The organism is Clostridium estertheticum subsp. estertheticum, assembly GCF_001877035.1.
Lineage (GTDB): Bacteria > Bacillota > Clostridia > Clostridiales > Clostridiaceae > Clostridium_AD > Clostridium_AD estertheticum.
The window spans coordinates 2,537,201-2,998,573 of the sequence record NZ_CP015756.1; the positions used below are offsets into that span (position 1 = coordinate 2,537,201).

The following is a 461,373-nucleotide window of genomic DNA, read 5'->3' on the forward strand; positions in this document are numbered from 1 at the left end:
AACATATTGCTAGGAAGCATTAAATATTCACCTAGTTTTTCACCTGTCAGTTGCTTTATTATGTCATTTCCTGTTAAAAGACCTGCTACTGTAATAGTTTCGCCAAAAAAAACATTTGCTATCTCTTTTACATCAATATTTATTTTGTTATTACATGCAGTTATTTTCTCAGCTACCTTTAATATTTCTGCATAAGCTGAATGACCTGTTATAAATGTAAAACTTCCTTCATTATTAAGCTTTAGTTTTACTATATCTTCGTCAGTAACGCTTCTAAGTAGTCTTATCATACCAATGCCATCTTCGAGTTGAGAATAACCGTCGTAGAACTTCTCGCAAGGAACATCAATATTTGCTACAACATAGAATTCATCAGACAATCTTATAAAAGGTGAATCTATTTCTCTAATGTATTTTTCTTGTAATTCTTTAACACTCTCTATTTCCTCTGCTGCAGTCTTTTTATCATACAATGTCAAATTAAACAGGCCTTCTCTAAACTTTGTTACTCCAACCGGTACAACAGCTAGATTTTCAATGCTCGGATAAAGCTTATACAAATCTTCAATAGTTTTTATAAGTTCTACTCCATTATTGATGCCAGGGCATGCTACCACTTGACAATTAATTTTAATACCAGCTTTTGCCAGTCTTTTCAACCTATCATAAACATTTCCAGCAAATTTATTGTTTAGCATTATCTTTCTAAGCTCAACATCCGTAGTATGAACTGACACATTAATAGGGCTTATCTTATATCTAATAATCCTATCAATGTCCTCTTCTTTCATATTAGTTAATGTTACAAAATTACCTTGAAAAAACGATAATCTTGAATCATCATCTTTGAAATATAAAGTATCTCTCATTCCATCAGGTAATTGATCAATAAAACAGAATATACATTTATTATGACAGCTCTTTGGCCTATCCAAAATGGCATCAACGAATTGGATTCCCAAATCTTCATCATAGTCTTTTTCAAATTCTATTTCAATAATCTCACCATCTATCTTTTCAATTTCAATGATAAGAAGTTCATCTGTAATTAAAAATTTGTAATCTATAATATCTATTACTTTATTGCCATTTATACTAATTAATCTATCTCCTACTTCAAGCTCAATTTCTTCTGCAATACTCCCTGGAAGTATCTTCGCTATTTGGTTTTTCATTTTAACCTCCTGTTTTACAATAACCTCTTAAATAAAAGGTTTTATGAGGAATTAGAATTAATATATTAGTTATACAATAAATTATAGCATTCCATTAAGTTATATTACATGAATTACATCCCTAAGTCAACGGCATTTGTCTTTAAATGAAGATAAATAGCATATTTCGCTTATTTACAGATATTTTCGACACTTCAAAGTAAATAATTCAAATTATAATATAATTTAATACAGAATAAAAATACCTCCTAAGAAGGAGGTATTAAAATGCTTCTATGCAATATTTTCTTATGATTTTCTTGCCGTCTTCACTTTTAAAATACTGAAAAAGATCCTTTAAACTCTCTTCTTTTTTATCCGAATAATACATTTTTATTGGAAATCTTAAAAAATAAAGATTATTTTTCAAATTTGATATAGTAATTTCAACACCACTTAATTTTAAAAACTTACTTTCTTTATTATACCATTGTCCAGGTAGAAAACCTATAGAATTTTTGTTTTGAGCAATAAAAGTTTTCATTTCTTCCATACTTGATACGTACTGAGTACTTTTGCCCATTTCTTCTTTTATAGGAGTGTCTTTTATTTTCAAATTAAATTCTTGCTGCATTGAATTGAATTTATCTTTAAATGCTACTGGTATTATTGGATTTGATTGACCATTTAGTCCTACCCAATTTGCTATTTTACCAATATATATTTTTTTTAATTCCTGAATTGAAATACCATTTACATTATTACTAGGATTAACAATAATTCCTATACCATCATACGCTAACATTTCAGCCTTGATTTTATCACTAATGGGCTGAATATATCCTATTAATACATCAGCCTCAGAATTATATAACTTATTAAAAGCACTTTCCCTATCCTCAGATTTCACAGTTATTGTAGTCTCATTATTTGAATTATAATCATGTACTAAGTCACTTACCATTGGGAAAACTGTATCTTCACAAATTATATTAATATTTTTTGATCCATTTGTTTTGTTTCCAACATCTTTTTTACATCCTATACTTACCATTATCAAACTAATACAACAAAACATAAAAAAAAATTTGAATTTTTTGTTCTTCATAATCACTACTCCACTATAATATTTTAAATATAAGTCTATTCATTTATATTATAGTTTTTGTGATTTCTCTAAAATTTATTCATTTAAATTAACTTTTTCACCTGTAACTAAATAAATTGTCCATTCACATATGTTTGTTGTATGATCAGCAATTCTTTCTAGCCATTTACAAATAAACAAAAATTGAGTAGCTTGATTTACAGTCTTTTGATTTTCAAACATTATTCTTAGAAGTTCGCCAAACACTTCTTTATATATATCATCTACTTCATCATCTCGTTTGCATACAGCATAGGCTTTTTCAATGTCACCTGATACATACGCATCCAAAGAATCTCTTATCATAAGAACTACAATTTCTGCCATTCTAGGTATATCCACAAGTTGTTTTATATACTTTTCATCTTTCAATCTTACTGTAATTTTAGCAACATCAACAGCATAATCAGCCATTCTTTCAAGATCCGTCACTATTTTTGTTGTAGTGAAAATATTTCTTAAATCTATTGCCAAAGGTTGTTGCATAGCAATTAACCTTATTGCTTTATCTTCTATTTCTCTCTCCATAACATCAACGATATCATCATCTTCCATTATTTTTTGAGCTTTCTCAATGTTATGGGTAACTAATGCATCAATACAGTCATAAATTTGTTTTTCTACAATGCTTCCCATTCTAATTAAATCATTATGGAGCTCTTGAAGATTTGCTTCGAATACTTTTCTTGCCATATTATCACCTTCCTCGCTTTATTTTAGCCGAATCTTCCTGTAATATAATCCTCTGTTCTTTTATCTTTAGGTTTATAAAATATTTCTTCCGTTTTTCCACTTTCAACAATTTCTCCATTCAAGAAAAATGCTGTAAAGTCAGAAATTCTACCAGCTTGTTGCATATTATGTGTAACAATGATAACTGTATACTTTTTCTTAAGAACATCCATTAGCTCTTCAATTTTTAAAGTTGAAATAGGATCTAATGCAGAAGTTGGCTCATCCATAAGAAGGACCTCTGGTTCTACAGCCAAAGTTCTTGCAATGCATAGCCGCTGCTGTTGTCCACCGGATAATCCAAGTGCACTCTTTTTGAGTCTATCTTTTACTTCATCCCAAAGTACAGCCCCCTTAAGACTTTTCTCTACAATTTCATCAAGCAATTTCTTATTCTTTATCCCATGAATTCTAGGACCATAAGCAATGTTTTCATATATTGACATAGGAAATGGGTTAGCCTTTTGAAATACCATTCCAACTTTTTTCCTTAAATCTATAACATCATAGTCTTGACCGTATACATTTTCATTTTCATATAATATTTCTCCATCTATTTTAACAGAATCTATTAAATCATTCATTCTATTAATAGTACGTAAAAATGTTGATTTACCACACCCTGATGGTCCTATAAGTGCAGTAACCGAATTTTTCTCTATATCGATATTTACATTCTTTAACGCTTGTGTATTTCCATAATATAGATTTAAATTCTTTGCTGTAATTATCCCCATATTGTTACCTCCTTATTTACTACCTGCATGAGACTCATATAATTTTTTCCCGATTATTCTTGCAGATACATTGAATATTAGCACTGCTATTATTAAAACGGCAGAGGCTCCATTAGCTATCTTAGTAGCATCAGGTACCATTCCTTCAGAATTAAGTTTCCATATATAAACAGCTAAAGTTTCAGCAGGCCTAAATAAACTATAAGCTGAATCCTTATTGTTCACTGCAAAATTAGTAAAATCCACAGCTGGTGCACTCATACCTGCAGTATATAGTAAAGCTGCTGCTTCTCCAAAAATTCTACCGGCTGCTAGTATAACACCAGTTAAAATTTGAGGCATTGCAGATGGCAATACGACATTTTTAATAGTTTGCCACCTAGTAGCGCCTAATCCTAAACTAGCTTCTTTAACGCCTTCTGACGCGGTTTTAACAGCATTTTCACAAACTCTAGTAAGTCCGGGTAAATTTATTATAGTTATAGCTAAAGCTCCAGCAAAAAGAGAATATCCCCATCCCGTCATTGTAACAAAAACTAAAAGTCCAAATAAACCAACGACAATAGATGGTAATGATGCCATAGTTTCAATACACAATCTAATAACATTTAGTATTTTTCCTTTTTTTGCGTATTCAGCTAAATATATTCCAGCTCCTACTCCGAGTGGCACTGTAATTATAAGTGTTACTACAAGTAAACTTAATGAATTATACAATTGAGGCCCAATTCCTCCACCGGCTTCACCAATTTTTGGTTCACCAAATAAAAACTTTAAATTTAATGACGCCCTTCCATTATATACTATATATCCAATGAGACTTACAAGCAAAAGAATTACTAAAGCAGAAACTATATACAAAACTATTGTTGCAATTTTATCCTTAACTTTAGCACTCATTACTGCTCACCTCTTTTCCCTATTTTTCTAATAATAATTATAAATATAAATGATATTATTAGCAATAGCAATGCTATTGACCATAATGCATCATTCCAAGCTGTACCATTCATTGTATTTGCCGTATCCATAGTAAGTATACTTGTTAATGTAGTTGTTGTTCCAAGTAACCCCTTAGGGAAAGTAACTGAGTTTCCTATAACCATTTGCACCGCAAGTGCCTCCCCAAATGCTCTTGAGACTCCAAGTACAATACTTGTAAGTATTCCACTTTTAGCTGCAGGTATAATCACTTTAATTATAGTTTGCCACCTTGTTGCACCAAGCCCATAAGATGCTTCTATATAATCTTTTGGTATGGTTCTTATAGCATCAGATGAAATACTTGTTATTGTTGGTAAAATCATTACACTTATAACTAGTACTCCTGCAAGTAAACTAAATCCTATTCCTCCAAAGAAAATTTTAATAAAAGGAACCAATACACTTACACCTATCCAACCATAAACAACAGATGGAATTCCAACAAATAATTCTATGGCAGGTTGGAGAACTTTTTTTCCGAGTTTTGGTGAAATCAAATTCATAAATACAGCGAGAGCTACTCCTATTGGTGCACTTACTAGTACCGCAAGAAAAGATACCATTGTAGAACCAAAGATAAATATTAAAGTTCCAAATTGAGGAATCGAGGATTCTCCGCTACCCTCAGGGTCCCAATTTCCAGAAAATATAAAATGAAATATTGAGTATCCATGTTTAATGAATGTATTTAAGCCTTTACTAGTTAGAAATATTATTATTGAAAAAGTAAGAATTACTATAACTGCGCCGCAAAACGTTGCAAACCCACGTCCCAAATATTCATTCTTAAATTTTAGAAACATTGATTTTTTATCATTTTTTTTCATAATGTTTTACCTCAAAAATTATTTTAATGAAAATAAAGGTTGGTTTTATCCAACCCTAATCAGCATTAATCTCTTTTAGCTTTCATATCTGCCATTGGAATGTATCCTAATTTTGTTATTGATGCATGCATTTCAGAACTTGTCATATAATCTAAATATGCTTTTGTTATTCCAGTAGGTACACCTTTGGTATACATATGTTCGTATGACCAAATTTTATATTTATCTGTGCTTATATTTGCTGCAGTTGCTTCAACACCATCAATTTTTAATATGTTTAAGCCTTCTTTGTTTGTTGCATCAGCAAAAGCTGATAACGCTAAGTAACTTATTGCTCCGTCAGTTTGTTTAACTGTTTTTAGAACAGCTCCACTTGAATCTGAAGTTAAGCCAGTTGCTTCTTCTTTTTTATCTAATCCAAATTCTTTAAATGTTGCTCTAGTACCTGAAGATTTTGGTCTATTTATAATAGTAACTTTGATGTCAGCTCCGCCAACTTCTTTCCAGTTTTTTATCTTTCCTGTAAATATATCTATTAATTGTTTTTTTGTTAATGATTCAACCTTAACTTTTGGATTTGTTACTGCAGCAAATCCTATAACACATACCTTAGTGTCTGTTAATGCAGCTGCATCAATTCCTGCTTTGTCTTTTGCATATATATCTGAATTTCCTATTTCTACACTACCTTCTCCTACTTGCTTAAGTCCAGTACCACTTCCGCCACCTTGTACATTTACTGTTGCACCTGTATTTTTAAGTTTGAAATTTTTAGCACCAAGTTCTGCCAAAGGCTGAAGAGCAGTTGATCCTGCTGCAGTTATTGAACCGGATGTTGCAGTCGCCGCTTTAGTTGTAGTTTTAGGTGTTGTTTCAGCTTTACTTCCACATCCAGTTAAAAAACCTGCTGTCATTGCAACTGTTAGTGTAGCAACCATCAATTTCAAATATTTTTTTTTCATTAATATTTCCCCCATTCATTTATACTCATATTTAGCTACTTATTACTCTTATAATAATATACCCATAAAGTTAACTTTATATTATGTTAAAGTTAACTTTAGTTTAGCTAATGTTAATTAAACTTTACATTCAATAAAAATAAAGCTACCGCAATAATGTGGTAGCTTTATTTTTAATCTTGATATGGAATTTCTATTATAAATTTACTTCCAACTTCTAATTGACTCTCCACATATATTTTTCCGTTAAATTCTAGCACTATATGCTTAACGATGGCAAGGCCTAGACCTGTTCCACCTTTTGATCTAGAACGAGCCTTATCTACTCTGTAGAACCTCTCAAAAAGGCGTGGAATTTGATCTTTAGCTATTCCAACCCCTGTGTCTTGTACCCATAAGATAAATCCATCAGTTTTACCCTCAGTTCCTATACAAACACTATTACCTGATTCAGAATAGTTTATACCATTATCGACTAAATTAATTAACATTTGTTTAAATCTATCGGTATTACCTATTAATATTTTAACATTCTGTTGCTTCACTGATAACTGAATTCCTTTTAAATCTGCTGTGTTTTTCATTAAATTGTACACATCTTTTATAATTTTATTAACATTAATTTTTTCTGTTTTTACTTCCTCTTGTTGCTCTATATGTGAAAGTGTTAGAATATCTGTAATTAATCTAGTTAATCTATCGGCTTCCTCGTTGATTATATTTAAAAACTTTTCTTTTGTTTCTACATCATCAACGTATTTTAAGGTTTCAGCAAATCCTTTAATAGATGTTAATGGTGTTTTAAGCTCATGAGAAACATTAGCAACAAATTGTGTTCTCATATTTTCTAGTTTTTTTACTTCAGTAATATCTTGAACAACAGCAACAGTACCAATATGATCATTTGCATTAATAATATCTGCAGTCTTTATTCTAAGTTCTCTTTCTTTTGGCCAAGCTATTCTTATTTCTTTGTAATTATCATCACTTTGATGTAATATATTTTCTAATTCAAAATTCCTTATATTGTCTAAAAGATTTTGCCCTATAATATCTTTTGTTATACCAAATATTTTTTTAGCATATGGATTAATTATTATAACTCTATTTTTCCTATCAACTGCAATGACTCCACTATCCATACTTTGAAGAATTGCTTCTAGCCTGTTTTGCTTATCAGTAACTTCATTTAATGTAGACTCTAGTTTATCTGCCATCTCATTAAAATTTTTAGCTAATTGTCCTATTTCACCATTTGATAATATACTAACTCTCCTATGAAATTCACCTTTACTAATTCTTGAAGTAATGAAAATTAAATCTGTAATAGGCCTTACTATAATATATGATAGTTTTAAAGAAAACCAAATTGACATTATAGCAGAAAAAATTATAGCTAAAATATAAAGCTTAAAGTATTTACTTCCTAATCCACTTACAATTTTAAGTGGATTAGAACTTCTAATAATAAAACCATCACCAAATTCAGTTGCAAAATACATCATATGTTTCTTAGTCGAAGCACTATATCTAACTGAGTATCCAGTTCCATTCCTTCTTGCTTTTACTATTTCTTGTCTAACATTGTGATTATCCATAGTGCTCGCATCTACAGTTGAATCATAAAGAACCTTCCCCATTTTATCAATGTATGTAACTCTCAGCTCAGAACTCTTTAAGTTCTGCGTAAAAAACTTTTGATGATCTTTTAAATTATTGCTTTGTAATAAACTAATTATCATATTATTATTTACTTGAAGTTTATCTTTTAAATTTTCTTCATATTCATAATTAAAGATAGATACAATTAATAATGTTACTACTACAAATATAAAAATTACAGTACTTAATAAATATATTAATAATTTCTTTTTCATTCTTATTCTCCAAAATTGAATCTATATCCTATACCGCGAATAGTCTGGATATATACTGGATTTTTATCATCTTCTTCAATCTTTTGCCTTAAGTGCCTTATGTGGACGTCTACAGTTCTTGTTTCTCCTACATATTCATAACCCCATATTTTGTCGAGTAAAAAATCTCTGGTCATAACCCTACCTTTATTCTTTATTAAAATTTGTAATAATTCAAACTCCTTTAAAGTCAAATCAATTCTTATTTCACTTTTTAGAACCTCATGTTTACCAAAGTCAATGGCCAGATTACCAATTTTAAAAGTTTTTTCAACTATCTTCATAGTAGTCCTTCTAAGAATGGCTTTAACCCTCGCTACAAGTTCCCTTACTGAAAATGGTTTTGTAATATAATCATCTGCACCGAGCTCAAGTCCTATTATCTTATCTATTTCTTCCCCTTTTGCTGTTATCATAATTATCGGCATGCCAGACATATTTGAATCTTTTCTGATTTCTTTACATACATCTAATCCGTCCATTCCAGGCAACATCAAATCTAATAACATCAATTGTGGTGCTTGTTCTTTAGCAAGCTTTACAGCGTCTATTCCATTGTCAGCACATATAACTTTATATCCATTTTTCTCTAAATTAAATTTAATTAATTCCCTTATATGCTCTTCATCATCCACCACTAATACTTTTTCTTCAGCCATGTTAATCCCTCCATATTTTTATGCGTTTTTCACTTAATTTACTACATATTGTTCTTAAATGTCTTTTAAATAAACAAATGAAAACATTCTTCCTTGCTTATTTTCGCTATTTCTATACGAATATAATTCATACTTCTTACTACAAGAAGTACATATATTAGTAATTTTAATATTATCTTTTTTTATACCCTTTGCATTAAGTTGAGTTATAATGCACTTTTCTAAATCTAATTTATTATTAATGCTTATTTTAATATTACTATAAATATCTTTACTAGTAAACTCCTCTATTAGTTCCTTGCTAACCTCATAACAACACCCTCCAATATGAGGGCCAATATATGCGCTAATATTTTTAGTTAATGAACCATAAGTTTCTTGCATTCTTTCAATAGTTTTGCTTACTATCAAATCATTTGTACCTTTCCATCCACTATGTATTGCAGCTATAACCTTTCTACTACTATCTACCAAAATTACAGGAACACAATCTGCTGTAAAAACACCTATAGCTCTATTTTTTTTATTTGTTATTAAAGCATCTCCATCTTTTATATTACCGTCAAAATCAAAAACTAAGTCACTATGGATTTGATTTAAATATCCAATAGATTCTAGGTTATAAGCTGTTTTTATTTTTTCTAAATTTACCAATCCTTCATCAGTATGGCAGTTAAAGTTAAGTCCACCACTCGCTGTTGAAAACAAAATAACGACATTATCAATTTTAAATTTTATAAATTTATAGTTATTAAGAGTTTCTATTTCCATTAGTTCACCCCCTATAGTTGCATAATTTTTAGAAACGAAAAAAAATGCCTATGGGCATTTTTTCTCATTAGACATCAATTTTCTTATCTCTTCCATAAATGTATTAATATCCTTAAATTGTCTGTAAACTGAAGCAAATCTCACATAAGAAACCTCATCTACATTTTTTAATATGCTCATGATAAGTTCTCCTATATAATCAGATTTTACTTCTGTAAGCATTTCATTATTTAACTGTTTTTCTACTTCATCACAAATGGCTTCAATTTGTTTTCTTGAAACTGGTCTTTTTTGACATGCCTTCATAAGTCCATTTAATATCTTTGTTCTATCAAAATATTCTCTATTAGAATCTTTCTTTATTACTAAAATAGGCACATCTTCCACTTTTTCATAAGTAGTATATCGTTTAAAGCACCGTAGGCACTCACGTCGACGTCTAGTTGCAATATTGTCATCTGTTGATCTAGAGTCTACCACTTTACTTTCTTCACAGCTGCAATATGGACACTTCAATGGTCTTCACGCCCTTTTACTAGTATAGTTAACAAATATACTAACATTATACACTTATCTTATAAATTAAAATAGTCTATTATTCGTTTTCCATAATTAGATCACTACCATCTACAAGAATTACATCAACGCCAACTTTCTTAACTTTTTCCCATGGTATCTCAATACTATCGTTTTTATTAAACCAAGATGACTTCTGAGTTGGCATTAAGATTGAAATAATTTTATAGTCATCACAATCCACTTTTAAGTCTTTAATATATCCCATTTTCGACCCTGAATTTATATCTATAATTTCCATCTGTCTTAAATTGTTAATCGCAAACATTAAGCTTTCCATTTTATTCCTCCCCTAGAGTATTTTAAAACTTCTTATTCAAGTAGCTAATATATTCTTAACCTATGTCTTTTAGATCCTACTACTTTATATTATAAATATATTCATTAGACACTAAGAATATATTTATAATTAGAATTTTATTTGATCCTTTTAAATAAGGCACATAAAAATAAATAATAAGTCAAAAATAATACTGACTTGTTATTTATTTTCATATGCCTTATAGCAATCTAGAATTACCCTACACCATTTTATTAATTTCCTTTTGCAATCTTTTTATTATTCTTTTTTCAAGCCTTGATATATAAGATTGTGATATTCCAAGTATATCAGCAACTTCTTTTTGTGTCTTTTCTGTTGTTCCATTTAATCCAAATCTTAGTTGTACAATTTCTTTTTCTCGTGAATTTAACCGTTGCATAGCAAGCAAAAGTAGTTGCTTATCTACATCTTCTTCAATAATATTATAAACCACATCATTGTCAGTTCCAATTATATCAGAAAGCAATAATTCATTACCATCCCAATCAACATTTAGCGGTTCATAAAGAGAAATTTCAGTTTTTATTTTACTATTTCTCCTAAGATACATTAGAATTTCATTTTCAATACATCGTGACCCATATGTAGCAAGCTTAATTTTTTTTTCAGGATCAAAGGTATTAACCGCTTTAATGAGTCCTATAGTTCCTACTGAAATCAAATCTTCAATATTCACTCCTGTATTTTCAAACTTCCTTGCTATATAAACTACGAGCCTTAAATTTCTCTCAATCAAGGTGGCTCTCACGCTTTTATCTCCTTCATCAAGCCTAACTACCAATTCATCCTCTTCATCCTTAGTCAAAGGAGGTGGTAATGCATCATTGCCTCCTATATAAAACAAATTGTTTGAAAACATTTTAAATTTAGCAAATAAGTTGTTTAACATTACTTTAAAATTAAACATAATTTCCTCCTTATCCATATTATTATACAAAACGATTACTAATTTTAACTTCATTAACTGAGTATTCCTCTAGACATAAGCCCATTGTAATCATTATCTTTGCTTAATTTATACTCGCAAAATGCTACAATTACATCTTTTCTTTCCATATTTTTCTTATTAATATGAATATTAATATACTCTGGTTTAAATCCAATAAATCTACCACTAGTTCCATTTACTACAGTATAGGGAATGAAGTATGTATTGTTTTTTTCTAAGGAAATTTCACTTAAAATATTCCGTTCAACAATCAATACCGGCAGATTAGAAGCAGTCTCGCGAAGCTCATTTCCAGTATCTAAAAATGCTTTAATAGTTTTTATATAATTCTTATTTACTATATCTACTGTATATATAAGTGTAGATATTTTTCTCCTATCCTCTACAAAAATTACGACCCTATATATCACCATATAAATGATCATTACTGAAAGTAGCAACTTCTCATAAGGAAAATTTATTATAATTACATCAAATGACATATCCTTTTTACTATTCATTTGAATAAAAAAACACATCCCAGCTAAAAGAATTGAGTATAACAAAAAGATTAATGAAGCTTTAATATTAAATAAAAGCCTTTTTTCATGAAATACAATAACTATCATAATAATTACTATTAATATCTTAAAAGGTAAAAATGTAAGCCATTTAAGACTAGGGTACAATACCGTTATAACATATAAGCTGCCTACTAGACTTGAAATGAGTAGCCACTTAAGCTTTACTCTCTTTCTTAACGTTTGAACAGTAATGTGTAATATGAATAGATTAACTATAAAATTTACTAATATAAGAACATCTACATATACTACCATCCTCTCTTCCTCCTTTAAGATTATTATATAACTATTATCATCAGAATTTTGTCATTTTTTACCACATATAATTATTTTTATTCTTTCATAAAACGTCACTTATTTCCATATTATTGTAAATCCATTTATAAATGCCCTAAACGCAAATAAAGTGCCCAAAGGGCACTTTATGATTTAATTTATACTATTATTTTGTATTATTATTTGTTTTGTCTTCTTAAAAAAGCTGGAATTTCTAAATCAGAATCTTCATAATCTTTAGTATACGCAACTTCTTCGTTAGGAACAACCGTCTCTTTCACTTTAGGTTTTTGTACAGTTTTATTATGTTTTACAACATTATCACTTTCAAAACCAGTTGCAATAACAGTTATTCTTATTTCATCTTTTAGCTCTTCATCTATAACTGCTCCAAAAATAATATTAGCATCTGGGTCAGCAGCCCCTTGTACAATCTCTGCAGCTTCATTAATTTCAAGTAATCCAAGATCCATTCCGCCAGTAATATTTAAAAGCACACCTGTAGCACCAACTATAGATGTTTCAAGTAATGGGCTTGAGATAGCTTGTTTTGCTGCCTCTTGGGCTCTATTATCGCCAGAAGCTCTACCAACGCCCATATGTGCAAGACCTTTTGCAAGCATAATTGTCCTTACATCTGCAAAATCCAGATTTACAAGGCCTGGTATTGTAATCAAATCGGATATACCTTGTATACCTTGTCTTAAAACATCATCTGCCATTTTGAAAGAATCCATTAATGTAGTTTTCTTATCAACCATAGTTAATAATCTTTCATTTGGTATTGTTACTAATGTATCCACTGTTTCTTTAAGAGTTTTTATTCCTACTTCAGCATTAATCATTCTTTTTCTGCCTTCAAATGGAAATGGTTTTGTAACAACTCCTACAGTAAGTATTCCCATAGATTTAGCAATTTCTGCCACCACAGGTGCAGCCCCAGTACCAGTACCACCACCCATACCTGCAGTAATAAACACCATATCTGCACCCTTTATTGCTTGGGATATTTCTTCTTTACTTTCTTCTGCTGCTTTCATACCAATTTCTGGATTAGCACCTGCTCCAAGTCCCTTAGTAAGTTTATCACCAATCTGAATTTTTTGAACAGCATGAGAAAGAATTAAAGCTTGCTTATCTGTGTTAATAGCTATGAACTCTACATTTTTAAGACCTTCCATAATCATCCTGTTTATAGCATTGTTTCCTCCGCCTCCACACCCAATTACTTTAATTTGAGCAAACTCTTGAACATCAACATCAAAATCTAACACAACAATACCTCCTTTTTAGAAAAAATCCGCAAAAAAGCCTTTAACTTTTTCCGCTAATTTATTCTTCCCTTTTGTATTTTGTTTTTTTGACCATTTATTATCGTGTGATTGTTCATCTGACTCTTCAAATGAACTAGTATTAGTTTTAAGATTATTAACAGCCTGAAGCACTATTCCTACTGATGTAACATATATTGGGCTAGCTGCGCCTACATATTCAGGAGATCCTACTCTCACTGATTTTTCAAGTATATCTTTACTTAAATCATTCATACCTCTAAACAAAGATATACCTCCACCAACTATTACTACGCCTGAAACTTCCTTATAAAACCCACTGTTTAATAAATTTCTTTTAATTAAATGTAATAATTCTTCTACCCTAGCACAAATTATATCAATTAACAAATTGTTATCAATCTCCATTAAATTGTTATAAGAATCTTTAACTCTTATCTTCTCATCATCAATTTCTGCACCTTTGATAAGGCTTCCATATTTAAGTTTTAATCTCTCACCTTCGCTAAAAGGAACTTTAAGACAAACTGATATATCATTAGTTATGTTATCTCCACCCAATTGAACAATAGATGTATATTTTAATTTTCCACTCTTATAAATTGATATATCAATAGTCTGAGCTCCAACATCAACAAGTGCTATTCCCATATCTTTCTCTTCTTTTCGAAGTACAGCCTCAGATATTGCTGATGGTTGAAGCACTATACCATTTACTTTAATTCCAGCTCTTTTAACACTTTTCAATAAATTACTAACTGCTGTAGATTGTGCCATGACAACTTGTCCCTCAACTTCGAGCCTTATTCCACTCATCCCTCGAGGATCTTTAATATTGTCATATCCATCAACAATATATTGTTCAGGCTCAACACCCACTATTTCTTTATCGGCTGGAACTGAAATAAGTTTAGCTGCTTCAATTACTCTATCTACATCACTTTGTTTAATTTCCCTGTCTTCAGAAGATATTGCAATCATTCCAGTATTCCTCACTAATTCGCAAATCCCTCCAGGTAGTGATATATATCCTTCACTAATTTGCGTATCTGTCATACGTTCTAATTGAGTAACACATTGCTTAATAGCTTCAGCTGTACTATCTATATCTATTACAACTGATTTATTTAAACCACTACATACAACTGATGTAATGCCTATAATCTGAAGTTTTCCATTACTGTTAATTCTACCAACTGCTCCACATATTTTTGATGACCCTAAATCAATTCCTACAATCTGTTCATTCATTAAGTTTATCCCCCCTTATAAGAGAAACCTCAAGTGTATATATTCAACAAGAAAATAAAATTTCCTTTTATTTTTATTTTTTTTAATAAAAATTTATTTTAAATTTAAATACAGTTAAAATTTTTTACATTTTATTGTATAACTGAATATTTATAACTTTAATTTCAATTTAGTAACCTATTTTAAACTAATAATGACTAATAGATAATTTATTTTCATATACTAAGTATAATATCAATATATAGAAAATGCAATGTTATATTATATGGCAATATTCCCAAGTTAATATTTTCTTATAATTTTATAATTTTAAATTGAAATAGAATAAGCTAAAAGCCATAATTTATCTTTGCTTTTAGCTTATTTAAAATTATTAAAGTGCTAACATTCTTACCATCATTTCATTGTCAACAGAGTAAGTTATTGCATCATCTTTAGATATAACCGATCTTTTATATAAATCTGAAATTGACATATCCATAGTTTTCATACCATATTTCCCGCCAGTTTGAACACAAGACTGTAATTGATGTGTTTTACCCTCACGAATAAGATTTTGAATTGCTGGTGTTGATATCATTACCTCAAGAGCAGCGACCCTTCCTTTTTCAGTTATCTTAGGTATTAATTGCTGTGAAATTATTCCCTGCATCACTGCAGCCAATTGGACCTTAATTTGTTGTTGTTGATACGGAGGAAATACATCCACTATTCTATCTACTGTTTTTGCTGCGCCAATAGTGTGCAGTGTAGAAAAAACCAGATGTCCAGTTTCAGCTGCAGTAATAGCTATAGAAATTGTTTCAAGATCTCTCATTTCACCTACTAATATAACATCAGGATCTTCTCTAAGGATTGCTCTTAATGCATTTTGATAATTTTTACTGTCTTTTCCAATTTCTCTTTGATTGATAATTGATTTATTGTGTTTGTGCAGATACTCAATAGGATCCTCAAGTGTAATAATATTACATGCTCTAGTTGAATTAATTTCGTTAACCATAGCCGCGAGCGTTGTACTCTTACCACTTCCTGTAGGTCCAGTTACTAAGACTAAGCCCCTTTGTTTTGTGGTAAGTGCACGAACAACCTCTGGAAGTTCAAGTTGTTTAAGTGTAGGTATCTTTAATGCAACTACTCTAACAGCAATGGCATCGCTTCCTCTTTGCTTATAAACATTAACTCTAAATCTTCCAAGTCCTCCAATAGAGTAAGAAGTATCAATCTCACCATTATTATAATATTCTTCATATGAATCATCTAATATTTCTCTTGAGTATTTTTCAGTATCTGCTGGAGTTAATTTATCTTCACCAACTTGTATTAGATGTCCATTAACTCTAATAACTGGTACTGAGCCAACTGTTAGATGTAAATCTGATGCATTTTGTTCTATTGTCCATTTTAATAACTCGCTAAGAGATTTCATCTTTTGTCCTCCTGTTTTTTCGTGAAGTTCATAATATTAATCTTGCATAGTTAATTTTCAGCTTAGATTATTCAAGATTTTTGTTTTACTTACAATTGTACATTCTATAATTATACCATAGTTGTTCTAGTTCTCTAGAACTATTTACCAATTTTCTTTGTACTATTTAATTCTTTATTAAGTTTCTTCAATGCTCTTTTCTCAATTCTTGATACATATGATCTGGAAATTCCGAGTATCAATGCAATTTCTCTCTGAGTTCTAGGGTTACCATCAAGTAATCCATAACGCATTTGAATTATTGTCTTCTCTCTATCCATTAAAGCTACGTTTATCTTATTATACAATTTTTTAATTTGTATCTTACTTTCTACTATATCAACTATAGAATCTTCATCACTACTAAGTACATCCATAAGGGATATCTCATTTCCCTCTTTATCTGTGCCAATAGGGTCTTGCAGATACACTTCACCCTTTGTTTTCTTATTATTTCGAATAAGCATAAGTATTTCGTTTTCTATGCACCTTGCAGCATAGGTAGCAAGCCTTGTTCCCTTATTTATATCAAAAGAATCAATGGCTTTAATAAGTCCTACAGTTCCAATAGATATGAGGTCATCTACATCTTTTCCAGGATATGAATATTTTTTTACTATGTGTGCAACTAGTCTTAAATTTCGTTCAACAAGTATTCCTTTAGCTAGTAAATCGCCTTCCCCAAGCTTTATTAAATAAAATTTCTCTTCTTCTTCACTTAATGGTTGAGGGAATGAACTACTACCAGTTATATAAGCTGTCAAAAATGTAACATTTCCAATCATATCTAATAAACAATTCATGAAAAACACAGCTGTTCCTCCTAATAGAGCTTATTAATATAATATGAATTGTTTTATTAAAAGTGCCTGTACTTAGAAATTTATTTAAGTTTTATATAAATTTATTACTGCATATTTTTAAGCGCATAAATTACTTTTTTAAATATTGGAGCAGCTGTACCTCCACCTTCTTCATCTGCAATACCTAATCTATTCATCTTAATATCATTCACATATACAACCATAGAATAATTTTTTTCGTTTAAAGTGAAAAAGCCTACAAACCAGCCATCAGATTTATTTCCTTTCTCATATGTAGTAGTACCTGTTTTCCCACCTATATCCATACCTTTAATGTAAGCCGCATCACCAGTTCCCCTATTCACAACATCAATCATATGAAATTTAACCGTTTCTGCCGTTTCTTTTTTTAATACAGTAGTTGTTTTAGGTTTAATTTTCTCTAAAACCTCTTTCTTGTCATTTACATATGCATCTATTATACTTGGCTTAACATATACTCCATTATTTATAATAGTATTGGGAATGCTAAGTGCTTCTAATGGGGTTATTGTAACATTTTGACCAATGGCTGTTTGGCTGGTTTGGGCATATGTAGGATTTAATATATCCTCCTGAAAGTTACCAATATCCTCTTGCTGAAAATTTAATACTTTACTTAACATGCCTTGTTTTCGGGCATAATTATATATATTTTGAACGCCAACCTTCCAACCTATCTGAGCGAATATGTTATTTGAAGATTTGACTAAAGCCTCTGCTACAGTAAATGTATTTCCTTTAAAGTTCTCTTGGGTGAATAATTTAGGATTTATTGCAAACTGCTCGCTGTTATCTATTTTATTCATATCGATACCAGCTTCATCAACAATAACCTTAAAAATTGATCCTGGCAAAGCACCATTAGTACTCGGATATCCTAGATTTACATTATAGGCATTATCATCTTTTTGTGCCATAGCCCTTATCTTTCCACTATTACTCTCCATTAGTACAACACCAATTTTATTATATTTTTCATTGTGAAGAATATCCTCAACTTTATCTTGAATTTGTTTATCTATTGTAAGTCTTACATTTATGTTGTTTTTAGGCTTAATGGTTGTAGCTGCTCCCATTTCACCATTAATTCCCTTAGCAAATCTAGTTTTTGTGTATTCATTATTCTTAGTTTTATTACATATTTGCATTTCCAAAGAATCAGCGCTCTTAGATACAGTATTACTAACTTCTTTTTTAGATACCGGGTTAACACTTACTTTATTGTAAGTTGTACTTGTCAATATATTTTCTGTTTTCCAATACCCATCCTTTACAACATCAGTAGAACAATAAGTATAAAACCCTTTTACCTTTTTAATATCTTTGAGCTTTTCATATGTAACTTTATCAATCTCATATCTTAACTTTTCTCCATTACCGGTTCCTTTAATTTTTTCTAAATCATATGTTTTATTGTAATTTCTAAGTGTAATTGTTAATGTTTCTAAGTCATATTTACTGGTGTATTCATTAAATCTAGTATAATCCACTGGATCTATAATCGCATAATACTTTTCTTTATAAGTTAAAAGGTCCTCTCCATTACAATCAAATACCTTATATAGAGCACCGTATTTTTCATCAATAGTATACTGAGCATCAGCCATTGTTTTTAATGGCTTTGAGTTAAAATACATGTAACTTGAAACTCGATAAATTAATAAACAAAATAATAGCATAAATAAAACCATCACTAACCAAGTTCTTTTTCTAATTTCATTATTTTGATTCGAGTAACCAAAAATGTTGTTTCTACTAGACATAAAAACACCTCCCCTAGACTAATTCTAGCCTAGAATGAGATGTTTTATACTGCTCATGCATTATTTTTATCGACTTTGTAGTATCTGGCTTATATTTGCAGTAATTATATCAATAGCTACCTTGTTATGTCCACCTTCTGGTATTATAATATCTGCATATCTTTTAGTAGGTTCTATAAATTGCTCATGCATCGGTTTAACTACATTTAGATATTGCTTTATAACAGACTCCATCGTTCTTCCTCTTTCTTTAATATCCCTTGTAAGTCTTCTTATAAACCTTACATCTGCATCAGTATCAACATATATTTTAATATCTAACATATCACGAAGAATTTTATTATCCAATATAAGTATTCCTTCAAATATAATTATATCCTTAGGTTTTACACAAATTGTTTCTTTTGTTCTGTTAAATATTTTAAAATCATATATAGGTTTTTGAATAGCTTTACCTTTTAAAAGAAGATTAAAATGTTCCACTAAAAGCTCTGCATCAAATGCATCAGGATGATCATAGTTTGTTTTAATTCTATCTTCAAGAGAGAGTTTACTTTGATCTTTATAATAAGAATCTTGCTCAATCATAGCAATACATGACTCATCAAAATGTTTATATATTTCTCTAGCAATAGTGCTCTTTCCAGAACCTGTCCCACCAGTTATTCCGATTAATATAGGATGATTCATCACTTTTTTTCCTTAGCCTTAATAAGAATATCATTTTCGCAAAGTTTTTCTTTAACATTTACAGTAAATATCATTTGAGCACTTGGGGCAGATGGTATACTTTCTCCCTTAGAATTTTTCATATCATCTAACGTAATTAAAATGTTGTCGCCTACAGGCCTTAATACTTCAACAGTATCGCAAAGATATGTTTTATTTTTTTGCTCAATTGTTGCAATATTGCTTTTTTCATCATATTTTCTTACTACTCCAACTATATCATAATCTCTAATATATGACGAAGATTCATATATTTGGTTGCTCGGATCCCCAAAATAAAATCCAGTATAGAATTGTCTGTGACTAGGTTTTAATAGATTATCCAACCATTTTTGCTGAAATTTATAATTTGCTCCATCTGCTACATACGCATCCAAAGCTTCCCTATAGGACTTACAAACAGAAGCGACGTAATATGAACTTTTCATTCTTCCTTCTATTTTAAAGGACATTACACCTGATTCCATAAGTTCTGGTATGTGTTCTATCATACATAAGTCCTTTGAATTCATTATATAAGAACCTTTATCATCTTCAATTACAGGAAAATATTCTCCATCTCTTTTTTCTTCCATTAAAAAATATTTATATCTGCATGGCTGAGCACATTGTCCACGATTTGCATCGCGACCAGTCATGTAATTTGACATAAGACATCTTCCTGAATAGGACATACACATAGAGCCATGAACAAATGCTTCAAGTTCACAAGTATCAGGTAATTTTGATCTAATTTCTTTAATTTCTTTTAACGACAATTCTCTTGCAAGAACAATTCTTTTAACTCCTTGTTTATGCCAAAAAATAGCAGACTTATAATTTACATTATTAGCTTGAGTGCTTAAATGTATTTCTAAATTTGGTACTACTTCCCTCGCTGTCATAATAATCCCTGGGTCAGATACAATGATAGCATCCGCACCTATCTCATATACTTCCTTTAAATAATCTTCTAGGCCATCTAAATCATCATTATGAGGAAACACATTCAAAGTAACATAGACCTTTTTACCCCTTAAGTGTGCAAATTCTATTCCTTCTTTTAAATCTTCATTACTAAAATTATCTGCAAAAGCCCTTAAATTTAATTTACTTCCGCCTAAATAAACCGCGTCTGCGCCAAAATTTATAGCTGCTTTCAATTTTTCTAAATTACCTGCTGGTGCAAGTATTTCTGGTTTCATAAGTTTTATTCCCCCCTATATGCTGCCTATATTCTTTCTTACAGTAACTGATATTCCATCTCCCATTGGTATTACAGAAGTTATAAGGTCATCATTACTAGATACTAGTTCTAAGTAGCTTTTCATACGTTTTATTATAGTGATTTTTCTATGTGTTGCAAGTTCCTTTGATGCAACCATTCCTCTAAATAGTACATTATCTGCAATAAGAACTCCATCTTTTTTTAAAAGCCTTAAGCAATTAGGAAGAAAATGATTATAGTGTCCTTTACCTGCATCCATAAAAATCATATCATATTCATCCTGGAGACTTTCTAAAAGCTCTAAACAATCTCCCTTTATAATAGTAATTTTATTTTGCAGTCCACATTTAGCTATATTAGCAGTTGCAATTTCTATCATTCTTTGATCTCTTTCAATAGTTGTAATTTCACTTAAACCTGATGATGCGATATTCATTAAAATAGCAGAATATCCTATAGCAGTTCCAAGTTCTAATATTTTTTTAGGTTTATTCATTTTTACCATTAACTCTAAAAATTTTGCAGTTTCCTTTTGAACTATAGGAACTCTGTTTTTAATAGAAAACTTTTCTAGATCATCTAAAATACCACTATTACTTGGTATAAGTTCTCTTAAATATTGCTCCATATAATCATATGCTACCCCACTCATTTACTTTCCTCCAAAATTAATAACACAAGTTATCTAAATTCCTTGTGCTTCATCTTTATATTAATATTAATATGTATATAAAAAACTTTTATATTAAAAAAGAAAACCATATAAATTAATTATGCGGTTTTCTTTTTTATTAATAAAATTATTTACTTTTTGTTTTATTTATTTCTTTTTGCCACCGGCTCTTTTTCTTTCACCTGAGTCTAATATTCTTTTTCTCATCCTAATATTTAGAGGAGTAATTTCAACTAGCTCATCTATTGCTATAAATTCTAAGCACTGCTCTAGTGACATAGGTTTTACTGGAACAAGTTTTGGTGATTCATCTGCTCCTGAAGATCTAGTGTTTGTTAATTGTTTCTTTCTACAAACATTTATTTCCATGTCTCCACTTCTTGCACATTCTCCAGCAATCATTCCAGCATATACAGGTACTCCTGGTTCTAAGAAAAGAGTACCACGATCCTGAGCATTAAATAATCCGTAAGTTATAGTTTCTCCACCTTCAAATACAATTAGTGAACCTCTACTTCTATCTGGAATCTCGCCCTTAAATCTATCATAACCATCTAGAACGTGATTCATTATACCATTACCCTTAGTATCAGTCATAAGTTCACTTCTAAATCCAATCAGTCCTCTTGATGGTACTTTAAATTCCAATCTAGTGTATCCATTTATAGCAGAAGTCATATTAACCATCTCTGCTTTTCTAGGTCCCATTTTCTCCATAACAACGCCCATAAATTCTTCTGGAACGTCAATTGTAAGGAATTCGATTGGCTCTGTTTTATGCCCATCTTCCTCTTTATATATAACATTAGCTTTTGACACTTGGAATTCATATCCTTCACGTCTCATAGTTTCAATTAGAACTGAAAGATGAAGTTCTCCTCTTCCGCTTACTTCAAAACCATCTGCTTCTTCAGCTTCTACTACTCTTAAACTAACATTTGTTTCAAGTTCTTTCATAAGTCTATCTCTTATGTGTCTTGATGTTACAAAAGTCCCTTCTTGACCTGCAAAAGGAGAATTATTAACCATGAAATTCATAGTTAGTGTAGGCTCATCAATTTCAACAAATGGAAGCGCTTCTGGCTCAAGCACATTAGCTATTGTTTCACCAATGTTAATGTTTGGAATACCAGAAACTGCTACGATATCACCAAGAATTGCCTCTTCAGTTTCTACTCTCTTAAGTCCATCATAAACGAAAAGAGCTGAAACTTTAACGTTGCTTATTGATCCATCTTTAGCTATAAGTGCAACTTGTTCATTTCTTTTAATTGATCCTCTTTGGACTTTTCCTATTCCAATTTTTCCAACATACTCATTATAATCAATAGTAGAAATAAGCATTTGAAGTGGCATATCTAAATATCCTTCTGGTGCCTTTACATTCTTTACTATAGAATCAAATAATGGTTCCATGTTATCACTTACATCATCAACTTCAAGTTTTGCAAATCCTTCTCTAGCAGAAGCATATACAACTGCAAAATCTAATTGTTCATCATCTGCTCCAAGTTCAACAAATAGGTCAAAGACTTCATCAAGAACTTCAGTTGGACGAGCATCTTTTCTATCAATTTTATTTATAACAACAATAGGTCTAAGGTCTAATTCTAATGCTTTCTTTAAAACAAATTTAGTTTGTGGCATTGGACCTTCATATGCATCAACTACAAGAAGTACACTATCAACCATCTTAAGCACACGTTCAACTTCTCCACCAAAATCAGCATGTCCTGGAGTATCAACTATATTTATTTTAATTCCATTATGCATTACTGCAGTATTTTTAGAAAGAATTGTTATTCCTCTTTCTTTTTCTAAGTCATTTGAATCCATTACTCTCTCTTGTACTTTTTCATTCGCTCTAAAAACATTGCTTTGTTTAAGTAAACAATCCACTAATGTTGTCTTGCCGTGATCTACGTGGGCAATAATTGCTATATTTCTAACGTCATTTCTTGTAAATAAATTCATATTAATCCTCCAATTTTTTTCATGTGTTTACACATTTTACACAAACGAAAATTGGATACGCCTTGAAGTATCCAATTTTCGCATTTACTATACTTATTCTAATATTATCTTGCAAAAAAGTCAACTATGTCTGTTACTCAATATTAAAAAATGATAAATTCACTTAAATTATATCATATAATTAGTTTTTTTATTATATAATCCTACATAAATCCAAACATTTACTTTATAATCTATCAATTCAAAAATTATTTGCCTGCACATTTTTCACAAACACCATAAAATTTCAAACTATGGTCTTCAATCTTGAAATTATATTCTTTTTCAACAATTGATTCTAATTCTTCAAGTAAATCCCCTTGTACTTCTAACACTTTACCACACCGATTACATATAAGGTGATGATGCTGATGGCGTTCATCTTGATGATTAAGCTCATATCTACTACATCCATCATCTAAATCAAATTTTCTAATTACGCCCATATCTTCTAAAAGTTGAACGGTTCTATAAATTGTAGCAAGACCTATTTCCGGGCAGTCAATTTTAACCAAGTCATACAGTTCTTCCGCAGTAAGATGGCTACCTTCACTTTTAATTATTCCATTTAAAATAGCTCTTCTCTGTGGAGTTAGTTTATATCCCTCTTGTTTTAAGGTTTCTTTTAAACTCTCAACGCTCTCTGGAGATACCTTTGACATATATATACCCCTTTTCTTATAACCATCATTTGACCTATAAGTATAAATTTCTTTACTATAGGTTCATTTTAATACTTTTTTTAAATAATGTCAATTGATAATCATTTAGTATTAAGAAAACAGGATAATTTGTTTAAAATTTTTCAATTTAATTGAGGTTTTCTTCTATAATAGGATTAAATCTCATCAGAAGAAATCGCATCATACGCTTCTGAAATCATTTCAAACTCTTCATCGTCTTCTATTGTAACTAAAATATCATTGCCATCTTCATCCTTTTCAATTCTTAGTGCAATTGCATCAATGTCTTCCTCTCCAGTTGGTGCAACTATAACATATTCCTTATCTTTAATGTCCAGTTTTGTCAGCACATCAAATTCTATTTCCTTACCTTCTTCATCATATAATAGTACAGTTTCTACATTGTTATCCATTTTTTTATCTCCTTTTACATTATGTAATAAATAATATTGCAGCTCCGCAGGATATGATTTAATCTCCTGTTTTGTTATAGTTCATTTTATAAACGTGTACCTAAACTGTCTAAGTATCCTTGCAAAATGAATGTAGCTGCAATTTTATCAACAATTTTTTTTCTTTTCGACCTTGATAAATCACCTTCAAGCATTACTCTATTAGCAGCGACTGTAGTTAATCTTTCATCCCACATTTTCACTTCTAAGTTCAATGTCTCTCGGAGCTTTTCACAGAACCGTTGAACCTTTTCTCCTTGAGGTCCAATAGTACCATTCATATTTTTAGGAAGTCCTGATACAAAACTTTCTACATTATATTTTTTACATATCTTGTCAATTTCTTCTATGTCTAATACTATGCTTTTTCTTTTAATTGTTGTAATTCCTTGTGCAGTTAACCCAAGTGGATCGCACACAGCTATCCCTATTGTTCTATCTCCAATATCTAATCCTAGTATTCTCATGTAAACCTCCTTTACCGTTAGCCTTATTATATTACAGTATTATTTTAAAAAATAAAATGCCCATATGGGCATTTTATTTTTTTATGTCTAGATAAGATTTTAAAACTTCTTCTAATATTTCATCTCTTTCTAGCTTTCTTACTAACGCCCTTGCTCCATTATAGTTCGTTATATATGTAGGATCACCAGAAATTAAATATCCTACCATTTGATTTACTGGGTTATATCCCTTTTTTATAAGCGAATTATATACGTCAGTTAGAATAGTTTTTGTTAAATCCTTTTTATCTTTTACAAAATCAAATTGGACTGTATTTTGATTACTATCCATTCTATACACCCCTTCCTTATAATACACTAAATACTGCAATTCACCATATTTTAGTACACTTGGAAATCACTTCGTAATATTTTATAATTTTTTTATAAAAAGTTGTACAATTATATACTAACATTAATTAAATTATTTCTAACTAATTATATTATAAAACAACTATTACAAAAAGTATACTATTTTACTAATCTTTCAATAATAGAGCATACATTCTCTATTGCTTCATCTAATTTATCTGGAAGTTTTCCGCCAGCCTCTGCCATATTCGGTCTACCGCCGCCGCCGCCGCCAGCAATCATAGCTACTTCTTTAATTATTTTCCCACAATGAATTCCTTTATCTATCGCGGACTTAGATGCCATTGCAATAAACTGTACTTTGTCACCTACACTACTTCCAAGTACTACTAAACCGTCACCTAGTTTATCGCGGAGTTTGTCAGCTAAATCCCTTAATGCATCTGAATCCATATTACGTACAGTACCACAGATTACCTTAACACCTTTAACTTCTTTAACATTGTTTAACATTTCATCAACTGAAGAACTAGCTAGTTTTCCTTTTAATAATATTATTTCCTTTTCTTTATCTTTTAATTCAACTAATTGAATTTGTAATTTATTAATTATGTCCTTTTCGGAGCATTTTAATGTACTCGCAATATCTTTTAATTGATTATTTTTATCCTCTAAAAATTCAATAGAATTAATACCTGTTATAGCTTCAATTCTTCTAACTCCAGCAGCTACCCCTGATTCAGATAAAATTTTAAAAAGACCTATTTCTCCTGTGTTTTTAACATGAGTACCTCCACATAATTCCTTACTGAATTCGCCTATAGAAACAACTCTAACATCATTTTTGTACTTTTCATCAAACAAAGCTATGGCTCCACTTTCTTTAGCCTTTTCTATAGTCATGACACTCGTATTAACTGTATATGCCTTTAAAATATTGTCATTTACTATCTTTTGGACTTTAATAACTTCCATTTCCGTTAATGCTGAAAAATGGGTGAAATCAAACCTTAATCTATCTTCATTTACATATGATCCTGATTGATGGACATGATCGCCTAGTACCTTTTTCAAAGCCTCTTGAAGCAAATGTGTTGCTGAGTGATTTCTACAAATTTCATTTCTTCTATCCTCGTTAACCTTAAGAGTTACTAATTCACCTGCTAGCAATTTTCCATCAATCATTTTGACAAGATGTACAATTTTTCCAGAAATATTCTTTTTACAATCATAAACCTCTGCCTTAAAATTATCATTAAAGATTATTCCCTTGTCTCCGATCTGACCTCCCATTTCAGCATAAAAAGGTGTAACTTCTGTTACAATTATTCCCTTTGAACCTTTTGAAAGTTCTGTAACAATCTCGCCTTCACTAATTAAAACTTTAACTTTAGAAAACAATTCAGTTTTATCATACCCTTCAAATTTTATTTCTATATCTTTAGGAATTAAATTCAAAACATTGTCTGCGTTACCCATGTAATCTGAATGTCCCCTGGCATCTCTTGCCATCTGCCTCTGATTTTGCATTTCAGTATTAAATTCTTTCAAATCAATCTTTATGCCTACATCTTCGAGTATTTCTTCTGTAAGTTCATATGGAAATCCATAAGTATCATATAATTTAAAAGCCTTATCTCCACCTAATATTTTATCATTATTAACTCCAAGTTCCTCTATATATCCTTTTAATATATCCATGCCTGAATCTATAGTTTCAAGAAATCTTTCCTCTTCAATTTTTACAACTTTCTTAATATAAGAGGATTTCTCGCTAAGTTCGGGATATGCTACGCAGGAATTTTTTATAACCATATCACAGAGTTCATATAAAAAAGTATTTTTAATTCCAAGTAGTCTACCATGCCTTGCTGCACGTCTTATTAGACGTCTTAAAACATAACCTCTTCCCTCATTAGACGGAAGTATTCCATCACTTATCATGAAAGTTGTACTCCTAACATGGTCAGTTATAATTTTTAATGATACGTCGCTTGCAGGGCTTTCTCCGCATTTAGCACCTGTAACCCTCGATACTTCATTTAAAATGTTTTTTATAGTATCCACTTCAAATATACTATCAGTGCCTTGCATTATAGCAGATATTCTCTCAAGTCCCATACCTGTATCTATATTAGGATTCTTTAATTTATTATAATTACCTTTTTCATCCTTATCAAATTGAGTAAATACTAAATTCCAAAATTCTATTATTCTATCTTCATTTCCTGCTTCTATAAACTCTTCACTAGTCTTTATTCTACCTAATTTTACATTTCTATCAAAATGTATTTCTGAACTTGGACCACAAGGTCCCTGACCTATCTCCCAGAAGTTCTCTTCTTTTCCTAATTTAAAAATATGTAATGGATCAATATTTGTATTTTTATTCCATACATTAAAAGCCTCATCATCCTCTAAATATACAGTAACATATAACATTTCTTTTGGTATATTTAAAACCTCAGTCACATATTCCCAAGCCCATGGAATAATCTCCTGCTTAAAATAATCACCAAAAGAAAAATTCCCTAGCATTTCAAAGAAAGTACCATGCCTTGATGTCTTACCCACATTCTCGATATCTCCCGTTCTAATACACTTTTGACAGTCAGTTATTCTAACACTAGGTGGCGTTTGAATTCCTGTGAAATATGATTTAAGTGGTTGCATACCTGCATTTACAAGTAATAAACTATTATCATTCTTAGGTACTAGAGGGAAACTCTCCAGTCTAAGATGTTCTTTACCTTCAAAAAATGTTAGAAAGGATTCCCTAATTTCATTCAAGCCTAAATTCTCCATATTATCTCCTCCGTTTATTTAAAATTCATAAATTTTTATAATACAAAAAAACCTTCACTTCCCTAAAACAAGGGACGAAAGTTTTCCGCGTTACCACCCTAATTATATCGCTGTATAATTAATAAAATTAACTATATAGCGATATCTCTCAATAAAAACAGGTTCAAAGATAGCTTCAATATACCTGTCAAGAAGTTTTCACCACCCACTTCCTCTCTAAATGACTCCATATATTTACTAACTCTCATCATTACCTAATATTAACTTTACTTATTCATTAAAACGTATTTTAACTAAATGTCTTATTATATATAAATTATAAGTAATAATCTATTTCTTGTCAATATTTAAGAATTAATTTCAAGATCTAAAATAAATAATAATTTAAGTCCTCATATATAACTTTAATTACTACTCCTAGTGGTACTGCAAGTATCATACCTAATATTCCTCCAACTGCTCCACCTATCATTAATAATAATATTACCGTTAATGGATGCATACTTATGCTTTCTCCAATTATTTTTGGTGATAATAAACTTCCTTCAATTTGTTGAAGCGCAAATATCCATATAGTTGTGTATAATGCTATTTTGGGAGATTCCAGTAGTGCAATCAAAATTATAGGGATTAGTCCAAATATAGGACCAAAATAAGGAATTATATTAAAAATACCATTTATTAAAGCTAATATTAATGGAAAATCGACTTTCATAAACATTAAGATTAAAAAGGTAGCAACAGTTATAATTCCACATAAAATAAGCTGACTCATTATATATCTACCTAGAACCTTATCAATATCATCTATAATTTTTTTTATTACATTTCTGCTCTCTGGTGGGAAAATTATAAGTGTCTTGTTTATCATGTTTTCACTATCACATAAAAAGTAATATATTATTAAAGGCGAAACCATATAAGTTAATATATTCTCCCCCAGTCCCATGATAAAATCAAGTAACTTATTGAGTATTAAAAGAATTTGTGCATTAGATTTATAATATATAGTGTTTATAATACTATCCATAATTTTATTTGTACTTAATACCTTTATTTTCGTTTTCGCATTAATTAAATAATTCCCCAAATCGTTTATTACTCTTTTTATAGATAAACTCTCTCTAAATATTGATGGTATCACCACTATAAATACTAGTAATATTAAAACTAATAGCCCAACTACTATTAAAGCAGATGCTGCCTTTTTGTTTGCCCCTCTTCTAATCAGAAGCGTATATAATGGTTTTAGACCATACGCTATAATAAACGATATAAATATTAAATTTAATAATTGTTTAATAATTGGTATTCTAATAGCTATAGCGATTATAGCAATTAATATAACAATGCTTAAAACGCAAATAACTAACCTCTTTTTATTAATTTTTTTCATTTGATTTCCCCTGTACAAAAAAATTATGAGGCATACTTTTAAAACAATATTGATCGTGATTTGGAATATAAAGAATATTTTCTTCACCAAGTATTAATTCATTTATTAATATTATTCTTTTCCCACGAAGCAAATTCGTAATAAATCCTGAAGATACTATAACCCCTTTTATTATAAAATCGTTGCCTGTAAAGGTAATATCCTCCACCATGCCCAATACATTTTTGCATATATCTATTACATCCATACTAATAAAACTATGTAAGCATAAATGCGTACTTTTTTCTACTTTTTTAACTACCATATCTTTGTTAAAGTATATTATATCTTCTTTTAATACACTCAAATTTTTTTGAAAAAAGTTGTATGGAGATATTAGAAATCCAATTACTTTACCTTTATTAAAATCTATTAATAAGTCCTTAATAAATCCAATTTTTTTACCATCTACACTCACAACATTCATAAATATAAAATCTTTACTTTTAAACATATTATCTCCTATATTAAAAAAATTTAATTGTTTTTGGTAAACTTATCTTTTCCAATTAGTATAAAAAATATTACATAAAATAAAGATAAATGATTAAAGTGATATTTGGACTTATAAAATTAAAATTCACATTTAATTTTTCCTATAAATTGCAATTATTATTGTTGCTTATATATCTTTTAAATAGTATAGTTACTTAGTAATTTTAAATATTTTGTTTATTTTTAGAAAAGAGGTTTAATTTAATAATGAAAAAATCAATTATAAGAATCTTATTAATTAGTAGTTTATTATTATCAGGTTGTAATAATTCTGATCATAGCTCTTTATCTAATGTTAAAACTAAGGATGAAGTCACTATTATGAAGACAAAGCCTATTGACTTAGTCCAAAAAAAAGTTGATTCTATGAATTTAGATGAAAAAATCGGTCAGTTGGTAATCGTTGGACTGGATGGTTATTCAATAAACAATAATATAACTAATTTAATTAAACAACATAAAGTTTCTGGAGTTATTTTATTTAGTAAAAATGTAGAGAATTCTAATCAACTAGTTAGCTTAATTAATTCAATTAAAACCAATAATTCTTTAAATAAAGCACCTCTATTTGTCTCTGTTGATGAGGAAGGTGGAAGGGTATCAAGGATGCCATATGAACTAAAAAAGCTTCCATCAAACCAAATAATAGGTAATTTGAATGATTCTGACTTAAGCTACAACATTGGAAAAATAATTGGAGATGAACTTAAAATTTATGGATTTAATATGGATTTTGCTCCCGTACTAGATATAAATAGTAACCCAAATAATCCTATAATAGGAGATAGATCATTTGGTAATAATTCAAATATTGTGAGCAAACTAGGAATCAAAACCATGAAAGGCATGAGTGATAACAATGTAATTCCGGTTGTAAAACACTTTCCTGGACATGGTGACACATCAGTTGATTCCCATGTAGGTCTTCCATTAGTAAATAAAGATATAAATGAACTTAATAATTTTGAACTATTACCTTTTAAAAACGCTATAAAAAATAATGCTGATGCTATTATGGTGGCTCATATTTTGCTAAGTAAAATAGACAATGTAAATCCTGCTAGCATGTCAAAAGTTGTTATAACGGATATACTAAGAAAAAAGCTTAAATTTAACGGAGTGGTTATTACTGATGATATGACCATGGCGGCCATAATAAAATATAACGACATTGGTGATGCTGCAATTAAGTCTTTTAATTCTGGTAGTGATATTATTTTAGTATGCCATGAATATGCTAATGAGCTAAAAGTAATTAATTCACTAAAAACTGCAGTCCAGAACAAAACAATATCAGAAAAAAGACTTAATGAGAGTGTGTACCGTATACTAAAACTCAAAGAAAAGTATAAAATCAATAATGATACGTTAAATACCATAAATACCAATAAAATCAATGAAATTAATGATAAAATAAAATCCTTCTCAAATAATTAAATAAAAGTGGAACTACATTGATTAGTCCTCAATGAAGTTCCACTTTTATTTAGAATTATACTACCAAAGCTTCAGATTTTGTGACTCTCTGTAATTATTTATCGCATTATGTATAGTTTGCTCTGCGAGTACAGAGCAATGCTCTTTCACAACTGGCAAACCCTCTAAAGCCTCAATAACTGACTTATTGGTTAATTTCCAAGCCTCTTCTAAACTTTTGCCTTTTATAAGTTCTGTCGCAATACTGGATGATGCTATAGCTGAACCACAGCCAAACGCCTTGAATTTAACGTTATTTATTATATTATCCTTTACCTCAATATAGATTTTCATTATGTCTCCACAATTAGGATCTCCTGCTTCTCCAATACCATTAGCATCACCTAATACACCCATATTTCTTGGACTATAAAAATGCTCCATAACCTTATCACTATATTCCATAGTATTACTCCTTTCCTCTCAATAAATTGTTGATAATATCCTAACCGCTACTTTATAATATTAACTATTATTTCTTATAAATGCAGAGGGATATCTAGTTTTTAACTAGATATCCCTCCGCTATAATCATCCACTAAAGTAGCAATATTTATATTGAATTTATAAAATTTTCTCTATTATCCCTCCACCAACTACTAAGTTTTCTAAATAGAAGACTACCGATTGACCTTTGGTTATAGCTCTTTGTTTCTCATCAAAAACAACCTTTACTCTATTATTTTCCATAGGAATTAAAGTAGCCGATTGTGGAATTGCCGAGTATCTAATTTTAGCTGTAACTTTCAAATTTGAGGTTAATTTGTCGAAAAGAATAAAATTCAAATCTTTAGCTATGAGACCAGTTTTAAAGATATCTTCTTCATCACCTACTATTACTTGATTAGTAATAGGATTAATATCATTAACAAATACAGGTTTTCCTAGAGCAATGCCCAATCCTTTTCTTTGTCCTATAGTATAATACACTATTCCCTTGTGTTTTCCTATAACTACTCCTTGCTTATCAACAAAGTCTCCTGGTTTTATAACTCTACCACTATATTTTTTAATATAATTTCCATGGTCATTATCAGGTATAAAACAGATTTCTTGGCTATCCCTTTTTTTAAAAACTTCAAGACCAATTTTCTCCGCAATCTTTCGTATTTCTGGTTTAGTATATTCTCCACAAGGCATTAGAGTACGACTTAGTTGATCTTGCGTTAAACCATATAAAGCATATGTCTGATCTTTCTTATTATCTTCTGCATTCTTAAGCACGTATCTATCGTCTTGTTTTTCAACTTTAGCATAATGTCCTGTAGCTATATAATCAGCACCAAGTGCTCTCGCTTTTCTTAAAAATTCATCAAATTTAATAGTCCTATTACATACAATACAAGGGTTGGGAGTTCTACCTTCCATATATTCATCAATAAAATTATCAATAACATTTTTTTTAAAAACATCTTTAAAATTCATAACATAAAATGGTATATCTAACACATCAGCAACACGCCTTGCATCATTTGCAGCTGATATAGAACAACATCCACCTTCATTTTCCTCATAATCCGGATTATCTGGTGAGAGCTTCATCATAATTCCTATAACCTCATAGCCTTGCTCTTGCAAAAGATACGCCGCTACAGAGCTATCTACTCCACCACTCATTCCAATAACTACTTTTTTCTTCATTTAAAATCACCTATTCTTCTGGTATTTCACCATGTATGTCATCGTGTTCTTCATAATCAAATTCCTCTAGACCAGCTTTTTTTCTATAATCATTTATTGCCATATGAATTGCTTCTTCAGCTAGTACCGAGCAATGCATTTTTATTGCTGGAAGTCCATCTAGAGCTTCAGCTACAGCTTTATTTGTTAATGTCCATGCATCATCTATAGATTTACCTTTAATAAGTTCTGTTGCCATACTTGAAGAAGCTATAGCTGATCCACAACCAAAGGTTTTAAATTTTGCATCTACTACTATATTATCTTCAACTTTTAAATAAACTTTCATAATATCTCCACATTTAGCGTTACCAACTTCACCTATACCACTAGCATTTTCAATTTCTCCTACATTTCTTGGATTAGTAAAATGGTCCATAACTTTTGCACTGTAATCCATATTATTTTTCCCCCTTCTTTAAGTAGTCATCATATAATGGTGACATATCTCTTAATCTTTGTATAACTTTTGGAACCGTTTCTAATACATAATCTACTTCTTCCTCAGTGGTAGCATCACCTATTGTTAATCTAAGTGATCCATGAGCTATCTCATGAATAAGGCCAATTGCAAGGAGCACATGAGATGGATCTAATGACCCAGATGTACATGCACTTCCACTTGATGCTGCGATACCCTTTGCATCGAGCATTAACAATATGGATTCACCTTCAACAAATCTAAAACTAATATTAGAGTTTCCTGGAAGTCTTTTTTCTCCTATTGGTCCATTAAGCCTTGTGAACGGTACTTTTAATAATCCATTCATAAGTTTATCTCTTAAAATAACTAATTTTTTATTATTCTCTTCCATGTTCTCAACTGCTAGTTCTAGAGCTTTACCAATTCCAACTACGCTAGCTACATTTTCAGTACCAGCTCTTTTATTTCTTTCTTGTCCACCACCATGTATTAAATTTTCTATTTTAATACCTTTTCGTATATATAAAGCTCCTATGCCTTTTGGTCCGTAAAATTTATGACCAGCAAGTGATAATAAATCTATATTCATCTCTTTTACATCAACTGGTATATGCCCTACAGCTTGAACTGCATCTGTATGGAAGAGTATTTTTTTACTTCTACATAATGCTCCTATTTCTTTTATTGGTTCTATTGTGCCAATCTCATTATTAGCAAACATTACTGATACCAAAATTGTTTTGTCAGTAATTGCATTTTCTAGATCTTTAATATTAATAAATCCATATTCATCTACCGGTAAATACGTAATATCAAATCCATTCTTAGCCAAATATTCACAGGTATGAAGTACTGCATGATGTTCAATTACTGTAGTAATTATATGATTTCCTTTTTTCTTGTAAGCAGAAGCAATACCCTTTATAGCCCAATTATCTGCTTCTGAACCACCACTTGTAAAAAATATTTCGCTTGAATCAGCATTTATCGCTTTAGCTACCTTGTCACGACCAATATCAATTGCCTTTTTAGTTTCCCTTGCTAAAGTGTAAATCGAAGATGGATTTCCAAAATATGTTGTAAAATACGGAAGCATTTCTTCCACAACTTCTGGTTTAACATATGTTGTTGCAGCATGATCCATGTAAATTGATTTATTCATTATCCTTCACTCCTTTAATTAATGTCATTTCATTATAATCAGATACAATATCTTTTAAATTTATAGAAGTAGTTACACTATCTATACTATTTTTAATTTTTTTCCATAATGGCCGAGTAGCACAGCAATCAATATTAGTACATTCTTCATCATGAAGACAAGTTGAAATTTCTATTGGTCCCTCAAGTATATTAATAATATCATAAACAGTGATTTCCGCAGGAGCTCTATTGAGTAAATATCCCCCCTGAGATCCTCTTACACTTTTAATAAGTTTGGCTTTTCGAAGTGATGAAAATAATTGTTCTAAATAATATTCAGATATACCTTGTCTTTCAGATATACTCTTTATAGATACAGGTTGTTCTCCATAGTTTATCGCTAAATCTACCATGGCTTTAACTCCATATCTTCCCTTTGTAGATAATTTCATTTAATCACTCCTTTTTATCATAACCTGCACAGCTATTTATTAACACCTTAGGTGTCATTCATCATCACCTAAGGTGTTATTTATCGTCGCAGGTGATGAAGCATTAACAAATCCATAAGGAAACTTACGTTCTTAAAGTTTTCAATCCATTTTAGTATGTAATAATTGCTTACAATAGCGAATCTTTCCTTATGAGTTATTATTAAAGTAGAGTGTTTTACTACACTTTCTAAATTCATAATATCAAACCCTAGTATTCTTGTCAACTATAAATTTTAAAATTTTCTTTTATAATATCTATCCACAACCCATATTATATAATTATCCATTAATAATCATATAATATTTCCATAATACTCGATATTACATAATTATTAAAGTTTAAAATAACACAAAAACTAAATTTATATTCATCCTTGAAGTATTCAATTATATATAGTATAATTTAGCAAGCACTTTAGCGGATGATCACCCATGTAAGTACAACACTTATGTCGGGTTTTTTATATTTTTATAGGAGGTACTAATAATGAAAAATGAAATTGTAAAACCATCAATTTTACCTGGATTTATGGAGTTATTACCAGCAGATCAAATTGAGTTCAACAAATTAGCAGATACAATAAGGAAAACTTATGAAAGTTTTGGATTTATGCCAATAGATACTCCAGTAATCGAAAAATCAGAGATTTTACTCGCAAAAGGTGGTGGAGAAACTGAAAAACAAATCTATAGATTCTCAAAGGGTAGTAATGACCTATCTCTTAGATTTGATTTAACCGTTCCCCTCGCAAGATACGTGGCTCAAAATTCTAATTCCTTAACTTTTCCTTTTAGAAGATATCAAATTGGAAAGGTATATAGAGGAGAGAGAAATCAAAAGGGGCGCTTTCGAGAATTTTATCAATGCGATATTGATATTGTTGGAAGCAACAATCTAAGCATTTTAAATGATGCTGAAATCCCTAGTATCATTTACTCAATATTTAACAATCTCGGTTTCGAGGATTTTACCATAAAAATAAATAACAGAAAAATCCTAAATGGTTTTTTTGAATCTTTAGGTATTGAAGATAAATCTGACGTCTTAAGGATTATTGATAAAATAGATAAAATCGGAGTAGTAATAGCTACTCAGGAATTACTAACTAGTGGCTTAAGTAAGGGAGTTATAGATAATATTCTTGAGTTTATTAATGCTCGTGGTAGCAACGAAGATATCTTACTATTTTTAAAGAATTTAGATATTTCTAATTCAACCTTTAAAGATGGTCTATGTGAACTTTCAACCGTTTCAAAATACGTGAAATTGTTTGGAGTTCCAGATAAGAATTTTAAAATTGATTTAAAAATATCAAGAGGTCTTGATTATTACACAGGCACAGTTTATGAAACATTTTTAAATGAATACCCATCTATTGGTTCTGTATGTTCCGGTGGGCGTTATGATAATTTAGCAGAGTATTATACAAAACAAAAATTACCAGGAGTCGGAATTTCAATCGGCTTAACTCGCTTATTTTATCAATTAAATGAAGTTGGATTCTTTAAAAACGATACAAACAGTTGTATAACAAAAGTACTCGTCATCCCATTTGATAATAATGTTATTGATTATGCAATTTCTTTTGCAAAATCCTTAAGAGACAAGGGGATCGTTACAGAAATTTACCTTGAGGACACCAAAATAGTAAAGAAACTTGGTTATGCAAATAAATTAGGAATACCATATACAATTTTAATAGGCGATGAAGAAATACAAAATAAAACTGTTAAAGTAAAAAATATGGTCACTGGCAATCAAGAAACTGCTAATTTAGACGAAGCTTATAAAATGGTTAATATTTAAATCGCAATTTTGTATCACCTTTTCCTCGTAAGCCTAATATTATATACTGTAAATAAGTATACGGGGAGGAGTATCATGTCATTTAAAGATAATAGTCCAAGCTACAGAGATTTGATACTTGGCATAAATAAAAAGGTCCCTCTTATATCCGGGAAAATGGTTACTGCAATTAATTTTGATAATGCAGCAACTACACCACCATTTAAATCTGTTATGGAAGATATTATTGATTTTGCACCATGGTATTCCTCTATTCATCGTGGTGAAGGATATAAGTCCCAATTAACTACCAAAGTATATGACGATTCTAGAAATATTGTAAGTAACTTTGTTAATTCCGATTCTAGAAATACGGTTATATATGTTAAAAACTGCACAGAAGCCCTTAATAAATTATCCAATTTATTGTACGATCCTTATAAAAAAAATGTTATATTAACTACAGATATGGAACATCACTCAAATGACCTACCCTTTAGAGATAAGTTTATTGTAGAATATATATCTGTAGATAAAGATGGGAAGTTGTCCTTAGATGATTTAGAGTCTAAATTGAATAGGTACAATAATTATGTAATATTAGTCGCAATTACAGGGGCTTCAAATGTAACTGGCTATAAAAACCCTATATATGATATAGCTAAACTAGTTCATAAATTTAATTCTAAATTATTAATTGATGGAGCACAACTAGTTCCTCATGCTCCTTTTATAATGAATAGTAAAAATTCAGAATATAATATAGATTTTCTGGTTTTCTCTGCTCATAAAATGTATGCACCATTTGGGACTGGAGTATTAATAGGCCCTAAAAATATTTTAGATAATTGTGAACCTGATTTAGTAGGAGGCGGAACAGTCGATATTGTCACTCATAATTTTATAAAATGGAATGACTCTCCACAGAGACATGAAGCTGGCTCACCAAATGTTATAGGATCTATAGCTTTGGCCTCGGCTATTAGGACATTAAGTAAAATTGGTATGGATAACGTGGAGCGTGTTGAAAAGAAATTAACTACCTATGCCATCAATAAAATAAAAGATATACCAAATGTTAAAATATATTGCGACACTTCTAGATGTGTTGACAGAGTTAGCATAATCCCATTTAATATATGTGGAATGCATCACGCACTTGTTGCAAAAATTCTCTCCTATGAATGCGGCATTTCGGTAAGAAGTGGATGTTTTTGTGCTCAACCATACCTAGTTAAACTACTAGGTATTTCTAATGATTTTCTAATTAAACGCATAAAAAATCCTGATTTGTATCACCCAGGAATGGTTAGAATTAGTTTTGGACTTTACAACACATACGCGGAAATCGATATATTAGCTTATGCTCTAGAACAAATTTCTTTAAGGAGAGATTATTATATTATTAAATATGAAAATATGAAAAAGACACTTTTTGATTTTTAATATGTATTTTTATAAAAAATAAAATAGTACACTATATTTGTGTACTATTTTTATAATATACGGCTTCTCTATTTTATATAATCATATACTCCATTTTTCTTTCCTTAAAATAAACAGGTTTCAAGTTGCATATTTCGCAGAGCCTAATAGCTTGAGTAAAATAAGCACCAATATCTTCTGCATTATGAGCATCTGATCCTATGGTTACATATTTTCCACCTACTTGCCTATATGTTTTATAAATATTAATTAAATTGGTATATGCTTCCTTATTTCCAAGACGCCTAGTATTAATTTCAATAACTTTTTCATTTTTTACTATTGTTTTAAAAATCTCATTTATGTATTCATCAAACTCATTATAATATATTTCTTTATCATCATAAGTTGCATATCTTGATATATAATCAATATGACCTAAGCTATCAATGAAGTCATACTGATCCACATTCGCAATCATACTTAAAAAATATTTGTCAAAGGCTTCTTTCTTAGTCTTATCTTCATAATATTTTGGGTAGTAAATATCTTCCCCACCTGCCGCATGTATAGACCCAATTATATAGTCAAAAGGATATTTACTTGCAACTTCTCTATTTTCCTCTAAACAAACTTCTTGCATTCCAATTTCAATTCCAAGCATAAGCTTTTCACTCCTATATTTCTCATAGTCATTAAAATACTTATCTATATCAAAAGCCATATCTGCACCTTTTGGAAATTTTAAATCTAGATGCTCTGTAAAAGTCATACCTATACCACTTTTTCTTGATTGTTCCAAAGCATTCTTAACTTTCATTTCAGAGTCATCAGAAAACTCTGTATGTATATGTGAGTCAATCATAATTCATCTCCCCTGTATTTTTTTAGAATATTTAATAACCTCTAATTATATTAATACCTTTAATTACAACAAAAATCAATACAAAAATATATAACAGCAACCTATTTAAATTAGGTTACTGCTATTTTTATACTTTCTATTTATATAATGGGAATCTGTTACATAATTCTTTTACTTTCTCTCTAATTGGCACTAAATCTCCTTCTCTATTTTCTATAGTTTCATTTATGAGTTCAGCTATTATTTTCATTTCCTCTTCTTTAAATCCTCTTGTAGTTACAGCTGGTGTACCAATTCTTATACCACTTGTAACAAATGGACTTAAAGTTTCATTTGGTACAGTATTTTTATTTACTGTAATCCCAACAATATCTAATAACTTTTCAGCTTCCTTACCCGTAATGTTTTTATTTGTTAATTCTATTAATAAAAGATGATTATCTGTACCACCTGATACTAATTTAAATCCATATTTTTGGAGTTCTTTTCCGAGTAATTTCGCATTTTTAACAACTTGTTCAATGTAAACTTTAAATTCTGGCTTAAGAGCTTCACCGAAACAAACAGCTTTGGCTGCTATAGTATGCATTAAAGGCCCACCTTGCATACCTGGGAAAATAGCTTTATCTATTTGTTTTGCATATTTTTCTTTGCATAAAATTACTCCACCTCTAGGACCTCTCAAAGTTTTATGAGTTGTTGTAGTCACAAAATCAGCATATGGAACTGGAGACTCATGTGCGCCTGTTGCAACAAGCCCTGCTATATGTGCCATATCTACAAACATATACGCATTAACCTCATCACATATTTCTCTAAATAATTTAAAGTTTATAGTTCTTGGGTAAGCGCTAGCTCCAACAACTATCATTTTAGGATTATGTTCTTTAGCCAAAGCTCTAACTTTTTCATAATCTATTGTTTCTGTCTCTAAATCAACACCATAAGGAACAAAATTATATAATATTCCAGAAAAATTTACTGGACTTCCATGAGTTAAATGTCCACCATGGCTTAAATTCATACCTAGTACTGTATCTCCTGGTTTAAGCACAGAGAAATATACAGCCATATTAGCTTGAGATCCTGAATGAGGTTGTACATTGGCATGTTCTGCACCGAAAAGTTCTTTAATTCGTGTGCGAGCTAAATCTTCTACTTTATCAACTACTTCACAACCGCCATAATATCTTTTACCAGGATATCCTTCTGCATATTTATTAGTTAATATAGATCCATTTGCTTCAAGTACAGCTCTACTAACAAAATTTTCTGAAGCAATTAGTTCGATATGATCCTCCTGCCTTGTATCCTCTTCTTCAATTATTTCGTAAATTGCTAAATCACTGCTTTTTAAATATTCTTCCATGTTCATACCCATCCTCTCGTCTTTTAAATTAAACAATCTGATAAAATGATTCCATTAATAATTATAAAAATCAATAAAAATAATACTCTGAAATTTCAGAAATAAATAGTATAAGTATATTATAAAATTTTATACGATAATTATCAACTAAAAGATACTAATTTCATGAAATTTTATGGTTTTTATTATAAAATATTATTAATATAAGAAATTAATGCTACCTAAATCACATATTTTAATCATAAGTGACATATTAAAGTTTACGAAAATAATAAATAAGATAACTTAATTTTCTAACTAATAAGAATTTATTAGCTTTATGGTATATACTAATAGAGCAATTTTATTATTATATACTATATAATATCTAAAGTTAAATTTATTCAGAAAGGAGATTATATGTATACTGACGATATTATTCAAATCGCTGCTGAAGCCGGTAAAATCATTTTAGAAAATGGTGGGGAAACTTATAGGGTAGAGCAAACAATAACTATGATATGTAAGTCTTACGGCGTATCACGAACCGAGAGTTTTGTTACTCCTACAGGCATTATGATTTCTATAACTAATAGTAAAAATCAGACCATTTCATTAATTAGAAGAATTCACATTAGGACAGTTAATCTTCGCAAGGTTTCCATGATTAATAATCTATCAAGACAAGTTGTATCAGCTCCTTTATCCATAGTGGATATAAAAAAAGAAATTGAATATATTAATAATTTACAACCTTATTCTGAAAAGACTACTACTTTTTTTTCAGCTTTCTGCGCAGGATTTTTTACGTTACTTTTTGGTGGAAATTATAAAGATTTCTTTGTAGCCTTTATAATCGGAGCCATTATTAATTATTTAAGTTTATTTTTAGATAAATTTGAAATAAATAGTTTTTTAAAAAATACGCTTAGCGGTTCTGTAGCTGCACTCATAGCGCTAATAGCTAATTCACTTCATTTAGTAGGTAATATGGATACTATAATAATAGGATCAATAATGTTATTAGTACCTGGCATAGCCATTACAAATGCAATAAGGGATACTATTGCTGGAGATTTAGTTTCTGGTATATCTAGATCAATAGAGGCTTTATTTATAGCTGTTGCCATATCTTCTGGCACGAGTATAATTTTCAAAATTTGGTTCTTATTGTTTGGAGGTACTCTTGTATGATTCTTAATTCTTTTTACGCATTTCTAAGTTCTCTATGTTTTGGAGTACTATTTAACATCCGTGGTAAAAACCTAATAATTGCATCACTTGGAGGTGGACTTGCTTGGCTTACTTATCTTATTTCTGGAAGACTTCAACCATCCCTAGTTTTTTCATTGTTTCTTGCATCAATGGTTGGTAGCATATATTCAGAAATAATGGCAAGATTATATAAAAATCCTGTGACTATGTTTGTAATCTGTGCAATTATACCCCTTGTGCCCGGTGGTGGAATGTATTATGCCACCCTTGAAGCTGTAAAAGGTAACTTTACTGTCGCTCTAACCAAAGGCGCTGAGACACTATTTAGTGCAGGTGCAATTGCAGTTGGAATAGTACTAGTAGCTTCAATAAGTACTGTTTTCAAAAAAATAAAGAAGTAAAATTTGATATCAAATTTTACTTCTTTATTTTTACTTTAAAAACATAAGAAAAGTTGAGACTAGCTCTTCAATTTTAGCTTTTTCTTCATTTTTTTCTTCATAACTACCATTATCCTCATGTAAAAGACAGTTTTTTGTATATCTTTCTAAAACAAGTCCACCAACTTTATTCATAGCGGCTCTTGCTGCGGCAACTTGAACCAATACGTCTTTGCAACAAGCTTCACATGTTATCATCTTTTCTATACCTTTAACTTGTCCCTCGATCTTCCTCAATCTAACTTGAATATTTTTGACTAATTCGTCATTTATTGATTTATCATCATTTATCATTTTACCTCAGCTTTTGTAATACCAAGTTCTTTAAGCTGTTTGTCATCAACCATATTTGGTGCTTCACTCATTGGACAGTAAGCATTTTGATTTTTCGGGAAAGCAATAACATCCTTAATGTTATCTGTTCCTGCTAAAAACATTATCATTCTATCAAGTCCAAAAGCAAGTCCGCCATGAGGTGGTGGTCCAAATTTAAATGCTTCTAGTAAGAAACCAAATCTTTCCCATGCCTTTTCCTGTGTAAATCCCAAAACCTTAAGCATAGTTTCTTGAAGCTCTGAACTATGTATTCTTATACTTCCTCCACCTAATTCTTCTCCATTTAAGACTATATCATATGCTTTAGCACGAACTCTACCTGGATCTGATTCAAGATATTGTAGATCCTCATCCATTGGCATTGTGAAAGGATGATGTGCTGCTATATATCTATTTTCTTCTTCGCTATAATCAAATAAAGGAAATTCTGTAATCCATACAAAATTAAATTCCTTATTATCTTTTAAAATTTCTAGTTCTTTAGCTACATGTAATCTTAAGGCTCCTAAACTTTGTAGTGTTATACTATCCTTATCTGCAACAATAAGCACTAAATCTCCAGTTTTTGCCTCAACCTTATCGAGTATTTCTTGCATTTGCTGTTCATTAAAGAACTTAGCCATAGGTGATTTTATCCCATCTTCTTTACATGCAATCCAGGCAAGCCCTTTTGCTCTATAAGTCTTAACAAACTCACCAAATTTGTCTAATTTTTTTCTTCCCATATCTGCAGCATTCTCAACTTTTATAGCTCTTACTGAGCCACCATTTTCTATAGCGCTTTTAAACACTACAAATTCAGAATCTTTTACAACGCTTGTAATGTCATTAATTTCCATTCCAAATCTTATATCTGGCTTATCTGAACCATATTTACTCATAGCTTCTTTATACTTCATTCGCCTTATAGGAAGTTTAACATCTTCATTCACAACTTCCTTAAATACTTTTTTAATTAGTGCTTCGTTAATAGCCATAACATCATCTTCTTCAACAAACGACATTTCTATGTCAATTTGTGTAAACTCTGGTTGTCTATTAGCTCTCAAATCTTCATCTCTAAAACATCTTGCAAGTTGAAAGTATTTATCATATCCAGAAACCATTAGTAATTGTTTAAATAGCTGTGGTGATTGTGGAAGTGCATAAAACATACCTGGGTAATTTCTACTTGGGACTAGATAGTCCCTTGCACCCTCAGGAGTACTTTTTGTAAGCATAGGTGTTTCTATTTCTAAGAATCCATTTTCATCTAAAAAGTCACGAACAACCTTAGTTGTTTTAGATCGTATCATAAATATTTTTTGCATATCTGGTCGTCTTAAATCTAGGTATCTGTATTTTAGACGTATATTTTCTGCTGCATCTAGACCTTCTTTTATATATATAGGTGGTGTTTCTGATTCAGATAATATTTTTATGTTCTCGCCTTTAACCTCTACAAGCCCTGTTGGGAGATTTTCATTTGGAGATTGTCTTTTAACAAGTTCACCAGTTACAGCAAGGCAGTACTCTGGTTTTACTTTATCTGCTTTTTCAAAAGCTTCTTTATTTATTTCTTCTCCAAATACTAATTGAAGTATTCCTGTTCTATCTCTTAAATCTATAAAAACAAGTCCCCCTAGATTTCTTTTTCTTTGAACCCAACCCATTACTGTTATTGTATTTGATATGTGTGATTCTCTAAGATCTCCACACATATTGGTTCTCTTTAAACCATTTAATGCTTCTGCCATTTTATTTTTCTCCTTCCTTATTATAAATTATATTAACACTAAAACCAGTACCCTTAGGCGCTTTAATATACATTATATTTTAAGCATATAATGTATTTAGTAATACAATTTTCTTATCAATCATTTCATCTACTCTTTTTATGTATTCACGAACATCCTTTACGTTTGCGAACCTTTCATGTCTATTTTCATCTAAAAACACGACTTTAGAAACTGCATCTGCACCTAGTGCAATGACTGTTTGTTTTTCTTCAATCATTTGAATATTATAGATGCCTTCTTTAGAAATCGCTGTATATCCTATATTCTCCATATTACCTATCATATTTTTCTGCTTATACATATAATATGGTTTCATATCAAGTTTTTTTGTTAATTCTACAGTAAGCCCATACATTTTATTTAATTCTTCTTGCCCTGGAACTTCAAATCTATAATTGTTAAGCATATTTTCATGAAGCCTTGAAGCTCTTTTTATAGACATACCATGAATTGTAATACTATCAGGTTTAATCTTATAAATTTCATTACAAGTTTTAATCATATGTGAAATTTTTTCTCCAGGTAGACCTACTATCAAATCCATATTTATATTATTAAACCCTAGTTCCCTTGCCATTTCAAACTTTTCAAAAACATCTTCTACGCAGTGATTTCTTCCAATTAATTTCAATGTATCATCATTCATTGTTTGAGGGTTAATACTTATTCGATGTACTCCATATTTTTTCATAGTAATTAATTTTTCACGTGTTATGCTATCCGGTCTTCCACATTCCACTGTAAATTCTCGCACATTGTTTCGCAAAATAAATGCATCATATATATAATTCATTATATATTCAAATTGTTCATTGTTTATTGCTGTAGGTGTACCACCGCCAAAATATACACATTCTATATTTAGCTTCTTTTCAAGTATATACTCACCTATACTCTTAATCTCATGGGCTAAAGCCTCAAGATAAGGCATAACAATATTTTTGCATTTGCCTATAGGATTAGAAGTAAAAGAACAATATATACATCTAGTAGGACAAAACGGCATATCAATATAAATACTTACATTATTTTTTTCTTTATTAACAATATTTCGCTCAAACTTTGCGACATCAATACAAAGTTGTGCTTTATCTTCTCTTGTAACATGTTTTTCTTTAAACTCTGCGATTATTTTATCGTCTGATACTCCCCTTTCGAGCAAATCAAGAGCTTTTTTAGAAGGTCTAATCCCTATTATTGTACCCCATGGAAGTTCCTGAGTTGTGTTTTTTGAAAAATATATAAAAACAGCCTTTTTAACTTCATCCTTAAGTTTATATACATTGTTAACAAAATACTTAAAACTTTCAGGCTGGCCTTGTATATCTATTACAGTTTCTCCTACATTAATATTAAAATCATAATCTTCTTCTACGAACTTAATATCTGGGAAAAAATAAAATAAATTTATGATTTGAAATACATCATAATTAAATTGTTCATTACTTAATTTTACTTTTATCATCTTAACTCCTTAATAAACATAGTGTATAATATCATAATATATTATACACCATATTAATCCTGTAAAAATGGATTGTTTAATTTTTCTTTATTTATTGTACTGCTAGGTCCGTGACCAGGATAGACCAAGGTGTCACCTGAAAGGCACAAAAGCTTTGATTTAATACTATTAATTATAGCATTAAAGTCTCCTCCTACGAAATCTGTTCTCCCTATAGAACCTGCAAAAAGTGTATCCCCAGTAAACGAACATTTGCCTGTTAAAAAACTCATGCCACCCGGTGTATGCCCTGGAGTATCTACACAAGTAATTTGAATGTTTTCAATTTTTATTATATCACCATCACTTAATAATTTATCTGCACCACCTTTAATAAGAGGTCCAAATAAATACTCACCTTTAGTTATTAAATCATCATCTTTTTTGTTTATACAAACTATTGCATTTGTTATTGCTTTAAGTTCACAAACTCCCGATGTATGATCTACATGACCATGTGTTAAAAGTATATACTTAACTTTCGCACCCATATTGTTTATTACTTTAACAATATCATCAACATCTCCACCTGGATCAATCACTACCGCTTCACCTGTGTTTTTATCCATTACAATATAACAATTTGCTCCATATATTCCTGCTATAACTTTTTTAATTTCCATTCTAATCCTCCTAGAAATCTTTCTTACTCTCTAAAAGCAGAGTTACTGGGCCATCATTTTGGATATAAACCTGCATATCCGCCCCAAATTCTCCAGTTTTAACTTCGCCTATTACCTCTGCACACTGTTTTACAAACTCTAAATACAATTTTTCGGATTGCTCGCCACCAAGGGCTCTCATAAAACTTGGTCTTCTGCCTTTCCTACAATCTCCATATAATGTGAATTGTGACACTATAAGAAGTTCTCCTCCAACATCTATTAAAGATTTGTTCATTTTATCATCTTCATCAAAAATTCTAAGATTTAAAATTTTATCCTTTAAGTACTTTATATCATCTATTGTATCTCCATCGCATATTCCAACTAAAACATTTAAACCAAACCCTATTTCACTAACTACTTTGCCACTCACTTCAACCCTTGATGATTTAACTCTTTGAACTACTGCTCTCATAACTACATCTCCTAAATAAAATAAAACAATTCTTAATTTTTAATCCTATAAACTTCTAATACACCAGATAATTTAGCTATTTTCTTTTGTAATTCTTTCAAATTATCTATTCCTGCAACTTTTAACTTTATATTTATTAAGGCAACATTATTTTTTAAAGTTTTTGCATTTATTGAATAAAGCTGGGTTTTAGTTAACGTTATTATCTCCATTATACTAGATAATAGACCATATTTGTCATCTGCTTTAATTTGAATTTCGGTAATATAGCCTTTCCCCTCTGAAACTCCCCAGCTTACTTCAACCACCTTATTTGCATCATTATTCATTAGGGATTTAGCGTTTTTACAATCACGTCTATGAACAGAAACTCCACGACCCATTGTTATATAACCTATTATTTCGTCTCCTGGAACTGGGTTACAGCATTTAGCGAAACGTACAAGTAGATTTCCTTCACCTTTAACTATTAACCCTGAATAATCCAATTTCTTTTTATCATCTTTGCCTATAGTCTTAGTTATCTTTTCCTCAATATCCTCAACCGTCATGTTTTCTTGTTTATTTTTATTCTCATAAACTTCTTTCAATCTATTAACTACAGTTGAAGGCATAATATCTCCCACTCCAACATATGCAAATAAATCATCTAAACTTCTAAAGTTATATTTTTTATATATTTTTTCTATTGCTTCACCCTTAGCAATCACTCCAAAATTATATTCTTGTCTTTTGGATTCACGTTCTAATAATTCTTTACCTTTTTCAATGCTTTCTTCTCTTTTGGACTTTTTAAACCAGGCCTTGATTTTACTCTTAGCTTGATTACTTTTTGTAATATTTAGCCAATCAATGTTAGGCCCCTTAGCCGTAGGTGAAGTTATAACTTCAACTATTTCTCCAGTTTTTAAGTGATATTCAAGTGGCACCATTCTTCCATTTACTTTTGCACCCATACATTTATTTCCAATATCTGTATGTATTCTATATGCAAAATCAATTGGAGTTGCATCTAAAGGTAAGTTAATAACCTCACCTTTAGGCGTAAATACGAAAACTTCATCTGAGAATAAATCAATTTTAAAACCTTCCATAAATTCTTCTGCATCAAAAGTTTCTCCTTGCCATTCAAGAATATCCTTTAGCCATGAAAGTTTAGAATCAAGATTTTTATCATCACTTTGATCTGTACCCTCTTTATATTTCCAATGAGCTGCAATACCATACTCTGCAGTTTTGTGCATCTCATAGGTTCTAATCTGTATTTCAAAAGGTTTCCCATGTGGTCCTATTACTGTTGAATGAAGTGACTGATACATATTAGGTTTTGGCATAGCAATATAATCTTTAAATCTTCCTGGAATTGGTTTATAAACTGTATGTACTATCCCTAAAGCAGCATAGCAATTACCAATATCATTAACTAAAATTCTAACGGCAGTCAAATCAAAAACTTGATCTATAGTTTTATTTTGGGTAACCATCTTTCTGTATATACTGTAAAAATGCTTTGGTCTACCATCAAGTTCAGCTTCTATTCCAACAATATTTAAGTTATATTTTAATTCCTCCATTATATTGTTAATGTTATCTTCACGCTCAACTCGTTTTTCAGCAATTTTTCTTACTAGATTATAATATTCATTTGGGTTTAAATACCTAAGTGATAAATCCTCAAGTTCCCATTTTATTTTAGACATTCCAAGCCTATGTGCCAGCGGAGCATAGATATCCAAAGTTTCTTTTGCCTTTTGTTTTTGTTTTGCAATCGGCATATATTTAAGCGTTCGCATATTATGAAGTCTATCTGCAAGCTTAATAAGAATAACTCTAATATCTTTTGCCATAGCAAGTAACATTTTACGAACATTATCAGCTTGTTCCTCTTCCTTAGTCTTATATTTTATGAGACCAAGCTTAGTAACGCCTTCCACTAAATTTGCTACTTCTATATTAAATTCTCTGCTTACATCTTCAAAAGTATATACTGTATCCTCAATTACATCATGAAGTAAGCCAGCAACAATTGTACTAGCATCAAGTCCCATTTCTGCTAAAATACATGCTACTTCTACTGGATGAACTATATATGGTTCACCAGATTCTCTCTTTTGCTCTTTATGTGCAGCATAAGAAAAATTAAATGCTTTAATAATAAGGTCTTTGTCTACATTATTACAATTATTTTCAATCTTAGATAATAATTTTTCTAACATGCTTATACACTCCTAAAATCAAAGGCTGGTTAAATAACCAGCCAATACTTTTTACTAACATTATATAGTAATTTGTAGAATTATGCAATTTTAATTTATTCACTAAATAACCTAGACTAACTATTATATTTTACAAGAGACATTATATCATAATCCTTAAGTTTCTCTTTCCCATGAAGATCTGTAAGTTCTATTACAAAGTTTAAAGAAATAACATCTCCACCCATTTGTTCTATAAGTTTTGTTACCGCTGCAACTGTTCCACCAGTAGCAAGTAAATCGTCTACAATAACTACTCTTTGTCCAGGCTTTATTGCATCCTTATGTATTTCAAGTTTATCAGTTCCATATTCAAGTTCGTACTCAATTTGCAGCGTTTCATAAGGTAACTTACCAGGTTTTCTAACTGGTACAAATCCTGCTCCAAGAGCATAGGCTACAGGTACCCCAAATAAAAAGCCTCTTGCCTCTGGTCCCACTATAACATCTATTTGCTTATCTCTTAAATATTCAACGATATCATCTATTGTCTGCTTAAGAACCTTTCCATCTTGTAATATGGTAGTTATATCTTTAAAACTAATACCTTCCTTGGGAAAGTTTTCTATTACTCTAATGCTATTTTTAAGTTCCATTGTTATCCCCCTAAATTAAATAATACATTATCTTCACTCTTGCCATATACTAAACATTATATACTATTTTCAAGTTCCTTATCTAAATATTTTGATATTTGTAGTGCCCTATTTTTCTCTGTTGTTATAAATAACTCGACAACAATTTTAGCATTATCCATTTTTCCAACAGGATTAATTGTTGGTTTTACCGTGGATGCTAATTTTAGAACTGTTGACTCATTAATAATATTAATATTATGTATTTTTATCAACGCACAAATCCCATAATTAGTTGTACAATTTAATTGCTTAATACCTTCTTCGACTATTATTTTATTTTCACTTTCAATCTTTTTCTTGCTATATATAGTACCTATCATTACCAAATCCATATATTTGTTTACAGATTTCATCTTGTAGTAAGTTGAAATCGCTTGAGCCAGTTTAAACGTCATCCCACAGGTGCATAATTCCTTAAATGGGTAATTGCATCCCTTTTGCTTTGGATTGACAACTATAGTGTGTGGGACGTGTTTAATCGGTTTGTGAAAATCAGTAATTATAACATCTATCCCAATACTTTTACATAGTTCTACTTCACTAAAAGAATTAGTACCACAACCTAACGTTATTATAAGTCCAGGCCCTAAATATTTTATATGACCAGTAATATCTTTTTCAACTAAATCGCGATTTTCACTAAGTTCACCAGGTATAAAATACTCAACATCAGCATTTACAAACTTTAAAACTAACATCAACAAAGATATTGCAGTAATACTATCCACATCGTAAAATCCATATAAGACAATTTTTTCTCTATAATTTATCGCTTTTATAATCCTTTTTAATGCATCCTCCATTCCCTTTAATAAAAATGGATTATACATGTTATATTCTATAAAATCATTATTATTCTTTTGTATGTCTTTAAAAAAATCCACCATAAAAACTCCTCGATATTAATAGAAAATATATAGTTATAGTTTTCTATTATGTAAAATAAAAAAAACAAAGAAGTAATTAATACATCATACTTCTCTGTCCTTTGTTTTTAATTGTTTGAATCGAACTATTAATTGCGATTATGCAGTTACTTTCTTAGTTCTTTTCTTAAGAAATGCCCACATAGGACTTGCTATAAAGATTGAAGAATAACATCCAACTCCTATACCAATTAACAGTGGACCACTAAGATCTCTTAACGCTGGTACGAATATCCATACCGAAAATATACAAATTAAAACTGTAAGAACTGTATTTATTGATCTAGCCATTGTTTGTGTAACACTGGTATTAGTAATTTCTACTATAGTTGCTTTTCTCATAATTCTCTGATTTTCTCTTATTCTATCAAATATAACAATAGTATCATTAATAGAATAACCAACTACAGTAAGAATAGCCGCTATAAATGTTGCATTTACCGCTATTTGAAATACTGCATATACTGTAATAGTAATTAATATATCATGTAGCAATGCAAGTATTGCAGAAGCTGCAAATTTAAATTCAAATCTAAAACCAACATAAACTAACATGAAAAGCATAGCAACAATTAAAGCACCCACTGCTTTTGTCTTTAATTCAGAACCAATAGATGCACCAATTGTATCTTCTGAAACTAAAGTACTAGATTTAAATTGTGTCTTAATTTCTTTTAACATGGTTGCTGTTTCATCAGCTGAAAGAGCATCGCTTTTTACAGTTATTTCGATCTCTTTAGCATCATTTATCGTTTTGGATAAATATTCACCCTTTGCATGTTTATCAATTATTTTATCTACATCTGACTTATCAAATTTTTGATTCATATTTACAGTAATTGCTGTACCACCTTTAAAATCTATACCTAAGTTTAGACCTTTAGTTGCTATGACCCCCATTCCTATTACAATTATAATTAGAGATATAGAAAACCATAATTTAGTCTTTTCAACTATCTTTAGCATATGTTTACCCCCTCTTTACGCCAAAATGAGATGTTTTACTTATTAGTCCCATTTCAACTGCTAATTTCAATAAAAATTTAGTACATGTAAGTGCTGTAAATATACTTATAATTGTACCAACTACTAGTGTTAGTGCAAAACCTTTAACCGAACCCGTTCCCATCATATAAAGAACTAAACCCGCAACTATAGTTGTTATATTTGAATCTAATATTGATGGAAGTGCTCTATGGAAACCAGCATGTACTGAAGATTTTATTGATTTTCCAGTTTTAAGTTCTTCTCTCATTCTCTCGAATATTAACACATTAGCATCTACTGCCATACCAATCGTAAGTAGGAATCCAGCAATACCTGAAAGTGTTAAAGTAGCATTCATAGCTGAGAATGCTCCGAGAACCAAAACAACATATAACAATAAAGATATATCTGCAATAACCCCTGGTGCCCTATAATATAAAAGCATAAATAGGAATACAAGTAATATTGCTACGACTCCCGCCTTCATACTTTGTGCCATTGCTGCTTCTCCTAAAGTAGCTCCAACTGTTTTAACTGAAACAGCTTTTAAAGATACAGGCAATGCTCCTGATTTAATAATTTGTGATTTTGTTGTAGCTTCTGCTAATGTTGCAAACCCACTAATTTCGGCCCTACCATCGGTAATAGCTACTTTTACATTAGGAGCAGTTAATACATCTGCATCCATGTAAACAGTAATTACTTGTCCTATAAATTTCTGAGTTGCTACTGCAAACTTTGTCCTTCCTGAGTCATGAAGTACAAGATTTATAACAGGTTTATTATCTTGACCGTATGCTGCAGTGGCATCTTTTACATCTTTACCAGTAAGAATTGTTGCTTTATCAGGACCAACAAATTTAAGTTCTCCTGATTTAGCAACCGTATCAAGAATTTCCTTAGAATCAAATTTACCTGGTATTTCGATTCTAATTCTATTAAGACCTTCTTTGGCAACTAATGTTTCACTTATTCCCATTTTGTTAACTCTCATAGAAATAAGTTCAATAGCCCTGTCTAAAGTTTTTGCATCAACTGCTCCACCTTTAACTTCTTCTAATACTGAAATTCCACCTTGTATGTCTAACCCTTTGTTTATTGTTTGAGTAAATGGTTTAACCCTATAGTCTCCTATTGTAAATCCGTGAAATCCTGTAAATGCTAATAATCCAACAACACAAACACTGATTAGAAACAGTATCGTACTTTTCTTCTTTTTCATGTTTATCCCCCTCACTGTTTACTCATAACTGCAATTATATTATGATTAACAAATTTAGTCAATCTTACCTAAATATAATTTACTTATTCATAGTTTGTGCTTTTAAAGCTATAGCACATTCTATCCTCTTTTTTTGCATCTTGCATCCAATTTCATATGGTATATGCATATCTCCATTGAAATTAAAGTTATTTGCCTGACATCCACCACTACAATAAAATTTAGCCCAGCACTCAGTGCAGGCAGGTTTATTATAAATATGAGCTTCTTTAAATTCTTTAACCATCTTTTTATTAGTAATCCCAGTATATATATCTCCTATTAGGAAATCTTTATTACCAACAAATTGATGACAAGGGTATATATCACCGTCTGGTGTAATCGCTACATATTCATGTCCAGCTCCACATCCTGCTATTCTCTTATATACACAAGGTCCACCCTTCAAATCAATATTAAAGTGATAAAATTTAAAGCTTGTCCCATCCTTATATCTCTTGAGCATATCTGTATATAATTTATCATATTGCTCAAATATTACTGGTAAATCTTCCTCTCTAAGTGAAAGTTTATGCTCAGGTGGAAGTACTACTGGCTCTATAGATATCTCTTCAAATCCTAAATCAGCCATATGCTTTATATCTTCAAAAAAGTCAGTATTATCTCTAGTGAATGTTCCCCTAACATAATACTGTTTTGATTTATCTCTCATATCAACCATTTTTTTAATTTTAGGAAGAATATTATCATACGAACCACTTCCATCTACCTTTACTCTAACCTTATCATTAACAGTTTTTCTGCCATCTATGCTAAGTACTATATTACCCATGTTTTCATCCATATATTTCATGATCTCATCATTAAACAATGTGGCATTAGTAGTCATAGTAAATCTTATGGATTTTTTATAAATTTTCTCCTGAACCCTAGCATATTCAACTATTTCTTTTATCATTTCAAAAGCCATAAGTGGTTCTCCACCAAATAAATCTATCTCAATATTTTTTCTAGGTCCAGATTTCTCTAAAACAAAATCTATAGATTTCTTTCCAACTTCTACTGACATTGCTTTTCTAGCGCCATGGTACTCACCCTCGTCAGCAAAACAGTACTTACATCTTAAGTTACAATCATGAATTATATTTAGACACAGTGCCTTTATATATGGCTCCTCTTTTGCACCACTTAATGCAATTGATTTGTATAAATCTCCTGTGTACAAAGTTTCTTCTTGAATTAAGCTTTGAATTTCGTCATATACTTCGCTAATATCTTCTATTGAATATTTATTCTTAAAATCTTCTATTAAATCTTCTTTTTTTCTAAGTTCATTTTCATCTAAAAGATCATAAACTATTTCATCTACCATATGTAGTGCTCCAGAATTTACATCAATTACATAGTGTTCATTATCTTGGATAAATTTATGAATAAGTGACAATTTTCTTCCTCCTAACTAAATTTAAAGCAGTAACCCTAAGTTACTGCCCCCGTTAACATTATTAGTTTTCACAAGCTAAGTTAGCTACTGTACAAGAAGTTTTACATGCTGACTGACATGAATTAGCACATTCCTTGCATCCTGGTTTTTTTAAACTTTCTTTGATTGTTGCTGCATTTATAGTTTTTATATGTTTCATTTTTTTATTCCTCCATATCATAAAGTTGACCTGTACATCATATCATAATATTCTAGCTAAATAAAGTAATTTTATAAATTTATTCCAAGCATTCCTGATAAGGTACCTATACCTAAAGCGAGTGACGTTCTTACTATTTCGCGCATCCCAATAGCAGCACTTCCACCACCAAATACTTTAACTAAGTACAAAATTAACATGTAAGTCGCAGCAACCATAATACCCATTAGCCAACCTTTTTCCCCTGCTTTTTTCGCAGCGAATATAGATCCATAAAGTACACTCACGAGTGTTATTACAATATAAAAAACGGATGTAACCTTCATGCTAGCTGGCAAAACAGTTGTTACTATAGAATAAATAACTAATATAATTAGGGTTAAAATTGAAGCCCTAAAAACTCCTTCTCCAGCGTAAGAATACTTTTTTTTATTTTCCATGTAAATCCCCCCTTTTCTATAAATTCCAATAAATAAACATTCTTTTTATTAAAGTCTATAATATTAATTATGATTTGAAAAGGGGTTTTATTACATAATTCACTATTTTTTCTCTACTGCTTCATTAGTATTTAAGTTTATAACAGTTCCAATTCCACTTTTTGCTAATTTAATTCTAGTTCTGTCTGGACCACTTTCAAGTATAATATACTCATCTTGGATGTTGATGATTTTCCCCATCACACCACCTTTAGTAAGTACTTCATCATTTACTTTTAAGTTGTTTAAAAGTGCAGCATATTTTTTCTTTCTTTTGTTTTCTGGTATAAATATTACTAGATAAAATACTGCTAGCATTAATACCATTGTAAACACACTTCCTAATTGTCCCATCTATTTTCTCCTCCTTTCAATAATTTTTTCTCTAACTTATAATAAAATAATTTTCCTATAAAGATATATCTTATAGGCTAATCATATTATAGCAAATAATTATTTTCCTTCATTCCATTGAGCAAGTTTTTCAGCCTTAAATTCTTCAAAGCAATCATTATCAATAGCATCTCTAATATCTTCCATAAGTTTATTATAAAAATATAAATTATGAAGTACACAAAGTCTCATTGCGAGCATTTCCTTTGCTTTAAATAAATGCCTTATATAAGCTCTAGTATAATGTTTGCATGTTGGACAATTACATCCCTCATCAATTGGACCAGCATCTAGCTCAAATTTAGCATTAAACATATTTATTCTACCATCTTTCGTAAAAACATTCCCATGTCTTCCGTTTCTTGCTGGCAATACGCAATCAAAGAAGTCCACTCCCCTTGATACAGCCTCTAATATATTACTTGGATAACCAACCCCCATAAGATATATCGGCTTATCCTGTGGCAAATGCGGAACAACTGCATCAATAATTCTATACATTTCTTCGTGGGATTCTCCAACCGCAAGGCCACCAATAGCATAGCCATCAAGGTCCATTTTACTAATTGTTTTAGCATGCTCTATTCTAATATCCTCATATGTTCCACCTTGATTTATACCAAATAGCATTTGTTTGTTATTTATAGTGTCACTTAAAGAATTTAATCTATCCATTTCAATCTTACACCGCTCGAGCCACCTTGTAGTTCTTGCTACTGAATCTACAACATATTCTTTGGTAGAAGGATTGGGTATACATTCATCAAATGCCATAGCAATAGTAGATGCTAAATTGCTTTGTATTTGCATGCTCTCTTCTGGACCCATGAATATTTTTTTTCCATCAATATGAGAATTAAAGTAAACGCCTTCTTCTTTAATCTTTCTCATTTTTGATAAAGAAAACACTTGGAAACCACCTGAATCTGTAAGTATAGGCCTATCCCAATTCATAAATTTATGAAGTCCTCCCATTTTACGCACAACCGTATCTGTTGGTCTTAAGTGTAAATGATAAGTGTTAGACAATTCTACTTGGCAGTTAATTTCTTTTAAATCCATAGTGGATACGGCACCTTTAATTACGGCTAGTGTACCTACATTCATAAATACAGGTGTTTGAATAGTGCCATGAGGTGTTGTAAATTCACCACGTCTTACTTTACCACTTTTTTTAAGTAATTTATACATAATCAACCTACTTTCTATACAATAATTACGAGTTAGCTCTTTCTTTACTAATACTTTTTAATATAAAAACATTGCATCTCCAAAACTGAAGAATCTATATTTTTCTTTAACCGCTACTTCATATGCTCCCATAATTAAATCTTTATCTGCAAAAGCGCTAACCAACATTATTAGTGTAGATTCTGGCAAATGAAAATTAGTTATTAATGCATCAACAATTTTAAACTTGTATCCTGGATATATAAAAATGTCTGTCCATCCAGATTTCGCACATACTCTTCCATTATCATCTGCTATACTTTCAAGTGTTCTGTTAGAAGTTGTACCTACCGCAATTACTCTTCCGCCATTTTCCTTTGTTTCATTTATTAACTGTGCTGTTTCACTATTTAACATATAATGTTCTGAATGCATTTCATGTTCTTCGACTTCTTCTGCTTTTACAGGTCTAAAAGTACCTAGACCTACATGTAATGTTACAAAAGCGATTTCAACACCTTTAGCCTTGATTTGAGCAAGTAGCTGCTTTGTAAAATGAAGTCCAGCAGTTGGTGCTGCAGCTGACCCTTCCTCTCTCGAGTATACAGTCTGATATCTTTCTTTATCTTCTAATTTTTCAGTAATATAAGGAGGAAGTGGCATCTCTCCAAGTTTATCTAAAATTTCTTCAAAGATTCCATCATATTCAAATTCAACGATTCTGCTTCCACCCTCCGAATCACTAATAACAGTTGCTTTAAGCTCACCATTACCAAAAATAAAGGTTGCTCCTATCTTTGCTTTTTTGCCAGGCTTAACTAAAGTTTCCCACTTGTTAATATCTATTCTTTTAAGAAGCAAGAATTCCATCTTACCACCGGTTCCCTCTTTAAAACCAAGCAGCCTTGCTGGCAATACTCTAGTATCATTCAATACTAAACAATCACCTGGATTCAAATAATCTATTATGTTTTTAAAATGTTTATGTTCTATTTCCTTTTTAGTTTTATTGATTACCATAAGCCTTGACTCATCCCTTTTTTCAAGTGGATGTTGCGCTATAAGTTCCTTTGGTAAATCAAAATAAAAATCCTTTACTTTCAAAATATTACACCCTTTCTTTATGGAAAAATTATTTAAATTTATGTCTATCATAATTATATTATGAATTATTTAAGTTTCTTTGCTTTCTATGCCCTTTGTGGTCTATTTAAATGTTGATACGCTTTTTTAGAAGCTACTCGTCCCCTTGGTGTTCTTATTATAAATCCCTTTTGAATTAAATATGGTTCATAAACATCTTCAAGTGTACCTATCTCTTCTCCTACAAAATATGATAATGTTTCAATACCAACTGGTCCACCATTAAAATTATCTATAATAGCTTCAAGCATTTTGTTATCTATCCTATCAAAACCTTCGTCGTCTATTTCAAGTAGCTCTGATGCAGATTTTGCTATATTCAAATCTATAATTCCATTTCCCTTAACATCACAATAATCCCTTACCCTTTTAAGCAAACGATTTGCAATTCTTGGAGTCCCCCTTGAACGTCTTGCAATTTCCACCGCAGCATCACTCGTAATATCCACTTTCAAAATAGCTGCTGAACGTATTACTATTTCTTTTAATTCGCCTTCGGAATAATATTCCATAGCACTTAGCACTCCAAATCTATCACGAAGCGGGGCAGTTAATAACCCAATCCTAGTTGTTGCACCAATAAGTGTGAATCTTGGAAGATCTAGTCTTATGGATTTTGCAGATGCTCCTTTTCCTATAACAATATCAAGTGCATAATCTTCCATAGCAGGATATAAAATTTCTTCTACAGATCTGTTAAGTCTATGTATTTCATCAATAAAAAGCACATCATAGTCACTAAGGCTAGTTAAAATAGCTGCTAAATCCCCAGCTCTTTCTATTGCTGGTCCAGAAGTTACTTTTAAATTGCCTTTCATTTCCTTCGCAATAATATTCGCAAGAGTTGTCTTACCAAGGCCTGGCGGTCCATATAAAAGCACGTGATCAAGAGCTTCATCTCTATTTTGAGCCGCTTTAATAAATATACTTAATTTTTCTTTTATTTTGGATTGACCAATATATTCTCCAAGCTTTTGGGGTCTTAGAGAATACTCAGCATCCACATCTTCCTTCGTGATAGACGAAGTAATAATTCTTTCCTCAGTATCATCCATAGTATATTCCCACCTTAGTTCATTAAATATTTCAAACAATCTTTAATTATATTTTCAAGTGATTGTTCATGACTTACAGCACTCATTGCCTTTTCCGATTCTTTTTCAGAATATCCTAGTGAAATAAGAGCACCCAAAACCTCCATAAGTTTTCTATCCTCTATTAAATTCATTCCTGAATTTCGAGATAGGTCTTGAGTGGTAGACTGCTCAAGATGTATCTTTTCTCTAAGTTCCAAAATTATCCTTTGAGCAATTTTTTTGCCTATACCTGGTGCCCGGATTAGAGTTTTTTCATCACCTGATACAATAGCATATTTTAAATTCGTTACACTGCAAATAGAAAGTAATGATAAACCAGCTTTTGACCCAACTCCGTTTATACTAATTACAAGGCTAAACATCTCTATCTCATCTTTTGTTAGAAACCCATACAAACCAATAAAATCTTCTCTAACAATTTGTTTTATATATAATAATACCGTTTCATTTGTTTTAGGCATCTTAGCCATAGTACTTCCAGAAGTATATATTCTATAACCCATACCGTTATTGTCCAGTATAATATAGTCTTTATTAAAACCTACAAAAATGCCTTTTATATATTCGAACATAATACTTCCTCCTTGCTGTTTCCTTTAGGATACTAATTATTAATTGTTATCCTTCTATTTTTATAGCAACATATATTACTTTACCACCTAAACGTTATTAATTCAATAAATAAGATACATGAAAATAAAAAAATATGGTAAAAAGCCTTAAGAATTATAATTCTTAAGGCTTTTTTATTAGAAAAATACATTTCTTAAAGTTTTATCCTTTTAGAAAATATGTTCCTAATGACATAGTACATATTTTATTATCTTAATTAATTCATCATGACTTTAAAAGACCCATAGCATAATCAAAAGCCTTTGCTGGAGATTTGAATTCTCCTTTTTCGCATTCTTCGCTATCTTCCATATCTTTTTTAGTATCATCATCTTTGCTATATTTTCTGCCATGAATAAGGTCTTCCACTAATCCATCTTTTTCTTTCAGGTCGATAATTTTAATATGTTGTAATTCACCTTTGTCTATAGCTTCAAAATCATATTTTTGCTGTTTACCATCTGCTGAATAAACGTTAGCATTAAATAGTTTACTTGCTGCTATGTTTCCATTTTCATCTGTTTTATATATTGTTACCATGTCGCTATACACACCTAAAAAATATCTATTAGCTTTATAACTATACCTGTTGCTATTATTAACAAAAACAACTTCATCAGTACTCATATTAAAAACTGTGTAACCTTGATTTTTAAAATATTCATTAAGTTCTTCTTTATTTTTTCTAATTAATACTTTCGAACTATTAAAATACTTTTCAAGCACCATATTTCTCACTACATTATCTTTATATTTAATCTTGAAAATGAATTTTGTGTCTGTTGATACTCTAGCCAAATTAGTGGTTACAGATGTTTGTAATGAATTACCGTTTTCAATGGCTTTTGATGTAAATCTTAAATATGGTAAATTGCCACAAGCTTCAAGTTTTAAATCATTTTTATTCATATAATGTATTAGAGAATAATTGGCACAAACAAAAGCTATTAAGATTATTGTTAAAAGTGAATATAAAATTTTTTTATTTTTCATAATTCCCCTCCTTATTTGGAATTATGTCCAAACAAAGGATTATTCATTCAATAAATTAAAAATATATCACATTTATACATAAAATTATATTTGTCTTATTATTTATCTAGACCTTTTCCAGAATCAGTAACATTATCTAATTGAAGCGGATAAGGTTCAAAGAAAGTTTGATTAATAAGATTTTTCTCTTCAAAACGTATAGCATTTGATTTTATAACATAAAGTGGAACACTAAAGGGTACCTTACTTTCTCTGTATTGTTCTATTGTATTTAAAATAAATTCTTTTTCTCTATGCGTTAACTTATCTGAGAAATAGCCCATAGATTTTATAAGCACATTTATATTAGATGTATATCTTGGTAACTTATTAAGGGCAAGATTAAGGTTTATTGCATATTCTTCATAAACTTGCTTTGCGCTTAATTCCCCATGGCTACCTATAATTCTCCCGAGTATTTTCAGTTGCTTTTGGTTGTACGACATAAGTAGAAGCTTATTTGTACTATGAAACTCAACTAGATCTTCTATAAGCATACTTTCTTCTATAACTCTAAAATTCTTCATAATATATAATTTTGTTAAAAAATGCTGCCTTATATTATAGTTTTTAACCCTTCCATCATCCTCGATGGCTGCACTAGGGAATTTATTTATTACAAGTTCACCAAATAATCCTTTTCCTTTAACCGATGATGAACCCTTTTGTGCACTTTTATAAATTTTAACCTCCTTTATGCCGCAAGATGGGGATTTACTTTTCAGTAAAAAGCCATCGACTTTGGGAAGACCTTTTAGAAATTCCTCTCCAAATTCAAACATCTCCGTGCTTAATTCCCTCTCAGTAACATGTTGCACTAATTTAGCAGGTGATAGTTCATCTTCTTTAACAATCCTTATAGCCTCCCTAGGTGTATCTAGTCCTATTTGGACCTCAGGGCAAACTGTTATAAACTCAACATAATCATTTAATTTATCTACTAAATTGCAACCGTCCATCTGACCATTATATCTGCATGCTTCAAAACCTAAACATCTACTCACAACAACTACTGGTTTCACATTATTTATTCTTTCCTTATAAGACAACTTCATATAAAAACATCCTCTCAATAATTTACTATACTTTTTCATTTGATTATATATTTATGTTACCTCAATCACTATACTACTTCAATATTTATTTTAGTTTTCCTCTATTTTATGATGCTCCATAACTTTCTTTTTAATCAAATGTTTGTGTCTATTAATGTAAAAGCATGTAAGATTGATTTAGGTAGTATATAATAATGTTTATAAGTTATATACTGAAAGGAGTTATTATGACAGTTTATAGATTATCAAATGAATTAATATTCCCTCACCCATCTCTTTCAGATGATGATGGGTTACTCGCCATTGATGGAGATTTATCGCAAGAGAGATTATTACTTGCATATTCTAATGGAATATTCCCCTGGTACTCGGATGATGAACCAATACTTTGGTGGTCACCGGATCCAAGATTTATTGTTTACCCAAAAGATATAAGAATCTCTCACTCTATGAAAAAAATACTTAAAAAGAATATATATAAAGTTACCTTTGATACTCACTTTAGAGATGTTATATCTAATTGTTCAAATCTCAGGCGTGAGGCTGGCACATGGATTACAAATGAAATGATTGAAGCTTACTGCAAACTCCACGCACTTGGCTATGCCCACAGCGTAGAAACTTGGTTCAATGATGAATTAGTTGGTGGACTATATGGCATAAGCATAGGAAAATGTTTTTTTGGTGAATCAATGTTTTCTACTATGGATAATGCATCTAAAGTTGCCTTTATTACATTTGGGAGAGTATTAGAAAACAAGGGATTTTCTTTAATTGATTGTCAGGTTCATACAAATCATCTCGAAAGTTTAGGCGCCGTTTATATGCCTAGAGAAAAGTTTTTAGAACTTGTGAAAGATGGAATATCAAAATTGCCTTTAAAATTATCATTATAAGCTACATGAATATTAAAAAATAAATCATCATGAAGACCTAAACCTTCATGATGATTATTTAATTCACTAAAATATTTTAATTATTAAGTGAAATATTCAATTATTGCCAAATCAAAATTAATGTTTATCTGTTCTGAGATATAATTCTTTATATCCTCACTATCTGGTTTCTTATATACATACTTGAATTTTCCATATGGTCCCCATTTTAATAACCTTTTTTCTTCATCCAGATCAAGCTTAGTATTTTTAAATCTCTGCACTATAAGTTCCTTTGCAGCCTTTGTAAATCTATGTTGAATAAGTTCAAAACTTACTTCCTCTTTGTAATCCGCAAGAGCTATTTTTAACGTTTTAAATAGTTCCTTATACTCTGACCTCCAATTATCATATATCATAATAGGTGCAATTATAAATCCTATTGGGTACCCAGCGGAAGCTATTTTTTTAACTGCTCCTATTCGCTCTTTAAATGTCGAAGTATTATGTTCGAAATTATCTATTACATAAGGCGTGTTTAAAGTAAATCTAAATTTTGTGTGTTTATTGTGTTTCAGTTTTAAAAATGGATCAACATCATCAAACTTTGTTACAAGTCTAAGCCTTCCCTTCTCACTCCTCCCAAAAAACTCTATGCATTTTTTTAAGTTTCCACTTAGATGCTCAAGTGCAATTGGATCAGTTATACTTGCACATTCAAAAGAAGTAATACTTGGCAAGTTAGCATCTATATACGTTTGTATATTTTCTAAAATTTCTTCAATATTTAAGAATATTTTCATGAAAGGCTTCTCACCTTGAGTAGTTTGCAGATAACAATATTCACAATTTGCAGGGCATGAACTCGAAAGTGAAAATTGGTAATCTGCGGAGGGTTTACAACTCATTAATTTTTTTTGACCATTTGTTGTAAAAAGAACAGTCTTTTTAGCAGCTGCATAGTTTCTCTCGGGAGACCCAGAGTCTATTACAACTTTTTTTGAATTAACTATAGGTACCTTTAATTCTTCTAGATATTTTATTGTTCCTTTTGATTCCTCATATTTTAACAATTTGGGGTCCATATAGGCAATATCTGGTATAAATAACTTCATTAACTTCACCTCATAGGTATTGTTTTATTAAATAAAGTTATTTATACACTTATCCTATTCATTAATTACATATTTGAAAAACTTATCTAATATTGTACTTGTTAATCACCTTATTTTTTAGTTTTTTACCCAATGTCTCACCTAAAAATCTATCGATCATATCATCCTTAGTAGCTTTCCCGTCTATAAATATATTGAATTTTTTACAAAGCTTGCTTAAATCGCTTTTACTTATATCATAAGTTTTAATAAAACTTTTTGCAGTTTTAATACTAGTCATAGCAATTATTCGTTTATACATTTCATCATTAGTCATGATAACACCTCTAATCTTTTATTTATCAAATACATTAACATTATATCATCTTAATCCTCATCAATACATCAATTATAATAAAATCTATTACTTAATTATATTTTAAAACAAAATAACTGATTGTAGAATAGTCCTACATCCAGTTATTAATTTTATTTCTCATAATATAGCTTAATGACATTTCTCATATACACTTATATTAAAATGGAGTGCAGTTGAAAGTTTAGAAGTCTCAATCGCTTTTTCTCTCATAGCATTGTCAAAAGTCCAATAGTAGGGTGTCATTCTTATAAGATTTTTTACACTTTCCCTATCTTCTAAATGAATATTATACTTAACTTCTGATCTATTTATTAATTTAAAACCCTCAAAAGTAGTTTCTTTTTCCGCGTGTTTTCTAGCATTTACATATAATATCTCTTTTAAACCATATAAATGCTCAATCCCAGGTGTTACAACTATCAGTTTCCCATTATCTTTTAGAACCCTTTTAAGTTCTAGATCATCAGAAGGTGCAAAATTTCTAATAATAACATCTATGGTATTTGGCATTATGGGTAAATTAAAATTACTGCTTACTATAAAATTTATTTCTTTATCCCTCTTAACTGCATAAGTAACTGCGGATTTCGATATATCTACGCCAAAAAAATTAAATTGTTTGCTTAAAAGACATTTAGATTCATTTGCATATATAGCTTCCTTAAGTCTTGCTAAAAAATATCCTTCTCCACACCCAGCATCAAGTATGTTTATATTTTTTTCACTTATATTCGATATTATTATCTCATTAAGTCTATCTGAAAAAGTGTGATAATAACCTCTATTTAAGAAATCTTTACGACCTTCCATCATTTCCTTACTGTCTCCAGGATCTTTGGTTTTCTTTTGATTAGCTAATAAAAGATTAATGTATCCTTTGCTAGATATATCATAACTATGATTATTTAAACATACGCATTGTTTTTCATTTTTTTCAAGACTTAAATTGCAAACAGGACATTTTAATATAGACTTCATATTTTCTATTGACACAAAATCACTACCTTCATAATTAATCATCTGTAAATTTAGGACTACTTTTTTCGCTAAGATTCACTCCTATTAAATCTAATAAGAATATAACTATTGGTATACCTAGTAGAAGACCCCATGTTCCCATAAAATGTTCTGATATTATTAATGTTGCAAAAGTAAAAAATATTGGAAGATGTGTAGTATCAGACATAAACTTTGGATTTAAAATATAACTTTCAATCGCATGAATTATAAAAATCATAATAAGCACAAAAAATACTTTAACTACCCCACCTATTTTCAAAGCAATTAAACATAATGGTATTAAAGAAATAAATACTCCAGCCACTGGTACAAGACTTAAAATAAATATCATGAATGCAAGAGCAAATAATTGTGGAAAACCCATTATAGTAAGTCCTATAATTGATAATACTGTATTTGTAATTGCTATCATTATTTGAGCCTGGATTACTTTACCAAAAGAATTTAAGAAGTTATTTCCAAAATAACTAAAGTAATTATATGCACCCGATACTCTACTATGTCTAAACTTGTGGACAAAGTTTAAAATACTCTTCTTTTCTAATATAAATACTAGACTTAATAGGAGTGCCATAAAAAAATTAATACTCCATTTACCTAAATTTGTTACTAAAAGCATAATACTTTGAATGCCAGATTTAGCATAACTTGCTATGTCAATCTGATTAACTATTGGTGATAGATAAGGCATAACACCTTTTGTGTTTTTCGCAAAATTAATATACTCCATCTTGTCTAAAATAAGTAAACTTTCAGATATTGCTAATGGTATATATTTTACTGCTAAGAGCGCTATAGTTGCTGTAATAAACACATATATAATTATCGTAATAATGGTTGGACTTACCTTTATAATTTTGTTGATTTGGCAAACTAATAAACTTTGCATACTGTTCACTAAATAAGTAATCATAAAAGTTAATAAAATTAAATCAAAAATGGATCTTATTAAATACGCGAATAATACTAATACTAAAAATAACATTATTTTCATAAGTGACTCTTTCTTACATATCTGCTTTATCGATTGCATTTAAAATACTCCTTCATTTTCTTATATTATTTGCTTTTAATATGTACTACATTTTCTCCAATTTATATCAAAATAACAAATTATTTTTGGACTAGTTCATTATAGCAAATTTTTTAACTTAATTCTATTAATTACTCCTAATAACCTTAATCATTATATTTATGAAATATGTTTTTGTTTATAACAATCTATTTTAATTACGAATAAATATAATAATTTAAAGTTTAGTCCTTATAATTTACTATAATGCCCTAAGTATAAGAAAAATGGTGTATACTATTAATGCGTCTAATAATATTAGGTCCTAAATAGAAAGTTTGGTGGTGTAGTAAATGAAACCAGTAATTATGTTTGTAACTGAATGGTGTCCATACTGTAAAAAAGCACTTGGTTGGATGGAAAATATAAAAAAACAAAATCCAGAATATGCTGATATTGAAATTAAAATAATCGATGAAGAACTAGAGCCCGATATAGCAAAACAATATACATACTATTATGTACCTACTTATTATGTTGATGGCATAAAGGTTCATGAGGGAGTTACCTCTAAAAATATTGTTAATAATATATTTGAAAAAGCTTTTAAATAAAATGGTTTTTTAATTAAAATCAATAAAAACATTATGAAGATGGTCTTAAATTATCCTCTTGATGTTTTTACATTTTATAATTATAAACCTCTATTCTAAAATTATTTTCTAATTTTATGTAATTTATCACTTTTTCAATCTTTATAATAGATAAATCATTATTTTTTGACATACTCAAAGTGCTTTTTCTTATTTCTGATAATGCTGTTTTATAAATGTTTATTTTTTTATTATATCTATCTATCCTATTATTAAAATCACGTTTCTCTTTTCTTATTTTATTTTTTCTATCATCACATTGTTTTATTTTTGTTTTTATACTTAACTCATTAGAATAATTAGAATAAGCTTTTTTATATTCCCTAATAAATATTTTTTTGATGATTTTAAATTTTTCTCTACTCATAAAAATATTAAGTGCTCCATATAGTATTCTACTTTGTTGCTTTTCTTCATTGAGATTATTCTCTAATTCCTTTATATAAAGTTTTAATTCTTCAATATTTCCCCTATTAACTTTTATCATATCTCCTAGTTCTATTTTATACTTTTTATTATCCGCAATTCTAGATTTATTTAAATTTACACTTTCAATAAGTTTTTTTTTATTCACCTCTAAAGATTCACTCTTAAACTTTTGCATCTTAAATAGTTTGAATATGTCCATTCTATAATTAGTTAAGTTTTCAACTAACTTTTTTAATTCTTCTGATTTTTCTACAATAGAATCGCTCAAATCAAATTCCTTTACAATAGAACTAAATATAACATTATATTCTGATGTGAAAATCATAATTTAAAACCCCCTTATTAATAATATTAATTCTTGATTTTTTATTGATGTATACTTTTTTAACTATGGGATATACTATTATTGTAGTCGACAAACAAACATTAAACTTATAGTAGGGAGATGTTAGTTATGTTAAATAATAAATTATTTATAATTTTAGGCGCAGGCAGTATTGCTAGGGCTAAAAATGGGGACTACTAATTAATTCTGTATGAAACTTAAAATACAGAGTAGTAAAGCCAATGATTATTTTAAAATAATCATTGGCTTTATGCTTTTTATTCTATTTATCTTGTTGCTCCCGTGTTTTTAGATTGTGACCGTCCTTGCTGATTTCTTCCGTTTCGTCTGGCATAACCATTAGAACGTGATTTCCCAGTAGACACTTTCTTTGTATCATCCTTACTTGCTATTACTACTATATTACTAGCAGGATAAGGATGATCCTCTATTACTGGTATTGATTTTTTTATAACCTTCTCAATATCCTTAAGAAATGGTTTTTCTTCTATATCACAAAACGATAATGCAATTCCACCTAGTCCTGCTCTGCCAGTTCTTCCTATCCTATGAACGTAGGTCTCTGGAATATTGGGTAAATCAAAATTAATTACATGAGATAGTTCATCAACGTCTATCCCTCTTGCTGCAATATCTGTAGCGACGAGTACTCTTGTTATTCCCTGCTTGAAATTATTTAAAGCAAGCTGCCTCGCACTCTGTGATTTATTGCCATGTATAGCTTGAGCCTCTATACCTTCATTGTTCAAATCCTTAGTGATTTTATTTGCTCCATGTTTTGTTCTTGAAAAGACTAAAGCAGAAACTATAGATTTATCTTTTAAGAGATGAATAAGCAATGATTTTTTATCTTTTTTATCTACAAAATATACTGCTTGTTCAATAAGTTCTATAGTTGATGAAACAGGTGTTACTGCTACTTTAACTGGATTAACAAGAATATTATCCACAAGCTTTGAGATTTCACCAGGCATAGTTGCTGAGAATAACATAGTCTGTCTAATCTTAGGCAATTGAGCTATTATTTTTTTTACATCACGTAAAAATCCCATATCAAGCATACGGTCTGCCTCATCAAGTACAAACATCTCAACATGATGTATGTTTATAAATTTCTGCTGCATAAGATCAAGTAATCTACCAGTGGTTGCAATTAAAATATCTACTCCATCTTTTAACGCATCAGTTTGTTTTTTTTGTGATACTCCTCCAAAAATTACAGTACTAGTAAGATTCATGTACTTACCATACGAATCGAAACTTTCTCCAATTTGAATTGCAAGTTCTCTTGTAGGTGCGAGTATTAAAGCTTTAATATTTTTGGGTCCTTTTATAACCTTTTGTTTTCCACAAAGAATTTGTAGTATAGGAATAGCAAACGCTGCAGTTTTTCCAGTACCTGTTTGAGCACAACCTAGAAAATCTTTACCTTCTAATATGCTAGGAATTGATGCCTCTTGGATAGGTGTAGGTTCCACATATCCCTCATCATTTAATGCTTTTTTTATTGGTGTAATGAGATTTAAATCTTCGAATAACATTTTTTCTCCTTTGGAAGTGGCTGTCTTGAACTTTAAATGTCACAAATCACTAATATCCTGTTATGAATCTTCTTGAAAATTGGAAACAACAACTTTCTTCCATGATTATATTGCATCTAAGAAACCACCCTTTATTAGCGATATGAGCATATTTAGGCTGATTAATCTTCATTTAGCTCTGACTTTATAGGTCTTTGATATATAAATAAATATGTTTCATTTTTATCAACTTCAATTTTTAATTTTATAATTTAAATATTCGTAACACTCATATTTTTTAATTATAACATATTTCTACTCTTCTAGCTATTATTCTGATTTTTATAACCCATAATAGACAATAATAAGTTTTTTTAATTTTTTTCATATACTAATTTAAAATGAATATAAATGACGAATTATCATAAACTACACTTATAAAATTTTATTTACAAAAGGAGACATTTTTATGAATGAAAGCTTTAATTTCCCCATGAGTATACCTAAGCAACACCAAGGTAAGCAACCAGGTTTTGAAACATTAATGAACCCAAGACCTATTTTTGAGGATCCAAATTGCATTGCTTCTGGAAAGTTAATGAATAAAGTTGCCCTAATCACAGGTGGTGATAGTGGAATTGGTAGAGCAGTTGCTCTTGCATATGCAAGAGAGGGTGCTGATATAGTCATAGTATATCTTAATGAACATGAAGATGCGGCAGAGACTAAAAAGCTTGTTGAATCAAAAGGTAGAAAGTGTATCTTGATTCCGGGAGATATTGGCGACGACACTTTCTGTGTAAATGCTGTCAGTCAAGCAATAAAAGAATTAAATAAAATAGACATTCTTATAAATAACGCCGGAGAACAACATCCTCAAAACAGTATTGAAGATATTACAAAAGAGCAACTAGAGAGAACTTTTAAAACTAATATTTTTGGAATGTTTTATATGGTTAAAGCAACATTACCATATTTAAAAGAGGGAGCTACAATTATAAATACCTCATCAGTCACTGCCTACAAGGGTCATAAATCATTAATTGATTACTCATCAACTAAAGGCGCGATAGCTACATTTACTCGTTCGCTCGCTCTTTCCCTTGCAAGTAGAAAGATACGGGTAAATGCAGTTGCTCCAGGCCCTATATGGACGCCACTTATCCCCTCATCTTTCAGTGATAGTGATGTTGGTGAATTTGGAAGTAATACACCTATGGGAAGACCTGGCCAGCCCGTTGAGCTTGCTGAAACATATTTGTTTTTAGCATCAAATGGTGCATCCTATATAAGTGGTGAAACTATTCACGTTAATGGTTGTACTATTATAAATGGATAATACATCCCACTAATCAATTAGCATAGTTTATATTATTTTCGTACTCAAAAATAAAAAACGAGAAAATAGACAGCAATTCTTTGCTGCCTATTTTCTATTAAATCATCTCTTTTAAATTTTCATTGCTTAATCATGTATTAATACATATAGACATATTTTTTTATATTTTGGAAAAATTCATGTATTTTCTGTTAATATATCCACACATATAATAATAGCTCATTGGCAATTATATATAGCAAAAGTATTATTAAAAGTGATTTGACTTTTATAAATTTGTACTATTAAATTATTTTTATAAAGGGGGAATTTCATCTTGAAAAAAACGCTTATTGTTACACTTATTGTAATCTTGCTTTTCAATATAGGAAATATATCAATAACAGCTGCTGCAAATGATACAAACAAAAAAGAAAATAGCAATATATACGATGTAACAATGAAACAAGATATTTTATGCTTAATGATTGCTTATCCTGAATACATTAAAAATATAGAGAAAAATAATGGTTATGTATATCTAAACATGAAATCAGGTAGAAAAATATGCTACGATGATAAAAAAGTAAAGAGCGTTCAAGAAAAACTTGTAAACCCAGACCTTCAAGACACTTTAGCTCAAATTTATCCTTTATCTCCTATTAGATGTGTTATGAGAGCAGATTTTGATCCAGGCCGTTATAGATCTTACGGGTTATTATCTGAAGTTTATGGTACATCAAAACAAGTCATAGAAAATAACCTTACAAAAGTTAATATTATTTACAATAATTATCAATTTAACAAGTGCAATAACGCATCTAATTCATTAAAATCAGTTATGGAAGAATTAAAGCCTTTATTAAAAATGGACCAAAATTTGCGAAACTGTCTTTTACCTTGCAGCGGAACCTTTAATTATCGAGTAATTTCAGGTACTAATAGATTAAGTCCACATTCTTTTGGAATTGCTATTGATCTTGCCAGTGACAAAAGGGACTACTGGAAATGGTCTACCAAGGCTGCAGGGGAAAAAAGACTATCATCATATTCAACTGAACTTGTAAAAATCTTTGAAAAAAACAACTTTGTTTGGGGTGGTAAATGGTCCCACTTTGATATTTTACATTTTGAGTATAGACCTGAAATAATTTTAAAAGCACGCTATTTTCCAAGTAGCAACGTTCTAAAAAAAACATGGTATGAAGGCGCTCCAATACAAGAGGTTTCTATAAAAAATGCGATATATAAAATTGATTCATTAATAAAATAATAGGAGTATAATATTATGAATTTACGTAAAATTCAAAAATCACAATCATTCAAACTTAAATTACTTATATTTGTCATACTTCTTTTGTCAATGCAAGTATATATTAGTTATGCAAATGTTATTACTGATGAATCAAAAAAAGAAGTAACTAATTATATAAACCAAATTTTTAAAAACAGAAATAAAGCTATATTAAATGGTGATTTAGAATTAATACAATCATTTTATAATATGGACACAAAATATGGCACCTGGGCATATGAGTATGAAAAGAAAAAAATGGATTACATTAACAATTGGGCTGAAAAACAAGGAATTAAATTTACGGATATTGTTCCAACTTTAATTATAAAAAGAATTAAAGAAAACAATGGTAATTTTTCTATATATTTATTATGTTCAACTGAATACAAATATATATATATAGATGAACCAAAGCTTGAAAACACATCAAGGATTGGAACATACCACAACTTGCAACTTATGAGTAAAGATGGTTCTTGGGTTATCTCTAAAGAATGGTACAAAGACCCTTTCGCAAATTCTTTAGACCTAAGTAATATAAAAGCAGATTCAATAAAAGAATATATATTATTTCAAAAACGGAGAGATTTTAAAAACATAGGTCAAAGACGAATGGATACAGTAAAATATGCTGATAAATATTGTGGCGCTGCAAGCGATAGTGAGTATAAATATAACATGATTTATCGTGACTATAATCCTCAAGGTGGAGATTGTGCAAACTTTGCATCCCAAATTCTTTTTGAAGGAGGAAAATTTAGAAAAAATTCCACATGGAGTTCAGATAAAAACGGAGCAACAAAAGCTTGGCTTAATGCAGATAGCTTTAAAAGATATATTATATATAGCGGTAGAGGATCCGTAATTGCCTATGGAAGTTATGACAAAGTATATAAAGCTAGTTATAAATTACTGCCAGGTGATATTGTTGCTTATGAAAACAAAAATGATATTACTCACATTTCTGTTGTTACAGGGGCTGATTCAAGAGGATACTCTTTGGTTAGTTGCCATAATTCTGATAGAAGTAAAGTGCCTTGGGACCTTGGATGGAGTGATAAAAATATTAAATTTTGGTTGATTAAAGTTCACTTTTAATAAATTATAAGGAGATGAAATTATATGAAAACAGAAGAACAAATCAAATCAGAAGTAACAAGGCAAGTTATCGATAATATGAAAACCTCTTTAAATGATGAATTAACTGAAGTTGAAAAGGAATTTGAAGAAACTTATAAAAGTAAACTTGAACAGGAAATACAATACACTTTAGAACTCTCAGAGACTGGTCTTGCACATAATTCAAGTAAAACAATAAAAGTAGAAAACAAAAAGTTACTACAACAATTAGATAATATAAGAAGCGACAAAATTAAAGTTGAGAATAAAATAAAAACTTTAAATGAGTTTGAGAATATATAAACCTAATAATCTTTTAGATCAGATTTAACATAAGCCTATAAGTTTTATAGGCTTATGTATTTTTTTATTCTCTATATACAAAAAGTAACTCAGCTACCTATAATATATTTTTTCACTAAATTGAAATATATAAATTATCTTAAATACCCAATTGACCAATTTAAGTCAAAAATGCTATTATGAACTAAGTAATTGAAATATAAAAAATATTTGGTAGGTGATTAATCTATGAGTCAGTGTAACTGTACTAGTTGTAATAACACTCTATGTGCGAAAAAAGTTCCCATATTTTCTTCGCTCTCAGATGAGCAGATAAAAAAGATTGTAGATATGACGGGACATAATTCTTATGAAAAAGGAGACATCCTATGTCGAGAGGGAACGAAATCTGATACTTTATTTATAATTAATGAAGGTGGAGTAAAGATTTCAAAATTCACTAAAGATGGTAAGGAACAAATTGTTCACATTCTAACTAGTGGTGACTTCTTTGGTGAACTAAGTCTTTTTAATGATAACGAGACTTATAATTTTAACGTTTACGCTATATCCGCACTAAAAATATGTACACTTACTAAGCAAAACATGGATGGAATTCTTATAAATAATCCTGAAATTTCTTTGAAATTACTTCAAGTAATTACAAAACGTTTAAATCAGACTGAAAATCTTGCTCAGAATCTTGCTACAAATGATGCTGAAATTAGAATTGCTTATATGATATTAGTATTTGCTGAAAAATATGGTGTTTCTACTGCTCATGGTCTTCAGGTTGAGTTACCTATTAATCGAGAGGAGATGGCAAGTTATGTTGGGGTAACAAGAGAAACAATAAGCAGAAAGCTTAGTAAATTTGAAGATTTAGGGATTTTAGTTCATAAAGGTAATAAGCTATTAGTTATAAAGCAATTAGATATGTTAAAATCTTATGTGGAATAAATAATAACATTCCTTTACTACTCTAGTTGACTTATACTTTTTATTATAGTATTATTTATTTTAGTAAATATATTATATTATGATATATTTATATTTTGTAATTGATAAGGAGAATTAACTTACCATGAATATTTCTACTAAAGGAAGATACGGTTTAAGAGCAATGGTAGATATAGCTGTGCATTCATTTGGTGACTATATACCATTAAAAATTATTGCTGAAAGACAAGCAATTTCTGAAAATTATTTGGAACAAGTTTTTTCAATACTTAGAAAAGCTAAACTAGTGAAAAGTGCGAGAGGATCACAAGGTGGTTATACCCTTTCAACTGAAGCATCAAAAATCACAGTAGGCGAGGTTTTAAGAATACTTGAAGGTGACTTAAATATCGCAGGTGATGTTGATGGAGCCTCTGGTCTTGATAATAATATAAAGGTTTGTATAGACACTATCGTATGGCAAGAAGTTAATAAACAAATTAATAAAGTTATGGATTCTGTAACTCTACAGGACCTAGTAGAAAAATATAAAAGTCTAAACTCAGAGTATACCCTAGACTTTATAATATAAATAAAGAATAATGGCACCTGTATTATACAAGTGTTGTTATTCTTTATTTATATTTATGACCATTTTATTATTTAAATGCATATATTAATTCTTAAATATAATCATAATTTAAATGTTTAATCACCTTATAAGTTTACATTTCATATATTGAAATGCAAATGATAAAAAGGGAGAACATATATGGAATTAATTTTATCTGCATTATCATTTAGTTTATCCTCTAACCTAGATAACGTAGTTATAGGAATTGCTTACGGAATAAAGAAAGTAAAAATAGGGATAATTGCAAATCTTATAATAGCAATTGTAACATCTACAGCAACATTTTTATCTATGCTAATTGGGGTTTATATATCAGAATTTTTGCCTCGCACTGCAGCCAATGGAATAGGTGCTATTATTATTATTATTTTGGGATTATATTTTGTATCCCAAAGCATAATAAAGCTTGTTAATAATACGAAGTCAAAGGAACTTGCCTTAAAAGATATCACTGATATGATAGAGTATGCTGAAAAATCAGACTTAGATAATTCTGGTGATATAAGCAATAAAGAAGCACTAATTATAGCATCTGGATTAACCTTTAATAATTTAGGAACAGGGATTGCCGCAAGTATAACAGGAGTTAGTATACAGTTTACAGTCATATCAACATTTATATTAAGTTTTCTTGCAATCAAATTTGGAGAAACCGCAGGTAATCATGTTTTGGGTAAAATTTTAGGTAAATTTGCCCCATTATTTTCAGGTATATTGCTAATATTACTTGGTATTATTGAATTTATAAATTAACATTTTTAAATTTATATAATATAGATTATTAGTAAATACTATTTGAAATATCCAAAACCATAAACAGACCTAATACACTATAAGATATTTATATTGTATTAGGTAAAATGAGATTATAAAATTTATTAGATAATCTTTCTCTCTTGGATTTATTTCAAGTAAATTATAATAAACATAGATAATTATTGTTATTAAGAGTAAACTTAGGAATATAAACATTTATTGTTAAACAAAGGAGGAATAATTTTGGATGTAAATCAAATATCACAATTATCACAGCTTATGGGTATTGGAGGCACACAATCAGTTACAGGTGTTTCAGGAAGTGATGCTAGTACCGGTTTTGAAGCTTTGCTTAAGCAACTAGTGGATAGTTCACAAAAACAGACTTCAAATAGTGTTGGGGCAAGTACTCCTATCATAAACAATAAAACTAGTGGAGTCGAAAGTATATCATTACAATCCCAAAAGGCTCAACAACTTCAACAGATGGTCATGCAACAAATGATGCAGATTATGACAACTCAAAATGCAGACAGTAGTTCAAGTACTGGTACAGATGGAAGTAACAGTAGTTCAGAAAGTCTCTTTCCAAGTACAAACAACAATAAAGACTTATCTCAATTAATACAAACTATAACTCAACAACAAAATAGTACCGGTAATAGCACTAATATTAATAATTCAAATTTAATAAGCACTGTTCTAAGCAATAGTACTTTATAAATTTAAAATTATGTGTGTATTATTGACAAATTAAAAGCACCCATACTTTGGGTGCTTTTAATTAATTGTTTTTACTTTATGCTTATTACTTCTTCATTTAATTCAAATAAGTCCTGCAAAATCCCATCAATAATATTTTCATCAATAAATGCTTTCAATTTTGGATTACGTTCTTCAGTATTAATATACTGAAGAAAATACCCACCCACTTTTTTTGCAATACTTAATTTAATAGATATATTTTGCTCTATTCCATCCTTATTAAATAAAATAAAAGTAACGTTATCATCGGTATATTTTATACATACTTTTTTATAAAACTTAATATCTATATATTCATTTAAATCTGTTATTGCTCGAATATTTTTTATATTGTATTTATCCAAATTCCCATTAAAAACATCCACAAAATTTTGCATTGCTTTGCTAATTATAGTTCTATCAATAGTCATATTTCTAAATTGCAAAACTAATTCTTCCTTCCAATTCATCTTATTCACTCCCCCTATAACATATCCTCCTATTAAGCTATTCATAAAAAATAAAAAAGATACTGTGTTTATTTGAATTTAACTATATTTTACATAAATAATATACCCTATAGGATAGACCTTTCATTGTCTACTCCATAGGGTATATTTTAATCTTGATTAATTCTTAACTACCTAACTCCTTCACTCACAAGGATATATATAATTAGCTGCAGTACGTACTTCTATTTCACTTGGGTCACTTATATCATCGTCTGGAAGTACAAATACTAGTTTCTTCTCAATTGTACCACATTCATTGCTACTACATTCATTTCTACATACTATTGTAATAAATCCTCTAAATGCAAGTATTCTATGGAACTTATCATATATAATACATGCAACAGCAACTTTTTTATCAAAGCATACATTATTTACTTGTATTCTTACAGTTAATAGTCTAGCACCATGTTTTTCCATGTCTACTGGATCTGCATTAATAACACTACATAAATCACATGAACATTTATCGCATTTATCATTTTTACCCATTTAATAAAACTCCTTTTCATATAAAATTTTACATATATCTATTCAATATATTTTCAACTTTTACATTGATATATGTTCTCCTAAATAAGATTAGTATCTTAATTCAGATCTAAAAAGTTAAATTAATGGGTTTATATATAATTTTGATAATGTATACTCTACACTATAATATATTCAGTTATAAATATTTTTGTGAATAAAATTAAAGATAAAGAGCCCTAGGAATTACTCAGCGCTCTTTAACTATTTTTAAAATTAATAATTACTACTTCACTACATCTTTTACATACTAATACAGCAGATCCATCATTACAGTTCTTAAATTCAAATTCTGTAATAGGTTTATCTGTTTTCAAGTCTTCAATATTTCCACACTTGCACAGTAACTTCATTCTAAATCCCCCATTCACTCAAACATCCTTAAATTATTGTACATCAAATCTTAAAAAATATCCACTACCCAATAGTTAATACATTCCTACCTTTTGATTTTAAGTGTCAATTTTAGTTAAAGAGCATATTATATAATGACTAAAGTCAAGGAGTGATATTATGTCGACGTATGAAAATAGACAACCTTATACTGATTGTTGTGACGATTATTATGATAAGTGTGATTGTTGTGATCCATGGTTTGAACCATGGTGTGATCCTTGGAGTGATCCTTGGAGTGACGATAATTGTTGTAGAAAAGAACATTCCAATAACCATTGCTATAAAGAAAACTAATATAAAAGCGGAGTTGATATTTAAGCGCAACTCTGCTATTTTAAAAAGTCGATAATTATTTGTATTGCCTAAATAAAAAAATTTCAGCCTAAGGTAAACCAAATTCTATATCAATTATTCTTTATATTTTTCAATATACTCCAAAAGTGCCATACTAACTAAATCCATGCTTTTACAATCTTCATGTTTTTCTGTAAAATCCTTAAATTTATCCCACACATATGAATATACTCTAATTGTATTTGTCGTCTTGAATTCTTCATCAAGCATTTCTTCATCAATCTTTAATTCTTGTGACTTCGATGTATCAATTATAATTTTGTAATCAGTTTTTTGCTTTTCTATTTCAGTCTTACCTGCTACTTTTTTCTGTTCTTTTACAAAATCATAAGCTGAATCAATAGCTTCATCTATGCTATCAGAATTAAAGCTCACACAAGGAATTGTATCATCTAATGTTAAACAAAACTTAGAACTTGATTGGATTTTCACCTTAAATCCTGCATCAATTAATTTCTCTAATTTATTCATTGTTGCACACCCTTTACTTTTATATTTATTATATTTACTTCCTTTTCAAATATAATACATTTTTTAAATCAATTTCAGTTATTTATAAATTTAGTATGCCATGCATTAAAGTATATTATTCCATAACAAAAAATCTTACAACTTCTTAAATACTTAAATATATTGTAAAGTATTAATATATCGTCTAATTTAATCAAAAAAACACCCCCAGATATATATAGTTTCATATATACATCTAAAAGTGTTTTTTATCATCAACTCATCAAAACTCAGATGTCTCTGCAATCGCTTACTTTAAGCAATAGCATTAACCCTCAAATTCCTCTGGATACTCCGCATTGTAATAGACATCCTGAACATCTTCATTATCCTCAAGTGTATCTATTAAATCCTGAACCTTAGCTGCACCTTCCATGCTAACAGGAACCATATTATCTGGAATCATTGTAACCTCAGCTGATGCAAACTCAAAACCTGCTTTCTCGAGCACTTCTCTTACCTGTCCAAAGGTTTCTACAGTAGTAATAATTTCAAACATTTCTTTATCTGCATTAAAATCTTCGGCCCCAGCTTCAAGAGCTATCATCATGATTTCATCCTCGTCCATACCTTCAGTTCTCTCTATTATAATTTGCCCTTTTTTTGCAAACATCCAGCTCACGCATCCAGCTGCTCCCATATTTCCATGATGTCTATCAAAAGCATGCCTTACTGTCGCAACGCTTCTATTTTTTTTGTCCGTTAACGTTACTACTACTACAGCAACACCTTCTGCTCCATATCCTTCATAAACTATTTCTTCGTAGTTTACGCCTTCGAGCTCCCCAGCGCCTTTTTTAATTGCTCTATTTATTGTGTCCAGTGGCATATTATTAGATTTAGCCTTTGCAACTACGTCTCTAAGATGAGCGTTGTTCTCTAACTTAGATCCACCATTTTTAGCTGCCATTATTATTTCTTTACCTAATTTCGTAAAAACTTTACCTCTTATAACATCAATTTTACCTTTTTTTTGTTGAATATTATGCCATTTTGAATGTCCTGACATTTGAAATCCCCCCCAACTATTTTAATGTGGAATATTCCTAACCGAGTTAATAAATATCGATATTTCTATGAATTAACTACAAGTACATTACCTTCATATTATATCATAGAAATAAAGCACTTTTCAAATAAATAAGTAATGTATATTTTACTTCTCTTTCTCATTTAAAAGTGTTGAATTTATAACTTCATTATCATAAAGTCTATGTTCTAGCTTAAAGTACATTTTCTCCTTCTCTTCTTCAAACAAAGCCTTTCCTGAGGTAACCTCAGTTATTTGTGACTTTAGGTTTTCCAAATTGCTATACTGACAGAGTATTTTAATTTTTACAATGTCTGTATACTCTACATTTTCTATATAAAAGTTATCTTTAGCACAGACATGTTGCACTTTTCCTAGTAAATCATATTCAATTATTATTTCGAGTGAAACACCTTTAACTTTTTCAACTACCCCACCCTCTTTAATAGCTAGGGATGCACCTTTTGAATACGCTCTTGCAAGCCCTCCAGTTCCTAGAAGAATTCCTCCAAAATATCTAGTTACTACCACTACTACATCAGTTATATCACTTTTTTTCAACACTTCGAGCATTGGAATTCCACCAGTACCTTGAGGTTCTCCATCATCACTATACCTTTGTATTTCTCTTCTTTCACCAATTATATATGCATAAACATTGTGCCTTGCTTGTTTGTGCTTATTTTTAATTGTTTGAATAAATCCCTTAGCTTCCTCTTCATTTTCAACTCTTTTTCCATGACCAATAAATATTGATTTTTTTTCTTTAAATTCAGCAATTGATTCATCTTTTATAGTAAAATAGCTCATTTTAATTATCCCACCTATGATTAAATGTTCTAAGTCAGATTTAATTTTGCCCTAACTTTATATCTCTATTTGCCCCATCAGCAATAAAAAACCCTGCGCAGCATTAATTATGTATTGTTTATCTGTGTTTTCATATATATACTTTATTTTTACAATAGCTTTTTCACTCTTTATTTTACCCAGGGACTTTATTGCATAACTTATAACTTGTGGATTTTCATCCTCAAGTGCTCTAAGTAATGCTCCTTCAGCTCTTAAGTCACCTAATTTCCCCATAGCTGAGACTGCCATTCGTCGCACATTTATAAATTTATGCACGGATGCCTTAATTAATATATTCAAAGAAGATTTTTCATTTAATTCCCCTAAAATCCAAATTGCAACCTCTTTGTCCTTCGGATGCATCTCCACATAATTGTTCCTTATTAACTCAATTAATTGGTTTTTATTATCCTCACTTATAGAATTTAAAAAATAGATTTTATCTTCTTTCCCTGCTTTAGCAATGCTCTTAAAAAGTTCATCAGTATCATTGCTATGCACTAAAAATCTATATTTAATTTTACCATCTATAATATGTTTTTGTACAATGGCATTATCCAAATTTCTAATTTTACATATGGCCTCCATGGTTTTTCCTTCCAAAAACAAGAAATAGGATATTTCCTCATTAGAATATTTACTAATAGATAACCAGTCAATTTCAACTAATCCTTTTTTCAAAAACGTCGCTCCTTACCTTATAGTTATTTTTCTTTTAGTATCTCTGAGATAATCTTAATTCCCTCTTCTATTTCAGGCTTTTTTATTTCCGAAAAACTCAACCTAAAATAATTGTTGCCTTCTTTTGCATTTTTATAAAATAGTACTCCTGGTGTAATTAAAACCTTCTTATTCATACATCTATAAAACAATTCCATTGAATTAATCTTTAGATCAGTAGCTATTTTAAAATAAAAATGAATTCCTCCTCCAGGCGTATAATAACTAGCCTTGTCACCTAAATATTTTTCTATACAATCTAACATAAAATTATATTTATCTTTATATGCCGTATTTAGGCGACTTATGTGCTCTTTCCAAAGATCCTTATTTATATATAAATCTAAAGCACGTTGCATGAGGCTAGATGTTGATATGTCTGTATTGATTTTAGAATTTTGAATATACTCCTTACATTTTTGTGGTGATATCATATATCCTAGCCTTATCCCAGGTAAAAATATCTTTGAAAAACTCTTTATATAAATAACTTTATCATTTATGTCTAAGCTCTTAAAACTTTTATATTCCTTATTATCATATATAAGTTCAGATAAATAATCATCTTCCACTATATAAAAGTCATATATTTCTGCTAGTTCTAATATTCTTACCTTTTTCTCAAAACTATAAGTGGCACCTGTTGGGTTCTGGAAATAACTCATTGCATAAAAGCATTTAATTCTATTCTTTTTTAATATTGCTTCAAATTGGATTAAATCCACACCATCCTCTAATATGTCAACTTCAAATATATTAGCTCTTCTCCATTTAAAAACTGTCAGTGCACCACCATATGTTGGCTTTTCTACAATTACATTGTCATGAACGTTAATTATAGATTTTGAAACTATATCAATTCCCTGTTGTGCACCTGAGAGTATCAATATATCTTCACTACTTACCTTATTATCCCAAAAGAAAGCACTTATGCTATTTCTAAGTCCCTCATACCCAAGTGATTCCTTATATGCAAAAGCCTCCGTACCATCTCTATCTAATACCTCATTCAACACATCTTTAAACACTGTCACCGGAAAAAATTCACTACTTGTGATTTCTCCTGTAAAATCCACATAACTTTTTAGATTTTGACTAGATATTTTTTTAAGTGTATTAGAATATTCCTTTTTAAACTTAATGTTTGTGTCTCTTCTTTTAGCATAAGTACCACTTCCCATCTTTTGATATGCATACCCCTCAGCTTCAAGTTTTTTATAAGCGCTTACTATGGTAACCTCATTAACTTTCAATATTTTGGCTAGTTTCCTTATTGAGAGTAATTTTTCACCATCATCAATATTATTTTCATCAATTAATTTCTTTATATGCTTTGATATTTCTAGGTATTTAGGAATGTCGTTACTAAATTTTATTTCATATCTATACATATTTTCACCTGCTTATTTCAAAAGTATTAAACGAAATACACATTTTGCTTAATCAATATATTGTCCTTATCTATCTTAAAATCTCTACTTTCTTTTTTAATAATATCTCTTTTCCATAGTTTATTAAGAACTTCTTCCATATCTATATCAAATTCCTTAAACAAATCATCCGACATAATTTCTTCGGCACTTACAAACTTATCTTGTTCCCGCATATAGTTCAAAAGCAAATTACAATTATCCTTAATACTTAAGTCTACACTCTGTTCTAAAAACGTCATTGTTTCTTGGATTACCTCTTTTATATTTGATTTTTCAAAAAACAATTTATCAACGCAAAGTTTAAAGTCTTCATCTAAATTAAGTGCCATAGTCATAACATCCTTGCTAATCATATACCCAGATGAATTAACAAACAGCTTTGAGTACTTTTCTATACACCTTGTTGCAGAACTGTATGAAGTATATATAGCATCACTCCATAAATATTTTTTACAAACTCCCATTTCTTTTAATAATTTACCTAAAAAACTAATACCCCACCGTTCTCTATCAACATCAGGAAAAAGTCTGCCACCGTCATACCTTACTGTTATATCCATATCTTTTGAAAATATTAACTTTGATGACGAGAAAATCCTATGCAAATATCCACCTTTTAAATTATTAGAATAAACTTGAATAAATTTTTCCTTACTCATAAGTTTAACATGAACTGAAATGCCTTCTTCCTGCGAATATAAGTTCCTAATTTCATCATAATTTTTATCAACAATTACGATAAAATCAATATCTGATTCTTCCCATAAATCACCTGTTACCATACTTCCAAAAACCATTACTGATAAAACAGATTTATCAATTTTCATCCTGTCAACCACACTATTAAAAGCCTTCTGATATTGTAAAATAGTTTTTATCATTCTCTTCCCCCACTAATTTTTAATATAATTTATTATTATTCCTCTATCCTTCATTATAGCACTACATTTTTAACAATTACAAATAAACATATCATTAAAAAATAAAGAGAAACAAGTTTAATTTTTATTAAACCAATTCTCTCCATTCCCATAAACAATTATTTTCAATCACATTTTGATAATTTCAGCATATTATCAACTTTACACCTTAATACTTTAATTACATCTGATGATATTTCATCAACGCTGTCTGTTAATTCTAGAGCGTTCTTAATTTTTGAACTACGGCCGAAACTTGTATTCGTCAAGCTAACTGCAGTAGCTGAAAAATCAAGGGATGCAAGTGATAAAGTATATAGAGTATCTAACAATGGTTTTACATCATTTTCAAAATAAGCTCTTGCCTTAAAATCCAACGGTAATTTATCTAATTCAAATTTTAAGATATTTATGTCTACAACCTTATCTGCCAATAATTTAATGCAAGAACTATTAGATGTATCCGCCGAAGAAGCTAATGACTGATCAGTAGAATTCCCACTAATTATGCTCCCAATCCGTTTGTTCATATCATGTATTATTTGTTGTTGTATTTGTTGATAATTTATACGATCTTGAATTGATCTTTTATCTTGATCTTCTTCATTATCTGAATTCGACTTTTTTTCTCCCATAACTACTCCTACATTCTTTAATAACTGTTATAGACTAATATTAAATTATATAAGATAGATTTAAATTTTATTACACTTATAAAAAATTTCCATTAAGAAACACAACTAATTTAAAATGTATTTCTTGCATTTATTGTAAACTTCATCATCTCCTCGTACTGACATAAGTGTTCCTTCCTCATTGTACTCTTCTGAATCAACCATTGAACCCCTATGTAAATATGCAACCATAGACTGATCAGTGTATGGAATAAGCACATCAATTTTTTTAAGAGTGTATGGAAGATCTGTGCAAACATGTTTTAATAGTCCATCCAAATTCGTACCATTTTTAGCCGATATCTCTATACATTTTAATTCCTTATATTTTTCTTTGATTTTCAAAATATTTTCTGGCGATGCTTTATCAATTTTATTTAACACCAATATCACTGGTTTATCAATTACGTTTAATTCTGTCAATACACCATCTACAGCCTCTATTTGTAGCTCTGCAGTTTCAGATGATACATCTACAACATGTAACAACAAATCAGAGTATACCACTTCTTCAAGCGTTGATTTAAAAGCTTCAACTAAGTCATGAGGGAGTTTCCTTATAAAACCTACTGTATCCGTTACTGCTGCCACTCTATTATCAGGTAATACTAGTGCTCTTGTTGTTACGTCTAGTGTTGCAAAGAGCATATCTGCTTCAAACACTTTGTCCTTTTGAGCAACACTTTTTAATGCTGCTACATCACACAATGCATTTCTAAGCGTTGATTTACCAGAATTAGTGTATCCTACTAAAGATACTTTTGAGATGCTTTCTCGACTTCTCTTCTCCCTTTGTACACTTCTCGTTGTTCTTATTTTTGCTAATTCTTTGTTTAAATCAAAAATACCTTCTCTTATTCGCCTTTTATCAATTTCTAACTTTTTCTCTCCTGGTCCTCTTGTTCCAATTCCAGCACCTGTCCTTGAAAGCATTGTTCCAAGTCCAGTTAATCTTGGTAATCTATATTTTAATTGTGCAAGCTCAACTTGTATTTTGGCTTCCCTGGTTCTTGCTCTTCGTGCAAAAATCTCTAAAATTAGCGTAGTTCTGTCTATTACCTTACACCCAAGAACTTCTTCCAAGTTTCTTACTTGAGAACCTGATAATTCATCATCAAATATAACTAGATTTGCTCTTAATGCTTGCCTTAGACCTGCTATTTCTTCAGCTTTTCCTCTTCCTATATATAAAGCTGCATCTATTTTATGTCTATTTTGAAGTATGGCGTCTACAGTCTCTACATTACATGCTCTTGCAAGTTCCGTGAGTTCAACTAAATCCTCTTCACTACCTATCCCTACTAAAATAGCTCGTTCTGTATCATCTTCAATAACGTCACACGTTTTCATTAATTTTTCAATGTATTTAATTTTGTCTAAAATATCATATTCAATTACTTCATTTAAACTTATTGGACCCACTTCTTCTTCTACTAAAATACCCTTATCTATTCCACAAAAACCTATGTTGTATTTTAAATTTTCCTTTTCCGGACTTACTCCAATAGCCACTATACAATCTAATTTTAGTTTTACAAGTGCTGACATATCAAGCGCTGACAGTCTAGAATTGCCATTTGGATGGGTGTGTATTATTTTAACCCCTGATAAACGTCCTTCTCTAATATCAATTATAGGCAGTTCAACAGTACTACTATCGCCAATACCCATACTTATAATCTGGCCCTTTCTATCTATAGCTGCACTAACTTCTCTATCTAGATTTTGTGTTACCTCAACTAATATATCTACCAATTCAACAGATAAAATAGAATCTTTAGAAACGCTTAATTCACAAGCCTTTTCTAATTTATTTAAAATTGAATTTTTAACTCCATCTATATTTCCATATATCATAGTACATCACTCCATTCTACTAATATTTTATCTAATTTTCTTATTCTTATACTTGACAAGTTTCTTATAATTTTATACTATTGAGAGCATATTGTAAATATGTAAAGAGGGCGGGATTAACATTGAATGATAAAAAAATAAATATTCTTATATCAAAAGATCAAATTAATGAACGAATTGAACAACTTGGTACTGAAATTTCCAAAGATTATTTCGGGAAAAAATTATATGTCCTATCATTGCTCAGAGGTAGCTTTATATATACTGCAGACCTTGTACGTCAAATCACTGTACCTACAAAAATAGGCTTTATGACAACTTCAAGTTATGGAGATGACGAAGAATCAAAAGGACTCGTTAATATTGTAAATGACATACCTGACAATATTTCTGGGTTTGATGTATTAATAGTTGATGATATTGTTGATACTGGTTTAACTATGGATTTCGTTGTGAATCACGTTAGATCTTTAGGCGCTGCTAGTGTTAAAACTTGTGTTCTTTTAAATAAGATAGAAAGAAGAAAGGTTGAAATAACCCCTGATTACTATTGCTTTGAGATTCCAGATCTTTTTGTAGTTGGTTATGGATTAAATTATGGAGACTATTATAGAAATATACCATACATATTTAATTGGGAAGATTAATTTAAATTCCCTATAAATACATAAAAGTATAAAAAATAAAGTGCGCACCGCGCGCTTTATTTTTTGTATTTTTATTAATTGCTATTTCCTAGTTTAAATCCAGTTCCATTTAAATCTAATTGAACTGAAGTATTAGGTGTTTTACCAACTATAATAGTTTCAGCAATTGGCACCTCATTTGTTACCTCAATATCATTACTTTTCAAAGGTATAATTACTCTAACTGTAGTTTTTACCTTAACATAAATCTTATGTCTTGTTTGATTTATACCCGCACTTTCAAACTCCGATGAATATTTAGTTTCTACATGTCCTATAGGCTGCATTTTGATATTAACACTAGGTCCATAATAAGATAGAATATTATTTCTTGTTATGTATCCTATTGGAACCTTGATTCCTACATCGCCCAATTTCATTAATTCCTTTTGTGACTTTAGTGCAACATCGCAAGCTATTTTATTCATTTTCAAAGTATCCGCTTTCAGCATTACGATATTTCCAACAGAATCTTTATCCACCTTTATTATCTCATCATAGTTAAATTGATTTGAATATTCATCTATAATTGCTTTATTTACAATCTCAGTTGCTTTTGCTCTCATTTCTGAATCTGCCACTGCCATTACAGTTGGCATTGTAGTTCTATCAAAAATATATATGAATATTGTAAAATTAATCATAACTATGGCTATAATTATTAATATTCTACCTTTAATTTTATTATTAATATTCATTACCCCCATTTAAGGTTATACATTATTATATGTAACTTATTTAAGGTAAAGAATTCAAATAGTATTTCAAAACACAATATTTTATATTAAGTTTTATTTAAATAAATAATATAATTATATGGTATAATATTAAAAGCTAATTATAGCTAAACAACGTGAATTTTTAGAGGTCATGGTAAAAATCGTCAGTTTTTATCTGCTTCATAAAAATACAAGGAGGATGCTCAATGGATAAAAAAGGAACTTCTCAGAAAAAGAAAAAAAAAGCTGAGAAGCATGTTTTTAAAAAACTTATTTTTACCATTCTAATTATAGCCTTAACAATAAGTGTAGCCATCGGTGGAGTAGTATTAGCTATGATTAAGACGGCTCCTAGTTTAAATATTAATGAATTTTTAAAATTAGATGAAATTACTGTATTATTAGATGATTCCGGAAAACTTATGGATGAATATGTTATTTCACAAAGAAGAATTAATGTACCTATTAGTGATGTTCCAGTTAATCTTCAGGAAGCATTTATAAGTATTGAAGATTTCAGATTTGCAACGCATCCAGGTATTGATATAAAAAGGTTAGCTGGTTCTATATTTAATGATATAAAAATAAAAATAACTGGAAGTGGTCAAAGTCTTCAAGGAGCTTCAACAATAACTCAACAGTTGGTCAAATACAGAATATTTTTAGAAGATTCTATTGAAAACAGGACTTCTATAAAAAGAAAAGTTCAAGAAATCTATTTATCACTACAAATAGAAAAAGTATTAACCAAGTCCCAAATTTTAGAGACATATATGAATACTATTTTTCTAGGAGGAAATGCTCATGGTATAGAAGCGGCGTCACAACAATATTTTAATAAACCTGTTAAGACCTTAACCTTAAAACAGTCTGCTTTTATAGCTAGTGCTGCACAAAACCCTAGTGTTTCATATTCTATGGCAACTAAATCATTTGAAACTAAAACAGCTTTTGATTCAACTAGAACCAAAGCAGTCTTAACTAATATGTATAAATATAATAAAATTAGTAAAGTACAATTTGACTCAGCCATGGCTGAGAAATTAACTTTTAGTTTTTCAAAAAAAAATGCAAACAAGATGAACTATGAGTTCTTTTCAAGACCTGCACTCCTTCAAGTTACTAATGATCTAATGAAAAAATATAAGATTAGCCAAAAGGAAGCATCTTCAATGCTTATGTATGATGGTGTAAACATTTATACAACCATGAATAGGAATATGCAAAACACATCACAAAGTTTAATTGATGCTCCTATGAACTCTCCACAAGCAAACATACAAGCCTCATGTGTTATCATGGATTACCATACAGGTGAAGTTAAAACTATTATAGGTGGACGAAATGTTACAGTTCCTGGCTCTTATAACAGAGCCGCCTATGATGATAAATTTTTAAGGGCTCCTGGATCAAGTATTAAGCCCTTAACCGTATATAGTCCAGCTATTGATACAAAAATAGCTACAGCTTCTACCGTTATTGAAGATTCCCCTATACCTTCCCCTGGATACAATCCAAATAACGATGATTATAAATATAAGGGATATTTAACTCTGCGCGATTCCTTAATGTATTCTGATAACGTTGCTGCTGTGAAATTCGAAAATATGATTGGTATCAAAACTGGCGTTTCATACGGCGAAAAATTTGGATTGAATCTTGATAGTGTGGATGCCAATAGTCCAGCTGCTATGGCCCTTGGTCAATTAAATAGTGGAACTAATCCTCTTACTATGGCAGATGCGTACGGTGTTTTTGGTAATAGTGGAAATCGAACTACTCCAAGATTATATACTAAAGTGGTCGATAGAACTGGTAAAGTACTGCTTGATACAAAACCTGTAGCGACACATGTTTTGTCACCTCAAAGTGCTTATATAATGTATGATTTATTAAAAGGACCTGTAAGCAGCCCACATGGTACTGGTTCGAATGCCATCTTTAGTAACATGCCTGTTCGAGGTAAAACTGGTACTTCTTCTAATTCAAAAGATTTATGGTTTGTTGGTTTAACTCCATATTACTCTGCTGCGGTTTGGATTGGAACTGATAAAGCAGATGAAATTGTAGGACTTAATAGTAATGATACTGCGCAATTATGGGGGAAACTCATGAAAGAGGCTCATACTTCTCTTCCAGTAAAGGACGTTGATATGCCTTCTGGCATCTCCTCCTTATCCGTATCAAAGGATTCAGGTAATATACCAACAGATTTAACTATTGCAGATCCTAGGGGCGATAGAGTTTACTCTGAGCTATTTATTGATGGAACTCAGCCTACAACTCTTGACAGCATACATGTTGCCGCTAAAGTCACAAGGGATTCAAGTGGTAACTATGTTCTAGCATCAGAATATACACCAATTTGGAAAATTGAAACAAAGGTTTTTATAAAGAGGGATCATGTTCCTAATGCACATTTAGACGACTCTGCTTTCGTATTACCAACAGCAGTTGATAACTCTTCGGGTTCTTTTTCTGCTCCTTCAGTTGTCACTCCAAATATTCCATCAACTACCCCTGAAATAACACCCCCTGTTACTACTCCTAAAACTAATGGACAAAATAACACTACAACTGGCGGTGGTAATTTGAACCAAAATACACCTATTGATAATACTTATCCTAATCAAAATAATGACACTACTACACATAAAACAAGATAAAAAAAAACAACTATTAAAATATTATGTATTTTAATAGTTGTTTTTTATTTAGTTTTAGGATTAAAAATCAATGCCATTATATATCCAAAGAAAATTGCAGCAGTAATACCGCCTGCAGTACCCTTTATACCTCCTGTAAAAGCACCTATGAGACCAAACTCATCTACTTCTTTCATTACACTCTTAGCCAAACTATATCCAAACCCAGGCAGAGGTATACTCCCACCCGCTTTCCCATATTTGATTACTACATCATATATATTTAATGCTCCTAGTATTACACCACCCGTTACAAATACAACCAATATCCTAGCAGGAGTAAGTTTAGTTGTATCCATAAGTATTTGACCTATTACACATATAAGTCCTCCAACTATAAAAACCATAATGTAATTATTCATTTATTCACCCCCAAACTCTATTGAAACAGCATGAGCAATTCCTGGTATTGTTTCACCCTGCAAAGTTGAAGTAGAACTTAAAAGAGCCCCCGTTGAAACTAACAGAATCCTTTTAAATTTTCCTTTCAGCATATTTTTAAGTAGATACCCTGTTGCAACCACCGCAGAACAACCACAACCACTGCCACCAGCATTAGTTCCTTGCCTTGAAGCATCAAAGATTATCTCACCACAATCAATATAATGACCTCTCATATCATATTTGTATTCAAGTAATAATTTTTCTGTAAACTCCTTTCCTATAATCCCTAAATCTCCAGTAGCAATAAGATCATAATCAGAAGGCTTTCTATTAGTATCCATAAAATGTTGTTTAATAGTGTCCACTGCTGCTGGTGCCATTGCAACTCCCATATTATTCACATCAATTATTCCATAGTCTTTAACTTTTCCAGTTGTAATATGAGTAACATAAGGGAATTTACCTTTTTTACCTAAAACCATTGAACCTGCGCCTGTCACAGTCCATTGTGATGTTGGTGGTCTCTGACTTCCCATTTCAAGTGGTAATCTAAATTGCCTTTCCGCTGAAGAAAAATGTGAGGAGGTAGCTGCTACAACATAATTAGCTAGGCCACCTTCCATTATCATTGAACCAATGCTTAAAGACTCTGCCATAGTTGAACAAGCTCCATATAGACCTATAAACGGTATGTCTAAATCTCTAGCAGCAAAACATGAAGATGATAACTGATTTAATAAATCACCCGCTAATAAATAATTGATATCAACTTCTTTCAACTTTGCTTTTTTTATACTCTCTGATATAGCAGTATATAAAAGACTTGTTTCAGCTTTTTCAAAGCTTTCAGTTCCATTAAGATCATCTTTTATAATTTCATCGAAATATTCTTTTAATGGTCCCTGTCCCTCTTTAGGACCAACTATATTATAGGTACCAATAATTCTAGGTTTGCTTTCAATTTCTACTGTTTGAAGACCAATTCTTCTACCCATTTTGCATCACCACCTTAAAAAATAATATAAAATTCCTACAATTACAGATGAACCAATTCCATAAACTAGAACAGGTCCTGCAATAGTAAACATTTTAGCTGCAACGCCAAAAACAAAACCTTCTTTTTTAAACTCCATTGCAGGTGAGACAATTGAATTTGCAAACCCAGTAATTGGTACAACAGAACCTGCACCTGCAAAGTCACCCAACTTATCATATACACCAATACCCGTAAGTGCTGCACCTAAAAACACCATAACTATAGAGACATACGTCCCTAGCTCATCCTTTGGAACACCAAATTTCGAAAAAATATCACTTATAAATTGTCCAATTACACATATTAATCCTCCAATCCAAAAGGCATTAAAACAGTGCTTTAGTAAATTGGGCTTTGGAATGTTATTTGAATTAAGCTTATCGAATTTTTTTCTTATGGCTTTTTCTTTTACCTTCATAGAATCCTCCTTGTCACTTTAGAAAGTTATTATTAATTTGCTTTTTTATAAAAATATAATACTCTGATTCTTAATTTTAGTATTTGCATTAATATAGTTTTTAGTCAAAAAAATAAGATGTAATTAAAGATAAACGGCTTCAAATCAAAATTGAAGTTATTTGTCCATAATACATCTCATTATCTTTCTAAATTAATTTTTCTCTCATTATTTTCAAAACTTTCTTTTCTATTCTTGATACCTGCACTTGGCTAATTCCCATCTTTTTCGCTACCTGAATTTGTGTATTATCTTTAAAGTATCTGAGCATAATTATTTGCCTTGATTTTGCATCAAGTTTTCTAAGTGCTTCTTTGAGAGATATTTTATCTAAAACTTGGTTATCTTCTTCATATTTTTCACTTAACTTATCAATTAACAATACTGGTGCACCATCGTCTTGATGTATCGTATCAAATAAATACAACATATTGCTAGCAGACTCTAATGCGTATACTATATCCTCCTTTTCTATATTGCAAAAAACCGACAATTCGTCAATTGTAGGATCTCTACCCAATTTTTTGGTTAGAGTATCTTTATCATAATGCAATTGCCGTGCAGTATTTTTAACGCTTCGGCTTACTTTTATAATTCCATCATCTCTAAGAAATCTTTTAATCTCTCCCATTATCATAGGCACCGCATACGTGGAAAATTTCACATTATACTTAGTATCAAAATTATTAATTGCTTTTACGAGTCCAATACAACCTATCTGGAAGATATCATCATACTCATATCCCCTATTTAAAAATTTTTTACTTATAGATGAAACTAATGGCAAATTCATTTCTACTAAAGTGTCCAGTGCACCAGGTTCTCCATTTCTAGCCATTTGAATAAGTTGCATATTATCTTCATAATTATAGTTACTTTTTTTTACTATTTCTTGATCCATAATATTCCACCTAACTTAAAGGATTAAATATTTTTTTCATTATTATACTTGTTCCCCTACCTTTGTCAGACTTTACTTCCAGACTGTCCATAAAAGTCTCCATTACAGTAAAACCCATTCCAGACCTCTCCAGGTCTGGACGAGAAGTGTATAGTGGCTCCATAGCTAGCTCTAAATTATCAATTCCTTTCCCTGTATCATTAACTATTACTGTCAATTCCGTGCCATTAATAATGGCTTCAATAGTTATCATTTCCTCTTCACTTTCATATCCATGAATAATTGCATTAGTAACTGCTTCTGATACCGCTGTTTTAACATCGGTGATTTCGTCAATTGTAGGATCTAATTGTGAAGCAAATGCTGCTATTGATACTCTTGCGAAACTTTCATTCTGTGATTTACTTAAAAATTCTATCTTAATTTTATTGTAACACATACTAATCCCCCCACTAAATGTTGTTTACAGCTTGCTTTACGTCATCATATAACATGATAATCTTAAACATTCCTGACAGTTCAAATACCCTTTTAACTGAAGATTTAATATTAGTTACACATACTTTTCCATTTCTCGTATGTAACTTTTTGTATCTTCCAATAACTACACCAATACCAGAGCTATCCATAAATGTCACTTCTCCAAAATCCATAATTAATTTGTTATAACTATCTCGTTCTAACCTATCATCTATAATATTCCTAACTTCCTCAGCACTATGGTGGTCTAATTCTCCAGACATGTAAACTATCAACTTATCTTCACTATTTTCAAAATTTAAATGCATATTCTTCCCCCCGAATCATTTGGAATTTAAATATTATTTTGATATCGTCTAAATAATGTATCCATATCCTATATTCGCTAACTTATAAGAAAATCCTTCTTTTTTTATGTAATATTTTTTCATTTCTTTATATTATACCCAATTTTGTACTTTTTAACATAATGTATGTTAAATAATTTTAGTATTCTAAATGTAATGTAATAAAATAAATAGTAGCCAGATAATTAGGTACTTAATTATCTGGCTACTATTATTAATCATACTTAATTATTTTGATGTGAATTTACACTTAAACCTTTTTTCGAATTCCTGTATTAACTCATTCCTAAAATCTGGGTGAGCAATATTTATTAGCGCTTTTGCTCTATTTTTTAAAGTTTTACCTTTTAATTCTGCAATACCATATTCAGTAACTATATATTGCACATCATTTCTAAGTGTTGTAACGGCTGCTCCTTCATCAAGATGTGGTTTAATTCTCGAAACTTTTCCTTTGCATGCAGTCGATGGCATTGCGATTATGGATTTACCGTTTTTTGCCATAGATGCACCGCGGACAAAATCAACTTGACCACCAGTTCCACTAAACTGAGTTTCTCCTATCATTTCTGCATTAACTTGACCCATAAGATCTACTTGAATAGCAGAATTTACACACACCATTTTACTATTTTTAGCAATAATACAGGGATCATTTACATAATCTACAGAATACATTTCAACCATAGGGTTATTATCTACAAAATCATATAGTCTTTTGCTTCCCATCAAAAATGTCACAACAATCTTTCCCTCATGAAGGGATTTAGCCTTACCCGTAATTACACCTGCTTCAACTAGTTCCACAACTCCATCTGAAATCATCTCAGAATGAATTCCTAAATCCTTCTTTCCTTTTAAAAATAATAAAACTGCATCTGGAATAGCACCTATTCCAAGTTGTAGTGTAGAACCATCTTCAACTAAAGAAGCACAATTTTCTCCAATAGCTCTTTCAACATCCCCGATTTTAGGAGAAGTAAGTTCTATTAGTGGATGATTTGATTCTACTATATAATCAATGTCGGAAACATTTATAAAAGAGTCACCCATAGTTCTTGGCATTTCTTTGTTTACTTCTGCAATTACCATTTTTGCACATTCTGCTGCTGTCTTTGTGTAATCAACAGATAAACCAAAACTACAACAACCATGCTCATCTGGTGATGAAACTTGAATAAGTGCCACATCTACTGGTAGATAATTATTTTTAAATAGCTCAGGTATCTTAGAAAAAAAACAGGGCGTAAAATCTGCTCTTCCAGAAGCGATAGCTTCTCTTGTACTAGCACCTGCAAATAGTGCATTGTGTTTAAAATGACTTTCCATTCCTGGCTTAGTATATTCATCTTTTCCCATAGGAACCATATGCACAATTTCAACATCTTTATAGGAATCCTTATTCTTTAACATTGCCTCTATAAGCGTAACAGGTTCAGCACAAGCATGCCCTGTTGCTACCCTATTTCCAGACACTATCTTCCTAGCAGCTTGCTCTGCCGTAATAACCTTTGATTTGTAGATTTCTTGTAAATTCATAACTACACTCTCCCTAATAATCAAATTTTTTTCCTTAATTTTAATTGATTTACTATTGTTATATATGTATTAATATATATTTCATAGTTTTAGAGTATATTCTTGTGATTATTTTCACAATCTTTTTTTAAAAAAAACACATAAATATATATTATACTTTTGTGATATTTCTTGTCTTTAATTTTAATTAAGTTTGTTTACTTCTTTATTGCTCCATTATACACCAACTTTTTTAACTTGTACATGTAAAAAAAATTATTATCAAAACAAAAATTAAGTTTTCAGCTTTAATAAGCCACTCTTACCATTCGCTAGTACTCACCACAATATTAAAAACTTTTGAATAAAATGAAATAGTTTACAAAACATCTTGATAAAATCATAAAAGAATAGTAGAATAGACTTATTAAAGGGAACTTAAAAAGTTATTTACTATAATAACAAAAATTTAATAGAAGGGAAGATGACTATGATTATTAAAAAAATTACAGATAGTGAGTTTAAGAAATATGGACGTATTTTAGAAAATTATAATTGTTCTAAATTAATTGAAAAAATGAAAACGACACCATTGCCAAATGATGTCGTCTATGAGCCATCAATTAAAGAATTAGAAGATTTAGGAATAGCGCAAGACTTAAAAATAAGAGAATTTGGAGAATTACCAATTCAAGTAGGATATTGTAATGGTAATAATTATTTACTAAACGCTGTGGAATATCATCGTTCATCTGAAATAAATGTTGCAGTTACTGATTTTATTTTACTTTTAGGTTGTATTCAAGATGTTGAAAAAGATTATTCATATGATACTTCAAATATAGAAGCCTTTTTAGTTCCGGCTGGTACAATCATTGAGGTTTATGCAACTACACTTCATTATGCACCTTGTAATGCAAATGAAAATGGTTTTAAATGTGTAGTTGTATTACCTAGGGATACTAATTTGCCACTCGAAAATAAAATTAATAAATCTGGTGAAGATGCTTTACTCTTTGCTAGAAACAAATGGTTAATTGGTCACAAAGATACTGATTTAGGACCACAAGGAGCATTTATAGGCTTAAAAGGTAAAAATATTTCAATAAAATAAGTATAAAAATAACTATTCATAATAAAATAATCGGAGGAATGAAAAATGAAAAATTTACCACAATTAAAATTAGGAATTGTTGCAGTAAGCAGAGATTGCTTCCCAATGGAGTTATCTGAGAGCCGTAGAAAAGCAGTAGTAGAAAATTTCAAAAAATCTAACGTTGATATATTTGAATGTTTAACTACTGTAGAAAACGAAACTCATATGTTAAAAGCATTAAAAGAAGTTAAAGAAGCTGGAGTAAATGCATTAGTAGTATACCTTGGAAATTTCGGTCCTGAAACTTCAGAAACCTTACTTGCAAAACACTTCGGTGGACCAGTAATGTTTGTAGCTGCTTCAGAGGAAAGCGGTGATAATTTAATGAATGGCCGTGGGGATGCTTATTGTGGAATGTTAAATGCTAGTTACAATTTAGCACTACGTAATATAAAGGCATTTATCCCTGAATATCCTGTTGGAACGGCTAGTGAAGTTGCAGATATGATTTCAGAATTTGTACCAGTTGCTACTACATTACTAGGCCTCGACAATTTGAAAATAATCTCTTTCGGACCTCGTCCACAAGATTTCTTAGCATGTAATGCACCAATTAAGCAATTATATAATCTAGGAGTTGAAATAGAAGAAAATTCAGAACTTGATTTATACGCAGCCTTCAACGCTCATGCGAGTGATTCAAGAATTCCAGAGGTAATAGCTAGTATGGAAAAAGAATTAGGTAAAGGTAATAAAATGCCTGGTATTTTGCCAAAGCTTGCTCAATATGAAATAACATTACTTGATTGGATGGAAGAGCATAAAGGTTCAAGAAAATTTGTTGTTTTTGCAAATAAATGCTGGCCATCATTCCAAACACAATTTGGATTTGTACCTTGTTATGTAAATAGTAGACTAACTGCAATGGGAATTCCTGTGTCATGTGAAGTTGATATTTATGGTGCATTAAGTGAATATATAGGAACTTGCATAAGCCAAGATGTTGTAACATTACTTGATATTAATAATACAGTACCAAATGATATGTATCAATCAGAAATTAAAGATAAATTTGATTATACATTAAAGGACACATTTATGGGATTCCATTGTGGTAACACAGCTGCCTGTAAATTAACAAGTGGTACTATGAAATTCCAAAAAATTATGGCAAGATCCCTTGAACCTAATGTAGAACCAAACATAACTCGTGGAACACTTGAAGGAGATATTATTCCAGGTGAAATAACATTCTTCCGTTTACAAAGCAATGCAGAATCAGAATTAACAGCATATGTAGCAGAGGGTGAAGTATTACCAGTTTCAACTCGATCATTTGGGTCTATTGGTGTTTTTGCAATTCCTGAGATGGCAAGATTCTATCGTAATGTGTTAATTGAAAAGAGATATCCACATCATGGCGCAGTTGCATTTGGCCATTATGGAAAAGCAATGTACAATTTATTTAGATATTTAGGTGTAAAAGAATTATCATTTAATCAACCAAAAGGAATGCTTTACAAATCAGAAAATCCATTTAAATAAAAAAGCTTGAACATTATAACCTATTAAGAATACAAATGGCTGTAGATAAATTTATCTACAGCCATTTTAAAAGCTAAATCATAATTATTAATTTTTATGCTTTAGTGCTTACCTTTGAAATTGCATTTTCAAGTATATCGAGTCCTGTATTTAATTGTTCATCTGTAATACATAAAGGCATTAAGCAACGAAGGGTGTTTCCTCTAACGCCACAATTTAATATGACTAAGCCATTATCGTTGCAATCTTTAATTATTGCTTTTACTTCTTTTGAAGCTGGTTCTTTTGTTACTCTATCAGTAACAAACTCAACACCCATCATTGCCCCAAGGCCTCGAACATCTCCAATAATCTTATATTTTCCCTTCATTATATTAAATCTATCTATAGCTATTTCTGCAATATGATTTGATTTAGCAGCATAATTATCTCTTTCCATAATTTCAATAACTTTTAAAGCTGAAACACATGCTATTGGGTTTCCAGCATAAGTCCCACCAATTCCACCAGCTTGGGAAGCATCCATAATTTCAGCTCTACCTGTTACTGCACTAATTGGCATTCCAGCTCCAAGTGATTTTGCAGAAGTTATTATGTCAGCATATAATCCATTGTCTGCCCAGTACTCACTAGCAAACATTCTACCAGTTCTGCAGTATCCTGATTGTACCTCGTCACATACTAATAATATACCATTCTCATCACATATACGTCTTAGCTCTCTTACATATTCAATAGGTGTTGGAAGGAATCCACCTTCACCTTGAAGAGGCTCAATAACAACCGCTGCAACGTCTTCTACATTTATTTTTTCTAAGAAGAAATTCTTTAATTTTTCAATATAGTACTTCATTGCATCTTCCTTAGGTATTCCAGCTGGACGACGATAAATATAAGGAAATTCTGCTTGATGAACTCCCGGAGCGAAAGGTCCAAAGCCAAGTTTATATGGTTTTATTGTACTTGTCATTGCCATAGTTAAACTTGTTCTTCCATGAAATCCACCTGTAAATGTAACTATCTCTGTTCTTTTTGTATATTTACGGGCAATTTTCACAGCATTTTCAAGAGCTTCAGATCCACTATTTACAAACATTGTTTTTTTCTTAAAATTCCCTGGAATAATACTATTTAACTTTTCAGCTAAACGTACATAAGATTCATATTGAACTACATTTATACTTGAGTGAAAAAATTTTGAAACTTGTTCTTTTACAACTTCAATAACTTCTGGATTAGAATATCCTATATTTAAAACTCCAATTCCACCAACAAAATCCAACATGATGTTTCCATCTACATCTTCAAACATTGCACCTTCTCCTCTTTCAATAAAAGTAGGTACTCCCGATGATACTCCAACTGGAACATTTTCTTGTCTAAGTTTTATTAATCCCTTTGCTTTTGGTCCCGGTATTGTTGTAGTTATTTTAGGTAAACTAGTTCTTAATGCTGTCATAATAAATTCCTCCTCAATTATATTAATGATCCAATATTTGTATTTATAACCTTATATATAGTTTTTTATTAATAACTTCATTGTGCAAACATTTTATTTTCAAGATTTTGAGTTCTATTATTTAAATAACTATTGCTCTATTTTTATTTTACTTTCTACGTCAGTCGTTATTATATTGTTGCTGCCAGCTGCCATTTCTGGTGGGCTTACTTTAAACCCTTTTGTAAGAAATATTAAATAGATCAAACCGAATGTGGCCCAGATACATCCTAATGTCAAAGCAGCTTTGTCTAAGTTCGTAAGAAGCAAGAAACAAAAGCTTGCACCAATCATTGGAAAAATTAAAAATAGAATAGTATCTTTAAATGACCGTCTCTTTCCCTTGATGAAATAATGGACAATCACCGAAATATTAACAAATGCGAAGGCCGTGAAAGCTCCAAAGTTAATAAAGGATGTTGATGTGGCTACAGTAAGTTTAAGAGCAAGCAAGGCAATCACTCCTGTGATGATAATGTTATTAATTGGAGTATTAAATTTGTTGCTCAGTACTCCAAATATTTTTTTAGGTAGTACGTTATCCCTCCCCATTGCATACATAAGTCGTGCACCACTTGCTTGGGCTGAAATACCAGAGGCAAACTGCGCGATAATCATGCCGATTAAAAAAATGGTACCGAATATAGGTGGTGCAACTTGTTTTGCTATCTCAAATGCAGCATTACCTGCATCTTTATAAACATAACCTGGGTGAGCCATATGGGTTGTATATGTTGCCACTATGAAAATCAACCCACCAATCACCGTTGTAAGTAAGATAGCACGCGGAATATTCTTTAATGGATCCACTGCTTCTTCAACAAAAGTAGAAACGGCGTCAAATCCAAGGAATGAATAACAAGCAATAGACGCACCGGCCATCACAAATCCAAACGGAACATGCTTGTTGTAAAAAGGACTTATCGATAACATAGTTCCTGTACCGATACCATGCATAACAGCTTTAACGCTAAAAGCAATAAAAGCGCCAATTACTAGAAGTTGCAGTAATACCATGACAACATTGACTTGTGCGCCAATCTTGATCCCGATGATATTGATTGAGGTAGTGACGAAAATAAATCCTAAAACAAACGCCCATGATGGAATACTTGGGAATGCAGCGTTAAAATAAGAAGCACCAATTAGCCAGATTGCCATTGGGATGAAGACATAATCAAGCATAACTGCCCACCCTACCATGAATCCCAGGTGCGGACTGATTGATTTTCCAGTATATGTATAAGCTGATCCTGCTACAGGAAAGGCCTTTACCATATGGCAATAACTCAGAGCGGTAAAAAACATAGCCACTAAGGATGCAAGATAAGCTCCTGATTCGACGCCATGAGTTGTTTCAGAAATAACACCATATATTCCATATACAATCATTGGCGCCAAATATGCCAGCCCAAATAAAGTTAAGTGATGTAATTTTAAAGTACGTTTAAATACCTGCTGGTCACCTTGATTTTCCATTGAAATCTACCTCCTAAAATATGTTCACTAATATAAATTTGTATATATCTCAATCATTTCTTCATAACATACCACCTTTCTTTTATTCATACTTATTTTCCTTAAAATTCTTTTCATTTCTGCAAGTGGTAACTGTTAAACCTTCTTCTAATAAAGTTACAGCTTTAGAAATATACTTATACTTCTAGCAATACTTATGCCAAAGTTACAATAAAATTGTGACTTTAAAGACTATTGATATATAATCGCTCTTCATATATCTTTTAATTAAATATTCTGATTATTGTTTACAATGTAAATTGTACAATAAAATAAGATATGTATCATAAAAAAAACAAATCTTAACAATTTAAATTAGCGAATCACTTAAACCCTTGCAGGATATAAGTGTTACACCCTATTTTATTTTTGTTACATATTTGAAACATGTTTCATTTCTGAAACATGTTTTTTAAATATACTTTTATTGCGATATATATTTTTTATAAATAAAATCCAAATTTAATATATTACAGCCATTTAATTGTTGTTTAAAATAGTAAAATATAAGAAGAGAAGTTTAATCTTCTCTTCTTATATTTTAATACAAAGTTTTATAAATATCTCTAATTTCATTCCTACTTAGAGGTACATAATTATTAGCTAGAAGTCTTTGTTGTCCTACAATAACACTATCTGAAAAACTTTCAATTTCCTCTACCTTCATGCCATAATCTCTTAAAGGTTTTTTAACTAATAACTTATTAAGTACTTCGGCAAGAACTGTAAATACATCACTTTCTGCACCTACCTTTAAAATATCTGCAAGTATTTTATTAACATCTTTAATTTTACCATTTGGGTTCTTTCTATTGTATGTTCTAAATACTTCCACAAACATCTGGTAGTTTGCTTCTCCATGAGGGACATGATATGTTCCTCCAAGTGGATATGAAAGTGCATGAACTGCCCCAACTCCTGCATTAGCAAAAGCAATACCCGCATAGTTACTTCCTATAACAAAATCTTCAATTATTGTTTTTCTATACTCTTCACCTTTTTCAATTATTTTAACATATCCGTTTAAAATGAGTTCCATAGCTTTTACACTAAACAATTCTGTATATGAATCAGCCTTTGGAGATACATAAGATTCAATCGCATGAATTAAAGCATCAATTGAACTAGCAACAAAGAATCTGTACGGAAGCCCTTTAACTAGTTCCGGAATAAGTACTGCATGGTCGGCATATAATTCATCTGCAGCAAGGCCCATTTTTGTATGTTTAGCTTTGATTTCAGCTATAGATATATTTGTAACTTCTGATCCTGTTCCTGCAGTTGTAGGCACTAGTATAAGTTCCTTATCTTTTATAATTGGAACTTTTCTCTCAAATAAATCCAAAGCTGTATTATTACCTTTTATTACAAGAAGTTTTGCTATATCAATAACACTACCGCCACCTACAGCAAAAATTCTTTTGAAAGTTTTACCCTTAATCATCGCAAGCACTAAATCAATTATTTGATCTGTTGGTTCGCCAACACCATACTTTTCAAGATAAACTACTTCAGACTTAAGGTTTAGGTTTCCGAAAAACGGCTTATATATATATTCATTTGATAAGATGAAATCACCTTCACCTATATTAAAAGTTTCTGCAAATTCTTTTGCTGTATTAAATTTATGAATTTGTGATTTAATCGAAAACAATTTCATTTTTCTACCTCCAAATTTAATAATTATTTTATGTTATTTTGACCAAATTTCTTCTGTAGTTGGAATTTTAGCATCCTTATTAAAATATCCTATTCTAGATATATTTATTAAATGAGTATACGTAAAGTTTTCTGATATTGAATTATTTCCCCAAGATCCACAACCAAGAGTTGTAGATGGATTAAACCCATTATTAAAACTTCCTCCTGTTCCTGTTGAGGATACTTGATTAACAATTAATCTACTTATTGGTAATTCTATTCCTGCTAGTTCAATATGAGCTTTATTATTTGAATGAATAGCTGCCGTGTGGCCTGCTCCTTCAAATAAAAGATTAGCTTTAGCTAATTCTACTCCTTCTTCAAAAGTATTGTAAGTCATTGTAATCATAATAGGGAACATTTTTTCTTTGTTAAGTACATCTAATGATCCTATTCCTTTAGTTTTTAGTATAATTACTTTAGTTGCTGCCGGAACTGTAACTCCTGCAACATTAGCTATAAACTGAACTGATTGACCTACAAGTTTCCCATTTATTTTACCATTTGGAAACATAGCATTTCTAAATTTTTCAATGTTTTTTTCATCTTCAATGTAATATGCTCCGTTGTTAATAAATGCCTTCATTATTTCAGCATGTTTTTCAATTGGTGCAATAATGGATTGTTCTCCAGAGCAAATGATACCATTATCAAATTTTCTTCCTGCGATAATATCTTTAGCTGCTTTATCATAATCATAATCTCTATCAATAATAGCCTGAACATTTCCTGCCCCAACTCCAAAGGCTGGTTTTCCGCTTGAATAAGCCGCCCTTACCATTCCCATTCCACCAGTAGCTACTACTACATCAACAGCAGCCATTAGCTCACCAGTTAATTCAACCGAAGGTTCTTCTATTATTTGAATCAAGTTTTCTGGTGCTCCAAGTTTTCTTAATTCATCATTCATTAGTTTAACCGTATGTGTGGAACACTTCTTAGATCTTGGATGTGGTGCAACAATAATTGAATTCCTTCCTTTTAATGCAAACATAGCATTGCACATAGGTGTAACTATTGGATTTGTAGTTGGTGTAATTGATGCTATAACTCCTTTTGGCTTAGCAACTAGTACTATTCCTTCTTTTCCTTCTTCTGATCCAATAATATCTACAGATTTTTTACCTTTTAAGCTGTTCCATATAGTTCTTGACTTACCAATGTGCTTAGCTACTTTATCCTCATAAACTCCCATTCCTGTTTCAGTTACTGCTTCTTTTGCAAGTAACTCTGCATTATCAAATATAACTTTGCCAATTACTCTAACTAAATCATCCACCTGTTCTTGATTATAATTTGCAATACCTGCTTGAGCTTTTTTTGCCTTAGCTACCATTTCATTTATACATTCCTTATTATTCATTTTATTTTCCTCCTCTAAGTATTTCATGTAATCTATACTACACATATTGATTTGTAATTATTTGTATTAACTTACTATTAGTTTATCATTGTTTTCGTCATTACCGAAAGTAAATTTTATAAATTTCTTTTTCATTGTACCTGTTTCCATAAACCTTATATGCCAAGATAGTGCATCGCATAATACATGAGGTGTATGCTTTCCACTACACTCTTGTGCTTTTTCAAGATATTCCAAAAGTTGTGGCCTATAATCAGGATGGGCACAATTATTAATAATTGCAAGTGCCCTTTCCTTTGGACTCTTTCCTCTTAAATCTGCAGTTCCTTGTTCTGTAACTATTACCATCACATTATGCTCTGTATGATCCACATGAGAAACTATTGGAACTATCGTAGATATATTACCTTTTTTGGCTATAGATTCTGTTGTAAATATAGTTAGTGAAGCATTTTCAGCAAAATCACCTGAACCTCCTATTCCATTCATCATCTTTGTACCCATAACATGAGTTGAATTAACATTACCATATATATCAACTTCTAAAGCTGTATTAATAGCGATAACTCCAAGTCTTCGAATCACTTCTGGATTATTACTTATTTCCTGTGGCCTTAATATGATTTTATCTTTTAAACTGTCTAGGTCACGTCTAAAATCTTCCATTCCAGCTGGTGAAGGGCATAATGCAGTACTTGATACCATTTTTGCTTTACCACATCTTATAAGATCAAGCATAGAATCCTGTATTACCTCTGTATAACAAGTAAGATTTTTTAATTTAGATTCACAAAGTCCTGCGAGTACTGCATTAGCTACACTACCAACTCCTGATTGGATAGGTAGTAAATTTTCTGGAAGTCTTCTTTCCTTAACCTCATTTTCAAGAAATTCAATTAGATTTTTTGAAATTGCTTTAGATGTTTCATCCATAGCTTTTAAAGGCCTTGTTTTATCAGGCATATTTGTCATCACAACTGCAACGATTTTTTCAAGTTTGCAAGGTATATAAGTTGTTCCAATCCTATCTCCCGTATGTGTTATCGGGATCGGTTTCCTAAAAGGAGGATTTTCCAAAGTATAAATATCTGCAATACCTTCCAATGATAATGGTTGATTCTCATTAACTTCAATTATAATTTTGTCTGCATTGGCAACGTAAGTAGCTGTATTTCCCACTGCTGTTGTGGGTATTATATTTCCCTCTTCCGTAATTCCCAACGCCTCAACAATAGCAATATTTACTTTAGGTAAAAAACCATAATTTATAAATTGAGGCATAACACTTAAATTCATATCAATATATTCAGTAAGCCCCTTATTAATATTGTTTCTTAAACTACTGTTAGTTTGATATGGCATTCTTTTTGAAATTATACCAACTTCTGACCAAGCTCCATCTATTTCTGCACCAACAGAAGCACCTGTATACAATGTAAGTTTCATTTTTTCACCGGTATTTTTAACTCTCTGTGCAAGAGCTAAAGGAACGGCCTTAGGGTAACCAGATGGAGAAAAACCACTTACACCAATCACCATCCCATCCTTTACGAGGCTCGCTGCAACTTCAGCTGAAACAACTTTTTTCATAACTTCTTGATTTCTTATTCTTTCATTTAGCAAAATCGCACCTCCAATTTGTATTAAATGTAGAACATCTATCACAAATTATTTATTTAGTATAAACTTAGTCCAAAACTACCGCCTCATAAGCTCGCTTAGATTTAAATGCAATATACGAACTCACAATAATAAATACAATTCCTATAACTACGTTTACTTTAAGCTTGTCTCCAAGCACCATTACAGCAAGTATGGTAGCTAATGCAGGCTTTATTAAAAATACCAAAGATGCAGTAACTGCTGAGGTTAATCTTATTGCTCCAAGATAGCATATATATCCAAGCGCCTTTACAAATAAGCCCATGTAACCCAGTACTAATACTGCATGCCCATCAATTCCTTTTATAATAGGTCTTCCTGTAACCAAAAGTATTAATAGTACCATTAATGCACCAACATAGAACACTATACAATTAAATATATAACCACCGTATCGATGTATTCTAATTTTGCTTATTACCGTAAATAGAGACCAGGCTGCAGCTGAGCCTAATGCAAGTGTTATTCCTAATAAATCAGACGTTCCACCCCCATTTATTATTTTAACCGGATTGAAAATTATAATAACACCTATCATTCCTATAATAAGAGATGTTAATATTTTTTTATTAATCTTTTCTTTTAAAATTAAATAAGCAAATGGTACTGTGAATAGTGCATTAGAACTAAATATAACTGCTGAGGTTGAGGCTAAAGTATACTTTCCTGCAAATGACAGAAGAGCCATTGAAATAGGTATACATAATGCAGCATTCAGCGAAAAATATCCCAAATCATTTATGCCAAGCTTTAGATTCTTACCTTTAATATCTTTTATTGCTAATGGAGTTAATAGTATAGCACCAATTAAAAATATAAAAAATGTAATTTGAAATGAATCTAATCCTTCCTTAACCAACATTTTATTTGCAATTTCCTGAGTACTATATGCTAGTGCAGTTAGCAAGATAAACACATTACCTTTTTTCATTTACTCCCCCCGCCCCCATAATTATTTTAGAACTCAGTTTTAAACCTTTTCTCCCACTCTTGAATAAGTGAAGTTCTAAAGTTTGGATGAGCAATATTTATTAAAGCTCTAGCTCTTTCCTTTAAATTTTTACCCTTAAGTTTTGCTATCCCATATTCTGTGACTACATAATTCACATCATTTCTACCAGTAGTAACTGCAGAACCTTCATCTAATAGTGGCACAATTTTAGAAATTTTACCTTTTGATGTAGTTGAGGCCATTGCCATAATGGATTTACCATCTTTACACATATTTGCGCCTCGTACAAAATCAACTTGACCACCGACGCCACTTATCTGTTTTAACCCTATACTTTCTGAAGCTACTTGGCCCATTAAATCTACTTGTACACAAGAATTTATGGATATCATTTTTGAATTTTTCGCAATCACTATCGGGTCATTTACATAGTCTACAGAATACATTTCAACCATTGGATTATTATTAACAAAATCATAAAGTCTTTGAGTTCCCATAAGGAAAGTTACTACTATTTTTCCTGGATGAATTGTCTTGAGTTTATTTGTTACAACCCCCGCTTCAACCAATTCAACTACCCCGTCTGAAATCATTTCTGAATGTATACCTAAATTTTTTTTGTCCTTTAAAAACAAAAGTACTGCATCCGGAATAGCGCCTATGCCAAGTTGAAGTGTTGAACCATCCTCTATCAAAGATGCACAATGCTCTCCAATAGCTCTCTCAACATCTCCGATTTTAGGAGGGTTAAGCTCTATTATTTGATGATTCGATTCTACAATATAATCGATTTCAGAAACATGTATAAACGAGTCTCCCATAGTTCTTGGCATTTTGTTATTAACCTCTGCAATTACTAATTTTGCACATTTTGATGCAGGCTTTGTATAATCGTTAGATACACCAAAACTACAGTAACCATATTTATCTGGCGTCGTAACTTGAATAAGTGCTACATCCACAGGTAATTCCTCTTTAAAAAGATTTGGAGTTTCCGAAAAATAACAAGGTGTAAAATCCGCTCTTCCGGAGCTTACTGCCTCCCTTGTACTTCCTCCCACAAACAATGAGTTATGTCTAAAATGCTTTTCCATGCCAGGCTTTGCATATTCACTTTTACTCATAGCTACCATGTGTATGATTTCAACATTCTCATAAGCCTCACAATTAGATACCATTGAAGCTAAAACCTCTATCGGCTCCCCACATGCATGTCCTATAACTACCCGGTCACCAGACTTCACTTTCGTAGCAGCTTGCTCAGCAGTAATAACTTTCGATTTATAAACATCTTCCAAATTCATGTATCCCACTCTCCCCATAGACAAAACATTTATTTTGTCTATAATCTTAAATAACTTGTTATCGTCGTTTCCACTAGTTATATATATTTTTTCGTATTTAGCTTCAATATTATGAGTCGCACAAGCACAACTACATCCACATAAAATGATCACTATGTCGTAAAGAATTCCTTGTTTTATCGTTTCAATATTATGATCCGTACCAATATTTTCCTTTATTCTTAACATTACATCTGTTCTCTCATACGTTGGATTGCATCCTCCACAGTATTTAATTCCGATTCTCATTATTTCCCTCTATTGCCTTCATTTAAAAATTTCCTAGCTTGTTCTAATAAATCTTGACTTACTTCATTTCTTAAAACCACCTTTTTAATTGTAGGTATTGCTTCTTTAATCGCTGCTTCAACTAAGTTTTCAACCGTATATTTTGCTGAAAAACATCCTTTGCATTGCCCCATAAGCTTAACTTCAACTATCCCATCATCGCAACTAATAAGTTCAATATTTCCATAGTGATCCGCTAGCTTAGGTCTAACATTCGACTCAAGGATCTTTTCAATTTCAGCATACATAACTTCATTAGCAAACACTTCGTCTTTAGCAAACATTTCGTCACTCCATTCTTTTAAAAATATCTGGGAGAATTTTCTCCCACACATGTTTATAAATTTATTCTTTTATCCTAGCAATAACTTTTGCTAAGGCTTTTTTACGAGGTAAATTGCCTTGTCTCGCTATCATTATTCTTTGAGCCTGTGGTGAACCTGCACCATGCATTGATTCTGTTCTATAACCAACTGCAGCAGTTCCAAGCGCCATATTTTCAATTAACCTTAATATTCTCATTCTATTTTCTGTTGAAACTGATGCAACTCCTTTTAAATATTTTTCACAATAAGGTCCAACAATCGGATCCTTAAAATCTTTATCCGAAGGCATAGTTACCATGAGTCCTCCAGCAATATCTTCTGCAAGTCTTACTATTTCATATGGAAATCTTGTAACATTTTGCTTACAGACATTAGCAAGTAATAAATCTATTATAAAATTACCTGATTCAGTTTTATGTCCTTCTGCAGAACATGCAATTCCACAAGCATATAGTGTCTCATTTAAATGAGTCATTTCTATTAATTTATCTTTGATATGTGATACTTTGGAAGTCCCATTATACTCTGCAGCTACAGCCGCCGCTCCAATAAGCACATCACCTACTCCAACTTTACATCCACCATAACTTTGTCTATGATATCCTGCAAATCTTTCAACAAGCATACCCGCAAATTCAGTTTCTCCATTTAAAAATATTCTCTCATTTGGTACAAAAACATTGTCAAATATGGTTAATGCTTCTACTCCACCATAATTGTAATTTCCAACATCAATGTCTGCCCCTTCTTCACTTTTTCTTGTATCACAAGATTGACGTCCAAGAATCATAATTATTCCTTTTGTATCTGTTGGAACTGAAAATGATACTGCATAGTCCTTATCCTCTGGTCTCATAGCCTGAGTTGGCATAACTAAAACTTCATGTGAATTACATATACCAGTTTGATGAGCCTTTGCACCACGAACAACAATACCATCAGGTCTTCTTTCAACTACGTGAAGATACATATCTGGATCTTCTTGTTTTGATGGCGATAAGCCTCTATCCCCCTTAGGATCTGTCATTGCTCCATCAACTACTAAATCATTTTCCTGGATATATGTTAAAAACTTCACAAAATTTTCATGGTACTTTGTTCCATAGGCTTTATCAAGCTCAAAAGTGGTACTATATTCAGAGTTAAAAGCATCCATTCCAACACATCTTTGGAAACATGAAGCGGTTTTTTGTCCACACAATCTTTGCATTTTAACTTTTTTTATTAAGTCATCAGTACTTTGATGAAGAGTAGAAAATCTGTTAATCTTTTTTCCTGTAATACTTGAAGTTGTGGTCATCAAATCCTCGTATTCAGGCATCTGTGCCAAATCATAAGTCATTTTAACTGAGTTCATTGAAGGACGAATTATTGGGTTGTCTACAACGTTATCTACTTTTTCTCCAAACATATATACTTTCAAATTCAATTTTCTAAGACTTTCTACGTATTCTTCTCCTGTCATTAATCCCATTATAAATCATTCCTTTCATAATTGTGTTTTTTATATTACTTTACGTTTATATACTTAGCAATACTCATGCCAAAGTTATTATTTTCCTTTTTTTGTGAGATATTTATGTTTTAATCTAGATTCATGCTTTTGTTGATAAAACTAATACACTATTATTATTCTTTTTAAAACAGGAGTTGTAAAAAAATAAGATATGTTTCATAAATAAAACACATCTTAAAATTAAAATTGCATAAGTTCATAAACATTCGCATTATATAAGCATTTTTACTCCATTTATCAGTCATGCATTTTTGGAACATGTTTCATTTTTACAACATTCCCATTTCCAAATATCTTTTACGCTTTCTAAAAAAAGTAGAAGAATTAATGCCCAATATTTTTGCAGCATCACGAACATTACCAGCATTGTCAAATGCCATTCTAATAAGTTTAATTTCTACTTTTTCAACTGCATCTTTTAAATTACCTATTTCCTTACACTCAGTATCTTTTTCTATGGTATTCGGAGACATTTTTATTGGCAAATCACTTTTGAATATTTTATTACCGCAACTCATCACTATGACTCTTTCTACAATATTTTTAAGTTCACGAACATTCCCCAGCCAATTATAATTATAAAGTGTATTTAAAGCCTCAATAGTAAAGGTCTTTTCAAAATTATATTTAATATTCAATTGAGACAAGAAATGCTGAATTAAAGGTACAATATCTTCTCGCCTATCCCTTAACGGTGGTACGGTAAGAGGCACAACATTTAAACGATAATATAAATCTGCTCTAAATGTTTTATCTTTAATCATCTCTTCTAAGTTCCTATTAGTTGCCGCTAATACTCTTACGTCAATTTTTATCGGTTTCACAGCTCCAATTCTTTCTACCTCTCCCTCTTGGAGCACATTAAGAAGCTTAACTTGTATGTCTAAAGGAAGTTCTCCAATTTCATCTAAAAAAACTGTACCTCCATCTGCAACTTCAAAAAGCCCCATCTTTCCTTCCTTATTCGCTCCTGTAAATGCCCCTTTTACATACCCGAAGAGCTCAGATTCTATAAGGGTCTGAGGAATTGCTCCACAATTAATTTTTATAAAGTTTTTACTCTTTCTTTTACTGTTTTTAAATATAAATTTAGCAATCTCCTCTTTCCCAACTCCGGTTTCTCCGAGTATTAAAACAGTAGTATCAACATTAGCTACTCTTTTAGCAACCTCCAGTAGATTTATCATCACTTTGTCGTTAGCTACCATGTCTGTTAAATTTAGATATTGCATTCTCATGGCTTCTATCTCTGAATAATATTTTTCTGTTAACTTCCTATTTTTAGCTAACTGTTCTTCTAGTTCGTATAATTCTGTTATATCTCGTACATTTGTAACTACCATACTTATATTACCTTTATCATTAAATATGGGATTACTAGAAACCAGCACCTTTTTGCCTGTACTGAACTCCTGCTCAATTGTATTAGATTTTCTAGTTTTTAAAACCATAAGAGTAGATGACTTAGATATATACCCTTCTTTTTCTAGGTCATACATATTTCTGGTTAACATGTTTTTTCTTTGTAACCCTGTTATATTTTCATAAGATTTGTTAATTCTTAATGTATTAGCTTTCCCATCGGTTATATATATACCATCATATGATGATTCAATAATTTTATTCAATTCTGTGCAATTAAGATTTGCCTCATCACATTCATAAATACAGTTTAGTCTTTTCTTTAGTTCACATATTTTTTCTAATGCATTTTCTAAACGTTGCTTATATATTTTATTCATGCTAAGAATTCCAGAAAATTTACCATCTGCATTTTTAACCGCCATATACCCTTCTACCTTATCAATACAATCCAATATTTCAGAATCTTCATTTATAATATTTGTTGTACCCCTTAAAAGGTATTTTACATATGTATCAGGGCTTGTACCTTTAATAAAATTATTAATTATATCATTTTTCGTTATAACGCCAACTAAGGTCTCTTTTTTATCTAATATAGGTATAACCTCAACTTTATTGTTACTAAATAACTGCGCTGCCTCATAAAAAGTATTATTTTCTTTTAGTTTGAAATCACTTTTTGTAATAATATCCTTTACTTTCAAAAAAACACCTCTCATTTTATAATAAATTAAACCATGCATGCCTTATACATTGCATACTTAATTTTATTATATCAGAAAAGTTGGTATTGTATATCATTTTTAGGAATCATATACTTATATATAATTTTTCTTCTTTATCACCAAAATCTAGGCTTTCCACCGAATTAAAAATCATATAATAACTTGCTCAAGTCATCATTCCCTTTATATTAAGTGAACACCATCTAACTAATTCACTCATTATTAAACTTCCATCCCAAGGAGAATCATAGAAGTTCATGTACCCAATTTTCACAACTCTATCTACTCCAAATGTTGTTACCCTATCCGTAAATTCTAAAACCTTTTCCTTATTCTTAGAAGCTATTCCTAAAGTTTGTATATTTTTAGTAATTAAAGGACATATATCAAATATATCCTCCACCTCTTTTATAAATATAGTTCTCCCTGTAATTGGTTCCTCAAGCTTTATTTCACTATCAATTAATATTGTATATTTAAGCCCTTTACTTATATAAGCTAGCTTATCAAGGCCTAATAAATATTCTCCTCTTTTGTTAATTATCTTAGCAGCAATAGCCTCTTCTAAATATAAATTTGTATATCTTTTAGTGATTTTTTCGAATTTTATACTTAGTATTTTAGCTACATCTATTACATTTAATTTACTTTTCTCTATAAATAACACTTGAGGCGAAGAACATCCCTTTTGACCAAAAACAATTGTATCTGTAACCAAATTCTCTAAGTATTCTTCTAAATCGTCACTCTCAATAGCTGACTTATCAAAAACAGCAAATGAATACTTAGGGCCAAAAATCAAATCCTTACAAGTGGTTTTTTTTGGCAACAGGCAAATATCATCTACTGCTGCTTTATTTCCCCAAACTATCCTAACATCAGCTTTTAAGGACATCAAAGAATTAAGATTTCTATCAAAACTATCAAAATAAACAAGGGCAATATTCTTAAGTAAAATATTAGAAGAATATGTTCGGCCTTCATATTCAACATTTATATTTGCTAAAATTATTAATAATTTATATACATCACTTACACTTTTCTTAGATACTCGAAGAATGTTGGCATTTTTACATAATATACTTTGCATAACGGAATAAATTCCAAGTGTAGGCACATTTCCAGCCATCCAATGACATACTATACCCCTTGGTTGTGCTTTAATGTATTTTTCATCATCTATCTGTACGAATTTATTTAAGTATTCGATATTTTCTAAGTTAAGTTTTAACTGTTTTTCAATATTTACCTTTTTCAAATAGAAACATAAAAATGAAACGCCTTCCACTCTTAATATTTCTCTGTTTTTTGCAATTTTTTTGCTATACTCATTAATTATAAGTATTATAGCTTCTACTGGAATTTTATGAATTTCCGAAAGATTATTATTTAAGTAGGTTTCTATTTCATTAAAATCTTTAAAACTCATACAATTTTCGTTAAATTCACCATTTAGCTCATAACAATTTATCATTTCCCTACCTCTCTCTGTGCAAAAGTATCTCCACACCCTCTAACTTCAGCTTTGTCTATTCGCGACTTAAATTTAAAATACTTGCCGTGTCTACCACACTGGCAATCATCTATACCTATAAACTCGCCGACATCTTCAGTTAGCATAGCTTGTGATGGATAACTAGTACCTAAAATACTCATAACCTCTATAATCCCACTTTCTCCAAATTTCACTTCTTCTAATGTTTGTATATCCCTTATAATAATCTCTGCAAAATTAGGGACATGTTTATACCCATAATCACAATCAATAAAAACTACTCCTAACTGCTCTACCATTCCATAAAAATCTATTATATTAGAAACTTTAGCCTTAAATACCTGTGCAGCAGTCTCTGAAAAGACTTTCTTCTCTACCCTTTCAGATATTAATTTTTTCCATCCGCCACTATGTAGCAGCTTCATATTTGGTATATTTAATTGTATTTGTTCCTGTTTTAAAACCTTTAAAAATTTAGACCATAATATATAGGTAAATCCATAAACTATAATTTTCTCATCCTTATGCTTTCGCTCAAATGCAAGTAGTCTATCTATATTTACCATAAGTTCATCATTCTCTTTATCCATTACATAACAAATCTCACTTCCAAATGCACTTACTCCTCTTATCGCTGCCCCACGTGCAGTCATGCTATCCCCTTTTTTATTGCTATCTTCATCATCTATGATAAGCATTGGTCTTCTTTGGGAACCTAAAAAATTTGATAATGTACTTATTAACCCTTGTGTTTGCCTTATTGAAGTTTTCTTATCTAAATATATTTTGCTAGGAATTCCTGTGGTTGTAGCACTAGAAAGCAACACTTTTGCTACTTTCCCAACCTCGCAAACTCTAAGATCAAAAGATTTAAACATATTTACAGGTATGTATGGAACCTCTTCTAATGTTTTAATACTATTTATATCTACACCTAATTTTTCATACATAGATTTTATGTTTATATTCTCCATATTGTTATCTATCTGAGATAATATTATTTTTAAAAGCAGCTTTTCCTTATCTTTCTGATTTAAATTAAACTGTTCACCAAGTACTAGCTCGTCTATAATTTCCGCAATCTCCAATTTTATCACCCTCTTATTTTACTTAAGTTGTTTAATTAACACCTTACCTGAAGAATTTTTAGGAAGAGTGCTTAAAAACTCTATATACCTTGGCCTTTTATATGGAGGCAATTGTTTTTTACAAAAATCTAAGATATATTTAAAATCTACAAATGGTTTATCCGCAACTAATACTACAAAGGCTTTTACCGCTTCTCCTAAAATATCATCCAAAACCCCAATAACAACGCATTCTACTACTTCTGGAATTTGTAATATTATATCCTCTATTTCTTTAGGACTTATTCTAATCCCACCACTTTTAATGATATTTTTTTCTCTTGCAACTATATATATAAAACCCTCATCATCTACCTTAGCTAAATCTCCTGTATACAAATTACCTTTTATTAATACTTTGTCAGTCGCCTGCTTATCATTAAAGTATCCTTTCATTATATTGCCGCCTTGAGCTACAACCTCTCCAATTTCTCCAACTTTAACCTTGTTTCCCTGACTATTTAAAACTTGGAGCTGCGTCCCTTTAATGCCTCTTCCTATTGAATTCATCTTTTCCTTAATTAAACATGGTGGTAAATAAGATAACCTTGCTGTAGCCTCAGTTTGACCGTACATTATAAATATATCTACAACCCCCAAAATATCTATAAGTTGCTTTATAAATATCTCTGGTAGCTTTCCTCCTGCCTGAGTTATATACCTTAATGTTGGAAACTTAGTATTCTTCATATCAGTCATTCTAAGCAATATTTGATAAGTACTAGGAACACCTGAAAACCCTGTACAATTATACTTATTTATATCCTCAATAACTGTTTGTGGAAACATAAATTTATTATTAATTACAAGACTTCCCCCTACTCTAAAATGAGTATGTAAAATTGAAGTACCATAACAATAATAAAAAGGAAGTACCGTTTCCACTCTATCATTATTGGTAAGTTTTAAGTATTCTATTATAGAATTTGTATTGTATATAAGATTATAATGGGTAAGCATTACGCCCTTAGGATTACCTGTAGACCCAGAAGTAAACAATATTACAGCTACATCTTCTTTTATATTTATATTATTCGTATTGTTATTTGCCTCATAACAAATTATATTAAGATCACTTATATCTGTATAAATTTCAACATCTTTATAATTAAGTGACTTTATTTTTTCACCGAATTTGTTTTGAGTAAAAATCACCTTAATATTTAGAGAGTCAATAATATACTTTATCTCATCACTACTTAAAGCTGGATTAATAGGAACACATATAGCTCCACTTTTAATTATCCCAAAGTAGTTCTCAATAAAAAAATTAGAATTTTCAGAAACTAAAAGTACAGCATTCTTTTTTGATAAATTCTTGTTTCTTAAGAAAGAAGCTTTTTTTTTACATTTTCATAAATTTCTTTATAGCTAATCTCATTTTTAAAGATAACAGATGTTTTATTAAGTTTTGATGAATTCTCGAAAATATAATCTGTAAAGGTCATATTTCAACACCATACTTACTAACTATTTTCTTAATGTCACCTATAGTATACATTCTAGAAATATCCACCACGTTTAAAGCTATATCAAAAACTTCTTCCAAATTAGTTATAAGTTCTACATGTCCTAAAGAATCCCAATTTTCTATCTCATCGGGTCCCATATCATCTTTTATATCCTCAATTTTTTTTATATCAAATACATCACGTAACACCTTGTTTAGTTTTTCTAAATTGCTCATAGTAATTCCTCCTTACTATTAATATTTTATTATATATAAAGCAATATTCATGCCAAAAGAGATTATACTTCTCCAAGTATAATCTCTTTTTCTTCTTCACTAAGGTGAAAGTAATCATATAAATAATTTTCATCTTTGCCCTTATACTCCATCATGGTTGGAATGCATAATTTCATTAAGTTATTTGGATAATACTCATATGCATCCTCACCTAATTTTTTCGCAAAAGTCTTAAAATAGAATTCGTATATTTTACTATTTAATATGTATAATAAAAAATCATAAGTAACCGAAGCATCTTCTTTTATAGTAAGTGCATATACATCTGCACTAAAATAACTTCCCACGTCAAGAGCAAATCTATTACTGCTCGCTTTAAATGGAAAAACTATCTTTTCTCCTTCAAATATACTTTGATTTCTTCCCCATTGAAGTTCATACCATTTTCTAATACCCTTTTGACACTCCCTTCTTTTTAGAAGCTTTTCCTTCTGTAGTCCAATATAAGCTATAGCATTATTATATTCTTTAGGATTACAAATTAAATCTGAATATATTATATAACTATCTTGCCTTGAAATTTTATTTTTTTCTATGTAACTACTCTTAATCCAAGGTTTTATTATATCCTTTTCAATGTTTTTTCTTAGGGAAGTATCATTATTGAGTACAAAAGCTCTATCACACCCAGTTATTATTCCCTGATAACTATAACATATATTACTAAGTTCAATATGTTTTTGTTGTTTTATTTTTTTTATTATGATTCTCACTTTCTCATCTACTAAAACCCACCCTTTATCATCTAATTCTTTTTTATTTAGCATAAAAGCATTGAATTTATTGCCACCTTTTAAAAATACATTATTATAAAACTCTTTTTTTTCTTTACCTTTTACGGGCAATGGCTTTATAATTTGAATTTGATTATCCTTAGTTTTATGATTTGTTATAAATATAATTAAAGGATCTATCCCTACATTTTTAAATGGTCTTATACCATAAAAATCTATCATTTTATCTATAGTGTAGCCATACTTTAAAAGCTTCCTCAAATTCTCTCCACTAGATGATTCTATAAAGTATCTTGAAGTAATAAATGTAAGTTTTCCACCCTCACCTAAATCCCCTAATGATTTCTCAAAAAAACAATATGATAAGTCCCCTTTGTCACTGTATACTTTTTTATATTTTATTTTTAGAAATAAAGCATATTCGTTATTTATAGCTTTTTTGCCAACATAAGGTGGATTTCCTATTACGATATCATATTTGCATTCATTTTCATATAATAAAAAATCCTTATTGAAAATATTTTCAACTATGATTCCCTTGCTTAAATCATATAGATCAATAACAAGAATTTTTAATGCTATGTCATCAATGTCAAATCCGAACAAATTATATCTTATTATATGGTCATCAATATTTTTCACATTTAATTTTAATCCATTTGCCTCATTAATAAAGCTCAAATTATCCTTATATAAATTTTGAAGAAATTTAAAACAACAAATCAGAATATTTCCTGTGCCACAGGATGGATCGACAATTTTTATATATGGATTATTTATTATATGCGCAGCTTTTATAGTATTTTCTATCATATAAGAGGTTATAGGTTCTGGAGTATACACCGTACCCTTCTCTTTATTATTCTTTATAAATTCATAATAGCCATCACCAAAATTTTTTCCACCTGATAATTTTAATTTTATTTTATAATCCTTAAGGGCAATTACTTTATATATATCATCTATTGGACTTATTATAATATTGTATACATCTTTTATTTCTTTTTTTAATAAATCAAGCATTTATTTCTCCCACCTATGTTACTAAAATTTATTTTTACCATATTATTATTTAACTACAAACTCTCATCAACAATAGTTAATATTTGATCCCGCTTTATTCTTCCATTTTCAACTAATTCGTAACAACGTTTTTTAATTTTTTCTTTGTAGATTTCATCTTTAATACTAGAAAGATTTATTTTAACATTTAAAATTGCACTTTCAATAGATGCTTGAAGCATTAAAACTGATACCCCCGCATCAGAAATAGCATTTTTGTTACCTAACTTAGCCGCTACCATCACATACTCATATATTTTATATGCTTCTTCCGCTACAATTAAAGGAACCTCTAAGGCCCCTAAATATCCATCTTTTATCTTAGCACTTCTTACTTTTTTATCATCCTCGTTTTCCTTTGGAAGTTTAAAAGCCGACATTAGAATTAAAAATGCCTCCTTATCTTTGTTCATTAGTTCTAAAAATTTACTCTGATATTTAAGACATGCATCTAGAGTTTTAGAAATAAGTATCTTTTCCTCATCACTATATTCATTGAATACCTTCTTACCTATAGTTAAATTAAACACCATAGAACCTAGTCCACTGGCTAACGATGCTGCAAGTGCTGCAACACTTCCACCTCCTGGAACAGGTGAATTTGAACCTAATTCTTCAATAAATCCTCTTACAGTTTTTTGATCTAACATTTTTTATTCTCCCTTCAAAAATCTAATTATTTCTTTGTTAATATCACTACTGACAAAACAATCATTATACTCCCAATTATAATTCTAGATGAAATAGCCTCACCTAAGATTATTATTCCTAGTATTAAGCTAACTATAGGCTCAATAGTACTTAGAATTGAAGCCTTAGAAGGTCCTATTAGTCTAACCCCTTCTAAAAATGCCATTAAAGCTACCACCGTAGATATAAATGCTATAAGTAGAATTGCCACAAGTGCATAGAAAGAAATATGGATGCTAAAATTATTAGTGCTTATAGCAGCTATAAACATAACAGTAGCAGATGTGCATGAAATATAAAAGGTTAATACGTAACTATTAATATTCTTAAATTCTTTATTAGAAGCTCCTAACACATATAATGAATATAATACTGCCGCTATTAATGCTAGTATTATTCCTTTTATGTTAAAACTGACACTTGCCTTATCAATTAAAATATAAATACCCATTAAAGATATAATCAAAGAAATTATTTTTCTAGAATATATTTTTTCTTTATAAAACATATATGCTAATATAGTGACAATGGATGGATATATGTAGAAAATCATACTTGCCATTCCAATGCCTATATAATTATATGACATGTATAAACTAGAAGTTGTAAGTGTAAATCCAAATACACCAATAACTAATATTAAAATGGACTGTTTTTTAGTCAATTTCATAGATATACCCTTTGTTTTCAAGTAATAGAAAAGCATAATTGCTGCAAACAAAAACCTAAGGAACAATGTACTGTATGCATTTGCTCCTCCTTTGTATGACAATTTCGCAAGTATTGGCATAATACCAAAAGCACTAGCTGATAAAATAATGTATAGAATTCCTTTTGTTTTCTCCATAGTATCCCTCCTTGTTTTAACATATACAAAACGAAACTAAATAACAATCGTATAACTATTAAAATTGTACCATTTTTATGTTATTATTTCATCAATTAACTAAAATAAGACCCCATGATAACAAAAACATCATAGGGTCCTAGAATAAATTATCTATTTAGTATATGCATTATCCCAAGTGTTTGAAAATACAAATTCTTTTACATCTTTTTTATCATAATGTTCTTTACTCTCTGCAATTTCTCCAATTGGGGTTATAGCAACTACCTTATAATTTTGTGGAATTGACAATGCTTTTTTGATAATATCCTCATCAATTGCAGCAATCCAACAAGTTCCATACCCCTCATTAGTAGCAGATAAAACAAAATGCTCCATAGCTATAGCACTATCTACTAAATAATACTCTTTATTTTCTACTTCTCCCGAAGCATTTGGATCCGCAACTACAACTGCTGTCATTGGTGCATCAATTATTGACTGAGCTGCTGAATTATCATTATTCATTATAGCTTTTGAAATTTGATTAAGTTCCTGCTTTTCATCAACTAATATAAATTTATAAGATGTTTTATTCTTCCATGAAGGTGACATCATAGCCGCATTAATCATTCTAGCCAATTTTTCTGCATTTACTGGGGTACTTTTAAATTTCTTAATACTTTTTCTATTTTCAACTACATCATAAAATTCCATATAACACACTCCTTTAAATTTAGTATGTGCAATAATTGAATAAACAATGTAATTATTTTTTCGAAATTTTGCTTTTAAATATATTCCATACATACATAGTTTCTTCAATTTTAAAAAGGTATGTCAAAACAAAATATAATATACTTCCTATAGCTGCACATACAAATAAAATTGTTAAATTCAAAACAAATCCTGACACTAAATTAATTATAAATATTTTTTTCATGAAATATATTATCACGCCCATAATAATAGAAGCTATAGATATTTTTCCCACGGTTTTAGCCATAGAACTAAACTGTATTCCTGGAAATTTCTTATTCATCTTAAGAAACAACATTAAAGTAATAGCTACCGATGATATTGATGATGATAATGCTAGTCCCGGTACTAACAGATGCCTATACAAAACAGCACTTAAAACAACATTTATTACCACACCTACTACACTATATATCATCGGTGTCTTAGTATCTTTAGCTGAGTAAAATGCCCTATTTAATACGTCACGTACTCCATAAGCTACCATAGTTGGAGAATATAATACTAATGCCTCTGAAACCAATTTCATGCTACTTATTGTGAATTTTCCTCTTAAATATAGTACACTAATTAAAGGTTCTCTTAATATTACTATTGCAAGTGCAGCAGGTATCATTACTAGATTTATGATGTTAATTGATTTAACCAAGGATTTTTTATATTCCTCATGATTATTTTGAACAATGAATGTAGAGAGTATTGGGTATATTATCATAGATACTGCCACAGCAAAAACTTCATAAGTGAGTAAAGTCACCTTATTTGCGCAATCAAGAATTGACGCTGCTCCCTCATATAAACCTATTGCAAATGATCTATTAATGAATAAATTGAATTGCATTGTTGCAGTACTTATTATTATAGGAATCATTAATATAAACATTTTTCTTAAATCTTTATCCTTAAAATCAACTTCTAATTTATACCTATATCCCAATTTCCTAAATTTGGGTACATTAATTATGAATTGTATAAAGAATGCTAAAACTGTTGTTATTGCAAATCCAGTAAGTCCAAATTTATCTACAAATAAGCTTAAATAGATTATATATATTAAATTTGCTGCAGCCGCCATGGCCGATGGAATAGAAAATTCCTTATGAGCTTGCAGAGCGCCCGCAACCACACCTTGAAGAGTTAAAAATAAAACTGATAAAAACATTATTCTAAGTATTTTCACGGTTTGTTTAAATAACATTGGATCATTAGACAAGTTATTAGCAAAATAATACACTATATAATACGAAAATAATATCCCAATCCCAGTTATTATTACAGTAGCTAACATTGAAGTGTTAGTTACATTATTTACAAAGCTATTTCTTTCCCTTGTATCTTTTGTCTCAATATATTCTGTAAGCACAGGTATTATTGTAGTACTAAGTCCATATCCTAGACTAGTAAAAAGATATACTATTCCAAAACACCATACATATATATCTGATGAATGAGAAGTCCCAAATTTAGCAAATACTAAACTATCTCTTACTATACCTAATATTTTCCCAACAATTACAAATAACATTACAATCATTGAACTCTTTAAAACCTTATTTTCTTTCATGATACACTCCATATTTTTGTGAATTTAAGAATTATTATCAACTTCACTGTTAGATCATTTTTTTAATATATTTTTATAAATTTCATAATATTTTTCCCAGAAATTTTCTATAGTGAAATCATTAATAACGATATCATGTAAATTTTCTCCTTTTACATTTGAATTACACTTATCTAAATATGCCTCTCTCATAGCCATGTAAATATAAAGATTATCCTTATCTTTTATTTTATATCCACTATTGTCATCCAATATACACTCTAGGTCTCCAACTCGCGTATAAATTAATGGCTTCTTTACAATTCCTGATTCTAATACTGTAAGTGGCGGTGCTCCACCCTCACTTAAAGAAGCTAGAATACTAACATTAGATGCATTTATGTAGTCTAAAGGATTAAAAACGTTTCCTACCATAATAACTTCATTTTCTAATTTTAATTCCTTTACTAAATTTTTCAGTTCTAAGTCTAACTCTCCACCACCAACTAATAATAATTTCACATCATGAAATTCGAGAATTAATTTTTTAAATGCTAAAATAACTTCTTTATGGTTTTTTATTGGATGCAATCTTGCTACCATAACATATATAAATACATTATCTTTTATTTTCAAACTATTCCTTATATCTTTTGCAGGTATCCCAATGATACAACTTTTTATATCTATACCATTGTTTACAACTGAAATTTTACCTTCCATTTTTTTATCTACAAGTAAAGACTTCAAGTTATTTGATACACAAATATAATTTTTAAAACTCTTTAATCCACTAGTACTTAGAGGCGTAAATATAAAATATTTTAGCTTATTGTTAAGAAAATCATATCTAAAATCGCTATGAACTACTGCTACCGTTGGCACATTTAATTTGCTTTTTAAAATTAAATGTAATAGGAAAGGTTTGGCTCCATGAAAATTAACTATACTTATTGAATTTTGATTTATAAAGTTCACAAGCTCCATATTATAAAGCTTCTTACTAAAAAGTTTATAACTAAGACCCAATTCCTTAGCTTTAATATATAATGGCCCTTCTCCAAGACAAGCAATTATATTTTCAAATTTTTCATTTGATTTATCACATATATTTAATACATGTTTTCCACCACCACCATTGTCATTACCAGATATAATATGTAATACTTTAATGTTTACCCCTCCCTTTATTTATCTAAAAAACAGTATTTACTCCTGTTTGTTTTTATATTTTATTACCATTATAATAAATTTTGGTATAGATGATAACCGCTTAATTCTAAATGGCTCTTTTATCACTCTATATAACCATTCCATTCCTAAGTTTATCATCCATTTAGGTGCGCGTTTAACCTTGCCTGCAATATTATCAAAACTTCCCCCAACTCCCATAAATATTTTGCAAGGAAGCCTGTCCATGTACTTTGTTATAAATAATTCCTGCCTTGGACATCCCATTGCAACAAATAATACTTTAGGTTTTACGGCTTCTATTTCTTTTAATATATTTTCACAATTATCTAATTCAAAATATCCATCATGGCTACCAAGTATATTAAGCTTTTGATATTTAGTTCGTAAATTTATATTACACATATCAACTGTTTCTTTTGTTGATCCTAAGAGATATATTCCTTCATTATCTTTTTCACATTTTTTCACTATATTATCCATAACTTCTATACCTGCAATTTTTTCTTTGACAGGCTTTCCTACAATTTTCGAACAAATAACTGTTCCAATCCCATCTGGAATAATAATTGAATTTCCACTTGTAAAATTATGGAGCAAAACAGTATTTTCAAGTCCACTAAGGAGAACTTCTGGGTTTCCTGAAATAATATGTACTTTTTCAAAATTATCTATAGACTCAAATAAAGCTCCCATATTATCATTAAAAATTTTATATTGTAAAATTTTCGTTATCATAAATTCCTCCAAACAACCTACCTCTAGCAGATTCGATATTAGTTTAATTTAGTAACTCACTAATGTGAGTTACTAAAAAGCACCATCTTTCTTAAATACAGACACCACTGTTAATAAGATTATTTTTATATCTAATATAACTGAAAAGTCCTTAATATAATTAAGATCATAAGCAACCGTTTTTCCGAGTTCTATTTCACCTCTTCCACTAATTTGTGCAAGTCCAGTTATTCCTGGCAAAACTAGAAGTCTTTGATGATAGCTTTCTGGATAATACTTAACTACTTCTGGTATTTCAGGCCTAGGTCCTACAAGACTCATGTTGCCAAATAAAACATTAAAAAGTTGAGGAATCTCATCTAAACTACTGCGTCTTAAAAAATTACCCACCTTAGTTACCCTACTGTCTGACCTACTTTGAAATACAAAATTTTCAAGATCCTCTGGATTAATCTCAAGTTTTCTTTTACTCTCAGCTTGAACTATCATGGTTCTAAATTTATAAATAGTAAAGTTTTCACCATCTTTCCCAACCCTAATTTGCCTAAATATAGTTCCACCTTTTGAGTCTATTTTAATAGCAATAATGATAATTAAATATATAGGTGATAATATAATTATCCCTATTAAAGATAATATAATGTCCATTAATCTCTTAAGTGCGAATTGAAATTTTTTATTCTCAATTTGTGTTTTCTTATCTATAGTTATCATTTTACTTTTATTCACTTTATACCCCTACCTTCTCATGAATATTTATATATTTTTCATTTATAATTTCCTTAATAATTCATATATTTTAATTAATTTCTGATGAATTTAATAGACTTTCAGCTGTAGCTATTAAAAACCAAAAATATGTTGTAGCCATAGGTACAAAAAATAAATTGTCTGATATATTCATAAAGAAAAATGCAATCATTGATGCAAATGCTCCCATATAAAAAGCTTTTATAAATTTATCATTAGTTATAGTAAAGAGTTTTTTCACTCTAATAAGCGATGTCACTAAAACTGCTAAAAAAGATACTATTCCTATTATACCCAATTCACTCTCAACCTTCAAATAAGAATTATGAGCAGGATATCTTTTGTAAGCATTATAACTTAAACCCTTATATTTACTAACATATTCATTATATCTACTAATGAAGTTACCATTTCCAACGCCTAAAATCGGATGATCTTTAATCATCATTAATGCCGTTTTCCACAATTTAATTCTAGATTCATTTTCCGCTGTATTTTGTAAATCTCTTACTCTGTCAAGGACCGATGGCATAAATAAAGTAAAAATCCCTATACCACCAAAAGCTATAATTAATTTATAACTGTAAATCACACATAATACTACTGCACCTATACAAACTCCTACTTGCGCATTCCTAGAATAAGTCATTATTATATTTACAAATAATAAAACTGATATTATCCCATACATACCCTTATTTTTTTTGTTTTTCTCATAAATAGTAAGCATTACCACTGGAAATATAATTAAAATAAGAAAGGCCGCGTAGGCATTAGGATTAAACATTGTCGCTGCAATTTTAACCACAGTATATCCTGGATAATGAACTACAAACTTTTTATCTAATCCTATTGTTGTGAAATGTTGGATTATACCAAAAATGCTCAATAGCACCGCAGTAAATATATAACATTTCAATAAATTCTTCACTAATTTTTTAGTGTTAAACTCATACTTAATTACGAAAAATATAAATACATAAGCTAAAAATCTTGCACTTTCTTTTAATGCTAATGTTTTTTCTAATGCATACAATGTGGACAATAACATTATTCCAAGTAATATTAATATACATATACTTAAAGTACTACTAAATAAATCTCTAATACCATAAATAAATCTTTCACGCGTAGTCTTCTCAATAATTAATTTTATAAGATACACAAATATAACTATTCCTAATAAGATATCTGACACAGGTATTCCTTTAAAATTTGTTCCTTCCTGAATCAAAGGCATTATTACTATATACACACACATTAAAAAATATAAAATACTATACTTGTTTTTCATTTTTTACACCTCTTTATACAATAATAATATCATTTTTACATAATCAGTCCCTCACTTTCAAAGAGACTTCAATTTGTAAGTGAGGGACTATAACTTATTATGATTTTTATAAATTCATCAATATTTTTTCAAGTTTTCTTGTTATATTTTCTCTGGCATAATTCTCCATAACATAAGCTCTACCATTTTGACCTAATTCATTTCTAAGTTCTATATCATTATATAACTTTAACACCGCTTCTGCAATTTCTTTTGAATTTTCAGGTTCCACAACTATTCCTGCATTTGCATTATTTATTAGCTTTGCAGCTTCTCCCTGTACAGGCAGAATAATTGGTATCTCTGAGGCCAATGTTTCAAACATTTTTGAAGGTAGTGCACCTTTAAACAGTTCTAATTTCTTTAAAGGAATTATTGCGGCGTCCATAGATGATACTATTTTAGGCATATTAGTTTTTGGCTGAAGAGGTAAAAATGTAACATTTGTTAATTCTTTTTCTTTAACCAAATTTATAAGATCCTGTTTTTCTGGACCATCACCAACAAAAACAAATTGAATGTTTTCTTCATCTTTTACTATCTCCGCCGCATTTATTATAACTTCAAGTCCTTGTGCAATACCATGAATACCAGCATAACATAATGCAAACTTATTTTCTATTCCAATTTCACGCCTAAAGTCTTCATCCCTGTTTTCTTTCTTAAATAACTCTGTATCTACTCCATTAGTTAAAAGGTGTATTTTATTTTTATCGAAGCCTCTATTAACTATGTCATCAACTATTCCTTGTGTTTGACATGTAACAGCTGCAGCCCTTCTATAACAGAATTCTTCTAGCCATACAGACATTTTTATAAACAATTTATTATGAAGCACACCTAATTTTATAGCTGATTCTGGCCATAAGTCAGATATGTTAAAAATAAATTTAGCTCCCTTAAGCTTAGCTAATACGAACCCTGAAAATCCAAGGAAGAGTGGTGGAGATTCCGTTATTATTACATCCTGTTTATCTATATGTTTAGCGCCACTAAGTACTGATGAAAAAGTAAAAGATAGATAATTTCTTAACCTTTTAGTAAATTGCTTAGATTTTGTAGCATAAATACTAGTTCTAACTATCTTTATACCCTCGATTTCCTCCATAACAACTCCACGTCCTTTGTACTCATCAAAGATTTCTCCCCTAGGGTAGTTAGGTAGAGCTGTTAATATTGTAACTTCATGACCAAATTCTTTTAATTTTTTAGCAAACTCAAAAATTCTATTTTGAGGCGCCCCCACTTCTGGAGGACAATATTGTGTTAAAAATAAAATACGCATTTTCCACCTCTATTATTTGTTTATGATTTCTAAAATTTTCTCTGCAGCGTGACCATCACCAAAAATATTTTGTTGAACTTTACTTGGTGTAAAATTGATTATACCATCTAATATCTTAGCTTTATTAGTTCCAACAACAATATTCCAACCATTTTGGACTGTTTCTACCCATTCTGTTTCATCTCTCATAGTAATGCAAGGCTTATTCATGAAGAAAGCTTCCTTTTGAACTCCACCACTATCTGTAATAATCTTTCTACAGTGCATTTCTAAACTTATCATATCTAAGTACCCAACTGGATCTATTATCTTTATATTTTTGTTAAATGATAAATTATAATCGTCCATATACTTTTTAGTCCTTGGATGTAATGGTAATATTACTTGCTGACCACTTTCATTTAATGCTTCAATTATATTTCTTAACCTATTTATATCATTGGTATTTTCTGCTCTATGAATAGTCGCTAATATAAATTCTTCCTGTTTTAAGTTCAGCTCTTTCATAATCTTTGATTTTTCTTTTGAAAGTTTTGAAAAATTAAGTGTTGCATCATACATTACATCTCCTACATTATAAACACCGCTAGTAACTCCTTCGTTACTAAGGTTTTCAATAGCTGAAGCCGTAGGTACAAATAAATATTTTGATATATGGTCTGTTAAAATTCTATTTTGCTCTTCTGGCATAGTCATATTAAAACTTCTAAGTCCCGCTTCTATATGAGCTACCGGAATAAGTAATTTACTTGCACAAAGTGCACCAGCTAAAGTTGAGTTCGTATCCCCATAAACCAAAACCATATCTGGTTTTTCCTTTTCATAAAGTTCTTCAAGTTCTATTAACATATTTCCTGTTTGCTTGCCATGTCCACCTGAACCTACTCCTAAATTATAATCTGGTTTAGGTATATTAAGTTCTTCAAAAAAGATTTTCGACATATTTTCATCATAATGTTGGCCTGTATGCACTAAAATTTCCTCATGCTCTTTTCTGATGATATTAGATACTGCAGCTGCTTTTATAAACTGTGGTCTTGCTCCTACTACTGTTAATATTTTCATATATACTCCTAACATTCATCAAAGTTTTTCTTTGATAAAATCAGGATTTACACTTCCTTCCACAACGTTTTCTATAAACTTTCAATAACATTCATTAAATCGCGAGTTAAATTTTCCCTACTGTACTCACTAACTTTTTCCCAATTAACCTCTGTTTTTTTCTGCATACCCTTCCAAATACAATAAGATTTGTATATCGCCACTTCAATATCATCCACTTTTTCAGGATGACAACAAAAACCAGTGTTTGTATTTAGTATTAAATCTCTAGCAACCCCTGGAGGCACAATACCGATGATATCTCGTCCACTCCTTATGTATTCAAAAAGCTTCCCTGTGTATATTCCATCGCTACCCACTCCAGCTTCAATAATTAAAAGTGTAGCAGTAGACTCTTCTAATTTCTTTAAACTCTCTTTATGTGGCAAATATGATATAAATTCAATAATATTATCATATTTAGCAACAAAAAATCTTATATCCTCTTGGGCATCTTTTCCTATTTGTCCCACAAATCTAATAGTAAGTTCATCCTGCTTTATCTTTTTTTCCATTATAAGCTTATCTATAGCTATCAAGAAATTCTTCGGAGATCTTTTACCATATAAAGTACCATTATGAGTTATAATATATTTTTTTGCCACAAAATTCATATTAAAACCAGCAAAATCTTCTTCGTCATATCCGTTAGTAATAACCTTAAATTTTTCTACTGACTCATCTTTATATCTATAAACAAACTCATCTATTATAGGTTTACTTACAGATATTACACAATCAGCCTTTTCTATTACCATTTTCTCCATCTTTTCATTTTTTATTTTAGCATATGTCGAATAATTTACAAATGGATTAGCTACCCACTGGTCGCGAAAATCTGCAATCCATGGTTGATTAGACCTTTGTTTTAATTCATAAGCAATCAAATGTCCAGTATATGGCGCCGATGTAGAATATATTACATCAATTTTCTCATCATTAATTATTTTAAGACCTACCCTTACCGCATCTTTTTTCCAGGATATTTTATCATCAGGTATATACATATTTCTATACATATTTAATAAATGTTTTTTTACTTTTCTCTTGATTCTAGATTTCAATGTAATCTCAGGCGTTTTTTTTATAATATTTTCTTTATTATCTATTTTAACATCAGTTACTTTTCTATTAAGAATAGAATTAACAATAAAATTTTCTTTTTGAATAGCCCTAAATACTTTTATTCCATCGGTTGATTCAAGTTTTAAAGATTCATCCTTTATAGTTCCCTTTTCATTGTTTACAGTAAGTACAAATACATTATAGCCAAATTTCTTTAGAAACTTAGCAAATTTTAATGTTCTCTGAACTCCTGCACCACCAAGTGGCGGATAAAAATAAGCTACAATTAGTATATTTTTCATTACAAACCCCTCACACTATTCAAAATCTTAATTAGTAGATTTTCCTTCTGGATATATCATTAATATCATTACCACAGTAAAAACAAATGCAGGTACTACACTTAGTGGATTTGCTGAACTAATAAAAGATTGCCCTGTAATATTTCCATAAATAAATAGACATAAGGTACCAATAATTGCAGGCCATTTAAATTCTTTAAAATCTTTCTTTTTGTTTTTAAATATATCCACTACCGACTTTAATAAGCCACCAATCCAAGCTAAGATAAATGTAAATGAAAATACGATCCCAAATTCTGTTACTAAATCAAGAACAATATTATGAGCATCTATATACATTCTTTTAGGATTACCACCATATTGTAAGTAATAATATTTGAAATGCCCTGGTCCCACACCTAAATACGTATGATCGTTAATCATCCCAAGAGCTAACGCCCATATAGGTCTTCTATTTTTAGTTTCATTTATCAATCTATTCCATAATTTAGCATTACCGCTGGCAATACCTCCCGGTGCTGTTAAATTAATTCCTGCTGTAAGATCTTCCATATCCCACCTATGCATAACATTAAAAGTCATACAAGAAAACAGAACAATAGATATTAGTATGTACTTTTTCCAATTTTTTCTATCAATGATAATGCAGACAAAAAAGCATATTGCTAGTGCAAAAAGAAAACCTCTTGATTTCTGACCACAAAAATTGATTACTTGAATTAATAATAATAATTTATATATTTTATTATATTTTCCTGATAAGTCCTTATTTAGAGCATAAAGTAATATAAATGGGATTACAATTAAAGTATATCCCAGCATAAAATTGCTACCTAGGACACCATAAAGATGCTGATTATTGTGCCTGAAAATCAGATTATATATTGTAACTATTATATCTGGTATTGATGATAATGTAACTCCCACACATAAATAAAACAATATATCTTTGTAAAACTCTTTATTGTTTTTCTTATAACAAAGCATTCCAATGCTATAAGTCATCACTGTAACCATACTTAGTATCACTAGTTTAAACGCTTCTAAAACATGAATACTTCTAACCGATGACATCACCGCGAGTATTAACAATATAACATAGATCACACTTATCTTTTTATATTTTATTGTAAGTCTTGAAAAATCAAATTCGCCCCTTTTATATCCACGAATCATAGGGATTAAATATATAGCAAAGTAAACTATATATAAGACTTGACCTATTTGATCCATATTCAACCTATGCATAATATAAAACACCATAGGTATTATGGGCATTGATATAGCGTAAATTTTACTTGCTGTAATAAAATCCTTAAACATTAAAATAAGACTACAAATTACAAATAGGGTTACAAATATACTACTTAGGAACATAAGTATATTTGATGTACCAATCTTTATAAATAGTCCTAATTCTATAACCACATATAACCCTAGAATTATATACATATTTTTCTTCAAATAATTAAAATAACCTTTAAGCTCTTCAATAAATTCCATTTTCGTCCTCCAATATACTTTTCTCGTATTTTAAAATTATATTTTCTCCACTAGTAACATCACAATTGCAAGTTTTAATATAATCATAAAACCACTGAAATATATCTCTAGAATGAATATTATATTCCTTTGAAATTGCAGAATTATGCCACAATAAAACAAAAATACCATTATGAATCTCAACCTTTTGAATCAATTCCTTAATATACTTTATGGACTCTTCAAAATCTAAGTGCATGTATTGCATTAAAGATCCATCCATAACTATTAAAGGTATTTCCCATATGTCCATAATTCGGTCATTAGCTAAGTCATATGGTTTATAAGGAAGACAGTACCCCACCTTAAACCCTGCTTTATCTGGAAAACATAAAGTTGTATCATAGTTTATACCATTTTTTTCTTGAATAGCCCAAGTTTTTTGAGCGTTAAAACTTAAATAATGCTGCCGAATCCCTATTTTATCAGTCTTATTAAATTCTTTTTTAAATATTGAAAGTTCCTTATTAAATAAAGATTCATCAGACGCCGTACCAAGCCCTGGATGGAACCCAATTTCACTGTTACCTTGAACTACTTCTTTTATGATCTCTTTAACTTTTTTATTTCTAGGGCTATAGCCTTTACCATTTGTCATAAAATAAAAACTAGAATTATACCCCTTATCTTTTTCCATTTTTAGAATCATATCAAAAGTATCACAAGGATCCTCCTGTATTTTAAACAAATTTGTAGCTACATACCCCTTTATCCTTTTTACAACATCTAATGGCCTTTTGTCTATCAATAAAACACTTAGTTGAAGTCTTACCTCACGCCGAAAGCTAAAGTATTTACTTACCACATCAACATCATGTGACAATAATACTTGAAATTTTTTATCCACCCATAAATTTTTCTTTTTAATGTTTAAATTATAGCAGATATTTAATGTATCGACAAACCATTGAATACTTTCGTTAACTACAGGCCTATTAAGCAACTCATTTTTATACAATATACTTTTTTCAATGTTAAACCTACCATATTTATCATACTCATCTATTATATATTCCTCATAGCAAGTTAAAAAGAAAAAGCTCATTTGAATAATATCTATGTTAATAATAATTTGATCTTTTATTTTTTTCTTAAAATAATTTTCGCCTTTATTATTAAAAAATACAGGTAATCCTTCATAGAATAAAACATCTGTAGGAATAGATTTTAAAGTCAAATAATCTTGTGAAAATAAAGGACCTTCTAATAATACCACATGTTCATCATCAGTAGTGCCCGTATTGCCATAAGATATTATTAAATCAAATTCCTGCTTTAAATACTTAAAATCTCTTGAGCTTATTACGAATACCTCTATATCATAATCCTGGAATATAGTGTTTACGACATATTCTATTTGATTCTTAAAACCTTCATTAGAATATATAAATGCTATTTTTTTCATTTAAAGACACCCATCTCTCCAATTTCTACTATATATAATAATTATTTCTCTTTTTTAAATTTTTTAATAATTATTAACGTAACGTACTACATTATAATATTACTATTTATTAACATTTTCAAGTGTTTTATATGTATCGTTCATGATTTTTGCATTTTCACACCAATTATACTTCTCCAGCACTAGTTTTCTCGCATTTTTCGAAAATTCCTTCATTTGCTCTTCATTTTCGATTATTTTCATAAGTTTTAACTCTATATCCTCGCTATTTTTTTGCTTTATTACAAAACCGTTATAGTTGTTAATAATTATCTCTTTTAATCCGCCTACTTCCGTAGCAATTATTGGTCGTCCACAAGCACAAGCCTCAACAGCCGAAACTCCAAAACTTTCACTTAAGGATGGCAGACATACTATATCCATCATATTTATGTATTCTGGTACTTTTTCATTATCTATTTGTCCCGCAAATGTAACATTAGAATTTATATCTAATTTATTTACTAAAGTTTCAAGTTTCATTCTTTGAGTCCCATCTCCAACAATTAAAAGTCTTAACTCTTTGGTTCCACGATATTTTCGTAAAAGAAGCGCAAATCCTTCAATAAGATAATTTAATCCGTATATTTTTTCTAATCCCTTAATTACACCAATGGTAATATTGTTACTATTTAGTATGGGTATGTTACATTTAAATTTATCTATATCTACACCAAATGGGGTTATTATAATTTCTTTCTTATAATATTTTTTTGTTTCATCAGCCATATTATGACTGGTAGAACATACTTTGTCCGCACCCTTCAATATGTATTTAAGTAACAATTCTTTTGCTTTATTTTTTTTAGGAAACTCATACACATCACTACCCCAAACGGATATTACAAAAGGATGAAAATTACACATTCTCCCGTAAAGCCCATAGCTAGTAGCATAATGACTATGTAATATATCTGGATTAATGTATTTAACTAGTTTTTTAACATCTTTAATTAATAAAAAATAACCTAGTTTATTTGTAGAACTACTTCTTAGCACATGCACATATACATTGCTTTCATACGCATAATCTGCTTCCCGCATTGAAATTATATGTATTTCCTTGTAAATATTAGAAAAATACTTAACCCATTTTCTAGTATGTATACTATGTGCATCTGCTAAGAAACAAATTTTGTCCATAGATTTCCTCCTATACTTTTACTATTTAAGTGTAATTTAAATCTTAGAGAATTAATTAATAACTGCTAATTGCTCATTCTTAATTGTTTGTCAAATGTTACTAAAGTCAGTTTTCTATAACATTTATTATCCTCTCTGTTACTTTTCCATCCAATTTGTAAAAATTTTCATGGATATAATTTTGAATATCTTTATTTAGCGGCATTTCCTCTTTATTAATTTTAACCATGTATTCTAAAAGCTCATTTTCATCCTTAACTCCAAATGATACACCATCTTTAACAAATCCACCGTTATCATTATATTTAGGAAGCAATATACATATAGAAGGTTTATTCATAAGCGCCGCTTCTACAACTACTGTTGAATGAACACTTATTACCAAATCGCTCCATTTAATTAATTCGTATAAATCTCCATCCTTTATCATCTTACAGTTTTTAATTTGAAATTTCTCAACAACTTTTTCATAAAATTCAAAACTTAAATCTGCTGGATGAAGTTTTATAATTAATTCATAATCATCCTTCATCAAACTCAATGCTTTAAATAACATTAAAGTAGCAGGTTCTAGTAGATCCCTAAATGGTTGTGTGGCATATAATATTTTCAGTGATCCACTTTTTTTATCAATTTTTAAATATCCACTTTGAACTAGATGGTCTGTTCTTACCTGCCCAACAACATTAATATTCTTTTCATTGTATACATTTGTATGAGAAATCAATAATTCTTTAAACTTATCTCCCCATAAGAATGTATGTTTTGGAACTAACAACTCTTTGAATTTTGAAGTAATTATATAAGTAGATGCAGTATCATTAATTATTCCATGTTGCACAGCATAGGTGCCTATTTTGAGTCTATTGCCTGCTGCTATAAAACATCGTGCTCTGTCTCCCTCACCAACTACTAAGCATTTTTTAATCTTAAATTTTTTAATGATTTTCTCAGCTAATATTAGTTCATATAAATATGAATAATAGTTTTTTCTAACATCCTTTAATATATATTTCAACATAATGTTTCTAAGATCCAATTTATTAAAATGGAAATCAAATTTATCTATATAAATTAAATTATCAACTACTAAACTATTATTTACATTTTTTTTAGCAGTAAGCCTCTTGTAAATCACAAATAATTCAAATGGCACAAAATTTTCATGATAATTTCTAGTTTTATCTATGATATATTTATTGTTTAAATTTTGAATATTTAAAATATTATAGGTTTTTTTCAGCTTTTCAATAACGCCACCTAATTGAGTATCGTAATACTCATTTTCATTCCCTTTTATTGGGTTTAAATCTGCCGCACGTGACATAACCAAAAATGACTCTTTATAATTTTTTTTATTCAATAATGAGTTATTTAATAAAAATTTACAATAACTTCCTATTCCCCTAATAAACCGTCTAAGTAGTTTGCCTTTATTTATGGCTGGAATGTTCTTTTTATTATCAATTTTCTCACATTTAATGTTGAATACCTCTGCGCAAACCTTTGCCATAATGTCGTCATCTGTTTGTACTTCTAATTCTTCACTTATTTTATCCTGCGTATTTCTTATAACCATAATACAAAAAATGAAACCATTCAACTTTCTGTATATGCTAGGTCTATCAAAAATATATAATGGCACATTATCGTATAAATATAATTCTTCTAATTTTAACCCGTTAACATTTTGATTTTCCAAGTAAGTCAAATAACCAAAAGCTTCTTTTTCTGTATTAGTTTTTTCTATGTGTTCAAATAAATCCAGAATTTGACCATCTACTATTAATTCTTTTTTTTGCGCGGTATATATTAATTTAACCATTAAACTCCATCCTAATTTTTCGACTTATCCGTTTTTACAATTATTGGTTGTACGATCAACCCCTACCCTATAATCGAAAATTTAATTAAAGCGTGTCTATTTATTTAATTTTACCTCAAAGTTTATTTTAACATTTTAACAAATGTATATATCTCACAAGATTCATTTTGAAAAAATGTTCTGCCTTAACTCTTCTTTAGTTTTCTATAATATCTACTATCCTCTTCGTTACTTTTCCATCTACCATATAGAAATTTTCCTGAATATAATTTTGAATGTTTAAGTTTAGTGTTATATGCTCTAAATTAATTTTAACCATATAAGCTAAAAGTTCATTTTCATCCTTAACTCCAAAGGATAACCCATCTTTAACAAAACCTCCAGCATCATTATATTTGGGAAGTAATATACATATAGAAGGTTTATTCATAAGAGCTGCTTCTACAACTACTGTTGAATGTACACTTATTATCAAATCACTCCATTTAATTAATTCGTACAAATCCCCATCCTTCATTACTTTACAGTTTTTAATGTGAAACTTTTCTACCATATCTTCATAAAACTCAAAACATAAATCTCCAGGATGAAGTTTTATAATTAATTCATAATCTTCCTTCATTAAAGTTAATGCCTTAAATAGCATTAAAGTAGCAGGTTCTAGTAAATCTCTAAAATGTTGAGTGGCATAAAATATTTTCAGAGGGCCACTTCTTTTAGAACTTTTCAAATATCCATTTTGAACTAAATGGTCTGTTCTTACTTGGCCTACTACATTAATATTTTCTTTTTTATATATATTTGTATGTCCTATTAGTAACTCCTTATATTTTTCACCCCATACAAAGGTGTTTTTAGCCACTAAAACTGCTTTATAGTTTGAATTTATAATATATGGTGAGGATGTTTCATTTATTATGCCATGTTGAATCGCATAGGTATCTACATTCAACTTATTTCCTGCAGCTATAAAACATCTTCCTCTGTCCCCTTCTCCTGCTATTAAACATTTTTTAATTTTAAATTTATTAATAAGTTTCTCGGCTACTAAAAATTCATGTAAATAAGAAATATAACTTTTTCTTAAGTCCTTCATTACGAAATCTAAAAGTATACTTTTAAGATCAAGTTCATGAAAATGAAAATCCAATTTTTCTAAATAACTTAAATTATCTACTAACAAATTATTATCTACAAACTTTCTAGCCTTAAGCTTTTTATAAAAGACAAGCAATTCAAAAGGTACAAAATCTTCATTACAATTCAATGTTTTATCTATGACGTACTTATTATTTAGTAGTTGGAAATTTAATATATTATAATTTGCTTTTAATTCCTCTATAACCATTCCTAATTGAGTATCACAATAGCCCATACTATTACCCTTAACAAGATTTAAATCTAAAGCATGGGAGATAACCAAAAATGTACTCTTATCATTTTTCTTTTTTAATATGGCATATTTGAATATAAATCTACAATAATTTTTTATACCTCTAGTTAACCTTCTAAATAATTTAACTTTACTTACAGCTTCAACATTTTTTTCAGTATAGACTTTCTCACATTTAAGATTGAATATCTCTAAACAAACCTTTTCCATAAAATCATCATCTGTTTTAACCGTTAATTCTTCATTTATTTTATCTTGTGTCTTTTTTATGATGATAATACAGAAAACTAAACCATTTAATTTTCTATATATGGTAGGTCTATTAAAAATATATAGCGGTATATTGTCATATAAATACATATCCTCTAATTTTAGCCCATTAACTTTTTGATTTTCCAAGTAAGTTAAATATTTGAAAGCTTCCTCTTCAACTTTTATATTTCCTATATATTCAAATAATTCTATACTCTTACCATCTATTATCAATTCTTTTTTCTGTGCTGTATAAATTAGTTTAACCATTAAATTCCATCCTACTTTTTAAATTTATTTTTTTACTAATTTTCTACTAATCTTTTGAATCTGATAACCTAATACAATTAATGTTACTATCAATATTCCATATCTTAAAATCAAATTGTTTTTAACTATATAAAACATAACACTGCTTAATACTATTGATATAATACCATACGCAAAAGGCTTAAAATTATATATTCTTACATCAAATATACGTAAGGATATAAAATAATGATATAAAAACAATATAATATATGATATTATTGTTGTCCAAGTAGCTGCAACAGCACCATACCTTGGTATCATGATATAATTTAATACAACATTTGTTAAAGCTGCAATAAGTGTTCCCAGTGAGAGTAATTTTGTATTTTTAGTATAAAACTCAAGATTAGCTGGAATGCTGTATAAAAACTGAAAATAATATCCAACCATTATTAATGGCACATAATCTAACCCTTGATAAAAATCTTTTGTTCCCATTAGCTTTCCTATTTCAGGTGATATAAATATTAACACAAATCCCATGACAGAAAATAATGCAATATAATATTTAATCTTTAATCTTATATCATCATAATTTTTTTCTTTCATATTTTCATAAAACCAGGGCACCCAAGCTTTGTTAGAAGCAAGCCACACAATGTACATTATCATGCCTATTTTATATGCAAAACTGTATATTCCTGCGGCACTCGATCCTAACATACTGTTTATCATTACAGTATCCACTGACTGCAGTATTACACCTGATAACAGATGCACAATTGCCGGTATAGATAATATTAAAGCATACTTCCAGTATTTAAAATTAATTAACTTTTTGCCTTTTCTCATTGCAATTATGTATAAAACTGTTCCATAAAGTACATAGACAATAAGTAACGAACCAATCCTACCATAATATTTATCTGTTTTAAAATTATATATAAGTACTATAGCCAAAACTGTATTTAAGATAGCATTACTTATTGATATTAGTAAAAATTTCTTATACTTATATTCAGCATTTAATTTTGCATTTGAAAAATCCACAATAAAACCAAAAAAACTTTGAATGATAAGACACATAACTAATATAGAATTTAAATTAATAATATTACCTATTTGCTTTTTAAATATAAATGCAAATATAAACCATAAAATAGCAAACAGTGTAGCTAAAAAAAGTATAGAGGAGGTAAACTCATCATACTTTTCTTTAAAATCCACTTTTGCATTATTAACTGTAGCTACAAGTCCCAATGTAATTAAAGTTGTAAAAACGGAAAGCCATGTAGTATATACATTAACTATTCCAAAACCAGTAGTACCAAGCATACGCGTAAAAATAGGCATAGTTATAAATGAAATACCTTGAACAAAAAATGTTCCTATAGTAAACCATATCCCGCTTTTCACTAATCTGCTCTGGTACAGCTTTTTCAAAAAATCTATGTTCATATCTGTCTCCTATCCACCTACCATCACCTCTGGTGCGGTTAATCATCCCCTCTGGTGCTGTTAATCATCACCTCTGGTGCTGTTAATCATCATCATCTTTTGCTCCATTAAAAAGCAAGAAATAACAAAGTTATTTCTTGGAGTTTTTTATTAGTTCACATACTGCTTTTATGTCCTCTTTTTTAAGTCCTACAGAACTTGGAAGATTTATTCCCCTTGCGTAAAGTTCATTTGTAACAGTTAAATCGCCATGTCTACTCCCCTTATATGGAGGCATATCATGGATAGGCATAAAGAAAGGTCTCGCCTCTATTTTATCTGCATTTAATTTTTGTATAAGTTCATCACGAGTTATACCATATTCATCTTCAACTAGAATTGAATATAACCAGTAACAGTTTTCTACATTTTCTCTTTCAGCTGGCAATGTAATTCCTTTAATTTCACCTAGAAGCTGGTTATAATAAGTTGCATTTTCTCTTTTAGTTTTTAAATACTCTTTAACATTTTCAAGTTGAGCTACTCCAAATGCAGCTAAAAGATTTGGCATTCTCATATTGTATCCTATTTCCGAATGGTAAAACGCCTTATTGTCAGTAACCACTTTTGTTTGAGTAGATAAGAATTTTGCTCTTTCGCCATATTCTAAATTGTTAGTTACAAACATTCCACCTGCTCCAGTAGTTATAAGCTTATTTCCATTAAAACTAAAACAACCTATATCACCTATTGTTCCTGCCATTTTACCATTGCAAGTAGATCCTAGCGATTCTGTTGCATCTTCTATAACAAATAGATTATGTTTTTTTGCTATTTGCATTACTTTAACCATGTCTACAGGATGACCATAAATATGTACTGGCATTATAGCCTTTGTTTTAGGTGTTATTAACTCTTCTATTTTAGAAACATCCATAACAAATGTGTCACGACATACATCTACAAATACAGGTTCAGCTCCTACATATTTTATTGTATTAACTGGAGATATAAATGTAAGCGATGGAACTATAACCTCATCCCCTGCTCCTATTCCAAGAGTTAATAATGCAAGTTGAAGTGCTGCTGTACCATTCATTGTAACTACAGCACTTTTGCTACCAACATATTCACTAAATTTATCTTCAAATAAATTAACATAACTTCCTACTGAAGATACCCAATTAGTATCTATGCAGTCTTTAACATATTTGAGTTCATTTCCTCTAATCTCTGGTATACATAAAGGTATAATAATAAAAACCTCCTACTTTTTTTAACGTTATTCTTTTGTTAAATCATCACCTGCGGTGCTGCAAATTAACGACTTCAGAAGGAGATTTTAGACTCCAACTAAAGATTTTTATTTGTTATAACATGTAACTCCCCCTTATGGAAAAGGGAGACTTTCCTTCTGAAATGTCGTTAAACATTGTATATGTCTGTTTTAAAATATTGCATGTTATTTCTTATCCACTCTACTGTTGCGCAAAGACCCTCGTCTATATTGTAATTGGGCTTCCAGCCTGTTAGTTCCTTTATTTTAGTGTTATCAGCCCATAGTCTATTAACTTCACTATTTGTAGGTCTTAATCTCTCATCATCACAAATAATTTTTACGTCTTTACCTATTATTTTTATTATTTTTTTAACTGTTTCTCCTATAGTTATTTCATAGTTTGAACCAGCATTTATAACTTCACCAATAGTCTTTTTACTTTCTGCTATTTTTATGAATGCTTCAGCAGTGTCTTTAACAAAGTTAAAGTCCCTAGTTGGCGTTAAACTTCCAAGTTTAATTTCTGTTTTTCCTGCGAGTATTTGTGATATTATTGTTGGAATTACAGCTCTTGCAGATTGTCTTGGTCCATAAGTATTAAATGGTCTAATAGTTGCTATAGGCATATTAAAACTTTTATAGTAACTTTCTGCCATTTTGTCTGCTCCTATTTTTGATGCTGAATATGGAGATTGACCTTGCATTGGATGTTTCTCATCAATTGGTACATAAAGGGCTGTACCATAAGTTTCAGACGTGGATGTATGTACAATTTTTTCTACGTCGTATTCTCGACATGCTTCTAAGACGTTAGTAGTACCTTCAACATTCGTCCTTACATATGCCATAGGTGATAAATAAGAATATGGAATTGCAATAAGTGCCGCAAGATGAAACACTACTTCTTGACCTTTTATAATTCTTTTCATTCCATCATATTCTCTTATGTCACCAGTAACAACTTTTATGCTATCTTTAGTCTTCTTATCAAAAGTATCAATCCATCCCCAGTTATTGAATGAATTATATTGAGCAAGTGCTGTAACATCTGCTCCAAGTTCCACTAATCTTTCTGTCAAATGACTTCCTATGAAGCCTTCCGCACCAGTAATTAAAACTTTTTTCCCTTGCCAATTCATATTTTTTGCTCCTTTTGTTATTATTCTACCTATAACATAATACCCCTCAAGCTATAACCTGCGGGATAACCGTATGTCATCTCAATAGATCTATATTTTATTCGGAAGTGTCTTTATATTGTTAATATACCTATACAGTTCATTAAATTCATCTTTAAAAAAGTATTCTCCTAAAACTTCCATCAACTTAAAATCTTCTTCTGAATCAATATCTATAACCGCAGTATCCTTCATTAATACAATGTCATAGTTACCTTCGAGTGGAGAATTCTTTAGCACATTTATCAGACTATTTCTTTTATAGCAATAAATAGAAGCATTCATGTCATATACTTGAGGTGCCTGCTGTCTAGTAACAAAATCACTAGATATTATTTTTTTTATTTTTCCATTCCGATCTTCTACCATATTGAAATATGGATTTCTTCTTGAGTGTACTACTGAAAATACAACATCAGTTTGTAAATTGCTTATAGCTTTTTTTAATGCATTCTCAATATCTACTGTTTTTCTTAAAGGTGATGTAATATCTAAATCTATAATATAATCATATATCTTGTTTAACTTTTTTTCTACATAATTCAAGGAATATCTTATCACCGGTACCTTTGGTGAATTTTGCTGAGCCAATTCCGTTGGTCTTTCAATACATATAATATCTTTATTTTTATTAAACATATTTAGAAGTTCTTCACTATCACTATTTATACTCAAATCTATATTATAATTAGGATTTTCTTTTTTGAATAAATTCGCTGCAGCTACAGTATAATTTATAAGTGGAAATCCTAAAAAGTTTCTTATATTTTTATTTTTAACTCCAGTTGAGCCTGCTCTACCACAAACCGTTATCAAAATATTCATATTCTAATCTCCCCCATCGCTAATTTTAGCACTTTATATGCATGTTCAATATAACTATGTCCCGTTTGTGATGTCATAACACTTTCAATAAAATATTTCATCTCTTCTACATACATATCTTTATTTTCTTTTGTAAAATCAATTGTTTCCCTACCATCTGAAAAGCTAATACTATTTCTTATGAAATCTCCAGTTATAGTCCCATTTTTTGTAAATATCTCTATTTTTCTTTGTGGTACCCTTCCAAAGTAATCTAAATGAATTTCTACTAATTTATCTTTATATCTTGCAATATATATAGAAATATCTTCACTATCTATCTCCAAATGTGAGTACTTGCCATTAATGTTAAATGTTTCTAAAGGGAAGCCGAATAAATATGTTATGTAATCCCATTCATGTATTAAATCTATACAAACTCCTCCACCTTGGATCTTTTTAGCACTATATACATTTCTATAATCTACACCTTTTCTCCAATTTGGAAGATAGCTTGAACAAATTGCCCTTATGCTATAAATACTTTCATTAACAAGAATTTTCTTAAGACTTTGTATCACTTGAGAAAATTTTAATGGCCCAGCAACGTAGTATACACCATTTTTTCTTAGATTCAACTTACTTATATCATAATGCATATTATCGAATATAGGTTTTTCAATAAACATAGATTTTGTTTTATTAGCCATAAGTTTAATGGAATCATAATGAACATTATTAGGGTTAGTTATAAAGGTCATGTCATAGTCATCACACAAATCCGACTCATTAAAAACTTCGTGATTAATAAGGGATTTAATATCTAAACTTAAGGGTTTTTGAGTTCTTCTGAGCGCATGAACCTCTAAATTCAAATTATATTCATCAAATATCTTTACAAGATTTTTTAAATGCCTTGTTCCTATTGAACCCAAACCAATAAAACAAACCTTCATTATTGTAAACCTTCTATCTTATTAATTAAATCTAAAGTATACAAGTCATCCTTAAATGTATATCTCTCACTATTTTTTTCACCTAAAACTTTTTTAATAAATACATCTAGCTCTTCCATATAAGCATTTTCAATTATACTCTCAGAATATCTATTATCTTTATCAATACTTGAATAAGTTTCTATTTTCACTGTTTCTTTTTTTTCAATTAAATATTTTTCCAAACTATTAGGTGTCCCTTCCCAGAATAAATGCATTTCTTCAGAATAAATTTCAAGACTTCTAATAGGTTTTCTACAAACTATATCTACATTTAATACACCTTTAGTTCCATTTTCATGTTCTAATAGAACAAAATAACTATCAGCATAATCTAACTCCAATGTACTTAAATTATCTTTTATAACTTCTACTTTTGTAACACTTCCAAAAGCTCTTAATATCCATGGCAATTCTATTGCGAATAGTTCTCTACACCCATTTGTTTTTTTATTGCTAACAAAAAAATCCTTGTAATTCTCCCAAGGATGCCAATCTGGTAAATATTGCCCTACATGGTATCTATAATGAACCTTTTTATTATTTGCTTGTACTTCCTTCTGAATGTACTCAATATCTTTTCTGTACATAAATGTAGATGAAAGAAATAATTCTAGTTTATTTTTTTCTGCAGCAGCCATTATTTCATGATATTTATCATTTAATAAATTAATCTCTGTAAATACATTGAGTTTTTTATTTAAACAAGTCAATATTAAATCAGCATGAGATATTGGTGATGTACATATTAATACACCATTTAGTTTTTCATTATTTATTGCTTCATCTAAGTTTGAGTAAGTCATTATCCCATATAGTTTTTCTGTCTCTTTTCTTCTTTCTAATCTGGTATCTAAACCTACAACGTCTACTTTATTTTCGAAATATTTTTTAAGTAAACTAATTCTTCTTTTCCCCATTGATCCTAATCCGATTACTAAAAGTTTCAATTTAACATCCCTTTCGAAATTTATGTGCCATAAAATGATTTTCTTAATTCTATCCTTGCATTTAAATTATTCATTATTATTACAAGAATTGTTTTGATACTATCACAATATAACATGTATAAACATTATATTTAAACTTGCCTTTTAATTTTATCCGATATTGTTTTTTTCGTCAAGCTATCTTCCACCCATGCCATTTTATAGCTTAAAAAACTTATGAATATCTGTGTTTGCTTTCTTATAATCATCTATTTGTCCTATATCCTTCCAATACTCAGTTATCTCATATATACCTGTCTTGCATTCATTATTCATTGCATCTTCTATTAAGTCAGTCATATTATAAACTTCATCTTTCCTTATGTACTTTATAACTTCAGGATTAACAACATATACGCCTCCATTGATATTGAATTTATATGTAGGCTTTTCTTCCAAAGACTCTATGATCATATTATCAGTAACTAATACCCCATACGGAACATTTACTTCATAATCCCTAACACCTACGGTTATGTTGAAGTTATTTTTAATATGATGATTTAAAAATTTTTCAAAATCTATTCCTGTTAGTATATCTCCGTTTATAACTATGAATGGTTTAATAAACTTTTCTTTTACCAGTGCTATAGATCCTGCTGTACCTAGTTTTTTAGTTTCTCTAATATATTCTATATTTACTCCAAACTTTTTCCCATCTTCGAAGTACTCCTCTATTATTTCTCCTTTATAATTAAGAGATATAATAAAATTATTAAAACCATACTCTTTGAATTGTTCTATTATAAGTTCTAATATTGGTTTATCACCAACTAATAACATTGGCTTAGGTACTGTTTCAGTTAGTGGCCTTAGCCTAGTTCCCAAACCTCCAGCCAGAATAAAAACATAATTATCCTTTTTGTCATAAGATAATATATCGTCAAGAAAATATAAATCAATTAGTTTTTTATCTTTATCAATTACAGGAACCTGTCTTATTTTATTGCTTAACATATACTCTTTTGCTTTCTTTTTACTATGCTCTTCTGTAACAAATTTAAAGTTTTTGAAATATGTACCCTCTATACTATTATTTATGCTTAAACCCTTAAGCATAGCACGTCTTATATCTCCATCTGTAATAGTTCCCACTAATTCATTATTTTCATTTACAACTAACGCTCCACCAGTTAAATTTTTATCTATAACTTTCATAGCTTCTTTTATTGTAGAACTAGTTCCTATACAATAATTTTCAATTGGAAATTTCACAATATCACCTGCGCTTTATAATTTTTGATGGAACTCCTACAGCAACTACATTATCTTCTAGATTATTAATAACTACAGCTCCTGCTCCTATAATTACATTGTTTCCTATATGTAGAGTTTGAATTATACAACTTCCCATCCCTACATGTGTATCATGACCAACCCTCACCCCACCAGCTATACATGCTTTAGGAGAAATATGGGTATTCCTTTGTATTTTACACTCATGTTCAATTACTACACCAGTATTTATTATACAATTTTCTTCTATGGAAACACCTGGATTAATTATGGCTCCTGGCATTACACAAGTTCCAGAAGCAATGCTCGCGTAAGATGAAACTATTGCATCTTTATGTATAAGCACTGGTATATTAAAGCCTATATCTTTTAATTTATTATATATTTTATCACGAAGCCTAATATTTTGAAGTGCACCAATGCATACAAAAGCATTTTTTACGCCATCATTATACAAATTTTTCAAAATACTATCATCGCCTATGATAGGGATATCTAATACTAATTTTTGACCTCTAAAAGTAGTATCTGTTACACCTATAATATCATATTTACCAACACTTTTTATAATATCTATAATTACCTTGCAGTGTCCACCTGCACCTACAAGTATGATTTTCTCCATAATTCCACCTCAACTTTAATTTCTAAGTTAATAAGTAATTCTCTTTTGTATAAGTTCCCTATCTAATTTTACCTCACTTATAATTTGTGCTATTTTTCCACTAGCATTGCCATCACCATAAGGATTTGTACAATTCTCTAATTGATTCTTAAACCCTTCATCATATATCGCTTTTTTGATACCTCTTATAACAGATTCTTTTCCATAAGGAACATCTATTATATTACTAGCTCTTAATCTTCCATCTTGCCTTGAACCTATATTTACTACAGGTAACTTGAAACTAGGTGCTTCAATTATACCTGAAGATGAATTTCCTATCATTACCGCAGCTATGTCTAAAAAGCTAAGGTATTCTACTTGACTTAAATTTCTAAATACTTTTAAAAATGGATATTTAGCTCTGTATTCTTCAATTACCTTTATAATTTCACGTCCTCCATTATCACTGTTAGGGTATGAAACTATAGTTTGATAACCGAGCTCTACAACTGCATCAAGTGTTTCTCGTATTTGACATTCTACCATGTCACGCTCTGTAGTTACTGGATGCTGTGTTAGTAAAAAGATCTTATCATCTTTTAATTCAAACTTCTTTAGCATTTCACTTCTTGAAATATATTGTGTTTTTTTAATATAATCAAGGCCTGGTGCCCCAACTACATAAATATTCTTTTCTTTCTCGCCTAATTTAATTATTCTTTGCTTACTATCCTCATTAGCAGGAAAATGTATATGTGAAAGTTTCGTTATAGCGTGTCTTACAGACTCATCTACTGTTCCAGTTACTTCTCCCCCATGAATATGAGCTACAGGTATATTCATATGGATAGCTGCCGTTGCTGCAGCAAGCATTTCTCCCCTATCCCCTAGTATTAATAAAAGATCTGGTTTTATGCGATCAAAGCTTTGAGCCATGCTTATAATTGAAAGTCCTATTGATTTAGCCATAGAAGCACCAGTATCCGACGCTAATATAGTTTCAAACTTATCAGCTATATCAAAACCATCTTTTTCTATTTCATTTACAGTCATCCCATATTCAGGACATAAATGCATTCCACATACAATAAGTTTAAGGTCTAAATCTTCATGTTTTTCAATTTCCTTAAGAACATAATAAAATATTCCATAATCGGCTCTCGTACCTGTTATAACTGCTATTTTCCTTTTCATATTTTTCCTCCTTACAGCACTCTTATGGAATAACAATTATTAATTGTCATTCTATAATATTTAAAGTTATTTGTTCATCCACTTTTATATCTCTGTTAGTTTTTTTCCCAACAATATCCACATAAAATTTAGGTGAAAGTCCAGTACCTGGTCTTTTGTAATCTAAGTCCATTATGGTTATAATCTGCCCTTTCTTTATACACCTAGATGCAACAATACTTTTTCTTGCGGCCTTAATTGTATCTACCTCACTTGGGTTATACCTCTTAATGCCATTTCCAAGTGCCATTTCCACATCCCTAATTGCTTGAACCATATCCTTTAGTTCCGCAGGATTTAATGAAGCTTTGTGATCTGGTCCCTGCATATTTTTATCTAGTGTAAAATGCTTTTCGATTATATCAGCTCCGATAGCTGTTGCAGCTATTGGTACTGTTATCCCTTTCGTATGATCAGAATATCCGCCTACAACTTTAAAAGCATTTTTTATAGTATTCATAGCATTTAAGTTAACACTTTGTAATTTAGCTGGATAATTTGAAGTACAATGGAGCACAGCAACCTCACTATTTCCTAAACAATAAATTGCATTTAATGCTTCTTCAATTTCTGAAATATTTGCCATTCCAGAAGATAATATTATAGGTTTATTAAATTTTGCTATATGTTCTAAAAGAGGAATATTAGTTAAATCTCCTGAACTAATTTTAAAAGCCGGCATTCCTATAGACTCTAAAAAATCTGCACTTTCAAAATCAAAAGGAGTAGATAAAAACATAATCTCCTTATAATTACAATATTCTTTGATTTTTATAAAACTTTCTTGTGATAGTTCTAGTTGCTTTAACATGTTAAACTGTGAGGAAGTATGCCCAATATTGTTTTTTTGATAATCAGCCATATCCGCATATCCAGTAACTAATTTTTCTGTTTTAAATGTCTGAAATTTTATTGCATCAACACCCGAAATTACAGCTTTATCTACCAGTTGTTTTGCTATATTAATGTCTCCATTATGATTCACCCCAGCCTCTGCTATAATAAACGTTCGGTTTCCATCACCTATAACTTTATTTTCTATCTTAAACATATATACTCTCCTTTATAATAAGTTTACTAGTCATGTGTCGAGCATTGTGTCAATATTTATAGAATTTTCATTGTCCATTGCATAAGGAACTTTAATTTCATAAGCAAACTTTTGGGGTTTATAACATTATTATTTGAATTCGTTTATAATTCACCATTAAATATGTTAAAAGTATACAAGTGCGATATCCTTAGATTTATTCCCTTCTAAGTATGATTTTCCCATACTTTCTTATATCATCTTTCAAATTTAGAATAATTGAATTATTTTTACTTATTCTGAAATATTGTTTTTGAAGCGCTCCAAAAGATCTAAACATACTTTCTATTTGAGGAACTACTGAACCCTCAAAATCAAATTTATCAGTAAATTTTGCTGAATATTTTATAGCTTCAAAAATGTTTAAATACATAGCTCCACTACTTCTAAATTCCGGATCAGCACCACCTAATAAGTAATATGCAGAGTTCTTATCATATACAAGATATAATGCTGCATGAAGGTTATTTTGTGAATCTACTGTAAAAAACATCTTTCTTGATTTATTTTTATTTATTACTTTATCAAAGTCACTAAACCAATTAAAATCAAAAGGTACAGGCATATTTTGCCTTTCAAAAGTTTTTTCCAGCATACTATACATATCAGTAAGTGTCAAACTATCAATCACTTTTAAATTAAGACCCATAGACTTCGTAATAACAGACTTAGTGCTATCTGAGAATGCACCTCTGACTTTTTCAATATCTTGGATACCTTCTATTACATAAGTGTATGTAGTTTGCTCTTTATACCCTTTCCACATAAAGGGCATCCAATTAGTAAAATTATAGTGAAATTTACAATCAAAAAACTTTAATTTAGGAATATTATTTACAAATTCCATTGTTATATCTTTTTCTTTCGAAATTTTCTTCACATATTTCATTTGAGAAAAATCATTAAAAATTATACCGAGTGTTTGAGTCAGCTTTGGCATCGAAACATAACCCTTATTAGTTTCAGTTATAGGCATACCTGCTACTAATCTGTTGCCCTTATCAAAACACCCTAATATTTTATAATATGATCCTACCGCATCAAGCCAAAATGTTTTAGCAAATATGCTACCTTGCGGAGATTTATCTACAAACTCATTCCACAGTTCATACTCATTTTTTTCTAGATTTCTAAAATTATAATTTCCCATTTTTACTTCCTTTATTGATTCTTGAGCAATTGATTTTCTGGTACGTCACGCATTACCTTAGCTGGATTACCCACTACAATAACACCTTCTTCAACATCTTTTGTAACTACACTACCAGCTGCTACAAAACCATCTTCATGTATAGTAATACCTGGTAAAATAACGGCTCCTGCTCCTATTCTTCCACCATTTTTTATAGTTACACCTTTAAATTTACCAAATCTTTCTTTAGAACGTGCTGCATAATTATCATTAGATGTTGTTACGCAAGGTGCAATAAACACATAATCTCCAACTAATGAATATGCTGTTATATATACATTAGTTTGTATTTTGCAATTAGATCCAATCTTGCAGAAATTTTCAATAGTAGTTCCACGGCCTATAATTGTCTTTGAACCCACTGTTACATTTTCTCTTATTACAGCAGTATCAGCAATTAGTGTTTTAGTTCCAACTTCGCATCCACAATAAATGATTACACCTGCCCCTATAAGGCATCCTTCATTAATTTTAGCTGGTAGCAATTTTTCTTCACTTTTAAATATGCTGTTTACAGATCTCATAGGCTGTTTTCCTATTACTGTATTATCATCTATTCTAACATTATCTCCTACAATAGTTCCTTCATGGATAACTACATTACTTCCTATAACACAATTATCACCTATTACTACCTCATTATCTATTACTACAAAATGTCCCATTGTTATATTTTTGCCCAATTTACTTTTATCTGAAACATACTTCATGAAAATAACCCCTTTTCATATAATATCTTTATAACTATTTTTTCATTTGCATTGTTGAGAATTCACCCATTGGGAATTTAACTGGAAGTCCTGTTAGTCTTGATTTATAAGCTGCAAGTATTATAGACATACCTTTTTTTCCTTCTACTCCATTTATGAGCGGTTGTCTATTTGTATTTATAGCATCTATCATATCTTTAAACAATGGCGTATGTCCAAACCCATATACTGAATCTGGGTCTCCCTTTTGCTGTTTTAATATTTCTTCCTCAGTATCCTTATTATCAGCAAATCTCCAAGTTTCAATTGCGTTAACTGCAATACCGCCAATAGCTACTGTACCATTTTCACCAAATATGCTTAATGTTTCTTCTAAATTTTTAGGATATACACAAGCTGAACCTTCAACTACACCTATAGCTCCATTTTTAAATCTAATAATTATTGCTCCAAAATCTTCTGCTTCTATATCTCTTAAAAATGTTCCACACTGTGCATAAACAGTATCTATGTCTCCGCCCATCATCCATTGTAATAAATCAATATTATGAATACATTGGTTCATTAAAGTACCACCATCAAGTTCCCAAGTTCCTCTCCACGGTGCTTGGGTGTAATATCCCATATTCCTATTCCATAGGATTCTTGCTGTTCCATTAACTAATTTCCCAAATCTATTCTCCTCAACTGCAGCTCTTAGTTTTTGTATTGGCTCATTAAATCTGTTTTGATGACTAACACAAAGCTTAACATTATTTTTATTTGCACATTCAATCATTCTGTCAGCATCTTGAGTAGATAAAGCCATTGGTTTTTCTACAAGTGCATGTTTCCCTTTATTCATGCAATATATAGCTATTTCTGGATGATATCCACTTTCAGTAGCAATTGAAACCATATCAATATCCACTTTTTCAAGCATTTCTTTGTAATCCTTATAAACTTTAACATCTACATTGTTACCTATTTTTTTTATATATTCATCTTTTTTGGCGCTAGCATTATCTTCTACCACGTCACAAACCGCTACAAGTTCAATTTCATCCTTATTTTGAATTATGGCCTCTACATGTTTATATGATATTCTTCCGCATCCTATTATTGCCATACGTATTTTTTTCATTTAAAATCCTCCTTGTAATGTCCCTTAAAACATAACATCTTTGGATAGTTGTTCTAAGGGATTCCTTACTACTTATATTTATTTGTTAATAAAATAGTGATTTTTATAATTTTGGCATGCAATATTATAAAATAGTTTACAATGCTTGCATGCCATATTTGTTATATTAAATAATCATTTTGGGTACTGAAATGTCGTTAAAGTTTGTTTATCTTTTCTCTGTTATTTACAACATGTTTTGTAGCATTTCTAGTATCATATAATAAAGTAGCTTCTGCTACAATTCTTTCATAATCATAACTACTGTGATCTGTTGTTATGATCACTATATCTGCACTTTTTATTTCATCTTCCCAATTTACAGTTACGTATTCTTTGCCGTTATGTGTGAACGCAGGTATAAATGGATCATTTATAATGATGTCAGCACCATTCTTTTCTAACTGTTCTATAACCTTTAGTGTTGGTGATTCGCGCATATCATCTATATCTTTCTTATAAGCAGCACCCATAAGAAGCACTTTTGCTCCGTTTAAAGCTTTTTTCTGACCATTTAAAAGTTTCATAACATTTTCTAAAACAAATTCAGGCATATAATCGTTAATTATACCTGATGCTTCTATTAATTTTGTATGATAATCAAATTCTTTTGCCTTCCACTCAAGGTAGAACGGATCAAGAGGTATACAATGTCCACCAAGTCCTGGACCTGGGTAGAATGGCATAAACCCATAAGGTTTAGTTTTAGCTGCATCTATTACTTCCCATATATCTATATTCATTCTTTTACATAAAATAGCCATTTCATTAGCTAAGGCTATATTTACATTTCTAAAAGTATTTTCAAGTATTTTTTCCATTTCAGCTACTGCTGGTGAAGACACTTCTAATATATCTCCCTCAAGCACACTTCTGTATAACATCCCAGCTACTTCTGTACAATCTTTCGTACATCCTCCGACTACCTTAGGAGTGTTTTTTGTGTTGAATTGTTTATTTCCTGGATCAATTCTCTCTGGAGAAAACGCTAAGAAAAAGTCAACTCCACATTTAAGTCCTGATTCTTCAAGTATTGGTTTAAGCACTTCTTCTGTTGTTCCTGGGTATGTAGTACTTTCAAGTACTACGAGCATCCCCCTATGTAAGTACTTAGCTACACTTTTAGTTGATTCAACTACATATGATAAATCTGGTTGTTTGTATAAATCAAGCGGTGTAGGAACTGCTATACATACTGTATCAACATCCTTAACAAAGCTAAAATCTGTAGTAGCTTTAAGTTTTCCTGTCTTTACCAACATTTTTAAATCTTCATCTACAATATCACCAATATAATTACGTCCCTCATTTACCATTTGAACCTTTTTATCTTGAACATCAAACCCTATTACTTCATATCCTACCTTAGCCTTCTCTACAGCTAGTGGCAATCCCACATAGCCAAGTCCAACTACACCAAGTCTAGCTGTTTTGTTTTTTAATTTTAATAATAATTCATCTTTTAATTCAAACATTTTATTACCTCCTATAACCTTAAAGGTCTAATTAAATACATTTACTATCCTATTGCTCGTTCTTTTATAAGCTGGAATCTTTTCTTCCATTAAAGATAATATGTACAGTAAAGGGGAATCTATAGTAATCAATGTAAACTAAGATATGGCTATCTAAATAGCTATAAATTACAAACACTATATTCGCTAAAGACATTTAATTTATAATATAATTCTTCTATTCAAGCATATTTCAAACTAATTTAAATATTTTATTAAAATCCATTCCTTAATCATTTTACATCATTTCTAAAATTATTCAAGTTTTTTATACTTTTATTATTGTATATCTAAGCACATGTTATTATATACTAAATCATTCTTTTTGTATAATTTAAAGGAATATATTAACCATTTATTTATAATTTCTTATGAATTATGCGTTTTCTTTTAATGAGTTTCGTAAATTGAACTCTATATCCTCAGTACTTGACAATATAATCCACTTTAATTAATATAGATAGTAAACTAAGCATAAAAAAGATGACCTCTGCTTATTACAGAAATCATTTCCTTAACTCATAACTAACTGTTCAATTAATGCTTTAGTAAGTATATTTTCACTAACTATCCTAACGCGGTCTAATAATTTTATTAATAAATTTCCTTGTATTTTTACTTGTTATCTTTCTTACAATAATTTTTAGATTATCAATTGTTTTAAGTTTAAGCAATTCTTTCTTATCAATTATATTATATGTGCTTAATTCCTTCTGAATTATTTCATTAATGTCCATTGCTATTTTACTATAGTATTCTCTTTTATAATGTCTAATATTATCAGTAACATCACTTATAGTTTTTATATGTTTATTTACATCGACAATATAAACACCTTCCGTGCTTTCAACAAACCGCTGTAATATTGAATTCATCTTAATATGATGCAAGTACCTATCTTTCTCCAACTTATGCGGCAAATTTACTTCACTACCATTTAATATTATCAATTTAGTAACTGCTGGTATATTTTTTCTTAACCACTTTAAATTTTCTTCAAATCTTTGTTCACTTAAAGGTCCATCAAAATCAAAGTTGTTCTTAAACCACTTAAGAAATTCTAAGTTAAACTTACCTCCATAATTTTCAATTATAAAGTCCCAACAACTCTCATCAGTTAAAGGTAATTTAAAATCTCCATATGTTACTACTAAATTTTTATCACTTTTCGAGCTATAAACGGCATGAGTATAATCCATTAACACGCTATAAACAATTACATCATATTTTAATTCAAAAATACTAGTATCAAAAATGTTAGCATCAAAAAAAGGTATATTCTGTATTAAATACTCTTTATCTTTTTCTGATAATATGTAAGCGCTTCTTAATATTTCACTATGATCTCTATGAATAGAGAATCCCTCATTGTTCATATAGTTAAACTCAGTAGTTATATCTACATTCTTATATTTCAGATAATGATTCAATTGTTTTAAATCACATCCTCCTCGAATTAAACACTTTACATTTCCAATTGTACTGTTATTATTCTTCTTTGTAGTTATATCCGAATTTTTTTTCTGATTTATCCAATTAGGAGTGACAAGTTTTTTAAGCTCTGACGCAACTTCACCACTTATATTTATTTCTGGAAATCCAAGCTGTGAATAAACCCATTGTTCTACACCAAGATTCATAGCCCTACAAGAAAATAAAAAATGGACTAAATTACTTTCTTTAATTGCATAAAAACCACATATCCCATACTCCCCATAATTATCACTAACTTTTATTAAACCCTTTTGAATTTTTGGATCATTTATTAATTGTTCTAGCTCTTCTTTTGATATGCGTTGTTTAGTAAAGTTTAGCTGATTAGTTCTATGTATTAATTCATAAATTCTATCTATACTAGCAGTGCAATCTTTTATAATTTCTACCTTGATATTACTGTTCATTAAAAACTCAATATTTGATGAATATTTAGTACTATCTTCGGTTTTAACTTCTAAAATTTTGTATTGCTTTAGTCTGCTATGAGTTTTATCATCCTTACCTTTAAAAGCTTGAATAGATAAAATATCAGATATATCATCTATGTGTGCAATATTGATTTTAGGATTGTAAAATTTTACTTCTTCTAAATTCATATGATTGTCATCAACAAATAGGACATTTTCTTGTCGTAATTGAGCATTTTCAATTATCTTAGCAACCATTTCGCCTTTTGGATTCCAACTTATTTTAGGAAAAATAAAATATTCCCACAAATTATTCTTCTCTAGTTCATCTTTTACTTTATTAAAATCATTTTTCGAGCAAATTGAATTCATTATTCCTCTATCTATCAATTCTTTAACTATATTTATTTTATCATGATCTAATGTTATCTCTTCTTCACTTAATGTTCCCTTCCAAAATGTGTCATCTAGATCCCAAATCACTAATTTTATTTGATTAATTGATTCTTTTACAAATGATTCTTTTGTCACTAATTTCACCCCTAATTATTTCTATTAATTATTTTTATTGGATTTGCTAACAACTACTAATTATTAAGCCTTTATTAGGTTTTTATAACCTTAGGAACTTAAAACTGCTTGTAAAACTATTTATATATTTAGACATATAATGTCCTATTATTTATCCTCTCAAGTATATCACTGAGCATATTTAACATCAACCTCTTTTATTTTTTCAAAATAAAAAAGCTAGTTTCACTAGCTTTTCATTTAAACTATTTGTTTTGATTATTAAAACATTTACTATAAATCTCTTTAAACATATCATTATCTTTAATAGTTAAAAGATATTTCATAAAAGTTTCTTTAAGGTCATCTCGTTTAAGTGCATATTCCACAGTTGCTTCTAAAAAACCTTCTTTATCTCCCACATCATATCTTCTACCCTCAAAATTATAAGCATACATGTCTTCCTCTGATATTAAAGTTTTTAAAGCATCAGTAAGTTGTATTTCCCCGCCCTTACCTGGTTTTGTATTTTCTAAAATATCAAATATTCTAGGTGTTATAATATATCTTCCTAGTATAGCAATATTTGATGGAGCTTCACTTGCCTTAGGCTTTTCTATAACATCTTTAACCTTATAAACTCTGTCTTCTACTGATATTCCATCTACAATACCATATTTGGAAACTTCACTTTCAGGAACCTCTTGAACTCCAATAATTGAAGTCTCATATTTTGAGTAGCAATCTATAAGTTGTTTTAGGCAAGGTACCTCACTATCTACAACATCATCACCAAGCATTACCGCAAATGGTTCATTTCCAACAAAAGTTTTTGCACAACTTATCGCATGACCTAAACCTTTAGGTTCTTTCTGACGTATATAATAAATATTTGCCAAGTTGGATATATTTTGAACCATCTTTAGAACTTCATCTTTACCATTTTTTTGTAACTGGTATTCAAGTTCAACCGACTTATCAAAATGATCCTCGATAGCTCTTTTATTTCTTCCCGTTATAATTAATATTTCCTCAATTCCGGCTGCAACTGCCTCCTCTATAATATACTGTATTGTTGGTTTATCAACTATTGGCAGCATTTCTTTAGGTTGCGCTTTTGTAGCTGGTAAAAATCTTGTGCCAAGCCCCGCTGCTGGTATTATAGCTTTCTTAACTCTCATAATTCTTCTCCCCTTTAATAAATGCTCTTAATTCTTCTATTGATAATATTATGTCCATTGCCACCCAAAATATTTATTATATTACAATAAATTTTTCTATCAAATCCATTATTTACTTTCAGCAAAAAGTTTTTCTAAATCAATCACAATTTCATCTTTTGCATCTATTTTTTTAGCTATATCCAAATGTATCCTTGCTTGTTCAACATTTTTTACATTTAGATAACACATAACTAGATTTGTGCATATCTCTATAGATTTTGTAACTTCAAATGCTTTCCTAAAATATTGTATTGCCATCTCGTAATTTTCAAGGCAAGCATAATTAATTCCAAATTCATTAATCACCTCAATTAAATCTTTATCAATTGCTACTGCTTCATTTAAATAATATATTGCCTTCTCATAATTTTGTAAATTTCTATAGCAAACAGCGCAATGATAATATATATCTGGTCTATCTCCTAACTGATCTATTAAAGGTATTAAAATTTTAAGTGCCTCTTTAGGATCCGTCTGCACTAACTCTTTTGCTTTTTCAAAACCCGTTATGGTTTCCAATGAATTTTTAAGTTCAACAACATCTAAAGTTTGTTCCCCACCATTCATAGTATAATTTCTTAAAGCCATTAATGCTAAATCATGTTTATTTTCACTATTTAACACTAGTGCCTCATATAAATATGGATTACTATAATTAGTAATAGTTTTAGCTTTTTCTATAAGTTTTAGTTCTTCCTCCTTAAACATAATATTGTTAAGTCTTAATTTATCAACTAAAAGAAAAATTTTATCATAATTATCGGTATTTTCTTCTATAACTAATAATCCTTTTAAAATAATATATGCTTCTTCATAATTTTCATCTTTAATTTCTTTAAATACTACACTTTTAATAAATCCTGTCGAATTTGGTACAGTATTAATGATTTTTTTATACTCTTCATTGTATTTAAATTTCTCATCTGCTCCCAAAACATAAAACATTCCTTCTATAAATAAATTGACTGGGATATTTTTAAAATCTTCCTTTTTCTTTACCTTTTGGATTATCTCATTAGTTCTCACAGGGAAATAAATATCATTCAAAATTACAAAATCATTAATTTTACTATTCTTTTTTATTTCTAAAAAAAGAAGTGCTGCTAATTTTTCCGAAAAATATGTTTTGCTATCCATGTTTATACCTTCCTAACAATCTTTAATTTGTGCCTGCCTTGTCAATTATCACCATAACGTTCTCTCTTAGATTTATTATCTTTTTAGATGCATTTTCTAAAGAATCTCCCTTAACCGATAGATAAATTTTCATTTTCGGTTCAGTACCTGATGGTCTAACTACAAACCAAGAACCATCCTCTAATACAAATTTTAATACATTTGATTTTGGTAATTCGATGGACTTTTCAGTCCTGCTAATTAAATCTATTTCTAAACCCAATTTATAATCCATTTTTTTTAAGATCCTGGTATTGTTTATGGCTTCATTTTTTGAATTTCTTAAATTTTCTAATATCTTACTTATTTTATCTGCGCCATCTTTTCCTTTAAGTTCTATTGAAACTAAACTTTCTTTATAATATCCATGTTCTTTATAAATATCTATTAAAGCATCATACAAACTTAGACCTTTATTTTTGTAGTAAAGTGTCATTTCGCAAATTAGCATTGCTGCTATAACTGCATCTTTATCTCTCACAAAATTTCCTGCTAAATAACCAAAACTTTCTTCAAATCCAAATATAAAGTCTTTCTCACATGTCTTCTCAAATTCTTTGATTTTTTCTCCGATATATTTAAAACCTGTAAGCACATCTAACACTTCTACATTATATTTTTTAGAAATATTATCTACCATATCTGTAGTAACAATAGTTTTTATTACTACACCATCCCTTGGCAATTGATCCATTTCGCTTAATGAATTTAGTATATAATTACTTAATAATACTCCTGTCTGATTCCCAGACAGTACCTTGTACTTTCCTTCATCGCCCTTAACTACTACTCCAATTCTATCACAATCAGGGTCTGTACCAAAAATAATGTCTGGATTAATGTCATTTGCCATTTCTAACGCTAGTTCAAACACCTTTGGTTCTTCTGGGTTAGGATATGGCACTGTAGGAAAATCTCCATTTGGCATCTCTTGCTCTTTCACAACAAATAAATTATTATAACCTAATTCTTTTAAAACTCTTCTCACAGGTAGATTTCCAGATCCATGAATAGGAGTATAAATTATTTTTAAATCGCTGGCATATTTATTAACCAAGTCTTTTCTTATAGTTAAATTTTTAACCTTATCCATATATGACAAATAAATGTTTTCTCCAATGATTTTTAACATTCCATTTTGTTTTGCATTATCAAAACCCATATTTTTAACTTTAGAAAAATCTTCTACGCTACCAACACAAGTTATTATGTCTTTTGCAACTTCATCAGTAACTTGTCCCCCATCTTCTCCATAAACCTTATACCCATTATATTCTTTAGGATTATGCGATGCAGTAATAACAATTCCAGCCTTGCTTTTTAATTCACGAACAGCATAAGATAAAATTGGTGTTGGTGTTAATTCTTCAAATAAATTCACCGAGATACCATTTCCACAAAGCGTTTCTGCAGCAGCTTTTGCAAACTCTATTGACATATTTCTTGAATCATATGCTATAGTAACTGAAATTTTTTCAGTGTATTTTGATTTTAAATAATCAGATAAACCCTGAGTTGCTTTACCTATTGTATGTATATTCATTCTGTTCGTACCTGCACCAATTATTCCTCTTAGCCCTCCAGTACCAAACTCTAAATCTTTATAAAATCTATCTTCAATTTCTTTTTCATCTTGTAATTGCGAAATTTCTTTCTTTAATTCCGCCTCTATAAAATTTGAATTAATCCACTTTTCATATTTATCTTTATACGTCATATATATTGACCTCCTTATACTTATCTATGGAAAATAGCAATTGCTATCCTGCCTATTGTTTTGTATTAACATGCCTTTAGTCTATCATATTATACTATCAACCGATTACAAATAAAAGGTATTGTTAATGTCTTTATTATGAATTATTATTTTCTTAAGATTTTAAATACGATTATTGTGTTTTATTTTATAATTATAAAGGATTATAATTGCAATTGCATATCTAATCCTCTATAATTATAAATTGGCTGAATGAATATTTTTTAAATAGCGATTTAAATAGTTAATATAAATTCTTTTGAAAGGGGTGTATAAAATGTATAGATTAAATCAAAATGAAACTCCATTATTTGATGCTTTAATGGAATATGTTGACAGAGATACCTTACCTTTTCATGTACCTGGTCATAAAAAAGGTTTAGGAGCTGATGAACAATTCAAAAAATTTATGGGAGAAAATCCTTTTAAGATTGACGTTACAGTTTTTAAACTAGTTGACAGTTTTCACCACCCAACCGGCCCAATTAAAAAAGCTCAGGAATTAGCAGCAGATGCCTATGGTGCTGATGCATCATTTTTCTCAGTTCATGGAACTTCTGGTGCAATTCAAGCTATGATTATGTCTGTAGTTGGATCTGGCGATAAAATCATTGTACCTAGGAATGTACATAAATCAATAACTGGCGGTATCATTTTATCAGGTGCGGTACCAGTTTATATGCAACCAGAGCTAGATAAAAAAATAGGAGTTGCTCATGGGGTTTCTCCAGAGACAGTTGAAGAAACCTTAAAGAATAATCCTGATGCAAAAGCTGTACTTATAATTAACCCTACATATTATGGCGTTTCCACTGACATTAAAAAAATTGCAGATATGGTTCATGAATATGACATCCCACTTATAGTTGATGAAGCTCATGGCCCTCATCTTAAGTTTAATAGCAGATTACCAATGTCCGCAATGGAAGCTGGCGCAGATATATGTGCTCAAAGTACGCATAAAATTATAGGATCCTTAACCCAAAGTTCAATGCTCCATGTTAATTCTAAGCTTGTGAGCCCTGCTAGAGTTAAGCAACTGATAAATCTTATGCACACAACGTCACCTTCATACATACTAATGGCATCCCTTGATTGTGCAAGAAGGCAAATTGCATTAAATGGGACAGAGCTACTCGAAAAAACTATTGATTTATGTAATTATGTAAGAAGCGAAGTAAATAAAATACCTGGATTTTATTGTTTTGGTGAAGAAATTTTAAATGGCTTTGGAACTTATGATTTCGATCCAACTAAAATCACAATAACATGTCGTGAACTCGGCATAACAGGTTATGACTTAGATATGATACTTTCTAATAAATATCACATACAAATGGAGTTATCTGATATTTATAATATATTAGCAGTTGGATCCTTTGGTGATACAAGAGATGGAATGGATCAATTACTAAAGGCCCTAGGAGAAATAAGTTATGAATATTATGGTAAGGGTACAAAAAAAATTGATTTCATTGATATACCTAGTATTCCAGAGCAAGTTCAAATTCCTAGGGAAGCATTCAATAGTGTAAATACCGCTGTTGAAATCAAGAAAAGTGTTGGTATGATAAGCGGCGAATTCTTAATGGCTTATCCACCTGGTATTCCAGTTCTTTGCCCAGGTGAGAGAATAACACAAGAGATTGTAGATTATGTTGAAAAGTTAAAAAATACTGGATTGTATGTTCAAGGAACCGAAGACCCTGAAGTTGAATATATAAAAGTTGTTCTTGAAGAAGATGCAGTGTACATAACTGTCGACTAGAACTAAAAAGAACTCCAATTTTGGAGTTCTTTTTAGTTCTAGTCATAATTTTATATCTTCCAAATCTTCCTCGGTAAAAACCTTTATGCCCTTTGATAACAATAACTCAGCAGCAACTCCATTACCTGGCCTTAGAGTACTGCTAAATGTTCCATCATATATTTTAGAAACTCCACAAGAGGGACTTCTCGCCTTCAAAATAGCCGTAGTAGCTCCTATTCCCTCTGCTATTTTAAGAGTTTCATAAGCACCTTTTAAAAAGCTTGAAGTTATATCGTTATTTTTCGCTCCAATAATTGTTGCTTTGCCCTCTATTACATCAAGACCACTTCCATTTAAAATTTCACAAGGTTCTCTTGGAGTCGCTAAACCTCCAAGCTGTTCTGGACAAACAGGAAGAGCTTTCCCTTCATTTAGTAGTTTAAGCACTCGAGTATCTAAATTATTACTACCATCATACCTACAATTAATACCGCATAAACAAGAACTTACAATAATCATATCTACCATCCTTTATTGGGCTTTTATTTAATTTCAGCGACTGTAACTCCACTACCGCCTTCCCCATAATTACCCAATCTATATGCTTTAACATGACCATGCCTCTTTAGCATATCTGTGATAGACTTCCTTAAAACTCCTGTTCCCTTACCATGAATAATGGTAACTTCTTTAAGTCCGCCTAAACAAGCTTCATCTAAGTACTTATCAACAGTAAAAATAGCCTCCTCAGAATCCATACCTCTTAGATCTACAGATGTTGATACATTGCTTAGATTTAGTTTCATTTCTCGCTTTTTTATCTTAGCTTTTTTCTTATCTTCCGCAGAAAGCTTTGATACACGCAAATCCTCTACTTTAACATTTATCTTCATAATACCAGCCTGAACCTGGACCTCACCTTTTTTATCAGGTTTTGAAATTACAATTACCTTTTGGTTAAGAGATGGCAAATAAACCTCTTCCCCTTGTTTTACATTTTTCACTTTTTCTCCTAGAGTCTCATTGTTTTTTTCTACATGGATCTCTATACTATCAAGCTTATTTTTAATTTTAAGTCTTTCCTCTTCAAGCTTTTGCCTTGCCTCAGAGGAATATCCTAGTTTTTCTAGTTCTCTCATATTTTTAAGAATAACATCTGACTCTTCCTTAGCATTTTTTATAAGTCTCTTTGCTTCTCTTTGAGCTTCATACATTGCATTTTCTCTTATGTTTTCAAGTTTATATAATTTTTCTTGGTACTTATCTTTTAACTTGCTAGCTTCTAGTTTCAAAGCCTCAGACTCCCTAGCATCTCTCTCTACCTTTATGCTTTTTTCTTGCAAACTTTGTACTAATTCTTCAAATTCCAATGTCTCTTTAGAAATATTTTCTCTAGCACTTTTTATAATGTAATCAGGAAGTCCTAATCTTTTTGAAATTTCAAAAGCATTTGATTTACCTGGCACTCCTATTATTAATCTATAAGTTGGGCTTAACGTGTCAACATTAAATTCTACAGACGCATTTTCCACCCCTGAAGTTTTTAGCGCATATCCCTTTAATTCACTATAATGAGTAGTTGCAACAACTTTTGTACCTCTTGATCTTAAGTTTTCTAGAATTGAAACAGCAAGAGCTGCTCCTTCAGTAGGATCTGTACCAGCTCCTAATTCATCAAATAGAGCTAATGATTTTATATCTGCTTTTGCAATTATATTTACTATATTAGTCATATGAGAAGAAAAGGTGGATAAGCTTTGCTCTATGCTTTGCTCATCGCCTATATCTGCGAATATTTCATCAAAAAAGCTAACCATAGAACCTTCTCTTGCTGGGATTAAAAATCCACTCATAGCCATTAACTGAATTAAACCAACAGTTTTTAATGTTACTGTTTTACCACCTGTATTTGGTCCTGTTATTACAAGGGACGTAAATTCTCCTCCTAAGTATATATTACTAGGTACAACAACTTTTGGATCTATAAGCGGATGCCTTGCCTCAGTTATATCTATTACTCCATCTTCATTAACCTTTGGAATAATGGCATTAATTTCCAGTGCATACCCTGCCTTTGCAAATATAAAATCTAATTCCCATACTATATTCGCATTATTTGAAACAATATTTATATTTTCATATATTTTATAGGAAAGTTCTGCTAAAATCCTCTCAACCTCAGCTTTTTCCTTTAGCATTATTTCCTTAATTTCATTATTTAAATTTACTAAGCTCATTGGCTCAATAAAGAGTGTAGCTCCTGAAGAACTTTGGTCATGCACAATTCCTGGAACACTCCCTTTATGTTCTATTTTAACGGGAATTACGTATCTATCCCCTCTTATAGTGTAAAGACTTTCTTGAAGATACCTTGCATAAGTCCTAACTAATGAAGTTACCTTATCCTTTACAGAGGCATTTTTATCTTTTAGAGATTTTCTTAAACTAAAAAGTAAACTACTAGCCCTATCAGAAATTTCTTCATCACTAATTATAGCCATAAAAATTTCATCTTCTAATTTTTTTATTGGAACAATACCAATACATATATCCTCTAAAACTCTAGAGGACAATTCATCTGTCTTATTACCAACATAATTCTGAAATAATCTAGCACATCGTAGCATTTGAGCTATCCGTATTAGCTGCATTGGCATAAGTGATGCTTCCTTTGATGCTCTTATTATCGCAGATCGGACATCATATATTCCCTCAAAAGGGGCACTTCCTTTTCTTGATAAAAGAAGTAATGCCTCATTAGTTTCTTGTAAGTGTTCTTTTACTTCATAAACATTTGTGTAAGGCTCCAAATTGTCTATAATATCTTTACCTGCCGTAGTATGCGTGTATGCCTTAATTTTTTCTTTGATTTTATAATATTCTAAAACTTTTAATGATTTTGTATTCATGATCCACCGTCTTCCCTTTGTTAAAAAATTTAAATTTATTGACTTATATATTTTGGATTATTCAACGCCTCTTTTATAATGACCTCTTGTATAATTTTTAAAATCTCCTGGCCACTCTTTGCTAATATAATTTGTAAGAACTTCAATAGTTTCATCATAACTTTCTTCTATAAAATCTAATCTAAATGAAGTAATTTTATTCTTTTTAATTTCCTCAATACTAGGTATCAAGTTAACAGGAACATTATTGTAGATATAACTTCTACAATATTTGTCAGTATTTATACTAAACTCTATACCTTTTCTATCTTTAAGTGTATAAGATCCTTTACTACAATTACCTAGGCAAGTTTTATTTTCACTCTTGTCGCCAAAAACGCTACCAATAGCGCAATACTCGCTAACCATAAGTTCATATTTTCCGTATACCATAATTTGAAGTGGAAGCGAACTTTTATATGCAATTTTTTTTATTTCTGCTGCATTTAATTCAGCACTAATACAAGTTCCAGCAAGGAAATCTTTATAAAAATCTCCTGCATAACTATTAAAAATATTTAATTTATAATCACCAATAACCATTGTTCTTTTATTAAATCTACTAATTATTCCTAAATTAGCAGTTATAATACCTTTTATATTACATAGATTATTTTCTATAAACTCACAAACACTTTCAAATTCACCCTTAATAATATTAGGAACCTTAATGTAAATATTTACATCCTTTATATTTAGGTCCATTGTGCATCCACGCATAAAAGGATTTATAGCAATATTATTAAATCCCATTTGTGTTGCAGCCTTTAATTGCGAAGTCGTTGAAACTACAATGAGAGTTTCAGGCATGATTTTATCTTTTTCCTGTGTTACTTCTATCTCTTTATTATCTTCTTGTAGTGCAAGTCCTTTATTATAATTAATCTGTGTATTAGTATTCTCTCGTTTATATTTTTCTATTATAAAATTTTGCACAGACTCCACTAATTCTCGCCTTACTAAATTTAATGAGGACATTTTCATAAATCCATCCTGGAAGCTTTCAAAAGTCACCTCATTTATTAAAAAAGGTGTATCCCCTGTTTTGGATAAACTCTTAATTACTCGTTCTTTATCTAGTGGCTTATTTATCGCTTCTTGAACAAGTTCTCCTATCATTTCAAAAGTTCTACCAAGATAATTCGTACTAATTCTTAGAGGTTTATTCACACTAAATTCTATTAAAAGATTTATTCCAATTTTCCTTCTATATTTATCACTATAACTTTCTGCGAGCTTATTCATTAATAAAACATCTGTTATTTTATATAAGAAGTCTCCAGATTTAAATTTAGTTGGTTTTAATAAAACCCTATCACCTTTTAGTGCAACTTCTACATCTACTCCATCCTTTATAATTTTAGATATTGTAAAGCCATCCTCAAGGAACATTACACCATCTTTTAAAGCAACATCTTCTAAAAGTGTTACCATTAAATCACTTCCGGCTATACCAATTGGAATTCCAGAATTTTTAGGAACTTTGTATGCCATCATATCTTTTCCTTTATTACCATACAAATACGCCTTTGAAAATCCTTCTCTGTTAAATAATTGAGTTAAGACTTTAGTATCCTTATCTAATTTTTGTATCTTATTATTATTATAAATATTATTAAGCGCACGTCTATATATTTCCACTGTACCTGCAACATATTCTGCTCTTTTCATTCTTCCTTCAATTTTAAGTGAGGATGTACCACTTGCAACTATGTCTTTTAAACTATCTAGTGTGCAAGTATCCTTAGGGCTTAAAAGATATGCTTTATGTTCTTTGTTATTAGCCTTATCTATCAGCGTATATGGTAATCTACATGGTTGGGCACATCTGCCTCTATTTCCACTTCTACCGCCAATAATGCTACTCATAAGACACTGTCCTGAATAACATATACATAAAGCTCCATGAACAAAAACTTCTGTTTCCACATTTAAAGTATTAGATATATAATCAATTTCTTCTAAACTAAGCTCCCTTGACAAAACTATTCTTTTAAACCCAATCTTCTTTAAAAATAAGGCAGCTTCTCCATTGTGAACAGTCATTTGCGTTGACGCATGCAATTCAAAATCCGGAAAATTGTTTCTTATCAAATATATTAACCCAGTATCTTGGACAAGCAAGGCATCAACTCCAATGCTATATAAAAATCCTACATACTCCATAACTTCTTTTAATTCATTATCCTTTGCTAGCGTATTTAAAGTAACATATACGCGTACCCCATAAATATGGCAATAATCTACTGCAAGAGTTATATTTTCTTCATCAAAATTAGAAGCATAAGCTCTTGCCGAGAACTTACTCCCTCCCATATAAATTGCGTCTGCTCCCATTTGCACTGCTGCATATACACTTTCCATACTGCCAGCAGGTGCTAATAATTCAATCTTCTTCATTTGCATCTCTCCTAATAAGTCTTCTATATCCTATTATACAATAAATGTCGCAATTAATTAAGTCATTAAAAAATTTTACATTAATATAACCGTCTATTTTCATGTTTTATGATAATGGACACAACAAAAATAATGGAATATAATTAAAAATAGACTAACTTACTTCTTATTTATTATTTGAGAAAGCTTAGTACAAAAAATTGCTAATGGAGATATGAATATGACGATAAAAAATAATATTAGAAATATTGGAATAGTAGCTCATGTAGATGCTGGTAAAACAACTTTAACCGAGCAACTACTTTACCAAAGTGGTTCTAGCAGGATTCTAGGTAGCGTAGATAAGGGTACAACCCATACAGATTCTTTAGCTATGGAAAAACAAAGAGGTATTTCAGTTAAGGCTGCTGAAACAGATTTCACTTACAAAGGAACTAATGTACATGTTATAGATACTCCCGGTCATATTGATTTTAGTTCTGAAGTAGAAAGAAGTATAGGCGTTCTTGATGGAGCTATAGTTGTATTATCATCTGTCGAAGGAGTCCAACCTCAAACAGAGGTATATTTTAATGCTTTAAAAGAATTAAATACACCTTCAATATTTTTTATAAACAAACTTGACCGTATAGGAGCATCTCCCTATAAAACTATTAAAGATATGAAAAAGCTTCTAACTAATAAACTTATACCACTACAATTAGTTTATGAAGAAAACAACGAATTTATTGTTAAGAACATGTTTGACAATGTAGATTTCGCAAAAAATATATTAGACATAAAAGATGAATCCTTTAAACAATTACTTGAAGATATAATAGACATACTGGGTAATAATAATGAGGAAATTTTAAATCAATTCTTTGGCGAGACTTTAACCCTAGGAATGTTAAAAAATGAGATAACATTGCAAGCAAATAGTGGCCAAATTTACCCTGTGCTATATGGCATAGCACTGAGAGGTGAAGGAATTAAAGACTTGCTTAACAGCATAGTAGAATATCTCCCAGGACCTGAGAATTTAGATGATTTAGGACTCTCAGCCCTTGTATATAAAATATCTCATAACAAAACCTTAGGTACAATAGCTCATATAAAAATATTTAGTGGATCAATATCTACTAGAGATGATATTCTAAATGTAACTACAAACAAAAGAGAAAAGATTACTATGATTAAAAAAGTGGTCAATCAAAAATCAATTGATGTATCATCCGCAAGCAGCAGTGATTTGGTAATGGTGAGTGGCTTAAATTGTAGTACCTATGATATCCTTGGAAGCAAAACTCATATTCCGACTCTTAAAACTATCGCAACGCCTCTTCTCACACTAAGAATTTATTCGAAAGTTCAGGAAGACTATGTAACTTTGGTTGAAGCTTTAACAATACTTCAAGAGGAAGATCCTCTTCTTAACATGGAATGGATAAAAGAGAAAAAAGAAATTCATCTTAGAATTATGGGTAAAATTCAAATTGAATATATTGAAGATATTTTAATGGAAAGATTTAATGTGCAAGTTACTTTTGGTCCCCCCTCTGTTATCTACAGAGAAACTCCTATAACAAGCGGCTATGGTGAATCGCGTTACACTATGCCTAAACCCTGCTGGGCTATAGTTGAATTCTTAATTGAGCCACTTCCAAAAGGAAGTGGACTTATTTATGAATCAAAGGTTCGAACTGAAAAGGTAAAAATAAAATATCAAAGAGAAATAGAAGATAATCTCGATAAAATTTTAAGTCAAGGCATTTACGGTTGGCCAGTTACGGATTTAAAAATAACCTTCACTAGTGGTGAAGACCATGTTATGCATTCACGTTCAGGTGACTTTGCCGCATCCTCTGCAATGGGGATCATGAGAGGCCTACGTGAGATAGGCACTACCCTACTTGAGCCCATAATTAATTTTAGAATTACAGTACCTGAGAATGTAGGTGGAAGAGTTTTAAACGATATTATAAAAATGCGTGGTAGCTTTGAAACACCATTTATACATAACGACACATTTACAATAGAGGGTAAAATGCCTGTATCTACTTCCCTTGAATATCCCAGTAACCTTAGTAAAATCGCTTCCGGAAAAGCAATAATCACAACCGGTTTTTCAGGTTATGAACCCTGCTCCTTAGAAATAGGAGCCACAAGGGAAAGAATTGGTGTAAACCCACTAGATAGAGCTAAATTTATACTCTCTGTTAGAAATGCATTATAAAAATACTCATTTTTGAAGAAAAATCACAAATATAATTTGCAAGTAACAATACCAAATATTTGCAATATGTATTTACGTCCTGTACAATTAAATAATGTCATAATTGTAAAAATAAAGGATGATAATCTATGAAAGAAAAAAAGTCAGTTATTGCATTTTTAATTATTACGTTTATGTTGAGTAGTATCATCTATGTTATTTGGATTATGGGCGGAGAGGCGGCTACCAGATCAGGAATATCTGTATTATTGATGTGGTGTCCAGCAGTTGCTACATTTATTGTGTGTAGAAAATATTATAAAAAAGAAAATTTACTTGGATTGAATAAATGTAAGTTATCTTTCATCTTAACTGCAATTATTGTACCCATGGTATATTTGGGTTTGTCCTATGGTACCTATTGGTTGATAAACAAAGAATCATTTACAGGTGATTTAAACATATTCTCTTCGGTTTCTTCATCATATACAAATAAATTAAGTCATCGTTCGGTGGTAACAGTTATTACTCTTGTTATAGGGATTTTCACATCAATTATAACTGCTACTGGAGAAGAAATCGGTTGGCGAGGCTTCCTTCTGCCACAATTGACAAAAATTTGGAATGTTAAGGTAGCGGTTATTGTCAGTGGACTAATTTGGGCTCTATGGCATATGCCAATTATGATCGCGGGATTATATCTTCCAGGAACGCCGCTATGGTTTAAATTGCCTATGTTTGTGATTGAAGTAATTGCCATAACAGTAATTATGTCAGTTTTGAGATTAAAATCCAAGAGTGTCTGGCCTGCCATTTTACTTCATGCAAGTCATAACTATTTCGATCAGGCTATCTTTGGGACGTTAACTAACAGCATTAACAAGTCTTATTATGTGGGAGAAACGGGTATAATTACGGTCATAGTATCGATACTGGTTGCAATCATCACGGTAATGCTTTTTAGAAAAACAATGCCAGACATGAGCCAGTCCATTTATAGATGATTTTGTACCCAATACTTGAATATTCTACTATACTCCCTAAACAATTTCTAATTGTTTAGTCTTTGATAATTTTTTCGTATATTATGCTAACAAAATTGTATGTTGCGTAAAATGCATTGAATAAGCTCTAGTAATTCTTAATTTATTTTATCTATATATGCGTAAAAAAACACGCATGTTTGAGCGTAAGCGAGTTTGCGTGTTTTAGCAGATGTAGATAAAATAAATTTTAGAATTTCTAAGCGAAATGAGTGCATTGGAGCAATATACAATTCTCGTTATAGCATAACAATAGAAACATTTTAATTAAGAATTTCTAGATAAATTTTGTATAAATCATTGGTTAGTTTATCGTAGTTAAAATTTTCATTAACATAATTTTTCAGCTTATTATCCTTTCGTTTTTCAAATCCACTCTTTACTGCACTTAGTATACTATTATTATCATAGGGGTCACAATAAAAAGCCATTTCTTTAAAATATTCTTTTGCACACCCCCCCTTAGTTGAAACAATATTGCACCCACTTGCCGCTGCTTCAAGAGATGATAAACCAGGCATTCCTACAAAACTTGGATTTACGTGCACCTTTGCAAATCTATATGCATTGTATACATTATAATTATCCATAAATCCTAAATAGACTACATTCTTAAAATTAGTACATTCTTTAAGATACTCATTGTCGTTTACATTTCCTATTAAAACTAATTGTTTTCCAAGCTCTGCACATATTTTACATAAAGCAAGTTGATTTTTGCTTTCGCTTATTCTTCCAACACATAAAACATAATTATTTAAATTATATCTCTCTTTAAAATCATATAAAGGTATATCATCATTTTCTACTTCTACACCAGTGTATATAACTTCATTATATACACTAACGTGAAATTCACTCTTAATAAGCTCCTTTTCTAATTCACTATTACAAATAATAGCTTTACTCCTTTTTAAAATCTCCTCTTTATAACTGCTACACTTTTCATATAACTTCATACTTTCAACCTCATTGTTTATCATATGATATTTTTTCATATCCCAGTGCATAGGAGAAATCACTAAGCTTTTTTTATAAAACTGTGCAATCTTGTAATATCTATATGTTTCCCCTGCGGTGTCAATGTTAAATAAATGTACTATATCATAACTAGAATAATCATATATTCCACCATCATTTATATCTACAGTTACCCCTAATTTACGCAAATACTCAGCTGTTTTAATCACTTTCATAGAATCCACTGCAAAATTTCTATAATAATCTTGTCTAACGCACAATAGAACTTTCATTAGGCATTTCCCCCTATCTCTTGCTACTTTTACAATATAACTATGCTAATACATATCTATTTATCACCTTTTAACAAACATGTTTAATATATTTGATCCATTTTCTATACTTTTATTTATATACTATTAGTTTATACTGTAAAAGTTTCTATATAGTTATGAAAGTTTATTATGTTAATATAATTAAATAACAAATCTATGCCTCAGACACAATAAAAACACCTATAATATCTATAGATGTTTTATCATAATAAATAATGCCTATTGAATTATGCCTAATATAATCCAATAATTTTCCACCATACTAAACCTCCACCAATCCATATAATAAAGTATACTATTCCAAGAATAAAGTTTAAACTCCACCATTTATTCTGACTTACATAACCTGAACCAAAAAGAATAGGTGCAGGACCACTACTATAATGAGTTGTTGAAGCAAATAGATTTCCAAATACTCCTAAACTTATAGCTGCAAGCATAGGTGGAACTCCTCCTGCTATTGCAACTCCAAGAAATGCTGAATACATAGCACTTACATGTGCTGTTGAACTTGCAAAAATATAGTGACTATAGAAATAAGCTAAAAGTAGAACAATTAAAATAATAGGCCAACTAAATCCCTTTACATTTTGTCCAATTGCATTACTAAGCCATGGTATTAGCCCAAGTTTATTAAGCTGAGTTGCCATCATAACAAGTACAGAGAACCACATGAGTGTATCCCAAGCTCCCTTTTCACTTTTTACATCATCCCAAGTTAGAACTTCGGTAGTTAAAAGAAGAGAAAGGCCAATAAATGCTGTAAGTGTTGCATCTATATTAGTTATAGTTCCTGTTACCCATAAAAGAAGTACTATAACAAATATTAATGCCATAAATTTTTCACTTCTTTTAAGAGGTCCCATTTCTTTTAGAGCATCCTTTGCAAATTTTGGTGCATTAGGTGTACTTTTAATTTCTGGCGCATATAGTTTATAAATTATAAGAGGTATTAATATAAGAGAAATAACACCTGGAACAACAGCCGCTATAAACCAACCAAGCCAAGTAATTTGAACTCCAAAAGTTGCAGCAAGACTCTGAGCTAATGGATTAGCTGCCATTGCTGTCATAAACATTGCAGAAGTTATAATATCTCCATGAAATTCACAGAATATAAGAAAAGATCCTATTTTCCTTTCAGTTCCATCCTCAGGTTTCGAACCAAAAGCTTCCGAAAGAGATTTTATGATAGGATAAATTATTCCACCTGCTCTTGCTGTGTTACTTGGAGTAGCAGGTGCTATTACAAGATCACAGAAAATAATTGAATAACAAAGCCCAAGGGTCTTTTTCCCGAATGATTTTACAAATAGATAAGCGACTCTTGTTCCGAGACCTGTTTTTATGAAACCTCTCGAAATAAAGAATGCCATAACTATAAGCCATATACTACTATTGCCAAAACCTTCAATTGCAATTTTGGTAGTTACAGTTCCCGTTAGAATTGATACAGTTAATCCTATTATAGACAACGCTCCAATTGGAAACGGTTTTAAAATACATCCTACGATTGTTGCAACAAAAATTGCAAGCATGTGCCAGGCCTGAGGTTTAACTCCAATAGGTGCTGGTATAAACCATATAATAATACCTACGATAATTGCTATTAAAAACTTAATATACTTTTCAGAATATAACGAATTACTAGAACTTTTTGTCATAATTAAAGCTCCCTTATTTTACTTATTTGTAAATATTTTGGCTTCCGTATCTTAATTTATAAGGGGGGCTTGTACTTAATTAATACGCCCCCCTATTTAATTTTACTAGGTTATTTTGCTATTCTATTTTTGATATTTTTTTCTTTCTGTCTCATAAAGATTATTACCTTCACTGTCTATTACAACAACGGCCGGGAAATCTACTACCGTAAGTTTCCTAACGGCTTCTGGACCCAAATCTTCAAAAGCAATAATTTCACATTCTTTTATTGATTTAGAAATGAGAGCTCCAGCTCCTCCTATTGCAGCAAAATAAATAGCGCCATTTTTCTTCATTGAATCTACTACAGTTTTGCTTCTAAGTCCTTTTCCAATCATTCCAGTAAGACCTAGTTCAAGAAGTGGAACAGTCAAATCATCCATTCTATAACTAGTAGTTGGACCAGCAGACCCTATTACATTTCCAGGTTTAGTTGGAGCAGGTCCTACATAATATATAATAGCATCTTTTGGATCAAAAGGTAATTTTTCACCATTGTTAATTGCATCTACTAACCTTTGATGAGCTGCATCTCTTCCTGTATACATAGTTCCTGATATTAAGACACTATCTCCTGATTTTAAATCCTTTAACTTCTCCTGTGTTAATGGAGTAGTTATATGTTTGATTTCCATTTTTACCCCTCCCTATATTATTGTTATTGCATGTCTTGCAACATGACAATTAATATTTACTGCCACTGGTAATCCAGCAATATGTGTTGCAAAAGCTTCCACATTAACGGCAAGGGCTGTAGTATTTCCACCTAGTCCTTGAGGTCCTATTCCTAGTGCATTAATTTTTTCTAATAAAGTTAACTCAATTTCTTTTAAATGCTCAGTTTTATTATGACTACCAATATCTCTTGTTAAAGCTTTCTTAGCAAGATACATTGCTTTATCTGATGTACCTCCAATCCCAACACCTACAACAATAGGTGGACATGGATTTGGACCTGCAAGTGAAACCGCTTCTACAACAAAATCAAGTACACCAGCTAGCCCATCTGATGGTTTAAGCATTTTTAATCTACTCATATTTTCACTACCAAAACCTTTTGGTGCTAATGTTACTTTGACTTTATCACCTGGCACAATATCATAATAGATTACAGCAGGAGTATTATCTCCTGTGTTTTTTCGTTTTAAAGGATCTTCTACAACGGATTTTCTTAAATATCCTTCTTTATATCCACGTCGTACTCCTTCATTAATGGCATCTGTAATATTTCCACCTATTAACTCAACTTCTTGACCTACTTCTACAAATACTACAGCCATACCTGTATCCTGACAAATTGGAACTTGATCATTTTTCGCAATTTCAGCATTTTTAAGTAAATTACTTATTATATCTTTTCCTACAGGAGATGTTTCTTCCTTTTCGGCTTTGTGAAAGGCGCATAATACGTCTTCTCCCACATAAAAATTAGTTTTAATACTCATGTCTTTTAAAGCATTTTCAATTTCTTTTACATCAACTTTACGCATGAACCAACAACTCCTTCCATTTTTTTAATTCTCTAAGCAACGGTCTATTTTTTTTATATCATCTTCTTTCAAACTATATTACATTTAGTTTGATTATTTATTATTTTCTCTTCCATGAGTATAATGAGGTAACAACATAGGAGAGATTTTATCTGTAATTATACCATTTTTGCAAAGACTCTTGTGGTATTTTTTAACATGGTTAAGACTAAGTTCCTTTACATTAACATTTTTACAATTTTGGCCCGCATGTGACCCTGCTCTACGTCCAAAAACAATAATATCTAATAATGAATTACCCATTAACCTATTACTACCGTGGATTCCCCCTGAAGCTTCTCCTGCCACATAAAGGTTTTCTACCTTAGTTTGACCATTTTCATCAATTAAAAGTCCTCCATTTTGATAATGGAGTGTTGGATATACGAGAATTGGATCTATTCTCATATCAATACCAAATTTTTGATACATTCTTAGCATTGCTGGAAGTCTTTTTTCAATTGTTCCTTCACCATTAATTAATTCTATTAAAGGAGTATCTAGCCATATGCCTTTTTCACCTGCAGCTGTATCAATACCTTTATTTCTTATATGGCATTCTCTAATTAATGCAGATGTTTCCACATCTCTGGTTTCAAGATGGTAAGTAAATTGCTCACCATCAATATTTAGAGGTGTCGCCCCTAAACTACGAACCTTCTCCGTAACAAGTGCTCCAAAAATTTGTGGAGGATATGCTACTCCTGTAGGGTGATACTGCACAGCATCTGCGAAAATGAGTTCAGCTCCTGCTCTATATCCAAGTACTAACCCATCTGCTGTAGCACCATAATGATTTGTTGTAGGAAAACCTTGATAATGAAGTCGTCCGGCACCTCCTGTGGTTATAATAACAGTTTTAGCTCTTGCTATTAGATATTCCTCTGTTTCTATATTAAATAATACAGCTCCAGCAGCTTTGCCATCCTTGTCTAGGATTATCTCCACAGCAGGTGAGAATTCTACCACTTCGATACCTTTGTTAATAACTTCATCCCTAAGGACACGCATGATTTCAGCTCCTGAATAGTCGGCAGCAGCATGCATTCTTTTTCTTGAAGTTCCACCTCCATGAGTAGTGACCATAGTACCATCTTTTTCTTTATCAAACATTACTCCAAGTTCATTCAACCATTTTATTGCTCCTGGAGCATCCATTACAAGAGCATTAACAAGTTCTTTTTTATTTGTAAAATGTCCGCCTCCCATTACATCCATGTAATGTTTTGCAGGAGAATCATCTGGCTTATCTGCAGCCTGTATTCCACCTTCAGCCATCATCGTATTGGCATCACCAAAACGTAATTTTGTGGCAATCAATACATTGGCTCCTGTTTTGTGGGCTTCTAGAGCTGCTGATGCTCCAGCTCCTCCTCCACCTATTATCAAAACATCTACATCATAATCTACTTTAGTTAAATCCATATCTAAATTTTGAAGTCTGCTTTTAGCTTCAATAAGTTCTGCAAGTTGTAATGGAACCTTAGATCCTTTGCTCGGTCCAACACTTAGATTTTTGAACTCTTCTTCCTTATAATCCGGATAATTTTCCTTTAATATATCTTCCTTTTCCTTAGCACTCATCCTCGGAAACTGGACTCCTAGTCTTTGCTCACGTGTGGCCTCTACCTTCTTTATTAGCACCCTCATTTCTGCTGTATACATTAAAATACCTCCCTGGTAAACCTATATTTTATGAGATTTATTGGTGCTCTTTACTTTGTAATATCTCTTGTGTTATATAATCCCTTTAATTCATCTATACTTTTAATCATTAATTCTTTCATTGAATCATCATAAGTGCCATCTTGAATCTCTTTCACTCTTTTTGTCAAATCTTCTGTTTCAGGAGCAATGTATTTGCCTGTAAGTCTTCGAGCAAGCATAGCTACTTGATAATGAGTTATACCTGCAGGGCATCTAGAAGCACAGATTCCGCACATAACACAGTCAAAAGATTCATGAGCACATTTCTCAATATCTCCTCTTTGAGCACTGGCAATATACTGCATAACATTAAGACCTTGTGGACACCCCTTAGTACATGAATTACAACCAATACAGCTATATATTTCAGGATAAAGTTTCATCATTGTATCAGCTGTTGGCGCTAGTTCATTCATATCATAAGTTCTTTTGTCTCCAGGGAAAAATGGCAATTGAGTAAGATACATACCATCTTCGACCTTAGTTTGACATGCTAAACATACCTTTAATTCATTCTTGCCTTTAATTCTATATATTGTGGAACAAGCACCGCAAAAGCCGCCCCTACATCCACATCCTCTTACTAATTTGTACCCTGCATACTCCATCGAATCCATAATTGTAAGGCTTGAAGGTACAGAATATTTTTTATTTAATATATATATTTCCACCATTTCTTTGTTGGACATTTTATATGCCTCCTTTATCCCAAATCTTTAATGGGATGGTTTTAACTGATTTATTATTAATATTCATCAGGAAGTTCATCTATTTCATCGCATCTAAATACTGGACCATCTTTACACACATATTTATCTCCAATATTACAACGTCCACATTTTCCTACGCCGCATTTCATCTTTAATTCTAAAGTTGTGTATACTTGATCCTTCTTAAATCCTATTTCCATAAGTGTTTGAAGAGTATATTTAATCATGATAGGTGGCCCACATAACAAGGCTACTTTATTTGTATCAAATCCAATTTCTTTAACATAAGATGGAACAAATCCTACATGTCCTTCCCACCCTTCGGCTTCTCTATCAACAGTTAAATGAACCTCTGTATTAATCATTGATGGCCAGTTTTCAAAGATGTCCTTTTGAAAGACAAGATCTTCAGGTGATCTTGATCCATATAGAATATCTACCTTCCCATAATTTTCTCTATTATCCATTACATAGTTTATAACAGAACGAATAGGTGCTAAACCTATACCACCACCGATGAAAAGAAGGTCTTTTCCTTTTAGTTCATCATTAACAGGAAAATTATTTCCATAGGGTCCTCTTATTCCGATTTCACTACCTACCTCTAAACCATGTAGATATTCTGTAACCACACCACATCTTTTTACACTAAACTCCATATAATCTTTTTGCGTTGGAGAAGAAGTGATTGAGAAAATAGCTTCTCCAAGTGGAGGAACCGAAATCATTGCACATTGACCTGGCATATGTTCAAATGGTTTTCCACCACCAGGTTTTGTAACTCTAAAAGTAGTTACATCATGTGTATCTTTTCTAACATCAATTATCTCTGCTATTTCTGGTATTAAAGGGTTCACATGTTCATGTTCATTACAAGTACAACTCATTTTATTCACCACCCAACTTTTTAATTACTTTAACAATATCCAAGTGAACTGGACATTTTTCAACGCACCTTCCACATCCAACACAAGCATATGCACCCTCATTATTATTGGGATAATAAACAAGCTTATGCATGAAACGTTGCCTAAATCTTTCCTTTTGCGTTTTTCTGATATTTCCATGTGCCATAAGAGTAAAATCCGAGAACATACATGAATCCCAGCAACGGAATCTTTCTCCAGATGTATCCCCTTTAAAGTCAGAAATATCATAACAATGACAAGTAGGACATACATAAGTACATGAACCACATCCTAAGCACCTCTGACTAAGTTCTCCCCAAATTTCAGATTCAAATAGATCATTAAGCTCACCTTTTATTTTTTTAGGGTCTAGGTTTGCTAAAGGAAGCTCTTTTAACTTATCATTTGTAGCCTCTTGTAATGCATTTAATTCACTTTCATCCTGCTCAGTAACATCTTCTAAAATATCCTTTAGTTGCTTTGTTAAGTTTTCACCCCTTTGAGTTTGTGGATCCCAAAGTATGCTATCCCCAATATCCCATGTGTTAACATCTACTTCTTTCGAAGTTGTTTGTGGCTCAATTCCAAATGAACTACAAAAGCAAGTTTGTGCAGGATTAAAACAGGCCATGGAAACTATAGTTCCTTTTTCTCGCCTTTCTTCGTATAAAGCATCTACTGGATCACTGAGAAATACATTATCAAGTAGCTTAAAGCTCCTTGCATCGCAATGCCTTACTCCAAATAATACATACTCCTCTTTTTTTCCGCCTACATTGTCTAGTTCAAGTTTCTTTCCGTCCCTTTTAAACTTTAAGTAGGTTTCACTTTGTGGGAAAATAAAACTTTTTGGTGAAATATTAGTTTTCAGTTTTTCTACATTCACCGTATCTCCTTGTTTCCACATATCAAAGTTTACTTTTCCATCCACTTCAATAGGCAAAAACAGTTCATAAGATTCATCAATTTTACTAAAAAGATCCGAAAACTTATTCTTTAATATTTTCTTCATCATTTTTTCCCACCTCCGTGTGATGTAAATGAATCACTATCATCCAGTTTAAACATTCCGATTGGGGCTTGTTTAGTTGGATCTACTCCCGCATCATATTCACCATAAAGTTCATTTATATCTTTCATTATTTTGCTATTTAATAGGTAAAGTGGTATATTTGCTGGACATACTCTGCTACATTCTCCACAGTCCACGCAACGACCACCAACGTGGTAAGCCCTAATAATGTGATAAAACTGTTCTTCGCTTTCTACATTTGCTTTACCTGATACGTCCACCTTATCGTTGTCAAAAATACATTTTACGCAACTACATGCAGGACATATATTACGACAAGCATTACATCTTATGCATTTTGAAAATTGAGTTGCCCAAAAATCAGATCTTTCTTTATCAGTTAGAGATTCAAGTTTTTCTACCTCTTTAAATCGTTCTAACGGGTCAACTTCTCTAGTTACCGCATCCGACATTAACTGGTCATACACTACAGGATTAGGTCGTCTACATCTAATGCATTTATCATATTCAAATTCCTTTGAGGTAACCTTCTTTTCACCATCTTTTTTTACAAATATGATATCATCCCCAGATCTTTTAACACTTAAAAGGCCTTTATCTAATCCTTCTTTTTTTACTTTTTCTGGGTCAATCATCCCAGGACAACCTATTCCATAAACAACAACCTTGCTTCGATCTACTCTGTTATCATTTATAAGTTGGTTAAATCCAAGGGAATCGCATCCTTTTAAAAATATACCTACTTTTTTACTATCTTTTAATTCATTAAGCAAATATTTACTTAGATTATTAACGCAGAAACAATCCCATATTAAAGAATCTACTTTATCAACATCTGTAATAAATACGGGATAAGAATCATCAAATGTATCTCCCTTTTCCCAGCCTATAATCTTTTCTACTTCCCCATTTTCTAGGGCTAATTTTGCGGTTTCTCTTATTTTTTGTGTTATCTTATCCATCTTTCATCCCTCAACTTTCTATTAGGGCCAAGTTTATGAACTTTCTCTAATACGTCATTCATAACGCTTGAAAATTTTTGTCCCTCGGCTGCTGAAATCCAATCCACTCTAAAACGTTCTTTTTCTATCCCCATAAATACAAGCAAATTTGTCAAAATTGAAAAACGACGTCTTGTATGATAGTTTCCACTTGTATAATGACAATCCCCTGGATGACAACCGGCAATTACTACACCGTCAGCCCCATGTTGGAATGCACGAAGTATAAAGTTTTCACTTACTCTACATGAGCATGGAACCCTAATAATTTTAACATTGGCAGGATAAGCTAATCTGCTTGTCCCCGCTAAATCTGCTCCTGCATAACTACACCAGTTACAACAAAAAGCTACAATTAAGGGTTCAAATTCACTTTTATCTATCCCCTCGATTTTTTCGGCTTCTATCGACATATTGCATCCACCTCCGCTAAAATCTGTTTATTAGTAAATCCTTTAAGATCAATGGCACCAGGACGACAAGCCACAGTACATCCACCACATCCTTGACAAAGTGCTTCATTTACACTTGCAACTATTTTATTAATTATATTTCCATTCTCTTTAACTTCAATTGTTTTTGATGAAATTGCATCATATGGACATATTTTAGTACACGCAAGGCATCCACTACAAATTGATTCATCTACTTCTGAAACGCAAGGATTATTAACCAATTTATCCTTACTTAATACGCCAATTACCTTTGCTGCTGCAGCACTTGCTTGTGCTACTGTCTCTGGTATATCCTTTGGCCCTTGGCATGCTCCTGCTAGAAATATTCCTGCAGAATGAGTCTCAACAGGACGAAGTTTTGGATGAGCCTCTGTAAAGAAATTATTTGTATCTGTACTTATGCCTAATATTCTTTTAATTGTAGTTACATCATCTTTGGCCTTAGTTGCCGCAGCGAGCACTACTATATCTGCATCAATTTGAACTGTCTCTCCAGTCGAAGCATCAATAGCATTAACTTGAAGATTCTCTCCATTTGGAAAAACTTTACCAACCATTCCTTTAATATAATGAACACCATATTCTTCAACAGCTCTTCTCTGGAACTCTTCAAAGTTTTTTCCCGGTGTACGAACATCAATATAAAAAACATAGGCTTCCATATCAGGATAATGATCCTTAAGTAACATTGCATGTTTTGCTGTGTACATACAACAAATTTTTGAACAATAAGGTTTACCCCTTAAGGTCTTGTCCCTTGATCCAACACATTGTATAAACACTACTTTCTTAGGCACTCTTTGGTCAGATGGACATAATAGATGACCCGCTGTTGGACCTGCAGCATTTGTTAATCTCTCAAATTCAAGAGATGTAATTACATCCGGATGTTGACCATACTGGTATTCTCCAAATTTATCTAAACTTATAAGATCATAACCTGTGGATACCACTATAGCACCATATTGTTTTGTTATTTTAGTATCAACCTGAGCAAAATCAACAGCGCCCGCTGTACATACTTTTTCGCAAATTCCACATTTTCCTGTTTTAAACTTGATACAATGTTCTCTATCTATAACAGGTACGTTTGGAACCGCCTGAGCGAAAGGCATATAAATGGCCCCTCTATTTCTTAATCCTTCATTAAACTCACTTTTAGCTTTTTTCGAAGGACATTTTTCAGTACAGACACCACAACCAGTACACTTATCCATATTTATACTTCGTGCCTTTTGGTTAATGGTTGCTTCAAAGTTTCCCACATATCCTTTAACCGCCTCAATCTCGCTGTATGTATATAATGTTATATTTTCATGAGATGCGGCATCTACCATTTTGGGTGTCAAAATACAGGCAGAACAATCGAGTGTTGGGAAAGTTTTATCAAGTTGAGACATCTTACCACCAATACTTGGTGACTTCTCAATGATATCAACTTGATAACCAGCCTCAGCAATATCAAGAGCCGTTTGAATTCCTGCTATTCCTCCACCAATAACAAGTGCCCTTTTCGTTACATCTATTTGACCTGGTGTAAGTTCACTATTTAATGTAGCTTTAGCCACTGCAGCCCTAACAAGAGCTATGGCTTTAGGCGTTCCAATCTCTTTATCCTTATGAATCCAAGAACAATGTTCTCGAATATTAGCAACTTCTAATAAATATGGGTTTAAACCTGCTGCCTTAGCCGCTTTTCTAAATGTTGCCTCATGCATTCTAGGTGAACATGATGCTACCACAACTCTATCTAATTTTTGATCTTTTATCGCATTCTTGATCAAATTCTGACCTACTTCGGAACACATATATTGATAGTCTTTAGCATATACAACTCCAGGCATTTTTTGTGCTTCTTCTATGACTTTATCAATGTCTACGGTAGCTGCTATATTACTTCCACACCAACAAACAAAAACTCCAATTTTCTGCAATTTGATTCCTCCTTTAAAAATAATAGTTTCATTATTTTAATGTAAAAATTATTTATTGTATTTTCTAAATACACTTACTATTGCCTGTTGTGGCATTTTATCATCTATTTTTTTAATAACATCTTCAGCTTTTATTCTATTTTCTCCTGAACGCCTAATAACTATAAGTCTCACTGCCTCTAAAACGTTTGCAATATCTATATCTCTAGGACAACGCTCAGAACATGTAAAACATGAAGCACAAGACCAAATCGTTTTACTTTCTATAACCTTTTCTAGTTCTCCTGTCTGAAGTAATCTTATGACCTGATGAGGTAGAATATCCATACCTTCACTAGCAGGGCAACTTGCTGAACATTTTCCACACTGGATGCAATCTTGTATCCTCTGCCCACTAATTTGAGAAATTTGCTCTAACTCTTTTGATCTTTTGCCTGAATATATTTTCACTCTTTTCATTACACTATCTCCTCCTATCTTATTTAACACCTAAAGCTTCTGCTAAAAGTTCTGTGAAATAGGTAATAGATAGTTTATCTTTTGCCCCATCATTACTAATTTCTAGGTTATATTTACAAAGGGGGCATGCAGTAACAATTTCTTCTGCACCATTTTTTACAGCGGATTGTATTATATTATCTGTCATTTTGTTTACAAGATCCTTCTGTTCTAAACAAAGGTACCCTCCACAACATTCCGTTCTATATGGATATATAACTGGAATACCTCCTATTGCTGTTATAAAATCTTCTATAATAGAAGGATTTTCTGGATCATCAAAATTCATGGTACTACTTGGACGAAGGAGCAAACAACCATAATATGCGCCAATTTTACGATTAGTAAGAGGATTCGTAACTTTTTTAGCTAGTTCATCAAATCCTATTTCATCTCTAAGTACCTCTAGATAGTGAAGAACTTGTGTCTCACCCTCGTATTCTTTTGGCAAGTCTAAATAATTGTTAACCTTGGATTTTATATCCTCTTTGCTCCTCATATCTTCATTTACTCTTTTAATCACATGATGACATGCTGCACATAAAGTGACTAGCTTTTCACCTTTATCCCTTGCTGATGCTAGGCTCCGTACAGCGGATAATTTAGTAGCTATTTCATCAGTGGCCATTGGATATACCGCACCACAACATTGCCACTCTTTTTGCTCTTCTAGCTCAAATCCCAAGACTTTTGCAGAATCTAGTGCATACTTTTCTAATTCCTGAGCTTTCGTCTTTAACGTACAACCTGGATAATAACTATACTTCATATTTTTCATCTAGACTTTTAAACAAATGTATAAGTCTAGATTTGCACCTCCCTTCAATTTATTAATATTTTAATACTAGTTAGTAAAAAATGTTTCTATTATCTGTTAATGTTTATTTCTTAAAAATGATGAAGTTTCACTTAACTTCTTGTTAAAATTATAACATGTACCATTCTAAATTTAAAATACCATTAAACTATGATATAATAGTATTTGCCTATCATAAAGAAACAACTTATAAATTTACTATAACAAAGTATTTCTTTTCTTAATTTTATTGCTATATCTACACTTATCAACAAATAAATATTTTATTGTATTTTTTAATATTGTATAATTTAATTTAATTTTTGTTAAAATTATAACGGTTTCTATTATAATCTTAGAAACATTAATCAACTATAGTTTCATATTTTAAATCTATAATTAGGAGGCAGCGTTATGGAATTAAGACAGTTACAATATTTTCAGATGGTTTGTCAATTAAATAGTATTACACAAGCTGCAAAAAAACTTTACGTAACCCAACCATCCATTACCAATTCCATTAAGAATTTAGAAAAAGAACTGTCCTGTGTACTCTTTGATAGATCTAAAAAGCAACTTTTTCCCACAGTTGAAGGAAAAGTTTTTTTAAAGAGAGTAGATGAGATTTTAAAATTAGTAGACAATGCCACTACAGAAATGAAGGATTACGAGGATCTTAAAAAGGGCATACTTACAATAGGCATCCCTCCAATGATTGGTACCTTTATATTTCCTATAGTTTTTATTAAATTCAAACAATTATATCCAAATATTAAACTAAATATTATAGAATATGGATCTATTGAAACAAGACAAATGATAGAAAATGGAGACTTGGATTTGGGTCTTATTATAGGTGACGCAGGTAATAATATACTAGCTTCCTTGCCTATTTTAGATAGCGAACTCTTAGTTTGCTTAAAAAAAGAACATCCCCTAAGAAAAAAGTCAACTATTACATTTGAAGATATTAAAAACGAACCTATTATCCTACTAAAAGAAGGCTTCTACATAAGGGAGAAGGTATTAGATCGTTTTAAAGAAAAGCATATTCAGCCTAATGTTATTTTATCATCCAACCACTTAGAAACCGTCAAAGGACTTATTACAAACGGGGTCGGCATATCTTTTTTATTAAAGGAAATTGTTGAAGATAATGATAAAATAACAAAAATTCCATTATGTAATACTATTCCTATAAAAATTGCTCTCGTTTGGAGGAAAAATTGTTGTTTATCCACTGTTTCAAAAGTATTTATAGATTTCTTAAATGCAAATCCCCTAACCACTCCTGAGAATTTAGATTAAGTTAATAATTTTCTTATTTAAAATATACATAAAAAGCGTATCCTAAAAATTCACTTTTATATTCGGACAAAAATGCCTCAAAATAGAAATCACTTTCTATTTTGAGGCAACCAATTAATCTAAAATTTCTAAGCTTGTAATTTCCAAATGTATTCTCCTAATTTATTGATATATCCAATCCTTTTACCTATTTCAACCCTTGCAATTCCCTGGGTAAATTCATAGGCTTCTTCAAAAATTGGGTCTATAATTATTTCACCTAAACAATCTATATAACCCCACAAATCTCCTATTTGAGCAGCAATTAAACCCTCACTTATAATATCTATATCTTCAAAATTTGTTGGTATTGTAATATTACCACTTTTATCAATACAACCATATTTTTCATTTTCACAAATTACAGCTATACCTTCATAAAATTTACCTGCCCACTCAAATTCTGGTTTTATAATAATATCTCCCGCGTTATCTATGTACCCGTATTTTTCTCTTATCTCAACTGCTGCCAATCCTTCATTGAACTGGTCGCAAACATTATATCGTAGCGGTATAATTATTTCTCCACTTTTGTTTATATACCCATACTTTCCCTTAGAACAAACTGATGCTATTCCACTGTAAAATTCATTAGCATAATCATAAATTGCATCTATTATAACTTTGCCATCCTTATCTATATATGCTATTTTACCACCTATTTGAACTGCTGCTAATCCCTCACTATAATCGTTAGCATCTAAATATTTTGGTGGCACTATTTCTGTACCTTCACTATCTATGTACCCCCACATATACCCACTCTTTACTGCAGCTCTTCCTTCAATAAAGAAATTAGCTTCCTCATATTTAGGTTCAACTATAAGTTTTCCACTTAAATTAATATACCCATTTTTATGACCTACTTTTATTGCGGCAAGCCCTTCATTAAATGGCATAACTTCATCATACTTAGGCTCTATGACAAACTCTCCAGCCTTATTTATAAAGCCATACTTGTTATCTATACCCACTATCGCTAAGTCCCCTTCAAACTCCTGAGCATAATTAAATTTATTTTCTATAACTACATTACCTTCTCTATTTATGTACCCATATCTTTTCTTAAATTTCACAGGATATAAATTATTCTCATTGTTCATAACTAAAACTTCCTTTCACTTTTTGAATACTAATTCAAAAATTAACTAAATATAATATCATTATACACTGAACTAGTTTAAATAAGTAATTATATTACTATAAAATAATGCTCACAGGGCAATGATCTGACCCTATAACGTCATTTAAAATAGATGCTTCCTTCAGCTCGCCTAATAAGTCCTTTGTTATAAAAAAGTAGTCAAGACGCCACCCTGCATTTTTTTCCCTAGCCTTAAATCTGTAACTCCACCAAGAATATTTTACTTCTTCTGCATGAAGATATCTAAAAGTATCAACGTAACCATGAGATATAAATTTATCCATCCACGCCCGCTCTATTGGTAAGAAACCTGAATATTTTTCATTTGCCTTTGGATTTTTAAGATCAATAACATTATGAGCGGTATTATAATCCCCACAAATAATTAGCTTTTTTCCATTTTTTCTTAACTTTTCACAGTAAGCTAGTAATTCATCATAAAATTCCATTTTATAATTTAATCTATCCTCATCCTTTTGACCATTAGGAAAATATATATTAAAAAGTGTGAAATTTTCAAATTCCGCTATTAATATTCGTCCTTCACTATCAAATTTTTCTATTCCAATCCCTCTCATAATAGATATTGGTTTTTGCTTAGTGTATATAGCTACTCCACTATAACCTTTCTTCTGCGCACAACAAAAATATGAATAATACCCTTCTATATTTTTAAGCTCATCGCTTATTTGATCCTCTTGAATTTTTGTTTCTTGCAAACATAAAACCTCTGGTTGCTCACTCTCGACCCATTCAATAAATCCTTTATTTTTTATGGCTCTTATACCATTTACATTCCATGAATAAATTTTCATAAAAACACCTTCCTCGTAAAGTTATTTAATACATGTAAGTTACCTATATATTTATCATTTACTGTTTTTTATCAAGTATGTAAAACTCTTAATATTAATATATCATATTATTGAGTAAATAAAATTACCTTTTGTAATTATTGCTTAAAATATGTCCTATTACTATCACCCTTATAGTTAAATCAGAATACTATTATATTGAAGGGGATGTTATTCATGGATTATAGAGAAAAATATACTGGAAATAAAGAGAAATTTTACTTTTTTTTAAAAGATGAAGTTATAAGATTATTCAAAGACAAGCTCAAAATAGATGGAGCTCTTGTTAACATACCAGATGATGAAGAATTGAATTACCAATTTAAACTTGATAGTGATGAAAATTATGGTGATTTTACAATTAAAGTTACATGGGGACAAAAGCCAAAACAAACTAAAGCATTAGAAGAAGATATCAATATAAGTTCTGCTGATGAATTTGAAGAAAAGACCAATATAAATTCTGATGATGCATTAAAAGAAGATACCAATATAAACTCTGATGGAATGAAAATAACTACTGATGTAAGCTTTGATTATGAGCCATTTGAACTTTAATAAATACTAAATTAACACTCCCTGGGGATATTTTGTATGACTTTTCTTTTCCTAAACATTTCTTAAGACTCCTCAGGGTTTTATATATAAATTTCAAGATTGATATTGTTTATATTATTCATTGTTATAAGGAGGTCACATTGTGGAACAAGAAAATATAAATTTAATATTATCTCAATATAATATTAATATTGTTGATATAAAACAACAATCTGATAAAGGTAAGAAGGCCATCTGGTGGATAAAAACTACCGACGGTGATAAAGTCTTAAAAAAACACTCCTGCTCATCTAAAACCCTCGAATTCATACTCTCAGCTGTTGAGCACTTAAAAAACAGAGAGGTTAACTTATCTAATATTATTAAAACAAAAACCAATAATAGTTATATAAAAGGAGTTAATTGCTGTTACGTTTTAAGTGATGCTATTATCGGTAATACTCCAAATGAGGACAAACCTCAAGAATTAAAAATGATAGTCGAAGAGCTAGCAAGGTTCCATTACGCTTCTAGAGGTTTTGAATTTCCTGATGATTGCAAGCCAAGGTTACATCTAGGCCTTCAAAAAGAAGAATTTGAAGGTCAAATGATTAAATTAAAAGGTTTTTATGATACCGAAATGTCTATTGCTAAACATTCAGAATTCGGACAAATTATTTTATCACAGTTTCCTTATTTTTACAAAAGAATGCAATTAGCAATAGCTGAAAATGAGAAATCAGGATATGCCAGTTGGGCCCTTGAGACTAAAAATACAAATTGCCTTTGTCATCAAGATTTTACTGCTAGTAATCTTATTCTTACTAGTTCTAAAGAAATATTTGTTTTAGATATAGATTCTATTACTATAGATTTACCTACTAGAGATATAAGAAAATTTTTAAATAAGATCATGAAAAAGAAAGGCCAATGGGATTTAAAATTAACATCACAGATATTACAATGGTACAATGCCATAAATCCACTAGAACACTGGAAATGGCAGGTACTAAAAGAATCATTAATTTTCCCTCATCTTTTTGTAGGCATAATGAGCAAATATTATGAAAAAAGAGAAATCAGTTGGCCTGAGGCTAGATATATTGAAAGATTAAAAGGAATGATTAAAATAGAAAAATCTATTGGACCTATTTTGCAAGATTTCGAAAGAATTATTCCTTAATAAATTATTAATATCTGGTATTGAATTGGATTGGAGGTATTAAATTGGATAACGAATCAAATAATTATTTATCACTTGGTAGTAAAGTTCTTCTATCGTACGATATAAAACCTTTGAATTTAAAAATGCTTCAAAGTAAAGGTTTGAAAACATTATGGAAATTAACTTATAAAAATACACCACTATGCCTTAAAAGATTAAATCAAACTATGGAAGAGGCTCTTTTCTCGGTTAATGCACAAATATATATATTTAACAACGGTGGTATGGTACCCAGGGTCTATCCTAATGCAAAAGGTAATTTTATAACTGAATATAACGGACAGTTATTTGTATTATACAGTTGGGTTAATGGGCGCGATATGAATTTAGAAAACCCTAAAGATTTAAACTTAGCATTACAGTCTTTATCAAAATTTCACATAACCTCCATTGGATATGTGCCACCAATTAATTCTAAAACATCCTCTAAACTTGGAAACTGGCCAAAACAATATACATCTATGAAAAATAGAATGTTAAAGATAAAAGAAATTTGTATACAAACTCCTAATAATGCAAATTATTCGAGCCTTGTAGATCATATAGATCCAATCATAGAAATTTGTGATAAAACAATTAATCTAATTAATAGTTCTTCTTATAGTGATTTATGTAGCATTAATCAAAAAGAGTCTTGTTTATGTCATCAGGATTTTGGCACTGGAAACGTAATGCTAATAGACGGCAAAGGCATAGTTATAGATTTGGATAGTGTTACCTATGACTTACCTTCTCGCGATTTAAGAAAGATTATTGGGAAAAGAATGATGCAATTTAATGATTACAATATAAATAACATTGAAACTATATTAAAATTCTATGAAATAAATAATATTCTTTCACCAAAACACAGAGAAGTTTTAAAAATCGATTTAATGTTCCCTCATTGGTTCTTTGGTTTAATAAAAAATATACACAAAAGTGATAAATCAATAAGTGCTCAGAGAATTTGTGCAATTTCTAGTTTCGAACAGAATAAATTTTCTACACTTCAAAAATGGCTTTAAAGGAGGCATATATTGAAAATAGCAATAATTTGTACGGAAAAACTTGCTTATCCCCCTATTAATGGCGGCGCTGTTCAAATGTATCTTGAGGGCGCCTTACCTATGTTATCAAAACTCCATGAAATAACTGTGTTTAGTATACAAGATCCTAAGCTACCTAACAGGGCTTTCGAAAATAATGTAAAATATATACGATTACCTGCACGCACTAGTGATGAGTATATACTTGGTTTAAAGAAGTTTCTTACAAATGAATTTGATTTAGTGCATGTATTTAATAGGCCTCGCTGGGTCCCATTCTTAAGTAGAGGCTTAACTTGCGCTTTTAGTTTAAGCCTTCACAATGAAATGTTTGGCCATAATAAAATTAGTAATGAATTAGCAAGTGCCTGTATTAATAGGGTAAGCTTTATCACCACTGTAAGTGGGTTTATTGCAGATGGCGTAAAAAAATTGTATCCATTTGCTAAAGAAAAACTTTATCCCGTATATTCTGCAGTAGATTGCAATTTATATAAACCAGTTTGTAATAACGATGTTAAGGATTCTAGTAGAAATATACTTCGAGAAAAATATGGTCTTAAGGATTATAAAACAATATTATATGTAGGTAGATTAACTCCAAAAAAAGGTACCCATATAGTACTCGATGCCATGAATTCAGTTATGGAGTCACACCCAAATACTGCCCTAATGATTATTGGTAGCAAATGGTATGGTGGAAATCAGCCTACTGATTATGTTAAATTATTAAAACGCATATCAAAAGAACTAAAAGGGCCAGTTATTTTTACAGGTTTCCTAAGTCCTTATGAAATTCCTAAATATTATAGCATCGGAGATATTTTTGTTAATTTATCACAATGGAGAGAACCCTTAGCACGAGTTCACTATGAAGCTATGGCCGCAGGACTTCCTATTATAACTACTAATCGTGGTGGTAATGCAGAAGTAATGGAAGATGGTATAAATGGCTTTGTAATTAATGGTAATGATTGTGAGAACCCAAGAGTTCTTGAAAGAAATATACTTCGTCTTCTTAATAATAAAGAGCTATGCCTCGAGCTAGGAGCTAATGGTCGAAAATTAGCTGAGGAAAAATATAATTTTAATAGACTTGCTAATGATTTATTAAAACTTTTTGATAGCGTTAAATAATTTAAATAAGGAAGTGTACTATTGAATAATTCGATTTTAGTAACTGGAGGAGCAGGCTTTATTGGTTCAAACCTCTGTGATTATTTATTAAAAAACAATAATAAAATAATTATTGTCGATAATTTTAATGACTTCTATAATCCTTTGATAAAAAGAAATAATATCACTAAGATACAAAATTCAATGAAAATCAACAATATTACTGATGATAATTTGATAATAAAAGAAGGCGATATCCGAGATACAATTTTTTTGACAAAAATATTTAGTTTATACAAAATAGACATAGTAATTCACCTTGCAGCTATGGCTGGTGTTCGCCCATCTATCATAAACCCATTTTTATATAACGAAGTAAACATGACTGGTACACTAAACTTATTAGACATATGTAATAAATATAAGATAAATAAGTTTATATTTGCCTCCTCTTCATCTGTATATGGAAATAACGAAAAGCTTCCCTTCACTGAGTCAGACCCTGTAGATTCGCCAATCTCACCTTACGGGGCCACTAAGAAGTCTGGTGAACTATTATGTCATGTTTATAGCCATCTATATGGGTTTAATATAGCTTGCCTTAGATTTTTCACTGTATATGGTCCAAGACAGAGACCCGATTTAGCTATCTATAAATTTACAGAATCTATTTTAAAAGGAAAAGAAATTTCTATTTTCGGAGATGGCACTACAAAACGAGATTACACCTATATAGATGATATAGTTCAAGGCATAGATAAAGCCATAACATGGACAACTACAGATAAGAATAAGTATGAAATCTTTAATTTAGGTGGTTCTACTACTATCATGCTTAACTATATGATAGAACGAATAGAAATCGAACTTGGTACTAAAGCAATTATTAAATATTTGCCTATGCAACCTGGTGACGTGAATATAACTTATGCTAATATTTCTAAATCGAAAGAAATTTTAGGCTATAAACCAATAACAAATTTTGATTATGGAATTCACAAATTTGTAAAATGGTTTAAAACTATTCCATTATATTAATAATACAAATAAATGGCTATTACTTTATTATTTAAAGTAGTAGCCATTTTATTTCTTTTAATTTTTAATATTTCCTTTCCCTACAGAATAATATGCTTTAATATTAGCCTCTTTAATTTTCTCTATATCCAATATATTTCTTCCATCAATTATTATAGATTCACGCATAATCTCATTAACCTTACATAAATCTATGCTATAGAACTCATTCCATTCTGTACAAATTATCATTGCATCACAGTCTTCTAAACATTCATACACTCCATCACAATAAGTTATATCTGGAAATATATTTTTTATTTCCTTTGTGACCATAGGATCATAAGCTTTTATATTGACTTTATTCTTTAATAATTTTTCGATTATATATAAAGATGGGGCTTCCCTAATATCATCTGTATCCGGTTTAAACGTCAAGCCTAATATACCTACTGTTTTGCCTTCAATTATTTTATAGTGTTCTAATAATATATCCACTGGTAATACTCTTTGTTTTTCATTTACATCAACAGTGGCCTTTACAATATTTAGATTACAATTATAATTTTCAGACATTTTAACTAATGCTTTTGTGTCTTTCGGGAAGCAAGATCCACCATAACCTAATCCAGCTTTTAAAAACAATGGTGAAATTCTCTTATCTAGTCCTAAAGCATATGCAATTACATCAATGTCAGCGCAAGCTTTATTGCAAAGATTAGCTATTTCATTGATAAAAGAAATTTTCACAGATAACATCGCGTTAGAGGTATATTTAATTAATTCTGCTGTTTCTGGGTTAGTTAAAACCATCTTTATTTTAAATGGCTCGTACAATTTTCTCATTACCTCCAAAGCCTTTTGTGATTCTGAACCTAAGACTATTTTATCGCCATGGAAAAAATCATATATTGCTTTTCCTTCCCTTAAGAATTCTGGGTTAGAAACTACATCAAAGTATTCCTTTGGCACATTATTTTCTAATAACTTACTTGTTATATATTTTTGAGTACCTACTGGCACTGTACTTTTAGTTACTACTACTTTATATTTATTGATATAAGGTGAAATTAAATTTATTACCACTTCTACTTGTCCAATATCTACATCCCAATTATCCTTTGTTGGAGTTCCTACAGCAATAAATATTATATCTGAAGATTTAATTCCCATTTCTAAATTGTCAGTAAACTTAACACTATCTGTATTTAAAGACTCTTTTAGTAATTCATCTAATCCCTCTTCAAAGATAGTTGGTACACCATTATTAAGCATACTTAATTTATCCAAGTTTTTTTCTACACAAATAACCGTATTTCCTTTTTTACCAAAACATAATGCCGTTATGAGTCCTACATATCCAGCTCCAATAACGCATATATTCATACAATCACATTCTCCTCTTTGATAGTATCACATTTTTTATCATCTACACTTTCACGTTTATCAATTATTTACCTTAGTAACTTGGTATCTAACTATTAGTGTTCTTAATAATAATCTATATTTAGAATCACACTTTCATTTAAATAAATTGCATTAAAAGCTTATTCTATCTATCTAAATACTATATGAGGTTATTCATAATTTGGTGAAGACTGTATAGCGTTATGGTATAATAAAATCAGAAAAATTAAATCTTAAATAAAATATAATCATTTACTATAAAATAAATACACAAAATAAGAGGTATAAAATGAGCTTTGTTAGATTATCTAAAACAGTTGAATATATGTATAAATTACATCATAGAAACTTTAAATTGTACTTTAAACCTATAAAAGCGCCGTTATATGAGCCCATAGTAAAAAATTCTATTCATTGGGTAGGTCATGCTACTGTAGTCATTAACTTAAACAATAAGATTATAGTAACTGACCCTGTAACTAGTTTAAATCTTGGTGAACTAAAAAGGTTAGTTAAACCCTCTTTAAATTTATCATCCATTAATATTGATTACATAGTTCTTTCTCATGGTCATATGGATCATATGAATTATTCAACTCTTAGGAAAATAAACAAAAGTGCTATAGTGATTGCCCCTATTTACTTAAACATCCCTTTAAAAATTTTAGGTTTTAAAAATATAGTGCTTCTAAATCATGCTGAAATATATAGTGATAGACACATAAAAATAAAAGCATTAAAAGCAAATCACGATGGAAGGCGTTACCCTTGGGGAGCTAAAGCTGAGAGCAACTCCTATATAATTGAAAGTAGCCTTAAAAAGATCTTTTTTGCTGGTGATACTGCTCTCACTGATGCATATAAAGATTTAATAGCAGATGTAGCCATCATGCCTGTAGGCTGCTACAAACCTGATGAATTCCAAGAGATGCATTGTTCTCCAGAGCAAAGCTTTAAAATGTTTAAAATGACAAAGGCTAAATTAATGATACCAATTCATTATAAAACCTATATTTTAGCTCAAGATAAGGATGAGGACACTGTTAATACATTAAATAGAATAAATGATGGGAGTATAAAAATTATTGATATAGGCCAAACTGTAAAATTATAAATAACACAAAAGCAGGCAATAGACCCCTAAATTAGGTCTATGCCCGCTTTTTATACAAATAAATCTTCAATATCATTTTGACTCATCTGCGATAAGAACAATTCTGCTCCCGTTTCATCATTAATTACACTATCTGTAACTTCTTTTTTCTTTTGTTGAAGCTTAAATATTTTTTCTTCTATAGTTCCTCTTGCTATTAATTTTATAACCTCTACTGTTTTTTTCTGTCCAATTCTATGAGCTCTATCTGTTGCTTGAGCTTCTACGGCCGGATTCCACCAAGGATCAAAATGTATGACCATATCTGCGCCTGTAAGGTTTATCCCAGTCCCACCAGCTTTTAGAGATATTAAGAATACCTGTGACTCTCCTTCATTAAAATCCTTCACCATCTTAACTCTTTTTTCTGACTTTGTTGAACCATCAAGATACATATAGTTTATATCTTTAGTATCTAATCTACTCGCAATATTCTTCAAAACTCTTGTAAATTGAGAAAATATTAATATTCTATGACCTTCCTCTAAACTATTAACTAAAATTTCATCTAGAGCTTCCATTTTGCCACTACCTCCATTATAATTTTCTATAAAAGTAGATGGGTCACAGCATATTTGCCTTAACCTTGTTAATATTGAAAGTACCTTAAACTTACTTTTATTAAATCCTTTCTCCCTAACATCTTCTTCTAATTCTCCTTTAGCATCCTTTAAATAAGCTAAATAGATTTTCTTCTGCTCCTCTGTCATTTCCACTGAAATTCTATGTTCTATTTTTGGAGGTAAATCTTTTGCAACCTCAACCTTTGTTCGCCTAAGTATAAATGGTTTTACATGATTATTTAATTCCTTTAGTGCATTTGCATTTCCATCTTTTACAATTGGCGCTTCGAATTTTTTTGAAAAAGCACTATGATTTAACATATAACCTGGCATTATAAAATCAAAAATTGACCAAAGTTCAGTAAGAGAATTTTCAATAGGTGTTCCTGTAAGTGCGAATCTCCCTAAAGCATTCAAACTTTTTACAGCAGCAGAATTTTGAGAATTAAAATTTTTGATAAACTGGGCCTCATCTAAAAAACAATATCTAAATTGAATTTTTTTATACTCCTCAAGGTCCCGCCTTATAAGTGAATATGATGTTATAACCACATCATTGTCCCCTATGTTTTGTTTTTGTTCTTCTCTCTGGCGTATATTCCCAGATATTACTATACAATTTAGCGAAGGTGCAAACTTTTCTATTTCATCCTTCCAATTGTATACAACTGAAGTTGGACATACTACAAGTGTTGGTTGTTTGATATCATTTTCCTCCACTTCAGACAAAATAAATGCTATAGCCTGGAGTGTTTTTCCAAGGCCCATTTCATCTGCGAGTATTCCTCCAAATCCACATTTAGCAAGAGTTTTTAACCATTTAAATCCAGTTTTTTGGTAATCTCTCATTATACTATCTAAAGAGCTTGGAACTATTACTTTTAATTCATTTGTATTTTTCAAATCATAAACTAGCTCTTTAAATTTTTTATTTGTATCAACGAAATCCATCTGTTCTCGTTTTAATTTTTCTTCTATATATAGTGCATTATATTTAGAAAGCAAAATTTTATTTTTTGAAATATCTTTATCTTTTATATTTAAGTACTCTATCATTTCTGCAACTTTTAGTAAATTATTAGAATCTAGTAATACAAAACTTCCATTTTTGAGCCTATGATATTTTCTTTTTTCTCTTAGTGATGCAAAAATATTTTTAAGTTCAATATTATCTACACCTTCAATACTAAAGTTAAATTCTAAAAGATTATCCTTATTGAGTCTAATATTTGACTTATATCCAGTATTTCCATGCACACTTATTTTTTTAAATTCCTCCGAATAATAAACATCCGCCATCTGCTGAAGTTTTTCGAGTCCTGAAACTAAAAACTCTAAAAGTTTTTCCTCATCTAACATTTCAAAACCATTATCACTGCGAACAAATCCAGATTGATTAAATTGATTTATGATACTCATTTCCTTATCCATGTCTCTTATAAGTGCTCTTCCCTCTTGTACTTTGTTTTCTTTACTATTAAAAGGGTTTATTTCTATATCTCCATATTTGAAAGTTATAAGAGCCTCAACATTTTCAGACTTTTTTTCAAAATAAACAATTGCCTTAAGTTCTTTTACATAAAATTCGTTTTTAAGGGACATATCTATATCAACTTTACTACTTATTTTATTTAATGTTGGAAGTACAAATGATGCTACATCATCTTTCTCTTCTTCATAAAATTCTATGCAACCATTTTTTTCATCTTTAAATCTATTATAAAAGGGCATATAAGTATCCCTTTGTGTAACTGGTGGCTCATATATTTTCCCTTCATAAAAAAAGAATTCACCATCACTAGTTAGCGAAACAGGCATATTATTCTTTTGCTCTAATATAAATTTATCGGCTTCCCTATTTATATTAAACTCTAAAGGCATAGATTCCTTTTCTATATGTACATTAGTAAATGTCTCACCCTTTATAACAACAGATAAATCTCTATTGTATAAGCACTTTAATAATCTTTTAATCATGCTATCAGTAAAATAAGCTTTTTTACCGGACAGAAACTTTACCTGGTTACTCTTATATGTATTTGCAGCCCCCGCTAACGACTGAAGTTCACCTGCTTCCTTAAAAATTTCTATAATATTTAGATCTTCATCCCTAAAAGAGTGCAAAGAAGGATTATATGTAAATTTCTTACCAAATTCCATAAGCTCAAAACTTTTATTATAACAAATTAAGAATTCTTTTATATTTTTAACTACATATTGCTTATCCTCACCGATTTTTAAGCTCACAAATGATTTTGTATTATCGCTAATAGATCCGTGCTCGTATTTTATATCTATATTTAAATATATTTTTGCTCTTTGAGCCACATTAATATTATTAGTTATTTGTTTAATTAAATTATTTGTTTTAACCATTTTTTTCACTTTAATAATTTGTTCTTTCTCATTAACATACTTTAATAATGTAGCCACAACATGTTTGCACATATTTCTGCGCCCGTAATAACCGAAACTATATTTATTGCAATCACAGTTATAGTTTATAAACAAATTAATATTATCAAAACTTACATCTACTTTATATAAATCAAATTTTGAGGACTGTACATTTGAAGTTATCGTAGTTTGTGTATAATCCTCAAAATTTCCCAAGTCTTCTATTTCTACATCTATATCCTTAACCTTATTATCCAAATAGTAATTGCTTCCAACTTTATAAGTCTCTTTATCAGTATTCTCTCGTATTATCTCTTCATTAATATCATTATTATTACCCAAAAATTTCACCCCTAAGTTTTCTGTTGTTGGCTTTTTTCTAAATAACATTTCCATATAAATTATCATTTTCAATATACAAAAAAATAATCCTAGCAAAATAAATTTATGCTAGGATTACTTATATTCATCATATTAAAAAACTATTATTCTTAATTTGATTAAATCTTTGGCTAGAGTGGCAGGATTCGAACCTGCGAATGCCAGAGTCAGAGTCTAGTGCCTTACCGCTTGGCTACACCCCAATAAAAAAAACAAATGGTGACTCCTAGGGGAATTGAACCCCTGAATCCACCGTGAGAGGGTGGCGTCTTAACCTCTTGACCAAGGAGCCATATTAGCTATTCGCGTTTCAGCGATTTGCACTACGAGATATAGTATACCTCGTATTTCAGTATAAGTCAAATAAATTTCTAAAATAAATAGATTTATGTCCTTTTTAGTATATTATTAACATCATCACTAACTTTTATTCTATAAAAACAAGGTATTATCTCCAAATTATCCCACATAATAATTCAAATAAATCCAACAAATTTTTTGGATTCTTTCCTGTCAGTTGTTTTATTCTTTCCAACCTGTAATTTAAGGTATTCCTATGTATATTAAGGCTACTAGATACTTTATTAATATCACCATTATGTTCAACATATGCTTGTATAGTTTTAACAAGTTCTAGTTTATTCCCAGATTTATCAAGATTTGAAAACATATAAATTAATGATTCTTTGTTATCATAAGATAAATGAATAAAGAACTTTAAATCATCATAATTGTATATTAAAGATGACGGTTTTATCTTAATACCAAATTCCATTGCTAGTTCTGCATTTTTTAGTGAAACAGCAGCAATGTCCTCTTCTCCTCCTAAACATATTTTATTTATGTCTAAGCTCTCTTGCATATCCATTAATATTGTATTATTTTTATAATTAATTGTACTAAAAAATACTGTTTTATTATCATCTATATCATAATAGTGAGGGTGCTTATTACATAATATTCTATATTCACTTAAATTTGAATTTATGTACACAAGGATAGCCTGACTTTTTTTTGTAAGATCAAGACCATAACTTTTAGCCCTCGCATGAAAATCTTCATCATACTCCGTTGTTCTGTGAGCCAAATCCTGATAAAACCTCTGCCTATTTAACCTTTTATTCTGAATTTCCTCATCTAGTTTAGATTGCTCAATTAATAAAGCGGCAGTTACACGGACAAGCTTACTAAACCTTCTCACCTCATCAGGATGCCCCGTAATGCCTATTACTCCTATTATATTTTCATCTACAATAATAGGCTCGTTTACCCCTGGTTTCATTCCTCCGTCTTCTTCTTCATATACTTCATTTATAAATTGATTATCTATTGCTTTCTTAGCACCTTCATGAACATCTCCAATACGTTTAATATCTCCACTACCTATAATTACGCCATTTTCATCCATGACATTTATATTGTAAGGAATAACATCCATCATTTGCAAAACAATTCTTTGTGCTATAGTTTTCGATAACTTCAATGTACTCACATTACTCACACCCTTCTGAAATGTCGTTAAATGTTTTTTAATAATACATTCTTATTAATTCACTTTCTAATCATAAAGTATACCAATAGACACTTCTATTCTTTTGTAAATACAAAAGTGGATTCCGAAGAATCCACTTTTGGTGTATAATTTAAATATGATAAATAAAGAAACTATACACTATTATACCAATAATTGTGAAGTTTATCAATTAATTTTTGATGGAACTCTCATTTTTGTAAATTATAATAAGTTCATAAGTCTTATTATATTTTCAGCTGTTTTTTCAACGTTTTCCGGTCCATTCACTAAAGCTTCCTCAATAGAAGTTACTCCTTGCATGATACCAAATATTGAATCTATCCCACTTTCATATAATATATCTATGCCTTCACCAACTTTTCCGGCTAATGCAATAACTGGCTTATTGTGCTTACTAGCAACTGCCGCAACACCAAAAGGAGTTTTTCCATATTGAGTTTGGTAATCTATACTTCCTTCTCCAGTCCAAACCATATCTGCATCTTTCACTTTTTCTTCTAGTCCAGTATATTCAATTACCATTTCGATACCTTTCTTCAAAGTACCATTTAAAAATGCCAAAAGTCCAGCCCCGAGTCCTCCGGCTGCTCCAGCACCTGGTACATCTATAACATCTTTGCCAAGTTGATTTTTTATTATATCTGCATAGTGTTTCAAGTTATCATCTAATATTCCTATCATTTCTTTGGTAGCTCCTTTTTGTGGACCAAATACATTTGAAGCTCCTTTTTCTCCACAAAGTGGATTGTTAACATCACAAGCTACTTCAATCACAACTTCTTTTAAGCGAGGGTCAAAATTCTTTAAATCAATGCTAGTTAGTTTTCCTAATTCTCCACCACCGAAACCTAATTCATTCCCCTGCTTATCTAATAGTTTTCCACCAAGTGCTTGTACAACTCCCGCTCCACCGTCATTTGTAGCACTTCCACCAATACCTATTAATATTTTTTTTACTCCATGATCTAAGCAAGCATTTATAAGCTGCCCAGTACCATAAGTTGTTGTTAACAAAGGATTCCTTTGCTTTGCAGGTATTAACTGTATTCCACTGGCACTAGCCATTTCTAATATACCTACTTCTCCTTCTCCTAAAATACCATATTGTGCTTCTACCATATTTCCAAGCGGTCCAACTACTTCTAAAGAATATACTTTTCCATTAGTAGCATCTACCAATGATTGCATAGTTCCTTCCCCTCCATCAGCCATTGGTACATGTACGCAGGTAATTTTATCATTTGCCTTTTTTATTCCTCTTTCCATTGCCGTGCAAACTTCTTTCGCTGTCATACTTTCCTTAAAAGAATCTGGTGCTAATACAATAACTAAATCCTGTTTCATATATATCACTCCTAACTTAACTTATATTTTTATTAGATAAATAAGTATAAATTCATATTTGCTTGTTATTTTAAAAATCCATATATGATAGTTGCTGTAATCATCATAGATCCACCAACCATAGATTCATATGGAATAAGTTTCATACGTTCTTTAATTTTCATTTTTACAGAATCCGCTGAAGCATGAAAGAAATTACCATGTGGCAAATGATCAATAACTGTAGCCCCTGTATGTACCATAATTGCCGCATTTAATGGAGGTACTCCCATAGCTAATATTGCTTTTCCAAAGCTTCCAGATGCTAGAATTGCTCCTGTAGCTGTTGATGCAGTAGCTCCTGCCATGAGTATTCCTGATATCGGTGCTAAAAACACCCCTGAAATACCTGCCGAGTGGATACATTGTACCACTACCGCACTTAAATTAGATTTAGAAATGACACCTGCAATTGCACCTGCACCAATTAATATTATGGCAGTACCTGTCATTTTATTTAACCCTGAAGTGGTATATTCAACAACTTTATTAAATTGACCCATTGCGATTAATCCTATTAATCCTGCAAGTGGCAGTATAATCATAGAATCAATTTTAATTTTCGCTAAAAATTGTATATGAAATATATTTCCAATAGGACTTAATGATAACAATAAAATTGCTACAATTGGAGCCACCATTGATTTGGCGAAACTTGGTTTTTCTTTTGTAGTAGTTACAATTGCTTCTGATTCTTTAATTAATTCACCTTTTTTACTTAACATTGTAGCAACGAAATATGTTACTATTAATCCTACTATTGCAGGTATAAAACCATTAATCATTACTTGTGCTAGATCTAAATTAAAACCTTTTGCTACTGCTATAGTATTGGGATTAGGAGAAATTATGTTTCCAGCCTTACCTCCACCTACCATCGCTAAAAGTATTGAAGATTTAGTAAGTCCAACTTTTTTACCTACGGACAATGCTATTGGTGCAACTATAATAACTGAAACTGCAATAAATACACCTACAGCAGTTATAACCATAGTTGCAATGGCTATTGCTAAAAGAGCCTTTTTTTCGCCCAGCTTTTCCACTATAGTTTCTGCAATTCTCTCTGCTGCACCAGACTCAATTAGAATACCTGCGAGTATTCCTGCTGCGAGCACTCTAACCACTGCCCCCATTACGCTGCTGGTACCATCAATAACAATTTGTGTAGTTTGAGTCAAACTAGCACCGCCAACTAATCCGCCTATAATAGCACCTCCAAAAAGTGCGTATACAGGACTTACCTTTCTAAATATTAAAACTATAGCAACTATTAAACCAAATATTGCTCCACTCCAATTAATTACAGCCATTTTATTTCCTCCCTATTGTATAAATGTAGTTGTATCTTTAATAATAAATGATCTCATCTAGTGTTAACCATAAATTCAATTAGATACTTAAAAAAATTTGTAGCATAATATCTATATAACGTTTTCATAACTTCTATATTAATAATAGTATTTTTATAAACCAGTTGATATTGGTTATTTAACTTTTTTTATTGTTCATTTGCACAATAATCCTTATATCTCTTAATGTCTTACTTCTAATCATATTAAAAGAAGAGGTCCATAATTAAGATAATATGTAAAATAAACACTAACGAATCTTTTTTAATTTTAGAAAAAATGTCTTGAATTTCAAAATTGCATAAGATAAAATACATATAAGTAAATTATTACATAACATTAAAAATTAAACTATAATGTATAAATGTCAGATACAAATTATTATAAAGTAGCATTAGTATTAAAGGCAGTCTTAAATTAGATATGGCTACAATGAAAACGTTTTATTCGGTAGAAGATTTTCTCTCTTGGTACAAAAATACAAACATGATTCCATGAGTTTTAGGTACAACCTTAAACTTAAGAATAAATAAAAAAATACGGAGGAATTATTTATGAAAAAAATGAGATCATTGTCAGGAGTTTTCCTATCACTATCTATGGTGTGTAGCTTAGCATTTTACCCTGTTAGCCAATCATTTGCAGTAACACCAGCTCCTGTTACAGTTAAGGATTTTAATAGTTTACAAGCAGCTATTAAATCAGCAACTAGTGGTGAAACAATACAAATTGCAGCAAATACGCTTGACTGTACAAGTCAGATTGTACTTGATAAATTAGCTTCGGGCATTACTATTCAAGCAGCCGCCGGTTACACTCCAGTGCTTGACTTTACAACTTTCAAAGAAGTATCAAAGAAATTGAGTCCAAAAACAACAGGAGATGCATATACAGGTTTTAGAATCACTGGCGGTAGCTACACAATAAAAGGACTAATAATTCAAAAAGCATATGACAACGGTATGCTCATAAAGCCTAATTATAATGCAAAAGTAAAACCAACTGTAGCAAATGCTGGAAAACCTGACAACAATTCAATTGTTAACTGCGTATTCCGTTACAATGGAGATGCAGGTCTTCAGATTTCAGGTAGTGAATCACTTGAATCAGCAGGAGTTAGTGTACGTCCAAACAACACTCACATAACTGGGTGTGTATCTTACAGAAACTTTGACATACTTACAACTGGCGGAAATGCAGACGGATTTGCAGCAAAACTTTTCCTTGGAACAGGTACTGTATTCTCATACTGTGTATCTGCTGAAAACTCTGATGACGCTTGGGACAGCTTTGCTATAGGTAGCAGTGACGTTACTTATCAACACTGCGTAGCATATCACTCTGGTGATTCTACAGTATTCAGTGGAGCATATGACAAAGCACACGGACTTCCAGTAGACACAAATATGACGGTAGGTACTTGCAAAGGTAACGGTAATGGCTTTAAGATGGGATCAGGTTCATCAAAATATGGTGCACAAACAAACGGTGTTAAAAATCTTACTAACTGTTTAGCAGTAGATAATATGTCAAAGGGTTTTGATGAAAATAATGGTACTGGCACAATAAACCTTACAAATGGTATGGGTTTAGGTAATGTAAGTGGCGACTATGTACTTGACCTTATGAAAGCTGGTACATTCATAAATGCACAGGCATCCTCCTCAAAGAACCTAAAAGCTCCTAGTGGTGGAAATATCACAATTGCAAGCACAGCAAATCAGACAGCTATTAGATCAGAAGTTAATAGTGCTATGGCAAAAATGAGACAAGAACTTACTGCAAACAAAATTCCAACACAAATGAACTTTAGCTTCTGGAAATAGTTAATACAATAGAAAAGATAAATGAGTAGCCCTTGAGTATTCTCAGGTGCTACTCATTTTTACTTCCATTTACGCTTAGCTATTATTAGATTATTCTTATTTTAGTTTTTCACTGCCAAACAATAATTTACATTATCAAATGCTGTTATAGGATGATCTGGATTTAATTTATTATATTTTTTGAAATACTGCTCTGTTATTTCATTTGGTGTCAAATGCTCATAAATCAAAAAATTACTATCAGCTAATAAATTTTTAAGCTCTGAATAGGAATAGCTTGCAAGCATTTTCTCATTAGCCCCACCTGCCAGTGCCACTTGTTTTTTCGTACTTTCTCCTGCTTTCGTGGTATATGAATCCTCATCTGGATAATCAAAAATAATAACACTACCTTTTGGCACAATGCATGAAATAGTGTTGAGTGTTTCAGCAAAAGTCTTCTTAGTCAAATAGTAGCTTATCCCAAGCAAACTGCAAAAGCTGATTTTACTTTGATCAAATTCAAGGCAGGAAATTAAATTGATTTCCCAGTTGTTTTCTGTAAAATCAGCTGATACGTAGTGCAGATTAGCAGGTTTTTCTGATAATAGTGATTGAATACGCTTTTGTTTATCAGAACCAGTGGCCGGATGGTCAAGTTCAAAAATTTGAATGGTTGATGCCCAATCAGGCTGACGATATGCAAATGTATCATAACCGGCAGCGAAAATTACATATTGTTTTGCACCACTTCGCACAGCATTTTCAAGTGCTTTTTCCGCAAATGCTGATCTACCAAGTGGCGTTGGAGATAACTGATTATCTACAACCCATTGTAATGCTTCTTTCTGCGTACCATCAAATGATGGATTGAAAAAATTGATTCCTTTTGACATATTACTTGAAATTTGTTCGTATTCATTCTCAGTTAAAATGTCTTTTGCCAAATAATCATCAAATACTTTATCTGTATTTTGCAGTGAATGATACGCCCTTGAAAATGCGCTTATCAATGCGGTCATGCTTTTTTGCTCCATAAAATTATCACCTCTAATAATTAATACCACTTCATTATCAACAGTACAAGGCTTGAAAATTCCCTTGTTTTGTGGTATAATAGAGGTTAAAAATATAAAAGTTTACAAAATAGCCATATTTATAGCGACAACTTTTGTAATTCAATAGCATAACAAAAACTGTTTATATTTTTCTCATAACAATAGAAAGGAATGTCTCTCCAAGGAAAATATACCTGACCCACTTTTTTATAACCAAAATCCTCATATAATTTAAGTGCTGTTTCATTTCCACTATAAGCATCTAATCTAATACATGAATAGTTATTTTTAGCAGCTACATCTTCAATAAACTTTAACATTTTTTTTGCAATACCCTTTCCCTGAGATTCCGGATGAACAGACAATCTATGAATAACTAATACCTTTATTCCATCAGTAGACCAGTTTATTTGACTGTATTCTGGAGATTGTTCTTCATTTATTGCAACATATGCTATATACTTGCCATCATCCTTTAAGACGTAACAATGCTCACTCTTAATATCATTTTCAATAATATCCGAATTTGGATAAAATTCATTCCACTGATATATGCTTTGACTCTCCATATATTTTATACAGTTAGAAATTATATCAAGAATGCCTGATAGGTCTTTTTTCTTCCCCTTAATAAAATCCATCCCTTTTTCCCCCTTTAAAAAGCTTTTAATAAATTTGCTATATATAAAGATAAATATTATTTATATTACATTGAGTATTTTAAAATATGGTTGCTTTAAAGCATAATATCCCATTACTAAAACCCTTGATAAGATTTCCTTCTTGTTTTAAAAAAACTGATTTATCACCATAAACAGGATAAATATATTTTACTTCTATTTTATTTGCTTTAGTTGTGTTACAAAGTTCTTTTAAAATAAATAGCCCTTGTACAACAGGATTCTCAGTAAGATGAATAGAATTTGTATCTCCTGTTAGATGGCTAAAATCTGCAATTTCTTCTTTTGAAAAATTATGCCATAGGGTCTCTTTCTCTTGAATCGTTTCTGTTTGAACAGGTTCTTTAACAGTTACATTCATCATTAAATATACAGTTAATGTTTCCGCAATTTCATTTTCAATATATCCGCTACAGCTTGCTATACAAAGTTTTTCATTGCTTTTCAGAACCTCACTTCTATAAGTTTCTTCATCTAATTTTGATTTGAAACGCTGATATTTTACTTTAGCAATAAATGCACCTTCATAAAAAAAATCTTCAGTTGTAGAAAACGCTCTAAATAAATCTATCATTATTATTCCATCCCCATTTAACTAAATTTGTTTTAAACTTGCCACATCAGCCCCTGTAAATTTATTATCATAATTAATAATGAACTTCTAAATTTCAATGTCAACACCTATTTTTCTATTTTTGTATCTATATAATACTAAAACTAAAATGAGTATTATAGTTACAACAACCATCCCAATGTAGTAAACTCTTATAATTTCACAAACATTAATATGTAAAAAATGTAGCTCTAAGTATCTACCCCAAAATTAATTTTAATGTTTAGCATTTTGTTTGCTTTTATTTCTTATATCTTCTAACAGTCCTTCAAACCATTGAACATTTACTAAATGATGAGAAAGTGAATTTTCCAACATTTTTTTAAAATAAGTAGGTATATTTTCGTAAAGTTCAAGAGATTGTTCTAATAAAAAAATTTTCTTTTTAGTTTGTTCTATTTGTATTTCTATTAGTTTTGTTAACTCCTTGCTATTATATTCATTAGCAAATAGCATTGCTGCATAAAAAGATAAGTTTATATAATCTGTCTTAGAGCCATACTTATACATCAATTTTTCAAATTCTTTATCCCCTAGTTCAGTGATAATATAATTATGCGTCTCTCTAGTATTGTCTAATTGGTCAATTCTTTTAATATATTGTTTTTCTTCTAATTGTTGAAGATTATAATAGAATGACCCTTTAGTGAAATTCACTATATATTTATAGTGTCGATCTTCCATTAAGGCTAATAATTCGTATCCGTAGGAACCTGGGCTTTGTTTTAATAAACCTAAAATTAATAATGGTATCAAAAAAACACCTTCTTTATATTTTCATCAAAATTGTGCTAATAGTTATTCCGCAATTATAAAGTTTAAACATTGTTGATTTGTATATACTGAGATTCAAATTCATCATACGATATTTTCCCTAACGCAAAATCCATACTTTTTATATATATTTTTTCTGCTTTTGTATGTGTTCTAGCATTATTAATATTTATCAACTCATTTTCATTAATCAATGGCTTCATAACATGCTGTTTATTAGAAAAGGCTTCAAAATAACGCATCCCAAATTTTCTTTGAGAAATTGCATCAATATGAATACCATCAGTATTAGATGTTAAACCTGATGCTGTGACAAAGTAACAATTATCTTGTTCAACAGTAAATTTCTGCAACTCTTGATTAATAAAGTTATATTCAATACAGCCTTTTCCAAATCCTTTTTTGCCTAAAAAATCTCCTAAACCACCAATAATGAGAGGAATATCTGGAGCATTCAACTCTTTTCTAAGAGCTTCAATAATTAAAAGTAATTTTTTGTAATAGACTTTGTAGTTACCATTCATACTATCAGTTTCTCCTTGATGCCATAGAATTCCTGTTAAGTCACTACTTTTCATAGCAAATTTAGCTTCAGTTATTGCATGTCTAAAAAGTACTTTATCTACAGCCCATTCATCCAGAGTGCTTCCACCTTCAGCACAAGGAATTAACCCAATAGTATCTTCTTGATTTTGCAGGCACCATGCATCTGCAAATGAACCAGCCAGACTTATTCCTGAAACAGGGCGGTCATAGTTGATGGGTTCAGTCATCATTTGCCATCTACCATTACGCAACATTTGTATTCTTTCATTATAAATCGGGGTTACTTCATGAATAAACCCTCGTCCAGCCATATTCGACTGTCCTAACATTAAAAACGATTTAACCATTTTTCTCATCCTTTCTTTATTCAATATTTATGAAGAAACGTTTCCAGTTCTCAATAAATATTAAGTAGTTACTTATTTAATTTTTTACCCAATACAGACATAGTCTAATTAGACTAATGACATATGTATAGTATAGTCTAATTAGACTAATTGTCAATAATATTTTTTCAGAAGGTAAAGCCAATATATATTTTAGACGATGGTGAGCTAATGCTTACTATCCTAGCTTCTTTTGCATAGGAGAAGAGTAGATCAGTAGGATGTAGTTAAGCCTCGCATTTCTGTATAAGCATAAATCTGAGTAGTTAATAATAGATTTAATTTTAAATTGCTAAATTATAAGTTGATTTGAACGATATTATAAATATAAAACAAAAGACAAGGAGGCACCACATGAAAAAGATTTCTCAAAAAATATCCTTAGCAATTATATTTTCGGTGTTGTTAGTATCCATATTAATAGGGGCTGCCGGAATTACAAAAAGCAAAACAATTATAACCACAAGTACTGAGAGTAATTTAATAGAAACATCAAGTAAATTAAGTGAAAAATTGAATAATACTATTAATATTTTCAAACAAAAATTGAAGATTTGTCTATAACAATAGGTAATGATGTAGATGTTAACCAATTAAAGAATAATCCTAAATATGGGGCTGAGTATACAAATAAAATTGTGCCTTTGGTAACTAAATTTGCACAATCAGGTAAAATTAATGTAGATTGTTATGTTACCTTTCTAAATGAATACTCAAGAAATGGGTTTGTTTTAGGACCATTTCTATTAGACCCAGATGGTAAAGGATTTAAAATGTAAATAATTTGAGTAACAAGATTTCTGATATGGAAGCAAATAAAAAAGGTAATGATTGGTATTATAAGCCAATTGAACTAAAGAAAGGATTTTGGACAGAACCTTATTCCGATCCAACAACAAAAATTTATATGATTTCGTATTCCGTTCCAATATTTTCTAATGGCATCATGGTTGGCGTAGCTGGAATGGATATTAAATTTGACACTTTTAAGAATATCGTTAATGCACAAACGGTGTATAACACAGGGTATGCTTCACTTCTTAATTCTAATTCTGATTTTTTAGTACATCCTACCTTTAAGCCAACAGATAACTTGAAAACTGTTAATAAAGGTGAATTAAAGGGGTTTGCTTCTTATGTAGATAGTAATAAAACCGGCGTTTACAAGACAACGGTTGGAGGTAAGTCTAAATTTATTGGATTTTCTAAATTAGTAAATGGAGATACATTATTAGTGTCTGTAGATTCAAAGGAAGTTTTAAAAGACATAAATAGCTTAACTATTTTTATTTTAGTTATTTCTTTAATAGGATTGATTTTATCAATTTTTGTAGCTTTGTATGTAAGCTCTCGTATTTCTACACCAATAAAAAGGTTAACATATTTGTTTAAGACGGCAGAAACAGGTGATTTAACTGTGAAAAGCGATATTAAATCCAATGATGAAGTTGGACAACTTTCAAGTGCCTTTAATGCTATGATAGAGAATACTAAAAAATTAATTATAAATGCTAAGGAAACCAGTAATCAAGCATTACTAACTTCAAAGGAAGTAGTTGATATGTCCCAGACTGTGCAGAATATAGCAAGTCAAATAGCATTTGCTATTTCTGAACTTGCTAAGGGAGCTGTAGAACAAGCTACCCTGGCATCTGATGGCAACTATAAAACAGTAAGTATTGTTGATGGACTAGATAAAGTTGTTAGTGATATTTATGACGTTGAAAAGTTAGTAGACACATCAAAAATCTGTTTAGAAATTGGTAGCAAATCCGTTATGAATCAACAATCACAGATGGAAGAAAGTAAGTTTGTTAAGAAAAATGTAGTTGATGCAGTTATTGATCTTTCGAACAAATCTAAGGAAATTGAAGATATACTACAGTTTATAGCGTCTATATCAACACAAACAAACTTACTTGCTTTAAATGCAGCAATAGAGGCAGCACGTGCAGGTGAAGCCGGTAAAGGATTCTCAGTAGTAGCCGATGAAATTAGAAAGCTAGCTGAGCAGACTTCAAGTTCTGTAACTAAAATAGATGGTATGGTAAAGGATGTACAAATAGGAGTACAAACTGCCGTATCAGAAATGAAAAAAGATGAGGCAGTTGTTAAAAATCAGGACAGTGCATTATTATCAACAATAGAATCTTTTAAAGAAATTACTAAAACGGTAGAAGGTATAGCAACCAGCATTAAGAATATTGTAAATGTATCTACGATATTAAATAAAAGCGTTATAGATACTGGGGACAGTATAAGTAATATTGCTGCTATCTCCGAAGAAACCGCTGCCGGAACAGAAGAGATAGATGCATCAAATCAAGAACAATTGACAATTGTAAATAATCTAGCTAATGAAATGATAAAATTAACTGAATGTTCTATGTTGCTTCAAAAAAGTATTAAAGAATTTATTGTATAAAGAAAAACTTCCACAAGCTGAACAAATGACTAAAACTTATAAATAGAAGCAAAGAGCTCCTAAAAGTACTCAGTCTGATTTCTAAAATTAGAGAGTAAATAATTTTAATATAATAAAGTTTTATAGTGAATGCTCCTTCAATTTATTGGTATTGCATTAAAGAGAAAAAGCATATAATATAACGAAAAATAAAATGGACCCTATAAGGTAGACAGTTAAAAAAAGAGACCTACTTGTCTCAAATAAATTAACTGACTCTATTTTATAGGGTCTTTTTTGTTATACTTAGGGACTATCAAAAAATAAACTGGTCAAGTTTGAAAGAAATATTGCTGTTTTTATTTGAATTCCATGGACCACGCTGTTCAATCTCGAAGAATTTTTAATAATTTCAGAAACTTTATTAGTTATTAAACTTTTATCATATTGATTCAATTTAGCTTGTTTGGGGCTAAAGATAAAATTATTTATATTACATTGAATATTTTAAAATATGGTTGCTTTAAAGCATAATATCCCATTACTAAAACCCTTAATAAGATTTTCTTCTTGTTTTAAATAAATTGGTTTATCACCATAAACAGGATAAATATATTTCACCTCTATTTATTTGTTTTAGTTGTGTTACAAAGTTGTTTTAAAATAAATAGCTCTTGTACAACAGGATTATCAGAAAGATGAATAGAATTTGTATCTCCTGTTAGATGACTAAAATCCGCAATTTCTTCTTTTGAAAAATTATGCCATAGAGTCTCTTTCTCTTGAATCGTTTCTGTTTGAACAGGTTCTTTAACAGTTACATTCATCATTAAATATACAGTTAATGTTTCCGCAATTTCCTTTTCTATATATCCAAAGAGCCTGTATATGACCAGGCTCATCCAAACTCATCTATACAAAATTCATATTAAAGTGGGGAATGTTTCTTGAAATTCTCTTTATCAATCCAGTATCCCTGTTGATTATAATGTCGATGCAGTTTGCTTTCATAGTCTCGTGTTATCAGAGACTCCTCAGTATATTCCGGTGACAGCTTGATTGTCTCACGAAGAAGGTTGACAAATACTTTAGATTCTTTCCAACTAATACGCTCTATCCATTTCGGAGAAACCAGAATCTTTTTCCCCGGCCACCAGTTCATTGTAGCAATAACTAAATAGCGAATTTCCAATGTCTCATGATCAATGATAAAATCTTCAACGTGTCCAATTTCGCCGTCTGTAGCTTGAATGGTGTAGCCACTTACCTCATAAGTGCTACGTAAATGGGTATCCCAATCTTTATTGCCTTGAGTTGGTTCCATCAATTTTTCTTGATTTTGACCACACAAAATGGAAGGAGAAAGCCCACCCGTTACCCCCATGTTTGGGTCACCCCAATATACGGGCCATTCATAATATGTATTGTACTCTTCTTCATATTGTCGTGATATGGGTTTGTCACTGGCCAAAGAAGGACTATTTTCAATCTGATTTTTGGTCAAATTAATGACTATATATTGGTCTTGTTTATTTACGCCGTCCAACGCATACGGTGATATTAACACCTGTCTGCCAACTAACCAGTTTCCTGTGTCAGCAATCAAATATCGAATTGTCCAGTTTTGGTCATCAAAATAAAATTCTTTGACCTTACCTATTTCTCCATCGATACATTGCAACTTGTAGCCTTTTAGTGTTTTGACCTTGTTTAACATAATAATTCTCCTTTCTTCTTTCAGTCTTTTATGAAAAGATTCTGTATTATATTTAAATGTAGTTTTTATGAATTACTTTTAATTTTACTAAATAATGCCAAATATTTTAAGTATTACAATTATAACAACCACGCCGCCAATTATTGCTAGCATATAATTCACACTCCTTTTTATCCTTAAATTATAGAATATTTATATTTTGTTTCAAGACTACAAAATGTTATTTATAATAAAACCACAATCATTATTTAAAATGCATTGTTACTTTGTCAAAAGATTCCTTAAGATCATTCCAAGCATTTTCAGTTCCTTCTTTTATATCTTTCCAAGAACTTTCACTAGATTTTCTAAGTTGTTCATATTTTTCCTTCAAATCATCCCTCTTACTCTCAAGCTTCTCCACTTGGTTAAGATATTCCAATTTCATATCAGCATGAACCTCTTTAGATTTGCCACGCATTACCGCTAGCTTGGCATTGTACTGGTCTATCTGAGCATTAATTTTTTCTAAATACATATCTCGTTTTTCCATCTTTGATATATCCTCCTCGTCTAACTATTATTAATAAGTGCATCTTCCATTTTGTAAACTGCACGATTTCTGGATTTTTTACGATATTATCACATAAAAGTAGCCATTCAAAATTAGAATTATAAGGATGAAATGCATACTTTCTTTGATAAAGAAACCAAATTTAACTTCTATGTTCCTGTATTAGATAAGATTTAATTTACTATTTATTAAATTCTTGCTATAATTTTCTTACACCAATGAAGTCAAAAACAAATAGTATAACAGCTATAACAATAATTATGTGTATCAGACCTCCACCAATCTGAAGAACAAATCCCAATAACCATACTATTATCAATACTCCTATAATCCATCGTAAAAATGACATATAAATCACCTCCTTCATTTGTTAATTAATAAAATATTATATAGAATGCCCTAAGTATTATAAGTAATACAACCACACCACCAATTAATGTAGCATATAATTCACACTCCTTTAAGAAACTTTATCTTATCTATATTAATTTTACAATTTACTTACTACCTTTAAATCCGCTTTAATTTCACGGCCCTTTTCTATAACAATAATATCTCGACCATTGCCAATATATGAGTTACGTCTTATAACAACATCGCTTCCTATAATCGCTTTATCTATAACCACATTATTTCCTATTTTAGTATTAGGCAAAATAACTGAATTAGATATCTTAGATCCTTTTCCAACATGTACATCTTGAAAAAGAACACAATTATTTACTTCACCAAGTACTGTACATCCCTCATTAAGCATTGCATTATTTATAATTGCATCAGGTCCTATATATTGCGGTGGAAGCATTGGATTCACTGTATATATTCTCCATTTATCGTCATTTATATTGAGTTCATTATCATCAGATAATAAATCCATATTAGCCGACCAAAAACTTTCAATAGTACCAACATCTCTCCAATATCCTTTGAAATGATATGCAAACAACTTCTGTTCATTGTTTAGCATCTTTGTTATTATATTTTTTCCAAAGTCATGACTTGATATTTCATCCTGGCTATCCTCTTTTAATAGTTGTCTAAGTGCCGACCAACTAAAAATATAAACCCCCATAGAAGCTAAATTACTTTTTGGTTGTTCTGGTTTTTCTTCAAACTCATAAATGCTATCATCTTCACTAGTATTCATTATTCCAAATCTACTACATTGATCATGCGGAACTTCTATTACCGATATAGTAACATCTGCACCTTTTTCCTTATGGTAATCTAGCATCTTTGAATAGTCCATTTTATAAATATGATCTCCTGATAAAATAAGAACATATTCTGGGTCAAAACTATCAATATAATTTGTATTTTGGAATATAGCATCAGCTGTTCCCTTATACCAATTCCCACCATCTTCACTTTGATAAGGCGGAAGAAGACTTACACCTCCATTTCTCCTATCTAAATCCCAAGGAGCCCCTATTCCTATATGAGAGTTCAGTGCCAATGGTTGGTATTGAGTGAGAACCCCTACTGTGTCAATATCAGAATTAGAACAATTACTTAAAGAAAAATCTATAATTCTATACTTCCCTCCAAAAGGTACTGCAGGTTTTGCTGTCAATTTAGTTAATTGTTTTAATCTTGATCCTTGACCCCCTGCCAGTATCATAGCTATCATTTCTTTCTTTAACATGCTAATAATCTCCTTTTTGAGTTATATTCCCCTTTAGCTACAAGGATTCTTAAAGAATTTGTATAATTACTACTGTTGCTATCCAAATATGTTTTATATTTATAATCATTCATAATTTCAGAATTTTCAAAGTCCACTTTTTTTGCAGCTTCAGATCTGTGTATGATAGATTTAATTTTATTTGCTTGATCTTGAGTTATAGTATTACCAGTTACAAGGTTTCCAAAATGTTTCTCCAACCCTTTTTGTATTTTAGTTCCCATTTTTTTATGCTCACCTACCCTAATATACAATTTAATTACAATGTATATTGTATTAAGAAACCAAGATCTTTTAGTTGATACACCATACTGAGTACGAATTCTCGTTAACAGTGAAATCACCATTACCATCTGCATCTATTTCAATTTCTCCGGAAATGTTACCAGTTACATCTACAAAAACCTTACCTGAAAGCTTTTCTCCAACAAACATCTTCTTAGAACCACCATCATTTGCATTAGAAATTAGAGCAGCTAGTCCACTTTCTCTTGTCCAACCCACAATATGAGCATCATCAAAATAATCATGCTGATTCCCATAAGCAAACTCTTTCCTGGCTTTTAATAATTTATCTAATTGATCTTTTAGCGGTGCTATATCATTAGTTGGCATTCCATAATAATCTCCAAAGAAAATACAAGGGATACCTTCTTGTCTTGTTAAAATGAAAGTATAAGCCTGCAACTTAAATGAATTGTCTACCCAAGATTCAAGTGACTGTCCAGGTTGGGTGTCATGGTTGTCTACAAAAGTAACTGAATTTTCTGGGTAGCAACTTATTAATGTATTAGACATCAAATCTCTTAAATCATAGTTTTCCTTTTCATTTACAGCTTTTACAAACTTATAGTGAAGTGGAATATCAAATATATTAAATGTGTGGTCAGTATCTTCAATATATTTTTTTAAAACATCAAGCTCAGTGCTCCAATATTCACCTACTGTAAAAAGTTCTTTTTTTGCAATGTTTTTTATATCATTTATAAATCTTTTATAAAATTCAAAATCCATATGTTTTACTGCATCCAATCTAAGTCCATCAATTTTCGCAATTTCTATATACCATAATGCCCATTTTAAAAGTTCATCATAAACTACAGGTGAACTAACATCTATATCTGTAAGCATAAGATAATCATAGTTCCCATTTTCATCATCCACTCCCTCGTCCCAACTCTTACCAAGCCCAGTAAATTGAAATATAGCACTTTCTTTCTTATTTCCATCCCAATCTACCCCATCAAAATGCTTCCAATCCCATTTAAAGTCAGAGTATTTATTATTCCTTCCAGCGAATGTAAATTTAGTCCATGCTTTAATGTCATATTCATCAGATATCTTCTTGTTTCTATCTTCTGGATCAACTTTAACTACTTTTACCCATTCAGTACCATCTGCTCCACCCTTATGGTTAAGAACTATATCTGCTAATATTTCAATGCCATTTTTATGAGCCTCTTCTATTGCATCTATATATTCATCTTTTGTACCGTGTTTAGTTCGCACGCTTCCCTTTTGGTCAAATTCACCAAGATCATATAAGTCGTAAACAGCATAACCAGTATCGTTACTACCACCTGCACCTTTATATGCTGGTGGTAACCAAAGTGTATTTATACCCGCCTCACTTAAAGCTTTACTTTGATTCTTTAAAAAATTCCAGTGTCCTCCATCAGATGGTAGATTCCATTCAAAAAATTGCATTATAGTTTTATTCATATATGTTATCACTCCTTTTATTATCTTTTAAATAAATGTAATTATTAACTTACCTGTAACAGTGATAGTGCCTATATTTTCTTACTGATCAATATTTGTAATATCTCATCTCTTTGAACCACCCTATTAAGCTTTGTTTCCATTGTCGTAAATATTACATGTAGTATATCCTATATTACCTTATAACCCATATAAATCCACTGGGCGTGCATATAATTTACATAGATAATATGTAAATTGCATGCTATAATTATAACATTACTAAATAACGCTATTAACTATCTTTTGCGACAATATTCGACACTTATTCAGCACAGCTTATTGCATTTTGTCGTATCTTATGAAATCAAGGAGATGATTATTATGTATAAATTTAAATTTAGACTAAATGAAATAAGAAAATTTAAATGTATTAGTCAAAAGAGATTAGCATACTTATCAGAAATATCCCAAAGCCATATTAGTGAGTTAGAAAGAGGTACCCAAAGCCCCACATTAAAAACGGTAGAAAATTTAGCTCATGCACTTAAAACACACCCATCCGATTTATTAGAAGTAGAAGACAAAAAGCATTAATATGATTAGGTTCAACACTACAAATAATTAAAATAGAGTAATAAGAGTATATATAAAAATTTATATATACTCTTATTACTCTATCTAAATATTAAATTTTATATCCTTTCTCCTTTCACTAAAATTTAAGTAGTGGGAATGTTTCTTGAAATTCTATTCATCAATCCAGTATCCCTGTTGATCATAATGTTGATACAGCTTGCTTTCATAGTCTCGTGTTATCAGAGACTCCTCAGTATATTCCGGCGACTGCTTGATTGTCTCACGAAGAAGGTTGACAAGTACTTTAGATTCATTCCAACTAACATGCTCTATCCATTTCGGTGAAATTAGATTTTTTTTCCCGGCCACCAGTTCATTGTAGCAATAACTAAATAGCGAATTTCCAATGTCTCATGATCAATGATAAAATCTTACTTTCCCGTAAATTAATAAGTCAATAATTATGCAATGGTTTTAAAGAAAAATCTGGTCAATTTTAGAAAGCGTATGCTCCTTCAATTATCATATATATATCATGCTTACAATGTTTGAATACGTATTTTTTTTTGAATAATACTAAAACATTGGGTTATCTACATTGTTAAGCATTCAGCTAAGCAATTATGCTTAAGTATCTTGTTCTATTTTTTTAAACCTTTGTACCACTATATTGTCTTGGTTTGCTATGTTGGAGTATACTATGATGCCTACCATATATAAAGTAAATTGCTAGCCCAAGTAATAACCAAATTATAAATCTAATCCATGTTTCTAGAGGTAATGCTGTCATTAAATAAACGCAAGCAACTATAGTTAGGATAGGTATAAAAGGTACCCAAGGACATCTAAACTTTCGCTCAGCATCTGGCATAGTTTTTCTTAATACTATAACGCCAATAGATACAAGAATGAAGGCAAATAATGTACCTATGTTACATAGTTTTATTATCTCCTCTAGGGGCAAAAGTCCTGCCATAATAGCAGCTATACTACCTGTAATTATTGTGCAAAGTGTAGGTGTTTTGTGAACTGGGTGAACTTTTGAAAATACCTTTGGAAGTAGTCCATCTCTTGACATAACCATAAACACCCTTATCTGTCCATAAAGCATTACAAGTAATGTTGAAATCATTCCTATAACTGCACCTGTTCCAACTAGAGCAGCTCCCCAGTTAATACCAAAACGTTTCAATGCATCTGGAATAGCATTATTCTGACTAATTTCTTTAAAGGGAACCATGCCTGTTATAACAACTGCAACTGCAACGTAAAGCACAATTACAACTCCTAGGCAAATAGCAAGTCCACGAGGTACATCTCTCTTTGGATTTATAGTTTCTTCAGCTGCTGTTGATACCGCATCAAAACCAATATATGCAAAGAACATTATTGAAGCACCTGCCATTACACCTTTCCATCCAAAAGGAGAAAATGGTTTATAGTGAGCAACACTAATATGAAATACACCAAGTACTATAAATAAAATAATTACACCGATTTTAATTAAGACTATGACGTTATTTAGCTTAGCACTTTCTTTTATGCCAATAAATAATATCCATGTTACAAGGCCCACTATGAAAACGGCTGGTAAATCAATAATCCCACCGGCCGATGGTCCAACAGATAGTGCTTTAGGTAAATCAAGTCCAGCAGAGCTTAACAGCCCTACAAAGGTTCCTGACCAACCGGAGGCAACTGCGGCGGAGGAGACTAAATATTCAAGCATTAGATCCCATCCTATAATCCAGGCTATAATCTCACCAAAAGCAATGTAGGAGTATGTATAAGTACTACCTGCTACTGGAAACATTGTAGCGAGTTCTGCATAGGTAAGGGCACAAAGTCCACTTGTTATTGCAGCAACAATAAATGATAAAACAACTGCGGGCCCTGCCATATGAGCTCCAACACCAGTTGATACAAAAATACCTGTACCAAGAACTGCGCCTATTCCAAGTGCTGCAAGGTCAGTTGATGTAAGATTCTTTTTTAAGTCTGTCTTTGCGGCGGCATGCAGCTCCATTTTTAAGGACTTTTTTTTCCACATTTTCTTCCATATTTTCTTCATTTTTTTCTCCTCTTTAAGATAAGTCCACACTGTTTTACAATACCTCATTTAAATATTAAAATAACTTCCAGTGAAAATCACTCAATACTATAATCATCTTTAAATTGTATTTATTTCAGCTGCCTTACCATAGTTTCTTTAGTTTTTACAAAACTACTTAATAATATTCTTGTTGATATCCTATGTATTTTACATTCTTGGTTAGTCATAGTTCCTCTACTTTCGAAGCCGTTTTCTTTGCAATTTCCTACTTGCTTATTATAGCTTTAACTTTGTTTGCTTGATCTTGAGTTATTATAGTCTTATTGGTTACAATGCTTTTAAATGTATTTATAAGCTCGTTTGTATTTTAGTTCCCATTTGTTTGTACTCATCTACTTCCATATATATTTTATTTAAAAACATTAAATAATGCACCATACTGAATACGAATATTCATTAACAGTGAAATCGCTATTATAATTATAGCATGACTAAATAACGTTATTAGCTATTGTTTACGCTAAAAACCGACAAATATTTTAATAATTCTTATCGTATTTTGTATAATCATAGAGGTGTGTGCTATATAGAAATTTAAATTTAAACTAAATGAAGTGCGAAAATTCAAATGTATAACTCAAAAGAGATTAGCAATTTTATCACAAAGAGATATTAGCGAGTTAGAAAGAGGTATCCAAAGTCCCACATTAAAAACTGTAGAAGCTTAAGCTGATGCACTTAAATATAATAAAATGTTATATTTCACTAAAAAAATATCATCTGATGTAAGGGGTTAAGGCTTGCCTCTTATTTTTAAAGGTGCATAGAAAATGAAAAGAAAATTAATTTTTTATCTTCTAAAATTATTGATATGGCTATTAAAATAGTTCCACACGTGGATATAACAGCTTGAGATATTATCGATGAAGGAACAAGACAAAGATATATTGTGATTAATCAAGATATATTTCTACCGTTAAAGCTAATTGAAGTAGAAGACAAAAGGATATCAGACTATGCTTGTCATGAATATGATAAATTGATGCTAGCCTGGATGGCACTAGATGTCGATTATATATAAGAATTATAGGGTCTTTATAAGCTATTAAAATCCTTTAACATTTATATTTAATTTATAATGGGTTATATTCAAAATATCAATCCGTGCCTAATAAAGCACCCCCATATCTAATGATAGGGGTGTACTTGTGATGATATATATGAAGAATGCGAAGTAAAACAATCTTTAAATATGTTCAGTTTTTTTCATCTTTACACTGTCTTAATAATTTATTCGTTTTCTTCAGCTATCTATAATGAAAAATGATTTATCAGGATATTTTTTATGTAACCTTATCATATTAGTGGATAATGCAGTTTATCTATTCAGCATCAAAATCAATAAAGTACTTTCTCTCTGGTGTATGTATCGTGAGGGTTGCTAAATTAATATTGTCCTTTAAAATATCCACTCTGTATTCGAACATGATATCATCATTTTGCTTCTTCATGAATAAATAACTTCCTTCTTCTTGATCCTCGGCCTCATCACTTATTTCAGCGTAGATTTCTTCGCCACTGACTTCTCCAGGATATCCTGACTTTCTTATCTTTTCATCTATTGCTTTAAAAAACTGTTCCATTTTTTCGCTCTCCTTCTTTTTTTAATATCTATTTCTCTTCAAATCAAGTATATACTATGCTTCTAAATAACAGCCTTAACTCAAAAAAAATTATAACATAAACCAATGACACTTTTAATGCCATTGGCTTATTTCTTAAAAATATAATCACGAATTGTAATTGAGGCAATCATAGAGATATACCTTACTATCACTTATATATTAAAAAGTTTCTTTAAGTATGGTATTTCAAATCTCCCTATGTTCCAAAGTTTTGATTTTCACTCCTCTAGGTAGAGCTCTCATAACAACTTTTTCCCATGGGGTTCCTATTACTTGATCCATGACAGCTATTGCTCCACGGTCATCCTTTGTTCTAATTAATCTGCCACAACCTTGTTTTAACTTCAATCCCATCTCAGGGTAATCAACGGTTATAAGTGGATTCATCCCCTCTTCTTCTGCATCTTTGCGCCTCATTTCAATCAAAGGGTCTAGTGAAGGAAAGGGAAGCTGCCAAACTACAACGAGAGATAAAGACTCCCCGGGCACATCAATTCCCTCCCAAAATGTAGAACCTACTAATACAGATGTAACTTCCGCACGAAACTTTTGGACAAGATATCCTCGCTCACCTTTATCCTCCCATAAAACTTCAAACGGTAGCTCATAACCACTAATTTCTTTTCTTATTTTCCTAACTTCCTTCAAAGAGTTAACAAGTATCAGCGCTCTTCCTCCATTTTCTTTCAGCAAACATAGTAATTGTTTGATTTTACGTGAAAACTTGGCACTGTCAGTATCCTCAAAGGATGGTGGCTGTAAATAAACCACCACCTGTTCCTCAATATTAAAGGGACTTCCAACCGTTGATATTGTCGGATTTTTTAAACCCAGAGTCCTCATAAGGTAACCAAAATCGCCCTCATCACTTAAAGTTCCTGAAGTAAACACCACAGGCAATTTTTTCAAAAATAAATGTTTATTTAGCATATTGCTCAAATTCCGAGGAACTACCCAAAAGCTGCCGTCTGCCCTATCTATCCAAATAATAACCTCTCTCCCTTTATTCCTACCAAACCTAGCTAAGGCTGTAATTGATAGTTCTATTTGAATTTCAAAGGTATGTAACGTGCTTTCCGGTAACTCATTTATGTATAGCTCTTCCTCAATTTGTATCTCTAAGAGCAACCGATCTAGTGCCTTATGAAAAGTATCAGCTGCTTTCAGAAGTATATCATCGATACGAACCGCCAGACGCTCTGATTGCTCATCATCTATTACGTTTTGATTAAGTTTTTCGAAAAAGTTAGAAGTGGCCTGGCCCAAGGCAATTACACTTACAACCATTGAAGTTCTTGCTCCCTGGATTTCCTCTATCGAAAGGATAATATTATCAATATCCTCTTTGTGAATTTGTCTTCCAGCACCCATAGCTGCCGGCAGTATGACTTTATGGCCTTCATCAAAAATCACCAGCGAGTAATCTGGAAGGATAGGCATTTTACCGTCTGCAATTCTTTCATCCCTTGTCCACAGGTCCTGAAAAAAGATACTATGATCAGCGATAATTAAATCCTTGGAAGCTCTGTAATGTTTCCTTACCTTAACAAGCTTACAAAAGCCTCTTCTGGTACAGGCATCACATGGCATAGTCTCATCCCATCCAATCTGTCTCCATACACTATCAGATATGTGGGGCATTTCTGAGCGTTCACCTTTTGTAGTCCTGGCTAACCATTGATTAATCTCATCAGAGGCTGTTGCATCGCCAAACACTCCCCCCATTCCACTAACTCTCTCATCACAAACATACTGACGAGGATCCTTTGCCATTGGCGCATCTATTTCTAATCCCAGTATTCGAGAAAGTGTTTGAATATCTCCCTTTGGCCCTGCCAGCTGTTCCTGAAGTGCTGTTGAGGCGCATGCAATTACTACAGGCTTTCCGATAAAACCAGCGTAGGCAATTGCAGTGAGTAAGTAGGCGAAGGTCTTTCCGGTACCGACCTCAGCCTCAGCCAGATGAACTTTTTTATTACAAACTGCATCGGCAAGCTGAAACGCAGTATATATTTGTTCATCACGTATCTCATATCCGTGTTCCGGAAGAATATCGTAAAAAACATCGCCAATCCAATCCATCAACTTACTTGGAAACTCTTTTTTTGTTTTATAATCAAAGGTAGTCCCTATTTTCTTATACAAAATTTTATCCTCCTGTTAACCTATTTAATACCATAGAAAATATTATGTGAAAATTTACTTTCAGTTATGTACATGCGCATAGTTTTTCTTTATACACTAAACATAACCACCCTTACATTCTAAACTTTTTCAATAAGTATTATAACATTAACAATGTAAAAAAAAATTACATCTTTTAATAATTTAATTTATATTACACAAAATCTAGTCAATTTCCTAGGATTTCATAAACAAGAAATAGAGTACTTACTACTAATACTCTGCGATAATAGAAATGTGCATTGAATACACAATCAGATAAAATCACATAAAAAAAAAACTTCCAGGTAGAAGTTAATCCATTGAATCAAAAGCTGATGCAATTTCAGTAATAGTTTTAGTATACAATCTTTTTGCAACACCCCAGCAAATTGTAATAAGTCCTGAACAATCAACACCAACACAATATTTGCTAACACCATTATCTCTAGAATAATGCATTATTTATATCTAGAAATAATGACCTCATCACTACAAGCGCAGTTCAAAATATTGTAAAGAATTATGTTATCTCTTCTGGACTTAACCCAAAATCCATATCAACCCACAAACTTCACCACACGGCAGTTACTCTTATGTATAAATATGGTAGAGTAGATATCAGATCCCTACAACAAATACTTGGACATGAAAGTATTCCTACAACTGAAATATATACCCATATCGATGAGCATCAATTACAATCTGCAGTAAACTCAAATCCATTAGCTATGATGTTTAATTAGCTTTATTTCCAACCACGAGATTATTCCAGTTATAAGAATAATGTGAAGTTCAACTATAATCAAAAATCCTACATTACCTATGATACGGTTCTCCGTATCGGTAATAAGTGCGGTTTTACCATCTTTTTCTTATGTTCTAGTTAATTATAGACTAATGGTATTATTTTATTCCTTGTTGAATTGAGATAGCACCCATAAGTAACGATAAATTAATATTAATATTTATATTAGATATATTCTTAATAACATTATTAACATTTACAAGGTGTGAATATTGCAGTACTAAAATTAAAATTTTGACTGTCACTTTTAAAGTTACTTATAGAAAAAATCTACTATATATCAAACAGAATTTTCGCTTCCGTACTTATCATTTCAAAATAAAATCAATTCACGGAAAAATAAAATCATATATGTTGTATCAAAAATAGATTTCAAATATCATTACATTCTGTGTTTTCTTCAATAATTTTAATTCTGAAAATAACCATATAAATAGCAAGCAATGTCATTTTAAAAGCAAATTTCAAACCGCCACCTGATAAGTAATCTCTTCCGTGCATACATTCATTTCGTATATTTAGTGAGTTACCATTATACATAAAGTTATATATAAATAATAAATCTGGAACATTATCAAAGCCATTCAAATCAGAATATATTTCCTGCAATAATTCTCTTAACACTGAGCTTGGGTCTTTATATTTCATAAAATCAGTTAAGCTTTCTTTGAATGGTACAATACTTGTAATGGCACCTAATTCGCGTATTTTCATTTCCAAAATAGGAAACAACTGAGTTAAATGTGCTAATTTAAGATTACACTCATACGGAATAATTTCGTATTTCGCATTTTCCGAAATAAACCTGTATACTTGTTCTTCTTTTGTAAATAGTGATGCCATTGCATAAGCATTCTCCTTATATCTTTTATGAACCGCTGATAAATATATATCTATTTTCATATTATTTAAGAATTTATAACTCATAGTATCATTTATATCATCTATTATGTTTCTTAGCATAATATCAATATCATGTTTATCACAGTTTACTTCATTCATTTTCATTGGATATACAGATGTCAGTGAAATTGAAGAAAACATATACATAATTGCATTCTCAGATACATCCTCCATAATCTTGCATATCGATTCTTTATCAGCACAAATGCAACTTTTTGCTGCAAAAATTGGATTTCTTATAACCTGTTCATTATATAATACAACTTCTTTTGTCGGTACTGAAGTGGTATACTCAAATGTTTGCAAACTACTACATTGCTCTTTATAGTACTTTTGCTCCCATAATTGTTGAGTAAAAATCATATGTTGCTTAATTAGTTTCTTGTCAACATTTTGATTTGTAGAATTTACATTAATTAAGAATTTCATAAAATGGTAAAATAAATCTGCTACTTTAATATCTTTACAAGAATTTATATACTTTTCAAATGCTTTGACTGTTAGTAAATAGTATTCGTTATCTATTTGTTTAGGAATCTCTTCAACGCCTAAGAACTGTGACAATTCTGAAATGTTCGTGATTGTATCTATCTTTTTATATTGTTCTTGATAAAAACTTCGAACCAATGCCTTCTGTTCCTTGCTTAACGGAATACCTGCATTTATAATCTTATCTAATATTTCAGGTTCAGTTATATAGTGAAGCAATTTTAAAAACTCTATATATTCTTCTTTTTTTGCAACATTCGCCATCATTCTTTCTTTAAATAGAAATGATATAATCTCAAAAGAAGAAGAATTTACGATTTCAAATGATTTGTCAGCATTCTTAATAATACCGCCAAGTAATTTACAATGTTGAATAATTGTATTGTTGCTTGGCACTTTACGAAACTGAATTAGACATATTGTTTCAATAATGAAATCTATCTCTTCACAATTAAAATAATTTTGGATTTTACGCAACACGTCTTCTGTCCATAACGTAAAATCTGGAGTTGTCGTAATTCCATTTGAAAAAATTGGTACTAATTTTCCATGTCTTATAGATATCTGTAACATATCCATCACATATTCTTCTTGCCATGTAATAAAATGTTCCCTTTCCATATGATGAAAATTAAAAGCATTTCCAGATAAAATTATCTCTTTGTGTTTTTTTACAAATTCCCCCGTATCTTTATAATATTTCTTTTCAATATTATCACTAAGACACTTCCTTGCATTTTCTAATCCAGGCAATTTAATATCTGATGCTAATGCATATATATCCTCTTTATACAATTCGAAAGAGTCCATATTAATTAAATTCCAAAAATTCTTCTGTTGTAATAATCTATAATCAACAACATATTGCGTTTTATTATCCTGATTTTCTAGCTTTGTAAGCCATATTACAAAATAAAGAGCATGTCCAAATTCTGTTGCTATACAAGATTTACATTCGTCTCGTTCTATAACTCCGTTGAAATACTTCGCAAGCATATATAAATCTATACAAACTTTATTTTCAAATTCGGGAATAGTTCTGCATACTTCTACTATTTTAATGAAATGCAACAAAACCTCTCGTAAATTTCGATATTGGGTTTGAAATTCCTCCCAATTACTTACATCATCCAGTGTAAAATTTACTTCAATGTACTCAATTATCCATTGCCACTCCTGGCTCTTTGCTAATAATCCATCAACATATTTAACCTGTTCTTCATGGCCAAAATAATTATTCATAATTTACCTCCTCCAAATACCTCACTAGATTATTATAAATCTAATTAGGTACAATGTCATATCCAAATCTTCTTCTAAATTGGTGTAGTTGTGGTATAGTAGAGCCTCTATTTCTACTAAGAATTCTTTATCTACTAGGTTTACAAGGTAACTTAACGATAGTTCCCCCCGATATCCCATCTTCTCATACAAATGCTGATTCCTTTTGCATAATTCTAGTGTTGTTAACATCCATTTATAATTGTTTGTATAAAGTTGTTTTATTAATTGTAATGCTTGTTTTCCGTAACCATATCCTCGATATTCTGGAAGGATACAAAAATAATGATATAACTACAAATATCAGATGCGATTATACCCTTATTTTCTATATTCGATAATATACTTGTAAATTCCAGTAAAAACCTTATTTACTTATGATACGGTTCACCATATCATATTCTAAATTTTTTCACATTTATATATTTTTCTATCTTCATCTTAGCTTCACATTATTAGCCTAATTAGAAGCTCTACAGCATGTCCAATTATAGACATTATAAGAATAATGAGAAGTTTATAATTAGTCTTTCTTAGTGTTATTATTTACGCATGACAATGTCATATTTTATAAAATTGTTTATATTTTTACCGCCAAACCAATAAATAAAGCGAAAAACAGCCCACTTTTAGTTGAATTCTATAAAGAGATTCGGTTGGCACACCAAGTACCATGCTCTTATAGTTCTAAATTAAACCACCTCTGTCACTAATGTCAGGCAATATTTCTGAATTTTTTTATACTAAGGTATTTAATCTAATCTCTGATGTATTGTTTTTTTAATTTCGTCAAAATGTTTCTTTCACAAAATTAATGAATCTTCCACTTTGTAGAAAATTGAAATTATGTTACATAAGGAATCACCTTCTGAACATAATTCTTTTGATTTGTTTAAGCAAATATCACGCTCTTTAATGTTTTTTTGAATTTCAAAAAACCTTCCTTATTCATAGTAATTTTTGAAATTGATGTATATTACATATAGTATTCCGATTTCATAATAGTAATTTGCATTCAGTTTATCAAGTCTAATTGCCTTTTTATAGTCGTTTATGGCTTATATTTTTTACCAAATTTCTTTTTCTTGTGCATTTTTTACTAGGAATAAAACATAATTTTATTTTACAAAGTCTAATTCTTAAATATCCCCACCATTCTTCATTAAAATCTATTTCTTTACACTTGGCATCTAAGGTTCTATATACACTTTCTAACTCTTCTATCGTTTTTTTTGTTAATTTCATTGTTTGAATTGTCCCTTCAATTGCCACACATAATTTAAAATAATAACGAAGAATATCTATTAACTTATAATCTTCTTTTATGTGATTTTTAATTCCATTTAATACTGTAATCACTTCTCTAGCATCATAGTTTTTGAACTCAACATACTCATTATTTATTGAGTTAATTCTTGAAGTAAGCGCATCACTTAAGGATAATTGATTTATTTCTGAAATATTATCTAGAGCTTTGTCAATAGCTGAAAAATATTTATCAACCACATCACTTAAAGATTCTTTAATAACCTCTTTTTGAAGAATCTTTATTTTTAATTTTATTAAAATTTCTCTACAATTATCTATTATTGTTCCATTTCCTTTAATATTCTCAAGACTATGTTTCATATATTCATCAGACAGTTTTACATATAGTTTTTCCACAGTAGTTACATCTTCAAACTTTATTTTGATTTCTCCATAATTCTGTTGTTTTAAATCTAGCATAGAAATAAATGCCACTATATAATGAATTGTTTGATATAGTACACCATCTATCATGTATTCAAACTGTTTATTAATCGTTTTTTTATGTTGTTCAGGAACTTTTAATAATGGTTGAATTTCTTTAACATGATTTTTTATAAAATAACTATTATTATATCTAAAGACCTTTTCGATAAATGTTATTAACTGCATTGTATCAGAAATTTTTACTTCATTTTCTAAGCTTTCAATGTACTTAATAATATTTTTAAATTTTTCGATAAATTCTTTTTCTTCCTTTATTGATAACAAATATTGAAAATATCCTTCTAAATGTTCTTGAAAAAAGTCAAATTCAATTCCACTATCTTCCTTTAATGAGTCTTCAATTTTTTGTACATTTGTCTTCACCTTATCTATAACATCTTCATAAAACATATAATATAGTATCCCATTAAATAATACTGTTTTTGTTTCTTTTGTATAAGGGCTATTATATATACAATTTTTTATTATTTTAATGACATACTCATTCTCTTTACTTTTGTCCTTACGCTCAAAATAATTTTTTATTTCTTTTAAAAATATCAGTTTTTCATATTCTTCTTCAAATATAATTTTTATAAATGCTATTGTAAATACAACAAAAACACAATCATCATTTGATAAATTACTAGTTGTACTATTAGGACTAGAAAACCAAAACTTATTTACAATTCTGAGCACCCTTTTAAGTTCTCTAATTAATTTTTTAAACTTTCTAGGATTTGACAAGTGCAGACAAAGTTTATCATAGACTATTATCCATGATTCATTATCCCCACCTTCGGCTTTTTCAATTTTTTCCAATCCAATATCTATTACATCTTTTATATACACATAAAAACTTCTTCGTAATGTTTCTACACTTACTTTTATAAATTCACTAGATTCCACAAAATCTCTTTTAAATATAATTTGATTCCTTTTGTTATAATATTCGTACATATCTATGTATGAAATATCTTCCAATATTGTTCTATCATTAATAAATTTATCTAAATATTCTCTAGTTATCTTCCCTGAAATTATTTTTTCATAATCTACAAAAAAAAGTATAGTGCATCCATTTAGTTCTAATATTTCTTTAATGAATTTAAATGTTTCAAATATTTCAAGCTCTCCAGACCTATCTAAATCATCAATTAATATGTATATCCGTTTATTAGTATTTTGTCTTAATAATCTTTTTATATCTCCATTTATTTTATCTTTTGCCTCATTAAAGCTATCTAACCCAACAGATGGCAATTGAAACATTTTTGAGATGACTGAAAAGCCGTCTCTTCCAATTTGATTACCCAAAATATAAAATATAGTATCAAAGTAACTTTTTAAAGAACTACTTTTCCCGGTATATATACCATTTTCAATAAAGATTTTATTAAATTGAATTTTTATATTTCTTAGCATCTTCTCCATGCTATTTTCAATTTTAGGTTCAACAAATACAAAATACGCTTGTTCTTTTAATTCATCTTTTAATGCATTTAAGAAACATGTTTTTCCACTACCCCATCTACCAGTAATAGCCATCGCAAATGGTTCATCAAAATTTCTTTCTTTAAATTCTCCAATTAAATAACTCAACTGTTGCCTTCTTATTGGGTATAAATACTCTTTCTTTGTAATAGGTATATCTTCTTCTTCGTTAAAACTCAAGACATCTTTGGCTCCTATTAGCTCAAGCTTCCTCTTCCATACTTGTGGTATTATATATATCCTTAGAATTTTTTCTTTATTTTTAATAATCTTTTTTAAAAGGCACTGCTTTATATAATTAAATACATTATTTATATCTTTACATATATAAGTTTGATTGTTTTTTATAACAGTCAATAAACTAATAATTGCCACTCCTATAATACCTTCAAAGGTATCTAATCGTCCAACATACCCTAACAGCAATAATAAAAATCCTATATTATATATTAAGTATTGTGTTAATTCAGATATTATTTTATCAACAGATCTTAAATACATAGCTATATTAGCTATAAAATATAAAGTTAATACTACCGAAAGCAAAGTATATAGATATATTGGTGCACTTGGATTTTCAATGATTTTAATGTTTGTCATTTTAAGGAATATTCCAAATCCAGTATATATAATCCCTTTCATTATGCCTTCGGCCATTGATATGATTAAACTTTTAAACCTCTTAATTTTGAAAAGTATTAAAATCACATCGCGACATATTAGGTATAGATGTATCATAACAAGAATTGCAATAACTTTTAATAGTATTTGTGTTTTATTACTACTATACCAATTAGGAAATATAATTTGTTCAAAAAAATTTAGTATGTTTATATTTTCCAGCACTTTTACCCCACTCCCCATTACTCTTATATTCAATTGCAAACTTAACTATATTTATAATATTTTCTTTTATCCTAATTAAATATTTTTAATATATTAAAAAGTGTTTACTATATATTATGGAATTGTTTTTTTAATATTTCAGAAATCTACATACCTTATGTTTAATCTACCTTTTCAATTAATTCTCGTATCATAGTAGCATTATTAAGTGAGTTTACATGAATTTTTCTTCCAATAATCCCAATATATCTTCCAATTTCAGAATAAGTATCTTCCATGTAATCTAATGCAATATTGTCAGCTTCAATTTCATAGCTTCTATTCGCTTCGAGTACACCACTCTCATCTTCTTTTGCTACTAAACACTTATATTTATTTTGAGTAAATTGACCTACGTGAGCAAGTTCGTGTGCCAATATAAATTCAATATATAAGTCACAAACCCTATTCGCTCTTTTAAAGTTATAAAAGTTATGAAAAATGAACTTTAGAGTCTGAGTCAATTTTTCATAATATATATTGACGATAATTTGTCCACTTTCCTTTAACAGTGAAGTTTTACCTAATAATCCATTTGGATCCGGGTATCTATCATCTGAAATAGCCCAAGGTGACTCTAATGAGAAAATAAATTGATAATTATTAATGTCCATAAATTCTTTAATACGCCCATTAGATTGATTATATATTGTGCTTATTCTTTTTTTGACATTCTCAGTACTAAATTCTACACTGTGTAATGACATAATTTAATCTCCTTAATCTAAAAATTCTATTTTATTGGTGCTTTTGTGATGTAACATCTAATCTCCAATACATTCTAAATATCTTAGAACTTATTGATTCCGCCAACTTCTTATTATTAGCCTTATAGGTACATGGATAATGGAAAGTTACGTTCTATTCGAACTTTACTTTATATCACTATAATTTTTTCATTAGATTTGCAAGGTGAGGCAATGCAAATACATACAGTTGCTGGATCAATATCATATTTTGTTGCTACAATATTGAAATTAACCGCTGTACATGTAAGATACATATCTTCATCTTCAGAATTAATTTGTATTTTCAAAAGTTTTTCTCTTTCAGAATATGCTTTAATAATTTCTAATCTTTGATTCTGAGTTAATGAATTAAATTGTTTTATTATAATATTAGCGTCTTCTAGACTATTTGAAAATAGTTTACAAAAATCTAAAGTTTTACTAAATTCTCTTTTAGAAAATTTGATATACCTTATTTTTTTCATTACATATTCCCCAAAATTCTTTTACACTTTTAAATTCTAACTTTTTCTCTGCCTTTAGTTTTAAAAGTAACTTTTCAATTATATTGCATTCTGAAGAATCAAAAAAATAATAAATACATTCATTAATTTTTGCATTATCAATAATTTCAAACAAATGATAGTCATTATATGGAGATAATCCTAAAATTGAAAGAGTTCCTGTTATACTTCTAAATTCTTCTATAGAGTAGTCTTCTTGAAATCTTAAGTTCGGATTTGTAACTTTAATTTTAATTGCATCAGCAAAATTAACTATTAATTTATTATTTTCATTTTCCCAACTATCAACATCTTTACTAACTAATTCATTAGATAAATATGCATTTGTCATTTTATTAACAGCTTCATTTGCTAATGAAGCTTGCTTTATTTGATATTGTTTATAATCTCCACAATATGTTGACAAAGCCGTTGAATGTAAATAGTCATATGTAGGGTCATTTGGTATACCTTCTAAAGGATTGTCATGCAGTTGATTTCGAAATGATGAAGGATTATACACTTCGCTTAATCTATCAAATTGTCCATGAATGTGATAAACATGTTTTCCTACACCTGCTTCAATATTATTATCATAATTAGTTGAAAAAATATTATCAAAATTAGAAAGAAAAGTTTTGAAAGAATCACTATATTTTTCATGTAATAAGTTTAATTTTCCATGATTATATATTGAAAACAAATATGACATTCTCATAGATTCTCGTATTGTATATTGCTCTGGATTTATAATTTTAAATTTATGACAAACTAAATCATGAACTAAATAATAGTCTTCAAAACCAATATCTGTAATCCTTAATGATTTCTTTCTAGTTTTATATCTTTCCTTAAAATCTCCCAAAGCTTTTCTTTCTGCCGTGCACGTTATTGAATCATCTATCACACCATCCAACATTTCCCTAGCAAATAAAAACAGTCTTCCTAGATAATACTTAAGCAACAAAGGCTCATTAACTATAAAATCATATGGATAATCTGATTCATCTAAAGCTGTTAAAATTCTTAATACTATATTTTGATTTGTATAGCTTACATTATCATACTGTATATTGATTCCATTTCCAACCAATAAATTTCTCATAATTTATCTCCTTATCTATATAAATTAAGTGTATTTTTTCTTAAATAACTTTATCACTAATTATCTTCATAAACAATAACTCAATACTTCTCTTACTTCTTTAAGTATAAATTACCACATAAAAATTTTATCGCATTTATCTTTACTTATGATACAACATTTTACTTGTAAAACTAACTTAAGCCTAATAATTTCAATGGTTAATGCCAATTCTCGCATTTATTTGTTATACATTTCACCATACTACAAGCTAAATTTCAATAAATTTAACTCCACATTATTAAGCTAATACATATGTTAATTATAAGAAATTCATTATTCCAAATATATGATAACTCCTTGAAAATAAATTTTTCTTACTATACTCATCTTCTGCAATCTGTTCTAATTCACAAATCAAATCATTATACTTAATAAAAAAATTATCATTTCTTTCATTAAACTTAACATCATTAGGAAAAATAACTGATATCTTCATGAAAGAATGATACGTTGAATTTAATACATTTTCTAATACATTCATAAGCTCTGCTGAAATATCATTAGGATAATACTGATAAAGTTTATCAATCGCCTTCTCTGTTAGGTATATACAGTTTTTTATCCAATCTCTCACACTAAAATATTGATTGTTTGAGCATTAATTACTTGTACCTTATCATCAAACTTCAAATTCATCAGTTGATCAAGTTCCGTTTTTGTATAGTTATCTCCAGAATGGTTTTTAATGTACAATTGTCCAAGAGTATCAATAGTTCCTCTCATGTTACCAACAATATGTTTTATTCTTACCTTTATACATTTCTTAGCAGAATCATTACGTTTTGTGTTTGGTATATAGACTTGAGTTATATAAAACATGAAGTTTATGATATATCCAATTGAAAATTGAAATAAAAGATTAAACCAAACTTCTGCTCCGTCAAACCACTCAGTACAATCTATTGATAAAATATAAGAAACTATAATAAATAAAGCAAATAAAAATGTTATCCAAATCCACTTATTTGTTCTTGTAAATCTATTCTAAATACCCTTTTTCATAATTTTACTTAATCCTCCCAACACATTAACACAAGTTATGAATAATCATAGTAATATATTAACTTCCTATTATAAACATTAAGGCTTGTACTAAATATAGAATAGAGTAACTGCATATTATTAGCCTAATGGGCATCTCCACATTTTGTCCAGTTTTTCTAATTTCTTTAGTAATCTTACAGTTGTTTATGACGAACTTTAAGAACAGAGCGACTTAATGAAATTATATATTATTCTGATTTGTAATATTCGTTTTTGTATACAAAGCTATTGGATTTTCGTATCATCATTTTGTAAATTATCCCTTATCTGCTCTATAGTAGTTAAGGTCTCTAAATGATAGTTCGTATATATTCGCAACAACTTCCCTTTTACAGACCTTAGATAAAACAAATTATTCCTATCCTTGACTAATTCCTTGAATCCGCCTAAATGCTTATGTACATACTTATGATGATAACAACACAACACTATTCCATTTTTATAAGTGTCTAAACTCAAGTCATCACACACTTCTTCCGACAAATTTTGTATGTGATGCATTTCCACATATCTTTTTCCTTTTTCATCTTCTATAATAGGAATTTTCAATCCAATATCTTCAGTAGAACATATTTGACATCTACGACTATACAATTTTTTAAGTTTATCTGACAAGGTTGCATTTCTTTTCTGTTTTTCAATAGTGGCTAATTCAGTTATAGGTCCTGAATTTTGAATAGCTTCTAGCTCTTCTAAATATTTTTCTCTTTGTTCTTTCTCATCTTCTGATATTCCAAAGACACTCTTATCTACCTCTATACTTACTCCATTAACCCTATTCTTAAACACTCTAGTGTATCCATAACTCTCTATCAGTGTAGTTATAGAAATATCCTTTATAGTACTTATTCTATCTAAATAACTATACTCACTTGAACGGCTTTCTACACAAACATTATTATCCTCATCTGAAAAACTCTCCAACATTAGTGCTATTTTTGTTTTAACATCTAAGTTTAATAATTTTTTTCTTTGCTCTTCTTTCCAATCATATGGAATATAATCTATTGGCAAATCCTTATAAGAATCTATCCTTTCTAATCCTATAGAACTTAAATACTCCTCAAGTTTAATATTCCTTTTGGTACAATATGAACTTAAATTACCATATAAATTATCTAAAGAATGTATGTAAACTTTATTATCATAAACTATATAATCTTCTTTTAGAATTTTTTCATAGTCCATTATTCTTCTTTCAGAATTTTCAATACGACCTCTCTTATAATTAAATCCTAAAGCCTTTATCATTTCAGTGTAAGTAGTATACCCATTCCTCTTAGGTAACATTTTTAAAGTGTCATACATTTTATCACCTATAGGAACATTAACAAAATTATCTTCATCTGCATAACTTTTTAATATATCTTTTATTACATCAATTGTATAAATAACATTCAAATTTTCTTTTAAATACTCTACACCTAATGTATTTAGATAATCTCCAACCGAAATATCCAACTTTAAACGTCTTTTATTTATTCTACTGTATAATGAGGAATTTTCACTTGCATTAAAACTTGTAAATTTTAGTGACTCTCCTTCAGTATTTAAATTACGTATATCTCTTAATATTTTAAAATCTATGTCATTATGCGATAAATATCCAAACTCTATTAACTTCTCTTTTACAACTCCACTGAATTTAAAATGACACTTAAAAATATTATTGTTCTTGACTAATATAGCTATATCTTCTATACTATCTTTTCCAAAGTATATATTTAAACTAATTAATCCATCTGAACTTTCCTGTATAACTTCTCTCTTACTTAATGTTTTAACTATTAAAGTTATTTCTTCTTCAGTGAAAGCTGCTCTATTCCACGAAGGAGGGTCAATCCACTTGACTCCTAATCTACTATCAAGGGATTGCTTGCTTTTAAGATTTACAAACAAAGCTATACTAGATTTTACACATGTATATTCCTTAATTAGTTTTTTTAAATTATAAACATCAATATCTGAATAAGAAAACTCTGAATCATCTGTAAATGTATCTTCCATTGTATACTTACAAGTTTTTACTGTATATCCTAATTTCTTTAAATAATCTACAATACTAATATTACTATTCTTACAATGAATTCCTATTGATAAATATAACCCAGAATTATTTTCATGAAAACTAACTAAATTATCTATTATCTTATTAGGACAACAATTTATCAAGTTTTCTTCTATATTTTCTACCGAAAAAACACCACCATTTCGAAAATAGTTTAATCCTAGTTTTTTTACAATGTAATCTTTTCTATTCAGTTTAGATATTTTCTGTGATCTTTTGAATTCGTCATAAAAATCTAAAGTAATTATATTTTTAGTACACCCATCTGGATATACCTCTAATAATTTATTTCTCATTATTTCATCGTCTTCACTTCTAATATTAATAAAATCAGTAACTTTCATAATTTCTCCCATGTTTGATTAGATTTAGTTGATTTTTCTTATCCAAGTATTTAAGTTTCATACTTAATAAATACTTTACAAGTTTTACATATCACTAGGCCCTTACTAATCAATTATATTTTAATTTTTTTAACTGCTCATTATAGAGATTCTTTGAAGTTACATTTTTCCTACCATAAACGCTTTCTTTACATAATTCAACAAACATTCATAATTTTCCTTTAAATTTTGCAAAAAAAATATATTCACCCCTTAAATTGCCATAAAACGCCTCCGTTAATTTACGAAAACCACTAGTATTTTATATATGATCCGCATTAATATATATTTTATAATTTTCAAATATATCATCAAATAAAAATAAGGCATTATCTCCAATTACTATTTTAACGGAAAAATGCCTTCACTCTTTTAATTATTATATTTAAATATGTTTATATTTATTTGTTCATCTATTTTTACTGAATAATTTGATCTCAATCTAGTTGAATAGAAGCTACATTTTAGATTAAATCAAATAACAATTACTTCCAGGGTACTACTATATATATCAAATCATACTTTTCTATATCTTCACTAGTATTTCATTTATATCTTTGCTGACCTTTACTCTTTCCTCATAAACCCAATCTACATCAAATTCTAATTTGAATTTTTTAGAGAATGAATAATACATATTTATTTTTTGATAATATATTTCCAAATCCTCTAAATTATTTTTTAAACATTCTGGTTTAAATAAACTCTCTTGTTTATAAATAAATAGCTCTTCTACATAATGTAAAAATGTATTCATTAATTCCTCTCTTGAGATATCAAATGGAACTTTCAATAAATCCCATTGAACTTCTTCTTTTAACTTGTAATTCTTTATTCTATCTAGAATTAATATATAATCACTAATATCCATTTTAGTATAATAGTCTAATTTCTCTTCCCTAGTACTCCATAAAACTAGTTTATCAATTAAAGGTAAACCTTTGATTTTCACTATAACATCTGATGGTCCAATAACTGCTTTCTTTATCTCTTCATCTTTAACTTCCAATCTAGATTTAATGAAATCTTGAGTATCTCCTGCGCTGGCTACATACCCTACATCATAGATACCTCTTCGTCCTGCACGTCCACTAACTTGCTTTACTTCTTGTGATGTTAGTTCTCGTACTTCTTCACCGTCAAATTTTTTTATACTCATAAAAATAATTCTTCTAATAGGTAAATTGACCCCCATGCCGATTGCATCAGTAGTTACTAAAATTTTCGCCACCTTATTTGTAAATTGTTTATATTGAATTTTTCTAACTTCTGGTGGTAAATCTCCATATATTATGCTAGTTTTAATACCTATCTTAGAATACCTTTCTGCTATTTCTAATACTCCCTTTTTAGAAAACACTACAATTGCATCACCCTCTTGAATATGATTATAATTAAAATTTATGTTTTCAACTTCTAAAGGGATATCTCTTGTATATTCTTTTATAGAATACTTATCTCCACAGTCATTTATAATTGTTTCTAGTATGTTTTTCGTATTAGCGGCTCCACATATATGAATCTCTTTACATCTTAATCCTAATAAGGCCTTACTCCATGCCATTCCCCTATGTTGATCTTTAATCATTTGAATTTCATCAATAACAGCTATATCATAATGTTCCTTTAAATTAACCTTTTCTATTGTACACGAAACATGGGTTGAACCTATCTTTAATACTTCTTCCTCCCCAGTTAATAGGTCACAAATTATTCCATCATTATTCAATTTTTCAAAATTCTCTAAAGCAAGAATTCTTAGTGGTGATAAATATATACCCTTTTGTGCAGCTTTCAGACGTTCTACAGCATTATATGTTTTACCTGTATTCGTATCGCCTAAATGAATGTAAATCATTCTATCCATACCTCTAGCTTCTACATACTCATCTTTAGGGTTATTCGGAAATTTTTCTTCAAACTCCTTAATAATTAATTTTGGTATATGTTGCTTCGTAAGTAATAGCATGAACCCATAATTTAAAAAAGTGTTATAGTTCCCTCTTAAAACCTTATGAAACTCAAAATCAGTCCCATTCCTCTTATTGTAATCCTCAAGCATTCTTTTTGATATATCTTCTAATAATTCCTCGTATTTCTCATACACCTTTTTAAAATCCTTGAAACCTTCATTTTCTAGCTCTTTAATCTTTTTTAGTTTTTTTCTTATTGCTACTTCATGTTCAATAAGAGCTCCTGGCTTTGAATGATGAACTATCTCTTCAATTTGACTAATTTGACCTTTTAATTTTTTAAATTCTCTTTGAGATTCATTTCTTTTCATCTCGTCTCCTCCAACTAAACTTCCTAATTAATCTTAACTTTAAAATATATGGTTTCCTAATGTTACAAAAACTATAACCACTCTTTGAATTAACTATGTTTTCTATTTATAATTCTCCATTTATATGAAATACTCACTTTATAATTACTTCGAAAATTGCATTAGTAAAAACATTAGATACAGTAAATTCTACAATACTTTAAATAAAACACCCAATAACACTTGTTTTAGTGAACAAGTGTTATTGGGTGCTTTTTATTGGATATCTACCCTTTTAGATACAAATCCCTTTTAGTGTAATCCTATACTTATATTTTTTTTGACATCTTCTTTATTTTTCATTCTTGATTTAAGTATATTATAAATCACACCAAGTATTATAAACCATACAGGTGTTACAAATAAGGCTACACGAGTTTCCTTAGTAAGTGCCAATACAACTATAATGAAAGCAATAAATGCTAGAATTATATAGTTAGAAATTGGGTAAAATGGCATTTTGAATTTGCTCTTAGCAGCAAGTTTAGGATTAGTTTTGCGATATATTAAATGGCAGACAACTATAATTGCCCAAATGAAGATAAAGCAGAATGTTGATATACTTGTAATGAGTACAAATACACCTTCTGGCATAATATAATTCAAAATAACTGAAATCAAGATAACAGTTGCCGAGAACATTAAAGCATTAGAAGGTACTTGATTAGAAGTTAATTTTTTCATTGACTCAGGTGCATTCTTTTCTTTAGCAAGAGAGTAAACCATACGGCTTGTGCTGAATATACCGCTGTTACAAGCAGATGCAGCTGATGTTAGTACAACAAAATTTATAATACTTGCTGCCGCTGGGATTCCCACTGCAGAAAACACCTGTACAAATGGGCTTTTATCGGGATTAATTGAATTCCATGGGTATATACTCATAATAACAATAAGTGCCCCAATATAGAAAATAATAATTCTAATTGGAATATTGTTAATAGCACTTGGAATAACCTTTTCTGGATTTTCAGTTTCGCCAGCTAGTAACCCAACTAATTCTATTCCAGTAAAAGCAAATACAACCATTTGGAAGGACAGAATAAAACCACTTACCCCATTAGGAAACCAACCACCATGATTCCAAAGGTTTGTAAAGCTAGACACGCCAGCATTTGTAGAAAATCCTTTAATAATCATGAATGTACAAATTATAATTAGTGCTAAAATTGCGACAATTTTAATTAAGGCAAACCAGAATTCCATTTCACCGAATAACTTTACTGTAGTAAGGTTCATAATTAGTAAAATTACAAGAGCTATAAGGCTTGGAACCCATTGCGCTACATTGGGTAACCAGTATTGTACATAAAGTCCAGTAGCAGTTAAGTCAGCCATAGCAAGTGAAATCCAACAGAACCAGTATGTCCATCCAGTAATAAATGCTGCTCCGTTACCTAGATAATCCTGTACAAAATCTACAAATGAATGATATTTTGAATTAGAAAGCAATAATTCCCCAAGTGCACGCATAATAAGAAAACAGATTGTGCCTGTTATCGCATATGCAAATAAAATAGATGGACCTGCCAAGTGAATTGACCTTCCTGAACCAAGGAATAACCCAGTTCCAATTGCACCTCCAATTGCAAGCAATTGAACATGACGATTTTTCAGACCTCTTGATAAATTTTCATTTTCTGACATATATATTCCTCCATCTCAGTCAAAAGGCATGTACTAAAAAATGCCTTTTCCTATATAAATATTTTGCGATTGGAGATACAACTGGGAATAGATAAGATCTAAATGAAGTAATTGGTAATATATTACTTTCGTAAGATATGTTACCTGTCCCCTGTCCTTTTACCTGAGAGTTTCGCCTTTACAGCTTTCTCCTTCGGTGCTCATTATGAGTCTCTCCAAGGGTTCATCCAATAGCGGTCATCTCTAATTAAATAGGTACCTGAAAGATTTACCCCTTCGGTGAATGGCATGCCATTACTCTCCCGCTATCTTCATCTGAACTATTAAATTTTATTGTTTCATAGTAATACATATTCGATAAATTTGCAATGATTTTTTCACTTTTAATGTAAATAAAAAGTTTATTTAGTCACAATTACTAAAAATGTATTGCACTACTATAGTTTATATTTTTATTGTACATCTTTCTTAATGCTCCTTATACTTAATATTGTTCCAATGATAAATGTTGTGCATAAAACTATAATACCAAGAGCATAATTTGTGTAAGTTCTTCCATTTTCATGGGGACTTAATATAGTTGGAATAGTCCACGGAAATAACGTATTAAATGGTGTATTCATTATTATGAGGGAAACAGTTGTAGCACCTACCCCTAGTATTATTGGTGGAACTATACTTTTGTAATAAATAGCTAAGAAGGCAACTATAGGAATTAATGCAAAGTGCATAATAATCATAAAAATATAAGTTTTACCGTTATATAGTAAAATACTAAAAGTTAAAGGTTCATGTTTTATGGTAAGTCCTAAAAGCATTGCCAAGATAAATGAGGATATAAGTGTAATAGAAATAAGAATTAATACAACAACAAGTTTACTTATAAAAAATTGCATTCTATTTATTGGATAAGTAAACATGCTATTTACTGTATTTTCTCTATATTCCCGTGAATATATATATCCTGCTAATACAGAAAAGAAAGCAATCCCAAGCATTACATTAACAAGCATTTCATTAGTTGTAAAATAATCTTTCCAAACAACAATAGGAAACTTTTTATTAACTGCATACATTGAAAACACTAAAATATTAGGAAACAATGAACATAGAGGCATACACCACAAAATTTTACATTTTTTTAGCTTAAGGAATTCAGTCTTTATCACCGTTGATAAACTTACACCATTATTCATTTAAATCATCTCCTACTAACTTAATAAAATAATCTTCAAGACTGTCTCTGTGTAGAATTATGATTGTACATAAATTCAAATAATAAAAATGTATTGTACTACTATAATTTATATTTTTATTGTACATCCTTCTTAATGCTCCTTATACTTAATATTATTCCAACGATAAATGTTGTACATAAAACAATAATACCCAGAGCATAATTTGGGTAAGTTCCTTCATTTTGTTGAGGACTTAATATAGCTGGAATACTCCAAGGAAATACTGTATTAAATGGAGTATTCATCATAATGAGAGAAACAGTTATAGCACCTACCCCCAGTATTATTGGTGGTAATATACTTTTATAATAAATAGCTAAGAAGGCAACTATAGGAATTAATGCAAAGTGCATAATAATCATAAAAATATAAGTTTTAGCGTAATATAGTAAAATACTAAAAGTTAAAGGTTCATGTTTTATGGTAAGTCCTAAAAGCATTGCCAAGATAAATGAGGATATAAGTGTAATAGAAATAAGAATTAATACAACAACAAGTTTACTTATAAAAAATTGAATTCTACTTATTGGATAAGTAAACATGCTATTTACTGTATTTTCTTGATATTCCCTTGAAAATATATATCCTGCTAATACAGAAAAGAAGGCAATCCCAAGCATCACGTTAATAAGCATTTCATTATCTGTAAAATAATCTTTCCAAACAACTATAGGATACTTTTTATTAACTGCATATATTGAAAACACTAAAATATTAGGAAACAATGAGCATAGAGGCATACACCACAAAACTTTACATTTTCTTAGTTTAAGAAATTCAGTATGCATAACAGTTGGTAAACTTGCAGCATTATTCATTTATATCACTTCCTACCAACTTAATAAAATAATCTTCAAGACTGTCCCTAAGCAAAGATATTTCTTTAACCTCAACATTATTTTGTATTAGCATCCTATTAATATTAGAAGTCTCTGTTAACCTTTCATAAATTTTAATTACTCCCGGTTCTGATATTATATAATCTGAGATGTTAAATTTTTGTTCTAACATAAATACGGCATCTCTATCATTATTAACTTTAAGCTCAATATAATGTCTGTTTTTCTTTTTTAATGCTTCAGAGTCTATTTCTTCTAGTAGTTTCCCTTTATGTATGATACCCACTTTAGTAGCTAATTGCTGAATTTCACTTAAAATATGGCTTGATATTAATACAGTTATATGCCTTTTTCGCGATAAATCAAGTATAAGTTGTCGTATTTCTTTTATTCCCACAGGGTCTAATCCATTTGTTGGTTCATCTAACACTAAGAATTCAGGATTATGAAGTAAAGCTCTTGCTATGCCAAGTCTCTGTTTCATACCCAACGAAAACTCTTTTGTTTTTCTATTAGCAGCATCAAGTATTCCCGCTACTTCTAGTGATTGTTCTATACAATTTTTGTCTGGAACACCCATAAGTTTTCTGTGAATATCTAAATTTTCTACCGCGGTTAAATTTTCATAAAAACCTGGAAATTCTATAATTGACCCAACTCTTGCAAAATAATGTTTTTTGTCCTCACTCAGCTTTTCACCAAACAATTCAATATTTCCTGTGGTAGGCTTAATTAGCCCCATTATCATTCTCATAGTAGTTGTTTTACCCGCACCATTTAAGCCTAAGAATCCATAAATATCTCCTTTTTCAATTGTTATATTTACGTCATCAACAGCTTTATGTTCTTTATACTGCTTTGTTAGATTATAAGTCTTTAATATGCACTCCATACTTTTCTTCCCCCCAAACATTAATTTATTATCATGTACATAGAATACTATATTAGTTTTAAATAACTCTAACAAATACCTTACAAATACCTTAAATCATAAATATCTATTTATATAAAGGTAAAGAAAATGAAAAAGTAGTTTTCTCATTTAGAATGCTGTTAACTAAAACCTCTCCTTTTAATCTTTCTACAAGTTTTTTAACTATTGCAAGTCCCAACCCACTTCCATGAAATTTTCCATTTCTTGAAGTTTCTCCGATATATAATCTATCAAATATAAATGGAGTGTCCTTCTCCGCAATACCTGCTCCTCCATTCCATATATCTACCCAAACCATAGAGTTTTCTCCTCTGACTTTTATACCAATTATTTTTTCATCTTTTCCATATCTAAGTGCATTAATTAAGAGGTTAGATAATATTCTATCAATTGCTTTACTATCTCCCCAGACAAAAAAATCTTTTTCTGCTATCTCAATGATAGGTTCAATATTTTCATTAACAAATTCTTGATAAAATCCTACTAATACATCTTGAATCATATTGGTCAAATTGATTTTTTCTACTTTAATTAGTACATCTTCTGCTTCTATTTTAGAAAAGCGAAAAAATTCTTCAAGTAACGAATATAATTTTTGTGACTTAGAATATACTATATCCAAAAAATACTTTTTTTCTTTATCATTTAACTTTGAATCCTTCTGTATAGCCTCTAGATATCCAAGTATAGATGTTAATGGAGTCCTTAAATCATGCGAAATATTGGCCACCATTTTTTTCCTCGATTCTTCTAGATATTGTTTTTTTTCAGCGATCCTCTGAAATTCATCTATTATATAATTTAAATTAACACCCAGGTTTTGTATAGCCTTAGTTGAAGAATAAAATCGTACCCTAATATTAAAATTACCACCTTTTATTTTCTCTAATGTTCTATTTATTTCATTTATTTGCTTAGAAAAATAAATATTATTAAATATCAAAATACAACATATGCATACTAATATACAAACAATGTATATATTCATCATTACATCTCCCCCAACTTGTAACCTATTCCCCAAACTGTTTTTATATATTTAGGTTTAGAGGAATTATCCTCAATTTTATTTCTCAGACGACTTATATGTACCATTACAGTATTCTCATCAGTCATATATTCCTCTTTCCAAACAGCACTGAAAAGTTGAGACTTAGTGAATACTTTGTTTGGATAAGTCATAAAAAGTTTTAGTATCTCAAATTCCTTTGAAGTAAGTGGTATATTTTTTTTGCAAACTTTAAGTTCATAAGTATTTAAATCTAATTGAAGATTTCCGTGTTTTAATACTTCATCTTCCTCAAACTCGCTATTATTAAATTGTAAATACCTTCTTAATTGAGATTTAACTCTGGCGATAACTTCTCCTATATCAAAAGGCTTAGTAATATAGTCGTCAGCACCTAACTCAAGTCCAAATATTTTATCTGTTTGTTCATGTTTCGCCGATAAAATAATTACTGGGATTGTACCTTTTTCCCTAATTTTTAAAAGTACTTGTCCCCCATTGAGTTTTGGCAACATTAAATCTAATATAACCAATTGATAAGTCTTATTTTCAAATTTACATACAGCTTCTATACCATCAAAACAACAATCTACAATATATCCTTCCTTTCTTAGATATTTTGTAATAAGATAGTTAATTTCGTTATCATCTTCAACTACTAAAATACTTATATATTCCATATATACTCCCCATTCCCATAACTTACATTTATTTTTATCTCGCCGTTCTGAATAATAATTATAGTATACTACAAAATCTATCAATACCATATGGGTTACAGCAACCATTCATGATCCATCCCCAAGTTTGTAAATTTACGCTTTGCGAGCATTACCCAATTATAGTTTTATAATACTTTAAATACACTATAGTATTGACAAAAGGGATTAAATAATGTATATATAGTATATATACATTATACTCTTTCAAAATAAACAAGAGTTTATTAAAAGAAACTGCTAGGAGATAAAATATGGACATTACTATTATAATTTCAAATTTATCAAACGATCCTATATATCTGCAAATTATTGATCAGATTAAAGGACTAATATTTTCTGGTGAAATAAAAGAAGGTGATGCACTTCCATCTATGCGAAATTTAGCAAAGGATCTTCAAGTAAGTGTAATCACCACAAAAAGAGCTTATGAAGAATTAGAGAAGGAAGGGTTTATTGTTTCTCTTACAGGTAAAGGGTCATTTGTATCAGGTCAAAATAAGGATTTACTTCGCACGAAAAAAATGAAGATTTTAGAAGAAAAATTAAAAGAAGTTTTAAAGGAAAGTAAAATACTGAATTTATCTATGGAAGAAATAATAGATATAATGAAACTTCTTAAGGAGGACGTAAAATGAGCAGTGTATTAGACGTTAGAAATCTCAACAAGTCTTATGGTGATTTTTGTTTAAATGGATTAAACTTTAAGCTTGAAAAAGGATACGTAATGGGATTTATAGGACCAAATGGCTCGGGAAAAAGTACCACAATAAAATCAATTATGAATCTAATAAAAAAAGATAGTGGAAGCATCAGTGTTTTTGGTATGGACAACGTTAAAGACGAAAGGAAAATCAAAGAAAAGATAGGATTTGTTTATGATGAAAATATATTTTATGGCATGCTTACCATAAATGAAATGAAAAATATTATAGCAGGTTTTTATAGAAGGTGGGATGAAAACAAATTTAAGGAGTATATCAAACATTTTGAATTAAATCCAAATAAGGTGATAGATAAGCTTTCAAAGGGAATGAAAATAAAATTCGCCTTAGCATTAGCTCTCTCCCATGGAGCTGAACTTATTGTTATGGATGAGCCTACTTCAGGACTTGATCCTGCTTTTCGAAGTGAGCTTATGGATATTTTATATAATGTTATTCAGAATGAAGAGATGTCAATTTTCTTCTCCACACACATTACAGCAGATCTTGAAAAAATTGCAGATTATATAACTTTTATTAACAAGGGAAGTATGGTGTTTTCTGAGTCGAAGGAAGAAGTGCTACAAAAATACGCAATAGTCAAAGGATCTTCTAAGCTTTTAGACTTAAATGTACGAAAGGAATTTATAGGGATAAGGGAAACTGCTTCGGGGTTTGAGGCATTAACTAATAATAAAGAGAAAGCAAGGATTTTGTTTAATGATAGTTGTAAGATAGAAAAAGCATCACTAGAAGATATTATGGTTTATACAATAAGGGGTGATATTCATGTTTAATCTTATAATGAAAGACATTAGAATTCAGAAAAAGGATAAAACCGTATTTATGTTTATTCTTTTAAACATGGTAAATACATTTATATTTCAAACTAATTATGCAACCACTATATTGTTATGTTTTTTAAGTATATATCTACTGGCAGTGTATGCTAATGCTTATGATTTTAAATATAATAGTGAACTAATGATAAATAGTTTGCCCGTTAATAGAAAAGTTGTGGTGGCTGCAAAATATTTATCAGTATTTTTATTCCTTATCTGCGCTATATTAATAACACTTATTGTTGGCAGTTTATTTCATTTTGTTGCTCCAACTTTAGTAAGTAAAACCATCGGTATAAACACCATTTTTCTTGAGTTTTTTATTGTATGTATTTATTTTTCTATTTTTTTCCCTTTTTATTACAAGTTAGGATACCTAAGGTCAAGGTGGGTTAATTTTATAATTATGGCTGTACTGGGAAGCCTTATCTCTTTCGCAAATGAGATATTAAAGAATAGTACAACCTTGGGGGTTGATTTTGGATTACTGCAAAAGGTCGTACTGACAGCCATACCTATAATTTTTATAGTAGTTTCATTCTTCATTTCAATTAAAATATATAAAAATAAGGAATTGTAATTATGGTTTTATGAAATCAATTAAACATCCAGATGGAATAGGGGGAAGGCAACTGCTAATGTAAAAACACCGCAAAATTCAAATTTGAATTCTGCGGTATTCTAGAAATTATTTATTTTTACAGGAATCCATACTTCACATTTGTATTCACCAGGGTTTTTATCATCCCAAAAGTTTTTTTCAATGCATGGACCTTTCACTTGTTCAAATCCAGAGGAGGGAAACCATTCAGAGTATATACGTCTCCAAATATCCTGTATAATCAAATTATTGGGCACAGCTCCATTACCTTCAAATACTGCCCATGTAAGTTTTGGCACTTCTAGTATAGTAAATTCATCTGGTATATATTTTTCGAACTGTTCAGCTCCCATTATATATTTTCTTGTTCCATCTTCTTCAAATCCATAATGAAATCCATTTAGCAAAGTGCCCTTGGGGTTCCCAAGAATTTCGTTCATCCTATCATGTGTTCCGTCCTCAAAAGTCTTATTAATAAACTTTGGTATCTCTCTATAGGCTGCATCGTCAACTCTAGTTGTTACAAATTCTGCACCAAATACTTTAAAAGCCTCCTTTTCAACTATTTTATAAATAATTTCATGTTCTCCTTTTATTGATATTTGAAAAGAAAGTTTGGGAAAAGCTTTAATCTTTCCATTAAGCTTTTTTAAAGCTGATGGTGATATTCCATGCAGTCTTTTGAATGCCTTAGTAAATGCTTCTGGACTTTCATAACCATATTTTAATGCTATATCAATTACTCTTTTGTCTGTTGCAACCAAGTCTTCTGCAGCAAGGGTAAGTCTTCGATTTTTTATGTACTGAGTCACAGTAAATCCTGTTAATGCATGGAAAATACGCTGGAAGTGATATCGAGATGAACATGCGACTTTGGATATGTCATCTATATTAAGTGCTGTGTCCAAATTCCTTTCAATGTATTCAAGCGTATCATTAAGTAATATTATTGTTCCCAACTTTCCCATCCTTTCAAAATCAGTTCATTCATTACAAAAATGTAAATCTCCATTATTTCATCTTATTATATATATAACTTGTTATAACTTCACAATATTTATCAGGCTCCTCAATTCTAGTATAATGACCGGAGAAATCAAATATAACCACTTGTTTGTCTTGCACTCGCTTCATAAATTCTGCTGTTTGTACTTCACAAGTTATTGGATCATATTTACCTTTAATCAATAAAGAAGGTTTGTTTACATTTGATAATTCAGTAAACACATCATTATACACTCGCCAATCCTTCAATAATTTAATTCTTGTTTTGGTAGATTTATTCCATAAATTCTTAGCATCGTTAGTACTCATAGCTATTCGTTCAATAATTTGCTTATCACTTCCAAACCACATATAATTACTTCCGTTAGCTCCAAGTTCATTTAACACCTTCATAAGAAGTTTATTGATATCCCTATAATCCGTAATTTCTCTTAAAGCTTTAAAATAATCCTCTGCCAATGCTAAATTTCCTAATTTAACCAATTCCTTGGCAGCTTCATTTAACATAGAACGCTCTGAAAGTGCAAAACTAAAAGACGGACATTCATATAACATATATTCAATAGAATTAGGGTATAAATTAGCATAAAGAACAGCAAGATACCCACCAAATGAGTGACTAAGCAGTGACCATTTATTTATATGTAATTTTTTTCTTAGTTCTTCAAAATCTTCAATAATATCTTCTAATGAAATATGTTCCTCATCTAAAATAGCCTCGGATCTCCATACTCCTCTTTGATCTGGGGCTATAACTTTAAAGTTTTTTGATAATCTGTCCCCCTGATATTGAATAAAGTCTGCAACACCAATTCCACCTGGTCCACCATGAATAAATAATAATACTGGAGATGAGTCCTCTCCTAAAATTTCAGTGTAAAGATCTTTCCCTCTAATTTTATAATACTCCACCATCTAATAAGTCCTCCCCATAATAACCTTAATTATTTCCTAACTTCACTAAAGTATATCAAAAAATGGGATTTTATATCTGTCTTTTTGTGCTTTAATTTGTCTGAATTTATTCATTCTAAAAATATCAAAGAGTACATTGTTTTATAATTCTTTCGTTAGTTCTATAAATAATTTCTTGTGGATATCCTATAAATTCAAGTACCTTTATTGCGTTTCTAGTTGAAGATACACCTTTTCTTATTTGATAATCAAATTCTAAACCATGTTCTCCTACATTTTCAGTGAAATAATGGCATTCATATAAACCTCCTACCATAGTAGCTATTTCGAGATCATGCGTAGCTACTGCCACCAATGAATTATGTCTAGACAAATAGGCAAGAATCTCAGCAGATGCATTAACCCTCTCAATAGGGTTAGTTCCCCTGAAAATCTCATCAATAAGACATAAGCTTGTCACTTCCTCATTGCAACCATTAATTATCCTAAACAGTGCCTCTGCCTCACTTAAATAATAACTTTTCCCACTAGTCACATTATCAGTAACAGTCATTGACGATATTATGTTGAAATATCCACCCTCGTAACTTGTCGCAAGGCAAGTGAAAATAGTCTGTGAAAATAATGCATTTATGCCTAATGCTCTTAGAAAAGTAGACTTACCAGACATATTTGAACCAGTTATAATAACACCCTTTTCTAAAGTTAAAGAATTCCCGACAGCTGTGTCTATCAGTGGATGTTTTATATCTTTAACCATTATTTCCTTAAGTCCTTTTGTTAATTTAGGTTCAACATATTCTAGAAGTCCATCCCTATAAGAAGCTACAGATATTAATGCATCGATTTCCCCTAAGATCAAATAGATACTTCTTATATCTTCAATATGTGCCTTAACTTCATCTATTATTTTATTGAAACCTCTAGCCTCACTTAAAAAGAATATATTTATGTACTCGTATAACATATCTACACCTTCTACTCTTCCTATTTTAATAAAGGCGTCTTTCCTTGTTATTGCCTTGCATTTCTTTGATTGCTCTTTAAGCTTTAAAGTATATCTTTTTAACTCCTTATCCTCTACAGATCCAATAGCCTCTGCCAGTCTAATAATCTTACTTAAATACCCCATTGATGCAAGATCTCCGCCAATATCTTTTTTGATTTTAGCACTAAGATAGCCATTAACCGCAAATATTATAAGTATAAAAATCCATGCCTTTCCTATCCCAATAAACGTTATTGAAATTAAGGAACCATAAGCTAATATCCTTAAAAGATATAACAGTGGTTTCATGAAAGTTTTAAAGGATATTTCATCCCATAAAAAACATGTTATAGTGTTAATATTCTGTCTTCCTAATTTTAAAAATTTTCTTTGTATTTTTTCTCTTATCTCCTTATTATCTTGAAAGAAAGTTATAATCTTATTTCTATTGATTAGTTTTTCTTCTTTTAGGATTGGATTTCTTAAAATATAATATAAATATTGTTCTCCTGGCGAGGATAATGTTCTATCTACCTTTTCAAAAACATTATCCATATTTAAATCTAAATAAGTTTGATCATCAATATATAGTTCCTCCGGCTCTTTATATTTTATTACATCAAATAATAATTTAATATCCTCAAATTTTCGCACGCGGTTGTTTCCATTACTGTAATTCTCTTTAATCTTTTGTAAATCTTTATAAAAAATTGCTTTATTTCTTGCTGCTAGTCCAAACATCAGCAAAACTAATGAAATAATATTTACACAAAAATATATTTTATTTACATTGTTACCTAGGACAATTGATACATAGGTTATAATAGCAGCTATAACTATACTTGCTATAAATAATTTATTAAATTTTTTTTCCTTATCCATTTGAAACGCTCCTTACCGAACTTTATAATAATTAGAGATCCATCACTTTTATCAAATCCTTTAATTTGTTAGAGTTTCATATTTTCCACATGCCTCAAAGTACGGTTAATATAAATCCTCCTTGCGATATATTATTTTACTACAATGGCATAAAATGTTTATTTAATTATACTAATAATACACTTAAATATATATAATTATTTTTAAATTCAATAAATAGTTTTTAGAAATTGAGTGTATTTACAATAATTGAAGTTTGTATTTAAGGTTTAGATAAGGTTGGGATTATATACAATTAAGGTTTGTAAGATATCATTTAGGTATCAATCAAATTAAAGGAGGAAGAGTAATTATGAAAAATGATATATTAACTATTGATAATTTAAGTAAATCTTACAAAGATAATCAAGTTCTGAATAATATCAATCTGCATATTAAAGCTGGAACTGTTTATGGGTTTTTAGGACCAAACGGAGCTGGTAAATCTACAACAATTCGAATTATATTAGGTTTAATCAAAAAATATACGGGAGATATAAAAGTTTTTGATCATGATCTAAAAAAGCATAAAATTGAAATTTTAAATAGAGTAGGTGCACTAGTTGAATCACCGTCTTATTATGAGCATCTATCTGCATATGAAAATTTAAAAATATGGGCTATTATGAAAAACACACCATACTCAAGAATTGATGAAGTACTTAAAATTGTAGATCTTTATGATAGTAAAAATAAAAAAGCTGGTAAATTTTCTTTAGGGATGAAACAAAGACTTGGAATTGCTCAAGCTCTTATTAACAATCCTGATCTTTTAATTTTAGATGAGCCTACCAACGGTTTGGATCCTATTGGAATAAAAGAAATAAGAGCCTTAATTATCTCATTATCAAAAGTTTATAATAAAACAGTTTTGGTAAGTTCACATTTACTTAGTGAAATGGAACTTATGGTGGATGATGTTGGAATAATCAATAAAGGGAGCGTTCTATATGAAGGTTGTTTAAAAGAATTAAAAAGCAATTATCCCACTCTTAATAGTTTAGAAGATATATTTCTACTACTTCTAGAAAGGAGTTAATTATGAGTTTCGTAAAGTATCTAAATTTAGAATTTATAAAAATAAAAAGTAGTTATATAAAATATACTCTTATATTACCAATAATTATATCATTAGGAATGATACTTATAGATATTATACTTAGAAAAGAAGCTATAATATCTAAATATTCCCCTATAATTACTGATGGATTTCAAGCGCTTTTAGTAGAAAATCATTTGGCTTTAATTTGGCCTATTATACTACTATTTTCCATCATTCTAAATAGTATATCTATATTTTATATAGATTTAAAAAACAATTTATTAACACATATACTTTCTAGTCCAATAAGCAGAAACAAATACTACTTCTCTAAATTAATTTCCATATTAACATGTACAATAATATCAATTTTATTAGAAGGTATAGTTCTTGTGATTGTAGGATATAAATTTTCGCTATCTCATAATATAGATATACCTTTAGTTATTCGATATATGTGGATGCAATTTTTCTGTTGCTTTGGGATTATAGGGTTACAAGGATTTTTATTTGCATTAACTAGAAAAGTTACATTTTTAACTTCAATAAATATTGCAGCTCTATGTTGTTCTATTTTATTATTACGTTACCCTTCAATTACTAAGTTAATTCCTTATCTTCAAATAGCGAATTCTATGATTCTTGTTACAAACGGAGAATTAATAGTGAACTCCATATTTTTCTCTTGTATCAATTTTATAGTTTTCACAGCTTTAGGGCTAATTATATTTAATAATATTGATATTCAGGAGGAATAATTATGTTAAACCTTATTAAATGTGAGTTAATTAAAATAAAAAATTTAAAACCAATAATTTTATCTTTTATAGTACCACTACTTATGTCCATTGTAGGATTAATTAACATATATAGAGGACTTGTTGAAACTACAGATTTGTGGGACGCTGTTTATAATCAAACATTCCTTTTATATGCATCTTTAACTCTTCCACTCGCAATAACAATAATAATATCCATTCAATGGAGATTAGAATATAAAAAAAATAATATACTTAATTTATGTTCTTCATCCATTAAATTAAATAAGATTTATCTTAGTAAGATAATGACTACTTTATTAATTATTTTTCTTAACATTATTATACTAATCATTTCAGTGTTAATTTTTTCTAATATATTAATACCTAAAGAATCTTTTAGATATTATGTAATTTATGCACCAATTATAGCATTTTTATATTCTATACCTTTGGTATGTCTTCAGCATTTAATATCTATGTACAATAGAAATTTTATTGGAAGTGTGTCTGTTGGAATAATCTTATCTTTTATAGGATTTCTATTATCTCATACCTCTTTAGGTATATTGATTCCTAATACATATATAGTTTGTGGAAGTTTCATAGGAGTATCTAGTTATCCTATAGCTACTGATATGATGGCAACTATAACATTTCCTTATATAAATTTATTGATATTAGTAGTACCCATTTTGAGTATAATACTATATTTATTAGGTAATTATTTGTTTAGTAAAAAAGAATTTTAATTTGCGATTGAGAAAATTATAAAAAAAGGATACTATGGATTAATCCAGATATTAAAAACTTCTATGACTTTACACCAGAATATGTTAAACTTATAGATTATAAACACCTTGGTAAAATAAATATGGGGAGTGTGGCTGTATAATGCTTACATTTATCGTTGCAATTGGAGATAATTTCGCTATAGGTAAAAATAACGATTTACTTTGGCATTTTTCAAAAGATTTAAAAAGATTCAAGCAAGTTACAAGTGGAAACACTATTATAATGGGAAGAAAGACATTTGAGTCCCTTCCTGGTATTCTTCCTAGTAGACATCATATTGTTATTACAAAAAATAAAGATTTTGTTATAAATGATGATAGAGTTACTATTCTTAATTCTAAGGAAGAGTTATTCGCATTTATGAAAGACGATGAAGAATACTTTGTTATAGGTGGTGGATCAATTTACAAGTTATTATTGCCTTATTGTAATAAGATACATTTAACAAAAGTACATAAGGAATATAATGCTGATATTTTTTTTCCTAAACTAGATTATTCAGAATGGAATTGTAGAGAAGAAGAAACTGGGTTCATCAATGATGATAAAACAACATCATACACTTTTTTAACTTTGGAACGTATTATTAATGTGAAACAAAAATAATCTATTTTTTATATAAATACAATGTACCATTTTTAGGTGTTCTTATAGTTCGTCCAGTAACGCCCCTACTTTTAAGTTCCTTTTGTAATGTATTCATAAAGAAACCATGACAAACAATTAATATATTATTACTTGATTCATCCTTTATACTATCCAAAAACTCATTCACACGTTTTTGGGTATCTTTTTTATTCTCTGTTTGAGATTTGCACTGAAAAAACCAGGCAAATCTCCCACTTATACACCAAAATATATAAGGAATTTTTATATTAGTATTAAATATTGGTGCTATAGGAACTTCTCTTAATAATTTAGTTTTAATTATTTCACCTTTGAAAATAGATTGAGAAGTTTTAATGGCTCTTGATAAATCACTTGAAAAACATTTATCCCACTTTATATCTCCTATTTTAAATTTATTTTCTATAACGTCACTATTATCATATTGTTTTACCCATTGCTTAAAATCAGCAGATGACATAAACATCTTTGTATAAAAATTAACTTTAAAATGCCTAACCAATCCTATATTCATTTATCCTCCAATATCACGCAATTTTATATGTTTTGTACTATTTAAAACAGTTTACAATATCTAGTGATTAGTTTGAAATATTGTATGCCATTTTTCTTATAAGTTTTAATAAATTTTCTCTATCCTCATAAGTATCTAAAGAAAGCATTATTTTTCCGTAAACTTCTTCCTCAAATTTACTATGTTCCTCTTGTGCCATCTTCCCCTCCGTAGTAAGTTCTAACTTATAGGATCTTCTATCCTTATTACTAAGAGTTCTAATAATAAGATTGCGCTTTTCTAATCTATCAATCATACTAGTTAATGTACTTTTAGGTACATTTAAGACTTCTAATATATCTTTTATAATAACATTTTCTTTTTCAGAAATAATTCTTAGTATTGTAAGTTCATTAGTTCTTAGTCCTTGTATTCTCAAAAACTTTGATTCTATATCCTTATAATTAGATGATACTATCATAAAATGCCATAATTTATTTAATTCATCTACTTGTCTTTTATATTCCTGATCCATATATTCACTCCAAAATTTGATTTATCTTTATTATTTATTTTTTTATATTAGCATTGATAGCAAAACTTTTATAATTTATTTTTTTAAAGTTAGATGGCTTAAATCCACACTTTATTAAAAGTTCCTCAATTTCTTTCTTGCAATATATCTTATAATCGCCACTACTACTTCTTTTACAATATAAATTCATTATTTTTCTAATAACTACTGGTGAAGTTGGATCTCCAATAATTAATGTTCCATTAAATTTTAATATTCTTTTCATCTCTAATAGTGTCTTTTCTGGGTTTGGATAATGATGAAATGATGCATTACATACAATTACATCAAAAGTATTATTTCCCCAAGGCATACATTCTGAATCACCAACTTTTAATTCAGCTCTATTATCAAGATTTTTTTTGGCAACTTCAATCATTTTTTCTGAAAGATCTAATCCATATAATTCTATATTATTTCCAACTAATTTCATCAATACATTTCCGGTGCCACATCCAACATCTAATAATTTTTTAGGCTTAATAAGCATTATTCTGCTAATAATTTCATTATACATCGGAGCTACGAATTTCCCATCATGACTCTCATCATAAGATTCAGCTTGTTTATTAAAATTTATTTTTGAATTCTCTTTAAAAATATTTTTATTATTTTGCATATAAGATCCCCCTCTAAATAATAGTAATGTATTAATATAGTTCCTGTTTCGTACTATACTAACATGGTACTACTTTTTCAAAAAAAGTCAATATAAAAGACTTACGATTGTTCAACAGGTTATTTTTTGCTAAGGATATACCAGTTGAAACAATTATGAATCCTACAACTTTAAAATTCACTCCTGTAACAATTAATAATATATTTAAAGTACATCTTATGAGTTTTCTAGTATTCTCTTTAAAAAGCTATTTACCAATATTTCGGCTTCTTCAAATGACTGTGTACAATAGTTCTTAGAAAATGGGTCACTAAACCCATGGGCCCCTCTTAATATATGTACATTGACGTTCCATTTTTTCAAAGAATTAACTATTTTTTTAACATTGAATGATTTCTCTTCAGTAGGAAAAATCAATAAAACTGGACATTTGGGAGTAACGCTCATATAGTCTCTAATCCTCGAACCATAGTACCCTATAATACCATCACACATAATATCTTCACCGCTACATAGCCATGCAATTGTTGCACCTATGCTATAGCCTAATAAATATACGTACCTGTATTGCTTTTTTGCTTGTATTATTAGCCGTTTTACTTGATTAAATGCTAAATCAAACCCGATATTTTTTATGAAATGATGATAGGCTTCATCTTGTTGATCATAATTAAGAGGGTGGTTTAGATTAATTAAATTGGGGCAAATAATATCATATCCATCCATAGAAAACTTCTCACAGACGAACTTAATATGCTGATTAATACCATATATTTCATGTAACACTATAATTACAGAATTAGAATTATTTATAATCTTCACATGGGCCTCCCTAAGGTAATTATACTAATAACACCATAATTTACGAAATAAAGCATATTTACAATGAGTTAATATCTATGTCTTTAGTCTCTCCATCCCCAATATTTCCATAAAGGATAACATCTATAATAATCTCATAATATCTATACTTATCATAATATGTTGATTGAACAAGATTATCATAAATCTTATATTAATAAATCTATTGATGAACTTATTACCGCTATAACAAATTTTCTTGATTTATAATTTCATATCTTTCATTTGATAATGCTAATATGGCATTATCTATATCTTTATTTTTAACAAGTATATAATCTGTATCATATGTGGAAACAGCAAAAATACTGATTCTTTTTAATGCCAATATAGTACTAATTGATGAAATAATACCAATTAGAGAAAAATCTAATGGTCCCTCAACTTTTAAAATTCTCCAATCTTTTTCACACTTTATATTACTCGGTATACTATCTTGAGAGCATACAATTGATAATTCATCTGATGTTTTTGATATAGAATAAAAACTGCTGTTTTTTACCCATTCAGGAATTTGCTCATTTTTATTTAATCTACAAACAGAAAATTTTTCGTTTAATAATTTCATTGTTAATATTTTTTCTGACATATCTTGTTTTCACCCTTCCCTTTTTTATGGGTTCTAACCCACTTATAAATTTATCATCTTCAAACATATCAAAAATTGTTAATGTTGTCAATATTAACTTCTATTTTATAAGTATCTAACCTAGTATAAATATATTAATAATTAGTGGGTATAATCTATAAAGAGGTCATCAAGTAAATAACAAACTCCAAATAATTTTATTTTTATCATTTTTAGTTTTTCTACACTGTATTTCCTCACACTCCTTGTCTGCTATATAAGACAAGAATTTGATAATCGTATTGTTTATGGTATGGTATAGCCTAGATTGTTGTCTTCTGTGCTTGCTAAATGGGTATACCTTAAATTGTCAAATTAAAACTATAGCTGCGTAAAAAGCAATACCTAATGTCATGATAGCAATAGATTCTGATAAGTATAAAAGTGCATACACTCCATTGAAGTCGCCAATGCATCTTCTTCGAATCTGTTGCAGCGACCCAGGATATGATTTAATTATGCCTCCCCATATTGCTGAGCAAAATATAAAATCCACGATTTTTCAACTTTATAATTGCCTATTGGATTTCCTGTTGCTCCATCATATAAGTTGTAATCAGCAGTTCTATAAATCATAGTATTTTCATTATCAAGAATTTCTTTATCCATTTCATATTGACCTTTATTAACATGTACACTTACTTTAAAAGCTCCAATCGGATGTCCAGTTACAAATAAATGTGTTCTAATAGATATTGAAGGAGTTATATGAGTTATAATAACTCCCCCAATAAATATTATTATAGTTAATAATATTACAATAACTTTTCTTAAAAACTTCATTCTTTCCTCCTCAAATTTGTTGAATAATAATCTGCAGTTACGCAACAATTTTAAATCGCTCATGCCCTGCTAAACCATATGATATTTATTCATTTATGTCTTAGCATAGGTTTTGTCCAAATTATAGAAAACCCAGACTTACAACTTGAGTAGCACCTATTTTGCATTATCACAATAGTAAATCATTGACTCACTTAAGAACTTAGCTAAACCTTCTTTCTGCCTATCAATGTTAGCCGTGAAACGTTCATCTTTAACATATAAATCAGCAAGACCTCTAAATATTTCTATAGTACAATCATAAAAATTATCAGTAATGTGTTGTCTTAACTCAGCAACTGCCTTTTGAACTTCTGAATTACCTATTCCTTTATCCATGTTAGCTATAATTTTCTCGTTGATTTTTCCATTAGTTGCATTAATCCTAGCCCAATCCTCTTTTGTGTATTTTGAGGTTTTTTTCAAACTTTCCTTGTAGGCATCAGTGTCGCCATATTTTTGCTTCGTTTCCTCTGCATATTTTTCTTTATGAGCCTCTATTTCGCTTATATCAAACCCCTCAAACATTTCATTCTTAGTCATATCTATTCCTCCTTCAATGTAATCTATAGTTTTATCTACAGATTTTATAATCTTATCGAGTCTCTTCTTTTTTTCTATCAATAGCTCCCTATGTGTCTTTAATGCATGTTTTCTATCGAAATCTGGATTATCTAAAATTTCTTTTATTTCTAGAAGGGTAAAATCCAACTCTTTAAAAAACAAAACTTGTTGCAATCTTTCAAGGTCATCATCAGTGTAGAGTCTATATCCGGCCGTTGTTACAGACTTTGGCTTTAAGATGCCTATCTGATCATAATGATGGAGTGTACGCACACTTACACCAACCATATCAGCTACTTCTTTTATTTTATAAGACATAAAATCAACTCCTTTGTTCTTTATTAATCTTCCCTACAAATTTATAATAATCTATGACGTTACGTTAGAGTCAATACCATTTTGGAAATAATTTATAGATGTTTTTCGAAATAAAATGAAGATATATGGTATGATATCATTTAAATCGCAAGCATTATTATTACTAGTGATACTTAACAATTAAACCCCACATCTAATGATATGGGGTTACTTGAGAGGACATAAAAAACAATCTGTATCAATTAAGCTGAATATATTTTTTACTTTTATTTAACAGTTCTTTTAAAACCAATATCAAGATTGTCACACTCATTAAGAATTAATGCTTGTGCCACAATTACATCTTGTCCATTAAAAGTACATGATGGAGCTTCGTATAATTTATACCCTTCATTAAGTAATTCAGAAATTTTCTTGCAAAAATTTGCATCATCTTTTCCAGTAATTAAGCGATATTTAAGTTTGTTTTCCATAGATTATCTTTAGTGAGAGCGTGTACTTTAAGTATACAAACCCACTAAATTTCCACTTCCTTTCTTGTTTTAAATTTTATGTGTATTTCATCTTAGTAACTCTGTTGATAGTTCTACATATTATGAATGTTATGAATTAACATAAGTTATTATTTCATCTATATTCTTTCTTCTTGTAAAATCTACTGGCTTGTCATACATGGCTAACATGCCTCTTGCCTCAGGTGTTAATTCTTTTTTCATCTTAATTTTCCATTTTAGTAATGTCATAAGTGCTTTATCAAAAGGTTTCATTTTACTATAATCAAATCCACCTCTTAAATAAAAGAACTGTACATATTTCTGTTCCTCGGGAGTAAAATTTTTATCTTTTACTTCACGTATTACCTCTTCACTCGATGGTGATGCCCCCGTTGCGAAAACAACGACTTTTTTACCTTTAAATTTGTCGAGATTTTTCGTTATACATTTTACTCCAATAATACCAACAGCATACAAACTGCCGCCATAAATCACGGTATCATAATTTGTAACTACATTTATATCAACCCTTGAAATATCAAAAATATCCGCTGATAACGCCTCGGAAATCCATTCTGCGTATTTTTTTGTAAAACCTGTTTTGGACTTGTATATTACTACCGTTTTCATTAGTTTCACCTCTTATAATATATATTTTTTCGAATTATACTACATTCAGGATCTTAACATATTAAATCATATATTCTCAATTTTAGGATTACTTACCACGAAATATCATTCTCAATTAAAATTTGTATTTTGATTACCTTATTGGTCTATCTGTATTTTCAACGTAGTTAATTAAGATAACAAAGTATTTTGTGATTTAATATTTATCCAATATCTCTGAGTCACTTCACCCTCTTCAATAACCTCATTCTCTAATACTCCACCATTATTTAATATAGTTTTTGCTGAAGCTATATTTATTTTGTCACACGTAACCAATGCCTTTTTAATACCTAACTGTTTCACTAATGATAATGATAATGATAGTGAAAGCATCTTCGTAGCATAACCTTTTTTACGTTCAGAAGGTCTTATCCCATATCCAATATGTCCACCATAATTTAGCAAAAAATCATTTAATTCATGTCTAATATGTAGAGCACCATAAATTTTCATGTTTTCATCAATTAAAAAATATAGAGTAGATGGAACAAATCCTTCTTCATATGCTTTATTGGTTTTTTGGTTCTTCCAACAATTAATTAAATCTTCATAATTGACCATACTCTTTCTCGATGCGTATGGAATTATTTCTTCTCCTGATTTTTCCCATTCAACTATATAATTATTATATTCTTTTTCCATTTCAAGTTTTGGCTCAACCAACTTAAATATCATAAATCTCCTCATCCTTTCTGAATATTCAAACAAGACTCATGTTATCTTTACACAATTCAACAGACATTCATAATTTTCCTTTATATTTTGAAAAAAGAATACAAGCATCCTATTAATTAAATATTGACTGATAATTTATATATGAATAATATCTCCTGCACTTGCTTTTTCTAATCGATTAATTATAGAATTCCCTAAACCACTATTATTTGGAGCTTGTACATAAATATGACTTACATTCAATTTATCACATTCTCTAATCAAATCAAATATCTTTTGTGCAGCTATATTTAACATTTTAAAACTTCCTAAACTATATATATGTTGGTAATCCTTAAAATCATTTAAAAATTCTTGAAAACAAATTATAACATCGTTCTCATTTGCATTTTCTTTAATCCATTTAGACGTTTTTATATACTCTCCCTCAACCAATGTTAGAGGTGCATCTGGTGCATAGTGTCTATATTTCATTCCTGGAGCCTTTGGAATATCCATTTCTTTCACGCTTAATAAATCTTTTTTGTATATAAGGTTTGGTATTACCTTACATATGTCATCCAAGCTTATTGCTCCTGGTCTTAGAAGTATTGGGACTGGAGTAGACATATCTATAATTGTTGACTCCAACCCAATTGAACACGCCCCTCCATCTAAAATGCAAGGAATTTTCCCATTTAAATCATTATAGCAATGCTCTACACTAGTAGTTGATGGCTTTCCTGATAAATTTGCAGATGGAGCTACTAATAAAGTTCCACTTTCTTTAATTATAGCCCTTGCTATTTCACTTTCGGGAAATCTAACTCCTACAGTTTTCATTCCTGCAGTAATTGTATCAGAAATACAATCTTTCTTATTAAAAATTAAAGTTACTGATCCGGGCCAAAAATTACCAAACATTGTCTCTGCCTCTTTTGAAATATCTTTGCATATATCGTAAACCTGTTCCACTTTATATATATGTACCAATAATGGATTATCCTGCGGCCTTCCTTTAACTTCAAAAATTTTTTTTATTGCCTTTTCATTAAAAGCATCTGCAGCTAATCCATAAACAGTTTCTGTTGGAATTGCAATAACCTCACCATTTTTTAGATACTCTGCACCTTTTACAATATTTTTGTAATTAATATTTAAATCTTTAACATTTAATATTTCTGTTTTCATAGATAACCTGCCTCCTATTTGAGTGGCGTATTTTTCTAAATATCATAAAGAAATATAGAAAACCAATATCGCCTTAACTTTTGAAAATATAGTGTTTTCTAATGTTTTAAGAATGGAAAATAGCCTGAAAGTGAAAGTAATATACTCACTAATAAAGTAAAGCCATATCGTTAGATATGACTTTACTTGTGAAGAATGAGACACAAAATACCAACCTGTTCACTTTAACTTATCAATGTTCCCTGATTGAATATATTTAACATTTGCTTGGATTTTTTCATATGTCCAATTCCACCACTTAATTTTAAGCAATTTAGAAATTGTTTCATCATCATACCTTTTCTTTATAACTTTTGCGGGTACTCCTCCAACAATAGTATATGGAGGAACATCCTTGGTAACCAATGCTCTAGTTGCAATAATTGCACCATCACCAATCTTCACCCCTGACATGATTATAGCGTCATAACCTATCCACACATCATTTCCAATTTCAATATCACCCTTATTATCCCATGCATCGGTTATATGGCTGACGGGTAAATCCCATTCCTCATAAAATATTGGAAATGTATAATTAGATAGTGATTTCATTGTGTGATTTCCACTTGTCATAAGAAACTTCGCTTTACATGAAATTGAACAAAACTTTCCAATTATTAATTTATCATTGTTTACAGCATACTGATATAATACATTATTTTCTTCGAAATCCCTTGGATCATTATTAAAATCATTATATATTGTATAATCTCCAACTTTTATATTATCCCTTGTAATTACATTTTTAAGATATATTGTTTGGTTGTCATTACTTCTTGGATATATTTTATTTGAATTTGGAATAGTCATATTTAAATCTCTCCTTTGTATTAAAATACTTTAATGCCTATTCCATTATTACAATGCATTTTTTCATACAATCACTCCTCAAACAGCAACCCTTATATATCATATTATACCATATTATTCAATAATTAAAAGAATTAGAAAACAAAATAGTACATCCACATTTGAAATTATTAATACGGGATTTAAAAGAAGGAAAAACATAGAGGTCACTATGAATTAATGACCTCTATGTTTTTCCTTCTTTTTCAACTCATGCATTGCAAATTGCCTTTCTTTTTCTTGTTCATTTTCATCTTTTGAATTCTTTTTTCTTTCTACAATATTTGATTCTTGCTGCAATTTCATAGCAAGTTGTGCTTTGGTTCCTATCCCATTATTTTCGGTTTGTTTCTTTATTTGCTTTTGAAGTTTTTTAGGATTTATCTTTTTATCTTTAAATTCTTTAATTGATAAATAGTTACTAAACCTTAAATTACAAAATTCTTTTAATATAAAATCATACACCTCATAATCCTTTGGCTCAGAACCAAATACAACCTTCGAAACTTCATATTTTTTTGCGGATATTCTCTCAAAAACACCTACCCAAAACATACCTTCAAAAAATACAGTAAGCTTAATACTAACGTTCATTTTAAATCTCCTCCTGATATATAAAACTAAATATAGAGAATGGACGACCCCAGGAGGGAAGGTTACTGCTATCTACGTTCATATAGATAGGTTTGGACTACCAACCAAAACTGTGTTTTTATTTCTAATTATATAATACTATATTTACATTTAATATACAAAATAGTTTAAATATGTTGCGTATAATAGGTATATTGGGTATGTAAATTGGTACTAAGCCACTAATATGTATGTACTTGTAAATAATAGCACTATATCATATAGTTATACCAACAGAAACATATTTTGGAATTATAAAATAAAAAAATAGGAGTGAAAAATAATGGAATTAATTAAAGTAAATCAATTAAAGTGTATTAAATGTGGGATTTGTACGAAAGTATGCCCACCAAAAATCTTGGGTATGAACGAAAATGGTCCTATAGCCATTAAGCCGCAAGGATGTATAGCCTGTGGACAATGTGTTGCTGTATGCCCTACCAGTGCAATTGACAATATCAAATCACCCTTAAATAAACAGACCACTCTAAAAAAGTTCCCAGTTATAAATCAAGAGACTGCTAAACAGTTTCTTAGGTCTAGACGATCAATCCGATGTTACAAAGATATGGCAGTACAACGAGAGCAATTAATCGAATTAGTTAATATTGCACGTTTCGCGCCTACTGCTAGTAATCAGCAAGGAATATCATATATAATTGTTGAAGATAAAAAAATACTAAAAAAAGCTACAGAGGTTGTCATAGAGTGGATGGAATCACAAGGTGAAAATCCTTTACACTGGAGTTTTCCTTATCATATTCGTGCTTATAGAGAAACTGGAATTGATCAAATATTACGTGATGCTCCAAATTTAATTTTAGCAATGGCTCCAAAAGAAATGAAAAATGGTAGAGAAAATACAATCTTTTCATTTGCTTACTTGGAATTGTTTGCAACGACTCTCGGATTAGGTAGCTGTTGGGATGGACTCCTTGAAATGTGTGCATTTGCTAATTATTATCCACTATTAGAGTTATTTAATATTCCGAAGAATAAGGTGTTAACAGGTGCAGTTATGGTTGGGTATCCTCAATATGTCTATAAACGACTGGTAGATCGTAACCCATTAGATGTTACTTGGATTTAATAACATGCATTAAATCTTTAAAAGCATAACATAAGATAAACTTGTGATGAATGCTACTATCTTTCTCTACATTTAAAAAAAGGAACAAAATTAATTGTTCCTTATCCATAATTTTCATATTTATATATAAGGTAACTAGTCTTAAACCTTGTTTTGTTACTTATTTAAACTATTTTAACATTTGTACTTCTTCCAGCGTTGGTAGAGATGCTATAGCCCCGAGCTTTGTACATGTAATAGCGCCAACTTTATTACTAAAAGTTATTATATCTTTAATAATACCCGGATTATTCATAAATGATTTTGGATCCTTTAGCTGTGCAAGTTTATAAAGAAATGCGCCTACAAATGCATCACCAGCTCCTGTTGAATCAATACATTTAATTTTTATACTATTGATTATACTACTTCCTTCATTGGTAGAAATTAATGTGCCTGCTTCTCCAAGTGTAACAGCTACTACTTTTGCACCTAAGCTATGAAACAACTTAATACCTTCATCTAAATTTTCTTTACCTGAAATTATTTTTATTTCTTCATCACTTACTTTAACAAAATCTGAATATTTAAGACATTGTTTTGATATTTCTACAAAGTCACTCAATCTATTTTTCCACAAATCTATTCTATAATTAGGATCAAAAGAAATAAAAACTTCATTTTCAAAAGCAAGCTCCATGGCTTTTAAATAAGTTTCCTTTGAAGGTCCACCTAAAAGTGCAGTTGCAGAACCAAAATGCATTATCTTAAAAGATTTTAGCTTATCACGATCTAGCTCATCAAAAGTTAATAATTCATCTGCACCTCTATTAAAAATAAAATCTCTTTCTCCATCTCCATTCAACGAAACAAATGCTAAAGTAGTCTTAGAATTTTTATCAAATATAAGCATAGATGTGTCTACTCCGGCTTCCTCTAATGTTTCCTTCAAGAACATACCAAAGTTATCATTACCAACTTTCCCTGCAAAATATGCTCGGCCTCCCAACTTTGATATTGCTGCTGATACGTTAGCCGGTGCACCTCCTGCTTTTTTTACAAAATTTTCTCCTTTGGTTAAACCACTATTAATATCTGAACAAATAAAATCAATTAACAATTCACCAATACATAGTATTTTATTCATAATACGCCTCCTAATTCCAATTATTATTCATTTACTTTAACACATTTCAGACTAAATTGTATATATACCTTTTATTTTTGATGTTTATCTACCTTTTATTTCTATTTTTGATATTTATTACTCTTGAAATTGGTTATGCTCTTGACGCCGTTTACAAAATACAGTAAAATGAAAACAAGCGAAGCTAACTGAAACATAAATCGAACATAAATGAATACCGATAAACGTGTTGCAGATTACGAAACTATAAAATATAAAGAAAGGAATGGAAAATATGACTAAAAAACTAAATCTAATTAAAAGACTAACTATATTTTTTGTAGGAATGAGTATTATACAGATTGGAGTAGCATTATTTTTAAAAACTAATATTGGTTCCGATCCATTTACTTTATTCACTCAAGGAATAGCATCTTTATTAAATAAAACACCCGGAAATGCTAATATGGTTATTTTATTTGTATTGTTTTGCATAATACTTGCAGTTGAAAGACGTCGTATAAAGATAGGAACACTTATATGCGTTGTTGGAGTAGGACCCATTATTGACCTTGGAGTAAAGGCTGTTTCGTTTTTCCCAATTACATCTTTAAATATTGGTGCAAAAATACTTTTAGTCGTAATAGGTTGTGTTTTAATTGCAATTGGATTTTCTATGCTTAAAGCAAGTAATCTAGGTGTAGCACCAAATGACATTGTTCCATTTATTGTAAAAGATAAAATCAATCTAGAATACCGTTGGATTCGTATGGTGTTAGATATTAGCTTTGTAATAATAGGCTTTGCACTCGGCGGAGTATTTGGAATAGGTACAATAATATCCGCATTATTAACAGGCCCATGTATACAATTTTGTCTTCCGTATGGAGAAAAGTTCGTAAATATTATTGTTAAAGATGAAGATGAAGATGCGTCTGTATCTGAATCTGAAGAAAATATATCTTTAAGGGCTTAAATTTAAAAGCTAACGATGTTGCAATAATTCTTTGAGAGAGAGACATTTAACCTAATAGGAAAATATTTTTTTGAATGTCTCTTGCTTAAGGAATTAATTAAATTAAACTTATATAAGTTCCAGTATTTGTTTGGGATTTTGCAAAATATAATTTGCATTAATTCCAATTGATGATTTAGCACACCCAGCTAAATTCCACCGAAGCGTCTATCTCTTTTTTGATAATCATGTATCGCCATATGTAAATGCTTAGCCTTAAAATCAGGCCAATATATATCTGAATACCAAAACTCTGAATAAGCACTTTGCCACAGCAGAAAATTACTTAGCCTCTGTTCTCCACTTGGTCTTATAATAATATCGGGATCAGGCATTCCAGCCGTATATAAATAGTTAGCCACTAATTTTTCATCTAAATCAACTTTATTTATTTTTCCATACTCAATATCTTCATTAATTTTTTTAAAGGCCATAATCAATTCAGCTCTGCCACCATAATTAAAGGCTAAATTTAATACTAACCCCTTATTATTCTTTGACTTTTCAAATGCATTATTCAATGCATTTTGGCATATTAATGGAAGTTTAGTTATATCACCGATATTGTTTATTACAACATCGTTTTTATATAACTCTTCAAACTCACTTTTAAGATATTCTACAAGCAACTTCATTAAAGCATTTACTTCATCAGCCGGTCTTCCCCAGTTTTCCGTTGAAAACCCGTATAATGTTAAATATTTTACACCTATTTTACTACATTCTTTTACTACATCCCTTAAAGCTTCAACCCCTGCTTTATGACCTATATTTCTAGGTAATTTCCGTTTTTTTGCCCATCTTCCATTTCCGTCCATAATAATTCCGATATGTTTAGGAATATTATTCATATCTATAGAACAATCATCAGTTATTAATAGTTTCTTCTTTTTAAAAATATTCCACATTAATTTTACTCCCCCCTCCTATGTAATCATCGCATAATAACCATTAAATTTCCTGCTTCTTTCTTTAAACTAATATATATGATAAAATCCATTTAACAATTATTCAATTCTTCTGTTTTTATAATAATATTTTGCTTAGCTATTGATTACAATTTCGACCAATAATATACATTTATATCATACCATAATTATGAGGTGAGGAGCTATTTAAATGAAAGGTAATTCATCACCACAATCTATTTTTAGAAATAAAAAAAAGTTAAAAATACATATCATAATCGATATGGATTTTTAAGTTTCAATATATAATGCTTATTTAGTTGTTATTTTTACATATTGATTACTTACATATCCTATTTTACCACTATAGCTTATTTTATAAAAATTACCTACTTTTCCCATAATTTCAATTTTAGTCTTGTTAGCTAATTTCCCTTGTATAGAAGAAGTAGTTGATGCCCCAGTTTTTATGTTTACAATAGATGTTGTTACACCATCTTGTACTTTAGATACTACTGGTTGTTTAACTACACTACCTAATACTTGTACATATTTATTCGCAATACTTGTACTATTATTATAATTCACATTATTTATACCTATAGATACTAATCAATTTTATTGAAAAACCGTTATAATCTAAATTTAGAGCTAATTCTAAAAATTATTTTTATTAATTTCAATTATAATTTGCCGTACACCCCAAATAATTGCTATAATAAACAAATAAGATAATAACTTATTATAATAACAACATATGGTAAAATATTTAAATACATATGACAAATTCTAATAAAACAAGATGAGGAGTATTTTAAATGCAAACAATAATAGAATTATTTCACAAAGAATCGGTAATAAAAGTATTATTAATAGCAGCTTTAGTATTATTTGCTTTCCTAATCAGATCTATTTTAAATTTGGTTTTATTAACTTTTATGATTTCTTATTTAGCAAATAGTCTACAAAGTTTATTAACTGAACAAATTAACAAGGTTATAAAGGTAAACCCAGCTATTATTACTATAATTATATACATGTTTATGACAATAACTGTAGTGCTACTAGCAGTGAAATATATACCACTTGCCATTTCTCAAAGTTTACATATTTTACGTAGAATGGAATACAATAATTTCGTAATAGATACAAAAGGAACTATGAAGTATTTCGCACCTATATTTCATCAAATCAACATAGCAAGTTATGCTAAAACTGGGATTCAAAGTATTATGATTTTTATAACTGATTTTGGTAAATGTGGCTTGAATTTTTTTATGGCACTTCTATTAAGTTTGGTATTTGTATTAGAGAAAGCTAGTGTATTAAAATTTCTATATAAGTTTAAACATAGTAAAGTATCTTCAGCATACAATTATTTAAGCTATTTTGGTAATAATTTTTTAAATTCTTTTGGTAAAGTAATACGAGCTCAAATAATGATAGCTATTGCAAATACAACATTATCAATTATAGGACTTACTATAATGGGCTTTCCTGCATTGTTCGCCCTTGCCTTTATGATATTTATTTTAAGTCTTGTACCTGTAGTTGGAGTGTTTTTTTCTTTAATTCCCTTATGTCTAATTGCCTTTAAAATAGGAGGATTAATTAAAGTAGTTTTTGTACTTATTATGATCTTGGTAATTCATACTATTGAAAGTTATGTTTTAAACCCAATGTTTATGTCTGATACAACCCATCTTCCAATATTTTTTACTTTTACAACATTAATAATATCAGAACAGTTTATGGGAACTTGGGGTCTGTTACTTGGTATACCAATTGTTATTTTCGCATTAGATTTAATTGGGGTGGATTTGAATGAAAAAAACGACTCCAAGATAAAAAAAATTTAAAGAGAAATTTATATCATAATAAACGCTTACCAAACAATAGTAAATATCTAGCTAAAAATATTAACACCCATTATAATTAAACATGAAGGAGTGAAACACCTACATCATAAAAGCTCCTTCAATTCCATTTTCCATCTGTCTCGATTACTATAGCTTCATTGTCTATGGCAAAATGGTTAGCTCCTATTATCCTATAATACAAATAATTTTACTTAACCCTTTTATACGATCGCAATGTAACTTTTAAAAATATTATAAACTTTCATCTTCCCAAAACAAATCATTTAAAGTTTTATTTAAGGTTTTACATATTGCGATACATAACTTAATGGATGGATTATATTTTCCAGATTCAATAAGCCCAATTGTTTGCCTTGTAACTCTCACATTGTCTGCCAATTGTTCTTGAGATAAGTCACATTCAATTCTAGCTATTTTCATTTTTTTATTCTTCATATTTTTCTCCTGTTATATTACATATTGTTTTTATTTTCTTGTTCCATTTCCATTAACTCATTGTTTGAATGTCGCTCCGATTTATTTCTAATACTCTTCATGATGAAATAAAATAGTATACCCCAAACAATAGCCATTATAATAACCAAAACCAAACCAATCGGATGAAAACTATTATTCTTAAATAGTACTTTCCATTCCATAACAACACCATAGAAAATGCTTCCGATTGCTACTCTCACTTTAAATGATTTTACTCCAGCTACCTCTGCTTTTTTGCTACCCCAAACAAATAAGCCATTTTTTACTATTTTAAAAGTATATATACAAGCAGGGATAATCCAAACTAGAACATAAGTAGACGATAAAATCAATTTATCAAATGCGAACATCAAAATAAATTCACCAAAAACATAGATAATAAAACAAATATAAAAACTATGCATTATATAACGATTTTGAATCTCATGGATACACTTATCAGAATGTTTAAACAATGGTATCCCAGTAACATAGGTTCTAATAAACAAATATCCACTAGAACCTAGTATTGCATTTATTTCTAAAATGTAGTCTGTAATATTTTGTGTTAATAAAAAATATTTAAAAATAACTTGTATTATTGTTAAAATAATAATTAACGGATACAAGCGTGCACAAATTTCATTGGATTGCTTTACTATACGTTCGTCTTTCAGTTTAGCTTTCATAATAAAAACCCCTCTTTTCATTTTCAAATAACTAACATCATACAATATATATTTCTATTTGTAAAATATATATTGCATTTAGATATATATTTCCTGTCTATACCCATAGACGCAGAACTATTCAGTTTTTCGAATGATTTTGTTAAAATATTTTTACTCATTAGACAATCAAATAATTAGAACCATTATTATAGTGCTCAACATTCGAATATACCTTATATTTAAAATTTATATCCAAATTTTTAAGTATTTATATAAAATTTACAGTATAATTAAATAAATACATCACACCGCACTTGTAAAATTCTGTTTTGTATTTTTTAATATATACTAAAAATATAATTAGGCCATTTTGCATTTTTAGTTTGATACATATGCAAGTGGCCATATGAATAATTGGGGAGGATATAATAATGACAAAAAAAAATATAATAAAGATAACCTCTTTATTATTTACATTCATAATAATAACAACAGGCTGTGGTAAAAGTACAACCTCCACACTTAATATTCCAAAAACAAATAATAGTGTCAAAACAGATAATAGTCCAAAAATAGATACTAGTGTGAAAATAGATGATAGTGAAATTGGATCTAAGATATCTAAATATATAGATTCTTATTCTCCAAATGATAAATTTAGTGGTAGCATTCTCGTTGCTAAAGATAATAAGGTATTATCAGATAAAGGATATGGAATGGCCGACTATAATAAAAAAATTGTTAATAAACCTAAAACAGCTTTCGAAATTGCATCCTTAACTAAACAATTTACTGCTACAGCAATTTTAATGTTACAAGAAAAGAAACTTTTAAATGTCCAAGACACAGTTGACAAATATATTCCAGATTATCCAGATGGAGATAAAATAAAAATTTATAATTTGCTCACTCACACCTCAGGAATTCCTGATTATAATCAATCTTCTATATCGCCAATAGGCTGGAAACATACCTATACTCTAAAGGAAAGTGTTAAGCTATTTAAAAATAAGCCACGTCATTTTAAATCAGGAACAAAGTATGAGTACAGTAGTTCAAATTATATATTACTTGGATATATAATAGAAAAGGTGTCTGGCATTAACTACGAGGAGTATATAGACAAAAATATATTTAAACCTTTAAAATTAATTGATACCGGATTTTTAACTTATAAAGCTATAATAAAAGGCAAAGCAAATGGATATTATCGTCCTAAGAAAACAGACGAATATACAACGTCCTTTGATAAAGAAGGATTAATACTACCCTCCGCTGGAGGTATTTATTCAACAGTTGATGATTTATATACATGGTATAATGCACTACTTGATGGAAAATTAATTAAAAAAGAATCATTAAATGGAATGATTACACCACATCTACATAGTTATGGATATGGATTAATTATAACTAAAAAGGCTAACGGAAATACAATGATTTGGGATAATGGAAGTACACTAGGCTATACATCGTATTTAGGAAAGGATATTAATAAAAAGTATGTAATTATTATACTAAGCAATAAATATGCGTATAATGTTATGCCTATAGTTTCAGGATTATCCAATATATTAGAAATGAAAAAATAATTTGTTTTATGCAAAGTTTTTTAATAAAAATATATACATACTACAAGCGAATAATTGCTTAGTAATATGTATATCTCACAGACTTGGAGCTACGCGTTTGGTTGAGAGAATTTTGGTATTAAAAGTAAAACACGCTTCATAATTTCAAACAGCAGCTCTGCTTCATTGTACTTATGTATATAAATTAAATTTTTTCTTACCATTCAATAATAATTCCACCATGGGTAAGTCCACCGCCAAATCCATAAAGTAGTATCTTATCACCTGTTGCTATTTTACTTTCTTTTAATGCTAGCCAAATAGCTAGTGGAATAGACGCACTTGAAGTATTTCCGAATTCTGTTACGCTAACTAAAGTTTTCTCAATAGGATACTCAAGACGTTTGCATATCCCTTCAATCAAACGCAAATTTGCACTGTGAGGTACAAACCACTTAATATCTGAAAGTGAGAGCTGAGAGGTTTCTAAAAGTGTTTTAATACCATCTACTACATTTTTCATAACGTATCTATATACTTCAGCACCATTTTGAACAATATGATGTTCCTTTATAACAGATGATTCCCCAATGTTTTTTGAATGATTGCTACAATAAATACTATCAGCCCCACTACCATTTGTTTCAAAATTTGTAGCAATGAAGGCGCCTTTTCCATCAGTTTTTTCTAATAAAAATGCTGATGCCCCGTCACCAAAAAGTATACATGTGTTTCTATCTGTATAATCAATAAGTTTAGATATTGCCTCAGTTGCTACAACTAGAATTTTTTTATTTTGACCAATTGTAATAAATGCATTTGCTACCGATAATGCGTAGACATATCCTGTGCAAGCTACATTTATATCCATAACACCTGTTTTTCTGATGCCAAAATGACCCTGAATTAATGAGGCTACATTTGGGACAATGTGGTCGGGGCTAGTTGTTGAGACCACTATCATATCTACATCAGATAAGTCAGCCCCGTAAACTTCAATTAAATTTTCAACAGCCTTGATAGCTAAATTGCTTGCATTTTCAGTTTCACTACTAATGTGTCTTTTTATTATACCTGTGCGTCTAATAATCCATTCATCGCTTGTATCTACCAACTTCTGCAAATCATAATTGGTAAGAATATCTTTTGGAACATACCCTCCGACTCCAGTTATTTTTGTTTCTGATTTAATTATCACACCGTTACCTCCTGTTAATTAAAATAGTATCTATTCTATTTGCCATTCTATTCACTATTTTCATTTCCAACTTTACCTATGAAGAAGCAGAAAAAAATCAAATATTATAAATTATTCGTTTTTTTTCTGCTTCCATCCATATTAAATAGTTTTATCAAATGTATTTCCTCAACAGCTAAAATAGCTACAGCACTTAATATTAGTAATAATAGTTGAATCTTTTCTTTATTAATCGTCATTGGCTGAATTATTGACCAAATTCCAAAAATACCATTAATAGCTCCAAATATCATTAAAATAAATCCACTATGTTTCTGTGCTGCATTCCAGGTATCCTGATTCTTCATTGCTAAAAGTGATTTATACCCCATCACATTATTCCTACTCGGTGGATACTTCATTAATATAAAACCGAATACGATAAACAATGTTCCTACCACTAAACTCATATTTCTATCCCCCTCTATGCAAATTCATACGTCTACACTCGATCAAACCATCCCACAAGTTTTTGGAAAGCACACAAATTAAAAACTTATTTTTTTAAATGTACCCTTATCTATTTGTAATTCAATATTTATATCTGCTTTTTCATAACCTACTACTTTTATACGGTTGTTACCTTTCTTAATTGGTACAGTTAATACTGTTTCTCCCTTTATAGTAGCTTTAGCTGTATTTTCTACAAGATTAACAACTTTATTGTCAGGAGATATTAAAACAATTTTTGCCTTTCCACCATTTATTGATAAGGTATATGGAACTTGTAAATCAAAATCTGTACTACTTTCATATGCCCAAATAGTTCCACTTCCACTTAATTTCAACTTTCCTTTATATATTCCTGACTCTATTGTTTCCTCGCTTTCATCTAATCCAAAAGTGTCAGATACATTAGCTATTTTACTATCGTCATTATAAATTTTACTCATAGTATTATTACCACATCCAATAAATAAGCTAATCATAATAATTGTCATGGTTAGTAATACTATTCCTTTTTTAGAAGCCATTCTCATTCTCCCTTCACTTAATTTAATAATATTCATCATTTTTATCATATGCAATACTCTCCTTCAAATTGATAACCATCTTTACCAATTTGAAAAATTAATTTTATAATTCCCACTTATAAATATTATGTAAATTTAACACGTTACCGTTAATGATACCCTCTCTTTACATAATTCAACAAACATTCATAATTTTCCTCTATATTTTGGTAAAAAAAATAGAATCTCCATGGATCATATATGAAATACTAATTAAGTCTATAAATTTATTGTTTTTTATGTATATTCCTAATAACATTATAGAAAAACAACTAAATAATCTAATGCTTAGAACTAACTAGAATGGATTTGTTTAAAAGTAAAAGATTTTATTTTTTAGGTTATTGTTGAATCAATATTATTGTTATTTAAATAAGATAGGGCACATATTGGAATTAGTTTCCATAATGTGCCCTATCTTTTCATATTTTATATCCAAACTGGTTTTAAATTCATCTACTAAATAATACAGTATCTTCAATAATTGTTTAGTTATATTGTATTATTTTAAATTCAATGTAGCACTTGTTGAAGTCCCAGTAATTGAATCACTACCGGTTATTACTGCTGATTTAAGAGTACTAAAATTAGTACCTTTGTTGGCTGTCATTGTAATTATACCACCCTTGGATACAATTGTACCAGCTTCACTTTTGAAGGTTACACTATCACTAAGAGGTGAATCTGTAATGTCAAATCCATATTGATTAAATACCTTATATGTTGCATAACCAATTCCTATTGAAGGAGCAATTCCCATTTTATCTGAAGTTATAGTAATCTTACTTACCTTGGGACTTTCAACTGCAGCCTCGGATGTAAACAGCACTGAGTCTGACTTTACGCCAGTTATTTTATCTTTTAATAAAATATTAATTGTTTTATTAACATCAGCAGCAGAATTATACGTTATTGTACCAGTTGATGTTTTTGGATCTAAGATTACTGTTGAGCTTACAGATGCAATCGCTTCTATTTGACTAGCTGGAATTTTTTTAGTAATATCATACCCGTATATATTTTTAACTTTATATTGGAATGTAGTTGTGTTTGGTCCAGTCTTTGTTAAATTAGCATTATTTTGAATTTTATAAGGAATTGTCATTACGTCAGGTGCTACAATGCTAATATCTGATATACCTAAAACATCTTCCGCTTTAGCATCACCTAAAGATAAGGTTGATTTTGCATATGCTCCATTAGATGCCAATAAGTCTATTGTAACAAATTGGTCAGTATCAGAGAAGTCATATGTTATTGTACCGGTTCCTGTTAGTGGATCTAAAATTATTGAACCACGCGCGGAATTTATATAGAAATTTTTCATCATCATCTCATAAGCTGGGACTGTCCTAGTAATATCCTTACCAGCTTTGTCTAATATTTTATACTTAAATGTAGCTTTATTTGCTGCTGTTCTTGTTAATTTAGTTGAGATCAAATCAATTTTACCTACTGATGAAGTTAATGTATCTCCAATTACTTGACCATTATTATATTTAATAGTTGAAATATCTACATACTCTTTATTCACTTTTGTCCCATCACTATTTTTTATCCAACCGCTATCGTCTGTTTTTATAAAAATATCACCTTTGTTTTTAGCTACTAAGTCACTAATTTGATTTGCATTTGTTGGATTATTTACAAAATCTAGTGTATACATACTATCTCCTATTACCACAGAATAATCTAGAACATCGGCAAAGCTACCTACTCCCATTGCCATTACTGGTTTTGACAGCGTAACTATCAATAACACAAACCCCATTGTCATCATTTTTTTAATATTTTTCATTAATAAAACCCTCCTGTTTTTTATATATCTTTATGCCTTCGAATAAAGACACAATGAAAGCTATAAAAATATAAATTTAACAACAGCTTAGCGCCTCGTTATTGTTAATAGTTACATAATAACACATTTTATGTTAAAATAATTCATTTCTGAATATTTTTATTTACTACTTTTTCCAAATTCAAAAACTTCATGTAATTTCTCTGCATAATCCATAGAACCCTTCTTTTCCATTCCAGCGATAGTGATAATTCCTTTATCTTCCCATTTCAAATAGCTATTTAAATTCAGTTATAATACCTTTTACTGTGCTATTATAATCATCACTATCTACAAGATTAATATCCCTATTTAGCTTTATATGTAGCTTTTTACCATTAGTAAAAATAATGGTACCTTCTGATGTGCATATATCTATATTCGCAACTTGCACACCACCTTCAATTTGAAAAACATTGTCTGAGATTGTATCTCTATTTTCAGTAGATACTGAAATATATCGATCTTCACCTATATTTCCTTCTGCTAATAAATAAATTATTCCTAATTCACATTTAACTGCAACATAATTTTCATTATTAACATATACTTCTAAGCAATTACCTAACCCATCTATTTCCCATTCTTTTAGGTTATGTTTATGTATTGTAACAAGTTTGTCACTTGAATACATTTTTCTTGTTAAGCTGTGATTAAATAGGTATTTAAATATAACTATTTCCTTTGAGGATAAATCCCTACTTATCATTTTTTCTATATTCTCAAGTTCTTTTGTTAAGTCTTCATTTGATGAAAGTTCAACCTTAAACTGTTCTTTCGTCTCTGTTGGATATTTTTCTTTGCATTCTTTAATATGATTGCCTACCATGTTTTCTAATAAAGCATTTAGAGCACCATTAAAATCATTCTTTAATAATATCATTTCCATTTTCAAAACCCCTTTTTAATTTGATTTCTTCATGATTTCTTTAATTTCTTTATTATCTGAAATCATAAGTTCGAAAATATCAGTGTTTCTCTTTATAATAGATGATACATTTTCATAGATCTGCTTTTCTATATATTCCTCTGCTGAATTATCTCCATCTATCAGGCTATATATATATTCAAGCGTTTTATCTAAAAATGCGTATATGTCTTTTAGTAAATTAATGTCTTTAGTTTTATAACTTTCTAAACAAAAGGATACCGATTCCCTTATTAGTGAAACAGTACCACTACTTATTGTAGCTCCAGTTTCTAATATTAATAAATTCAATTCAATTTTCTTTAATTTCAGCAATATATCATCACTAAAGGAAACCATTAAATTTAGCGATTCTTTATCTAATTTCTTACTTGTAGGTATAGTTTTAATCAGACTTTCAAATGAATTGTTTTTTAAATATAAGTATGATGACACCCCTGTTATTAAATATATTATACTGATTACTAAACTTAACAAGCCATTTCCAAATATTGAAGAAATTACTGTTATACCGAATCCACTAATAAAAAATACTGAAAGTTTATTAAATTTATTTTTTATTTTATTGATTTCAAACATCAAAGTATTAGTAGTATTTTCTACTTTATTTGGTCTTAAGATTTTTATAAGCTCCTTGAATTTTTCTATCTCTAGATTATTCGAATTTTTTATATTTCGTAGCCTTTCTTTTTCATCTAAAGAATTTTGGATATCCCTTTTTTTAGCATTTTCAACTTCTAATTGTTGATCTAATAACTTTTGGGCCTCTTTTTTTCTCTTATCATCAATTTGTAATAATTCTTCTTTTTTCACTTTTTTAAAATCATAAAGTTCCTCTTTAGTCATTTTAAGATACTTATCTTCTGTTACAAATAAAGAAGCATAATATGTCATTAGTTTGTTTGAATCATTAAATATAGTATAAATAGGTTCTTCTTTTTCTTCATTCATCTTAAAGACAGAATATACTTCACCTTCTACTAAATCATCTATATCTAAAACACCTATATACACTACATCTTTTATAGATTGCATTAACCTATGCGTTGGATAAAAAATTTGATCAGGCACAACTATTTCAACTCCACCTTTTTCATTTATAACCCTATAGCAAGGTAATGTATTAAAGTCATATTCATATGTATATTCAGTTGTTGTATCAAGTACAATATATTCTTTTTCTTTTATAAATTCAGCTTTTTCTGTACGACATGTTTTTAATTCTAAATATTCTCTTTTCATAAATAATACCTCCTTCAAAAGGAAAACTAATTCATTCTATTATACTTGTTAAAATCACTATTAGTGCAATATTTTTAATATTTAAGATTATTATTTCTATTTATAACATTTATTTACATAATCTAACATACAACAATAATTAACCTTTTATATTTTAACGACATATTAAAAACCCCGAGCTATTAGTCTCGGAGTGTATTAATAATAAATATTTATTTTACGTGAATTGTAGATCCTATAGGTATATTATCATAAATATATTTTGCGTTTTCAAGGGCGAGCCTTATGCATCCATGTGATTCAACTGCCCCTAAATTACCATCTATCACGTTTCCGCTCTTGTCATATAAAATACTATGGAATAAATAATTACCGCTAATTTGAGTAAAATACTTGCAATAAACAGGTGCAGCGTCCGTACCTGATTTGAAATTTAGTCCCTTAATACCAACGCGGAAATACCCAGTTACAGTTGGAGTTTCAGCTTTGCCAGAACCACAAGAAAAGGTATTAATTAATTTCCAATTATGCATTGAGCCATAAAAAACATAAACTCTTTGCTGCGATAGATCTACTAAAATATAATTATTCGTAGAACTTGTATTCTCACCACTATTTAATTTACTTTCATAAGTCGATTTTACATCAACATCATTTACGCTTAGTAGCGATTGAGTGGCTGGCTTGTACATGTTGTCCTTTGTAGGCGTTTTGTACAGAACATCTATTGTTTCAGCAGTTGCCTTACCACTAGTTATAAGATTATGTCTTTGTTGAAAATCCATAACTGCGTAGATTACACCTTCACCATAATCACCATCCAAAACAACATTATAACCGTATTTTTTTAGCCTAGTTTGTATCCTTATAACATCTTCCCCCTTATCAGATGCTTTTATTATAGATTTATCTGGTCTCTCACTATCGAGTTCAGCTTTAGTTTTAGTTTTATGAACAGTCTTGCTCTTACTACTTGATACTGTTAAAGAATTTTTTTTAATAATATCATTGGACTTTACTTTATAACCAATGCTAGCTCCAATTACCATCATACCAATAATTCCTAAAATAACAGTTTTTTTATTTCTCATACTTCTCATATTATGCACTCCCACCACTCTAATCAGTTTTACAATAGTTAATACCCTAAGACTGATTAGAATTTCACATTTATACCATACTATAAACGCTTCTCATAACCTTTTAGTTGCAGCAAAAGTGCAAAAATATAAATATATTATTCTAAATCTTGAATTTCTTTTATTATAGAAGGAAGTGCCTCTATAATATGATTTGCATTTACGCAAAACATTTCCTTTGAAAGTTTATCCCCAGAGTATCCGTGAATGTATGCACCAATACATGCTGCAGTCATTATGTCATAGCCTTGAGATATAAAAGATGCTATAATACCCGTCAAACAGTCCCCCATCCCACCTGATGCCATTGCGCTGCTCCCAGTAGGATTAATTTGAACTGTTTCACCATCTGTAATTATTGTATTAAATCCTTTAAGTAACAAAACAACATTGTGTTTCTTTGCAAATTCTTTTGCTATGCTTATTTTATTTTTGTTTATTTCATCTATCGAAAATCCTGATATTCTTGCCATTTCCCCCATATGAGGTGTAAGAACTATCTGACATTTCTTATTTTTAAGCATTTCAAGGTTCCCCTCAAGTACGTTCAAACCATCTGAATCAATTACAACAGGACATTTAGATTTAAGTAAAACTTTACTTAGTAAATTTAAAGTGCACTTATTATTCCCGAGTCCTGGGCCAATTGCAATAGAATCACTTTTAGTTATTAAGAAATCTAATCTTATTTCATCATTAGTTGAGACAGTCATAGCTTCAACTAATTTTCCACTTAGTATATTTTGAATTGAGCTATCACATCCTAACGTAACAAGCCCTGCACCACTTCTGACAGCAGCCTGAGTTGAAATATACGCAGCACCTGTAAACCCTGGCGATCCTGCCAAAATAAGTGTTCTTCCATAATCACCTTTATGTGAATACTTATTTCTTTTTTTGATTAACCCTTTAATAAAGTCTATATCCATTATGTATTCATCCTCATGAAATTTATCCACTACAGCTTTTGGTATTCCAATCTTCTCAATAACAATTTCTCCAGTAATGGACTCCGCGTCATATGAAATAAAACCCTTTTTATAAAGTTCAAATGTAACTGTTTTATTACTTCTAACACAATTCCCCATCACTTTCCCATTATTACACTCAAATCCTGATGGGACATCAATTGATAAAATATACTTACTATTCTCATTCATTATTGTAATTGCTAAAGAATAAATACCTTTAACTTCTCTAGATAATCCGGTTCCAAAAATTGCATCAATAGTAATTTCGCATTGAATTATGCTTTCCCTTAAAATTTCAAGCTCATCATTGTTATTTACTTCTATTATTTTTGCACCCATATTTCTTATGATATTAAAATTTACCAGTGCATCAGCGCTCATATTTTCATCTGAGCCAAGAAAAAACACTTCCACATAATTCCCTCTATTTAAAAGATGCCTTGCTACAACAAAACCATCTCCACCATTATTCCCGCTAGAGCAAACAATTACGAATTTTTTATTATTTTCTGGTATATTTTTCATTACCTTTAGTGCTGCATTTTCCATTAGTATAATACCTGGAATCCCTAAAATATCTATACAATAACGATCAATCTTTCTCATTATCTGTGATGTTGCGATTTTCATTTTCATTCCCCTCCAAAACTGCAAAAACAATTGCATTTATTTCAATTTTAATAATATCAGTTTCAATTCATAGTATCAATGGGTCATATTCAGAATTTAGAATTCATTTTGGAATCAATCTTAATCTATAGATCTTTTCTATAAACTGCATTTTGTTTCATATTAAATGCATTGTCGAAATTTGTAGAATGATTATCGCTAACCACGACATATTTTTACAATATAACTCCATATTTAGATGTATAATTAAGAATTGGAGTTGACTAGTTTTGATAATATATAGAAAGGACAACCCTAAAAGAGAATAAAGGTGATGTCCTTACTACGAATTGTGTATTTAACCAAAATAGAAATGTGGACAAGCCACATATATGTAAGGCTAAACTGTAGTTTGCATAAAGAAACTAAAATTATATTGGAGGTAACTTATGAAAAACAAAATAGCTTTTGTATTAACATTAATAATAATTTTAAGTTGTAAAGTAGCACCTGCCAAGACACAAACTCAACAAATACCAGTGTTTATGTATCACATGTTAACAACTGACTCTCATAAAACAAATAATTTAACAATTTTACAATCTGCATTTCGTTCACAAATGAACTATCTAAAAACAAATGGCTATACTACGATAACAATGGACCAATTTTACGATAGCATGTCTAAAAAAATTATATTACCCGCGAAATCAGTCCTAATAACCTTTGATGATGGATATATAAGTAATTATAAATTAGCATATCCTGTATTAAAGGCGAATAAACAAAAGGCTACGCTATTTATGATATCTCATGAAGTAGGCAGAACATCTGATTCAATGAATGCTAAACAACTACTAGAAATGGATATTAACGGATTTAGAGTAGAAAGTCATACAGATTGGCATGAAAATTTGGGCAGCTTACCCTATGCAAAACAACTAAATGCAATAAGGGCTGCAAAAACATCATTAGAAAAATTATTAGGAAGAAAAGTGATGTATTTGGCATATCCATGTGGTTCGTATAATACTAATACAATCAAAGCAGCCCATGCAGCAGGATGCAACTTAGGACTAACCACAAATGAAGGATTCACTTCAAGATTAGATAACCCATATAGAATAAATAGGATATATATGGGTCCGTCAGACAACTTAAAAACTCTAAAACACAAACTTGATTATGGTAAACAATTAATGTGGCATATCAATACATACTTACTATAATTATAAAAAATAAAAAAGTTTAGCGTAATCGCTAAACTTTTTTACTTGAAACTATTATACAGATAATATTTTTGGCCAATTGCATGTGTTAGTTTTTTCATTCTTTATCTTTGTTCCTTCACATTCTATCTTTAGTAATGTCATTTCTTTTATAAATTCCATTATTCCCATTGCTATTAAAGCACTGCCTATAACTCCTACTATAATATCTGATCCCATATAATTCTTTCATCTCCTAAAACGTCTCATAATTTTAATTTTTAACCTAAGATAAAATTATACTATGACATATAAGAGCTTAGCAAATATTCAAATTGACGATAATACGTTTACTTAGTTAAAATCATTTAAAATAATATTAATTGCTATTATATTCAGAAATTATAAATATCTTTTTTAACTGCTTTTATAGTTAGGTTGGATGTACCCAAGATTGATACCTTTTATAACAGCCTCTAATGATGAAGAAACCTCTAGTTTATCAAATATATGCTGTATATGATTAGAAATAGTACGCTCACTAATGCGAAGCATATTAGAAATTTCATTTCGCTTATACGGATAGCATAATAACTGTAAAATTTGAATTTCTTTCCCGGTTAATTTCTCTATATATTTTACATTTGCTGAAAAATGGTTCTTTCCATTATTTATATCAACTAATATTTTTAAAAGATTCTCCGGCATTATATTCTTATTTATAAAACCTTTTGCACCAATTTTTTTGGCTTCATATCGATATACAGGCAAATCATAACCAGTCAACATTACAATTTTATTATCAGGAAAATTAGTAAGAATAGATTTAGCAACTATTAATCCATCTTCATTACTTATATTGCTTAAATTTATATCAATTAAAATAATATCTGGTTGTTTTTTTTGTATAGTTGATGTAACTTGTGTAATATCTTGCAAAGAATAAAAACTTTTTATCTCCTTATAATCCTGAAAAACGATTTCTAAACTTTTAGCAAATAATGCATGATCATCGATTAATAAAATATTCATAAGAATTGTCTCCTCTCATAGTAATTTGAATAGTAACCCGTAGTCCAGAGGGCTTTTTTGAATCTATCCGTATACAACCACCAAGTAATCGTACTTGCTCTTTAATAGAAGCCAATCCTTTATGATTTTTAATATCGATATTCTCTATATTATCTAATCCAATTCCATTATCTTCTACAACAAGTTCTACTTTTTCTTTTTTTTGAGATAAAAACACGTCTATTTGTAAACATTTTGAGTGTTTAAAAGCATTTGTCACTAACTCTCTTAACATGCGATATAGAATTAAGTTATATGGTTCTACCAAAAATAGATTATCATCGCAAACAAATGAAATAGGAATCTTTTTTCTATGATATGTTTCCTTTATCATTTCTAGTAAATTTTTAATATTTTCTTTTGAAGTAAGAGTTTTTAACATAATAGGATGATATTCTTGCATTTCTTCTCTAATGGAATTGTTTAAAGCTTCAAGCGTTTCAACTATTATTTCTTTTACCTGTGGTTTGTCCAATTTATATATCATGTTTTTGATTGATAATAAATCCTGCAACACTTCGTCATGTAGATAATTAGAAAAATCATTCTTTATGTTTTCTTCTTTGTATATTTGTATAATATTGTTCATATAAAAATTTTCTTGTGTCATTTCAGAATTTCTAGTTTCTCCATTTAAAAATCTTTGCTTTATTTCACTATATAGCAAAGTTAAGTAAAATGAAACAAACCAAACAGCACAATGCAGTAAAAGAAAATAACTCAATATGCTAAAATGCAATATTATTCCTATAATAACTGCAAAACACAGCAAACAAACAGACAATAAAATATTTATCTTAGAATTTAATATATAACCATTTAAATTACTATGATTTTTTTTTACTATACCATGAACACTAAACAACGGTAAAGCTACAATTATATAAAGGCCACAATTTTCCATGTAATTGGATTGTTTTGCGAAAAGAAAGACATAAATTATATATGGAACGATTATGGTAAAGATAGAAGAGATCAAATTTTTACGCTCTTGTTTCAAAATAAAAAACAACCTACTTCTATTTTTAAATAATACATAAATAAAACAAACAAAATTTAAAATCCATTGTAACATAAACATAACATAAAAAAGTCTAGTATTTAACATAGATAACAATGTTAGAAAACAGCATATTTTTAAAATAATATTTATTCGCTTTTTATTGTTATAAACACAATCCTGAAAAATAAACATCAATAAAAACTGAATTATTTCATATGGTAAAAAAACATATAATGGTGTTGCTAAAAAAATAAATATTTTTTCTTTACTTCTAAGTAATAAAAAAACCCAAGAAAGGAATAATAATAGATTAGAGAATTGTGATAAAACATAACTTCCCTTCAAGTTGATAAACTGTATATAAATGGAATAAAGAAGCATCAATGAAATAATAGTAAGTGGCATAATACTAAACGCTTCCGTATCAATATTTCGCAAATATTCATGACACAAAAATGAAATTATTAATAATTGATTCAGTAAAATAAATACCTGCTTTATCTGATATCTCGATTTCATAAATTTATCCTCACAGTTAAATTGATAATATAATCACTATCTTGGTTTTATTATACAATTCTTATTTAAATTGTACAATATATTACGGTTAGGTGTTTCATGAGTGAAAAGCACAATTTCACTCCTTATTGTTTAATATTATTCTATAACATGAATACTTTGTAATTATATAATATATAACATATATTATTGTTAATATGCCAATTGAAGCAAGTATGGGTAATATAAATGTACTGCTTTTCCCTAGTAAATTTGGTATTAAAGCAACAAAACATTCTAAAGCGAAAATGCTATGAATAACGCCTAATAAATACGGAATACTAAAAAACACTAAAATTTGCTTACTAATAATTTTTTTTATTTCTTTATTTTTATATCCCATTTTCTTTAGAATATAAAACTCTCTTTTATCGTTTGTAATCCCTGAAATACTATGAAAATACAAAATACTTCCTGTAGCAATAAAAAAGATTGCTGTAGCAAATGTAATTAACAAAAGGGATACACTATTCGCACTAATGTATTCATATTGTTTTTGGTATGAACTTGCAAAATTGTTATTATTTTTAAACATAGGGGCAAGTTGTTCATATACTTCTTTATTATTTCTCATGTTTTTTCCGAAAACGCTCATAATCTCATTTGTATGTAGTTTCAATTTAGAAGTTTTTGCATAAAGTTCGTCAGAAATAATAAGTGTTCCCATACTGTTGGCAAATCCAATTGGATTTATCAATGTGGTTTCCACTACATTTACATTTATGGTTTTATGATTTGCAAAATTTAAGGAATATATTTTTCCTATGTCTGTATTTTTTTTATCATATGTATATTTAACAAGAGTACAATCATTCCCACTTATATTTTTGATAGATGCCTTTTTCCTTTGTAACTGTATCAAATTAATATAATCTGATTTAGATATTAAATCAAAACTGTGTTGCTTCTTAGCACTATATTCAAAAGGCAAAGTATCAGTTGAAGAAGTTACTTGAATTAAAGAAGTTTTTTTATAATCTATATTTTTTCCTCCTACTGTTTTTTTCACAATATCAATTACTTTATCTACCTGATTTGCGCTTTTGATATGGAATTCAATAGCTGCAGGAATTATACGTGATAGGCCAGCATAGGGATAATATATTGAGAGTATTGCCGAACCTAGTATACTCAATGTTGCCGCTGATAATAATGTCAATATAATTAATGCTTTTGCATTTGATCGTATACGATAAATAAATTTTGGAATTGTAATTATATTTGTTTCCTTATAAAAATAGTCTTTTTTCTTTTTTAATTTTAATATAGCATAAGGAATGAAAGAATGTATAAAAAAGCTTGTTCCTACGACTACAGATATAAGTGTGATCATAGCCATAGGTCCGAATCCTACTGTAACCCAAAACGAATCCTTTCCCCTTGTTATATCTAGCGCTGTTACATAACCAAGTATTAATAATATAACTCCTAATACTGCTAGCCATATTTTTACCTTTATTTGTTGTTCTACTTTTTTACCCAATCGAACTAGTGTTAGTAATGAACTTTTCTTTAAATATTTCCAATTCGATAAAAATAAAACAAATAAAACAACCAACACGAATCCACTGGCGACGTAAACAGCGTTTAAATTAATTAACGGTATTTTTGAAGCATCTATTTGTAAATCTAAAAGATGTACAATCCCTATAATAATGATTTTATGAAGAAATGCTCCAAAAAATATTCCTATGCCAAGTGCACTGATACAAATAAAAAAATTCTCAAATGAAAGCAACCTTGTCATTGTAGACTTTCTATATCCTAATAAAGAATAAATCCCAAGTTCCTTCATTCGTCTTTTCATAAAAAAAGTGTTAGCATATGACATATAAAACAATACAAATCCCATGATTAATATTGCTACAGCTTTGGACATCATTTCTACTCTGCCATCAGTAGATATCCGTTCCATTATGACTTCATTCATGGCAAAAGAAATAAAACTAAAAAATACCATAAAAACAAATGATACTGAAAACAAATAAAGAGAATAGAACGAAAAATTCTTTCTTATATTTTTCTGCGCAATACTTAATAAGTTCATATTTTTAATTGCCTCCTCGTGTAATGTTGCATCCTTAGTTTTCCCCAAGTTTTGCAACTTCTTTTAAAATTTCCTCAAAGAAAAGCTTTCTTTCCTTCCTACATTTTTGTAATTCTCTAACGATTTGTCCATCCTTAAATATAATAATACGACTTGCATAACTTGCAGCATACGCATCATGTGTTACCATTAGAATAGTAGTTTTTAATTCTTTGTTCACTTCCTCTAATTTATGAAGCAACGCTGTGGCAGAGTTTGAGTCTAGTGCACCGGTAGGCTCATCTGCAAACAAAATGCTAGGATTTTTTATGATAGCTCTTGCTGCAGCAACACGTTGCTTTTGTCCCCCAGACAATTCACTTGGATATTTAGATAATATATCGCTTATACCAAACCGTTCGGCTATTTGATGCACAGAAGATTCAATATCTTCTGGGATCTTATGTAGTAAAGTAAGTGGTACTGCTATATTTTCTGTAACTGTTAGACTATCCAGTAGAAAATATTCTTGAAAAATAAATCCTAAATTACATTTTCGAAAATCAGTAGCATTATTATCATTTAGTGTATTAATATTTACACCACTTATAATAATGTCTCCACTTGTAAAAGTATCAATAGTTGAACATACATTTAATAAAGTAGTCTTTCCTGATCCTGAAGCCCCCATTATAGCAATAAATTCTCCAGTCTCAATTTGTAAAGAAACCTTATTTAATGCTGGCTTTTGATTATTGTCATAAATCTTTGTAACTTCTTTCACTGTTAATAATGTTGTCATAGTCATTTCCCCTCACTTTCAAGTTTTAATGATAATTTTTTTACAATTAACGCTTAATTAATTCTCCATAAAGTATCAATGACCTGAGTGTTTCTATGATTTAATATTATGGGAGTGTTCGTATTTATAAGTATACATTTCCCAGCATTTAATTTCGTGAGTAAAAAGCGCATACTAAAATATTTATATTAATGAACCTTGCTTAAGCCTTAAAATAAAAGCCAAAAAAAAACAGGCTTATCTAATTACATTTTTGACGACGTAACTATGCTAACCCTTCATAAAGAATTCTTTTTTACACATGTATAAGCTGTACGCTAACTAACCCCATATTAGATATGAGGTTAGTTACAAGTTCAACATTAATTTATCTCATTGATTTCTTTTACTTCAATCTATATGTTTCTATTAAAATACAAGTACGAGTACAAAAATAACAAGTCATAAGTGCTCATAAATCTTAAATACTCTATTTTTTTAATTCAATAATTTTATATTTAGGTGGTGAAAATTTCATAAACCAAGTACCAAAATCCATTTTTATCTCCGAGCCAGTTAGATTAGAATACTTTATTACCTTATAGCCCAAACCATAGTATTCTATGGATCCTCCATCTTTGTACCTTACCATCGGAATTGCAAAAACAGGAGATTTGTTTGCTTTTTCTAAATAAAAATCAGTAATAAAAAAAGTTAACAGAATAATTAACAACCCACCTATTATAATACTTCTCTTTTTCATCTTATAATAGCCCCCCTTCTACTGTCTTTTTCTGAAATAACTTCGAATCGTATCCCTCAAGATAGTTATCGCTTCATCAATACTGCTTTTATAAAATCATTAACATATTTGTTTTCTTCAAGCTTATCCTGTACTTTACTTTTCCATTCCTCTTTTTTTAATAAACCCGGTAAATCTCGCCCATACCACTTTTCAACATCCAAGCGTGAGACTTTATATGCTGAACCAGTAAAGTTGTAATTTATTACTTGAAGATTCTCAATTAGAGCAAATGCAACAGTAGAATTGTATATCAAAGCTTTATTCACCTTATTCTCATTAATATTTGCTACAGTATCATTATATTTTACTTCTGCTGTTAACTTATTCGGAAATAACTCAAAAGACATTTTAATATTACTTAAAGGCAATTTGTGAAATATATTAACTATATCGCTCGAATTACCCATATATTTATTCCTATATTTTGTAACACTATTTATGTCATGTGTTATAGGATTTTGCTGCTGCAGCATATACTGATTATTTTTCTGATTATTCCTTGGTATAACAATAAACTGAACCAATCCAAATAAAACTATCCCCATTATTGCTAAACCGATTATTACATTATTCCTCGTTTTCATTGTCTTCACCAACCTCATATTTCAATATTAGTTTTGGAGCTAAATTAAAAATCAATGGAATTATGACTGAAATAAGTGGACTTCCGTATCCTATTGCCAATTCAGCAAATTGATATGGACCTCGTATACTAATGGGTCTTGAGAACCAAATGTTACTTCCAAACTGGATTGCAGTGGTAAAAAGAGTATAAACTACAATAAACAATAACCACATAATCCAAGAAATTTTTCTGGCTTTAAACGCCGATTGTATATTAATAAATGATTTACACTTACGATACTCAGATTCTTTTTTTGAGTTTAATAGGCAATACTTTATTCCAATTACAATACTGCATATAAAAAGAAATATATTTAATATAAATCCTACTCTAATAATTAAACCAGGTATTGTTATTATCCATGCTATTATAGAATAAAGTAAAACTATTTGCATATATTCAAGACTATATTTATTTATAAATACTTTTCTGTTCCCGTCAATAAGGTAATCTATGCTGTTAATGCTTCCTTTAGCTTTTTTAATAGCTTCGTTGTGATCCATACCATTTGCAGTTAAATCGGCTACCTTTGCTTCAAGGTTACTTAAAACCTCATATTTTAACTCGTTAATCTGTTTACTTGATTTATACTTGCTAAAAATACTATCAACATGATTTTTTAAACTATTCATCCCCCTTATACCTCCCTTTTAATAAGTTTATCTATTAAATCTCTTGCTATCTTCCAAGCTAAAAGTGATTTTTCATAATTTTCTTTACCAAGTTCTGTAATCCTATAATACTTTCTTCTGCCCCCCTGACTTTCACTTCCCCAATAAGACTCAATAAGTTTTTGTGCTTCAAGCCTCTTTAAACTTGTATACAATGAAGGTTCTTTTAATTCGTATTCGCCTTCACTATTTTTTGAAATAGCTTTAATGATTTCATATCCATAGTTATCTCCATCACATATTACTCGAAGTATTATCGAATCAATGTTACCACGAATTAATTCACTACTGATATTGATTTTATCCATTATCTTCACCTCGTAATTATACTTTAGCGCATATTACTATGTGTGTCAATGTAATATGTATCATATACTAATTAGTTCATATGAAATGCAGTTTAAATATCTAGTTGTTACAAACCGTTTCCAATTATATTACCTTCACATTGATGCTATCGAACATTCTTTAAAATGAAACAACATTCAATTCATGGTAATTATGGTATAATTAAATATATCTTTATTTGATTTCTGATATTGCATTTAAATATTTAAATGATGGAAAAGTAAAAACTACTTCAGGTTGACTGGGATCAACAGGTTCAATACTTGATAAGGAAGGTTATAAAAGTTTTGGCAGCAGCTGTGGGATGTTGGGAGTGGTTATGTTTTTAGTATAGCTGCAGATATAACTTATACAATTTAATGGAATGGATAGAAAGGAGGATTGATATGGAAATTAACCTTTTAAGAATTTTTTTTACACTTGTTAACATTGCTATATTAGTTGCATTTATAATAGGAATATATAAAGCAATACAAAGTTTTAAAGATTTTGTTAATAGAAGTAAGAGTATGGAGAAGAAGATAGATATTATTTTAGACAAATTAGAAAATAAAAAAGATAATTAATATTCAAAGTTGCATATAAGAGGAGTCATTTATAGTCTCCTCTCATAATTGCAAATGTTCTTTTAGTGTTAATAAGTTGAGTGCTTTAATCTATTCTAGGATTAGAAATTTTACTTTTAAATACTTTCGTACTATCTGAAGCACTTATCCATACCCTATGTAATGAAAATATACCATTCTTTTTAGATGACCAGCCCTTTTCAGTGGTGAAAGCCATTTTGTAACCAGCTTCTTTCAATGATTCAATTGCACTTTTGTTGTACCCACCATAAGGATATGCAAAGAAATTTATTGTTTTATTTAATGTTTTTTCAAGATATTTTTTAGATTGATTTAACGTTTTTAGTTGGTTATCCTTAGAAATTAATTTTAAATTATCATGATGTACAGTATGGCTTTCTATATCTATACCAGATTTGTCCATTTCAATAAGTTGTTTAGATGTTAGCATGTTGCTATGTACATCAGTAAGAGAAGTAATAACAAAAATTGTTGCTTTAAATTTATATTTTTTTAGGATAGGAAACATAGCAGTATAATTATTATCATATCCATCATCAAAAGTAATTACTACTGATTTTCTAGGTATTGGGGTATTATTCATAAGATACTCATACAAATTTGTAAGTGTTATAGTATAATAACCATTATCCTTTAAATATTTCATTTGCTCCTCAAATTTTTTAATCGGAATACAAATGGGATTACCTTTTTCATAGCTAATTGAATGGTACTCTAGAACTGGGATACTCTTACCATAAGGTTTAATATCAGTAGTATTATCAAACCCAGGTATTGCAGCGCTTTCAATTGGTTTAGCTTTAATTACAGGTGCAGCTACAACAGTTGGTTTAACAGGGTTTGTTTGTTTTATTGTAGTAGTTGTAGCTCTTGAACACCCAACGATAGAGAGTATAAAAATAAAGATAAATATTAAAGATAATTTCTTTTTCATAGCAATCTACTCCTTTTTACTATATTTTCATTAAATAGCATAATTCAATATCCGTTACTTATTATATAATATTTTATAAATATATACAATTCAATATTTAAGACATAAAACGTCATTATTTAGACATAAAAAGATGTTAAAGTAGCTCTTAATTAATTATTATATAAAAAACGAACCCAATAACACTTAATTGTTATTGGGTTCATTATATAAATTTTAAATTGATAATTTTGCTATTTTTAGAGCACTCGTGAGGCTTTTAGTTGATGCTATGAACCCTGCCTTGTGACAAAAGATAGCATCATCTATTTTTATTATTGAATTTATCTCCTCACTTGATTTTCCTCTAATTGACTCAACTAAATCTTTTCTTGCTTCAAAAGTCCCTGAAGTTTTCTTTACGGTTTGGATCTTATACTCCGCGTTATTATCCCCAGGCGAAATAACAAACAATACCTCACTGTTTATATCTATTTTAAATAGCTGCTGAAGCCAAGGGCAACCATTTTTCAAAACCATTATTTCATTAACCTCTCTATTTTCAAAACCCTTATTTACTATATCTCTCGCTTTTATAACAGAAACTTGTCTACTTATTATTCGTTTTATAACAACAATTGCAAATCCTACCGCTTCTTCAAATGCATCATCTTTGGATGAGTCATCATCCCATGTAGGATTAAAATTTTGTATAATATCACTTATTGAAGTTACTTTAAATTCCGATTTAGAATCTATGCCATTATCTATAGCATCAATTCCCTGCACTAAAGTTTTATCAATATAATCAAAAATTGATATTATATCATCTTCATCAAACTCGGAATTAAACTTTTGTATTACTCTAGAACCGAACTCTCTCCAAACTAGGCCTGACGCGGCATATGGAATATTATTTTCTCTTATTTCTTTATCTAACTGATGGTGATCAAATTCCCCAAGAGATATGTCATAAACAAAATCTAATTTTTTAAGTACCTCTTCATCCCTTGTTCTGATTACCTTTATATCTCCTAATAATAATCTAAGTATAGCTGTAGCCATAACATCATCCGCATGAAATTTGCCACTATGTGTTCCTAAAGTTTTAATATTATTTTCATTTATCATCATTTACCTCTTTCATATTTAATATTTATAGTATGAATAACCATTTTAAAAAATAAAGCCTCAAGCTAGTTTACTCTAACCTTAGGCCTTTAACGACATTTCAGAAGGAAAGTCTCCCACTTCTATAAGTGGGAATTAACTATCTTAGCAGAAATAAAACTTCAGTGGGAGTATAACTCTCCTTCTGAAGTCGTTAATATGCAGCTCCGCAGGAGATGATTAAATAACATACTATAACTTTAAATCTCTTCACTCCCTAGTAATATTGGATTAAGTGGAGTTATCGTAGAAATAGCATGTTTATATACCATCATTTGTTTCTCGTCGCAGTTTAATACTACAGTGAACGTATCAAACCCAGTTATATTTCCCTTTAATTGAAAACCATTTATCAGATACAAAGTAACTTGCATTTTAGTCTTTCTTGCCTCATTTAAAAATATATCTTGCAGATTATTAGTAAATTTGCTCACAAATATTCCTCCACAATTGTATTTTAATTTTATAAAAAGCACTCATTAATACTAATTCAAAAGGATTAATTTACTCTTTATGTAGTCTACAATCTCATCATCACTACTAAAATCATCTTTATTAATCCAGTTTACTCTTGGATCTTTTCTAAACCAAGTAAGTTGCCTTTTAGCATAATTTCTACTTCCTTGTTTAATCTTCTCTACAGCCTCATTTAAGGATATTTCATCATTTAAGTAATATAATATCTCTTTGTAACCTATACCCTTCATTGACTGCATATCTGCATTATAGCCCATTTTCTTTAATTTTATAACTTCATCAACTAAATTATTTTTCATCATAATATCTACGCGTAAATTTATCCTATTATATAATTTCTGTCTATCCATATTTAATACAAAATAATGTACATTATAAGGAATATCCAAAATGTCTTGCTCCTTTGCAAACTCACTCATAGGTTTACCACTGACCTTGTATACTTCTAAAGCTCTAATAACTCTTTTCAAATCATTAGGATATAGTTTATTGTATGTTTTTTCATCAATGTCTCTAAGTAAGTTATGGACATATTCTTTCCCATTTTCTTCTGCAAGTTTTGTAAGATACTCTCTGTATGAGTCATCTTTATTTGTATCAGCAAAACTGTAATTATAAATTAAAGAATTTATATAAAACCCAGTTCCACCAACGAGCATTGGGAGTTTATTTTTGTCAGTTATATCGCAAATGGCCTTCTCTGATCTTTCTTTAAAATCGGCTACACTAAAAGCAACACTTGGCTCTATTATATCCAATAAATGATGAGGAATTCCCCTCATCTCCTCAAATGAAATCTTAGCAGATCCAACATCCATATATTTATATATTTGCATTGAATCAGCTGATATAATCTCCCCATTTAGCTCTTGTGCAAGTTTTATAGATATTTCTGTTTTGCCAATACCTGTAGGCCCTGCTAAAATAAATAAATCTTTCATATTTTCACCTTTTCTATTGTATTCTTTTAAACTTTTTTTCTAATTCATTAAGTGTAATTTTTATTATTGTAGGTCTTCCATGTGGACAAGTAAAAGGTTCATCAATGTATCTTAGATCATTAATTAATTTATTCATTTCTAAATCTGATAACAGATTATTAGCCTTTACAGCTGCTTTACATGCAAGCGTTGCTATACGAGTATATTTAATTTGTATTGTTTCACCACTACCCATATTTTTTAAGTTATCTAATATCTCATTAAAAAGATTTTTAATATCTGGTTTTCCGAGTATTATAGGAACTTCCTTTATACTAATTGTATTTTCTCCAAATTCAATAATATTAAAACCAGTATTATTAAACACAACTACATTTTCACTATAATAAGCATAATCATCCACGCTTAGTTCTATTACAGTTGGTACTAATAAAATTTGAGACACCACCTGGGCGTTTTTAATTTCTTTTTTATATGTCTCAAATAATACTTTTTCATGAGCTGCATGTTGATCAATTAAGTAAAGTTCATTATATGCCTCACCAATTATATAAGTTTTATTAAATTGTCCTATAATTCGAAGTTCCGGAAACTTTGAAATTCTAGATACTTCGTTTGATGTTGTGATTTCACCCGTCTCCTGATTAATATTACCACTTTCTTTGACATTTTCACTTGTGCTTTGCACTCCACTTGCAAATTTACTGCCTGAATTACTTGTAACTTTTGGAAGGCTTGAATGAGCATAAGAAGATTCCATAAAACTAGAAGCTTCATTTTCATTGTTTTGCCTTTTATATTTAAAGTCTATTGGAATTTGAACACTCTTTTCCAGTTCTTCTTTGACTTTTTCATCTATAATTATTCTATTAAAATCATAAACATCTTTTTTTATGGTGTTTTTTTCAACTTCTTTTGCACTATTATTTTCATTCTCATTTCTTTTTTCATTATTATCATTATTTTTATTATCATCTTCTGTAACATCAAAATTGCCTCTTAGACTATCAGCAATGGCTGTATGAACTGCATCAAAAACGAACTTAAATATTGCTTTATCTTCTTGAAATTTAATTTCAGTTTTCTGTGGATGAACATTTATATCTATATATTCCGGGAAAATGTCTAAGAATATAACAAAGAACGGAAATTTATTAATAGTCAAAAAAGATTTAAAAGCATTTTCCACCGCAGCTGTAATTAAACCACTTTTAATATACCTTTTGTTAACAAAAATACTTTGCCTATTACGGCTTCCACGACTTATCAAAGCATTACCAATATACCCATGTACGGACATTACGTCATTATACTTTTCAAAGCTCGTAATATTATCCGCAACCTCTTTGCCATATATGTATCTAATGGTGTCACGAGGCTGCGTAGAACTAAAAGTAGAAAATACCTTTTTATCATTATTTGACAATTTAAAAGAAATCTCATTATTAGCCAGGGCAAGTCTTCCTAAAATATCCGATATTAAAGCTGATTCTCTTTGTGGTGATTTTAGAAACTTTTGTCTTGCTGGTACATTAAAAAACAAGTCCTTAACTTCTATTGTTGTCCCAACATTACATCCAACTTCTTTAATATATAGTACATCACTCGATGACTGAGATATTTCCATGCCAAATGGGGACTCTTTTGTTCTACTATTCAATAACGTCCGAGATACTGAAGCAATACTCGGTAATGCTTCTCCCCTAAACCCTAATGAATGTATTTTATATATGTCTTCAACATATTTTATTTTACTAGTAGCATGAGGTAAAAAAGCTTTTTCTATATCATCCACATGAATACCCGAGCCATCATCAATTACTTTTATATTTTTTTGACCGCCCTCTAATATTTCTATAGTAATATTTTTAGCACCTGCATCTATACTATTTTCAACTAATTCCTTTACTACAGATGATGGCCGTTCTACCACCTCACCTGCAGCAATTTTATTCGAAGTTTCAACTTCTAATATATTAATTCTCATAATAAATCACATCCTTTGCTACTCTTATAATAACTCAGAAATCATGATAACAACTTTGCCCTGTTAACTAATTCATATAACTTATTAAAACCATCCATAGGTGTTAGATTAAGAATATTTATATTTTTAATTTCTTTTAATATATTATCTTTTTCTATATCTGTAAAGCTTATTTGAGTAACCTCATCTTGCACTATATCAGCTTCATAAGTTACAGCTGATTCTTTCTGCACAATATTTTCTTCATTAACTTTGCCGCTTGACTTAATAGATTTATCCATTTTTTCAGGTTTCTTGTTAATAAAGTTAATTTCCGTACTAGCATTGTTTTTTTCTAGTGAAGTTAGGATCTCGTTCGCTCTATTTATTACACCTTTTGGTAATCCTGCAAGTTTAGCTACCTCAATACCATAGGACTCATCAGCTCCTCCAGGTACAATCTTCCTTAAAAATACAATTTCATTTTCAATTTTCTTCACGGCTACAGAATAATTTTTAACACCCTTAATTATTCCTTCTAGTTTTGTTAACTCGTGATAATGCGTTGCAAATAAAGTTTTACTCCTTAAATTAGTATTTTTACAAATGTACTCAATTACTGACCAAGCTATACTTAGACCATCATAAGTACTTGTACCTCTGCCTACCTCATCAAGTAAAACTAAGCTTTTATTGGTTGCATTTTTTAATATATTTGATACTTCCCACATTTCTACCATAAAGGTACTTTTGCCTGCAGCAAGATCGTCAGATGCTCCTATTCTTGTAAAGATTTTATCACAGATTGGTATGTCTGCAGACGCACAAGGAACAAAACTTCCCATTTGAGCCATTATAGTTATTAAGGCTACTTGACGCATATATGTAGATTTACCTGCCATATTAGGCCCTGTTATTAATAATAATTGGTTATCCTTTTCATCCATATATGTATCATTCTCAATAAAAGTATTCGTAGGCATCATTTTCTCAACTACAGGGTGTCTTCCGCCGATTATGTTTAAAATCCCCTTTTTATTTATCTTAGGCCTGGTATAATTGTTTTCTAGAGCGATTGAAGCAAGTGAACTTAAACAATCTATTTCTGATATTAGCTTCGCTGTGTTTTTCATTCTTTCTATATGTTTTTCAATTTCTTCTCGTATACCTGTAAATATCTCATATTCTATATTTACTAGCTTATCTTGTGCACCAAGAATCTTATCTTCCATTTCCTTAAGTTCAGGCGTAATATATCTTTCTGCATTAGATAAGGTTTGTTTTCTTATATATCTACCCTCTGGAATAGATGGAATATTTAATTTAGTTACTTCAATATAATAACCAAACACTCTGTTGTACCCAACTTTTAGTGATTTTATTCCAGTTATTCTTTTTTCATCACTTTCTAAGGTAGCAATCCATTCCTTACCATGAGCCTTAGCAAGCCTTAACTCATCTATTTCGCCATTAAAACCTTCCTTGATAATATTTCCTTCTTTAATGGAAATAGCTGGGCTGTTTATAATAGACTTCTCTAATATGTTATGTATATCTTGCAAATCATCCAATTCTAAATATATCTTATTCATTAATTTACTATTTAACACTGATATAATTGATTTTACTTTTGGTATTTTTTCTATAGAGTTTTTTAGAGAAATAAGTTCTTTGGCATTGACGTTTTTCGAAGAAATTTTCCCAACTAACCTTTCTATATCATATATATCAACAAGTACATCTTTTAAATCTTCATGGGTCGTTGTATTATTCTTAATTTCTTCTACAGCCTCTAATCTTTCATCTATCATCTTTTTGTTTATTAAAGGTTGATCCAGCCACTTGCGTAGTCTTCTAGCTCCCATCGCAGTATTAGTTCTATCTAATACCCATAATAAAGAACCTTTCTTAGTTTTATCTCTTAAAGTTTCTGTTAGCTCTAAGTTTCTCCTAGAATTTACATCTAAACTTACATAATCTAAAATATCATAATATTCTAAAGTATCTATATGAGAAAGCGATTTTTTTTGTGTATCTATAATATAGCTAAGTAACCCTGAAATACTACTTAGTAAAGTTTGTGAGAAAGTTTTCTCACTATAATTATGAAATTGATTTTTTATTATCTTATCATTTTTAATAATAAAAAAGTCATTTGGGTATGCAGAATAAGACACGTTAAATCTTTCTTTTATAACATTTAGTATTTCATCAGCTATATCCTCTGAGACAATAATTTCTTTTGGTGTAAACTTTGAAATTTCATCTAATATGGTAACAATGTTAAGTTTCGTCTCAGTACAAGTAAATTCACCTGTTGATACATCACAAAAACATAAACCACAAAAATCAGTCTCTTTATTAATGTATATGCTCATAATATAATTATTTTTAGTTTCTTCTAAAAACCCAGAATCAGTGTAAGTTCCTGGAGTGATTATTTTAATTACTTCTCTTTTAACGATCCCCTTAGCGAGCGCTGGGTCTTCTACTTGTTCGCATATAGCAACCTTATATCCTTTTGCAATTAGCCTTCCTACATATATATTTGCTGCATGATGTGGTATTCCGCACATAGGTGCTCTTTTTTCAAGCCCACAATCACGCCCTGTAAGCACAAGTTCGAGTTCTTTTGCTGCAAGCTGTGCATCATCAAAAAACATTTCATAAAAATCACCTAACCTAAAAAATAAAATGCAATCCTTACATGTTTCCTTTACTTCAAAATATTGTATCATCATTGGAGTTAATGCCATTGCCATTCCCCTTTGCTTTTCTCTGTGATTATAAAAATTGCCTTATGCAAATAATTAAATCTTTCTAAATAATCACAGATATTAAATTAGTTACTATAATTTATTTATTAGTTTATATTTCTTCACCAAAAAGTGAAAAAGAATGTGAATCTGTTATTAACACTGATACAAGATCGCCGGCAACATTGCCATTTCCCTCGAAGTTCACTACTTTCCCATTTCTAGTTCTACCAGTCAATTTACTTTCATCTTTTTTACTATAACCCTCGACTAGTACCTCTACAATTTTCCCTACGCATGCTTTGTTTTTTTCTGCACAATTTCTATTAACAACTTCTACTAATCTATTAAACCTCTCATGCTTAACGTCCTCTGGTACTTGATCTAGCATTTCATCTGCTGGTGTTCCCTTTCTTTTAGAGTAAAGGTAAGTAAACGCTAAATTAAATTTAACCTCTTCCATTAAGCTTAGAGTCTCTGCAAAATCTTCCTCGGTTTCTCCTGGAAATCCAACTATTATATCAGTAGTTATTCCTACATTAGGTATTGTATTTCTAATGTTTTTTACTAACTCCAAATATTGCTCTCTATCATAATGTCTATTCATTTTATTTAGAAGATTAGATGAGCCTGATTGTACTGGTAAATGAACATGTTCACAAATCTTATCACTTTCTGCAATAACTTCTATTACTTCATTAGATAAATCCTTTGGGTGAGACGTCATAAATCTTAATCTCTCCAAATTTTCAATTTTATTAATTTTACGAAGTAACTGAGCAAAATTTATTTCAGGAGTTAATCCCTTTCCATAAGAGTTAACATTTTGACCAAGTAAGGTTATTTCTTTATACCCTTGTCCAACCATAGCTGTTATTTCATTAATGATATCTTCGGGATTTCGACTACGTTCGCGTCCTCTTACATAAGGCACTATGCAATAAGTACAAAAATTGTTGCAACCATACATGATTGTAACAAAACCTTTTAAAGTATTTTCCCTTTCTATTGGAATTCCTTCTATAATATTTTCTTCCTTGTCCCAAATTTCAACAATAGATGATTCTCCGCTCTGTATTCTTTTTAAATACTCTGGAAATTTATATGCATTATGAGTTCCAATAATAATATCTACAAATGGGAATTTAGTAATTATATGTTTTGCCATACCATCTTGCTGCATCATACATCCAATAACTGCAATTACAAGCTTTGGATTCTCTTTTTTCATTGTTTTTAAAGCCCCAATATTTCCATCAACCTTTTGTTCTGCGTTCTCTCTAACACAACAAGTATTAAATATAATTATATCAGCAGATCCCTTATCCAATGTTTTTTTATACCCCGCTGGTATTAGCATACCGGATAATTTTTCTGAATCTTCCTCATTCATTTGACATCCCCATGTTTCTATATAGTATTTAATTGTTTCATTCATTAGTTCATTCTCCTTTATAAAAAAATATCACTATCTATCATTATATATAATTTATAAACTTTTTTAAAGTCATTTTTACTAATTGGATATAATTAATCATAAATTTATTTTGCTTTAAATATATGATTAAATCAGAATAGAATATTAATTGATAATTATGTGTTATAATATATCAAATAATATGCATGTTATTACGTGTTTTTAATTATGTAAATGTCTCTATTACTTGTTTTTTTTCTTAATAAATTTCAGCTTTTAGGATAACCTACCTAAAAGGGGTGATTTAATATGTATGATGCAAAAAAGAATGAAAACATTAAGGATAGACATATGCAGTTTAATTGTATAGGAGATAGAAGTTATTTTTGTATGTGTAATCATAACAACAATATGATAAATATAAAAGCATCCTCTTCTCCTGTCGAAATCATTGTAAAAGAGTTTAGTTAGTTTTTTAATTTGGGATGGGGGGAAATATTATGAATTTATCTAATAGATTGGAATCAATGCAATTTTCAACAATTCGTAAACTAGCACCTTTTGCGGAAGATGCAAAAAAAAGAGGAGTAAGTGTATATCATCTTAACATAGGTCAACCTGATATACACACTCCATCTACATTTATGGAAGGAATCAATAACTTTACAGACAAAGTGCTCAAGTATGAAAATTCCCAAGGAATGGATCCATTAATTGAAAGTTTTATAAAGTATTATCTCGAGTGGAATATAAAACTCTCTAAAAGTGAAATACTAGTAACTAATGGAGGTTCTGAAGCCATTCTTTTCGCTTTTATGGCTATTTGTGACCCAGGTGACGAAATTATAATTCCTGAACCATTTTATACAAATTACAATGGGCTTGCCGATTTAGCTTCAGTTAAAGTCATTCCATTTATCACCAAAGCTGAAGACGGTTTTCATTTACCTAGCAAAGATGAGATTACAAGCAAGATTACAAAGAAAACTAGAGCAATAATGGTATCAAATCCTGGAAATCCTACAGGAGTAGTATATACTCAGGCCGAAATAAGAATGCTTGCAGATATTGTTAAAGAAAATGATATTTTTTTAATATCTGATGAAGTATATAGAGAATTTGTTTATGATGATTTAAAATATACTTCTGCTTTATACATGAAAGATATCGAGGATAAAATAATATTGATTGATAGTATATCTAAGCGTTACAGTGCCTGTGGTGCTAGAATTGGCTTAGTTGCATCAAAGCACAAACATCTTATGGCCCAGATGATTAAATTAGGTCAATCTAGATTATGCGTACCTGTTATAGAACAAGTAGCTGCTGCAAACCTAATTAACACTCCTAAATCATATTTTACAGAGGTAAAAAAAGAATATGAGGAAAGAAGAAATATTTTATACAAATACTTATTAAAAATACCAGGTGTCGTGTGTGAGAAACCAACTGGAGCATTTTATATAGTGGCCAAGCTTCCTGTAAAAAGTGCTGAAGATTTTGCTAAATGGTTATTAACAGATTTTAATTATAATAATAAGACTGTTATGGTTGCACCTGCGCAAGGTTTCTATGCAACGAAGGGACTTGGAATAAACGAAATTAGATTATCATATTGTTTAAATACTACCGCACTAAAAGATGCTATGGAGATTCTGGGTATAGCAATCAAGAAATATGTTGAATTAAATAATTAAGAATACGAAAGTGGATAGATGTACATCATCTATCCACTTTCGTATTTTTAAGTTTTAGTTTTTGCCATGTATAAAATTCTTTTTTAATCCTAAACCCTATAGAGCTATATAAGTTGAATGCAACAATATTATCTGCATCAACACGAAGTGACACTTTAGAAAAATTGTTATCCATAGCTATATTTAGCAAATATTCTAAAAGTACTTTCCCATATCCTAAACTTCTATATTTCCCTATTATACCGAAATTTACTATTATAGATGATTTCTCTTCAACTATAATCTGACCATAACCAATAGGTTCATTATTGCATTTAATGAATATTGCACCTTTGTCAAAATAATAGTCTTGTTCCTCATCATAATATATATCTTCTATATCTATTGGAATTCTGTCATCATTTTTAAATATTTCATTTTGTAATAAACAACGTAATTTTTCATCTTTATTTCTTTTTACTATAGAAAAAGTAATTTCACTGGTCACAAAGGTATTAAAATGTTCAGAGCACTGTTTTTCGAGTTCCCGAAATCCTTTAGTCCTGCTAAATCCTAACTTACTTAAAATATCAATACTTACTTTGTTGTCTTCGCATTCATAAGTTAGTAAACTATTATTTATAACTGATCCAATTAAATTTTTATAAAAATAAATCAAATCACCATTTTTTATTACGTTCATTGAGTTTATGCAGCTATGATATTTATTTTGCTTCTCAAACCATATATATCCTATATAATTATTGTCTTCTATTAGTAGATTTACATTCTTTCTCATAAATAATTTTTGAATAATATTACTGTTATCATACAGAGCAAAAAAATCTTTATTTGATAAACTAAAGTTAGTATTAAATTTATTGATTTCACGAAAATTATCAATGTTTTTTAAAGTTAGACCTATCGACTTATACATTTAGCTTTACTCCATTAATTTTTATTTTTTAATAAGTTTATATTTTTGTCTCCCTACATTAGTACTATTAAATTATATTATTATTTTTAATTTAGTATTCTGTAATTTCTAAAAATAGATGCACATTTTCTAAGACCTTTATGAATAACTTATTTCGGGCTACAAATCGTAAAGAAACGTGTATACATAATTTTATGCTACACGTTTCTTCTAATTCATTTTTGAGATAGCTTCTTTAATAATCCAATCCGGTGTTGATGCCCCTGCTGTTACCCCTATTTTCTTAACATTTTCATCTTTTATAAATTCATCTGATATATCTAATATGTTTTCTACATGAATTGTATTTTCACAATTTTGTTTGCATATTTCATAAAGCTTTGTAGTATTTGAACTGTTAAATCCACCAATAACAACCATTGCATCAACATTCTTTGAAAGTTCTTCTGCAGATTTTTGGCGCACTTCTGTTGCACTACAAATAGTATTAAATGCAACTATCTCCTTACTAACCTTTATAATTTTAGTTAATACATGTTCCCAAGTAGATTGTCTTTCGGTTGTTTGAGCTACCACGCATACTTTATTTGCGGTAGTTTCAATATCAATACCACTTTTAAGTATTACTGCACAGTCGTTACACCATCCATTAATTCCAATAACTTCAGGATGATTTTTATCTCCTACAATAATTATATGATATCCTAAATCATAATATTTTTTTACCTTCTTATGAATGTTTTCTACATAAGGACATGTCGCATCTACTATATTAAGATTAGTTTTCTTTAAAATATTTAATGTTTCTTCAGATACACCATGGGATCTTATAATAATTGTGTCATTATCCTCTAAACTTGTAATGTCTTCAAGTTCTATTGGATATATTAAATTTTCTTTTAAAAAGTTTACAACATCATTATTATGTATAAGTGGTCCAAGTGTATATATTTTTTTGTCATATTTCCCCTTTATTTCTAAAGCCTTGTCCACTGCCCGTTTAACTCCAAAACAAAAACCAGCTGAATCTGCAAGTGTTATTTCTTTCATTTTTTCACCTCAATAAATAAAGTATTTTTAAATATTTGAATTAATATAAGATACTATTACGTTTACTACTCCATCAATGTCTAAATCAGAAGAATCTATTTCTACAGCGTCTGACGCTTTTGTAAGTGGATTAACCTCTCTATGGGTATCAATAAAATCTCTTTTAATAATATCATTTAAAATAGTATTGTAATCAACTTTTATACCTTTTGACATTAATTCCTCATATCTTCTTTTCGCTCTTTCTTCACTACTAGCAGTTAAATAAAATTTAAAAGGAGCCTCTTTTAATACAACTGTACCAATATCGCGTCCATCCATAATAACATTAAACTTTTTTGCTATGTCTTTTTGTAACTTAACAAGAATTTCTCTAATTTCAGGAACAGCTGCATATTTTGAGACATTGTTACTTATATTTGGCATATTTATCATATTTGTTAAATCTTCATTATTAACATATAAACTATCCTCTACAAAATGCATTTCTAAAGATCCCACTAATTTAACTAAATCGTGAACATTATTTTCTGATATATTTGCATCCATAGCTTTTAATGTAACTGCCCTATACATTGACCCTGTGTTAATATACATTAGATTGAATTTCTTACCTATCATTTTGGCTATTGTACTTTTTCCTGCACCTGCAGGTCCATCTATAGCAATAGAAATTTCCATTATAATTCACCCTCCATCAATTAAAACACTCTTTTAAGTATAATTAGTCTACCCCTACACTATTTCCAGCTAAAAATCCTGTAGATAATGCTATTTGAAGATTATAACCTCCTGTATATGCATCTACATCTATCATTTCGCCTGCAAAATAAAGATTATCTATTAGTTTTGATTTCATTGTAGAAGCATCTATTTGCAAAGTGTCTACCCCACCACTAGTTATAATTGCTTCATCAATTGGGCGAAGCCTCTTAATCGTGAGCGGTAAGTTTTGAAGTAAATTAACTAAAATTTTTCTTTCCTCTTTAGTAACAGAATTCACCTTTTTATCTTCATCAATATTGGACAATTGAATAATTGTATTAATAAGTTTACTAGGGAGTAAATCAGTTAATGAATTTTTAAAATCTTTATTTGCGTACTTTAAGAAATCGCTTTGAATTCGTTTATCAAGTTGAATTTCGCTCAATGCTGGTTTTAGATTAATAAAAGCTTTTAATTTTTCTCCTTCTTTTACATAACAACTTCCGCTTAAGACAATAGGCCCAGAAATTCCATAATGAGTAAAAATCATTTCTCCGAACTCTTTATATATACTCTTATTCTTACTATTTGTAATATTAAGTTCTACATTTTTTAGAGAAAGTCCTTGTAAATCCTTAATCCACTCCTCCTCAAGCTCAATTGGTACAAGTGATGCTTTAGGTTTAATTATATTATGTCCTAAAACCTTAGCATAAGTTAATCCTTCACCTGATGAACCAGTTTGTGGGTATGATAACCCACCAGTACATAATATAATATAATCTCCATATACATTATTTCCAGAAGCAAGTTCAACACCAATAACTTTCTGATTATCTCGAACTATTCTTTTCACTTTTGAATTTAATAACACTTCAACCTTTTTATTCTTTAATTCAATATCAAAAGCTTTTATAATATCTGAAGATTTATCTGACTCAGGAAATACTCTATCCCCTCTTTCAACTTTAAGGTTAACCCCTTGCTCTTTGAAAAAGTTCATAGTATCTTCATTCGTAAAGGAGTATAAAGAACTATATAAAAAGTTAGGATTACATGGTATATTTTCAAAAAAGTCACCAATATCCTTAGCATTTGTAATATTGCATCTCCCCTTACCTGTTATATAAAGTTTCCTTCCTAATCTTTCATTTTTTTCAATGAGAACCACCTCATGTTTTGATGAAGCCGTAACAGCTGCCATCATGCCTGCTGGTCCTCCTCCAATAATAATTACTTTTGCCACACAATCACTCCCTTATAATATTTACATTTAAAATTTATTATAATACAATTAAACTCATTTTCTGTATATGTAAAACACAACCTCAAAAGAGAATCCCAATGAAAGGATTCTCTTCAAACCGTTTGATTAAGAATTTATCTTTCATTCTCTATCCTTATCTTTAAAAGAATAAACTTGATATTCTTCCCATATGTCTTCTAAAGTAGAAAATGTTCTTGAAATTTTTTCTTTTTCTCGTAAACCCACAGCAATAATTAATGCATTTATTACACTAAGTGGTGCTACTAAAGAATCAACAAATGATGCCATATTACTTTGAGCTATTAATGTGTAATCTGCTCTAGTAGCTAATGGAGATAATAAACTATCTGTAATTGCTACAACATTTGCATTCTTACTTTTAGCAAAAGCTAATGCTTCAATTGTTCTTGTTGTATACCTAGGAAACCCTATTCCAATAACTATATCTTGTTCATTAACATAAAGCATCTGCTCAAATATATCGCTGACACCATAAGCAACTACCTTAACATTATCTAAAATAAGATTTAAGTGAAATGCTAAAAATTCTGCAAGCGCTGCCGAACTTCTAAGTCCAATTATGTATATTTTTCTAGCTTCAAATAGTGAATTAACTATATCCTCAAAAGTTTTATGATTAATTTTTTCAAGTGTAGCGCGAATATTTTCCATATCAGCTTTTAATACACCTTTTAATGCATTTTCCTGAGTAATAAAATCATTTGATAATTCAATTCTTTGCACAGTAGTTAATTTATTTTTAATTAATTCTTGAAGAGCTTTCTGTAGTTTAGGATAACCACTAAATCCTAATTCATTAGCAAATCTTACAACAGTAGATTCACTTACCCCTACACTAGTTCCCAATTTAGCTGCTGTCATAAATGCTGCTTTATCGTAGTGTTTTAGAATATATTCTGCTATTAATTTCTGACCTTTACTTAAACGTGAAAATTTAATTTGAATAGTCCTCATCAAATCTTGTTTGCTATCTACCATAATCAACTCAATCCTTCCTATATTAATCCAAATAAATGAAATAAAAATTTCAAAAGATGATAAAATGAATTTTTTATTTCATTTTATCATCTTTTGAAGATATTTTCAACGAATTATTCATTTGTATAATATTTTATTATTCAGATCCATAATATAACGAATTCTTAAATTATAAATTCTTTAAATAATTTATTTCATCAAAAGTTAAGTTTCTCCATTCTCCCTTTTCCATATTTCCGAGTAAAATATTACCAACAGAAATTCTCTTTAATGCAATAACTGGATGACCTATAACCTCACACATTTTTCTAATTTGACGGTTCTTACCCTCATGTATTGTAATTGTAGCCCTACAATTAAATCCGATTCTTTTAGTAATTTCAAAACCGGCCTTAGCGGTAATATATCCATCAATATCCACCCCATTACAGAATGTAGCTATTTCTTCCTCATTTGGGCAGCCTTCAAGTATTGCCATATATACTTTATTAATAGCCTGCCTTGGGTGAATCACCTTATTATAGATATCTCCATCATTAGTCATAATAATTAATCCACATGTATCATAATCTAAACGACCTATAGGATATATTCTTTCTTTTGTCTTTACTAAATCTAAAATAGTCTCTCTACCTTTCTCATCTTTTACAGTAGATACTATCCCTTCTGGTTTATTTAATGCAATGTAAACTTTATTTTCTTCTATATTAATAATTTTATTATCTACCTCTACACTATCTTTTTCAGGGTCAATTTTATTTCCAAGCTCTGAAACTACCAAACTATTTACTTTTACTCTACCTGCAGTAATTATTTCTTCACACTTTCTTCGTGATGCAACACCACATCTTGCCATAAATTTTTGCAAACGTTCTTCCACTATAACACATCCTAATTTTATTTTTAGTTACTATATAAATATAAATTTTCTATTATAAAATTATTTATGTACTCTTTTGTTAAATAATTTTAAGTCAATTTTATAATCTGTTACTAAATAAAAAACATGATTTAAAATTTAAATTGAAATATATATAAATAAGCCTTCATAAAGGATTATATAAGTATATTAATAAAAAATCAATTGCTGATAAATCATTTTTCATTTTACTTTTGTGATGACGATAATACTTGTAATATATTTCCAAGGAAATGAATCTATAAAAATATAATTTAATTCTAATAAACAAAAAAATAAAATATAGATCATAAAATATTTTAACGTTCATAATGTTATAATATATAGAGAATGTAATACTATAAAAGGAGGATATATAATGAATTTTATTAATTACTACATGCCAACAAAAATAATATTAGATAAAGAAGTAATATTAAAAAACAGTAATCTATTTTCTTCTTATGGAAAAAAAGCTTTGATTGTAACCGGCAAGACCTCATCAATCAAAAACGGTTCATTAAAAGATGTTACTACTGCATTAGAAAAAGAAGGCATTGTCTACGAGGTTTTTAATGATGTAGAAGAAAATCCCTCTTTAGAAACTATAGAGAAAATTGTAAAACTTGGAAGAACACAAAATTCCAATTTTATTATAGGTGTTGGTGGAGGATCTCCCATTGATTCTGCAAAAGCAGCTGGTGTGCTAATAAATAACACAAATACTACAATCCATAATTTATTTGATAGTCCTAGCCTTAAATCTATACCAGTGATTGCAGTACCTACAACAGCTGGAACAGGAACTGAAACAACACCATATGCTATTCTTACAGATAATAAACTAAAAACAAAACATGGCATATGTCAAAAGGTATTTCCTGATTACGCCATGTTAGACGTAAAATATTTAATGTCTTTACCAGATAAAATAACTTTTAATACTTCTATAGATGCATTATCTCACTTAATAGAAGGTTATTTATCTTCCAAATCAAATACAATGAGTGATGCACTAGCTGAAAAAGGCTTGAAATTATTTGGTGAATGTTTAAATATGATAAAAGAAAAAGATTTTACTTATGCTGTTCGAGAAAAATTAATGTTAGCCTCTACCATAGCTGGTATGGTAATTGCACAATCAGGCACATCGCTTCCACATGGAATGGGTTATGCTCTTACATATTTTCATAATATACCACACGGAAAGGCAAACGGAGTGCTTTTAAAATCATATTTACAATTTTCTGAAAATAAACATAGAGTCAGAAAAATTTTATATTTATTAACTATAGAAAATTTAGATGAACTCGGTAATTTTTTAAATGATATGCTTGGAAGCATAGATAATGTAAGTTATAAAGATATATGTTCCTATGCGCAAAGCATGGCATTAAACAAAGATAAATTAAAAAATCATCCCACCCCTGTAGGAAAAGAAGATATACTAAAAATGTACAAAGACTCTTTAAATTTATAAATTTTATTTATCAATAAATAGTAAACAAAACTATTAAAAACAAGGGAGTGTAGATTTTACACAACCTTGTTTTTATGTTTTTTACTAATCGGCGTTTAAATCAATATGACAATATCCTCCCGGATTTTTCTGTAGATATTTTTGGTGATAATCTTCAGCATCATAAAAACAAGAAAGAGGTTGTATCTGAGTAACTATAACCTTATCATATTTACTTTGAATTTTATCTTTTGTGCTTAATATAATATCTAAATCACTTTTATCAGAGTAATAAATACCACTTCTGTACTGACTACCTACATCAGCTCCTTGCCTGTTAATAGCAGTAGGATCTATTATCCCCCAAAACTTATTTAATATTTTTTCGAGTGATACCACCTTTTCATCATAACTTATTAAGCAAGCTTCTGCATGACCAGTATTTCCCATGCAAACTTGATCATACGTAGGGTCCTTCTTTATACCATTGGCATACCCCACCTTAGTTTCAACGATACCGTCTATTTTTGACATATAAGCATCTACACCCCAAAAACATCCTCCAGCTACAACTATAGTTTTCATTAAAACACCTCACCTTTTTATTATTACTGTTTATAAATTATACCACAGTCATAATATTATGTAAGTTATACAATTTGCTGCTTATTATCTAAAAATTTAAAATCCTCAGCTACAACTTCTGTACTATATCGTTTATTTCCATCTTTATCTACATAACTACTACTTGAAAGTCTCCCTGTTATAGCAATTCGACTCCCTTTTTTTAAATATTTACATAAAGTTTCTGCCAAACCACTCCATGCGACAATATTGATAAAATCAGCTTCTGCTTTCATATCTTTATGTTGTACCCTATTAATTGCCAATGTAAATCTAGTATAAAACCCTTTTCCTTCATTAAAACTTTTAAGTTCCAAATCTCTTGTTAATCTACCAATGATTGACACAGTATTCATTAATTATCTCCTCTTTTCTTAATAATTTGCATTAGCTAATTAATTGACACTTAATATAATTTTATTTTTACTGTGTAATTAAATAACATTTTAAGATTATTGACAATAAAAATAGTTTCTATACAAACATGTGTTCTTTTTTATATTTTGGTCTTTATAGATTACTTATAAGTTATAAATTTAGTTTAACAAAACTATACCCCTTAACTAAAAAAAGCATATGTAACTATATGCTTTTTAATAATATAAAAATTTTTAGTAATAAAAATAATATGAATTAAGAATATATTCAGCATTATATCTATCACATAGTTTTCTTAAATAAAGCTTCGCCTTCTCCTTATGCTGCATATCCAAGAGAAGTTTTGCAAAATGAACTTTTTCTTTGTCAGTGACATCATCTTTAACATACCCCCAAACATGCTCTGCAGTATTTATAAAGCTTCCATCTTCTACATCAATGTTTATTACTTCATCAATATACTCGTAGAATTCCTTAAGACTACATTTTTCTTTTACCATTTTGCTACATTCCTTATAATACTTATAATTTCTTTCCATCAACACATATTTGTATTTTGCCCATTGTTTTTCCATAATTGTAGAAATCAATTTCTTATTTATATTATTTATGTTATTAATTATGAGATTACATTTTATAGCCGAAACATCTTTATCTTTCACCTCTAGCATAATATCAGGATTAAACTCTTTTATTTCATCATAGTATTCTAAAAATGCTTTCGTCATTATAGTATTTGAATGCGCTCCTACCTGTTTTTGTAAATTTTGCTGACTATAATGAACTTTTACATTACCATCTTTCTCTTTCCATGTTTTTATTACTTTATTCATTATTTCTTTTATAGACTCATCTTTTTGATAGTTACACTCATGATGAAGGTTATCGAATATAACTGGTATACCGATTTTACTGCTCACATAAAGAACATCTTCAATATTAAATATTTTTCCATCATTTTCAATTACAAGTCTATTTTTAACAGAAGATGATAATCTTTTAAAATTCTCAATAAATCTGTTCACAGCTGCATTTTTATCGCCATACCCTCCACCTATATGAAGTATTATTTTATTACTTGAATTCAGACCTAATGAATCTAAAAATTTACTATGATATTCCAAATCTTTAATTGCATTTTCTACAATATCATCTTTCAAAGCGTTGAGTACTGTATATTGTCCTGGATGCATTGAAACTCTCATACCACAATTCTTTACAAATTCGCCTATTTCATTTAATTCATTTTTGAAATAATTGTACCATTCAATTTTATTAATACTATGACTTCCAAGTGGAACTATATCTGAGCTTATTCTAAATAGTTTTATATTAAGTTTCTCATTGTTTTCTAAAATTTTTTTTAACCCTATTATATTTTGTTTTACCACATCTAAAAAAATGTCTTTTGAAAATTTCTTTAGTGTAAGTCCTCTTGATGTTCTTTCATTTATTGTTAATGGTATACATGCATATCCTATTTTCATATTTTCTTCTACTCCTATTTTCTTATACTTATAATTTTTCAATTTATATTAAATTGCACGAAATTCTACATTTAAATGGTTTATAGTTTATGATTATAACAAAATTTAGCCTTTATATGTATACCTAACTCCTATTGCACATTTAAAACGCATCTACGCTTGTTTTAAAGTGAAAATCTAAGTTAAAGATGTAAATGGAAGTCTAATGTTTTTTCTGCTTATACATGGTTATTAGTAGGTATATTTAGTTCCATTATAATAATTAAAATATATCTATTAGATCTCCAGCATTATTTTTCAATTTTTCTACTGAATGAATATATCTATTAGTAGTTGCCAAATTTTTGTGTGCCGCAAAATCTCTAACTTTTTCTACCGTAGCTCCTGCAAGTATTGCGAGTGTTATTGCTGTATGTCTAGTAGAATGAACCCGTAAATCTTTATCTATACCTGCATTTTTACACACCTTTTTTATCATATAATTTAAAGTACTTGCATTTAACTTTTCATTATTTTTCCCATTGGTGGAATGACCAATAAATAAATATTCCTCGCCACTAGTTACCTTATTTCTCTTAGTCAAATTAATATACTCATTAATCATGGTAAGAACATTTTGTTGTAGTTTTACTATATCTTCTTTACCGCCTTTTCTTCTCACCTTTACTACATTATAACCAGTGTATGTAGTAATATGTTTTATTTTAATATTTATAATTTCAGATTTTCTTAGTGCAGTAGTTAACGCAAGCACTAATATTGTTTTATTCCTATGTCCTAATATAGTGGATGTATCTATACTACTTAATAGAATTTTACATTCTTCTTTTGTTAAAAACTCAGTTTCTTTATTATTTATCACTGGTTTTTCTTCCTTGAGATTTCCAAATGGATTATATTCTATTATATGAATACCTGTAGAATTATCTTGGTACTTTAATAACCACTTATACAAAGCGCTTAATGATGATACTTTCCTATTTATAGTTGCAGATGACATGTTTTTATCCATCAATTTCATAATGAAATTTTGTGTATGTAATATATTTACTTTTTTAATATCATCTATGCTAATATCAGAAATAGAACCCACACAGAAAAAGTCTTTTATATCCCGTTCATAACTTTTAGATGTATAGATACTTTTTCTAGATTTAATCTCAAGAAAATATCTTATAAAATTTTCATTATCTAACATTAGATCTGATTTGTAATTAAATCCAATAATTTCATTTTGCATAAATATTCTCCTTTAATATTTTAACTTTTCTATAAATTTTAAAAAGCTGCAAACAGTACGTTAGCAGCTTTTTAAAATTTATAGGTTTTAATTATTCTTCTAAAGAGTTGATTAATTTCACTATTTCTTCTAACGCTAATTTTTCATCAACACCATTTGCAATAACGTTTACAGCTACATTAGATCCAACACCTAATGATAAAATACCTATCAAACTTTTAATATTGGCTTTTTTTCCCATAAATTCTATACCTATATCTGACTTGAAAGAAGCTGCTTTTCTTACTAACAATGTAGCTGGCCTAGCATGCAATCCTTTAGGATTATTAACTATAACTTCCTTTGTTATCAATTTACTTCACCTCAATATCTTATTATTAGTATGCACTAATATAAAACACTTTATATTAGCCCATACCATCATAATATCATTAATAAGTATGTAAATCAATTTTAAATATTACTAACAAAACTTTCTATCCTATCAAGTCCCTGCTTTATATTTTCCATGGAAGTCGCATATGATAATCTAATAAAATTCTCTGCTCCGAATGCTATTCCCGGTATAACTGCAACCTTTTCCTTTTCAAGTAGAAGCTTTGAAAAAGAAATTGAATCCTTTATCACTTTTCCATCGATTAATTTATTAAATATATTACTTATATTCACCATAACATAAAAAGCACCTTCAGGTTCTATGCAAGATAAATTATTAATACTATTTATTCTTTTCACCATATAATTTCTTCTTATTTTAAATTGTTCTATCATACTGTGCATATCATCCTGTTCCCCGCTTAAAGCTTCAACTGATGCATATTGAGCAATTGAATTTGGGTTAGAAGTGGTATGACTTTGTATATTTGACATTAATGCTATGATTTCTTTACTACCCGCTGCATACCCTACTCTCCATCCTGTCATAGCATAAGCCTTAGAAAGACCATTAATTACTATAGTTCTTAAATAAGCATCTTCTGAAAGGCTTGCTATACTAATGTGATCATTAGCTGCATATAGTAGTTTCTCATAAATCTCATCAGATATTATTATTAAGTTATTTATTTTTGCAAACTCAGCAATATTCATAAGTTCTTCCCTTGAATACACTGTTCCTGTAGGATTATTTGGGCTATTTAATATTATTGCTTTAGATTTAGAAGTTATCGCTCTATTAAGATTTGTAATTGTTAACTTAAATTTATTACTTTCCTCTGTTTCGACAAAAACAGGTACCCCATCCGCAAGTTTAACTAATTCTGGATAACTAACCCAATATGGAGCTCCAATTATAACTTCATCTCCTGGGTTTAATATAGCTTGGAAAACATTAGCTAAGCATTGTTTTGCTCCAGTTGAAACTATAATTTGATCTGTTATATAATTTAAACTGTTATCTTTCTTAAGTTTTTTAATTATTGCCTGTTTTAGTTCAATAATACCAGACGCTGCCGTATATTTTGTCATTCCTTCGTTTATTGCTTTTATAGCTGCTTCGCGAATATTCTTCGGTGTATTAAAATCAGGTTCACCAGCACCAAACCCTATTACATCAATACCATCAGCTTTCATTTTTTTTGCTTTTGCAGTTATATCTAATGTTAAAGATGTTGATATTTTACCAGCTTTTTTAGATAATATCATTTTTTTACCCCCAATATCTATATTAATTCTATGTTTTATATTAACACAATTTTCTTTCTTTAAATAAACTATATAATTTGTATTGTATTAATATATCATTATTTTTTTATGATGTAAATGGAACAAATTATTTTTATTCACAAGTTTCACCATTTAACATATAGTTAATACTTTGCGCAAAAAAATCCTCTTAAGATTTAGAAATATTCTAGATTTCAAGAGGATTTGTTATTATATGTTTTTATTTCGCATAATCAATAGCTCGTGTTTCACGAATAACATTCACCTTAATTTGCCCTGGATATTCAAGTTCATTTTCAATTCTCTTAACTAGATTTCTTGCCATTTCGACAGCACCAGCATCATCGATTACATCTGGTTTAATCATAATTCTGACTTCTCTTCCAGCTTGGATAGCATATGACTTCTCCACACCTTCATAAGAATTTGCAATTTCTTCTAGTTTCTCTAATCTTTTAATGTATGCTTCTAGAGTTTCTCTTCTTGCACCTGGTCTTGCAGCTGATATAGCATCTGCCGCTTGAACTAGTATCGCCTCGAGAGATTGTAACTCAACATCACCATGATGCGCTGCAATAGCATTTACTACGATAGGCGACTCATGATGTTTTTTAGCGATTTCTGAACCTATAAGTGCATGCGGTCCTTCAACTTCATGATCCACAGCCTTACCTATATCATGAAGTAACCCACATCTTTTAGCAAGTGTTGGGTCAATTCCAAGTTCTGAAGCCATAAGTCCCGCTAAGTATGAAACTTCTATTGAATGTTTTAATACATTCTGACCATAACTAGTTCTGTATTTTAGTCTTCCAAGTAGCCTAATAATTTCTGAATGAAGACCATGAACTCCCGTTTCGAAAGTTGCTTGTTCTCCCTCTTCTCTTATATCGCTATCAACTTCTTTTTTAGCTTTTTCTACCATTTCTTCAATCCTTGCAGGATGAATTCTTCCATCCACTATTAGCTTCTCAAGTGCAATTCTTGCAACTTCTCGTCTAATCGGATCAAATGCGGAAAGAATTACTGCTTCAGGAGTATCATCTATTATTAAATCTACGCCCGTAAGTGTTTCTAGCGTTCGAATGTTTCTACCCTCTCTGCCTATTATTCTTCCCTTCATCTCATCATTTGGAAGAGAAACCACATGAACTGTTGTTTCTGCAACATGATCAGCCGCACATCTTTGAATAGCATAAGTAATAATTTCTCTTGCCCTTTTATCTGCTTCTTCTTTTGCTTTAGTTTCAATTTCTTTTATCATAATTGCAGCATCGTGTTTAATTTCTTTCTTTATTTCTTCTAACAATACTTGTTTTGCTTCATCAGATGTTAATCCTGATAGTCTTTCCAATTCTCCCCTTTGTTTTGTGTATAAATCTTGTACACTTGTTTCTACAGTCTCAATTTCTTGTTGCTTTTTATTAAGATTTTCTTCTTTTCTCTCTAACACATCACCTTTTTTATCTAAAGATTCTTCTCTTTGGATATTTCTTCTTTCTAACCTTTGAACTTCATTACGTCTTTCTCTTGATTCTTTTTCTAAATCAGTTCTAAGTCTGTGAACTTCTTCCTTCGCCTCTAAAATAGCTTCTTTCTTTCTTGTTTCAGCTTCTTTCGCGCTATCATCAAGAATTTTTTTAGCTTCTTTTTCAGCCTCGGAAATATTTGCTTGAGATTTATTTTTTCTAGTATAAACTACAACAAAACCAACTACAGAAATAACAATCAAAATAGCACAAACTACTATAAAAATTAGTAAACCTTTAGTATTATTCATCGATTATCAACACCTCCCTTGCTTATTTCAAATCTATTTAAGAGTAAATATGAAAGCTAGAAAAGGTGCTATATTTATTTAGTTGGTAGCAATTAAAATATGCAAACCAGTATTTGTATTTATTTTATATTACTTTTCAATTAATGTCAAGATTATAGGAATTAAATAATCTATTTTATCGTTATATATCCAGTACTATAATAATATCCTTTAGTTATATGTATTACTTATAGTTTTAACTAAAATTATATAAAATTAATAAACAAACAATTAATAATTAATTAAAGAAAAAAGCAAGTATAAACTTGCTTTATGCTTCCTTCTTACTAGCTTCCTTTTTAGTTACTTCTTTTTTATTAATTTCTGGATTATTGTATAATGGCAAATCGTGTTTTGCTCTTATTTTGTTTTCTATTTCTAGCATAACAAGGGGATTCTCGGCGAAATATTGTTTTGAATTTTCTCTTCCTTGTCCAAGACGTATATCTCCATAGGAAAACCATGCCCCGCTTTTTTGTACAATTTCTTCTGTAACACCTATATCTAGGACATCACCCTCACGAGATATGCCGTGACCATACATAATATCGAATTCAACTTTCTTAAATGGAGGAGCTACTTTGTTCTTAACAATTTTTATTCTTGTTCTATTACCCATAAATTCGTCACCTTGTTTAATTGTATCTATTTTTCTAATATCTATTCTAACAGATGCATAAAATTTAAGTGCCCGACCACCAGGAGTTACTTCTGGGCTACCAAACATTACTCCAACTTTTTCTCTTAATTGATTTATGAATACAAGAACACATTGAGACTTATTTATGGACCCTGCAAGTTTTCTTAAAGCTTGAGACATAAGTCTTGCTTGGAGTCCTATATGAGAGTCTCCCATCTCGCCTTCAATTTCAGCTTTAGGTACTAATGCTGCTACTGAATCCACAACAATTACATCAATAGCTCCAGAACGTACTAGCGCCTCTGTAATCTCTAAAGCCTGTTCACCAGTATCCGGTTGTGAGACTATTAAATTTTCTATATCTATTCCTAGAGCCTTAGCATATTCAGGATCTAATGCATTCTCTGCATCTATAAATGCAGCTGTTCCACCATTTTTTTGAGCTTCTGCAACTATATGGAGTGCAACTGTAGTTTTACCTGAAGATTCTGGTCCAAAAACTTCAATCATTCTTCCTCTAGGTACTCCACCTATACCAAGTCCTATATCAAGTCCTAAACAGCCGGTAGAAATGGCCTCTACATTTAACTTACTATTTGCTCCGAGTTTCATTACAGAACCTTTTCCAAATTGTTTTTCTATTTGACCCATAGCAATTTCTAATGCTTTTAATTTTTCATTATTCATAAATTTCCCCTTCGGGCTCACCATCCTTCATTAACGAACGTCTGTTCCATTGTAAGTATACACTATTTATTTCACATGGTCAACATGCATTGTAATATAATATTTCCAATTTTGTAACACTATAGTAAGTGCATATTTTTATTATTAACAGTCTTTAATAATTTAATCACTTATCAACTCTAATTGTGCCTTTATTTTTTACAAAATAATCGACACCTGATATTATTGTAATAATTACTGCCGCACCCATGAAAACATCAGTAAATATATTTAATGTATTATTCACATAAGATAAATTTATCAGAGCTGTTATTATAGCTACTATTTGAATAACGGTTTTTAGTTTTCCCCACTTACTAGCTGCAATCACTTTTCCCTCTGACGCAGCTATTGTTCTAAGACCTGAAACTGCAAATTCTCTAGCAATTATAATCATAGCTACCCACCCATACACTATATGAAGTTCTACTAATGATACAAGCGCCGCAGTTACTAATAATTTATCGGCTAGTGGGTCCATAAATTTTCCGAAATTAGTTATTTGATTTCTACTTCTTGCTATATAACCATCCAATTTATCAGTAAGAGAAGCTAAGATAAAAATAATTGTAGCAAGTTCTCTTCCATAAGGTATACCTTTAGCTGCTATAAAAAGTAAAAATATAGGTACTAAAAAAATTCGTATCATTGTAAGTCTATTTGCAAGATTCATAGCACACAACTCCTATTAAATCATATTCTAAAGCTTTAGTAACTTTCACTTTAACAAATTCTCCCTTATCATAATTTTTATCAGATTCGAAGAAAATATTACCATCTACTTCTGGTGCCATTTCATAATTTCTACCATAATAAGTTTCACCATTAAAACCTTCTACCAAAACTTTATAAATCATTCCTATTTTTTTATTATTAATTTCTTTTGATATACTTTGTTGCATAATCATTAATTCCTCTTCACGCTTAACTTTTATTTCCTCTGAAATTTGATTTTCCATTTCGCAGGCTTCAGTTCCCTCTTCCTTAGAGTACTGAAAAACCCCTAGTTTATCAAACTTGGTTTCTTTAATAAATTGTTTTAACTCATCAAAATTTTCCTGAGTTTCTCCTGGAAATCCTACAATTAGAGTAGTTCTAAGTACTAATCCCTTAATATTTTTTCTCATCTTATTTATATTTTCTGTTATAATATTTTTTCGGCCTTTTCTTTTCATTAATTTAAGAATATCATCACTTATATGTTGGATTGGTATATCTACATATTTGCAAACTTTATCATTTAAAGCTATTTCATCAATTATTTCATCTGTCATTTCTTCTGCATAACAATAAAGTACTCTAATCCATTCAATTGTGCTTATTTCAGAAATTTTGCTGATCAGTGTGTGTAAGTTCTTTTTACCATAAAGGTCAATTCCATATCTGGTTGTATCTTGAGCTACCAATATAATTTCTTTACATCCACGTTCACTTAATCCCTTTACCTCTTGTATTATATTTTCCATCTTTCTACTTCTATATTTTCCTCTAATATTTGGTATTGCGCAATATGTACAAGCATTATCACACCCTTCTGAAATTCTAACATAAGCAGAATAGGTTTCTGTAGTTAATACTCTTTGTCCTTCATTTATGTTTTCATCACTATAACTACAATATTGTACTTTAATTTTTTTTAAAAGCACCTCTTCTATACTACTTAATAACTTGTTATAATCGTTAACTCCGAGCATAATATCAAGTTCTGGCATAAGTTCAAGCAGCTCTGATCCATAACGTTGAGTTAAGCACCCCGTTGCAATTAGTACTGTGCACTTATACTTTTCCTTATATTCAGACATTTCTAGAATAGTGTCTATTGACTCTTGTTTTGAAGATTCTATGAATCCACATGTATTTACTAAAATTATATCTGCTAGTTTAGGATCATTTGTCATATTATATCTTTCACTTAAACTACCTATTATAATCTCACTATCAATTCTATTTTTATCACAACCTAAATTTATAACTCCAACTTTCAATTTTTCCATAAGTCAGCCTCCTTGTTTGTCTCTGCGGTAAATCCCATTTATTAACTTTTTCCTCGTTGTTTAGTTCTTAAAACAGATAATAACTATTATCTATTATCATTCTATATTTGTATACATAAATTATTGTAAATGTGATTTACAAATTAAACAAGGGTATTTACAATTATTCTTACAAAAATTTGTTTTATTAACTTTTAAGCTCAGCATTGCTTACCAATATTTCCCTAGGTTTACTTCCATTTCTACCAGATATAATCCTACGTTCCTCCATTTGTTCTATAATTCTCGCTGCTCTATTATAACCTATTTTTAGCTTACGTTGCAATAAGGAAGTTGATGCTTGACCATTTTCAACAACTATTCTAATTGCTTCATTTAACAATTCATCAATGCCTTCATTATCATCTTTCTTTACCGAACTACTTTCTATTTCATCTATTATTTCTTTTTCATAATTCACCTCTGTCTTCTGGTCCTTTATAAAATTAACAACTCGTTCAACTTCTTCTTCTGATACAAAAGCTCCTTGTATTCTAATTGGTTTAGCCTCTCCAGACGGATAAAAAAGCATATCTCCTTTACCAAGTAATTTTTCTGCACCAGCGGAATCTAAAATTGTTCTTGAATCTATTTGACTTGAAACCGCAAATGATATTCTTGAAGGTATATTAGCCTTTATCACGCCTGTAATAACATCCACCGAAGGCCTTTGCGTAGCAATTACTAAATGCATTCCTGCCGCTCTTGCCATTTGTGCGAGCCTACCAATATACTCTTCTACATCATTTGCACAAACCGTCATTAAGTCCGCTAACTCATCAATTATTATGACAATCCATGGTAATTTTTCTTCAAGAATGCCTTTATTAACCAATTCATTATATCCCTCAATACTTCGCACATTATTTTCTGCAAAACTCTTATATCTTCTTGTCATTTCATTAACAGCCCAATTTAAAGCACCTGCTGATTTTTTTGGATCTGTTACAACTGGTATTAATAAATGAGGTATTCCATTATAAATATTTAATTCAACAACCTTGGGGTCAATTAGCAATAACTTAACCTCCTCTGGTGAATATTTATAAAGTAAACTTATTATTAATGAATTTATGCAAACACTCTTTCCGGAGCCCGTAGCCCCAGCTACTAATAAATGTGGCATTTTTGTTAAGTCCGAAACAACACAATTACCACCTATGTCTTTTCCTAAACTAAAAGACAAATTTTTGTTTGTTTCTAAAAATTCATTAGACTCTATTACTTCTCTTAAGTACACTGCACTTAACTCTTTATTTGGCACTTCAATTCCTACAGCCGCCTTACCGGGTATTGGTGCTTCAATTCTTACACCCGACGAAGCTAAATTCAATGCAATATCATCTGCTAAATTCACAATCTTGCTCACCTTAACCCCAGCATTTGGCTGAAGCTCGAACCTTGTCACTGAAGGTCCTTTGGTAACTTGAATAACTTTTGCTTCAACTCCAAAGCTACTTAATGTCTCTTGCAATTTATTCGCATTATTAAGTAATTCTTTTTTATCATTTTTATTCATTTTAGAAGTAATATTTTCATTTAATAACTCCAAAGTAGGATATTCATATTTATAGTTTGGCTTTATTTGCACACTATTTAATTGAATTTCTTGTTCAAGCTCTTGCTTTATAGAATTATCTATGTGCTTTACTTTTGTGCCTCTTGTATTATCACTCTTATTAATATTAGGGGCTTCATCTTCATTTTGTACTTGGCCTTCCGCTTCAATATCATTTGACTTTATAAAATCAATTATTTTAATTTTGTTGCTAATATCTTTAATAAATTTGTTTTTCCCTCCACTTGAAACCGCTAACTCTTCTTGACTATCATTGTTTTCTATATATAGCTCCTTACTATCATTTTTATTAGTATCTCTTTTAGTAATAAATCTTTCCTTAAAATACATAAATACATCATTTAACGATACGTTTAATATTATAATTAAACAAATTACATAAATGGCAATAAAAATTATACAACTTCCAACATCACCAAATAATGTGTACATTGGTACATCAATGGAATAACTAATAATACCACCGTGTAAAACACTTGATGATTTATATATTTTATTTATTCCAAGCAAAAAATCTCCTTTAACATAGTACTCATCTAAAGTTAACATTTGTATAAATAGCAATGTGTTCATTATAGTAAGCATTATCCCATAAAACTTTTTACTAAAATTTATCTTACCTTTCTTAACAATATCACAAAAACCTATAAATAATATCAAAAACGGAGAAAGATATGCACCTAACCCCAAAGTCGCAAAAAGTAGATGATTAATAAAATTACCAATCATACCTGATATTGAATTAGAATTTGAAAATATAGTTGAAAATATGCTTAATAACATTAATATGCCTATTGTTATTAATACTATTCCAAAAATTTCACTATCACTATCTACAATCTTAGAACCTTTAGATTTAGTCTTTTTTCTGGCCAAAGTATCACCTCAATTTTTATTAGTTCTATCTTTATTATTTCTACAAACATTATAAATCACCTTTATCTTTAAATAGATTTATAAATGTATTTTAAACTACTTCTATAAGAATTACCATTAGAATCTGGTGGTTATAATAAACAGTCAATAAAAACAGATATAAATAGGTCATTTAGACCTATTTATATCTGTTTTTAAACTTTATCTATCATTTCATTTAACTTTGATAAAGCTTCACTTATTCCACCAACTTCATCTATTAGCCCATTATCCACTGCTTGTTTTCCTATGAGTATAGTACCCATATCATTTAAAAGCTCATCAGTTTGAAGCATTAGTCTATTTACCGTTTCCTTGTCAATCTTTGAGGTTCTAATAATAAATTCTGTGATTCTCTCTTGCATTTTATTAAAATACTCAAAAGTTTGAGGTACTCCTATGATTAAACCATTCATTCTTATAGGGTGAATTATCATAGTTGCAGATGGAGAAATAAATGAATATTCAGCAGCTGTTGCTAGTGGTATGCCTATTGAATGCCCTCCACCGACCACAAGTGACACTGTTGGCTTACTTACGCTGCGAATCATCTCCGCTATTGCAAGTCCCGCTTCCACATCTCCTCCTACAGTATTTAGGACTATAAGAATACCTTTTACTTTTTCATCTCTCTCCATAGCAATAAGTTCTGGAATAACATGTTCATACTTAGTAGCCTTTGTTTGAGGAGATAACATCATATGTCCTTCTATTTGCCCAATAATTGGTAAAACTTGAATCCTATCATCCTGAGTTGCAACATTAGTCGTTCCAAGTTCTTTGATACTTTCTACCTGATCATTATTCTTATCTTCATTGTTTTTTTGAGTTTTTAACATTTGCATTCCTCCTAATTCACTTTATTTTGTGCATTAAGAGAAACTATATACATTTTTTAACCTAATTTAAATTCTCTATGTAGTGCGATAATAGCTTCTTGGGCATCTTTTGTTTCTACAAGACACCATATTGTCATATGAGAATCTGCTGTTTGTAATACTTCAATTTTTTGTTTTGTTAACGCCTTAAGTATTCTCGCCATAACACCAGGTATACCTCTCATTTTTGAACCAATAATTGCAAGTTTACTACAATCACTAACATAAGAATAAGATATATTAAGTTCTTTTGTTAAATCGGTAAATTTAGTAAAGTCTTTTTCATCAATAGTAAATATTTTCTCTTTAGGAAAAACGTTTATAAGATCTATACTTATAAAATTTTCAGCTAGAATATCAAAAAGATCATCATAGCTAGAACCAGAATTTTTAGTTACTTTTATTTGAACCCTATTATTCATATGTGTAATTCCTGTAATTATATTATTATCATCTTCACTATCAAAATTTGAAATTACAGTTCCGTCGCACTCGTTCATAGTATTTTTTATTACGAGTGGTATATTATTTTTTTTACATATCTCCACTGCTCTTGGGTGTATAACCTTTGCTCCTTGATCCGCAAATTGAAATATTTCATCATAACTTATCTTTTTTATTAAAGTTGCCTCAGAAACTATTCTTGGATCCGCTGTCATTATTCCATCTACATCAGTGTATATTTGGACCTCTACTGCGTTAAGCGCTGCGCCAAGTAGTGCAGCTGTAACATCACTTCCACCTCTCCCAATGGTCGTAACATAGCCCTTGTCATCCATACCTTGAAATCCTGCAACTACAGGAACCTTTCCGCTTTTCAGAATACTTAATATCCTTTTTGTGTCTACATTAAGTATCGCAGCATTTGTATATCTACTATCTGTAATTATACCTGCTTGTCCTCCAGTTAAAGGTAGCGTACCAATTTTATTATTATTTAATTCATTGCACATTATTACAGTGCTTATAATTTCACCACAACTCATTAGTAAATCTATTGCTAATGGATTTGCAAGTTTAAAATCATCATCTATTTGTGATAACAGTGTATCAGTAGCATAAGGCTCACCTTTTCTTCCCATAGCAGATACTACTACCACTGGTAAATATCCCTCAGCCTTTGCATTTATTACTTTGCTTGCTACAAGCTTTCTTTTTTCCTTAGTTGAAACAGATGTACCGCCAAACTTTTGAACTAATATCTTCATTTTTGACCTCCTATAATAATCATTTATCTAAACTGCAATATTAACAATTTTTGAAATATCGTTAAACATGAGATTTTTTTAATAATTCATTATCAACATCAATAATTATAGTCCTAGACCCTATTTTTTTAACATATTCCCAAGGAACTTCAATAATATCGTTATTTCGAAAAAAGCTGAACTTAGAACTGCCATCGTTTATAATTAAAAATTTTAAAAAGCCATTCTCATCAATAACTACATCATTACTACCTAAATTGCTATATTTATCACCATCATTAATATTTATGATTTCATATCTTTCCATTTCACTATACATTTTTACATTGTCTTCCATTTAAACATCTCCTTAACACTTCTCATAAAATAATATGGATTATATTAAGGAGATATACCTTATTTTTATATTTTGTTAAATAATTTACTTGTCCACGGAAATAACATTACCATCAAAAACTTTTTTAAGCATTTCATTTTCTCTTCCTACATATGATGAATTTATTATACCTATTTTGAAGGTCTTTTCCATTACAGCATTTACTTTCATCATATCTATCTCATCTATTTTTTGTAATATTTCTTCAGGCGTATTTATTTTGTCCATAAACAGAGCTGATTTTCCATTGCTAAACATTCTGCTACTTGTGCTTTCAAGTCCTAAAATATAGCTACCCTTTAACTGTTCCTTAGCTTTACTTAATTTTTCATTAGTGATTCCTAGTTTCGCAAAGTTACTAACTTCTTTTTTTATAACATCAATAGCAACTTGAGCATATTTTGGATTAAGCCCAGCATAAATGCTTACAACTCCTGTATTTTTAAATGATGATATATAACAATAAATCGAATAACATACCCCTAAATCTTCACGAACCTTTTGAAATAATAATGAAGACGATCCACCGCCAAGTATATTGCTTAATAATATTAATGTATAAATATCATCTTCTCCAAGACCTACACCGGGAATTCCTAGACTTATATGAAGTTGTTCAATATCTTTTTTTCTAAAATAATGGTTATTAAATATTTTTGGGCTACTATATTTAGTAATCTGTTTATTTTTATAGCGCCACTTACCAAAATATTTTTCAACAAGTTTCTCTATATTTTCCATATTAAATTTACCAGAAATAGATATTACTGAGTTTTCTGGTATATAATACGAATCTATATAATCTACTATCATTTTTCTATTAAAAGAATTTACAGTATCTATTGTTCCTAAAATTGGTAGCGAAATAGAGTCTGATTCCCAAATTGCTTTTGTATGCAGGTCAGCTAAAACATCTTCTGGTGAATCCTCGCTCATATTTATTTCTTCGACAATTACACCCTTTTCCTTTTCAATATCTTCTTCACAAAAAGTACTGTTAAAAAGCATATCCGAAATAATATCTAATGATAAATCAAGGTGAGTGTCTAATGCTTTTATATAAAAGCATGTAGCTTCCCTACTTGTAAATGCATTTATTTGACCACCGACATCTTCAATGGTTTCAGCAATTTGTTTTGCAGTTCTAGCTGTCGTTCCTTTAAAAAGCATATGTTCAATGAAATGTGATATTCCACTGTTAACTGTATTTTCATTTCTAGAGCCATTTTCCACCCATAAGCCTACACTTACAGAATTCACATATTCAATATTTTCAACTGCAATCCTTAAACCATTATCTAACTTAATCAAATTATACATATGCGCCTCTCCTTAGTGAGATTTTATATTTATTATGTGCATATTAGTGTTTTTTATTTAAAAAAAATAAAAAGGCACCTAAGCCCCTCTATTATTATTCATTCAATTTTTTTTCATTCTCTTTTTTTTCATTTTCGCTATCTTTCATAGCATCTCTTCTTGAAAGATTTACTCTTCCCTGATTATCTATTTCCATTACTTTTACTAATATTTCATCGCCAACTGATACAATATCTTCTACTTTATTAACTCTCTCAAAATCAAGTTTAGAAATATGAACTAATCCTTCTTTATTAGGTAAAATTTCAACAAATGCTCCAAAAGCAGCAATCTTAGTTACTTTTCCTAAATATATTTCTCCAACTTTAACAGATTTAGTTAACTGTTCAATTATTTCCACTGCTCTATTTGCGCTCACGCCATCGTTAGACATAATTACAATTTTTCCATCATCACTAGTATCTATTTTAACACCAGTTTCTGCTATAATTTTCTTTATAGTTGCTCCACCTTTACCTATTACATCCCTAATCTTGTCAGGTGCAACATTTAGTACATACATTCTAGGAGCATACTTTGACATTTCACTTCTTGGAGCTGCTATACATTCATTCATTTTTCCAATTATATGAAGTCTAGCTTTTTTCGCATCTATAATTGCAGTTTTAATGCAGTAATTAGATAATCCATGAAGTTTTGTGTCAACTTGTATAGCTGTAATACCATTAACAGTTCCAGCTACTTTAAAGTCCATATCGCCAAAGAAATCTTCTATACCCTGAATATCAGTTATAACTTTTTCTTTAGATAAATCATCATTTGTAATTAGTCCCATTGCAATTCCAGCTGCCGGCCTCTTAATTGGAACTCCAGCATCTAATAGTGCCAAAATACTTGCACTTACGCTTGCTTGAGATGTTGAACCATTAGAACTTAATACTTCTGATACCACACGAATTGAATATGGAAATTCTTCTACAGATGGTAAAAGTGGTTCTACTGCTTTTTCAGCTAGTGCTCCATGTCCGATTTCTCGTCTTCCAGGTCCACGCATTGGTTTAGTTTCTCCTACGCTATAAGCTGGAAAATTATAATGATGCATATATCTTTTAGTATCCTCATCACTTATTCCGTCTAGTATTTGTGCTTCTTTTAATGCTCCAAGTGTCGCAACTCCCATAACTTGAGTAAGTCCTCTTGTAAAAAGACCTGTTCCATGAGTTCTTGGAAGTATTCCTACCTCACAACTTATTGGTCTAACTTCATCAAAAGCTCTTCCATCAGGTCTTCTATTTTCATTTAACATCATATTTCTAACTATTTCTTTTTGAATATTATAGAAAATTTCACCTATATCTGATTTTTTATCAGCATATTTTTCATCAAATTCAGCGCTTATTTTTGCTTTAATTTGATCAACCATTACATTTCTCTCATCTTTATCCATTATGTACATTGCTGTCTTCACCATATCAAATGAGAACTTTCTAACTTCACTTTCGAGAGTTTCATCTATTTTTTTAAACTCAGGAATGTTTTTTTTCTTTCCAAATTTAGCTACAGCTTCTTCTTGGAAAGCTACTATTTTTTTACATGCTTCAAAAGCAAAGTCGATTGCAGCTATCATTACATCTTCAGCTATTTCGTCTCCACTAGCTTCTATCATTGTTACATTGTCTTTTGTAGCACAAACTGTAAGCTTCATAACACTTACTTTTCTCTCGTCTGCTGTTGGGCTTAATATGAATTTACCATCTACTAAACCAACTGAAACTGTTGCTACAGCATCAGTAAAAGGTATACTTGATATACATAATGCAAGTGATGCTCCATTCATAGCAAGTATTTCAGGTGAATTATCTTGTTCAACTGATAGTACTGTACAAACAATTTGAACATCATTTTTATAACCTTTAGGAAATAGCGGTCTTAGAGGCCTATCTATACCTCTTGCAGTTAAAATTGCTCTTTCTGATGGTCTTGCTTCTCTTTTTATGAAGCCACCAGGAATTTTACCAACAGCATAAAGTTTTTCTTCATATTCTACACTTAATGGAAAGAAGTCGATACCGTCCCTAGGTTTTTCTGAAGCATTTGTATTAACTAAAACTACTGTCTCACCATAACTCATAAAAATTGCACAGTCTGATAACATTCCAACCTTACCATATTCAACTTTAAGCTTTCTACCTGCTACAATCGTTTCTATAGTATGAATCATATATTTGCCTCCCCTCAATTCAAATTACCAATATTTGTATAAACATTGGTAGCTAATCGTATATATTTTGCCCTAACCTAAAATAATAGAGCGGCTAAGCCGCTCTGAATTATTTTCTTAGTCCGAGTTCTGCTAGAATTGCACGATATCTTTCAATATCTTTGTTCTTTAAGTAACCTAACATACCTTTTCTTTGACCAACCATCATTAATAGACCTCTTCTTGAATGGTTATCCTTTTTATGAACTTTTAAATGCTCATTTAACTCTGTAATTCTTTCAGTTAAAAGTGCAATTTGTACTTCTGGAGAACCTGTATCTCCTTCATGTCTTGCATGTTTTACCATTATTTCTTGTTTTGTAGTCTTTGTCATTTTACAACACCTCCGAATAAAATCCCCATATTCCAAGTAGACCGTTGGTGATTCGGCTAACTTAGCATAAGGTTCAAATCAATTATAACAAACTAAGATTAAATTGTAAATTAATTTTTACATCTTTACGTTTATTATTCTATTTTCTGATTATAAGCATACTCCTTATCCTTTACAAGCTGCTGCTTTAGTTCCTCTACAGTATTAAATTTAACTTCATCTCTTATTCTGTTTATAAAGTTTATTTTAACTATCTCACCGTAAATTTGCTTGTCAAAGCCTAAAATATGTGTTTCTACTGATAATTTACCACCTTCAACAGTAGGATTGTATCCTATATTGGTTATAGCTTTATAAAGACAATTATCATATTCAATTACAGTATAATATACCCCTCCCTTTGGAAGAATATATTCCTTATTATAATTTAAATTTACAGTTGGAAAACCAATAGTTCTACCAAGTTGTTTGCCGGTAATCACTTTTCCAATAATAGTATGTGGACGTCCTAAAAGTTCATTTGCTTTAACAATATTACCCTCAGCAATTAGATGACGAATTTTTGAACTGCTTACAATTTCATCATTCACACTAATTGCATCACAAACATATAGCTCATATCCAAGTATTGTGCTATATGCCTTAAGCATTTCTACATCGCCTAAATTCTTATAACCAAATCTATAATTAAAACCAACAATTATTCCCTTAACATTATAGCACTTAACCATATTCCTTATAAATTCTTCAGGAGTTATCTTCATAAAATCTTTATCAAAATTAGCTAAATTAACTATATCTATACCTGTGTCTTCCAGTAATTTTACTTTAGTATCATTATCCATTATAAGCTTTGGGCAAATTTCTTTATTTATAACAGACAATGGATGATTTTTAAAAGTACAGATCATACTTTTAGCATTATTTGCTTTTGATAATTCCACTGTTTTATTTATAAGGTGCATATGTCCCAAATGTAGTCCATCAAAACTTCCGAGTGCAATAAACGTTTGATATTTAAGATTAGTTTTAAAATTATCTTCTATAATTAACATTTTAATATACTCCTATATAAATGATTTTATTAGTCTAACACCATCATCACTTTTATCCGCAATTCCAATAAAATCATTATCATTATTATATATACTATACATAATGCCAGATTCAAACTTACAAATTAGTGCCTTATCCTTTACTATAACACCATTTAATAAGAACTTAATAAATCTATCTTCTATGGTAATCCTAGCATTCGCACTAAAAATAGTTTCTATAGGCATAATATATTTATTTATATTTTCTTCATTTAATTCATTAATATTTATAGCATTATCAATATGAAATTGACCTGTAGCAGTTCTTTGTAGATTCCACATCATGCCACCGCATTTCAATTTTTCCCCAATATCATAACACAGACTTCTAATGTATGTACCTTTAGAACATTTTACCGTGAATTTTATATAAGGTAATTTAATGTCCGTAATATTTATGTCATAAATTGTTATAGGTCTTGCTTCTCTCTCTATTTCTATTCCAGCTCTCGCTAACTCATAAAGTTTTTTTCCGTTAACCTTTAGAGCTGAGTACATAGGTGGGACTTGCTTTATTTCTCCTATAAATGATTTAATAGCTAGCGTAATTTCATCTACGCCTGAATTAACTTCACTTTCTTTTAGAATTTTCCCCTCTCTATCATAAGTATCTGTAATAACGCCCAATTTTAATTCAGTTTCATAAATTTTAAAGTCTCCCATTATATAATCTATAGCCTTTGTTGCTTTTCCTATACAAACAGGTAAAACCCCGCTAGCTTCAGGGTCTAGAGTGCCAGCGTGGCCTACTTTTTTCACTTTACTGATTTTTCTTATTAAACGCACTACATCAAAAGAAGTAATTCCTGTAGGTTTAAATACATTTAATATACCATTCATTTCATCAACTCTTTTTCTAAAATTTCCATTAATTTAACTTTATCATTATCAAAACTTACTTTAACACTATTTTCATCTTGTTAATGATATCGTTAATATTATTAGTCTTCACTTTTTATTTCATCCTCAATCTTTGTTTCTTCTTCAATCTTTTTCTCATGTTCATCTTTATCTTTTGCCTTTATTTGATGAAAAATATTTTCTAAATGTATTGCACGTTCTATTGTTTCATCTAGCTCTATAATAACCTGAGGAACATGTCTTAACTTAACATGCATTCCTATTTCTTTTCTTATAAGACCAGCTGAACTTTTAAGTGCTTGAATTGTTTCTTTCTTTTCAATTTCACTTCCAAATATACTAACATAGATCTTTGTATAACTTAAGTCTTTTGTTGTATCTACTTTTGTTACACTAACCATAGCACTTAATCTTGGATCTTTTATTTTGTTTTGAATTGTATTGCTTACATCTTTTTTAATTTCTTCATTTATTCTACCATTTCTATAACTAACCATACAACCCACTACTCCTTATCTTATACTAGTTTTGGTTTTATTTCTTCCATTATGAATGCTTCAATGATATCTCCTTCTTTAAGGTCATTGAATTTCTCTACACTTAATCCACATTCAAATCCAGCAGCAACTTCTTTTGCATCATCTTTAAATCTCTTTAATGAAGCTAAAGTTGATTCAGTTATAACTATTCCATTTCTAAGAACTCTCACGCTACTATTTCTAGTAATTTTACCAGTCAATACATAAGATCCTGCTATTGTACCTACATTTGAAACTTTATATATTTGTCTTATTTCTACTCTTCCTAAAACAACTTCTTTATATACAGGATCGAGCATTCCAAGCATTGCTAATTTTATATCATCAAGAGCATCATAAATTATTCTATATGTTTTAATTTCTACTTTTTCTTTTTCTCCAACTATTGCAGCATTATTATCAGGTCTTACATTAAACCCTATAATTATTGCATTTGATGCAGCCGCAAGTACAACATCAGTTTCTGTTATAGCTCCAACTCCAGAATGTATAACTCTTACTTTAACATTATCAGTGGATAATTTTTCAAGTGATTGTCTTACAGCTTCTACAGATCCCTGAACGTCTGCTTTAACAATTACGCCAAGTTCTTTAACAGATCCTTCTTGTATTTGGTTATATAAGTTTTCCATAGAAACTCTATTACTAGCTTGAAAATGTTCTTCCCTTAAATTTGTTTTTCTAGCCTCAGCCATGTTTCTTGCAGTTTTCTCATCTTTAATTACATTAAATCTATCTCCAGCTGATGGTACATCAGATAATCCAAGTATTTCTACTGGTATAGATGGGCCTGCTGTCTTTATTTTTTTACCCTTATCATCAAACATTGCTCTTATTCTTCCGTAAGTTGATCCAACTATTATAGAATCACCAGTGTGAAGTGTACCATTTTGTACAAGTAATGTAGCAAGTGGTCCGCGACCTTTATCAAGTTTTCCTTCTATTACAGTTCCTTTTGCGTGTCTTTTAGTATTTGCCTTAAGTTCTAACATTTCTGCAGTAATTAGTATCATTTCAAGTAAAGTATCAATACCTTCTTTAGTATGCGCTGATACTGGAACACAAATTGTGTCTCCACCCCAATCTTCTGCTACAAGTCCATGTTCTGTTAGTTCTTGTTTAACTTTATCTATATTAGCTCCTGGTCTATCTATCTTGTTTATAGCTACTATCATTGGAACACCTGCAGCCTTACAGTGATTTATAGCTTCTTCAGTTTGTGGCATAATACCATCATCAGCCGCAACTACTAAAATAACTATATCTGTTATTTGAGCACCACGCGCCCTCATTGCTGTAAAAGCTTCATGACCAGGTGTGTCTAAAAATGTTATTTTTTCTCCATTAATATTAACAGTATATGCACCTATATGTTGTGTTATTCCGCCAGCTTCTGTTTCTGTAACCTTAGATTTTCTAATACAATCAAGTAATGATGTCTTACCGTGATCAACATGACCCATAACTGTAACAACTGCTGGTTTTTTATCAGTACCTAATTCAGCGTCATTTTCCTCAATATCTTCATCATCAGCAATTTTTCCTTCTTCAAGGTCTTTTAGTACAGCAAGTGCACCATATTTTTCTATTACTTTTTCAGCTGTTGCAAAATCTATTTCTTGATTCATTCCAGCCATAACACCTATGAAAATAAGTTGTTTTATTACTTCAACATAAGGTCTTTTTAATGTATCAGCCAAATCTTTAACTGTAATAGTACTTTCGATTACTACAACTTCGTCATCGATTGGTTCAACAGCATTGTTGCCACTTCCTAATTCATCACGACCTTTTCTGCCTCTTTTTCTTATGACAACTTTATTAGCATCTTCATTAGCTAAGTTTTCATAGTGTTCTACTGTTTCATTTTTATTATCCTTAAGTCCTGAATTTTCGTCACTATAAAGTTCCTTAATTAATTCAGCATCCTCTTCCTCAATCACACTCATATGATTTTTGGCCTTTATACTAAACTCTTCGAATAGTACATTAATTAATTCTTTACTTGACACTTCTAATTCTTTAGCTAATTCATATATTCTGACTTTTGCCAAATCATTCACCCCCGAAATTTAATTTATTCAATGTTTTCATTCCATAAGCTTAATAGCTTATTCGTCATTTTTTTATCGTTTACGCATAAAACATTAATTTCTGGTCTACCTAAACATTTACCTAAAGTTTCATTTGAAACACCTTCAATAAGTGGTATAACATTTTTAATAGATAATCTTTTAAACTTATCTTTAGTATTTACAGCGCTTTCCTCAGATAAAATTATAAGGGTTCCTCTACCATGTGATAGTGCATCTTCACACTGATTGTAACCTTCAATAAGTTTACCTGCTTTTTTAGTTAAACCCAAAAATTGAAAAAATTTATTATTCATGATTTATCTCATCCTTTAGCTTTGCATAAATTTCTTCGCTTATTTTGCCACCTAAATTTCGCTCTAACCTTTTTGTCTTATAAGATTTTTCAAAACATTCTATGTTCATGCAAACATATGCACCTCTACCTGGTTTTTTCCCTATTAAATCTATAGAGATTTCGCCTTCTTTACTATGGACTATGCGCAGTAGTTCTTTCTTAGGTTTCATTTCCATACACCCTGTACACATGCGCTGAGGTATTTTTTTAACTTTCATAAAACTATCACCTACTCCTGTGTAATGGTTTCAATTACTTGCTCTTGCGTTGATTGATCTTTAACTACTTGATTATCAATTACTTCACTTTCATCTGCTTCACTTTTAACTACTTCATTTACATCTATTTCATTTATATCCATGTTGTATTGAGCTTGTGTTCTACTTTTTATATCTATTTTCCAACCAGTTAATCTTGCTGCTAATCTAACATTTTGGCCTTCTTTTCCAATAGCTAAAGATAATTGATTATCTTCCACTATGACCTTTGCAGATTTAGAAACTTCCTCAACTACTACATTTAATACCTTTGCAGGACTTAAAGCATTTGAAATATATTCTTCAGCTTTCTTGCTCCATTTAATAATGTCAATTTTCTCATTTCTTAATTCATTAACTATGCTTTGAACGCGAACACCCTTAGGTCCTACGCAAGCTCCCATAGCATCAACATTTTCATCATTTGAGTATACTGCAATTTTAGTTCTTGAGCCAGCTTCTCTCGAAATACTCTTAATCTCGACAACTCCGCCAAAGACTTCTGGTACTTCTAATTCAAATAATCTTTTTACAAGACCTGGATGAGTTCTTGACACTCCAACTTGAGCACCTTTAGTAGTGTTTTTAACTTCAACAATGTACAATTTTAATTTTTCATTAAAATTATATTCTTCACCTGGCATTTGTTCATTAGCTCCGAGTACAGCCTCAATTTTACCTAAATCTATGAATACATTGCCTCTGTCTTTTCTTATAACACTTCCTGTAATAATATCAAACTCTTTGGTTATAAATTCATTGTATATTATATTTCTTTCTGCCTCTTTAATTCTTTGAATAACTACTTGCTTTGCAGCTTGCGCAGCTATTCTTCCAAATTTTCTTGGAGTAACTTCAATATCAACAATATCATCTATTTGATATTTATGGCTGTACTCTTTAGCTTCTTCTAAGGATATTTCACTAGCTTCCTCAACAACTTCTTCTACAACTGTCTTTTGACCATAGACATGTATTTCTCCTGTTTCTCTGTTCATTGTTACCTTTACATCTTGACTATTATTTGATAGTGTAGCAAAATTTTTCTTATATGCTGCAACTAACGCATCTTCTATAGTTTCAAAAAGTAAATCCTCACTAATTCCCTTTTGGTCTACAATTTCTCTCAATGCTTCAATAAATTCTTGATTCATTTTAACAACTTCCTCCTTACAGCACTGGTTTTAAACTTACGATGGAAATATTTTCTTTTGGAATAATTATATTATTCCCATCATATTGAATTTCTATTTGTGCATCAGAAAATCCTACTAAATCGCCCTCAAGTTTTTTAGTTCCCTCATATAGGCTCTTTAAATTAACTAGTACATTCTGACCTATGTATTTTTTTAGATGATTATCATCATATAAAATCCTCTCAATTCCTGGTGAGGATACTTCTAAACAGTAACTATCTGTTATTGGATCTTCAACGTCTAATATTTCACTTATGCCTCTGCTAGTCTTTTCGCAGTCTTCCAAAGATATTCCACTTGAACTATCTATATAAATTCTCAAATAATTTTCTCCAGCTTCTTTTACATACTCCAAATGATATAATTCACAATTGTTTTTTTCAACTATTGGCAAAGCGATTTTTCTAAGCTTTTGCAACAAGGTATCATTTCTCATTCTAACACCCTCCTTTTATTAGTATTTTATACTATTATTAACATAATTAATCATAATATTATAATTAAAACGCAACCATGAGTTGCGTTTCAATAAATAGAGAGTAGGCGGGCCTACTCTCTTGCAATAAAATAACTAGTGATAACTAATATCTATTATTCTATCATATAAAATCCGCTATTTCAAGGGTTAATTGCATTTCCCTAAAAAAACGACAGCTGATTTGTATCAGGAAGATCCTTCAAACACCCATGATTATCTAATGCTTCGATAACTGTTTTAGACACTTTGCAGCGAGTTCTCAAATCTTCTTTTGATATGAACTCTCCATGCACTCTTTCTAGCACTATACTTTTAGCAGCATTTTCACCTACCCCTTCAAGTGCATTTAAAGGAGGTCTTAGTGAATCTTCTTCAATTGTAAATTTAACTGCCTCTGACTTATAAAGATCAACATTTAATAATTTAATTCCTCTTTTATACATTTCAAAAGATAACTCAAGAGCAGTTAGAAGTCCTTTTTCTTTCACTCCTATATCCTTACCTAAATCTTCGAGTTCATCCATTTTAACTCTTATAGCACTGTCACCCTTTACTATCAAGTTTGCATCAAAATCATCTGCTCTTATAGTAAAAAATGTAGCATAATATTCTTTTGGGTAATAAACCTTATAATATGCTATTCTAATGGCCATCATTACATATGCTACTGCATGACCCTTAGGGAACATATACTTTATTTTTTTACATGATCCTATATACCAATCCGGAACGTCATGCTCTTTCATTATTTTCTCATGTTCTTCTGAAAGTCCCTTACCTTTTCGTACTTTCTCCATAATAGTAAAAGCAGTCTTAGGCTCAAGATCTTTATGCAATAAATAAACCATTATATCATCTCTTGTAGAAATACAATCTTTAAGCGTTGTAAATCCTTCTTTAATATAATATTGTGCATTATTAATCCATACGTCAGTACCGTGAGATAATCCTGAAATCCTTACTAAATCTGAAAAAGATTTTGGTTGTGTATCTAAAAGCATTTGTCTAACGAATTTTGTACCAAATTCTGGTACTCCATAACTTCCCACTTCACAACCCAATTCCTGAGCTGTAAGTCCAAGTGCCTTAGGCGAAGTAAATAAGCTTATAACATTATCATCAGATAATGGGATAGTTAAAGGGTCAAGTCCCGTTAAATCTTGAAGCATTTTAAGCATTGTAGGATCATCATGACCAAGAATATCAAGTTTAAGTAACCTACCACTTATAGAATGGTAATCAAAATGTGTTGTAATAATATCTGATGTTGGGTCATCCGCCGGATGTTGCACAGGGCAAAAATTATATATCTCATTGTCACTTGGAACAACCATTATTCCACCTGGATGTTGTCCTGAGGTTCTCTTAACGCCAGTACATCCTTGTACAAGCCTCTCAATTTCAGCTTGAGGTACCATAACATCTTTTTCATTTAAATATTTTTTCACATAACCATAAGCAGTTTTATCAGCAATGGTTCCAATAGTTCCAGCCTTAAAAGTATGTCCTTTTCCAAACAGCACCTCTGTATATCTATGTATGTCTGCTTGATTATCCCCTGAAAAATTCAAATCTATATCCGGTTCTTTATCTCCTTCAAATCCTAAGAATGTTTCAAATGGAATATCAAAACCATCTTTTTTATATAATGTTCCACAATCAGGACATTCTTTATCAGGTAAATCGGCACCTGAACCAATAGATCCATCTAAAATAAATTCACTCTTTTTGCAATTAGGACATATATAGTGTGGTGGCAACCCATTTACTTCTGTTATATTAGACATATTAGCTGCAAAAGAAGATCCAACCGAACCTCTCGAACCTACCAAATAACCATCTGCAAGTGATTTTGCTACTAATTTTTCAGCTATCAAATAAAGCACAGCATATCCATTTCCAATAATAGAATTTAATTCTTTCTCCAATCTTTTTTCAACTATCTCAGGCAATGGATCGCCATATATTGAATGAACTTTATCTGATGTCATCTTTCTGATATCCTCTTCTGCACCAGGTATTTTAGGTGTAAAAGTTCCATCTGGTATTGGTTTTACAAATTCTATCATTTCAGCAATTTTATTTGGATTATAAATTACAACTTCTTTACATTTTTTTTCTCCTAAATATGAAAATTCACTTAGCATCTCATTTGTAGTTTTAAAATATAATGGTGGTTGATCATCCGCATCTGAAAACCCTTTACCTGCCATCAATATTTTTCTAAAAACTGCATCTAAAGGTTCTAAAAAATGTACATCTCCTGTAGCAACTACTGGCATATTATTTTTATCACCAATAGTGCATATCCTCCTATTAATATCCATTAATTCACTTTCATCTTTTACTATTCCTTTTTTAATCATAAATTTATTATTTAGTAAAGGTTGTATTTCTAAATAATCATAGAATTTTACTATTTTATTAATATCTTCTTCAGATTTTCCTTGAAGCACTTCTTTATATACTTGTCCAGCTTCACACGCCGATCCAACTATAAGGCCTTCTCTGTACTTTTCAATTAAAGTTTTAGGAAGCCTTGGCCTTCTATGAAAATATTCTAAATTTGAAAATGAAATAAGCTTATAAAGGTTCTTTAGTCCTATTTGATTCTTTACCAAAATGATAACATGATAAGTGTTCGCCTTTTTCACATTAAAGTCAGCTAGAAATTCTTTATTTAAAGTATCTAAATCTAAAATGTTTTTTTCGCGAAGTAGCCCAAAACAATGTAATAGTATGTCTGCGGTAGCTTTAGCATCATCTACAGCTCTATGATGATTTTCTAGGGTTATACCCAAATATTTGGCTACTGTATTTAACTTAAACGTTTTAAGGTCTTTAAGTAAATATTTAGCTAAAGGAATTGTATCCATAATTGCATTCTCAAACTTCAAGCCTAATCTCTGTGAATTTTTTTTAATAAAAGATGCATCGAAGTCAGAATTATGTGCTACGAGCACACTATCTTTTGTAAACTCTAAAAACTTAGGAAGTACATCTTCTATAGATGCTGCATCTGAAACATTATCATTTGTAATTCCAGTTAGTTCTATAATCTTATAAGGTATGTCTATTCCCGGATTTACAAACTCACTAAATCTATCTACTATTTTTCCATTTTCTATCTTCAATGCACCAATTTCTATAATTTTATCATTTTCACTAGATAACCCTGTTGTTTCTAGGTCAAAAACCACAAAACGATCATCTAAAGTTTCACCTTTATTATTAATAACAATTGGGACTCCATCGTCTACTAAGTAACCCTCAACACCATAGATAACCTTAATCTTATTCTTTTTAGCTGCATCCATAGCTTCCGGAAATGCTTGAACCACGCCATGATCAGTTATTGCTACTGCGCTATGACCCCACTTAGCTGCTCTTTCAACAAGTTTCGATGCAGGACTAATACCATCCATAGCACTCATTTGAGTATGAAGATGAAGTTCAACCCTTTTCTCCTGAGCAGTATCCATTCTTTCTATTTTCTTAAGTTTAATTATATCTCTAGCCATAACTACAACTTCTCTTGCATAAGTATCATAACTTGCTTCTCCACGTATCTTGCAATAGAGTCCAACTTTGATTTCTTCCATCATCTTTTCTACTTCTTTAGGTTTTGGAAAACATTTCACTGTAATTGAACTAGAATAATCCGTAATATAAAATGTTATAATTATTCTTCCCGTTTTTGTCTCAATTATATTCACCTTAAAAATATCACCACAAGCACAAATTATTCCTGAAGTCTCACTTATATCTTTTATTTCCATACTTTCATCATTAATGTTTCTTCCCATAATAGTATTTTTATCAGCAACTTCACCCTTTTTGTAACCCGGTCTACTAAACTTATTAGCTTTGTAGCCATTGCTATTATCGTTACTTTGCCCACCACTACGAGGCTTGTCTGTCTTCTCTATATTCATATTTTTAACTATTTCATTAATTATAGTTTCATTTTCTTTTTCTTTTTTCATAAAAGAATCTTCTTTAGAAAGTTCACTGTTATGTTCTAGTTTAACTACTGAATTAACTCCAAACATATCATTTATAGTATTTTTCATAAGAAGTTCTATATTTTTATCTCTTAGAATTTTGCACATAAAATCATTACCACACTGGATTTTAAGTATACCATTCTCAATTATTCTAGTTGACTTAAGTAAACTATCCTTACTTGATGGCTCTGAGATAGATATTACATTAACTACATCGAGCCAAAACTTATCTTTTACATCTTCTATAGTTGCATTTGATACATCATGGTAGCAAATCAACTGTATATCATTAAAACTACATAATCGTTTTGATATAATCTCCTTAATTAGTAGTTTTTTGTTATCATCTGTATCCTCAAAAGATTTAATAATTACCCTTAATTTATTGCTTTTCTTAAGGTACTGAACCCTTAATACCTTAATATTATCTACTAATGTTTCTTCATTTAAATCAAGATCATTTTTCAACATTTGAGCTAGACTTGCGTTCATTGATATTCCTCCTGAGAAGACATGTTATAGGTTATTTACTTCACGAATAAGTTCTTCTACTAAATCTTCTTCCTTAACAGTTTTAATTATTTCACCTTTTTTAAATATAAGACCAACGCCATCTCCGCCAGCGATTCCAATATCAGCCTCTCTTGCTTCACCTGGACCATTAACTATACATCCCATCACTGCAATCTTTATATTTTTATTACAAAATTCCAATCTTTTTTCTACTTCATTTGCTATCTTTATAAGATTTATTTGCGTTCTACCACATGTTGGGCATGATATAAATTTAATTCCATCATCTATATAACCTAATGATTTTAGGATTTCTATTCCAACTTTAACCTCATCTACTACATTCCCAGTTAGAGATACCCTTATAGTATCACCTATACCTAAAGCTAGTAATGCTCCAATTCCTACACTTGATTTTATTGTTCCTCTCCATGTAGTTCCAGCCTCAGTAACCCCAAGGTGAAGTGGATAATCTACCTTGGCTGATAATAGTTTATAACAATCAATCATCATTACAACATCTGATGATTTTATAGAAATAACTATATCGTAAAAATTTAAACTTTCAAGTATTTCGACATGTTTTAGCGCACTTTCAACTAAAGCCTGTGCGCATACATGTCCATACTTTTTAAGAATATTTTTTTCTAGCGATCCTGAATTTACACCAATTCTAATGGGAATCCCCTTCGCTTTGGCTGCATCTGCAACTAATTTTATTCTATCAATATTTCCAATATTACCTGGATTAATTCTTAGTTTAGATACTCCATTCTCAATAACCTTTAAAGCCAACCTATAATCAAAATGGATATCTGCAACTAGAGGTATATGAATTCCTTTCATTATATCTTTTATTGCCTCAGCAGCTACCATATCCGGCACTGCACAGCGTACAATATCGCAACCTACTTCTTCAAGCTCAAGTATTTGTTTTATTGTAGCCTCTACATCTCGTGTATCAGTATTTGTCATTGACTGCACTGCAATCTTTGAATCTCCACCTATATATAAATTACCAATTTTAATTTTTTTTGTTTTTCTAGCTTCCATAATCTTCATCTCCTAGAATTTCATCGGACTAACTATGTCCTTAATAACTATAAACACCATAAACGCCATTAAAAACATAAACCCAATATAATTTATAGTTCCTACCTTACTATCATCTAATTTCTTACCTGATATTATTTCAAATAATAACATAAAAATCCATCCTCCATCTAGCGCCGGGAAAGGTATTATATTAAATATTCCTAGTTGTACACTTAACATTGCTGTTAACATCATTAAATTTACTATTCCAGTTTGCGCAGCCATTGTTGAAATTCTAATTATACTTATTGGTCCTCCTACATCATTAACAGAAACTTTCCCATGAAATAAACTCCCAAAAAATTTGAAAATTAGTTTTGATGTGCTAATAGTTTGAGTAAATCCATAACTTACAGATTCGCCAAAGTTGATTTTTTCTTGTGTACCACCTATTCCTACCATAAATCTTTTTTCTTGTACATTTTTAATGGGCTTCAATGAAAATGTTTTGACCTTTGAATTTCTCACTATTTCAATACTTATATTTTCCCCTTTAGAAACACCAACTTCATTTATAAATTGCTCCCATTTGTCTATACCAACTTTATTAACTTTAGTAATCTTGTCTCCGACCTGCATACCAGCCTTCATAGCCGCACCATTAGGGACTATATCCCCTATTACTGGAACTATTTTCCCTATCGTAGCACCTACAATAGCAAATAAAACCACTGCCAAAACTATATTCATAATCGCCCCTGCAGAAACTATGCTTAATCTTTGAACTGGCGTTTTATTAGTGAAAGATCTAGGATCATCACTACTTTCCTCTTCACCTTCCATCTTAACATAACCACCAACGGGAAAAGCTTTGATCAAATATTCTGTCTCTTTCCCTTTTATTCCAAAAAGTTTCGGACCCATGCCTAAGGAAAATTCACTTACCTTTACCCCATTTAACTTACACATCATAAAATGACCTAATTCATGTATTATTACTAAAAGACTAAATGCTAGAATAGCCATAATGAAATATGGTATGTTCGCTATAATACTATGCATAATAATTTTCCTCCCTATTCTTTATCATAATTGTTTTTTACATATTCCCTAACCTTTAAATCAACGTCTAAAATTTCTTCTAAATTCGGTTTAATATTGTGATCAAATTTATCCATGCATTTTTCTATAATATCTTCTATTTGGAGATATTTAATTTTATAATCTAAGAAGAGTGCAACAGCTACCTCATTTGCAGCATTCATTATAGCAGGCATATTACCGCCCATTTTACCTGCTTTTAATGCTAATTTAAGGCATTTAAATGTATCACTATCAGGTTTTTCAAAAGTTAAACTGCTCATATTATAAAAATCCAATTTATCAATTACAGCTATGTTTCTCTTTGGATAGTTTATGGCATATTGAATAGGAAGCCTCATGTCAGTAGAACTCATTTGTGCTATTATACTACCATCTATATACTCGACCATAGAATGTATAACACTTTGTGGATGAACTACCACTTGTATGTTTTCGTAATCTACTCCAAATAACCAGTGTGCTTCAATAACCTCGAGTCCCTTATTCATAAGCGTTGACGAATCAACTGATATTTTTTTACCCATGTTCCATTTTGGATGTTTAATAGCATCTTCAGGCCTTATCCCTATTAATTCTTGTCTACTTTTACCTCTGAATGGACCACCAGATGCAGTTATTATTATCTTATTAACATTTTCTAACTTATTCCCTTGCAAACATTGAAAAATAGCACCATGTTCTGAATCAACTGGCAAAATATTTACATTGTTTTTTTTAGCAGCTTCCATAACTAGTTCTCCCGCGGCAACTAGTGTTTCCTTATTAGCTAAAGCAATATCCTTTCCGGAATTTATAGCTTTTATAGTAGGAACAAGTCCTATCATTCCTACAACCGATGTCACTACAAGATCAACTTCAGGTAAAGTACTTATGTAATTTAAGCCATCTAATCCATGCAATATTTCCGTTGGATATTTTTTTAAGGCGCAATGTTTTTTAAGTTTTAGTGAAGCTTCCTCATCCATCATGGCAACATATTTAGGTTTAAATTCCTCTATAATAGGTATAATTTTCTCATAATTAGTATTTGCAGAAATTCCTATAATAATAAAGTTTTTAATATCCGATCGAATAACATCTAAAGTTTGAGTTCCAATTGATCCCGTAACTCCTAAAATAGTAAGTTTTTTCATTTAATCTCCCCATTCCTATAATGTTACAATTTATAATTATTATGTCATCAAAAATAAAAATACTAGAGCTATGCCAATGTATGTAATTATGTCCCAAACAACAAATAGAATATCATGTTAATATCTTCAATTTATTTCTATTTTTTTGCATATTCGTAGTGTTAAATATAACATAGTTAGCTACTAAAATAAAGTATTTAATACAATATACAATTTGTAACATTCTTTTCAGCAAGCTATTTTTTGTAATATTATATTCATTATTAAGTTCAGATATTAGTATAAAATATAACACCGTTATTTTTTTAATGCTTTATGTAATAATAAAATCATATAAGGTCATCAATGCCAATTCACTCTGAATTTTTTTGCACCCTGCCCAATATATGATTTTCTTAAGCAATAAACTATATAAATTTATATCTTTATTATAAATGTAATATAATAAAATACTACCACAGACACAAATAAAATACTATCAAAACGGTCTAAAATTCCACCATGCCCCGGTATAAGATTACTGTAATCCTTAGCACCTACATATCTCTTTATCGATGATGCAATTAAATCTCCAAACTGTCCAAAACCGCCACACAAAACACCAATTATAGCATAATGATATAGTTCTATATGCACGCCATATTTTGAAATAACGTATCCATAGATCATACATCCTATAGTACTCCCAAGTAGGCCACCTATCGACCCCTCTATTGTTTTATTTGGACTAACTTTAGGACAAAGCTTATGTTTGCCTCCTTTGCCTAAAATCCTTCCAGAATAATAAGCTAAGGTATCGCATCCCCATGAACAAATGAATATAATCCATACTAAATATTGACCATAAGTTTTATTGTCTATAAACACTATAAAACTAAAAAATACTGCTACATACAAAAATCCGAATAAGGTAAGCGCAACATCTACAAAATTGTAACTTGTATAAACCACAGGAATACATAATAGCAAGAAAATTGTTGCAATTAAAATATATATATTAAAACTTTGTGAAAAATCCTTGTTCATATTTAAGTAATATACTATGCATAACACATATCCTATAAGTGCAATTGGCTTATAATGTTTTTTTCTAGAAACTTTATAGAACTCATACATACCAAAAAGTGAAATTACCATTACAATATATTTTAAATACACCCCACCTAAAAATAAAAATATTATGAATGGAGCTAAAACAAGAGCCCCTATATACCTATTATTCATGATTTTCTCCCCTATTTAACCTTTCCAAATCTTCTATCTCTTTTTTGATAATCCATTATTGCACTTTGTAACTGCTTCTCATGAAAATCTGGCCAATTAATGTCCGAAAACCAAAGTTCTGAGTATGCACCCTGCCAAAGCAAAAAATTACTTAATCTTAATTCACCACTTGGCCTTATTATTAGATCCGGGTCTGGCATTTTACTTGTATACATGTATTTTGAAATTAATTCTTCATTTATTTGATCCTTAGATATTTTTTTATTAATTAAATCTGATGAAATCTCTTTTACAGCATCTACTATTTCACTTCTTCCTCCATAATTTAAAGCAAGATTTAAAATCAATCCTTTATTATTCTTAGTTTTTTCATATGCATTATTTAATTCTTCCCTACATATCAAAGGCAATTTCGAAATATTACCAATAGAATTAACAACAACATCATTAACGTTTAATTCTTCGACTTCTTTTTTTAAATACTCCACTAACAACTTCATTAAAGAATCAACTTCTTTTATAGGTCTATTCCAATTCTCAGTTGAAAATGCATATAATGTTAAATATTTAACCCCTAACCTGTCACATTCTTTTACAATTTTCCTAATTGCCTCAACACCGGCCTTATGTCCAAGTGCTCTAGGCAAGTTACGCTCTTTTGCCCATCTACCATTTCCATCCATTATAATTGCAATATGCTTAGGAATTTTACTCATATCTAAGCTTGGTTCATTACTCATAACTTTATTCTTTTTTAAAAAAGCGAATAATTTTTTCAATAAAATTTCTCCTTTTACTAGTTATAGTGTAATTTTAAATAGAACCTGCATAAATGCAGGTTCTATTTAAAACTAAGGACTAAACTGACATTATTTGTTTTTCTTTAGTATCAATTATTTTATCTACTTCTTTAATAAATTTATCTGTTTCCTTTTGAATGATATCTTCTGTTTTTTTAACTTCATCTTCAGAAATTTCGCTATTTTTTTTAAGTGTTTTGATTTTATCATTAGCATCTCGCCTTATAGACCTTATAGCTACTTTGCCTTCTTCTCCGGTTTTCTTAATATTCTTCATTAAATTTTTTCTTGTTTCTTCCGTAAGTTCCGGAATAATTAATCTCATTGATATTCCATCATTTGATGGATTTAATCCCAAATCAGATTTTAATATAGCTCTTTCTATTTCTTTCATAGAAGATTTATCCCATGGCTGAATTAATAATACTCTCGCCTCTGGTGCTGATATGTTTGCAATTTGGCTTAATGGCACTAGACTACCATAACATTCAACATTAATTCTATCCAGCATTGCAGAATTTGCTCTTCCTGCCTTCATACTTGATAACTCATGTTTCAAAACTGCAATCGTCTTTTTCATTTTTTCATCAGCAATACTAATAATTTCTTTAATCATAGAATTCCCTCCATTTTATATTGGTTATTTAGCAGAATCAGATACTAAAGTCCCAATTTTTTCACCTAAGACTGCTTTTTTTATGTTTTCTGGTTTATCAAGTCCAAAAACTAATATAGGTATATTGTTGTCCATACATAATGATGTAGCCGTAGAATCCATAACTTGAAGTCCTTTTTCAAGGACATTAATATAACTAAGTTTATTGAATTTTTTTGCATCATCATATATGTGTGGATCTTTATCGTATACTCCATCAACCTTTTTAGCAAGGAGTATTACTTCAGCTTCTATTTCTGCTGCCCTAAGTGCTGCCGCTGTATCCGTTGAAAAGTATGGATTACCTGTTCCAGCCGCAAATATAACAACTCTTCCTTTTTCCAAATGCCTCATAGCTTTTCTTCTTATAAATGGTTCTGCTACTGCCTTCATCTCAATGGCAGTTTGTACTCTAGTATTTACGCCTATATTTTCCAAAGAATCTTGAAGTGCTAATGCATTAATACAAGTTGCCATCATTCCCATATAATCTGCAGTAGTCCTGTCCATACCATCTCCGCTTCTACCACGCCATATATTTCCAGCTCCGACAACTATTCCTATTTCAACACCTAACTTAACTAATTCTTTTATTTGAAGTGCTATAACATTTGTGAATTCAAAATCTATTCCAAATCCTGTATCACCAGCTAAAGCTTCTCCTGAAATTTTCAACATAATTCTTTTGTATTTAGCAACCTCCATAAACATTGTACCTCCTGATTTAAAGTATTACTTATTTTAAAAAAGAGAACACTTTGTGTTCCCTTTAATTTCTATTTACCTTGCACTTGTCTTTGTACTTCTTCAGCAAAATTTTCTTCTTTCTTTTCTATACCTTCTCCTCTTTCAAATCTTTCAAATCTTGTTACCTTTATCTCAGCACCAAGTTTTTTCGATTCTTCTTTAAGATATTTAGTAATAGTATAGTCAGCGTTCTTAACCCAAACTTGTTCAAGTAAACAAACTTCTTTAAAATATTTATTAACTCTACCCATAACCATTTTCTCTATAATTTTTTCTGGTTTTCCTTCGTTTATTGCTTGAACCCTATATATTTCTTTTTCTTTTTCTAAAGTATCTTTATCAACACATGTATTATCTAAAAACAAAGGACTAGCGGCCGCAATTTGCATTGCAACATCTTTAGCAATCCTAATTAATACATCATCTTGCTTTTCGCATGAAAGTTCCACTAAGACTCCTATTCTTCCACCACCATGAATATAGCTTTGAACAACGCCATTTTCAATAGAAAATTTTTGAAATCTTCTTACAGACATATTTTCGCCTAATTTTGCTATTAAAGCTGTAACTGCATCATTAATAGTAATTGTTTCATCAGCCATACATTTTTCAGAAGTGAATTCCTCGATAGTTGTTGAATTAGTTTGTGCTGCTTGTTTCGCTGTGTTATTTGCTAAAGTAACAAAATCATTATTAACTGCAACAAAGTCTGTTTCACAGTTAACTTCGACTACTGCTCCAACTTTCATATCTTCTGAAATATATGTACACACTAATCCTTCTGCAGCTATTCTTCCAGATTTTTTTGCAGCTGCTGCCAAACCTTTTTCTCTTAGAAGTTCAATTGCTTTTTCCACATCACCATCTGTTTCACTTAGAGCTCTTTTACAATCCATCATTCCTGCTCCAGTTTTTTCTCTTAACTCTTTAACCATGCTTGCAGTAACCATTATTAATTCCTCCTATTCCTATCTAATTTAAAAGGTAAATGAAAGAATTAACTTCCACCTACCCCTCACTGTTATACTCATAATTATTCTATTAGATAAATCTAATTACTATTCTTCAGTTAATTGTTCGCCTTGTCTTCCTTCTATAATAGCATCAGCTAATCTTTCAGTTATCAATTTAACTGCTCTTATAGCATCATCATTACCTGGAATTACATAATCAACTTCATCTGGATCACAGTTTGTATCGACTATTGCAACTACAGGAATTCCAAGAATTTTAGCTTCAGAAATAGCATTTTTTTCTTTTCTTGGGTCTACAACAAATAGAGCTCCAATTTTATTTGCATCCATGCTTCTAATTCCGCCTAGATTCTTTTCTAGTTTTTCTCTTTCATTTAGAAGATGACTAACTTCTTTTTTAGGAAGAACTTCAAATATTCCGTCTTCTTCCATTTTATATAATGTTTCTAATCTTGCTATTCTTGTTTTGATTGTTTTAAAGTTAGTTAACATTCCACCTAACCATCTATTGTTTACAAAATGCATTCCTGCTCTTACAGATTCAAATTTAATAGCTTCTTGAGCTTGTTTTTTTGTACCTACAAATAGAACATCCTTACCTTCTTCAGATACTGATTTAATGAAATCATATGCCTCATCTATTTTTCTAACTGTTTTTTGTAAATCGATGATATATATTCCGTTTCTTTCTGTAAATATGTATGGAGCCATTTTTGGATTCCATCTTCTTGTTTGATGTCCAAAATGTACACCTGCTTCTAATAATTGTTTCATTGATATAACTGCCATTAATAATAACCTCCCTGGTTTTTACCTCCATTACCATCATCTTATTAAAGACCAAATATTGGCACCCTTCAATAATTAAGCAATGTGTGTATTTTCTCACTTTTGTAGTATAACATAAGGTAATAATGTATTCAATAAAAATATTTAATATAATTAAATCTTTTCTTGAATTATATTACTACTCTACCAATTAATATTCTCATTTCATACATATTTATACTTTATTAAGTTAATTTTTTTAAGGCAGAACAAAACTGTTCTGCCTTAGACTATTTTATTTTTTTTAGTTCATCCATTAATTTCTCATTTAATATTTTAATATGTGTACCTTTCATTCCAAGCGATCTTGATTCGATTACTCCTGCACTTTCAAATTTTCTTAACGCATTAACTATAACAGATCTAGTTATTCCAACTTTGTCTGCTATTCTAGACGCTACGAGTAATCCTTCACTGCCATCTAATTCATTAAATATATGTTGTACTGCTTCAAGTTCTGAATAAGATAACGTTCCAATAGCAAGTTGCACTACTGCTTTTTTTCTTGCTTCTTCTTCTATCAAATCATTTTTAGCCCTTAAAATTTCAAGACCAACTATCGTAGCACTATATTCAACTAAAACTAGATCATCTTCTGTAAACATCTTATCGAACCTTGAAAGTAAAAGAGTACCTAATCTTTCTCTATTACCATTTATTGGTACTATAGTGGTCATTTTATTTTCTACTCCACATTCCTTATCATCTTGGAATACGCAAATATTTTCATTTGTGAGGTTAGCTTTCGTTTCATTAATGTTCAGCAAGGTGTTATTGTAATCCTCTGGAAACCTCATATTTTTTATGATTTCATCCTTTACAACTTCACATTCAAACCCACTTGATAAATCATAACCCAATATTTTTCCTCTTCTACTAATAATATATACATTACATTGCAATACATCGCTCAATAAATTACATATATCATCAAAAACTACTGGTTCTGTTCCAGATTTTTGTAATATTTTATTCAACATTCTCGTTTTATCTAATAATGACACAATATTCCTCCTCGTTTTTGTTATAAAATATAATCTATATTATTTAAACAAATTCACAAAGTTAATTTACTTTAGAATAAGTACAATTCAAAATATTTTAAATTTTTAGAATCGTTTCGTTTATAATACTATCACAACATTCATGCTATATCAACAATATTAATATATATTTCGACATTTTATTTATCTAATATAAATTGACCTATAACTTATTATCCTAATTTTTCTTCTCTTCGCTATTTTCTTCCTCTTTATATTCCTTATGTTTACATTCTGCATTTGAACATTCCATATAATCACTTTTTGTTTTACTATATCGTTTAACCATATATGTCCCACACTCTGAACATTTTATATCAGTTGGTTCATGCCAACTTACAAAATCACATTTAGGATAGTTACTGCAGCCGAAAAATTTAGTTCCTTTTTTACTTCTTCTTTCTAAAATTGTTCCACCACATTTAGGACAAGGAACATCTAGTTCCTTAGTAATTGCTTTTGTATTTTTACACTCCGGATAACCGGGGCATGCTAAAAAATCACCAAATCTTCCATGTTTTATTACCATGAACTTTCCACATTTATCACATTCAACTTCTGTAACTTCATCTTCAATTGTAATTTTCGCTATCTCTTTCTCTGCAATTTCAATATCTCCTTTAAGTGGTGTAAAAAAGTTATTAACTATGTTTTGCCATTTTTCTTTCCCTTCTTCTACATAATCTAAATTATTTTCCATTTGTGCTGTAAATTCTATATCCACTATTTGTTTGAAGTATTCACTTAAGATATTATTTACAATATTCCCTATTTCCGTCACTTCTAACGCTTTATTATCTTTTTCCACATATTTTCTATTAAGAAGAGTAGAAATAATTGGTGCATAAGTACTAGGTCTCCCTATACCATTTTCCTCTAGTGTTTTTACAAGAGATGCCTCAGAAAATTTTGCAGGTGGCAATGTGAAATGCTGTTTACCTTCAGTTTTTTTACTATATAAAATATCTTCCTTATTAAGTTCTGGAAACTTTAGATTATTTTCTTCATCTTCTAAATCTTCACCATAAATTTTTCTGAATCCATCAAAAGCTACTTTAGATCCAGATGCTTTAAGACTATAATCTCCATTTACTATATCTATAGATACAGTATCAAGCAAACACGTTTCCATTTGACTTGCTACGAATCTATTCCAAATCAATGTATATAATTTGTATTGTGGAGCTTTAAGTGTTTTCTTTGCAATTTCCGGTGTTATTTCAATATTAGATGGTCTAATAGCTTCATGACCATCTTGTATATTTTTTTTACTTTTAAATATTCTTGGTGTGCTTGGATAGTATTTTTCACCATATTTGCTGCAAATAAAGTCTTTTGCACTTTGTTGAGCCTCATCTGCAATTCTTGTGGAGTCGGTCCTCATATATGTAATTAACCCTACTGTTCCATGTCCCTCTATTTCCATACCTTCATATAACTGTTGAGCAATAGACATAGTTCGTTTTGTTGCAAAGTTAAGTTTCCTATAACCATCTTGCTGAAGTGTACTCGTTATGAATGGTGGTAGTGGGTTCTTAATTTTAGATGATTTTTTTATTTTACTTACAACAAATTCTTTTTCACTAAGGTTATTAATAACCTTTTCACTTTCTTCCTTAGAATTTATTTCAAACTTTTCTCCACACTTTGAATTTAATTTAACACTTAATTTCTCAGGGTCACCTTCTTTATATAACTCACATTCTATAGTCCAATATTCTTTAGTTATAAATTTTTCTATTTCTTTTTGCCTATCACAAATTATTTTAAGGGTAACTGATTGAACCCTTCCCGCACTTAGTCCCCACTTAACCTTTCTCCAAAGTATAGGACTAATCTCATATCCAACTAGTCTATCAAGTATACGCCTTGCTTGTTGGGCATCAACAAGTGGTGCATTTATTACTCTTGGAGATTTTATAGCGTTTTTAACAGCCGTTTTTGTTATCTCATTAAATTCTATCCTGCACTTATCTTTTTCATCTATTTTTAATGCTTTTGCTAAATGCCACGCAATAGCTTCACCTTCTCTATCAGGATCTGTTGCCAAATAAATTTTATCGCTTTTTTTAGCTGCTTTTCTTAGTTTAGATAAAAGTTCACCTTTACCACGGATAGTTATATATTTAGGTTCATAATTGTTGTCGATATCAACACCCAATTGGCTTTTAGGTAAATCTCTAACATGTCCCATGGACGCTTCTACTACATAACTACTACCTAAATATTTCTTTATGGTTTTAGCTTTTGCAGGTGATTCAACTATAACAAGTTTTTGTCCCATCTTATCCCCTCCATCAATGTATTCTAATATAGTTAGCTTATATTTACTTATATTTTGTCATTTACTCTTACATAATAGTTTCCTGCTAGACATAATACTTCATTTTTAATCTGCATTTCAAATAATACCTCATATAATTGTTTTATGTCAATGCTAGTTATTCTAATAATGTCATTAATATGTAATGGACTATCGCTTATAATGCTATATATTTTTTCACTAAGCTTACTATTTAAAGACCTTACAGTGGTGTTTTTTTCAGTTTTAATATCTATTCCAAGTATTTCAAATATATCATTACTAGATGTAAGCGGGAATGCTCCATCTTTAATCAACTTATTTGTTCCTTTACTTTCGAATGAAAATATAGATCCCGGCACAGCCATGACATCCTTACCTTGCTCAAGTGCCAAATTTGCAGTAATTAAAGAACCACTTTTCTCGCCAGCTTCTATTACAATAATAATGTCCCCAAGAGCACTTATAATTCTATTCCTTTGAGGAAAATTATAAGCATATGGTGGCGTTCCTGGTAAAAATTCCGAAATAACAGCACCCTTTTGGACTATTTCATTAAATATTCTATAATTTTCTTTAGGATATATTACGTCAAGTCCTGACCCTAAAACTGCACAAGTGTATCCCTCATTCGTAAGACAACTCTCGTGAGCAAACGTGTCAATGCCCTTAGCCATGCCACTGATAATATTAACTTTACTTGCGCATAAATCTGAACATATAATTTTAGTAACATCCTTTCCGTAATTTGAATACTTTCTAGATCCCACTACAGAAATGTTATACCCTTCATTTAATGGCATTATATTGCCTTTGTAAAACAATGTATATGGCGCATCATCATAATTTTTTAGTTTTTGAGGATACCCATCCTCGTAGTATTGTATGGATTTTATTTCATTAGTTTCTAAATTCCTTCGTACATTATCAATTTCTTTATCACTCCAAGCGTGCGTTAGAACATTAATTAAAGTATTATTAAAATATTCTGTTTTTTTATTACGTACACCATAATACCATATTTGCTGTGTATTATGGAAATCATTTATCAATTTCAGTTTTATTTTTGGGGATAATTTAACTAATGAGAACCATATATCGTAGTCATTCATCCTTTTGCTATACCTCCTGTATATATTTTTCAAAGTAACTTATATTAATAATTAAACTAATTAAACTATTTGCTCATCAATAAATTTTCTATATTGCACTGCCTCAATAATATGTTTATCTAAGATATTTTCACTTCCATCTAGATCTGCTATAGTTCTAGATACTTTAATTATTCTTGAATAAGCCCTTGTACTTAAAGCAAATTTACTGTACATTAATTCAAGAATTTTACTTGCTTTTTTATCTATATGGCAATATTTTTTAATTAACTTTCCGTTCATCTCTGCGTTGCAGTGAATTTCTTCTGCACTAAACCGTTTCTCTTGAATATTTCTTGCCTCCATTACTCTTTTTTTAATAATACTAGATTTTTCACTGTTTTTTTTACTAATTATTTTATTATAAGGTAAAAAATTAACTGCCGTAAATATATCAATTCTATCTAGTAGTGGGCCACTAAGCTTACTCAAATACCTTCTTCTTTCATATTCACTACAACTACATTGCCGCACGTAAGATCCATAGTATCCGCAAGGACATGGATTTAATGCACTTACAAACATAAAATTAGATGGGTATTCTATGGTCCCATTAACTCTTGAAATAGTGATTTTTCTCTCTTCTAAAGGTTGCCTTAACACTTCTAAGACATTTTTTTTAAATTCTAATATTTCATCTAGAAATAATACCCCCGTATGAGCTAAAGAAATTTCTCCAGGTATTATTTTATTTCCACCACCAACTAAAGCAATCCGTGATATAGTATGATGAGGACTTCTAAATGGCCTTTGCAAAACAATTCCCTCATTATTGCCAAGCTTTCCAGAAACACTATATATTTTTGTAACCTCAAGTGACTCCTCTTGACTTAAATACGGTAGTATGCTAGGAATTCTTTTAGCCATCATTGATTTACCAGAGCCCGGCGGCCCATACATAATTAGATTATGTCCCCCAGCAGCCGCTACTTCAATAGCACGTTTTGAACTTTCTTGTCCCATAACATCCGCGTAATCTAACTCTTCATTAATTAATATTTCTATATCTTTACCTCTTTCATAAGGCATTAAATCTTTATAATTTAGAAAGTCTACTACTTGTTTTAAATCATCTAAAGGAAATATCTTTGCAGATTTAACAAGGCTACATTCTCTTGCGTTGTATGTCGGAACTATAAACTTTTCAATTTTATTTTCAATTCCTTCCATAACCACAGGTAATGCTCCACGAACTTTTTTTAATTTACCTGATAATGATAATTCTCCAATAAAAAGATAATCATTAATATCATTAACATTTATTTGTTTAGTTGCAAGAAGAATGCCTATCGCTATTGGTAAATCAAATAACGATCCCTCTTTTTTTAAATCAGCTGGTGCTAAATTTATAGTTATTCTATTTACCGGGAAATCAAATCCTGAATTCAGTATTGCAGAACGTACTCGTTCTCTTGATTCTTTAACAGATATATCTGCAAGTCCGACGATATTTAAGGCCGGTAGTCCCCTAGTTATATCAATTTCAACGGTAACTATAACGCCTTTAATTCCTGTAAATGCTGCTGACATAATTTGTATTGCCATGTTATCACCCTTACCTTTTCATTTCATAGTTCATATTACATAATTATTGACATAATTATCAACAAAATAACCTTACATGAAATTAAAAAAAATTAAACGGCTAAAATCCAATTAAATTTAGGACTTTAGCCGTTTAAGTCAATTTTATTATTTTCCCTGTCTACTTGGCAGGTAAAAGTGCAGATCGCCCTGGGTGCAATATCTTTATTTTTACAAGTTTTTATTTTTGCACAAAATATATGGCCCTAACAGGCATCTGAATCATCTATAGAAACAATATTGTTATTTTGTGTTGTGATTGTCTTCTCTTCCCCAATTGGCTCTAATACTTCTTCTATTTCTACTTCGTAAACTTTATCATTTAGCGTTATCATATATTTTTTCATATTATTAACACCTTCCTAACTAAATTATACTCATCATTTTATTCTTTTGATTTTTGATATCCTAAACTCCGCACTTGGATTATCGCGCGCTGCCATAGCCGATGCTACAAGTGCTACTACTATTCTCTCTTCTTCATCTATTTCATTTATTTCTTCTATTTTACAATTTGTTATTATTTCCTTATAACTATCACAAGTACCACTGTTTATATTGTCATTTAACCTGTCCTCAAAGAATTTTTTTGAACTTCGTGGAAATAAAGCATATGATAATACATCTTCATAAGTAATGGCCAAATCTCCAATTTCATTTTTATATTTGTCCATCTCTGGCTCTAGTAAGTCTGCTGGTCTTTGAGTTATAATTTTCATATCTCCTATGATTTTTGTCTTTATTTCATCTTTTATAGGTGTTGACGGACTTCCATAAAGTCCTTTAACATAATCTTTTAATTCTTTTGGAATTATTTTATATCGTACGCCAGATAGTATATTAAATATTGCTTGAGTTCCTACCATTTGAATAAGAGGCGTAATTAAAGGTGGAAATCCTAAATCTTTTCTCACTCTAGGTATCTCTGTAAGGACTTCTTTATATCTAGCTTCAACCCCCTGCTCCTTAAGCTCTAATAAAAGGTTCGATAACATCCCTCCAGGAACCTGATATGTAATAATTCTAGGCTCTACATTCATAACTTTTGGATTTAGTATTCCATTTTCTCTGTATTTCTCTTTTATAGGCCTAAAATAGTCTGCTATTTCACCTAATAAATTAATATCTAATTTAGGATCACGTGGACTCTCTTTTAAAGTAAGAACCATCGACTCTGTAGGTGGTTGTGATGCGCCCTGTGAAAAGGGAGAAATTGCAGTGTCAATAATATCTACTCCTGCTTCAACAGCCTTTAAATATGTCATAGACGCTATTCCGCTGGTACAATGAGCATGCATACATAATGGTATTTTTACAGCTGCTTTTAATTTCTTCACTAATTCGAAAGCCGAATATGGCGTTAGTATACCAGCCATATCATTAATACAAATTGAATGTGCCCCTAATTTCTCGAGTTTTATTGATAATTCAACATAATAATCTAAAGTATGTACTGGGCTAGTTGTATAACATATAGCACATTGACAGTGTGCTCCGCCTTCTTTAATAACTCTAATTGAAGTTTCCATATTTCTTGTATCATTTAATGCATCAAATACTCTTATTATATCTATACCATTTTCTATAGACTTCTTAATAAATGCCTCAACCACATCATCTGCATAATGTTTATACCCTAGAAGATTTTGACCTCGAAGGATCATTTGGAGCTTAGTGTTTTTAACTATCTTACGTATTTCTCTTAGTCTTTCCCAAGGGTCTTCATTAAGAAAATGGAGACATGAATCGAAAGTTGCTCCTCCCCATACCTCCATTGAATAATACCCGACCTTATCCATTTTTTCTAGAATTGGTAATATCTCTTCTGTTTTTAATCTCGTAGCAATTAAGGATTGCTGGCCATCTCTAAGTACTGTCTCAGTTATACTAATTGGATTCACTATTTTATCCCTCCTAAGAGTTCGTTTTTCTTAATTACTTAATTTCCTGTACCATTACTTCGTACTCCTTATTATTTACCCTTACTTTAAACTTTTCACTAGTTATTGCGTCGTTTGTCATACTCTCTCTTATGAAATCAAAGTCTTTCATATATTTTCTATATATTATATGAGCTTCCTCAATGCTTATTAATTTAAACCTGATACTGTCACCAGGCTTTAACTGTCCCACTATGTTTATATCAGGAGTTATTATAGTGGCAATTTTCGTATACCCACCAGTAGTTTGCCTATCAGCCATCATAATTATCGGAGCCCCATCGCCTGGAATCTGCACAGACCCCATGGTTATTCCATCAGATATAATATCTGCAGAAGTAATATGTGAAATTTTAGGACCAGATAATCGGTATCCCATTCTATCAGCTTCACTTGTCACTTTATACTCACAATCCAAAAATGTATTTATACCGCCTACCGTGAAATAATCATCCTGAGGCCCCATTATCACTCTTACAATATTATCCTTGGAGTACAATGGTATTAACTCATTTGGAAGCTTTTTAATACTAGTAAACTGATTTTCTGATGAAGCTCCAATCTTAATCTCGTCGCCAGCCTTCAGCATTCTTCCCTGAAAGCCTCCTACTTTGCCTTTCACATAGGTAGACTTGCTTCCCATAACCTCTGGCACATCGATGCCATGCTCGATTGCTATATAACTCCTGCACCCACTTTGAGCTGTTTCAAAAGAAAGTTCATCACCATCTAAAACCTTAATTCCAGACCACATGTCTATAGCCTTGTTATTTATCCTTGGCATAAGATTGGCACCTGTAACTGCAATCAAGGCATCACCCGCAAATTTTATTTTAAGACCAAAAAGAGTAGCTTCTAAACATGCCTCGCTATCCTTATTCCCAACAAGAATATTAGCCACTCTTAGTGAGAATTGATCCATAGCACCGGAAACAGACATACCAGATTTTTGATAATTATACCTACCGCTGTCCTGAATTGTAGTATACATACCCGGCTTTAATATTTTCATTATTGTCATATACTCACCTTCTTAACTTATCTCTTATAATTGCTTTATATTTTCCTTCTCTTTCTAAATCCTCAATAATTTTGTATTCATTTTCATCTATTGATCTAAATTTTATGTAATCCCCCGCGTTTAATAAAACAGGCTCATCTCTGCAAGGGTCATATAATTTAACAGGTGTCCTACCAACTAATTGCCACCCTCCAGGACTTTCCACAGGATATATACCTGTCTGTTTACCTGCAATTCCTACACTTCCAACTGGTATTTTAGTTCTTGGATTTTGAAGCCTAGGAGCCTCTATTTTATCGCTCATACCTCCAAGGTACGGAAACCCTGGTGTAAACCCAATCATATAAATTAAATATTCCCTATCTGTGTGGATTTTTATAACTTCATCAATTGATATTTTATTGTGCTTTGCCACGAATTCAATATCAGGGCCATACTCCCCACCATATAATGTTGGTATTTCTATGACTTTAGCATCTGGAAGTTTCAATTCATGCATCTTTAATATAATGGATTTTAAAACACTTATAAGTTCATCTAGTTCCATTATTATAGGGTCATAAATTACCATAAGCGACCTGTATGTTGGGATAGTCTCGTTTATTCCTATAATACCTTCCTGCGCAATTGCAACTGTAAGACTTCTAATTTTTGAGTTAACTTGCTCTTCAATTTTATCTCCAAATTCCACAACTAAAGCTCTATCTCCGGCGATTAAATACTTAACTTCATCATACATATTGTATTTTCACCCCCTTATTTAAATAATTCAGCTATTCCACCCAATGACATATAACCCGCAACAACTGCTAATATTACAACAATATAACCCAAATACATGAGCAGCTTTGAATGCTTATAGTGATCTCCTACAATATTTTTTCTAGTCGACGCGATAAGTATTATTCCAAGGGAAATTGGAAGAATCAAACCATTCAATGAACCTGCTAGTACAAGTAACTTTACTGGCTTACCTATAATTAAAAACACCAATGTACATATAGTAATAAAGCCTATTATACATTTTGACGTATGTTTGTCAAAAACCGGTGCAAGTGTTTTTAAAAAAGATAAAGTTGTATACGATGAACCAACCATTGCAGTTAAACCAGCTGAAAAAAGTATAACTCCAAACAACTTATAACCCAGATTACCTGCTCCAAGTCTAAATGCTTCAGCTGCTGGATTTACAGTGCCAAGCGGCTTACCAATATTTACAACAACTCCAAGAATCGCAGCGAAAAGAAGTATTCTCATAAGTGACGCTAATGATATAGCAAGCACTGAACTTTTGGTTATTTCTTTCACATGTTCCTCTCCTGTAATGCCAGCGTCTATTAGTCTGTGTCCTCCTGAAAAACAAATATATCCCCCTACTGTTCCACCGACAAGAGTTAGTAGTGGTAAGAATGTAACCTTTGTTGGTACAAATGTCCGTAGAATCATCTCTCCAACTGGAGGATGGGTTCTAAATGCCACATATGCTACGAGTAACAATGTCCCAACACCAAGTACCTTTGCAAAAATGTCCATTGCTTTTCCAGCTTCTTTAGAACTAAACACTATAATACCTATACCACAACTAATAATAGCACCTATTTTAGTATTTAGACCAAATAATACATTGAGACCAAGGGCCGCACCTGAAATATTTCCTATACAAAATGCAAATCCCCCAATAGTTATAAGCACTGCTAGAAAAACACCAAGCCCAGGTACCATCTTGTTTGCAATATCCTGAGCCCTAAGCCCTGATACACCAATAATCTGCCATATATTGAGTTGTGCTATAAGATCTATAATAATAACAAGAAGTATGACAAACCCCAGGTTAGCTTTAAGCGATTCTGTAAATACCGCAGTTTGAGTCAGAAATCCTGGCCCTATAGCGGATGTAGCCATAATGAATGCTGCCCCAATCAGTACACCAATATTACTTTTCTTTTTATCCTTTGTGTTTAAATTGTTACTCATAAATAAATTTTCCTCCTATTTAATAAATTGACTAAGTGGTTTTATTTCAACTTTAGCTTTGAATAATTCTTCCCTTATAAGACGCACGAACTGTGTTGCCTCCGGATTATCTCCATGAACACATATAGAATCAGCTTTTATGTCCACATCTTCACCGCTTATTGCTGTCACTTTCCCCTCTGTTACCATTCTAATCACTCTCAAAATAGCTATATTCGTGTCTAGAATCATTGCACCGGGAAGACTTCTTGCAACAAGAGTTCCATCAGAATTATATGCCCGGTCTGCAAAAACTTCATTTGCAACCCTTAACCCTTTTTCCTTTGCTGCCTTTATCATTTCACTCCCGGAAGATCCAAGAACTATCAGATCCCTATCCACTTCCCATATACCTTCTATAATAGCCTGGGCCAATTTACCGTCCTTAGCTGCCATGTTGTACATTGCTCCATGAGGTTTTACGTGCTGCATTTTCGCACCTGCTGATTTTACGAAACCATATAAAGCTCCAATCTGATATATTGTGTACTGCTTTATCTCGTCCGGAGATACTGTCATATTCCTTCGCCCAAAACCCATAACATCAAAGAATCCAGGATGTGCGCCAATACTTACACTATTTTTAAAAGCTGCCTTAACAGTATCCCTCATAACAATAGGGTCACCTGCATGCCATCCACAAGCGATATTAGCTGATGATACATATTTAAGCACCTCTTTATCAAGTCCAATCTTGTAAGCTCCAAAACTTTCTCCTACATCACTATTCAAATCAATTATTTTACTCATATTGTTTATTCTCCTTTGTGTAGTTTCCTTATAACATAGAAAATCTAAATAGTTAAATCATCTTATTTTTTAATAAGTATACCGTACATATATACATTTTAACAGTCTGATTATGACTTTTTTATTTCCTATAATTTTTCACTTTCATAATTTGGTTATGTTTGTTACAATTAGCGATGTGAGTCTTTATAATTAAGCTCATATACTTCTTATCCTAAAGCAATCGGAAAAGAGTTAGATAATACATGCCTGGAAACTCCACTTAACACAGGCTTTGTAGAAAACCCTTCTCCGCTTTTTTATTTGCTGAATTAAGATAAGATTAAAATTAAATTGTGAGTTTAAAATATTAAATAAGATTTTAGTGATGACATTAGTAGTTATTATGGCTTGTTTATTACCAATACTTACAAACACACTATACTAGGAGGTAATAAAAATGGCTTTAAAATTAGACATGGTTCAAGCAGCGTCCCTTGCTGTTGTTGTTCTATTTATAGGACAACAGATTAAAAACAAGCTCGCTTTTTTAGATAGGTACTGTATCCCCGCACCGGTAATTGGGGGATTAATTTTTGCAATAATCACTTTAATACTAAAAATGAGTAACTTATTAATTTTTGATATGGATATAACCCTTCAAAAATTATTTATGACGGTATTCTTTACAACTATCGGACTTACAGCAAGCCTTAAATTACTAAAAAAAGGTGGAAAAGGGGTTTTAATTTTTTTAGGTGTATCCATAATACTGTGTATACTTCAAGATATTGCAGGTGTCACACTTGCTAAAATGTTTGGTTTAAATCCACTTATCGGTCTTTCTACCGCATCTGTTCCTATGGTAGGTGGTCATGGAACTGCAGGTGCCTTTGGTCCAATATTTGAAAAAGCTGGTGCCATAGGTGCAACCACTGTGGCACTTGCATCAGCAACATTTGGTTTAGTTATGGGAAGCATCATTGGTGGACCTATAGGGAAAAGATTAATAGAAAAAAATAATCTTACGTACCCTATGAAAATTAATTCAAATGCACATGATCAATTGCTTGAAAACGAAGAAATCAATGAAAAACCACTCCGTCATGATAATTTCATGGGCGCAGCAACTCAGATTTTGTTATCTATGGGACTAGGTACAATTATATCAATTGTTTTAGAAAAAACAGGTATGACTTTCCCATCATATATTGGAGCGATGTTTGCAGCTGCAATTATAAGAAATATATCTGATTGTACAAATTCATATAAAGTTCACTCAGAAGAAGTTGATATAATAGGAGAAGTTTCATTATCCTTATTCTTAACTATGGCATTAATGGGCTTAAAGTTATGGCAATTATCATCTTTAGCATTACCTCTAATAGCAATGTTACTAGCTCAGACAATTCTTACAGGATTATTTTGCTATTTTGTAACCTTCAATGTTATGGGAAGAGATTATGATGCAGCAGTAATTGTTTCTGGTAACTGTGGATTTGGTATGGGTGCCACCCCAAATGCAATGGCGAACATGGGAGCTATGACAACAAAATATGGTGCTTCTTTAAAAGCATTTTTTATTGTACCACTCGTTGGTAGTTTATTTATAGATTTTTGTAACGCGGGCGTCATTACAACGTTTATGAATTTTCTTTCAAAATAAATAACTTCTAAACACACTTATTTTTTGTGAAATTAATGTCATATCAAGCTTAAATATTAGTAAACTATTGTAAAGAATGATATAATCCCCCTATAAGCTATACATTTTGGAAATTTTTCACTTGCAGTCCCAAAAGGAACCGTATCCATTGTGTCATCTATCATTCCATTTTCATCTCCTTTTTCTATGCCTTCTAGAATTTTAGCTAAAGAAGTTCCAATTTGGCAACTTACAGCTTCTCTCCTCTCCTTATTTATAACTATTGCTTTTATAGCTTGGATTTCAATAAAAATATATTCCGTTGCTATTCTTCACTATGGCAAACGTTAAAGCTAAAAGATTTAATGAAGATATCAAGCAGAAATAAAAACTAGATTTTTTAAGATTCTTAATAGTTTATAATATTATACAAAAAATATGGACAGTTAATAATTTATAAAAATTATTAACTGTCCATATTCATTACAGATGCTTACTTCACACTATTAATTTACAACATATTTACAATGCTCAAATTAATTTCCTTAGATAAATCCAAATACTCAGAATCAACGCACACGATTGGTTTAGTGATAACTTGTGGTGGCACATATACAATCTCACCAATTTTACCATTATTTAACAATACTTTCGTACCTACATAACATGCAGCTATATTTGATAAAAAAGTATTTACTATATGTATATCAAAACTAACACTACCTTGACTTTGAAAAATCTTAAAAGCCTTAAAAGGATGTACTCCTTTTCTGTAAGTCCTTTCAGAAGTTATAGAAGCATAGAAATTTGTAATCGCTATAATTTTTGAACATATACTCATCTCAGATCCTTCTATACCTGCTGGATAACCTGATTTATCCTCTCTTTCATGATGTTTTAATACAGCTTCCTTGCTTTCCATCGAAAGACCATCAATATCCTTTATAATTTCAAAACTATAAATAGGATGTTTTTTTATCTCTTCAAATTCCCCAATTTCCAATTTTTCTTTTTTATTCAAAATGGAATTAGATATTTTTGTTTTCCCAACATCGTGTAACAATGCGGCTTGTATAAGATCTTTTATTTTGCTTTCTGGTAAGAGCATCCATTTCCCCAATAGCATAGCATACAACGACACATTTATGCTATGAGTAAAAGTATCCTCATCTATAGATTTCAATTCATTTAGACATCTAACAACATGATATTCATTGTTTATAGGTTCATATATAGAATTAGATATTAAATCTATTTTTTCAATACTTACATTATTTCCATTAGTTAAATCATTCACTATTTTTTTGATTTCTAATATATTTCTGTTATAACTCTGCTTTAATTGATGTAGATCGTTGTCTTTATATTTAATATATTCACTTATACAAACTCCATAAATCCAAATACAATCTACTTCAAATGCAATTAATTTATTTTTAATATAACTATTTATTGTAGTGTTTTCAACAACAATAGTCGAACCGTACTTGCTTACAACTTTTTGCGCAATTATTTCACCAAGTTCACACTCTAGAATAGGTATACATCTTTTTTCCATTTTGCTTACACCCCGATTATATAATATTAGTGTTGTAAAATAATATTAAGAATATTTAAATTTCTCATTTCTAAATCAAATATAATTATACTATAATCCTTATTCATCTACTTTTCTACATAAAACTATATAATTTCCGATTTAAGCATAATATCCCGAAGAAAAGTATTGATTTTTTATCCTTTTTACTTTAATATTAGTTTACATACATATTTTGTAATTTATGTATTGTTAGGGAAGGATGTTTTTCATGAAAACTTTTAATAAAGACATTGGAAAATTTGGTGAAGAAATAGCGGAAACTTTTTTAAAAAATTTAGGTTATAAAGTAATAGAAAAAAACTTTAGTTGCAAATGTGGAGAAATAGACATAATAGCAATACATAAAGATTATATTTGCTTTATCGAGGTAAAAACTAGATATGGAATAAACTTTGGAATACCAGCGGAGTCAGTTACTCTTTGTAAGCAGCATAAAATCTATAAAACAGCTCAAGTTTACATTTTAAAGAAAAATATTATAGACAGTAATTTTAGATTTGATGTTATTGAAGTATTGTTAAATAATGATAATAATGATTTCTTAGTTAATCATATTGAAGACGCTTTCCAATTATAATTTTAAAATGCACCTAGCAATTCACAAAGTGCATTTGCAATTTTTTTATTAACTTATTCTAAAATTTTTGTTAAAAAACTTTTCCTATGTATCGGAATAATTCCAAACTTTTTTATTGCAAGTACATGTTCCTGGGTACCATATCCAACGTTCCTATCAAATCCATAATTAGGATACTTTTCATGATAATCTGCCATTAATTCATCTCTATATACCTTTGCAATAATAGAAGCACAGGCTATACTTATACTTAACGTATCTCCCTTTATTACAAATTCATTTAAACTAGGATAATTTTTTATTCTATATCCATCAGATAAAACTAAATCCGGCCTAGTAGTTAACCCTGCACATGCTTCTAAAAACACTTGATTATTGCACCAAGCAATTCCTTTTTCATCTATTTGCTTATTATCAATAGCAATAATCTTGTAAGCTAATGCTCTTTCCTTAATAATAAGCGATAGTTCTTTTCTACAAGATATCGACAATTTTTTAGAGTCATTAGCTCTTAATATTAAGTCTTTGTCTTCAACTACTTTTGAATCAAATAATACTGCAGCTGCAACTATTGGTCCCGCTAAAGGTCCACGACCAACCTCATCTACTCCAGCTACATATCTAAAATCTCCAAAACTTCGATCAAAGTCATACATTTTCCTTACCCTTTGAATTTCTTTTTCTTTTGACTCTAATATATTAGACATTTTAACCCCTAGTTTTTGAATAGTTTTTCTCTTATCTTGCAAAAGTCTGTTTATTATATTTTCTTTTTCACTATTATTGAAAACGTTTTCAATATCTTCTATACTCAAGATATATTCTTTTACTTCTTTATATTTCATGCTTGAAAAATTCACATTAAATTTCATAACATCTCTCCTTTATAATCGTCAGATATCTTGAATTTGGCATCTTAAAAATATTAGAACAATTGGCTAATTTTTTAAGATGCCTTTATACTTTAAGCAATATTTCATGTGATACCTTATATGTATAAACCTAATCTTCCTTTACTCTCTCTAAAGATATAGGTCCTAATTTACCACCTCTAAATTCATCCAAAAGCATAACTGCAACTCTGTTATAGTCAATATTACCCCCTGAAATTACTGCTCCCCTTTTTTTAGCTATATTATCTAAATTATCTAAAGGATTTTCCATAATTTCTGTAAGTTTATATCTTTCCATTAATCGCTGCGCATTATTAATTTGAAGTCTTTCTACTAATCTAAGTGCTAATTCCTCTATATCTATGACCTCATCTTTTACAGCACCTGTAAATGCCAAATTAAGTCCAACTGTCTCGTCTTCAAATCTAGGCCATAATACACCTGGAGTATCCATTAACTCTATTCCTAAGGTAGTTCTTACCCATTGCTTGCTTTTAGTAACTCCTGGTCTATCCCCCGTTTTAGTAATGTTGTTCTTCCCTAGTTTGTTTATAAAAGAAGATTTACCAACATTAGGTATACCCACTACCATAACTCTCGTAACTATATTAACTAAGCCTTTTTTTCTTTGCCTATCGTGTTTTTGTTTCAATAACTCATCAAGTGTGATTTTTATACTTTTTAACCCTTGACCCGTAATACAATTTACAGCGAGTGGCCTTACAGTATCAGTTGTAAGTTTTTCTATCCATTGTTTAGTAACTTTATCTTCAGCTAAATCACTCTTATTTAGCAAAATAACTCTAGGCTTATCTTTACATATCTCATCAATTTGTGGATTTGCACTTGATTTAACTATCCTTGCATCTCTAATTTCTATTACAGCATCAACAAGTTTTAAACTCTCTCCAATTTGTCTTCTAGTTTTCGCCATATGTCCTGGAAACCAATTTATGGTCATTGCCATATTTATCTAATCCTCCCTGTCTTATAAATTTTTCATTTTTGTAATATACATTAATAACTTCCCCATTTATGTATGTTATATTATAGTTAAATGTAAAAAGGGACTTTTCAGCCCCCCCATTTTATCTCATTCTTTCTTTAACCTTAGCAGATTTACCAACTCTATCTCTTAAGTAGAATAGTTTAGCTCTTCTAACTTTACCTAATCTTACAATTTCAATTTTTTCAATTACTGGAGAATTAACTGGGAATGTTTTTTCAACACCAACACCAGATGCTACTCTTCTTACTGTGAAAGTTTCTCTAATACCGCCATTCTGTCTTTTAATAACGGTTCCTTCGAAAACTTGGACTCTCTCCTTGTTACCTTCACTAATTTTGATGTGAACCTTAATTGTATCACCTACATTAAATACTGGTAAGTCAGTTCTGATTTGTTCTGCTTCTATTGATCTTATAATTTCTAACATGTGCATTCCCTCCTAAAATTTTATTGTGACGTTCGTACTCATTAAATTATGGCAGAGGAGCGCCCGTACTAGCACAAACTATATTTTATCATAAATATATATATATATCAACATAAAATTGTCTTTTATTCTTATATGAAAGATATTTAAACTACAAATAACTATTCATTATTCTATTTTATGTTTATCACTTAATAATTTTTTATCTTCTTTCGTAAGCTTAAGCTTTTGAAATAAATCTTGTCTTTTTTCCCTAGTAATTAGGAGTGATTGAAGTCTTCTCCACTTTCGTATGTTTTCATGATGTCCAGATATTAAAACCTCCGGGACTTTTTTATCTTCAAAACATTCTGGTCTTGTATAATGTGGGTACTCAAGTACTCCGTCATAAAAGGATTCCTCTGTATAACTCTCCGTGCAAGATAATACCCCTGGAATTAACCTACAAATGCTATCCACAATAGGAATACATGCCATTTCTCCACCAGTCAAAACAAAATCTCCCAGAGACATTTCCATATCTATATACTCATAGGTTCGCTCGTCAATGCCCTCGTAGTGACCACATACAAATATTAATTCTTTTTCCTTACATAACTCTTTTGCAACATTTTGGGTAAATGTAATTCCTCTTGGTCCTAAAAATATTACTTTTCCACCATTTCTTAATTTAACATCACGAATAGAGTCAGCTAATGGTTGAACTTGCATTACCATACCAGCTCCACCACCATATGGAGAATCATCTACTTTTTTATGTTTGTCAATCGTGTAATCACGAATATTATGAGATGTTATATTAACTATGTTTTTCTCTATTGCTTTTCCAATCATACTATAATTAAAAATTTCAAACATTTCAGGGAATAGAGTTAATATATCTATTTTCATTCTTGCCATTCTTTTACTGGTTTAATTATTATTATATGTTTATTAATATCTACACTAACTACTATATTCTTAAGTACTGGAATAAGTAATTCTTCTTTTCCTTTAACCCAGTATACATCATTTCCGGGTGTATTAAGAACATCAAATACCTTACCTAGTTCTTCATCTGAGCCTTCCTCGAAAACAGCACAGTCAAGCAAGTCAGCAACGTAGTAACTTCCCTCTGTTAACTTAACTGCATCTTCTCGTTTAACCATCAGATACTTATTTCTATATGTTTCTGCTTGTTCTATGGTATCTATGCCTTCAATCTTAAGTATTGCTTTATCTGCTTGAAGTTTACAACCCTCAACTTTTCTAATCTCACCATCAATATACACATTTTTTAATTTTTTAAATCTTTCGAGACTGTCAGTTAACGAAAAAACTTTAACTTCACCTTTTAAGCCATGTGTCTTACCTATTGTACCTACGCTCATAAAATCTTTCATTTAAAATCCTCCTTTCAATATTATTTATTTTGTTTATGTTATAAATAAAATAAGAGCTAGGAAGAACCTAACTCTTACTTTATTTCAACAACTACCTTTTTATTTTCTTTAACAGCAGCTGCTTTTACCACAGTACGAATAGCTTTCGCTATTCTACCCTGTTTTCCTATAACTTTTCCCATATCTTCATGTGCTACAGATAATTCTAAAAGTACTGTATGCTCATGTGCTACTTCGTTTACTACTACCATTTCTGGTTTATCAACTAAATACTTTGCCAATACTTCAAGTAACTGCTTCATGGAAAACTCCTCCATTCATTACTTACAAACTTTTCTAGTTGACTGCTATTTTGCTAAGTAACCTTTTAACTGTATCAGATGGTTGTGCACCATTCTTCATCCATTTAGTTGCTTTTTCAACATCAATTTTAATAGTTGTTGGTTCTGTTGTTGGATTGTAGTATCCTATTTCTTCAATAAATCTACCATCTCTAGGAGATCTTGAATCTGCAACTACAACTCTGTAAAATGGAGCATGTTTAGCACCCATTCTTTTTAATCTTATTTTAACTGCCATGTATATCACCTCCTTAAATTTATATCTAGTAATCTATCAAGTGTTTTATTAAAAAGGCATTTTACCAAACATTCCTTTTTTGCCGGATTTTTGGAATCCCTTTGCTTGTTTCATCATTTTCTTCATCATTTCAAAATCTTTTATAACCTTATTTACCTGTTGGACTAAAGTACCTGACCCATTAGCAATTCTCTTTTTTCTAGATGAAGAACCACTAACCAAATTAGGATGTTTTCTTTCCGATGCAGTCATTGATCTTATTATAGCCTCACTTTTCCCCATTTGCTTTTCACCTTGAGATAAGTCTACACCCTGCAATTCCTTTTTATTGAAACCTGGAATCATTTCAACTATTTTATTAAGTGGTCCAAGTTTCTTCATTTGCTGCATTGATGCCAAATAATCATCAAAGTTAAATTCTTGAGATAACATTCTGTTCCCAAGTTCTTTTGCTTCATTTTCATCAAATGAATCCTGTGCTTTTTCTATTAATGATAGCACATCTCCCATACCAAGTATTCTCGATGCCATTCTATCTGGATAAAACACTTCCAAATCATTCATTTTTTCACCAGAACCAACAAATTTTATAGGTTTTCCAGTTATTGCTTTAATGGATAGCGCTGCGCCACCTCTTGTATCTCCATCTAACTTAGTCAAAATCACTCCAGTTATATCTAACTGTGAATTAAAACTATCTGCTACATTAACTGCATCCTGACCAGTCATGGAATCTACTACTAACATTATTTCATTTGGCTTTACACTTAATTTCATATTTTGTAGTTCTTCCATTAAATTTTCATCTATATGAAGTCTTCCTGCTGTATCTAATATAACTACATTATTACCATTTTCACGAGCAAAGTCTATTGATGCTTTTGCTATATCTACAGGACTTACTTTGTCTCCCATGGTAAATACCGGAACTTCAATTTGTTTCCCTACTACTTGCAATTGTTTAATTGCAGCTGGTCTATATACATCACAAGCTACTAATAGCGGTTTTTTATTTTTTCTTTTAAGAGAAAGAGCAAGTTTACCACCCATTGTAGTTTTACCCGCACCTTGAAGCCCCACAAGCATTATAACTGTTAACCCACTAGTTGAAAACTCTAACTTGCTTTCTGAATTACCCATTAAACTAGTTAACTCATCATTAACAATTTTGATAACCTGTTGCCCAGGTGTTAAGCTTTGTAATACTCCATTACCTAAACACTTTTCACTTACATTCTTCACAAAATCTTTAACTACTTTATAATTAACATCAGCTTCTAATAATGCTAATTTTACTTCTCTCATAGCATCCTTAATATCTTTTTCGGAAAGCTTACCCTTACCCTTTAATTTCCTTATGGTATCCTGTAACTTAGAAGATAACCCTTCAAAAGCCATAATAAACCCCCTAAACATTCTCGATAATTTGTGTTTTTATGTCACATATAAGCTGATTCATTTTTTCATCTTTTATATTATTTTGTAATTCATCTAATTCTAATATTATATTGTCAAAGGTTTTCTTTAATTCATGGTCTTTATTTAATAATTTTAATTTTTCTTCATATACTAAAAGCGCGTTATCAGATCTTTTTATAGTATCATGAATAGCTTGCCTACTAGTATTATTTATTTCTGCTATTTCAGATAAAGACAAATCATTATTAAAATATAAATCCATTATGATTCGTTGCTTTTCCGTAAGTAATTCTCCATAAAAATCTAATAATAGTGAAATTTCAAATCTTTTTTCCATTTCATCACCGACTCACAAATAATATAATATCAGAGTTTAAATGTGGTGTCAAGTAGTTTTACTTAACAGGCATATATTTTTTATATACATTTTAAAACAAAGCCTCTATGAAATCTCTAGAATTAAACTCTTGTAAATCATCAACCCCTTCACCAACGCCTATATATTTAACAGGTATATTAAGTTGATTCTTAATTGATATTACAACGCCACCTTTGGCCGTACCATCTAATTTAGTTAGTATTATACCATCAATGGGACATATCTCCATGAACTGCTTAGCTTGTTGAATTCCATTTTGACCAGTAGTTGCATCAATAACTAGTAGTGTTTCTATATGGGCCTCGCTGTATTCCCTTATAATAACCCTATTTATTTTTGCTAATTCATCCATAAGATTTTTTTTATTATGAAGCCTTCCGGCTGTATCACAAATTAACACATCAACTTTTCTAGCTTTAGCTGCTTGAACAGCATCAAAAACTACAGCCGCAGGATCAGAACCTTCTTGGTGTTTTATTAATGGAACATCTGCTCTACTACTCCAAATTTCTAACTGATCAATTGCCGCTGCTCTGAATGTATCTGCTGCAGCAATAAGAACTTTATACTTTTTAGACTTTAACGATGACGCAATTTTACCAATGGAAGTGGTTTTCCCAACTCCATTAACTCCTATTACCAAAATTACCCTTGGTAGCTCTACCTCCTTTATTTGGTCTTCCTCTTCACCTAATATATCCATTAAAACTTCTTTTAAACATGGTATAATCTCTGATGGATCTTTTATTTTTAACTCCTTTACTCTTTTTCTAAGTTTTTCAATTACATAAACAGAAGTGTCTACACCTATATCTGATGTAATTAATATTTCCTCTAGTTCCTCATACAATTCATCATCAATTGTAATTGCTAAATTTAATACTTCACTAACTTTTTCTGTAATACTATTTCTAGTCTTTGCTAATCCATCTTTTAATTTATCAAAAAATCCTCCAAACATTTCAAGTCCTCCTTGTTTCTACTTTTATGAACAAAATGATTATTATAAATCTTTACTTTTTTAAATTAATAGATACTATTTTTGATACACCCTTCTCTTCCATGGTAACACCATATAATACATCCCCAGCCTCCATAGTTCCTTTCCTGTGGGTTATTATAATGAATTGAACATCGTCCGCAAATCTCTTTAAAAACTCTGCGTATCTAACAACGTTTGCATCATCGAGTGCTGCCTCTATTTCATCCAAAATACAAAATGGAGTTGGTTTCATCTTGAGTATTGCAAACAATAATGCAATCGCTGATAAAACTTTTTCCCCACCAGACATTAAACTTATATTTTGAAGTTTTTTCCCTGGTGGCTGAACGTTTATATCAATTTTTGCAGTAAGTTCATCACCTTCAGTAAGTATTAAATCTGCGCTACCACCTTTAAATAACTCCATAAATGTCTCATTAAAATTTTGTCTTAATATAATAAAATTTTCCGCAAATATTTTTTTCATTTTTTGCGTCATTCCACTTATTACAGTCAATAATTCATTTTTAGCTGATACTAAGTCTTCCTTTTGACCATTCATAAATGTATATTTGTCTTTGACCTCTTTATACTCTTCAATAGCACCTACGTTTATTTTACCGAGAAGTGTTATATCCTCTTTTAATGTTGCTATTTCATTTTTAAGCTTATAAATGTCATCAATTTCTTTTTTAAATATTAGAGCCTCCGCATATGTTAATTCAAAGTCTTCATTCAATTTTTTATAGTAATTATCCTTTTCCATACTAACTTTTGCTAGAGCTAATTGACACTTATATAAACTTTTTTCCGTTTTTTCAAGTATCGACGTAACATTATCAAACTGATCCACATTTGTTTTTATATTATCTTTAATCTTTATCCTTTGAATTTCATAATCATCAAAGTTTTTTTTCATTTCTTCTATGTTAATCATTATTTCATTTGCCTTTTTTTCTAGACTTTGAATCGAACAAATACTTGTTTCCTTATTTTTTATAGCCTCTTCTATTTCTCTAGAATACATAATTATCTTTTCACTTCGAGATAATATGTCTACATTCAATCTTTTTATTTCAGACTCTTTATTACGTAACGCCTCATAGTTTTGAGCTTTTTTTATCTTAGATTCTGTAATTACTTCTTTTATATTATCAATTTCTTGCAATTTATCTTTTAATTTAAATTCAATTCTATTTAAATTTTGCTCTATTTCGTCTTTTAACTGTGTGAACTTAGTAACTAACATATTCTTTTCTTCAATTTCTATATATCCTTTTTTAAGTTTACTATCTTCTAAAGATTTTTCAATATTTAAATTTCTATTATTGCGCTGCAATCTATTTGTATCATCCACTATTGAGTTTATTTTAGCCTCTTTTTTTGCTACTTCAATGTTTTCAAAGTGAATTTTTTCTCTTATTTTTAAATTTTCATCATCATATCTTAAAATTTCAGTTTTACCTTTTTTTATTTTTTCTAGATAAGTAATACTTTCCTTTTTTAGAGTTGATAACTCCTTATCTAATTCTTTAAGTTCTCGTTTTCTTCCAATTATACTTGATGTTTTTGTATATACACTTCCACCAGTTAGTGACCCACCAACGTTTATAACCTCACCCGATAATGTAACAATTTTAATTCTATGATTATTACATTTTGATATCTCCAAAGCTGAGTCCATATCTTTACAGATAATTGTTCTCCCTAAAATAAATGCCATAACCTCACTAAATTTTTCATCATACTCTATAAGTTCGCTTGCTATTCCTACGAAACCTGGATTACTTTTAGTTTCATTATCAATGATAATCTTTCTGCCCTTAATAATGTTTAGGGGTAAAAATGTCGCGCGTCCAAGTTTATTTGCTTTTAAATAATTTATTAATATTCTTGCCACGTTTTCATCTTTAGTTATTATGTGTGATATAGTACCACCCAAAGCGATTTCTAAAGCCACTTCTAAATACTTTTCGACCCTTATAATTTCACCAAGTACAAAACACTCATGAACGTTACCTATTTTACCTTCATTAACATTTTGCATTAAGTTCTTTACCGATTTATTATAACCTTCATGTTTTTTCTCGAGTATTGTAAGTACATTAAAATTAGCTTCCGCTTTATTAATTTTAAAACTACAATTCTTCATATCTTTTTCATCTATAGCTAAAACATTTTGAAGTTTAATAATTTCGATTTTATTTTTATCAAGTTGACTTTGACATTGTATTATCTTTTGCCTTACTTCTTTCATTTCTTTTTCAAATGTTATCTTTGTAGTAAGGTTCACTTTTATTGAATTTTCAAGATCGTAAATAGTGTTTGTAAGCATAATTACTCTGTTTTTAGATATATCTATATTATTATTTAATAATAACAAACTATTGCTAGACACCATATTTCTGTTAATATTATTTTGTTTTTCTTCCTTAAGCGATTTAATTTCATTGCTCTCAATTTCTATATTTTCCTGAATCGTTTTTATTTTTATTTCTTCTGATTTGATTCCTTCATCTATTTCTATTTGAATATTTTTTATATTTTTTAATGAGTCCTCGGCTTTTGTGTTATTGTTTTTAAGTTCTAACAAACTTTTATGAGTTATACAACTCTCATTAGTTGTTTTATCAATCACTTTTTCTAAATTTTCTATTCTCTCATGAAGAATATTTATTTGTGATATATTATTTTGATATATTATCTTATTATCATAAAATAATTGTTTTTCTTCCTGGCTTTTATTTTCAAATTTTTCAAACTTATCATTTAATAATTCAACATCTTTCTTAAAAAACATTTTTTCTTCCGTAGCTTTTACAACTTCTACCTGTAAGTTATCTAATTCATCATGTAATCCTTCCATTTTTTCTTCTACCTTAGTAATAGAATCAATAATTATGCTAACCTCTTTGCTTTTCAATTCTTCGAAAAGCTTTAGAAATCTTTTTGCCTTATCACTTTCATTCATTAATGGTTCCAATCGTTCCTCATAAGTACTTAAGATATCACTTATTCTAATTAAATTTTGATCTGTGTTATCTAGTCTTTTTTCTGCTTCTTCTTTCCTTGTTTTATACTTAACAATTCCTGCTGCTTCTTCAAATAATTTTCTTCTTTCTTCAGCTTTGCCACTTAAAATAGCATCAATTTTACCTTGACCAATAATTGAATATCCTTCTTTTCCTATACCCGTATCCATAAAAAGCTGTTGAACATCTTTTAACCTACAAGATGTATTGTTTATTAAATATTCGCTTTCTCCTGATCGATATAATCTTCTCGATATAGTTACATTAGCATAATCAATATCCAATTCTGACTCACTATTATCAAGCGTTAATGACACCTGAGCGAGTCCCACCGGTTTTCTAAACTGTGTGCCTGCAAATATAACATCTTCCATTTTATCGCCTCTTAGGCTTCGCACACTTTGTTCCCCAAGAACCCATCTTACAGCATCTGAAATATTACTTTTACCACTTCCATTAGGTCCTACTACTGCTGTAATACCTTTCTCAAATGTTAACTCAGTCTTATCTGCAAAGGATTTAAATCCTCTTATTTCAATTGATTTTAAGAACATGAAACACTCTCCTATTTTACTTAAATAGCACTGGTAATACAAAACCTACCATAAAAATAACAACAATAGCATAAATCATTACCTTTGTATACTTTTCTCTTTTTTGCTTTTTCATAAGTCACCTCATATTTTTATTTTTATAATTTTTTTAATATAAAAAAGAATACATCACTATAAATTTATTAAATGCAATATATACTTCATTAACCTTTTAATAATTGAAATTATATTTTACACTAAATCAGAATTTTTTTTATACTTTATAGACACATACTCATATATAGTCATAATAATACACTGTTCTTTTATTTTTATGCTAAGACTTCCACGTTTAACTGTAATATCTTGAGATACATCTATAGAAATTGTTTTTAATCTATTTTTTAGTTCATTAAAATAAATTTTTCCATTAGCATAAAGTTTTGAAATATCTTTTGGATTAATTTTCACTAAAGCCTTATCATGAATAACTTCTTTATTAAAACTATTCATGATAACATCATATATTAAATCACTATATACGCTACCCTCAACCAGCTCTCTAAATGCAGGATGAAATGGTCCCGCAACAAGATCATGTCCCTCTGATATCTCACTTGTAGGTTGTAATCCTATTCTAATAACATTTATTTTATTTTGGGTCAACATAATATAAATAATCTTACTTATATTTACCGCCTCACTTAGTGAATAAGGTTTAAATTTATGCTCTATGTACATTTTTTCCATTTGAGTGTTTTTAATCACAAGAGCAGGATATATACGGCAAATATCTGGCTTAAGATCAATAACTCTTTTAGTTGTCTCAATATCTTTAGTTACATTATCTCCTGGAAGTCCTATCATTATTTGATGTCCTAAAGTGAAACCATATTGCCTTATTAGCTTAGATGCATATTCTACATCTGACGCAGTATGACCCCGTCCAGATTTTAATAGTACCTCTTCATCCATAGATTGGACTCCAAGTTCTATAATATCTACAGAGTACTTTTTTAAATTTTTTAATATATTATCATCAATGTAATCTGGTCTTGTAGATAACCTAATGTATTTTATTTTATTATTATCTTTAAACTTTTTAGCAACAGTTAATAATTCTATTTGTTTTTCTATTTTTATAGCTGTAAATGTTCCTCCAAAAAAGGATACTTCAATAATAGCATCATTCTTTATGGTTTCAAGGTATTCATTTATTGTTTTTTCCACATACATTGCATCGACTTTCGATTTTGTGCCTGTTATACTATCTTGATTGCAAAACACACACTCATGGGGACACCCTTCATGTGGAACAAATATTGGAATAATGTAATGCAAATTACTCATGAACATCATCCTTATTTACCATAACCTCTTTAGCTGCATTTTGTTCTGCTTCTTTTTTGCTAAACCCTTGCCCTGAACCTTTTACACAATCATTTATCAAAATATTAACAAAAAACTTCCGTCTATGAGGTGGGCCTTCAAATTTTACAAGTTCATAACGTATATTCACTTCTCCATTTTGCTGAAATATCTCTTGAAGTTTTGTCTTATAATCTAAAATTATCTCATTATTAATTGCTTTCTCAATAGTTGTTTTAAAGTTATTAAGTATAAACTCCTTAGAATACTCTATACCTTTATCCAAATATATAGCAGCAAGTACTGCTTCAACACAATCAGCAAGTATTGACACTCTATTTCTACCGCCAGTAATTTCTTCACCTTTACTCATGTTCATATATAAACCAAGTTCCCAACTATTGGCTATATCACAAAGTGAATTTTCGCACACTATAAGTGACCTGATTTTAGTTAAATAACCTTCAGGTTTCTGCGTAAAACGACTATATAAGTGTTCAGATATTATAAGCTGTAATACGGAATCCCCTAAGAACTCGAGTCTTTCATTAAACTCAACCTTCTTTTTTTGATTTGCGTAAGAACTATGGGTAATTGCAATTTTCAATAAATCCTTATCGCTAAAATTTAATTTCAGCTTATTTTCAAGTTCCTGTAATTGTATATCATTTTTCATAATCATTACTCCTTCACGGAAGTTTATTTTAAAATTTTTATCCGTAGTTATATCACTTATTCCTCAGAATGAGCTTTAATATATTCTACTATATCACCAACAGTGGCAATTTTTTCAACATCTTCATCCGGAATTTCTATATCATATTTTTCCTCAAGTTCCATAATTAATTCTACAATATCAAGCGAATCTGCACCTAAATCATTCATAAAAGATGATTCTATTTTTATTTCTTCCTCATCTATATTTAATTGTGAAGATATGCACGCTCTAATTTCTTCAAACATAATTTTTCACCTTCCTTGTATTTTTATATGTTACATAATAATCACTAGTATCCCAATTTATGCTTTTTCATCTGTTAGCTTTTCAATTTCTAGTTTTAATTTGTCAACAACATTATTATCATAAAATATTGTTGCCTGTTTAATTGCATTTTTAAAAGCTTTGGCATCTGAACTTCCATGAGCTTTTATGCAAATACCATTTACTCCAAGAAATGCAGCTCCACCATATTCTTTATAATCGAAGTCTTTTTTAAACTTTTTAAAAACTGGTTTTAATAACATACCACCAATCTTAGTTCTAACTGATGCCATTATATTTGTTTTTAATAAATCAAATATTGTAGCAACAGTACCTTCATATAATTTTAAAATTACATTTCCAGTGAACCCATCACATACTAAAACATTAACATCCCCAGTTGGAATTTCTCTAGCTTCCACATTGCCTACAAAATTTAAATTTGCTTCCTTCAACAACTTAAACGTTGCTTTAGAAAGTTCATTACCCTTTTCTTCTTCACTCCCTATATTTACAAGGCCTACAGATGGATTAACTACCTTTAAAATATTTTCAAAATATATTTTTCCCATAAGTCCAAATTGCAATAAATAATTAGGTTTACATTCTGCATTTGCTCCACAATCAATAATCATAAAAGGCATTTTTTTACCTGGCATTACTGGTGCGAGTGCCGGTCTATTTATCCCCTTTATTCTTCCAACTATAAGTGTACATCCAGCCAAAAATGCGCCTGTACTTCCCGCTGAAATAATGGCATCTGCCTCTCCATTTTTCACAAGATTTAAGGCCTTTACTAAACTAGAATCTTTTTTACGCTTAACAGCCATTACCGGATGCTCACCTACATCAATAACTTCTGTAGTATTAATAATTTTTATTTTATTAGTATCATAGGTATGCTTTTTTAACTCTTCTCTTATTAATTCTTCACTACCAGTTATTAATATTTCTATATTGTATTCTTTTATAGCTGCAATACAACCTTCAACCACAGCATTTGGACAGAAATCTCCACCCATCCCATCTACAACAACTACCATTTTAAGCCCTCACTTTGAATCTTCCAAATAAACGAATAAATATCTATTTATTTATTTGGTTATTTATTTGTTTACTTATATTATATACCATATTATTTAAATATCTATAGTCTTAACAATGCTAAAATACAAATATAATTATATTTGTATTTAAAAACAAAAAAGAAAGTCTTTCGACTTTCCTTTTTATTTTTGTTCCATTGAAACGACTTCTCTATTTTTGTAATATCCACAGTTTTTACATACTCTGTGAGCAAGCTTCATATCGTGGCATTGAGGACATTCAACTATTCCTGGTAAACCAAGTTTAAATGTTTGCGCTCTTCGAGAATCTCTTCTACCTTTAGAAAATTTTCTAGCAGGATTTCCCATTGTAACACCTCCTTAATCAGTTGAAAACAAATTTTTTAATTTTGCCAACCTTGGATCAATATCATCAATAACACAATTACATGTATTATGATTTAAATTGATTCCACACTGATGGCATAAGCCTTTACAATCTTTATTACAAAGTCTTTTTATAGGCAGAATAGAAATGATATTATTTTCCACAATCTCATTTAAATCTAATCTATCATCTTCAATAAAAATAATATCCTCATCTTCACTCTTTAGAGTTTTCGACAATCTTTCATTTAATTCAATATGTATTAAATAAGAAAAGGTCTCAAGACACCTAGAACAAGCAAGTAATAGTTCTGTATCAATACTTCCAGTTAAATCTATATCATCATCGTTAGATTTTAAAGTCAAATGCATTTTAACTGGTTTAGAAAATTGTATAAATTCATTATCATAGCAAAACTTAGCTTTTTCTAAATCTAAATCAATTTCTTTTCTTGCTTTTTTATTACTAAATAATTCTGAAACGTCTATTACCATACTATCCACTCTGAAAAACCAAATATCAATTGATCCTTCTCATATAAAGAAAATCTCTATATCTTGTATAAAAAAATTATACAGCTCGAGCAAAGCTTCTGCGTCCCTCCTAACTAAATTGTTTTTTACTTACTTCAAACACAGTCTATTATATAAAGAATACAATAAAAAGTCAAGAATTATTTATCATAGAATTTAGTAATTTTATTTTATAAGAGCCATAGTGTCTCTTGCAATTACTAGTTCTTCATTCGTTGGTATAACTAATATTTTAGTTTTCGAATCATCTGTGTTTACTTCTGCTTCAATTCCTGAAACATTATTTTTTGACTTATCTAAAACTGCTCCCAAAAATTCTAGTCCCGCGCATACTCCCTCTCTTATTCTAGAAGAATTTTCACCAAGTCCGGCAGTAAATATAATTGCATCTACTCCGCCCATTACTGCTGCATATGCACCTATAAATTTCTTAGCTTTATAACAAAATATATCAATTGCGAGTTGGGCTCTTTGATTTCCATCATTTGTTGCAGCTGAATTTACATCTCTAAAGTCACTACTTACTCCTGATATACCTAAAAGACCTGACTCTTTGTTCATTAAGTTATCTACTTCATCAACTGTTAATTTCAATTCTTTCATCATATATATTACTATAGCTGGATCTATACTTCCACATCTAGTGCCCATAGCCATTCCTTCAAGTGGAGTGAATCCCATACTCGTCTCTACTGACTTACCATTTTGAATCGCAGAAATACTTGCTCCATTTCCTAAATGACAAGTTATTAATTTTAATTTTTTTATATCCTTACCCATCATTTCTGCAGCTTTATCTGAAACATATTTGTGAGACGTTCCATGAAATCCATATTTTCTAACACTATGGTCAGTATAAAGCCGATATGGAAGTGGGTATATATATGCGACCTCTGGAATTGTTTGATGGAATGCAGTATCAAATACCGCCACCATTTTCGTATTTGGCATCAATGCTTTGCAAGCATTAATTCCAATTATATTAGCTGGATTGTGAAGAGGTGCAAGTTTTGTACACTCTTCTAAACCTTTCATTACTTCATCATTAAGTATAACTGAATTTGCATACTTTTCTCCACCATGAACTACTCTATGTCCTACTGCACCTATTTCAGATAAATCTTTAATAACTCCATGTTCGTGATCTACAAGTGCTCCAAGTACCACTCTAATAGCATCTGTATGATTTTCCATTGGCTCTTCAATTATGTATTTCTTTCCATCAACCTTTTGAGTTAATATTGATTTCTTTGTTGCTATTCTCTCAACTAATCCAAGGGCTACACATTGTTCATTTTCCATATCTATTAATTGGTACTTAAGCGATGAACTTCCACAGTTTATAACTAATATTTTCATTGATTTTCTTCTCCCCTCATTATCTCATAATTATTTTTGAATTTGAGCTTGAACTGCTGTTACTGCAACAACATTAACTATATCATCCACACTACATCCTCTTGATAAATCATTTATAGGCTTTGCAAATCCTTGACAAACTGGTCCAATAGCTTTTGCCCTCGCAAATCTTTGCACTAATTTATATCCAATATTTCCAGATTGTATATCTGGAAATATTAAAACATTTGCCTTTCCAGCCACAGTACTATTTGGTGCTTTTTGTTTTGCTACGCTAGCAACAATAGCTGCATCTAACTGAAGTTCTCCATCAATTTGTAAATCGGGTCTAGCATTCTTTGCTATTTCAGTAGCCTTCACGACTTTATCAACTTTTTCATGTTTTGCACTGCCCATAGTTGAAAAAGAAAGCATCGCAACTTTAGGTTCAAAACCACATAATAATTTTGCATTATCTGCAGTGCTAATAGCAATAGCTGCTAATTCTTCTGCCGTAGGGTTTATATTAACAGCAGAATCTGCAAATAAAAGCAGTCCGTCTTCTCCATATTCATCATGAGGCAATTCCATTATAAAAAAGCTTGAAATAACCTTAATTCCTGGTGCAGTTTTAACTATTTGCATTCCAGGTCTAAGTAAATCTCCTGTATAATGAACTGCTCCTGAAACCATTCCATCAGCTTCTCCCATCTTAAGCATCATAGTTCCAAAATACACACAATCCTTCATAGTCTCAGCCGCTTTTTCTATAGTCATTCCTTTATTTTTTCTTAACTCATAAAATTCCTTTGCATAAACCTCAGTTTTTTCAGAATTTTTTGGATCTACAATTTCTATACCGCAAATATTTACTGAAAGTTCAGCGGCTTTATTTTGTATTATACTTGCATCACCTATTAATATTACTTCGGCTAATGAATTGTTTTTAAGAATTTCACTAGCTTTTATAGTCCTTTCTTCCTCACCTTCTGGAAGTACTATCCTTTTTATGTCTGTTTGTGCCATTTTATGCATTTTTTCTATAAATGTCATTGTTTTATCTCCTCTCAATTACTATCAACTTGTATCCATTTATAATATACACTATTTAATCTGTACATTTCAATATAGATAAATTATTAACATAATTCATCTATATTTCATAAGAATCCAACAAAATAACCTTTACTCTAAACCAAAATTATTCTAATTATTTTATATAATATTTACTGTCTTAACTCTCATACATTTTTGTAATTCATCCAATATTAATTTGTATAAAACTTAAAAATAACGTAAATTTTTTTTCAATCATGTAGATAATAATTTCTTTTTATTGTGTAACTTTTCTTTCTTTTTATACTAAAATATATCTACTTTTAATAATCCATCATATATTATATAATATATAGGACATGTGAAGATTTCTTCAATTTTAGGTTCAATATATATTTCAAAGAGATATTAAATTCTTACACTTTTATTATACATAAATTATTAGCTTATAATTTATATGAGCTTCCAAGAGGTGATTTAATGAATGTTTCAGGTATAATCGTTGAATATAATCCACTGCATAATGGTCATGTATATCATATTAATAAAACCAAGGAACTTACAAATTGCGATGTTTTAATTGGTGTTATGAGTGGTAATTTTACTCAACGTGGAATTCCATCGAGTATTGACAAATGGACAAAAACTAGAATGGCTTTAAACAACGGAATAGATTTAGTAATAGAATTACCAGCTATCTACAGTGTGTCTTCAGCAGAATTTTTTGCACAGGGAGCTGTCAGTCTTTTAAACAGCTTAGGAATAGTAGATAACATTTGCTTTGGTAGTGAACATGGTGACATTAATGATATATATAATATTGCAAATATACTACTTAATGAACCTATTGAATTTAAATTAATGTTAAAAATATATCTATCCAAAGGTATTACCTACCCCTTAGCAAGAGCTAATGCACTTTATGACTATTTGAAAAATTCAAACATGATCATATCAAACTTATTATTAGGTAATTTCTTAAATTCTTCTAATAATATACTAGGTATCGAGTATTGTAAAAGCTTAATAAAGCTCAATAGTTCAATCACACCTTATACCTTAAAAAGAAAAGGTGCATCTTACAACAGTAATTTTATAAATAATGAATTTTCAAGTGCAACTGCTATAAGAAAATTTGTAAAAGAAAATGGTATTTCAACAAATTTGAAAGATTATGTACCACTATCAGTATTAACTGAAATTAAAGATCTATACTCAAAAGATAACAAGTTTATATTTGAAGATTCTATGTTCCCGTACATTAAATATAAATCGGCTACATCAAAAAACTCCTTAATAAATTTGCCAGATGTATCTGAGGGGCTTGATAATAAAATTATTAAATCCTTACAAAATAATTTCACCTACGAAAGTGCGCTCGAAGATATAAAAAGCAAACGTTACACCTATAGCCGAATCAGCAGAATATTATGCCAATATTTTATAGGCTTTGATAATTTTGATACTACGAGGCTAAGATCAGAGCCTTGCCCTTATGCTCGAGTTTTAGGATTTAACTCAAAAGGAAAATCAATTTTAAAATCTATAAAATCAAACAGCAGCATTCCACTTTATACTAAGATCTCTAAAAAATTTAATGACACCTTAAGTCTTGACATTCGATCTACAATGGCTTACAGCATCTTAAATAAAAGCATAGATCCCAGTAGCGACTATTTAATATCCCCCATTATAATAAAATAATAATAAATGCGACTATCGTAATTCGATAGTCGCATTTATTATATTTAAAATTAGTATTTCTAATACATAAGTTTATTAAATTCAAATATATTTAGTATAGTAGTACTTTAAGGAGGGGCTTAAAATTGAAATTACTATTAGTTATATTATTAATCTCTATATTATTTTTATTATTTAAGTTATTTAAAACTTTAAAAATAAATTTATCTGTGACACTGATTTGTTCCCTTATTATTGTTCAAATAATATTAGCTCCGAATATTTGTATTCAATACACTATTTCTGGCGCAAAATTATTTTTCAATGCAATTTTTCCATCTCTTTTCCCATTTTTAGTTGTAATAAATATTATAATAGGTTACGACGGTATTCACATTTATTCTAAATTACTAGGTAATTTAATATGTAGGCCATTAAAATTGCCAAAAGAATGTAACTTTGCACTTTTAGTTAGTGTATTATGTGGATATCCACTGGGTGCACGGTATACTTGCGATTTATATGAAAAAAACATAATTGATTTAAATTCATGTGAAAGATTATTAAATATTGCTTCTAATGCAAGCCCACTTTTTATTTTAGGATCAGTAGGCACAGCTATGATGTTTAATCCTAAATTGGGTTATATACTATTGTTATCTAATATTTTGTCATGTATTTTTATGGGATTGATTATTCCCTCGAAAGATTATGCTTTTAAAATCAAGTATAGAGGTAGTAATTTTTCTAAAGCTGAGTCAAGCAGCCTAAATATCGGTATTATATTAAAAAACAGTATTGAAGATGCTATTAAAAACACGCTAAGTATAGGTGGTTTTATTGTGATATTCTCAGTAATAACAGGCATAATTAAAGACAATGTCATATTTAACATTGTCATAAATAAGTTGTCTTTAATTATTGGTGCTTCAAGTAATTTTATAGAAGGTATATTACTTGGAATGCTTGAGATGACCAATGGATGCTATTTAATATCCTCTAGCCATTCTAATCTTTATGTAAAACTTGCAGTTTTGAGTTTTTTAATTGCTTTTAGTGGTCTATCTATTATTTCTCAAGTGTATAGCTATACATATAAATATACTGTATCAATAAAAAAATATATTACGAGAAAATTTTTTCAAGGTATAATCTCTTCGATTTTAACAATAATATTATATTATATTTTTTTAAATATTTCATCTATTTTTACTTTTAATAATATGAGTCTATATAAAAATTGTGATTTATACTTAATAATTTTAATAATTTTAATTATACCATCATTACTTATAACTATAATTAAATTATTTCATACCTCTTAATTCCTTTACATTTTCCCTTATTGATGTTGTAGTATTGGTAACTTCCCCCTGCATAAGTATTAAGAAGTCTTGAACATCACCTTTAATTTCATGAAGCATTTTCTGTCCTTTTAATTCAATTTCTTTATCCAATTGGGATAATATTTCATCCGCATAATCCTTGGCTCCGAGTCTCATGATTTTAGCATCTCTTTGGGCTGAAGCTATAATTTCTTCAGATCGATTTAATGCTTCTTTAACTAAATCTTGTTTTTCAACTCTTCTTCTTATTTTGTCAACTGTCTCTTCCTCAAAAATCTTAGCTTGTTTTTTTGCATCAACTAAGATTCGTTCTTTTTCATCACAAACCCACTGTGCCTTCTTAAATTCATCTGGCAAGTGATTTATAATTTGATCAATTATATCTAATATTTCTCTCTTATTTATAACTGCTTTACCTGTAACAGGTATTTTAGACGAACTCTCAATAATTCCTTGAAGATATTCTAAAAGCTTTATAACATCCATATTTGCCCCCTATTTAGAATTAAATTTCCTAATAATCTCTGGAATGATTTCCTCAGGTACTAACCCTTTAATAGATCCTCCAAGCATTGCAACCTGTTTAACTGACGTAGAACTTATATAACAATACTCCGTTTTTGTCATCATAAACACCGTCTCCTTACTTGGATCAAGCTTATTATTCATTGCTGCCATTTGAAACTCATATTCAAAATCAGAAACACTTCTAAGACCTTTAACAATAACCCTAGCATCCTCTTTATTCATAAGATTAACAAGTAAACCACTAAACTTCTCCACACGTACATTAGGCAAATCTTTCACTACGTTTTTTATTTGTGCTACCCTCTCATCTACTGAAAATAGACATTTTTTCGCAGGATTGACCACTACTCCTACAATCAATTCATTAAATACTTTTGACGCCCTCTCAATAATGTCTAAATGTCCATTTGTTATTGGATCAAAACTTCCAGGACAAATTGCTTTTTTCATGTTATGCCTCCATGTTTTCCTCTGGGTTAGATAACAATTATTAATTATCCCCCTGTATTTTCTAAAGGAAACTAATAATTTTAATTATTAGTCCCCTTATATTTATAAAACAATACAGTAGTGTTTCCATATTTTCTTGAATCAGACAGATGAATAATACCATTGCCTTCATATATTTCTTCAGATGAATCTATTTTACAGACTATAAGCCCCTCTTTACTTAAAAGACTATTGCTAGAAATTATTTCAATAGCAGGCGGGATCATATCTTTTGCATATGGTGGATCTATAAAAATTAAATCAAACACAATTCCTTCATTTGCAAACTGCTCCATGTATTTATACGTATCACCTTTTAAGCATTTACATATATCATTAAACTTTAAATTATCTACATTACTTTGTAACATTTCAAAGGTAGTATCACCCATATCAATAAGGTAGCATTTAGCTGCTCCCCTACTTGCTGCCTCTAGTCCTAAGCTACCTGTACCTGAGAACATATCCACAACTACAGCATCACGTACTCTATTTTGAATTATATTAAATATAGCTTCTTTTATTCTATCTAATGTTGGCCTCGTTCCCATCCCAACAGGTGACAATAACTTTCTTCCTCTTGCACTTCCCGATATAATTCTCATATGTTTATTCCTCCATCTAAGCAAGTTTCGATAATATTTTATCATAGATATGTATTTTATACAAAGATATTTTTACCTAATTAAAGCAAATATAACTAGAAGTCAACTCAATTTTTTGTAATATCTCATTTTTAACCATAACATCGCATGCATCATCACTTTGTATCAACCTCTTCGCTTCACTATTTGCGAGTTTTAAAATACTGATATCATCAATTACATCTGATAAAATCAAACCTGATTCGCCATGCTGTCTTATGCCAAATAATTCTCCTGCACCCCTAGTTTTCAAATCTTCTTCTGCAATAAAAAAGCCATCATTACTTTTTATAAGTATTCCAAGTCTTTTTCTTACTATATTGTTTTTTATATTTGCAAGTAGTATGCAATAAGATTTATGTTCACCTCTTCCTACTCTTCCTCTAAGTTGATGAAGCTGTGCAAGTCCAAATCTTTCTGCATTTTCAATTATCATGACTGTAGCGTTTGGTACATTTACACCAACTTCAATTACTGTAGTTGAAACCAAAGCTTTAATTTCTCCTGCTTTAAATTTATCCATAATTTCGTTTTTAAGTTTGCTAGGCATTTTGCCGTATACCATTCCTACTTCTATATATTTAAATTGATCTTTTTTCAATTTTTCATAAAGCATCGCAACCGAGCTTAACTTCATTTCTTCATTTTCCTCAACAAGTGGACAAACTATATAGACTTGTCTTCCCTTATTAATCTGTTCTAAAGCAAATCCATACACTTTGGAACTATTATCCATACTCTCATAAGATGTATCAATTTTCTGCCTACCTGGTGGTAATTCATCGATAATAGATACATCTAAATCACCATATAAATATAAAGATAGAGTTCTCGGGATAGGAGTCGCTGTCATTACAAGAATATCTATATTTTTTCCCTTATTAGAAAATCTATTTCTTTGCGATACTCCAAAACGATGTTGCTCATCAGTAACAATCATACCTAAATTTTGAAATTCCACATTATCCTCAATAAGTGCATGAGTCCCAACTATAATATCAATAGTTCCACTCTTTAAATCTTGTTTAATTAATTGTTTGTTTTTAGCTGTTGTACTTCCACTTAATATTTGTATGTTTAATGAAAATTCCTTTAATATATTTTTAATTTCTTCATAATGCTGCTTTGCTAAAATTTCAGTTGGTGCCATCATAGCTGCTTGATAACCATTTTTTACAACATTAAACATAGTAATAATAGCAACTATAGTTTTACCACTTCCAACATCGCCCTGTAGCAATCGATTCATACCAATATCCTTCTTTTGATCTATTAAAATTTCTCTTACAACTTTGCTTTGTGCCTTTGTAAGATTATAAGGAAGTATCGCCTTTAAAGTTGTAAGTTCTTTTGCCATTTTAAATTGGATACCATTATTATGAGATTTTATAAACTCTTTTAACATTAATATTTTTAATGAATATGTAAAGAGCTCTTGAAATTTAAGTCTTCTTTTGGCTTCATTAAGGAGTTCTAAGCTTTTAGGACTATGGATACTGCGAATTGCATCATTTAAAGAGCAAAAAGAATATTTTTCTATTATACCTTTTGGCAAATTCTCTGTTATTATAATATTACAGAGTACATCAGAAATAATCTTATTAAAAAAATTATTTGTAATATTATTTTTAAGAGGATACGTAGCAATAATTTCATTTTCATCCATTGACGTATTTTTTACTATTTTAGGATTCATAATTGTGATTTCTTCCTTAAATTTATCCACTTTACCTGTGATAAGGTACTTGCTTGAGATTTTAAAACTATTCTTTGCATAAGTTTGATTAAACCACTTACCTTTAAATTCATTATCTCCCTGACAGAAAATTATGGTAGAAAGAGTTTTGTTATTTTTTAACCTAATGTCTCCTAACACACTTAAAACTGTACACTCAATAATTACTTTCTCAGCTTTTGCGCATTCTAAGATGCTTTTACGGACAGATATATTCTCATAATCTCTTGGAAAATATAATAACAAATCTAACACATTAAAAATCCCACACTTATTCAAACTCTCTGCCATTTTAGGGCCAACACCTTTTACATATTTTATATCGCTATAAGTATCCATAAATACCACCCCGAAAATAATATTTTATTACTAATTCTATTCCTTTCATTTGTTACGGTTTAAGACACATGAAAAAAAGCCCGAGGGCTTTTATTCAACTGAAGCAATAAAATAATACAATGGCTGTTTTCCATTATATTGTTGAATGTCTAAATTTGGGTATTTATGTTCTAACTTAGAAATAAGCTTTTCTACTTCGGTTAAAGCACAATCTTCTCCATAAAAAATTGTTATAAGTTCGCTATTATCATTTACCATGCTTCCAATAATATCAGCGCAAACTTTATACATATCGGTTCCAACCTCACAAATTTTTTGTTCAACTAAGCCTAATATATTTCCTTGTTTTATTATTTTTCCATCGGATTCACTATCTTTAACTGCATATGTTACAGAAGCAGTCGCAACATTTTTTATAACTTCTTTCAATTTTTCCTCATTTTCCTCTACACTAACATCTGGATTAAACATTGTTACAGCAGTTATTCCCTGTGGGATAGTAATCGATGGAATAACCACTATATTTTTATCTGACAATTCAGCTGCTTGAAGCGCTGCCATAAGTATATTCTTATTGTTAGGTAATACAAATATATTTTCAGCATTAATTTTACTTATGCTATCTATTATATCCTGTATACTCGGATTCATAGTTTGTCCGCCTTCTATTACAACATCCACACCTAAATCCTCAAAAATATTTTTGATCCCTTCTCCTAGAGCAACAGATATAAATCCATATTTTTTACTTTCTATTAAATCTGATTTTGCTATATCTTTCTCTAAAGATTTTTCTACCTTCTCATCAGCTATGCCTAATAAATTTCTATGTTGCTCTCTCATATTTTCTATTTTAACCTTAGACAATTCCCCTAGTGTTACTGCTTTTGAAAGCACAAGCCCTGGATCATTTGTATGTATGTGAATTTTCAGAAACTCATCTTGTGAAACTACGACCATTGAGTCTCCAATTTTTTCTAAATACTCTTTTAATTTATTTGTATCAACATCTTTCGCTATAATTAATAATTCAGTACAATATCCAAATTTTATTTCTACAGGAACCTCTACTGCTGAAGATACAATAGTTTCTTTTTTATTACTTTGTTTGTTTGTATTATAAATTTCAGCCTCGATGTTGTTACTTATAGCTTCCTTCATCCCTTTAAACAATATCAGAAGCCCCATACCACCTGCATCTACTACTTTTGCTTCTCTTAATGCTGCAAGCATATCTGGAGTTTTGTTTAGCATTATTTCACTCTGCTTGCAAACCTCATTCATAAGTTCTACAATATCTGAAGTCTCACTATTAACTGCGCTTTCACCCGCAGTTTTAATAATAGTTAAAATAGTTCCTTCAGTAGGTCTCATAACAGCTTTATATGCAAACTTTGATCCTTCCAAAATGCTTTTAGCAAATTCTTCAGACGTAGCTTCTGTTATGCCTTCTAGGCCCTTTGCAATGCCTCTAAATATTTGCGATAATATTACTCCCGAATTGCCCCTTGCGCCCATAAGCGCGCCCCTAGCTAGTATTTTAGCTATCTCATCAATAGATTCGGTTTGTATGTTTTCAATTTCTTGCACTGCTGCTTTAAATGTCATTGACATATTAGTACCTGTATCTCCATCTGGAACTGGAAATACATTTAACGAATTCACATATTCTTTCTCATCTTCTAACCTATTTGATGCGTTAATTACCATATTTCGAAAATGACGTCCATTAATCTTTAAGTATTCCACTCTCCATGCCCCCTTAAACCCTTACACCTTGTACGTTTACAGTTATTTCTGTAACTTTTAGTCCTGTATAATTTTCAACGTTATATCTTATTTTTTGAATTATGTTATTTGCTATTATTGAAATTTTTGTTCCATATTCAACAATTATATATAATTCAATAAATAGTTTATTTTCTTTAGAATTAATTTTAACTCCTTTATTTAAACCATCACTTTTTATTAATTGCCAAAATCCATCCTTGGCATTTTTAAGAGCCATTCCCACAACGCCATAACACTCCGTTGTAGAAATGCCAACTATGTTAGCTAACGCTTCCTCTGAATAATATATAATACCATTCTCGTTTGTAATGTTACCTATCATTGTAATTCCTCCTTATAAAGCTATATAGATTATATTATATTATATCACTAATTTATTCAACAAAATAATTCTATATTTATTATCCTTAGTAATTATAGAATTTTTAACTTGCAAGATTAGTAGTATCTATGTTACAATAATGCGTGTTTCAATTGAGAAGAATTTTTTCTTCATAGTCTTAAGGAGGTGTTTTCATTGTCAAGAAAATGCGAAATATGCGATAAAGGTGTTGTTTCAGGTAGCCAATATAGTCACTCACACCGTGAATCAAAAAGAAAATGGGCTCCAAATATTCAAAAAGTTAAAGCTATAGTTAGCGGAACGCCTAAGTCTATACATGTATGTACTAGATGTCTTCGTTCAGGTAAAGTACAACGTGCTATATAATTAAGAAATAAGAATGCAGCTTTTTAGCTGCATTTTTTATTTAAATCCAACTATTAAGTTGCATTTTTTATTTAAATCCAACTATTTGTTGCACTTTTTATTTAAATACAACTATAAACTTGTATTTTTACTCTTCTATGTTATTTTTTTAAAAAAAATTTGATTATTCGGGACATAAATTTCGGTAATTTAATAGCCACAATTTTCATTTCCTTACCTCCCAAACATAATATATAAAAATATTTAGTTATAATCTTTTAAAAACTAAAATCACTAAGCTTTATTAATTTATTGAAATACTTTCCATACATTCTACATATCCTAACAATGATCGTTATGATTCATTATACTAAAACCAAAATAAACAATTCCTCCTCCCACAACGATTATCCACCACCAAAATGGAACTATTACTACTGTTATGATTCCTATTCCTAAACATGCTATGATTACTCCAAGTTGTCTTTGTAAACACCTAAACCACCTTTTCATAAGTTATTCCCCTCTCAAAGTATTCCAATAGTATTATATGATTTACTTTTAATAATGTTTACAAAATAAAAAACTATTTTTTTATTGAAGTGATCAATAAAAAAATAGTTTTTTATATAAATATTAGTCTTTTGATAATATTATCATCAGCATTCCAGCTTTAAATTTTAGTTTAACTTGAGGACATGCAAACTCATTTGAAATACTTATGCTTTCCCCAATCTTTAAATTGTAATTATCTAAAGGATACTTCGCTCCTTCAATTGTTAATCCAATTATTTCATCACCATAAGATTGTACTGAAAATATCTTACCTACGATGCCATTTAATAGTGTCGAATCATTAACTAACATAATAATATTATTATTATCCTTAATGCTTGCATTAACTTTGTTTTCTAAGCAAATCTTAAGCATCCCAATATTACCAAGCAGGTGATCAATTCTACTGCCTGTGCATCCTAAAAGCACTATTTCACTTGGCTTCATACCTATAGCATTCCTAACTGCAATTTCAGTATCAGTAAAATCCTTTTCTGTCGGATAAATATCTATGGTACATTTGTTTTTTTTATAATAACCCAATATTTCTTTATCTATGCTATCAAAATCTCCTACAAGTAAATCAGGCATAATATTATAGTGATATAAACAATTAGCACCACTGTCAGCTGCAATTAAAAATATGTCCTTTGTCATTTCCTTTATGAGTAATTCCTTTGAGGGAGGTGCCCCTCCAGATATTATTATAACTTTCATGTCAATCATCACCTTCGAAGCTGCTAATCATATAAAAATTATTAAATTCCAGCTCTTAATTTTTTTATATTTTTTTCAATATCATCATTTTTAAATACAGCTGATCCAGCTACAATCACATTAGCACCACTACTCACAACACCACGAATATTAGATTCGTCAATTCCACCATCCACTTGAATCATAATATCCTTATTATAAACATTTGCAAGTTCTCTAACTTCTTTAACTTTATCCAAGCAGTATTCAATAAATTTCTGTCCCCCAAATCCCGGGTTTACTGTCATAATAAGCACCATATCAACATTACTTATTAAATGCTTTATTAAAGCTACAGGAGTGGCAGGGTTTAATGCAACTCCAACTTTAACCCCAAAACTTTTTATATAGTTAATAGTTCTATCAATATGCCTATCCGTTTCATAATGAACAGTTATAATATCCGAACCTGCATGTACAAATTCTTCTACATATCTAGATGGTTCTTCTATCATAAGATGTACATCGAATGGTATCCTTGTTAGTTTTCTAATACTCTTAATAATTGGAGTACCAAAAGAAATGTTAGGTACAAACATACCATCCATTACATCAATATGAATCATATCAGCACCATATGCATCTAATTGTTTAATATGTTCTCCAAGCTTTGAAAAATCTGCTGACAGTATTGATGGTGCTATTTTTATCATTTTCTATTCCCCCTAGCAATAATTTCCTCTAAAGTTTTTATATAAAATTTATATCTATCTCTGTAAATTTCATTAACCTCTACAGCTTCCTTAACTCCACAATTAGGTTCCTTGTAATGCATGCAATTAGAAAACCTACATTCATGCCTGTATTTTTCAAATTCAGGAAAACAATGCTGTAATTGTTCTTTCTCTATAAAATCTAAACTTAATGATGAAAACCCTGGAGTATCTAATAAAAATCCTTCCTCATACTCAATAAGTTCACTATGACGTGTGGTGTGCTTACCTTTTTGCGATTTTTTACTTATGTCTCCAGTTTTCATAGCTTCTCTTCCAAGTATGCTATTAAGTATAGTTGACTTTCCGACTCCAGACGGTCCACAAAAAACAGATATATTATTTTTTATCTTCGCCCTTAGCTCTCCAAGGCCCTCTCCCTCTTTGGCTTTTAAAAATACTATATCACATCCAACACTTTCTAATTCTTTTATAAGCTCCTCATCAACTTTTTCAATTAAGTCCAACTTATTTAAGCAAAGAACTATCTTTAGTCTATAATGCTCGCAAAGCACTAAAAATTTATTTAGAAGTTCCATATTTAAATCAGGTTTCTTAAATGCAAAAACTACAAATGCTTGAGTAACATTAGCAACTACTGGGCGTATCATCTCTGTATCTCTTGTGAAAATCTTTTCAATTACACCCTTGGTATCATCTGTCTCGAGCATTATTTCTACTTTATCACCAATAACAGGAGAAAGTCCAGTGTACCTGAACTTTCCTCTTGCCTTACATTCTATTACCCTATCTTTTACTTTTACAAAATATAAACCACCTATACCTTTTGTGATTACTCCCTGCATATATCCTCCACCATTCACCTTTAATTTAATATTTGTTTTTACTGACCAGTTTTGGGATTTTTATTTGTCGTTGGATCAGTTTTAGTTGGGTCCTGAGTCATTGCCTTAGATGTTAAATTTATAGTATCTCCAGCACTTACCTTAGTTCCAGCATCCTTATCTTGAGTTTGAATTATATCTTCATCATTACCAGATACCGCTATGTTTACATTGTTTTGAGAAGCCATATTCCTTGCATCTTTAACAGTTTTCCCCTTAAAGTCTGGAACATCAACTTGCTGTTTTTCAGGTGCTTTATACGTATAAATGCCGACCCATACAGAGCTACCCTGCGTAACACTCGTATTTGGATCAATACTTTGACTAGAAATTTTGCCATCCTGTGATTTATCATTAGTTGGTATTTGTTTTTTATCGCCTAATGTCAAATTACTATTTTGCAATAATGTCGATGCTTGATCTAGCGTTTTTCCAAGTATACTTGGAACCTGTGTAACCTTAACTTTTGGTCCCGTGCTTATCACTAAATCTACTTTATCAGCCTTTTGAACTAAGCTACCTTCATTAGGATTTTGACTTATTACAATACCACTAGCAACGGTATCACTAGGCTCTTCTCTAACATTACTAAGTTCTAACCCTTTTTCTTCTATACTAGCTTTGGCTGAAGGTCTATCCATTCCTTTAACCGAAATCATCTTGAACCCCTCTGGCCCTTTGCTCACATAAACCCTTACTTGTGAATTTTCTTTTACTTCTGTTCCCTCATCAGGAAAACATGCTGTAACGGCACCTTTGGGTTCGTCACTATTTACCTCTTTATCTACTGCAAAAGTTAATTTTTTTGCTACTACTAATTTTTCTGCAGCCGCCTTATCGAGCCCTATTATTTTAGGGACTACTATCTTAGCTTCAACTGCTGCATTGTTAGCAATTGATTTTATATATACGAACCCTACCGCACTGCATATAACAACTAATAAAATTATTAAAGCAGTAATTATTGTCTTTTTTTTATTTTTGTTTTTATTTTCATTATTGTTTTTATTTTCATTCTTGACCATTGGCTCTGGACTTTCAGCCACGTCTTCTTCTTTTTCATAATCAGCCATATTTACAGGTGCCATAACTCTTGTGTACTCATTATCCATGCTATTACTAGCAATAGTATACTCACTATTATTGTGTATTCTTTGAAGATCCAAATACATTTCTTTAGCAGTTTGATACCTCTTTATAGGTTCCTTCTCTATAGCTTTTAATATTAATTTGTTCAAGTTTTCTGGGACCTTATTATTTATTTCCTTAGGTGGAACAACTTTTTCTCGTATATGCTTTAAGGCTACCGATACTGGACTTTCCGCATCATAAGGCACTCTACCTGTAACCATCTCATAAAGCACTATTCCAAAGGAATAAATGTCTGTTCTGCAGTCTACAAAACTTGCTTTAGCTTGTTCTGGTGAAAAATAATGGGCTGATCCCATTACAGTGCTAGTGTTAGTTATAGTAACTGAACTAGCCGCTTTTGCTATACCAAAATCTGTAACCTTAACTGTTCCATCTTCAGTTACTAGAATATTATGAGGTTTTATATCCCTATGTATAATATTATTCTTATGGGCACACTCAAGTGCTTTTGCTATTTGCATACCATAGTCTAATACTAACTCAGTATTCATGCTACCATTTTCAACTATAATTTCTTTCAGGGTTTTTCCTTTTATATATTCCATTACTATATAGTTAATATCCCTTTCACTTCCAACATCGTAAATATTAACTATATTATTTGATGAAAGGCTAGCTACTGACAACGCTTCTTTTCTAAATTTTTCCATGAATTCTATATTATTTGAGAATTCTTCTTTTAGTATTTTTACAGCAACAAAACGATTAAGTAAATGGCACTTAGCTTTATAAACTATTGCCATTCCACCCTCTCCAACTTTTTCAAGGAGTTCATATCTATTCCCTAATAGGGTTCCTATCATCTCTGCACTCTCCTTCAAATACGATAACGGATATATTATCACGTCCACCATTAAATTTGCTTAGGTCAACTAACATTTTGCAACTTGTATCATTATCATTTCCAACAATAATATCATACATTTCAGAATAAGTCACATCATTAGTAAGACCATCAGTACATAAAATACATTTGATTACATTAGTCAAATCAAGGTCAAACAAATCAACTTCTACTAACTCATTTGTTCCAAGTGCCCTTGTAATAATATTTTTATTGGGATGATTTCTTGCCTTTTCTTCAGTTATAGACCCATTATCTAACAGCTGTTGCACTAGAGAATGGTCTCTTGTAACTTTTACTAATTCTCTTTTACTATCTATAATATAACAACTACTGTCCCCTACATTTGCAACAACCATTTCATTCTGTTTTCTAATACAAATTGTTATAGTTGTGCCCATCCCTTTAAGCGAATCGTTTTGACTCGCCATATCATAAATTTCCTTGTTTGCACTTTTTATAGCTTCTGAAAGAACTTTTTTAAGTTCTGTACCTTTGTGATTGTTCTTTATATATTCCATTATAACCTTAATAGCTATATCACTTGCTACTTCTCCGGCATTGTGTCCTCCCATGCCATCCGCAACAATATAAATATCGTACTCACTACTTTCTAAATAACCTACAGAGTCTTCATTTATTTTTCTAACATTCCCAACATCTGATAAAACCCCAAGCATTGTTAAACCCCCTCATTTAAGTTCTTCACCTTTAATATGGCTTCTTCTAAGCTGTCCACATGCAGCATTAATATCTAGCCCCATTTCTCGTCTTATCGTTGTCTGAATATTATTAGCCTCAAGAACCCTCTTAAACTCAGTCACATCATCATTTGAAGATCTCTCCAGTTCATTTTCTTTAATCTCATTGACCGGGATTAAATTAACATGGCATAACATATCTTTTAACAAAGCGCTTAGTTTCTCTGCATCTTGCTTACTATCATTAAGACCCTTAACAAGAGCATATTCGAATGTTATTCTCCTATTAGTTTTATCTATATAATACTTAGAAACATCAATAATTTCTGCAATAGAATACTTATTTGCAATTGGCATACTCTTCACTCTGATTTCATCACTAGGCGCATGAAGCGAAATAGCAAGTGTAATTTGCATATTAAAATCCGCAAACTCTTTGATTTTTGGAACTATACCACATGTAGATATAGTTATATGCCTTTGTCCAATATTTAGTCCATTCTCTGAATTCACAATTTCAAGAAATTTCATTACATTATCAAAATTATCAAATGGTTCCCCACTTCCCATTAGTACAACATTAGAAATTCGTTCATTAATAAGTTGCTGTGCTTTTAGTATTTGGGCAAGCATTTCTCCCGGCGATATATTCCTAATCATTCCGCCTATAGTAGATGCGCAAAATTTGCAACCCATTCTGCATCCTACTTGAGTAGATATGCATATAGAATTTCCATGTTTATATTTCATAACAACACATTCAATTAAATTACCATCACCCAGCTCAAAAAGGTATTTTCTTGTATCATTATTTTTTGATGTGTATTCTTCTATAAGCCTAGGTATTCCTATATAAAAATAAGTTTGCAATTTTCCTCTTACACTCTGTGGTATATTATTCATATTTTCAAATTCACAAATATCCTTATAAATCCAGTCAAATACTTGCTTAGCCCTAAATTTACTTTCCCCATTGCTTTTCATCCACTGTTTCAGTTCCTCTAAATCCATATCTAATATATTTATCATTTTACACACCCAATCATTTTATACACTCACGCGTTTTACAAAGCCACTATGACTTTATAAGTTTGGTTATAAAAAAGCCATCCATGTATTCATTTGGAAATATAGTAACATACCCTTTGTCACTATATTTTATATTATCAAATTCACCAAAAAATAAAGGTTCTATCTTAAATTCGCAGTGCGACTCTATAAACCAATCAATATTACCTTCATTTTCATCTTTGTTTAAGGTACATGTTGAATATACAAGTACTCCGCCTTTTTTTACGTATTTTGAAGCATTATCCATTATACTTCTTTGTATGTCTATTATATTATTTATATCTTTTATATTTTTGCTCCACTTTATTTCAGGTTTTTTTCTGATGATTCCTAGCCCTGAACATGGTACGTCTATAAGTACTCTATCCGCATATTCAAATAAATCTTTGGTAAATACAGTGGCATCTTGAACTTCACAAGTTGTATTTACAATTCCTATTCGCTTTATGCTTTCTTCGATTAAAGACAATTTGTTTTTATGCACATCGAACGCGAGAACCTTACCTGTGTTTTTCATAAGCTCTGCTATATGTGTTGTTTTTCCACCTGGTGCACTACAAAGGTCTAAAACTTTCATATTTAGTTTTAAATCCATAGATGGTGCCGTAAGCATTGCACTCTCATCTTGAACCGTTATATTACCTTCGTTAAATAAAACATTATTCTCTATATTTTTTCCTTTAATAATTCGGATTGCTTCAGATGATGCATAACCCTCTTCTATATTATAGCCATTTTCTACAAGTTTTTCCCATATTTCTTTATAAGTTAATTTTAAAGTATTAACTCTAACTGTAACATCAGGCTTATAATTTAAACCCTTAAGAATTTCTTCAGCCTTTTGAGGTCCATATTGCCTTATAAAGAGTTTAACTAGCGACTTAGTAAATGAATACTCAAAACATAATCTTTCAATATCATTTTCTCCATTGTAATACTTTGCCTCTGTTTCCCTAAGGTAACTTCTAAGTACACCATTAACAAGCTTTGATGCTCCTATGTTGCTCTTTTTCTTAGTTAAATTTACAGCCTCATTTACAGTTGCAAAACTCGGAACTTTATCTAAATACCTAATTTGATAAACTGATATTCTTAATATATTTAAAACAAAACTTTCTAACTTATCAAAACCATTTTTAACGAAGTGTTGCAATATTTTATCTATAGTATATTTGTATTTTAACGTTCCATAAACTATTTCTGTAACTAGAGCTTTATCTTTATCGCTTAGCTCTGATTTATTAAGTTCTAATCCTAAAACAATATTCGAATAAGCATTGTCATTTAATACTTTTTCTATAATTGTAACTGCTACCAGTCTACTATTACTCATACTCTTACCTCAATTTCCCTTTTATTTAAGTATCATGCCTACATCTATTTTATTACCTATTATATAATCTTTTACCTTTAAAGGCTTTTTACCTGGAAATTGAATCTCCTCAATAAGTAAAACCCCACTTCCAGTTGATACCTTTAGCCCCTCTTTTGAAACATCTATAATACATCCAGCTTGCTTACTTGATAACTCATTTAATATTTTCGACTTATATATTTTCATTACAATATTGTCATAATAGGTATATGCCGTTGGTGTTGGATTTAACCCTCTTATAAAATTGTGAATATTAACATTACTACATTCCCAATCAATACTTGCCATTTTCTTACCTAGCTTAGACGCATATGAACTAGCACTATCTTCTTGTTTGATTGGCTTAATTACATTATTTATTACTGAATTTATTGTTTCAACTAATAGCTTAGCACCACTAATACTAAGAATGTCTGTAAGTTCACCTGCTGTAATATCTGTAGTAATTCCAACTTCATTTGTTAAAAGAATATCACCAGTATCAAGGCCAACATCCATAAGCATCGTTGTGTTACCAGAAGTACTCTCACCATTAATTATACACCAATTTATAGGTGCTGCCCCCCTGTATTTTGGCAATAAAGATGCATGCAAATTTATACATCCATATTTAGGAATATCTAATACTTCCTTTGGAAGTAATTGTCCAAATGCCACTACTACAATAAAATCTGGTTTTAAATTCTTAATTATATCTATCATTTCATCATTATTTTTAAGTTTTAAAGGTTGATATACCGGTATATTACATGAAGCTGCTAACTGCTTAACCGGCGACATAGCTAATTTTTTTCCTCTTCCTTTTGGTCTATCAGGCTGAGTAAAAACAGCGGAAACCTCGAATTCATTTATAAGTGATTGCAGAGATGGCACTGAGAATTCCGGTGTACCCATAAAAATTATCTTCATATTATTCCTCACCCTCTATTGCTTTGTCTATAAACAATATACCATCCAAATGATCGATTTCATGGCAGAGCGCCCTTGCAAGAAGACCTTCTCCCTCAATTACTATCTTCTCTCCCAACTCATTTAATGCGGATACTTTTACTTTTTGGGGCCTATCAACATTTTCTTGTGTTCCTGGTATACTTAAACAACCCTCGCTTGCGATTTGTGAACCTTCCATTTCAATGATCTCTGGATTTATTAATGCTATAGGACCATCCCCAATATCAATAACAACTATTCTTTTTAAAATGCCAACCTGTGGCGCCGCAAGTCCTATCCCATTAGAAATATACATAGTTTCTTTCATATCTTTGATTAATAATAAAATTCTTTGATTAATTTCACCTACGACTCTGCTTTTTTTCCTTAATAACTCATCACCATATATTCTAATTGTTCTTGTAGCCATGTGTTACCCTCCTTCTAACTAAATTATAATCTTTTCGCTGCTAGATCATATTACTTGGATTAATATCTATACTAACTCTTATACTGCTATAAACATTTTTTACTAATTCATAAACTGAATTCTTTATTTCTAAAGCAATTGTTTGGTTAATATCACCTTTAATAATAATTTGCCATCTGTAGAAGTTTTTAATTTTAGAAACCCCACAAGTACATGGTCCCAGAAGTATAATTTTATTGTTATCTTTGATTTTATATTTTAAATTTTCGCCAACATTTTGGATATTTTTTATTAACATATTTTCATTCTCAGAACTCATAGTTATAACTAAAATACTTGCAAAAGGCGGATAATCCATAGCCTCTCTCATCATAATTTCATTTTTATAAAAACTATCATAATCATTACTGGCTGCATACTTAATTGTCAATTCATCTGCACTATACGTTTGAATAACAACCTTACCTTCCTTACTACCCCTCCCTGATCTTCCTGAGACTTGAGTAAGCAGCTGAAATGTCCGTTCAAACGCCCTATAATCTGGTAAGTTAAGTGATAAATCAGCAGCTATTACTCCGACTAATGTAACATCTTTAAAATCTAAGCCTTTAGCAACCATTTGAGTTCCAATTAGAATATCTGCTCCTTTACTTTTAAAGGTATTATATATATATTCATAAGAATTTTTTTTCCGTGTCGTATCAAAGTCCATTCTTAATGTTCTTGCACTTGGAAAAATTCTATTAATTTCTTGTTCAATTTTTTCTGTTCCAACACCAAAATATTTCACATAACTACTGCCACAACTAGGGCAAACTTTACTAATCTTTTCCTTCTCACCACAGTAATGACATGTTAAGTATTCACCTGCGTTATGATATGTTAATGAGATATCACATTTTTTACATTTAAAAACATACCCACATTTTCTACAGGATACAAATGTTGAAAATCCTCTTCTATTTAGAAACAAAATTACCTGTTCATTTTTACTTAAACACTGCGTAATGCCATCATGTAGTGACCTACTAAATATTGAACGATTGTTGTTCATAAGTTCTTCCCGCATATCTACGATTTCTACTTTTGGCATTGCTGCACCATCTGCTCTTTCATTAATAGTAATTAATGAAAGCTCATTTATGGTAGACCTATAATAACTCTCAACTGATGGTGTAGCTGATCCTAGTATTAGTTTGCAATTTTCAAGTTCACATTTCATATATGCTATCTCACGAGCATCAAATTTCGGATCACTATCTGATTTATAACTAGCCTCGTGCTCCTCATCTATAACAATTAATCCTAAGTTTTCAAAAGGTAAAAATATAGCTGACCTTGCTCCAATGGCAATTTGGGCATTTCCAAGCTTTACCCTCATCCATTCGTCAAAACGTTCGCCATCTGACAATCTACTATGAAAAACTGCGATTTCAGGACCAAACCGCCCTTTAAATCTTTCAACCATTTGAGGCGTTAACGATATTTCTGGTATAAGTATTATAGATTGCTTATTTTCCTTTAACATATAACTAACCAATTTCATATATATTTCAGTTTTTCCACTACCGGTAACTCCATGAATTAAGAATTTATTTTTCTTAGAATTCATTATAAAATCCACTGATTGGCGTTGCTTTTCATTCAGTATTTTTTCTTCGTACTTAGCATAATGTTTTTGATTATACCTATTAATTGTAACCTCTTGTGAAATTAAGAACCCATGTTTAATCATTGTATTAATTGACGATAATGATAATTTAAAATTTTTACTAAATTCATTTTTATTATATTTCATTTTATTTAATTCTATTAAGTCATAAATGTTTTTATAGGGTTCATTTAAAAATTTGCCCTCTATTTGCTTACCTATAGTTAATAATAGTGAGGTCTTCTTTTTTATTCCCTTTGTTATTCCCCTGGGAATAATAACTTTTATACACTCTAGATAGGTGCAAAGATACTTTTTTTTCATGACTTTTACAAGTTCAATATCGGTTATTTTAAGAAGAGGCATTTCATCACATATATTAGCTATTTCCTTAATATTAATAGCGCTATCACATTGCTCATAAAGCTCTAGTACAAAAGCATCTAATGTTCTGTTTCCTCTACCAAATGGCACTTTAACTCTAAATCCTAACTGTAAAACGCCTAATAAACTAGTAGGTATTTTATATGTAAAAATTTTATCCACTTGAACTGAATCGTTATTCACTACAACTCCAGCATACTGATACACTTAATCACCCTTTTAATTTTATAATTTTCTATAATATAAAAAAGCGCATTAGCGCTTTTTATTTATTAAATTAAACAATTCCCTAGCAACTTGTTTCTTAGACATTATGTCTAATACTATTGGATCGTTATCTTTGCTTAAAATAATCACTTTATTCTCTTCAGTTCCAAACCCACTATCTGTTTTTGTTATATCATTAGCAATAATATAATCTAAATTTTTCTTAAGTAATTTTTCTTTTGCATTTTTAAGTAAATCATTACTTTCTGCTGCAAAACCTACCAAAATTTGCTTCTTTTTATGTAATCCAAGCTCTTTTAAAATGTCGTTATCTCGTACAAACTCTAAGTTTAAAATATCTTCACTTTTCTTGATTTTAAAACTAGAGTATACCTTAGGTTTATAATCAGATACAGCTGCTGCTTTTATAACTATGTCGCTATCTTCATAATTGCTTATTACAGCGGTCCTCATCTCATCATTAGTATTTATCTTAATTATGCTTACACCAAAAGGTGCTTTTTCATTACATGGTCCCGATATTAAAGTTACATTCGCCCCTCTGTCTCTTGCTTCTCTCGCAATTGAATAACCCATTTTCCCTGTTGATCTATTAGTTATAAATCTTACAGGATCAATAGGTGCAATTGTAGGTCCGGCTGTAACTAACACCTTAGTACCTATCATATCCTTTATAGGATATAATTTACTCATAATCACTTCAAAAATATCTTCAGTTTGTGCAAGTTTTCCCTCTCCTATGTCACCACAAGCAAGCCTTCCTGATACCGGAGCAATAAACTCATAACCAAAACCCTTTAGTTTTTGAATATTGCCCTGCACTATTGGGTTATTATACATATTAACATTCATTGCTGGAGCAAAAATCACGGGTGCCTTAGTTGCCATAATAGTAGTAGTAATCATATCATCTGCGATTCCATTTGCAATTTTACCAATTATATTAGCAGTTGCTGGAACTACAACAAATAGATCTGCTTTTTTAGCAAGAGATATATGTTGTATCTCCCATGCTTTAGGTTCCTCAAACATATCATGTATAACCATATTCTGACTGAGTGATTGAAAGCTTATTGGATTTACAAACTCCAACGCCGCTTTTGTCATTATAACATGCACATCAACATTTTCTTTTTTTAATCTACTAATAACATCTAGAGCCTTATATACAGCTATTCCACCTGTAACACCAAAAACTACTGTCTTTGTATTTTTCATACTATTTTATTCCTTCTTGAGTTGTGATGGCAACAATAGCTCCCTCATAAATCTCCTCTATAGCAATAGTAACCGGTTTTGTCGAATCCACCTGTACAAGTGGACTTTGACCTTCTATTATTTGTCTTGCTCTTTTTGATGTTGCTACAACTAAAGAATACCTATTGTCAACCTTTTCTAACAAATCTACTATTGATGGACTAATCATTGAATTATTCATTTATAATTTCCTCCTTTAAAAAATCTCCATTCATTCTATCGACTCTGCATCTTTCTGCAATGACAATGCTCTGAATTTTCTCACATGCGCTATCCACAGTATCATTTACAACTGCATAATCATATTTTGATACAAAACTTATTTCTTCATGAGCAGATGCAAATCTAGTCATTAATGACTCTGGTGTTTCACTGCCCCTATTTGTAATTCTGTTTCTTAATTCCTCCATAGATGGCGGAAGAATAAAAATAAATAAACCATTTGGATAAGCCAATTTCACTTTAAGAGCGCCTTGAATGTCTATTTCAAGTATTACATCACGGCCGCTCTCGAGCACTTTTAAAACCTCAGATTTAGGTGTACCATAACAATTTCCATAAACCTCTGCATACTCAAGAAAGTCTTTTGATTTTATCCTTTCTAGAAATTCTTCTCTAGATATAAAATAGTAATTTATACCTTCTATTTCAGCATTTCTTGGGCTTCTCGTAGTTGCTGAAACTGAAATCCAGAAGTCATTCTTTTTAAGAAGCGCCTCGCATACAGTCCCTTTACCAGCACCGGAAGGTCCTGAAATTACAATTAGCTGTCCTTTACTCCTCATTATTCCTCTACCTCGTCTAAATGATCATCATCTTTAACAGATAATCTATGTGCAACAGTTTCAGGCTGAACAGCCGATAAGATAACATGATCACTATCAGTGATTATAACTGCTCTGGTTCTTCTTCCATATGTAGCATCAATTAGCATTCCTCTATCTCTTGCCTCTTGAATTATTCTTTTTATAGGCGCTGATTCAGGGCTGACTATGGCTACCAATCTATTTGCTGAAACAATGTTTCCAAACCCTATGTTTATCAACTTTATACTCATCGTTTGCCTCCAGTTTATTCTATGTTTTGTATTTGTTCTCTAATTTTCTCTATTTCACTTTTCATACTAATTACTGTGTTTAAAATTTCTAAATCATTTGCTTTTGATGCTATAGTGTTAGTTTCCCTATTCATTTCTTGAATAATAAAATCAAGCTTTCTACCAATTGGTTCGTCTAAAATTAGAGTCTCTCTCATTTGATTTATGTGACTATTTAATCTTACAATTTCTTCATCAATTCCTGCTTTATCAGCAAAAATTGCAATTTCCATAGCAACCCTATTTTCATCAAAATCAATTTCCTTATGCAAAACATCAAGCCTTTGAGTTAGCTTAGCTTTATACTCACAAACAACAAGAGGTGCCCTTGTCTTAACCTTATCAACTAATCCATTAATTAAATCGCACTTAATTATAACATCTTCAAGTAGCTTTCTACCTTCTCTTTCTCTCATAAAAAGAAGGGCCCTAAGCGCCTTTGTTAATGCTAAATCAATCTGCTCAAATGTTTCTGAAACATCTTCTTCCTTTTGCTTAAGCGTTATTACTTCAGGTAATTTAGCTACCGCCGCAACAGATATATCATCGCTTAGACCATATTTATCTTTTAAGATTCCAAGGCAATTTATATAACTTGCTGCTAAATTTTCATTCAAATATGCTTCAACATCTTCCTTATCATAATTGCCTTGAGTTACAAAAACATCAAGCTTTCCCCTTTTTACTTTTTCACCAATTATTTTACGGATTTTATCCTCAAAAGATATTAATACTCTAGGCATTCTTATATTAGTTTCAAAATATCTATGATTAACACTTTTAATCTCAATTGTAAAACTTTTACCATCTTTTTCAGAGTTTCCTCTCCCAAACCCAGTCATACTCCTAATCATAACAAGACATCCTTCCATTGTTCATTGTGACCTCGTAATAAGTATACATAAAGTATTACCTTAATTTCAAGCTAAAATTATAAGTTTTTACTTTTATCACGATTTTCATAAAAAAAATACCATCAAGCTGTAATTTTATAGATTTAAAAACAGCTCATACTATTAATAAAATATTTCCTATATAACTTATATTATACCAATAATATTATTAATCACCACATTTTTTTAAAGATTTTAAAGCTTCTTCAAGAATAAGCTTATCTTTTGTAAGCGCTATACGGAAGTAATCGTACCCAATTTTTCCAAAAACATTGCCTGGTGTAACCACAATTCCATAATTAATCAGCAATTCTTCACAAAATTCATTTGTAGTATAGTTTTTAGGTGTTCTACACCATAAATAAAAAGTAGCTTCAGCATCAAAAAATTCTATATTTTTTTCTATTAAAATACTTTTAGCAACTTCACGTCTTTCATCATATATTTTTCTTATATTATGAACATAATCACGTTCTAAATTAAGAGCAGCAACTGCAGCCTTTTGAACTGGTATGAATTGACCAGAGTCACAATTACTTTTTATTTTTAAAAGAGCATTTATTACTTTAGCATTACCTACAGCATACCCTATTCTATATCCTGTCATATTATAAGTTTTAGATAAAGTTCCAAATTCCACGTTTTGCCTTAATACATCATATTGCATAAGACTAATTGGTTCTTTATCTTCCTTAATTATCTCATTATATGCCGAATCATTGCATAAAACAATATTATTGTTATAAGAAAAATTTATAATATTCTTATAGAACTCTTTACCTGCTACTGCACCTGTCGGGTTATTAGGATAATTTATAAACATCAATTTGCATTTATTAACAATGATTTCTGGAATAGCATCAAGCCTTGGCATATATCCATTGCTTTGTGTTAATGCCACAGTATATGGTACACAACCCCATAGTTTTGAACAAATACTATAAACTGGATATGCAGGTTCAGGCACTATTACACAATCTCCTATATCACATACAGCCGGAATTATATTGTTTATACCTTCCTTTGATCCTATAAGAATTATCACTTCATCTAAATCTAGGCATACATCGTAAACGTCATTATAGTATTTTATAACTGCTTTTTTGAGTTCATCTATTCCATCATAAGGAGGATAGTTATTATATTTCTCACATTTTAGGGCCTCTATTAGGGCATCTGTAATTTTTGAATTGACTGATAAATCTGGATCTCCTATACTAAGGTCAATAATTTTTTTCCGGTCAGTTATCACTTTATTTTTAATATCATCAATCCTTTTGAAATGATATTCGGATACATTAGACAGTCTATTATTTATTTTCATAGTATCATCCTTTATATAGTTTTTATTATATTATTCAGATAATACTAACTTTGTTACATTCGTCTAATTTACAATAAAAAAGAATCTTAAATTAAAATTGGTACTTATAAAATAGATATCTTAAAATATCTATTTTATAGGTACCAATTTAATGCCACTTCAGCCTTAAGGTAATATAATAAATCTAATTATAAATAAGCCTGCTAAAACATAAACTATAGGGCTTACTTCCTTATACCTACCTGTTGCTACTTTTACTATTGGGTAAAAAATAATTCCTGCTGCTATTCCATTTGCTATACTATAACTAAATGGCATTATTGCTATTGTTAAGAATGCTGGGAGTGCTTCCGTAAAATCTTCAAAATCAATTTTTGTAATTGAACTCATCATAAGCACTCCAACTATTACAAGTGCTGGGGCAGTCGCCTCTGATGGTACTATTCCTACAAGTCCACTAAAAAATAATGAAGCTAAAAATAATACTCCAACTGTAGCTGATGTAAGACCTGTTCTTCCACCTTCTGCTACTCCCGCTGTGGATTCTACATAAGTTACTACAGTACTTGTTCCCATAATCGCTCCTGCAGTAGTTGCTAATGCATCTGACATTAATGCCTTATTCATATTTTTTACTCGTCCATTCTCATCAAGCATATTAGCTTTTGTTGCTGTTCCTACGAGTGTTCCTATTGTATCAAATAAATCCACTAAACTAAATGTTATTACAACCATTACTACACTCATTATCGCTGAAAATACTCCCTTGCCAGCCCCTGATCCTAAGAGACCTGCAAAATCAAACTGCATGAATGTCGGTGCAAGAGATGGTGGTGCACTAAATATCTTAACACCTGCTAGTTTTGTAATTTCAAACGGAATCCCCACTATAGCAGTTATAACAATTCCAATTAGTATAGATCCTTTTATTTTTCTAGCCATGAATATTGCCGTAATAGATATGCCTATTAGTGTCACTAATGCACTTGGAGATGTAAGACTACCAAAAGCTACTAAAGTTTCTTTATTACTTACAATTATTCCGCCACCTTTAAAACCTATAAGGGCTATAAATAATCCGATACCACCTGAAATAGCAAGTTTTAAATTTTGTGGCAAGGCATCTACTATTTTTTCTCGTATTGATGTAAGTGTTATTATTATAAATAAAATTCCTGATATAAAAACCGCAGCTAACGCTTGTTGCCATGTATATCCGAGGCCTAAACATACGCTATAAGTAAAGAATGCATTTAATCCCATTCCGGGTGCCTGTGCAAAAGGTAGGTTAGCATAAAAAGCCATTACGAAAGTACCTATTGCTGCAGTAAGGCATGTAGCTGCAAAAACTGATGCTACAACTGGATCATTTAACGCAGTAAAAGCTCCTGCCCCTTCTCCCTTTATACCTGGTAGATTCATTCCAGCAAATCTAAGGATATTAGGATTTACAATTATAATATATGCCATAGTTATAAATGTAGTTATACCCGCAAGTATTTCTGTTTTAACTGTTGTCTTGTTCTCTCTTAATTTAAAAAGCTTCTCAAATATAGAACTTTTTTCAATATTTTCTGTTGATTTCATGTTTCTCCCCTATCTTGTATTTTATTTTTATACAAACATAATATCAAAAACGGAAGTTTTCGTCAATGCCATGGCGAATGTTAAATTATATTTTCTTCATTAAATTCGGCTTTTGTACCTTCCATCTTCGAACATGTGTTTTATTTCCTTCAAATCTGTTGTACTCGCAAGTGCCAACATAAGTTTAATTCTAGCCTTTTGTCCAGGAAGACTATCCCCAAAAATAACGCCAGCATTCCTGAGTTCTTTTCCACCACCTGGGTATCCATAGGAATCTAATACTCTTCCTTTAAAGCATCTAGACACCATAACAACCGCTACGCCCTTTTCAATAGCAGTTTCTACACCCTCTGCCATTTCCGGTGGAATATTTCCTCTTCCCATGGCTTCAATAACAATTCCTCTTGCACCTTCCTTTACACAAAAATCAATTAGTTTTGAATCCATACCTGCACAGGCTTTTATTAAATCCACTCTAGTTTCTACCTTATCTGTTTTTATATGTTCTTTTTTCAAACTATCTCTATAGAATATTGCTTCATTGTTGTCTATAATTCCTATTGGCCCAAACTCTGGACTCTGGAAAGTGTTTAGATGCATTGAATGTGATTTAGTAACTTCACTAGCACAATTAAGTTCATCATTTAAGCACACTAATACTCCTCTATTACGCGCTTCCTTTGAAATAGCAGTACAAATAGCAGCAGATAAATTTGCAGGACCATCATACCCAAGTTCCGAGCCATTTCTCATTGAGCCTGTAACAATTACAGGCTTTGGATTATTGATAGTTAGATGTAACAAATATGCTGTTTCCTCAAGTGAATCTGTACCATGAGTAACCACAACACCACATATATCCTCTCGAGTTAAGAATTTTTGTATGTATTTAGACAAATCCATCATAAGTTCTGGCGTCATGTGAGGTCCAGGCAGATTTGAAAAAGTATATGATTCTATTTGAGCATATTTCTCAATTCCTGTAACCATAGACATTATTTCTTCTCCACTTAGAGTTGGAACTGCCGCTTTTATTCTTGGATCTAGGGTCATAGAAATTGTGCCGCCATTAAAAATAACCGCAACTTTTTTCATTTAAATTACCTCCTAATCTTAGTTTTAAAATAAACTAATCTGTTCTAACTTCCGTATATTCTGGAAAATTAAAGATAAATTCACTTTCGATAATTTATGTTTAATTTTTAAGAAACAAATTCTATTCTACAATATACCTGCAAAAATTACATCTTTTATTTATAAAATTTTATAAATAACAGTAAATGAAAATAAGGCATACAAATTATTAGCATGCCTTATTTTCATGATTCTATTTGTTTTTTAAATATTCGAATAAACTTTTTTCTATTTCATCCGCACCGTTATCATCAAATGTTATATATTGCCTATGACCATCCAATGCCTTTACCTCAATTGTACCTATTTCTTGCCCAGTAATTTTATCAATATCTCTCTCAAATTTCATTATTTTATAACCCTTATTTATAAAATACTCACCTTCGTTAACCATTAAATCACTCTCCTTTAACATCCACAGATATATACCTTAGATTTAAATTTGATTTTTCCTTTCTCTTTCTCCCTTTTTCTGCCTATCACTAGGTTCTGTTCTTTTAGTGCCGATATTAACCTTTTTACTATTGGTTTCACTTTCCTTGCCTTTTTGCATATCATCGTCACTCCCTTAAATAAAGTTATTAAAATGTTTTATTTACACATTAAATTCAAGGTAACCCTAATCAAGAATTTCCCCATTAAAATTTTTATACAAAGGTTGGTTTTTCTTATCTCCGTTACTTTTCTTAGGTTTATGAACATTATCACGTTTAATATCAATATTACTATTTTTGCTACCACCAACATGTTGATGATCAGGCATTTTTAAAACCCCCTTTAATTAAAATAATTTTAAAATCTTTTACTTTATTATTTTCTCTCTAGATCTATATATTATACGTAGTAATAAGCTAAACCTTATTTTTATATAATTGGATAAAAACATTTTACTAAATTATTTATTTCAGTTCATTAATTATCAACTTTTAAATAAAAGGTATATTAAATTAGTTTTAGATAAAATATATATTAAGTGAATAATTTATATTTTAATATTTCCCAATATTGTTATATAATAAGGCAAATTGTGTTAAAATACAGAAGAATATAAAAGAAAGTTTAAACAGGGGGATTACAAGAAATGAAAAAACTATTAACAACTACCTTTATTCTATTATTTTGCTTTTTATTAATATCTACTCATAATTCATATGCATTTGAACCAACTAATAATCAAGTAGTTAGTGCAAATAAAGTCTGGAATATCCAGTTTAATAAAGAACTTAAATTTGATGATGCATTAAAAAATTCTATAACTATAGTGGATAGTGCAGGAAAATCGTCAGCTATAACAACACAGCTCGGACTAGATAAGAAATCTATCTTAATTAATCCACCAGTAAAAGGATATACTCTTGGTGAATCGTATACTTTGAAAATGGATAAAGAAATTTATTCAACAGACAATACACAATTGCAAAATATTTTACAAATGACTTTTAAAGTCAATAATAATATACTTATAGAAAATAATGAAAATGTTAAGTCAATCTTTAATGATAACTGCAATAACCTTATTACTAGTGGTTGGAGCAAAGGTGATAACTATACTAACGACTCATTTATAGCAGATTCTAGTGAAAGTGGAAAATATAATACACATATTCCATATGGACAATATTTGTTTTATAATACCACTCAAAATTCAATATCTAAAATAAGTAAAGACGTAAAAATAGGCGCCGGTCCTTTCAATGTAGAATTTGATGCTAAGATAACAGATTTACAAACTCCCGCTACAAATGTAGGTTGGAGAGGTTTTGCGCTAGATATAATTGCTAATAATAAAAGATACCATATCAGTATTAATAGCAAAGACTCTGACAATAAAGTAAAAATAAACTTATTGAGTAAAAATTCAGGAACCGACCTTTTTAAAACAATTAATACATATTTACCTAAGGATAATGACATTCATAGATGGTCAATCGTAAATGATGGAAATAAAACTATATCAGTATTATTGGATGGTAAAACTATTGGTAGCTTCGCCAATCCCGAACTAGATGCTGCTGGACTTACTGATAGGGTTATTTTCTACAATGACATGACCGATACACTTTCTAGTTACAATAATGTGTATATTGATAATTTTGCAGTAGTAAACTCTTTAGCGATAAAAAATTCTACTGTAATACCTGATGAAAAAAATCAAGCTATAAATATTTCAACGACCATGGCGATTGATGCTGAAAATCTTATAAGTATTAAGCAATATAGTATAAAATCGTATCTATATAAAAACGATAAGATTATAGCAGAGACCTCAACCCCACTCAATAAGAAAACAATTTTATCAACGCTTAATAATATAACCCAATCTGGAGAAATGAAGCTTGTACTAAAGCTTGTTACAGGCAATCAGGTAATTGAAGAAACAACAAAAACTATAAGCATGAATATTTCAACTGCTAATTTAGAACCAGGTCAGGTTGTAAATTCAAGTCCAGGAAGCGTGTATTTATATAATCAAATGGATAAGATGTCAGCGACAGGTAAAAATGATGCTGTTCATTCTGGGTGGAATTTAGGATCATACGTAGATTCTGAAAGCAATAAAAGTGGATCAATAATTGAGAATAGTGAAAATCCCCTAACAATAAAAATGCCTGTCACCCTAAATGGTTGGTTTAGAGTTTATGTAGGTTATGTGACTGGAACTGATAGTTTTAGAATAGGTGCAACAAATGATTCTTCAAAAACCCAAATAAATGGTGATATTTCACTTAAGTCAAATAACTTATACGGTGAGCAATGGATTAATGAAAAATCTACAATAATATCAAAATTTGATAATAATTCAATTGAAATTAATCCAATTCCTAATAAAAATGTTAGAATTGCCTACATTAAATTAATAGGATTGACTGCTGATCAAGTTACTTTATATCAAAAGGAAAATGAGAATAAAAAAACTGTTATTTATGATTTTGATGGATATTCTGATTTCTTTGATGGAAGATATCCCACTGTAGAAGCGCTTAAAAATAAAGCTGTGGATAGATTTAGCGGCAGAAATGTGGGAACAATAAATTGGTCTTTAGGAGGTACTGGTGCTTTAAATTATAATAGTAAATATGCAGGTAATGCATATGATGGCACTGACGAATTCGATTCTGAGTTTAGAGATGGAGACAGGTTAGCAAAATCTCAAATACTAAATATATTAAGTTCTGGGAAGTCACCCCTAGAAATCATAGCTGATAGAGGTGCCGATAAGGACATAAAGGTCAATGCTTCACTTAGAATGAATTCATTTTACAATCCAACTGTTTATGGGTTTAAAAATGGGGATATGTATAATAAATACAAACAATTTGCTCAACCTGGTAGTTTTTATCTAAGCTATTATCACACAGAAGTTAGAGATTATATGAAAAATATACTTCTAGAGTCAGGTTCTTTTAATAATGTAAATGGTGTGACATTAGATTTTTGTAGGTATCCAGAGGTTTTTGGAAGTGAAACTCCAAATGATCAAAAAGTATTAATTATGAATGAATTTTTACGAACTTTGCGAAAAGAACTGCCAAAAAATAAAACAATTACTATAAGAGTTCCCTGGAAAAATCCCATTCAGTATGGCTTTGATGTCAATGCTTGGGTTAAGGAAGGTTTGCTTGATACATTAGTACCTTCAAGCATTGGTAATGAAGACAACAAATCCTTCGAAATTTCATCTTATGTAAACATGGTTAAAAATACAAATGTAAAACTATACATAGGTATTACTGCAGATGTTAGCGGACATGATATAACAAAAGAAGAAGAGCAATTAGTAAAACAAGGATTATATATACATAATAAGGAATATTTAGATATTGAGCAGTATTTATTACGAGCTTATGATGTATATGAAGACGGTGCTGATGGATTATTCTTATTTAACTCTACCGCTAATCTTTATCTTGATAGTAGGGCACCCGTAGAATCTAGTTACTTAGGTGACAAAATTCAAATTCAAAAATGGCATCAATTTGATTATGTCTCAGGATTCATGACACATAAAATTAATGTTTCAAAGCCCTCTAATTAGGAATTAAGCAACCAAACAAGACTAATACTTGACATGCTCTAACTAAAATGATATGTTTAACATGTAAATAGATTTTATTCAATTTAGTTTTATATGATTGAATAAAATCAACTTTAAATTTACTTTAAATGAAAAGGAATGATTATGAGTGACAGATGAATCCCTTAAATTAGATAATCAATTGTGTTTTGCTCTATATGCTTGTTCCCGCGAAATAACAAAACTTTACAAGCCAGAATTGGATAAATTAGGTATAACCTACACCCAATATATTGCTCTATTAGTGTTATGGGAAAAAGATAATATAACCGTAAAAGAAATTGGAATAAAACTGCATCTTGATTCTGGCACTTTAACCCCTCTATTTAAAAAATTAGAGTGTATGAACTTAGTAAAAAGAACTAGAGATACTGTAGATGAGCGAAATGTATATATTACCTTAACTCCTGCAGGTGTTGAATTGAAAAAAATGGCTATTGGTATACCAAAAGAAATCTTTTGCTCTACAGGCCTTTCACTTGAGAATGCAATTACTCTTAAGGAAAATGTTAATTCATTATTATTAAATTTAACTTCTAACAATAAAAAAATGTAAAATTTAATGTAGTAAGTTTAATGTGTTTTTAAAATTAAACTTACTACATTATTTTTTTAATTAGCAATCTCTAATATAACCCTAGTTATCATTACGATTAATTCTTTTCTCAATACATGCTATAACATCATGTATTTTTTCGAACAAAATTCCATAAACAATCCATACTGGTGCATAATCTAATGTGATTATTCCGCATATTGATAATGTTTTATTTACATATTTCCATGGGCACTCCCCTAAAACCAACCTAAGCAATAGTCCGCTAATCAATTCTACTGCAAATATAAGAACCATATATATGCCTCCCCTAACTATAAGCGGAAGATGCCTGATCCTATTATGGACTGGTTCAAGAAACACAGCAAGACCATATATAGGAAACATCCAAATGCAAGTTGTGCCCCTAAGTAATATATCTCCATTAATCATTGCGCCAAAAGCATTCCAAAAAACCTCTCCTAAAAGACCTAAAAGTCCATATATAATAAATTTCTTCCACATAATGATATTGTGTGTGTTACATTTTAAAATATACTAATAATTCTATATAAGTTTTTCTTTAAATATATCAGTCAAATTTAATTTTGCAACTTTCTTCTTAATATCATCAATGTCTAAAATATAAAGTCCACGTTCCTGCATTCTTTTAAAATACTCTGCTCCTGCAAATGTATATCTGTTTCTTCTCCCTTCTTTGGATTTCATTTTTTCATTTGCATATGATATTAAGTCACCAATAGCAAGAGCATTTGGTAATATTAAAAGAGGCATTCCTAGATAATTTCGAACGGCATTATGCCCTGCCAAAGCACCTGTGCACATGGCTTCTGTGTGACCTACAAATAGACCTGACTTTTCTCCTGCGCAAAACAAATTATCGAGACCTACAACCCTCATATTATTAGTCCTTGGAGCTACAGACAGATATCTTATGGAGTTTCCCTTCCCACCTGCAATTGGATCTATATATTTTGCTTTTTCAAGACCTTTGATTTTTCTAAGCTTATCCAGTGGATAATATGACGTCATAAGCTTTGCATCACCTGTATCTAAGAGAATCATATTTTCAGCAAATTCTTTAAGTGCATATTGCTGACATACTTTCACTTTAAGCTTATCTAAATTCACATCTTCCTCTGGTACTTTTAAAATAACCACTCCGCTCTCATTAAGTTCTTTCATAACCTCATCACCTAAAGAAGACTTAGCTAGTTTACACGACCCACTGAATGCTCCATATACATCCTCTTCCCTTTCCCCTTTTAAATCTTCAATACCTGCTCTATAACTTATGCTTACTCTTGGGCCAAATGCTGGACACCTTAACACACACATCGAACATCCATTTCCATACTTCAAGCAGTTACCCATTGGGCCTGTTGAACCTGTAGTTTCTATAAATACATCTGCCACTACATACTCGCCGTTTGATAAATATATTCCTTTTATTTTATTTTCTTCTTTTTCAACATCTACCACCCTTGTTATCATGTTTAATTCTATATCCATATCTTTTAAACACTTAACCACGGCTGGTTCAATTTTATTTACATCATAAAACCAAGCATTTTTATGTGAAGGAAATTCAACATTTTTATGTCTACTATTCCCATCAGTTACATGTATCAAATCACCTGCCCCAAGTGCTATTAACTCTTCCGCTGCAGTATATCTCCCATTATTCCTCATTATACCACCTGCATTTCCAAGTCCTAAAAGCATATCAGTTTTCTCATATAATGCGACCTGCGCTCCTGCTCTTTTTGCCGTGATTGCTGCCATGCAACCAGACCATCCACCACCAATTACGATAACCTTCAAAATGTTCTCCTCCCTTCTAATACATATTTGGGCTCTGTCTGCATTTTGCAGAGTCTTCTTAATTTAAGATCGTTATTAGTTCTTGTACAACAACCGCACACGCCTTCTCCACAACACATTTTTGCGTTATTGCAGCAAGAATATTTAATGTTTTTATCTATATATTCCACACTCTTCATCAGTTCATAATTTAGGATATCTACAGCATCACAATGAACTAAACTAATATCATTATTAATAGTTAGTTCTTTTAATAAATTATTAAATTTCTCTGTCATTATGCCATTCCCGGCTATTATATTACATTCTATAACCTTTGATGCATACTTCTTTATATACTCACATGCAAAGCTATTCTTATATGGTGAATTATCAATCACAACTATAATTTCATTGTTATTTGCATGTAAATGTTTAAGTACTGGTATCATAGGTGCCTGCCCTATACCTCTTGCTACAATTAAGCACTTACTGTTTTTTATCTCATTTATGTTTTTTAATCCTAAAGTACCATTCCAAAACGGCCCTTTTATGAGTAGCTCGTCTCCTATCTTTAACGTATCTAACGCTTTAGTTTTAGCTCCCTTTAATTCTATCGCAATACTGATTGTATTATTTGTCGTATCAGTATCCATTATTGATATTGGTGTATCAAACCTAGCCTCTGCACTCGGCCTTCGAGCAAAAATGTAACTTCCAACACGAACCAATTCACTTACCAATTTATCACTTGCGCAAACAGTAAGTACAATTACATTGTCTTCAAATCTATTTTTCTCTATTATTTTGCAATTATAATTTTTTCTGCTTTCTTTAGCTTTATAACCATTCGTTGCATACTCTTGATAAATACATACCCCATTAAAGTTGCAGCAGTCACAGAAGTCCTTCCCCGCTAGCTGTGAACATAATATACAATCTCCTGTTTCAGCAAGATGACACGGACAAAATTCACTTCCTACATCAATACAATCGTAGGGCTCATAACTCATAATATAACCTCCTTAAGCACTATTATATTAAACTATGTAAAATTGCAAATAAATGTGCATATTAAATATATCTAACTATTCCCATTTTTGTAACACTGCTCTCAAAAATGCATACTATAATATATTAAGATTAAAAAAACTAATAATTTATTAATTTTAAAGAGGAATATATATATGAGAATAGAATAAAGTATGGAGTGCTATTTTAAGGTAATAAAGAATAATATTTGATAATGAAAAGTAAACAATACGAATATATTGAACAAATTTTGTTAATAAATGATATACTATAATAATAATATTCAATACATCATAAAATATGGAGATGATTTAAATGAAGTTATGTGAAATATGCAAAAAAAATATAGCAATGATATTAACCTCAAAAATTGAAAACGGCAAAACTGAAACTATAGGATTATGTATAGAATGTGCTAAAAAGAAGGGCATTCCGGTAATGGATCAATTAATGGAGCAAGCTGGATTATCCTCAGAGGATATCGAAAGCTTAAATGAACAAATGGGTACCATGTTTAATGATATGAATTTAGAAGATGTAAATAATGATGATTCAAACACATCAGATAAGAATATTAAAAATGGCGAAGAGAAAAATATTATTGGCAATATATTTAATGGACTGTTCTCATCTGTAGATAAAGGTAATGATTTTATAGACGGTGATGTTGAACCTTCCCCAAAAATTAAAAGTGCATCAGATGATAAATCAAAAAAGAACTGGTTTAAGAAGAAACGAAAACATTTAGATACATATGGTATAAATTTAACAGACAAAGCAAAACAAAATGGTGTAGACAAAGTAATTGGAAGATATAAAGAAATTGATCGTGTGGTTCAAATATTAAATAGACGAGGTAAAAATAATCCTATCCTAATCGGCGAGGCCGGTGTAGGTAAAACAGCAATTGCTGAGGGTCTTGCTGTAAGAATCATAGAAAAACAAGTTCCAGAAAAATTATTTAATGCTGAAGTTTATTTACTTGACCTAACAGCTGTAGTTGCAGGAACACAGTTTAGAGGACAATTTGAAAGTCGTATGAAATCAATTATTGAAGAAGCTAAGGAAAATGGAAATATAATATTAGTTATTGACGAAGTTCACAATATTATGGGTGCTGGTGAAGTTCAGGGCGGAGCAATGAATGCAGCTAATATCTTAAAACCTGCTTTAGCAAAAGGTGAAATACAAGTTATTGGTGTAACAACTCTTGAAGAATATAGAAAATATATAGAAAAAGATGCAGCACTAGAGCGGAGATTTCAGCCAGTTCTAGTTGAGGAACCTAGTGTACCTGAAACAATAGAGATTTTAAAAGGAATACGAAGCTACTATGAAGATTATCATAAAGTCAAAATATCAGATGAAGTAATTGAAGAAGTTGTAACTTTATCTGAGAGATATATAACAGATAGATTTTTGCCAGATAAAGCAATTGATGTAATTGACGAAGCTGGTTCTAGAGCAAATCTAAAAAATAAAGGACTCATTGAACTCTTAGGACTCAAAGAGGAGTCAATCAAGATTCAAACAGAGAAAGATGAAGCAGAGGCTAATGGAAATTTTGAAAAAGCTGCTGAATATAGAACAAAGTTATGCAAAGTAAAAGAAGATATTAGTGAAACTCAAAAAACATGTGCTGAGGTTCAAATTACTATAGAGGATATTGCTTTCGTTATTGAATCATGGACTAAAATTCCGATTCAAAAAATTACAGAAAAAGAAGCGAAAAAACTTTTAAATCTAGAAAGCAGGCTTCACAAAAGGGTTATAGGTCAAAATGAAGCTATTAAGAGTTTGTCTAGAGCAATAAGGCGAAATCGTTCAGGCTTTAGAAAAAAGAAAAAGCCATCCTCTTTTATTTTCGTTGGACCAACTGGTGTTGGAAAAACAGAACTTGTTAAAACACTTTCCTGTGAGCTTTTTGGAAGTGAGGACGCACTAATAAGAATTGATATGTCTGAATATATGGAAAAACATACAGTGTCAAAACTAATTGGTGCCCCACCAGGTTATGTAGGATATGATCAAGGTGGACAATTAACTGAAAAAGTAAGAAGAAAACCATATTCAGTAATTCTACTAGATGAAATAGAGAAAGCTCACCCTGATGTATTTAATATGTTACTTCAAATTCTTGATGATGGAATACTAACAGATAGTCAAGGCCGAACTGTTTTCTTTGAAAACACCGTAATAATAATGACATCAAATGCAGGAACTGAGTTTAAATCAAGCAACATTGGCTTTGTTAACGGTGATTACGGTATATTAGAGGCACGTGTAAAGGATGCATTAAAACAAACATTTAAACCAGAATTCTTAAATAGAGTAGATGAAATCATTGTATTTACACCTCTTGAAAAGAAAGAACTTAGAGAAATTGTAGATTTAATGATTACGGAGGTAATTGAAGAGGTAGGCGAAAAGAATATTACAATGAATGTTTCAAAAGCAGTAGCCGACTTTATATTAGAAAAAGGGTACGATGATAAATATGGAGCAAGACCACTAAGACGAACTATTCAAAAATATATTGAAGATGAGATTGCAGAGCATTATCTCCAAAATGAATTTAGTGAAGGATCAACTATATCAGTAGAATTAAAAGATGATAAAATAGATATAGTATAAACGTTAAAAGCTACTGAATAATTTTCAGTAGCTTTTACTTTGTTATTGTTCAATCTCTTGTTTATCCAAATTATATATTTTTGACATATTATACTTTTGCTCTAGATAAATAAGCAAGTTATAAATTCCACTGCATAAGAACATTGCGAAAAATATATCCATTATCACGTGTTGTTTCACGAATTCAGTAGATATAATAATAAGAAATCCAATTATGTTAACTGGTATTTTAATTGACTTTCTAGCATTAGTAGCATTAATCCCTTTAACAGCTAGATATGCTGTAATGACATGAATACTTGGGAAACAATTATATGGCTCATCAGAATTATAGGTAAATAAAATCATCTTTGACAATATATCATTACCGGTAACTATAGGCCTTATAACTGTAGTTTGAAAAAAGTAGTATGTAATAAATGCAACAACATAACATAGAAATAAAGTAATCATAATTTTATAATAGACCTTTCTGTTTTTAAAACACAAATAAACAAAACAAAAGGCTAAAAAAAACCATAAAGTCATGTAAGGTATTATAAAAATTTTTATGAGGGGCATAGATCTATCCAAATCTGTAGTAAGATCATAAACGCCTCTATGAGTACTATTTAATGTCCAATAAAACAAATTAGAAAAAGGAACACAACCTATAAGCACTAATGGTAATAACTTTTTAAAAAGATTTTTCAAACAATCAGTCCTTTCTTCAAAGACTATTTTAACGGAAATTTGCAATTCTTTCAATGATTTTTTTGAAATAAAGTTATAAATATTATTTAATTACCATAAAAACTAACCAACTTCAAATTGGTTACAACTTTTAGCTAAAACTGTAATTGCCAAACGTCACTAAAAAGGGATATACGCCGTTTAAGAAGGTGTAATTGTTTTTTCTATAAGATATGCTTATTGAAGCTTATTCCCTCTTATACTGGCTCTAAGAGTTTAAAATATGCTATATTAAATACATATACCTATGTATTTTTACAAAACAAACAAAAAAAGAGTCGATTATGGCTCTTTTTTATTGTAAAATGAAGTTTATAATTTTATTAAATCTAAATCTGAAATTAGTTTTACTGTAAACGCTACTCTTAGATACCAAACTTTCTGTTAATAGAAGTTTATTATTTGCATATACATCTAACCTTCCAATTTTTTCACCTTGATGTACTGGTGCATAAACCTCATATAATGGTTTTTTAACTTTAATTTCAATTTTTTGATCATTTTTAACTGGAATTATAATATCTTTTTTACTTACTATTTCTACATTGCTATCTCCATTTTTCAAAATAATTTTTCCTAGAATATCACCTTTACTTACAACCTTTTTATATTTATAAGTTTTTTCAATATAGTTATTTATTTTTTCAGTTTCTTTCCATCTAGGAGTACAATTTAATGTTATAATAATAATATCTCTATTTTGAATTTTGACAGAAGTCACTAGACATTTACCTGCTTTGCCTGTGAATCCTGTTTTTACACCCGTTGAATTTGGTAAAACAGACAAAATTTTATTGATATTGTGATAACTTCTAGTAAAATCATAGTCCTTTGCAATAATATCTTTTGAGCCTACTATATCATTAAAAATTTTAACCTCTTTTGCCTTTGCAGTTATTAAAGCTAAATCATATGCAGTTGAATAATGATTACTACTATCCAATCCATGAGGAGATTCAAAATTACTATTTAATAATCCAATTTCTAGGGCATACTCATTCATAAGTTTTAAAAACTCATCAACACTACCACTTACCCCTTCAGCAATTGCAATTGCTGCATCATTTCCAGACCTCATTAAAAGTCCATATAATAATTCTTTTAAAGTTATCTCCTCTCCTTCTTTTAAACCTATTTCGGAACCGCGTATAGTTGCTGCCTTTTTTGATATAATTATTTTCTTGTTTAAATCACCACATTTAATTGCAACAAGTGCAGTTATTATCTTTGTAGTGCTTGCAATTTCAATTGGAGTATATGCATTCTTTTCATATAAAACAACTTTTGAATCGCAATCTAACGCTATAGCACTAATTGCATTAACATATAGATCCTCAGCATGGACAGTTTGAACTAATGTGGAAAATAGTAAAACTAAGCTTAAAGATAATGATAAATACACTTTAGATTTTTTTGTCATGATTTCACCTCTTTTAATTTTCATAACTTTTAAAGTATCTCCTTCTTTTAAAAAATATTATGTCCTTTATTGATTTTTTTATTGATTTCTGAGCATAATACCAATTATTAGATAGATTGGAGGTTGTGATGTTTAAATTTATAATAGTGTTTCTTTTTGTGTTAACAATTGTATTATTTCCAATCCATTTAAAAATAACTCTTAAATACACAAACAAAGTCTTGGAAATTTATATATATAAAAAGAAACTAGAGGTAAATAAATCCTTAAAAAGCAATTCAAAGGATCAATTAAAGGCTAAACCTACAAAAATATTTTTTAAACCATTAAATTTAAGAGATATAGATTTAAGTGATATAAATTTAAGTGATATAAATTTAATTATTCATAAATTTAAAAAGTTAAAGTTTAAGCCAACATTAACTTTAAATACTAAACTAGAATATGGATTCGACGATGCTGCCTTGGTAGCTATAGTATTTGGTTTAATTCATTCAACCTACAGTCTTTTGTATTTGATATTAATAAATTTTGTTAAAATTAAAAACATTGATCTTAAAGTTACGCCTCAATTTAAAGAAAATAATCTAAATATGGAAATTTCGAGTATAATATACATCAATTTTGTAAAAATTATTTATATGGCATTTATAATATTACCTTGCCTTATAAACATAAAACATAACAAAACAAATTTCAAAAAATATAGAGGAGGAAATGTACATGGATAATCATCCAATTGAAAATTTAATGAGGAGCACCATGGAGAGTATAAAAGATATGATAGATGTTAACACCATTGTAGGAGACCCTGTAAAATCCTTAGATGGAACTACAATTATTCCTATATCAAGAGTATGTTTTGGTTTTGCATCTGGGGGTAGTGAGTTTAATAATGTTAATACTGCTGACTCAACTAATAAATATCCTTTCGGAGGTGGTTCTGGCGCCGGAGTCACGGTTAAACCAGTCGCGTTTTTAGTTGTTAAGAATGATTCAATTAGGCTATTATCTGTAGATCAGCAAAACACATATGATAAAATTGTTGATACCGTACCACAAGTTATCGATATTATTAAAGGTATGTTTAAAGATAAATGTGCTAATGATACAGAACCTGAAAATAAAGAATCAGACAATAAACAAAAGTGCGATGAATAATTATTATTGAATTTCTATAACAACTTATAAAGTTAAAATATTAACCCCAGCCAAATAAAGTTTTTTAATTTAAAAACTTTATTCGACTGGGGTTACAACTATATGTATAATTGATATTTTAAATATTTACTTTACCTGATTAATATCAACATCAGGCTGCAAATTTTCTTTGTTAAATCATCTCCTGGGTCGCTGCAATATTAACGACTTCAGAAGTAAATTTATATTTCCACTGAAGTTTTCTATTTATTATGGTATGTAACTTCCATTTATAAAAGTGGAGACTTTCCTTCTGAAATGTCGTTAAACTCTTCTAAAGAAGGCATTTCATTTAGATTAAGAAAATTAAAATGTTTAAGAAATTCATCTGTGGTTACATATATGATTGGTCTTCCCGGAACATTTTTTCGTCCACTTTCTTTAATTAATCTTTTTTCTGACAAGGTGTAAATTGCTCTATCGCTCTTAACTCCTCTTATATCCTCAACCTCCACTCTCGTCATTGGCTGCTTATAAGCAATTATGGCTAAAGTTTCAAGTGAAGCTTGAGATAAAGATTGCCTGACATTTATCTTTAATAGCTTTTGGACATATTCACTATTACATGGTTTTGTAACAAGTTGATATTCATCATTAGTTTCTATAATTCTAATGCCTCTCTGCTCATGCTGATATTTTACTTTTAATTCATTTATTAACTTCATCGTAAATTCAATACTGCATTCTAAAATATTTGCAATTTCTGTTAATTTCAATGATTCTCCAGCAACAAATAGCAACGATTCAATAATAGAATAATATATATTATTAGTAGAAATATCCTTGCCTTCTAATTGTTTAATATTAAACTCATTCATATTAATTTACCCTTTCTAAATATATAGCTTTAAAATTGTTTTCTTGAAATACTCGTACACTCCTAATCTTAATTAACTCAAGTAACGCTAAGAACATAACAATAACTTCTATTTTAGATGAATAACCATAGATTAAGTTTGTAAAGTGGATTTTTCCAAAATGATTTAGCTTTTGTTTTAATTCCTCCATCTTATCTTCTATTTTATATTCATCTATCAATATTTCTTTATTTACAATAATATCTGTATTCATCTTATTTTTATATTTTTCCATTAAACTATTATATAAATTATGCAAATCAAAAATTGTAATATTTTTTAAAAAATCTACTTCTTTACTATTCTGATTATCTTCTTCAATTATTTCTGGTTTTTTACTAATCATTATACCTGTCTCTTGCTCCATAATCTTCAAATTTTCAGCTATAACTTTATATTTTCTATATTCCACTAGTTTGTCCATTAATTCCTTTTCCACATCATATTCATCTTCAGTACTAATGTCTTCTTTATTTTTGGGCAACAAATATTTTGATTTAATTTCAATTAAAGTTGCAGCTATAACAATAAATTCTGATGTCATTTCTAAATCCATTTCTCTCATACTTCTAAGATACTCCAAATACTGATTCGTAATTTCAACAATGTTAATATCATAAATATTCATCTTATTTTTCTTTATAAGGTGCAATAATAAGTCAAACGGGCCTTCAAAATTAGTTACCTTTATACTTACTGGCATGTACGCTCTCTCCTATATAAACAAATAATTATAAAGAAATATTCATTTTACTTTAATTTCTTTATATCAAGTTTAATTTAAGTATAATATTAAAATATATAAAATGATACATTTTATAAAAAATAACCTCTAAGCAAATATTTATTTGCTTAGAAGTTATTTTATTTATCTTTAAAATATTGGGTAGTTAAATTGCTTTATCAAATAAGTCTGTAAAATTATTTATAATGTTATCCCATACCCTAGATTTTTTAATATCTCTATCACTACAAATATTAATCTTACCACATAGTTTGTTATCAACATATATTTCACAAGATCCAATAACTACATTTTTTTTATAATCTATCAATCCTTGTTTTAGAACGAGTTTTTTAGTTATTATATTCTTATTACCTCTTTCAAGAGTTAGAAGAAAATCTTCTTGTGCTTTAGCGATTAGAAACTTGTCACCCTTTTTATTTAAAATTACTTTTTCTAAATTTTGATCCTTCACTATTACCTTTTTAGTTTCAAATTTAGAGAAACCATAATTCATTAACATACTTGCATCACTATTTCTTATTTTAAAAGTTGGTGCACCCATAATTATTGCAAGCACTCTAACATTATTTTGTTTTGCAGTAGCTGATATGCAATATTTTGCTTCATTTGTAAATCCAGTTTTAAGTCCATCACATCCATTAAAAAATCTAACAAGCTTATTATGGTTTACGAGACCTATAGGAGCTTTCCTTCCCTCAGAAATAGTTTCCATGTATGTTGATGAATATTTTAATATTTTAGGATGTTTTAATAATTCTCTAGACATAATTGAAATATCATATGCTGTTGTAATATGTCCATCTGCACTTAAACCAGTGCAGTTTTTAAAACTAGTATCTTTCATATCCAAACTTTTAGCTTTTGCATTCATCATATTAACAAAAGCCCCTTCACTACCTGCTAAGTACTCTGCCATTGCAACGGCTGCATCATTTCCTGATGCAATAGCAATTCCTTTTAAAATTTCTTCTACAGTTCTAACTTCACCTGTATCAAGTATCATACTACTTCCACCCATTTTTTTCGAGTTTTCACTTACAGTTATCTTATCGGTTAATTTTATTTTACCAGAATCTACTGCCTCCATAGCAAGTAACATAGTCATTATTTTAGTTACCGAAGCTGGAGCAAATTTTTCATGAGAATTTTTTTCATATATTATTTTGCCACTAGTTGGTTCCATTAATAATGCTGACTTTGCCTGAACGACAATCCCTTTGTCATCTTTATTTTCTGCTTTGGCCGGCATGTTACAAAACTGCGTGGTAAAAATTAATGATAACATTAAACATAATACATTTCTAAATCTTCTTTTCATATTTATCCTCCTCATAATCCTTTATGCTAGATGACAATTCATAAAAGTCATCTGCACTGCTTAAAATTCATAACATTATTTTTACCAAAACATATTGATATTATCACTATTTATCTATAATAATTAAAAAATTTATTTTATCCATAGAACAAAAATAAGAATTCGTCTTTATTTATAAAGACGAATTCTTATTTTTCTCTGTTCACTTTGTGATATGAAAACTAATTAATTTATTTAAATTATTTTCTAAATGTATATCTATGCTCTAGGAAAAGTGTTCTTGTAAATCTCTGCTATTTTATTTTTTTTAATTACTGTTGAATAAATTTGAGTTGTGGACATACTATTATGTCCAAGTAGCTCCTGAACTGCACTTATACCTGCACCATTTTGTAATAAATGTACAGCAAATGAATGTCTTATTGTGTAAGAATTTATTGTTTTTTTTATGCTAGTAGTTTTAGCATATTCTTTAATGATTTTCCAAAAACCTTGCCTTGTCATTTTCTCACTTTTTGTGTTTAAAAAAAGTAAATTTAAGTTATTTAAGTTTATTTTATTTCTAATCTTTAAATATTCTGACGTACAGCTAATCGCATGTGTACCTATTGGAATTATTCTTTCATTTTTTCTACCATTATTACATGTTATGTATAACGAATCTAAATTAATATCATATACTGTTAAACTCAAAAGTTCCGAGACCTTCATGCCTGTTGCATACATTAATTCTAACATTGCTTTATCTCTACATCCTTTAATTGTTAATTGCTCTGGTTGATTTAATAATTCATCTATCTCCTCAATTGATAAAATCTGAGGTATATTCCGTTTGATTTTTGGGAGAGAAAAATAAGCTGTTGGATCATTTTGGGCAAGGTTGTTTTTAATAAGATATTTATAGTAATTTCTAATAGAAACAATACTTCTTGCTATCGAACTATTCGCTTTGCCTTCTTTTTTTAGATACTCAGAATAAGCCATTATTGTTATGTTATCAACTGTTTCGTGGGTTTCATTTCTCTTCTCCGTGAAGTCAATGAATCGTTTTACATCTCTCGTGTAGGCGTCAATAGTATTTCTCGTCAACTTATTATTTTGTAATTTTTTTATATAAATCGTCAATAAATCATTCATAATTTCTCTCCTATATTATAGGGAATGTTAATACTTTACATACGTTAGACTCTAAAAAATAAATAAAATGTAAGAACATAATTATAAACTAATTTATAATTATTATCAACTATTTTGTAAACCATAACACTGTTTATATATCTCTTTGGGTTATTAATTAATCTTGAGAGAGAAAAATCTACAAACTTGGGGAGAAAAATACCCATTACTATTAAAATAATAAAACACTTAATTGATAATATAACAAAATGGAATAAATCCTTATGCTTCATTTGCTTAGACTTCCCAAATTATTAATAAGATTTTTAACAAAATAAGGTGCTATATATGATTCTATAATTATCCCTATAAATAAGAAAGCAATTATTACAATAAATATAACGCTATAATATATTATTCTGCTAGATATACTACTTGTCCATTGTTTATTGAACTTGTTTCTTAATAACATTATAGAAAATTCCATTGATATCACCGATGCAAAAATAGTGCATGGAATATAAATTAAATTTTGAGGTAATACCCCTAGCATTGCAATACCAATACCACTCTTTCCTAGCCCACTAATCATAAAACTAAATGTGAACCCAACTGTAAATCCTTTTAACAAATCAATGATCACAATAATTGGTAAACCCACAATAGTTAACCCTAAAAACCATAGAAAAATAATTACTGGTAAATTGTTTTTTATTGATTGAAAAAATATTAATTTATAACTAATCCCACTTGTGTTTGAAGGATCAATAAAATTAACTAAATAATTCACTAAATCCTTGTGTTCAAATTCACCCATATACTTCACACTATAAATCCCTAAAATTATACCTGTAAATACACACAAAATACTTATAATATACAACCAATAATTCTCTTGTATATGTTTATTTACATTACTTACCAATGTGTTAGATGACATAATTTTTCCCCCTTGTTAATCATTATATTTTTTTATAGCTACTCATAATATGTTATTAAAATCCACTCACGTTATATTCATGCTAGACTTCACCTTATTTAAGATAAAATTGAACATAAATAATTACAATATCTTAATTAATATTTATGATAACAAACGAGTTTATATGCATATTTAATTTAACATTAATAACCACATTACAATTTTATCTTTATTTGCAAAATTATTTTTATATAACTTAATATTATAGGCTCTATTACGGCATAATATATATTAGAGATTATAAAAAAGGTGGCGAATATTTTGAGAATAGAAACTAATTCTTCTACAAGAATATATAAAGATAAGCTTAGCTTTGAAAATCTCAACAATCTATCGAATATACTGTATATTGGTAATGAAGCTAAAATTAAAACTTATTCAATTCTTGTTTACAATCATGAGAAAGGTCTTTCTCAGAGTATTCATTTAACTATTAAAAATATGTTTAATCTTAATACTTATTATACAAACTATGCTGTTTGCGAAGCTAAATGGAATAAATCTTCTAATGTTGAATTAAACAAAATGTACATAGATGATTTAAAGCAGAACATTAATCATAGAGAGAAATCAGCTAAGGATTTAACTAATAAAATTAAATTTTGGAGTAAAATTCATACTCATATTATCGATATATCTAAGGCTATTAAAAATAGTAAAAGCCTCCCCAAATTTAAGTATTATAGACCATATTATTTTTATATGTCAGATGATAAGATTTTTGTTGAGGCAAATTATAAAAATAAAACAATTATATATAATATGTACGATTTTGAACATGCTCTTGTCGTAAAAAAAATTAGCAGATTAACTAATAAACTGAATATGATTAAGCGTGGTATAGGTTATCAAAAACAAAAACTTGCAAGACTTAATACAAGTGCAGTAAAATCATGTTTTGGTACTAAGAAACTATTCAAAGCCCAGCATACATTATATAACGAGCATTTTGAATGGAAAGAAGACTTCTATAAAGCTAGACATAAAACTATAGAACTTCAAGGACTTAAAACAGTTACACAAGGAAATGCTTGTGTTAAATACAACTACGAAACGAATTTACTAAAGATCCAACTGCCATATGAAAATAAAATAGGTGCATATCATAGTTCACAATGGTTTGAAGTAGAAAATGTTGATTTTCCTTACCATAAAGACTTATTAATAGAAGCTCTAAACACTAAAAATTCCCCTGTTTCCTTACGAATTGAAGACAAAGGAGATTACTTTTTGTTTAAGCCATCTTATAAACTATTTAAAGATGAAAGTCAAATTAATTGTTCTAAGGCAAATGGAATTGTAGGCTATGATATAAACTACGACCATATTGCATGGAGTGAAACTGATTGTATCGGCAACCTATTAGACTTTGGCACTATACATTTTAATATAGCAAATAAAACTTCAGGGCAAATTTCAAAAATTTTAGAAAAGGGTGCCTTAGGACTTGTTCAAATAGCCAGGGATAAAAATAAACCACTTGCTGGTGAGGATATTAAAAACATCAGTAAATCCAAATTAACTTATGGGAATACTAAACGAAATATAAAAATCAGTATGTTTGCGCATAAAAAAATCATTGAAGCAATCAGTTCTAGGGCTTTTAAAGAAAATTTAGCCGTATTTTATGTTAATCCAGCATACACTAGCCAAATGGGTAAAATAAAATATATGAAAGCTAAAGGAATATCTATTCATGTATCCGCTGCATATTGTATAGCTCGTAGAGCTCTTGGGTATAAAGAGAAAATACCTTTGATATATAGAACATTTACAACTAATTGGAGGGTACTGTCCAAAGAGTTAAAGACACTTAAAATACATTATTTATATAAAATTTCAAGCACCTTCGGATACACAGACTTAAAAGCTTTTGTAAAAGATACTATAGTAAGCAATTATACTGTCTTCAAAGAAAAGCCTATTATAAAGTTTAGTTTTAATTAAATTATTCAGATAAATTACTTCAATATAAAAATAAAAAATGGCTTTATAGCTTATAGTTACCCTAAAATCTAAGGTTGCTACGCAGTGAAGGCACTTACGTGATAGGGGTGCATTAATTATGAGCTACTCATGAAATAATTATAATTGTAGCTTATTATAAAAATTAGCTTGTTTAGAATTCTAAACAAGCTCTATGTTACAAGGATATTGTTTCTTACTGTTCTTAGTTCAATGAGAACTGGACCGCTTTTGAGGTTTACAATCGCCCACTTCTATAAGTGGTTCGTATGTTGAATTAATTCACCTCTTCTCCATAAATTTCACTATAAAAAGGAAACCACCTTTACGGATTACATATTTTGTGTTATAATACTTGTATAGAGGTGATTCAATATCAATATCAATACTAAAAAAATAGAAAAACTACCAAATAAAAATTTAACTACTAAACTTAATTCTAAGGAAGATTCAATTTCTAATGATAATTTGATTTACGATTCTTTTGAAGAATATCTTAATAACTATAATTCTAATTAATATTAAGGATGTAAGCTTTTGCTTACATCCTATTATTTTTCTTAAGCCTTCCTATTAAACAAAATAAAAGAGCATCTATTAAAGACACTCTTAATCTATCCATTTAGCTAACCCTATTTTGTAATCTTAGCTTATCAGCAACCATTTCTATAAATTCAGAATTAGTTGGTTTACCTTTAGCATAATATTATCAATCTTACCTTCAACCATATCCCTTCTTTCAAATAGAGCAAGTTGTATTAACAATATTGGATTTCGAGATTTACAGTTTAAATTTAATATTGAAGAGAGCCCTTAGGCTCTCCCAACCAATCAATTTGATACGATAACTCGAAAATCTTAATCTAATAGATCATCGTATTCATTTAGTAGTCCATCTAGCTTTTGGCTTAGCTCTACCAGTTTTGGGTCAGTTAATCTGTCTTTTTCGTTGATTAACTGGTGCATCGCTTTTCTTAAGTCTTCAATCTTTTGTGTTATTTCATTCATATTTGTCATAATATCCCACCTTTCGTTAATAATTATAACGAAAATTCAGATATTTTAGTTTATTAATATATGAGTAATTAGCATTCACTGTTTGCAATTCATTGAATTTATCTATGTAAATAATAATTAAAGATAATTATTTGAACGACAAAAAGACCTAATTACGTAATTGGTGAGGTGTAATAACCTTTAATCCTATCCGTAATCTTTTAATTTTTTTTCAAAGGTTCGCATCATAACAATATTACCTTTTGTGCTACAAAATAGTACACAAATATAATCCCTATATTCATGAAATTTAGTAGTATCTATATGTCTTAACAATTCTCCAAATTCTCCATCTGTTATAAATTGCTTAGGTTTTCTTTCATTTTTAAATTGTTTAATATTTTTTACTACGTCTTTTTTTATTACACCCTGCTCTTTGGAATAATTAAAAAACACTTTAATATTTCTGATATAATTATTTACTATGGTAATAGATACTTGTTTTCCATAATCTCATCGTGCCTCGGGAATATTACCTTTTAGTATTTTTTTATCTATCACTACCGTATATTTACCTCTGTTTTTTATATATACAACATAATCTCTAATGTCTTTTTCTGTGATTTTAATAACATATTCTATATTTTTTTCTTCTTGCATATATTTAGAAAATAACCTAAGTGTTTGTTCATAACTCATCAATTGTATACTCAATTTTTCGCATTAAAAAAAACCCCCTCTATTTCATCTATAAATAGAAAAGGTCTATTGATTGTCTTTTAAGAACATATACACTTTTTTTAACAATTAACCGTATTTTTATGACGATATTTATAAAGTTTATTGCTTTCTAATTACCTCTTACCCGTTGATATACCTAAGACTAGCTAACCCTATTTTGTAATCTTAGCTTATCAGCAACCATTGCTATAAATTCTGAATTAGTTGGTTTACCTTTAGCATTATGAACGGTATAACCAAATATTTTGTTTATGGTTTCAACTTGACCACGTCCCCATGCTACTTCTATAGCATGTCTTATTGCTCTCTCCACCCTACTAGCAGTAGTATTAAACTTTTTAGCAATAGATGGGTATAATTCCTTTGTCACTGCAGATAAAAGTTCAATATCATTTACTACCATAGTAATTGCTTCTCTTAAATACATATATCCCTTAATATGGGCTGGCACTCCAATTTCATGTATTATATTTGTTATTTCAGCTTCTAAGTCCATAGGTTCATTACGGTTGCTTTTCCTAACTTCAGTAGTATCAATAAACGAAATTGGTTTTTTATTACTGTTATCACTAGAAATCGTATTGTTAAACATCTGCCTTATTCTTTTTGTGAAAACTTCCATATCAAATGGTTTTACTACATAATAATCTGCTCCAAGTGCTATAGCCCTTTGTGTTATTTTATCTTGTCCCACTGCAGATAAAACTATTATTTTAGGTATTGGATTAAGATCCATACTGCCTAATCTTTCAAGGACGCCAAGACCATCTAAATGTGGCATTATTATATCCAATACTACTAGATCAGGTTTTCTCTCTTTTATTAACTTAAGAGCCTCTATTCCATCTTTTGCAATACCTGTAACCATAATATCTCTTTGGCTTAACAAATAATCATTTAAAATATTACAAAACTCTTTATTATCATCTGCAATAAGCACACTAATTCTTGATTCTTCCATATTCTAACTCCCCTTTATCAATAAATTCCCATATCTTAACAAATATTAATTCGACAAAAGAATTACAATTCCTTCTTATATTAAAAAAAATATTACAAATAAATGATAAATTATCATTTATTTGTAATGTATAAAGATAACATATGCTACTCTATATCTCATTATATCTATTTTACCTCTTTTTTTTAGATAATGCTAGTTATTTTGATAAAATGCCTGCATCTTTCAACATCCATTCAATATATATACCATATCCAACGTCAGGTTTATTAATTAAAACATGTGTAACCGCTCCAACAATTTTATTGTTTTGAATTATTGGACTACCACTCATACCTTGTACTATGCCTCCTGTTTTCTCTAAAAGTCTAGGATCTGTTATTTTAATTATCATGCTTTTTGAGCCTGGTATATCTTGTGATAATAGCTTTTGAATTTCTATTTTAAATAATTCTGGTTCATTACCATTAATAGTAGTTAAAATTTGCGCTTCGCCTTCTTTTATCTCATTTCTAAGACCTATTTTCATAGGTTTATTAAATTTATTGTTTATAAGACTTTCACTTCCATTTCCAAATATACCACATTGTGTATTATTTATTAATTGACCTTTTATTTTATTTTCATCTATAAAAAGTCCTCTTAACTCTCCTGGTGTTCCTCTAGTACCTTTTTTTATAGAAACTATATTAGAAGATATTATTACACCATTATTAATACTTAATATTGTTCCAGTATCAGAATCTGTAATCGGGTGGCCTAACGCTGCAAACTTGTTAGTTCTACTATCATACAATGTTAACGTCCCAACGCCAGCGGTAGAATCTCTTACCCATAACCCAATTTTTTGTTTACCATCTGTGGAATCAATAGTAGGTTTAACCTTTATATCAAAAATCTTTGAACCATTTCTACGCTGTATTTTAAGAGTAAGCTCCGGATTTTTTTCTTTATTAACAAATCTACTTATATCTTCAGCGTGATTTATAACAATATTATTTATTTTTATTATACTATCTCCTATTTCTACACCGGCATTTGAAGCAGGACTTTGTGTTTTACCATTAACACCATCAATATCAGATAAAGCTACTACTAAAACGCCCTTAGTATTTAGTTTAACACCAATTGGTTGCCCTCCTGGATAAACCATTATATCCTTATTTTTCGTTACAAAAGTTAATTTTGCTTTTAACATATTATCTGTATCTTCTTTAACTTTTTTGCCTTTTTCAATTATATAATGATTTGAAAGAACATTATTTGTATTTACTTTTGCATTTATAATGTTGTTAGAATATAAAGTTTGTATTGGTTTGTCAAATGCAGAAACAGCTATACTTTGGTTGCAGACACCTAAAGCAATTATTAGTATTGGTGTTATAAGTAAGCAAAATATATTCAATCTTTTTTTCATAAGCTTTATCTCCTTTTCTCTTATAGTTATAAATTTAAGTTACCCTCACAATCTCATATTATGCTATAATATTAATTCAAAAATAGTCAAAGACATAGATTCAAAACTAAATTATGATAAATTACATTTCATTAAATTTGATTATAATATTACCCACATTTAGAATTTTATAAAATTTATATAATTATTAAAAATAACAAAGTTTATAATGCCACTAACTTTAAAATCAAAAAAATAAAGCCACATATAATGACTTTATTTTTCCCTATTAAATAAATATTTATTACTAATTCTTATAAAAATTAAAACTATTTTTTCTTTCGATTATTGGCCAAATTTATCATTTCCTTAGAGTTTTCTAATGTTAACTTAGTAACCTCTGTGCCGCCTATCATTCTAGCTATTTCTTGTTGCTTTTCATTATCATTCATTCGTATAATATTAGTATATGTTTTATCATTTATAACATTTTTGGATATTAGATAATTTATATCTGCCATACTAGCTATTTGTGGCAAATGTGTTACGCAAAAAATTTGATGGTTTAATGATATTATATACATTTTCTCTGCAACACATTGCGCAATCCTGCCACTAATGCCAGTATCTATTTCATCAAATATAACAGTGGGTATTTCATCCTTATCTACGAACACAGTTTTAAGTGCAAGCATAATACGTGATAATTCTCCCCCAGATACTATTTCTTCTAAAGGATTTAATGGTTCACCTGGGTTGGTAGCTATACAAAATTGAACTTTATCACAACCATTTTTATAAAATTCATCTGTAAGTTTTACTTCAATAAAAAATTTACTTTTTTCAAGTCCAATATAATTAAGCTCATCTTTTATTTTATTTTGAAGTTTTTTTGCTGTTTCACATCTAATTTCATGAATTTCATCTGCTATAATTCTCATTTCACCCTCAAGAGCTATTTTTTCTTTTTTAAGAGAAGTGATTATTTCACTACTATTAGTTAATTCTTCATACTCAACATCAATTTTATCTCTATATTCATAAATTTCTTTTATAGTAGATCCATACTTCTTCTTACAATTATTAATTTGGCTTATTCTACTATTCATATATTCCAATTCTTTTTCATCATAATAAATTGACTCTTTTAAGTCTCTAATTTCTGTAATACTTTCCTCAATATTAAAATAACTTTCTTCAATAGAATCTGCAATTTCTTTTATTTTATCCATATGTTTTTCAATAGTTCGAAGTTCTTTTATGGCAATAGCTAAATTATACAATACTGATGGATTTTCCTCATCACTAGTGTATAATAATTGATAACTTATTGATAAATGCTTCTCCAAGTTTTCAGAATTACTAACTATTGCATATTTTTCTAAAAGTTCCTCATCTTCACCAATTTTGAGATTAGCATTTTTAATCTCTTCTAACTGATAATTTAAAAAATCAATTCTCTTATCTCGTTCTCCTTCATTACCTTCAAGTTTAATAATTCTATTTTTTATACTAATCATTCTTGTATATTGGTCATTATATTCAATTATAGCCGTTCTAAGCCTCTCATTACCAAAAGAATCCACATAAAATATATGATTAGCTTTATCTAATAAATTATGGTTATCATGTTGACCATGAATATCTAGTAGATTTTTACTAATATATTTAACTTTTGAGAGTAGCAATGATTTACCATTAACTTTAGCAATACTTTTCCCAGATTGAAAAGTTTCACGACTTATGAATACTGTATCCTCATAATCAATATCCATCTCTTCTAAAACATCCCTATTGTTTTGGTTATCTATGGTAAAAATAGCCTCTACATAAGTTTTATTTTCCCCTGTTCTAATTAAGCTCTTATTAAATTTACCCCCTAATACATAATTTATAGCATCAATTAAAATTGATTTTCCTGCTCCAGTTTCACCTGAAAGAACATTAAAACCTCTTTCAAAATTAATGCTTAATTTTTCAATTAGGGCAAAATTCATAATATTTAATTGTAGGAGCATACTTATTCCTCCTATTCACTAATCATTTTTTTAACCTTTTGAATTATATCTTTACAGTCTTCTTCGTTTCTAACTAAAATAAAAATAGTGTTATCTCCAGCTACCGTCCCTACAATCCCACTGAATTTCAAAGAATCTAAGGCTTCAGCTGCGGCAGCGCCAGCTCCTGATATTGTCTTAAGTACTATAAATTTATCTACATTATCAACATACAAAACGGTTTGAGAAAAAATGTTAACCAATTTATTTGATAAAAAACTATCACCCGGAGAACTAGTCGAATATATATGAGTTCCATGTGCATTCATAACCTTAATTAATTTTAGTTCTTTTATATCTCTAGAAACAGTTGCTTGAGTAATATCAAACCCATTGTTTTTTAATTCTTGTGCTAACTGTTCTTGAGTTTCAACATCTTTTGACTGAATGATCTCAATTATTTTTGCATGACGCGATATCTTCATCTTTTTCTCCTTCACAATCTGCTGTTCTAGAAATTATTTTTTTCCTCAGTATACCAAAATAATTATAATCATTAAATTTAACTAATCTACATTTTTGCTCTGAAACACTTACCAGTATTTTCTCATAGCTATTTAATTTTATTGCTCTTTGACCATCTAATGTCAAAAATATGCTTTCATGTTCACATTTTATATTTACAGATATTTCACTTTTACTATCTAGCACTATAGTTCTCATAGATAACGATAATGGACAAATAGGTGTTACCTCTATAACATCTAGGTTAGGATATATTATAGGTCCTCCTGCTGATAGGGAGTATGCTGTAGATCCTGTTGGTGTAGCTATTATAAGTCCATCACCTGTAAAATCGATGTAAAACTTATTATCTATATGAAGTTCATATTTAACAACTCTCGCAAGTGTTCCCTTTGATACAACAATATCATTAAGTGCCGTATATTTTTCAAGTTCATTCCTATTTGGCAAAGTACAATTTAGCATCATTCTCTCTTCTACATAATAATCATCATTAATAAATCTTTTCATAGCAGTTTCAAATTCTAGTAGTTCCACACTAGATAGAAATCCTAAATTTCCGATATTCACTCCTAGTATTGGAATATTGGAGTTATTTAAATTACGAGATGTTCTTAATATAGTCCCATCTCCACCTAAAGCAACAATAATATCCAAATAGTTATATTTAATATTTTCAAGTCCAATGGAATCTTTAAACACAAATATATTAGTATCATCAATATATTGGCCAATAATATCTTTTACATATTTACCAATTTTCCCATCCTTATCTTTAGTGGTATTTATATTAATGCCAATGTTTTTCATATTTCCTCCTTACCATTTTGTACCAAACACTATAAATTATTCCCTTTTGAGACAATTTAAACTTGTATGAGCATCACTAACTAATAAAGCTACGTTATCTTCAACATAATCAACATAGCTATTTTTAGATTTAGTAAAATAAACTAGATACTCAATATTTCCATTAGGTCCTTTTATTGATGAATAATCAACATTAATAACCTTTACATTAAGGCTTTTAAGTAAATTTAGTACTCCAAGTATTACGTCGATATGGTCACTAGTTTTTTTAACCACACCTTTTTTATTCACTACACCTATACCTACTTCAAATTGTGGCTTAAGTAATGCCACAACACTACCATCATTTTTCAATAAATTTAATAAATTAGGAATAACTTTTTCAAGTGATATAAATGATACATCAATACTTGCAAAATCCGCAAGTTCGCAAATGCTGTCTTTATTTAAATATCTGATATTTGTTTTCTCCATAGAAACTACTCGAGAGTCCCCTCTCAATTTATCATCTAGCTGATTTGTTCCAACATCTATCGAGTATACTCTGCATGCTCCATGTTGGAGCATGCAGTCTGTAAACCCTCCTGTAGATGCGCCTATATCCATGCAAACCTTATCCTTAAGATCAATCTTAAAGGCATCTATAGCCTTTTGAAGTTTAAGCCCCCCCCTACTAACATAAGGGATGTCTTTACCAACAAACTCAATACTAGATGTAACATCAATTTTTTTTCCACACTTAGTAGTCCTAATACCATCGACAAATATATTTCCAGCAATAATATTTTCCTTTGCTCTTTCTCTTGAAAACAAAATGCCTCTTTCAACCACAATAACATCTAATCTCTCTTTATTTTCTATCATAAAAAACTCCTTAATCACTACTAAAATGTCGTTAAACTAATTTTAAAATACTATCAAAAATCCCATCCACATCTAGTTTATATAACTTATACAGTATATCAACTGACCCATGTGGAATAAATTCATCATTAAATCCTAAATTAATTACCTTCGCCTTCTTGTTCAATGAATTCACATATTCTAATACTAAAGAACCTAATCCACCATGAACTATATTATCTTCAATAGTAACTAACGAATATTTCTTATCTACAAGATCTAATAATAGTGTTTTATCAATAGGTTTGATAAAACATGCATTAACTACAGTAGCTTCTATTCCCATATTCAATAATTTTTCTCTAACTAATATTGCATTTTGTACCATTTTACCTGTAGCTATAAATGCTATTTTACCACCGCCAAGCAGAGTCTCCCATTTCCCCCGCTGTAAGTCATTAATAGGAGACATTTTAACATTTGGGTTATCTCCACCTCTAGGGTATCTTATAGCAATTGGATAATCTTGTTTAACTGCAAACGTAAGCATTGTCTTAAGTTCTCCTATACATTTAGGAGCCATAATTGTCATATTGGGAATATGCGATAAATATGATAAATCAAATATTCCTTGATGCGTTTCCCCATCTTGTCCAACAATGCCTGCCCTATCAATTGCAAAAATAACAGGTAAATTTTGAATACATACATCATGTAAAATTTGGTCATATGCTCGTTGCAAAAATGTAGAGTAAACTGCAAAAATCGGTTTAAGTCCTTGTGAAGCCATCCCTGCAGCCATAGTAACTGCATGTTGCTCTGCAATACCCACATCGAAAAATCTATTGTTGAATTTTTTTGAAAACGATTCTAGCCCTGTGCCTTCAGGCATTGCCGCCGTTATTGCCACTATATTTTTATTTTCCTTTGCTAGAGTTACAATCTGATCCCCAAATGCCTCAGAATAACTTTCCTTGTGACTACTACATAATTCTCCATTTGATGGATTAAATGGACCCACACCATGAAATTTATTTGGCTGCTCTTCAGCAAATTTATAACCCTTGCCTTTTTTAGTTATTACATGGATAATCACAGGTCCATCTGTTTTTTTTGCAAGTTTTAAGACCTTACTTACCTCTTTAATATCATGTCCATCTATGGGTCCTAAATAAGTTATACCCATATTTTCAAACAACATTCCCGGAACCACTACCTGTTTAATTCCGTTTTTTATCTTTTGAATTGAATTAATCATTCCATCACCTACATTAGGTATCTTTCTAAGCGTAGAATTTATTTCTTTTTTAATTCTATTATAAGTTGGGTCAATCCTAAATTGACTTAGATATTTGGACATGCCTCCCACATTTTTAGAAATAGACATTTGGTTATCATTTAGCACAATAATCATTTTAGTTTTTCTAAATCCTATATCGTTTAATGCCTCAAAAGACATACCACCCGTAAGAGCCCCATCACCTATAACTGAAATAACATTATAGTCTCCCTTTTGTAAATCACGAGCCCTTGCAATGCCAGCCCCTGCTGAAATAGAAGTACTACTATGTCCGGCTTCAAATACATCATATTTACTTTCTTCTCTTTTCGGAAAGCCACTTAATCCACCATAATTTCTAAGTAGATCAAATTTATCTTTTCTTCCCGTAAGAATTTTATGTACATATGATTGGTGTCCTACATCCCATATTAATTTATCTTTATCCAAATCAAAAACATTATATAAGCTTAATGTTAATTCCACTACGCCCAAATTAGAAGCTAGATGTCCTCCCGTTTTAGAGACTTTTTCAACTAAAAAGTGTCTAATTTCCTTTGCAAAGTCATTCAACTCTTGTATAGTCATTTTTTTTATATCATTTATATCATTAAAATTATCTAGTATTTTACTCATATATCTATCCTCTTTTATAAAATATATTATTTCACCCACATTTATGGAAATATTATATCATATAATATTATTTAATTCAAAAGCTATTTCGACTATAAAACCCATTTAATGACATCCAAAAGATACTTAATAATTTAAAATAGTTGTTTTATTTTTAATATTCCCTTCTCAATAAAGATTCCGTAATTTCTTCTAAATATTTAGTGTTCACCTTAATTTGTTTTAATATCTTAAAACACTCCTGAGTTAAATCATTACACTTTTGCTTGCATTTTTCTAAACCATACATTGTTATAAAAGTAGTTTTATTATTAAATTCATCGCTTTTTGTATTCTTTCCTAGAATAGCAACATCTCCAATTACATCTAATATATCATCCTTTATTTGAAATGCTAAACCTAATTTATCACCATACTCTTTTAAATAACATAAATCAGTCTCATCAGCATTTCCAAGGGTTGCACCACATACTACCGCCGCTTTTATTAGTTCCCCCGTTTTGTTTTTATGCATATACAGTAATTTTTCTTCTGATATTTTCATTCCTTCACTTAAGATATCACAAATTTGCCCAGCTATCATACCCTCTGCCCCAGAAGCTTTTGCTATAATATTACTTGCCTTAATTGTGTTTAAATTTCCATCTAAACATTGATCTAGCATTATTACCATAGCCTCATTTAATAACCCATCCCCTGCTAGGACCGCAATCGCCTCTCCATAAATCTTATGATTTGTAGGTTTTCCACGACGTAAATCATCATTATCCATACAAGGCAAATCATCATGAATAAGTGAGTATGTATGAATCATTTCAAGGGCCGCAGCAAAAGGTAATATATCTCTATAATCCTCCTTATACATACCATATGTAAGAAGCATTAAAATTGGTCTAACTCTTTTTCCTCCGACTTTTATACTGTAACTCATTGCCTCAAAGTTTTTACTATTCTTTTCAGACTTACCTTTAAAATAATCATCTATCCATTTTTCTACAGACTCTCTAAGCAATTGTATATTCATTTTATCCCTTCTTTCCATTATAATTATTAATTCACCTTCGGATACTTAATTCTTAATCTATTCCACATGAGGCGTAAAATCTTTTTCGCCCTCATCAGTTAATATTTTTATTTTACCTTCTGTGTCATTGAGAATTTTATACAAATTGTTGCATATCTTGACGCCTTCCTCATAATTTACCATTGTCCCTTCTAGTGTTATTTCATTTGAATCCATCACTTCTACAATTTTTTCAAGCCTTTCCATCATTGTTTCATAAGATTCTTTTTTCTTTGCCATTATAACTCCTCCAAATTGCTTATATTAAATCTAGCAGTGCCATCCTTTAATATAATCTTTACATCTTTAATATTTCTTAAAATACTAATTTCACTAATAACCTCATTTTCATGGGTTTGAAGTACGGCATACCCCCTGTTTAATACATTTAAAGGGTTATGTGCGTTCATTAGAGCATTCAACTTTGAAAGTTTCTGCTTTTCCATTGAAATTTTTGCATTAAATTTATAATTTAAATTTTCTCTTAAGTTATCTATATGCGTATATTGGTTAACTATAAAATTCAATGGATTATTTACTTTCAAAGTTTTACTTAGTAAATTAATTTTATTATATTCCTTAGTAAACTTAAATTCCACAGATCTTAACAAAAGTTCCCTAAGAGATTTAATTTCATTATTTAAATCTTTTAAATTTCTCACTGCTATTTCTGCAGCGGAGGATGGCGTTGGAGCTCTATGGTCACAAACAAAATCTGCTATAGTAAAATCAGTTTCATGACCAATACCAGTAATTATAGGGATCTTAGAATTATATATTGCATAAGCTAAATTTTCTTCATTGAATGCCCATAGTTCCTCAATTGAGCCTCCTCCTCTTGCAACAATAATTAAATCTACATTTTTGGAGTCATTGAAATATTTTATACCTTGTTCAATTTCAGAACTAGCACTTACTCCTTGAACAAGAGTCGGATATATTAACATGTTAACATTAGCATTACGTCTTGTTGCAACATTAATAATATCTTTAACAGCAGCACCTGTTTGTGATGTAACTATACCTATTCTCCTAGGAAATGATGGTATGATTTTTTTGTGTTCTTCATCAAACAATCCTAATTTCTGTAACTTCTCTTTTAAATTTTGAAAAGCTAAAAACAATTGCCCTTCTCCATCCGTCTCCATAGAGTCACAATAAACTTGATATGCACCACCCTTTTCATAAACCGAAACTCGCCCTCTAATTATAACATTCATACCATCCCTGGGTATAATAACAAGCTTTTGAGCCTGTGATTTAAACATTACACAATTTACTTTTCCAAATTCGTCTTTTAATGAGAAGTATATATGTCCACTACTATGTAATTTTACATTAGACAATTCTCCTTTAACATTAGCATTATTTAATATAAAATCACTATCTATTACTTTTTTAATATACCCGTTAAGGGCAGTTACTGTTATTACTTTAATAAACATTATCCCTCCACGAAGCGCAAGCATTTTTTATTAGCATCGTTGTAGTCATTAGTCCCGTTCCACCTGGAACTGGGGTAACAAAACTTGCATGATTAATAACATCGTCAAAATTTACATCTCCAGTAATTTTATCATCTATCATTGTAGTTCCAACATCTATAACAATTGCTCCCTTCTTAATAAATTCACTTGTCACAAAGCCTGGTTTACCAATAGCCGCAACTATTATATCTGCAGTTTTACAAACTTCTTTCAAATTCGTTGTTTTTGAATGACATATAGTTACGGTTGCATCTTCATTTAATAACAATTGAGCTACCGGTTTTCCAACAATATTGCTTCTACCAATAACAACTGCATGTTTGCCTTTAATATTACATCCCGTATTTTTAATCATTTCAATAACCCCTAATGCAGTACAAGGAATAAAGCTTTTATCCCCCTTATAAAATCTACCCATATTTACATCTGTTAATCCATCAATATCCTTTTTATATGAGATTTTAGAAGTGATTTCTTTCTCATTTAGGTTTTTAGGTAAAGGCAATTGAATTATTATTCCATCTACGCTATTATCCTCATTGAATTTTTCTATAATATCTATGATATCCTTTTGACTTATATCTTGCTCTAATTGAGTACAAGCGTATGAAATTCCTAATTTATTGCACAAGTTATTTTGACTTCTTACATATGATAAAGAACCTCCATCAGAGCCTACCAATATAGTTTTAATTGATGGTGCTCTAAGCCCCCTATCAACGCCATCTTTTATGATATTTTTAATCTCATCTCTGTAAGTCTCAACTATTAACTTACCATTAACTCTAATTCCCATATTCTTCTCTCCTTTTATACATTTTAAAATATTAACTAGTACCAGAATATTTTAACATAATTTTAATTGTTTTTTTTAAAAATAAAAAACTAATCAAATATACACCCTCAGATCTTGCATTACAAAGCCAATTTAACAGCTAATAGTTAGTACTATCAGATGTTAAATTGGTTAAGTAAGTCGCAATGTAGGCTAGTATACTGACTAGTTATCTTATTACTATTACTATATAATATTTTAAATCATCTTCGCGAGTATTCCATTTATAAATGCTGGAGAACTATCCTCACCATATTTCTTTGCTAGTTCTATTCCCTCATTTACAGAAACCCTATTAGGTATTTCTTCCTCATATAATATTTCATATGTACTTATTCTTAATATAGCCAAATTCATTTTTGATAACCTAGCAAGCTTCCATTTAATTAAATATTTTTCAATGTTTTTATCAATATCTTTACCATTTTCGTGAATACCAGCTAACACCTTCGTGATATATGACATATCAAGGTCATTTAAATCAACATCGGTGTTCTCTTTAAAATTCTCAATTATATCCTCATATTTTTCTTTGTTTATTGACATTTCAAAAAGTAATTTCATTGCTGTTTCTCTCGACTTTCTTCTATTCATTAGTAATCCTCCTAATTTTTCCATACTATATTATACCTTATCATAAGAATAACAAACATATAAATAAACACCCTCCGGTTAGAGAGGGTGTTTATTACTATGCTTCTATTTCCTCAAGCTTTTCTGTTTTAGGTAATACAACATTTTGAACATACACATTTACTGCTGATACTACTAGTCCTGTCATAAGCTCTACGGATTTTTTAACATTTATTTGTGCTTTTTCAGTTACTTCTGGAATTTTAATACCATATTCAACTACAACGTGTAAATCAATTATTGCACTATTTTCTCCAACATTGACTTTAACGCCTTTAGATAAATTTTTCTTTCCACTTAATATTTGAGTTATTCCACCAACAAGACTTGCACTCATTCCAACAATCCCCTGTATTTCAGCAACAGCGAGTCCCGCTATAACACTAACTACATCCTCAGATATTTTAACAACACCCATTTCAGTTTCATTTAAAATTTTATCTTCCATAGTAATACCCCCTTATTTAACTTAGGTAAAACATGATAATGCTATATTTATTATAGCAGATAAATATTTCTTTTACAAATATTATTGTTTAATCTTAACTTCAATTTTTTCTAGTTTTGTTTTACTCATGACAATATCTTTAATGCTTCGAAGCTGTTCATCTGTAAGTTGTTTTTTATCAGTTTTAATTACTACTTGTACTTTGTCATTAACTATACTACACATTGATTCTTCAAACCCTTGAGCTTTTAATGCTAGTTCGATGTCTGATTGGTTCTGAGCTGCCATCGATATGTTTAAGTATTGCTTAGATGCAACTTTCTTTTGATCTGTTGGAGTATTGGCATCATCAATTAAAGTTTTAATAGTTTGAAGCGTTTTGTCATTGTCTTGATTTCTTGATAATTTTGCTTCTACAAAATAAGTCGAAGCAGTTGAAGCAGTTTTGGTGTCTTTTAAAGATATTGCACTTTTCTCATTGCTAAAATCACTGTCATTTACATACAATGGACCATTTACCTTCGTTGCAAGATACCCTGCAAACACAATAAGCACTACCAACGTAACAATTATACCTGACTGTTTTTTATTCATAATATTTCCCCCCATCTGCCTTTCTAAGAAATTATATGCTACTTATTCATAGGATATACATTAACTTTGTTCTCAGGCAAATTAAATAAATTAATCACTGCCTGTCTAATCCTAAGTTCTGTAATTTTCACACCTGATCCTTCTGCCACTACACATACGCCAGTAATAATTGGCTTTATTTTTTTTACAATTAACGGTTCATTCGCGCTCCCGTTATTCTCCATAACTACAGTGCTCCCATTATTATCTTGAGTTATATTTCTTGTTCCACCAGCTTTATCATCTTCTTTTGTAACACTTTTAGAATCATTAACATTTACTGCAGGGACACTTTCCTCTCCACTCTCAAAGTAGATCATCACTTGTACCTTTCCAACCCCTTCCATCCCTTCAAGGGTTAATTTAAGTTTACTTTCTAGTTGTGCTTCATAATCATTCACTGCAGCCGTGTTGGTTACCTTCGCAGTTGCATTTTTCTGTGTTTCTGTATCTATTGTAGTCTGTGCAGTTGAAGTTGGCTTTGATGACTTAAATGAACTGCTTGCTAATACTATTACAACTGCCACTAAAATCAGTAATACTATATTTCCTAATAGTTTATCAGACTTTTTGCTTTTGTCATTTTTGCTACTTTCATTACCTCTATTAATTTTTGTTTTAATAAACTCAGTAAATTTACTAAGTAAATTATCATTGTTCATAGAAATCCCCCTCTTTTCTTATTTATATATCAATTAATAATCATGTGTTTTATGAATTTACTTTATAAACAGTTATAACATCATCAGATATTTTAAGTTTATTACTTAAAAACTTCTTTATCTGTTTCCCTTGAGTGTTTGTTAAAACATTGTTATTAGAAGCATCCACACTTTGTGTATCAATTTTTATACTTTTAATACTTTGAACCCCGCTATCAACAACATCAATTTTTACCCTATTAATATTGAAAACTCCATTTTTACTATCATAAACAACATCGACATCAGCATTGTACTTGTTTTCTGGATAGGTCTGCTCTAAATTTGTAATACACTCTTTTTGTAAATTTTTTTTAAAATTTTCTGTTGTATTTACTATATTAATATCTTTATATTTCTTCATGTCTGAAGGCTGAGTGCTTCCCTCAATGTAACTTGTTGCTTTATTAGAATAAGAATTCAAATCAAAGTTCTTATCAAAGATTTTTATTATAGGCTTTATTATTACAACAATCAACATTAAACCCAATACAAATTTTGCATATTTTTTCATGTTATTGTCTGGCAAAATCATCTCTACAGCAGTAATAAAAAATATAGCTATAGTAATATTTGTTACCCAGACTTTTAATAGTTCAATCAAATTACCACCACCTCCTTTATGATTAGAATCAAATTCACCATATAAGTATAATATATGGTAATTATCATCCTGATATTATACCTTTTCCAGTAGCCGCTACTATCGCAACCATTATAAAAAACATTACACTTACCGATATTACACAAGACATTAAAAGAAGAATAGAATCCCCTACTGAATTTATACACTCTACTGTGCGATTATCGCTTATTGGTTCAATTAGTGCAGCTGCTGCTTTATATAAAAAAGCCATAATCAGAAGTTTTATAATAGGAAGTATTACTATTACCATAAGAACAATTAACCCAAGCCCACTTATAGCACTCTTTAAAAGAAGTGAGTATCCAGCTACTGTAGAAATTGCATCTGATAAACATTTTCCAACTACAGGTACAAATGTATCTACCGCAAATTTTGCTGTTTTTATAGTAACTTGATCTAATGTTTTTGCTGCAATGCTTCGTATTGTAATTACCGCAATAAACACTGTCATAACTATTCCTTGTATCCAAATGGCAGTTTGTTTTAAAAGTTTTGTTAGATTTTTTATTTTGTAATCGCTAGATATACTGCTAACAAACTGCATTACAAAGCTCATAAATATTATAGGAATGATAATATCTACATATATCCTAGAACTTACCGTTGCAAAACCCATAATTACAGGGTCTAGCAGCGTCGCTTCTGCAAATCCACCAACACTTGCTAGGAGCATCATGAGTACTGGGATAAGTGCTGACATAAAATTAGACATACTGACAATCGTATTTTTGGCAAGCTCTGCTACTACATAAAAACTTTTAGTTATCATTAAAATCATTACACCATAACACGCAAGGTAAGCAATATTTGATAAACTCTCTCTATTAAAAGCACTTTGAAGATTATTTAGCATCGCACAAATAATAGCAATAATCATAAGACTCCCAATTAATTCCATGCATGCAATAACCTCTTTAAACGTATATCTAATAATGAAAGTTGATGTTTTATTAAAACTTAAACCATTATCACCAGTTTTTATAAATTGCTCCACAAAAGTTTGTGGCTGCATATCGTTAAATATTTCATATTGAGATTTAACATTAGAAATGTAGTCATATAAATTATTTATTTCAGTTTGTTGCTTTTCCCCTATCTTACCTATCTCAGCAGCTTGTACACTAATGTTCAAAGATAATAAAAATAATAAAATCAGTAAAATCTTTTTCATATTAAGTCTCTTCATATTTCGTTTCTTCATTTTACATATCCTCATCCTACACCTCTACATTATTTTCAAAATAGATTGCATTACTGCCATTAAAATTGGTATTGCCAAAACTAATATAAATACTTTTCCAGCAAATTCAACTTTACCTGCTATGTTACTCTGACCAGCATCCCTGCAAATCTCACTACAAAAAGAAGCTAAATAGGCAATTCCCAGTATTTTAAAAACAGTATTTAAATAGACGACATCAATATTAGCCTTATTTGCCAACGTTTGTAAAAACCCCAGAATTATTGTAAGTTTGTTTACCATAAATAAAAATATCAATATTCCCGCTGCTATACTAACTTGAATAGCTAAATCATCTCTTCTACCTTTGAATATAAGCACAATAAATAATGCTATGAAAGCGAATGCAACAACTTTGATTATTTCCATAACACCCTCCTCGATAGACTCTGCCAGTAAATAAAAGTTTTTGATTTTTATCTGTTCATCCTAAAACTGAAACAAAGTTTTTACAGAAGTAAACAGTTTATTTACTAAATTTATCACCATCATAAGAATTATTATTACTCCAGCTAAATTCGCAACTACAGCGATATCATCCTTGCCACCACTTTTTAAAATCTTATCAATAATAATAATGAGAATACCTATTGCCCCTATTTTAAACAGTAAACTAACATCTAACACATAAAAACCTCCTCCCTATATTAGTACTATTACAATCATTGCCCCAAAAGAAAAGCCTAAACATCTATACATTTTTATATTCTTATTCATATATTCTTCAGATATCGTAATTTGTTTTTTTAAATTCGCTATAGTAAGCAGAAACATACTGTTTTGACCTTGAATATCAGATTCTCCAAGTGTTTTTGATAAATCCAAAATAACATTTATATCATCAGAATTTATATATAATTTATTTTTTGTTAGGTTTATTGCACTATTCATAGCTTCATATACATTCTCGTATTCGTTGTTAGTTAACAATTCACTTGTTTTATTAAATAGTTCATTTATCGGTTCTTTACTTTTCCCTGCTATACTTTTAAAAGCATCTGGCAAAAGAGCATGTACATAAGTTATCTCATTTTGAAGTTGATAAACAGCTCTTTGAATTTCATTTAGTTGAAAAACCCTATATTTTAACCTTTCGCTGTATATAAATCCAGCCATAGTTGACGCAACTAAGATTACAAGACACCCAACTATTTTAATCATATTACGACCTCCATACATCTATGCCCTTAGTAAAATCATAGATACGTTCTATTGTTCCAATTCCTTTTTTATTACTAAGCACTATCCCCCTGGTAAATACGTAATTATCAACAATATCCTTGAAAACTAATCTTTTATACAAATCTTCAATTCCAAAACCATGAATAGTTGTAATTAAACTAATTCCAGAATTTAATGCCATTAAAATGCTTTCCATATCATTTTTAGTACCAATTTCATCACAAACTATCACATCAGGTGACATACTTCTAATCGCCATCATAATTCCTTGACTCTTAGGGCAATTATCTAGTACATCAGTACGCACTCCAACGTCCATTTGTGGTATTCCCTTAAAAGAACCAGCTATCTCGGAGCGCTCATCAATTATAGAGACGTTCTTCCCTCTAAAACTCATATCTTTATAACCATTGGATATCTGCCTCGAAATATCTCTTATTAGAGTTGTCTTGCCACATTTAGGAGGAGATATAATTATTGTATTGTATACTGAATTATTATTAATAATATATGGCATAACTTTGTCCGCACATCCAATAATTTCTTTACATGCTCGTATATTTATAGACGAAATGTCTTTAATGGTTTTAATGCTATTATTTTCAATTACACAAATCCCACATAATCCAACTCTGTGTCCGCCTTTTATAGTTATATACCCTTGCCGTATCTCGTCTTCAAAGGCATATATGGAGTAATTGCTTATCCTCTGCATTATGTATTTTAAATCTTCTGGAGTCGCAATATATTCCCAGACTTTTTCTTTACTGCCAATGTGAATAAACAAAGGCTTGTTCACCTTTACTCTAATCTCTTCAAGTTGTTGCACATTATCAACTTTTTCAAGAATATTTCTAATAGTTTTAGGTAGTATTTCAAATAAATCTTTTGTACCTAACATCTTCTCATCCTCCCATATATAATTTGTATTTCTTTGCCTTGCATAATATTCCATATAAATTAAATCATATTATTTAAATTCGGGTTCATTTCCATAATATATGTATTAGTTAACAAAAAAAGAACAAAAAAAAAGAACCAATATGATATCGGTTCTTTTTAAATAGAAATTTAAACTCTTAACATGTAATCTCCATTTCTAGTATCTATTCTTATAGTTTCACCTTCATTGACGAACATTGGCACTTGAATAATTGCTCCTGTTTCTACAGTAGCTGGTTTTGTTACACTAGAAGATGTATTACCTTTAACACCTGGTTCAGTACTAGTTATAAGTAATTCTACAAAGTTTGGAGCCTCCACTGAGAAAGCCTCATCCTTATAAAATTTTATTATAGCAAACATATTTTCTTTTAAGTATTTTATTGCCTCTTCAACTTTTTCGTAGTTAAGTGGTATTTGTTCAAAAGTTTCTTGATCCATGAAGTAGTATAGTCCGTCAGCTGCATATAAATATTGCATTTCTTTTCTTTCTATAACTGCCTCTTGTAATTTTGTAGTAGGATTAAATGTTTTTTCTGTAACCCCTGAGTTTATAACGTTTCTTAACTTAGTTCTAACAAATGCAGCTCCCTTACCCGGTTTTACATGTAAAAAATCTATAACTGTGTAAACTTGTCCACCTTCATCAAATGTTGTTCCTTTTCTTATATCGCCTGCTGAAATCATTAAGTATCCCTCCAAAATTTATAAATAATTCAATTAACCCATTTATATTATAACCTTATTAGGTAAATTAATACCAATCATTACGTTTGCACTCCACTAAATGTAAACATTACAGTGGAACAATGTTATTTTATCAAAACTTAAGGATATTTGCAAATATAAATATATATTTTTTGAATAATTTTATGTCTTTTTTATAAGTATACCATTTAAAGTGTATATATTTTAACAAAAATCATTAATTAAAATATTCACTCCCTAAAATTGGAGCGAATATTTCAATTAATCACTTATTCTTTTTAAAATCAATCTCTATATTTGTAACTTCAGTGTCTTTGTGAATAATAATTTTATTTACATTTAATAAATTTTTGCTTTCAGTTAACTTAACTAATGAACTATATAATAAATTTAAATCCCCTTTATACTTAACTTCAACATTACATTTTTCATTATCCGACATATTAATGGACTCTACCATAAAATCTTTATTTTTGCTTAAGCATTCTAAAATATCACTATATCCAAATTTCTCAGCGCTTCTCATGTTTTTAGCAGTAATACTACTAATTACTTTGTTATCATTATATGTTATAAATTTATTTTTAGAAATTATAAATTCAAAAGATAAAATAGCCATTATCATCATAAGTATTACTAACATCCATTCAGACTGTCGATTTTTATACATCTTATACCTCGCATTCAATATTAAAGGTAAATTTATCTTTATCTTTAATATTAGGGGTTAATTTTTTTACGTGGTATTTATTCTCTATGCAACTTATTACTTTGATATATTCTTCATAATTTTTAACTTCTATATTCATTTTAAAGTTATTATCAGTTATTGTAATATCCTTGTACTTCAAACCATTTTCCTTTAAAAAATTATTTAGTTTGGTATATTTCTCAATAATAATTGTATCTTGTTTTGTTCTAAGCTCAATACCACTGTTCTTTTGAGTACTAATACTTTTCCCCTCTATATTTCCTGTTTTATTTGTGAGATTTAATATAAGCCCTAGCAAAATGATATCTAATATGAAAAATAGCATAATACCCATTTTTATTATCTTCATATTTATTTTATTCTTTTTATCAATATACCAATTAGGAATAAATGTATTTTTTCTCATGTTTATCTACCCCTTTAATATTATATATTTCAACAATTCTTCTCTCTTTAACTCATCTAGTATTTGATGAGACAATTGTAGATATTCAAATTTTTTAATATCTGATTCAATATCTAATTGTGATATGTTTGAATAATATATTTTTTCGCAGGATTTTGCATAATCATTATACTGTTCTAAAAATTCATTCATTGATTTTGAAAATTTTGATAAGGTGACTTCCTTAAGACTTACACTATTATTAGCTACAATCTCATTATTGTTGCATATTAAATAATATAAATTGCTATTATAATAAAATACCATTATATAGTTTTTCACATTGATCTTGTTTGCATAAAAGCTTTTAAAATAAAATTGGATTAGGTTTACTTTTTTGAAAGTAACATTATTAATACTATCCTCTAACATATCTAGGTTATTTCCTTTTAAGCAAAAAACTAATATCTCCATATTGGTTTTATTCTCTTTAATTAATTTATAGGTGAATGAGATATTATTTATATCCTTATAATAATATCTTAATTCATTTTTAATCATATCATTTATTAAATATTTTCTAACTATTGGCAATGTTACCAATCGTATGTACACTGTTTCACCTTCAACCAAAACGTATAAATTCTTATTTTTTATATCAATTTGAAACTTTTTTGTATTGGAATCATCCTTATAATATGTATTTTCATTAGAAATATTGTATAACTTATTAAAAATCAAATGTTTAGAAAATTCTATACTTGAAATTTTCTGCTGCGTAACTTCTAAAAATATATTTTTCCTGAACTTCATTTTCCCCTCCCTTATTTATTATGATATTCAGTCTTTATAAATATCAGCTTAAACTTTTCACCACTATCCTCTAATATAAAATAATCATATCTTTTTTCATTTTTTACATCAGGCGTTGTAAAAATGAATTGGTTAGTCGATCCAGTATGACTAACATTAGCACCACCATACTTTACAGTATTACTTAAAGAATCGAACGAAAACTTATTTATTCCCTCCTGCTTTATTTGTACTTTATTTGCATTTATGTACTTAAAAAATAAAGTCATTAAATACTCTTTGTCTCTTTGGTAATTGTCATCCTTTAACACATGTTTTTTATTACTTGTTGCATACTTAACCTCTGACAATTGAACATCAAATATATACATCATAATAGTTAAGCAAACAAGTCCTACTAAAATTGTATAAATTAATATAAATCCTTTTTTAGTTTGCATTTTCTAGAACCAAACACCTCTCAACATTTTGGCCATTATACCAAATTATTTTAATATAAATATTTTTCCCGGATTTTACAGCAACAAATTCTTTCACATTATCTACAATTAAGGCCTTACTAGAACTATCATTAGGCAATTTATACATTGTGCCATACAAAACATATAGATTACCATTTATACACTTTATATACTTTATATCATTTCCATTTGTATTACTAATTTTGATAACATTTTCCTCAGTTATTACATCTTTTGCCAGATAATTCACCTCTTTTTCTATTATGGCTATTGCTTCACTTAAATAATTAAACCCATTATTTTGTACTACACTGCTTTTATAAGTTTTTACATAAGAGATAAATATACCATCTACTACTCCAAGCATTAAAAATACCAAAGCCATAACAATTGTTATTTCTACAAGTGTAAATCCTTTTTTAATCATTCATGACACCCTTTATAAAAATTGCACTGTATCTCTTCTCTCTTGTTCGTTTTTCCAGAATGCAACAAAAGCTTCAATTTATAAACATTTAATTCATCTTTTATTAAACTTAACTCTATATATGGATTCTGGGTGGAAGTATGATCCGAAAACACCTGCATAACATTAGTTTTAATTTTGTTGAAATTCATATTTTCTTTATCCACAAAGAAATTTTTACTTGTTTCTAACTGTTCTAATTCCTTGAAAGTCATTGAGTATATAATATTGTTTTTTATAGCTTCCATTATTAGCACATCGTTATTTATATTTTTAATATCTTTTTTCATGTTAATGGAAGCTTTATCAAATGACATCATACAAATGAAAATGATGGAAAATACACCAAGGCTGCATAATACCTCAATTAATGTAAATCCCTTTTTACTTAATGATTTTGACATATGCTGTACCTACTCTCATTGTTATTCTATGTTCTATCAAATTGTTATCTTTTAAAATTATTGTACATGAGTCATTACTATAACCCTTGTCATCACTTACAATATCATTATCACTTCTCCTCCCTATAACCTCATATAATTTTATTTTATTAGATAATGATAATTTGTTAATCTCTGTCGTACCATCGTGCAACTTTATTTCATTCCTTAGTACATCAAAAGTTATAATTCCACTGCAAGAATTCTCTCTACAATACATTTTCGAATTATTAATAAAACTTACTATAGCATTGCAAGAATAATCTGCATCCACTTTGTTTTTTATTGTGTTGTAATATCTAACAGACACAACGCTAGTTCCACCAATTATACCCATAATAGACAATACTAAAATCATCTCAATTAATGTGAACCCTCTACGCATAAATTCCCCTCTCATATTCCCCTAAATTATCTACACAAAGCTGCAACCTTAATATCATTACAACTTACCTGCAGAGTCCATAACATTTAGCATCGGAAGCATAGCTGCTAATATGATTATTCCAATCATAAGTCCCAAAAATATTATTAAAATTGGTTCTAGTAATACTGTAGCCTTATCTACATTTTCCTGAGCATCCTCATAAAAGATATCTGCGGCAGTTAAAAACATTCCATCTAAAGTGCCAGTTTCCTCACCAATTTTTATCATAGCAATAAAAAATTGTGGAAATAAATTCATTGCATTTATTGAACTTGATAAGTCTTCCCCTTTTTCTATACCATTAAAAACTATTTTAAGTTTTAGCTTAAAATACCTATCACCTATAACATCATTAATTATTTCAAATGCTCTAATTAACCCAACTCCACTACTTAGCAGTATATTAAGTCCTCTAGAAAACCTTGTGTATATAATTCTCCTATAAACCGGTCCTAATATTGGGCACATAAATAGAAATTTATAAAAAATAATCTTTCCTCTTTCAGTCTTAAAATATTCTAATAAAATAAAACCTACACTTGAAATTACAAGTAAAATCAATAATAAATTGTGCTGAAGAAAACTACTTGTTCCTAGAACTATTTGTGTTATTAGTGGGATTTCTGCATCAAGAGAATTAAGATTTGTAATAAATACTGGAATTACCTTTATCATCAAAAACATGGACACAATCATTAATGTTATGAATACTATAGATGGGTAAATCATAGAGTTAGTAAATCTTTTTAACAACTTATGCTCTTTTTCATAGTACTCAGCTAATTCTTCTAAAATTATATCGAGCCTACCGCTCTCCTCACCCAAATAAATCATATTTATCATAAATCTAGGATATACATTTATAGTTTTTTTCATACTTTCATGGAGTGAATTACCCTTTTTTACATTTTCGCAAATATCAATTAGACTCTTTTTTATTGACTTATGCGTCATTTGCTCATTAAGCAAATTAAGAATGTCACATATTGAAATACCAGCTTTAATACATAAAGAAAATTGTTTGCAAAACATTGATATTGTTTTCAAACTAGGTTTACTCGAAATTTCACCTATATTTTTTACACTTCTAATTTTCATTAAATATACTTTTTTTTCACGTAATCTTAAAGCTAATTCTTCAATACTATCACTTTGCGTACTTCCCTTTATTAAAACTCCATTTGATGTTTTAGCAACATATTTATATCTCATGTTATATTCACCTATTACCCGTCATTTTTAATTTGTTTAGAGATCCCTTATTTAAAATTATAGCTATAAGTAGCACTTATAAATTCTTCTATTGATGTTATCCCATTAAGCACTAAAGTTTTACAACTATCCTTAAGTGAACTCGACTTATTTTCATTACAATATTTCCAAAGCTCATCGCTTATCCCATTTCTTACTATAATTGATCTATGATTACTATCCATTTCTAGCAACTCATATATTACAGTTCTCCCTTTATATCCAGTTTCACAACACTTATTGCACCCTACTGCACTATATGTTTTCTCACCTCTTTTAAATCCTAAATGTTCAAATTCCTCATTCATAACTTTATATTCCGCCTTACAATAAGGACATAGCTTTCTCACTAACCTCTGAGCTAATACTACAACTAATGAATCCGCAACTAAATATGATGGAATACCCATGTCTATTAACCTTGATATGGTCGCCATCGCTCCATTTGTATGAAGTGTCGACAATACTAGATGTCCAGTTATTGAAGCCCTAACCGCTATTTTCGCTGTCTCCTCATCTCTTATCTCCCCAATCATTATTAGGTCAGGGTCCTGCCTTAGAATGCTACTTATCTGAATCAATATTATATACAATGCAATATACTTATATAATGTAGCAATATCAACGGTTCTTATAAAAACATTTTTAAATACTTATAAAGAATTATAAAGAATTGCAATATAATTTTTGACGAATTTTTGACGAATACAGATTTGAAGCGCTAAACCAACTTATTATTGATTTAGCGCTTTCTCAATTTTAATAAAATAATCTATCTCTAATTCCAATAGTCTTGAAATTATTTGTGTGTCCTTTTTTATATCATTTTTAAAAACATCTCTTATATAATCTGTTTCCCCCATGTTTTTATCCCCTTCCGTAATGGAAATATAATTTGTTAAATGTATCCTTAATGGTTTAATAATAACATTTTAATTTATAAAAGTAAAGAACATATGTTCGTATTTTTTCTTCGCTTTTTGTATTTTTCTTTATATTATTTCAAAACTTTTTAATTCTTATATTCTACTGTATTTTATTAAAATTTCCGGATTGCTTACTAATTTTAATCATTTAAAATTTAATAAGACCATTTTTCTTATTCTCAACTCTGTCAATTTTGTTATTCTTCATCCTCGTTCTGGTCGTTATACCCATTTTCATTGTTTTCTTTCATTATATAGTCACCTTCCCTGAGAGAGTCCAATATCATTCTTGGATATAGATCCTATTCCCTTATACAAGTTAAATAAACTTGCTCAATTCCTCTAGCTCATTCATTTCTAATTCGCTTACTTCATGTGGCTTTTCATCACTTTGAGTAACTATATTTTTATTTACATTATCACTTTTACTTACGGTGAGTAACTTTGTATCACATTCACTTACTTTTATTGGAGTAACTAGTGGCAACTTTACACCACCGTTACTCACTATGTAATTATAAATTATTTCTTTAATAGAGCTGTTTGGGTCCATGCATCCATCAAGAAACTCTACTATTTGTTTTTCTTTAGGTTTGTCCAAGTTTAACGTGAATTGGACTCTTACACTATTCTTGCTTATTGCCATTGCTCCACACCTTCTTACACGCCTCTGATGCTCCATCTACATTACTTGTGCTTGCATTATTCAATACAAAACTCGCCTTTAAAGATAATTGCTTTATATACTCCTTTAACATTAAGCTTGTACCTCCAGTCCAGTAAACTTTATAGGTATTAAGATTGGCATAAGGCTTTATAGAGTTTAATATATTACTTAAAAATAAAGTGTACTCCTTTTCTTCTACCGTGATTATCTTATTATCTATAAGTCTTTGTATGTCCTCTTCGCTATAATCCTTATTCTCTATATTTTTAATTTTAGTATATAGATCATAGCTTCCTAGTTTAATTGTTTGGAGCTTAACTACTTTCCCATTTTCAAGGATAGATAAATTTATTGTTCTGCTACCACAATCTATTATGCAAATATCACCCATCTTCTGCTCCTTACTAAGGCTAAAATAGCTACTATAACCTTCAGGTAATATTAATGTGTCTTCTATAAAAATCTCCTTATCTACACCATTAAACTTTAATTTTGTATGCTTATTTTTGCTTACTATATCTATTAACTTTTGTTTACTAGCCATCTGCATTATAGGCAACATTAAACATAAATTAGTTTTTATAACGTCACCACTATTAGCTTTGCATATAGCATACATGAGTTGTGGTATAAAGTTTTCTTTGTTAGTTTTGTCATATTCTTTGCTAAACTCTCCAATGGTTAAATATGTGGTAAATTCATCTATCTCAACCCTTTGAAAGCTATCAGGATAACTTTGGTAGTCCGTAGTATATTTAGCACTAAAACTGCCCATATTTCCACCTATATACTTTATAAAATAATTACCAACGTCTATAATTGTATGTTGTGCTACTTTATTCATTATTAAAACCTCCATTTAATTTATTAATATTACAGCAAATTATCTGTTCCACCGCTTCTACATTACTCATTTTCTCTAATCATTATTTCTACGCTGGCAACTCATACTGCTCACCGTATAACAGTGCCTTCTCTAATTTCTCAAAATCATATGTGCGTTGTGGATAATCATTAAATGTACCTTTGGCAGAATATTCTTTTTTACATTTCAAAACTTTGTTGTTCTTTATTGCCCATTTTGTGTAGTTAAAAATATCTTTTACATTCTCCTGGGCCACACTGTAATTGTGACACTCAATAACCTTAGCGACATTATTACTAGCCACTTTTAAAAGTTCAGCTACATCTACATCCTTTAACCCTGTAACTTCTGCTACGGCCCTAACATCTTCATTTATGCTAACTACTTCTTGTTGCTCTGACCCTAAAACATCATCAATATGTATTTGTCCATCCAGTGGAGCATCACAATTACTATCTAGATGTTTAAGTTTCTTTTTCTTTACTGGAGCAACTACTTTTGTAGCCCCTTCATTGTTTTTCAAAGTGTATATATACTCATATCTACCTTTATTACTTGTTTTGTTTTCAATGAGTACACCTTTATCCTTAAGTTCTTTCCAAACCCTTCTGAAGGCGGTTTCTCCATAACCACTAATAGATTTTATATGTTCTCTTCTAATAGAAAAGTTATCCATGGTAGATAAGTATTGTAGTTTGGCATAAAGACCGATGGCCTCGCATGATAGGTTTAAATCGAAAATTATTGAATTGTTTATTTTGGTAAATCCTTTAGTAGCCATTGTGGAACCCCCTTATTTAACATTGATTAACATTGATTAACTTATTGCAAGTATACAACATTAATTAATGTTAATCAACCTTTTTTATGAATTAATTAATCAACATTGATTATAATTAATCAATTTATATGTTATAATATAGGTATACTCTAAGTTTAGGAGGTTTTTATGAAAACTAAAAAAGATACTTTAGTTAATAGAGAAAGATACTCTAGCACATTTGATAAAGACTTATTAAGGCAATTTAAAGATTTGTCAAACGAAACTTCAATACCCGCTTCAAAACTATTCGATAAAGCATTGGTCTTATTATTAAAAGAATATGGCAAAAGGTAACCAACGATAAAATTGGCTACCTTATTTTTTTATTTAAATTTCTATTTCTACTTGACAAAACAACCCCGATTCCCTATTTTATAGCATACCTTTAGGTATATAGTAGTTGTTGTTTGTATAAGAGTTATTTATATAGTCTTATTAATAAAGTCTTATTAACTATATTCTTATTAAGTATGTACGATAGCCACATATGGGTTTCAAACGTATGGTTATTGATATGTTGGTAATGATATGCTTAAAATAAAGATTATATATTTGTTTTCCATGTAATTTAAGAAGACTTTTTTTGAACTGCGACGTAAAAATACCGTAAGATTCGATCCTGAATATTACGGTATTTTCATAAATTATTTAGTTAATATACCAACTTGCTATTTATTAAAGCGATTATTAAATTTAAATATATACGATGCAATTTTATGCTCAGGTTTATCTATATTTATCAAACTAGATAAATTATCTGCAATACTAATACCACTTTCTATAATGCTCTTTGCTTCATTTGCACAAGTAAATATATTTCCTCCAGAAAGTAATAACTTAGCCCCTATCACAATCATATTCTTTATTCTTTTATTTTTATTTTTATTTATCTTATTCTCTAAACTTATTAATGAAGCTTTTATTTTTGTATTTATTAGTACTGTACATTCATTTGCAATTTGGTTATACGATGATCGATTACTATCTATTTTTTGATGTAGCAAATAAGTTAATTCTAATATCCCTGCTTTAAATTCTAATAATTCATCTTTTAACTTTTCCCTGGCAATTAAAATATCTTCTGGATTTTGAGTAACCATTTCTGGGAGTGCTAATTCACAAATTGACATTATTGCTAAATTTTCCGACAAGAAACTTACATAGTCTTTGTTATCAATTTTCACACCTGAATTATAGCTTTCATGTCCCGAAAATATTGGAATACTATAAGCTTCGGCAACAGAATATATGTTAGCTGCTCTTATTAATTCAGAAACTGTAATTTTATTGTTATTTCCTGAGAGAATAGCTTGTACTATATTTTTAGTTAAATTATTCATTTTCGAATTTTGAATTTTAAAACCTAAATGACCAGGTTTATCTATCAGCTCTAAATCTAAATCTAATTCATTAGCTTCAACAAACACCTCACTACATTTCTTAGCATCATATACGTTCAATACATTCTCATTGCTTAATATTTTCAATGGTCCGTTAATAAAATCTAGTTTAGCAATACCCTTGGTATCAATTAATCCTTTTTCTTTTAACTCCTCTAATTTTTGTATTTCATCGTCTATAGGTTTTGAATTGAATAACATCACCTCATCATAAAACATACAAAGACTTGTCAAAACCTTAGGATTCTGTATTACAAACGACGGTTCATAAATGATTCTTGATTTGTTATCCCCCATAAAATTCTCCTCTATTCTAGACCACAACACTCTAAATATTTGTTAATTTACATGGAGATTATAACATACCAGCCTTTTAAAATCCATTAATTTGTATAACTTAATAAATATTACTTTTAATGCCGTATTATTTAGTTATCAAAGAACATAATTTACATATTAGACTTTAAGTGCTGTTTCACCCAATTGTCAGGAACTGAAGCTCCTATTTACAATTA

The 461,373-nt window shown here is 30.0% G+C and carries 444 protein-coding genes, 2 tRNA genes, 3 pseudogenes, 1 riboswitch and 1 other annotated feature (1 of these 451 running past the window's edge); of the genes and pseudogenes, 65 read left to right on the forward strand and 384 right to left on the reverse strand.

Translation table 11 applies throughout. The annotated features are described in order from the left end of the window. From A7L45_RS11640 to A7L45_RS11785, 30 genes are all read right to left on the reverse strand, one after another. On the reverse strand, nucleotides 1-1,175 hold the 5' portion of the coding sequence (locus tag A7L45_RS11640; protein WP_071612932.1) for a DUF512 domain-containing protein. Its footprint begins 163 nt before the window's first position; 1,175 of the gene's 1,338 nt are visible here — the first part of the coding sequence; its start codon is at nucleotides 1,173-1,175; its stop codon lies off the left edge, out of view. 262 nt (nucleotides 1,176-1,437) lie between these two features. Continuing rightward, complete coding sequence (locus A7L45_RS11645) at nucleotides 1,438-2,262, reverse strand: substrate-binding domain-containing protein (RefSeq protein ID WP_071612933.1); 825 nt, start codon at nucleotides 2,260-2,262, stop codon at nucleotides 1,438-1,440. A gap of 75 nt (nucleotides 2,263-2,337) precedes the next feature. Then, nucleotides 2,338-2,994, reverse strand: a complete 657-nt coding sequence (phoU, locus tag A7L45_RS11650) for a phosphate signaling complex protein PhoU (protein ID WP_071612934.1) — start codon at nucleotides 2,992-2,994, stop codon at nucleotides 2,338-2,340. Nucleotides 2,995-3,017: 23 nt separating this feature from the next. Beyond that, nucleotides 3,018-3,770, reverse strand: a complete 753-nt coding sequence (gene pstB / locus A7L45_RS11655; RefSeq protein WP_071612935.1) for a phosphate ABC transporter ATP-binding protein PstB — start codon at nucleotides 3,768-3,770, stop codon at nucleotides 3,018-3,020. A gap of 12 nt (nucleotides 3,771-3,782) precedes the next feature. Further along, nucleotides 3,783-4,670, reverse strand: coding sequence for a phosphate ABC transporter permease PstA (gene pstA / locus A7L45_RS11660; RefSeq protein ID WP_071612936.1), 888 nt, complete (start codon nucleotides 4,668-4,670; stop codon nucleotides 3,783-3,785). Continuing rightward, entirely contained in the window at nucleotides 4,670-5,581 is a 912-nt protein-coding gene (gene pstC / locus A7L45_RS11665) for a phosphate ABC transporter permease subunit PstC (protein ID WP_071612937.1), read from the reverse strand. Before pstC ends, pstA begins: the two co-directional genes overlap by 1 nt. Nucleotides 5,582-5,646: 65 nt before the next feature. Continuing rightward, complete coding sequence (locus tag A7L45_RS11670) at nucleotides 5,647-6,543, reverse strand: phosphate ABC transporter substrate-binding protein (protein ID WP_071612938.1); 897 nt, start codon at nucleotides 6,541-6,543, stop codon at nucleotides 5,647-5,649. Nucleotides 6,544-6,716: 173 nt separating this feature from the next. Continuing rightward, nucleotides 6,717-8,420, reverse strand: a complete 1,704-nt coding sequence (pnpS, locus tag A7L45_RS11675) for a two-component system histidine kinase PnpS (RefSeq protein WP_071612939.1) — start codon at nucleotides 8,418-8,420, stop codon at nucleotides 6,717-6,719. 2 nt (nucleotides 8,421-8,422) lie between these two features. Then, nucleotides 8,423-9,118: a response regulator transcription factor gene (locus tag A7L45_RS11680; protein ID WP_071612940.1), complete on the reverse strand. Its 696-nt coding sequence runs from the start codon at nucleotides 9,116-9,118 to the stop codon at nucleotides 8,423-8,425. A gap of 54 nt (nucleotides 9,119-9,172) precedes the next feature. Next, nucleotides 9,173-9,889, reverse strand: a complete 717-nt coding sequence (gene pgeF / locus A7L45_RS11685) for a peptidoglycan editing factor PgeF (protein ID WP_071612941.1) — start codon at nucleotides 9,887-9,889, stop codon at nucleotides 9,173-9,175. A 48-nt stretch (nucleotides 9,890-9,937) separates the two neighbouring features. After that, on the reverse strand, nucleotides 9,938-10,405 hold the full coding sequence (nrdR, locus tag A7L45_RS11690; protein ID WP_071612942.1) for a transcriptional regulator NrdR: 468 nt from the start codon (nucleotides 10,403-10,405) through the stop codon (nucleotides 9,938-9,940). Nucleotides 10,406-10,484: 79 nt separating this feature from the next. Then, nucleotides 10,485-10,745 carry a YlmC/YmxH family sporulation protein gene (locus A7L45_RS11695; protein ID WP_071612943.1) on the reverse strand — a complete coding sequence of 87 codons (261 nt, stop codon included), beginning with the start codon at nucleotides 10,743-10,745 and terminating at the stop codon, nucleotides 10,485-10,487. Between the two features lie 241 nt (nucleotides 10,746-10,986). Next, nucleotides 10,987-11,694, reverse strand: a complete 708-nt coding sequence (gene sigE / locus A7L45_RS11700; RefSeq protein ID WP_071612944.1) for an RNA polymerase sporulation sigma factor SigE — start codon at nucleotides 11,692-11,694, stop codon at nucleotides 10,987-10,989. A 53-nt stretch (nucleotides 11,695-11,747) separates the two neighbouring features. After that, the gene (gene spoIIGA, locus A7L45_RS11705; RefSeq protein WP_071612945.1) at nucleotides 11,748-12,554 is read right to left on the reverse strand and encodes a sigma-E processing peptidase SpoIIGA; all 807 of its coding nucleotides are present in this window, start codon (nucleotides 12,552-12,554) and stop codon (nucleotides 11,748-11,750) included. A gap of 200 nt (nucleotides 12,555-12,754) precedes the next feature. Further along, nucleotides 12,755-13,849, reverse strand: coding sequence for a cell division protein FtsZ (gene ftsZ / locus A7L45_RS11710; protein ID WP_071612946.1), 1,095 nt, complete (start codon nucleotides 13,847-13,849; stop codon nucleotides 12,755-12,757). Nucleotides 13,850-13,864: 15 nt separating this feature from the next. Next, nucleotides 13,865-15,118: a cell division protein FtsA gene (gene ftsA / locus A7L45_RS11715; protein WP_071612947.1), complete on the reverse strand. Its 1,254-nt coding sequence runs from the start codon at nucleotides 15,116-15,118 to the stop codon at nucleotides 13,865-13,867. 373 nt (nucleotides 15,119-15,491) lie between these two features. Next, a complete protein-coding gene (locus tag A7L45_RS11720) occupies nucleotides 15,492-16,547 on the reverse strand; it encodes a type IV pilus twitching motility protein PilT (protein ID WP_071612948.1) in 1,056 nt (351 codons plus the stop codon). Between the two features lie 140 nt (nucleotides 16,548-16,687). After that, entirely contained in the window at nucleotides 16,688-17,389 is a 702-nt protein-coding gene (gene sigK / locus A7L45_RS11725; RefSeq protein WP_152752402.1) for an RNA polymerase sporulation sigma factor SigK, read from the reverse strand. Between the two features lie 104 nt (nucleotides 17,390-17,493). Continuing rightward, a complete protein-coding gene (locus A7L45_RS11730) occupies nucleotides 17,494-19,194 on the reverse strand; it encodes a penicillin-binding transpeptidase domain-containing protein (RefSeq protein ID WP_071612950.1) in 1,701 nt (566 codons plus the stop codon). A gap of 66 nt (nucleotides 19,195-19,260) precedes the next feature. Then, entirely contained in the window at nucleotides 19,261-19,884 is a 624-nt protein-coding gene (gene udk, locus A7L45_RS11735) for a uridine kinase (protein ID WP_071612951.1), read from the reverse strand. Continuing rightward, complete coding sequence (locus tag A7L45_RS11740; protein WP_071612952.1) at nucleotides 19,884-21,107, reverse strand: peptidase U32 family protein; 1,224 nt, start codon at nucleotides 21,105-21,107, stop codon at nucleotides 19,884-19,886. Before A7L45_RS11740 ends, udk begins: the two co-directional genes overlap by 1 nt. Nucleotides 21,108-21,122: 15 nt before the next feature. Beyond that, nucleotides 21,123-21,782 carry an O-methyltransferase gene (locus A7L45_RS11745; protein WP_071612953.1) on the reverse strand — a complete coding sequence of 220 codons (660 nt, stop codon included), beginning with the start codon at nucleotides 21,780-21,782 and terminating at the stop codon, nucleotides 21,123-21,125. 168 nt (nucleotides 21,783-21,950) lie between these two features. Further along, nucleotides 21,951-23,777 (reverse strand): translational GTPase TypA, encoded by a 1,827-nt coding sequence (gene typA / locus A7L45_RS11750; protein WP_071612954.1) that lies wholly within the window; start codon nucleotides 23,775-23,777, stop codon nucleotides 21,951-21,953. Nucleotides 23,778-24,025: 248 nt separating this feature from the next. Next, nucleotides 24,026-24,478, reverse strand: a complete 453-nt coding sequence (locus A7L45_RS11755; protein WP_071612955.1) for a Fur family transcriptional regulator — start codon at nucleotides 24,476-24,478, stop codon at nucleotides 24,026-24,028. Nucleotides 24,479-24,654: 176 nt separating this feature from the next. Beyond that, on the reverse strand, nucleotides 24,655-24,912 hold the full coding sequence (locus A7L45_RS11760; protein ID WP_071612956.1) for a DUF1292 domain-containing protein: 258 nt from the start codon (nucleotides 24,910-24,912) through the stop codon (nucleotides 24,655-24,657). An 86-nt stretch (nucleotides 24,913-24,998) separates the two neighbouring features. Continuing rightward, entirely contained in the window at nucleotides 24,999-25,418 is a 420-nt protein-coding gene (gene ruvX / locus A7L45_RS11765) for a Holliday junction resolvase RuvX (RefSeq protein ID WP_071612957.1), read from the reverse strand. Nucleotides 25,419-25,491: 73 nt separating this feature from the next. After that, the gene (locus tag A7L45_RS11770) at nucleotides 25,492-25,749 is read right to left on the reverse strand and encodes an IreB family regulatory phosphoprotein (RefSeq protein WP_071612958.1); all 258 of its coding nucleotides are present in this window, start codon (nucleotides 25,747-25,749) and stop codon (nucleotides 25,492-25,494) included. A 179-nt stretch (nucleotides 25,750-25,928) separates the two neighbouring features. Next, entirely contained in the window at nucleotides 25,929-28,574 is a 2,646-nt protein-coding gene (gene alaS / locus A7L45_RS11775) for an alanine--tRNA ligase (protein ID WP_071612959.1), read from the reverse strand. A 67-nt stretch (nucleotides 28,575-28,641) separates the two neighbouring features. Next, nucleotides 28,642-28,834: a binding site (T-box leader), on the reverse strand. A 107-nt stretch (nucleotides 28,835-28,941) separates the two neighbouring features. Continuing rightward, nucleotides 28,942-29,970 (reverse strand): AI-2E family transporter, encoded by a 1,029-nt coding sequence (locus A7L45_RS11780; protein ID WP_071612960.1) that lies wholly within the window; start codon nucleotides 29,968-29,970, stop codon nucleotides 28,942-28,944. Then, a complete protein-coding gene (locus A7L45_RS11785) occupies nucleotides 29,957-30,463 on the reverse strand; it encodes a PRC-barrel domain-containing protein (RefSeq protein ID WP_071612961.1) in 507 nt (168 codons plus the stop codon). The genes A7L45_RS11780 and A7L45_RS11785 overlap by 14 nt, the downstream gene beginning before the upstream one ends. Before the next feature lie 248 nt (nucleotides 30,464-30,711). Between A7L45_RS11785 and nagZ the strand changes: the two genes are divergently transcribed. Beyond that, a complete protein-coding gene (gene nagZ, locus A7L45_RS11790) occupies nucleotides 30,712-31,941 on the forward strand; it encodes a beta-N-acetylhexosaminidase (RefSeq protein WP_071612962.1) in 1,230 nt (409 codons plus the stop codon). Between the two features lie 60 nt (nucleotides 31,942-32,001). Here the strand turns inward: nagZ and nifU (A7L45_RS11795) are convergent, their stop codons facing one another. The 6 genes from nifU (A7L45_RS11795) to A7L45_RS23225 form a co-directional block, all read right to left on the reverse strand. Continuing rightward, complete coding sequence (nifU, locus tag A7L45_RS11795; protein ID WP_071612963.1) at nucleotides 32,002-32,385, reverse strand: Fe-S cluster assembly scaffold protein NifU; 384 nt, start codon at nucleotides 32,383-32,385, stop codon at nucleotides 32,002-32,004. Between the two features lie 159 nt (nucleotides 32,386-32,544). Then, nucleotides 32,545-33,621 carry a tRNA 2-thiouridine(34) synthase MnmA gene (gene mnmA / locus A7L45_RS11800; protein WP_071612964.1) on the reverse strand — a complete coding sequence of 359 codons (1,077 nt, stop codon included), beginning with the start codon at nucleotides 33,619-33,621 and terminating at the stop codon, nucleotides 32,545-32,547. A gap of 10 nt (nucleotides 33,622-33,631) precedes the next feature. Further along, a complete protein-coding gene (nifU, locus tag A7L45_RS11805) occupies nucleotides 33,632-34,060 on the reverse strand; it encodes a Fe-S cluster assembly scaffold protein NifU (RefSeq protein ID WP_071612965.1) in 429 nt (142 codons plus the stop codon). Nucleotide 34,061: 1 nt separating this feature from the next. Beyond that, nucleotides 34,062-35,246, reverse strand: coding sequence for a cysteine desulfurase NifS (gene nifS / locus A7L45_RS11810; RefSeq protein WP_071612966.1), 1,185 nt, complete (start codon nucleotides 35,244-35,246; stop codon nucleotides 34,062-34,064). Next, nucleotides 35,239-35,679 carry an RrF2 family transcriptional regulator gene (locus tag A7L45_RS11815; RefSeq protein ID WP_071612967.1) on the reverse strand — a complete coding sequence of 147 codons (441 nt, stop codon included), beginning with the start codon at nucleotides 35,677-35,679 and terminating at the stop codon, nucleotides 35,239-35,241. Before A7L45_RS11815 ends, nifS begins: the two co-directional genes overlap by 8 nt. A gap of 80 nt (nucleotides 35,680-35,759) precedes the next feature. Then, entirely contained in the window at nucleotides 35,760-35,918 is a 159-nt protein-coding gene (locus A7L45_RS23225) for a hypothetical protein (protein ID WP_153882465.1), read from the reverse strand. A gap of 290 nt (nucleotides 35,919-36,208) precedes the next feature. Between A7L45_RS23225 and hisS the strand changes: the two genes are divergently transcribed. Continuing rightward, nucleotides 36,209-37,528, forward strand: a complete 1,320-nt coding sequence (gene hisS / locus A7L45_RS11820; protein ID WP_071612968.1) for a histidine--tRNA ligase — start codon at nucleotides 36,209-36,211, stop codon at nucleotides 37,526-37,528. Between the two features lie 75 nt (nucleotides 37,529-37,603). Beyond that, entirely contained in the window at nucleotides 37,604-38,953 is a 1,350-nt protein-coding gene (locus A7L45_RS11825; RefSeq protein WP_071612969.1) for an aminotransferase class V-fold PLP-dependent enzyme, read from the forward strand. A gap of 73 nt (nucleotides 38,954-39,026) precedes the next feature. Here A7L45_RS11825 and A7L45_RS11830 read toward each other — a convergent pair whose 3' ends face one another. Together A7L45_RS11830 and A7L45_RS11835 are read right to left on the reverse strand one after the other, a co-directional pair. Further along, nucleotides 39,027-39,800 carry a histidinol phosphate phosphatase gene (locus A7L45_RS11830; protein WP_187350214.1) on the reverse strand — a complete coding sequence of 258 codons (774 nt, stop codon included), beginning with the start codon at nucleotides 39,798-39,800 and terminating at the stop codon, nucleotides 39,027-39,029. Between the two features lie 133 nt (nucleotides 39,801-39,933). Next, nucleotides 39,934-41,166 carry a serine hydroxymethyltransferase gene (locus tag A7L45_RS11835; protein WP_373687531.1) on the reverse strand — a complete coding sequence of 411 codons (1,233 nt, stop codon included), beginning with the start codon at nucleotides 41,164-41,166 and terminating at the stop codon, nucleotides 39,934-39,936. 399 nt (nucleotides 41,167-41,565) lie between these two features. Between A7L45_RS11835 and A7L45_RS11840 the strand changes: the two genes are divergently transcribed. Both A7L45_RS11840 and A7L45_RS11845 read left to right on the forward strand, forming a co-directional pair. After that, nucleotides 41,566-42,339, forward strand: coding sequence for a threonine/serine exporter family protein (locus A7L45_RS11840; protein ID WP_071612972.1), 774 nt, complete (start codon nucleotides 41,566-41,568; stop codon nucleotides 42,337-42,339). Beyond that, on the forward strand, nucleotides 42,336-42,761 hold the full coding sequence (locus A7L45_RS11845; protein ID WP_071612973.1) for a threonine/serine exporter family protein: 426 nt from the start codon (nucleotides 42,336-42,338) through the stop codon (nucleotides 42,759-42,761). Before A7L45_RS11840 ends, A7L45_RS11845 begins: the two co-directional genes overlap by 4 nt. A gap of 30 nt (nucleotides 42,762-42,791) precedes the next feature. Here A7L45_RS11845 and A7L45_RS11850 read toward each other — a convergent pair whose 3' ends face one another. From A7L45_RS11850 to A7L45_RS11945, 20 genes are all read right to left on the reverse strand, one after another. Then, a complete protein-coding gene (locus A7L45_RS11850; RefSeq protein WP_071612974.1) occupies nucleotides 42,792-43,094 on the reverse strand; it encodes a metal-sensitive transcriptional regulator in 303 nt (100 codons plus the stop codon). After that, nucleotides 43,091-44,872 carry an aspartate--tRNA ligase gene (gene aspS / locus A7L45_RS11855; protein WP_071612975.1) on the reverse strand — a complete coding sequence of 594 codons (1,782 nt, stop codon included), beginning with the start codon at nucleotides 44,870-44,872 and terminating at the stop codon, nucleotides 43,091-43,093. The genes A7L45_RS11850 and aspS overlap by 4 nt, the downstream gene beginning before the upstream one ends. Nucleotides 44,873-44,951: 79 nt before the next feature. Continuing rightward, nucleotides 44,952-46,379, reverse strand: coding sequence for a coproporphyrinogen III oxidase (locus A7L45_RS11860; protein WP_071612976.1), 1,428 nt, complete (start codon nucleotides 46,377-46,379; stop codon nucleotides 44,952-44,954). A 53-nt stretch (nucleotides 46,380-46,432) separates the two neighbouring features. Further along, complete coding sequence (locus A7L45_RS11865) at nucleotides 46,433-47,041, reverse strand: MBL fold metallo-hydrolase (RefSeq protein ID WP_071612977.1); 609 nt, start codon at nucleotides 47,039-47,041, stop codon at nucleotides 46,433-46,435. Nucleotides 47,042-47,051: 10 nt separating this feature from the next. After that, a complete protein-coding gene (dtd, locus tag A7L45_RS11870) occupies nucleotides 47,052-47,498 on the reverse strand; it encodes a D-aminoacyl-tRNA deacylase (RefSeq protein WP_071612978.1) in 447 nt (148 codons plus the stop codon). A gap of 32 nt (nucleotides 47,499-47,530) precedes the next feature. After that, the gene (locus tag A7L45_RS11875; RefSeq protein ID WP_071612979.1) at nucleotides 47,531-49,714 is read right to left on the reverse strand and encodes a RelA/SpoT family protein; all 2,184 of its coding nucleotides are present in this window, start codon (nucleotides 49,712-49,714) and stop codon (nucleotides 47,531-47,533) included. A gap of 116 nt (nucleotides 49,715-49,830) precedes the next feature. Further along, complete coding sequence (locus A7L45_RS11880) at nucleotides 49,831-50,349, reverse strand: adenine phosphoribosyltransferase (protein WP_071612980.1); 519 nt, start codon at nucleotides 50,347-50,349, stop codon at nucleotides 49,831-49,833. A 56-nt stretch (nucleotides 50,350-50,405) separates the two neighbouring features. After that, nucleotides 50,406-51,221, reverse strand: coding sequence for a DHH family phosphoesterase (locus A7L45_RS11885; protein ID WP_224617053.1), 816 nt, complete (start codon nucleotides 51,219-51,221; stop codon nucleotides 50,406-50,408). A 195-nt stretch (nucleotides 51,222-51,416) separates the two neighbouring features. Beyond that, nucleotides 51,417-52,283, reverse strand: a complete 867-nt coding sequence (gene secF, locus A7L45_RS11890; protein ID WP_071612982.1) for a protein translocase subunit SecF — start codon at nucleotides 52,281-52,283, stop codon at nucleotides 51,417-51,419. A gap of 4 nt (nucleotides 52,284-52,287) precedes the next feature. Continuing rightward, nucleotides 52,288-53,526 (reverse strand): protein translocase subunit SecD, encoded by a 1,239-nt coding sequence (gene secD, locus A7L45_RS11895; protein WP_071612983.1) that lies wholly within the window; start codon nucleotides 53,524-53,526, stop codon nucleotides 52,288-52,290. Nucleotides 53,527-53,605: 79 nt separating this feature from the next. Continuing rightward, entirely contained in the window at nucleotides 53,606-54,970 is a 1,365-nt protein-coding gene (scfB, locus tag A7L45_RS11900; protein WP_071612984.1) for a thioether cross-link-forming SCIFF peptide maturase, read from the reverse strand. Nucleotides 54,971-55,031: 61 nt separating this feature from the next. After that, nucleotides 55,032-55,169, reverse strand: coding sequence for a six-cysteine ranthipeptide SCIFF (gene scfA / locus A7L45_RS11905; RefSeq protein WP_071612985.1), 138 nt, complete (start codon nucleotides 55,167-55,169; stop codon nucleotides 55,032-55,034). Between the two features lie 71 nt (nucleotides 55,170-55,240). Further along, the gene (locus tag A7L45_RS11910; RefSeq protein ID WP_071612986.1) at nucleotides 55,241-55,609 is read right to left on the reverse strand and encodes a TIGR04086 family membrane protein; all 369 of its coding nucleotides are present in this window, start codon (nucleotides 55,607-55,609) and stop codon (nucleotides 55,241-55,243) included. A gap of 102 nt (nucleotides 55,610-55,711) precedes the next feature. Then, nucleotides 55,712-56,002 carry a preprotein translocase subunit YajC gene (gene yajC / locus A7L45_RS11915; RefSeq protein ID WP_071612987.1) on the reverse strand — a complete coding sequence of 97 codons (291 nt, stop codon included), beginning with the start codon at nucleotides 56,000-56,002 and terminating at the stop codon, nucleotides 55,712-55,714. Between the two features lie 99 nt (nucleotides 56,003-56,101). After that, a complete protein-coding gene (gene tgt / locus A7L45_RS11920) occupies nucleotides 56,102-57,232 on the reverse strand; it encodes a tRNA guanosine(34) transglycosylase Tgt (RefSeq protein WP_071612988.1) in 1,131 nt (376 codons plus the stop codon). Between the two features lie 57 nt (nucleotides 57,233-57,289). Then, nucleotides 57,290-58,315, reverse strand: a complete 1,026-nt coding sequence (gene queA / locus A7L45_RS11925; RefSeq protein WP_071612989.1) for a tRNA preQ1(34) S-adenosylmethionine ribosyltransferase-isomerase QueA — start codon at nucleotides 58,313-58,315, stop codon at nucleotides 57,290-57,292. Nucleotides 58,316-58,401: 86 nt separating this feature from the next. Then, complete coding sequence (ruvB, locus tag A7L45_RS11930; protein WP_071612990.1) at nucleotides 58,402-59,409, reverse strand: Holliday junction branch migration DNA helicase RuvB; 1,008 nt, start codon at nucleotides 59,407-59,409, stop codon at nucleotides 58,402-58,404. A 14-nt stretch (nucleotides 59,410-59,423) separates the two neighbouring features. Then, entirely contained in the window at nucleotides 59,424-60,023 is a 600-nt protein-coding gene (gene ruvA, locus A7L45_RS11935; protein ID WP_071612991.1) for a Holliday junction branch migration protein RuvA, read from the reverse strand. Nucleotides 60,024-60,288: 265 nt separating this feature from the next. Next, nucleotides 60,289-61,056 carry a hypothetical protein gene (locus A7L45_RS11940; RefSeq protein WP_071612992.1) on the reverse strand — a complete coding sequence of 256 codons (768 nt, stop codon included), beginning with the start codon at nucleotides 61,054-61,056 and terminating at the stop codon, nucleotides 60,289-60,291. A 98-nt stretch (nucleotides 61,057-61,154) separates the two neighbouring features. Further along, nucleotides 61,155-62,150 carry a YbgA family protein gene (locus A7L45_RS11945; protein ID WP_084647446.1) on the reverse strand — a complete coding sequence of 332 codons (996 nt, stop codon included), beginning with the start codon at nucleotides 62,148-62,150 and terminating at the stop codon, nucleotides 61,155-61,157. A gap of 227 nt (nucleotides 62,151-62,377) precedes the next feature. Here A7L45_RS11945 and aat point away from each other — a divergent pair, with 227 nt between their 5' ends. Next, nucleotides 62,378-63,046: a leucyl/phenylalanyl-tRNA--protein transferase gene (gene aat / locus A7L45_RS11950; protein ID WP_071612993.1), complete on the forward strand. Its 669-nt coding sequence runs from the start codon at nucleotides 62,378-62,380 to the stop codon at nucleotides 63,044-63,046. Between the two features lie 83 nt (nucleotides 63,047-63,129). Here the strand turns inward: aat and splB are convergent, their stop codons facing one another. The 4 genes from splB to A7L45_RS11970 all read right to left on the reverse strand — a co-directional run bounded on the left by splB (nucleotide 63,130) and on the right by A7L45_RS11970 (nucleotide 66,551). Continuing rightward, the gene (splB, locus tag A7L45_RS11955) at nucleotides 63,130-64,140 is read right to left on the reverse strand and encodes a spore photoproduct lyase (RefSeq protein WP_071612994.1); all 1,011 of its coding nucleotides are present in this window, start codon (nucleotides 64,138-64,140) and stop codon (nucleotides 63,130-63,132) included. A gap of 82 nt (nucleotides 64,141-64,222) precedes the next feature. Next, the gene (locus A7L45_RS11960; RefSeq protein ID WP_071612995.1) at nucleotides 64,223-64,456 is read right to left on the reverse strand and encodes a hypothetical protein; all 234 of its coding nucleotides are present in this window, start codon (nucleotides 64,454-64,456) and stop codon (nucleotides 64,223-64,225) included. A gap of 171 nt (nucleotides 64,457-64,627) precedes the next feature. Next, entirely contained in the window at nucleotides 64,628-65,518 is an 891-nt protein-coding gene (locus tag A7L45_RS11965) for a methyltransferase domain-containing protein (RefSeq protein WP_084647447.1), read from the reverse strand. After that, the gene (locus tag A7L45_RS11970; protein ID WP_071612996.1) at nucleotides 65,511-66,551 is read right to left on the reverse strand and encodes an AI-2E family transporter; all 1,041 of its coding nucleotides are present in this window, start codon (nucleotides 66,549-66,551) and stop codon (nucleotides 65,511-65,513) included. The genes A7L45_RS11965 and A7L45_RS11970 overlap by 8 nt, the downstream gene beginning before the upstream one ends. 332 nt (nucleotides 66,552-66,883) lie before the next feature. Between A7L45_RS11970 and A7L45_RS11975 the strand changes: the two genes are divergently transcribed. Then, nucleotides 66,884-67,144: a thioredoxin family protein gene (locus A7L45_RS11975; RefSeq protein WP_071612997.1), complete on the forward strand. Its 261-nt coding sequence runs from the start codon at nucleotides 66,884-66,886 to the stop codon at nucleotides 67,142-67,144. Between the two features lie 67 nt (nucleotides 67,145-67,211). Here the strand turns inward: A7L45_RS11975 and A7L45_RS11980 are convergent, their stop codons facing one another. Both A7L45_RS11980 and A7L45_RS11985 read right to left on the reverse strand, forming a co-directional pair. Next, nucleotides 67,212-67,937 carry a hypothetical protein gene (locus tag A7L45_RS11980; RefSeq protein ID WP_071612998.1) on the reverse strand — a complete coding sequence of 242 codons (726 nt, stop codon included), beginning with the start codon at nucleotides 67,935-67,937 and terminating at the stop codon, nucleotides 67,212-67,214. A gap of 287 nt (nucleotides 67,938-68,224) precedes the next feature. Beyond that, nucleotides 68,225-69,499 carry a DEAD/DEAH box helicase gene (locus A7L45_RS11985; protein ID WP_071612999.1) on the reverse strand — a complete coding sequence of 425 codons (1,275 nt, stop codon included), beginning with the start codon at nucleotides 69,497-69,499 and terminating at the stop codon, nucleotides 68,225-68,227. Nucleotides 69,500-69,947: 448 nt separating this feature from the next. On the opposite strand from A7L45_RS11985, the gene A7L45_RS11990 reads away from it, so the two are divergent. From A7L45_RS11990 to A7L45_RS12025, 8 genes are all read left to right on the forward strand, one after another. Further along, complete coding sequence (locus A7L45_RS11990; RefSeq protein ID WP_071613000.1) at nucleotides 69,948-70,817, forward strand: SDR family oxidoreductase; 870 nt, start codon at nucleotides 69,948-69,950, stop codon at nucleotides 70,815-70,817. 316 nt (nucleotides 70,818-71,133) lie between these two features. Further along, entirely contained in the window at nucleotides 71,134-72,069 is a 936-nt protein-coding gene (locus tag A7L45_RS11995; RefSeq protein WP_071613001.1) for a M15 family metallopeptidase, read from the forward strand. Between the two features lie 15 nt (nucleotides 72,070-72,084). Continuing rightward, nucleotides 72,085-73,191 (forward strand): amidase domain-containing protein, encoded by a 1,107-nt coding sequence (locus tag A7L45_RS12000; protein ID WP_071613002.1) that lies wholly within the window; start codon nucleotides 72,085-72,087, stop codon nucleotides 73,189-73,191. Nucleotides 73,192-73,215: 24 nt separating this feature from the next. Next, nucleotides 73,216-73,515: a hypothetical protein gene (locus tag A7L45_RS12005; RefSeq protein WP_071613003.1), complete on the forward strand. Its 300-nt coding sequence runs from the start codon at nucleotides 73,216-73,218 to the stop codon at nucleotides 73,513-73,515. A 228-nt stretch (nucleotides 73,516-73,743) separates the two neighbouring features. Beyond that, a complete protein-coding gene (locus A7L45_RS12010) occupies nucleotides 73,744-74,454 on the forward strand; it encodes a Crp/Fnr family transcriptional regulator (protein ID WP_071613004.1) in 711 nt (236 codons plus the stop codon). 124 nt (nucleotides 74,455-74,578) lie between these two features. Next, nucleotides 74,579-75,025, forward strand: coding sequence for an RrF2 family transcriptional regulator (locus A7L45_RS12015; protein ID WP_071613005.1), 447 nt, complete (start codon nucleotides 74,579-74,581; stop codon nucleotides 75,023-75,025). Between the two features lie 180 nt (nucleotides 75,026-75,205). After that, nucleotides 75,206-75,820 carry an MntP/YtaF family protein gene (locus A7L45_RS12020; RefSeq protein ID WP_071613006.1) on the forward strand — a complete coding sequence of 205 codons (615 nt, stop codon included), beginning with the start codon at nucleotides 75,206-75,208 and terminating at the stop codon, nucleotides 75,818-75,820. Nucleotides 75,821-76,066: 246 nt separating this feature from the next. Continuing rightward, nucleotides 76,067-76,546 carry a hypothetical protein gene (locus A7L45_RS12025; RefSeq protein ID WP_071613007.1) on the forward strand — a complete coding sequence of 160 codons (480 nt, stop codon included), beginning with the start codon at nucleotides 76,067-76,069 and terminating at the stop codon, nucleotides 76,544-76,546. 71 nt (nucleotides 76,547-76,617) lie between these two features. On the opposite strand, the gene A7L45_RS12030 is transcribed toward A7L45_RS12025, so the two are convergent. The 3 genes from A7L45_RS12030 to A7L45_RS23230 all read right to left on the reverse strand — a co-directional run bounded on the left by A7L45_RS12030 (nucleotide 76,618) and on the right by A7L45_RS23230 (nucleotide 77,963). Continuing rightward, nucleotides 76,618-77,037, reverse strand: a complete 420-nt coding sequence (locus A7L45_RS12030; protein ID WP_071613008.1) for a hypothetical protein — start codon at nucleotides 77,035-77,037, stop codon at nucleotides 76,618-76,620. A 183-nt stretch (nucleotides 77,038-77,220) separates the two neighbouring features. Further along, the gene (locus A7L45_RS12035) at nucleotides 77,221-77,571 is read right to left on the reverse strand and encodes a hypothetical protein (protein ID WP_071613009.1); all 351 of its coding nucleotides are present in this window, start codon (nucleotides 77,569-77,571) and stop codon (nucleotides 77,221-77,223) included. Nucleotides 77,572-77,810: 239 nt separating this feature from the next. Beyond that, nucleotides 77,811-77,963, reverse strand: a complete 153-nt coding sequence (locus A7L45_RS23230; protein ID WP_153882466.1) for a hypothetical protein — start codon at nucleotides 77,961-77,963, stop codon at nucleotides 77,811-77,813. A 160-nt stretch (nucleotides 77,964-78,123) separates the two neighbouring features. On the opposite strand from A7L45_RS23230, the gene A7L45_RS23235 reads away from it, so the two are divergent. Continuing rightward, nucleotides 78,124-78,300, forward strand: a complete 177-nt coding sequence (locus A7L45_RS23235; protein ID WP_169829593.1) for a hypothetical protein — start codon at nucleotides 78,124-78,126, stop codon at nucleotides 78,298-78,300. A 114-nt stretch (nucleotides 78,301-78,414) separates the two neighbouring features. On the opposite strand, the gene A7L45_RS12040 is transcribed toward A7L45_RS23235, so the two are convergent. From A7L45_RS12040 to hflX, 8 genes are all read right to left on the reverse strand, one after another. Next, complete coding sequence (locus tag A7L45_RS12040; RefSeq protein ID WP_071613010.1) at nucleotides 78,415-78,831, reverse strand: hypothetical protein; 417 nt, start codon at nucleotides 78,829-78,831, stop codon at nucleotides 78,415-78,417. 307 nt (nucleotides 78,832-79,138) lie between these two features. Further along, entirely contained in the window at nucleotides 79,139-79,879 is a 741-nt protein-coding gene (locus A7L45_RS12045) for a YebC/PmpR family DNA-binding transcriptional regulator (RefSeq protein WP_071613011.1), read from the reverse strand. Between the two features lie 147 nt (nucleotides 79,880-80,026). Then, nucleotides 80,027-80,710: a YigZ family protein gene (locus A7L45_RS12050; protein WP_071613012.1), complete on the reverse strand. Its 684-nt coding sequence runs from the start codon at nucleotides 80,708-80,710 to the stop codon at nucleotides 80,027-80,029. A gap of 57 nt (nucleotides 80,711-80,767) precedes the next feature. Next, nucleotides 80,768-81,433 carry a HEAT repeat domain-containing protein gene (locus A7L45_RS12055; protein ID WP_071613013.1) on the reverse strand — a complete coding sequence of 222 codons (666 nt, stop codon included), beginning with the start codon at nucleotides 81,431-81,433 and terminating at the stop codon, nucleotides 80,768-80,770. A 23-nt stretch (nucleotides 81,434-81,456) separates the two neighbouring features. After that, the gene (gene pdxR / locus A7L45_RS12060) at nucleotides 81,457-82,863 is read right to left on the reverse strand and encodes a MocR-like pyridoxine biosynthesis transcription factor PdxR (RefSeq protein WP_071613014.1); all 1,407 of its coding nucleotides are present in this window, start codon (nucleotides 82,861-82,863) and stop codon (nucleotides 81,457-81,459) included. A gap of 26 nt (nucleotides 82,864-82,889) precedes the next feature. Further along, complete coding sequence (locus A7L45_RS12065; protein WP_071613015.1) at nucleotides 82,890-83,786, reverse strand: nucleotidyltransferase domain-containing protein; 897 nt, start codon at nucleotides 83,784-83,786, stop codon at nucleotides 82,890-82,892. Between the two features lie 164 nt (nucleotides 83,787-83,950). Continuing rightward, entirely contained in the window at nucleotides 83,951-84,460 is a 510-nt protein-coding gene (locus A7L45_RS12070) for a hypothetical protein (RefSeq protein WP_071613016.1), read from the reverse strand. Nucleotides 84,461-84,565: 105 nt separating this feature from the next. Next, nucleotides 84,566-86,356 carry a GTPase HflX gene (gene hflX / locus A7L45_RS12075; RefSeq protein ID WP_071613017.1) on the reverse strand — a complete coding sequence of 597 codons (1,791 nt, stop codon included), beginning with the start codon at nucleotides 86,354-86,356 and terminating at the stop codon, nucleotides 84,566-84,568. A 122-nt stretch (nucleotides 86,357-86,478) separates the two neighbouring features. Between hflX and hpt the strand changes: the two genes are divergently transcribed. After that, entirely contained in the window at nucleotides 86,479-87,003 is a 525-nt protein-coding gene (hpt, locus tag A7L45_RS12080) for a hypoxanthine phosphoribosyltransferase (protein ID WP_071613018.1), read from the forward strand. Nucleotides 87,004-87,077: 74 nt separating this feature from the next. Here the strand turns inward: hpt and yunB are convergent, their stop codons facing one another. Then, on the reverse strand, nucleotides 87,078-87,740 hold the full coding sequence (gene yunB / locus A7L45_RS12085; RefSeq protein ID WP_372445232.1) for a sporulation protein YunB: 663 nt from the start codon (nucleotides 87,738-87,740) through the stop codon (nucleotides 87,078-87,080). A 227-nt stretch (nucleotides 87,741-87,967) separates the two neighbouring features. Here yunB and A7L45_RS12090 point away from each other — a divergent pair, with 227 nt between their 5' ends. After that, nucleotides 87,968-90,427 (forward strand): transglycosylase domain-containing protein, encoded by a 2,460-nt coding sequence (locus A7L45_RS12090; protein ID WP_071613020.1) that lies wholly within the window; start codon nucleotides 87,968-87,970, stop codon nucleotides 90,425-90,427. A gap of 44 nt (nucleotides 90,428-90,471) precedes the next feature. Here the strand turns inward: A7L45_RS12090 and spoVAE are convergent, their stop codons facing one another. The 7 genes from spoVAE to A7L45_RS12125 all read right to left on the reverse strand — a co-directional run bounded on the left by spoVAE (nucleotide 90,472) and on the right by A7L45_RS12125 (nucleotide 95,610). Then, nucleotides 90,472-90,828 carry a stage V sporulation protein AE gene (spoVAE, locus tag A7L45_RS12095; protein WP_071613021.1) on the reverse strand — a complete coding sequence of 119 codons (357 nt, stop codon included), beginning with the start codon at nucleotides 90,826-90,828 and terminating at the stop codon, nucleotides 90,472-90,474. After that, nucleotides 90,829-91,845 carry a stage V sporulation protein AD gene (gene spoVAD, locus A7L45_RS12100; protein WP_071613022.1) on the reverse strand — a complete coding sequence of 339 codons (1,017 nt, stop codon included), beginning with the start codon at nucleotides 91,843-91,845 and terminating at the stop codon, nucleotides 90,829-90,831. It lies immediately after the preceding gene. Between the two features lie 6 nt (nucleotides 91,846-91,851). Then, nucleotides 91,852-92,304, reverse strand: a complete 453-nt coding sequence (spoVAC, locus tag A7L45_RS12105; RefSeq protein ID WP_071613023.1) for a stage V sporulation protein AC — start codon at nucleotides 92,302-92,304, stop codon at nucleotides 91,852-91,854. Between the two features lie 187 nt (nucleotides 92,305-92,491). After that, nucleotides 92,492-93,244 carry an RNA polymerase sporulation sigma factor SigF gene (gene sigF, locus A7L45_RS12110; RefSeq protein WP_071613024.1) on the reverse strand — a complete coding sequence of 251 codons (753 nt, stop codon included), beginning with the start codon at nucleotides 93,242-93,244 and terminating at the stop codon, nucleotides 92,492-92,494. A gap of 10 nt (nucleotides 93,245-93,254) precedes the next feature. After that, nucleotides 93,255-93,683 (reverse strand): anti-sigma F factor, encoded by a 429-nt coding sequence (spoIIAB, locus tag A7L45_RS12115; protein ID WP_071613025.1) that lies wholly within the window; start codon nucleotides 93,681-93,683, stop codon nucleotides 93,255-93,257. A gap of 13 nt (nucleotides 93,684-93,696) precedes the next feature. After that, entirely contained in the window at nucleotides 93,697-94,032 is a 336-nt protein-coding gene (spoIIAA, locus tag A7L45_RS12120) for an anti-sigma F factor antagonist (RefSeq protein WP_071613026.1), read from the reverse strand. 267 nt (nucleotides 94,033-94,299) lie between these two features. Beyond that, nucleotides 94,300-95,610, reverse strand: a complete 1,311-nt coding sequence (locus A7L45_RS12125; protein ID WP_071613027.1) for an acetyl-CoA hydrolase/transferase family protein — start codon at nucleotides 95,608-95,610, stop codon at nucleotides 94,300-94,302. A 469-nt stretch (nucleotides 95,611-96,079) separates the two neighbouring features. On the opposite strand from A7L45_RS12125, the gene A7L45_RS12130 reads away from it, so the two are divergent. Then, nucleotides 96,080-96,703, forward strand: coding sequence for a DUF4867 family protein (locus A7L45_RS12130; protein ID WP_071613028.1), 624 nt, complete (start codon nucleotides 96,080-96,082; stop codon nucleotides 96,701-96,703). A gap of 45 nt (nucleotides 96,704-96,748) precedes the next feature. Next, nucleotides 96,749-98,230 (forward strand): L-fucose/L-arabinose isomerase family protein, encoded by a 1,482-nt coding sequence (locus A7L45_RS12135; RefSeq protein ID WP_071613029.1) that lies wholly within the window; start codon nucleotides 96,749-96,751, stop codon nucleotides 98,228-98,230. Nucleotides 98,231-98,324: 94 nt separating this feature from the next. Here A7L45_RS12135 and gabT read toward each other — a convergent pair whose 3' ends face one another. The 50 genes and pseudogenes from gabT to A7L45_RS12380 form a co-directional block, all read right to left on the reverse strand. Next, a complete protein-coding gene (gene gabT / locus A7L45_RS12140) occupies nucleotides 98,325-99,689 on the reverse strand; it encodes a 4-aminobutyrate--2-oxoglutarate transaminase (RefSeq protein ID WP_071613030.1) in 1,365 nt (454 codons plus the stop codon). A gap of 129 nt (nucleotides 99,690-99,818) precedes the next feature. Then, nucleotides 99,819-101,207 carry an APC family permease gene (locus A7L45_RS12145; protein ID WP_071613031.1) on the reverse strand — a complete coding sequence of 463 codons (1,389 nt, stop codon included), beginning with the start codon at nucleotides 101,205-101,207 and terminating at the stop codon, nucleotides 99,819-99,821. A 580-nt stretch (nucleotides 101,208-101,787) separates the two neighbouring features. After that, the gene (locus A7L45_RS12150; RefSeq protein ID WP_071613032.1) at nucleotides 101,788-102,906 is read right to left on the reverse strand and encodes a 4-hydroxybutyrate dehydrogenase; all 1,119 of its coding nucleotides are present in this window, start codon (nucleotides 102,904-102,906) and stop codon (nucleotides 101,788-101,790) included. 33 nt (nucleotides 102,907-102,939) lie between these two features. After that, nucleotides 102,940-104,310 carry an aldehyde dehydrogenase family protein gene (locus A7L45_RS12155; protein WP_071613033.1) on the reverse strand — a complete coding sequence of 457 codons (1,371 nt, stop codon included), beginning with the start codon at nucleotides 104,308-104,310 and terminating at the stop codon, nucleotides 102,940-102,942. 66 nt (nucleotides 104,311-104,376) lie between these two features. Beyond that, nucleotides 104,377-105,900: an acetyl-CoA hydrolase/transferase family protein gene (locus tag A7L45_RS12160; RefSeq protein WP_071614954.1), complete on the reverse strand. Its 1,524-nt coding sequence runs from the start codon at nucleotides 105,898-105,900 to the stop codon at nucleotides 104,377-104,379. Between the two features lie 97 nt (nucleotides 105,901-105,997). After that, the gene (locus A7L45_RS12165) at nucleotides 105,998-106,903 is read right to left on the reverse strand and encodes a DMT family transporter (RefSeq protein ID WP_071613034.1); all 906 of its coding nucleotides are present in this window, start codon (nucleotides 106,901-106,903) and stop codon (nucleotides 105,998-106,000) included. A gap of 26 nt (nucleotides 106,904-106,929) precedes the next feature. Continuing rightward, complete coding sequence (locus A7L45_RS12170; protein ID WP_071614955.1) at nucleotides 106,930-108,228, reverse strand: acetyl-CoA hydrolase/transferase family protein; 1,299 nt, start codon at nucleotides 108,226-108,228, stop codon at nucleotides 106,930-106,932. 287 nt (nucleotides 108,229-108,515) lie between these two features. Then, nucleotides 108,516-108,890, reverse strand: a complete 375-nt coding sequence (locus A7L45_RS12175) for a NifU family protein (RefSeq protein WP_224616949.1) — start codon at nucleotides 108,888-108,890, stop codon at nucleotides 108,516-108,518. A gap of 10 nt (nucleotides 108,891-108,900) precedes the next feature. Continuing rightward, nucleotides 108,901-110,355, reverse strand: a complete 1,455-nt coding sequence (locus A7L45_RS12180) for a 4-hydroxyphenylacetate 3-hydroxylase family protein (protein ID WP_071613035.1) — start codon at nucleotides 110,353-110,355, stop codon at nucleotides 108,901-108,903. 311 nt (nucleotides 110,356-110,666) lie between these two features. Beyond that, complete coding sequence (locus A7L45_RS12185) at nucleotides 110,667-112,466, reverse strand: sigma 54-interacting transcriptional regulator (RefSeq protein ID WP_071613036.1); 1,800 nt, start codon at nucleotides 112,464-112,466, stop codon at nucleotides 110,667-110,669. Nucleotides 112,467-112,653: 187 nt separating this feature from the next. Further along, a complete protein-coding gene (locus A7L45_RS12190) occupies nucleotides 112,654-113,961 on the reverse strand; it encodes an acyl-CoA reductase (protein WP_071613037.1) in 1,308 nt (435 codons plus the stop codon). Then, complete coding sequence (locus A7L45_RS12195; protein ID WP_187350213.1) at nucleotides 113,958-115,070, reverse strand: LuxE/PaaK family acyltransferase; 1,113 nt, start codon at nucleotides 115,068-115,070, stop codon at nucleotides 113,958-113,960. Before A7L45_RS12195 ends, A7L45_RS12190 begins: the two co-directional genes overlap by 4 nt. 18 nt (nucleotides 115,071-115,088) lie before the next feature. Beyond that, nucleotides 115,089-115,505 (reverse strand): class I adenylate-forming enzyme family protein, encoded by a 417-nt coding sequence (locus A7L45_RS24225; RefSeq protein ID WP_326492848.1) that lies wholly within the window; start codon nucleotides 115,503-115,505, stop codon nucleotides 115,089-115,091. Nucleotides 115,506-115,550: 45 nt separating this feature from the next. Next, nucleotides 115,551-116,399: pseudogene (locus A7L45_RS24230) on the reverse strand (AMP-binding protein); the annotation flags it as partial. Between the two features lie 154 nt (nucleotides 116,400-116,553). Then, entirely contained in the window at nucleotides 116,554-116,796 is a 243-nt protein-coding gene (locus tag A7L45_RS12205; protein ID WP_071613038.1) for an acyl carrier protein, read from the reverse strand. Between the two features lie 62 nt (nucleotides 116,797-116,858). After that, entirely contained in the window at nucleotides 116,859-118,613 is a 1,755-nt protein-coding gene (locus tag A7L45_RS12210) for an Eco57I restriction-modification methylase domain-containing protein (RefSeq protein ID WP_071613039.1), read from the reverse strand. Between the two features lie 53 nt (nucleotides 118,614-118,666). Beyond that, complete coding sequence (locus A7L45_RS12215) at nucleotides 118,667-119,302, reverse strand: cyclodeaminase/cyclohydrolase family protein (RefSeq protein WP_071613040.1); 636 nt, start codon at nucleotides 119,300-119,302, stop codon at nucleotides 118,667-118,669. 26 nt (nucleotides 119,303-119,328) lie between these two features. Then, nucleotides 119,329-120,189 (reverse strand): DMT family transporter, encoded by an 861-nt coding sequence (locus A7L45_RS12220; RefSeq protein ID WP_071613041.1) that lies wholly within the window; start codon nucleotides 120,187-120,189, stop codon nucleotides 119,329-119,331. A 153-nt stretch (nucleotides 120,190-120,342) separates the two neighbouring features. Beyond that, the gene (locus A7L45_RS12225; RefSeq protein WP_071614958.1) at nucleotides 120,343-120,885 is read right to left on the reverse strand and encodes a nitroreductase family protein; all 543 of its coding nucleotides are present in this window, start codon (nucleotides 120,883-120,885) and stop codon (nucleotides 120,343-120,345) included. 52 nt (nucleotides 120,886-120,937) lie between these two features. After that, nucleotides 120,938-122,491: a murein biosynthesis integral membrane protein MurJ gene (murJ, locus tag A7L45_RS12230; RefSeq protein ID WP_071613042.1), complete on the reverse strand. Its 1,554-nt coding sequence runs from the start codon at nucleotides 122,489-122,491 to the stop codon at nucleotides 120,938-120,940. A gap of 54 nt (nucleotides 122,492-122,545) precedes the next feature. Next, entirely contained in the window at nucleotides 122,546-123,661 is a 1,116-nt protein-coding gene (locus A7L45_RS12235) for a glycosyltransferase (RefSeq protein WP_309249081.1), read from the reverse strand. 18 nt (nucleotides 123,662-123,679) lie between these two features. Then, nucleotides 123,680-124,399: a WecB/TagA/CpsF family glycosyltransferase gene (locus A7L45_RS12240; RefSeq protein WP_071613044.1), complete on the reverse strand. Its 720-nt coding sequence runs from the start codon at nucleotides 124,397-124,399 to the stop codon at nucleotides 123,680-123,682. Nucleotides 124,400-124,471: 72 nt separating this feature from the next. Next, entirely contained in the window at nucleotides 124,472-125,113 is a 642-nt protein-coding gene (locus A7L45_RS12245) for a sugar transferase (RefSeq protein WP_071614959.1), read from the reverse strand. 85 nt (nucleotides 125,114-125,198) lie between these two features. Further along, nucleotides 125,199-126,443, reverse strand: coding sequence for an O-antigen ligase family protein (locus tag A7L45_RS12250; protein WP_071613045.1), 1,245 nt, complete (start codon nucleotides 126,441-126,443; stop codon nucleotides 125,199-125,201). A 106-nt stretch (nucleotides 126,444-126,549) separates the two neighbouring features. After that, nucleotides 126,550-127,767 (reverse strand): glycosyltransferase family 4 protein, encoded by a 1,218-nt coding sequence (locus A7L45_RS12255; protein WP_071613046.1) that lies wholly within the window; start codon nucleotides 127,765-127,767, stop codon nucleotides 126,550-126,552. Between the two features lie 12 nt (nucleotides 127,768-127,779). Further along, nucleotides 127,780-128,832 (reverse strand): non-hydrolyzing UDP-N-acetylglucosamine 2-epimerase, encoded by a 1,053-nt coding sequence (wecB, locus tag A7L45_RS12260; protein ID WP_071613047.1) that lies wholly within the window; start codon nucleotides 128,830-128,832, stop codon nucleotides 127,780-127,782. A gap of 71 nt (nucleotides 128,833-128,903) precedes the next feature. Further along, nucleotides 128,904-130,238, reverse strand: a complete 1,335-nt coding sequence (locus A7L45_RS12265) for a glycosyltransferase (RefSeq protein WP_071613048.1) — start codon at nucleotides 130,236-130,238, stop codon at nucleotides 128,904-128,906. 27 nt (nucleotides 130,239-130,265) lie between these two features. After that, complete coding sequence (locus tag A7L45_RS12270) at nucleotides 130,266-131,741, reverse strand: O-antigen ligase family protein (RefSeq protein ID WP_071613049.1); 1,476 nt, start codon at nucleotides 131,739-131,741, stop codon at nucleotides 130,266-130,268. Continuing rightward, nucleotides 131,728-133,185: a polysaccharide deacetylase family protein gene (locus A7L45_RS12275; RefSeq protein WP_071613050.1), complete on the reverse strand. Its 1,458-nt coding sequence runs from the start codon at nucleotides 133,183-133,185 to the stop codon at nucleotides 131,728-131,730. The genes A7L45_RS12270 and A7L45_RS12275 overlap by 14 nt, the downstream gene beginning before the upstream one ends. A gap of 102 nt (nucleotides 133,186-133,287) precedes the next feature. Further along, nucleotides 133,288-134,367, reverse strand: coding sequence for a glycosyltransferase (locus A7L45_RS12280; RefSeq protein WP_071613051.1), 1,080 nt, complete (start codon nucleotides 134,365-134,367; stop codon nucleotides 133,288-133,290). Nucleotides 134,368-134,473: 106 nt separating this feature from the next. Then, nucleotides 134,474-136,192, reverse strand: a complete 1,719-nt coding sequence (locus A7L45_RS12285) for a CDP-glycerol glycerophosphotransferase family protein (RefSeq protein ID WP_071613052.1) — start codon at nucleotides 136,190-136,192, stop codon at nucleotides 134,474-134,476. Nucleotides 136,193-136,388: 196 nt separating this feature from the next. Then, nucleotides 136,389-138,107, reverse strand: a complete 1,719-nt coding sequence (locus tag A7L45_RS12290) for a CDP-glycerol glycerophosphotransferase family protein (protein ID WP_071613053.1) — start codon at nucleotides 138,105-138,107, stop codon at nucleotides 136,389-136,391. Between the two features lie 24 nt (nucleotides 138,108-138,131). Next, a complete protein-coding gene (locus tag A7L45_RS12295) occupies nucleotides 138,132-139,547 on the reverse strand; it encodes an oligosaccharide flippase family protein (RefSeq protein WP_071613054.1) in 1,416 nt (471 codons plus the stop codon). A gap of 130 nt (nucleotides 139,548-139,677) precedes the next feature. Then, the gene (locus tag A7L45_RS12300) at nucleotides 139,678-140,781 is read right to left on the reverse strand and encodes a LegC family aminotransferase (protein ID WP_071613055.1); all 1,104 of its coding nucleotides are present in this window, start codon (nucleotides 140,779-140,781) and stop codon (nucleotides 139,678-139,680) included. 170 nt (nucleotides 140,782-140,951) lie between these two features. Beyond that, nucleotides 140,952-141,944 carry an NAD-dependent 4,6-dehydratase LegB gene (locus A7L45_RS12305; RefSeq protein ID WP_071613056.1) on the reverse strand — a complete coding sequence of 331 codons (993 nt, stop codon included), beginning with the start codon at nucleotides 141,942-141,944 and terminating at the stop codon, nucleotides 140,952-140,954. Nucleotides 141,945-142,034: 90 nt separating this feature from the next. After that, nucleotides 142,035-142,808, reverse strand: coding sequence for an acylneuraminate cytidylyltransferase family protein (locus tag A7L45_RS12310; protein WP_071613057.1), 774 nt, complete (start codon nucleotides 142,806-142,808; stop codon nucleotides 142,035-142,037). Next, nucleotides 142,805-143,743, reverse strand: coding sequence for a Gfo/Idh/MocA family protein (locus A7L45_RS12315; RefSeq protein WP_084647451.1), 939 nt, complete (start codon nucleotides 143,741-143,743; stop codon nucleotides 142,805-142,807). Before A7L45_RS12315 ends, A7L45_RS12310 begins: the two co-directional genes overlap by 4 nt. Beyond that, nucleotides 143,743-144,732 carry a Gfo/Idh/MocA family protein gene (locus A7L45_RS12320; protein ID WP_071613059.1) on the reverse strand — a complete coding sequence of 330 codons (990 nt, stop codon included), beginning with the start codon at nucleotides 144,730-144,732 and terminating at the stop codon, nucleotides 143,743-143,745. The genes A7L45_RS12315 and A7L45_RS12320 overlap by 1 nt, the downstream gene beginning before the upstream one ends. A gap of 198 nt (nucleotides 144,733-144,930) precedes the next feature. Continuing rightward, complete coding sequence (locus A7L45_RS12325; RefSeq protein ID WP_071613060.1) at nucleotides 144,931-145,986, reverse strand: nucleotidyltransferase family protein; 1,056 nt, start codon at nucleotides 145,984-145,986, stop codon at nucleotides 144,931-144,933. A 4-nt stretch (nucleotides 145,987-145,990) separates the two neighbouring features. Beyond that, nucleotides 145,991-146,632, reverse strand: a complete 642-nt coding sequence (locus A7L45_RS12330; protein WP_071613061.1) for an acetyltransferase — start codon at nucleotides 146,630-146,632, stop codon at nucleotides 145,991-145,993. Nucleotides 146,633-146,659: 27 nt separating this feature from the next. After that, nucleotides 146,660-147,808, reverse strand: coding sequence for a UDP-N-acetylglucosamine 2-epimerase (neuC, locus tag A7L45_RS12335; RefSeq protein ID WP_071613062.1), 1,149 nt, complete (start codon nucleotides 147,806-147,808; stop codon nucleotides 146,660-146,662). 46 nt (nucleotides 147,809-147,854) lie between these two features. Then, entirely contained in the window at nucleotides 147,855-148,898 is a 1,044-nt protein-coding gene (neuB, locus tag A7L45_RS12340; RefSeq protein WP_071613063.1) for an N-acetylneuraminate synthase, read from the reverse strand. Nucleotides 148,899-149,094: 196 nt separating this feature from the next. Beyond that, nucleotides 149,095-150,087, reverse strand: coding sequence for a hypothetical protein (locus A7L45_RS12345; RefSeq protein WP_084647452.1), 993 nt, complete (start codon nucleotides 150,085-150,087; stop codon nucleotides 149,095-149,097). A gap of 11 nt (nucleotides 150,088-150,098) precedes the next feature. Next, nucleotides 150,099-150,845: an acyltransferase gene (locus A7L45_RS12350; protein ID WP_396022491.1), complete on the reverse strand. Its 747-nt coding sequence runs from the start codon at nucleotides 150,843-150,845 to the stop codon at nucleotides 150,099-150,101. 28 nt (nucleotides 150,846-150,873) lie between these two features. After that, nucleotides 150,874-151,962, reverse strand: coding sequence for a Gfo/Idh/MocA family protein (locus tag A7L45_RS12355; protein ID WP_071613065.1), 1,089 nt, complete (start codon nucleotides 151,960-151,962; stop codon nucleotides 150,874-150,876). Between the two features lie 197 nt (nucleotides 151,963-152,159). After that, nucleotides 152,160-153,476, reverse strand: a complete 1,317-nt coding sequence (locus tag A7L45_RS12360) for a nucleotide sugar dehydrogenase (RefSeq protein ID WP_071613066.1) — start codon at nucleotides 153,474-153,476, stop codon at nucleotides 152,160-152,162. Nucleotides 153,477-154,087: 611 nt separating this feature from the next. Further along, the gene (locus tag A7L45_RS12365; RefSeq protein ID WP_071613067.1) at nucleotides 154,088-155,950 is read right to left on the reverse strand and encodes an HAD-IIIC family phosphatase; all 1,863 of its coding nucleotides are present in this window, start codon (nucleotides 155,948-155,950) and stop codon (nucleotides 154,088-154,090) included. 245 nt (nucleotides 155,951-156,195) lie between these two features. Beyond that, nucleotides 156,196-157,110 (reverse strand): UTP--glucose-1-phosphate uridylyltransferase GalU, encoded by a 915-nt coding sequence (gene galU, locus A7L45_RS12370; protein WP_071613068.1) that lies wholly within the window; start codon nucleotides 157,108-157,110, stop codon nucleotides 156,196-156,198. Between the two features lie 108 nt (nucleotides 157,111-157,218). Continuing rightward, the gene (locus A7L45_RS12375; RefSeq protein ID WP_071613069.1) at nucleotides 157,219-158,289 is read right to left on the reverse strand and encodes a tetratricopeptide repeat protein; all 1,071 of its coding nucleotides are present in this window, start codon (nucleotides 158,287-158,289) and stop codon (nucleotides 157,219-157,221) included. Between the two features lie 22 nt (nucleotides 158,290-158,311). Then, complete coding sequence (locus A7L45_RS12380) at nucleotides 158,312-160,045, reverse strand: phospho-sugar mutase (RefSeq protein WP_071613070.1); 1,734 nt, start codon at nucleotides 160,043-160,045, stop codon at nucleotides 158,312-158,314. Between the two features lie 316 nt (nucleotides 160,046-160,361). Here A7L45_RS12380 and A7L45_RS12385 point away from each other — a divergent pair, with 316 nt between their 5' ends. Then, on the forward strand, nucleotides 160,362-161,852 hold the full coding sequence (locus A7L45_RS12385) for an aminotransferase class I/II-fold pyridoxal phosphate-dependent enzyme (RefSeq protein WP_071613071.1): 1,491 nt from the start codon (nucleotides 160,362-160,364) through the stop codon (nucleotides 161,850-161,852). 42 nt (nucleotides 161,853-161,894) lie between these two features. On the opposite strand, the gene A7L45_RS12390 is transcribed toward A7L45_RS12385, so the two are convergent. The 3 genes from A7L45_RS12390 to A7L45_RS12400 are packed head-to-tail and all read right to left on the reverse strand — an operon-like array spanning nucleotide 161,895 to nucleotide 167,182. Then, nucleotides 161,895-162,353 (reverse strand): 2-thiouracil desulfurase family protein, encoded by a 459-nt coding sequence (locus tag A7L45_RS12390; protein ID WP_071613072.1) that lies wholly within the window; start codon nucleotides 162,351-162,353, stop codon nucleotides 161,895-161,897. A 23-nt stretch (nucleotides 162,354-162,376) separates the two neighbouring features. Continuing rightward, nucleotides 162,377-164,743, reverse strand: coding sequence for an endonuclease MutS2 (locus tag A7L45_RS12395; protein WP_071613073.1), 2,367 nt, complete (start codon nucleotides 164,741-164,743; stop codon nucleotides 162,377-162,379). Nucleotides 164,744-164,800: 57 nt separating this feature from the next. Beyond that, the gene (locus A7L45_RS12400) at nucleotides 164,801-167,182 is read right to left on the reverse strand and encodes a U32 family peptidase (RefSeq protein ID WP_071613074.1); all 2,382 of its coding nucleotides are present in this window, start codon (nucleotides 167,180-167,182) and stop codon (nucleotides 164,801-164,803) included. Nucleotides 167,183-167,402: 220 nt separating this feature from the next. Here A7L45_RS12400 and A7L45_RS12405 point away from each other — a divergent pair, with 220 nt between their 5' ends. Both A7L45_RS12405 and A7L45_RS12410 read left to right on the forward strand, forming a co-directional pair. Further along, nucleotides 167,403-169,397, forward strand: a complete 1,995-nt coding sequence (locus A7L45_RS12405) for an elongation factor G (RefSeq protein ID WP_071613075.1) — start codon at nucleotides 167,403-167,405, stop codon at nucleotides 169,395-169,397. Nucleotides 169,398-169,603: 206 nt separating this feature from the next. Further along, the gene (locus A7L45_RS12410) at nucleotides 169,604-170,380 is read left to right on the forward strand and encodes a CPBP family intramembrane glutamic endopeptidase (RefSeq protein WP_207647731.1); all 777 of its coding nucleotides are present in this window, start codon (nucleotides 169,604-169,606) and stop codon (nucleotides 170,378-170,380) included. A 302-nt stretch (nucleotides 170,381-170,682) separates the two neighbouring features. Here A7L45_RS12410 and A7L45_RS12415 read toward each other — a convergent pair whose 3' ends face one another. The 13 genes from A7L45_RS12415 to A7L45_RS12475 all read right to left on the reverse strand — a co-directional run bounded on the left by A7L45_RS12415 (nucleotide 170,683) and on the right by A7L45_RS12475 (nucleotide 183,971). After that, a complete protein-coding gene (locus tag A7L45_RS12415) occupies nucleotides 170,683-171,672 on the reverse strand; it encodes a glycosyltransferase family 4 protein (RefSeq protein WP_071613077.1) in 990 nt (329 codons plus the stop codon). 275 nt (nucleotides 171,673-171,947) lie between these two features. After that, on the reverse strand, nucleotides 171,948-173,378 hold the full coding sequence (locus tag A7L45_RS12420; RefSeq protein WP_071613078.1) for an anion permease: 1,431 nt from the start codon (nucleotides 173,376-173,378) through the stop codon (nucleotides 171,948-171,950). 123 nt (nucleotides 173,379-173,501) lie between these two features. Then, entirely contained in the window at nucleotides 173,502-174,053 is a 552-nt protein-coding gene (locus tag A7L45_RS12425) for a Fe-S-containing hydro-lyase (protein ID WP_071613079.1), read from the reverse strand. A 12-nt stretch (nucleotides 174,054-174,065) separates the two neighbouring features. After that, the gene (locus A7L45_RS12430; RefSeq protein ID WP_071613080.1) at nucleotides 174,066-174,908 is read right to left on the reverse strand and encodes a fumarate hydratase; all 843 of its coding nucleotides are present in this window, start codon (nucleotides 174,906-174,908) and stop codon (nucleotides 174,066-174,068) included. 93 nt (nucleotides 174,909-175,001) lie between these two features. Beyond that, the gene (locus A7L45_RS12435; protein ID WP_071613081.1) at nucleotides 175,002-176,612 is read right to left on the reverse strand and encodes an FAD-dependent oxidoreductase; all 1,611 of its coding nucleotides are present in this window, start codon (nucleotides 176,610-176,612) and stop codon (nucleotides 175,002-175,004) included. 50 nt (nucleotides 176,613-176,662) lie between these two features. After that, nucleotides 176,663-177,343: a 4Fe-4S dicluster domain-containing protein gene (locus A7L45_RS12440; RefSeq protein WP_071613082.1), complete on the reverse strand. Its 681-nt coding sequence runs from the start codon at nucleotides 177,341-177,343 to the stop codon at nucleotides 176,663-176,665. Between the two features lie 56 nt (nucleotides 177,344-177,399). Then, complete coding sequence (locus tag A7L45_RS12445; protein ID WP_071613083.1) at nucleotides 177,400-178,251, reverse strand: FAD/NAD(P)-binding protein; 852 nt, start codon at nucleotides 178,249-178,251, stop codon at nucleotides 177,400-177,402. 1 nt (nucleotide 178,252) lies between these two features. Then, nucleotides 178,253-179,287, reverse strand: a complete 1,035-nt coding sequence (locus A7L45_RS12450) for a 4Fe-4S dicluster domain-containing protein (protein WP_224616947.1) — start codon at nucleotides 179,285-179,287, stop codon at nucleotides 178,253-178,255. Then, a complete protein-coding gene (locus A7L45_RS12455; protein WP_071613084.1) occupies nucleotides 179,284-180,267 on the reverse strand; it encodes a 4Fe-4S dicluster domain-containing protein in 984 nt (327 codons plus the stop codon). The genes A7L45_RS12450 and A7L45_RS12455 overlap by 4 nt, the downstream gene beginning before the upstream one ends. Then, nucleotides 180,255-180,719 carry a hydrogenase iron-sulfur subunit gene (locus A7L45_RS12460; protein WP_071613085.1) on the reverse strand — a complete coding sequence of 155 codons (465 nt, stop codon included), beginning with the start codon at nucleotides 180,717-180,719 and terminating at the stop codon, nucleotides 180,255-180,257. Before A7L45_RS12460 ends, A7L45_RS12455 begins: the two co-directional genes overlap by 13 nt. Then, complete coding sequence (locus tag A7L45_RS12465; RefSeq protein ID WP_071613086.1) at nucleotides 180,710-182,695, reverse strand: CoB--CoM heterodisulfide reductase iron-sulfur subunit A family protein; 1,986 nt, start codon at nucleotides 182,693-182,695, stop codon at nucleotides 180,710-180,712. The genes A7L45_RS12460 and A7L45_RS12465 overlap by 10 nt, the downstream gene beginning before the upstream one ends. A 48-nt stretch (nucleotides 182,696-182,743) precedes the next feature. Beyond that, a complete protein-coding gene (locus A7L45_RS12470) occupies nucleotides 182,744-183,154 on the reverse strand; it encodes a 4Fe-4S dicluster domain-containing protein (protein ID WP_071613087.1) in 411 nt (136 codons plus the stop codon). Nucleotides 183,155-183,173: 19 nt separating this feature from the next. Beyond that, on the reverse strand, nucleotides 183,174-183,971 hold the full coding sequence (locus tag A7L45_RS12475) for a CoB--CoM heterodisulfide reductase iron-sulfur subunit B family protein (protein ID WP_338132986.1): 798 nt from the start codon (nucleotides 183,969-183,971) through the stop codon (nucleotides 183,174-183,176). Between the two features lie 432 nt (nucleotides 183,972-184,403). Between A7L45_RS12475 and A7L45_RS12480 the strand changes: the two genes are divergently transcribed. Then, nucleotides 184,404-185,297 (forward strand): LysR family transcriptional regulator, encoded by an 894-nt coding sequence (locus A7L45_RS12480; RefSeq protein WP_071613088.1) that lies wholly within the window; start codon nucleotides 184,404-184,406, stop codon nucleotides 185,295-185,297. 128 nt (nucleotides 185,298-185,425) lie between these two features. Here the strand turns inward: A7L45_RS12480 and A7L45_RS12485 are convergent, their stop codons facing one another. Together A7L45_RS12485 and A7L45_RS12490 are read right to left on the reverse strand one after the other, a co-directional pair. Further along, nucleotides 185,426-186,439, reverse strand: coding sequence for a WG repeat-containing protein (locus A7L45_RS12485; protein WP_071613089.1), 1,014 nt, complete (start codon nucleotides 186,437-186,439; stop codon nucleotides 185,426-185,428). A 97-nt stretch (nucleotides 186,440-186,536) separates the two neighbouring features. Beyond that, complete coding sequence (locus A7L45_RS12490) at nucleotides 186,537-187,295, reverse strand: exodeoxyribonuclease III (protein WP_071613090.1); 759 nt, start codon at nucleotides 187,293-187,295, stop codon at nucleotides 186,537-186,539. Nucleotides 187,296-187,511: 216 nt separating this feature from the next. Here A7L45_RS12490 and A7L45_RS12495 point away from each other — a divergent pair, with 216 nt between their 5' ends. The 5 genes from A7L45_RS12495 (at nucleotide 187,512) to A7L45_RS12515 (ending at nucleotide 192,278) form a co-directional block, all read left to right on the forward strand. Next, a complete protein-coding gene (locus A7L45_RS12495) occupies nucleotides 187,512-187,892 on the forward strand; it encodes a hypothetical protein (protein ID WP_071613091.1) in 381 nt (126 codons plus the stop codon). Between the two features lie 142 nt (nucleotides 187,893-188,034). Beyond that, on the forward strand, nucleotides 188,035-189,054 hold the full coding sequence (locus tag A7L45_RS12500) for a CotS family spore coat protein (protein ID WP_169829594.1): 1,020 nt from the start codon (nucleotides 188,035-188,037) through the stop codon (nucleotides 189,052-189,054). A gap of 44 nt (nucleotides 189,055-189,098) precedes the next feature. Next, a complete protein-coding gene (locus A7L45_RS12505; RefSeq protein ID WP_084647453.1) occupies nucleotides 189,099-190,103 on the forward strand; it encodes a CotS family spore coat protein in 1,005 nt (334 codons plus the stop codon). A gap of 12 nt (nucleotides 190,104-190,115) precedes the next feature. Then, entirely contained in the window at nucleotides 190,116-191,261 is a 1,146-nt protein-coding gene (locus tag A7L45_RS12510; protein ID WP_071613093.1) for a glycosyltransferase family 4 protein, read from the forward strand. A 21-nt stretch (nucleotides 191,262-191,282) separates the two neighbouring features. Continuing rightward, nucleotides 191,283-192,278 (forward strand): GDP-mannose 4,6-dehydratase, encoded by a 996-nt coding sequence (locus A7L45_RS12515; protein WP_071613094.1) that lies wholly within the window; start codon nucleotides 191,283-191,285, stop codon nucleotides 192,276-192,278. Between the two features lie 57 nt (nucleotides 192,279-192,335). Here A7L45_RS12515 and A7L45_RS12520 read toward each other — a convergent pair whose 3' ends face one another. Further along, complete coding sequence (locus tag A7L45_RS12520; RefSeq protein ID WP_071613095.1) at nucleotides 192,336-193,643, reverse strand: UDP-glucose dehydrogenase family protein; 1,308 nt, start codon at nucleotides 193,641-193,643, stop codon at nucleotides 192,336-192,338. 310 nt (nucleotides 193,644-193,953) lie between these two features. Between A7L45_RS12520 and A7L45_RS12525 the strand changes: the two genes are divergently transcribed. Continuing rightward, complete coding sequence (locus tag A7L45_RS12525; RefSeq protein ID WP_071613096.1) at nucleotides 193,954-194,778, forward strand: MBL fold metallo-hydrolase; 825 nt, start codon at nucleotides 193,954-193,956, stop codon at nucleotides 194,776-194,778. A gap of 50 nt (nucleotides 194,779-194,828) precedes the next feature. On the opposite strand, the gene A7L45_RS12530 is transcribed toward A7L45_RS12525, so the two are convergent. The 6 genes from A7L45_RS12530 to A7L45_RS12555 form a co-directional block, all read right to left on the reverse strand. Continuing rightward, nucleotides 194,829-198,173, reverse strand: coding sequence for an SNF2 helicase associated domain-containing protein (locus A7L45_RS12530; protein ID WP_224616945.1), 3,345 nt, complete (start codon nucleotides 198,171-198,173; stop codon nucleotides 194,829-194,831). A gap of 113 nt (nucleotides 198,174-198,286) precedes the next feature. Continuing rightward, nucleotides 198,287-198,361: transfer RNA gene (locus A7L45_RS12535), tRNA-Gln, on the reverse strand. 14 nt (nucleotides 198,362-198,375) lie between these two features. Then, nucleotides 198,376-198,450 (reverse strand) — tRNA-Glu (locus tag A7L45_RS12540). A gap of 156 nt (nucleotides 198,451-198,606) precedes the next feature. After that, the gene (locus A7L45_RS12545) at nucleotides 198,607-199,641 is read right to left on the reverse strand and encodes a CdaR family transcriptional regulator (protein ID WP_071614965.1); all 1,035 of its coding nucleotides are present in this window, start codon (nucleotides 199,639-199,641) and stop codon (nucleotides 198,607-198,609) included. A 252-nt stretch (nucleotides 199,642-199,893) separates the two neighbouring features. Next, the gene (locus A7L45_RS12550) at nucleotides 199,894-201,036 is read right to left on the reverse strand and encodes a glycerate kinase family protein (protein ID WP_071613097.1); all 1,143 of its coding nucleotides are present in this window, start codon (nucleotides 201,034-201,036) and stop codon (nucleotides 199,894-199,896) included. Between the two features lie 65 nt (nucleotides 201,037-201,101). Next, a complete protein-coding gene (locus A7L45_RS12555; RefSeq protein WP_071613098.1) occupies nucleotides 201,102-202,385 on the reverse strand; it encodes a GntP family permease in 1,284 nt (427 codons plus the stop codon). Nucleotides 202,386-202,978: 593 nt separating this feature from the next. Here A7L45_RS12555 and A7L45_RS12560 point away from each other — a divergent pair. Further along, entirely contained in the window at nucleotides 202,979-204,250 is a 1,272-nt protein-coding gene (locus A7L45_RS12560; RefSeq protein ID WP_071613099.1) for a pectate lyase, read from the forward strand. Nucleotides 204,251-204,351: 101 nt separating this feature from the next. Here A7L45_RS12560 and A7L45_RS12565 read toward each other — a convergent pair whose 3' ends face one another. The 5 genes from A7L45_RS12565 to A7L45_RS12585 form a co-directional block, all read right to left on the reverse strand. Continuing rightward, nucleotides 204,352-205,266: a class I SAM-dependent methyltransferase gene (locus A7L45_RS12565; RefSeq protein WP_071613100.1), complete on the reverse strand. Its 915-nt coding sequence runs from the start codon at nucleotides 205,264-205,266 to the stop codon at nucleotides 204,352-204,354. Between the two features lie 119 nt (nucleotides 205,267-205,385). Next, nucleotides 205,386-205,928: a GNAT family N-acetyltransferase gene (locus tag A7L45_RS12570; protein ID WP_071613101.1), complete on the reverse strand. Its 543-nt coding sequence runs from the start codon at nucleotides 205,926-205,928 to the stop codon at nucleotides 205,386-205,388. A gap of 79 nt (nucleotides 205,929-206,007) precedes the next feature. Further along, on the reverse strand, nucleotides 206,008-206,541 hold the full coding sequence (locus A7L45_RS12575) for a hotdog family protein (RefSeq protein WP_071613102.1): 534 nt from the start codon (nucleotides 206,539-206,541) through the stop codon (nucleotides 206,008-206,010). A gap of 255 nt (nucleotides 206,542-206,796) precedes the next feature. Then, nucleotides 206,797-207,336 carry a PadR family transcriptional regulator gene (locus tag A7L45_RS12580; protein ID WP_071613103.1) on the reverse strand — a complete coding sequence of 180 codons (540 nt, stop codon included), beginning with the start codon at nucleotides 207,334-207,336 and terminating at the stop codon, nucleotides 206,797-206,799. A gap of 62 nt (nucleotides 207,337-207,398) precedes the next feature. Further along, nucleotides 207,399-208,247, reverse strand: a complete 849-nt coding sequence (locus A7L45_RS12585) for a sialate O-acetylesterase (RefSeq protein WP_071613104.1) — start codon at nucleotides 208,245-208,247, stop codon at nucleotides 207,399-207,401. Between the two features lie 393 nt (nucleotides 208,248-208,640). Between A7L45_RS12585 and A7L45_RS12590 the strand changes: the two genes are divergently transcribed. Genes A7L45_RS12590 through A7L45_RS12600 form a run of 3 tightly spaced genes read left to right on the forward strand, consistent with a single transcriptional unit; the run spans nucleotide 208,641 to nucleotide 210,711 of the window. Beyond that, nucleotides 208,641-208,850: a hypothetical protein gene (locus A7L45_RS12590; protein ID WP_071613105.1), complete on the forward strand. Its 210-nt coding sequence runs from the start codon at nucleotides 208,641-208,643 to the stop codon at nucleotides 208,848-208,850. Continuing rightward, nucleotides 208,841-209,065, forward strand: a complete 225-nt coding sequence (locus tag A7L45_RS12595) for a hypothetical protein (protein ID WP_071613106.1) — start codon at nucleotides 208,841-208,843, stop codon at nucleotides 209,063-209,065. Before A7L45_RS12590 ends, A7L45_RS12595 begins: the two co-directional genes overlap by 10 nt. A 5-nt stretch (nucleotides 209,066-209,070) precedes the next feature. Further along, nucleotides 209,071-210,711, forward strand: coding sequence for a methyl-accepting chemotaxis protein (locus A7L45_RS12600; protein WP_207647732.1), 1,641 nt, complete (start codon nucleotides 209,071-209,073; stop codon nucleotides 210,709-210,711). Nucleotides 210,712-211,313: 602 nt separating this feature from the next. On the opposite strand, the gene A7L45_RS12605 is transcribed toward A7L45_RS12600, so the two are convergent. The 7 genes from A7L45_RS12605 to A7L45_RS12630 all read right to left on the reverse strand — a co-directional run bounded on the left by A7L45_RS12605 (nucleotide 211,314) and on the right by A7L45_RS12630 (nucleotide 216,366). Continuing rightward, on the reverse strand, nucleotides 211,314-211,592 hold the full coding sequence (locus tag A7L45_RS12605; RefSeq protein WP_071613108.1) for a hotdog family protein: 279 nt from the start codon (nucleotides 211,590-211,592) through the stop codon (nucleotides 211,314-211,316). Between the two features lie 26 nt (nucleotides 211,593-211,618). Then, on the reverse strand, nucleotides 211,619-212,407 hold the full coding sequence (locus tag A7L45_RS12610; protein WP_071613109.1) for a PRC-barrel domain-containing protein: 789 nt from the start codon (nucleotides 212,405-212,407) through the stop codon (nucleotides 211,619-211,621). A gap of 244 nt (nucleotides 212,408-212,651) precedes the next feature. Further along, the gene (locus tag A7L45_RS12615; protein WP_071613110.1) at nucleotides 212,652-212,939 is read right to left on the reverse strand and encodes a sll1863 family stress response protein; all 288 of its coding nucleotides are present in this window, start codon (nucleotides 212,937-212,939) and stop codon (nucleotides 212,652-212,654) included. Between the two features lie 220 nt (nucleotides 212,940-213,159). Further along, the gene (locus tag A7L45_RS22875; RefSeq protein ID WP_207647733.1) at nucleotides 213,160-213,309 is read right to left on the reverse strand and encodes a lmo0937 family membrane protein; all 150 of its coding nucleotides are present in this window, start codon (nucleotides 213,307-213,309) and stop codon (nucleotides 213,160-213,162) included. Nucleotides 213,310-213,450: 141 nt separating this feature from the next. After that, on the reverse strand, nucleotides 213,451-214,605 hold the full coding sequence (locus A7L45_RS12620) for a glucose-1-phosphate adenylyltransferase (protein WP_071613111.1): 1,155 nt from the start codon (nucleotides 214,603-214,605) through the stop codon (nucleotides 213,451-213,453). Further along, nucleotides 214,599-214,868, reverse strand: a complete 270-nt coding sequence (locus A7L45_RS12625) for a hypothetical protein (RefSeq protein ID WP_071613112.1) — start codon at nucleotides 214,866-214,868, stop codon at nucleotides 214,599-214,601. The genes A7L45_RS12620 and A7L45_RS12625 overlap by 7 nt, the downstream gene beginning before the upstream one ends. A gap of 70 nt (nucleotides 214,869-214,938) precedes the next feature. Continuing rightward, complete coding sequence (locus tag A7L45_RS12630) at nucleotides 214,939-216,366, reverse strand: alpha-amylase (protein ID WP_169829595.1); 1,428 nt, start codon at nucleotides 216,364-216,366, stop codon at nucleotides 214,939-214,941. Nucleotides 216,367-216,729: 363 nt separating this feature from the next. Here A7L45_RS12630 and A7L45_RS12635 point away from each other — a divergent pair, with 363 nt between their 5' ends. Further along, nucleotides 216,730-216,942 carry a helix-turn-helix domain-containing protein gene (locus A7L45_RS12635; RefSeq protein ID WP_071613113.1) on the forward strand — a complete coding sequence of 71 codons (213 nt, stop codon included), beginning with the start codon at nucleotides 216,730-216,732 and terminating at the stop codon, nucleotides 216,940-216,942. A gap of 631 nt (nucleotides 216,943-217,573) precedes the next feature. Here A7L45_RS12635 and A7L45_RS12645 read toward each other — a convergent pair. Further along, nucleotides 217,574-218,995, reverse strand: coding sequence for an amino acid permease (locus A7L45_RS12645; protein ID WP_151553618.1), 1,422 nt, complete (start codon nucleotides 218,993-218,995; stop codon nucleotides 217,574-217,576). A 931-nt stretch (nucleotides 218,996-219,926) separates the two neighbouring features. Between A7L45_RS12645 and A7L45_RS24085 the strand changes: the two genes are divergently transcribed. After that, on the forward strand, nucleotides 219,927-220,058 hold the full coding sequence (locus A7L45_RS24085; protein WP_257786546.1) for a hypothetical protein: 132 nt from the start codon (nucleotides 219,927-219,929) through the stop codon (nucleotides 220,056-220,058). 301 nt (nucleotides 220,059-220,359) lie between these two features. Here A7L45_RS24085 and A7L45_RS12650 read toward each other — a convergent pair whose 3' ends face one another. From A7L45_RS12650 to A7L45_RS23240, 3 genes are all read right to left on the reverse strand, one after another. After that, nucleotides 220,360-220,620: a hypothetical protein gene (locus A7L45_RS12650; RefSeq protein ID WP_071613115.1), complete on the reverse strand. Its 261-nt coding sequence runs from the start codon at nucleotides 220,618-220,620 to the stop codon at nucleotides 220,360-220,362. A 228-nt stretch (nucleotides 220,621-220,848) separates the two neighbouring features. Continuing rightward, complete coding sequence (locus A7L45_RS12655) at nucleotides 220,849-222,807, reverse strand: ATP-dependent DNA helicase (RefSeq protein ID WP_071613116.1); 1,959 nt, start codon at nucleotides 222,805-222,807, stop codon at nucleotides 220,849-220,851. A gap of 333 nt (nucleotides 222,808-223,140) precedes the next feature. Further along, nucleotides 223,141-223,287: a hypothetical protein gene (locus tag A7L45_RS23240; protein WP_169829596.1), complete on the reverse strand. Its 147-nt coding sequence runs from the start codon at nucleotides 223,285-223,287 to the stop codon at nucleotides 223,141-223,143. Between A7L45_RS23240 and A7L45_RS12660 the strand changes: the two are divergent. Beyond that, nucleotides 223,281-223,571 (forward strand): annotated as a pseudogene (locus tag A7L45_RS12660) (tyrosine-type recombinase/integrase); the annotation flags it as partial. The gene A7L45_RS23240 and the pseudogene A7L45_RS12660 sit on opposite strands and share 7 nt — an antisense overlap. A gap of 434 nt (nucleotides 223,572-224,005) precedes the next feature. On the opposite strand, the gene A7L45_RS12665 reads toward A7L45_RS12660, so the two are convergent. The 17 genes from A7L45_RS12665 to A7L45_RS12735 form a co-directional block, all read right to left on the reverse strand. Further along, on the reverse strand, nucleotides 224,006-226,267 hold the full coding sequence (locus A7L45_RS12665) for a hypothetical protein (RefSeq protein ID WP_071613117.1): 2,262 nt from the start codon (nucleotides 226,265-226,267) through the stop codon (nucleotides 224,006-224,008). A gap of 24 nt (nucleotides 226,268-226,291) precedes the next feature. After that, nucleotides 226,292-226,582, reverse strand: a complete 291-nt coding sequence (locus tag A7L45_RS24285; protein WP_084647455.1) for a GNAT family N-acetyltransferase — start codon at nucleotides 226,580-226,582, stop codon at nucleotides 226,292-226,294. Between the two features lie 668 nt (nucleotides 226,583-227,250). Further along, nucleotides 227,251-227,361, reverse strand: a complete 111-nt coding sequence (locus A7L45_RS24290; protein ID WP_420912640.1) for a hypothetical protein — start codon at nucleotides 227,359-227,361, stop codon at nucleotides 227,251-227,253. Further along, complete coding sequence (locus A7L45_RS12675; protein ID WP_071613119.1) at nucleotides 227,348-230,380, reverse strand: P-loop NTPase fold protein; 3,033 nt, start codon at nucleotides 230,378-230,380, stop codon at nucleotides 227,348-227,350. Before A7L45_RS12675 ends, A7L45_RS24290 begins: the two co-directional genes overlap by 14 nt. Nucleotides 230,381-230,541: 161 nt before the next feature. Next, complete coding sequence (locus A7L45_RS12680; RefSeq protein ID WP_071613120.1) at nucleotides 230,542-231,126, reverse strand: M48 family metalloprotease; 585 nt, start codon at nucleotides 231,124-231,126, stop codon at nucleotides 230,542-230,544. A gap of 170 nt (nucleotides 231,127-231,296) precedes the next feature. Further along, a complete protein-coding gene (locus tag A7L45_RS12685) occupies nucleotides 231,297-231,632 on the reverse strand; it encodes a hypothetical protein (RefSeq protein WP_071613121.1) in 336 nt (111 codons plus the stop codon). Then, nucleotides 231,601-232,755, reverse strand: coding sequence for a hypothetical protein (locus A7L45_RS12690; RefSeq protein WP_071613122.1), 1,155 nt, complete (start codon nucleotides 232,753-232,755; stop codon nucleotides 231,601-231,603). The genes A7L45_RS12685 and A7L45_RS12690 overlap by 32 nt, the downstream gene beginning before the upstream one ends. Nucleotides 232,756-233,056: 301 nt before the next feature. Next, nucleotides 233,057-233,371, reverse strand: a complete 315-nt coding sequence (locus A7L45_RS23875) for a hypothetical protein (protein WP_224616939.1) — start codon at nucleotides 233,369-233,371, stop codon at nucleotides 233,057-233,059. Then, entirely contained in the window at nucleotides 233,368-233,616 is a 249-nt protein-coding gene (locus tag A7L45_RS23880) for a hypothetical protein (protein WP_224616937.1), read from the reverse strand. The genes A7L45_RS23875 and A7L45_RS23880 overlap by 4 nt, the downstream gene beginning before the upstream one ends. Nucleotides 233,617-234,066: 450 nt before the next feature. After that, nucleotides 234,067-236,253, reverse strand: a complete 2,187-nt coding sequence (locus A7L45_RS12700) for a hypothetical protein (RefSeq protein ID WP_071613123.1) — start codon at nucleotides 236,251-236,253, stop codon at nucleotides 234,067-234,069. A gap of 565 nt (nucleotides 236,254-236,818) precedes the next feature. Next, nucleotides 236,819-238,576 carry a helicase-related protein gene (locus tag A7L45_RS12705; RefSeq protein WP_071613124.1) on the reverse strand — a complete coding sequence of 586 codons (1,758 nt, stop codon included), beginning with the start codon at nucleotides 238,574-238,576 and terminating at the stop codon, nucleotides 236,819-236,821. A 291-nt stretch (nucleotides 238,577-238,867) separates the two neighbouring features. Next, nucleotides 238,868-240,262 carry an amino acid permease gene (locus A7L45_RS12710; protein ID WP_071613125.1) on the reverse strand — a complete coding sequence of 465 codons (1,395 nt, stop codon included), beginning with the start codon at nucleotides 240,260-240,262 and terminating at the stop codon, nucleotides 238,868-238,870. A 141-nt stretch (nucleotides 240,263-240,403) separates the two neighbouring features. After that, nucleotides 240,404-240,491, reverse strand: a riboswitch (glycine riboswitch). A gap of 223 nt (nucleotides 240,492-240,714) precedes the next feature. Then, the gene (locus A7L45_RS12715; RefSeq protein WP_071613126.1) at nucleotides 240,715-241,458 is read right to left on the reverse strand and encodes an ABC transporter permease; all 744 of its coding nucleotides are present in this window, start codon (nucleotides 241,456-241,458) and stop codon (nucleotides 240,715-240,717) included. Between the two features lie 116 nt (nucleotides 241,459-241,574). Then, the gene (locus A7L45_RS12720) at nucleotides 241,575-242,318 is read right to left on the reverse strand and encodes an ABC transporter permease (protein ID WP_084647457.1); all 744 of its coding nucleotides are present in this window, start codon (nucleotides 242,316-242,318) and stop codon (nucleotides 241,575-241,577) included. Beyond that, nucleotides 242,311-243,231 (reverse strand): ABC transporter ATP-binding protein, encoded by a 921-nt coding sequence (locus tag A7L45_RS12725; protein ID WP_071613127.1) that lies wholly within the window; start codon nucleotides 243,229-243,231, stop codon nucleotides 242,311-242,313. The genes A7L45_RS12720 and A7L45_RS12725 overlap by 8 nt, the downstream gene beginning before the upstream one ends. Nucleotides 243,232-243,337: 106 nt before the next feature. Next, on the reverse strand, nucleotides 243,338-244,264 hold the full coding sequence (locus A7L45_RS12730) for a sensor histidine kinase (protein ID WP_084647458.1): 927 nt from the start codon (nucleotides 244,262-244,264) through the stop codon (nucleotides 243,338-243,340). Continuing rightward, the gene (locus A7L45_RS12735; RefSeq protein WP_071614968.1) at nucleotides 244,264-244,962 is read right to left on the reverse strand and encodes a response regulator transcription factor; all 699 of its coding nucleotides are present in this window, start codon (nucleotides 244,960-244,962) and stop codon (nucleotides 244,264-244,266) included. Before A7L45_RS12735 ends, A7L45_RS12730 begins: the two co-directional genes overlap by 1 nt. A gap of 299 nt (nucleotides 244,963-245,261) precedes the next feature. Between A7L45_RS12735 and A7L45_RS12740 the strand changes: the two genes are divergently transcribed. From A7L45_RS12740 to A7L45_RS12750, 3 genes are read left to right on the forward strand one after another with little or no spacing between them, the layout of a single operon-like run. Further along, a complete protein-coding gene (locus A7L45_RS12740; protein ID WP_071614970.1) occupies nucleotides 245,262-245,639 on the forward strand; it encodes a GntR family transcriptional regulator in 378 nt (125 codons plus the stop codon). After that, nucleotides 245,636-246,502 carry an ABC transporter ATP-binding protein gene (locus A7L45_RS12745; protein ID WP_071613128.1) on the forward strand — a complete coding sequence of 289 codons (867 nt, stop codon included), beginning with the start codon at nucleotides 245,636-245,638 and terminating at the stop codon, nucleotides 246,500-246,502. The genes A7L45_RS12740 and A7L45_RS12745 overlap by 4 nt, the downstream gene beginning before the upstream one ends. Next, nucleotides 246,495-247,127, forward strand: a complete 633-nt coding sequence (locus A7L45_RS12750; protein ID WP_071613129.1) for an ABC-2 transporter permease — start codon at nucleotides 246,495-246,497, stop codon at nucleotides 247,125-247,127. Before A7L45_RS12745 ends, A7L45_RS12750 begins: the two co-directional genes overlap by 8 nt. A 101-nt stretch (nucleotides 247,128-247,228) precedes the next feature. On the opposite strand, the gene A7L45_RS12755 is transcribed toward A7L45_RS12750, so the two are convergent. The 3 genes from A7L45_RS12755 to A7L45_RS12765 form a co-directional block, all read right to left on the reverse strand. Then, nucleotides 247,229-248,107: an AraC family transcriptional regulator gene (locus A7L45_RS12755; protein ID WP_151553616.1), complete on the reverse strand. Its 879-nt coding sequence runs from the start codon at nucleotides 248,105-248,107 to the stop codon at nucleotides 247,229-247,231. A 52-nt stretch (nucleotides 248,108-248,159) separates the two neighbouring features. Continuing rightward, complete coding sequence (locus A7L45_RS12760) at nucleotides 248,160-249,068, reverse strand: alpha/beta fold hydrolase (protein ID WP_071613131.1); 909 nt, start codon at nucleotides 249,066-249,068, stop codon at nucleotides 248,160-248,162. A gap of 124 nt (nucleotides 249,069-249,192) precedes the next feature. Continuing rightward, entirely contained in the window at nucleotides 249,193-250,938 is a 1,746-nt protein-coding gene (locus A7L45_RS12765) for a MutS-related protein (protein ID WP_071613132.1), read from the reverse strand. Nucleotides 250,939-251,290: 352 nt separating this feature from the next. Here A7L45_RS12765 and A7L45_RS12770 point away from each other — a divergent pair, with 352 nt between their 5' ends. The 4 genes from A7L45_RS12770 to A7L45_RS12785 all read left to right on the forward strand — a co-directional run bounded on the left by A7L45_RS12770 (nucleotide 251,291) and on the right by A7L45_RS12785 (nucleotide 254,178). Beyond that, the gene (locus A7L45_RS12770; RefSeq protein WP_071613133.1) at nucleotides 251,291-252,016 is read left to right on the forward strand and encodes an ABC transporter ATP-binding protein; all 726 of its coding nucleotides are present in this window, start codon (nucleotides 251,291-251,293) and stop codon (nucleotides 252,014-252,016) included. Between the two features lie 2 nt (nucleotides 252,017-252,018). Beyond that, nucleotides 252,019-252,777, forward strand: a complete 759-nt coding sequence (locus tag A7L45_RS12775) for an ABC-2 family transporter permease (protein ID WP_071613134.1) — start codon at nucleotides 252,019-252,021, stop codon at nucleotides 252,775-252,777. A gap of 2 nt (nucleotides 252,778-252,779) precedes the next feature. Then, on the forward strand, nucleotides 252,780-253,529 hold the full coding sequence (locus A7L45_RS12780; RefSeq protein WP_071613135.1) for an ABC transporter permease: 750 nt from the start codon (nucleotides 252,780-252,782) through the stop codon (nucleotides 253,527-253,529). A gap of 142 nt (nucleotides 253,530-253,671) precedes the next feature. Then, on the forward strand, nucleotides 253,672-254,178 hold the full coding sequence (locus tag A7L45_RS12785) for a dihydrofolate reductase (RefSeq protein WP_076605251.1): 507 nt from the start codon (nucleotides 253,672-253,674) through the stop codon (nucleotides 254,176-254,178). A 1-nt stretch (nucleotide 254,179) separates the two neighbouring features. On the opposite strand, the gene A7L45_RS12790 is transcribed toward A7L45_RS12785, so the two are convergent. The 13 genes from A7L45_RS12790 to A7L45_RS12850 all read right to left on the reverse strand — a co-directional run bounded on the left by A7L45_RS12790 (nucleotide 254,180) and on the right by A7L45_RS12850 (nucleotide 263,574). Then, the gene (locus A7L45_RS12790; RefSeq protein WP_071613137.1) at nucleotides 254,180-254,713 is read right to left on the reverse strand and encodes a phosphoglycerate mutase family protein; all 534 of its coding nucleotides are present in this window, start codon (nucleotides 254,711-254,713) and stop codon (nucleotides 254,180-254,182) included. Nucleotides 254,714-254,780: 67 nt separating this feature from the next. Further along, the gene (locus A7L45_RS12795; protein WP_071613138.1) at nucleotides 254,781-255,227 is read right to left on the reverse strand and encodes a MarR family winged helix-turn-helix transcriptional regulator; all 447 of its coding nucleotides are present in this window, start codon (nucleotides 255,225-255,227) and stop codon (nucleotides 254,781-254,783) included. A 34-nt stretch (nucleotides 255,228-255,261) separates the two neighbouring features. Then, the gene (locus tag A7L45_RS12800) at nucleotides 255,262-255,885 is read right to left on the reverse strand and encodes a class I SAM-dependent methyltransferase (RefSeq protein ID WP_071613139.1); all 624 of its coding nucleotides are present in this window, start codon (nucleotides 255,883-255,885) and stop codon (nucleotides 255,262-255,264) included. Nucleotides 255,886-256,101: 216 nt separating this feature from the next. Beyond that, nucleotides 256,102-256,707 (reverse strand): dienelactone hydrolase family protein, encoded by a 606-nt coding sequence (locus tag A7L45_RS12805; RefSeq protein ID WP_071613140.1) that lies wholly within the window; start codon nucleotides 256,705-256,707, stop codon nucleotides 256,102-256,104. 223 nt (nucleotides 256,708-256,930) lie between these two features. Next, nucleotides 256,931-257,335, reverse strand: a complete 405-nt coding sequence (locus A7L45_RS12810; protein ID WP_071613141.1) for an ACT domain-containing protein — start codon at nucleotides 257,333-257,335, stop codon at nucleotides 256,931-256,933. Between the two features lie 495 nt (nucleotides 257,336-257,830). After that, the gene (locus A7L45_RS12815; protein WP_071613142.1) at nucleotides 257,831-258,157 is read right to left on the reverse strand and encodes a hypothetical protein; all 327 of its coding nucleotides are present in this window, start codon (nucleotides 258,155-258,157) and stop codon (nucleotides 257,831-257,833) included. A gap of 156 nt (nucleotides 258,158-258,313) precedes the next feature. Then, entirely contained in the window at nucleotides 258,314-259,078 is a 765-nt protein-coding gene (locus A7L45_RS12820) for a MerR family transcriptional regulator (protein WP_071613143.1), read from the reverse strand. Nucleotides 259,079-259,344: 266 nt separating this feature from the next. Beyond that, nucleotides 259,345-259,551, reverse strand: a complete 207-nt coding sequence (locus A7L45_RS12825) for a DUF1737 domain-containing protein (protein WP_071613144.1) — start codon at nucleotides 259,549-259,551, stop codon at nucleotides 259,345-259,347. A gap of 129 nt (nucleotides 259,552-259,680) precedes the next feature. Continuing rightward, entirely contained in the window at nucleotides 259,681-260,202 is a 522-nt protein-coding gene (locus A7L45_RS12830; protein WP_071613145.1) for a flavodoxin domain-containing protein, read from the reverse strand. 171 nt (nucleotides 260,203-260,373) lie between these two features. Next, nucleotides 260,374-260,919 carry a GNAT family N-acetyltransferase gene (locus A7L45_RS12835; protein WP_071613146.1) on the reverse strand — a complete coding sequence of 182 codons (546 nt, stop codon included), beginning with the start codon at nucleotides 260,917-260,919 and terminating at the stop codon, nucleotides 260,374-260,376. Nucleotides 260,920-261,054: 135 nt separating this feature from the next. After that, nucleotides 261,055-262,089, reverse strand: a complete 1,035-nt coding sequence (locus A7L45_RS12840) for an L-threonylcarbamoyladenylate synthase (RefSeq protein WP_071613147.1) — start codon at nucleotides 262,087-262,089, stop codon at nucleotides 261,055-261,057. 219 nt (nucleotides 262,090-262,308) lie between these two features. Then, a complete protein-coding gene (locus A7L45_RS12845) occupies nucleotides 262,309-262,941 on the reverse strand; it encodes a CatB-related O-acetyltransferase (RefSeq protein WP_071613148.1) in 633 nt (210 codons plus the stop codon). 216 nt (nucleotides 262,942-263,157) lie between these two features. Further along, nucleotides 263,158-263,574, reverse strand: coding sequence for a YjdF family protein (locus A7L45_RS12850; RefSeq protein WP_071613149.1), 417 nt, complete (start codon nucleotides 263,572-263,574; stop codon nucleotides 263,158-263,160). Between the two features lie 322 nt (nucleotides 263,575-263,896). On the opposite strand from A7L45_RS12850, the gene A7L45_RS12855 reads away from it, so the two are divergent. After that, a complete protein-coding gene (locus A7L45_RS12855; RefSeq protein WP_071613150.1) occupies nucleotides 263,897-264,703 on the forward strand; it encodes a nitroreductase family protein in 807 nt (268 codons plus the stop codon). A 169-nt stretch (nucleotides 264,704-264,872) separates the two neighbouring features. On the opposite strand, the gene A7L45_RS12860 is transcribed toward A7L45_RS12855, so the two are convergent. Then, nucleotides 264,873-265,829, reverse strand: coding sequence for a carbohydrate kinase family protein (locus A7L45_RS12860; protein ID WP_071613151.1), 957 nt, complete (start codon nucleotides 265,827-265,829; stop codon nucleotides 264,873-264,875). A 274-nt stretch (nucleotides 265,830-266,103) separates the two neighbouring features. On the opposite strand from A7L45_RS12860, the gene A7L45_RS12865 reads away from it, so the two are divergent. Further along, nucleotides 266,104-266,784: a YczE/YyaS/YitT family protein gene (locus A7L45_RS12865; RefSeq protein ID WP_071613152.1), complete on the forward strand. Its 681-nt coding sequence runs from the start codon at nucleotides 266,104-266,106 to the stop codon at nucleotides 266,782-266,784. A 188-nt stretch (nucleotides 266,785-266,972) separates the two neighbouring features. Here A7L45_RS12865 and A7L45_RS12870 read toward each other — a convergent pair whose 3' ends face one another. Further along, nucleotides 266,973-267,731: an isoprenyl transferase gene (locus A7L45_RS12870; RefSeq protein WP_071613153.1), complete on the reverse strand. Its 759-nt coding sequence runs from the start codon at nucleotides 267,729-267,731 to the stop codon at nucleotides 266,973-266,975. A gap of 312 nt (nucleotides 267,732-268,043) precedes the next feature. After that, nucleotides 268,044-268,319, reverse strand: a complete 276-nt coding sequence (locus A7L45_RS12875) for an SH3 domain-containing protein (RefSeq protein ID WP_071613154.1) — start codon at nucleotides 268,317-268,319, stop codon at nucleotides 268,044-268,046. Nucleotides 268,320-268,549: 230 nt separating this feature from the next. On the opposite strand from A7L45_RS12875, the gene A7L45_RS12880 reads away from it, so the two are divergent. Further along, complete coding sequence (locus A7L45_RS12880) at nucleotides 268,550-269,590, forward strand: AI-2E family transporter (protein ID WP_071613155.1); 1,041 nt, start codon at nucleotides 268,550-268,552, stop codon at nucleotides 269,588-269,590. Between the two features lie 252 nt (nucleotides 269,591-269,842). Here the strand turns inward: A7L45_RS12880 and A7L45_RS12885 are convergent, their stop codons facing one another. Together A7L45_RS12885 and A7L45_RS12890 are read right to left on the reverse strand one after the other, a co-directional pair. Beyond that, nucleotides 269,843-270,046, reverse strand: coding sequence for a helix-turn-helix transcriptional regulator (locus A7L45_RS12885; protein ID WP_071613156.1), 204 nt, complete (start codon nucleotides 270,044-270,046; stop codon nucleotides 269,843-269,845). A 17-nt stretch (nucleotides 270,047-270,063) separates the two neighbouring features. Next, nucleotides 270,064-270,756 (reverse strand): DUF6773 family protein, encoded by a 693-nt coding sequence (locus tag A7L45_RS12890; protein ID WP_071613157.1) that lies wholly within the window; start codon nucleotides 270,754-270,756, stop codon nucleotides 270,064-270,066. A gap of 413 nt (nucleotides 270,757-271,169) precedes the next feature. Here A7L45_RS12890 and A7L45_RS12895 point away from each other — a divergent pair, with 413 nt between their 5' ends. Beyond that, nucleotides 271,170-272,330, forward strand: coding sequence for a serine hydrolase domain-containing protein (locus A7L45_RS12895; RefSeq protein ID WP_071613158.1), 1,161 nt, complete (start codon nucleotides 271,170-271,172; stop codon nucleotides 272,328-272,330). A gap of 196 nt (nucleotides 272,331-272,526) precedes the next feature. Here the strand turns inward: A7L45_RS12895 and A7L45_RS12900 are convergent, their stop codons facing one another. The 8 genes from A7L45_RS12900 to A7L45_RS12935 form a co-directional block, all read right to left on the reverse strand. Then, a complete protein-coding gene (locus A7L45_RS12900) occupies nucleotides 272,527-273,507 on the reverse strand; it encodes a ketoacyl-ACP synthase III (protein ID WP_207647734.1) in 981 nt (326 codons plus the stop codon). Between the two features lie 104 nt (nucleotides 273,508-273,611). Next, nucleotides 273,612-273,956 carry an SdpI family protein gene (locus A7L45_RS12905; RefSeq protein ID WP_071613159.1) on the reverse strand — a complete coding sequence of 115 codons (345 nt, stop codon included), beginning with the start codon at nucleotides 273,954-273,956 and terminating at the stop codon, nucleotides 273,612-273,614. Nucleotides 273,957-274,034: 78 nt separating this feature from the next. Then, the gene (locus A7L45_RS12910) at nucleotides 274,035-274,568 is read right to left on the reverse strand and encodes a 50S ribosomal protein L7ae (protein WP_224616935.1); all 534 of its coding nucleotides are present in this window, start codon (nucleotides 274,566-274,568) and stop codon (nucleotides 274,035-274,037) included. A gap of 493 nt (nucleotides 274,569-275,061) precedes the next feature. Next, nucleotides 275,062-276,357: a hypothetical protein gene (locus A7L45_RS12915; protein ID WP_071613160.1), complete on the reverse strand. Its 1,296-nt coding sequence runs from the start codon at nucleotides 276,355-276,357 to the stop codon at nucleotides 275,062-275,064. Nucleotides 276,358-276,634: 277 nt separating this feature from the next. Next, nucleotides 276,635-277,285: a hypothetical protein gene (locus tag A7L45_RS12920; RefSeq protein WP_071613161.1), complete on the reverse strand. Its 651-nt coding sequence runs from the start codon at nucleotides 277,283-277,285 to the stop codon at nucleotides 276,635-276,637. A 15-nt stretch (nucleotides 277,286-277,300) separates the two neighbouring features. Continuing rightward, entirely contained in the window at nucleotides 277,301-278,566 is a 1,266-nt protein-coding gene (locus A7L45_RS12925) for a hypothetical protein (protein ID WP_071613162.1), read from the reverse strand. Nucleotides 278,567-278,778: 212 nt separating this feature from the next. Further along, complete coding sequence (locus A7L45_RS12930; protein WP_071614973.1) at nucleotides 278,779-279,657, reverse strand: L,D-transpeptidase family protein; 879 nt, start codon at nucleotides 279,655-279,657, stop codon at nucleotides 278,779-278,781. A gap of 146 nt (nucleotides 279,658-279,803) precedes the next feature. Then, nucleotides 279,804-281,306 (reverse strand): bifunctional ADP-dependent NAD(P)H-hydrate dehydratase/NAD(P)H-hydrate epimerase, encoded by a 1,503-nt coding sequence (locus A7L45_RS12935; RefSeq protein WP_071613163.1) that lies wholly within the window; start codon nucleotides 281,304-281,306, stop codon nucleotides 279,804-279,806. A gap of 428 nt (nucleotides 281,307-281,734) precedes the next feature. Between A7L45_RS12935 and A7L45_RS12940 the strand changes: the two genes are divergently transcribed. After that, on the forward strand, nucleotides 281,735-282,514 hold the full coding sequence (locus tag A7L45_RS12940) for a polysaccharide deacetylase family protein (protein ID WP_071613164.1): 780 nt from the start codon (nucleotides 281,735-281,737) through the stop codon (nucleotides 282,512-282,514). 54 nt (nucleotides 282,515-282,568) lie between these two features. On the opposite strand, the gene A7L45_RS23245 is transcribed toward A7L45_RS12940, so the two are convergent. The 9 genes from A7L45_RS23245 to A7L45_RS12980 form a co-directional block, all read right to left on the reverse strand. Continuing rightward, on the reverse strand, nucleotides 282,569-282,733 hold the full coding sequence (locus A7L45_RS23245; protein ID WP_169829597.1) for a hypothetical protein: 165 nt from the start codon (nucleotides 282,731-282,733) through the stop codon (nucleotides 282,569-282,571). 177 nt (nucleotides 282,734-282,910) lie between these two features. After that, a complete protein-coding gene (locus A7L45_RS12945) occupies nucleotides 282,911-283,525 on the reverse strand; it encodes a response regulator transcription factor (protein ID WP_071613165.1) in 615 nt (204 codons plus the stop codon). Continuing rightward, nucleotides 283,503-285,086 carry an ATP-binding protein gene (locus tag A7L45_RS12950; RefSeq protein WP_071613166.1) on the reverse strand — a complete coding sequence of 528 codons (1,584 nt, stop codon included), beginning with the start codon at nucleotides 285,084-285,086 and terminating at the stop codon, nucleotides 283,503-283,505. The genes A7L45_RS12945 and A7L45_RS12950 overlap by 23 nt, the downstream gene beginning before the upstream one ends. Nucleotides 285,087-285,204: 118 nt before the next feature. After that, complete coding sequence (locus A7L45_RS12955) at nucleotides 285,205-287,172, reverse strand: FtsX-like permease family protein (protein WP_071613167.1); 1,968 nt, start codon at nucleotides 287,170-287,172, stop codon at nucleotides 285,205-285,207. Nucleotides 287,173-287,206: 34 nt separating this feature from the next. Next, a complete protein-coding gene (locus tag A7L45_RS12960) occupies nucleotides 287,207-287,953 on the reverse strand; it encodes an ABC transporter ATP-binding protein (RefSeq protein ID WP_071613168.1) in 747 nt (248 codons plus the stop codon). Nucleotides 287,954-288,422: 469 nt separating this feature from the next. After that, nucleotides 288,423-288,695: a hypothetical protein gene (locus A7L45_RS12965; protein WP_071613169.1), complete on the reverse strand. Its 273-nt coding sequence runs from the start codon at nucleotides 288,693-288,695 to the stop codon at nucleotides 288,423-288,425. A 65-nt stretch (nucleotides 288,696-288,760) separates the two neighbouring features. Then, a complete protein-coding gene (locus A7L45_RS12970) occupies nucleotides 288,761-289,321 on the reverse strand; it encodes a DUF4825 domain-containing protein (RefSeq protein WP_071613170.1) in 561 nt (186 codons plus the stop codon). Next, complete coding sequence (locus A7L45_RS12975; RefSeq protein ID WP_071613171.1) at nucleotides 289,305-289,994, reverse strand: permease prefix domain 1-containing protein; 690 nt, start codon at nucleotides 289,992-289,994, stop codon at nucleotides 289,305-289,307. Before A7L45_RS12975 ends, A7L45_RS12970 begins: the two co-directional genes overlap by 17 nt. Before the next feature lie 5 nt (nucleotides 289,995-289,999). Next, nucleotides 290,000-290,341 (reverse strand): PadR family transcriptional regulator, encoded by a 342-nt coding sequence (locus A7L45_RS12980; protein ID WP_071613172.1) that lies wholly within the window; start codon nucleotides 290,339-290,341, stop codon nucleotides 290,000-290,002. Between the two features lie 426 nt (nucleotides 290,342-290,767). Here A7L45_RS12980 and A7L45_RS12985 point away from each other — a divergent pair, with 426 nt between their 5' ends. Further along, nucleotides 290,768-290,947, forward strand: coding sequence for a hypothetical protein (locus tag A7L45_RS12985; protein WP_071613173.1), 180 nt, complete (start codon nucleotides 290,768-290,770; stop codon nucleotides 290,945-290,947). Between the two features lie 85 nt (nucleotides 290,948-291,032). Here the strand turns inward: A7L45_RS12985 and A7L45_RS12990 are convergent, their stop codons facing one another. The 7 genes from A7L45_RS12990 to miaB all read right to left on the reverse strand — a co-directional run bounded on the left by A7L45_RS12990 (nucleotide 291,033) and on the right by miaB (nucleotide 300,629). Then, a complete protein-coding gene (locus A7L45_RS12990) occupies nucleotides 291,033-291,902 on the reverse strand; it encodes a polysaccharide deacetylase family protein (protein ID WP_071613174.1) in 870 nt (289 codons plus the stop codon). A 216-nt stretch (nucleotides 291,903-292,118) separates the two neighbouring features. Then, nucleotides 292,119-293,015, reverse strand: coding sequence for an MYG1 family protein (locus A7L45_RS12995; protein WP_207647735.1), 897 nt, complete (start codon nucleotides 293,013-293,015; stop codon nucleotides 292,119-292,121). A 236-nt stretch (nucleotides 293,016-293,251) separates the two neighbouring features. Then, nucleotides 293,252-293,485 carry an RNA chaperone Hfq gene (gene hfq, locus A7L45_RS13000; protein ID WP_071613176.1) on the reverse strand — a complete coding sequence of 78 codons (234 nt, stop codon included), beginning with the start codon at nucleotides 293,483-293,485 and terminating at the stop codon, nucleotides 293,252-293,254. 51 nt (nucleotides 293,486-293,536) lie between these two features. Beyond that, nucleotides 293,537-294,469: a tRNA (adenosine(37)-N6)-dimethylallyltransferase MiaA gene (gene miaA, locus A7L45_RS13005; RefSeq protein WP_071613177.1), complete on the reverse strand. Its 933-nt coding sequence runs from the start codon at nucleotides 294,467-294,469 to the stop codon at nucleotides 293,537-293,539. Nucleotides 294,470-294,482: 13 nt separating this feature from the next. Next, nucleotides 294,483-296,456: a DNA mismatch repair endonuclease MutL gene (mutL, locus tag A7L45_RS13010; protein WP_084647461.1), complete on the reverse strand. Its 1,974-nt coding sequence runs from the start codon at nucleotides 296,454-296,456 to the stop codon at nucleotides 294,483-294,485. Nucleotides 296,457-296,497: 41 nt separating this feature from the next. Next, nucleotides 296,498-299,191, reverse strand: a complete 2,694-nt coding sequence (gene mutS, locus A7L45_RS13015) for a DNA mismatch repair protein MutS (protein ID WP_076605252.1) — start codon at nucleotides 299,189-299,191, stop codon at nucleotides 296,498-296,500. Between the two features lie 112 nt (nucleotides 299,192-299,303). Beyond that, complete coding sequence (gene miaB / locus A7L45_RS13020; protein WP_071613180.1) at nucleotides 299,304-300,629, reverse strand: tRNA (N6-isopentenyl adenosine(37)-C2)-methylthiotransferase MiaB; 1,326 nt, start codon at nucleotides 300,627-300,629, stop codon at nucleotides 299,304-299,306. A 288-nt stretch (nucleotides 300,630-300,917) separates the two neighbouring features. Between miaB and A7L45_RS23250 the strand changes: the two genes are divergently transcribed. Together A7L45_RS23250 and A7L45_RS13025 are read left to right on the forward strand one after the other, a co-directional pair. After that, complete coding sequence (locus tag A7L45_RS23250) at nucleotides 300,918-301,079, forward strand: hypothetical protein (protein WP_153882472.1); 162 nt, start codon at nucleotides 300,918-300,920, stop codon at nucleotides 301,077-301,079. A gap of 29 nt (nucleotides 301,080-301,108) precedes the next feature. Then, nucleotides 301,109-302,305: a pyridoxal phosphate-dependent aminotransferase gene (locus A7L45_RS13025; RefSeq protein ID WP_071613181.1), complete on the forward strand. Its 1,197-nt coding sequence runs from the start codon at nucleotides 301,109-301,111 to the stop codon at nucleotides 302,303-302,305. A gap of 25 nt (nucleotides 302,306-302,330) precedes the next feature. Here A7L45_RS13025 and A7L45_RS13030 read toward each other — a convergent pair whose 3' ends face one another. The 6 genes and pseudogenes from A7L45_RS13030 to A7L45_RS13055 all read right to left on the reverse strand — a co-directional run bounded on the left by A7L45_RS13030 (nucleotide 302,331) and on the right by A7L45_RS13055 (nucleotide 308,122). Then, on the reverse strand, nucleotides 302,331-303,221 hold the full coding sequence (locus tag A7L45_RS13030; RefSeq protein WP_071613182.1) for a GNAT family N-acetyltransferase: 891 nt from the start codon (nucleotides 303,219-303,221) through the stop codon (nucleotides 302,331-302,333). Nucleotides 303,222-303,434: 213 nt separating this feature from the next. After that, nucleotides 303,435-304,271 (reverse strand): annotated as a pseudogene (locus tag A7L45_RS13035) (4-hydroxy-3-methylbut-2-enyl diphosphate reductase); the annotation flags it as partial. Nucleotides 304,272-304,298: 27 nt separating this feature from the next. Next, the gene (gene cmk, locus A7L45_RS13040; RefSeq protein ID WP_071613184.1) at nucleotides 304,299-304,952 is read right to left on the reverse strand and encodes a (d)CMP kinase; all 654 of its coding nucleotides are present in this window, start codon (nucleotides 304,950-304,952) and stop codon (nucleotides 304,299-304,301) included. 43 nt (nucleotides 304,953-304,995) lie between these two features. After that, nucleotides 304,996-306,222 (reverse strand): BaiN/RdsA family NAD(P)/FAD-dependent oxidoreductase, encoded by a 1,227-nt coding sequence (locus A7L45_RS13045; RefSeq protein WP_071613185.1) that lies wholly within the window; start codon nucleotides 306,220-306,222, stop codon nucleotides 304,996-304,998. Nucleotides 306,223-306,363: 141 nt separating this feature from the next. After that, complete coding sequence (locus A7L45_RS13050; protein ID WP_071614974.1) at nucleotides 306,364-307,242, reverse strand: MurR/RpiR family transcriptional regulator; 879 nt, start codon at nucleotides 307,240-307,242, stop codon at nucleotides 306,364-306,366. Nucleotides 307,243-307,411: 169 nt separating this feature from the next. After that, entirely contained in the window at nucleotides 307,412-308,122 is a 711-nt protein-coding gene (locus A7L45_RS13055; protein WP_071613186.1) for a pseudouridine synthase, read from the reverse strand. A gap of 397 nt (nucleotides 308,123-308,519) precedes the next feature. On the opposite strand from A7L45_RS13055, the gene A7L45_RS13060 reads away from it, so the two are divergent. Continuing rightward, on the forward strand, nucleotides 308,520-309,620 hold the full coding sequence (locus A7L45_RS13060) for an iron-containing alcohol dehydrogenase family protein (protein WP_071613187.1): 1,101 nt from the start codon (nucleotides 308,520-308,522) through the stop codon (nucleotides 309,618-309,620). Nucleotides 309,621-309,704: 84 nt separating this feature from the next. Here A7L45_RS13060 and msrA read toward each other — a convergent pair whose 3' ends face one another. From msrA to A7L45_RS13280, 45 genes are all read right to left on the reverse strand, one after another. Continuing rightward, the gene (gene msrA / locus A7L45_RS13065) at nucleotides 309,705-310,184 is read right to left on the reverse strand and encodes a peptide-methionine (S)-S-oxide reductase MsrA (protein ID WP_071613188.1); all 480 of its coding nucleotides are present in this window, start codon (nucleotides 310,182-310,184) and stop codon (nucleotides 309,705-309,707) included. A 65-nt stretch (nucleotides 310,185-310,249) separates the two neighbouring features. Next, nucleotides 310,250-310,579, reverse strand: a complete 330-nt coding sequence (locus tag A7L45_RS13070; protein ID WP_071613189.1) for a single-stranded DNA-binding protein — start codon at nucleotides 310,577-310,579, stop codon at nucleotides 310,250-310,252. 255 nt (nucleotides 310,580-310,834) lie between these two features. Next, nucleotides 310,835-312,130 (reverse strand): UV DNA damage repair endonuclease UvsE, encoded by a 1,296-nt coding sequence (uvsE, locus tag A7L45_RS13075; protein WP_224616930.1) that lies wholly within the window; start codon nucleotides 312,128-312,130, stop codon nucleotides 310,835-310,837. 220 nt (nucleotides 312,131-312,350) lie between these two features. Next, a complete protein-coding gene (locus tag A7L45_RS13080; RefSeq protein ID WP_084647462.1) occupies nucleotides 312,351-313,328 on the reverse strand; it encodes a tyrosine-type recombinase/integrase in 978 nt (325 codons plus the stop codon). Nucleotides 313,329-313,419: 91 nt separating this feature from the next. Beyond that, nucleotides 313,420-313,680, reverse strand: a complete 261-nt coding sequence (locus A7L45_RS13085; protein ID WP_071613191.1) for an HPr family phosphocarrier protein — start codon at nucleotides 313,678-313,680, stop codon at nucleotides 313,420-313,422. 101 nt (nucleotides 313,681-313,781) lie between these two features. Continuing rightward, nucleotides 313,782-314,972: a pyridoxal phosphate-dependent aminotransferase gene (locus A7L45_RS13090; RefSeq protein WP_071613192.1), complete on the reverse strand. Its 1,191-nt coding sequence runs from the start codon at nucleotides 314,970-314,972 to the stop codon at nucleotides 313,782-313,784. 241 nt (nucleotides 314,973-315,213) lie between these two features. Then, nucleotides 315,214-316,773 (reverse strand): ribonuclease Y, encoded by a 1,560-nt coding sequence (gene rny / locus A7L45_RS13095; RefSeq protein WP_071613193.1) that lies wholly within the window; start codon nucleotides 316,771-316,773, stop codon nucleotides 315,214-315,216. A 310-nt stretch (nucleotides 316,774-317,083) separates the two neighbouring features. Next, nucleotides 317,084-318,139 (reverse strand): recombinase RecA, encoded by a 1,056-nt coding sequence (recA, locus tag A7L45_RS13100; RefSeq protein WP_071613194.1) that lies wholly within the window; start codon nucleotides 318,137-318,139, stop codon nucleotides 317,084-317,086. Nucleotides 318,140-318,305: 166 nt separating this feature from the next. Next, nucleotides 318,306-318,851, reverse strand: a complete 546-nt coding sequence (gene pgsA, locus A7L45_RS13105) for a CDP-diacylglycerol--glycerol-3-phosphate 3-phosphatidyltransferase (RefSeq protein ID WP_071613195.1) — start codon at nucleotides 318,849-318,851, stop codon at nucleotides 318,306-318,308. Beyond that, entirely contained in the window at nucleotides 318,835-320,172 is a 1,338-nt protein-coding gene (gene rimO / locus A7L45_RS13110; protein WP_071613196.1) for a 30S ribosomal protein S12 methylthiotransferase RimO, read from the reverse strand. The genes pgsA and rimO overlap by 17 nt, the downstream gene beginning before the upstream one ends. Nucleotides 320,173-320,359: 187 nt before the next feature. Then, nucleotides 320,360-322,666 (reverse strand): FtsK/SpoIIIE family DNA translocase, encoded by a 2,307-nt coding sequence (locus A7L45_RS13115; RefSeq protein WP_071613197.1) that lies wholly within the window; start codon nucleotides 322,664-322,666, stop codon nucleotides 320,360-320,362. Between the two features lie 194 nt (nucleotides 322,667-322,860). Next, nucleotides 322,861-323,544 carry a ClpP family protease gene (locus A7L45_RS13120; RefSeq protein WP_071613198.1) on the reverse strand — a complete coding sequence of 228 codons (684 nt, stop codon included), beginning with the start codon at nucleotides 323,542-323,544 and terminating at the stop codon, nucleotides 322,861-322,863. Nucleotides 323,545-323,600: 56 nt separating this feature from the next. Beyond that, nucleotides 323,601-324,791, reverse strand: a complete 1,191-nt coding sequence (gene dapG, locus A7L45_RS13125; protein WP_071613199.1) for an aspartate kinase — start codon at nucleotides 324,789-324,791, stop codon at nucleotides 323,601-323,603. 61 nt (nucleotides 324,792-324,852) lie between these two features. After that, nucleotides 324,853-325,128, reverse strand: a complete 276-nt coding sequence (locus tag A7L45_RS13130) for a YlmC/YmxH family sporulation protein (RefSeq protein ID WP_071613200.1) — start codon at nucleotides 325,126-325,128, stop codon at nucleotides 324,853-324,855. An 84-nt stretch (nucleotides 325,129-325,212) separates the two neighbouring features. Beyond that, nucleotides 325,213-326,487: a M16 family metallopeptidase gene (locus tag A7L45_RS13135; protein WP_071613201.1), complete on the reverse strand. Its 1,275-nt coding sequence runs from the start codon at nucleotides 326,485-326,487 to the stop codon at nucleotides 325,213-325,215. A 94-nt stretch (nucleotides 326,488-326,581) separates the two neighbouring features. Then, nucleotides 326,582-328,708 carry a polyribonucleotide nucleotidyltransferase gene (locus A7L45_RS13140; RefSeq protein WP_071613202.1) on the reverse strand — a complete coding sequence of 709 codons (2,127 nt, stop codon included), beginning with the start codon at nucleotides 328,706-328,708 and terminating at the stop codon, nucleotides 326,582-326,584. Between the two features lie 109 nt (nucleotides 328,709-328,817). Beyond that, complete coding sequence (rpsO, locus tag A7L45_RS13145; protein WP_071613203.1) at nucleotides 328,818-329,081, reverse strand: 30S ribosomal protein S15; 264 nt, start codon at nucleotides 329,079-329,081, stop codon at nucleotides 328,818-328,820. 134 nt (nucleotides 329,082-329,215) lie between these two features. Beyond that, complete coding sequence (locus A7L45_RS13150) at nucleotides 329,216-330,136, reverse strand: bifunctional riboflavin kinase/FAD synthetase (protein WP_071613204.1); 921 nt, start codon at nucleotides 330,134-330,136, stop codon at nucleotides 329,216-329,218. Between the two features lie 12 nt (nucleotides 330,137-330,148). Next, nucleotides 330,149-331,018 carry a tRNA pseudouridine(55) synthase TruB gene (gene truB, locus A7L45_RS13155; protein WP_071613205.1) on the reverse strand — a complete coding sequence of 290 codons (870 nt, stop codon included), beginning with the start codon at nucleotides 331,016-331,018 and terminating at the stop codon, nucleotides 330,149-330,151. Nucleotides 331,019-331,119: 101 nt separating this feature from the next. Then, nucleotides 331,120-331,536: a 30S ribosome-binding factor RbfA gene (gene rbfA, locus A7L45_RS13160; RefSeq protein ID WP_071613206.1), complete on the reverse strand. Its 417-nt coding sequence runs from the start codon at nucleotides 331,534-331,536 to the stop codon at nucleotides 331,120-331,122. Nucleotides 331,537-331,556: 20 nt separating this feature from the next. Continuing rightward, on the reverse strand, nucleotides 331,557-333,632 hold the full coding sequence (gene infB / locus A7L45_RS13165; protein WP_071613207.1) for a translation initiation factor IF-2: 2,076 nt from the start codon (nucleotides 333,630-333,632) through the stop codon (nucleotides 331,557-331,559). 23 nt (nucleotides 333,633-333,655) lie between these two features. Next, nucleotides 333,656-333,970, reverse strand: a complete 315-nt coding sequence (locus A7L45_RS13170) for a ribosomal L7Ae/L30e/S12e/Gadd45 family protein (RefSeq protein ID WP_187350212.1) — start codon at nucleotides 333,968-333,970, stop codon at nucleotides 333,656-333,658. Further along, nucleotides 333,960-334,226: an RNase P modulator RnpM gene (gene rnpM, locus A7L45_RS13175; protein WP_071613209.1), complete on the reverse strand. Its 267-nt coding sequence runs from the start codon at nucleotides 334,224-334,226 to the stop codon at nucleotides 333,960-333,962. Before rnpM ends, A7L45_RS13170 begins: the two co-directional genes overlap by 11 nt. 11 nt (nucleotides 334,227-334,237) lie before the next feature. Continuing rightward, a complete protein-coding gene (gene nusA, locus A7L45_RS13180; RefSeq protein ID WP_076605253.1) occupies nucleotides 334,238-335,419 on the reverse strand; it encodes a transcription termination factor NusA in 1,182 nt (393 codons plus the stop codon). 16 nt (nucleotides 335,420-335,435) lie between these two features. Further along, a complete protein-coding gene (rimP, locus tag A7L45_RS13185) occupies nucleotides 335,436-335,897 on the reverse strand; it encodes a ribosome maturation factor RimP (RefSeq protein WP_071613210.1) in 462 nt (153 codons plus the stop codon). A gap of 203 nt (nucleotides 335,898-336,100) precedes the next feature. Beyond that, nucleotides 336,101-340,438 carry a PolC-type DNA polymerase III gene (locus A7L45_RS13190; RefSeq protein ID WP_071613211.1) on the reverse strand — a complete coding sequence of 1,446 codons (4,338 nt, stop codon included), beginning with the start codon at nucleotides 340,436-340,438 and terminating at the stop codon, nucleotides 336,101-336,103. 24 nt (nucleotides 340,439-340,462) lie between these two features. Continuing rightward, complete coding sequence (ispG, locus tag A7L45_RS13195; protein ID WP_071613212.1) at nucleotides 340,463-341,512, reverse strand: flavodoxin-dependent (E)-4-hydroxy-3-methylbut-2-enyl-diphosphate synthase; 1,050 nt, start codon at nucleotides 341,510-341,512, stop codon at nucleotides 340,463-340,465. Nucleotides 341,513-341,524: 12 nt separating this feature from the next. Beyond that, complete coding sequence (gene rseP / locus A7L45_RS13200; protein ID WP_071613213.1) at nucleotides 341,525-342,556, reverse strand: RIP metalloprotease RseP; 1,032 nt, start codon at nucleotides 342,554-342,556, stop codon at nucleotides 341,525-341,527. 14 nt (nucleotides 342,557-342,570) lie between these two features. Beyond that, the gene (gene dxr, locus A7L45_RS13205) at nucleotides 342,571-343,731 is read right to left on the reverse strand and encodes a 1-deoxy-D-xylulose-5-phosphate reductoisomerase (protein ID WP_071613214.1); all 1,161 of its coding nucleotides are present in this window, start codon (nucleotides 343,729-343,731) and stop codon (nucleotides 342,571-342,573) included. A gap of 417 nt (nucleotides 343,732-344,148) precedes the next feature. Continuing rightward, the gene (locus tag A7L45_RS13210; protein WP_071613215.1) at nucleotides 344,149-344,955 is read right to left on the reverse strand and encodes a phosphatidate cytidylyltransferase; all 807 of its coding nucleotides are present in this window, start codon (nucleotides 344,953-344,955) and stop codon (nucleotides 344,149-344,151) included. 11 nt (nucleotides 344,956-344,966) lie between these two features. Beyond that, nucleotides 344,967-345,695 carry an isoprenyl transferase gene (locus tag A7L45_RS13215; protein ID WP_151553623.1) on the reverse strand — a complete coding sequence of 243 codons (729 nt, stop codon included), beginning with the start codon at nucleotides 345,693-345,695 and terminating at the stop codon, nucleotides 344,967-344,969. A 118-nt stretch (nucleotides 345,696-345,813) separates the two neighbouring features. Continuing rightward, nucleotides 345,814-346,371: a ribosome recycling factor gene (gene frr, locus A7L45_RS13220; RefSeq protein WP_071613217.1), complete on the reverse strand. Its 558-nt coding sequence runs from the start codon at nucleotides 346,369-346,371 to the stop codon at nucleotides 345,814-345,816. A gap of 24 nt (nucleotides 346,372-346,395) precedes the next feature. Continuing rightward, nucleotides 346,396-347,115 (reverse strand): UMP kinase, encoded by a 720-nt coding sequence (gene pyrH, locus A7L45_RS13225; protein ID WP_071613218.1) that lies wholly within the window; start codon nucleotides 347,113-347,115, stop codon nucleotides 346,396-346,398. Nucleotides 347,116-347,186: 71 nt separating this feature from the next. Continuing rightward, nucleotides 347,187-348,107 (reverse strand): translation elongation factor Ts, encoded by a 921-nt coding sequence (tsf, locus tag A7L45_RS13230; protein WP_071613219.1) that lies wholly within the window; start codon nucleotides 348,105-348,107, stop codon nucleotides 347,187-347,189. A 108-nt stretch (nucleotides 348,108-348,215) separates the two neighbouring features. After that, the gene (gene rpsB / locus A7L45_RS13235; protein WP_071613220.1) at nucleotides 348,216-348,920 is read right to left on the reverse strand and encodes a 30S ribosomal protein S2; all 705 of its coding nucleotides are present in this window, start codon (nucleotides 348,918-348,920) and stop codon (nucleotides 348,216-348,218) included. A 269-nt stretch (nucleotides 348,921-349,189) separates the two neighbouring features. After that, nucleotides 349,190-349,966 carry a GTP-sensing pleiotropic transcriptional regulator CodY gene (gene codY, locus A7L45_RS13240; protein WP_071613221.1) on the reverse strand — a complete coding sequence of 259 codons (777 nt, stop codon included), beginning with the start codon at nucleotides 349,964-349,966 and terminating at the stop codon, nucleotides 349,190-349,192. A 214-nt stretch (nucleotides 349,967-350,180) separates the two neighbouring features. Further along, nucleotides 350,181-352,286 carry a type I DNA topoisomerase gene (topA, locus tag A7L45_RS13245; protein WP_071613222.1) on the reverse strand — a complete coding sequence of 702 codons (2,106 nt, stop codon included), beginning with the start codon at nucleotides 352,284-352,286 and terminating at the stop codon, nucleotides 350,181-350,183. Nucleotides 352,287-352,333: 47 nt separating this feature from the next. Further along, nucleotides 352,334-353,416: a DNA-processing protein DprA gene (gene dprA, locus A7L45_RS13250; protein ID WP_071613223.1), complete on the reverse strand. Its 1,083-nt coding sequence runs from the start codon at nucleotides 353,414-353,416 to the stop codon at nucleotides 352,334-352,336. A 60-nt stretch (nucleotides 353,417-353,476) separates the two neighbouring features. Then, complete coding sequence (locus A7L45_RS13255; protein ID WP_071613224.1) at nucleotides 353,477-355,000, reverse strand: YifB family Mg chelatase-like AAA ATPase; 1,524 nt, start codon at nucleotides 354,998-355,000, stop codon at nucleotides 353,477-353,479. A gap of 245 nt (nucleotides 355,001-355,245) precedes the next feature. Then, a complete protein-coding gene (locus tag A7L45_RS24090; protein ID WP_257786547.1) occupies nucleotides 355,246-355,374 on the reverse strand; it encodes a hypothetical protein in 129 nt (42 codons plus the stop codon). 45 nt (nucleotides 355,375-355,419) lie between these two features. Then, a complete protein-coding gene (locus tag A7L45_RS13260; protein WP_084647463.1) occupies nucleotides 355,420-356,940 on the reverse strand; it encodes an oxaloacetate decarboxylase subunit alpha in 1,521 nt (506 codons plus the stop codon). 34 nt (nucleotides 356,941-356,974) lie between these two features. Further along, nucleotides 356,975-358,000, reverse strand: a complete 1,026-nt coding sequence (locus A7L45_RS13265) for a 5-oxoprolinase subunit C family protein (RefSeq protein ID WP_071613225.1) — start codon at nucleotides 357,998-358,000, stop codon at nucleotides 356,975-356,977. Nucleotides 358,001-358,004: 4 nt separating this feature from the next. After that, nucleotides 358,005-358,739: a 5-oxoprolinase subunit PxpB gene (pxpB, locus tag A7L45_RS13270; RefSeq protein ID WP_071613226.1), complete on the reverse strand. Its 735-nt coding sequence runs from the start codon at nucleotides 358,737-358,739 to the stop codon at nucleotides 358,005-358,007. A gap of 17 nt (nucleotides 358,740-358,756) precedes the next feature. Next, a complete protein-coding gene (locus A7L45_RS13275; protein ID WP_071613227.1) occupies nucleotides 358,757-359,974 on the reverse strand; it encodes an NRAMP family divalent metal transporter in 1,218 nt (405 codons plus the stop codon). Between the two features lie 15 nt (nucleotides 359,975-359,989). Then, nucleotides 359,990-360,763, reverse strand: coding sequence for a LamB/YcsF family protein (locus A7L45_RS13280; protein WP_071613228.1), 774 nt, complete (start codon nucleotides 360,761-360,763; stop codon nucleotides 359,990-359,992). A 439-nt stretch (nucleotides 360,764-361,202) separates the two neighbouring features. Between A7L45_RS13280 and gltS the strand changes: the two genes are divergently transcribed. Continuing rightward, nucleotides 361,203-362,408 (forward strand): sodium/glutamate symporter, encoded by a 1,206-nt coding sequence (gene gltS, locus A7L45_RS13285; protein WP_071613229.1) that lies wholly within the window; start codon nucleotides 361,203-361,205, stop codon nucleotides 362,406-362,408. 490 nt (nucleotides 362,409-362,898) lie between these two features. On the opposite strand, the gene A7L45_RS13290 is transcribed toward gltS, so the two are convergent. Then, nucleotides 362,899-363,945, reverse strand: a complete 1,047-nt coding sequence (locus tag A7L45_RS13290) for an HD-GYP domain-containing protein (protein WP_071613230.1) — start codon at nucleotides 363,943-363,945, stop codon at nucleotides 362,899-362,901. A 250-nt stretch (nucleotides 363,946-364,195) separates the two neighbouring features. Here A7L45_RS13290 and A7L45_RS13295 point away from each other — a divergent pair, with 250 nt between their 5' ends. Continuing rightward, a complete protein-coding gene (locus A7L45_RS13295; protein ID WP_071613231.1) occupies nucleotides 364,196-364,564 on the forward strand; it encodes a YraN family protein in 369 nt (122 codons plus the stop codon). Nucleotides 364,565-364,617: 53 nt separating this feature from the next. On the opposite strand, the gene A7L45_RS13300 is transcribed toward A7L45_RS13295, so the two are convergent. The 20 genes from A7L45_RS13300 to pta form a co-directional block, all read right to left on the reverse strand. Further along, complete coding sequence (locus A7L45_RS13300; protein WP_071613232.1) at nucleotides 364,618-365,436, reverse strand: ribonuclease HII; 819 nt, start codon at nucleotides 365,434-365,436, stop codon at nucleotides 364,618-364,620. Between the two features lie 130 nt (nucleotides 365,437-365,566). Further along, complete coding sequence (ylqF, locus tag A7L45_RS13305; protein WP_071614976.1) at nucleotides 365,567-366,418, reverse strand: ribosome biogenesis GTPase YlqF; 852 nt, start codon at nucleotides 366,416-366,418, stop codon at nucleotides 365,567-365,569. Between the two features lie 127 nt (nucleotides 366,419-366,545). After that, on the reverse strand, nucleotides 366,546-366,893 hold the full coding sequence (rplS, locus tag A7L45_RS13310) for a 50S ribosomal protein L19 (protein WP_071613233.1): 348 nt from the start codon (nucleotides 366,891-366,893) through the stop codon (nucleotides 366,546-366,548). A 168-nt stretch (nucleotides 366,894-367,061) separates the two neighbouring features. Further along, nucleotides 367,062-367,784, reverse strand: a complete 723-nt coding sequence (gene trmD, locus A7L45_RS13315) for a tRNA (guanosine(37)-N1)-methyltransferase TrmD (RefSeq protein ID WP_071613234.1) — start codon at nucleotides 367,782-367,784, stop codon at nucleotides 367,062-367,064. Beyond that, nucleotides 367,781-368,275 carry a ribosome maturation factor RimM gene (gene rimM / locus A7L45_RS13320; protein WP_071613235.1) on the reverse strand — a complete coding sequence of 165 codons (495 nt, stop codon included), beginning with the start codon at nucleotides 368,273-368,275 and terminating at the stop codon, nucleotides 367,781-367,783. The genes trmD and rimM overlap by 4 nt, the downstream gene beginning before the upstream one ends. Nucleotides 368,276-368,349: 74 nt before the next feature. Beyond that, nucleotides 368,350-368,577 carry a KH domain-containing protein gene (locus tag A7L45_RS13325; protein ID WP_071613236.1) on the reverse strand — a complete coding sequence of 76 codons (228 nt, stop codon included), beginning with the start codon at nucleotides 368,575-368,577 and terminating at the stop codon, nucleotides 368,350-368,352. A gap of 34 nt (nucleotides 368,578-368,611) precedes the next feature. Further along, nucleotides 368,612-368,854 carry a 30S ribosomal protein S16 gene (rpsP, locus tag A7L45_RS13330; RefSeq protein ID WP_071613237.1) on the reverse strand — a complete coding sequence of 81 codons (243 nt, stop codon included), beginning with the start codon at nucleotides 368,852-368,854 and terminating at the stop codon, nucleotides 368,612-368,614. 48 nt (nucleotides 368,855-368,902) lie between these two features. Then, entirely contained in the window at nucleotides 368,903-370,252 is a 1,350-nt protein-coding gene (gene ffh, locus A7L45_RS13335; protein WP_071613238.1) for a signal recognition particle protein, read from the reverse strand. Between the two features lie 10 nt (nucleotides 370,253-370,262). Beyond that, a complete protein-coding gene (locus A7L45_RS13340; RefSeq protein ID WP_071613239.1) occupies nucleotides 370,263-370,610 on the reverse strand; it encodes a putative DNA-binding protein in 348 nt (115 codons plus the stop codon). A gap of 91 nt (nucleotides 370,611-370,701) precedes the next feature. Further along, nucleotides 370,702-371,613: a signal recognition particle-docking protein FtsY gene (gene ftsY, locus A7L45_RS13345; RefSeq protein WP_071613240.1), complete on the reverse strand. Its 912-nt coding sequence runs from the start codon at nucleotides 371,611-371,613 to the stop codon at nucleotides 370,702-370,704. 52 nt (nucleotides 371,614-371,665) lie between these two features. After that, the gene (gene smc, locus A7L45_RS13350; protein ID WP_071613241.1) at nucleotides 371,666-375,220 is read right to left on the reverse strand and encodes a chromosome segregation protein SMC; all 3,555 of its coding nucleotides are present in this window, start codon (nucleotides 375,218-375,220) and stop codon (nucleotides 371,666-371,668) included. Nucleotides 375,221-375,236: 16 nt separating this feature from the next. Beyond that, nucleotides 375,237-375,335, reverse strand: coding sequence for a DUF4044 domain-containing protein (locus tag A7L45_RS22885; protein WP_151553613.1), 99 nt, complete (start codon nucleotides 375,333-375,335; stop codon nucleotides 375,237-375,239). A gap of 116 nt (nucleotides 375,336-375,451) precedes the next feature. Then, nucleotides 375,452-376,549, reverse strand: coding sequence for an elongator complex protein 3 (locus A7L45_RS13355; RefSeq protein WP_071613242.1), 1,098 nt, complete (start codon nucleotides 376,547-376,549; stop codon nucleotides 375,452-375,454). Further along, on the reverse strand, nucleotides 376,542-377,243 hold the full coding sequence (rnc, locus tag A7L45_RS13360; RefSeq protein WP_071613243.1) for a ribonuclease III: 702 nt from the start codon (nucleotides 377,241-377,243) through the stop codon (nucleotides 376,542-376,544). Before rnc ends, A7L45_RS13355 begins: the two co-directional genes overlap by 8 nt. 56 nt (nucleotides 377,244-377,299) lie before the next feature. After that, nucleotides 377,300-377,530: an acyl carrier protein gene (gene acpP / locus A7L45_RS13365; RefSeq protein WP_071613244.1), complete on the reverse strand. Its 231-nt coding sequence runs from the start codon at nucleotides 377,528-377,530 to the stop codon at nucleotides 377,300-377,302. Nucleotides 377,531-377,587: 57 nt separating this feature from the next. After that, the gene (plsX, locus tag A7L45_RS13370; protein WP_071613245.1) at nucleotides 377,588-378,592 is read right to left on the reverse strand and encodes a phosphate acyltransferase PlsX; all 1,005 of its coding nucleotides are present in this window, start codon (nucleotides 378,590-378,592) and stop codon (nucleotides 377,588-377,590) included. Nucleotides 378,593-378,778: 186 nt separating this feature from the next. After that, nucleotides 378,779-378,964 (reverse strand): 50S ribosomal protein L32, encoded by a 186-nt coding sequence (rpmF, locus tag A7L45_RS13375; protein ID WP_071613246.1) that lies wholly within the window; start codon nucleotides 378,962-378,964, stop codon nucleotides 378,779-378,781. Between the two features lie 12 nt (nucleotides 378,965-378,976). Beyond that, on the reverse strand, nucleotides 378,977-379,477 hold the full coding sequence (locus tag A7L45_RS13380) for a YceD family protein (protein WP_071613247.1): 501 nt from the start codon (nucleotides 379,475-379,477) through the stop codon (nucleotides 378,977-378,979). 204 nt (nucleotides 379,478-379,681) lie between these two features. Continuing rightward, nucleotides 379,682-380,875 carry an acetate/propionate family kinase gene (locus A7L45_RS13385; RefSeq protein ID WP_071613248.1) on the reverse strand — a complete coding sequence of 398 codons (1,194 nt, stop codon included), beginning with the start codon at nucleotides 380,873-380,875 and terminating at the stop codon, nucleotides 379,682-379,684. Nucleotides 380,876-380,905: 30 nt separating this feature from the next. Then, nucleotides 380,906-381,907: a phosphate acetyltransferase gene (gene pta / locus A7L45_RS13390; RefSeq protein ID WP_071613249.1), complete on the reverse strand. Its 1,002-nt coding sequence runs from the start codon at nucleotides 381,905-381,907 to the stop codon at nucleotides 380,906-380,908. A 483-nt stretch (nucleotides 381,908-382,390) separates the two neighbouring features. On the opposite strand from pta, the gene A7L45_RS13395 reads away from it, so the two are divergent. Both A7L45_RS13395 and ylbJ read left to right on the forward strand, forming a co-directional pair. Then, the gene (locus A7L45_RS13395) at nucleotides 382,391-383,614 is read left to right on the forward strand and encodes a nucleotidyltransferase (RefSeq protein WP_071613250.1); all 1,224 of its coding nucleotides are present in this window, start codon (nucleotides 382,391-382,393) and stop codon (nucleotides 383,612-383,614) included. A gap of 125 nt (nucleotides 383,615-383,739) precedes the next feature. Next, complete coding sequence (ylbJ, locus tag A7L45_RS13400) at nucleotides 383,740-384,918, forward strand: sporulation integral membrane protein YlbJ (protein WP_071613251.1); 1,179 nt, start codon at nucleotides 383,740-383,742, stop codon at nucleotides 384,916-384,918. Here ylbJ and A7L45_RS13405 read toward each other — a convergent pair. From A7L45_RS13405 to A7L45_RS13430, 6 genes are all read right to left on the reverse strand, one after another. Then, on the reverse strand, nucleotides 384,901-385,425 hold the full coding sequence (locus tag A7L45_RS13405) for an ATPase (RefSeq protein ID WP_071613252.1): 525 nt from the start codon (nucleotides 385,423-385,425) through the stop codon (nucleotides 384,901-384,903). The genes ylbJ and A7L45_RS13405 overlap by 18 nt on opposite strands. A 9-nt stretch (nucleotides 385,426-385,434) precedes the next feature. After that, on the reverse strand, nucleotides 385,435-385,917 hold the full coding sequence (gene coaD, locus A7L45_RS13410) for a pantetheine-phosphate adenylyltransferase (protein ID WP_071613253.1): 483 nt from the start codon (nucleotides 385,915-385,917) through the stop codon (nucleotides 385,435-385,437). 80 nt (nucleotides 385,918-385,997) lie between these two features. Continuing rightward, complete coding sequence (gene rsmD / locus A7L45_RS13415; RefSeq protein WP_071613254.1) at nucleotides 385,998-386,561, reverse strand: 16S rRNA (guanine(966)-N(2))-methyltransferase RsmD; 564 nt, start codon at nucleotides 386,559-386,561, stop codon at nucleotides 385,998-386,000. 76 nt (nucleotides 386,562-386,637) lie between these two features. Next, nucleotides 386,638-388,674, reverse strand: coding sequence for an ATP-dependent DNA helicase RecG (recG, locus tag A7L45_RS13420; RefSeq protein WP_071613255.1), 2,037 nt, complete (start codon nucleotides 388,672-388,674; stop codon nucleotides 386,638-386,640). Between the two features lie 90 nt (nucleotides 388,675-388,764). After that, nucleotides 388,765-390,423: a DAK2 domain-containing protein gene (locus A7L45_RS13425; protein WP_071613256.1), complete on the reverse strand. Its 1,659-nt coding sequence runs from the start codon at nucleotides 390,421-390,423 to the stop codon at nucleotides 388,765-388,767. 13 nt (nucleotides 390,424-390,436) lie between these two features. Further along, nucleotides 390,437-390,787 (reverse strand): Asp23/Gls24 family envelope stress response protein, encoded by a 351-nt coding sequence (locus tag A7L45_RS13430; RefSeq protein WP_071613257.1) that lies wholly within the window; start codon nucleotides 390,785-390,787, stop codon nucleotides 390,437-390,439. A gap of 195 nt (nucleotides 390,788-390,982) precedes the next feature. Here A7L45_RS13430 and rpmB point away from each other — a divergent pair, with 195 nt between their 5' ends. Then, nucleotides 390,983-391,174 carry a 50S ribosomal protein L28 gene (gene rpmB / locus A7L45_RS13435; RefSeq protein ID WP_071613258.1) on the forward strand — a complete coding sequence of 64 codons (192 nt, stop codon included), beginning with the start codon at nucleotides 390,983-390,985 and terminating at the stop codon, nucleotides 391,172-391,174. Between the two features lie 321 nt (nucleotides 391,175-391,495). Here the strand turns inward: rpmB and A7L45_RS23260 are convergent, their stop codons facing one another. The 21 genes from A7L45_RS23260 to A7L45_RS23265 form a co-directional block, all read right to left on the reverse strand. Continuing rightward, nucleotides 391,496-391,666 carry a hypothetical protein gene (locus A7L45_RS23260; protein ID WP_153882474.1) on the reverse strand — a complete coding sequence of 57 codons (171 nt, stop codon included), beginning with the start codon at nucleotides 391,664-391,666 and terminating at the stop codon, nucleotides 391,496-391,498. A gap of 123 nt (nucleotides 391,667-391,789) precedes the next feature. Then, nucleotides 391,790-392,425, reverse strand: coding sequence for a thiamine diphosphokinase (locus A7L45_RS13440; protein WP_071613259.1), 636 nt, complete (start codon nucleotides 392,423-392,425; stop codon nucleotides 391,790-391,792). Nucleotides 392,426-392,466: 41 nt separating this feature from the next. After that, entirely contained in the window at nucleotides 392,467-393,117 is a 651-nt protein-coding gene (gene rpe, locus A7L45_RS13445; protein WP_071613260.1) for a ribulose-phosphate 3-epimerase, read from the reverse strand. Next, nucleotides 393,114-393,983 carry a ribosome small subunit-dependent GTPase A gene (rsgA, locus tag A7L45_RS13450; RefSeq protein ID WP_071613261.1) on the reverse strand — a complete coding sequence of 290 codons (870 nt, stop codon included), beginning with the start codon at nucleotides 393,981-393,983 and terminating at the stop codon, nucleotides 393,114-393,116. Before rsgA ends, rpe begins: the two co-directional genes overlap by 4 nt. A gap of 38 nt (nucleotides 393,984-394,021) precedes the next feature. After that, nucleotides 394,022-395,977, reverse strand: a complete 1,956-nt coding sequence (gene pknB / locus A7L45_RS13455; RefSeq protein ID WP_071613262.1) for a Stk1 family PASTA domain-containing Ser/Thr kinase — start codon at nucleotides 395,975-395,977, stop codon at nucleotides 394,022-394,024. Further along, nucleotides 395,952-396,698 (reverse strand): Stp1/IreP family PP2C-type Ser/Thr phosphatase, encoded by a 747-nt coding sequence (locus A7L45_RS13460; protein WP_071613263.1) that lies wholly within the window; start codon nucleotides 396,696-396,698, stop codon nucleotides 395,952-395,954. The genes pknB and A7L45_RS13460 overlap by 26 nt, the downstream gene beginning before the upstream one ends. Before the next feature lie 12 nt (nucleotides 396,699-396,710). Beyond that, complete coding sequence (rlmN, locus tag A7L45_RS13465) at nucleotides 396,711-397,748, reverse strand: dual-specificity RNA methyltransferase RlmN (RefSeq protein ID WP_071613264.1); 1,038 nt, start codon at nucleotides 397,746-397,748, stop codon at nucleotides 396,711-396,713. Between the two features lie 46 nt (nucleotides 397,749-397,794). Further along, a complete protein-coding gene (gene rsmB, locus A7L45_RS13470) occupies nucleotides 397,795-399,123 on the reverse strand; it encodes a 16S rRNA (cytosine(967)-C(5))-methyltransferase RsmB (RefSeq protein ID WP_071613265.1) in 1,329 nt (442 codons plus the stop codon). Between the two features lie 21 nt (nucleotides 399,124-399,144). After that, on the reverse strand, nucleotides 399,145-400,074 hold the full coding sequence (gene fmt, locus A7L45_RS13475) for a methionyl-tRNA formyltransferase (RefSeq protein WP_071613266.1): 930 nt from the start codon (nucleotides 400,072-400,074) through the stop codon (nucleotides 399,145-399,147). Nucleotide 400,075: 1 nt separating this feature from the next. After that, entirely contained in the window at nucleotides 400,076-400,525 is a 450-nt protein-coding gene (def, locus tag A7L45_RS13480; protein ID WP_071613267.1) for a peptide deformylase, read from the reverse strand. Nucleotides 400,526-400,565: 40 nt separating this feature from the next. Continuing rightward, the gene (priA, locus tag A7L45_RS13485) at nucleotides 400,566-402,767 is read right to left on the reverse strand and encodes a primosomal protein N' (RefSeq protein WP_071613268.1); all 2,202 of its coding nucleotides are present in this window, start codon (nucleotides 402,765-402,767) and stop codon (nucleotides 400,566-400,568) included. A gap of 48 nt (nucleotides 402,768-402,815) precedes the next feature. Beyond that, complete coding sequence (gene coaBC, locus A7L45_RS13490; protein ID WP_071613269.1) at nucleotides 402,816-404,006, reverse strand: bifunctional phosphopantothenoylcysteine decarboxylase/phosphopantothenate--cysteine ligase CoaBC; 1,191 nt, start codon at nucleotides 404,004-404,006, stop codon at nucleotides 402,816-402,818. Nucleotide 404,007: 1 nt separating this feature from the next. Beyond that, complete coding sequence (gene rpoZ, locus A7L45_RS13495) at nucleotides 404,008-404,226, reverse strand: DNA-directed RNA polymerase subunit omega (protein WP_071613270.1); 219 nt, start codon at nucleotides 404,224-404,226, stop codon at nucleotides 404,008-404,010. Then, nucleotides 404,219-404,830, reverse strand: a complete 612-nt coding sequence (gmk, locus tag A7L45_RS13500; RefSeq protein WP_071613271.1) for a guanylate kinase — start codon at nucleotides 404,828-404,830, stop codon at nucleotides 404,219-404,221. Before gmk ends, rpoZ begins: the two co-directional genes overlap by 8 nt. Beyond that, the gene (remA, locus tag A7L45_RS13505; protein ID WP_071613272.1) at nucleotides 404,830-405,102 is read right to left on the reverse strand and encodes an extracellular matrix/biofilm regulator RemA; all 273 of its coding nucleotides are present in this window, start codon (nucleotides 405,100-405,102) and stop codon (nucleotides 404,830-404,832) included. The genes gmk and remA overlap by 1 nt, the downstream gene beginning before the upstream one ends. 14 nt (nucleotides 405,103-405,116) lie before the next feature. Next, nucleotides 405,117-405,995, reverse strand: coding sequence for a YicC/YloC family endoribonuclease (locus A7L45_RS13510; RefSeq protein WP_071613273.1), 879 nt, complete (start codon nucleotides 405,993-405,995; stop codon nucleotides 405,117-405,119). A 208-nt stretch (nucleotides 405,996-406,203) separates the two neighbouring features. Further along, nucleotides 406,204-407,358: an aminotransferase class I/II-fold pyridoxal phosphate-dependent enzyme gene (locus tag A7L45_RS13515; RefSeq protein ID WP_071613274.1), complete on the reverse strand. Its 1,155-nt coding sequence runs from the start codon at nucleotides 407,356-407,358 to the stop codon at nucleotides 406,204-406,206. Nucleotides 407,359-407,523: 165 nt separating this feature from the next. Further along, the gene (locus A7L45_RS13520) at nucleotides 407,524-408,945 is read right to left on the reverse strand and encodes an NCS2 family permease (RefSeq protein WP_071613275.1); all 1,422 of its coding nucleotides are present in this window, start codon (nucleotides 408,943-408,945) and stop codon (nucleotides 407,524-407,526) included. Nucleotides 408,946-409,044: 99 nt separating this feature from the next. Then, nucleotides 409,045-410,040, reverse strand: coding sequence for an asparaginase (locus A7L45_RS13525; RefSeq protein ID WP_071613276.1), 996 nt, complete (start codon nucleotides 410,038-410,040; stop codon nucleotides 409,045-409,047). Between the two features lie 232 nt (nucleotides 410,041-410,272). Continuing rightward, nucleotides 410,273-410,473 (reverse strand): hypothetical protein, encoded by a 201-nt coding sequence (locus tag A7L45_RS13530; RefSeq protein ID WP_071613277.1) that lies wholly within the window; start codon nucleotides 410,471-410,473, stop codon nucleotides 410,273-410,275. A gap of 225 nt (nucleotides 410,474-410,698) precedes the next feature. Continuing rightward, complete coding sequence (locus tag A7L45_RS23265; protein WP_153882475.1) at nucleotides 410,699-410,842, reverse strand: hypothetical protein; 144 nt, start codon at nucleotides 410,840-410,842, stop codon at nucleotides 410,699-410,701. Nucleotides 410,843-411,160: 318 nt separating this feature from the next. Between A7L45_RS23265 and A7L45_RS22595 the strand changes: the two genes are divergently transcribed. Beyond that, entirely contained in the window at nucleotides 411,161-414,115 is a 2,955-nt protein-coding gene (locus tag A7L45_RS22595; RefSeq protein ID WP_084647464.1) for a glycoside hydrolase family protein, read from the forward strand. A 148-nt stretch (nucleotides 414,116-414,263) separates the two neighbouring features. Next, the gene (locus tag A7L45_RS13540) at nucleotides 414,264-414,710 is read left to right on the forward strand and encodes a MarR family winged helix-turn-helix transcriptional regulator (RefSeq protein ID WP_071613278.1); all 447 of its coding nucleotides are present in this window, start codon (nucleotides 414,264-414,266) and stop codon (nucleotides 414,708-414,710) included. An 81-nt stretch (nucleotides 414,711-414,791) separates the two neighbouring features. Here the strand turns inward: A7L45_RS13540 and A7L45_RS13545 are convergent, their stop codons facing one another. Genes A7L45_RS13545 through A7L45_RS13555 form a run of 3 tightly spaced genes read right to left on the reverse strand, consistent with a single transcriptional unit; the run spans nucleotide 414,792 to nucleotide 417,526 of the window. Continuing rightward, nucleotides 414,792-415,214 (reverse strand): putative ABC transporter permease, encoded by a 423-nt coding sequence (locus tag A7L45_RS13545; protein ID WP_071613279.1) that lies wholly within the window; start codon nucleotides 415,212-415,214, stop codon nucleotides 414,792-414,794. Nucleotides 415,215-415,256: 42 nt separating this feature from the next. Then, nucleotides 415,257-416,534 carry an FAD-dependent oxidoreductase gene (locus A7L45_RS13550; protein ID WP_071613280.1) on the reverse strand — a complete coding sequence of 426 codons (1,278 nt, stop codon included), beginning with the start codon at nucleotides 416,532-416,534 and terminating at the stop codon, nucleotides 415,257-415,259. After that, entirely contained in the window at nucleotides 416,531-417,526 is a 996-nt protein-coding gene (locus tag A7L45_RS13555; protein WP_071613281.1) for a sulfide/dihydroorotate dehydrogenase-like FAD/NAD-binding protein, read from the reverse strand. The genes A7L45_RS13550 and A7L45_RS13555 overlap by 4 nt, the downstream gene beginning before the upstream one ends. A gap of 334 nt (nucleotides 417,527-417,860) precedes the next feature. Between A7L45_RS13555 and A7L45_RS13560 the strand changes: the two genes are divergently transcribed. Then, entirely contained in the window at nucleotides 417,861-420,179 is a 2,319-nt protein-coding gene (locus tag A7L45_RS13560) for an ATP-dependent Clp protease ATP-binding subunit (protein ID WP_071613282.1), read from the forward strand. Nucleotides 420,180-420,221: 42 nt separating this feature from the next. On the opposite strand, the gene A7L45_RS13565 is transcribed toward A7L45_RS13560, so the two are convergent. Continuing rightward, a complete protein-coding gene (locus A7L45_RS13565; protein ID WP_207647736.1) occupies nucleotides 420,222-420,926 on the reverse strand; it encodes a phosphatase PAP2 family protein in 705 nt (234 codons plus the stop codon). 280 nt (nucleotides 420,927-421,206) lie between these two features. Continuing rightward, nucleotides 421,207-422,355, reverse strand: coding sequence for a D-alanyl-D-alanine carboxypeptidase family protein (locus A7L45_RS13570; protein WP_224616928.1), 1,149 nt, complete (start codon nucleotides 422,353-422,355; stop codon nucleotides 421,207-421,209). Nucleotides 422,356-422,459: 104 nt separating this feature from the next. On the opposite strand from A7L45_RS13570, the gene A7L45_RS13575 reads away from it, so the two are divergent. Together A7L45_RS13575 and ytfJ are read left to right on the forward strand one after the other, a co-directional pair. Next, nucleotides 422,460-423,062, forward strand: a complete 603-nt coding sequence (locus A7L45_RS13575; RefSeq protein WP_071613284.1) for a DUF2953 domain-containing protein — start codon at nucleotides 422,460-422,462, stop codon at nucleotides 423,060-423,062. Continuing rightward, nucleotides 423,055-423,492 (forward strand): GerW family sporulation protein, encoded by a 438-nt coding sequence (gene ytfJ, locus A7L45_RS13580; protein ID WP_071613285.1) that lies wholly within the window; start codon nucleotides 423,055-423,057, stop codon nucleotides 423,490-423,492. Before A7L45_RS13575 ends, ytfJ begins: the two co-directional genes overlap by 8 nt. A 269-nt stretch (nucleotides 423,493-423,761) precedes the next feature. On the opposite strand, the gene scpB is transcribed toward ytfJ, so the two are convergent. The 5 genes from scpB to spoIIM form a co-directional block, all read right to left on the reverse strand. Then, nucleotides 423,762-424,349 carry an SMC-Scp complex subunit ScpB gene (gene scpB, locus A7L45_RS13585; protein ID WP_071613286.1) on the reverse strand — a complete coding sequence of 196 codons (588 nt, stop codon included), beginning with the start codon at nucleotides 424,347-424,349 and terminating at the stop codon, nucleotides 423,762-423,764. A 1-nt stretch (nucleotide 424,350) separates the two neighbouring features. Then, a complete protein-coding gene (locus tag A7L45_RS13590; protein ID WP_071613287.1) occupies nucleotides 424,351-425,091 on the reverse strand; it encodes a segregation/condensation protein A in 741 nt (246 codons plus the stop codon). Between the two features lie 187 nt (nucleotides 425,092-425,278). Next, nucleotides 425,279-426,421, reverse strand: a complete 1,143-nt coding sequence (locus A7L45_RS13595; protein ID WP_372445227.1) for a D-alanyl-D-alanine carboxypeptidase family protein — start codon at nucleotides 426,419-426,421, stop codon at nucleotides 425,279-425,281. A 291-nt stretch (nucleotides 426,422-426,712) separates the two neighbouring features. After that, nucleotides 426,713-427,591 (reverse strand): tyrosine recombinase, encoded by an 879-nt coding sequence (locus A7L45_RS13600; RefSeq protein ID WP_071613289.1) that lies wholly within the window; start codon nucleotides 427,589-427,591, stop codon nucleotides 426,713-426,715. Nucleotides 427,592-427,859: 268 nt separating this feature from the next. Continuing rightward, nucleotides 427,860-428,510 (reverse strand): stage II sporulation protein M, encoded by a 651-nt coding sequence (gene spoIIM, locus A7L45_RS13610; protein WP_071613291.1) that lies wholly within the window; start codon nucleotides 428,508-428,510, stop codon nucleotides 427,860-427,862. A 303-nt stretch (nucleotides 428,511-428,813) separates the two neighbouring features. Here spoIIM and A7L45_RS13615 point away from each other — a divergent pair, with 303 nt between their 5' ends. Then, entirely contained in the window at nucleotides 428,814-430,499 is a 1,686-nt protein-coding gene (locus tag A7L45_RS13615; protein WP_071613292.1) for an IS200/IS605 family element transposase accessory protein TnpB, read from the forward strand. 876 nt (nucleotides 430,500-431,375) lie between these two features. Here the strand turns inward: A7L45_RS13615 and A7L45_RS13620 are convergent. From A7L45_RS13620 to A7L45_RS13800, 38 genes are all read right to left on the reverse strand, one after another. Next, the gene (locus tag A7L45_RS13620; protein ID WP_071613293.1) at nucleotides 431,376-431,534 is read right to left on the reverse strand and encodes an aspartyl-phosphate phosphatase Spo0E family protein; all 159 of its coding nucleotides are present in this window, start codon (nucleotides 431,532-431,534) and stop codon (nucleotides 431,376-431,378) included. A 186-nt stretch (nucleotides 431,535-431,720) separates the two neighbouring features. Beyond that, a complete protein-coding gene (locus tag A7L45_RS23885) occupies nucleotides 431,721-431,969 on the reverse strand; it encodes a hypothetical protein (protein ID WP_071613294.1) in 249 nt (82 codons plus the stop codon). A gap of 57 nt (nucleotides 431,970-432,026) precedes the next feature. Then, entirely contained in the window at nucleotides 432,027-432,227 is a 201-nt protein-coding gene (locus A7L45_RS23890; RefSeq protein ID WP_236900446.1) for a site-specific integrase, read from the reverse strand. Nucleotides 432,228-432,396: 169 nt separating this feature from the next. Then, nucleotides 432,397-433,215, reverse strand: a complete 819-nt coding sequence (spo0A, locus tag A7L45_RS13635; protein WP_071613296.1) for a sporulation transcription factor Spo0A — start codon at nucleotides 433,213-433,215, stop codon at nucleotides 432,397-432,399. Nucleotides 433,216-433,414: 199 nt separating this feature from the next. Then, a complete protein-coding gene (spoIVB, locus tag A7L45_RS13640) occupies nucleotides 433,415-434,632 on the reverse strand; it encodes a SpoIVB peptidase (protein ID WP_071613297.1) in 1,218 nt (405 codons plus the stop codon). 308 nt (nucleotides 434,633-434,940) lie between these two features. Continuing rightward, nucleotides 434,941-436,629 (reverse strand): DNA repair protein RecN, encoded by a 1,689-nt coding sequence (gene recN / locus A7L45_RS13645; protein ID WP_071613298.1) that lies wholly within the window; start codon nucleotides 436,627-436,629, stop codon nucleotides 434,941-434,943. A gap of 11 nt (nucleotides 436,630-436,640) precedes the next feature. Next, nucleotides 436,641-437,093 (reverse strand): arginine repressor, encoded by a 453-nt coding sequence (locus tag A7L45_RS13650; protein WP_071613299.1) that lies wholly within the window; start codon nucleotides 437,091-437,093, stop codon nucleotides 436,641-436,643. Then, nucleotides 437,062-437,943 carry an NAD(+)/NADH kinase gene (locus tag A7L45_RS13655; RefSeq protein WP_071613300.1) on the reverse strand — a complete coding sequence of 294 codons (882 nt, stop codon included), beginning with the start codon at nucleotides 437,941-437,943 and terminating at the stop codon, nucleotides 437,062-437,064. Before A7L45_RS13655 ends, A7L45_RS13650 begins: the two co-directional genes overlap by 32 nt. Nucleotides 437,944-437,979: 36 nt before the next feature. After that, nucleotides 437,980-438,807, reverse strand: coding sequence for a TlyA family RNA methyltransferase (locus A7L45_RS13660; protein WP_071613301.1), 828 nt, complete (start codon nucleotides 438,805-438,807; stop codon nucleotides 437,980-437,982). Nucleotides 438,808-438,838: 31 nt separating this feature from the next. After that, the gene (dxs, locus tag A7L45_RS13665; RefSeq protein WP_071613302.1) at nucleotides 438,839-440,701 is read right to left on the reverse strand and encodes a 1-deoxy-D-xylulose-5-phosphate synthase; all 1,863 of its coding nucleotides are present in this window, start codon (nucleotides 440,699-440,701) and stop codon (nucleotides 438,839-438,841) included. A gap of 154 nt (nucleotides 440,702-440,855) precedes the next feature. Continuing rightward, on the reverse strand, nucleotides 440,856-441,725 hold the full coding sequence (locus A7L45_RS13670; RefSeq protein ID WP_071614979.1) for a polyprenyl synthetase family protein: 870 nt from the start codon (nucleotides 441,723-441,725) through the stop codon (nucleotides 440,856-440,858). Between the two features lie 57 nt (nucleotides 441,726-441,782). Continuing rightward, nucleotides 441,783-442,004 (reverse strand): exodeoxyribonuclease VII small subunit, encoded by a 222-nt coding sequence (locus A7L45_RS13675; RefSeq protein WP_071613303.1) that lies wholly within the window; start codon nucleotides 442,002-442,004, stop codon nucleotides 441,783-441,785. Further along, nucleotides 442,004-443,209 carry an exodeoxyribonuclease VII large subunit gene (xseA, locus tag A7L45_RS13680; protein WP_071613304.1) on the reverse strand — a complete coding sequence of 402 codons (1,206 nt, stop codon included), beginning with the start codon at nucleotides 443,207-443,209 and terminating at the stop codon, nucleotides 442,004-442,006. The genes A7L45_RS13675 and xseA overlap by 1 nt, the downstream gene beginning before the upstream one ends. Beyond that, nucleotides 443,199-444,047, reverse strand: a complete 849-nt coding sequence (locus tag A7L45_RS13685; protein ID WP_071613305.1) for a bifunctional 5,10-methylenetetrahydrofolate dehydrogenase/5,10-methenyltetrahydrofolate cyclohydrolase — start codon at nucleotides 444,045-444,047, stop codon at nucleotides 443,199-443,201. Before A7L45_RS13685 ends, xseA begins: the two co-directional genes overlap by 11 nt. Before the next feature lie 237 nt (nucleotides 444,048-444,284). Beyond that, the gene (gene nusB, locus A7L45_RS13690; RefSeq protein ID WP_071613306.1) at nucleotides 444,285-444,680 is read right to left on the reverse strand and encodes a transcription antitermination factor NusB; all 396 of its coding nucleotides are present in this window, start codon (nucleotides 444,678-444,680) and stop codon (nucleotides 444,285-444,287) included. 97 nt (nucleotides 444,681-444,777) lie between these two features. Next, nucleotides 444,778-445,167, reverse strand: a complete 390-nt coding sequence (locus A7L45_RS13695; protein WP_071613307.1) for an Asp23/Gls24 family envelope stress response protein — start codon at nucleotides 445,165-445,167, stop codon at nucleotides 444,778-444,780. Between the two features lie 81 nt (nucleotides 445,168-445,248). Beyond that, on the reverse strand, nucleotides 445,249-445,761 hold the full coding sequence (locus tag A7L45_RS13700; RefSeq protein ID WP_071613308.1) for a SpoIIIAH-like family protein: 513 nt from the start codon (nucleotides 445,759-445,761) through the stop codon (nucleotides 445,249-445,251). Nucleotides 445,762-445,799: 38 nt separating this feature from the next. After that, complete coding sequence (gene spoIIIAG / locus A7L45_RS13705; protein WP_372445228.1) at nucleotides 445,800-446,411, reverse strand: stage III sporulation protein AG; 612 nt, start codon at nucleotides 446,409-446,411, stop codon at nucleotides 445,800-445,802. 100 nt (nucleotides 446,412-446,511) lie between these two features. Then, entirely contained in the window at nucleotides 446,512-447,105 is a 594-nt protein-coding gene (gene spoIIIAF / locus A7L45_RS13710; protein ID WP_071613310.1) for a stage III sporulation protein AF, read from the reverse strand. 64 nt (nucleotides 447,106-447,169) lie between these two features. Then, nucleotides 447,170-448,348, reverse strand: a complete 1,179-nt coding sequence (gene spoIIIAE, locus A7L45_RS13715) for a stage III sporulation protein AE (RefSeq protein ID WP_071613311.1) — start codon at nucleotides 448,346-448,348, stop codon at nucleotides 447,170-447,172. 24 nt (nucleotides 448,349-448,372) lie between these two features. Further along, entirely contained in the window at nucleotides 448,373-448,756 is a 384-nt protein-coding gene (gene spoIIIAD, locus A7L45_RS13720; RefSeq protein WP_071613312.1) for a stage III sporulation protein AD, read from the reverse strand. 60 nt (nucleotides 448,757-448,816) lie between these two features. Next, on the reverse strand, nucleotides 448,817-449,014 hold the full coding sequence (gene spoIIIAC / locus A7L45_RS13725; RefSeq protein ID WP_071613313.1) for a stage III sporulation protein AC: 198 nt from the start codon (nucleotides 449,012-449,014) through the stop codon (nucleotides 448,817-448,819). A 15-nt stretch (nucleotides 449,015-449,029) separates the two neighbouring features. After that, nucleotides 449,030-449,548, reverse strand: a complete 519-nt coding sequence (gene spoIIIAB, locus A7L45_RS13730) for a stage III sporulation protein SpoIIIAB (protein ID WP_071613314.1) — start codon at nucleotides 449,546-449,548, stop codon at nucleotides 449,030-449,032. A 1-nt stretch (nucleotide 449,549) separates the two neighbouring features. Then, nucleotides 449,550-450,470 (reverse strand): stage III sporulation protein AA, encoded by a 921-nt coding sequence (gene spoIIIAA / locus A7L45_RS13735; RefSeq protein WP_071613315.1) that lies wholly within the window; start codon nucleotides 450,468-450,470, stop codon nucleotides 449,550-449,552. A 170-nt stretch (nucleotides 450,471-450,640) separates the two neighbouring features. Further along, the gene (gene efp, locus A7L45_RS13740) at nucleotides 450,641-451,198 is read right to left on the reverse strand and encodes an elongation factor P (RefSeq protein WP_071613316.1); all 558 of its coding nucleotides are present in this window, start codon (nucleotides 451,196-451,198) and stop codon (nucleotides 450,641-450,643) included. Nucleotides 451,199-451,484: 286 nt separating this feature from the next. Further along, nucleotides 451,485-451,889, reverse strand: a complete 405-nt coding sequence (locus A7L45_RS13745; protein ID WP_071613317.1) for a hypothetical protein — start codon at nucleotides 451,887-451,889, stop codon at nucleotides 451,485-451,487. A 1-nt stretch (nucleotide 451,890) separates the two neighbouring features. Further along, nucleotides 451,891-452,337: a hypothetical protein gene (locus A7L45_RS13750; RefSeq protein WP_071613318.1), complete on the reverse strand. Its 447-nt coding sequence runs from the start codon at nucleotides 452,335-452,337 to the stop codon at nucleotides 451,891-451,893. Between the two features lie 6 nt (nucleotides 452,338-452,343). Next, a complete protein-coding gene (locus A7L45_RS13755; protein WP_071613319.1) occupies nucleotides 452,344-453,129 on the reverse strand; it encodes a hypothetical protein in 786 nt (261 codons plus the stop codon). An 11-nt stretch (nucleotides 453,130-453,140) separates the two neighbouring features. Beyond that, nucleotides 453,141-453,569, reverse strand: coding sequence for a hypothetical protein (locus A7L45_RS13760; protein ID WP_071613320.1), 429 nt, complete (start codon nucleotides 453,567-453,569; stop codon nucleotides 453,141-453,143). Further along, nucleotides 453,559-454,017, reverse strand: coding sequence for a PilW family protein (locus tag A7L45_RS13765; protein ID WP_071613321.1), 459 nt, complete (start codon nucleotides 454,015-454,017; stop codon nucleotides 453,559-453,561). Before A7L45_RS13765 ends, A7L45_RS13760 begins: the two co-directional genes overlap by 11 nt. Then, complete coding sequence (locus tag A7L45_RS13770) at nucleotides 454,014-454,460, reverse strand: type II secretion system protein (RefSeq protein ID WP_071613322.1); 447 nt, start codon at nucleotides 454,458-454,460, stop codon at nucleotides 454,014-454,016. Before A7L45_RS13770 ends, A7L45_RS13765 begins: the two co-directional genes overlap by 4 nt. Beyond that, on the reverse strand, nucleotides 454,441-454,884 hold the full coding sequence (locus A7L45_RS13775; protein WP_162523181.1) for a type II secretion system protein: 444 nt from the start codon (nucleotides 454,882-454,884) through the stop codon (nucleotides 454,441-454,443). Before A7L45_RS13775 ends, A7L45_RS13770 begins: the two co-directional genes overlap by 20 nt. Before the next feature lie 57 nt (nucleotides 454,885-454,941). Continuing rightward, entirely contained in the window at nucleotides 454,942-456,138 is a 1,197-nt protein-coding gene (locus tag A7L45_RS13780; protein WP_071613324.1) for a type II secretion system F family protein, read from the reverse strand. Between the two features lie 47 nt (nucleotides 456,139-456,185). Beyond that, the gene (locus tag A7L45_RS13785; RefSeq protein WP_071613325.1) at nucleotides 456,186-456,770 is read right to left on the reverse strand and encodes a GspE/PulE family protein; all 585 of its coding nucleotides are present in this window, start codon (nucleotides 456,768-456,770) and stop codon (nucleotides 456,186-456,188) included. Between the two features lie 141 nt (nucleotides 456,771-456,911). Further along, a complete protein-coding gene (locus A7L45_RS24095) occupies nucleotides 456,912-457,040 on the reverse strand; it encodes a hypothetical protein (protein WP_257786548.1) in 129 nt (42 codons plus the stop codon). Between the two features lie 382 nt (nucleotides 457,041-457,422). After that, a complete protein-coding gene (locus A7L45_RS13790) occupies nucleotides 457,423-457,749 on the reverse strand; it encodes a hypothetical protein (protein WP_071613326.1) in 327 nt (108 codons plus the stop codon). Continuing rightward, nucleotides 457,730-458,614: a ParM/StbA family protein gene (locus A7L45_RS13795; protein WP_071613327.1), complete on the reverse strand. Its 885-nt coding sequence runs from the start codon at nucleotides 458,612-458,614 to the stop codon at nucleotides 457,730-457,732. Before A7L45_RS13795 ends, A7L45_RS13790 begins: the two co-directional genes overlap by 20 nt. A gap of 88 nt (nucleotides 458,615-458,702) precedes the next feature. Further along, nucleotides 458,703-459,416: a hypothetical protein gene (locus A7L45_RS13800; protein WP_071613328.1), complete on the reverse strand. Its 714-nt coding sequence runs from the start codon at nucleotides 459,414-459,416 to the stop codon at nucleotides 458,703-458,705. A gap of 168 nt (nucleotides 459,417-459,584) precedes the next feature. Here A7L45_RS13800 and A7L45_RS13805 point away from each other — a divergent pair, with 168 nt between their 5' ends. Next, complete coding sequence (locus tag A7L45_RS13805; protein WP_071613329.1) at nucleotides 459,585-459,752, forward strand: ribbon-helix-helix domain-containing protein; 168 nt, start codon at nucleotides 459,585-459,587, stop codon at nucleotides 459,750-459,752. 374 nt (nucleotides 459,753-460,126) lie between these two features. Here A7L45_RS13805 and A7L45_RS13810 read toward each other — a convergent pair whose 3' ends face one another. Beyond that, complete coding sequence (locus A7L45_RS13810) at nucleotides 460,127-461,155, reverse strand: hypothetical protein (protein ID WP_071613330.1); 1,029 nt, start codon at nucleotides 461,153-461,155, stop codon at nucleotides 460,127-460,129. Between the last annotated feature and the right edge of the window lie 218 nt (nucleotides 461,156-461,373).

What these genes read in the sequence shown, in the direction of transcription:
- A7L45_RS11645 (WP_071612933.1), bottom strand. Translation starts at nt 2,262, where the DNA reads ATGAAGAACAAAAAATTCAAATTTTTTTTTATGTTTTGTTGTATTAGT.
- phoU (WP_071612934.1), bottom strand. Translation starts at nt 2,994, where the DNA reads ATGGCAAGAAAAGTATTCGAAGCAAATCTTCAAGAGCTCCATAATGAT.
- pstB (WP_071612935.1), bottom strand. Translation starts at nt 3,770, where the DNA reads ATGGGGATAATTACAGCAAAGAATTTAAATCTATATTATGGAAATACA.
- pstA (WP_071612936.1), bottom strand. Translation starts at nt 4,670, where the DNA reads ATGAGTGCTAAAGTTAAGGATAAAATTGCAACAATAGTTTTGTATATA.
- pstC (WP_071612937.1), bottom strand. Translation starts at nt 5,581, where the DNA reads ATGAAAAAAAATGATAAAAAATCAATGTTTCTAAAATTTAAGAATGAA.
- A7L45_RS11670 (WP_071612938.1), bottom strand. Translation starts at nt 6,543, where the DNA reads ATGAAAAAAAAATATTTGAAATTGATGGTTGCTACACTAACAGTTGCA.
- pnpS (WP_071612939.1), bottom strand. Translation starts at nt 8,420, where the DNA reads ATGAAAAAGAAATTATTAATATATTTATTAAGTACTGTAATTTTTATA.
- A7L45_RS11680 (WP_071612940.1), bottom strand. Translation starts at nt 9,118, where the DNA reads ATGGCTGAAGAAAAAGTATTAGTGGTGGATGATGAAGAGCATATAAGG.
- pgeF (WP_071612941.1), bottom strand. Translation starts at nt 9,889, where the DNA reads ATGGAAATAGAAACTCTTAATAACTATAAATTTATAAAATTTAAAATT.
- A7L45_RS11695 (WP_071612943.1), bottom strand. Translation starts at nt 10,745, where the DNA reads ATGGAAAGCTTAATGTTTGCGATTAACAATTTAAGACAGATGGAAATT.
- sigE (WP_071612944.1), bottom strand. Translation starts at nt 11,694, where the DNA reads ATGTTTAATTTTAAAGTAATGTTAAACAACTTATTTGCTAAATTTAAA.
- spoIIGA (WP_071612945.1), bottom strand. Translation starts at nt 12,554, where the DNA reads ATGGTAGTATATGTAGATGTTCTTATATTAGTAAATTTTATAGTTAAT.
- ftsA (WP_071612947.1), bottom strand. Translation starts at nt 15,118, where the DNA reads ATGAATGAACAGATTGTAGGAATTGATTTAGGGTCATCAAAAATATGT.
- A7L45_RS11720 (WP_071612948.1), bottom strand. Translation starts at nt 16,547, where the DNA reads ATGAAATCTCTTAGCGAGTTATTAAAATGGACAATAGAACAAAATGCA.
- sigK (WP_152752402.1), bottom strand. Translation starts at nt 17,389, where the DNA reads ATGAATTGTTTATTAGATATGATTGGAAATGTTACATTTTTGACAGCT.
- A7L45_RS11730 (WP_071612950.1), bottom strand. Translation starts at nt 19,194, where the DNA reads ATGTCTAGTAGAAACAACATTTTTGGTTACTCGAATCAAAATAATGAA.
- udk (WP_071612951.1), bottom strand. Translation starts at nt 19,884, where the DNA reads ATGAATCATCCTATATTAATCGGAATAACTGGTGGGACAGGTTCTGGA.
- A7L45_RS11740 (WP_071612952.1), bottom strand. Translation starts at nt 21,107, where the DNA reads ATGAAACCAGAAATACTTGCACCAGCAGGTAATTTAGAAAAATTGAAA.
- A7L45_RS11745 (WP_071612953.1), bottom strand. Translation starts at nt 21,782, where the DNA reads ATGAGTGGGGTAGCATATGATTATATGGAGCAATATTTAAGAGAACTT.
- typA (WP_071612954.1), bottom strand. Translation starts at nt 23,777, where the DNA reads ATGAATTTATTTACAAGAAATGACGTTAGAAATATAGCAATTATTGCC.
- A7L45_RS11755 (WP_071612955.1), bottom strand. Translation starts at nt 24,478, where the DNA reads ATGTCAAAGGTATCTCCAGAGAGCGTTGAGAGTTTAAAAGAAACCTTA.
- A7L45_RS11760 (WP_071612956.1), bottom strand. Translation starts at nt 24,912, where the DNA reads ATGGATAACAATGTAGAAACTGTACTATTATATGATGAAGAAGGTAAG.
- ruvX (WP_071612957.1), bottom strand. Translation starts at nt 25,418, where the DNA reads ATGAGAATACTAGGATTAGATATTGGAGATAGAACAATAGGGATAGCT.
- A7L45_RS11770 (WP_071612958.1), bottom strand. Translation starts at nt 25,749, where the DNA reads ATGGATAGTAATCAAAATACAGTCCAATTTGATTTTGTAAAAGATAAA.
- alaS (WP_071612959.1), bottom strand. Translation starts at nt 28,574, where the DNA reads ATGGAGAATTTAGGCTTGAATGAAATTAGGGAATCCTTTCTAACATTT.
- A7L45_RS11780 (WP_071612960.1), bottom strand. Translation starts at nt 29,970, where the DNA reads ATGAAAAAAATTAATAAAAAGAGGTTAGTTATTTGCGTTTTAAGCATT.
- A7L45_RS11785 (WP_071612961.1), bottom strand. Translation starts at nt 30,463, where the DNA reads ATGTTTAAAAGTAAAGATTTTATATTTATGAATGTTGTGAGTGTAGAT.
- nagZ (WP_071612962.1), top strand. Translation starts at nt 30,712, where the DNA reads ATGAAAAAATCAATTATAAGAATCTTATTAATTAGTAGTTTATTATTA.
- nifU (WP_071612963.1), bottom strand. Translation starts at nt 32,385, where the DNA reads ATGGAATATAGTGATAAGGTTATGGAGCATTTTTATAGTCCAAGAAAT.
- mnmA (WP_071612964.1), bottom strand. Translation starts at nt 33,621, where the DNA reads ATGAAGAAAAAAGTAGTTATTGGAATGAGTGGTGGAGTAGATAGCTCT.
- nifU (WP_071612965.1), bottom strand. Translation starts at nt 34,060, where the DNA reads ATGGATTACAGTGCAAAAGTTATGGACCATTTTACTAATCCAAGAAAT.
- nifS (WP_071612966.1), bottom strand. Translation starts at nt 35,246, where the DNA reads ATGAATAAATCAATTTACATGGATCATGCTGCAACAACATATGTTAAA.
- A7L45_RS11815 (WP_071612967.1), bottom strand. Translation starts at nt 35,679, where the DNA reads ATGAAATTATCTACAAAGGGAAGATATGGAGTTAAAGCCATGGTAGAT.
- A7L45_RS23225 (WP_153882465.1), bottom strand. Translation starts at nt 35,918, where the DNA reads ATGAATTTAGAAAGTGTAGTAAAACACTCTACTTTAATAATAACTCAT.
- hisS (WP_071612968.1), top strand. Translation starts at nt 36,209, where the DNA reads ATGAAAAATGAAATTGTAAAACCATCAATTTTACCTGGATTTATGGAG.
- A7L45_RS11825 (WP_071612969.1), top strand. Translation starts at nt 37,604, where the DNA reads ATGTCATTTAAAGATAATAGTCCAAGCTACAGAGATTTGATACTTGGC.
- A7L45_RS11835 (WP_373687531.1), bottom strand. Translation starts at nt 41,166, where the DNA reads ATGGAAGAATATTTAAAAAGCAGTGATTTAGCAATTTACGAAATAATT.
- A7L45_RS11840 (WP_071612972.1), top strand. Translation starts at nt 41,566, where the DNA reads ATGTATACTGACGATATTATTCAAATCGCTGCTGAAGCCGGTAAAATC.
- A7L45_RS11845 (WP_071612973.1), top strand. Translation starts at nt 42,336, where the DNA reads ATGATTCTTAATTCTTTTTACGCATTTCTAAGTTCTCTATGTTTTGGA.
- A7L45_RS11850 (WP_071612974.1), bottom strand. Translation starts at nt 43,094, where the DNA reads ATGATAAATGATGATAAATCAATAAATGACGAATTAGTCAAAAATATT.
- aspS (WP_071612975.1), bottom strand. Translation starts at nt 44,872, where the DNA reads ATGGCAGAAGCATTAAATGGTTTAAAGAGAACCAATATGTGTGGAGAT.
- A7L45_RS11860 (WP_071612976.1), bottom strand. Translation starts at nt 46,379, where the DNA reads ATGATAAAAGTAAAATTAAGTAATGAACAATTTAATTATGATGTATTT.
- A7L45_RS11865 (WP_071612977.1), bottom strand. Translation starts at nt 47,041, where the DNA reads ATGGAAATTAAAAAAGTTATAGCAGGAATATATGGAGCAAATTGTTAT.
- dtd (WP_071612978.1), bottom strand. Translation starts at nt 47,498, where the DNA reads ATGAGAGCAGTAGTTCAAAGAGTTAAATCATCAAGGGTTGAAGTGAGT.
- A7L45_RS11875 (WP_071612979.1), bottom strand. Translation starts at nt 49,714, where the DNA reads ATGTTAGAAAAATTATTATCTAAGATTGAAAATAATTGTAATAATGTA.
- A7L45_RS11880 (WP_071612980.1), bottom strand. Translation starts at nt 50,349, where the DNA reads ATGGAACTTAAAAATAGCATTAGAGTAATAGAAAACTTTCCCAAGGAA.
- A7L45_RS11885 (WP_224617053.1), bottom strand. Translation starts at nt 51,221, where the DNA reads ATGTATAATCCATTTTTATTAAAGGGAATGGAGGATGCATTAAAAAGG.
- secF (WP_071612982.1), bottom strand. Translation starts at nt 52,283, where the DNA reads ATGCTAAAGATAGTTGAAAAGACTAAATTATGGTTTTCTATATCTCTA.
- secD (WP_071612983.1), bottom strand. Translation starts at nt 53,526, where the DNA reads ATGAAAAAGAAGAAAAGTACGATACTGTTTCTAATCAGTGTTTGTGTT.
- scfA (WP_071612985.1), bottom strand. Translation starts at nt 55,169, where the DNA reads ATGAAACATATAAAAACTATAAATGCAGCAACAATCAAAGAAAGTTTA.
- A7L45_RS11910 (WP_071612986.1), bottom strand. Translation starts at nt 55,609, where the DNA reads ATGGAAAATAAAAAAAAGTATTCTTACGCTGGAGAAGGAGTTTTTAGG.
- yajC (WP_071612987.1), bottom strand. Translation starts at nt 56,002, where the DNA reads ATGGGACAATTAGGAAGTGTGTTTACAATGGTATTAATGCTAGCAGTA.
- tgt (WP_071612988.1), bottom strand. Translation starts at nt 57,232, where the DNA reads ATGTATAAATTACTTAAAAAAAGTGGTAAAGTAAGACGTGGTGAATTT.
- ruvB (WP_071612990.1), bottom strand. Translation starts at nt 59,409, where the DNA reads ATGGATGATACTGAGGAAAGAATTATTACTTCGTCTATCACGAAGGAA.
- ruvA (WP_071612991.1), bottom strand. Translation starts at nt 60,023, where the DNA reads ATGTTCGAATATATAAAAGGCATTTTTGTAGGTTTTAATAAAGACTAT.
- A7L45_RS11940 (WP_071612992.1), bottom strand. Translation starts at nt 61,056, where the DNA reads ATGAAAAATAAAAAAATTTTATATTCACTTTTAACAATAATCTTAATA.
- A7L45_RS11945 (WP_084647446.1), bottom strand. Translation starts at nt 62,150, where the DNA reads ATGAAGTTGTCTTATAAGGAAAGAATAAATAATGTGAAACCAGTAGTT.
- aat (WP_071612993.1), top strand. Translation starts at nt 62,378, where the DNA reads ATGACAGTTTATAGATTATCAAATGAATTAATATTCCCTCACCCATCT.
- splB (WP_071612994.1), bottom strand. Translation starts at nt 64,140, where the DNA reads ATGAAGTTATTTATACCAGATATTGCCTATATGGACCCCAAATTGTTA.
- A7L45_RS11960 (WP_071612995.1), bottom strand. Translation starts at nt 64,456, where the DNA reads ATGACTAATGATGAAATGTATAAACGAATAATTGCTATGACTAGTATT.
- A7L45_RS11965 (WP_084647447.1), bottom strand. Translation starts at nt 65,518, where the DNA reads ATGATTAATTATGAAGGTAGTGATTTTGTGTCAATAGAAAATATGAAG.
- A7L45_RS11970 (WP_071612996.1), bottom strand. Translation starts at nt 66,551, where the DNA reads ATGCAATCGATAAAGCAGATATGTAAGAAAGAGTCACTTATGAAAATA.
- A7L45_RS11975 (WP_071612997.1), top strand. Translation starts at nt 66,884, where the DNA reads ATGAAACCAGTAATTATGTTTGTAACTGAATGGTGTCCATACTGTAAA.
- A7L45_RS11980 (WP_071612998.1), bottom strand. Translation starts at nt 67,937, where the DNA reads ATGATTTTCACATCAGAATATAATGTTATATTTAGTTCTATTGTAAAG.
- A7L45_RS11985 (WP_071612999.1), bottom strand. Translation starts at nt 69,499, where the DNA reads ATGTTATTCGAAGATTTAAATCTCATTACACCAATAAAAAAAGCATTA.
- A7L45_RS11990 (WP_071613000.1), top strand. Translation starts at nt 69,948, where the DNA reads ATGAATGAAAGCTTTAATTTCCCCATGAGTATACCTAAGCAACACCAA.
- A7L45_RS12000 (WP_071613002.1), top strand. Translation starts at nt 72,085, where the DNA reads ATGAATTTACGTAAAATTCAAAAATCACAATCATTCAAACTTAAATTA.
- A7L45_RS12005 (WP_071613003.1), top strand. Translation starts at nt 73,216, where the DNA reads ATGAAAACAGAAGAACAAATCAAATCAGAAGTAACAAGGCAAGTTATC.
- A7L45_RS12010 (WP_071613004.1), top strand. Translation starts at nt 73,744, where the DNA reads ATGAGTCAGTGTAACTGTACTAGTTGTAATAACACTCTATGTGCGAAA.
- A7L45_RS12015 (WP_071613005.1), top strand. Translation starts at nt 74,579, where the DNA reads ATGAATATTTCTACTAAAGGAAGATACGGTTTAAGAGCAATGGTAGAT.
- A7L45_RS12020 (WP_071613006.1), top strand. Translation starts at nt 75,206, where the DNA reads ATGGAATTAATTTTATCTGCATTATCATTTAGTTTATCCTCTAACCTA.
- A7L45_RS12030 (WP_071613008.1), bottom strand. Translation starts at nt 77,037, where the DNA reads ATGAATTGGAAGGAAGAATTAGTTTTGCAATTTAGAAATATGACTATT.
- A7L45_RS12035 (WP_071613009.1), bottom strand. Translation starts at nt 77,571, where the DNA reads ATGGGTAAAAATGATAAATGCGATAAATGTTCATGTGATTTATGTAGT.
- A7L45_RS23230 (WP_153882466.1), bottom strand. Translation starts at nt 77,963, where the DNA reads ATGAAGTTACTGTGCAAGTGTGGAAATATTGAAGACTTGAAAACAGAT.
- A7L45_RS23235 (WP_169829593.1), top strand. Translation starts at nt 78,124, where the DNA reads ATGTCGACGTATGAAAATAGACAACCTTATACTGATTGTTGTGACGAT.
- A7L45_RS12040 (WP_071613010.1), bottom strand. Translation starts at nt 78,831, where the DNA reads ATGAATAAATTAGAGAAATTAATTGATGCAGGATTTAAGGTGAAAATC.
- A7L45_RS12045 (WP_071613011.1), bottom strand. Translation starts at nt 79,879, where the DNA reads ATGTCAGGACATTCAAAATGGCATAATATTCAACAAAAAAAAGGTAAA.
- A7L45_RS12050 (WP_071613012.1), bottom strand. Translation starts at nt 80,710, where the DNA reads ATGAGCTATTTTACTATAAAAGATGAATCAATTGCTGAATTTAAAGAA.
- pdxR (WP_071613014.1), bottom strand. Translation starts at nt 82,863, where the DNA reads ATGTATAGATATGAAATAAAATTTAGTAACGACATTCCTAAATACCTA.
- A7L45_RS12065 (WP_071613015.1), bottom strand. Translation starts at nt 83,786, where the DNA reads ATGATAAAAACTATTTTACAATATCAGAAGGCTTTTAATAGTGTGGTT.
- A7L45_RS12070 (WP_071613016.1), bottom strand. Translation starts at nt 84,460, where the DNA reads ATGGGAGAAAAAAAGTCGAATTCAGATAATGAAGAAGATCAAGATAAA.
- hflX (WP_071613017.1), bottom strand. Translation starts at nt 86,356, where the DNA reads ATGATATATGGAAATATAGATGGAGTTAAAAATTCAATTTTAAATAAA.
- yunB (WP_372445232.1), bottom strand. Translation starts at nt 87,740, where the DNA reads ATGAATATTAATAATAAAATTAAAGGTAGAATATTAATAATTATAGCC.
- A7L45_RS12090 (WP_071613020.1), top strand. Translation starts at nt 87,968, where the DNA reads ATGGATAAAAAAGGAACTTCTCAGAAAAAGAAAAAAAAAGCTGAGAAG.
- spoVAE (WP_071613021.1), bottom strand. Translation starts at nt 90,828, where the DNA reads ATGAATAATTACATTATGGTTTTTATAGTTGGAGGACTTATATGTGTA.
- spoVAD (WP_071613022.1), bottom strand. Translation starts at nt 91,845, where the DNA reads ATGGGTAGAAGAATTGGTCTTCAAACAGTAGAAATTGAAAGCAAACCT.
- spoVAC (WP_071613023.1), bottom strand. Translation starts at nt 92,304, where the DNA reads ATGAAGGTAAAAGAAAAAGCCATAAGAAAAAAATTCGATAAGCTTAAT.
- sigF (WP_071613024.1), bottom strand. Translation starts at nt 93,244, where the DNA reads ATGGATCAAGAAATAGTAAAAAAAAGTAACTATAATTATGAAGATAAT.
- spoIIAB (WP_071613025.1), bottom strand. Translation starts at nt 93,683, where the DNA reads ATGTGTTACAATAAAATTAAGATAGAATTTTTAAGTAAATCACAGAAT.
- spoIIAA (WP_071613026.1), bottom strand. Translation starts at nt 94,032, where the DNA reads ATGCATTTAAATTTTGAAAATAGTGAAGATAAGTTGATAGTTTACATG.
- A7L45_RS12125 (WP_071613027.1), bottom strand. Translation starts at nt 95,610, where the DNA reads ATGAATTTACAAGAAATCTACAAATCAAAGGTTATTACGGCAGAGCAA.
- A7L45_RS12130 (WP_071613028.1), top strand. Translation starts at nt 96,080, where the DNA reads ATGATTATTAAAAAAATTACAGATAGTGAGTTTAAGAAATATGGACGT.
- A7L45_RS12135 (WP_071613029.1), top strand. Translation starts at nt 96,749, where the DNA reads ATGAAAAATTTACCACAATTAAAATTAGGAATTGTTGCAGTAAGCAGA.
- gabT (WP_071613030.1), bottom strand. Translation starts at nt 99,689, where the DNA reads ATGACAGCATTAAGAACTAGTTTACCTAAAATAACTACAACAATACCG.
- A7L45_RS12145 (WP_071613031.1), bottom strand. Translation starts at nt 101,207, where the DNA reads ATGGAAAATCAAGGTGACCAGCAGGTATTTAAACGTACTTTAAAATTA.
- A7L45_RS12150 (WP_071613032.1), bottom strand. Translation starts at nt 102,906, where the DNA reads ATGAAATTGTTTTCGATTAAATCACAAATTCATAAATTTAATACAGCA.
- A7L45_RS12155 (WP_071613033.1), bottom strand. Translation starts at nt 104,310, where the DNA reads ATGAATAATAAGGAATGTATAAATGAAATGGTAGCTAAGGCAAAAAAA.
- A7L45_RS12160 (WP_071614954.1), bottom strand. Translation starts at nt 105,900, where the DNA reads ATGAAAAAAGTTGTTTCAGCTGAAGTTGCAGCGAGCCTCGTAAAGGAT.
- A7L45_RS12165 (WP_071613034.1), bottom strand. Translation starts at nt 106,903, where the DNA reads ATGAAAAAAGGTAATGTGTTTATCTTGCTAACTGCACTAGCATATAGT.
- A7L45_RS12170 (WP_071614955.1), bottom strand. Translation starts at nt 108,228, where the DNA reads ATGAATTTGGAAGATGTTTATAAATCGAAAGTTATTACTGCTGAGCAA.
- A7L45_RS12175 (WP_224616949.1), bottom strand. Translation starts at nt 108,890, where the DNA reads ATGTGTGGGAGAAAATTCTCCCAGATATTTTTAAAAGAATGGAGTGAC.
- A7L45_RS12180 (WP_071613035.1), bottom strand. Translation starts at nt 110,355, where the DNA reads ATGGGATTAATGACAGGAGAAGAATACGTAGAAAGTCTTAGAAAATTG.
- A7L45_RS12190 (WP_071613037.1), bottom strand. Translation starts at nt 113,961, where the DNA reads ATGATAAATTGTTATGAGCTAAATGGTGAATTTAACGAAAATTGTATG.
- A7L45_RS24225 (WP_326492848.1), bottom strand. Translation starts at nt 115,505, where the DNA reads ATGAAAGGATACTTTAATGATAAGCAGGCGACTGACAAAGTATTAATA.
- A7L45_RS12205 (WP_071613038.1), bottom strand. Translation starts at nt 116,796, where the DNA reads ATGAGCAATTTAGAAAAACTAAACAAGGTGTTACGTGATGTATTTGAT.
- A7L45_RS12210 (WP_071613039.1), bottom strand. Translation starts at nt 118,613, where the DNA reads ATGCTTGATTTATTAAAAAAAGAAATAAAAGATGTATACAATATTATA.
- A7L45_RS12215 (WP_071613040.1), bottom strand. Translation starts at nt 119,302, where the DNA reads ATGTTAGATCAAAAAACTGTAAGAGGATTTATTGAAGAATTAGGTTCA.
- A7L45_RS12220 (WP_071613041.1), bottom strand. Translation starts at nt 120,189, where the DNA reads ATGGAGAAAACAAAAGGAATTCTATACATTATTTTATCAGCTAGTGCT.
- A7L45_RS12225 (WP_071614958.1), bottom strand. Translation starts at nt 120,885, where the DNA reads ATGGAATTTTATGATGTAGTTGAAAATAGAAAAAGTATTAAGAAATTT.
- murJ (WP_071613042.1), bottom strand. Translation starts at nt 122,491, where the DNA reads ATGAAAGAAAATAAGGTTTTAAAGAGTTCAATGATTGTAATGTTATTT.
- A7L45_RS12240 (WP_071613044.1), bottom strand. Translation starts at nt 124,399, where the DNA reads ATGATAACGAAAATTTTACAATATAAAATTTTTAATGATAATATGGGA.
- A7L45_RS12245 (WP_071614959.1), bottom strand. Translation starts at nt 125,113, where the DNA reads ATGATAACTATAGATAAGAAAACACAAATTGAGAATAAAAAATTTCAA.
- A7L45_RS12250 (WP_071613045.1), bottom strand. Translation starts at nt 126,443, where the DNA reads ATGAAAAACAAGTATAGTATTTTATATTTTTTAATGTGTGTGTATATA.
- A7L45_RS12255 (WP_071613046.1), bottom strand. Translation starts at nt 127,767, where the DNA reads ATGCGTATTTTATTTTTAACACAATATTGTCCTCCAGAAGTGGGGGCG.
- wecB (WP_071613047.1), bottom strand. Translation starts at nt 128,832, where the DNA reads ATGAAAATATTAACAGTAGTAGGAGCAAGACCACAGTTTATAAAAGCA.
- A7L45_RS12265 (WP_071613048.1), bottom strand. Translation starts at nt 130,238, where the DNA reads ATGAAAAATATACTAATTGTAGCTTATTTTTATCCGCCACTTGGTGGT.
- A7L45_RS12270 (WP_071613049.1), bottom strand. Translation starts at nt 131,741, where the DNA reads ATGGAATTTATTGAAGAGCTTAAAGGTTATTTTAATTATTTGAAGAAA.
- A7L45_RS12275 (WP_071613050.1), bottom strand. Translation starts at nt 133,185, where the DNA reads ATGAAAAAAATAGCATTTATATATTCTAATGAAGGTTTTAAGAATCAA.
- A7L45_RS12280 (WP_071613051.1), bottom strand. Translation starts at nt 134,367, where the DNA reads ATGGACAAAATTTGTTTCTTAGCAGATGCACATAGTATACATACTAGA.
- A7L45_RS12285 (WP_071613052.1), bottom strand. Translation starts at nt 136,192, where the DNA reads ATGGTTAAATTAATATATACCGCGCAAAAAAAAGAATTAATAGTAGAT.
- A7L45_RS12290 (WP_071613053.1), bottom strand. Translation starts at nt 138,107, where the DNA reads ATGGTTAAACTAATTTATACAGCACAGAAAAAAGAATTGATAATAGAT.
- A7L45_RS12295 (WP_071613054.1), bottom strand. Translation starts at nt 139,547, where the DNA reads ATGAACATAGATTTTTTGAAAAAGCTGTACCAGAGCAGATTAGTGAAA.
- A7L45_RS12305 (WP_071613056.1), bottom strand. Translation starts at nt 141,944, where the DNA reads ATGAATTGGCAAGGGAAAAAAGTTTTAATTACTGGTGCGGAAGGCTTC.
- A7L45_RS12310 (WP_071613057.1), bottom strand. Translation starts at nt 142,808, where the DNA reads ATGAATATTTTGATAACGGTTTGTGGTAGAGCAGGCTCAACTGGAGTT.
- A7L45_RS12315 (WP_084647451.1), bottom strand. Translation starts at nt 143,743, where the DNA reads ATGAAGGTTTGTTTTATTGGTTTGGGTTCAATAGGAACAAGGCATTTA.
- A7L45_RS12330 (WP_071613061.1), bottom strand. Translation starts at nt 146,632, where the DNA reads ATGGAGAAAATCATACTTGTAGGTGCAGGTGGACACTGCAAGGTAATT.
- neuC (WP_071613062.1), bottom strand. Translation starts at nt 147,808, where the DNA reads ATGAAAAGGAAAATAGCAGTTATAACAGGTACGAGAGCCGATTATGGA.
- neuB (WP_071613063.1), bottom strand. Translation starts at nt 148,898, where the DNA reads ATGTTTAAGATAGAAAATAAAGTTATAGGTGATGGAAACCGAACGTTT.
- A7L45_RS12345 (WP_084647452.1), bottom strand. Translation starts at nt 150,087, where the DNA reads ATGGGAAATTATAATTTTAGAAATCTAGAAAAAAATGAGTATGAACTG.
- A7L45_RS12355 (WP_071613065.1), bottom strand. Translation starts at nt 151,962, where the DNA reads ATGAAAAAAATACGTATGGCAATAATAGGATGCGGAAGAATATCATAT.
- A7L45_RS12360 (WP_071613066.1), bottom strand. Translation starts at nt 153,476, where the DNA reads ATGTTTGAATTAAAAGATGAATTATTATTAAAATTAAAAAACAAAACA.
- galU (WP_071613068.1), bottom strand. Translation starts at nt 157,110, where the DNA reads ATGAGAGTTAAGAAAGCTATAATACCAGCAGCGGGGCTTGGCACAAGA.
- A7L45_RS12375 (WP_071613069.1), bottom strand. Translation starts at nt 158,289, where the DNA reads ATGGATAGCAAAACATATTTTTCGGAAAAATTAGCAGCACTTCTTTTT.
- A7L45_RS12380 (WP_071613070.1), bottom strand. Translation starts at nt 160,045, where the DNA reads ATGACGTATAAAGATAAATATGAAAAGTGGATTAATTCAAATTTTATA.
- A7L45_RS12385 (WP_071613071.1), top strand. Translation starts at nt 160,362, where the DNA reads ATGTATAGATTAAATCAAAATGAAACTCCATTATTTGATGCTTTAATG.
- A7L45_RS12390 (WP_071613072.1), bottom strand. Translation starts at nt 162,353, where the DNA reads ATGATTATTGTAAGTTCTTGTTTATGCGGTATTAATTGTAGGTATGAT.
- A7L45_RS12395 (WP_071613073.1), bottom strand. Translation starts at nt 164,743, where the DNA reads ATGAATACAAAATCATTAAAAGTTTTAGAATATTATAAAATCAAAGAA.
- A7L45_RS12400 (WP_071613074.1), bottom strand. Translation starts at nt 167,182, where the DNA reads ATGAAGAAGATTGAATTATTAGCACCTGCTGGCAGTATGGAAAGTGTA.
- A7L45_RS12405 (WP_071613075.1), top strand. Translation starts at nt 167,403, where the DNA reads ATGACGATAAAAAATAATATTAGAAATATTGGAATAGTAGCTCATGTA.
- A7L45_RS12410 (WP_207647731.1), top strand. Translation starts at nt 169,604, where the DNA reads ATGGGCGGAGAGGCGGCTACCAGATCAGGAATATCTGTATTATTGATG.
- A7L45_RS12415 (WP_071613077.1), bottom strand. Translation starts at nt 171,672, where the DNA reads ATGAAAGTTCTATTGTGCGTTAGACAAGATTATTATAGAAATTTTGCA.
- A7L45_RS12420 (WP_071613078.1), bottom strand. Translation starts at nt 173,378, where the DNA reads ATGACAAAAAGTTCTAGTAATTCGTTATATTCTGAAAAGTATATTAAG.
- A7L45_RS12425 (WP_071613079.1), bottom strand. Translation starts at nt 174,053, where the DNA reads ATGGAAATCAAACATATAACTACTCCATTAACACAGGAGAAGTTAAAG.
- A7L45_RS12430 (WP_071613080.1), bottom strand. Translation starts at nt 174,908, where the DNA reads ATGCGTAAAGTTGATGTAAAAGAAATTGAAAATGCTTTAAAAGACATG.
- A7L45_RS12435 (WP_071613081.1), bottom strand. Translation starts at nt 176,612, where the DNA reads ATGTATACAGCAGAAATGAGGGTGCTAATAAAGAAGGTAGAGGCCACA.
- A7L45_RS12440 (WP_071613082.1), bottom strand. Translation starts at nt 177,343, where the DNA reads ATGTCCAACAAAGAAATGGTGGAAATATATATATTAAATAAAAAATAT.
- A7L45_RS12445 (WP_071613083.1), bottom strand. Translation starts at nt 178,251, where the DNA reads ATGAGTTGTACTTGTAATGAACATGAACATGTGAACCCTTTAATACCA.
- A7L45_RS12450 (WP_224616947.1), bottom strand. Translation starts at nt 179,287, where the DNA reads ATGATGAAGAAAATATTAAAGAATAAGTTTTCGGATCTTTTTAGTAAA.
- A7L45_RS12455 (WP_071613084.1), bottom strand. Translation starts at nt 180,267, where the DNA reads ATGGATAAGATAACACAAAAAATAAGAGAAACCGCAAAATTAGCCCTA.
- A7L45_RS12460 (WP_071613085.1), bottom strand. Translation starts at nt 180,719, where the DNA reads ATGTCGATAGAAGCCGAAAAAATCGAGGGGATAGATAAAAGTGAATTT.
- A7L45_RS12470 (WP_071613087.1), bottom strand. Translation starts at nt 183,154, where the DNA reads ATGAAAAGAGTGAAAATATATTCAGGCAAAAGATCAAAAGAGTTAGAG.
- A7L45_RS12475 (WP_338132986.1), bottom strand. Translation starts at nt 183,971, where the DNA reads ATGAAAAATATGAAGTATAGTTATTATCCAGGTTGTACGTTAAAGACG.
- A7L45_RS12480 (WP_071613088.1), top strand. Translation starts at nt 184,404, where the DNA reads ATGGAATTAAGACAGTTACAATATTTTCAGATGGTTTGTCAATTAAAT.
- A7L45_RS12485 (WP_071613089.1), bottom strand. Translation starts at nt 186,439, where the DNA reads ATGAACAATGAGAATAATTTATATCCTGTGAAATTTAAGAAAAGATAT.
- A7L45_RS12490 (WP_071613090.1), bottom strand. Translation starts at nt 187,295, where the DNA reads ATGAAAATTTATTCATGGAATGTAAATGGTATAAGAGCCATAAAAAAT.
- A7L45_RS12495 (WP_071613091.1), top strand. Translation starts at nt 187,512, where the DNA reads ATGGATTATAGAGAAAAATATACTGGAAATAAAGAGAAATTTTACTTT.
- A7L45_RS12520 (WP_071613095.1), bottom strand. Translation starts at nt 193,643, where the DNA reads ATGAATATATGCGTTATTGGAGCTGGATATGTAGGACTCATAACGGCA.
- A7L45_RS12525 (WP_071613096.1), top strand. Translation starts at nt 193,954, where the DNA reads ATGAGCTTTGTTAGATTATCTAAAACAGTTGAATATATGTATAAATTA.
- A7L45_RS12530 (WP_224616945.1), bottom strand. Translation starts at nt 198,173, where the DNA reads ATGGAAATGTTATTTAGAAAAAAGCCAACAACAGAAAACTTAGGGGTG.
- A7L45_RS12550 (WP_071613097.1), bottom strand. Translation starts at nt 201,036, where the DNA reads ATGAAACAGGATTTAGTTATTGTATTAGCACCAGATTCTTTTAAGGAA.
- A7L45_RS12555 (WP_071613098.1), bottom strand. Translation starts at nt 202,385, where the DNA reads ATGGCTGTAATTAATTGGAGTGGAGCAATATTTGGTTTAATAGTTGCT.
- A7L45_RS12560 (WP_071613099.1), top strand. Translation starts at nt 202,979, where the DNA reads ATGAAAAAAATGAGATCATTGTCAGGAGTTTTCCTATCACTATCTATG.
- A7L45_RS12565 (WP_071613100.1), bottom strand. Translation starts at nt 205,266, where the DNA reads ATGGAGCAAAAAAGCATGACCGCATTGATAAGCGCATTTTCAAGGGCG.
- A7L45_RS12570 (WP_071613101.1), bottom strand. Translation starts at nt 205,928, where the DNA reads ATGGATTTTATTAAGGGGAAGAAAAAAGACCTATCAGGCATTCTTGAT.
- A7L45_RS12575 (WP_071613102.1), bottom strand. Translation starts at nt 206,541, where the DNA reads ATGATAGATTTATTTAGAGCGTTTTCTACAACTGAAGATTTTTTTTAT.
- A7L45_RS12585 (WP_071613104.1), bottom strand. Translation starts at nt 208,247, where the DNA reads ATGGTTAAATCGTTTTTAATGTTAGGACAGTCGAATATGGCTGGACGA.
- A7L45_RS12590 (WP_071613105.1), top strand. Translation starts at nt 208,641, where the DNA reads ATGAAAAAGATTTCTCAAAAAATATCCTTAGCAATTATATTTTCGGTG.
- A7L45_RS12605 (WP_071613108.1), bottom strand. Translation starts at nt 211,592, where the DNA reads ATGAGCCTGGTCATATACAGGCTCTTTGGATATATAGAAAAGGAAATT.
- A7L45_RS12610 (WP_071613109.1), bottom strand. Translation starts at nt 212,407, where the DNA reads ATGTTAAACAAGGTCAAAACACTAAAAGGCTACAAGTTGCAATGTATC.
- A7L45_RS12615 (WP_071613110.1), bottom strand. Translation starts at nt 212,939, where the DNA reads ATGGAAAAACGAGATATGTATTTAGAAAAAATTAATGCTCAGATAGAC.
- A7L45_RS22875 (WP_207647733.1), bottom strand. Translation starts at nt 213,309, where the DNA reads ATGTCATTTTTACGATGGATTATAGGAGTATTGATAATAGTATGGTTA.
- A7L45_RS12620 (WP_071613111.1), bottom strand. Translation starts at nt 214,605, where the DNA reads ATGTTAAAGAAAGAAATGATAGCTATGATACTGGCAGGGGGTCAAGGA.
- A7L45_RS12625 (WP_071613112.1), bottom strand. Translation starts at nt 214,868, where the DNA reads ATGGGAACTAAAATACAAAAAGGGTTGGAGAAACATTTTGGAAACCTT.
- A7L45_RS12630 (WP_169829595.1), bottom strand. Translation starts at nt 216,366, where the DNA reads ATGAATAAAACTATAATGCAATTTTTTGAATGGAATCTACCATCTGAT.
- A7L45_RS12635 (WP_071613113.1), top strand. Translation starts at nt 216,730, where the DNA reads ATGTATAAATTTAAATTTAGACTAAATGAAATAAGAAAATTTAAATGT.
- A7L45_RS12645 (WP_151553618.1), bottom strand. Translation starts at nt 218,995, where the DNA reads ATGAAGAAAATATGGAAGAAAATGTGGAAAAAAAAGTCCTTAAAAATG.
- A7L45_RS12650 (WP_071613115.1), bottom strand. Translation starts at nt 220,620, where the DNA reads ATGGAACAGTTTTTTAAAGCAATAGATGAAAAGATAAGAAAGTCAGGA.
- A7L45_RS23240 (WP_169829596.1), bottom strand. Translation starts at nt 223,287, where the DNA reads ATGCATTATTCTAGAGATAATGGTGTTAGCAAATATTGTGTTGGTGTT.
- A7L45_RS12665 (WP_071613117.1), bottom strand. Translation starts at nt 226,267, where the DNA reads ATGAATAATTATTTTGGCCATGAAGAACAGGTTAAATATGTTGATGGA.
- A7L45_RS12680 (WP_071613120.1), bottom strand. Translation starts at nt 231,126, where the DNA reads ATGTCATTACACAGTGTAGAATTTAGTACTGAGAATGTCAAAAAAAGA.
- A7L45_RS12685 (WP_071613121.1), bottom strand. Translation starts at nt 231,632, where the DNA reads ATGAAAAAAATAAGGTATATCAAATTTTCTAAAAGAGAATTTAGTAAA.
- A7L45_RS12690 (WP_071613122.1), bottom strand. Translation starts at nt 232,755, where the DNA reads ATGAGAAATTTATTGGTTGGAAATGGAATCAATATACAGTATGATAAT.
- A7L45_RS23880 (WP_224616937.1), bottom strand. Translation starts at nt 233,616, where the DNA reads ATGTTTTATATAACTCAAGTCTATATACCAAACACAAAACGTAATGAT.
- A7L45_RS12700 (WP_071613123.1), bottom strand. Translation starts at nt 236,253, where the DNA reads ATGAAAGTTACTGATTTTATTAATATTAGAAGTGAAGACGATGAAATA.
- A7L45_RS12705 (WP_071613124.1), bottom strand. Translation starts at nt 238,576, where the DNA reads ATGAAAAGAAATGAATCTCAAAGAGAATTTAAAAAATTAAAAGGTCAA.
- A7L45_RS12710 (WP_071613125.1), bottom strand. Translation starts at nt 240,262, where the DNA reads ATGTCAGAAAATGAAAATTTATCAAGAGGTCTGAAAAATCGTCATGTT.
- A7L45_RS12715 (WP_071613126.1), bottom strand. Translation starts at nt 241,458, where the DNA reads ATGAATAATGGTGTAAGTTTATCAACGGTGATAAAGACTGAATTCCTT.
- A7L45_RS12720 (WP_084647457.1), bottom strand. Translation starts at nt 242,318, where the DNA reads ATGAATAATGCTGCAAGTTTACCAACTGTTATGCATACTGAATTTCTT.
- A7L45_RS12725 (WP_071613127.1), bottom strand. Translation starts at nt 243,231, where the DNA reads ATGGAGTGCATATTAAAGACTTATAATCTAACAAAGCAGTATAAAGAA.
- A7L45_RS12730 (WP_084647458.1), bottom strand. Translation starts at nt 244,264, where the DNA reads ATGATGAATATATACATTGTTTGTATATTAGTATGCATATGTTGTATT.
- A7L45_RS12735 (WP_071614968.1), bottom strand. Translation starts at nt 244,962, where the DNA reads ATGGAATATATAAGTATTTTAGTAGTTGAAGATGATAACGAAATTAAC.
- A7L45_RS12745 (WP_071613128.1), top strand. Translation starts at nt 245,636, where the DNA reads ATGAGCAGTGTATTAGACGTTAGAAATCTCAACAAGTCTTATGGTGAT.
- A7L45_RS12750 (WP_071613129.1), top strand. Translation starts at nt 246,495, where the DNA reads ATGTTTAATCTTATAATGAAAGACATTAGAATTCAGAAAAAGGATAAA.
- A7L45_RS12760 (WP_071613131.1), bottom strand. Translation starts at nt 249,068, where the DNA reads ATGGTGGAGTATTATAAAATTAGAGGGAAAGATCTTTACACTGAAATT.
- A7L45_RS12765 (WP_071613132.1), bottom strand. Translation starts at nt 250,938, where the DNA reads ATGGATAAGGAAAAAAAATTTAATAAATTATTTATAGCAAGTATAGTT.
- A7L45_RS12770 (WP_071613133.1), top strand. Translation starts at nt 251,291, where the DNA reads ATGAAAAATGATATATTAACTATTGATAATTTAAGTAAATCTTACAAA.
- A7L45_RS12775 (WP_071613134.1), top strand. Translation starts at nt 252,019, where the DNA reads ATGAGTTTCGTAAAGTATCTAAATTTAGAATTTATAAAAATAAAAAGT.
- A7L45_RS12780 (WP_071613135.1), top strand. Translation starts at nt 252,780, where the DNA reads ATGTTAAACCTTATTAAATGTGAGTTAATTAAAATAAAAAATTTAAAA.
- A7L45_RS12785 (WP_076605251.1), top strand. Translation starts at nt 253,672, where the DNA reads ATGCTTACATTTATCGTTGCAATTGGAGATAATTTCGCTATAGGTAAA.
- A7L45_RS12790 (WP_071613137.1), bottom strand. Translation starts at nt 254,713, where the DNA reads ATGAATATAGGATTGGTTAGGCATTTTAAAGTTAATTTTTATACAAAG.
- A7L45_RS12795 (WP_071613138.1), bottom strand. Translation starts at nt 255,227, where the DNA reads ATGGATCAGGAATATAAAAGACAAGTAGATGAATTAAATAAATTATGG.
- A7L45_RS12800 (WP_071613139.1), bottom strand. Translation starts at nt 255,885, where the DNA reads ATGCAAAATAATAAAAATATTTTTAAAGAGAATTCAAAAATAAATTTT.
- A7L45_RS12810 (WP_071613141.1), bottom strand. Translation starts at nt 257,335, where the DNA reads ATGTCAGAAAAAATATTAACAATGAAATTATTAAACGAAAAATTTTCT.
- A7L45_RS12815 (WP_071613142.1), bottom strand. Translation starts at nt 258,157, where the DNA reads ATGAAGTTTTTAAGAAAAGTTATTGTAATATTATTAACTATAATAATA.
- A7L45_RS12820 (WP_071613143.1), bottom strand. Translation starts at nt 259,078, where the DNA reads ATGTCTTATAAAATAAAAGAAGTAGCTGATATGGTTGGTGTAAGTGTG.
- A7L45_RS12825 (WP_071613144.1), bottom strand. Translation starts at nt 259,551, where the DNA reads ATGGAAAACAAACTTAAATATCGCTTAATTACTGGAAAAGATGATGCA.
- A7L45_RS12830 (WP_071613145.1), bottom strand. Translation starts at nt 260,202, where the DNA reads ATGAAAACGGTAGTAATATACAAGTCCAAAACAGGTTTTACAAAAAAA.
- A7L45_RS12835 (WP_071613146.1), bottom strand. Translation starts at nt 260,919, where the DNA reads ATGATATTTAAGTTGGTTGAGCCAAAACTTGAAATGGAAAAAGAATAT.
- A7L45_RS12840 (WP_071613147.1), bottom strand. Translation starts at nt 262,089, where the DNA reads ATGAAAACAGAAATATTAAATGTTAAAGATTTAAATATTAATTACAAA.
- A7L45_RS12845 (WP_071613148.1), bottom strand. Translation starts at nt 262,941, where the DNA reads ATGACTATTCCAAATTCAAATAAAATATATCCAAGAAGTAATGACAAC.
- A7L45_RS12850 (WP_071613149.1), bottom strand. Translation starts at nt 263,574, where the DNA reads ATGAACGTTAGTATTAAGCTTACTGTATTTTTTGAAGGTATGTTTTGG.
- A7L45_RS12855 (WP_071613150.1), top strand. Translation starts at nt 263,897, where the DNA reads ATGGAATTAATTAAAGTAAATCAATTAAAGTGTATTAAATGTGGGATT.
- A7L45_RS12860 (WP_071613151.1), bottom strand. Translation starts at nt 265,829, where the DNA reads ATGAATAAAATACTATGTATTGGTGAATTGTTAATTGATTTTATTTGT.
- A7L45_RS12865 (WP_071613152.1), top strand. Translation starts at nt 266,104, where the DNA reads ATGACTAAAAAACTAAATCTAATTAAAAGACTAACTATATTTTTTGTA.
- A7L45_RS12870 (WP_071613153.1), bottom strand. Translation starts at nt 267,731, where the DNA reads ATGTGGAATATTTTTAAAAAGAAGAAACTATTAATAACTGATGATTGT.
- A7L45_RS12880 (WP_071613155.1), top strand. Translation starts at nt 268,550, where the DNA reads ATGCAAACAATAATAGAATTATTTCACAAAGAATCGGTAATAAAAGTA.
- A7L45_RS12885 (WP_071613156.1), bottom strand. Translation starts at nt 270,046, where the DNA reads ATGAAGAATAAAAAAATGAAAATAGCTAGAATTGAATGTGACTTATCT.
- A7L45_RS12890 (WP_071613157.1), bottom strand. Translation starts at nt 270,756, where the DNA reads ATGAAAGCTAAACTGAAAGACGAACGTATAGTAAAGCAATCCAATGAA.
- A7L45_RS12895 (WP_071613158.1), top strand. Translation starts at nt 271,170, where the DNA reads ATGACAAAAAAAAATATAATAAAGATAACCTCTTTATTATTTACATTC.
- A7L45_RS12905 (WP_071613159.1), bottom strand. Translation starts at nt 273,956, where the DNA reads ATGAGTTTAGTGGTAGGAACATTGTTTATCGTATTCGGTTTTATATTA.
- A7L45_RS12910 (WP_224616935.1), bottom strand. Translation starts at nt 274,568, where the DNA reads ATGATAAAAATGATGAATATTATTAAATTAAGTGAAGGGAGAATGAGA.
- A7L45_RS12915 (WP_071613160.1), bottom strand. Translation starts at nt 276,357, where the DNA reads ATGAAAAATATTAAAAAAATGATGACAATGGGGTTTGTGTTATTGATA.
- A7L45_RS12920 (WP_071613161.1), bottom strand. Translation starts at nt 277,285, where the DNA reads ATGGAAATGATATTATTAAAGAATGATTTTAATGGTGCTCTAAATGCT.
- A7L45_RS12925 (WP_071613162.1), bottom strand. Translation starts at nt 278,566, where the DNA reads ATGAAAAGAGAATATTTAGAATTAAAAACATGTCGTACAGAAAAAGCT.
- A7L45_RS12930 (WP_071614973.1), bottom strand. Translation starts at nt 279,657, where the DNA reads ATGAGAAATAAAAAAACTGTTATTTTAGGAATTATTGGTATGATGGTA.
- A7L45_RS12935 (WP_071613163.1), bottom strand. Translation starts at nt 281,306, where the DNA reads ATGAAAATCGCAACATCACAGATAATGAGAAAGATTGATCGTTATTGT.
- A7L45_RS12940 (WP_071613164.1), top strand. Translation starts at nt 281,735, where the DNA reads ATGAAAAACAAAATAGCTTTTGTATTAACATTAATAATAATTTTAAGT.
- A7L45_RS23245 (WP_169829597.1), bottom strand. Translation starts at nt 282,733, where the DNA reads ATGGGATCAGATATTATAGTAGGAGTTATAGGCAGTGCTTTAATAGCA.
- A7L45_RS12945 (WP_071613165.1), bottom strand. Translation starts at nt 283,525, where the DNA reads ATGAATATTTTATTAATCGATGATCATGCATTATTTGCTAAAAGTTTA.
- A7L45_RS12950 (WP_071613166.1), bottom strand. Translation starts at nt 285,086, where the DNA reads ATGAAATCGAGATATCAGATAAAGCAGGTATTTATTTTACTGAATCAA.
- A7L45_RS12955 (WP_071613167.1), bottom strand. Translation starts at nt 287,172, where the DNA reads ATGAACTTATTAAGTATTGCGCAGAAAAATATAAGAAAGAATTTTTCG.
- A7L45_RS12960 (WP_071613168.1), bottom strand. Translation starts at nt 287,953, where the DNA reads ATGACAACATTATTAACAGTGAAAGAAGTTACAAAGATTTATGACAAT.
- A7L45_RS12965 (WP_071613169.1), bottom strand. Translation starts at nt 288,695, where the DNA reads ATGAAAAAGAGAAGTATTATAATAGGTGGGTTGTTAATTATTCTGTTA.
- A7L45_RS12970 (WP_071613170.1), bottom strand. Translation starts at nt 289,321, where the DNA reads ATGAAAACGAGGAATAATGTAATAATCGGTTTAGCAATAATGGGGATA.
- A7L45_RS12975 (WP_071613171.1), bottom strand. Translation starts at nt 289,994, where the DNA reads ATGAATAGTTTAAAAAATCATGTTGATAGTATTTTTAGCAAGTATAAA.
- A7L45_RS12980 (WP_071613172.1), bottom strand. Translation starts at nt 290,341, where the DNA reads ATGGATAAAATCAATATCAGTAGTGAATTAATTCGTGGTAACATTGAT.
- A7L45_RS12985 (WP_071613173.1), top strand. Translation starts at nt 290,768, where the DNA reads ATGGAAATTAACCTTTTAAGAATTTTTTTTACACTTGTTAACATTGCT.
- A7L45_RS12990 (WP_071613174.1), bottom strand. Translation starts at nt 291,902, where the DNA reads ATGAAAAAGAAATTATCTTTAATATTTATCTTTATTTTTATACTCTCT.
- A7L45_RS12995 (WP_207647735.1), bottom strand. Translation starts at nt 293,015, where the DNA reads ATGATGATAAATGAAAATAATATTAAAACTTTAGGAACACATAGTGGC.
- miaA (WP_071613177.1), bottom strand. Translation starts at nt 294,469, where the DNA reads ATGAAAGATTTATTTATTTTAGCAGGGCCTACAGGTATTGGCAAAACA.
- mutL (WP_084647461.1), bottom strand. Translation starts at nt 296,456, where the DNA reads ATGAGAATTAATATATTAGAAGTTGAAACTTCGAATAAAATTGCTGCA.
- mutS (WP_076605252.1), bottom strand. Translation starts at nt 299,191, where the DNA reads ATGGCATTAACTCCAATGATGATACAATATTTTGAAGTAAAGGAAACA.
- miaB (WP_071613180.1), bottom strand. Translation starts at nt 300,629, where the DNA reads ATGAATGAAACAATTAAATACTATATAGAAACATGGGGATGTCAAATG.
- A7L45_RS23250 (WP_153882472.1), top strand. Translation starts at nt 300,918, where the DNA reads ATGTATGATGCAAAAAAGAATGAAAACATTAAGGATAGACATATGCAG.
- A7L45_RS13025 (WP_071613181.1), top strand. Translation starts at nt 301,109, where the DNA reads ATGAATTTATCTAATAGATTGGAATCAATGCAATTTTCAACAATTCGT.
- A7L45_RS13030 (WP_071613182.1), bottom strand. Translation starts at nt 303,221, where the DNA reads ATGTATAAGTCGATAGGTCTAACTTTAAAAAACATTGATAATTTTCGT.
- cmk (WP_071613184.1), bottom strand. Translation starts at nt 304,952, where the DNA reads ATGGAAATTTCTATTGCTATAGATGGACCTGCAGGTGCAGGAAAAAGT.
- A7L45_RS13050 (WP_071614974.1), bottom strand. Translation starts at nt 307,242, where the DNA reads ATGGTAGATAGCAAACAAGATTTGATGAGGACTATTCAAATTAAATTT.
- A7L45_RS13060 (WP_071613187.1), top strand. Translation starts at nt 308,520, where the DNA reads ATGAATTTTATTAATTACTACATGCCAACAAAAATAATATTAGATAAA.
- msrA (WP_071613188.1), bottom strand. Translation starts at nt 310,184, where the DNA reads ATGAAAACTATAGTTGTAGCTGGAGGATGTTTTTGGGGTGTAGATGCT.
- A7L45_RS13070 (WP_071613189.1), bottom strand. Translation starts at nt 310,579, where the DNA reads ATGAATACTGTGTCAATCATTGGTAGATTAACAAGAGATTTGGAACTT.
- A7L45_RS13080 (WP_084647462.1), bottom strand. Translation starts at nt 313,328, where the DNA reads ATGCAAAATGAAATTATTGGATTTAATTACAAATCAGATCTAATGTTA.
- A7L45_RS13090 (WP_071613192.1), bottom strand. Translation starts at nt 314,972, where the DNA reads ATGATATTATCTAAAAAAGCTGGTAAAATATCAACATCTTTAACATTA.
- rny (WP_071613193.1), bottom strand. Translation starts at nt 316,773, where the DNA reads ATGAATAATACTAAAGGTTTACTAATTTTTATAGTAGTTTGTGCTATT.
- recA (WP_071613194.1), bottom strand. Translation starts at nt 318,139, where the DNA reads ATGAATAATGAAAAATTAAAAGCATTAGAAATTGCTATGGGTCAAATA.
- pgsA (WP_071613195.1), bottom strand. Translation starts at nt 318,851, where the DNA reads ATGAATCTTGCAAATAGACTTACAATGATACGAATTTTTTTAGTACCT.
- rimO (WP_071613196.1), bottom strand. Translation starts at nt 320,172, where the DNA reads ATGGAAAAATTGAAAGTTGGAGTTATAAATTTAGGTTGTGATAAAAAT.
- A7L45_RS13120 (WP_071613198.1), bottom strand. Translation starts at nt 323,544, where the DNA reads ATGTTAAAAACTCAAAAAAACAATGAAGATAAGAATAATGATCAGGTA.
- dapG (WP_071613199.1), bottom strand. Translation starts at nt 324,791, where the DNA reads ATGAAGATATTAGTTCAAAAGTTTGGCGGTACATCTGTTTCAACTAAG.
- A7L45_RS13130 (WP_071613200.1), bottom strand. Translation starts at nt 325,128, where the DNA reads ATGGAAGACAATGTAAAAATGTATAGTGAAATGGAAAGATATGAAATC.
- A7L45_RS13135 (WP_071613201.1), bottom strand. Translation starts at nt 326,487, where the DNA reads ATGTATAATTTGATTAAGTTAGATAATGGTTTAAGGATTGCAGTTGAA.
- A7L45_RS13140 (WP_071613202.1), bottom strand. Translation starts at nt 328,708, where the DNA reads ATGATTCATACTATAGAAACGATTGTAGCAGGTAGAAAGCTTAAAGTT.
- rpsO (WP_071613203.1), bottom strand. Translation starts at nt 329,081, where the DNA reads ATGACAAAGACTACAAAACAAGAAATAATGGTAAAACATGCAAGACAT.
- A7L45_RS13150 (WP_071613204.1), bottom strand. Translation starts at nt 330,136, where the DNA reads ATGTTAATTATAGAAGATAATTTTAAAACTAATCTTAAATATCAAACG.
- truB (WP_071613205.1), bottom strand. Translation starts at nt 331,018, where the DNA reads ATGAATGGTATATTAAATGTATTTAAACCTACAGGAATTACTTCTTTT.
- rbfA (WP_071613206.1), bottom strand. Translation starts at nt 331,536, where the DNA reads ATGGTTAGTTATAGAAATGGTAGAATAAATGAAGAAATTAAAAAAGAT.
- rnpM (WP_071613209.1), bottom strand. Translation starts at nt 334,226, where the DNA reads ATGAAAGTTAAAAAAATACCTCAGCGCATGTGTACAGGGTGTATGGAA.
- nusA (WP_076605253.1), bottom strand. Translation starts at nt 335,419, where the DNA reads ATGAATCAAGAATTTATTGAAGCATTGAGAGAAATTGTAGACCAAAAG.
- rimP (WP_071613210.1), bottom strand. Translation starts at nt 335,897, where the DNA reads ATGAGAAATGATACCTTGTTGCAAAAGCTTAGAAAAATCGCTTTGCCA.
- A7L45_RS13190 (WP_071613211.1), bottom strand. Translation starts at nt 340,438, where the DNA reads ATGAACGCAAGTCTAGCTCAAATGTTGAAAAATGATCTTGATTTAAAT.
- ispG (WP_071613212.1), bottom strand. Translation starts at nt 341,512, where the DNA reads ATGGAAGCTAGAAAAACAAAAAAAATTAAAATTGGTAATTTATATATA.
- rseP (WP_071613213.1), bottom strand. Translation starts at nt 342,556, where the DNA reads ATGCATAGTATTATAGCGAACATACCATATTTCATTATGGCTATTCTA.
- dxr (WP_071613214.1), bottom strand. Translation starts at nt 343,731, where the DNA reads ATGAAAAAACTTACTATTTTAGGAGTTACGGGATCAATTGGAACTCAA.
- A7L45_RS13210 (WP_071613215.1), bottom strand. Translation starts at nt 344,955, where the DNA reads ATGAATAATAGGTATATAGGGGCTCTTGTTTTAGCTCCATTCATAATA.
- A7L45_RS13215 (WP_151553623.1), bottom strand. Translation starts at nt 345,695, where the DNA reads ATGAGTAATGAACCAAGCTTAGATATGAGTAAAATTCCTAAGCATATT.
- frr (WP_071613217.1), bottom strand. Translation starts at nt 346,371, where the DNA reads ATGATTAAAGAAATTATTAGTATTGCTGATGAAAAAATGAAAAAGACG.
- pyrH (WP_071613218.1), bottom strand. Translation starts at nt 347,115, where the DNA reads ATGGAGGTTGCTAAATACAAAAGAATTATGTTGAAAATTTCAGGAGAA.
- tsf (WP_071613219.1), bottom strand. Translation starts at nt 348,107, where the DNA reads ATGGTTACTGCAAGCATGGTTAAAGAGTTAAGAGAAAAAACTGGAGCA.
- rpsB (WP_071613220.1), bottom strand. Translation starts at nt 348,920, where the DNA reads ATGGCAGTTATATCAATGAAACAATTATTAGAAGCAGGTGTACATTTT.
- topA (WP_071613222.1), bottom strand. Translation starts at nt 352,286, where the DNA reads ATGGGACAAAAACTTGTTATAGTTGAATCACCTGCAAAAGCTAAAACC.
- dprA (WP_071613223.1), bottom strand. Translation starts at nt 353,416, where the DNA reads ATGAATGACTACGATATATGGTTCTCATTAGTTAAATTATCCCCAAAA.
- A7L45_RS13255 (WP_071613224.1), bottom strand. Translation starts at nt 355,000, where the DNA reads ATGGCAATACAAATTATGTCAGCAGCATTTACAGGAATTAAAGGCGTT.
- A7L45_RS24090 (WP_257786547.1), bottom strand. Translation starts at nt 355,374, where the DNA reads ATGATAACGCTAAATGATAAAGTTTACGAAGTAGAAATAGAAGAAGTA.
- A7L45_RS13265 (WP_071613225.1), bottom strand. Translation starts at nt 358,000, where the DNA reads ATGACAATAATGAAAATATTAAAGCCGGGTATGTATACTACAATTCAG.
- pxpB (WP_071613226.1), bottom strand. Translation starts at nt 358,739, where the DNA reads ATGTATGATGAAGTTAAGTATTTAATCGCCGGAGATAGAGCTTTAGTT.
- A7L45_RS13275 (WP_071613227.1), bottom strand. Translation starts at nt 359,974, where the DNA reads ATGAGTAACAATTTAAACACAAAGGATAAAAAGAAAAGTAATATTGGT.
- A7L45_RS13280 (WP_071613228.1), bottom strand. Translation starts at nt 360,763, where the DNA reads ATGAGTAAAATAATTGATTTGAATAGTGATGTAGGAGAAAGTTTTGGA.
- gltS (WP_071613229.1), top strand. Translation starts at nt 361,203, where the DNA reads ATGGCTTTAAAATTAGACATGGTTCAAGCAGCGTCCCTTGCTGTTGTT.
- A7L45_RS13290 (WP_071613230.1), bottom strand. Translation starts at nt 363,945, where the DNA reads ATGGAAAAAAGATGTATACCTATTCTAGAGTGTGAACTTGGTGAAATA.
- A7L45_RS13295 (WP_071613231.1), top strand. Translation starts at nt 364,196, where the DNA reads ATGAAAACTTTTAATAAAGACATTGGAAAATTTGGTGAAGAAATAGCG.
- A7L45_RS13300 (WP_071613232.1), bottom strand. Translation starts at nt 365,436, where the DNA reads ATGAAATTTAATGTGAATTTTTCAAGCATGAAATATAAAGAAGTAAAA.
- ylqF (WP_071614976.1), bottom strand. Translation starts at nt 366,418, where the DNA reads ATGACCATAAATTGGTTTCCAGGACATATGGCGAAAACTAGAAGACAA.
- rplS (WP_071613233.1), bottom strand. Translation starts at nt 366,893, where the DNA reads ATGTTAGAAATTATAAGATCAATAGAAGCAGAACAAATCAGAACTGAC.
- trmD (WP_071613234.1), bottom strand. Translation starts at nt 367,784, where the DNA reads ATGAAAATAGATATATTAACTCTATTCCCTGAAATGTTTGAAATTTTT.
- rimM (WP_071613235.1), bottom strand. Translation starts at nt 368,275, where the DNA reads ATGAAAGATTTTATGAGCGTAGGTACAATAGGTAAGACACATGGCTTA.
- A7L45_RS13325 (WP_071613236.1), bottom strand. Translation starts at nt 368,577, where the DNA reads ATGAAGCAGTTACTTGAAGTATTGGCAAAGTATTTAGTTGATAAACCA.
- rpsP (WP_071613237.1), bottom strand. Translation starts at nt 368,854, where the DNA reads ATGGCAGTTAAAATAAGATTAAAAAGAATGGGTGCTAAACATGCTCCA.
- ffh (WP_071613238.1), bottom strand. Translation starts at nt 370,252, where the DNA reads ATGGCTTTTGAAGGGTTATCTTCTAAGTTACAGGATACCATAAGGAAA.
- A7L45_RS13340 (WP_071613239.1), bottom strand. Translation starts at nt 370,610, where the DNA reads ATGGAAAAAAGATTTGAAATTTCACTATTATTAGATTTTTATGGAGAA.
- ftsY (WP_071613240.1), bottom strand. Translation starts at nt 371,613, where the DNA reads ATGTTTGGAGGATTTTTTGATAAATTAAAAGATGGATTAGCAAAGACT.
- smc (WP_071613241.1), bottom strand. Translation starts at nt 375,220, where the DNA reads ATGTTCTTAAAATCAATTGAAATAAGAGGATTTAAATCCTTTGCAGAT.
- A7L45_RS22885 (WP_151553613.1), bottom strand. Translation starts at nt 375,335, where the DNA reads ATGAAAAAGCAAAAAAGAGAAAAGTATACAAAGGTAATGATTTATGCT.
- A7L45_RS13355 (WP_071613242.1), bottom strand. Translation starts at nt 376,549, where the DNA reads ATGAGTAATTTGCATTACATTATTCCAATATTTGTTCCACATGAAGGG.
- rnc (WP_071613243.1), bottom strand. Translation starts at nt 377,243, where the DNA reads ATGAAAAATGATATACAATTACAGGAACTTGAAAATAAGCTGAAATTA.
- acpP (WP_071613244.1), bottom strand. Translation starts at nt 377,530, where the DNA reads ATGTTTGAAGAAATTAGAGCGTGCATATCTTCACAATTAAATATAGAT.
- plsX (WP_071613245.1), bottom strand. Translation starts at nt 378,592, where the DNA reads ATGGTAGTTGTTGTAGATGGGATGGGTGGAGATTTCTGTCCAAATGCT.
- rpmF (WP_071613246.1), bottom strand. Translation starts at nt 378,964, where the DNA reads ATGGGAAATCCTGCTAGAAAATTTTCTAAAGGTAGAAGAGATTCTCGA.
- A7L45_RS13380 (WP_071613247.1), bottom strand. Translation starts at nt 379,477, where the DNA reads ATGGTAATAGACGTTTCAGAATTATTTAGTAATAAAAAAGCAAGAAAA.
- A7L45_RS13385 (WP_071613248.1), bottom strand. Translation starts at nt 380,875, where the DNA reads ATGAAAATATTAGTTATAAACTGTGGAAGTTCATCGCTTAAGTACCAA.
- pta (WP_071613249.1), bottom strand. Translation starts at nt 381,907, where the DNA reads ATGACATTTATAGAAAAAATGCATAAAATGGCACAAACAGACATAAAA.
- A7L45_RS13395 (WP_071613250.1), top strand. Translation starts at nt 382,391, where the DNA reads ATGAATGTTTCAGGTATAATCGTTGAATATAATCCACTGCATAATGGT.
- A7L45_RS13405 (WP_071613252.1), bottom strand. Translation starts at nt 385,425, where the DNA reads ATGGATGTTATAAAGCTTTTAGAATATCTTCAAGGAATTATTGAGAGT.
- coaD (WP_071613253.1), bottom strand. Translation starts at nt 385,917, where the DNA reads ATGAAAAAAGCAATTTGTCCTGGAAGTTTTGATCCAATAACAAATGGA.
- rsmD (WP_071613254.1), bottom strand. Translation starts at nt 386,561, where the DNA reads ATGAGAATTATATCGGGAAGTGCAAGAGGAAGAAAGTTATTGTCACCT.
- recG (WP_071613255.1), bottom strand. Translation starts at nt 388,674, where the DNA reads ATGGATACTTATAGCGATATAAAATATGTAAAAGGTGTTGGCCCTAAA.
- A7L45_RS13430 (WP_071613257.1), bottom strand. Translation starts at nt 390,787, where the DNA reads ATGATAGGTAACATTACAAACGAGAATGGTATTATATATTATTCAGAG.
- A7L45_RS23260 (WP_153882474.1), bottom strand. Translation starts at nt 391,666, where the DNA reads ATGAAAAGGTGGTTTAGGTGTTTACAAAGACAACTTGGAGTAATCATA.
- A7L45_RS13440 (WP_071613259.1), bottom strand. Translation starts at nt 392,425, where the DNA reads ATGAAAGTTATAATAATATCTGGAGGGGCACCTCCCTCAAAGGAATTA.
- rpe (WP_071613260.1), bottom strand. Translation starts at nt 393,117, where the DNA reads ATGATAAAAATAGCACCATCAATACTGTCAGCAGATTTTTCAAAGCTT.
- rsgA (WP_071613261.1), bottom strand. Translation starts at nt 393,983, where the DNA reads ATGCAGGGAGTAATCACAAAAGGTATAGGTGGTTTATATTTTGTAAAA.
- pknB (WP_071613262.1), bottom strand. Translation starts at nt 395,977, where the DNA reads ATGATAGGAACCCTATTAGGGAATAGATATGAACTCCTTGAAAAAGTT.
- A7L45_RS13460 (WP_071613263.1), bottom strand. Translation starts at nt 396,698, where the DNA reads ATGCTTGGGGTTTTATCAGATGTTGGGAATGTTAGAAAAATAAATGAA.
- rlmN (WP_071613264.1), bottom strand. Translation starts at nt 397,748, where the DNA reads ATGATAAATATATTAGATATGGATTTAGAGGAACTGAAACAGTGGATG.
- rsmB (WP_071613265.1), bottom strand. Translation starts at nt 399,123, where the DNA reads ATGAGTAATAGTAGACTGGTAGCAGTTACAATTATAGAAAAAGTATTA.
- fmt (WP_071613266.1), bottom strand. Translation starts at nt 400,074, where the DNA reads ATGAAGATAATTTTTATGGGTACACCGGAATTCTCAGTGCCATCTCTG.
- def (WP_071613267.1), bottom strand. Translation starts at nt 400,525, where the DNA reads ATGGCTACAAGAACAATTAGAATATATGGTGATGAGTTATTAAGGAAA.
- coaBC (WP_071613269.1), bottom strand. Translation starts at nt 404,006, where the DNA reads ATGAAAAATACAAAGACAGTAGTTTTTGGTGTTACAGGTGGAATAGCT.
- rpoZ (WP_071613270.1), bottom strand. Translation starts at nt 404,226, where the DNA reads ATGAATAATTCAATGATTAGTCCATCAATAGTAGATTTGTTAGAAAAG.
- gmk (WP_071613271.1), bottom strand. Translation starts at nt 404,830, where the DNA reads ATGAGGAGTAAAGGACAGCTAATTGTAATTTCAGGACCTTCCGGTGCT.
- remA (WP_071613272.1), bottom strand. Translation starts at nt 405,102, where the DNA reads ATGAGTATAAAGTTGATAAACATAGGGTTTGGAAACATTGTTTCAGCA.
- A7L45_RS13510 (WP_071613273.1), bottom strand. Translation starts at nt 405,995, where the DNA reads ATGATTAGGAGTATGACTGGGTTTGGGAGAGGAAACTCTGAAAAAGAT.
- A7L45_RS13515 (WP_071613274.1), bottom strand. Translation starts at nt 407,358, where the DNA reads ATGAAAATAAATAATAGACTGTCTAATGTATCCGAATATCATTTCAAA.
- A7L45_RS13520 (WP_071613275.1), bottom strand. Translation starts at nt 408,945, where the DNA reads ATGAAATCAACAGAAAATATTGAAAAAAGTTCTATATTTGAGAAGCTT.
- A7L45_RS13525 (WP_071613276.1), bottom strand. Translation starts at nt 410,040, where the DNA reads ATGAAAAAAGTTGCGGTTATTTTTAATGGCGGCACAATTTCTATGACC.
- A7L45_RS13530 (WP_071613277.1), bottom strand. Translation starts at nt 410,473, where the DNA reads ATGGTTAACGAAGGTGAGTATTTTATAAATAAGGGTTATAAAATAATG.
- A7L45_RS23265 (WP_153882475.1), bottom strand. Translation starts at nt 410,842, where the DNA reads ATGCCTGATCATCAACATGTTGGTGGTAGCAAAAATAGTAATATTGAT.
- A7L45_RS22595 (WP_084647464.1), top strand. Translation starts at nt 411,161, where the DNA reads ATGAAAAAACTATTAACAACTACCTTTATTCTATTATTTTGCTTTTTA.
- A7L45_RS13545 (WP_071613279.1), bottom strand. Translation starts at nt 415,214, where the DNA reads ATGTGGAAGAAATTTATTATATATGGACTTTTAGGTCTTTTAGGAGAG.
- A7L45_RS13555 (WP_071613281.1), bottom strand. Translation starts at nt 417,526, where the DNA reads ATGAGTTATGAGCCCTACGATTGTATTGATGTAGGAAGTGAATTTTGT.
- A7L45_RS13560 (WP_071613282.1), top strand. Translation starts at nt 417,861, where the DNA reads ATGAAGTTATGTGAAATATGCAAAAAAAATATAGCAATGATATTAACC.
- A7L45_RS13570 (WP_224616928.1), bottom strand. Translation starts at nt 422,355, where the DNA reads ATGAAAATTAAAAGAGGTGAAATCATGACAAAAAAATCTAAAGTGTAT.
- A7L45_RS13575 (WP_071613284.1), top strand. Translation starts at nt 422,460, where the DNA reads ATGTTTAAATTTATAATAGTGTTTCTTTTTGTGTTAACAATTGTATTA.
- ytfJ (WP_071613285.1), top strand. Translation starts at nt 423,055, where the DNA reads ATGGATAATCATCCAATTGAAAATTTAATGAGGAGCACCATGGAGAGT.
- scpB (WP_071613286.1), bottom strand. Translation starts at nt 424,349, where the DNA reads ATGAATGAGTTTAATATTAAACAATTAGAAGGCAAGGATATTTCTACT.
- A7L45_RS13590 (WP_071613287.1), bottom strand. Translation starts at nt 425,091, where the DNA reads ATGCCAGTAAGTATAAAGGTAACTAATTTTGAAGGCCCGTTTGACTTA.
- A7L45_RS13595 (WP_372445227.1), bottom strand. Translation starts at nt 426,421, where the DNA reads ATGTTATCATTAATTTTTACCACGCAGTTTTGTAACATGCCGGCCAAA.
- A7L45_RS13600 (WP_071613289.1), bottom strand. Translation starts at nt 427,591, where the DNA reads ATGAATGATTTATTGACGATTTATATAAAAAAATTACAAAATAATAAG.
- spoIIM (WP_071613291.1), bottom strand. Translation starts at nt 428,510, where the DNA reads ATGTCATCTAACACATTGGTAAGTAATGTAAATAAACATATACAAGAG.
- A7L45_RS13620 (WP_071613293.1), bottom strand. Translation starts at nt 431,534, where the DNA reads ATGACAAATATGAATGAAATAACACAAAAGATTGAAGACTTAAGAAAA.
- spo0A (WP_071613296.1), bottom strand. Translation starts at nt 433,215, where the DNA reads ATGGAAGAATCAAGAATTAGTGTGCTTATTGCAGATGATAATAAAGAG.
- spoIVB (WP_071613297.1), bottom strand. Translation starts at nt 434,632, where the DNA reads ATGAAAAAAAGATTGAATATATTTTGCTTACTTATAACACCAATACTA.
- recN (WP_071613298.1), bottom strand. Translation starts at nt 436,629, where the DNA reads ATGCTCCTACAATTAAATATTATGAATTTTGCCCTAATTGAAAAATTA.
- A7L45_RS13650 (WP_071613299.1), bottom strand. Translation starts at nt 437,093, where the DNA reads ATGAAGATATCGCGTCATGCAAAAATAATTGAGATCATTCAGTCAAAA.
- A7L45_RS13655 (WP_071613300.1), bottom strand. Translation starts at nt 437,943, where the DNA reads ATGAAAAACATTGGCATTAATATAAATACCACTAAAGATAAGGATGGG.
- A7L45_RS13660 (WP_071613301.1), bottom strand. Translation starts at nt 438,807, where the DNA reads ATGATAGAAAATAAAGAGAGATTAGATGTTATTGTGGTTGAAAGAGGC.
- dxs (WP_071613302.1), bottom strand. Translation starts at nt 440,701, where the DNA reads ATGAGTAAAATACTAGATAATTTTAATGATATAAATGATATAAAAAAA.
- A7L45_RS13670 (WP_071614979.1), bottom strand. Translation starts at nt 441,725, where the DNA reads ATGAATATACAATTGCTTAGAGAGTCTGTAGAAAAATGGATAGATGAT.
- A7L45_RS13675 (WP_071613303.1), bottom strand. Translation starts at nt 442,004, where the DNA reads ATGGCAAAGAAAAAAGAATCTTATGAAACAATGATGGAAAGGCTTGAA.
- xseA (WP_071613304.1), bottom strand. Translation starts at nt 443,209, where the DNA reads ATGTTTATTAAAGTAATAACAGTAACTGCCCTTAACGGGTATATTAAA.
- A7L45_RS13685 (WP_071613305.1), bottom strand. Translation starts at nt 444,047, where the DNA reads ATGGGAATTAGAGTTAATGGTAAGTTAATAGTTGAGACTTACAGAGAT.
- nusB (WP_071613306.1), bottom strand. Translation starts at nt 444,680, where the DNA reads ATGAATAGAAGAAAGTCGAGAGAAACAGCAATGAAATTACTTTTTGAA.
- A7L45_RS13695 (WP_071613307.1), bottom strand. Translation starts at nt 445,167, where the DNA reads ATGGAAGATAAAATTTTAAATGAAACTGAAATGGGTGTTGTTAAAATA.
- A7L45_RS13700 (WP_071613308.1), bottom strand. Translation starts at nt 445,761, where the DNA reads ATGAATAAAAAACAGTCAGGTATAATTGTTACGTTGGTAGTGCTTATT.
- spoIIIAE (WP_071613311.1), bottom strand. Translation starts at nt 448,348, where the DNA reads ATGAAGAAACGAAATATGAAGAGACTTAATATGAAAAAGATTTTACTG.
- spoIIIAD (WP_071613312.1), bottom strand. Translation starts at nt 448,756, where the DNA reads ATGGAAATAATCAAAGTTGTTGCATTCGCTTTCATAGCATTATTTATT.
- spoIIIAB (WP_071613314.1), bottom strand. Translation starts at nt 449,548, where the DNA reads ATGATTAAAATAGTTGGGTGTCTTGTAATCTTAGTTGCGTCAACTATG.
- spoIIIAA (WP_071613315.1), bottom strand. Translation starts at nt 450,470, where the DNA reads ATGTTAGGTACAAAAGATTTATTTGAAATACTACCTAAAACTATTAGA.
- efp (WP_071613316.1), bottom strand. Translation starts at nt 451,198, where the DNA reads ATGATTTCAGCAGGCGATATAAGAAAAGGAACAACATTTGATGAAGGT.
- A7L45_RS13745 (WP_071613317.1), bottom strand. Translation starts at nt 451,889, where the DNA reads ATGTATAAAAATCGACAGTCTGAATGGATGTTAGTAATACTTATGATG.
- A7L45_RS13750 (WP_071613318.1), bottom strand. Translation starts at nt 452,337, where the DNA reads ATGAGAAAAAATACATTTATTCCTAATTGGTATATTGATAAAAAGAAT.
- A7L45_RS13755 (WP_071613319.1), bottom strand. Translation starts at nt 453,129, where the DNA reads ATGAAGTTCAGGAAAAATATATTTTTAGAAGTTACGCAGCAGAAAATT.
- A7L45_RS13760 (WP_071613320.1), bottom strand. Translation starts at nt 453,569, where the DNA reads ATGCAAACTAAAAAAGGATTTATATTAATTTATACAATTTTAGTAGGA.
- A7L45_RS13765 (WP_071613321.1), bottom strand. Translation starts at nt 454,017, where the DNA reads ATGATTAAAAAAGGATTTACACTTGTAGAAATAACAATTGTTATGGCT.
- A7L45_RS13770 (WP_071613322.1), bottom strand. Translation starts at nt 454,460, where the DNA reads ATGTCAAAATCATTAAGTAAAAAGGGATTTACATTAATTGAGGTATTA.
- A7L45_RS13775 (WP_162523181.1), bottom strand. Translation starts at nt 454,884, where the DNA reads ATGCGTAGAGGGTTCACATTAATTGAGATGATTTTAGTATTGTCTATT.
- A7L45_RS13780 (WP_071613324.1), bottom strand. Translation starts at nt 456,138, where the DNA reads ATGAGATATAAATATGTTGCTAAAACATCAAATGGAGTTTTAATAAAG.
- A7L45_RS24095 (WP_257786548.1), bottom strand. Translation starts at nt 457,040, where the DNA reads ATGGGGGAAACAGATTATATAAGAGATGTTTTTAAAAATGATATAAAA.
- A7L45_RS13790 (WP_071613326.1), bottom strand. Translation starts at nt 457,749, where the DNA reads ATGGCAATAAGCAAGAATAGTGTAAGAGTCCAATTCACGTTAAACTTG.
- A7L45_RS13795 (WP_071613327.1), bottom strand. Translation starts at nt 458,614, where the DNA reads ATGAATAAAGTAGCACAACATACAATTATAGACGTTGGTAATTATTTT.
- A7L45_RS13800 (WP_071613328.1), bottom strand. Translation starts at nt 459,416, where the DNA reads ATGGCTACTAAAGGATTTACCAAAATAAACAATTCAATAATTTTCGAT.
- A7L45_RS13805 (WP_071613329.1), top strand. Translation starts at nt 459,585, where the DNA reads ATGAAAACTAAAAAAGATACTTTAGTTAATAGAGAAAGATACTCTAGC.
- A7L45_RS13810 (WP_071613330.1), bottom strand. Translation starts at nt 461,155, where the DNA reads ATGGGGGATAACAAATCAAGAATCATTTATGAACCGTCGTTTGTAATA.